This window comes from Kitasatospora sp. NBC_01287 (assembly GCF_026340565.1).
Taxonomy (GTDB): domain Bacteria; phylum Actinomycetota; class Actinomycetes; order Streptomycetales; family Streptomycetaceae; genus Kitasatospora.
In genome coordinates this window covers 1714206-2168359 of the sequence record NZ_JAPEPB010000001.1, presented here as the reverse complement: position 1 = coordinate 2168359, position 454154 = coordinate 1714206, and the positions used below count along the sequence as shown (strand labels likewise).

411 protein-coding genes, 1 tRNA gene, 9 pseudogenes and 1 riboswitch (2 of these 422 cut by a window edge) are annotated in these 454154 nt (G+C 73.0%); of the genes and pseudogenes, 232 read left to right on the top strand and 189 right to left on the bottom strand.

The window, feature by feature from the left end:
* Together OG455_RS09125 and OG455_RS09120 are read right to left on the bottom strand one after the other, a co-directional pair.
* Positions 1 to 140: the start of a helix-turn-helix transcriptional regulator gene (locus tag OG455_RS09125; RefSeq protein ID WP_266291933.1), read on the bottom strand. The gene continues 757 nt to the left of window position 1, outside the view; only the first 140 of its 897 coding nucleotides appear in the window; its start codon is at positions 138 to 140; the stop codon falls past the left edge of the window.
* A 125-nt stretch (positions 141 to 265) separates the two neighbouring features.
* Positions 266 to 2053, bottom strand: coding sequence for an APC family permease (locus tag OG455_RS09120; RefSeq protein ID WP_266291931.1), 1788 nt, complete (start codon positions 2051 to 2053; stop codon positions 266 to 268).
* Between the two features lie 421 nt (positions 2054 to 2474).
* On the opposite strand from OG455_RS09120, the gene OG455_RS42030 reads away from it, so the two are divergent.
* Positions 2475 to 3560, top strand: a complete 1086-nt coding sequence (locus OG455_RS42030; RefSeq protein ID WP_323185638.1) for a cytochrome P450 — start codon at positions 2475 to 2477, stop codon at positions 3558 to 3560.
* On the opposite strand, the gene hemE is transcribed toward OG455_RS42030, so the two are convergent.
* Positions 3511 to 4626, bottom strand: a complete 1116-nt coding sequence (hemE, locus tag OG455_RS09105) for a uroporphyrinogen decarboxylase (protein WP_266291927.1) — start codon at positions 4624 to 4626, stop codon at positions 3511 to 3513. The genes OG455_RS42030 and hemE overlap by 50 nt on opposite strands.
* 170 nt (positions 4627 to 4796) lie before the next feature.
* Here hemE and OG455_RS42220 point away from each other — a divergent pair.
* From OG455_RS42220 to OG455_RS09080, 4 genes and pseudogenes are all read left to right on the top strand, one after another.
* Positions 4797 to 5707 (top strand): annotated as a pseudogene (locus tag OG455_RS42220) (aldehyde dehydrogenase family protein); the annotation flags it as partial.
* A 79-nt stretch (positions 5708 to 5786) separates the two neighbouring features.
* The gene (locus OG455_RS09090; RefSeq protein ID WP_323185637.1) at positions 5787 to 6392 is read left to right on the top strand and encodes a cytochrome P450; all 606 of its coding nucleotides are present in this window, start codon (positions 5787 to 5789) and stop codon (positions 6390 to 6392) included.
* Positions 6393 to 6830: 438 nt separating this feature from the next.
* Entirely contained in the window at positions 6831 to 8027 is a 1197-nt protein-coding gene (locus OG455_RS09085) for a transposase (RefSeq protein ID WP_266291921.1), read from the top strand.
* 141 nt (positions 8028 to 8168) lie between these two features.
* The gene (locus OG455_RS09080) at positions 8169 to 9182 is read left to right on the top strand and encodes a G1 family glutamic endopeptidase (RefSeq protein WP_266291919.1); all 1014 of its coding nucleotides are present in this window, start codon (positions 8169 to 8171) and stop codon (positions 9180 to 9182) included.
* Here OG455_RS09080 and OG455_RS09075 read toward each other — a convergent pair.
* Positions 9160 to 9447 (bottom strand): hypothetical protein, encoded by a 288-nt coding sequence (locus tag OG455_RS09075; protein WP_266291917.1) that lies wholly within the window; start codon positions 9445 to 9447, stop codon positions 9160 to 9162. The two genes, OG455_RS09080 and OG455_RS09075, sit on opposite strands and share 23 nt — an antisense overlap.
* A 353-nt stretch (positions 9448 to 9800) precedes the next feature.
* Positions 9801 to 10952, bottom strand: coding sequence for an LLM class flavin-dependent oxidoreductase (locus OG455_RS09070; RefSeq protein WP_266291915.1), 1152 nt, complete (start codon positions 10950 to 10952; stop codon positions 9801 to 9803).
* A gap of 559 nt (positions 10953 to 11511) precedes the next feature.
* Between OG455_RS09070 and OG455_RS09065 the strand changes: the two genes are divergently transcribed.
* Positions 11512 to 12132: a DJ-1/PfpI family protein gene (locus OG455_RS09065; RefSeq protein ID WP_266291913.1), complete on the top strand. Its 621-nt coding sequence runs from the start codon at positions 11512 to 11514 to the stop codon at positions 12130 to 12132.
* Positions 12133 to 12213: 81 nt separating this feature from the next.
* On the top strand, positions 12214 to 12744 hold the full coding sequence (locus OG455_RS09060; protein WP_266291912.1) for a hypothetical protein: 531 nt from the start codon (positions 12214 to 12216) through the stop codon (positions 12742 to 12744).
* 160 nt (positions 12745 to 12904) lie between these two features.
* Here the strand turns inward: OG455_RS09060 and OG455_RS09055 are convergent, their stop codons facing one another.
* Positions 12905 to 13312, bottom strand: a complete 408-nt coding sequence (locus OG455_RS09055; protein WP_266300704.1) for a helix-turn-helix domain-containing protein — start codon at positions 13310 to 13312, stop codon at positions 12905 to 12907.
* Between the two features lie 93 nt (positions 13313 to 13405).
* Here OG455_RS09055 and OG455_RS09050 point away from each other — a divergent pair, with 93 nt between their 5' ends.
* Positions 13406 to 14155 carry an SDR family NAD(P)-dependent oxidoreductase gene (locus OG455_RS09050; protein WP_266291911.1) on the top strand — a complete coding sequence of 250 codons (750 nt, stop codon included), beginning with the start codon at positions 13406 to 13408 and terminating at the stop codon, positions 14153 to 14155.
* A gap of 73 nt (positions 14156 to 14228) precedes the next feature.
* On the opposite strand, the gene OG455_RS09045 is transcribed toward OG455_RS09050, so the two are convergent.
* Entirely contained in the window at positions 14229 to 14891 is a 663-nt protein-coding gene (locus tag OG455_RS09045; RefSeq protein WP_266291909.1) for a hypothetical protein, read from the bottom strand.
* Between the two features lie 127 nt (positions 14892 to 15018).
* Between OG455_RS09045 and OG455_RS09040 the strand changes: the two genes are divergently transcribed.
* On the top strand, positions 15019 to 15819 hold the full coding sequence (locus tag OG455_RS09040; protein ID WP_266291908.1) for a hypothetical protein: 801 nt from the start codon (positions 15019 to 15021) through the stop codon (positions 15817 to 15819).
* Positions 15820 to 15846: 27 nt separating this feature from the next.
* Here OG455_RS09040 and OG455_RS09035 read toward each other — a convergent pair whose 3' ends face one another.
* From OG455_RS09035 to OG455_RS09025, 3 genes are read right to left on the bottom strand one after another with little or no spacing between them, the layout of a single operon-like run.
* Entirely contained in the window at positions 15847 to 16086 is a 240-nt protein-coding gene (locus OG455_RS09035) for a hypothetical protein (RefSeq protein ID WP_266291906.1), read from the bottom strand.
* Positions 16087 to 16114: 28 nt separating this feature from the next.
* Complete coding sequence (locus tag OG455_RS09030; RefSeq protein WP_266291905.1) at positions 16115 to 16348, bottom strand: hypothetical protein; 234 nt, start codon at positions 16346 to 16348, stop codon at positions 16115 to 16117.
* Positions 16345 to 16575, bottom strand: coding sequence for a hypothetical protein (locus tag OG455_RS09025; protein ID WP_266291904.1), 231 nt, complete (start codon positions 16573 to 16575; stop codon positions 16345 to 16347). The genes OG455_RS09030 and OG455_RS09025 overlap by 4 nt, the downstream gene beginning before the upstream one ends.
* A gap of 105 nt (positions 16576 to 16680) precedes the next feature.
* Between OG455_RS09025 and OG455_RS09020 the strand changes: the two genes are divergently transcribed.
* From OG455_RS09020 to OG455_RS08990, 7 genes are all read left to right on the top strand, one after another.
* Positions 16681 to 17511 (top strand): helix-turn-helix transcriptional regulator, encoded by an 831-nt coding sequence (locus tag OG455_RS09020; protein WP_266291902.1) that lies wholly within the window; start codon positions 16681 to 16683, stop codon positions 17509 to 17511.
* On the top strand, positions 17508 to 17720 hold the full coding sequence (locus OG455_RS09015; protein ID WP_266291901.1) for a DUF397 domain-containing protein: 213 nt from the start codon (positions 17508 to 17510) through the stop codon (positions 17718 to 17720). The genes OG455_RS09020 and OG455_RS09015 overlap by 4 nt, the downstream gene beginning before the upstream one ends.
* A gap of 116 nt (positions 17721 to 17836) precedes the next feature.
* A complete protein-coding gene (locus OG455_RS09010) occupies positions 17837 to 18043 on the top strand; it encodes a DUF397 domain-containing protein (protein WP_266291900.1) in 207 nt (68 codons plus the stop codon).
* Between the two features lie 116 nt (positions 18044 to 18159).
* Positions 18160 to 18366 carry a DUF397 domain-containing protein gene (locus OG455_RS09005; protein WP_266291898.1) on the top strand — a complete coding sequence of 69 codons (207 nt, stop codon included), beginning with the start codon at positions 18160 to 18162 and terminating at the stop codon, positions 18364 to 18366.
* A 290-nt stretch (positions 18367 to 18656) separates the two neighbouring features.
* Positions 18657 to 18971 carry a hypothetical protein gene (locus tag OG455_RS09000; RefSeq protein ID WP_266291897.1) on the top strand — a complete coding sequence of 105 codons (315 nt, stop codon included), beginning with the start codon at positions 18657 to 18659 and terminating at the stop codon, positions 18969 to 18971.
* Complete coding sequence (locus OG455_RS08995; RefSeq protein WP_266291896.1) at positions 18971 to 20401, top strand: hypothetical protein; 1431 nt, start codon at positions 18971 to 18973, stop codon at positions 20399 to 20401. Before OG455_RS09000 ends, OG455_RS08995 begins: the two co-directional genes overlap by 1 nt.
* A gap of 5 nt (positions 20402 to 20406) precedes the next feature.
* Positions 20407 to 21210 (top strand): hypothetical protein, encoded by an 804-nt coding sequence (locus tag OG455_RS08990; protein WP_266291894.1) that lies wholly within the window; start codon positions 20407 to 20409, stop codon positions 21208 to 21210.
* A 498-nt stretch (positions 21211 to 21708) separates the two neighbouring features.
* Here OG455_RS08990 and OG455_RS08985 read toward each other — a convergent pair whose 3' ends face one another.
* Positions 21709 to 22173, bottom strand: a complete 465-nt coding sequence (locus OG455_RS08985; RefSeq protein WP_266291893.1) for a hypothetical protein — start codon at positions 22171 to 22173, stop codon at positions 21709 to 21711.
* 255 nt (positions 22174 to 22428) lie between these two features.
* On the opposite strand from OG455_RS08985, the gene OG455_RS08980 reads away from it, so the two are divergent.
* Complete coding sequence (locus OG455_RS08980) at positions 22429 to 22989, top strand: ribbon-helix-helix protein, CopG family (protein WP_266291891.1); 561 nt, start codon at positions 22429 to 22431, stop codon at positions 22987 to 22989.
* Between the two features lie 89 nt (positions 22990 to 23078).
* On the opposite strand, the gene OG455_RS08975 is transcribed toward OG455_RS08980, so the two are convergent.
* From OG455_RS08975 to OG455_RS08955, 5 genes are all read right to left on the bottom strand, one after another.
* Positions 23079 to 23861, bottom strand: a complete 783-nt coding sequence (locus OG455_RS08975; protein WP_266291889.1) for an alpha/beta fold hydrolase — start codon at positions 23859 to 23861, stop codon at positions 23079 to 23081.
* Between the two features lie 108 nt (positions 23862 to 23969).
* Complete coding sequence (locus OG455_RS08970; RefSeq protein WP_266291887.1) at positions 23970 to 24920, bottom strand: alpha/beta hydrolase; 951 nt, start codon at positions 24918 to 24920, stop codon at positions 23970 to 23972.
* A gap of 131 nt (positions 24921 to 25051) precedes the next feature.
* Positions 25052 to 26041: a GNAT family N-acetyltransferase gene (locus tag OG455_RS08965; RefSeq protein WP_266300703.1), complete on the bottom strand. Its 990-nt coding sequence runs from the start codon at positions 26039 to 26041 to the stop codon at positions 25052 to 25054.
* 217 nt (positions 26042 to 26258) lie between these two features.
* Positions 26259 to 27080, bottom strand: coding sequence for an alpha/beta fold hydrolase (locus tag OG455_RS08960; RefSeq protein ID WP_266291885.1), 822 nt, complete (start codon positions 27078 to 27080; stop codon positions 26259 to 26261).
* 146 nt (positions 27081 to 27226) lie between these two features.
* Positions 27227 to 28198: a LysR family transcriptional regulator gene (locus OG455_RS08955; protein WP_266291883.1), complete on the bottom strand. Its 972-nt coding sequence runs from the start codon at positions 28196 to 28198 to the stop codon at positions 27227 to 27229.
* A 73-nt stretch (positions 28199 to 28271) separates the two neighbouring features.
* On the opposite strand from OG455_RS08955, the gene OG455_RS08950 reads away from it, so the two are divergent.
* From OG455_RS08950 to OG455_RS08920, 7 genes are all read left to right on the top strand, one after another.
* Complete coding sequence (locus OG455_RS08950) at positions 28272 to 28661, top strand: RidA family protein (protein WP_266291881.1); 390 nt, start codon at positions 28272 to 28274, stop codon at positions 28659 to 28661.
* Between the two features lie 94 nt (positions 28662 to 28755).
* Entirely contained in the window at positions 28756 to 29571 is an 816-nt protein-coding gene (locus OG455_RS08945; RefSeq protein WP_266291879.1) for a trans-aconitate 2-methyltransferase, read from the top strand.
* 122 nt (positions 29572 to 29693) lie between these two features.
* Positions 29694 to 30548 carry a DUF4132 domain-containing protein gene (locus OG455_RS08940; RefSeq protein WP_266291877.1) on the top strand — a complete coding sequence of 285 codons (855 nt, stop codon included), beginning with the start codon at positions 29694 to 29696 and terminating at the stop codon, positions 30546 to 30548.
* A complete protein-coding gene (locus OG455_RS08935; protein WP_266291875.1) occupies positions 30545 to 35824 on the top strand; it encodes a hypothetical protein in 5280 nt (1759 codons plus the stop codon). Before OG455_RS08940 ends, OG455_RS08935 begins: the two co-directional genes overlap by 4 nt.
* Positions 35821 to 37047: an AAA family ATPase gene (locus tag OG455_RS08930; RefSeq protein WP_266291873.1), complete on the top strand. Its 1227-nt coding sequence runs from the start codon at positions 35821 to 35823 to the stop codon at positions 37045 to 37047. The genes OG455_RS08935 and OG455_RS08930 overlap by 4 nt, the downstream gene beginning before the upstream one ends.
* 98 nt (positions 37048 to 37145) lie before the next feature.
* Positions 37146 to 41129, top strand: a complete 3984-nt coding sequence (locus tag OG455_RS08925; protein WP_266291871.1) for a DUF5682 family protein — start codon at positions 37146 to 37148, stop codon at positions 41127 to 41129.
* Positions 41126 to 43237, top strand: coding sequence for a hypothetical protein (locus OG455_RS08920; RefSeq protein ID WP_266291869.1), 2112 nt, complete (start codon positions 41126 to 41128; stop codon positions 43235 to 43237). Before OG455_RS08925 ends, OG455_RS08920 begins: the two co-directional genes overlap by 4 nt.
* A gap of 136 nt (positions 43238 to 43373) precedes the next feature.
* Here the strand turns inward: OG455_RS08920 and OG455_RS08915 are convergent, their stop codons facing one another.
* The gene (locus OG455_RS08915) at positions 43374 to 43922 is read right to left on the bottom strand and encodes a GNAT family N-acetyltransferase (RefSeq protein WP_266291867.1); all 549 of its coding nucleotides are present in this window, start codon (positions 43920 to 43922) and stop codon (positions 43374 to 43376) included.
* A gap of 262 nt (positions 43923 to 44184) precedes the next feature.
* Here OG455_RS08915 and OG455_RS08910 point away from each other — a divergent pair, with 262 nt between their 5' ends.
* The 5 genes from OG455_RS08910 to OG455_RS08890 all read left to right on the top strand — a co-directional run bounded on the left by OG455_RS08910 (position 44185) and on the right by OG455_RS08890 (position 54433).
* Positions 44185 to 46302 carry a glycosyl hydrolase family 8 gene (locus OG455_RS08910; RefSeq protein WP_266291865.1) on the top strand — a complete coding sequence of 706 codons (2118 nt, stop codon included), beginning with the start codon at positions 44185 to 44187 and terminating at the stop codon, positions 46300 to 46302.
* A 306-nt stretch (positions 46303 to 46608) separates the two neighbouring features.
* A complete protein-coding gene (locus OG455_RS08905) occupies positions 46609 to 50193 on the top strand; it encodes a putative Ig domain-containing protein (protein WP_266291863.1) in 3585 nt (1194 codons plus the stop codon).
* Positions 50194 to 50537: 344 nt separating this feature from the next.
* Positions 50538 to 51386 carry a MerR family transcriptional regulator gene (locus OG455_RS08900; RefSeq protein ID WP_266291861.1) on the top strand — a complete coding sequence of 283 codons (849 nt, stop codon included), beginning with the start codon at positions 50538 to 50540 and terminating at the stop codon, positions 51384 to 51386.
* 866 nt (positions 51387 to 52252) lie between these two features.
* Positions 52253 to 52771, top strand: coding sequence for a PadR family transcriptional regulator (locus OG455_RS08895; RefSeq protein WP_266291859.1), 519 nt, complete (start codon positions 52253 to 52255; stop codon positions 52769 to 52771).
* A gap of 690 nt (positions 52772 to 53461) precedes the next feature.
* The gene (locus tag OG455_RS08890) at positions 53462 to 54433 is read left to right on the top strand and encodes a DsbA family protein (RefSeq protein WP_266291857.1); all 972 of its coding nucleotides are present in this window, start codon (positions 53462 to 53464) and stop codon (positions 54431 to 54433) included.
* On the opposite strand, the gene OG455_RS08885 is transcribed toward OG455_RS08890, so the two are convergent.
* The gene (locus OG455_RS08885; protein ID WP_266291855.1) at positions 54405 to 54938 is read right to left on the bottom strand and encodes a MarR family winged helix-turn-helix transcriptional regulator; all 534 of its coding nucleotides are present in this window, start codon (positions 54936 to 54938) and stop codon (positions 54405 to 54407) included. The two genes, OG455_RS08890 and OG455_RS08885, sit on opposite strands and share 29 nt — an antisense overlap.
* A gap of 265 nt (positions 54939 to 55203) precedes the next feature.
* Between OG455_RS08885 and OG455_RS08880 the strand changes: the two genes are divergently transcribed.
* The 8 genes from OG455_RS08880 (at position 55204) to OG455_RS08845 (ending at position 67147) form a co-directional block, all read left to right on the top strand.
* Positions 55204 to 56658, top strand: coding sequence for an amidase (locus OG455_RS08880; protein WP_266291853.1), 1455 nt, complete (start codon positions 55204 to 55206; stop codon positions 56656 to 56658).
* A gap of 5 nt (positions 56659 to 56663) precedes the next feature.
* Complete coding sequence (locus tag OG455_RS08875; protein ID WP_266291851.1) at positions 56664 to 57341, top strand: thermostable hemolysin; 678 nt, start codon at positions 56664 to 56666, stop codon at positions 57339 to 57341.
* Entirely contained in the window at positions 57328 to 60057 is a 2730-nt protein-coding gene (locus OG455_RS08870) for an AMP-binding protein (protein WP_266291849.1), read from the top strand. The genes OG455_RS08875 and OG455_RS08870 overlap by 14 nt, the downstream gene beginning before the upstream one ends.
* A 375-nt stretch (positions 60058 to 60432) precedes the next feature.
* Complete coding sequence (locus OG455_RS08865) at positions 60433 to 61131, top strand: O-methyltransferase (RefSeq protein ID WP_266291847.1); 699 nt, start codon at positions 60433 to 60435, stop codon at positions 61129 to 61131.
* Positions 61132 to 61169: 38 nt separating this feature from the next.
* Entirely contained in the window at positions 61170 to 63206 is a 2037-nt protein-coding gene (locus tag OG455_RS08860) for an FAD/NAD(P)-binding domain-containing protein (RefSeq protein ID WP_266300702.1), read from the top strand.
* Between the two features lie 101 nt (positions 63207 to 63307).
* Positions 63308 to 64423: an alkene reductase gene (locus OG455_RS08855; RefSeq protein ID WP_266291845.1), complete on the top strand. Its 1116-nt coding sequence runs from the start codon at positions 63308 to 63310 to the stop codon at positions 64421 to 64423.
* On the top strand, positions 64416 to 64790 hold the full coding sequence (locus tag OG455_RS08850; RefSeq protein WP_266291843.1) for a hypothetical protein: 375 nt from the start codon (positions 64416 to 64418) through the stop codon (positions 64788 to 64790). Before OG455_RS08855 ends, OG455_RS08850 begins: the two co-directional genes overlap by 8 nt.
* 137 nt (positions 64791 to 64927) lie before the next feature.
* Positions 64928 to 67147, top strand: coding sequence for an NADP-dependent isocitrate dehydrogenase (locus OG455_RS08845; protein ID WP_266291841.1), 2220 nt, complete (start codon positions 64928 to 64930; stop codon positions 67145 to 67147).
* Positions 67148 to 67327: 180 nt separating this feature from the next.
* Here OG455_RS08845 and OG455_RS08840 read toward each other — a convergent pair whose 3' ends face one another.
* The 3 genes from OG455_RS08840 to OG455_RS08830 form a co-directional block, all read right to left on the bottom strand.
* Entirely contained in the window at positions 67328 to 68482 is a 1155-nt protein-coding gene (locus tag OG455_RS08840) for an FAD-dependent monooxygenase (RefSeq protein WP_266291839.1), read from the bottom strand.
* On the bottom strand, positions 68479 to 69015 hold the full coding sequence (locus tag OG455_RS08835) for a hypothetical protein (RefSeq protein WP_266291837.1): 537 nt from the start codon (positions 69013 to 69015) through the stop codon (positions 68479 to 68481). The genes OG455_RS08840 and OG455_RS08835 overlap by 4 nt, the downstream gene beginning before the upstream one ends.
* A gap of 128 nt (positions 69016 to 69143) precedes the next feature.
* A complete protein-coding gene (locus OG455_RS08830; RefSeq protein WP_266291835.1) occupies positions 69144 to 69629 on the bottom strand; it encodes a carboxymuconolactone decarboxylase family protein in 486 nt (161 codons plus the stop codon).
* 356 nt (positions 69630 to 69985) lie between these two features.
* Here OG455_RS08830 and OG455_RS08825 point away from each other — a divergent pair, with 356 nt between their 5' ends.
* The 7 genes from OG455_RS08825 to OG455_RS08795 all read left to right on the top strand — a co-directional run bounded on the left by OG455_RS08825 (position 69986) and on the right by OG455_RS08795 (position 79411).
* Positions 69986 to 70135: a hypothetical protein gene (locus OG455_RS08825; protein WP_266291833.1), complete on the top strand. Its 150-nt coding sequence runs from the start codon at positions 69986 to 69988 to the stop codon at positions 70133 to 70135.
* A complete protein-coding gene (locus OG455_RS08820; RefSeq protein ID WP_266291831.1) occupies positions 70132 to 71610 on the top strand; it encodes a 3-deoxy-7-phosphoheptulonate synthase in 1479 nt (492 codons plus the stop codon). Before OG455_RS08825 ends, OG455_RS08820 begins: the two co-directional genes overlap by 4 nt.
* A 78-nt stretch (positions 71611 to 71688) precedes the next feature.
* Entirely contained in the window at positions 71689 to 73938 is a 2250-nt protein-coding gene (gene pabB / locus OG455_RS08815) for an aminodeoxychorismate synthase component I (protein WP_266291829.1), read from the top strand.
* Positions 73939 to 74024: 86 nt separating this feature from the next.
* A complete protein-coding gene (locus tag OG455_RS08810; RefSeq protein ID WP_266291828.1) occupies positions 74025 to 75503 on the top strand; it encodes an AMP-binding protein in 1479 nt (492 codons plus the stop codon).
* A gap of 70 nt (positions 75504 to 75573) precedes the next feature.
* Complete coding sequence (locus tag OG455_RS08805; RefSeq protein WP_266291826.1) at positions 75574 to 77184, top strand: class I adenylate-forming enzyme family protein; 1611 nt, start codon at positions 75574 to 75576, stop codon at positions 77182 to 77184.
* Between the two features lie 22 nt (positions 77185 to 77206).
* The gene (locus tag OG455_RS08800) at positions 77207 to 78559 is read left to right on the top strand and encodes an NAD(P)/FAD-dependent oxidoreductase (protein WP_266291825.1); all 1353 of its coding nucleotides are present in this window, start codon (positions 77207 to 77209) and stop codon (positions 78557 to 78559) included.
* Between the two features lie 3 nt (positions 78560 to 78562).
* Positions 78563 to 79411 carry an aminotransferase class IV gene (locus OG455_RS08795; protein ID WP_266291823.1) on the top strand — a complete coding sequence of 283 codons (849 nt, stop codon included), beginning with the start codon at positions 78563 to 78565 and terminating at the stop codon, positions 79409 to 79411.
* Positions 79412 to 79492: 81 nt separating this feature from the next.
* Here the strand turns inward: OG455_RS08795 and OG455_RS08790 are convergent, their stop codons facing one another.
* The 3 genes and pseudogenes from OG455_RS08790 to OG455_RS08780 form a co-directional block, all read right to left on the bottom strand.
* Positions 79493 to 80719, bottom strand: coding sequence for a DUF2254 family protein (locus OG455_RS08790; protein WP_266291822.1), 1227 nt, complete (start codon positions 80717 to 80719; stop codon positions 79493 to 79495).
* Between the two features lie 177 nt (positions 80720 to 80896).
* Positions 80897 to 81301 carry an SHOCT domain-containing protein gene (locus OG455_RS08785; protein WP_266291820.1) on the bottom strand — a complete coding sequence of 135 codons (405 nt, stop codon included), beginning with the start codon at positions 81299 to 81301 and terminating at the stop codon, positions 80897 to 80899.
* Positions 81302 to 81864: 563 nt separating this feature from the next.
* Positions 81865 to 82104, bottom strand: a pseudogene (locus OG455_RS08780) (type B 50S ribosomal protein L31); the annotation flags it as partial.
* Positions 82105 to 82460: 356 nt separating this feature from the next.
* Between OG455_RS08780 and OG455_RS08775 the strand changes: the two are divergent.
* Together OG455_RS08775 and OG455_RS08770 are read left to right on the top strand one after the other, a co-directional pair.
* Entirely contained in the window at positions 82461 to 82880 is a 420-nt protein-coding gene (locus OG455_RS08775) for a molybdopterin-binding protein (protein ID WP_266291819.1), read from the top strand.
* 166 nt (positions 82881 to 83046) lie between these two features.
* Positions 83047 to 83754 carry an RraA family protein gene (locus OG455_RS08770; protein ID WP_266291818.1) on the top strand — a complete coding sequence of 236 codons (708 nt, stop codon included), beginning with the start codon at positions 83047 to 83049 and terminating at the stop codon, positions 83752 to 83754.
* Between the two features lie 52 nt (positions 83755 to 83806).
* Here OG455_RS08770 and OG455_RS08765 read toward each other — a convergent pair whose 3' ends face one another.
* Both OG455_RS08765 and OG455_RS08760 read right to left on the bottom strand, forming a co-directional pair.
* Positions 83807 to 84688 (bottom strand): diacylglycerol kinase family protein, encoded by an 882-nt coding sequence (locus OG455_RS08765; protein ID WP_266291816.1) that lies wholly within the window; start codon positions 84686 to 84688, stop codon positions 83807 to 83809.
* Position 84689: 1 nt separating this feature from the next.
* The gene (locus OG455_RS08760) at positions 84690 to 86342 is read right to left on the bottom strand and encodes an FAD-binding oxidoreductase (protein WP_266291815.1); all 1653 of its coding nucleotides are present in this window, start codon (positions 86340 to 86342) and stop codon (positions 84690 to 84692) included.
* Positions 86343 to 86390: 48 nt separating this feature from the next.
* Here OG455_RS08760 and OG455_RS08755 point away from each other — a divergent pair, with 48 nt between their 5' ends.
* Together OG455_RS08755 and OG455_RS08750 are read left to right on the top strand one after the other, a co-directional pair.
* Positions 86391 to 87047: a TetR/AcrR family transcriptional regulator gene (locus tag OG455_RS08755; RefSeq protein WP_266291813.1), complete on the top strand. Its 657-nt coding sequence runs from the start codon at positions 86391 to 86393 to the stop codon at positions 87045 to 87047.
* Positions 87044 to 88651: a glycerol-3-phosphate dehydrogenase/oxidase gene (locus tag OG455_RS08750; RefSeq protein WP_266291812.1), complete on the top strand. Its 1608-nt coding sequence runs from the start codon at positions 87044 to 87046 to the stop codon at positions 88649 to 88651. The genes OG455_RS08755 and OG455_RS08750 overlap by 4 nt, the downstream gene beginning before the upstream one ends.
* Before the next feature lie 27 nt (positions 88652 to 88678).
* Here OG455_RS08750 and OG455_RS08745 read toward each other — a convergent pair whose 3' ends face one another.
* The gene (locus tag OG455_RS08745) at positions 88679 to 89038 is read right to left on the bottom strand and encodes a DUF6204 family protein (RefSeq protein WP_266291810.1); all 360 of its coding nucleotides are present in this window, start codon (positions 89036 to 89038) and stop codon (positions 88679 to 88681) included.
* A gap of 130 nt (positions 89039 to 89168) precedes the next feature.
* Here OG455_RS08745 and OG455_RS08740 point away from each other — a divergent pair, with 130 nt between their 5' ends.
* Positions 89169 to 89570 (top strand): hypothetical protein, encoded by a 402-nt coding sequence (locus OG455_RS08740; RefSeq protein WP_266291808.1) that lies wholly within the window; start codon positions 89169 to 89171, stop codon positions 89568 to 89570.
* Between the two features lie 55 nt (positions 89571 to 89625).
* Here OG455_RS08740 and OG455_RS08735 read toward each other — a convergent pair whose 3' ends face one another.
* Both OG455_RS08735 and OG455_RS08730 read right to left on the bottom strand, forming a co-directional pair.
* A complete protein-coding gene (locus tag OG455_RS08735) occupies positions 89626 to 90009 on the bottom strand; it encodes an RNA-binding S4 domain-containing protein (protein WP_266291806.1) in 384 nt (127 codons plus the stop codon).
* Between the two features lie 9 nt (positions 90010 to 90018).
* Positions 90019 to 91887, bottom strand: coding sequence for a BTAD domain-containing putative transcriptional regulator (locus OG455_RS08730; protein WP_266291804.1), 1869 nt, complete (start codon positions 91885 to 91887; stop codon positions 90019 to 90021).
* 348 nt (positions 91888 to 92235) lie between these two features.
* Here OG455_RS08730 and OG455_RS08725 point away from each other — a divergent pair, with 348 nt between their 5' ends.
* The 4 genes from OG455_RS08725 (at position 92236) to OG455_RS08710 (ending at position 96437) form a co-directional block, all read left to right on the top strand.
* The gene (locus tag OG455_RS08725) at positions 92236 to 92976 is read left to right on the top strand and encodes a GNAT family N-acetyltransferase (protein ID WP_266291803.1); all 741 of its coding nucleotides are present in this window, start codon (positions 92236 to 92238) and stop codon (positions 92974 to 92976) included.
* Between the two features lie 372 nt (positions 92977 to 93348).
* Positions 93349 to 94596: a S53 family peptidase gene (locus tag OG455_RS08720; RefSeq protein ID WP_266291802.1), complete on the top strand. Its 1248-nt coding sequence runs from the start codon at positions 93349 to 93351 to the stop codon at positions 94594 to 94596.
* A gap of 118 nt (positions 94597 to 94714) precedes the next feature.
* On the top strand, positions 94715 to 96175 hold the full coding sequence (locus OG455_RS42025; protein ID WP_323185445.1) for an ADP-ribosylglycohydrolase family protein: 1461 nt from the start codon (positions 94715 to 94717) through the stop codon (positions 96173 to 96175).
* A 10-nt stretch (positions 96176 to 96185) separates the two neighbouring features.
* The gene (locus tag OG455_RS08710; protein ID WP_266291801.1) at positions 96186 to 96437 is read left to right on the top strand and encodes a hypothetical protein; all 252 of its coding nucleotides are present in this window, start codon (positions 96186 to 96188) and stop codon (positions 96435 to 96437) included.
* Positions 96438 to 96480: 43 nt separating this feature from the next.
* Here the strand turns inward: OG455_RS08710 and OG455_RS08705 are convergent, their stop codons facing one another.
* On the bottom strand, positions 96481 to 96990 hold the full coding sequence (locus tag OG455_RS08705; protein ID WP_266291799.1) for a MarR family winged helix-turn-helix transcriptional regulator: 510 nt from the start codon (positions 96988 to 96990) through the stop codon (positions 96481 to 96483).
* Between the two features lie 116 nt (positions 96991 to 97106).
* On the opposite strand from OG455_RS08705, the gene OG455_RS08700 reads away from it, so the two are divergent.
* Entirely contained in the window at positions 97107 to 98033 is a 927-nt protein-coding gene (locus OG455_RS08700) for an NADP-dependent oxidoreductase (RefSeq protein ID WP_266291797.1), read from the top strand.
* Between the two features lie 77 nt (positions 98034 to 98110).
* Here the strand turns inward: OG455_RS08700 and OG455_RS08695 are convergent, their stop codons facing one another.
* Together OG455_RS08695 and OG455_RS08690 are read right to left on the bottom strand one after the other, a co-directional pair.
* Positions 98111 to 98464, bottom strand: a complete 354-nt coding sequence (locus OG455_RS08695; RefSeq protein WP_266291795.1) for a VOC family protein — start codon at positions 98462 to 98464, stop codon at positions 98111 to 98113.
* A gap of 7 nt (positions 98465 to 98471) precedes the next feature.
* On the bottom strand, positions 98472 to 99512 hold the full coding sequence (locus tag OG455_RS08690) for a helix-turn-helix domain-containing protein (protein ID WP_266291794.1): 1041 nt from the start codon (positions 99510 to 99512) through the stop codon (positions 98472 to 98474).
* Between the two features lie 89 nt (positions 99513 to 99601).
* Here OG455_RS08690 and OG455_RS08685 point away from each other — a divergent pair, with 89 nt between their 5' ends.
* Positions 99602 to 100495: an oxidoreductase gene (locus OG455_RS08685; protein WP_266300701.1), complete on the top strand. Its 894-nt coding sequence runs from the start codon at positions 99602 to 99604 to the stop codon at positions 100493 to 100495.
* A 44-nt stretch (positions 100496 to 100539) separates the two neighbouring features.
* On the opposite strand, the gene OG455_RS08680 is transcribed toward OG455_RS08685, so the two are convergent.
* Positions 100540 to 101295 carry a metallophosphoesterase gene (locus OG455_RS08680; protein WP_266291793.1) on the bottom strand — a complete coding sequence of 252 codons (756 nt, stop codon included), beginning with the start codon at positions 101293 to 101295 and terminating at the stop codon, positions 100540 to 100542.
* A complete protein-coding gene (locus OG455_RS08675; protein WP_266291792.1) occupies positions 101292 to 102170 on the bottom strand; it encodes an NAD(P)-dependent oxidoreductase in 879 nt (292 codons plus the stop codon). The genes OG455_RS08680 and OG455_RS08675 overlap by 4 nt, the downstream gene beginning before the upstream one ends.
* A gap of 145 nt (positions 102171 to 102315) precedes the next feature.
* Between OG455_RS08675 and OG455_RS08670 the strand changes: the two genes are divergently transcribed.
* Positions 102316 to 103776, top strand: coding sequence for a PLP-dependent aminotransferase family protein (locus OG455_RS08670; RefSeq protein ID WP_266291791.1), 1461 nt, complete (start codon positions 102316 to 102318; stop codon positions 103774 to 103776).
* Here the strand turns inward: OG455_RS08670 and OG455_RS08665 are convergent.
* From OG455_RS08665 to OG455_RS08655, 3 genes are all read right to left on the bottom strand, one after another.
* Positions 103746 to 104546, bottom strand: coding sequence for an aminoglycoside 3'-phosphotransferase (locus tag OG455_RS08665; RefSeq protein ID WP_266291790.1), 801 nt, complete (start codon positions 104544 to 104546; stop codon positions 103746 to 103748). The two genes, OG455_RS08670 and OG455_RS08665, sit on opposite strands and share 31 nt — an antisense overlap.
* 209 nt (positions 104547 to 104755) lie before the next feature.
* Positions 104756 to 105481 carry a uridine kinase gene (locus OG455_RS08660; protein ID WP_266291789.1) on the bottom strand — a complete coding sequence of 242 codons (726 nt, stop codon included), beginning with the start codon at positions 105479 to 105481 and terminating at the stop codon, positions 104756 to 104758.
* A 171-nt stretch (positions 105482 to 105652) separates the two neighbouring features.
* Positions 105653 to 106405 (bottom strand): helix-turn-helix domain-containing protein, encoded by a 753-nt coding sequence (locus tag OG455_RS08655; RefSeq protein ID WP_266291788.1) that lies wholly within the window; start codon positions 106403 to 106405, stop codon positions 105653 to 105655.
* Between the two features lie 252 nt (positions 106406 to 106657).
* Here OG455_RS08655 and OG455_RS08650 point away from each other — a divergent pair, with 252 nt between their 5' ends.
* A complete protein-coding gene (locus tag OG455_RS08650; RefSeq protein WP_266291787.1) occupies positions 106658 to 107368 on the top strand; it encodes an alpha/beta fold hydrolase in 711 nt (236 codons plus the stop codon).
* A 102-nt stretch (positions 107369 to 107470) separates the two neighbouring features.
* On the opposite strand, the gene OG455_RS08645 is transcribed toward OG455_RS08650, so the two are convergent.
* The 3 genes from OG455_RS08645 to OG455_RS08635 form a co-directional block, all read right to left on the bottom strand.
* Positions 107471 to 108076, bottom strand: coding sequence for an acetate uptake transporter (locus tag OG455_RS08645; RefSeq protein WP_266291786.1), 606 nt, complete (start codon positions 108074 to 108076; stop codon positions 107471 to 107473).
* A 241-nt stretch (positions 108077 to 108317) separates the two neighbouring features.
* Positions 108318 to 108773, bottom strand: coding sequence for a GNAT family N-acetyltransferase (locus OG455_RS08640; protein ID WP_266291785.1), 456 nt, complete (start codon positions 108771 to 108773; stop codon positions 108318 to 108320).
* 129 nt (positions 108774 to 108902) lie between these two features.
* A complete protein-coding gene (locus OG455_RS08635; RefSeq protein WP_266291784.1) occupies positions 108903 to 109847 on the bottom strand; it encodes a threonine/serine dehydratase in 945 nt (314 codons plus the stop codon).
* Between the two features lie 233 nt (positions 109848 to 110080).
* On the opposite strand from OG455_RS08635, the gene OG455_RS08630 reads away from it, so the two are divergent.
* On the top strand, positions 110081 to 110728 hold the full coding sequence (locus OG455_RS08630) for a hypothetical protein (protein ID WP_266291783.1): 648 nt from the start codon (positions 110081 to 110083) through the stop codon (positions 110726 to 110728).
* A 62-nt stretch (positions 110729 to 110790) separates the two neighbouring features.
* Here OG455_RS08630 and OG455_RS08625 read toward each other — a convergent pair whose 3' ends face one another.
* The gene (locus OG455_RS08625; protein WP_266291782.1) at positions 110791 to 111543 is read right to left on the bottom strand and encodes a 3-hydroxybutyrate dehydrogenase; all 753 of its coding nucleotides are present in this window, start codon (positions 111541 to 111543) and stop codon (positions 110791 to 110793) included.
* A gap of 177 nt (positions 111544 to 111720) precedes the next feature.
* Here OG455_RS08625 and OG455_RS08620 point away from each other — a divergent pair, with 177 nt between their 5' ends.
* A complete protein-coding gene (locus OG455_RS08620; protein WP_266291781.1) occupies positions 111721 to 112332 on the top strand; it encodes a cysteine hydrolase family protein in 612 nt (203 codons plus the stop codon).
* Positions 112333 to 112399: 67 nt separating this feature from the next.
* On the opposite strand, the gene OG455_RS08615 is transcribed toward OG455_RS08620, so the two are convergent.
* Positions 112400 to 113326, bottom strand: coding sequence for an alpha/beta fold hydrolase (locus tag OG455_RS08615; protein WP_266291780.1), 927 nt, complete (start codon positions 113324 to 113326; stop codon positions 112400 to 112402).
* Positions 113327 to 113371: 45 nt separating this feature from the next.
* Here OG455_RS08615 and OG455_RS08610 point away from each other — a divergent pair, with 45 nt between their 5' ends.
* The 4 genes from OG455_RS08610 to OG455_RS08595 all read left to right on the top strand — a co-directional run bounded on the left by OG455_RS08610 (position 113372) and on the right by OG455_RS08595 (position 116088).
* The gene (locus OG455_RS08610; RefSeq protein WP_266291779.1) at positions 113372 to 114289 is read left to right on the top strand and encodes a GlxA family transcriptional regulator; all 918 of its coding nucleotides are present in this window, start codon (positions 113372 to 113374) and stop codon (positions 114287 to 114289) included.
* Positions 114290 to 114566: 277 nt separating this feature from the next.
* Positions 114567 to 115445 (top strand): LysR family transcriptional regulator, encoded by an 879-nt coding sequence (locus OG455_RS08605; protein WP_266291778.1) that lies wholly within the window; start codon positions 114567 to 114569, stop codon positions 115443 to 115445.
* Positions 115446 to 115552: 107 nt separating this feature from the next.
* Entirely contained in the window at positions 115553 to 115870 is a 318-nt protein-coding gene (locus OG455_RS08600; protein WP_323185636.1) for a LysR substrate-binding domain-containing protein, read from the top strand.
* 144 nt (positions 115871 to 116014) lie between these two features.
* A tRNA-Cys gene (locus OG455_RS08595) sits at positions 116015 to 116088 on the top strand.
* 102 nt (positions 116089 to 116190) lie between these two features.
* On the opposite strand, the gene OG455_RS08590 is transcribed toward OG455_RS08595, so the two are convergent.
* The 5 genes from OG455_RS08590 to OG455_RS08570 form a co-directional block, all read right to left on the bottom strand.
* Positions 116191 to 117798, bottom strand: a complete 1608-nt coding sequence (locus tag OG455_RS08590) for a ricin-type beta-trefoil lectin domain protein (RefSeq protein WP_266291776.1) — start codon at positions 117796 to 117798, stop codon at positions 116191 to 116193.
* A 117-nt stretch (positions 117799 to 117915) separates the two neighbouring features.
* Positions 117916 to 119100, bottom strand: a complete 1185-nt coding sequence (locus OG455_RS08585; RefSeq protein WP_266291775.1) for a winged helix DNA-binding domain-containing protein — start codon at positions 119098 to 119100, stop codon at positions 117916 to 117918.
* Complete coding sequence (locus OG455_RS08580; RefSeq protein ID WP_266291774.1) at positions 119097 to 120293, bottom strand: permease; 1197 nt, start codon at positions 120291 to 120293, stop codon at positions 119097 to 119099. The genes OG455_RS08585 and OG455_RS08580 overlap by 4 nt, the downstream gene beginning before the upstream one ends.
* Positions 120294 to 120436: 143 nt before the next feature.
* A complete protein-coding gene (locus OG455_RS08575; RefSeq protein ID WP_266291772.1) occupies positions 120437 to 121303 on the bottom strand; it encodes a class I SAM-dependent methyltransferase in 867 nt (288 codons plus the stop codon).
* 190 nt (positions 121304 to 121493) lie between these two features.
* Positions 121494 to 122831 (bottom strand): hypothetical protein, encoded by a 1338-nt coding sequence (locus OG455_RS08570; RefSeq protein ID WP_266291771.1) that lies wholly within the window; start codon positions 122829 to 122831, stop codon positions 121494 to 121496.
* Between the two features lie 152 nt (positions 122832 to 122983).
* On the opposite strand from OG455_RS08570, the gene OG455_RS08565 reads away from it, so the two are divergent.
* A complete protein-coding gene (locus OG455_RS08565) occupies positions 122984 to 123445 on the top strand; it encodes an ATP-binding protein (RefSeq protein WP_266291769.1) in 462 nt (153 codons plus the stop codon).
* A gap of 76 nt (positions 123446 to 123521) precedes the next feature.
* Here OG455_RS08565 and OG455_RS08560 read toward each other — a convergent pair whose 3' ends face one another.
* Complete coding sequence (locus OG455_RS08560) at positions 123522 to 123908, bottom strand: hypothetical protein (protein ID WP_266291768.1); 387 nt, start codon at positions 123906 to 123908, stop codon at positions 123522 to 123524.
* A gap of 281 nt (positions 123909 to 124189) precedes the next feature.
* Positions 124190 to 124540, bottom strand: coding sequence for a hypothetical protein (locus OG455_RS08550; protein WP_266301090.1), 351 nt, complete (start codon positions 124538 to 124540; stop codon positions 124190 to 124192).
* A 111-nt stretch (positions 124541 to 124651) separates the two neighbouring features.
* Here OG455_RS08550 and OG455_RS08545 point away from each other — a divergent pair, with 111 nt between their 5' ends.
* A complete protein-coding gene (locus tag OG455_RS08545) occupies positions 124652 to 124948 on the top strand; it encodes a helix-turn-helix transcriptional regulator (RefSeq protein ID WP_266291766.1) in 297 nt (98 codons plus the stop codon).
* A 15-nt stretch (positions 124949 to 124963) separates the two neighbouring features.
* On the opposite strand, the gene OG455_RS08540 is transcribed toward OG455_RS08545, so the two are convergent.
* Positions 124964 to 125710 (bottom strand): N-acetyltransferase, encoded by a 747-nt coding sequence (locus OG455_RS08540; RefSeq protein ID WP_266291764.1) that lies wholly within the window; start codon positions 125708 to 125710, stop codon positions 124964 to 124966.
* Between the two features lie 161 nt (positions 125711 to 125871).
* Between OG455_RS08540 and OG455_RS08535 the strand changes: the two genes are divergently transcribed.
* Genes OG455_RS08535 through OG455_RS08520 form a run of 4 tightly spaced genes read left to right on the top strand, consistent with a single transcriptional unit; the run spans position 125872 to position 128836 of the window.
* Complete coding sequence (locus OG455_RS08535) at positions 125872 to 126186, top strand: WXG100 family type VII secretion target (protein ID WP_266291762.1); 315 nt, start codon at positions 125872 to 125874, stop codon at positions 126184 to 126186.
* A gap of 27 nt (positions 126187 to 126213) precedes the next feature.
* Positions 126214 to 127755, top strand: a complete 1542-nt coding sequence (locus OG455_RS08530) for a hypothetical protein (RefSeq protein WP_266291760.1) — start codon at positions 126214 to 126216, stop codon at positions 127753 to 127755.
* On the top strand, positions 127752 to 128279 hold the full coding sequence (locus OG455_RS08525) for a hypothetical protein (RefSeq protein WP_266291758.1): 528 nt from the start codon (positions 127752 to 127754) through the stop codon (positions 128277 to 128279). Before OG455_RS08530 ends, OG455_RS08525 begins: the two co-directional genes overlap by 4 nt.
* On the top strand, positions 128276 to 128836 hold the full coding sequence (locus OG455_RS08520; protein ID WP_266291756.1) for a hypothetical protein: 561 nt from the start codon (positions 128276 to 128278) through the stop codon (positions 128834 to 128836). The genes OG455_RS08525 and OG455_RS08520 overlap by 4 nt, the downstream gene beginning before the upstream one ends.
* 21 nt (positions 128837 to 128857) lie before the next feature.
* Here the strand turns inward: OG455_RS08520 and OG455_RS08515 are convergent, their stop codons facing one another.
* Together OG455_RS08515 and metG are read right to left on the bottom strand one after the other, a co-directional pair.
* Entirely contained in the window at positions 128858 to 130345 is a 1488-nt protein-coding gene (locus OG455_RS08515) for a carboxyl transferase domain-containing protein (protein WP_266291754.1), read from the bottom strand.
* 104 nt (positions 130346 to 130449) lie between these two features.
* On the bottom strand, positions 130450 to 131946 hold the full coding sequence (gene metG / locus OG455_RS08510; protein WP_266291752.1) for a methionine--tRNA ligase: 1497 nt from the start codon (positions 131944 to 131946) through the stop codon (positions 130450 to 130452).
* Positions 131947 to 132071: 125 nt separating this feature from the next.
* Between metG and OG455_RS08505 the strand changes: the two genes are divergently transcribed.
* A complete protein-coding gene (locus OG455_RS08505; protein ID WP_266291750.1) occupies positions 132072 to 132353 on the top strand; it encodes a hypothetical protein in 282 nt (93 codons plus the stop codon).
* A gap of 92 nt (positions 132354 to 132445) precedes the next feature.
* On the opposite strand, the gene OG455_RS08500 is transcribed toward OG455_RS08505, so the two are convergent.
* Positions 132446 to 133441, bottom strand: a complete 996-nt coding sequence (locus OG455_RS08500; RefSeq protein WP_266291749.1) for a helix-turn-helix transcriptional regulator — start codon at positions 133439 to 133441, stop codon at positions 132446 to 132448.
* 107 nt (positions 133442 to 133548) lie between these two features.
* On the opposite strand from OG455_RS08500, the gene OG455_RS08495 reads away from it, so the two are divergent.
* Complete coding sequence (locus tag OG455_RS08495; RefSeq protein ID WP_266291748.1) at positions 133549 to 134808, top strand: MFS transporter; 1260 nt, start codon at positions 133549 to 133551, stop codon at positions 134806 to 134808.
* On the opposite strand, the gene OG455_RS08490 is transcribed toward OG455_RS08495, so the two are convergent.
* Positions 134780 to 135754, bottom strand: a complete 975-nt coding sequence (locus OG455_RS08490; protein ID WP_266291747.1) for a pyridoxamine 5'-phosphate oxidase family protein — start codon at positions 135752 to 135754, stop codon at positions 134780 to 134782. The two genes, OG455_RS08495 and OG455_RS08490, sit on opposite strands and share 29 nt — an antisense overlap.
* 35 nt (positions 135755 to 135789) lie before the next feature.
* Positions 135790 to 136260, bottom strand: a complete 471-nt coding sequence (locus tag OG455_RS08485) for a VOC family protein (protein ID WP_266291746.1) — start codon at positions 136258 to 136260, stop codon at positions 135790 to 135792.
* Between the two features lie 146 nt (positions 136261 to 136406).
* Between OG455_RS08485 and OG455_RS08480 the strand changes: the two genes are divergently transcribed.
* The 3 genes from OG455_RS08480 to OG455_RS08470 all read left to right on the top strand — a co-directional run bounded on the left by OG455_RS08480 (position 136407) and on the right by OG455_RS08470 (position 139495).
* Complete coding sequence (locus tag OG455_RS08480; protein ID WP_266291745.1) at positions 136407 to 137009, top strand: CGNR zinc finger domain-containing protein; 603 nt, start codon at positions 136407 to 136409, stop codon at positions 137007 to 137009.
* Positions 137010 to 137341: 332 nt separating this feature from the next.
* Positions 137342 to 139012, top strand: coding sequence for a chitinase (locus OG455_RS08475; RefSeq protein ID WP_266291743.1), 1671 nt, complete (start codon positions 137342 to 137344; stop codon positions 139010 to 139012).
* A 117-nt stretch (positions 139013 to 139129) separates the two neighbouring features.
* Positions 139130 to 139495, top strand: a complete 366-nt coding sequence (locus OG455_RS08470; protein ID WP_266291741.1) for a hypothetical protein — start codon at positions 139130 to 139132, stop codon at positions 139493 to 139495.
* 47 nt (positions 139496 to 139542) lie between these two features.
* On the opposite strand, the gene OG455_RS08465 is transcribed toward OG455_RS08470, so the two are convergent.
* From OG455_RS08465 to OG455_RS08425, 9 genes are all read right to left on the bottom strand, one after another.
* Positions 139543 to 140373, bottom strand: coding sequence for a nucleotidyltransferase domain-containing protein (locus OG455_RS08465; RefSeq protein ID WP_266291739.1), 831 nt, complete (start codon positions 140371 to 140373; stop codon positions 139543 to 139545).
* A 105-nt stretch (positions 140374 to 140478) separates the two neighbouring features.
* On the bottom strand, positions 140479 to 141768 hold the full coding sequence (locus tag OG455_RS08460; protein WP_266291737.1) for a M48 family metalloprotease: 1290 nt from the start codon (positions 141766 to 141768) through the stop codon (positions 140479 to 140481).
* A gap of 48 nt (positions 141769 to 141816) precedes the next feature.
* Entirely contained in the window at positions 141817 to 143010 is a 1194-nt protein-coding gene (locus OG455_RS08455; protein WP_266291735.1) for a PP2C family protein-serine/threonine phosphatase, read from the bottom strand.
* Between the two features lie 218 nt (positions 143011 to 143228).
* Complete coding sequence (locus OG455_RS08450; RefSeq protein ID WP_266291733.1) at positions 143229 to 144293, bottom strand: inositol-3-phosphate synthase; 1065 nt, start codon at positions 144291 to 144293, stop codon at positions 143229 to 143231.
* Between the two features lie 41 nt (positions 144294 to 144334).
* Positions 144335 to 144847 carry a hypothetical protein gene (locus OG455_RS08445; protein ID WP_266291730.1) on the bottom strand — a complete coding sequence of 171 codons (513 nt, stop codon included), beginning with the start codon at positions 144845 to 144847 and terminating at the stop codon, positions 144335 to 144337.
* On the bottom strand, positions 144844 to 145230 hold the full coding sequence (locus OG455_RS08440; protein WP_266291728.1) for a hypothetical protein: 387 nt from the start codon (positions 145228 to 145230) through the stop codon (positions 144844 to 144846). The genes OG455_RS08445 and OG455_RS08440 overlap by 4 nt, the downstream gene beginning before the upstream one ends.
* Complete coding sequence (locus OG455_RS08435; protein ID WP_266291726.1) at positions 145227 to 146771, bottom strand: hypothetical protein; 1545 nt, start codon at positions 146769 to 146771, stop codon at positions 145227 to 145229. The genes OG455_RS08440 and OG455_RS08435 overlap by 4 nt, the downstream gene beginning before the upstream one ends.
* Entirely contained in the window at positions 146768 to 147082 is a 315-nt protein-coding gene (locus OG455_RS08430; protein WP_266291725.1) for a hypothetical protein, read from the bottom strand. The genes OG455_RS08435 and OG455_RS08430 overlap by 4 nt, the downstream gene beginning before the upstream one ends.
* A gap of 308 nt (positions 147083 to 147390) precedes the next feature.
* Positions 147391 to 147894, bottom strand: a complete 504-nt coding sequence (locus tag OG455_RS08425; protein ID WP_266291723.1) for a gamma-glutamylcyclotransferase family protein — start codon at positions 147892 to 147894, stop codon at positions 147391 to 147393.
* Positions 147895 to 148069: 175 nt separating this feature from the next.
* On the opposite strand from OG455_RS08425, the gene OG455_RS08420 reads away from it, so the two are divergent.
* The gene (locus OG455_RS08420; protein WP_266291722.1) at positions 148070 to 149029 is read left to right on the top strand and encodes an EamA family transporter; all 960 of its coding nucleotides are present in this window, start codon (positions 148070 to 148072) and stop codon (positions 149027 to 149029) included.
* A 93-nt stretch (positions 149030 to 149122) separates the two neighbouring features.
* Positions 149123 to 149359 (top strand): hypothetical protein, encoded by a 237-nt coding sequence (locus tag OG455_RS08415; RefSeq protein ID WP_266291720.1) that lies wholly within the window; start codon positions 149123 to 149125, stop codon positions 149357 to 149359.
* A gap of 245 nt (positions 149360 to 149604) precedes the next feature.
* Here OG455_RS08415 and OG455_RS08410 read toward each other — a convergent pair whose 3' ends face one another.
* Positions 149605 to 149835, bottom strand: coding sequence for a DUF397 domain-containing protein (locus OG455_RS08410; RefSeq protein ID WP_266291719.1), 231 nt, complete (start codon positions 149833 to 149835; stop codon positions 149605 to 149607).
* 1 nt (position 149836) lies between these two features.
* Complete coding sequence (locus OG455_RS08405; RefSeq protein WP_266291717.1) at positions 149837 to 150685, bottom strand: helix-turn-helix transcriptional regulator; 849 nt, start codon at positions 150683 to 150685, stop codon at positions 149837 to 149839.
* Between the two features lie 257 nt (positions 150686 to 150942).
* On the opposite strand from OG455_RS08405, the gene OG455_RS08400 reads away from it, so the two are divergent.
* The 7 genes from OG455_RS08400 (at position 150943) to OG455_RS08370 (ending at position 158032) form a co-directional block, all read left to right on the top strand.
* Complete coding sequence (locus tag OG455_RS08400; RefSeq protein ID WP_266291715.1) at positions 150943 to 151398, top strand: ATP-binding protein; 456 nt, start codon at positions 150943 to 150945, stop codon at positions 151396 to 151398.
* 65 nt (positions 151399 to 151463) lie between these two features.
* Positions 151464 to 152153 (top strand): AAA family ATPase, encoded by a 690-nt coding sequence (locus OG455_RS08395; RefSeq protein WP_266291714.1) that lies wholly within the window; start codon positions 151464 to 151466, stop codon positions 152151 to 152153.
* Positions 152154 to 152215: 62 nt separating this feature from the next.
* Entirely contained in the window at positions 152216 to 153289 is a 1074-nt protein-coding gene (locus tag OG455_RS08390) for a radical SAM protein (protein ID WP_266291712.1), read from the top strand.
* A gap of 82 nt (positions 153290 to 153371) precedes the next feature.
* Entirely contained in the window at positions 153372 to 153755 is a 384-nt protein-coding gene (locus tag OG455_RS08385) for an NUDIX domain-containing protein (protein ID WP_266291710.1), read from the top strand.
* A gap of 79 nt (positions 153756 to 153834) precedes the next feature.
* Positions 153835 to 155016, top strand: coding sequence for a tyrosine-type recombinase/integrase (locus tag OG455_RS08380; protein WP_266291708.1), 1182 nt, complete (start codon positions 153835 to 153837; stop codon positions 155014 to 155016).
* A complete protein-coding gene (locus OG455_RS08375) occupies positions 155013 to 157484 on the top strand; it encodes a tyrosine-type recombinase/integrase (RefSeq protein ID WP_266291706.1) in 2472 nt (823 codons plus the stop codon). The genes OG455_RS08380 and OG455_RS08375 overlap by 4 nt, the downstream gene beginning before the upstream one ends.
* Positions 157481 to 158032 carry a DUF6262 family protein gene (locus tag OG455_RS08370; protein ID WP_266291704.1) on the top strand — a complete coding sequence of 184 codons (552 nt, stop codon included), beginning with the start codon at positions 157481 to 157483 and terminating at the stop codon, positions 158030 to 158032. The genes OG455_RS08375 and OG455_RS08370 overlap by 4 nt, the downstream gene beginning before the upstream one ends.
* A gap of 99 nt (positions 158033 to 158131) precedes the next feature.
* Here the strand turns inward: OG455_RS08370 and OG455_RS08365 are convergent, their stop codons facing one another.
* Entirely contained in the window at positions 158132 to 158686 is a 555-nt protein-coding gene (locus tag OG455_RS08365) for a hypothetical protein (protein ID WP_266291702.1), read from the bottom strand.
* Between the two features lie 202 nt (positions 158687 to 158888).
* Between OG455_RS08365 and OG455_RS08360 the strand changes: the two genes are divergently transcribed.
* The 10 genes from OG455_RS08360 (at position 158889) to OG455_RS08315 (ending at position 170245) form a co-directional block, all read left to right on the top strand.
* Positions 158889 to 159062, top strand: coding sequence for a hypothetical protein (locus OG455_RS08360; protein ID WP_266291700.1), 174 nt, complete (start codon positions 158889 to 158891; stop codon positions 159060 to 159062).
* 1 nt (position 159063) lies between these two features.
* Positions 159064 to 159945: a carbohydrate kinase family protein gene (locus OG455_RS08355; protein ID WP_266291698.1), complete on the top strand. Its 882-nt coding sequence runs from the start codon at positions 159064 to 159066 to the stop codon at positions 159943 to 159945.
* Positions 159942 to 160595 carry a hypothetical protein gene (locus OG455_RS08350; RefSeq protein WP_266291697.1) on the top strand — a complete coding sequence of 218 codons (654 nt, stop codon included), beginning with the start codon at positions 159942 to 159944 and terminating at the stop codon, positions 160593 to 160595. Before OG455_RS08355 ends, OG455_RS08350 begins: the two co-directional genes overlap by 4 nt.
* A 210-nt stretch (positions 160596 to 160805) precedes the next feature.
* Complete coding sequence (locus OG455_RS08345; protein ID WP_266291695.1) at positions 160806 to 162617, top strand: peptide-N4-asparagine amidase; 1812 nt, start codon at positions 160806 to 160808, stop codon at positions 162615 to 162617.
* 963 nt (positions 162618 to 163580) lie between these two features.
* Positions 163581 to 165575 (top strand): ATP-binding protein, encoded by a 1995-nt coding sequence (locus tag OG455_RS08340; protein WP_266291693.1) that lies wholly within the window; start codon positions 163581 to 163583, stop codon positions 165573 to 165575.
* Entirely contained in the window at positions 165572 to 166054 is a 483-nt protein-coding gene (locus OG455_RS08335) for a roadblock/LC7 domain-containing protein (RefSeq protein WP_323185441.1), read from the top strand. Before OG455_RS08340 ends, OG455_RS08335 begins: the two co-directional genes overlap by 4 nt.
* Positions 166055 to 166149: 95 nt before the next feature.
* On the top strand, positions 166150 to 166665 hold the full coding sequence (locus tag OG455_RS08330; protein WP_266291691.1) for a DUF742 domain-containing protein: 516 nt from the start codon (positions 166150 to 166152) through the stop codon (positions 166663 to 166665).
* Positions 166666 to 166696: 31 nt separating this feature from the next.
* A complete protein-coding gene (locus OG455_RS08325; protein WP_266300699.1) occupies positions 166697 to 167305 on the top strand; it encodes an ATP/GTP-binding protein in 609 nt (202 codons plus the stop codon).
* 118 nt (positions 167306 to 167423) lie between these two features.
* Positions 167424 to 168665 carry a styrene monooxygenase/indole monooxygenase family protein gene (locus OG455_RS08320; RefSeq protein ID WP_266291690.1) on the top strand — a complete coding sequence of 414 codons (1242 nt, stop codon included), beginning with the start codon at positions 167424 to 167426 and terminating at the stop codon, positions 168663 to 168665.
* A gap of 161 nt (positions 168666 to 168826) precedes the next feature.
* The gene (locus OG455_RS08315) at positions 168827 to 170245 is read left to right on the top strand and encodes a DUF4190 domain-containing protein (RefSeq protein WP_266291688.1); all 1419 of its coding nucleotides are present in this window, start codon (positions 168827 to 168829) and stop codon (positions 170243 to 170245) included.
* 8 nt (positions 170246 to 170253) lie between these two features.
* Here the strand turns inward: OG455_RS08315 and OG455_RS08310 are convergent, their stop codons facing one another.
* The 3 genes from OG455_RS08310 to OG455_RS08300 all read right to left on the bottom strand — a co-directional run bounded on the left by OG455_RS08310 (position 170254) and on the right by OG455_RS08300 (position 172879).
* Positions 170254 to 170868, bottom strand: a complete 615-nt coding sequence (locus OG455_RS08310) for a formyltransferase family protein (RefSeq protein ID WP_266291686.1) — start codon at positions 170866 to 170868, stop codon at positions 170254 to 170256.
* A gap of 100 nt (positions 170869 to 170968) precedes the next feature.
* A complete protein-coding gene (locus OG455_RS08305) occupies positions 170969 to 171808 on the bottom strand; it encodes a class I SAM-dependent methyltransferase (protein WP_266291684.1) in 840 nt (279 codons plus the stop codon).
* A gap of 69 nt (positions 171809 to 171877) precedes the next feature.
* Positions 171878 to 172879: a zinc-binding dehydrogenase gene (locus tag OG455_RS08300; RefSeq protein ID WP_266291683.1), complete on the bottom strand. Its 1002-nt coding sequence runs from the start codon at positions 172877 to 172879 to the stop codon at positions 171878 to 171880.
* 230 nt (positions 172880 to 173109) lie between these two features.
* Here OG455_RS08300 and OG455_RS08295 point away from each other — a divergent pair, with 230 nt between their 5' ends.
* The 6 genes from OG455_RS08295 to OG455_RS08270 all read left to right on the top strand — a co-directional run bounded on the left by OG455_RS08295 (position 173110) and on the right by OG455_RS08270 (position 177196).
* Positions 173110 to 173406: a helix-turn-helix transcriptional regulator gene (locus OG455_RS08295; RefSeq protein ID WP_266291681.1), complete on the top strand. Its 297-nt coding sequence runs from the start codon at positions 173110 to 173112 to the stop codon at positions 173404 to 173406.
* A gap of 42 nt (positions 173407 to 173448) precedes the next feature.
* Positions 173449 to 173985, top strand: coding sequence for a GNAT family N-acetyltransferase (locus tag OG455_RS08290; RefSeq protein WP_266291680.1), 537 nt, complete (start codon positions 173449 to 173451; stop codon positions 173983 to 173985).
* A gap of 103 nt (positions 173986 to 174088) precedes the next feature.
* Positions 174089 to 174748, top strand: a complete 660-nt coding sequence (locus tag OG455_RS08285) for a hypothetical protein (RefSeq protein WP_266291679.1) — start codon at positions 174089 to 174091, stop codon at positions 174746 to 174748.
* 85 nt (positions 174749 to 174833) lie between these two features.
* A complete protein-coding gene (locus OG455_RS42020) occupies positions 174834 to 175463 on the top strand; it encodes a MarR family winged helix-turn-helix transcriptional regulator (protein WP_323185440.1) in 630 nt (209 codons plus the stop codon).
* Positions 175450 to 176343 carry an ATP-binding cassette domain-containing protein gene (locus tag OG455_RS08275; protein ID WP_266291678.1) on the top strand — a complete coding sequence of 298 codons (894 nt, stop codon included), beginning with the start codon at positions 175450 to 175452 and terminating at the stop codon, positions 176341 to 176343. Before OG455_RS42020 ends, OG455_RS08275 begins: the two co-directional genes overlap by 14 nt.
* Entirely contained in the window at positions 176303 to 177196 is an 894-nt protein-coding gene (locus OG455_RS08270) for an ABC transporter permease (RefSeq protein WP_266291676.1), read from the top strand. The genes OG455_RS08275 and OG455_RS08270 overlap by 41 nt, the downstream gene beginning before the upstream one ends.
* Before the next feature lie 121 nt (positions 177197 to 177317).
* Here the strand turns inward: OG455_RS08270 and OG455_RS08265 are convergent, their stop codons facing one another.
* The 11 genes from OG455_RS08265 to OG455_RS08215 form a co-directional block, all read right to left on the bottom strand.
* Positions 177318 to 177926 carry a hypothetical protein gene (locus OG455_RS08265; RefSeq protein WP_266291674.1) on the bottom strand — a complete coding sequence of 203 codons (609 nt, stop codon included), beginning with the start codon at positions 177924 to 177926 and terminating at the stop codon, positions 177318 to 177320.
* On the bottom strand, positions 177923 to 179284 hold the full coding sequence (locus tag OG455_RS08260; protein WP_266291672.1) for a DUF58 domain-containing protein: 1362 nt from the start codon (positions 179282 to 179284) through the stop codon (positions 177923 to 177925). Before OG455_RS08260 ends, OG455_RS08265 begins: the two co-directional genes overlap by 4 nt.
* The gene (locus OG455_RS08255) at positions 179281 to 180312 is read right to left on the bottom strand and encodes a MoxR family ATPase (protein ID WP_266291670.1); all 1032 of its coding nucleotides are present in this window, start codon (positions 180310 to 180312) and stop codon (positions 179281 to 179283) included. The genes OG455_RS08260 and OG455_RS08255 overlap by 4 nt, the downstream gene beginning before the upstream one ends.
* Before the next feature lie 97 nt (positions 180313 to 180409).
* Positions 180410 to 181042, bottom strand: a complete 633-nt coding sequence (locus OG455_RS08250) for a hypothetical protein (RefSeq protein WP_266291668.1) — start codon at positions 181040 to 181042, stop codon at positions 180410 to 180412.
* Positions 181042 to 182118 (bottom strand): DUF4129 domain-containing protein, encoded by a 1077-nt coding sequence (locus OG455_RS08245; protein WP_266291666.1) that lies wholly within the window; start codon positions 182116 to 182118, stop codon positions 181042 to 181044. The genes OG455_RS08250 and OG455_RS08245 overlap by 1 nt, the downstream gene beginning before the upstream one ends.
* On the bottom strand, positions 182115 to 183131 hold the full coding sequence (locus OG455_RS08240; protein WP_266291664.1) for a DUF4129 domain-containing protein: 1017 nt from the start codon (positions 183129 to 183131) through the stop codon (positions 182115 to 182117). The genes OG455_RS08245 and OG455_RS08240 overlap by 4 nt, the downstream gene beginning before the upstream one ends.
* 530 nt (positions 183132 to 183661) lie before the next feature.
* Positions 183662 to 184435: an ABC transporter ATP-binding protein gene (locus OG455_RS08235; RefSeq protein ID WP_266291662.1), complete on the bottom strand. Its 774-nt coding sequence runs from the start codon at positions 184433 to 184435 to the stop codon at positions 183662 to 183664.
* A 344-nt stretch (positions 184436 to 184779) separates the two neighbouring features.
* Entirely contained in the window at positions 184780 to 186963 is a 2184-nt protein-coding gene (locus OG455_RS08230; protein ID WP_266291661.1) for a restriction endonuclease, read from the bottom strand.
* 142 nt (positions 186964 to 187105) lie between these two features.
* Entirely contained in the window at positions 187106 to 187840 is a 735-nt protein-coding gene (locus OG455_RS08225) for a succinate dehydrogenase/fumarate reductase iron-sulfur subunit (protein ID WP_266300698.1), read from the bottom strand.
* A gap of 5 nt (positions 187841 to 187845) precedes the next feature.
* Positions 187846 to 189816 carry a fumarate reductase/succinate dehydrogenase flavoprotein subunit gene (locus tag OG455_RS08220; RefSeq protein ID WP_266291660.1) on the bottom strand — a complete coding sequence of 657 codons (1971 nt, stop codon included), beginning with the start codon at positions 189814 to 189816 and terminating at the stop codon, positions 187846 to 187848.
* Positions 189813 to 190541, bottom strand: coding sequence for a succinate dehydrogenase cytochrome b subunit (locus OG455_RS08215; RefSeq protein ID WP_266291658.1), 729 nt, complete (start codon positions 190539 to 190541; stop codon positions 189813 to 189815). The genes OG455_RS08220 and OG455_RS08215 overlap by 4 nt, the downstream gene beginning before the upstream one ends.
* Positions 190542 to 190636: 95 nt before the next feature.
* Between OG455_RS08215 and OG455_RS08210 the strand changes: the two genes are divergently transcribed.
* Positions 190637 to 191596 carry a LysR family transcriptional regulator gene (locus OG455_RS08210; protein WP_266291656.1) on the top strand — a complete coding sequence of 320 codons (960 nt, stop codon included), beginning with the start codon at positions 190637 to 190639 and terminating at the stop codon, positions 191594 to 191596.
* A gap of 313 nt (positions 191597 to 191909) precedes the next feature.
* On the top strand, positions 191910 to 193661 hold the full coding sequence (locus OG455_RS08205) for a hypothetical protein (protein WP_266291654.1): 1752 nt from the start codon (positions 191910 to 191912) through the stop codon (positions 193659 to 193661).
* Between the two features lie 107 nt (positions 193662 to 193768).
* Here OG455_RS08205 and OG455_RS08200 read toward each other — a convergent pair whose 3' ends face one another.
* The gene (locus OG455_RS08200; protein WP_266300697.1) at positions 193769 to 194161 is read right to left on the bottom strand and encodes an SCO5389 family protein; all 393 of its coding nucleotides are present in this window, start codon (positions 194159 to 194161) and stop codon (positions 193769 to 193771) included.
* Positions 194162 to 194388: 227 nt separating this feature from the next.
* On the bottom strand, positions 194389 to 196440 hold the full coding sequence (locus tag OG455_RS08195) for a transglycosylase domain-containing protein (protein WP_266291652.1): 2052 nt from the start codon (positions 196438 to 196440) through the stop codon (positions 194389 to 194391).
* Between the two features lie 126 nt (positions 196441 to 196566).
* Between OG455_RS08195 and OG455_RS08190 the strand changes: the two genes are divergently transcribed.
* Positions 196567 to 197271, top strand: a complete 705-nt coding sequence (locus OG455_RS08190; RefSeq protein ID WP_266291650.1) for a DedA family protein — start codon at positions 196567 to 196569, stop codon at positions 197269 to 197271.
* Between the two features lie 39 nt (positions 197272 to 197310).
* Here OG455_RS08190 and OG455_RS08185 read toward each other — a convergent pair whose 3' ends face one another.
* Positions 197311 to 197499: a hypothetical protein gene (locus OG455_RS08185; protein WP_266291648.1), complete on the bottom strand. Its 189-nt coding sequence runs from the start codon at positions 197497 to 197499 to the stop codon at positions 197311 to 197313.
* Between the two features lie 263 nt (positions 197500 to 197762).
* Here OG455_RS08185 and OG455_RS08180 point away from each other — a divergent pair, with 263 nt between their 5' ends.
* Positions 197763 to 198113 (top strand): hypothetical protein, encoded by a 351-nt coding sequence (locus OG455_RS08180; RefSeq protein ID WP_266291646.1) that lies wholly within the window; start codon positions 197763 to 197765, stop codon positions 198111 to 198113.
* A gap of 60 nt (positions 198114 to 198173) precedes the next feature.
* Here OG455_RS08180 and OG455_RS08175 read toward each other — a convergent pair whose 3' ends face one another.
* Together OG455_RS08175 and OG455_RS08170 are read right to left on the bottom strand one after the other, a co-directional pair.
* Positions 198174 to 200255, bottom strand: a complete 2082-nt coding sequence (locus OG455_RS08175; RefSeq protein ID WP_266291644.1) for a prolyl oligopeptidase family serine peptidase — start codon at positions 200253 to 200255, stop codon at positions 198174 to 198176.
* Between the two features lie 103 nt (positions 200256 to 200358).
* On the bottom strand, positions 200359 to 200805 hold the full coding sequence (locus OG455_RS08170; protein WP_266291642.1) for a MarR family winged helix-turn-helix transcriptional regulator: 447 nt from the start codon (positions 200803 to 200805) through the stop codon (positions 200359 to 200361).
* A gap of 358 nt (positions 200806 to 201163) precedes the next feature.
* Here OG455_RS08170 and OG455_RS08165 point away from each other — a divergent pair, with 358 nt between their 5' ends.
* A complete protein-coding gene (locus OG455_RS08165) occupies positions 201164 to 201499 on the top strand; it encodes a hypothetical protein (protein ID WP_266291640.1) in 336 nt (111 codons plus the stop codon).
* A gap of 305 nt (positions 201500 to 201804) precedes the next feature.
* Here the strand turns inward: OG455_RS08165 and OG455_RS08160 are convergent, their stop codons facing one another.
* The 3 genes from OG455_RS08160 to OG455_RS08150 all read right to left on the bottom strand — a co-directional run bounded on the left by OG455_RS08160 (position 201805) and on the right by OG455_RS08150 (position 205909).
* Positions 201805 to 203478 (bottom strand): sigma-70 family RNA polymerase sigma factor, encoded by a 1674-nt coding sequence (locus tag OG455_RS08160; protein ID WP_266300696.1) that lies wholly within the window; start codon positions 203476 to 203478, stop codon positions 201805 to 201807.
* A 258-nt stretch (positions 203479 to 203736) separates the two neighbouring features.
* Positions 203737 to 205239, bottom strand: coding sequence for a cell wall metabolism sensor histidine kinase WalK (locus OG455_RS08155; RefSeq protein WP_266291639.1), 1503 nt, complete (start codon positions 205237 to 205239; stop codon positions 203737 to 203739).
* On the bottom strand, positions 205232 to 205909 hold the full coding sequence (locus OG455_RS08150; protein WP_266291638.1) for a response regulator transcription factor: 678 nt from the start codon (positions 205907 to 205909) through the stop codon (positions 205232 to 205234). The genes OG455_RS08155 and OG455_RS08150 overlap by 8 nt, the downstream gene beginning before the upstream one ends.
* 491 nt (positions 205910 to 206400) lie before the next feature.
* Between OG455_RS08150 and OG455_RS08145 the strand changes: the two genes are divergently transcribed.
* Complete coding sequence (locus OG455_RS08145; RefSeq protein WP_266291637.1) at positions 206401 to 207510, top strand: glycosyltransferase; 1110 nt, start codon at positions 206401 to 206403, stop codon at positions 207508 to 207510.
* Positions 207507 to 208229, top strand: a complete 723-nt coding sequence (locus OG455_RS08140) for a polysaccharide deacetylase family protein (protein WP_266291636.1) — start codon at positions 207507 to 207509, stop codon at positions 208227 to 208229. The genes OG455_RS08145 and OG455_RS08140 overlap by 4 nt, the downstream gene beginning before the upstream one ends.
* A gap of 109 nt (positions 208230 to 208338) precedes the next feature.
* Here the strand turns inward: OG455_RS08140 and OG455_RS08135 are convergent, their stop codons facing one another.
* From OG455_RS08135 to OG455_RS08110, 6 genes are all read right to left on the bottom strand, one after another.
* A complete protein-coding gene (locus tag OG455_RS08135; RefSeq protein ID WP_323185439.1) occupies positions 208339 to 209493 on the bottom strand; it encodes a cytochrome P450 in 1155 nt (384 codons plus the stop codon).
* A complete protein-coding gene (locus tag OG455_RS08130) occupies positions 209448 to 211019 on the bottom strand; it encodes a cytochrome P450 (RefSeq protein WP_266291635.1) in 1572 nt (523 codons plus the stop codon). Before OG455_RS08130 ends, OG455_RS08135 begins: the two co-directional genes overlap by 46 nt.
* Entirely contained in the window at positions 211016 to 211642 is a 627-nt protein-coding gene (locus OG455_RS08125; protein ID WP_266291634.1) for an ATP/GTP-binding protein, read from the bottom strand. The genes OG455_RS08130 and OG455_RS08125 overlap by 4 nt, the downstream gene beginning before the upstream one ends.
* Complete coding sequence (locus OG455_RS08120; protein WP_266291633.1) at positions 211620 to 211976, bottom strand: DUF742 domain-containing protein; 357 nt, start codon at positions 211974 to 211976, stop codon at positions 211620 to 211622. The genes OG455_RS08125 and OG455_RS08120 overlap by 23 nt, the downstream gene beginning before the upstream one ends.
* Positions 211973 to 212386 (bottom strand): roadblock/LC7 domain-containing protein, encoded by a 414-nt coding sequence (locus tag OG455_RS08115; RefSeq protein WP_266291632.1) that lies wholly within the window; start codon positions 212384 to 212386, stop codon positions 211973 to 211975. Before OG455_RS08115 ends, OG455_RS08120 begins: the two co-directional genes overlap by 4 nt.
* 66 nt (positions 212387 to 212452) lie before the next feature.
* Positions 212453 to 214000, bottom strand: a complete 1548-nt coding sequence (locus OG455_RS08110) for an ATP-binding protein (protein WP_266291631.1) — start codon at positions 213998 to 214000, stop codon at positions 212453 to 212455.
* A 349-nt stretch (positions 214001 to 214349) separates the two neighbouring features.
* Between OG455_RS08110 and OG455_RS08105 the strand changes: the two genes are divergently transcribed.
* Positions 214350 to 216212, top strand: a complete 1863-nt coding sequence (locus OG455_RS08105) for an NAD-binding protein (protein WP_266291630.1) — start codon at positions 214350 to 214352, stop codon at positions 216210 to 216212.
* Between the two features lie 72 nt (positions 216213 to 216284).
* Here OG455_RS08105 and OG455_RS08100 read toward each other — a convergent pair whose 3' ends face one another.
* A complete protein-coding gene (locus OG455_RS08100; protein WP_266291629.1) occupies positions 216285 to 217190 on the bottom strand; it encodes a diiron oxygenase in 906 nt (301 codons plus the stop codon).
* Positions 217191 to 217234: 44 nt separating this feature from the next.
* Entirely contained in the window at positions 217235 to 217840 is a 606-nt protein-coding gene (locus OG455_RS08095; protein WP_266291628.1) for a TetR/AcrR family transcriptional regulator, read from the bottom strand.
* Positions 217841 to 218475: 635 nt separating this feature from the next.
* Here OG455_RS08095 and OG455_RS08085 point away from each other — a divergent pair.
* Together OG455_RS08085 and OG455_RS08080 are read left to right on the top strand one after the other, a co-directional pair.
* Positions 218476 to 218808 carry a hypothetical protein gene (locus OG455_RS08085; RefSeq protein WP_266291627.1) on the top strand — a complete coding sequence of 111 codons (333 nt, stop codon included), beginning with the start codon at positions 218476 to 218478 and terminating at the stop codon, positions 218806 to 218808.
* Between the two features lie 44 nt (positions 218809 to 218852).
* On the top strand, positions 218853 to 219092 hold the full coding sequence (locus OG455_RS08080) for a hypothetical protein (RefSeq protein ID WP_266288840.1): 240 nt from the start codon (positions 218853 to 218855) through the stop codon (positions 219090 to 219092).
* Here the strand turns inward: OG455_RS08080 and OG455_RS08075 are convergent, their stop codons facing one another.
* The 5 genes from OG455_RS08075 to egtA all read right to left on the bottom strand — a co-directional run bounded on the left by OG455_RS08075 (position 219093) and on the right by egtA (position 225081).
* Entirely contained in the window at positions 219093 to 220208 is a 1116-nt protein-coding gene (locus OG455_RS08075) for an IS630 family transposase (RefSeq protein ID WP_266288838.1), read from the bottom strand. It lies immediately after the preceding gene.
* Positions 220209 to 220485: 277 nt separating this feature from the next.
* On the bottom strand, positions 220486 to 221460 hold the full coding sequence (gene egtD / locus OG455_RS08070; protein WP_266291626.1) for an L-histidine N(alpha)-methyltransferase: 975 nt from the start codon (positions 221458 to 221460) through the stop codon (positions 220486 to 220488).
* Positions 221457 to 222290, bottom strand: coding sequence for an ergothioneine biosynthesis protein EgtC (gene egtC, locus OG455_RS08065; RefSeq protein ID WP_266291625.1), 834 nt, complete (start codon positions 222288 to 222290; stop codon positions 221457 to 221459). Before egtC ends, egtD begins: the two co-directional genes overlap by 4 nt.
* The gene (gene egtB, locus OG455_RS08060; RefSeq protein ID WP_266300694.1) at positions 222290 to 223597 is read right to left on the bottom strand and encodes an ergothioneine biosynthesis protein EgtB; all 1308 of its coding nucleotides are present in this window, start codon (positions 223595 to 223597) and stop codon (positions 222290 to 222292) included. Before egtB ends, egtC begins: the two co-directional genes overlap by 1 nt.
* Before the next feature lie 122 nt (positions 223598 to 223719).
* Positions 223720 to 225081, bottom strand: a complete 1362-nt coding sequence (egtA, locus tag OG455_RS08055) for an ergothioneine biosynthesis glutamate--cysteine ligase EgtA (RefSeq protein WP_266291624.1) — start codon at positions 225079 to 225081, stop codon at positions 223720 to 223722.
* A gap of 253 nt (positions 225082 to 225334) precedes the next feature.
* Here egtA and OG455_RS08050 point away from each other — a divergent pair, with 253 nt between their 5' ends.
* The 4 genes from OG455_RS08050 to OG455_RS08035 all read left to right on the top strand — a co-directional run bounded on the left by OG455_RS08050 (position 225335) and on the right by OG455_RS08035 (position 229986).
* On the top strand, positions 225335 to 226039 hold the full coding sequence (locus tag OG455_RS08050) for a TetR/AcrR family transcriptional regulator (RefSeq protein WP_266291623.1): 705 nt from the start codon (positions 225335 to 225337) through the stop codon (positions 226037 to 226039).
* A 319-nt stretch (positions 226040 to 226358) separates the two neighbouring features.
* Positions 226359 to 227864, top strand: coding sequence for an MFS transporter (locus OG455_RS08045; RefSeq protein ID WP_266291622.1), 1506 nt, complete (start codon positions 226359 to 226361; stop codon positions 227862 to 227864).
* Positions 227865 to 228214: 350 nt separating this feature from the next.
* Positions 228215 to 228829 (top strand): hypothetical protein, encoded by a 615-nt coding sequence (locus OG455_RS08040; protein ID WP_266291620.1) that lies wholly within the window; start codon positions 228215 to 228217, stop codon positions 228827 to 228829.
* A 113-nt stretch (positions 228830 to 228942) separates the two neighbouring features.
* Positions 228943 to 229986 (top strand): S66 peptidase family protein, encoded by a 1044-nt coding sequence (locus OG455_RS08035; protein WP_266291618.1) that lies wholly within the window; start codon positions 228943 to 228945, stop codon positions 229984 to 229986.
* Between the two features lie 123 nt (positions 229987 to 230109).
* Here the strand turns inward: OG455_RS08035 and OG455_RS08030 are convergent, their stop codons facing one another.
* Positions 230110 to 230274 (bottom strand): hypothetical protein, encoded by a 165-nt coding sequence (locus OG455_RS08030; protein WP_266291616.1) that lies wholly within the window; start codon positions 230272 to 230274, stop codon positions 230110 to 230112.
* A 4-nt stretch (positions 230275 to 230278) separates the two neighbouring features.
* Between OG455_RS08030 and OG455_RS08025 the strand changes: the two genes are divergently transcribed.
* Positions 230279 to 230869, top strand: a complete 591-nt coding sequence (locus tag OG455_RS08025; RefSeq protein WP_266291614.1) for a hypothetical protein — start codon at positions 230279 to 230281, stop codon at positions 230867 to 230869.
* Here the strand turns inward: OG455_RS08025 and OG455_RS08020 are convergent.
* Genes OG455_RS08020 through OG455_RS08010 form a run of 3 tightly spaced genes read right to left on the bottom strand, consistent with a single transcriptional unit; the run spans position 230803 to position 232063 of the window.
* Positions 230803 to 231240: a GNAT family N-acetyltransferase gene (locus tag OG455_RS08020; protein WP_266291612.1), complete on the bottom strand. Its 438-nt coding sequence runs from the start codon at positions 231238 to 231240 to the stop codon at positions 230803 to 230805. The two genes, OG455_RS08025 and OG455_RS08020, sit on opposite strands and share 67 nt — an antisense overlap.
* Positions 231241 to 231268: 28 nt before the next feature.
* Positions 231269 to 231466, bottom strand: a complete 198-nt coding sequence (locus OG455_RS08015; protein ID WP_266291610.1) for a hypothetical protein — start codon at positions 231464 to 231466, stop codon at positions 231269 to 231271.
* A gap of 12 nt (positions 231467 to 231478) precedes the next feature.
* On the bottom strand, positions 231479 to 232063 hold the full coding sequence (locus tag OG455_RS08010) for an alpha/beta hydrolase (RefSeq protein ID WP_266291608.1): 585 nt from the start codon (positions 232061 to 232063) through the stop codon (positions 231479 to 231481).
* 247 nt (positions 232064 to 232310) lie between these two features.
* On the opposite strand from OG455_RS08010, the gene OG455_RS08005 reads away from it, so the two are divergent.
* The 3 genes from OG455_RS08005 to OG455_RS07995 all read left to right on the top strand — a co-directional run bounded on the left by OG455_RS08005 (position 232311) and on the right by OG455_RS07995 (position 236068).
* A complete protein-coding gene (locus OG455_RS08005; protein ID WP_266291606.1) occupies positions 232311 to 234269 on the top strand; it encodes a phosphocholine-specific phospholipase C in 1959 nt (652 codons plus the stop codon).
* A 405-nt stretch (positions 234270 to 234674) separates the two neighbouring features.
* On the top strand, positions 234675 to 235313 hold the full coding sequence (locus OG455_RS08000; protein ID WP_266291604.1) for a hypothetical protein: 639 nt from the start codon (positions 234675 to 234677) through the stop codon (positions 235311 to 235313).
* Positions 235314 to 235420: 107 nt separating this feature from the next.
* Positions 235421 to 236068: a DUF1707 domain-containing protein gene (locus OG455_RS07995; RefSeq protein ID WP_266291603.1), complete on the top strand. Its 648-nt coding sequence runs from the start codon at positions 235421 to 235423 to the stop codon at positions 236066 to 236068.
* Between the two features lie 60 nt (positions 236069 to 236128).
* Here OG455_RS07995 and OG455_RS07990 read toward each other — a convergent pair whose 3' ends face one another.
* From OG455_RS07990 to OG455_RS07960, 7 genes are all read right to left on the bottom strand, one after another.
* Positions 236129 to 236629 (bottom strand): cupin domain-containing protein, encoded by a 501-nt coding sequence (locus OG455_RS07990; RefSeq protein WP_266291602.1) that lies wholly within the window; start codon positions 236627 to 236629, stop codon positions 236129 to 236131.
* Positions 236630 to 236741: 112 nt separating this feature from the next.
* A complete protein-coding gene (locus tag OG455_RS07985) occupies positions 236742 to 237611 on the bottom strand; it encodes an NAD(P)-dependent oxidoreductase (protein WP_266291601.1) in 870 nt (289 codons plus the stop codon).
* Positions 237612 to 237744: 133 nt separating this feature from the next.
* Positions 237745 to 239973 carry a hypothetical protein gene (locus tag OG455_RS07980; protein ID WP_266291599.1) on the bottom strand — a complete coding sequence of 743 codons (2229 nt, stop codon included), beginning with the start codon at positions 239971 to 239973 and terminating at the stop codon, positions 237745 to 237747.
* 455 nt (positions 239974 to 240428) lie between these two features.
* Entirely contained in the window at positions 240429 to 240887 is a 459-nt protein-coding gene (locus OG455_RS07975; protein ID WP_266291597.1) for a RidA family protein, read from the bottom strand.
* A gap of 232 nt (positions 240888 to 241119) precedes the next feature.
* Positions 241120 to 241503 (bottom strand): hypothetical protein, encoded by a 384-nt coding sequence (locus OG455_RS07970; protein ID WP_266291595.1) that lies wholly within the window; start codon positions 241501 to 241503, stop codon positions 241120 to 241122.
* A gap of 237 nt (positions 241504 to 241740) precedes the next feature.
* Positions 241741 to 242115 carry a hypothetical protein gene (locus OG455_RS07965; RefSeq protein ID WP_266291593.1) on the bottom strand — a complete coding sequence of 125 codons (375 nt, stop codon included), beginning with the start codon at positions 242113 to 242115 and terminating at the stop codon, positions 241741 to 241743.
* Positions 242109 to 246947, bottom strand: a complete 4839-nt coding sequence (locus OG455_RS07960) for a DUF6531 domain-containing protein (RefSeq protein WP_266291591.1) — start codon at positions 246945 to 246947, stop codon at positions 242109 to 242111. Before OG455_RS07960 ends, OG455_RS07965 begins: the two co-directional genes overlap by 7 nt.
* A 973-nt stretch (positions 246948 to 247920) precedes the next feature.
* Between OG455_RS07960 and OG455_RS07955 the strand changes: the two genes are divergently transcribed.
* The gene (locus tag OG455_RS07955; protein WP_266291589.1) at positions 247921 to 248436 is read left to right on the top strand and encodes a DinB family protein; all 516 of its coding nucleotides are present in this window, start codon (positions 247921 to 247923) and stop codon (positions 248434 to 248436) included.
* A gap of 49 nt (positions 248437 to 248485) precedes the next feature.
* Here the strand turns inward: OG455_RS07955 and OG455_RS07950 are convergent, their stop codons facing one another.
* Complete coding sequence (locus OG455_RS07950) at positions 248486 to 249154, bottom strand: MSMEG_1061 family FMN-dependent PPOX-type flavoprotein (protein WP_266291587.1); 669 nt, start codon at positions 249152 to 249154, stop codon at positions 248486 to 248488.
* A 50-nt stretch (positions 249155 to 249204) separates the two neighbouring features.
* Between OG455_RS07950 and OG455_RS07945 the strand changes: the two genes are divergently transcribed.
* A complete protein-coding gene (locus tag OG455_RS07945; protein ID WP_266291585.1) occupies positions 249205 to 250632 on the top strand; it encodes an FAD-binding oxidoreductase in 1428 nt (475 codons plus the stop codon).
* Here OG455_RS07945 and OG455_RS07940 read toward each other — a convergent pair.
* Positions 250607 to 251599: an NAD-dependent epimerase/dehydratase family protein gene (locus OG455_RS07940; RefSeq protein ID WP_266291583.1), complete on the bottom strand. Its 993-nt coding sequence runs from the start codon at positions 251597 to 251599 to the stop codon at positions 250607 to 250609. The two genes, OG455_RS07945 and OG455_RS07940, sit on opposite strands and share 26 nt — an antisense overlap.
* A gap of 165 nt (positions 251600 to 251764) precedes the next feature.
* Between OG455_RS07940 and OG455_RS07935 the strand changes: the two genes are divergently transcribed.
* Positions 251765 to 252448, top strand: a complete 684-nt coding sequence (locus OG455_RS07935; RefSeq protein WP_266291581.1) for an MBL fold metallo-hydrolase — start codon at positions 251765 to 251767, stop codon at positions 252446 to 252448.
* A gap of 121 nt (positions 252449 to 252569) precedes the next feature.
* On the opposite strand, the gene OG455_RS07930 is transcribed toward OG455_RS07935, so the two are convergent.
* Positions 252570 to 254630 (bottom strand): glycosyl hydrolase family 18 protein, encoded by a 2061-nt coding sequence (locus OG455_RS07930; protein ID WP_266291579.1) that lies wholly within the window; start codon positions 254628 to 254630, stop codon positions 252570 to 252572.
* 421 nt (positions 254631 to 255051) lie between these two features.
* Positions 255052 to 255861: a bifunctional 2-polyprenyl-6-hydroxyphenol methylase/3-demethylubiquinol 3-O-methyltransferase UbiG gene (locus OG455_RS07925; RefSeq protein WP_266291577.1), complete on the bottom strand. Its 810-nt coding sequence runs from the start codon at positions 255859 to 255861 to the stop codon at positions 255052 to 255054.
* 442 nt (positions 255862 to 256303) lie between these two features.
* Between OG455_RS07925 and OG455_RS07920 the strand changes: the two genes are divergently transcribed.
* The gene (locus tag OG455_RS07920) at positions 256304 to 257071 is read left to right on the top strand and encodes a transglycosylase SLT domain-containing protein (protein WP_266291575.1); all 768 of its coding nucleotides are present in this window, start codon (positions 256304 to 256306) and stop codon (positions 257069 to 257071) included.
* 153 nt (positions 257072 to 257224) lie between these two features.
* On the opposite strand, the gene OG455_RS07915 is transcribed toward OG455_RS07920, so the two are convergent.
* The 10 genes from OG455_RS07915 to OG455_RS07870 all read right to left on the bottom strand — a co-directional run bounded on the left by OG455_RS07915 (position 257225) and on the right by OG455_RS07870 (position 265894).
* Positions 257225 to 258139, bottom strand: a complete 915-nt coding sequence (locus OG455_RS07915) for an ABC transporter substrate-binding protein (RefSeq protein WP_266291573.1) — start codon at positions 258137 to 258139, stop codon at positions 257225 to 257227.
* A 65-nt stretch (positions 258140 to 258204) separates the two neighbouring features.
* Entirely contained in the window at positions 258205 to 258870 is a 666-nt protein-coding gene (locus OG455_RS07910; RefSeq protein ID WP_266291571.1) for an ABC transporter permease, read from the bottom strand.
* A complete protein-coding gene (locus OG455_RS07905; protein WP_266291569.1) occupies positions 258867 to 259535 on the bottom strand; it encodes an ABC transporter permease in 669 nt (222 codons plus the stop codon). Before OG455_RS07905 ends, OG455_RS07910 begins: the two co-directional genes overlap by 4 nt.
* The gene (locus OG455_RS07900) at positions 259525 to 260724 is read right to left on the bottom strand and encodes an ABC transporter ATP-binding protein (RefSeq protein WP_266291567.1); all 1200 of its coding nucleotides are present in this window, start codon (positions 260722 to 260724) and stop codon (positions 259525 to 259527) included. Before OG455_RS07900 ends, OG455_RS07905 begins: the two co-directional genes overlap by 11 nt.
* Before the next feature lie 294 nt (positions 260725 to 261018).
* Entirely contained in the window at positions 261019 to 261417 is a 399-nt protein-coding gene (locus tag OG455_RS07895) for a rhodanese-like domain-containing protein (protein WP_266291565.1), read from the bottom strand.
* Positions 261414 to 261980 (bottom strand): cysteine dioxygenase family protein, encoded by a 567-nt coding sequence (locus tag OG455_RS07890; RefSeq protein WP_266291563.1) that lies wholly within the window; start codon positions 261978 to 261980, stop codon positions 261414 to 261416. The genes OG455_RS07895 and OG455_RS07890 overlap by 4 nt, the downstream gene beginning before the upstream one ends.
* A 690-nt stretch (positions 261981 to 262670) precedes the next feature.
* On the bottom strand, positions 262671 to 262934 hold the full coding sequence (locus OG455_RS07885) for a hypothetical protein (protein ID WP_266291562.1): 264 nt from the start codon (positions 262932 to 262934) through the stop codon (positions 262671 to 262673).
* Positions 262931 to 263374, bottom strand: coding sequence for a hypothetical protein (locus OG455_RS07880; protein ID WP_266291561.1), 444 nt, complete (start codon positions 263372 to 263374; stop codon positions 262931 to 262933). The genes OG455_RS07885 and OG455_RS07880 overlap by 4 nt, the downstream gene beginning before the upstream one ends.
* A 349-nt stretch (positions 263375 to 263723) precedes the next feature.
* A complete protein-coding gene (locus OG455_RS07875) occupies positions 263724 to 265181 on the bottom strand; it encodes a sensor histidine kinase KdpD (RefSeq protein WP_266291560.1) in 1458 nt (485 codons plus the stop codon).
* Entirely contained in the window at positions 265178 to 265894 is a 717-nt protein-coding gene (locus OG455_RS07870) for a response regulator transcription factor (protein WP_266291559.1), read from the bottom strand. Before OG455_RS07870 ends, OG455_RS07875 begins: the two co-directional genes overlap by 4 nt.
* A 262-nt stretch (positions 265895 to 266156) precedes the next feature.
* Here OG455_RS07870 and OG455_RS07865 point away from each other — a divergent pair, with 262 nt between their 5' ends.
* Complete coding sequence (locus OG455_RS07865; protein ID WP_266291557.1) at positions 266157 to 266423, top strand: GlsB/YeaQ/YmgE family stress response membrane protein; 267 nt, start codon at positions 266157 to 266159, stop codon at positions 266421 to 266423.
* Between the two features lie 194 nt (positions 266424 to 266617).
* Here OG455_RS07865 and OG455_RS07860 read toward each other — a convergent pair whose 3' ends face one another.
* The 3 genes from OG455_RS07860 to OG455_RS07850 form a co-directional block, all read right to left on the bottom strand.
* Positions 266618 to 268684, bottom strand: coding sequence for a putative Ig domain-containing protein (locus tag OG455_RS07860; RefSeq protein ID WP_266300693.1), 2067 nt, complete (start codon positions 268682 to 268684; stop codon positions 266618 to 266620).
* Positions 268685 to 269436: 752 nt separating this feature from the next.
* Positions 269437 to 270066, bottom strand: coding sequence for a TetR family transcriptional regulator (locus tag OG455_RS07855; RefSeq protein ID WP_266291555.1), 630 nt, complete (start codon positions 270064 to 270066; stop codon positions 269437 to 269439).
* Positions 270067 to 270159: 93 nt separating this feature from the next.
* Positions 270160 to 271194: an aldo/keto reductase gene (locus tag OG455_RS07850; RefSeq protein ID WP_266291553.1), complete on the bottom strand. Its 1035-nt coding sequence runs from the start codon at positions 271192 to 271194 to the stop codon at positions 270160 to 270162.
* A 259-nt stretch (positions 271195 to 271453) separates the two neighbouring features.
* On the opposite strand from OG455_RS07850, the gene OG455_RS07845 reads away from it, so the two are divergent.
* Positions 271454 to 274003 carry an RICIN domain-containing protein gene (locus tag OG455_RS07845; protein WP_266291551.1) on the top strand — a complete coding sequence of 850 codons (2550 nt, stop codon included), beginning with the start codon at positions 271454 to 271456 and terminating at the stop codon, positions 274001 to 274003.
* Between the two features lie 138 nt (positions 274004 to 274141).
* On the opposite strand, the gene OG455_RS07840 is transcribed toward OG455_RS07845, so the two are convergent.
* Both OG455_RS07840 and OG455_RS07835 read right to left on the bottom strand, forming a co-directional pair.
* A complete protein-coding gene (locus OG455_RS07840) occupies positions 274142 to 274606 on the bottom strand; it encodes a (4Fe-4S)-binding protein (protein WP_266291549.1) in 465 nt (154 codons plus the stop codon).
* A complete protein-coding gene (locus OG455_RS07835; RefSeq protein ID WP_266291547.1) occupies positions 274599 to 274901 on the bottom strand; it encodes a GNAT family N-acetyltransferase in 303 nt (100 codons plus the stop codon). Before OG455_RS07835 ends, OG455_RS07840 begins: the two co-directional genes overlap by 8 nt.
* 763 nt (positions 274902 to 275664) lie before the next feature.
* Here OG455_RS07835 and OG455_RS07830 point away from each other — a divergent pair.
* The 7 genes from OG455_RS07830 (at position 275665) to OG455_RS07800 (ending at position 282335) form a co-directional block, all read left to right on the top strand.
* Complete coding sequence (locus tag OG455_RS07830; RefSeq protein WP_266291545.1) at positions 275665 to 277035, top strand: M20 family metallopeptidase; 1371 nt, start codon at positions 275665 to 275667, stop codon at positions 277033 to 277035.
* A gap of 207 nt (positions 277036 to 277242) precedes the next feature.
* Positions 277243 to 278238: a 1,2-phenylacetyl-CoA epoxidase subunit PaaA gene (paaA, locus tag OG455_RS07825; protein WP_266291543.1), complete on the top strand. Its 996-nt coding sequence runs from the start codon at positions 277243 to 277245 to the stop codon at positions 278236 to 278238.
* Positions 278231 to 278518, top strand: a complete 288-nt coding sequence (paaB, locus tag OG455_RS07820) for a 1,2-phenylacetyl-CoA epoxidase subunit PaaB (protein ID WP_266291541.1) — start codon at positions 278231 to 278233, stop codon at positions 278516 to 278518. Before paaA ends, paaB begins: the two co-directional genes overlap by 8 nt.
* A 12-nt stretch (positions 278519 to 278530) precedes the next feature.
* Positions 278531 to 279406 (top strand): 1,2-phenylacetyl-CoA epoxidase subunit PaaC, encoded by an 876-nt coding sequence (gene paaC / locus OG455_RS07815; protein ID WP_266291540.1) that lies wholly within the window; start codon positions 278531 to 278533, stop codon positions 279404 to 279406.
* Entirely contained in the window at positions 279400 to 279918 is a 519-nt protein-coding gene (gene paaD / locus OG455_RS07810) for a 1,2-phenylacetyl-CoA epoxidase subunit PaaD (RefSeq protein WP_266291538.1), read from the top strand. The genes paaC and paaD overlap by 7 nt, the downstream gene beginning before the upstream one ends.
* Positions 279918 to 280985, top strand: a complete 1068-nt coding sequence (paaE, locus tag OG455_RS07805; protein ID WP_266291536.1) for a 1,2-phenylacetyl-CoA epoxidase subunit PaaE — start codon at positions 279918 to 279920, stop codon at positions 280983 to 280985. The genes paaD and paaE overlap by 1 nt, the downstream gene beginning before the upstream one ends.
* Positions 280986 to 281216: 231 nt before the next feature.
* Entirely contained in the window at positions 281217 to 282335 is a 1119-nt protein-coding gene (locus tag OG455_RS07800) for a recombinase family protein (RefSeq protein ID WP_266291534.1), read from the top strand.
* Here the strand turns inward: OG455_RS07800 and OG455_RS07795 are convergent.
* Positions 282330 to 283334, bottom strand: coding sequence for an IS3 family transposase (locus OG455_RS07795; RefSeq protein WP_266288800.1), 1005 nt, complete (start codon positions 283332 to 283334; stop codon positions 282330 to 282332). The two genes, OG455_RS07800 and OG455_RS07795, sit on opposite strands and share 6 nt — an antisense overlap.
* Before the next feature lie 20 nt (positions 283335 to 283354).
* Positions 283355 to 283738, bottom strand: coding sequence for a hypothetical protein (locus OG455_RS07790; protein WP_266288802.1), 384 nt, complete (start codon positions 283736 to 283738; stop codon positions 283355 to 283357).
* A gap of 102 nt (positions 283739 to 283840) precedes the next feature.
* On the opposite strand from OG455_RS07790, the gene OG455_RS07785 reads away from it, so the two are divergent.
* Positions 283841 to 284275 carry a hypothetical protein gene (locus OG455_RS07785; RefSeq protein ID WP_266291532.1) on the top strand — a complete coding sequence of 145 codons (435 nt, stop codon included), beginning with the start codon at positions 283841 to 283843 and terminating at the stop codon, positions 284273 to 284275.
* Between the two features lie 416 nt (positions 284276 to 284691).
* Positions 284692 to 285348 (top strand): hypothetical protein, encoded by a 657-nt coding sequence (locus OG455_RS07780; RefSeq protein ID WP_266290265.1) that lies wholly within the window; start codon positions 284692 to 284694, stop codon positions 285346 to 285348.
* Here the strand turns inward: OG455_RS07780 and OG455_RS07775 are convergent.
* On the bottom strand, positions 285257 to 286222 hold the full coding sequence (locus OG455_RS07775) for an IS5 family transposase (RefSeq protein WP_266290267.1): 966 nt from the start codon (positions 286220 to 286222) through the stop codon (positions 285257 to 285259). The two genes, OG455_RS07780 and OG455_RS07775, sit on opposite strands and share 92 nt — an antisense overlap.
* 340 nt (positions 286223 to 286562) lie before the next feature.
* Here OG455_RS07775 and OG455_RS07770 point away from each other — a divergent pair, with 340 nt between their 5' ends.
* The 11 genes from OG455_RS07770 to OG455_RS07715 all read left to right on the top strand — a co-directional run bounded on the left by OG455_RS07770 (position 286563) and on the right by OG455_RS07715 (position 294368).
* Positions 286563 to 287393: an HNH endonuclease gene (locus OG455_RS07770; RefSeq protein WP_266291530.1), complete on the top strand. Its 831-nt coding sequence runs from the start codon at positions 286563 to 286565 to the stop codon at positions 287391 to 287393.
* Positions 287394 to 287581: 188 nt separating this feature from the next.
* Positions 287582 to 287956, top strand: a complete 375-nt coding sequence (locus OG455_RS07765) for a helix-turn-helix transcriptional regulator (protein ID WP_266291528.1) — start codon at positions 287582 to 287584, stop codon at positions 287954 to 287956.
* A gap of 96 nt (positions 287957 to 288052) precedes the next feature.
* Positions 288053 to 288940: a P22 phage major capsid protein family protein gene (locus OG455_RS07760; RefSeq protein ID WP_266291526.1), complete on the top strand. Its 888-nt coding sequence runs from the start codon at positions 288053 to 288055 to the stop codon at positions 288938 to 288940.
* Positions 288941 to 289094: 154 nt separating this feature from the next.
* Entirely contained in the window at positions 289095 to 289574 is a 480-nt protein-coding gene (locus OG455_RS07755) for a hypothetical protein (protein WP_266291524.1), read from the top strand.
* 643 nt (positions 289575 to 290217) lie between these two features.
* Complete coding sequence (locus tag OG455_RS07750; protein WP_266291522.1) at positions 290218 to 290565, top strand: hypothetical protein; 348 nt, start codon at positions 290218 to 290220, stop codon at positions 290563 to 290565.
* Positions 290566 to 291033: 468 nt separating this feature from the next.
* Complete coding sequence (locus tag OG455_RS07740; protein WP_266291520.1) at positions 291034 to 291558, top strand: DUF6879 family protein; 525 nt, start codon at positions 291034 to 291036, stop codon at positions 291556 to 291558.
* A gap of 21 nt (positions 291559 to 291579) precedes the next feature.
* A complete protein-coding gene (locus tag OG455_RS07735; protein WP_266291518.1) occupies positions 291580 to 292428 on the top strand; it encodes a helix-turn-helix transcriptional regulator in 849 nt (282 codons plus the stop codon).
* Positions 292429 to 292528: 100 nt separating this feature from the next.
* Entirely contained in the window at positions 292529 to 292714 is a 186-nt protein-coding gene (locus OG455_RS07730; RefSeq protein ID WP_266291517.1) for a hypothetical protein, read from the top strand.
* The gene (locus tag OG455_RS07725; protein ID WP_266291516.1) at positions 292714 to 292887 is read left to right on the top strand and encodes a hypothetical protein; all 174 of its coding nucleotides are present in this window, start codon (positions 292714 to 292716) and stop codon (positions 292885 to 292887) included. Before OG455_RS07730 ends, OG455_RS07725 begins: the two co-directional genes overlap by 1 nt.
* Before the next feature lie 130 nt (positions 292888 to 293017).
* Positions 293018 to 293494, top strand: a complete 477-nt coding sequence (locus OG455_RS07720; protein WP_266291515.1) for a hypothetical protein — start codon at positions 293018 to 293020, stop codon at positions 293492 to 293494.
* Between the two features lie 175 nt (positions 293495 to 293669).
* Positions 293670 to 294368, top strand: a complete 699-nt coding sequence (locus OG455_RS07715; RefSeq protein WP_266291514.1) for an aminoglycoside phosphotransferase — start codon at positions 293670 to 293672, stop codon at positions 294366 to 294368.
* A gap of 23 nt (positions 294369 to 294391) precedes the next feature.
* Here OG455_RS07715 and OG455_RS07710 read toward each other — a convergent pair whose 3' ends face one another.
* Positions 294392 to 294727, bottom strand: coding sequence for a YbjQ family protein (locus OG455_RS07710; protein ID WP_266291513.1), 336 nt, complete (start codon positions 294725 to 294727; stop codon positions 294392 to 294394).
* Between the two features lie 102 nt (positions 294728 to 294829).
* Here OG455_RS07710 and OG455_RS07705 point away from each other — a divergent pair, with 102 nt between their 5' ends.
* The 6 genes and pseudogenes from OG455_RS07705 (at position 294830) to OG455_RS07680 (ending at position 301328) form a co-directional block, all read left to right on the top strand.
* Positions 294830 to 295750, top strand: coding sequence for a hypothetical protein (locus OG455_RS07705; protein ID WP_266291512.1), 921 nt, complete (start codon positions 294830 to 294832; stop codon positions 295748 to 295750).
* Positions 295751 to 295816: 66 nt separating this feature from the next.
* Positions 295817 to 296249: pseudogene (locus OG455_RS07700) on the top strand (helix-turn-helix domain-containing protein).
* Positions 296250 to 296610: 361 nt separating this feature from the next.
* Positions 296611 to 296991, top strand: a complete 381-nt coding sequence (locus OG455_RS07695; RefSeq protein WP_266291511.1) for a hypothetical protein — start codon at positions 296611 to 296613, stop codon at positions 296989 to 296991.
* Positions 296992 to 297000: 9 nt separating this feature from the next.
* A complete protein-coding gene (locus OG455_RS07690) occupies positions 297001 to 297807 on the top strand; it encodes a peptidyl-tRNA hydrolase (protein WP_266291510.1) in 807 nt (268 codons plus the stop codon).
* A 756-nt stretch (positions 297808 to 298563) separates the two neighbouring features.
* Positions 298564 to 299816 (top strand): IS3 family transposase gene (locus tag OG455_RS07685; RefSeq protein ID WP_266291509.1). Its coding sequence is split into 2 segments (ribosomal slippage): positions 298564 to 298843 and positions 298843 to 299816, totalling 1254 coding nucleotides; the frame shifts between segments, so codons are not numbered across the junction.
* A 62-nt stretch (positions 299817 to 299878) separates the two neighbouring features.
* Positions 299879 to 301328, top strand: a pseudogene (locus OG455_RS07680) (NF041680 family putative transposase).
* 112 nt (positions 301329 to 301440) lie between these two features.
* Here the strand turns inward: OG455_RS07680 and OG455_RS07675 are convergent.
* Positions 301441 to 301597 (bottom strand): annotated as a pseudogene (locus OG455_RS07675) (IS630 family transposase); the annotation flags it as partial.
* Positions 301598 to 301600: 3 nt separating this feature from the next.
* Here OG455_RS07675 and OG455_RS42215 point away from each other — a divergent pair.
* From OG455_RS42215 to OG455_RS07655, 5 genes are all read left to right on the top strand, one after another.
* Positions 301601 to 301882: a hypothetical protein gene (locus OG455_RS42215; RefSeq protein WP_353963034.1), complete on the top strand. Its 282-nt coding sequence runs from the start codon at positions 301601 to 301603 to the stop codon at positions 301880 to 301882.
* An 803-nt stretch (positions 301883 to 302685) separates the two neighbouring features.
* Complete coding sequence (locus OG455_RS07670; RefSeq protein WP_266291508.1) at positions 302686 to 303018, top strand: hypothetical protein; 333 nt, start codon at positions 302686 to 302688, stop codon at positions 303016 to 303018.
* Positions 303019 to 303091: 73 nt separating this feature from the next.
* Positions 303092 to 304525, top strand: a complete 1434-nt coding sequence (locus OG455_RS07665) for a CHAP domain-containing protein (protein WP_266291507.1) — start codon at positions 303092 to 303094, stop codon at positions 304523 to 304525.
* A 250-nt stretch (positions 304526 to 304775) separates the two neighbouring features.
* Complete coding sequence (locus tag OG455_RS07660) at positions 304776 to 306737, top strand: glycoside hydrolase domain-containing protein (protein WP_266291506.1); 1962 nt, start codon at positions 304776 to 304778, stop codon at positions 306735 to 306737.
* Positions 306738 to 306846: 109 nt separating this feature from the next.
* On the top strand, positions 306847 to 307977 hold the full coding sequence (locus OG455_RS07655) for a transglycosylase family protein (RefSeq protein WP_266300692.1): 1131 nt from the start codon (positions 306847 to 306849) through the stop codon (positions 307975 to 307977).
* A 61-nt stretch (positions 307978 to 308038) separates the two neighbouring features.
* Here OG455_RS07655 and OG455_RS07650 read toward each other — a convergent pair whose 3' ends face one another.
* The 4 genes from OG455_RS07650 to OG455_RS07635 form a co-directional block, all read right to left on the bottom strand.
* A complete protein-coding gene (locus OG455_RS07650; RefSeq protein ID WP_323185635.1) occupies positions 308039 to 309253 on the bottom strand; it encodes an MAB_1171c family putative transporter in 1215 nt (404 codons plus the stop codon).
* A gap of 7 nt (positions 309254 to 309260) precedes the next feature.
* Positions 309261 to 309803, bottom strand: coding sequence for an ImmA/IrrE family metallo-endopeptidase (locus OG455_RS07645; RefSeq protein WP_266291504.1), 543 nt, complete (start codon positions 309801 to 309803; stop codon positions 309261 to 309263).
* Complete coding sequence (locus OG455_RS07640) at positions 309790 to 310323, bottom strand: hypothetical protein (protein ID WP_266291503.1); 534 nt, start codon at positions 310321 to 310323, stop codon at positions 309790 to 309792. The genes OG455_RS07645 and OG455_RS07640 overlap by 14 nt, the downstream gene beginning before the upstream one ends.
* A gap of 816 nt (positions 310324 to 311139) precedes the next feature.
* Positions 311140 to 311649: a hypothetical protein gene (locus OG455_RS07635; protein ID WP_266291502.1), complete on the bottom strand. Its 510-nt coding sequence runs from the start codon at positions 311647 to 311649 to the stop codon at positions 311140 to 311142.
* Positions 311650 to 312166: 517 nt separating this feature from the next.
* Between OG455_RS07635 and OG455_RS07630 the strand changes: the two genes are divergently transcribed.
* The gene (locus OG455_RS07630; RefSeq protein ID WP_266291501.1) at positions 312167 to 312874 is read left to right on the top strand and encodes an excisionase family DNA-binding protein; all 708 of its coding nucleotides are present in this window, start codon (positions 312167 to 312169) and stop codon (positions 312872 to 312874) included.
* Positions 312871 to 313440 carry a Fic family protein gene (locus OG455_RS07625; RefSeq protein WP_266291500.1) on the top strand — a complete coding sequence of 190 codons (570 nt, stop codon included), beginning with the start codon at positions 312871 to 312873 and terminating at the stop codon, positions 313438 to 313440. Before OG455_RS07630 ends, OG455_RS07625 begins: the two co-directional genes overlap by 4 nt.
* Positions 313441 to 313522: 82 nt before the next feature.
* On the opposite strand, the pseudogene OG455_RS07620 reads toward OG455_RS07625, so the two are convergent.
* From OG455_RS07620 to modA, 4 genes and pseudogenes are all read right to left on the bottom strand, one after another.
* A pseudogene (locus OG455_RS07620) lies at positions 313523 to 314168 on the bottom strand (transposase); the annotation flags it as partial.
* Between the two features lie 93 nt (positions 314169 to 314261).
* Positions 314262 to 315353 carry an ABC transporter ATP-binding protein gene (locus tag OG455_RS07615; protein WP_266291499.1) on the bottom strand — a complete coding sequence of 364 codons (1092 nt, stop codon included), beginning with the start codon at positions 315351 to 315353 and terminating at the stop codon, positions 314262 to 314264.
* Complete coding sequence (modB, locus tag OG455_RS07610) at positions 315350 to 316141, bottom strand: molybdate ABC transporter permease subunit (RefSeq protein WP_266291498.1); 792 nt, start codon at positions 316139 to 316141, stop codon at positions 315350 to 315352. Before modB ends, OG455_RS07615 begins: the two co-directional genes overlap by 4 nt.
* A gap of 11 nt (positions 316142 to 316152) precedes the next feature.
* Positions 316153 to 317016, bottom strand: coding sequence for a molybdate ABC transporter substrate-binding protein (gene modA, locus OG455_RS07605; RefSeq protein ID WP_266291497.1), 864 nt, complete (start codon positions 317014 to 317016; stop codon positions 316153 to 316155).
* A gap of 436 nt (positions 317017 to 317452) precedes the next feature.
* Between modA and OG455_RS07600 the strand changes: the two genes are divergently transcribed.
* The 3 genes from OG455_RS07600 (at position 317453) to OG455_RS07590 (ending at position 320565) form a co-directional block, all read left to right on the top strand.
* Positions 317453 to 318520: an RNA ligase (ATP) gene (locus OG455_RS07600; protein WP_266291496.1), complete on the top strand. Its 1068-nt coding sequence runs from the start codon at positions 317453 to 317455 to the stop codon at positions 318518 to 318520.
* A gap of 136 nt (positions 318521 to 318656) precedes the next feature.
* Positions 318657 to 319766 carry a hypothetical protein gene (locus tag OG455_RS07595; RefSeq protein ID WP_266291495.1) on the top strand — a complete coding sequence of 370 codons (1110 nt, stop codon included), beginning with the start codon at positions 318657 to 318659 and terminating at the stop codon, positions 319764 to 319766.
* A gap of 127 nt (positions 319767 to 319893) precedes the next feature.
* Complete coding sequence (locus OG455_RS07590; protein ID WP_266291494.1) at positions 319894 to 320565, top strand: response regulator transcription factor; 672 nt, start codon at positions 319894 to 319896, stop codon at positions 320563 to 320565.
* A gap of 175 nt (positions 320566 to 320740) precedes the next feature.
* On the opposite strand, the gene OG455_RS07585 is transcribed toward OG455_RS07590, so the two are convergent.
* Positions 320741 to 321208, bottom strand: coding sequence for a nuclear transport factor 2 family protein (locus OG455_RS07585; protein WP_266291493.1), 468 nt, complete (start codon positions 321206 to 321208; stop codon positions 320741 to 320743).
* 216 nt (positions 321209 to 321424) lie between these two features.
* Between OG455_RS07585 and OG455_RS07580 the strand changes: the two genes are divergently transcribed.
* The 3 genes from OG455_RS07580 (at position 321425) to OG455_RS07570 (ending at position 324821) form a co-directional block, all read left to right on the top strand.
* Positions 321425 to 322384: a TIGR03619 family F420-dependent LLM class oxidoreductase gene (locus OG455_RS07580; protein ID WP_266291492.1), complete on the top strand. Its 960-nt coding sequence runs from the start codon at positions 321425 to 321427 to the stop codon at positions 322382 to 322384.
* Between the two features lie 18 nt (positions 322385 to 322402).
* Positions 322403 to 323971 carry an MFS transporter gene (locus tag OG455_RS07575; RefSeq protein WP_266291491.1) on the top strand — a complete coding sequence of 523 codons (1569 nt, stop codon included), beginning with the start codon at positions 322403 to 322405 and terminating at the stop codon, positions 323969 to 323971.
* A 154-nt stretch (positions 323972 to 324125) separates the two neighbouring features.
* Positions 324126 to 324821 (top strand): HAD family hydrolase, encoded by a 696-nt coding sequence (locus OG455_RS07570; RefSeq protein ID WP_266291490.1) that lies wholly within the window; start codon positions 324126 to 324128, stop codon positions 324819 to 324821.
* A gap of 35 nt (positions 324822 to 324856) precedes the next feature.
* Here the strand turns inward: OG455_RS07570 and OG455_RS07565 are convergent.
* Positions 324857 to 325126, bottom strand: a pseudogene (locus tag OG455_RS07565) (SAM-dependent methyltransferase); the annotation flags it as partial.
* Between the two features lie 160 nt (positions 325127 to 325286).
* On the opposite strand from OG455_RS07565, the gene OG455_RS07560 reads away from it, so the two are divergent.
* The 4 genes from OG455_RS07560 (at position 325287) to OG455_RS07545 (ending at position 331160) form a co-directional block, all read left to right on the top strand.
* Positions 325287 to 326678, top strand: coding sequence for a diaminobutyrate--2-oxoglutarate transaminase family protein (locus tag OG455_RS07560; protein WP_266291489.1), 1392 nt, complete (start codon positions 325287 to 325289; stop codon positions 326676 to 326678).
* Complete coding sequence (locus OG455_RS07555; protein ID WP_323185438.1) at positions 326675 to 328315, top strand: pyridoxal-dependent decarboxylase; 1641 nt, start codon at positions 326675 to 326677, stop codon at positions 328313 to 328315. The genes OG455_RS07560 and OG455_RS07555 overlap by 4 nt, the downstream gene beginning before the upstream one ends.
* 843 nt (positions 328316 to 329158) lie before the next feature.
* The gene (locus OG455_RS07550) at positions 329159 to 329899 is read left to right on the top strand and encodes a tRNA-dependent cyclodipeptide synthase (protein WP_266291488.1); all 741 of its coding nucleotides are present in this window, start codon (positions 329159 to 329161) and stop codon (positions 329897 to 329899) included.
* Positions 329900 to 329948: 49 nt separating this feature from the next.
* A complete protein-coding gene (locus tag OG455_RS07545; protein WP_266291487.1) occupies positions 329949 to 331160 on the top strand; it encodes a cytochrome P450 in 1212 nt (403 codons plus the stop codon).
* Positions 331161 to 331273: 113 nt separating this feature from the next.
* Here OG455_RS07545 and OG455_RS07540 read toward each other — a convergent pair whose 3' ends face one another.
* Positions 331274 to 332086: an inositol monophosphatase family protein gene (locus OG455_RS07540; RefSeq protein WP_266300690.1), complete on the bottom strand. Its 813-nt coding sequence runs from the start codon at positions 332084 to 332086 to the stop codon at positions 331274 to 331276.
* Between the two features lie 113 nt (positions 332087 to 332199).
* On the bottom strand, positions 332200 to 332670 hold the full coding sequence (locus OG455_RS07535; RefSeq protein ID WP_266291486.1) for a MarR family winged helix-turn-helix transcriptional regulator: 471 nt from the start codon (positions 332668 to 332670) through the stop codon (positions 332200 to 332202).
* 68 nt (positions 332671 to 332738) lie between these two features.
* Here OG455_RS07535 and OG455_RS07530 point away from each other — a divergent pair.
* Positions 332739 to 333281, top strand: a pseudogene (locus OG455_RS07530) (NmrA family NAD(P)-binding protein); the annotation flags it as partial.
* 163 nt (positions 333282 to 333444) lie between these two features.
* On the top strand, positions 333445 to 333642 hold the full coding sequence (locus tag OG455_RS07525) for a hypothetical protein (protein WP_266291485.1): 198 nt from the start codon (positions 333445 to 333447) through the stop codon (positions 333640 to 333642).
* On the opposite strand, the gene OG455_RS07520 is transcribed toward OG455_RS07525, so the two are convergent.
* Together OG455_RS07520 and OG455_RS07515 are read right to left on the bottom strand one after the other, a co-directional pair.
* A complete protein-coding gene (locus OG455_RS07520; RefSeq protein ID WP_266291484.1) occupies positions 333606 to 334865 on the bottom strand; it encodes an MFS transporter in 1260 nt (419 codons plus the stop codon). The genes OG455_RS07525 and OG455_RS07520 overlap by 37 nt on opposite strands.
* Before the next feature lie 133 nt (positions 334866 to 334998).
* Positions 334999 to 335829 (bottom strand): MerR family transcriptional regulator, encoded by an 831-nt coding sequence (locus tag OG455_RS07515; protein ID WP_323185437.1) that lies wholly within the window; start codon positions 335827 to 335829, stop codon positions 334999 to 335001.
* 153 nt (positions 335830 to 335982) lie between these two features.
* Between OG455_RS07515 and OG455_RS07510 the strand changes: the two genes are divergently transcribed.
* The 7 genes from OG455_RS07510 to OG455_RS07480 all read left to right on the top strand — a co-directional run bounded on the left by OG455_RS07510 (position 335983) and on the right by OG455_RS07480 (position 345834).
* On the top strand, positions 335983 to 337530 hold the full coding sequence (locus OG455_RS07510; protein WP_266291483.1) for an NAD(P)/FAD-dependent oxidoreductase: 1548 nt from the start codon (positions 335983 to 335985) through the stop codon (positions 337528 to 337530).
* 68 nt (positions 337531 to 337598) lie between these two features.
* Positions 337599 to 338504, top strand: coding sequence for an alpha/beta fold hydrolase (locus tag OG455_RS07505; RefSeq protein ID WP_266300688.1), 906 nt, complete (start codon positions 337599 to 337601; stop codon positions 338502 to 338504).
* The gene (locus tag OG455_RS07500) at positions 338501 to 339391 is read left to right on the top strand and encodes an SDR family oxidoreductase (RefSeq protein ID WP_266291482.1); all 891 of its coding nucleotides are present in this window, start codon (positions 338501 to 338503) and stop codon (positions 339389 to 339391) included. The genes OG455_RS07505 and OG455_RS07500 overlap by 4 nt, the downstream gene beginning before the upstream one ends.
* Positions 339392 to 339532: 141 nt before the next feature.
* On the top strand, positions 339533 to 341743 hold the full coding sequence (locus tag OG455_RS07495; protein WP_266291481.1) for an MMPL family transporter: 2211 nt from the start codon (positions 339533 to 339535) through the stop codon (positions 341741 to 341743).
* A 109-nt stretch (positions 341744 to 341852) separates the two neighbouring features.
* On the top strand, positions 341853 to 342902 hold the full coding sequence (locus OG455_RS07490) for a glycosyltransferase family 2 protein (RefSeq protein WP_266291480.1): 1050 nt from the start codon (positions 341853 to 341855) through the stop codon (positions 342900 to 342902).
* A gap of 111 nt (positions 342903 to 343013) precedes the next feature.
* Positions 343014 to 343787, top strand: coding sequence for an SDR family oxidoreductase (locus OG455_RS07485; protein ID WP_266291479.1), 774 nt, complete (start codon positions 343014 to 343016; stop codon positions 343785 to 343787).
* Positions 343788 to 343941: 154 nt separating this feature from the next.
* Positions 343942 to 345834 carry an ABC transporter ATP-binding protein gene (locus OG455_RS07480; RefSeq protein WP_266291478.1) on the top strand — a complete coding sequence of 631 codons (1893 nt, stop codon included), beginning with the start codon at positions 343942 to 343944 and terminating at the stop codon, positions 345832 to 345834.
* Here OG455_RS07480 and OG455_RS07475 read toward each other — a convergent pair.
* Positions 345807 to 346475, bottom strand: a complete 669-nt coding sequence (locus OG455_RS07475; protein WP_266291477.1) for a 1-acyl-sn-glycerol-3-phosphate acyltransferase — start codon at positions 346473 to 346475, stop codon at positions 345807 to 345809. The two genes, OG455_RS07480 and OG455_RS07475, sit on opposite strands and share 28 nt — an antisense overlap.
* Positions 346476 to 346620: 145 nt before the next feature.
* Entirely contained in the window at positions 346621 to 347688 is a 1068-nt protein-coding gene (locus OG455_RS07470) for a glycosyltransferase family 2 protein (RefSeq protein WP_266291476.1), read from the bottom strand.
* 691 nt (positions 347689 to 348379) lie between these two features.
* On the opposite strand from OG455_RS07470, the gene OG455_RS07465 reads away from it, so the two are divergent.
* The 3 genes from OG455_RS07465 (at position 348380) to OG455_RS07455 (ending at position 349472) form a co-directional block, all read left to right on the top strand.
* Positions 348380 to 348646: a hypothetical protein gene (locus OG455_RS07465; protein ID WP_266291475.1), complete on the top strand. Its 267-nt coding sequence runs from the start codon at positions 348380 to 348382 to the stop codon at positions 348644 to 348646.
* Between the two features lie 124 nt (positions 348647 to 348770).
* On the top strand, positions 348771 to 349193 hold the full coding sequence (locus tag OG455_RS07460) for a YjbQ family protein (RefSeq protein ID WP_266291474.1): 423 nt from the start codon (positions 348771 to 348773) through the stop codon (positions 349191 to 349193).
* A 57-nt stretch (positions 349194 to 349250) separates the two neighbouring features.
* Complete coding sequence (locus OG455_RS07455) at positions 349251 to 349472, top strand: hypothetical protein (RefSeq protein ID WP_266291473.1); 222 nt, start codon at positions 349251 to 349253, stop codon at positions 349470 to 349472.
* 32 nt (positions 349473 to 349504) lie between these two features.
* Here the strand turns inward: OG455_RS07455 and OG455_RS07450 are convergent, their stop codons facing one another.
* Positions 349505 to 352555: an SMC family ATPase gene (locus OG455_RS07450; protein ID WP_266291472.1), complete on the bottom strand. Its 3051-nt coding sequence runs from the start codon at positions 352553 to 352555 to the stop codon at positions 349505 to 349507.
* Entirely contained in the window at positions 352552 to 353721 is a 1170-nt protein-coding gene (locus OG455_RS07445; protein WP_266291471.1) for an exonuclease SbcCD subunit D, read from the bottom strand. The genes OG455_RS07450 and OG455_RS07445 overlap by 4 nt, the downstream gene beginning before the upstream one ends.
* 318 nt (positions 353722 to 354039) lie before the next feature.
* On the opposite strand from OG455_RS07445, the gene OG455_RS07440 reads away from it, so the two are divergent.
* The 4 genes from OG455_RS07440 (at position 354040) to OG455_RS07425 (ending at position 357518) form a co-directional block, all read left to right on the top strand.
* Positions 354040 to 355077, top strand: a complete 1038-nt coding sequence (locus tag OG455_RS07440) for a hypothetical protein (RefSeq protein ID WP_266291470.1) — start codon at positions 354040 to 354042, stop codon at positions 355075 to 355077.
* A gap of 208 nt (positions 355078 to 355285) precedes the next feature.
* Positions 355286 to 355897, top strand: coding sequence for a hypothetical protein (locus OG455_RS07435; protein ID WP_266291469.1), 612 nt, complete (start codon positions 355286 to 355288; stop codon positions 355895 to 355897).
* Between the two features lie 224 nt (positions 355898 to 356121).
* On the top strand, positions 356122 to 356481 hold the full coding sequence (locus OG455_RS07430; protein ID WP_266291468.1) for a glyoxalase: 360 nt from the start codon (positions 356122 to 356124) through the stop codon (positions 356479 to 356481).
* Between the two features lie 242 nt (positions 356482 to 356723).
* Entirely contained in the window at positions 356724 to 357518 is a 795-nt protein-coding gene (locus tag OG455_RS07425; RefSeq protein ID WP_266291467.1) for an SGNH/GDSL hydrolase family protein, read from the top strand.
* 223 nt (positions 357519 to 357741) lie between these two features.
* Here the strand turns inward: OG455_RS07425 and OG455_RS07420 are convergent, their stop codons facing one another.
* A complete protein-coding gene (locus OG455_RS07420) occupies positions 357742 to 359061 on the bottom strand; it encodes a carbohydrate-binding protein (RefSeq protein WP_266291466.1) in 1320 nt (439 codons plus the stop codon).
* A gap of 275 nt (positions 359062 to 359336) precedes the next feature.
* Positions 359337 to 361160: a long-chain fatty acid--CoA ligase gene (locus OG455_RS07415; RefSeq protein WP_266300687.1), complete on the bottom strand. Its 1824-nt coding sequence runs from the start codon at positions 361158 to 361160 to the stop codon at positions 359337 to 359339.
* Between the two features lie 432 nt (positions 361161 to 361592).
* Between OG455_RS07415 and OG455_RS07410 the strand changes: the two genes are divergently transcribed.
* The 5 genes from OG455_RS07410 to OG455_RS07390 all read left to right on the top strand — a co-directional run bounded on the left by OG455_RS07410 (position 361593) and on the right by OG455_RS07390 (position 367085).
* Positions 361593 to 364313 carry a nitrate- and nitrite sensing domain-containing protein gene (locus OG455_RS07410; protein WP_266291465.1) on the top strand — a complete coding sequence of 907 codons (2721 nt, stop codon included), beginning with the start codon at positions 361593 to 361595 and terminating at the stop codon, positions 364311 to 364313.
* Positions 364310 to 364717 carry a roadblock/LC7 domain-containing protein gene (locus tag OG455_RS07405; RefSeq protein WP_266291464.1) on the top strand — a complete coding sequence of 136 codons (408 nt, stop codon included), beginning with the start codon at positions 364310 to 364312 and terminating at the stop codon, positions 364715 to 364717. The genes OG455_RS07410 and OG455_RS07405 overlap by 4 nt, the downstream gene beginning before the upstream one ends.
* A complete protein-coding gene (locus tag OG455_RS07400; protein WP_323185435.1) occupies positions 364714 to 365271 on the top strand; it encodes a DUF742 domain-containing protein in 558 nt (185 codons plus the stop codon). The genes OG455_RS07405 and OG455_RS07400 overlap by 4 nt, the downstream gene beginning before the upstream one ends.
* Positions 365252 to 365863, top strand: coding sequence for an ATP/GTP-binding protein (locus tag OG455_RS07395; RefSeq protein WP_266291463.1), 612 nt, complete (start codon positions 365252 to 365254; stop codon positions 365861 to 365863). The genes OG455_RS07400 and OG455_RS07395 overlap by 20 nt, the downstream gene beginning before the upstream one ends.
* A gap of 451 nt (positions 365864 to 366314) precedes the next feature.
* Positions 366315 to 367085: a winged helix-turn-helix domain-containing protein gene (locus tag OG455_RS07390; protein ID WP_266291462.1), complete on the top strand. Its 771-nt coding sequence runs from the start codon at positions 366315 to 366317 to the stop codon at positions 367083 to 367085.
* 103 nt (positions 367086 to 367188) lie between these two features.
* Here OG455_RS07390 and OG455_RS07385 read toward each other — a convergent pair whose 3' ends face one another.
* Positions 367189 to 367926, bottom strand: a complete 738-nt coding sequence (locus OG455_RS07385) for an IclR family transcriptional regulator (protein WP_266300685.1) — start codon at positions 367924 to 367926, stop codon at positions 367189 to 367191.
* A 460-nt stretch (positions 367927 to 368386) separates the two neighbouring features.
* On the opposite strand from OG455_RS07385, the gene OG455_RS07380 reads away from it, so the two are divergent.
* The 6 genes from OG455_RS07380 to OG455_RS07355 all read left to right on the top strand — a co-directional run bounded on the left by OG455_RS07380 (position 368387) and on the right by OG455_RS07355 (position 374249).
* Complete coding sequence (locus OG455_RS07380; RefSeq protein WP_266291461.1) at positions 368387 to 369394, top strand: ABC transporter substrate-binding protein; 1008 nt, start codon at positions 368387 to 368389, stop codon at positions 369392 to 369394.
* Positions 369395 to 369552: 158 nt separating this feature from the next.
* Positions 369553 to 370563 carry an NrtA/SsuA/CpmA family ABC transporter substrate-binding protein gene (locus tag OG455_RS07375; protein WP_266291460.1) on the top strand — a complete coding sequence of 337 codons (1011 nt, stop codon included), beginning with the start codon at positions 369553 to 369555 and terminating at the stop codon, positions 370561 to 370563.
* The gene (locus tag OG455_RS07370) at positions 370560 to 371408 is read left to right on the top strand and encodes an ABC transporter permease (protein WP_266291459.1); all 849 of its coding nucleotides are present in this window, start codon (positions 370560 to 370562) and stop codon (positions 371406 to 371408) included. The genes OG455_RS07375 and OG455_RS07370 overlap by 4 nt, the downstream gene beginning before the upstream one ends.
* 101 nt (positions 371409 to 371509) lie before the next feature.
* Positions 371510 to 372283, top strand: coding sequence for an ABC transporter ATP-binding protein (locus OG455_RS07365; RefSeq protein WP_266291457.1), 774 nt, complete (start codon positions 371510 to 371512; stop codon positions 372281 to 372283).
* Positions 372284 to 373180: an ABC transporter substrate-binding protein gene (locus OG455_RS07360; protein WP_266291455.1), complete on the top strand. Its 897-nt coding sequence runs from the start codon at positions 372284 to 372286 to the stop codon at positions 373178 to 373180.
* 4 nt (positions 373181 to 373184) lie between these two features.
* A complete protein-coding gene (locus tag OG455_RS07355; protein ID WP_266291453.1) occupies positions 373185 to 374249 on the top strand; it encodes an LLM class flavin-dependent oxidoreductase in 1065 nt (354 codons plus the stop codon).
* 122 nt (positions 374250 to 374371) lie between these two features.
* Here OG455_RS07355 and OG455_RS07350 read toward each other — a convergent pair whose 3' ends face one another.
* Complete coding sequence (locus OG455_RS07350; RefSeq protein WP_266291451.1) at positions 374372 to 375361, bottom strand: aldo/keto reductase; 990 nt, start codon at positions 375359 to 375361, stop codon at positions 374372 to 374374.
* A gap of 410 nt (positions 375362 to 375771) precedes the next feature.
* On the opposite strand from OG455_RS07350, the gene OG455_RS07345 reads away from it, so the two are divergent.
* On the top strand, positions 375772 to 376821 hold the full coding sequence (locus OG455_RS07345) for an LLM class flavin-dependent oxidoreductase (RefSeq protein ID WP_266291449.1): 1050 nt from the start codon (positions 375772 to 375774) through the stop codon (positions 376819 to 376821).
* Between the two features lie 9 nt (positions 376822 to 376830).
* Here the strand turns inward: OG455_RS07345 and OG455_RS07340 are convergent, their stop codons facing one another.
* Together OG455_RS07340 and OG455_RS07335 are read right to left on the bottom strand one after the other, a co-directional pair.
* The gene (locus tag OG455_RS07340) at positions 376831 to 377514 is read right to left on the bottom strand and encodes a Clp protease N-terminal domain-containing protein (protein WP_266291447.1); all 684 of its coding nucleotides are present in this window, start codon (positions 377512 to 377514) and stop codon (positions 376831 to 376833) included.
* Entirely contained in the window at positions 377418 to 377648 is a 231-nt protein-coding gene (locus tag OG455_RS07335; protein WP_266291445.1) for an RNA polymerase subunit sigma-70, read from the bottom strand. Before OG455_RS07335 ends, OG455_RS07340 begins: the two co-directional genes overlap by 97 nt.
* 227 nt (positions 377649 to 377875) lie before the next feature.
* Between OG455_RS07335 and OG455_RS07330 the strand changes: the two genes are divergently transcribed.
* Complete coding sequence (locus tag OG455_RS07330; RefSeq protein WP_266291443.1) at positions 377876 to 378316, top strand: group III truncated hemoglobin; 441 nt, start codon at positions 377876 to 377878, stop codon at positions 378314 to 378316.
* A gap of 268 nt (positions 378317 to 378584) precedes the next feature.
* On the opposite strand, the gene OG455_RS07325 is transcribed toward OG455_RS07330, so the two are convergent.
* From OG455_RS07325 to OG455_RS07305, 5 genes are all read right to left on the bottom strand, one after another.
* On the bottom strand, positions 378585 to 379190 hold the full coding sequence (locus tag OG455_RS07325) for an AAA family ATPase (RefSeq protein WP_266291441.1): 606 nt from the start codon (positions 379188 to 379190) through the stop codon (positions 378585 to 378587).
* Positions 379191 to 379220: 30 nt separating this feature from the next.
* The gene (locus OG455_RS07320) at positions 379221 to 382436 is read right to left on the bottom strand and encodes an error-prone DNA polymerase (protein ID WP_266291439.1); all 3216 of its coding nucleotides are present in this window, start codon (positions 382434 to 382436) and stop codon (positions 379221 to 379223) included.
* Between the two features lie 59 nt (positions 382437 to 382495).
* A complete protein-coding gene (locus tag OG455_RS07315; RefSeq protein ID WP_266291437.1) occupies positions 382496 to 384337 on the bottom strand; it encodes a DNA polymerase Y family protein in 1842 nt (613 codons plus the stop codon).
* Between the two features lies 1 nt (position 384338).
* Positions 384339 to 385085: a hypothetical protein gene (locus OG455_RS07310; protein WP_266291435.1), complete on the bottom strand. Its 747-nt coding sequence runs from the start codon at positions 385083 to 385085 to the stop codon at positions 384339 to 384341.
* 120 nt (positions 385086 to 385205) lie between these two features.
* Positions 385206 to 385829: a hypothetical protein gene (locus OG455_RS07305; protein ID WP_266291433.1), complete on the bottom strand. Its 624-nt coding sequence runs from the start codon at positions 385827 to 385829 to the stop codon at positions 385206 to 385208.
* Between the two features lie 128 nt (positions 385830 to 385957).
* Between OG455_RS07305 and OG455_RS07300 the strand changes: the two genes are divergently transcribed.
* Entirely contained in the window at positions 385958 to 387127 is a 1170-nt protein-coding gene (locus tag OG455_RS07300; protein WP_266291432.1) for a sensor histidine kinase, read from the top strand.
* A gap of 67 nt (positions 387128 to 387194) precedes the next feature.
* Entirely contained in the window at positions 387195 to 387848 is a 654-nt protein-coding gene (locus OG455_RS07295) for a response regulator transcription factor (protein ID WP_266291430.1), read from the top strand.
* Between the two features lie 89 nt (positions 387849 to 387937).
* Here the strand turns inward: OG455_RS07295 and OG455_RS07290 are convergent, their stop codons facing one another.
* Positions 387938 to 388846: an alpha/beta hydrolase gene (locus OG455_RS07290; RefSeq protein ID WP_266300684.1), complete on the bottom strand. Its 909-nt coding sequence runs from the start codon at positions 388844 to 388846 to the stop codon at positions 387938 to 387940.
* Between the two features lie 178 nt (positions 388847 to 389024).
* Between OG455_RS07290 and OG455_RS07285 the strand changes: the two genes are divergently transcribed.
* Entirely contained in the window at positions 389025 to 389606 is a 582-nt protein-coding gene (locus OG455_RS07285; RefSeq protein WP_266291428.1) for a TetR/AcrR family transcriptional regulator, read from the top strand.
* A gap of 212 nt (positions 389607 to 389818) precedes the next feature.
* Here OG455_RS07285 and OG455_RS07280 read toward each other — a convergent pair whose 3' ends face one another.
* The 3 genes from OG455_RS07280 to OG455_RS07270 all read right to left on the bottom strand — a co-directional run bounded on the left by OG455_RS07280 (position 389819) and on the right by OG455_RS07270 (position 396072).
* Complete coding sequence (locus tag OG455_RS07280; RefSeq protein ID WP_266291426.1) at positions 389819 to 393382, bottom strand: choice-of-anchor D domain-containing protein; 3564 nt, start codon at positions 393380 to 393382, stop codon at positions 389819 to 389821.
* Between the two features lie 331 nt (positions 393383 to 393713).
* Positions 393714 to 394586 carry an NAD(P)-dependent oxidoreductase gene (locus OG455_RS07275; protein ID WP_266291424.1) on the bottom strand — a complete coding sequence of 291 codons (873 nt, stop codon included), beginning with the start codon at positions 394584 to 394586 and terminating at the stop codon, positions 393714 to 393716.
* Positions 394587 to 394803: 217 nt separating this feature from the next.
* On the bottom strand, positions 394804 to 396072 hold the full coding sequence (locus tag OG455_RS07270) for an MFS transporter (protein WP_266291422.1): 1269 nt from the start codon (positions 396070 to 396072) through the stop codon (positions 394804 to 394806).
* A 124-nt stretch (positions 396073 to 396196) separates the two neighbouring features.
* On the opposite strand from OG455_RS07270, the gene OG455_RS07265 reads away from it, so the two are divergent.
* The 4 genes from OG455_RS07265 to OG455_RS07250 all read left to right on the top strand — a co-directional run bounded on the left by OG455_RS07265 (position 396197) and on the right by OG455_RS07250 (position 400371).
* Positions 396197 to 397921 carry a PLP-dependent aminotransferase family protein gene (locus OG455_RS07265; RefSeq protein WP_266291420.1) on the top strand — a complete coding sequence of 575 codons (1725 nt, stop codon included), beginning with the start codon at positions 396197 to 396199 and terminating at the stop codon, positions 397919 to 397921.
* Positions 397922 to 398244: 323 nt separating this feature from the next.
* Complete coding sequence (locus OG455_RS07260; RefSeq protein ID WP_266291418.1) at positions 398245 to 398823, top strand: DUF4865 family protein; 579 nt, start codon at positions 398245 to 398247, stop codon at positions 398821 to 398823.
* 85 nt (positions 398824 to 398908) lie between these two features.
* On the top strand, positions 398909 to 399328 hold the full coding sequence (locus OG455_RS07255; RefSeq protein WP_266291416.1) for a carboxymuconolactone decarboxylase family protein: 420 nt from the start codon (positions 398909 to 398911) through the stop codon (positions 399326 to 399328).
* A complete protein-coding gene (locus tag OG455_RS07250; protein ID WP_266291414.1) occupies positions 399325 to 400371 on the top strand; it encodes a phosphotriesterase in 1047 nt (348 codons plus the stop codon). Before OG455_RS07255 ends, OG455_RS07250 begins: the two co-directional genes overlap by 4 nt.
* 41 nt (positions 400372 to 400412) lie before the next feature.
* On the opposite strand, the gene OG455_RS07245 is transcribed toward OG455_RS07250, so the two are convergent.
* Positions 400413 to 401252: a class I SAM-dependent methyltransferase gene (locus tag OG455_RS07245; RefSeq protein ID WP_266291412.1), complete on the bottom strand. Its 840-nt coding sequence runs from the start codon at positions 401250 to 401252 to the stop codon at positions 400413 to 400415.
* 229 nt (positions 401253 to 401481) lie between these two features.
* Here OG455_RS07245 and OG455_RS07240 point away from each other — a divergent pair.
* A pseudogene (locus OG455_RS07240) lies at positions 401482 to 402549 on the top strand (bifunctional aspartate transaminase/aspartate 4-decarboxylase); the annotation flags it as partial.
* A 52-nt stretch (positions 402550 to 402601) separates the two neighbouring features.
* Here OG455_RS07240 and OG455_RS07235 read toward each other — a convergent pair.
* Positions 402602 to 403366: an SDR family NAD(P)-dependent oxidoreductase gene (locus OG455_RS07235; protein WP_266291410.1), complete on the bottom strand. Its 765-nt coding sequence runs from the start codon at positions 403364 to 403366 to the stop codon at positions 402602 to 402604.
* A gap of 127 nt (positions 403367 to 403493) precedes the next feature.
* On the opposite strand from OG455_RS07235, the gene OG455_RS07230 reads away from it, so the two are divergent.
* Positions 403494 to 404180, top strand: a complete 687-nt coding sequence (locus tag OG455_RS07230; RefSeq protein ID WP_266291408.1) for a TetR family transcriptional regulator — start codon at positions 403494 to 403496, stop codon at positions 404178 to 404180.
* Positions 404181 to 404299: 119 nt separating this feature from the next.
* Here the strand turns inward: OG455_RS07230 and OG455_RS07225 are convergent, their stop codons facing one another.
* Positions 404300 to 404635, bottom strand: a complete 336-nt coding sequence (locus OG455_RS07225) for a MoaF N-terminal domain-containing protein (protein WP_266291406.1) — start codon at positions 404633 to 404635, stop codon at positions 404300 to 404302.
* A 190-nt stretch (positions 404636 to 404825) separates the two neighbouring features.
* Here OG455_RS07225 and OG455_RS07220 point away from each other — a divergent pair, with 190 nt between their 5' ends.
* The 3 genes from OG455_RS07220 to OG455_RS07210 all read left to right on the top strand — a co-directional run bounded on the left by OG455_RS07220 (position 404826) and on the right by OG455_RS07210 (position 407078).
* Positions 404826 to 405020: a DUF1059 domain-containing protein gene (locus tag OG455_RS07220; RefSeq protein ID WP_266291404.1), complete on the top strand. Its 195-nt coding sequence runs from the start codon at positions 404826 to 404828 to the stop codon at positions 405018 to 405020.
* Positions 405021 to 405138: 118 nt separating this feature from the next.
* Positions 405139 to 406197 carry a class I SAM-dependent methyltransferase gene (locus OG455_RS07215; RefSeq protein ID WP_266291402.1) on the top strand — a complete coding sequence of 353 codons (1059 nt, stop codon included), beginning with the start codon at positions 405139 to 405141 and terminating at the stop codon, positions 406195 to 406197.
* Between the two features lie 131 nt (positions 406198 to 406328).
* Entirely contained in the window at positions 406329 to 407078 is a 750-nt protein-coding gene (locus tag OG455_RS07210) for a response regulator transcription factor (RefSeq protein WP_266291400.1), read from the top strand.
* Positions 407079 to 407103: 25 nt separating this feature from the next.
* On the opposite strand, the gene OG455_RS07205 is transcribed toward OG455_RS07210, so the two are convergent.
* On the bottom strand, positions 407104 to 407487 hold the full coding sequence (locus tag OG455_RS07205; protein ID WP_266291398.1) for a helix-turn-helix domain-containing protein: 384 nt from the start codon (positions 407485 to 407487) through the stop codon (positions 407104 to 407106).
* 95 nt (positions 407488 to 407582) lie between these two features.
* On the opposite strand from OG455_RS07205, the gene OG455_RS07200 reads away from it, so the two are divergent.
* Entirely contained in the window at positions 407583 to 408530 is a 948-nt protein-coding gene (locus tag OG455_RS07200; protein ID WP_323185434.1) for an NADP-dependent oxidoreductase, read from the top strand.
* A gap of 78 nt (positions 408531 to 408608) precedes the next feature.
* Here the strand turns inward: OG455_RS07200 and OG455_RS07195 are convergent, their stop codons facing one another.
* Positions 408609 to 409991, bottom strand: coding sequence for a tetratricopeptide repeat protein (locus OG455_RS07195; protein ID WP_323185433.1), 1383 nt, complete (start codon positions 409989 to 409991; stop codon positions 408609 to 408611).
* A 163-nt stretch (positions 409992 to 410154) separates the two neighbouring features.
* Between OG455_RS07195 and OG455_RS07190 the strand changes: the two genes are divergently transcribed.
* From OG455_RS07190 to OG455_RS07170, 5 genes are all read left to right on the top strand, one after another.
* Complete coding sequence (locus tag OG455_RS07190; protein WP_266291396.1) at positions 410155 to 410673, top strand: ATP-binding protein; 519 nt, start codon at positions 410155 to 410157, stop codon at positions 410671 to 410673.
* A 143-nt stretch (positions 410674 to 410816) separates the two neighbouring features.
* Complete coding sequence (locus OG455_RS07185; RefSeq protein ID WP_266291394.1) at positions 410817 to 410951, top strand: albusnodin family lasso peptide; 135 nt, start codon at positions 410817 to 410819, stop codon at positions 410949 to 410951.
* 70 nt (positions 410952 to 411021) lie between these two features.
* Complete coding sequence (locus OG455_RS07180) at positions 411022 to 412836, top strand: albusnodin/ikarugamycin family macrolactam cyclase (protein ID WP_266291392.1); 1815 nt, start codon at positions 411022 to 411024, stop codon at positions 412834 to 412836.
* Positions 412829 to 413560, top strand: coding sequence for a lasso peptide biosynthesis B2 protein (locus tag OG455_RS07175; RefSeq protein WP_266291390.1), 732 nt, complete (start codon positions 412829 to 412831; stop codon positions 413558 to 413560). The genes OG455_RS07180 and OG455_RS07175 overlap by 8 nt, the downstream gene beginning before the upstream one ends.
* A 7-nt stretch (positions 413561 to 413567) precedes the next feature.
* Positions 413568 to 414122 (top strand): GNAT family N-acetyltransferase, encoded by a 555-nt coding sequence (locus tag OG455_RS07170; RefSeq protein WP_266300681.1) that lies wholly within the window; start codon positions 413568 to 413570, stop codon positions 414120 to 414122.
* A 58-nt stretch (positions 414123 to 414180) separates the two neighbouring features.
* On the opposite strand, the gene OG455_RS07165 is transcribed toward OG455_RS07170, so the two are convergent.
* Positions 414181 to 414573, bottom strand: a complete 393-nt coding sequence (locus tag OG455_RS07165; RefSeq protein ID WP_266291388.1) for a ribonuclease domain-containing protein — start codon at positions 414571 to 414573, stop codon at positions 414181 to 414183.
* A 246-nt stretch (positions 414574 to 414819) separates the two neighbouring features.
* Positions 414820 to 415008: riboswitch (cyclic di-AMP (ydaO/yuaA leader) on the top strand.
* 3 nt (positions 415009 to 415011) lie between these two features.
* Between OG455_RS07165 and OG455_RS07160 the strand changes: the two genes are divergently transcribed.
* Positions 415012 to 416229 (top strand): glycoside hydrolase family 16 protein, encoded by a 1218-nt coding sequence (locus OG455_RS07160; RefSeq protein ID WP_266291386.1) that lies wholly within the window; start codon positions 415012 to 415014, stop codon positions 416227 to 416229.
* 96 nt (positions 416230 to 416325) lie between these two features.
* Here OG455_RS07160 and OG455_RS07155 read toward each other — a convergent pair whose 3' ends face one another.
* Complete coding sequence (locus OG455_RS07155) at positions 416326 to 417123, bottom strand: IclR family transcriptional regulator (protein ID WP_266291384.1); 798 nt, start codon at positions 417121 to 417123, stop codon at positions 416326 to 416328.
* A 194-nt stretch (positions 417124 to 417317) separates the two neighbouring features.
* Here OG455_RS07155 and aceB point away from each other — a divergent pair, with 194 nt between their 5' ends.
* Both aceB and OG455_RS07145 read left to right on the top strand, forming a co-directional pair.
* Positions 417318 to 418967 (top strand): malate synthase A, encoded by a 1650-nt coding sequence (gene aceB / locus OG455_RS07150; protein WP_266291382.1) that lies wholly within the window; start codon positions 417318 to 417320, stop codon positions 418965 to 418967.
* Positions 418968 to 419050: 83 nt separating this feature from the next.
* Positions 419051 to 419440, top strand: a complete 390-nt coding sequence (locus OG455_RS07145; protein ID WP_266291380.1) for a gamma-glutamylcyclotransferase — start codon at positions 419051 to 419053, stop codon at positions 419438 to 419440.
* Here the strand turns inward: OG455_RS07145 and OG455_RS07140 are convergent.
* Complete coding sequence (locus OG455_RS07140) at positions 419437 to 420882, bottom strand: MFS transporter (protein WP_323185432.1); 1446 nt, start codon at positions 420880 to 420882, stop codon at positions 419437 to 419439. The two genes, OG455_RS07145 and OG455_RS07140, sit on opposite strands and share 4 nt — an antisense overlap.
* 88 nt (positions 420883 to 420970) lie before the next feature.
* Between OG455_RS07140 and OG455_RS07135 the strand changes: the two genes are divergently transcribed.
* Positions 420971 to 421561 carry a TetR/AcrR family transcriptional regulator gene (locus OG455_RS07135; RefSeq protein WP_266291378.1) on the top strand — a complete coding sequence of 197 codons (591 nt, stop codon included), beginning with the start codon at positions 420971 to 420973 and terminating at the stop codon, positions 421559 to 421561.
* 296 nt (positions 421562 to 421857) lie between these two features.
* On the top strand, positions 421858 to 423636 hold the full coding sequence (gene gcl / locus OG455_RS07130) for a glyoxylate carboligase (RefSeq protein ID WP_266300679.1): 1779 nt from the start codon (positions 421858 to 421860) through the stop codon (positions 423634 to 423636).
* A 133-nt stretch (positions 423637 to 423769) separates the two neighbouring features.
* Here gcl and OG455_RS07125 read toward each other — a convergent pair whose 3' ends face one another.
* The 8 genes from OG455_RS07125 to OG455_RS07090 all read right to left on the bottom strand — a co-directional run bounded on the left by OG455_RS07125 (position 423770) and on the right by OG455_RS07090 (position 431552).
* Positions 423770 to 425410, bottom strand: coding sequence for an MFS transporter (locus OG455_RS07125; RefSeq protein ID WP_266291376.1), 1641 nt, complete (start codon positions 425408 to 425410; stop codon positions 423770 to 423772).
* Between the two features lie 225 nt (positions 425411 to 425635).
* Positions 425636 to 427018: an 8-oxoguanine deaminase gene (locus OG455_RS07120; RefSeq protein ID WP_266291374.1), complete on the bottom strand. Its 1383-nt coding sequence runs from the start codon at positions 427016 to 427018 to the stop codon at positions 425636 to 425638.
* Positions 427019 to 427027: 9 nt separating this feature from the next.
* Positions 427028 to 428500: a nucleobase:cation symporter-2 family protein gene (locus tag OG455_RS07115; RefSeq protein WP_266291372.1), complete on the bottom strand. Its 1473-nt coding sequence runs from the start codon at positions 428498 to 428500 to the stop codon at positions 427028 to 427030.
* Between the two features lie 295 nt (positions 428501 to 428795).
* A complete protein-coding gene (gene pucL, locus OG455_RS07110; RefSeq protein WP_266291370.1) occupies positions 428796 to 429710 on the bottom strand; it encodes a factor-independent urate hydroxylase in 915 nt (304 codons plus the stop codon).
* A 30-nt stretch (positions 429711 to 429740) separates the two neighbouring features.
* Positions 429741 to 430076, bottom strand: coding sequence for a hydroxyisourate hydrolase (uraH, locus tag OG455_RS07105; protein WP_266291368.1), 336 nt, complete (start codon positions 430074 to 430076; stop codon positions 429741 to 429743).
* 83 nt (positions 430077 to 430159) lie between these two features.
* A complete protein-coding gene (uraD, locus tag OG455_RS07100) occupies positions 430160 to 430690 on the bottom strand; it encodes a 2-oxo-4-hydroxy-4-carboxy-5-ureidoimidazoline decarboxylase (protein ID WP_266291366.1) in 531 nt (176 codons plus the stop codon).
* A 209-nt stretch (positions 430691 to 430899) separates the two neighbouring features.
* Positions 430900 to 431283, bottom strand: a complete 384-nt coding sequence (locus OG455_RS07095) for a helix-turn-helix domain-containing protein (protein WP_266291364.1) — start codon at positions 431281 to 431283, stop codon at positions 430900 to 430902.
* On the bottom strand, positions 431280 to 431552 hold the full coding sequence (locus OG455_RS07090) for a thiamine-binding protein (RefSeq protein WP_266300678.1): 273 nt from the start codon (positions 431550 to 431552) through the stop codon (positions 431280 to 431282). Before OG455_RS07090 ends, OG455_RS07095 begins: the two co-directional genes overlap by 4 nt.
* A 210-nt stretch (positions 431553 to 431762) precedes the next feature.
* Between OG455_RS07090 and OG455_RS07085 the strand changes: the two genes are divergently transcribed.
* From OG455_RS07085 to OG455_RS07055, 7 genes are all read left to right on the top strand, one after another.
* Complete coding sequence (locus OG455_RS07085; protein WP_266291362.1) at positions 431763 to 432614, top strand: TIM barrel protein; 852 nt, start codon at positions 431763 to 431765, stop codon at positions 432612 to 432614.
* 70 nt (positions 432615 to 432684) lie between these two features.
* The gene (locus OG455_RS07080) at positions 432685 to 433578 is read left to right on the top strand and encodes a 2-hydroxy-3-oxopropionate reductase (RefSeq protein WP_266291360.1); all 894 of its coding nucleotides are present in this window, start codon (positions 432685 to 432687) and stop codon (positions 433576 to 433578) included.
* A 420-nt stretch (positions 433579 to 433998) separates the two neighbouring features.
* Positions 433999 to 435144 (top strand): glycerate kinase, encoded by a 1146-nt coding sequence (locus tag OG455_RS07075; RefSeq protein ID WP_266291358.1) that lies wholly within the window; start codon positions 433999 to 434001, stop codon positions 435142 to 435144.
* A gap of 187 nt (positions 435145 to 435331) precedes the next feature.
* Positions 435332 to 436684: an allantoinase AllB gene (allB, locus tag OG455_RS07070; protein WP_266291356.1), complete on the top strand. Its 1353-nt coding sequence runs from the start codon at positions 435332 to 435334 to the stop codon at positions 436682 to 436684.
* 142 nt (positions 436685 to 436826) lie between these two features.
* Positions 436827 to 438137, top strand: a complete 1311-nt coding sequence (gene alc / locus OG455_RS07065) for an allantoicase (RefSeq protein ID WP_266291354.1) — start codon at positions 436827 to 436829, stop codon at positions 438135 to 438137.
* A gap of 93 nt (positions 438138 to 438230) precedes the next feature.
* Entirely contained in the window at positions 438231 to 439691 is a 1461-nt protein-coding gene (locus tag OG455_RS07060) for a catalase (protein ID WP_266291352.1), read from the top strand.
* Positions 439692 to 439987: 296 nt separating this feature from the next.
* On the top strand, positions 439988 to 440737 hold the full coding sequence (locus OG455_RS07055) for an IclR family transcriptional regulator (protein ID WP_266291350.1): 750 nt from the start codon (positions 439988 to 439990) through the stop codon (positions 440735 to 440737).
* A 75-nt stretch (positions 440738 to 440812) separates the two neighbouring features.
* Here OG455_RS07055 and OG455_RS07050 read toward each other — a convergent pair whose 3' ends face one another.
* Positions 440813 to 441640 (bottom strand): oxidoreductase, encoded by an 828-nt coding sequence (locus OG455_RS07050; RefSeq protein ID WP_266291348.1) that lies wholly within the window; start codon positions 441638 to 441640, stop codon positions 440813 to 440815.
* Positions 441641 to 441734: 94 nt separating this feature from the next.
* Between OG455_RS07050 and OG455_RS07045 the strand changes: the two genes are divergently transcribed.
* Together OG455_RS07045 and OG455_RS07040 are read left to right on the top strand one after the other, a co-directional pair.
* Entirely contained in the window at positions 441735 to 442268 is a 534-nt protein-coding gene (locus OG455_RS07045; protein ID WP_323185431.1) for a MerR family transcriptional regulator, read from the top strand.
* A 241-nt stretch (positions 442269 to 442509) separates the two neighbouring features.
* Positions 442510 to 442734 carry a hypothetical protein gene (locus tag OG455_RS07040; RefSeq protein WP_266291346.1) on the top strand — a complete coding sequence of 75 codons (225 nt, stop codon included), beginning with the start codon at positions 442510 to 442512 and terminating at the stop codon, positions 442732 to 442734.
* Positions 442735 to 442871: 137 nt separating this feature from the next.
* Here the strand turns inward: OG455_RS07040 and OG455_RS07035 are convergent, their stop codons facing one another.
* A complete protein-coding gene (locus OG455_RS07035; protein WP_266291344.1) occupies positions 442872 to 445907 on the bottom strand; it encodes a BTAD domain-containing putative transcriptional regulator in 3036 nt (1011 codons plus the stop codon).
* A gap of 462 nt (positions 445908 to 446369) precedes the next feature.
* Between OG455_RS07035 and OG455_RS07030 the strand changes: the two genes are divergently transcribed.
* Positions 446370 to 449714 carry a thiopeptide-type bacteriocin biosynthesis protein gene (locus tag OG455_RS07030; RefSeq protein ID WP_266291342.1) on the top strand — a complete coding sequence of 1115 codons (3345 nt, stop codon included), beginning with the start codon at positions 446370 to 446372 and terminating at the stop codon, positions 449712 to 449714.
* Between the two features lie 74 nt (positions 449715 to 449788).
* Here OG455_RS07030 and OG455_RS07025 read toward each other — a convergent pair whose 3' ends face one another.
* Positions 449789 to 450223, bottom strand: coding sequence for a CBS domain-containing protein (locus OG455_RS07025; RefSeq protein ID WP_266291340.1), 435 nt, complete (start codon positions 450221 to 450223; stop codon positions 449789 to 449791).
* Between the two features lie 340 nt (positions 450224 to 450563).
* Here OG455_RS07025 and OG455_RS07020 point away from each other — a divergent pair, with 340 nt between their 5' ends.
* The 4 genes from OG455_RS07020 to OG455_RS07005 form a co-directional block, all read left to right on the top strand.
* On the top strand, positions 450564 to 451298 hold the full coding sequence (locus tag OG455_RS07020) for a polyprenol monophosphomannose synthase (RefSeq protein ID WP_266291338.1): 735 nt from the start codon (positions 450564 to 450566) through the stop codon (positions 451296 to 451298).
* A 254-nt stretch (positions 451299 to 451552) separates the two neighbouring features.
* Positions 451553 to 452440: a metal-dependent hydrolase gene (locus OG455_RS07015; protein ID WP_266291336.1), complete on the top strand. Its 888-nt coding sequence runs from the start codon at positions 451553 to 451555 to the stop codon at positions 452438 to 452440.
* 195 nt (positions 452441 to 452635) lie between these two features.
* Positions 452636 to 453793, top strand: a complete 1158-nt coding sequence (locus OG455_RS07010) for a PDR/VanB family oxidoreductase (protein ID WP_266291334.1) — start codon at positions 452636 to 452638, stop codon at positions 453791 to 453793.
* Positions 453794 to 453796: 3 nt separating this feature from the next.
* On the top strand, positions 453797 to 454154 hold the 5' end (the start) of the coding sequence (locus OG455_RS07005; RefSeq protein WP_266291332.1) for a M24 family metallopeptidase. The gene runs 476 nt beyond the window's last position; the window shows 358 of its 834 coding nt (coding positions 1-358); its start codon is at positions 453797 to 453799; its stop codon lies beyond the right edge, outside the window.

Sequence of the window (454154 nt, the reverse complement as noted above, 5' to 3'; positions counted from 1 at the left end):
GCCGCCAGCTCCTCGCGGCGCAGCCCGGGCGTGCGGCGCCGACCGTTCGCGTACTGGACCCCGGCGGCCTCGGGGCTGACCCGCGCCCGCCGGCTGCGCAGGAAGGCACCCAGTTCCCGTCGTTGCTCGGCTGTCTCCACTGCTCGCGCGCCCCGTCCCCGTCCGTCGGCGTCCGTCGGCGCACCCAGGGCGCGCCGAGGCCTCGTTGATCTCCTGTCAGGCTACCCAACGGCCGCGGTCCGATGTCGGCGCGGGATCCCGGCCGTCAGCGCGGGAGTTCGATCCGGAACCGCAGCCGGCAGACCACCGCGTCGGTGTGCCGGCGGACCGCGCGGTCCAGCAGCACCCCGCGCTGGTTCTGCAGCAGCCGCTGCCAGGGGTGGGGCAGGTGCATCTCGGGGATCAGCACCACCAGCCGCTCGTGCTCCCCGGCCGCCGCCAGTTCGCGCAGGTGGTCCACGACGGGGCGGGTCAGCGAGCGCGAACGGCTGCTCAGCACGGTCAGCGGGACCTGCGGGTGCCACGCGTCCCAGGCCTGCCGCACGTGCGACTCGCTCGGTCCCTCGTCGTCGTCCGGGTGCACCACGGTCACCGCCCGCACCTCGTCGCCCAGCGAGAGCGCCGTCCCGATCGCCTCCTGGGTCAGCCGGTTGACCGCGCCGACCGGCACCACCACCAGCGAGCGCTCCTGCACCGGCGGTCCCGGCACCTCGCCGACCCGCAGGGCGCGCCCGATCCCGGCGTAGCTGCGGTGGACCGCCTCGAAGAGCAGTACCAGCACCGCCACCGCCAGGAAGACCAGCCAGCCGCCCTTGCCGAACTTCGCGATCAGCTCGACCACGGTGGCGGCCGCCGTCAGCACCGCGCCGATCCCGTTCAGCAGCGCCCGCCCGCGCCAGCCGGGCCCGCGTTGCTGCCGCCAGTGCCGCACCATGCCGACCTGGGAGATGGTGAAGCCGATGAAGACGCCGATCGCGAAGACCGGCACCAGCGCCTGGGTGTCGCCCTGCGCGCCGATCAGCAGCACCAGCGCCGCGCCGGAGAGCACCAGCACCCCGTGCCGGTAGACCTGCCGGTCCGCCCGCAGCGCGAAGACGTGCGGCACGTGGTGGTCGCGGGCCAGCAGCGAGGTGAGCACCGGCATCCCGCCGAACGAGGTGTTCGCCGCCAGCGCCAGCAGCGCCACGGTGGTGAACTGCACCACGTAGAAGGCCGCGTTGTCCCCGAATGCGGCCTCGGTGAGCTGGGCCAGCACGGTCTTGGTGCTGTTCGGCCCGACGTGGAAGTGGCCGATCAGCAGCGCCAGCCCGATCAGCATGCTGCCCAGCAGCCCGCCCAGCGCGAGTTCGGTGTGCTGCGCGCGGACCACCCGCGGCTTGCGGAAGGTCGGCACCGCGTTGGCGATCGCCTCCACCCCGGTCAGCGCCGCGCAACCGGAGGCGAAGGCCTTGAGCAGCAGCAGGAGGCTCACGGTCTCGGTCGCCGGCCCCACCGGGGTCGGCGCGGTGACCGGGTGGGAGCGCAGCAGGCCGACCACGATCACCGTGAAGACGGCCACCACGAAGACCACCGTCGGCAGGATCAGCACCTTGGCCGACTCGGCCACCCCGTAGAGGTTGGCCCCGGTGATCAGGGCCAGCACGGCCACGCAGATCACCACCCGGTCGCCGTAGAGCGAGGGGAAGGCGGAGGTCAGCGCGGCCACGCCGGCCGACACCGAGACCGCCACGTTCAGCACGTAGTCGATGATCAGCGAGGCCGCGGCGATCAGGCTGACCCGCCGGCCCAGGTGCGCCTTGGCCACCGCGTAGGCGCCGCCGCCGTTCGGGAACGCGGCGATCACCTGCCGGTAGGAGAAGGTGAGCGCGGCCAGCAGGACCACGATCGCCAGGGTCACCGGGAGCGTGAAGTCCAGCCCCCGGGCGCCCGCGGCGGCGAGCACCAGCACGATCGCCTCGGGCCCGTAGGCGACCGAGGCCAGCGCGTCGAGCGAGAGCGCGGCCAGGCCCTGTGGGACCGTCAGCCGGTCGCGTTCCGTGCCGACTGCCCGCATGGCCACCGCCTCGTGTCGTCGGCCTGGTCGTGCCCGGGCCGCCTGGTGCTGTCCGCCTCGCCCGGCTCGGTCCAGGTCCGTCCGGGAGTGTCCAGGGCGACGCTAGTGGCGGGTGGGCGCGCGCGGGGTCTCTGACGCGCGGTCAACCTTGGGTATTCAACCGGGCAGGGTGATCTGACGCAGAATTAGAGAAAGGGTACTGCTGACCTGCAAGGATGTGATTGCGACGTCATATCCGAGCAAGGATCAGGAGCACCCTTCTGGTGAGTGAGCGTACAGGGTGGGACCGGCGGCTGTCCGTGGCCGCCGACGGGAAGGGCCTGGTCGGGCATGCCGGGGTGGTGTTGCTGCACCAGGTCGCCGACCGGGTCGGACTGACCGACGCGCTGCGGCGGCTGTGCCCGGCGGGCGGTAGCGCGACCTGGCGCGACCGCGCGGATGTGCTGCTCGGGCTGGCGAGCGTGATCGTGCTTGGGGCGAAGAACCTGTCGGAGGCCGAACAGCTCCAGGTCCACCACACGGCCCTGCTGGGGGCCGCGGCCTCGGGCTCCACCGCGCACCGGACGCTGGCCGCGCTGGACGAGCCCGCTGTGAACCGGATCGCGAAGGCCCGCGCCCGAGTCCGCCGGCATGTCTGGTCGTTGCTGCATCTGCGGCCCGGCGGCTTCACCCGCCGTTCCACCACGGCGCGCGCAAGCTGCTGCTGCCGGCGTTCACCAAGACCGCCGTCGCCAGGCTGGAGCCGACCACGAGGGCGTACTGCCATTCCCTCATCGACGGCTTCAAGGGACGGGACGTCGTCGACGCGGCCGAGGAGTACGCGCAGCGGGTCCCCGAGCAGGTCATCGGTGACCTGCTCGGCATCCCGCAGGGCGACCGGAAGCTGTTCCGCGAGCTCATCTCGAACATCAACCGCGAGGACGCCCTCGATTCGCGGGACGAGCACGTCGAACAGCTGAGCAAGATGTTCGTCTTCCTGCTCGCGGAGATCAAGGAGCACGTCAAGAACCCGCGTGAGGACCTCATCACCTACCTCCTCAACGTGGAGCTCCGCGGCCGCAAGCTCGACCCGAACCACATCATCAGCATGATGCTGCTGCTCTTCGCGGCGGGCATCGGCACGACGACCAAGTCGATCGGCTCGTCGCTGTGGCACCTGGCCGGGAACCCGCAGGACCGCGAGCGCCTGGTCGCCGAGCCGGAGTTGCTGCCGACGGCGATGGAGGAGTTCCTCCGCGCCTTCGCGCCGGTCACCATGTCCCGCCTGGTGAAGGAGGACATGCACTGGCGTGGCGTCGACATGAAGGCCGACGACTGGGTGCTGCTGTCCTACCCGGCCGCGAACCGGGACCCGGCGCAGTTCGACCGGGCCGATGAGGTCGTCATCGACCGCGAGGGCAACCGGCACGCCGCGTTCGGCCCGCGCGGTGCGCGGCCGGGGTTCGGCGCAGTCGGCGCTACGCCGTGGGCGTGCTCCAGGCGCGCACCTGCTCGACGACAGCGGTGACGTGCTCGATGGGCGTGGTCTTGACGATGCCGTGCCCGAGGTTGAACACGAACGGCCCGCCGCTCAGGCCGCGCAGGATGCGCTCCGTCTCGGCGTGCAGCGCGGGGCCGCCGGCGATCAGCAGCTGGGGGTCGAGGTTGCCCTGCACGCAACGGCCCAGCCCGCGCTGGAGGGTGCGCGCGGCCCAGTCGAGGGGAACCGTGGAGTCCAGGCCGATGCAGTCGGCGCCGGTCGCCTCGGCAAAGCCGTTGTAGGAGAGCCCGGCGCCCCGGGGGAACGCGATGACGGGAACGTCCGGGTACTGCGCCTTCAGGGCGCTGATGATGGCGGCGATCGGCTTGACGCACCAGCGGTCGAAAAGGACATCCGGAAGTACCCCGGCCCAACTGTCGAACAACTGGACCGCTTCGGCACCCGCCTCGATCTGACGGCCGAGGAATTGGATGATGGCGGTCGTGAGCAGGTCCATCAGCGGCTGGAACCCGTCGGGGTCGCTCAGCGCCCACTGTTTGACGACGGAGTGCTCCGAGGCGGCGCCGCCGCGGCCTTCGACCATGTAAGTGGCAATGGTCCACGGTGCGCCGGCATAGCCGATCAGGGCCGTCTCGGCGGGCAGGGCGCGGGTCAGCTGACTGACCGTCTCGTAGATCGGGGCCAGTTCCTCGTGGAGGCGGGAGATGCTCAGGAATTCGGCGATGTCCGCCGTCGAACGGACGGGCGGCGTCAACACCGGCCCCTCGCCGACCCGGTAGTCCAGGGTCTGACCCAGTGCGGCGGCGACCTGCGGAAGGTCCGCGAACACGATGGCGGCGTCGAGCGGGAAGCGGCGCAGCGGCTGCAGGGTGACCTCGACGGCGTGCTCGGGCGTGGTGCAGAGCCCCACCATGCCCCCGGCCGCCTCCCGGACCTTGTGGTACTCCGGCAGGTAGCGTCCGGCCTGCCGCATCAGCCAGACCGGCGGCCGCTCGGTCCGCTCTCCCGCGAGTGCGCGCAGGAGCAGCTTCTTGGGCTGGACATTGCCGGACCCCGGCTTCGGACCGACTGCTTCCCGGATGCCGATGTCCACGCTGTTCCATCCTGTTGAATCGCCCCGGGTGTTCACGGGACTCAAGTAGAGACGTCGGACCCCTCGGAAGGGAGTCGCTGGCAGCGTAGCAGAGCCCAGTCGGCCGTTCCGGCAGGCGTTTGACGGTCAGTCAAGAGGTCGGTCGAGACCCCGGACGGGCCGTGCCCGGGATGGAAGTTCCAGTTACCCCGCAGTGGCGGATCGTAGGCGGAGCGCCATTTACGCGTCCGCCGGGCGCACGCGAACATGAGCGCCGTCGAGACGGCGATCGGAAGGATGACCGGATGAGCCTGGCGGGACGCGCGGAGGCGCCGATCGGTCGGACGGACCGTTTCTTCATCGGCGGGCAGTGGGTGGTGCCGTCGTCCGGTGCCATGATCGACGTGATCGACTCCGCGACCGAGGAGCTCTACTTCAGGGTCGCGCAGGCGCAGGCCGCCGACATGTCCAGGGCCGTCGCGGCGGCGCGGGAGGCCTTCGACGAAGGCCCCTGGCCGCGCCTGACGCCGGCCGAGCGGGCCGGGTACCTGCGGGCGACCGGTGCGGAACTCAGGCTCCGCGGCGAGGACATCGCCGAGATCTGGCCGCGCGAGTCCGGTGTCCTGCACACCTTCGCCGCGCACGCCGGCACGGGCGCGGAGGCCGCCTTCAAGCGGTACGCCGCGCCGGCCGGCACGTTCCCGTTCGAGGAGCCGGTCAAGCCGACGGCCGGCGGACAGTCCGGCATGATCGTCCGTGAGCCGGCCGGTGTGGTTGGTGCGATCATCCCGTGGAACGCCCCGTGGGGATGATCAGCAACAAGCTCGGCCCCGCGCTGCTCGCCGGGTGCACGGTGGTCCTGAAGTCGGCGACCGAGGCGCCGGGGGAGGGCTACCTGATCGCCGCGGCGGCCGGGCTGCCGCCCGGCGTGCTCAACGTCGTCACCGCGGACCGCGAGGTGTCCGAACTGCTGGTGCGCGACCCGCGGGTGGACAAGATCACGTTCACCGGGTCGACGGCCGCGGGACGGCGCATCGCCTCGATCTGCGGCGAGCGGGTGGCCCGCTGCACGCTGGAGCTCGGCGGCAAGTCCGCCGCCGTGATCCTCGACGACATGGACCTCGCCACGGCCGCGCGCAGCCTCGCCCAGGCCGCGTGCTTCCTCACCGAGCACGCGGAGCATCGACCCCGGCTTCCTCATCACGCCCGAGGACCGCGTCACGATGCGCGCGGCCCGGGACAGCTTCCACGAGTACCTCGGGGCACTGATTCCCAAGCGGCGCCACGAACCGGGCGACGACCTCGTTTCCGCCCTCGTCCACGTCCACGACGAGGACGGCACGCTGACCGAGCACGAGATCATCATCACCTGCCGACTGCTGCTCATCGCCGGCCACGAGACCACCCGCAGCCTCATCGGCGGGTCCGTCCTCGCCCTGCTCAGCCACCCCGCCCAGCTCGCCGCCCTGCGGGCCGACCCGGACCTGGTCGAGCGGTGCGTCGAAGAGGTCCTGCGCTACGACCCGCCCATCCAGCTCCTGGCCCGGTCCGCGCTGGAGGACACCACGGTCGGCGACACCACGGTTCCTGCCGGCGCGCGCGCCCTCATGCTGCTCAGCGCGGCCAACCGCGACGAGGCACTCGGCGAGGACCCGGAGGTCTTCGACTTCGTCCGCCCTGCCCGCCGGCACCTGTCGTTCGGCCACGGGATCCACTTCTGCCTGGGCGCCCCGCTGGGACGCGCCGAGGCCGCCACCTGCTGCCCGTCCTCGCCGAGTCCCGGATGACCGAGGAGCCCGTGTGGAAGCGCCACACCGTCCTGCGCGGTCTTGAGCACCTCCGGCTGACCACGTCGAACTGACGGCGGGTCAGCCAGGCGGCGGGCCGGTACCGGTCGGGCGGCGGAAACGGGCGGCTGGAGGGCCTCGCCGCTGCCGGCCGGCTCGGACGGCCGGCGCCTGGCGAGGGCCGGGATCGCGGCGGCGAACCGCCGGAGCGCGGCATCGAGGTCGGCCAGCGGCGCCGTCGCAGCGGGTTCCGGCAGCTCGGGCAGGGGGTCCGCCGGGGCCGACACTGCGCGGCGCAGCAGCCTGACGGTCTCGGCGGTGGCACTTTCGCGCGGGCCGGGCTCGCTCGCGGTCAGCGCGTGCACCGGGCCGCAGGTCGCGAGCAGCGCCTCGCCGGCGTCGGCCGGCGTGATCCCGTGCCCCGCGCCCAGCTTCCGAGTGGCCCTGCGGTACAGCCGGTGCGAACGGACGCTGGCGTTCAGGTTGGTGGCCGCGGCGTCGAACGCGGCGAGCGCCTTGGCGGTGGAGGCCCCGTCGCGGCGGGCATCGAGCAGCGAGGCGAGTTCGGAGGCCGAACAGCTCCAGGTCCACCACACGGCCCTGCTGGGGGCCGCGGCCTCGGGCTCCACCGCGCACCGGACGCTGGCCGCGCTGGACGAGCCCGCTGTGAGCTTCCACCCGCTCGCGTGCTGGTGCGCGAACACGCAGGAGTCGCTGTCGATGCTGCTGCGGCCGGGCAACGCCGGTTCCAACACCGTCGCCGACCACATCACCGTGCTCACCGCCGCGCTTCGCCAGATCCCGGGCTCGAGCGCCGCGAAGATCCTGGTGAGGATCGACGGCGCGGGTGCCACCCACGACCTCCTCGCGCACCTGGAGGTGCTGAACACCGCCCGGCGCACCGTGCGCTACCTGGTCGGCTGGACGATCACCGAGGACGACGAGAAGGCGATCGCGAAGCTGCCGGAGCGGGCGTGGGAGGCCTCGCTGCGGCAGAGCGGGGAGGTTCAGGAGGGCTACAGCGTCGCAGAGTTGACCGGCCTGAACACCCGGCCCGGCTGGCCCGTCGGTATGCGGCTGCTCGTGCGCCGGGTCCGGCCCGCCGGGCGGCACCTGAAGAAGCTGACGGACTTCGAGAAGCGGACCGGCTGGAAGTACTCGGTGATCGCCACGAACGTCCGGCACATGTGGGGGATCGCCGGCTCGCACCAGCCGCAGTGGCTCGACACGCTCGCCCGCGCTCACGCCGTCGTGGAGGACCGGGTGAGAGTCGACAAGGCGATGGGGCTGCGGAACCTCCCCAGCAAGTCGTGGGAGATCAACCGCGGATGGATGCTCGCCGCGAACCTCGGGCACGACCTGGACTGCTGGGTCCGCCTGCTCGCTCTGCACGACCAGGGCGACCTGGAGCGGGCCGAGCCCGACACCATGCGCTACCGGCCATGTCGGAACAAAGCCGTGAATAGTTCTACATCGAATAATTCGGGCGAAGGGCATGGTCGGCCTTGGCGGCTCATGAAGATATGGAACATGATCATCCTGTTCCGATGGTGGGCAAGGGCACTTTCTGCCAGGTTGGTCGACTTTTCGGCCATACCAAGAAGTCGTCTACCAACTTTCTTTTCCGGCCCGTAGCCTTCTGTCCGACCGCCGATCGCCGATCGGCGAATCCGGCGTCGGCACATCCGGAAGGAATGGCAGGGGCGGATTCGCCATGCTTTTTTGCGCGGTCGAAGAAATCAGCCGCGAGTTCTGGAAAGTTGGAGGAGAACACCGATGTCCGCACCGAATCATTTGCGCAGGATCCCCGCGCTGGCCTCACTGGCCACCCTGCTGCTCGGGCTACTGGGAACCGGCACCGCACAGGCCGCGCCATCGCTGGTCCAGGAGCACGCCGGCGTCGGCTGCAGCGTGCCCTTCACCGTGAAGACCCCGACCGACGCCGCCCAGTCCGATCCGAGCAGACTCGCGGCGGCCCTGGGGCTTCCGGGCTCCAGCCAGGTCATCGCGAAGGCGGTCGACCGGCATGTCACCTGGCTGAGCTCGATATCCTGCAAGCCGCGCCCTGACCGTACGCGCCGCCCGTCCACCACGGGCACACCGGTGGCGGCCAACGGGTCATCGATCAACTGGTCCGGCTACATCGCCTACAACGCGTCGTCGCCGACCTACGTCCAGTCGGAATGGACGGTGCCGGCGATCAGCACCGCGGATCCGACGGTGGGCAACACGAACTCCTCCATCTGGCCGGGCATCGGCGGCTGGGACGGGGTGTCCGGCGAGCTGCTCCAGGACGGGACCGAGCAGGACGCCACCTGCGCCCTCCTGCTGGGCAGCCTGTGCACGGAGCACACCACCAGTACGTATTTCTGGCTGGAGGACTACCCGGCCGAGCCGGAGCAGGAAATCACCAATCTGGTTCCCAAGGCCGGCGATTCCGTCGCCGCTGTGACGAGCTACTCATCGGGCACTGTCAGCTTCACGCTCTGCGACTTCACCGCGAATCAGTGCGTCCAGGGAAGCCAGGCCGCGAAAGCCCCCGGAAATTCGGCGGAATGGATCGTCGAGCGCCCGTCGGTGAACGGTCGGATCTCTGCGCTGAGTGATTTCGGGACGGCCACGCTGACCGACAACGTGTTCAACGATGCGAACCGGTACGAGCAACTCCCGCAGGACAGCAACGCGTCAGCCTTCGACATGTTCAACAGCAGTGGCAACCAGCTCGACGCCACCGGTTCCCTCGGATCCGACGGTACGACCTTCTCCGTCAATTGGGAACGCTCGTCCTGACCGCATCCGGCGGTAGGCGCACCTGAACGATCGCGGCCCGTCCGTCGGCGCGGGTCAGGGTGAGAGTGAAATCGGCTGACCGCGGCTTGATCACCACCGCGGCCACCTTGCCGTCCGCGGCGGTCGCGTCCTTCACGACGTCGACCGCCGCGGCCGGCTGGTAGGCGACCGTGACCCCGGTCCGGCAGTCGGCGCTGACCTTCAGGAACAGATCGCCGAGGGATCCCCAGGTCACGGTCCCGCCCTTCGACACGTCCTCGACCACGGCTCCCGCGGCCGAGTTCCGCAGGGTCTGCCCGCAGATCACGGTCGGTGGAGCCCCGCTGCTGACCTCCGCCCGCTGGCTGCCGCACCCCGCGCACAGCAGGAGTGCTCCGGCCGCGAGGGGAACCGCCGGACGCAGGAGCGCGCCGAGGGGCTTCGCGCGTCGAACTGCTCGATTCACAGGCATATCCGATTCTGTATCAGCCCCGGGAGGTATGGCCACCGCGATGATGCGAGCGCCGGGCCGTCCGGTGGCCGGGCGTCGGCGCCGTGGCGGTAGCGTTAGCGCTAGCGGTGGACGTGGCGGTGGACGTGGCGGTGGGTCGGTGGAGGTGGCGAACTGTCACCTTCGATCTACGGCAGGCGCGGTCGGCCGGGGAGCGGGCCGACCAGGCCGCGGGACCGGAGCACGGGGCGCACGCCCTCGCCGAACCAGTAGGCCTCCTCCAGGTGCGGGTAGCCGGAGAGGACGAAGTGGTCCACGCCCAGCGCGTGGTACTCCTCGATCCGGTCGGCCACCTCCTCGTGGCTGCCGACCAGCGCGGTGCCCGCGCCGCCCCGGACCAGGCCCACGCCCGCCCAGAGGTTCGGATAGATCTCCAGCTTCTCGCGCGAGCCCTGGTGCAGCGCCAGCATCCGCTGCTGGCCGACCGATTCGCTCTTCCCCAGCTGCTCCTGGGCCAGCGCGACCTCCGCCTCGCCGATGTCGTCCAGCAGCCGGTCGGCCTCGCGCCAGGCCTGCCGTGCGGAGTCGCGCGAGATGGTGTGCAGCCGGATGCCGAAGCGGATCCGGCGCCCCTCGGCCTCCGCGAGGCCGCGGATCCAGTCGATCTTCTCCTTGACCTGGGCGGGCGGTTCGCCCCAGGTCAGGTAGACGTCGGCGTGCCGGGCGGCGACCGGTCCGGCGGCGGGGGAGGAGCCGCCGAAGAAGATCGGCGGGGTCGGGGCCGGCGGTACCGGCACGTGCGCCCCGGCGACCTGGTAGTGCGCACCCTCGAAGTCGAAGGGCGTGCCGGTCCAGGCGCCGCGCACCACGCGGAGGAACTCGTCGGTGCGGCCGTAGCGGCTGTCGTGGTCCAGGTGGTCGCCGAACCTGGCCTGCTCGGTCGAGTCGCCGCCGGTCACCACGTTGAGCAGCAGCCGTCCGCCGGTGGCGCGCTGGTAGGTGGCGGCCATCTGCGCGGCGAGCGTCGGCGAGATCACCCCGGGGCGGAAGGCCACCAGGAACTTCAACCGCTCGGTCTCGCGCGCCAGGAAGGCGGTGGTCAGCCAGGCGTCCTCGCACCAGGTGCCGGTGGGGGTGAGCACCGCCTCGAAGCCGAGCCGGTCGGCGGCCCTGGCGATCTGGGCCAGGTAGTCGATGTCCGGCGGGCGGATCGCGGCGGCGGCCCGGCCGACCGGTGCCCGGCCGGCCCGCTCGGTGAGGTTGCTGGCGTAGGTGTGGCGGTCCACCAGGCCGCGGCCGTCCCCGCCGGTGGGCAGGAACCAGTGCAGGTGCAGGGACATCGGAGGGCTCCTCGGGTATCGGGGTCGGCCGGGGGAGGGGCGGGGGCGGGGCGGGGGCTGCCGCGGAAGGGCGCCTGAGTGGGCCGGGCAAGGCCGGGCAAGGCCGGGCAAGGCCGGGCAAGGCCGGGCAAGGCTGAGCAGGGCGGGGCGGGCGGCGCGGGGCGGCGCGGCGCGGATCGCGCCAGGGCAGGCCGAGGCGGTGGCGGCGCGGGGCGGAGCGGGCGCGGACCAGCGGCCGAGTGCGGCCGGTCACGTCGGGAGGGGCGTCCTCAGCAGGGGCGACAGGCAGCGGAGCAGACGCGCTGCAGGTCGATGTGACCGCGCTTCGTCAGGGCGATGAGGTGCTGCTGCATGCCCCGGAAGCTAGCCCGGCGCGGACGGCGGCGTCAACCACGCCCGCATGGTGAACCAGGTACCGCGTGCGGGGACCGGGACGGTGGGGCGCCGAACAGCGCGCGGGTGGCGCTCTGTTCGGCGCCCGCTCGCTGCCCGTTCGGCGCCCTTCGAGCCTCCGGAGCTTCCTTGCCCGCCTGTTCGACGCCCCGTTAGGCTGCGAAGCATGGACATCGTGATCCCGCTCTTCGAGCGGTTCGAGCCGCTGGACGCCATCGGACCGTACGAGATCCTGGCCCATGTGCCCGGTGCGAAGGTCCGTTTCGTCGCGCCCGAACCCGGGCGGATCACCGATGTGCTGGGCTCGCTGACGGTCGACGTTCCGACGCGGTACTCCGAGGTCGAGGCGTGTGACGTCCTGCTGGTGCCCGGCGGAGGTGGTGTCCGGGACCTGCTGGACGACCAGCGCTTCCTGGACTGGCTGTGCCAGCTGCACACGACCACCCGGTTCACCACCTCGGTCTGCACCGGCGGGCTGCTGCTGGCGGCGGCGGGGCTGCTCGACGGGCTCACCGCGGCCACCCACTGGGGCACCGCCGAGGAGATCGAGGGCTACGGCGCCGCCTACACGCCCGAGCGGGTCGTCCGGCACGGGCGGATCATCACCTCGGCGGGGGTCTCCTCGGGCATCGACATGGCGCTCCGGCTCGCCGCCCTGCTGGCCGACGAGACCACGGCGCAGGCGATCCAGCTCTACACCGAGTACGACCCGCAACCCCCGTTCGACAGCGGCTCGGTGGCCAAGGCCTCGCCCGCGGTGCTGGAGCGGGCCCGCACGCTGGGCTGATCGTCAGGGCACCGCGGCCCGAGCACCGGCCGTGAGCGGAACCGCTGGCGAACTCCGGCCGGTCGGCCCGATGATGGCCCGATGACTACGCAGCACGCTTCCTCGCCGGCCCTACCCCCCGCCGTCGACGCTCCGGCCCTGCTCGCCCTGGCCGAGGGCCACCACGCCCGCGCCGCCCGGACCTTCGCCACCCGCGAAGCCGGCGGCCACCTGCTGAAGGTCTACGCGATCGAGGCCCCCGACCGCACGCTGACGGACGGTGAGTTGACCGCCCTGGTCGACCTGGCCGGCGCCCACCTGGCCGGGGCCACCGCGCGCGGCTCGCTCGGCCTCGCCGTGCTGATCGTGCACGCGGGCGCCGACGGCGACTACGTCCTGGTGCACAACTGGATCGAGGGCTACATGTCCGACCTCGCCATCTTCACCGGCCCGGCCGGCAAGCCCGAGCAACTGCGCCCGGGCCGGGCCGGCTTGGCCCCCTGCGTCTGGGAGGCGGCGGTGCTGGCCCACGAGCGGGAGGCGTTCGTCCGGCATCTCCTGGACGGCGCCGGGGAGTTGGCGCAGCGCCTGGACGCCTGGGGGAGTGACGTGCTGGCGGGCGCCATTCGCTGACGAGGCCCGGGGAACGCCAGGGTGGCTACCGCAGGGTCCTCACCCTGACCTTCACCCGGCTGCCCCTGGCCGAGGCGGCCCTCACGGCCCTCACTCGTAGGCGATCTCCCGGACGGGCGTGCCCAGTTGCGCGGCAACGCGCGCGGTCAGGAGCGGCTCGTTACGCGCGCGGTGACGCCTGCCGGCTGTCGTAGTGCTCCTGGGCGGCGAGGAGCTCCTCCCCGTGCCGGCCGAACCACTGGATGAGTCCGGTGAGCGGCCCGGCCAGGCTGACGCCGAGTTCCGTCAGGTTGTAGGTGACCTGGGGCGGGTTGGTGGGTGCGACATGGCGGTCGACGAGCCCGGCCCGGGCCAGTGCCTTGAGGTTCTGCGACAGCATCTTCTGGCTGATGCCACCGACTCGTTGGTGCAGCTGTGCGAAGCGGTGCGGGCCGGCGATGAGGGCCGAGATGATCAGTGTCGCCCAGCGGCTCGTCGTCTGGTCCATGATCGGCCTGAGCGCGCACTTGTTGTCGAAGGTGTCGTGGGCCAGGAGTCGGGCGGCCGTCGCGACCTGCTGAGTTTCCATCACGGCATGAGCTTACAAAAAAGTAGGTACTTCCCAGTAGTAATGGACTTTCCTACGGTGACTTCCGCAAGCACCAACGTTCGAGGAGTCACTGTGAGCAGCAGCAGCACACGTACGGCGATCGTCACGGGCGCGTCAAAGGGCCTCGGTGCGGGGATCGCCAAGGCGCTGGCCGGGACCGGCGCGGCCGTCGTGGTGAACTACCGGGAGGATGCGAAGGGCGCCGAGCGGGTCGTCGCGGGCATCACCGCCAAGGGCGGCCGGGCGATCGCGGTCCGGGCGGACGTGGCCCGCGGCGACGACGTGCGCCATCTCTTCGATCGCGCGCGCGAGGAGTACGGACCGGTCGACGTGCTCGTGAACAACGCGGCCGTCGTCGCCTTCGCGCCGCTGTCGGGCATCACCGAAGAGGAGTTCCAGCGCGAGATGACCACGAACCTGCTGGGTACGATCCTCACCACGCAGGCCCTGGCCGCACAGGACGACATCGACACCGCGTCGATCATCAACGTCTCGACGGCCGGCACGCTCACCCACCCCCCGTACGCCTCGCTCTATGTCGCGTCCAAGAGCGCTGTCAACGCGTTCACCATCGTGGCGGCCAAGGAACTGGGCCCGCGCGGCATCCGGGTCAACGCGATCATGCCCGGACCGTCGGACACCGAGGGCACCAGGGCCATGGGATTCCCCGGCTCGGCTCAGGAAGCAGAGGCGATCGCCGGCACCCCGCTGGGCCGTACGGGCACCCCGGACGACTACGGCCCGCTGGTGGCCTTCCTGGCTTCCGACGACGCGCGCTGGATCACCGGGGATGTCATCCTCGCTTCCGGCGGCATGCGCTGACGCTCCGTGACGCTCGGGCACGCCTGCTCCCCGGCCGGCTCCCCCCGGATTCCAGGGGGCCGGTCATCCGTGGTCAGCCTCGACGCTTCTCGCGCTCGTCGGCGACCGTGTCGCCGAAGGGAGTGAAGCCGATTCCCGCGCCGAGGAAGCCGTCCCCGCAGCGGAAGGCGAGCAGGCGGGCCGATGGCGCGTCCCCCGCCACACCGAAGTGGAGGAGCGCGAGTGGGGCGGCGAGGTCGGCGGAGGCGTAGCCGAGTGTCTTGGGCATGCGCGGGTCCGGGTCGCCGAAGGCGACGGAGGGCCGGCCGTGGGCTTCGAGGACATCGTCCAGCGTCCGGTCGCTCGCTTCCCACTTCTCAGGGTTGTCGACCAGGCGGGCGTAGTCCTGAGCCGGCAGCATCCGTTCGAGGCGGAGCCAACCGCGTTCGTGGCCTGCCGCGCCGTACTCCGCGGCCACCACGTGGATCTCCGGCTCGGGAAACGAGTATCGGACCAGTGCCGCCATGTTCAGGCGGGCGTTGTCGTCCACGATCCAGCGTGTGCCCGCCGCTGCGGCCTCGCCGGTGGCAAGGGCATCGAGGAGGAGCGGCAGGCCCGCAACGCCGCCGTGAGCGTCGGGGTACCGCACGGCGGCGTTGAACCGGTCGAGCAGCCGGGCGCGATCGGTTTCGACGACCGGGGCCGGACGGCGGACGGTGCGGGGGAGGGCCCGTAGCGACAGCATGCCGACCACCATGAGCCCTTCGCCGCTCGGTGTCCACCTCCCGGCCTGGTCGCCGGTGTTCACCACGGGAGCCTCCCCGTGCTCCTCCGGCCCGTGAGCCACCGGCGGGCGTGCCGATACGGCCCGGTACCCTCCCGCTATGAGCGAGACCGGCGGGACCGTGGACATCCCGGAGTACCTGGACACCGAGCTGGCCGCGGGCGAGGAACTCGCCCGTGAACCGGCCTTCTGGCTCGCCCACCTGTTGGTGACGATGGGCGACCCCTCCGCCGAGGCGGACGAGTACGACATCCCCCCGGCGGTCTTCGAGGCGATGGTGGAGCGCCTCAGCGATGCCGAGCGGCCGTGGCCCGTGTTCCGGGTGCCCTTCGGCGGCGGACACACGGCCTTCGCCGTCTACGCCAACTTCGAGGACGAGAACACCGTCGAGTTCGCCGTTCGCCACCCGGCATGGGGCCGCCTCGGGCATCTGGGGCAGTGCGGCCCCGAGTGGGCCGGCCCCGGCCTGTCCTGGGCGGAGTTGACCACCATCGCCGCGAGCGTGCCGCCGGACGTCCTGGACGCGCCGGACGCGCCGGACGTGCCGGATGCGCCGAACCGTGAGGGCCTCGTCGATCCGGCGCAGCGCCTGCTGCTCCTGCTGCCCATGCTCGGGGACGACGCCACGCCTGAGGAGGCATGGGGTGTCGTGGCGCGAGCCCTCGTCCGCTGCGGAATAGCAGCGGAGGTGGCCCCCCGGTTCGCGCGGGAACTGCTCGGAACCGACGCGGATGACCGGATCGCGGAACCGTCCTGGACGGTGTCCGAGGCCGGCCCGGTGCCTGTCTGCTCCTCCCGCCACAGCCCGCGCCAGGTCCCGCTCGCCCTTGGGATCGCCCTCGACCAGGCCCAGTCCCTGGCCGACGCGCTCCGCGGCGGGGGCCGGCCGGTACTGATCTGACCTCCTCGCCCGTTCCTGGCAGGCGCCTCACGGCGAGCTGCGGCCAAGGAGGTTGGGGCCGTGGTGCGGGGCGGTCGCGGTGATGCGGGTGTGGAGGGCGTGCATCGCGGTGAGGGTGGCGTCGAGTTCGGCGGGGGTGGCAGCGGTGCCCGTGGTGACCTGGTGGTCGAGCCGGCGGCCGAGCGCGCGCAGGTCGGCGGTGGTTTCGGGGATGGGGGTTTCGGGGGCGGGGGTGCGGTCGGGGGCGGGAGTTGGGGTGGTGGTCATGGTGGTGGGTTCCTCGGTTCGGTCCGACTCAGGGTGGGCCGCTGTGGCGGGCGGCGCGCAGGCGGGCGCGGTGGACGTAGCGGGTGGCGCGTTCGAAGCCGTCCACGCAGTAGGGCAGGGTGACTTGACCGGTGTCGGTGGCGATCAGGGGGCCCGGGGCGATCAGGGTCTGGCGGTCGCAGCAGGCGCACCAGCCGAAGCGCCACTGGTGGCGGGGCGGTAGCGGTACGGGCCCGGTGGCGGCGGGCCAGGGGGTGCTCATCGCGGGGTGCGGGTGGGCCGCAAGTCGGTTGCGGGGCCGAGGGGTTGGATCTCGCTGGCCGGGGTCTCCCACTCGCAGCCGCCGCCGGGCGGGCGCAGGTAGACGGTGGGGTGCTTGGCGTAGCCGGGGCCCATGTAGTGACCGGTGAGGCCGTGCTTCTCGTCGCGGACGAGCTCGTTGGGCTGCGGGGTGTAGAGCGTGGGCGGGGGTGTCTTACGGGCAGGCATCGTCGTCCCTCTCTGTAGTGAAACCACTACCAAGAGCGCTCACTGTGCTCTACGCTGGGGAACTGTTCAACTTGTCCTGGTACCAGGTGGAATGGGGCATGATCCATGAACCGCAAGAAGCTTGACCCCAAGTCGTCTCCCCGTGCGGCCTTCGGTTCGCAGCTCCGCATCTCAAGGGAGGCGCGCGGCTGGTCCCAGATCATCCTGGGCGAACGCATGGGCTACTCGGACAGCTACATCTCCGCTGTGGAAACAGGCAAGAAATCCACTTCGCGCAAGTTCGCAAGGTCGGCCGACGCCGCCCTCGGCACCGGCCAGACACTCGAACTGATGTGGGTGGGCGGGCGCCGCAAGGGATTCCTCGAAGGCTTCCCCGAGCACGCGGCGCAGGAGGTGCGGGCGAGCGAGATCAGGATCTTCGAGCCCAACATGATCCCGGGACTGCTCCAAACCCCGGCGTACGCCGCCGCTCTGGAGATCGCGGCAGTTCAGCGCGGCAGCGTCACCCAGGAACAGGCGGACGAGCGACTGAAGTTCCTCGCCACCCGGCAGAAGATCCTCCGGCGGGCGCAGCCCCCGCTCTACCACGCGGTGCTGGACGAGAGCTGCATCCGGCGGCCGGTCGGCGGCCCGGACGTGATGCGCGCGCAGCTGGACTTCCTGTGCGAGATGGCGTCCCAGCCCCATGTGATCATCCAGATCGCGCCGTTCAGCCTGGCCGAGCACGTCCCGTTCCGTGGGTTCATGACCCTGCTGACCTTCGCCGATCGGTCGGTCGTCGGCTATGCCGAATCGGTGGAGCAGGGCTTTGTCGTGCGCGGGGACGAGACGGTCAGGGCGTGGGAGAGGGCCTACGATGAGTTGCAGGTGGGAGCCCTGTCGAAGACGGCTTCCCTTGAACTGATCCGTAGGGTCAGAGAGGAGCTGCTCCCATGAACACCCCTGTCGACTTGTCCGGCGCGTCCTGGTTCAAGTCCAGCTACAGCGGCAACGGCGGATCGTGTGTCGAGGTCGCTCCGAACTTCCCCGGTGTCGTCCCGGTCCGTGACTCCAAGGATCCGGGCGGTCCGGCTCTCGTCTTCACCGCCGAGGCGTGGCAGGCGTTCGCCCGCGGCACGGCCGCTGGCGCGTTCGGCGCCGTCTGAACGCGCTCGCAGCCGCTGCCGGCCCCGTCGCTCCCTCGCGGAGTGGCGGGGCCTCGCCGTGTCCAACGTTACTTGACGACCTGTCACCGGCCATGCGCCGAGCGTACGATCGGTCCATGACTCTCGATCTCTTCGGCGCGTCCTGGTTCAAGTCCAGCTACAGCGACAACGGTGGCTCGTGTGTCGAGGTCGCCCCGGACTTCCCCGGTGTCGTCCCGGTTCGCGACTCCAAGGACCCGGGCGGTCCGGCTCTCGTCTTCACCGCCGAGGCGTGGCAGGCGTTCGCCCGCGGCACGGCCGCTGGCGCGTTCGGCGCCGTCTGAACGCGCTCGCAGCCGCTGCCGGCCCCGTCGCTCCCTTGCGGAGTGGCGGGGCCTCGCCGTGTCCGGCTTCGCCTGACGACCTGTCACCGGCCATGCGCTGAGCGTACGATCGGTCCATGACTCTCGATCTCTTCGGCGCGTCCTGGTTCAAGTCCAGCTACAGCGACAACGGCGGCACGTGCGTCGAGGTCGCCCCGGACTTCCCCGGTGTCGTCCCGGTCCGTGACTCCAAGGATCCGAGCGGTCCCGCTCTCGTCTTCACCGCCGAGGCCTGGCAGGCGTTCGCCCGCGGCACGGCCGCTGGCGCGTTCGGCGCCGTCTGAACGCGCAGGCGCCTGGTGCGATGCGCCGTGGTGAACCGGTCTGCACCCTCTGCCGGGCCCAGGCGACGGACTGCCGTGCCGGACAGTGCTGTTCCGCGCACGGTTGGCCTGGTCGAGGCTCCGGGCGGTGATCCCGGTCCGGGACCGGACGCTGCCGACGCTGACCTCGCGCATCGACGCAACGCTGACGGGGTCGATACACGGTCCGCTACGGTGTGGGAACCTTCTGTGATCAGGTGTGTCATGGGAGAACGCAAGGATGTTGAACAGCGACTCCCGAAAGGTGAGAAGTGTCAGCCGACATCGACATCGACCCCGACGCCGTCATACGCGTCGCCGCATCCATGCAGGACACCAGCGCCAACAGCCGAAAGCAGTTCATGCTCGATGACGCGCAGGCGGCCGGCGAGGCGCACCCGCGCTGGCTGGCGTCGGCGGCCGGCTCTCAGTGCGTCACGGCCTGGCGGGACCGGCTGCACACCGAGGCTGATGAGGTCGAGGCAGCGGCCGAGGCGCTCAAGGCGTCGGCGAACAACTACGTCACCACGGACGGTGTGACGGCGGCGGCGTTGTCCGGCGACGCCCAGTGGCTGCAGGGGGCCTGATGCTGACGCTCGACGACCTCGACCGCGCCCAGCCCCAGTTGTGGCAGCAGGCCGGCGACGACGCCGCGACCACGGCCACCCACTGCGAGAACGTGGCCTCCGTCGCCCGTGACGAGGTGGCCCACACGCTTGCCAGCGCATGGGCCAGCCCGACCGGCGTCACGGCCCGTACGCGGTTCGCCCAGCACGCGGACTCCTACCAGGCCGCCGCGCTCACGATGCGCGCACTCGCCGGGACATACGACCGCCTCGCCACCGCGGTTGCCGATGCCCAGCGGACTCTGTGCAGCGCCCTCGACTTCGCCGCCAGCCACCAGCTGAAGGTCAACCAGGACGGGAGCTGCTACATCGATCCCGCCGCCGCCGCCGCCACCGCCACCGCCACCACCGACCAGGCCGGTACAGCGGGCCAGGAAGACCAGATCCGGCAGGCACAGTCCCTCATCACGGGCGCTCTACGCGACGCCACTGCCGCGGACACCGCGGCGGCCGAGGAACTGCGAACCCTGGCCCAGCTCGCCGCTGTCACCAGCCCGCAGACCGTTCAGAGCGTGCTCGTCAACAACGGCAACAACGCGCTGGCAGTCGCCATGCGGCTGCAGAGCGACCCGACCAGCGTGCACCCGGTCAACGTCCCGCCGGAGCTGATCGCGGCGGCCGACAAGGCCTCCGCCGAGACCGGCATCAGCAAGGATCTGCTGCTCGCCATCATGTGGCAGGAGCAGCAGTGGTACCAGAACCAGGACCCCGGCCTCGACGGTCCGCTCACCGCTGCCGGGCGCCTGTCGGATTGGACGGCGGAGGAGAGCCTCAAGCCTGACAAGTCCCTGGGTATCACGCACATGAAACTGGCCACGGCCCGCACCGTCATCTACAACAACCCGGATGCCTTCCCTGGCCTTGCGGGCGCGAGCGACGCCCAGCTCGCGAAGTTCATCGAGGAGAATCCCGACCAGGACGTCCGGCTCAGCGCCTACTACCTCCAGCGGCTCAAGCAGAATCCGCAGGGGGCCACCACTGACAAGCAGTTGTTCCTACTCTACGCCGCCGACACTCCCCAAGTCCGGAACTCCAACGCCGAGTACGGCGATGACGGCTCGCACCGAGGCGGCGCCATCAAGCACCGCTCGGACAACTGGGACAATCTCCAGCAGTCCCTCGAGGACGCCGACGCCTGGAACAACTTCTCCGAGGACGAACGCCGCCAAGCCCTGGCCCAGCTCGCCGCCCAGACACCGAGCGACCGGACTGTCAACCTGAACCCGGTTTACGCCAGCCCGGGCGTCAGCACCAGCGTGCCCGGCACGGCCCCGCTACCACCGAACCAGCCCCGGCCTCCGGTCCTACCGCCGCCAGGAACCCCGGCCCCGCCCCGCCCCGGGCCGCCGGCGCCCAGCCCCGGCCCGTCTCCCACTCCTCCGGCGGGCTGAGCCTGATGCGCCACCGCTTCGCCCTCGCGCTCGTCGCCGTACTCTCCGCCGCTGCCCTGGCCTCCTGCAGCGGCGGACCGCCGCCGCAGGTCCCTATGCCTTCCGAGGTGCCGACCGCCCCGCGGTACGCCGCCGCCTCCGACATCGTCGACACGCTGGCGAAGGCGGGTATCCCGTGCACGGTGACCATCAGCATCGTCCCATTGGGAGGCGGCTCCGACATCACCTGCACCGCCACTGTGGACGGCCCGAGCTTCGACCTCGAGATCAAGGACTTCGACAGCGGCCGATACTCCCGTGACGACATCGGCAACTCCATCGCCTCACGACGGACAGACCACCAGACCATCGTCGCCGCCGCCAACTGGTACATCAACGTCGTCAATCCCACCTACGCACCTCAGATCGCGAAGGCCCTTGGTGGTGTCGTGCTGCCGGGTGACGAACTCAAGATCCCCGACTACCCGCTCCCCTCGATCCCACCGACGCCCAGGTACGACACCGTTCAGCAACTCGCCGCAGCTCTGGACGGCGTGGTCGGCTGCCAGGACCAGAAGCCCGGTGGCAACGGCTCCCTCACCTGCGAGACCGGCAGCAGGGTCGGCCACACTCCCAACTGCGCGAACCTCCAGCTCTACGCCGGCGACGCCGAACGTGACAAGGCCCTGCGCACGGCCATCGCCTACCGCGGTGTCCCGGCCTACCTGGCCACGGCCGCGAACTGGTCGGTCAACCTGTGCGACTACGGGCTCGCCGACCAGGTCGCGAAGGCGCTCCAGGGAGTCGTCGTCAGCTACGACGGGCAGTGAAGCATCGCGGCGGGCCCGGTGTGAGGGGATCCGGAAGGACCGGATCTCCAGCCAACTGTCCGGTGCCGCGCCCTTCTCTGAACTACGCCGTTGTGAGGGTGTGTTGAGTTCAGATTGCGTCCCGCGGGTTCGTGGCCTATCTGACAGCACGGCTGCTGTCCGACGCGGGGGACCGCTTCCGCCTCATCACGCTGACGCTGTGGGTGTTCGTCGACTCCGACGAGAGCGCCCTCGCCCGGGTGCTACTGCTCCTGGTCGGCACGCTGCCGCCGCTCCTGCTGGGGACGTTCTCCGGGGTGCTGGCGCGGTGGGCCTGGCCTCGGTCATCGCCGTCTTCTTCGCCAGTTCCTCCTTCGCCATCGTCCCCCGGCTGGTCGACAAGGAGCGGCTTCCGCGCGCCAATGGTGTTCTGGAGACGGCCGGTTGGATGGTGGCGGCGGCGGCGCCGGCACTCGCCGGGATGGCTTTCGTAGGCGTGGGGCCGAGCCTGGCCTTCGCTCAGGTCGACTCCCCGTCGCCGTACGTGCCGTCCCAGTCGGCCCACAGCTGGGCCTCCGTGCGGTTCGCGGCGTGGCTGAGTGCCGACAGCACGGCTGCCAGGGCTCGGAACACCCGCAGTGAGGAACCGATCTCGCCGGACACCGCGGCGCTGATCCGCAGCGTCGCGTAGCCGCGCGTGACCACGTCGGCGATGCCGCGCTGCCACCGCGGTTCGAGGTGCCCGAGACGGAGCCGGTCACCGGGCACTGGTGGGAGGACTTCGCCGGGCCGGCTCGGCATCGGGTCGAACCGAGCGCCGGGTTCTGCCTTCGGGTGGCCGAAGGAGGCGGCGAGCAGGCCGTACGAGTCCGGCTCTCCAAGGCGGCCGCGGTACTCGATTCCGGTGCTGCCGGGACCGAGACCCACCGGGCCGGCCTCGCCCGTCCAGACCGTCAGCTGTTCGACCCCTCCGCGTCGGAGCACGCGGGGACTCATCCGATCCTCCCGGCCGGCGGCACTGTGACTCATCTTCCCAGAGTGCCCGAACAGCCCCCGGATGTCCGTGAGGCACGGATCGCCAGGCGTCACTCGCCGGTGACGGGCCGTCCGGACATCGATGGGCGGCACGTGTTCGCGGAGCGGCCGACGGATGGGCTTCCGGGACGCCTGGGCGACCGCTGACACGTCTGACATGTCTAGGGGGGTTGACGCATGCGATAACCCCCCTATGGTTGACGCATGCGACAACCCATCCCGAGGGACACCATGGGCCCCACCCCGCCGAGCAATCCCGGCGGCCGGCCCGAAGTCGGCCCCAAGATCGATGTTCGCCTCCCGCCCGATACCCTCCGGCGTCTCGACGACCGGGCCGAAGCCGCCCGCAAGTCCCGCGCCGAGACCATTCGCACCCTCATCGACGACGGCCTCGAACACCCCCGCACCCTCGCGGAGCTCGCCGCCGAACGCCCCCTCGAACTCGTCGACCAGGTCGTCGACGGCGAGCGCCCCCACGGCGTCTCCGTCCACAGCAGCGGCCGCACGTTCTGGCTCTCCAGCTGCCCGGACGGCTGGATCCTCGCCCACAGCAAGGACGCGAACCTCATCGCCGCCTTCCAGGGCGCGGCGCTGCTCGCCTTCCAGCGCCTCCCCGTCAGCGAGGTGACTCCGCGGCTGGACTCCGACGAGCCCGCCTTCCCCGCCCTGGTCGCCGCCGGACGGGCCATCCTCGACGACATCGGCGCACAGGAGCGCCACCTGATGCGGAAGCTCGACACCATGCACTGGCCGCCCATGCTCTGACCGGCCAGGGCCTCCTGACCCCCCGAACGACTGCGACAGCCGTCGAACCGCCAGGAGGTCCTGGTCGGTCGGCTGCGGCAGGGGTCACCTCAGGCCAGGAACCGGGCCACCCGGTCGCCCCAGGTGCGCACGGCCGCCGAGTCGTCCGCCACGTGCAGCTCGGCGTCGGGGAGCAGGTCGGCGAGTTGCTCGGCGGTGGACCTCGGGTGGGCGGGGTCGTCGGCGAGGGCCAGGATCAGGGTGGGCTGGGCGAGTTCGCGGAGCTTCTCGCGCGCCGGCAGGTCCGAGGCGGCCAGGCCCTGGAGGAGCGCGGGCAGTAGCTCGGGGCGCACCGCCAACTCGCTCGGCGGGTAGGAGAAGCCGGACAGGGTGGCCGGAACCGGTGCGGCGGACATCGCCGTGGTGAACGCGTCGACGCCGTGCTCCGTCACGAGCTCGGCGGCCAGGCGGTAGTTGCCGGCCTGCGCGGGGCGGGTCTCCCACGCGGTCGGCGGGATGACGAGCACGAGCCGGTCGAACAGCGCCGGGTCGCCGACGGCCGCGTGCAGCACGGTGGCGCAGCCCAGCGAGGACCCCATGCCGGTCACCGGCCGTGCCCCGCCCAGGTGTCCGAGGAACTCGACGAGGTCTTCGGCGAAGCGCTCGAAGCGGTGGTCCTCGGGAACCGGGCGGCCGGCGGACGCACCGTGCGAACGGGCGTCGAAGCGGACGAACCGCCGTCCGGGCAGGTTCTCGACGGCCTCCCAGTCGAGGGTGCCCATCTCGTCCTCGGCCTTGCGGCTGAGGAGCGCGCCATGGGCGTAGACGGCCAAGGGGCCCGTGCCGTGGTCGTCGTAGTCGATGCGGGTGCCGTCGCCAAGAGTGAAGTCCATGATCGACGAACGGGCGGTGGCGCGCTTTCGTTCCGGTTCGTTCCGGCGTGCCGGAGCGAACCGGCTTGGCTGGTAAGGCAGTTGGGCCGCGATGGCCAGGACGAGGCGTCAGTGGAGGCGGCCGAGCAGGTCGGCGACGTCCGCGAAGACGCGGTCCCCCGCCGCCGCGGCGGCGGGGGAGAGGGTGTCGAGGGTGAGGAATCCGTGGACCATCCCGGCCTCGCGGCGGTGCCTGACCGGAACGCCCGCGGCGGCCAGCCGAGCGGCGTAGGCGTCGCCCTCGTCCCGGAGCGGATCGTGCTCCGCGGTGACGACCACGGCGGGCGGCAACCCGCCGAGGTCGGTGGCGTGCAGCGGGCTGACCTCGGGGTCGGCGCGCCGGGACGGCTCCGGGACCCACTGCTCGGCGCCCCACGCGACGTCGTCGGTCGTCAGGCCCCAGCCCGTTGCCTTCGACCGCGTGCTGGGGCAGGAGAGGGTCAGATCGGTGTTGGGGTACACCAGGACCTGGGCGGCCGGCAGCGGTCCGCCTCCATCGCGCAGGCGGCGGCAGGCGAGCGTGGCGAGGTTCCCGCCGGCGCTGTCGCCCATGACGAGGATCGGGCCCGCGATCCCGGCGCCGGCAGCCCCGCCGGCCGCCGCCCACCGGAGGGCCGCCACGCAGTCGTCGACGGCGGCCGGCCACGGGTGCTCGGGGGCCCGGCGGTAGTCGACGCTCAGCACGGCCGCGTCGGCACCGAGCGCCAGTCGGCGGCAGGCCCGGTCGTGCGACTCCAGGTCGCCGATCGTCCACATCCCGCCGTGGCAGAAGACCACCAGTGCCCTGGGCGCTGCCGCGGGCCGGTAGAGGCGGCACGGCACGGCGGTCGGGCCGACCGCCAGGTCCTCGACATGGGCGATCGCGGGCCCCGGCGGCCGGGCGCCGGCACGGACCCGCTGCGCGCGCCGCAACTCCGCCGCGCCCACGGCACGGGCGGGAGGCCCGGGGTCCTGCCGAACGGCATCGACGAAGGCGGTCAGTTCGGCATCCGCGAGCGGGGGGATGATCGGTTCGGCCATGCGGGCCAGGATGCCATTGCGGCCCGCACGATCCGACCCGGGGTCGCTCCTGGGCACGGGCCGCCGCACCACTGCCTGGTGGCTCCCGGCTCACGCCCTCGTGGTCCGGTCAGTGCCACGCCCCGGTCCGGTCAGTCCCAGGTCATGACGATCTCGCGCTCGAAGGCGGCGTACCCGGCGCGGGCGAAGGCAGCCGCCATCGGAGCGTTGCCCACGTCGGTGGAGGCCCGGACGCACTCCGGCTCCGTGGCGGCCAGGACGCGGGTGCCCTCGGCGAGGATCTCGTCGATGTGGCCCTGGCCGCGATGGGCGGGCAGCACGCCGAGGTACGCGATGATCGGGCGGTACTGGTTCCGTGCGGCGATCACCAGGCCCACCGGTTCGCCGCTGCCGGGGAGGGTGGCGACGCGCCACCAGTCGCGCGGGCTGGTGAAGTGCGCGAACTCCTCGTCGAACTGGAGCCGGGCGGCCTGGCGCGCGGTCATCTGCCGCAGATCGTCCAGGCTGTAGGCGTCCAGCGTGCCGGTGAGGATCTCGGTCAGCAGGTCGAGGAGTTCGCCCTCGCCGGCGACGGGGCGGAAGGCCAGCCGCCCCGTCGGCCCGGGGACGGGTGGGCCTGCGTCGACCGCCCCGGCGTCCGGTGAGTCGGCGCTGGGTGAGTCGGCGCTGGGTGGGTCGGCGTCCGGTGAGCCGGGTGTCCACTCCAGGCGCAGCCGCTCCACGAACAGGCGGGCGCCGAGCCGCTCCACGATGGCCAGCCGCCCGTCGACGGCGGTGCGTACGGCCGGGTCCTCACGCCAGTCGGGCGGCAGGAACCGGGTGTACTTGGCCGGCGTGCCGCCCTCGGGCACGACGGCGGCCAGGGCGGTGCGGAGCAGCGCCGCGCCGGTGGCTTCGTGACCCGGCAGGTAGTCGAAGATGTCGAGGAGCGCGGGGTCCGTGTCGCCGGGGCGGGACCACCAGGCGACCCGGGCCAGCAACCGGCCCTCGCTGTCGAGGGCGAGCCAGGTCCAGTCCCGGCGGCGGCGCCCGGCGGCGAGGTCCTCGGCCACTTCGTGGTTGAACGCGTACGGGATCCGGTTGAAGAGCTCGACCTCGTCCGGCCCGGTGATGGGGCGCAGGACCTGCCCGATCGAAGGCGCGGGTGCTGCGGGTGTTGCGGGAACAGCAGGTACAGCGGGTACAGCGGGTACAGCGGGTACAGCGGGCAAGTAGTGCTCCATGAGGTGCCGAGAGGATGACCGGTCCGTAGTTCTACTGACCGGTCGCCCGCGGTGGCAAATCCTTTTTCGGCATTCGGCACGTGGCGTTCAGCACTCGGCACTCGGCACTCGGCGGTCAGGACTTGGCGAAGTCCAGCAGGTCGGCGTTGAGCTGGTCCTTGTGCGTGACGAACAGCCCGTGCGCGGCGCCCTCGTACTCCTTGAAGGTGTTGCCGGGGACGAGCTCGGCGGTGCGGCGGCCGGTGAGCTCGGGCAGGGCGTTCTGGTCGGCGGTGCCGTGCACGATCAGGGTGGGGACCGTGAAGCCGCGCAGGTCGTCGCGGAAGTCGGTGTGGAAGATCGAGTGCCAGGTCGCCAGGGTCGGCATCATCGGGGTCTCCATCACCTCGCGGAGCAGCCAGTCCGTGGTCTCGGCCGATATCTGGTTGCCCAGGTGGGTGCCGAACAGCGCGCCCGGCCACCCGGCCCAGTACTTCGCCCGGTCGGCCTTGATGACCGCGGCGACCGCGTCATGGGCGAAGGGCGGGAAGCCGTTGGGGTTGTCCTCGGCCCAACTCACGTACGGGGTCAGGGCGGAGAGCAGCGCGGCCTTGGCGACCCGGCCCTGCGCGCCGTGCCGGGCCAGGTAGCGGGTCACCTCGCCGCCGCCCATCGAGTGGCCGACCAGTACGACGTCGTGCAGGTCGAGCTGGTCGAGCAGGGCCGCCAGGTCGTCGGCCAGGGTGTCGAAGTCGTAGCCGTGGCCCGGGCGGTCCGAGCGCTTGGTGCCGCGCCGGTCGTAGGTGACGCAGCGGAAGCCCTGCTCGACCAGGAAGGGCACCTGGTTCTCCCACATGCCCGTACCCAGACCCCAGGTGTTGACGAAGACGATCGGCGTGCCGCTGCCCCAGTCCTCGTAGTAGAGGGAGGTCTGGTCGGCACTGGTGATGTACGGCATCGGGGCTGCTCCAGGATCATCGGGCGGGGTTGATGATCCGTACGCTAGCGATCCTTGTGGCGAGGGGAATCAGTAATCCATAGGTAGAACGTGGTTGAGTATCCGACAGGTCACCACCGTAGCGGGGGAAAGCTGCTGATCGCTCGTCAGTCCCGCTGCTCGGCGATGGTCTCCAGCAGCCGTGCCACCAGCGGGTTCTGCTCGCCGCGGTGCCAGGCGACCGCGACCGTGGTGCGGGCCTCGCGCGTGGTGAGCCGGCGGAAGGCGACGCCGCGCAGGCGCAGCCGCCGCACGCTCGCGGGGACGAGGGAGACCCCGAGTCCGGCCTCCACCAGCGCGCAGACGGTCTGCCACTCCACCGCCCGCTGCGCCACCAGCGGGGTGAAGCCGGCGGCGCGGCACACTTCGGTGATCCGGTCGTGCAGGCCGGGCCCGATGGCGCGCGGCAGCAGCACGAACGGCTCGTCGGCCAGCAGCGCGAGGTCGAGCGGGCGTCGGCCGGCCAGCGGGTGCGCGGCGGGCAGCACGGCGACCAACTCCTCGGTGAGCAGCGTCTCGAAGGCCAGCTCCGGGTCCGCACCGGCCTGGCCGGCACCCGCCGCGTGGTCACCGCCCGCGTGGTCACCGCCCGCGCGGTCCGGCGCGGCGCCCGGCGGCTCGCGCAGCAGGCCGAGATCGATGGTCCGCTCGCGCAGCGCGAGGAGCTGCGGGGCGGTGGTCATCTCGCGGATGTCCAACCGCACGGCGGGGTAGCGCTCGCGGTGGGTGCGCAGCAGCGCGGGCAGCACGGTGAGCGCGAGCGAGGCGGAGAAGCCGATCCGCAGCCGCCCGGCCCGCCCGCTGCCGACCGCCCGCGCCGCCGCCAGGCCGTCGGCGAGCCCGTCGAGCGCGAGGCGGGCGGCGGGCAGCAGCTCGCGGCCCGCCGGGGTGAGGCCGACCGGGCCCGGCGGGCGGTGCAGGAGCGGATGGCCGACCCGCTCCTCCAGGCGGCGGATCTGCTGGCTGAGCGGCGGTTGCGCGATGCCCAGCCGCGCGGCGGCGCGGCCGAAGTGCAGCTCTTCGGCGAGCACGAGGAACGCGCGCAGCTGGGGGAGGGGCGGCAGGTCGATGCGGTCCATATCGCCAGGGATACCAGATGAGGCGGCTTGGAGTATTGGACGTATCAGAAGGCCCGGCCCTAGCGTTCGGCGCATGACAGAGCGACGCGCGATCCTCAGCGGTTCGACCTTCGAGGAGCAGATCGGCTACGCCCGGGCCGTGGTCGACGGCGACCGGGTGCACGTCTCCGGCACGACCGGCTTCGACTACGCGACGATGACGATCCCGGACGACGTGGTGGCCCAGGCCGAGCAGTGCCTGCGCAACGTCGCAGCCGCGCTCGCGGCGGCGGGCTGCTCCTTCGCGGACGTCGTCCGGGTGCGCTACCTGCTGCCCGAGCGCGCCGACTTCGAGCCCTGCTGGCCGGTGCTGCGGCGCTGCTTCGGCGAGGTGCGGCCGGCCGCGACGATGCTGGTCTGCGGGCTGGCCGACCCCCGGATGAGGATCGAGATCGAGGTCGACGCCCGACGCCCGGAACGCTAGGGGCTGTTGGGCGGGCGGGTGCTAAAGCATTGGTCCGCGAAGTGTGTTGGTCGGTAGGGTGTCCGCCTGCCGATCAAGGAGTCGAGGGACACTCATGACCTCAGAGGGACACGTCAACGCGGCCCGTAGCAAGGTCTTCGGTGAGGTGGCTGAGCTCTACGATGCCGCCCGCCCCGGCTACGCGGAGGCGATGGTCGCGGAGGTCTTGGCGTACGCGGCTCTCGGGGGCCGTGCGGCTGTTGAGGTCGGCGCGGGCACCGGGAAGGCCACCGTGCCGTTCGCCGCGCTGGGGATTCCGCTGGTGTGTGTCGAGCCCGACGCGCGCATGGCCGGGGTGCTGCGACACAACACCGCCGACTATCCGAACGTCCGGGTCGAGGTCGGCGACTTCGAGCAGTGGCAACCTGGCGGGCGGCACTACGGTTTGTTGTTCGCCGCCTCCGCCTGGCATTTTCTGGATCGTGACCGGCGCTGGGACCTGGTCCATGCCGCGCTCGCACCCGGTGGTGCGGTGGCACTGGTCAGGAACCCGCACGGGATCCATGACGCCGGATTGCGTGCCGAACTCGCGCGCATCGGAGACCGTCACGGCATCACCGGCTCACCGCACCGCTTCCTGGCCCGCGACCTTTCCGGTGACGAGCCCGGGAACTGGGACCCGGCATGGCCCGATGCCGAGTGCCGCCAGGACGGCCGCTTCACCGACCTGCGATCGGTCCGGTTCCGGCAGGACCTGCGGTACGACACCGACCGCTACCTCGGTCACCTCGCCTCGCTGTCCGCCTATCGCATCCTGCCCGACGACCATCGCGAACAGGCACTGACCGAAGCCGGCCGCCTGCTCGACGCCCAGGGCGGCGGAATCGACGTACACCAGATCACCGACCTCTTCCTCGCCCGCGCCCTGTGAAGGTGGTCAGGGAAGACATTCGTCGCGTCCCGTAACGCCGTCACCCACCTGGCCGACACGCTGTCAGTCGTGCCCACTACGTTTCGTGGCAGCTCGCGAAACCGCAGTTGGGAGGCGCCGTCATGGCGTGGTTGGCAGCGGGTGACTACGAAGTCACCCTGGACCAGGACGGCACCGTGGCGTGCCGTAACAAGGCCGGGCGGCGGCTCAAGGCGGTGCCGCCCAAGCTGAAGGGCGATCCGGCCGTCGCCCGGCTGGGCCAGTTCACCGAGTGGCTGGCCGCCCACGAGCGGCAGTGCGAGGCCGACGTCGAGCGGTGGATGGTGCGCTCGCTGCCGGTGCCCGCCGCGGTGCTGACGGCGGTGTGGCCCGATCCGGCCTGGCAGGCGGTGCTGCGCGACCTGGTGGTGACGGGGGCGGACGGCGCGGTGGCCGGGTTCCTGCGCGGCGCGGAGGCGGAGCGCGGCATCGGCGTGGTCGACCTCGACGGGGACACCGTGCGCCTGACCGACACCGAGATCCGCATACCGCACCCGGTGCTGCTCGAAGAGCTGGCCGAGCTAAGGGAGTTCGCCGTCGAGCTGGGTGTCGACCAGCGGCTGCACCAGCTGCACCGCGAGGTCTGGCGGCGCCCGGCGGGCCTGGACCAGCAGGCCACCCAGTTGGACAGCTACGCGGGCGGCCGCTACCCGAGCCAGCGCGAGTTGCTGGGCCGGTGCGCCCGCCTGGGCTACCGGGTCCGCGGCGGCTACGCGATCGTCCAACTGGCCGACGGCGCGCAGGTGGTGGAGGCCCGCTCCTGGCTGGGCGACTACTACGACTACGACCAGGGCGAGACCGGCCCGCTCAGCTGGTCCGGGCCCGGCGGGCGCGCGATACCGCTGGCCGAGGTCGGCCCGGTCGCCTGGTCCGAAGGCGTCCGGATGGCCGCCGCACTGTACGCCGGCCGCACGGTCGAAGGGGAGGAGTCGGTATGACGAACCATCAGGACGGCGTCCGGCTGCTGGAGGCGGGCGGGATCCTGCCGCTCGGCACGGTGGCCGGGGCCGGTGGTCCGCAGAGCACCGCGGACCTGCTCACCGCCCGCGCCTACCACCACCCCGCGCTGGAGGGCCGCACCGTGGTCCGCCTGGTGCCCGGCGCCCTGGGGCCGGCCGAGGACCTCGCGCTGGGCTTCCTCGGCCTGGAGCCGACCGGGAGCGGGCCGGTCGGCCAGGTGCGGCAGGAGGCCCTCGGGTTCCCGGCCTGGGCGCTGGTGCACGATCCGGCCAACGGGCACCACGCGCTCGCCGTGGTGCAGGAGATGGAGCGGTTGACCCGCCAGGCGGCCGCCAAGCCCGGCCACGCAAAGGACGGTTTCGAGGAGTTGGCGGCCCGGCTCGGCCGCGCCGTCCCGCACTTCCTGCCCACCTACTGCGAGCAGGTCGGCCGGATCTTCCTCGGGCTGGACAACCGCACCTACGCTGCCACCTGGTTCGGCAAGGCCCGTGACGCCGAGCGCGGTTACGGCCTGCCGGTCGACGAGGAGCGGCTGCGCGCGGTCTTCCTGGAGTTCGCGCTGGCCGGCGCGCTCAGCGTCAAGGCGCTGCGCCAGTACATCAAGGGCCTGGCCGGGCGGCTGGAGCCGCTGACCGCCTGGCAGCGGTTCCGCCAGCTCTGCGCGGAGCGCTCGGCGGCCGGCATGGCCCCGTACGCGGGCATCGCGGAGGACGCCAGGGCGCTGCTCAAGGCGGCCGGGCTGCCGGTGGCCGAGCAGGAGCGGGAGCTGGTCGCCGAGTTGCTGAGCTGCTCGGCGATCGGTCGCGCCCCGGCGGCGGTCTGGCAGGCCTGGCGGGCGCCGCTGGCCGAGCTGGCGGGGCAGGACGAGGCGGTGCGGCGCCGGCTGCTGGAGATCCTGCCCACCCCGTCCGGCTCCGGCGACGCGGCGGTGGTCGACACGCAGTGGCTGGTGCTGCTGCGGGAGACCGGTGCCGACACGCTCCTGACGGAGCATCAGGCCGGGGTGGTGCGTCAGGCCGGGGCTGAGCCCGCCGCCCACTGGCTGGGCCGCTGGGTCGCCCACCTGGACCGCGGCTACCGGCGGCGCCCCAGCTGCGGCGCCACACTGGCGCTGGCCGCCCGGATGGCCGAGCGGTTGCGCGCCGAGGGCGTCCCGGTGCTGCTGGGCCTGGGCCACTCCACCGCGCTCAACCTGCTCGACCTGCTGCTCGCCGAGGGGGTGCCGGTGGCCGACCCGGCCGCCGACACCCGGATCGACCTCGACAACTGGTTCGCCGAGAGCGAGGCCGACCGCGGCGAGCTGGCCGCCGTCGCCGCCGATCCGCGCTACCGTCCGCTGCTGCAGCAGGCATTGCCGATCCACTTCGCCACCAGCATGGCGCCGGTGCGCGGCCCGCTGATCATCGGGCACCCGGTGCTGCGCGAGCTGCTCGCCGCCTGGGCCGCGGACCGCGCCGAGGAGCTGCACGCCGCCCGCGCCCTGGCCGGGGCGGACCGGGTGCTGACCCAGCTGGCCCCGGCCCGCGACGCCATCCGGGCGGTCAACCCGACGGCCGCCGAGAAGATCGCCGCCCTCGACCCGGCCGAGTTGCTGGCCCGCACCCTGCGCGCCGGGATCGTGGACGAACTCGGCTGGCCCGCCCTGGAGGAGGCGCTCGGCCGCCTGGAGCACGGCACCGCGCCCGCCGCTGCCGCCGGCCGGTACCAGCAGGGCGAGCTGCGCATCGAGGACGCCTGGCCGGCGCTGATCCTGGTGCGCGGGCGCCAGGCCGTGGTGGTCGGCCCGGCGGGCATCCTGCTGGAGCACGAGTTGCGGGTGCCCGCCGGGGCCGACTCCTGGCAGACACCGCGGTTGCGTTACGTCGACGGTGAGCTGCTGGTCTCCTGGTGGCAGGAGCGCGCCCGCCTCGCCTACTGGTCCAACCGGCCCACCGAGGTCTTCACCCTGCTCGGCGAGCCCTTCGGCGGCGGCAACCGCCACTGGGACGCGGGCCTGGCCCCGACCTCGCTGCCGCTGCCCGGTGGCGGGCGGGCCACCGGCGGCCGGGCGCTGCGCGCCGGGGACACCACCCTGCCCGTCGAGCGCCGGGTGCTCGGCGACGGCACCGGCCACTGGACGCTGGCGCGCTCCGGCAGCCGTCCCGAGCTGACCGAGTACGACCCGGTGAGCGGCGCGCTCGGGCGCGCCTCGGCGCCGCCGATCACCACCCGCGGCGGTGGCACCGGCCCGCTGCGGCCCGAGTTCACCCGGCTGCTGCCGCTGCTGCCCGAGCTGGCGGGCAGCCCGCTCGGCACCGACGGCACGGTGCTCGGCGGCTGGGTGCGCGCCGAGGCGGGCCGGCTCGTCTTCCACGGTGCCGACGGCCGCACCGCCGCCCTGCCCACCGGGCCCGGGCAGGGCATCACCGATCGCGACGAGGGGTACCCGCTCGGTCTGGTCGACCTGCCCGGCGGCGCGCGGCTGCTGCTGCTCGGCACCGCGCACCACCAGCTCGGCGCGCACCGCGACTTCGAGCTCGCCCCGGCGGACGGCACCGGCGTCCGCGCCGGGGTGCTGGCCCGGATCACCAGCGCCGCCCCCGGGCAGGCGCACGCGGCCGGCACCGCGCTGGTGCCGCCGCTCGACCACTGGCACGCGCTGCGCCCGCGCGACGAGGCCGGCTCGCTCGCCCTGCGCACCCTCACCGACGAGCGGGCGGCCGAACTCTTCGAGGCCGCCTGGCCGGTGGACACCGCGGCCGGCACCGCGGCCGGCACCGCGGCCGGCACTGCGGACGAGGCCGCGGACGCCGCTGAGCCCGACGTGGCGGACGAGACGCAGCCGCCGCGCCCCCCGGAGCTGCTGGTGATCCGGGGCACCACTCGCCCGCTCGCCCGGCGCCAGGCCCGCTGGTCGCTGCCGACCGAGGCCCTCGCGCCGCTGCTGCCCGAGCTGACCCACCCGCGGCTGCTGCTCGGTGTGGCGAGCCTGGTCCGGCTGGCCACCGAGACCGCCGTCAAGGCCGCCCGCTACGCGCCGCCGCCGCAGCCCGCGGTGGCGGCGTCGGCCGGGAGCACCGGCGCCGTCTCCACGGCGGAGCGGCCCGAGCACGGCGACGACGGCTCGCTCTGCGCGGCCGCCGAAGCCGTCTTCCAGGGCCTGCACGGCCTCGGCGGCTCGCGCACCCCGGGGCGGCTGACCTGGCACCTGCTCGGCACCCTGCGGACGGTCGCCGCGGTGCTGGCCGGCCCGCGGGACGGGTCGGACGGGCCGGCCGGGTCGGCCGGGTCCGAGGCGACCGGTCCCGCCGACTGGACCGCCGACCCGGTCCGTCTGCCGCTGCCCGGCGGCCGTGGCTGCCCGGGCTGGCCCCACCTGCTCGGGCGTACCGCCCCGATCGCGCTCACCGCCGCGTCGAGTGCCGCTGACGAGGCGACCCGGGCGGCGCTGGGCACGCTGCTGACCGAACTGACCCGCTTCCGCTTCCCGGACGTGACTCCGGACGTGACGCCGGACGTGACTCCGGACGCGCTCCCGGACGCGGCCCGCGGCCCGGCCACGTCTCCCGGGCTGCCCACGCTCCGTCAGCTCTCGCTGGTCGAGCGGCTCGGCCGGACCCCGACCGAGGCCGACCTGCGCGCCCGGGTGGGTCAGGTGCTCCGTCGTGGCCGCCGGGTGGTGGTGGTCCTCGCCGGTGAGCCGCTCGCCGAGCACGACGTGCGCTGGTTCGCGGTGGACCACGACCCGTCCGGCGCTTTCGCAGCCGTCGCCGGGTTCGGGCTGCGGAGCGAGCGGCGGGTGTCCGCGGGCCTGCCCGCCGAGTGGGTCGCCGACTTCACCGCCCGGCTCCGCCAGGACGGGCCACCGCCCTGGCAGCCCGCCGCCGCCGAGTGCTTCGAGCGGATCACCGGGATCGGCCCGGCCCGCGCCACCCTGCTGCTCGCCAACCCGCCGGGGCTGGGCGGCTGGGCGTACCGGCTGCTCACGACCGAGCAGTTGGCCGGCTACGGGCTGACGGCGGTCCGGGCCGCGGCCGCCCACGCCTGGCTGCGCGAGCTCGACCGCACCGAGTACGAGGAGTTGCTCGCCGCCCTGCTGCCCGCCGATCCCGCCGAGTTCTGGCGGCCCGGCGGCGGGCCGGCCGCCGAGGCCGCCGGGCGCCACTGGGTCGAGCGGTACGGCCGCCTGGCCACCCTGTCCGAGCAGGCCCAGGCCGGGCTGGACCACTGGCAGCTCAGCGCGATCGAGGACGTGCTCAACCCCGCCCGGGTGCCCGCGCTCTCCCGCACCACCGTGCAGCGGTTCCGGCGCGAGCAGAACGGCCTGGTGGCCGACGACCCGGCCGCGATCCCCAACTACCGCCAGCTGCCCGCGCTGCTCAACGCCCTGCACTGGCTGGCCTACCACCTGCCGTACGGGGACGCGCTGCGTCCGCTGCTGCCCGTCGGGCTGGCCGCGATCCGGGCCCGGTTCGCCGATCCCGGGCTCCTCCTGCTGCTCGACGCGCACGGCCTGGCCCGGGGCACCTCGCTGGCGGGCGTGCTGCGGGCCCACGCCGGGCTGCCCGCAGCCGGTGCGCAGGCCGGCGACCAGCCGGTGGAGTGCGGCCCCGCCGTGCTCCTGGTGCCGTCCGGCCCGAACGAGGTCGTCTACCTGCGGCCCGCCGCGCTGAGCGGCGCCGATGATCCGCTGCTCGTCCTGCTCGGCGGCCTGACCGCCGGCTACTACCTCCAGGAGACCGTGCCCGCCCTGCGCACCCTGCTCGGCGCCCCGCTCGGTCACCTGGTCGCGCGGGGCAGCGGGCCGGACGAGCCGGCAGGCTGGCCGCAGGACCCGGTGCGCAGCGCGCCCGAGCTGGTCGCGGAGGTGGCCGGGGCGACCGGGCTCGGCGCGGACGCCGCCGTGCTCTACCTCCAACTGCTCGCCCTGCCGGACCCGACCGACCGCAACGCCGCCCGCTGGACGGGGTGGAAGCCGGCCCGGCTCAAGCAGGCCCGCGCCGAACTGGCCGCCACCGACCTGGTGCTGGCCGCCAAGCGCGAGCGGGCCGGGCGCGGCCTCTTCCTGCCCGGCGGCTGGCAGCAGGCCCGGGCACCCAAGCTGCCGGTGGAGACCTGGAAGGCGGGCCTGTACGACGTGACGGGCCACAGCGCGATCGTGCCGCACCTCGCGGTGCCCGAGCTCTTCGCGCTCGCCTGGCGGCGGGTCACCGAGGGCGACCGGCCCGGCTACGAGGAGCTGACCACCAACACCCGCAGGAGGGCCCGTCGATGAGTACCCACACAGCCGCCAGTGCCGCACCGGCCGCACCTGCTACGTCGGCCGCACCGGCCGCACCGGCCGCACCGGCTGCGCCGGTCACGTCCGCGGTGCCGGCCGGCCGGCAGAGCGTCGCGCCGGAGGAGAAGTACGCCGCCGAACTGGAGTTCCTGGCCGGCCACGACAGCGGCCCGCGCCCGCCCGGCTGGCGGCTCACCCCGCGCGCCGTGGTCACCTTCGTGCTCGGCAGCGAGGGCGAGAAGCTCAAGACCGGCCGCAAGGGCCTGGTGATCGAACCGAAGTTCGTCGGCGACCGCGCGCTGGTCGAGCGGTGCGTGGTCACCCTGGCGGGCGAGCGCGGCCTGCTGCTGGTCGGCGAACCCGGCACCGCGAAGTCGATGCTCTCCGAGCTGCTCGCCGCCGCGCTCTGCGGCACCAGCGCGCTGACCGTCCAGGGCACCGCCGGGACCACCGAGGAGCAGCTCAAGTACGGCTGGAACTACGCCCTGCTGCTGGCCAAGGGCCCCAGCCGCGATGCACTGGTCCCCTCGCCGGTGCTCACCGCGATGAGCACCGGGGCGGTCGCCCGGGTCGAGGAGGTGACGCGCTGCCTGCCCGAGGTGCAGGACGCCCTGGTCTCGCTGCTCTCCGAACGCCGGATCGCCGTCCCCGAGCTGGCCGGCACCCCGGACGCCCAGCTGCACGCGGCGCCCGGCTTCACCCTGATCGCCACCGCCAACCTGCGCGACAAGGGCGTCTCCGAGATGTCCGCCGCCCTCAAGCGGCGCTTCAACTTCGAGACGGTCGGCCCGATCGGCTCGCTCGACGCGGAGATCGAGCTGGTGCGCCGCCAGTCCACCGCCGCCGTCGCCCGGGCCGGTGCGCCGTACGCGGTGGACGACACCGTGCTGGAGGCCCTGGTCACCGCCTTCCGTGATCTGCGCACCGGTCGCTCGGTCGAGGGGTGGGACGTGGAGCGTCCCTCGACCGTGATGAGCACCGCCGAGGCCGTCTCGGTGGCCACCTCACTCGGCGTCACCGCCGCCTACCTGGACGACGGCGGCGGCGACCTGCTCGGGCGCCTGCCCGGCCAGCTGATCGGCGCCGTCCGCAAGGACGACCCGGCGGACGCGGCCCGGCTGCTCGGCTACTGGGACGGCCCGGTGCGCCGGCGGGCCGAGCAGGGCGCGGCGCTCTGGCGCACGCTCTGGGACCTGCGCCGGGTGCTGGAGGGGTGAGACGGATGCGTGGGGAGGCGGGGCCGAGGGAGGCGGGGTCGGTGGAGGCGGGGTCGGTGGAGACGCGCGGTGGTGGCGAGGTGGGTGGAGGGGCGGGCATGGCGGCTGCGGCTACGGCTGCGGCGGTGACCGGGGGAGCGCGGGCTCGGGTGACGGCGGCGGCCGAGGCGCTGGCCGCCTCCGGGAGCGGCCCGTACCTGATCGGCGTGCGTCACCACGCGCCGTCGCTCGCCGCGGTGCTGCCCGAACTGCTGGCGGCGGCCCGGCCCGAGGTGCTGCTGATCGAGCTCCCGGCCGAGTTCCAGCCCTGGCTGCCGCTGCTCGCCGACCCCCGCACCACCGCGCCGGTCGCGCTGGCCGCCGCCCCGGTGGCGGGGGAGCGGGCGGGGGAGGCGGTCGGGCCCGCGTTCTACCCGTTCGCGGACTTCTCCCCGGAGCTCACCGCCCTGCGCTGGGCGGCCCGGGAGGGGGTGGCGGTGATCGCCTGCGACCTCCCGCTCGGCGCCCGGCTCGCGGGGGAGGGCGCTGGGGGCGAGGCGGTTGGGCCGGTTGGGCCGGTGGCGGCCTCCGGCGCCGTGCCGTCCGCCACCGAGCCGTCCATCGCTGGGCCGTCCACTGCCGCGCCGTCCACTGCCGTGCCGTCCACTGCCGTGCCGTCCGCCAGGCTCGCCGAGGTGCTGCGCAGCCGGTTGACCGGCCGTCAGGACGAGGACCTCTGGGACCGCCTGGTCGAGGCCCCCGCTCCCGGCTGCTCGCCCGAGGCCGTGCGCCGAGCCGCGCTGCTGGTCGGCTGGGCACTGCGGCAGGACGCCGAGGCGCCGGGCGGCAGCGGCGTCGACCCGCTCGACCTGCGCCGCGAGGCCTGGATGCGGGAGCGGATCCGCGAGGCCTCGGCGGGCGGGCGCCGCGTCGCCGTCCTGGTCGGCGCCTTCCACGTGCCCGCGCTGCGCGACGGTGTGCCCGCGGTCGGCGTGCCCGCACCCGGAGCGCCCGCTGTCGGAGCACCCGCTGTCGGAGCGCCGGCCCTCGCGCCCGCCGCCCCGCCATTCGTCATCTCCCTGATCCCCTATGCCTACCCCCTGCTCGACTCCCGCTCCGGCTACCCCGCCGGGATCCGCGATCCCGAGTGGCAGCACGCGGTGCTGGCGGCCGCCGGTGACCCCGCGCGGGTGGCGGCCGCCCTCACCCGGACGGCCGTCCTGATCTGTGCGGCGCTGCGCTCGGCCGGGCATCCGGCGGGGCCGGCCGACGCGCGCGAGATCGTCCGGCTGGCCGAGGACCTGGCCCGGCTGCGGGGCCTGCCGGCGGCCGGGCGCGGGGAGCTGGTCGAGGCGGTGCAGACGGTGCTCGCCCAGGGGGAGCCGGTCGGGCGCGGGCGGGCGGTGGCAGCCGCGCTGGAGCGGGTGCTGGTCGGCACGAGGACGGGCAGCCCGACGCCCGATGCCCCGCGCGGCGGGCTGGCCCCGGCGGTCGAGGCGCAACTCGCCGAACTCGGTTTGCCCGGACCAGCGGTGGGGGCGAGGTCCGCGACCGGCTCCGGCTCCGGCTCCGGCCCCGCATCCGGCTCCGCATCCGCAGCAGCAGGCGCATCCGGTGCTGCCGGTGCCGCCGCGGGTGCCGATGCCGCGCGCGAGCTGCGGCTCGACCCGCTCCGCTCGCCGATCGACGCGAGCCGCGAGTTGCTGCTGCGCCGGCTCACGGTCTGCGGCGTGCCGTACGGGGAGCCGCTGGCGGTCGCCGGTGCGGGCGGGACGGAGGCGATCGGGACGCGCTGGCGGGTCCGCTGGACGCCGGCCGTCGCCGCGATGCTGACGGTGGCCGGTCTGCGCGGGGTGACCCTGGCCCAGGCGGCGGAGGGGACACTGCGGGAGCGGCTGCGCCGTGAGGGCGAGGCGGGCGGCTCGACCGCGCGGCAGGCCATCGACGGCCTCGCCGACGCCGCCGGGTGCGCGCTGCCGCAGCTGACGGCGGTCCGGCTGGCCCAACTGGCCGAGGAGGTGCCGGCGGTCGGCACCCTCCCCGAACTCCTCGACGGCCTGGCCCTGCTGGACCGCCTGGCCGCCGGTCACCTCGCTGGTCACCTCGCTGGTCACCTTGCCGGTCACTCTGCCGGGCACCTCGCCGACCAGGCCGTCGCCGGGGCCGCGCCGGTGACCGCCTTCGTGACCGCCACCGTGACCACCGCCGAGGCGACCGAGCGCCTCACCGCCGCCGCCGTCCGCAGCCTCGAAGGCCTCGGCGGCAGCGACGACCCCGCCGACGCCAGGGCCCTGCTGGAGTTCGCCCGCCGCGCGGACGCGCTCGGTGGGATCCGGCTCGACCACACCCTGCGCCGCCTCGCCGATGACGGCACCCCGCTGGTGAAGGGGGCGGCCGGGGCCGTGCGGGTGCTGCTCGGCCACCAGCGGCCCGCCGAACTGGGCGGCCGCCTGGCCTCCTGGGTGGACGGCGCGAGTGACCCGGAGCGTCGCCGGGAGCTGGTCCGCGCCCTGACCGGCCTGCTCACCGCGGCGGAGGGTCTGCTCAGCACCGCGCCCGCCGCGCTCGAACCGCTGCTGGAGCGGGTCGCCGGCCTGTCGGACGCCGCCTTCCTGGAGCGCCTGCCCGCCCTGCGCGGCGGGTTCGACACCCTCAGCCCGGCGGCCCGTGACCGCCTGTTGGCCCTGGTCGAGGAGCGGGTGGGTGCCCAACTCGACCAGTTGCCGGCCGAGTCCGACCCGACCGCTCTGGCCGCCTGGACGATGGCTGATTTGACGGTACGTCAGTTCCTGGTCGAGAAGTCCCTGCTGCCCGCCATGGTCGGCGGGTCGGTCCCCGAGCGGTCCGACCAGCCCGAGGCCGCCGACTCCCCCGAGCCCCCGCCCCCGCCCCCGCATGCGCATGCGCATTCGCCGCGGTCGGCTGTCGCCCCAGGCCTGCCCGGTGCCGCCGCGCTGCCCGGGCCGGCCGCGCAGCCCGGTGCCGCCGCGCTGCCGCTGCCCGACCGCTGGCGCCTGCTGCTCGGCCGCCCGGGGAGCAGCGGAGGCCTGACCGGGCGGACCGCCCGACTCGCGGGCGCCCTGGACGAGTTGTACGGCCGTGGGCGCGGCGAGGGCTCCGGCCCTGGCACGCTCGGACCGGCCGGCGGCGGTGGCGGACGGGAGGCCGCCTACCCGGGTGTGCGCGAGTGGTCCGCGGAGCTGGTCGCGCTGTTCGGCCCCGGTGTCCGCGAGGAGGTGCTCGCCGCCGCGGTCGAGCACGGCCGCACCGATGTGCTGGCGGCGCTCAGCCCGGAGGCCGTCCGGCCGTCGGTCGAGCTGCTGCGCACCGTGCTGCAGCACGCGGGCGGCCTGCCCGAGGGGCGGTTGGCCGCGCTGCGGCCGCTGGTCGAGCGGCTGGTGGACGAGCTGTCGAGCGCGCTCGCCACCACCCTGCGCCCGGCACTGACCGGCCTCACCCTGCCCCGCCCGAGCCGCCGCCCGGGCGGTCGGCTCGACCTGGACCGGACGATCCGGGCCAACCTGGCCACCGCCCGCCCCGGCGCGGACGGTTCGACGCTCATCGTGCCCGAGCGGCCCGTCTTCCGGACCAGGGCGAGTCAGGCCAACGACTGGCGGCTGATCCTGGTGGTGGACGTCTCCGGCTCGATGGAGTCCTCGACCATCTGGGCCGCGCTGACGGCCGCGATCCTGGCCGGGGTGCCGTCGCTGAGCACCCACTTCGTGGCCTTCTCGACCAGTGTGGTCGATCTCAGCGGGCAGGTGGCCGACCCGCTGGGCCTGCTGCTGGAGGTCCGGGTCGGCGGCGGCACGCACATCGCCGCCGGGCTGCGCCACGCGCGCGAGCTGGTCGCGGTGCCGTCCCGGACGCTGATCGTGGTGGTCAGCGACTTCGAGGAGGGCTACCCGCTGGGCGGGCTGCTCGCCGAAACCCGCGCCCTGGTGAACGAGGGCTGCCGGCTGCTCGGCTGCGCCGCGCTGGACGACACCGGCACGGCGCGCTATTCGAAGGCCGTGGCCGAGCAACTGGTCGCGGCAGGCATGCCGGTCGCGGCGCTGAGTCCGCTGGAACTGGCCCGTTGGGTGGGGGAGAAGATCCGTTGACCGAGCTGCTGGAGCCGGAGGAGCGGGCGCGGGAGTCGGCGTGGGAGTCTGGGCCGACCGCTGGGCAGAGCGCTGGGCAGAGCGCTGGGCAGAGCGCTGGACCGACCGCTGGGCCGACCGCTGGGCCGACCGCTGGGCCGACCGCTGGGCAGAGCGAGGCGCGGGACGGTGCCGCGCCGTGGCCCGCCGTGCGGCCCGAGGTGGTCGCCGAGGTGGTGGCGGCGCTCTCGCCCAGGCTGCGGAAGCGGCTGGACGGTGCGGTCGCCAAGTTCGCCGAGCGGGTGGGCACCTGGAGCGGTGCGCAGTGGCGGGTCCAGCTCGACGAGGAGGCGGTGCTGGTGCTGCACGCCCCCGGCGGCGTGGTCCGCGCGGCGGCGGACGTGCGGTGCGGCTGCCTGCTCGCCCCGGCCTGCGTGCACCGGGCGGCGGCGGTCAGCAGCTTCCGGCTCGCCGAGCCCGAGCCCGAGCCCGAGCCCGAGCCGGCAACGGACCCTGCGCCCGCCCCGGCCCCTGCGCCCGAGGCCGCCCCTGCGCTCGTCGAAGCAGCCCCTGCGCCCGGCGCGGCGCCTGCGCCCTCGCCGGTGAACGCATCCGACGCACCGTCCCCCGGCGAAGCCGTCCCGCCCGCCGCCCACCCCCTCGCCCCGCCCGAGGCCGAGGCCCTCGCCGCCCTGCGCCGCGCCGCCGCCGAGGCACTGGCCGCCGGGGTCGGCGGAGCGGGCAGCGTGCCGCAGGCCGAACTGCTGCGCCGGGCCCACCAGTGCCGGCTGCTCGGCCTGCACCGCCCGGCCGCGCTGGCCACCACCGTGGTCACGGGGCTGCGGGCCGCCCGGTCCGCCGAGCCGGACCACCGGCTGGCCGACCTGCGGGACGCCTACCGGGACCTGCTCGACCTCACCACCACCCTGCTCGGCACGGCCGCCCCGGATCCCGGGCTGCGCGGCAGCGCCCGTCGGCCGTACCAGGAGGCGGGCAGCATGCGCCTCTACGGGCTCTTCGCCGAGCCGGTGGTGACCGCCACCCACGCCGGGGTCCTGGTCTGGACGGTCGACGGCGACGGGCGGCTCTCCTCGATCGCCGACGTCACCCCGCACCGCGACCCCACCGGGGCCGCCCGGCTCGCCCAGGCCGCCGCGGGCCGCGCCGTCCGGCTCGGCGACACCACGCTCGGGCACCGGGAGCTGACCAGGGCCGGCCTGGTGGTGCAGGGGGCCACCCGGTCGGCGACCGGTCGGCTCGGGGCGGGGGCCAAGGTCCGCGCGGTGCGCGCCGCCGGTGCGGGCTGGCACGAGCCGCCGGTCGCGGACCGCTGGGCCGAGCCGGTGGACCGCCAGGTCGCCCGCGCGCTGGCGGCCCACCGGGCGCCGGCCGAGCTGCGGCCCGGTGGAGCCGATCTGCTCTTCCTCGACCTGACCCTGCTCGGTCCGGGGAGCGTGGCGGGCTCGCCCCGCCCGCAGCTGCTCGCCGACTGCGCGGGAGTGGTGGTGGCGCTGCTCCCGGCCCAGGACCATCCGCAGCTCGCCTTCGGGACCAACCACGCGCTGCTGGCCGCCGCGCCCGGACTGCGCCTGCGGGTGATCGGCCGACTGGAGCGCGCCGCCCACCCGTGCCTGCGCCTGCTCGCGGCCGGAGCGGTGCCGGGCGCGCCAGGACCGGTGTTGGCGCTCTCGGCGGATCGTCAGGGGCGGGTCAGCCTCGGCCTGGAGCGGCTCCAGCAGGCCGACCTGCCACCCACCGGCCCCGCCCCCGTTCCCCGTCCCCTTCCCGGCCCTGATCACCTTCCCGCCTCCGGCCTCGGCTTCGCCGGGGCCCGGCCCCCGCTCCATCTGCTGACCCGCCGCCTCGAACAGGTGCTGACCAGCGGCCGTCCCGCCCTCGCGCACGTCGGCCCCGAGGAGCAGCACCGTCTGCGTGCCGCCGGCCTGCCCACCGCCGCCGAGCTGCTCGCCGCCCTCCGCGCCGCCGCCGACGAGCACGACCGCGACGCCTTCGGCCGCCTCCGCACCGACGACCACCTCCCCTTCGCCCTGCGCTGGCTGGCCGCCGCCTGCTACCAGGAGGAGCTGGCCGCCGCCCTCTGCGCAGCCGCCTGGCGGGTGAGCGGGTGAGCGGGTGAGCGGGTGATGGGGTGACGGGGTGAGCTGGTGACGGAGTGAGCGGGGCGGAGCGGGTCGGCGCTACCGCTGGCCCGCATGACCCGTACCGAGATTGAGATCACCGCGGAGCTGACGAGCAGGCGCCGGCTCAAGCGGACGGCGTGATCGGGGACCGCACGCCCATCCACTGCTCGGCGCCCCACTCCTCGAACAGCTGCACCTCGGTGAACCCCAGCTTCGCCGCGAGGCGCATCGAGCGGTCGTTGGCGGTCTGGGTGCAGAGCACCACCGGCTCGCCGGGAAGCGCCTCGGCGAACCAGCCGAGCGCAGCCGCGCACGCCTCGGCGGCGTAACCGTGCCCCCACGCCTGCGGCAGGAGCAGGTAGCCGAGTTCGGCCTCCCCGGCATCCGGACGGACCTGACTCCGATGCTCCGGGTCGCGCCGGTTGAGCTCGATGGTGCCGATCATCGCTCCGTCGAGCTCGATCACGAAAAGGCCGGGGCGCCGCCGGGGCGTCTCGGGCACCGCGCGCTCCAGTTCGTCACGCGGTCGAGAGCCACCGATGTAGGTGCCCACCTCCGGCGAGCTGAACAGCTCGATGATCGCCGCTCGGTCCTGAGGCTCGGGCTCTCGGAGCACGAGCCGCTCGGTCCTGATCGGGGCAGGCGGCCAGGGGAGTTGTATGGATTCGGTCATGGCCGGCAACCTATCGCATACGCACCGGGCGGCGGCCTGGCACACGCCGCAGCGGCAACCGCGGCGAGTGGCAGGTGGGGTGGTAGGTGACCGGTAGGAGTGGACCCGGCAGGCGCGTCGGCCGTAGCCCTTCGTCGGTCGCAGCCCTTGACAGCTTCTCGTAAGGAAGCTTTCCTAACTATCGCTCGACTCCGAACCGCGTCCGGCCCGCCGCCGCCCTCCCCAGGCCGGTGGACCGGTACCCCCCACGAAGGAGTTCCGCGTGCGAAACCGCTGGAAGCGCCCGCTCGCGTCGGTGGTGACGGGCTGCCTGCTCGGCCTCTCCGTGACCGCGCTGGCCACCGCGCCCGCCCAGGCCGCCCCTGCCCGGGCCGCCACGACCATCCCCGCCACGACCACCCCCGCTGCCACTGCTCCCGCGCACCCGTTCCCGACCCACACCACCTACCAGGTCGGCGTCATGCCCTCGGCCCCGCAGGCCACCAGGGACGCCGCGGTGGAGAAGGAGTACGACTCCTGGAAGGCCACCTACCTGGTCCACGGCTGCGCCTCGAACGAGTACTACGTCTCCACCAAGGGCGACGGCGACGCCACCAACAACGGCCCGGTCTCCGAGGGCCAGGGCTACGGGATGAACATCGTCCCGCTGATGGCCGGCTACGACGCGAGCGCGCAGAGCGAGTTCAACGGCCTCTGGCAGCTGGTCAAGGACCACGAGGACCAGTACGGCCTGATGCAGTGGCAGTTGGACGGCAAGACCTGCAAGTACTACAGCGGCGGCACCCCGGACGGCGCCACCGACGGCGACCTCGACATCGGCTACGGCCTGATCCTGGCCGACAAGCAGTGGGGCGGCTACACCGCTGACGCCAAGGCCTGGTTGGCCGCGTTCTACGCCCACGACGTGGCTCCGGACGGGCACCTGAAGTGCGAGGACGACGGTCCGAACACCGACACCCGGCCCTCCGACCAGATGCTCGACCACCTGCGCGCCTTCGGCGCCTACGACACCGCGCACGACTGGACCAAGGTGATCCAGCGCACCGAGGCGCTCGACACCGAGTACACCGCCGCCTACTCCGCGAGCGCCGGCCTGCTCTCCGACTTCGTGGTGAACGCCGACACCACCAGCCCCAAGCCGGCCCCCGCCAACTACCAGGAGGACCAGCCGGACAACATCGTCGGCTACAACTCCATCCGGGTCCCCTGGCACCTGGGCACCGACGCGCTGCTCAACGGCGCCTCGGCGGCGGCCACCGAGTACGGGCTGGCGAAGAAGGAGAGCGCCTGTCTGAAGGGCCTGTCGGGCGGCAACCCGCAGAAGGTCTACCCGCACGTCAATCTGAACTGCACCGCCTACAGCACCAGCGACCAGGCCGAGGAGGCCGGTGACGCGGTCGGGCCGGCCGCGATGGCCTCGGGCGACCAGGCGTGGACCGACACCGTCTGGAACTACCTGGCCACCAACCCGTTCGGCGACGGCTACTACGGCGAGACCATCAAGACCCTGGTCTACCTGGTGATGGCGGGCGACTACTGGAGCCCGGCGAGCGGCACCGCGCCCGCGAACGACTTCTCGCTCTCGGCCTCGCCCGGCGCGGGCTCGGTGGCACCCGGCGGCACGGCGAGCACCACCGTCGCCACGGCGGTCAGCGCGGGCAGCGCGCAGTCGGTGGCCCTGGCGGCCGCCGGACTGCCGACCGGTGCGACGGCCTCGTTCAGCCCGGCCTCGGTGACCGCCGGCAACTCGGCGGCGCTCACCCTCGCCACCGGCACGGGCACCCCGGCGGGCAGCTACCCGATCACGATCACCGGCACCGCCGCCTCCGGCAGCCACACCGCTACCTACACCCTCACCGTGAGCGGCACGGGCGGCGGCTGCACCGCCGCCCAACTGCTCGGTGACCAGGGCTTCGAGAAGGGCGCCACGATCGCCCCGTGGACCGAGACCTCCACCACCGGCTCCGCGCCGATCAACAACGACACCGCCGACGAGCCTGCTCACGCGGGCAGTTGGGACGCGTGGCTGAACGGTGACGGCAAGGCGGACACCGACACGGTCGGGCAGAGCGTGGCCATCCCGGCCGGCTGCACCGCGACCCTCTCCTACTGGCTGCACATCGACACCACCGAGAGCACCAGCTCCGCCAAGCCGGACACGCTGACCGTCCAGCTGCTCAACAGCGCCGGCACCGTGCTGACCACGGTGGCCGGTTACTCCAACCTCGACAAGAACAGCGGGTACACGCAGCACACCGTCGACGTCTCGGCCTACGCGGGTCAGAGCGTGACGCTGCGGTTCACCGGCACCGAGACCGACGCCAACGGCGGCACCACCAGTTTCGTCCTCGACGACACCGCGCTCAACACCACCGGCTGAGGCCCCGATCGGCTCCCGGCCCGGGGCGGCGGACGACTCCGCGGCCCCGGGCCCCGCCACGCCGGGCGCCCCCGCCGCTCACCTGGCGTCCCGCCCGGGGCGCTGTCGTGTGCGCGCCGCTCCACCGATCCGTGATGTGTGCCTGCGCGTAGATGAAGATCTGACCCCGAAATCACCATAAGCCCTCGGCCCCAATCCCCCTCCCACCATGCTGTGGTGGCCGGTCGTCAGATCGGCGTGAACCCGTACAGACATTGGGGTGGGAAGACCGTGTTCAAACGAAGGGCGAAGTGGTTCGCCACGGGGGTGGCAGCGATAACGCTGCTGGCGACCGGACAGGCGGGGCTGGCGGCCGCGGCGGCGACGCCCCCGCAGCTCGACCTGAAGGTCCTGGTGATCGGTGGCGGCGCTGGGGACGCCACCACCACGGCCTGGACCAACGCGCTGGACACCGAGGGGGTTCCGTACACGCTGGTGAACGCCGGCGGTGCACTCGGTAGTGAGACCGTGACGCTGCCGGCGCTCTCCAACGGCACCCACGCCTACTACAACGGGGTGGTCTTCGCGGACTCCCCGGTCTGGTTCGCGGCCGGGCAGCTGACCGACCTGGACAGCTTCGAGGCGAGCTTCGGCGTGCGCCAGATCGACGGCTACGTGTACCCGTCGGCCTCGGTGGGCCTGACCGCCGCCGGCTCCGGCGCGGTCACCGGCACCGCGCAGCTGAGCACCGCGGCGCTCGCCCAACTGCCCGAGCTGAAGGGCCCGGTGCCGTTCGAGACCGGCTCCTACGGCTACCCGGCCACGCCGGTCGCGGGGGCGCCGGTCACGCCGTGGCTGCAGAACTCCGCCGGCCAGACGCTGGCCGCCGTCTACCAGCACCCGAGCACCGACCCGCAGGCGGGCGTCTCGGAGCTGGCGCTGACCTTCAACTACAGCCCGACCATGCTGCCGTGGCTGCTGCTCGCGCCCGGCCTGATCAACTGGGTCACCCAGAACACCCACCTGGGCCTGTACCGGAACTACTTCGGGCAGGACATCGACGACATGTTCATCTCGGACAACGAGTGGAGCCGGCAGTACCAGTGCACGCCGGGCGCCACCGACCCGAACGACGTGCTCTGCCCCAGCGGCGTGGGCGGCAACGCGGCCGACGGCCCGCCGGACGTCCAGATGAGCGCGGCCGACGTGGACTACGTCGCCAACTGGGAGCAGCAGACCGGCATCAAGCTGGAGTTCGCGTTCAACGCGATCGGCGCCTGCACCGCGCCCAGCACCACCACCACGTCGAGTGCCAACTGCTCCGGCAGCACCACGGTGAACGGCAACACCCTCACCGACCCGGGCCAGACGGTGGACAGCGGCTACCCGAACGACGCCGCCTTCGTCAACGAACTGCTCAGCAAGCAGGCGGCGTTCAACTGGATCACGCACACCTGGTCGCACATGTACCTGGGTTGCACCGTCGCCGCTCCGCAGCCGGCCAACGCGCCGGTCGCCGGCAGCGGCGGCTCGCTGGCCGCGGGCGGCTACAGCTACGAGGTCACCGCCGCCACCGCCTACGGCGAGTCGGAGCCCTCCACCCCGCAGCAGGTCACCGTCGGCGCCGACGGCTCGGTCTCGTTCAGCTGGCCCGACGCCCCCAACGGTGATGGCCCCAGCCTCTCCAAGCTGGAGTCGGAGTACTCCGGCGGTACCGCCTTCTGGGGCTACAACGTCTACCGCGCCCCGGCCGGCTCCACCAGCTTCGGCCTCATCGGCCAGGTCCACGAGGACGCGACCGGCGCGGCCACCGGCTACTCCTTCACCGACACCGGCGCCACCACCCCCGGCGGCGGCCCCGGCAGCACCAGCACCTACCCGACGGCCACCGACCCCAACATCGGCTGCGCCTCGCGGGCCGGCTGGCTGCCCGCCACCAGTACCACCCCCGACTCCAGCATCGAGCAGGAGATCGGCCTGGACGACGCCTTCGCCGCCAACAACGGCCTGACCAACTTCAGCTCCAGCGGCCTGGTCACCGGCGAGCACTCCGGCCTGGAGAACCCCAACATGCCGCAGGCCATGGCGGACCTGGGCATCTCGGTCTTCGGCAGCGACGCCTCGCGCCAGCCGCAGAGCTACACCATCGCGGGTGCCTCGGCCACCGGTGCGAGCAACACCGCGGTCTCCGCGCCGCGCTACCCGAGCAACATCTACTACAACGCCTCCAACTGGCCCGATGAGCTGAGCGAGTACAACACCGCGTACGTGGCCACCGGTTCCTCGATGGGCGACGCGCTGTACCCGGCCGAGACGGGCAAGTGCGAGAGCACCCCGTCCACCACCTGCACCACCACCGCCTCCACCGAGTCCACGGTGCTCGCCAACGAGTCCCGGATCATGCTCGGCCACGTGCTGGCCGACGACCCGCGGATGAGCTACGCGCACCAGACCAACCTGATCGGCCCGGCCACCCAGACGGTGAACGGGACGACCAGCGACTACGGGTACACGCTGCTCACCCTGATCAACAACATGCAGGCGCAGTACAACAGCTGGTACACCGCGCCGCTGACCCAGACGACCGACGCCGGCACCGCGCAGACCCTCGGTGAGTCGGCCGCCTGGGCCTCGGCCGAGCAGGCCGGCACGGTCACCGCCTCGGTGCAGAACAACACCGTGGTGGTCACCAACTCCGGCGGCGGCCAGGTCAACGTGCCGGTCACCGTCCCGACCGGTACCACGGTCAACGGCGCGGCCTTCGGCCAGTCCTACGGCGGCACGCTCTCCGCCTGGACCCCCGTCGGCGCCGGCTCCACGACCACGCTGATCATCAACGTGCCGCCGCTGATCACCAGTTCGGCCACCGTGGCGGCCTCCGTCGGCACCGCCTTCAGCACCACGGTGACCAGCACCGGCAACCCGCTGCCCGCGCTCACGGCGACCGGGACCCTGCCGGCCGGAGTCACCTTCACCGACAACGGTGACGGCACCGCCACGCTTGCCGGCACCCCGGCGGCGGGCGGCGGCGGCAGCTACCCGCTGGTCGTCACCGCGCGCAACGCGGCCGGCTCGGTCACCCAGAACCTGACCCTTACCGTCGCCCAGCCCGCCGCCGTGACCGGCGCCACGACGGCTGCCTTCACCACCGGCACCGCGGGCACCTTCGCGGTGACCACCAGTGGCTACCCGGCCCCCGCGCTCACCGAGAGCGGGACCCTGCCGAGCGGTCTGAGCTTCAAGGACAACGGCGACGGCACCGGCAGCATCTCCGGCACCGCGGCCTCCGGCAGCGCGGGCAGCTACCCGGTGACCGTCACGGCGGCCAACGGCGCTGGCAGCGGCAGCGCCACCGTGACCGTCACGGTCACCCAGGCGACCGGTCCGGCGGTGACCAGCGCGAGCGCCACCACGCTGACCGCCGGCACCGCCGGTACCTTCGCGGTGACGGCCACCGGCATCCCGGCCCCGGCGCTGACCGTGACGGGCAAGCTGCCCGCCGGCCTGTCGTTCAAGGACAACGGCAGCGGCAACGGCACCCTGTCCGGCACCCCGGCGGCGGGCAGCGGCGGCGTCTACCCGCTGACGGTGTCGGCCGCCAACTCGGCCGGGAGCGCCACCCAGGCGCTCGCGGTGACGGTGAACCAGGCGCCGGCGATCACCAGCAAGGCCACGGCGACGGCGTACCTCCTGGTCCCGTTCAGCTACACGATCACCACGACCGGCTTCCCGGCCGCGGTGCTCAGCGAGAGCGGCACGCTGCCGTCGGGGATCAAGTTCACCCCCGGTGCCAACGGCACCGCCACCCTCTCGGGCAGTGAGCTGGCCCTGGGCAGTTTCCACCTGACCATCACGGCCAAGAGCGCGGCGGGCACGGTGACCCAGGCCTTCACGCTCAACGCGGCCCTCTGACGGTCCTGACGGTCCTGACGGTCCTGACGGTCCTGACGGTCCTCGACCGCTGACCGCGGCCGCCCCGGGCACGAGCGCCCTGGGCGGCCGCGGTGCGTTCGGCGCGGGTCGGCGCCCGCCGACTGGCGGGTCCGCCCCTGCCCCCGCCGTCGTCCCTGCCCCCGCCGTCGTCCTTGCCCCCGCCGTCGTCCCGGCCTCGGCCCGTTGCTGCTCGTTCAGCACGCAGCGGGCCAGCTCCTCCTCAGGTCGCGATTTCACGCCGATCCGAGTTGTTCATCACTGTTTGTCAGCGTTCTGAGCGCCGAGTTTGAGGTTCCCACGGGGCAAGGTTCTAGGTTCGGGGCATGGTGGATGGACCTGAGCTGATCACGGTCGGTCAGCTGGCACGCCGTGTCGGCCTGACCGCGAAGGCCCTGCGGCACTACGACCGGGTGGGACTGCTGGCGCCCGCAGTGGTCGACCCCGACACGGGCTACCGGCTGTACGGCGCCGAGCAGGTCGCGCCCGCGCGGCTGGTACGGCTCCTGCGTTCGGTAGACGTCCCGCTGGACCAGGTGCGCGCGTGCCTGGCCGAGCCGGACGACGAGGCCGCGATCAAGCAGGTCCTGGTCCAGCACCGGCGCCGCCTCCAGGCACGCCTGGACCGGGTCCGCAGCGACCTCCACCGCACCGACCATCTCATCGAGGACGGAGTCACCACAGCGATGACCGACCAGGACACGCAGAACACAACCGGTGCGACCAGTGACGAGCGACGCATGGCCGTCGACCTGTTCAACGGGGTATGGCGGCTGCTGGAGAAGGAGGATCGCAGCGTCGAGGACGACGACCGGATGCTGCACATGGCACACGCCTCGCGCTACCACTGGGGCCAGGTCGGTGCCCCGGCGAACCTCAGCCGCGGCGAGTGGCAGTGCTCACGCGTGTACTCCGTACTGGGGCGAGCCGAACCCGCCCTGCACCACGCGAGGCGCGGCCTGGAGATCTGCCGGGCGCACGGCATCGCGGACTGGGACCTGGCCTACGCCTACGAGTCCCTGGCCCGTGCCCACGCAGTGGCCGGCGACAAGGACCAGGCCCGCAGCTGGACCGAACAGGCCCTGGCCGCGGCCGAGGACATCGCCCAGGACGAGGACCGCGAACTGGTCCTCACCGACCTGGAAGGCATCCCCGCCCAACCACGCTTCTGGTGACCCGCCCCCACCCCCACCCGCGACCTGAAGGAGCTACACCCATGACCGGCACCAACTGGCGCAGGCCGCGGCGGCGGCCGGATTCCTTGCCGAGATGATCACCGGCGTCGGCACCCGCTGTCCGGTTCACCACGGCTTCGGCCATCCCTGGGAGGGGAGGATGGTGCCGGACGTCCCGCTGGAACGGGACGGACTGCTGCCGCTGCCGGCCCACGGGTGGCGGATCGCTGCTGGTGGACGAGAGGCGAGTGCTCAGACCGTGGCTGTCGAATCCCTGTCGAATCCCTGTCGGCTCCCGGCTCCCGGCTCCCGGCACGCGAGGCGTGACAGTCACACGCGACCTTCGGACCCGCTCAAGCGCGAGCCTGCGTCACGCGGAGAGTGGTTCGGGCGATCATCGGGGTACCGATCAGGGTCGGTACGACCCAGGCGACAGGTGAGCCGAGTCCGAGGTTTACGACAAGAAACGCCGTCACAAAGGAGATGTAGGACCCGCACATCAGACCTATGTGCCAGAGAAGCCAGCCGTGTAACCGCCGCCGACGTACCCACCACCCGCCGAGCGCGGCGGACCAGGTAGCCGCTGCGATGACGCCGAGCCACCAGAGCGCGGGCTTCTCGACCACGAGGCCGAACGCGCTGAGGCACAGTGCCCCTGTCAATGCTTGATACGCCAGGCCAAGCCTGGGATGCCACCCAGTCCGTTTCGGCGCGAGCATCGCCATCGGACCGACGAGCAGTCCGATGCCTCCAGCCAGGACGTGGACGACCAGTAGGGCAGCACGCATCGTTCCCCCTCGACATGACACAGTGGACTGTCATAGCGGAGCCAACACCGTCCACAGTGGACTGTCAAGCATGGGGGCATGATGGCCGAACTCAATCCGACTGCGGCATCACTGCTGGGTTTCCTGCACGCGGGGGAGGCCAGCGGCTTCGAGCTCGTGGAGATCGCCGGGGCGTTCATCGGTGACTTCTGGAGTCTGACGCGTAGTCAGGTCTACCGGGAATTGGCCGCGATGGCTGAGCGCGGGTTGGTCCAGGCAGGGCCCACGGGTCCGCGATCACGGCGGCCCTACCGGCTGACCGATTCGGGCCGTGGGGCCTTCGCGGCCTGGCTCGCCGAGCCGCCAGGACCCGAGCAGATCCGCTTTCCACTTCTGCTCGCTCTGGCCTTCGGCGCCTCGGCCGATCGAGAACTGCTCCTGGCGCACGTGGCCGAGCATCGGGTTGAGCACGAGCGGCGCCTGGCCGCGTACCGGACGACGGCGACCGCAGGCGGGCTGGATGCTTATCAGCAGGCGACGTTGGCGTTCGGCATCCGCTACGAGGAGGCGGTTCTCGCATGGATGGACGACATTCCGGCCATCCTCGCCGCAGGGTGAGGTGATCCGGGCGGTCCGAGGGTACGCGCGGAGTGGTTCAGGTGCTACGCGGGCGGCGAGGAGGCCAGGGGTCGAACGCGGCTCAGCCGGCGAGGTCCACAGGGGAAGGCCGTCCGGTCCGACGCGCAACCAGCTCCAAGGGGCCAGCCCCCGATGGACTTCCGAAGTCGACCGCTCGGTACCACTATTTCGGCCCTCAACCTTACCAACTGCACTCATCAGGAAGGTAGATGGAGAGCTCTCCGGCCTCGGAGCGGCTGCCCGGCGGAGTCGACCGGACCGTACGGTACGGGCCGCGCCGGGTGCTGTTCGACCGCGGACCGGTGCCGAGGTGGCTCCGGGGTGGCTCCGGAGACCGCCGGTCCTGGCGCCGCCCTGGTCCGGGAATGTCTCGGCCGGCGGTGGTGTTGACGATCCATCAGTGCTGCTGGGTGGCAATGTCCAAGGAATTGACGAGTGGTCAAGAGTTGATCTCAGTAAGGTCATAGACTCACCAAGGACTGATTGAAACCCGCTCGGTAGGTATGTTTCCATGGTCGCGCGGGGGTGGCCGGGGGCGGACCGACGCCGGGCGACAGCGAGGTGTCCGGAGCCACCGCCCGGCAGCGCAGCAGTGTCAGCGAGGCCGGCGGCCCCCACCCGGGCCCGGCTCGGCCGTGGCTTCTTGAGCTGGGAAGGCGTGCCCCCGACATGGCCATCACGATCGAGGCTTGGTTCGACTACCGATGCCCGCTGAGCATGGTGACGCACCGCTTGCTGACCGCGGTGGCCGCGGCGCACGGCGCCGAACTGCGCTGGCATCCGCACGAGAACCGCGGCGGTGCGTCGTGGGACCCGGTCCCGTCCGCGCGGGCCTGGCAGTACGGGACGCGGCCGTTGGCCGCGCGGCTGGGCGTGACCGTGGCGGAGCGGCCGCCCGCCCCGGTACGCAGTGCCCGACTCGCCTTCCTGGGCTACCAGTTCGCCCTGGAGCACGGCGTCGGTGAGCGCTACAGCGAGCAGGTCTTCGCCGCGCACTTCGCGGCCGGGCTGGACATCGCCGACCCCGCCGTGCTGGCCCGGATCGCGTCGCGCTGCGGGCTCGACCCGCTCGACTTCCGGGCCGCGCTGGCGGACGAGCGGTACGCCGAGTTGCACCGGTCCGCGCTCGCCGAGGGCAGTGGCCACGGCCCGGTCCGACTGACCCCGACCACGGTGATCGGCGACCGCAGGATCGAAGGGGTGCCCGATCTGGCGCAGTTGGACCGGTTGCTCACCCGGGCCCAGCTCGCCGCACCCGTGGCCGTGCGGCAGCCCGCAGCCCTGGAGCGGCCGGTGGCCCTGGATCGGCAGGCCCTGGATCAGCCGGCCCTGGATCAGCCGGCCTTGGATCGGCAGGCCCTGGATCAGCCGGCCTTGGATCGGCAGGCCCTGGATCAGCCGGCCTTGGATCAGCCGGCCTTGGAGCGGCCGGCCGTCCCGGAGCGGGCCGCCGCGCTCGCCGGCGCCGCCGTGGTACACGGCCGTGGCGGTGGCAGCGGCCGATTCCGTGGCGGCGTGCCGGTCCGCGAGGTCCGCGAGGTCCGCGAGCTCCGCTCCGGCGACCGCGCGCCCGACCGCCGACGCTCCGGCCGCCTCCCCGTCACCCTCGGCGTCACCCTCGGCGCGGCCGCCCCCCGCTGAGCGCGCGCCCTTCCCCGAGCGTGCGCCCCTCGCCGCCCGCTCGCACGGCCGCCGGGTCCAGGTGCCCGACCGCCGTGTCCAGCAGTGCGGCCAACGCCTCGGCGATCCCCTCCGGCAGGCGTGTCAGCAGTCGGATGTGCTCGGCCGCCGCGGCCTCGGTGACCAGCGCCGCCAGCCCCCGCCCCTCCTCGGTCAGCTGCACCCAGGAGCTCCGCCCGTCCTGCGCGTTGGCCTCCCGGTTGACGTAACCGGCGTGCGCCAGGCGGTTGATGATGTTGCTGGTGCCGCCTGAGGAGAGTCCGCAGGCGGCTGCCAGCGTGGTGGGCCGAAGCCGCTGCTCGTGCGCCTGGTGGAGGGCCAGCAGTACGTCCGCGTCGGCGTTGGTCAGGCCGGCCTCGGCGGCGGCCGCGTGTGTGGTGGCGTTCACCAGCTGCGCCAGCCGCCCCGCCTGCCGGGCCAGCCGGTCCAGCGCCACCACGCCGCCACCCCGTTCACTCTCGGGCATCTCTCTCCTCACTCCCGCGGTGCGTCCCGCGGTCCGTCGCCCCTCATGATGCCGCCGCTCGGCGGTCGAACGGGAGCCTTCCGCCGATCCTTCCGGTGAAAAGGTTTCCAGGAACCTTTCCGCGAGGTGGAGCGGACTCCCGTAGCGCGCCATCTCCGTTGTGGCGAAACGATCCTGACGGACAGTTGAACACCTGGCCCCAGGGGGTTAGCATCTCTCGTGAAAGCTTTACCAAAAGCTATCAGTCAAACTGAAGGGTGACGGCATGTCCTCCCCGGAGAGTCTGCGTGAGCTGGACGGCCACGCACAGGCGGACCTGGTCCGCAGTGGCGAGCTGTCCGAGAGTGAGTTGCTGCGCCACGCGATCGAGCGGATCGAGCGCTACGACGGCCGGATCGGCGCCCTCGCGGTGACCGCCTTCGACCAGGCGCTCGCCGAGGCGGCCCGCCCCGGCGGGAGCGCCGAGGGGCACGGCCCGCTGCACGGCGTGCCGTTCCTGCTCAAGGACCTCGGACCGACCGTGGCCGGCCTGGAGGCCACCATGGGCTCGCGCTTCCTGGCCGGCTTCAGCCCGCGCCAGGGGAGCGAGTTGACCGACCGGTTCCGGGCGGCCGGCCTGCGGGTGCTGGGCAAGACCAAGACCGCCGAGTTCGGCGTGCTGCCCACCACCGAGCCGCAGGCCCAGGGGCCCACCCGCAACCCCTGGGACCCCACCCGCAGCGCGGGCGGCTCCAGCGGCGGCGCGGCGGCGGCGGTCGCGGCCGGCCTGGTGCCGATCGCGCACGCCAACGACGCGGGCGGCTCGATCCGCATCCCGGCCGCCGCCTGCGGTGTCTTCGGCCTCAAGCCGACCAGGGCGCGCACCCCGCTGGGGCCCGCGGTCGGCGACCTGATGAACGGACTGGCCGCCGAGCACGTGGTCAGCCGCTCGGTGCGGGACAGCGCTGCGGTGCTCGACGCGATCGCCGGGCCGGCCACCGGCGACCCGTACTGGGCGCCGCCCACCGCCGGGCGGTTCACGCAGGCGGTCCGCACGGGCCTGACGAAGCCGCTGCGGATCGCCTGCACCACCCGCCCCGGAACCGGCCCACTCGATCCGGCCTGCGCCGCCGCGGTGCTGGAGACCGCCAAGCTCTGCGCGGAGCTGGGCCATCAGGTCACCGAGGCGGCCCCGGAGGTGGCCTTCGCCGAACTGGTCGACCCGTTCCTGGTGTTGTGGGCCGCCGGAGTCTCCTCGGCGATCACCTCCTACGCCCAGCTGAGCGGCCGCATCCCGACCGCCGACCGGTTCGAGGAGCTCACCTGGCAGCTCTACCAGCAGGGCCGCACCCTCAGCGCCTCCCAGTACCTGCTGGCGGTGGGCACCCTGCAGCGAGCCGCGCGTGCGATCGCCGGCTTCTACGAGTCCTACGACGTGCTGCTGTCACCGGTCACCGCCTGGCCGGCACCCGACCTCGGCACCTTCGCGATCGGCACTCCCGATCAACAACTGCTGCGGGCCGTGGAGTTCTGCCACGAGACCCCGCTGGCCAATCTGACCGGCCAGCCCGCGATGTCGGTCCCGCTGCACTGGACCGACTCCGGACTGCCGATCGGCGTGCACGCCACCGGCCGCTTCGGCGACGAGGCCACCCTCTTCGCGCTCGCGGCCGAGCTCGAAACCGCCCAGCCCTGGGCCCACCGCCTACCGGCGGTCGCCCACCTGCGAACGGAGAGCTGAGCACGATGCTGAGAATCACCGTGGTCCCCCGAGCGACCGCCCACTGGCTGGGCGCCCGCGAGCTGGTCCGCACCACCTACGCTGACACCTACGGCGCCTCGGTCAGCCCCGACCCCGACGCCTTCATCATCGCCACCACCCAGGACGCCGAGGGGTTGGACCGGATCACCGGCTGCGCCGGCGTCAGCTACGCCACCACCACCGAGTTCTTCTCCGAACGCTATCTGGACGCGCCGGTCGAGACCGCCATCGCGGCCCGGCTCGGCGTCCCGGTGGAGCGCTCCCGGGTGGTCGAGATCGGCCCGCTGGCCGGGCGCGGCGGCGCGGGCCGGGAGATGATCCGACTGACCCCGATCATCGCCTGGTCGCTGGGCATGGAGTACATCCTGTGCACCGTCACCGACTACCTGCGCACCGCGCTGCAGCGGGTGGGCGTCACCTTCACCCCGCTCCAAGTGGCCGACCCGGAGCGGCTGCAGCCGGGCACGCGCGACGCCTGGGGCAGCTACTACGACGGGCGGCCGCAGACCGGGTTCATCGAACTGCGCGCCCTGGCACCGCTGTTCGCCGAGGCCACCGGCCGGTACACGTTCCTCGACCCCCAGGTGGGGCTGCTGAGCGAGACGGGCGGCCCCGTCGCCCCGGCCGCCGCGCGGGAGGTGGCGGGCCGTGCGGGCCGTTGAGGAGGCGCTGAGCCGCCACGCCGAGAGCGAACGGCCGCTGGTGCGAGTGCTGGACGAGCACGGCGCGACGGTGGCCCGGCACAGCTACCGCGAGGTCACCCGGGCGGCCCGGGCGCTGGCCGACCGCATCACCGACCGCATCACCGACCGTCTTGCCGGCTGTCTCGCTGACCGTCTCACCGAGCGTCTTGCCGCGCGGCGAACGGTGACTGACGTGCCATCAGACATGGATGGCCGCTCGCGGGTCGGCGTACTCTGCGGCAACACCCCTGAGTTCGTGGTCGCCGACCTGGCGCTGCTCACCGCGCGTGCCACCGAGATCCCGGTGCCGCTGGCCTTCAGCCGCGAGCAGGCCGCCGGGCTGCTCGAATCGGCGGACCTCTGCCTGGTGGACGAGCAGGGCGCGGCCCGGCTCGCCGAGTGGGGCCCGTCGGTGCTGCCGGCCGGCTGCCAGGTGGTGGCCGTCACCCTGGACGGCGGTTCGACCCCCTGGGCCCCGGCTGCCGCCACCGGGCCCGGGCCCGGGCTTGACCAGGCGGAGGCGGAGGCCGAGGGCCAGGTCGAGGACCAGGCGGAGGACTGGATCTGCAAGATCATCCACACTTCCGGCACCACCTCCCGCCCCAAGGGTGTGCGGATCCGCGCCCAGGGCATCGGCGCGCTGATCGACTCGCTGCACACCGCGATGCCCGACCAGGCGTTCCGCGCCTACCTCTCGCTGGTGCCGTTCAGCCTGCTGATCGAGCAGGTCACCGGTCTCTACCTGGTGCTGCTGGACGGCGGCTGCGTCACCCTGCTGCCGCCGGACTCGGCGCTGGTCGGCACCAGCGCGGGCGCGGTGGCGAGCGCGCTGCCGCAACTGGCCGCCGCCCGGCCGACCGCCGTGGTGGCCACGCCCGCGCTGGCGGCCGCGCTCGCCGACGCGGCGGGGCAGGCCGAGCGGGCCGGACTGCCGGTCAGTCAGGTGCTGTTCGGTACCGAGCGGCCGCCGCTGATCTGCTGCGGTGGCGCCCCGGTGCACCCGGCCACCCTGCGCGAGCTGGACCGGCACGGCATCGCCGTCCACGAGGGCTACGGCCTCTCCGAGAACAGTTCGGTGGTCAGCTGGAACACCCCGGGCGCGCGCCGGATCGGCACCGTCGGCAGGCCGCTCGCCCACGTCACCGTCAAGCTCGCCGAGGACGGCGAACTGCTGGTCCGCAGCAGCTCGCTGTTCGCCGGCTACACCCGCCCCGACCCCTCCAGCTGCGCCGTGGTCGACGGCTGGCTGCACACCGGCGACCTGGCCGGCATCGACCCGGACGGGTACCTGACCATCACCGGCCGCAAGAAGAACATCATCATCACCGCGGCGGGGCGCAACATCGCTCCCGAGTGGGTGGAGGCGCAGTACGCCCGCCTCCCGTTCGTGCGTGCCGTCGGGGTGGTCGGCAACGACCTGCCCGCGCTGCACGGCCTGTTCGTCATCGCCCCCGACGCCGATCCCGGCGCGGCCGCCGAGGCGATCGCCGCCTTCGGGGCCGAGCACCTCTCCGCGGTCGAACGGGTGGAGGTGCTCCACCTGCTGCGGGCCGAACAGGACGGCTACCGCCGCTACTTCACCGTCACCGGCCGGCCGGTGCGCGCGGCGATCACCGCCGACCTCGACCGCCTGCCGACCACCGGCGCCAAGAGCACTGCCACTACCACTGAGAGCGGCACCACCGAGAGCGCCACCGCTGAGAGCAGCACCACCGAGAGCGCCACCATCGAGAGCGCTGAAGCGAAGGGGACAGCCATGGCCACCACCACCCCGGACGTGCGGCCCTACGGGACCGGCACCGGAAAGCTCCTCCAGCCCGCCCCAGGCGTCACCACGCTGCGTGACCTCGACCCGCGTGCCGTCATCGAACTGCTCGCCGAGGCCGGCTTCCTGGTGCTGCGCGGCTTCGCCCCGTCGATCGAGGACTTCTCGCTCTTCGTCAAGGAGCACTCCGACCGGGTGACACTGGACCCGGCCCGCTCCTTCCATGGCGGCGACGTCGCCCAGAAGGTCGACGCCGGCACCGCCGAGCTGGGCCTGCACATCGAGAACGGCAACAGCCCCTTCATCCCCGACCTGACCTGGTTCCTCTGCGAGAGGGCCGCCGCCAGCGGTTCGCAGACCACGGTCTGCGACGGCTACCGGGTCTGGGACGCGGCCGCCGAGGCCGACCGGGCCGCCTTCGCCCAGGACATCGTCTACGCCCGCCGGGTCGAAGAGGCCAAGTGGAAGCAGTTCGTGGTGCACCAGTCGGGCGGCGTGAAGACCGTCGCTGAGGTGACCTTCGCCGACTTCCAGCAGCTGGCCGCGATCGGCGGCCCCGGCACCACGGTCACTGAACTGCCCGACGGCTCCGTGCACTACGCCTTCCGCACCCCGGCCGCCCGCACCACGCTCTTCGGCGCCCGCCTGGCCTGGGCCAACAGCATCTTCGGCCCGTCCTACAACTACGAGAAGCCGACAATCACCTTCGCCGACGGCACCGCCCTGCCCGAGGAACTGACCGACCGCCTGGCGTGGCTCACCGAGGAGCTGACGGAGGAGCTGGACTGGCAGGACGGTGATGTCGTGCTGGTCGACAACACCCGGGTGATGCATGGCCGCCGCGCCATCACGGACCCGAACCGCACCATTTACAACGCGCAGAGCTACCTGCGCGGCGAGCTGCTCCCAGGCTCGCGCACGGCGGCCTGACGGGCTGATCCGCAACTGTCCGAGTCACAACTGTCCGAGCTCAAGCCATCCGAGTGTCAATCATCTGAATCCAAACCATCTGGGATCAAATCGTCAGATCTCCAATCGTCCGATATCTGACCATCTGACCCGCAGCTGTCCGAGCCTCGCCGGACCCGAGCCGCCGGACACCGGGCCGCCACGGACGCCGCGGCGGCCCGGGCCTCGCCGCCTCATCGCGTCGCCCCGCTCTCAGCGCGCTATCAGATGACAGATTTCAGATTCTGTCATCACGATTCGCTCCACGCTCCACGCTCCACGCGCCGCTCCCACGGCCCCGCCGCCCCGCCAAGCCCTGACCCGCCGTCATCGTCACCCCACCCGGGAGATCCCCAGATGTCCGAGCTGCCCGCCCGACCGGGCGCCCACGGCCTCGGCCTCGACCAGCCGGCCGTCAGCGCCGTGCTGTCCAGGCTCTACGCCGCCGCCCGCGCCGGCGATCCGAGCGCGATGGCCCGCGCCCACGCCGAGGCCGCCGAGCTGCCCGCCCCGCCCACCGTCGCCGAGACCAGCGCGCTCTGCGCCGCCGCCTCGCTGCCCGTGCACCCGCACACCGGCCGCTTCCTCTACACCCTGGTGCGCACGCTGCGCCCGCGCACCGTGGTCGAGTTCGGCACCTCCTTCGGCACCTCGGCGGTCCAGCTCGCCGCCGCGCTGCGCGACAACGGCGCCGGCCACCTGACCGGCACCGAGCTGGAGGCCGGCAAGGTGCACCAGGCCCGCGCGAACCTGGCCGAGGCGGGGCTCGCCGAGTGGGCCACCGTCCTCGCCGGCGACGCCCGCCAGACGCTGGCCACCATGGCCCGCCCGGTCGACCTCGTCCTGCTGGACGGCTGGAAGGAGCTCTACCTCCCGGTGCTGGAGGTGCTGGAGCCGATGCTGCGCCCCGGATCGGTGATCGTCTCCGACAACCTCCCGATGCTGCCGGACGGCTTCCTGACCCGGATCCGCGACCTCGGCCGCGGCTACTCCTCCGTCGAGCTGCCGCTCGGCGACGGGATCGAGCTGACCACCTGGACGGGGGAGGAGTGGTGACCGCCCGGTCCGCCCAGCCCGCCCGGTCCGCCCCTCGCATCCGGGCGACCCAGACCGTCCGGTCCGCCCAGATCGCGATCGTCGGCGCCGGCCCGCGCGGGCTCTCGGTGCTGGAGCGGTTGTGCGCCGCGCTCTCCACCGGCGAGCAGCGCCTCGACGTCACGGTGCACGTGGTCGACCCCCACCCGCCGGGCGCGGGCGCGGTCTGGCGCACCGACCAGAGCCCGCAGCTGCTGATGAACACCGTGGCCTCCCAGGTCACCGTCTTCACCGACGACTCGGTGGAGCTGGCCGGACCGGTACTGCCCGGACCGAGCCTGCACGAGTGGGCCCGCTTCCTGACCCTGATGGGCCCGGTGGACGAGTCCTTCGCCGACTGCTCCGCCGAGGTGCTGGCCGAGGCCAAGGGCCTGGGCCCGGACGACTACCCCACCCGCGCGCTCTACGGCCGCTACCTGCGCTGGGCCTTCGAGCGGGTCTGCGGCACCGCGCCCGCCGGGGTCACCGTGCGCACCCACGCCTCGCGCGCGGTGGCGCTGGACGACGCGGGGGAGCGGCAGACCCTGCGGCTCGCCGACGGCACGGTGCTGCCAGGGCTGGCCGCCGTGGTGCTGGCCCAGGGCCACACCGCCGGCCTCCCGGGCAGCGCCGAGCGGGAGCTGACCGCCTTCGCCCGCGCTCACGGCCTGGTCCACCTGACCCCGGCCAACCCGGCCGACCTGGACCTGTCGGTGATCGCCCCCGGTGAGACGGTGCTGCTGCGCGGCCTCGGGCTCAACTTCTTCGATCACCTGGCGCTGCTCACCCAAGGCCGCGGCGGCCGCTTCGAAGACGTCGACGGCAAGCTGGTGTACCGCCCCTCGGGCCGCGAACCGCACCTGGTGGCCGGCTCCCGGCGCGGCGTGCCCTACCACTCGCGCGGCGCCAACGAGAAGGGCGCGCACGGCCGTTACCACCCGCGGCTGCTCACCGTCGAGCACGTGGCGATGCTGCGAGAGCGCGGCGAGGCCGGCGAGCCGGTGGACTTCCGGGCCGAGATCTGGCCGCTGGTGGCGCGCGAGGTGGAGGGCGTCTACTACGCGGCGCTGCTGAGCCAGGCGGGCCGCGGCGCCGAGGCCGGCGAGCTGGCCGAGCGCTACCTGGCCGCCGAGGGCGAGGCCGAACTGGCCGCCGTGCTGGACGCCTTCGCGGTGCCGCAGGGCGCGCGCTGGGACTGGCAGTGGCTCGCCCGCCCCTACCAGGGCGTGGACTTCACCGGGCCGGCCGACTACCGGGCCTGGCTGCTCGACCACCTGCGCCGGGACCTGGTCAGCGCCTCCCAGGGCAATGTCAGCGGTCCGGTCAAGGCCGCCCTGGACGTGCTGCGCGACCTGCGCAACGAGATCCGGCTCGCGGTCGACCACGCCGGGCTGCACGGCGCCTCGTACCGGGCCGACCTGACGGGCTGGTACACCCCGCTCAACGCGTTCCTCTCGATCGGCCCGCCGGCCTCGCGGATCGGCGAGATGATCGCGCTGATCGAGGCCGGCGTGCTCGACGTGCTCGGTCCCGGGCTGCGGATCACGGCCGACGAGGAGTCGGGCCGGTTCCTGGCGGCCTCGGCCACCGTCGCCGGTGCGCCGGTGCCGGCCCGGGTGCTGATCGAGGCCCGGCTGCCGGAGCCCGACCTGGGCCGGACCGCCGACCCGCTGCTCGCCCACCTGCTCGCCACCGGACAGGTCACCCGCTACCTGATCCCCGAGCTGGACGGCGGCCCCGGCTACCGGACCGGCGCGGTCGCGGTCACCCCGCGCCCGTACCACGTGATCGACGCCCAGGGCCGTGCCCATCCGCGCCGCTTCGCCTACGGCGTGCCGACCGAGGCGGTGCACTGGGCGACAGCCGCCGGGATCCGTCCCGGCGTCAACTCGGTGATCCTCAACGACTCCGACGCCATCGCGGGCGCGCTGAGCGTCCTGCTGCGCGCGGGCGCCGAGGCGGAGGCGCAGGCCCAGGCCGAGGCCCAGGCGGCGACCGACGCCGAAGCCGCCGGGGTGGGCGCGGTGGCCGGCGAACTCGCCGAGGTGCGCGGGTGACGGTGCCCCGGCGGCCGCGCCCGACCCCGCCCCACCCGCTCCGCCCCCGCCCCCGCCCCATCCCCACCCCAACCCCCTCCCCAGCCCAGCCCGGAGAGCCCGTGAACCCCGCGCCCACCCTGCACAGCCCGCTGGCCGCCGGTGCGCTGGCCCTGTCCAACCGCGTGGTGATGGCCCCCATGACCCGCAACCGGGCCGACGCCGAGGGCGTGCCCACCGCCCTGATGGCCCAGTACTACGCCCAGCGCGCCTCGGCCGGTCTGATCATCACCGAAGGCGCCCGGATCAGCGCCGTCGGTGCGGGCCCGGTGGGTCAACCGGGTCTGCACAGCGCCGCGCAGCTCGTGGGCTGGTCCAGGGTCACCGCGGCCGTGCACCGGGCGGGCGGGCTGATCGTGGCCCAGCTCGCCCACCACGGCCGGATCGCGCACCCCGACCTGCTGCCGTCCGGCGTGCGACCGGTGGGTCCCTCGGCGGTCCGGGCGCAGAGCGATGCCCGGACCACGCCGACCCGCCTGGTGCCCACCGTCACGCCGCGCGTGCTGACCCGGGCCGACATCGCCGAGACGCTGGACGACTACGCGGCCGCCGCCGAGTCGGCGCTCCGGGCCGGCTTCGACGGGGTCGAGATCCAGGGCGCCAACGGCTACCTGGTCCACCAGTTCCTCTCCGACAACGCCAACCAGCGCCTGGACTCCTACGGCGGGTCGGCCGAGAACCGGATCAGGTTCGCCCTGGCGGCCGTGCGCGCGGCGGCCGCGGTGGTCGGCGCCGACCGGGTCGGGCTGCGGCTGTCGCCCGGCTCCGGTGCCAACGACCTGCTGGAGCTGGACCCGGCCCACACCTACGGGCTGCTGGCCGAGTCGCTGCGCGGCACCCGGCACGCCTACCTGCACGTGGTCGAGGGCCCGGACCCCAAGCTCACCAGGCTGCTGCGGGAGCGCTGGTCCGGCCCGCTGATCGTCAGCCCGTTCACCGGCGGCGAGCCGACCGACCCCGCGACCGCGACCGTCCGGCTGCGCACGGGCGAGGCCGACGCGGTCAGCTTCGCCCGCCTCTTCGCCGCCAACCCCGACCTGCCCGAGCGGATCCGCCAGGGCCGCCGGCTCGCCGCCCCCGACCCGGAGACCTTCCACACGGGCGGGGCCACCGGCTACACCCACCTCCCGGTGGGCAGCACCCATCTCGCACCGAAGGACAGCACCGATCATGAGTAACCGGATCACCCTGCCCGCCTCCGCTCCTACCGCCCCCGCCCCTGCCTCCGCCGCGCCCGCGTCCCCGCCCGCCGCGCCGGCGGCGGGCATCGCCGGGCTCGGCGCGGCGCTGGCCGCGGGCGGCTGGACGCCCAGCGCGCTGGAACGCACGCTGGCCCGCCGCCTGGCGACCGCCGCCACCGGCACCGGCCTGCTGACCGCGAGCGCGCTGCGCGAGGCGTTCCACGAGGGCACCGAAGCCTTCCTACGGGAGAACGGCGGTCACCTGGCCGCCCTGCTCGCCACCGGGCTGGCGGCCATCGAGGCCGACGGGTCCGACCCGGCCGCCGCCGCGCTGCCCGCGCTGCTGCGGCGGATCGAGAGCTGAGCCCGCCCGTCCGCCGGGCGGAGCGACACGCTGACGCCCGGCGGCTCCCGGCGGTTCGAGGCGGGGGTTGGTATCGGTCAGGGTCGATCACGGGATATCTTGATATCAAGACGTTGTAGCCGTGAAGCGGAGCACCGATGACTGACTCGACCATCATCTATACGCACACTGACGAGGCCCCGGCCCTGGCAACGTATTCGTTCCTGCCGGTGGTCCAGGCGTACGCCTCGACGGCGGGCGTCAAGGTGGAGACCCGCGACATCTCTCTGGCCGGCCGCATCATCGCCAGCTTCCCGGAGCGTCTGGAGGAGGGGCAGCGGATCCACGACGCCCTCCACGAGCTCGGTGAACTGGCCAAGACGCCCGGTGCCAACATCATCAAGCTGCCGAACATCTCGGCCTCGATCCCGCAGCTCAAGGCCGCGATCGCCGAGCTGCAGGCCCAGGGCTACGCGCTGCCGGACTACCCGGACGACCCGAAGACGGACGAGGACCGCGAGGTCCGCGCCCGCTACGACAAGGTCAAGGGCAGCGCCGTCAACCCGGTGCTGCGCGAGGGCAACTCGGACCGCCGGGCTCCCGCCTCGGTCAAGAACTACGCCAAGACCCACCCGCACCGGATGGGCGCCTGGAGCTCGGACTCCAAAACCGATGTCGCCCACATGACCGCTGGTGACTTCCGCTCCAGCGAGAAGTCGGCGGTGATCGCCGAGGACGGCGCGCTGCGGATCGAGCTGGTCGCCGCCGACGGCAGCACCACCGTGCTGCGCGCCTCGGTGCCGGTGCTGGCCGGCGAGGTCGTCGACGCCTCGGTGATGCACGTCGCCGAGCTGCGCGAGTTCCTCACCGCCCAGATCGCTCGCGCCAAGGCCGAGGGCGTGCTCTTCTCGGTGCACCTGAAGGCCACCATGATGAAGGTCTCCGACCCGATCATCTTCGGTCACGTGGTGCGCGCCTTCTTCCCGAAGACCTTCGAGCGGTTCGGCGCCGACTTCGCCGCCGCCGGCCTGACCCCGAACGACGGCCTGGGCGCCATCCTCAAGGGTGCCGAGTCGCTGCCGAACGGCGCCGAGATCAAGGCGTCCTTCGACGCCGAGCTGGCCGAGGGCCCGGCGCTGGCCATGGTCGACTCCGACCGCGGCATCACCAACCTGCACGTGCCGAGCGACGTGATCGTCGACGCCTCGATGCCGGCCATGATCCGCACCTCCGGCCACATGTGGGGCCCGGACGGCAAGGAGGCCGACACCCTGGCGGTGCTGCCGGACAGCAGCTACGCGGGCGTCTACCAGGTCGTCATCGACAACTGCCGCGAGCACGGCGCCTTCGACCCGGCCACCATGGGCTCGGTGCCGAACGTCGGCCTGATGGCGCAGGCGGCCGAGGAGTACGGCAGCCACGACAAGACCTTCGAGATCCCCACCGACGGCACCGTGCGCCTGGTCGACCAGGCCGGCAACACGGTCATCGAGCAGCCGGTCGCCGCCGGTGACGTCTTCCGCGCCTGCCAGACCAAGGACGTGCCGATCCGCGACTGGGTCAAGCTGGCCGTCAACCGCGCCCGCGCCACCGGCAGCCCGGCCGTCTTCTGGCTGGACGAGACCCGCGCGCACGACGCCAACCTGATCGCCAAGGTCGAGCAGTACCTGCCCGAGCACGACACCCAGGGCCTGCAGATCGAGATCCTCTCCCCGGAGCAGGCCACCGCCTTCTCGCTGGAGCGGATCCGCCGTGGCGAGGACACCATCTCGGTCACCGGCAACGTGCTGCGCGACTACCTGACCGACCTGTTCCCGATCCTGGAGCTGGGCACCAGCGCCAAGATGCTCTCGGTGGTCCCGCTGATCAACGGCGGCGGTCTCTTCGAGACTGGCGCCGGCGGCTCCGCCCCGAAGCACGTCCAGCAGCTGGTCAAGGAGAACTACCTGCGCTGGGACAGCCTGGGCGAGTTCTTCGCGCTGGCCGCCAGCTTCGAGCACCTGGCGCAGACCACCGGCAACGCCCGCGCCCAGGTGCTGGCCGACACCCTGGACCGCGCCACCGGCACCTTCCTGGACGAGGACAAGTCGCCCAGCCGCCGCCTGGGCGGCATCGACAACCGCGGCAGCCACTTCTACCTGGCCCTCTACTGGGCCCAGGAGCTGGCCAAGCAGAGCGAGGACGCCCAGCTCGCCGAGGCCTTCGCGCCGCTGGCGCAGAGCCTGAGCGACCAGGAGCAGGCCATCGTCGCCGAGCTGATCGCCGTCCAGGGCGAGCCGGTCGAGATCGGCGGCTACTACCAGCCGGACCCGGCCAAGGCCGAGGCCGTGATGCGCCCGTCCGCCCTGCTCAACGAGGCGCTCGTCTCGCTGAGCTGACGCCGCGTCGGCAGCTGCTGACCGGTCGTCAACGGTCGAACGTCGAAGGTCCCCCGGCACACCCTTCAAGGGTGCGCCGAGGGACCTTCGCGTTGCCCGGCTCACTACCTGCTTGCCGGATCGGTACGTGTCGGCTCAGTAGGTGTCGGCTCAGTAGGTGTCGACTCAGTACGTGTCGGCTCAGTACTCGACGGTGCGCAGCCGCGGCCCGTACGGCGCGCTGTCCAGCCAGCGGCCGGCCCGCGGCCAGCGGGTGGCGGCCGCCGCGGCGGCCCACTGGCCCAGGCGCTGGCCGGGGCGTGCCGCGAGCAGGTGGTCGAGGGCGGCCCCGGCGGCGTGGATGTTGCGCTGGGCGGCGGCCCGGCGGGCCTCGGCGTACGCCGGGACGGTGCCCTGCCCGATCGCCCGCGCCGCCGCGACCGCGTCCGCGATACCGGAGTTCATCCCGCGCGCGCCGAACGGCGGCAGCAGGTGGGCGGCCTCCCCGGCCAGCAGCACCCGGCCCGAGTCATCGGTGAACGCGTCGGCCAGGCGCTGCTGGAACCGGTAGACCGAGGACCAGGTGACCCGCGGCACCCCGGCCGACGCCGGCAGCACGCCGGGCAGCCAGTCGGCGGCGCTCGCCAGCAACTGCCCCGCGTCCTCGCCGGGCCGGGCCTGCACATCCACGCGCCAGCCGCCCCGGAACGGCACCAGCAGCACGTTGCGTCCCCCGACGGCCGGGTGGCGGTAGTGGAACTCCCTCACCGCGTCCGCCGGTTCGATGTCCGCCGCGACGTCGACGACGACGAAGCCGGTCGCCGAGCCGGTGCCGCTCAGCGCGATCCCGAGCCGCTCCCGCACGGTGGAGCGCGGTCCGTCGGCCGCGATCACGTGGTCGGCCAGGTGGACGGCGCCCGAGGCCGCGCGCACCTCCACCCCGGCCGCCCCGGGCAGCACCTCCGCGACCGGATCGCCCCGGTGCGCGGTGATCCCGGCGGCGTCGCAGGCCGACCTGAGCAGGTCCTCCACCACGGTCTGCGGCAGGCTGGTGAACGGCGGCGGGCCGGGCGCCGGGCGGTACTCGCGCGCGTACACCTCGCGCCCGGCCCAGCGGGTGCGCTTGGCGCGCCAGACCAGCCCGCGCTCCGCGATCCGCTCGCCGAGGCCGGGGCTGACCCGCTCCAGCCGCTCCAGGGTGGCCCGGTGCACGAAGATCGCCCGGCTGCCCGGGCGGGCGGTGGCCTCCCGCGGCTGCGCCTCCAGCAGCGTGACCCGCTCGCCGAGCGCGTGCGCGGCCAGCGCGGCACTCAGCCCCACCGGCCCGGCCCCGACCACGGTGACGGTGGCGCTCATGCCGCCACCGCCCACAGCGCGCCCTGCCGGGGCGGGACCACGGCGGGGTTGAACAGCTCCACCACGTAGAGCGGTGCCGCCGTCGCCAGCCGCAGCAGGTAGCGCCGCCGCACCGCCGGGACCTCGTTGCCCAGCGGCTCGCGCCAGGCGCCGAGCGAGACCCCGAGCGCGGTGCGGCGCTGGGCGATCCCCCGCTCGGCCACCGCGCGGCCCAGCGGCACGGTCAGCGCGGTGACCACCTCCACCAGCTCCTGCTGCTGCGGCAGTTGGCCGATGACCAGGTTGCGCGAGACGACCAGCCCGTTGCCCGTCAGCAGCTCGGTGCGCCGCACCAGACAGGCCTCGGCGGCGGCCAGTGGGTCGCCGGGCGGCGACAGCGGGGTCAGCCGCTGGTCGACCACCCGCAGCCGCAGGCGGCAGCCCAGCCACTGCTCCAACTGCGCGGTGGTGGAGCCTCGGTGGTGCAGCAGCCGCCGGGTGAACGGGTCGGCGAACGCGTCCGCCGGTATCCCGGACGCGGTGGTGGTCGTCAAGGCAGGTCACTCCGATCGGCGGTGGGCGGTGGGCGGTGGGCGGGGCGCGTGGTGGCGTGTGGGTCGAGCGAGGCCGGGCAGGCGGCAGCGGCACGGACCGCCACCGCGGCCGGTGGATCGCAGACCCGTCAGGCGCCGGGCGTGTAGCCGCCGGGGGTCAGCCGCGGCGTGATCGCGACCCGGTTGTAGGCGTTGATGACGATGATCACCCAGATCAGCTGGGCGAGCTGCTCCTCGCCGAAGACCTTGGCCGCCGGCTCGTAGACCTCGTCCGGCACCCGGCCGTCGTGGATCAGGGTGATGGCCTCGGTCAGCTCCAGGGCCGCGCGCTCGCGCTCGGAGTAGAACGGGGTCTCCTGCCAGGCACTGAGGGCGTAGATCCGCTGCTCGGTCTCGCCGGCGTGGCGGGCGTCCTTGGCGTGCATGTCCAGGCAGTAGGAGCAGCCGTTGATCTGCGAGGCGCGGATCCGGACCAGTTCGAGCAGCGGCTTCTCCAGGCCGGCCCGCTCTGCGGCGGCGGCCGCGGTGCCGGCGAGCTTGCCCATCGCCGCGTAGGTGTCGGACGAGAGTTGACGGAGATTCAGGCGGGCCGAGCCGCCGTTGGTGGTGGTCATGCAGCGATGCTAGGCACACTCACGGTCGGTGGCCCAGCCCGCCGGGCCCGGCAGTCGAACACCCCGCGCCGGGCAGTTGAACACCGCTGGGGACCAGCAGTTGAACGCTGCCGAGGGGCGGCGTTCGATCGCCGGCCGGTTGCTTGACAGCCAAGGTGTCTCGCGGAAAAGATAAATTCACCGACAGGCCGGAGCGGCCCCAGGGAGTCATCCCGAGGGCCGGTCTCCGGTGCCCGGCGCGGCCCGGCCGCGCCCCGGTCCAGCTCCCGGCACCGCCCTGGCCGCCCTGCCCGCTCCGCGAGACCGGGCGCCGCCATGTCCGGCGAGCGCCGCCGCCCCTGACGAAACGGTGGACCATGACTGACCTGGCACCCGGCACTCCGCAGGCCGACGGTCGCCGCACCACGGCCGACCCGCCGCCCGACGCCGCCGAGCAGCGCACCCGCCCCGATCGAAGTCGCCCCCTCCGACCCGAGCCGCGGCTCGGCGCCGAGGTGGCCGGATGACCCCGCCGCCCGAACTGATGCTCCGTCAGCAGCCCCGCCACGAGGCCGCCGCCACCGCCGCCGCCACCATCACCGCCGCCACCGCTACCACCGCCGCCACCGCCACCGCTACCACCGCCGCCACCGCCGTGGCCGCGCCCGCCCTGCCCGCCGTCAGCACCACCGACTGGCGCAACCTGCCCGCCGACCAGCAGCCGCCCTGGCCCGACCCGGCGCAGGCCGCCTGGGTCCAGGACCAGTTGGCCCTGCAGCCGGCCCTGACCGCGCCGGCCGACGTGCGCCGCCTGGGCTCGGCGCTCGCCCACGTCGCGGCCGGCCGCGCCTTCCTGCTCCAGGCCGGCGACTGCGCCGAACCGGTCGGCGCGCCGGGCCTGGCAGCGGTGCGCGGCAAGCACCGGATCATCGGTGAGATGGCCGAACTGCTGAGCGGCCGGACCGGGTTGCCGACCCTGACGGTCGGCCGGATCGCCGGCCAGTACGCCAAGCCCCGCTCCAAGCCGGAGGAGAGCCACCAGGGCGGGGCGCTGCCGGTCTACCGCGGTGACCTGGTCAACGGCCACGCGGCCGACCCGCTGGCCCGGATCCCGGATCCGCGCCGGATGCTGACGGCCTACCGCACGGCCCGCGCGGTGCTGAACGAACTGCACCTGATCGCCCACGAGACGGCCTCCGCGCTGCTCCCGCGCACCTGGCACGAGCCGGACGGCGCGATCGGCGACCTGGGCGTGCCGACCACCGCCTTCGACGGCACGCTCCGCTCGGTGCTCAAGGGCTACGGGCAGACCGTGCGGCGGGACGGCGGTTGGCGCCGCACCGGGCTCTGGACCAGCCACGAGGCACTGGTGCTGGACTACGAGCAGGCCCTGGTCCGGCGCGACGCCCACACCGGCGAGCACTACCTGCTCTCCACCCACCTGCCCTGGATCGGCGAGCGCACCCGGCGACCGGACGGCGCGCACCTGGCCTTCCTGGCCCAGGTCGCCAACCCGGTGGCCTGCAAGATCGGCCCGGGCACCAGCCCGGCCGACCTGGTCGCGCTCTGCCACCGGCTCGACCCGCACCGCCGTCCGGGCCGGCTCACCCTGATCACCCGGTTCGGCGCGGGCCTGGTCCGCGACCGGCTGCCGGCGCTGGTCCGGGCGGTCGAGGCGGCGGGGCACCAGGTGGCCTGGGTCTGCGATCCGATGCACGGCAACACCGTCACCGCGGCCGGGGGCCTCAAGACCCGGCTGATGAGCGACATCCTGGCCGAACTCACCGGCTTCGCCGAGGTGCTGCTGCGGGCCGGCCACTGGCCGGGCGGCGTGCACCTGGAGATCGCCGGCGAGCACGTGACCGAGTGCCTGGGCCACGGCGGCCCCGCCACCGAGGAGGGGCTGCGCCGGGCCTACCGCACCCTCTGCGACCCCCGGTTGAACAACGACCAGGCCCTGGTGGCGGCCCGGACGGTCGCCGAGCTGCTCGCCCGAGGCTGAGGCTGAGGCTGAGGCTGAGACCGACGTCATGTCCGGCCGCCCCCGAGACCCGTCAGAGACCCGTCAGAGAGCCGCGTGATGCGCACACTGCTGATCGACAACCACGACTCCTACACCTACAACCTGTTCCAGCTGATCGCCGAGGTCAACGGCGTCGAACCGGTCGTCGTGACCAACGACGACCCCCGGGCCGCCGAGCTCGACCTGGCCGCCTTCGACAACGTGGTCATCTCGCCCGGTCCCGGCCACCCCGCCCGGCCCCGCGACTTCGGCATCTCGGCCCGGATCGTGCGCGAGGCCCGGATCCCGGTGCTCGGCGTCTGCCTGGGCCACCAGGGCATCGGGTTCGGCGAAGGCGCCGAGGTGCTGCCCGCGCCCGAGCCCCGGCACGGCTACCTGAGCACCGTGCGGCACGACGGCCGGGAGCTGTTCGCCGGCGTCCCGCAGGACTTCACCGTGGTGCGCTACCACTCGCTGGCCGTCGCCGAGCCGCTGCCGCCGACCCTTCAGGCCACCGCCTGGTCCGAGGACGGGGTGGTGATGGGCCTGCGGCACACCGGACGGCCGCTCTGGGGCGTGCAGTTCCACCCCGAGTCGATCTGCACCGAGTACGGCCGGCTGCTGCTGGCCAACTTCCGGGAGCTGACGATCGCCCACCACGGCGAGCAACCGGCCCCGGTGGCCGACACGGCGGCGGCACTGCCGCACCGCGCCCGCGCCCTCGCGCCCTCGTCGAACCTCGCATCCCCGAACCTCGCATCCCCGAACCTCGCATCCCCGGCCCTCGCGCCCTCGGCCGCCCTGGCCTCCGCGGCCGACCAGCCGGCTGACCAGCCGGTCGAGCCCGCCGCCGGCCTGCGGGTGCACGTGCGCACCATCGAGACGGCGATCGACGCCGAGGCAGCCTTCACCGAGCTCTACGCGGCCACCCCCGCCCCGGCCTTCTGGCTGGACAGCGCCCACGTCGAACCGGGCCGCTCGCGCTTCTCCTTCCTGGGCGACGCCTCGGGCCCGCTCGCCGAGACGGTCCACTACCGCACCGGCGAGGGCACGGTGCGGGTGCACCGCACCGGCCGGCTGCCGCAGCAGGTGCCGGGAACGGTCTTCGACTACCTGCGGACCCAGCTGCGCCGCCGCCGCACCGACGTGCCCGACCTGCCGTTCGACTTCACCGGCGGCTACGTCGGCTACTTCGGCTACGAGCTCAAGGGCGACCTCGGCTCGACCAACAAGCACAGCTCGCCCACCCCGGACGCCCAGTGGCTCTTCGCCGACCGGGTGATCGTGGTCGACCACCAGGAGGACAGCACCTACCTGCTGGCCCTCAGCGACGCCGACCCGGCGACCGAGTCCGGCGCGCTCAGCTGGCTCGACCGCACCGCCGCCACGCTGCTCTCGCTGCCCGCCGCGCAGCCGGCGATCACGGGCCGGGCAGCGGCGGGTCCGGCGGCCACCGGTGCCGGCCAGGGCGGCGTCCGACCGGACGCCGAGCGCTGGTTGACCCACGACCGGGAGCAGTACCGGGCCAGGATCGCCGAGATCCACCAGCAGTTGCGCGCCGGCGAGAGCTACGAGGTCTGCCTGACCACCTCGGCCTGGCTGCCCGCCGAGCAGGACGGCTACGACTTCTACCGCGCGCTGCGCCGCGCCAACCCCGCCCCGTACGCGGCCTACCTGCGGCTGCCCGAGGTGGAGATCGCCAGCTCCTCGCCGGAGCGCTTCCTCACCATCGACCGCTCGGGCGTGGTGGAGACCAAGCCGATCAAGGGCACGGTGTCGCGCGCCGCCGATCCGGTGCGGGACGAGGAGCTGCGGGCCTCGCTGGCCGCCAGCGCCAAGACCCGGGCGGAGAACCTGATGATCGTGGACCTGCTGCGCAACGACCTCGGCCGGGTCTGCGAGGTGGGCAGCGTGCACGTGCCGCGCCTGATGGCGACCGAGAGCTACACGACGGTCCATCAGCTGGTGTCCACCATCCGGGGCCGGCTGCGGCCGGGCAGCGACGCCATCGACGTGGTCCGGGCCTGCTTCCCCGGCGGCTCGATGACCGGTGCCCCCAAGCAGCGCACCATGGAGATCATCGACGACCTGGAGAGCGAGGCGCGCGGGGTCTACTCCGGCTCGATCGGCCTGCTCTCCACCAACGGCACCGCGGACCTGAACATCGTGATCCGCACCGCCGTCAAGGTCGGCGACCAGTGGCGGGTGGGCGCGGGTGGCGCCGTCATCCTCGACTCCGACCCGGACGAGGAGTTCGACGAGATGGTGCTCAAGGCCTCCGCCCCGCTGCGCGCCTACCAGGCCGCCGCTGACCCGCTGGCCGCCTGACCCGCTGGCCGCCTGACCCGTAGGCCGCCTGACTCGGCGTCACCGCCCAGCCGCCAACGCCCCACCGGCAGACAGGAGTCCACGCGATGAACCTGGCCGCTGTCCTCGCGGACACCGCCACCGAAGGCGGCTGGAACCACCGCCCCGCCTTCCACGAAGGGGACCGGACCGTCACCCACGGCACGGTCCACACGCTGGCCGCCCGGGCGGCCGGGGTGCTCGCCGAGCGCGGCGTGGGCCCCGGCAGCCGGGTGCTGATCGCGCTGCCGGACTCGATCGCCTGGGTGGTGGCCTTCCTCGCCACCGCCCGGCTGGGCGCCACCGCCGTGCTCGCCAACCCGCGGCTCACCGCCGAGCGGCACCGGTTCCTGGCCGCCGACAGCGGCGCGCGGCTGCTGCTGGCCGAGCCCGCGGTGGGCGATCACCTGCCCGGGCTGCCCCGGCTCGGCGGCGTGCGGCTGCTCGAACTGGCGGACCATCAGATCCCTTTCCCAGCCGCGGCGGTGGCCGACGACCACGAGCTCTACCTGCAGTACACCTCGGGCACCACCGGCCGGCCCAAGGGCGTGGCGCACCGCCACGCGGACCTGCCGCGCTACTTCAGCGGCGCCGGAGCGCAGGTGCTCGGCTTCGGGCCGCAGGACGTCGCCTTCTCGGTCTCCAAGCTCTACTTCGCCTACGGCCTGGGCAACGCGCTGGCCTTCCCGCTCTGCTCGGGCGGTTCGGCCGTGCTGGAGCCGGGCGCGCCGGGGCCCGGCCGGATCGCCGAGCTCGTCGCCCGGCACCAGGTCAGCTACCTGTTCGCCGTCCCCTCCGCCTACGCCAACCTGCTCGCCGAGACCGAGGCCGACGCGTTTCGCAGCGTGCGGGCGGCGGTCTCGGCGGGGGAGCGGCTGAGCGCCGAACTGGCCCAGAGTGTGGGCGAGTTCCTCGGTTCCCCGCTCTACGACCAGCTCGGCTCCACCGAAGCGGGCCACGCCATCGCCACCAACGGGCCGGCCCACCACCGGCCGGGAACCGTCGGGCGCCCGGTGCCCGGCTTCGAGGCGCAGATCCGCGACGGGGCCGGGCGGGTGCTGCCCGACGGCGCCGAGGGCGAGCTGTGGGTGCGCGGGGCGAGTGTCACCCCCGGCTACCTCGGCCTGCCCGAGGAGAACGCCCGCACCCTGGTCGACGGCTGGCTGAACACCAGGGACCGCGCCCGGCGCGAGCCGGACGGCAGCCTGGTGCACCGCGGCCGCGCCGACGACCTGGAGATGGTCGGCGGCATCACCCTGGCGCCGGCCGAGATCGAGCGGGTGCTTGCCCGGCACCCGGCCGTGCGCGACGTGGCGGTGGCGGGCGTGGCCGACGAGCGCGGCGCCACCAAGCTGCGCGCCTTCGTGGTCCCCGCCGCCGGCTCCGGGCGGCCGGACCCGGCGACCGTCGAGCGCGAGCTGATCGCGCTGGCCCGCACCGAGCTGGAGCCCTACATGGTGCCGCGCGGCGTGGCCCTGGTCGAGCACCTGCCGCGCACCCCCTCGGGCAAGCTCCAGCGGTTCCTGGTCCGCCAGGGCCGCTGGTGACCCTGGCGGCGTGACCTCCCTCGCAGGGCCCGTGTCCCCTGATCCCCTCCCCGCAGAAAGCAGTCGAGCCATGTTCCTCACCAAGGCGTCCACACTCCTGCGCAAGCTCCCCGAGCAGGCCTTCTACCCGGGTCTGCTCTGGGAGCGGGCCGCCGCCAAGTTCCCGGCCGCGCCGGTCACCCTGGACCAGCCGCTCGCCACCCTGCCCGAGCTGGGCACCGACTTCAGCTACGCGTCGCTGGCCGACGTGGTCGACGACCTGGCGGCCCGGCTGCACCGGCTCGGGGTCCGCCCGACCGACCGGGTCGCGGTGCACAAGAGCGACAACTTCGACATCTCGCTGCTGGCCTGCGCGGTCGCCCGGGTCGGCGCCGTGCCGGTGATGGTCTCCGCCGCGCTGCCCGGTGAGATCGTGGCCGAGCTGCTCGGCCGGTTGGAGCAGCCCTGGCTGATCACCGACGCCGCCAAGCTGGCCGGCCCGCTGGACGGCGTCCCGGTCGGCGAGCTGACCCGCGAGACGCTGCTGGCCGGCACCGCGTCCTTCGGCGGCCTGCGGCTGATCGCCGAGGTGACCGGTGCCCCGCGCCGCCCGTCCGTCCAACTGCACGCCGACCAGCCGGTGCTGATCACCCACAGCTCCGGCACCACCGGGGTCTCCAAGCTGATGGTGCACAACGCCCGCGCGCTCTTCCACCGCCTGCTCCCGCAGCAGATCATCGCCTGGCCGGTGCGCCGCAAGGAGACCGTGGCGCTCTGCATGTCCTTCGTGCACTCGCGGTTCTTCCACTCGCTGGGCGTCTTCCTGAACTACGGCAACCCGCTGCTGGTGCTCAACAACCCCGACCCGGACGCGATCGCGCCGATCTTCGTGCGGCACCGCCCGGGTCTGGTCGAGACCCACCCGAACAACTTCGTCCAGTGGGAGGACCTGGCGCAGGCGCCCGGCTCGCCGCTCTCCAGCGTCCGCTACTACAGCAGCACCTTCGACGCGATCCACCCGCGCACCATCCAGCGGCTGCTGGCCGCCTCGCACCGCCGCCGCCCGCTGCTGGTCCAGCTCTACGGGCAGAGCGAGACCGGGCCGATCTCCGGCGCCTGGTACACCGCGAAGAGCGCGGCGAAGAACGACGGCCGCGACGTCGGCCACGTGCTGCCGGGCTTCATCAAGGTCCGCGTGGTGGACGAGAGCGGGCGCGAGGTCGCCAAGGGGCAGCCGGGGCACCTCGAACTGCGCGGCCGCAGCACGATCATGACCTACCTCGGCGAGCACGACCGCTACCTGCGCAACCGCACCGACGGCTGGTGGCGGCTGGGCGACATGGGCCACCTCGGCCGGTTCGGCAAGCTGCACCTGCTGGACCGCGAGATCGACCGGATCGAGGACGTCGACAGCAACCTGGAGGTCGAGGACGTGCTGATGTCCCGGCTGGAGGAGCTGCTGGAGGCGGTCATCGTGATCGGGCCCGACGGCGAGGCGGTGCCGGTGGTCTGCACCCGGCGCGACGCCCCGCTCGACCCCGAGCGCTGGGCCCGGGCCACCGCCGACCTGCCGCAGTTGGCCGCGCCGCTGCACTGGCCGTTCGCCCAGGTGCCGCGCACCTCCACCTGGAAGGTGCGCCGGGTCGAGATCACCCGGCTGCTCCGCGAGAACGCCGCGCCGGCCGCGCCGACCGGCAACTGACCTGAAGAACAAAGGAGTTGACATGTCGAACACCCCGTCCCCGGTCGCGCCCACCACCGCCGCCGCCGAGGCAGCCACCGCAGCCACCGGGGCAGCCACCGCCACCACCGAGGCCGCCGTCGAGGCAGCCGCCGCCGAGGCAGCCACCACCTCCGCGCCGGGTGAGCCGCTGCCCGTGGTGGTGGTCGGTGCCGGACCGGTCGGTCTCACCGCCGCCCTGGCACTGCGCAGCCACGGCCTGCCCGTCACCGTCCTGGAGGCCGAACCCGAGGACCGGGTCCGCCCCGGCAGCCGGGCGCTCTTCGTGCACCGCGAGTCGCTGGACCTGCTCGGCCGGATCAGCCCCGGCCTGGACCGGACGCTGATCAGCAACGGCGTCATCTGGCCGACCCGGCGCACCGTTTACCGCAGCCGCGAGGTCTTCGCCCGCAGCTACCCGGCCCAGCCGCCGCGCCCGGGCAGCACCCCGCCGTTCACCAGCCTGCGGCAGATCGAGACCGAGCGGCACCTGCTCGCCGCCTGCCGCGCGGCAGGCGTGCGGTTCGCCTGGGACGCCTCGGTCGCGGACCTGCGCAGCGGGCCGGTGGGCGCGCGGATCAGCTGCGCCGACGGCCGCGAGTTCCAGGCCCGCTACGTGATCGGGGCCGACGGCGCCCGCTCCCAGGTCCGCCGCTCCCAGGGCATCGCCATGGCGGGCGAGCGCTCCGAGGCCTTCCACGTGGTCGTGGACATCGAGGAGGATCCGGCCGATCCGCTGCCGCTGGAGCGGGTCTTCGTCTACGAGCACCCCGCGCTCGGCCACCGCAGCGTGATGCGGGTGCCGTTCGCCGGCGGGTTCCAGCTCGACCTGCAGTGCAAGGACGGCGACCGGCCCGAGGACTGGGCCGACGAGGCGGCGGCCAGGGCCTGGGTGGCCCAGGTGGTCGGGCCCAAGTACGCCGAGCGGATCCTGTGGGTCTCCAAGTACCACTTCCTGCACGTGGTCGCGGAGAGCTTCACCGACGCGGACCGCCGGGTGCTGCTGGTGGGGGAGGCCTCGCACCTGTTCCCGCCGTTCGGCGCGCGCGGGATGAACAGCGGCATCGCCGACGCGGTGGCGGCCGCCGACGCGGTGGCCCGCGCGCTCACCGACCCGGCCGAACACCGGCGCGCCGTCGACGCCTTCGCCGCGGCGCGCAAGGAGGCCGCCCGGTTCAACAGCGACGCCGCCCGCACCGCGCTCTCCCACCTGCGTCCCCGCCGCCGGCTCACCCGGCTGCGCCAGGCGGCCGGTGCGGCGCTCTCCCCGCTGGTGCCCAGCTGCGGCGAGTGGCTGGAGCGCGCACCCTACGGACCGCGCACGGGCGCGCCGACCAACACCACCGGGCGGTACTGACCGATGACCGCCGCCGGTGAGCTCCTCCTCGCCTGGGACCCGGAGCGCGACCTGCTCACCCGCCCCGACCCCGGGGCGGACGCCCTCCCGCTGCCCGCCGCCCCGACGCCGCCCCCGCTGCTGGCCGCCGACTCCTGGCTGGTCCAGGACGGCCTGACGCGCGGCCTGGCCCTGCACCGGGAGCGCTTCGCCGCCGCCTGCCTGGAGGCCGGCCCGACCCCGGGCGCGGTGGCCCGGTTCTGGCGGGCCGCCGTCGCCGAACTGCCGCGCACCGGCGCCTGGTTCCCCCGGGTCGAACTGGGGCCCGCGCAGGCGCTGGGACTGCGGCTGCGCCCGGCCCCGCCCCGGGGCCAGGAGGTCCGGGTGCTGCCCTGGACACCGGGGGACCCGAGGAGTGCCCCGCAGCGCAAGGGCCCCGACCTGCCGCTGCTCGCCGAACTGAAGGCCGCCGCACAGGCCAGGGGCGCCGACGACGCGCTGCTGAGCACGGCCGGCGGGCAGCTGATCGAGTCCACCACCGCGAGCCTGCTCTGGTGGGAGGGGGACGTCCTGCTGCGCCCCGAATCTCCCGGCCAACTGCCCGGGGTCACCGCGGAACTGATCAGCTATCAGGCCCGGAGCCTGGGCATCGCCGTGCTGCGCCGTCCGGTCACCCTGGCCGGACTCGCCGGTCGGGAGGTCTGGCTGGTCAACGCCCTGCACGGCATCCGCCCCGTCACGCGCTGGGTGGGGACCCGGCACCAGGCCGGCCGACCCGAGCGGGCGCCGCACTGGCGGCGGATGCTGGCCGGGCTGCGCGAGGACCTCGGGCCCCACCCGGCCGGGGCAGGGTTCGACCGGGCAAGGGGCTGACCCGGGGCAACCGCAGCGCTGCCGGTCACGTGCGGTCGGTCACGTGCGGTCGGTCACGTGCGGTCGGTCACGTGCGGTCGGTCACGTGCGGTCGGTCACGAGCCAGGGGAACCTGGTGGACCACTCGTGCTCCACCCAGGCGATCCGGTGGTCGATCGCGCCGTGCAGCTCCGGGCCGGTCACGGTCAGCAGGTGCCGGAGCAGTTGCCGGATCCGGGTGAGCACCATCGGCGAGGCCGCCGCGGCCGCGATGACGTCGTCCAGGCAGGAGCGCAGCAACTCGTCCCAGCCCGGCAGCTCCAGGACGACCCGCACGGCGCCGTCGCCGTCGGGGATCACCAGCGTTCCGGTCGCCGTCCCCGCGGCCCGGGCGATCAGGTCCTCCAGGTCGTCGAGTGCCTGCACGGCGGTGGCGGCATCGTTCACCGCCGGGGAGAGCGCGCGCAGGGCGATGTCGGCGAGCAGCCGCAGGGCGAAGGTCGGATCCTGCTCGAAGGTCCGCTCCCGCCCGGTGACCAGGCACTCCAGCACGGCCGCACCGGACAGCTCCCCGCCGTGCACCCCGGCCAGGACGGCACCCTGCCGCAGTGTGCTGCCGGGGACCTGCCGCAGCACCACGACCGAGCCGGCCGCGCGGGCCCGGGTGAGCAGCCGGTCGATGTCGACCTGCTGCAGCACGGCGGGCGGATGCGGCCAGCCGACCGTCGAACGGAGCGCCGGCAGCCCGGCGCCGGCCCCGGACCCCGCCGCTGCCGTGACCCCCGCCGCTGCGGTGGACCCGCCCATCGACTCGGCCGCGAACCTCGCCAGGACGGCGCGGCCGCGTTCGGCGACCGAGCCGAGCACGGCCGCCAGTTGCAGGGCGGCGACGGCCTGCAACTGGAGGGCGCGCAGCATCACGCACAGGGCCAGCAGCAGGAGCAGCTGGGCCAGCGGCACGGCCACGGAGACCGTGGTCTCGTCGCCGATGGCCAGGGCGGTGGCGAGCGAGAAGGTGATCAGGCCGATGGTGAGCGCGAAGGTCCGCCAGACGATCGGGGCGTCGCGGAAGAGCATCAGACGAGGGGTGAAGGTGGTGGCGGCCCACTGCACGACCAGGATGAGCAGCGAGAAGATCAGCGCGACGGTGCCCAGCAGCCCCAGGCCCAGGGCGAGGGCGATGTCCGTGACGGGCGTGGCGGGCAGCAGTGGCCCGCGGTGGATCCGCGGCAGCAGGATGCCGAAGGCCACTCCGGCCAGCAGGGCCAGCAACTGCACGGTGTCCGCCCGCAGCCGCCGACGCCGCCGCAGCGCCATCCGCGCGCTCACCGCGACCCCTTCCCCGGTCGCCCCACGCCCGGCGCGGGCTGGACCGGTTCGTTTCGCACCATTTCGACTCGCGCCATCGTCACCCTCGGTAGTCCCTGTGCGACCCTCCGGCGCTCGTGGCGGCGGCCCCCGGGCCTGTTCGACCCGGGGGCCGCCGACGGCCGGTGGCTGCCCGTGTCAGGCGAGCAGCTTGTCCTTGGCCTTCTGGTACTCCTCGTCGGAGAGGGCGCCGCTGGCCTTGAGGTCGGCGAGTCTGGCCAGTTCGTCGACGTGGCCGCTCCCGCTCCCGCCGCCAGGGGTGCCGGCGGCGTCCTTGATGTAGGCCTTGAACGCGGCGTCGGCCTGCTGGGCCTGTTCGAGGTCGCGCTGGCCCATCGAGCCGCCGCGCACGATCAGGTAGGCGAGCACGCCCAGGAGTGGGATCACGATGACGAAGATCGTCCACAGCGCCTTGCTCCAGCCGCCCATGTCATGGCTGCGGAAGATGTCCGTGATGACCTTGAAGATCAGGAAGATCCAGAGGACGAAGACGAAGAACTCCAGCATCGTCCAGAAGATGTTGAGCAGCGGATAGTCGTGCATGATGCTCCTCTCCCGGTGGACGGCCGATGATCGGCGACCACCCGGCGGACGGCGCGGTCCGGAGGCGGACAGCAGTCAAACGAGTCATATCACCATAATTCGGACATGGCCTGTCCTGGCCGTTCGGGCAGGGGAGCGGTCGGGCGGGGGAGTGGCCGGACGGGAGCGCACGGGAGCGGGGGCGCGGGAGAGGGCCGCGCGGCTGCCCCGGTGCGGCGGCAGGGGGGCGGGTGCGCGGGCCCCGGGGTGGCTAGGGGCAGCGGCTCTAGCGATTTGCAAGGGCAGTGCGGCAGTCTCGGTGCCGAGCTCACCGGGTCTTCCCCCGTCCCGCAGTGAGCTGCCTCGCCCGGGCCCGGAATGCTCGCGGCGAGGCCGGAGAGCTGCAGGCCTTCCGGCTTCTGGCCTGCGGCTCTCCGGCCCCCTTGGTCCGACCGTGGTGGTCGCCCGCCTCAGGCGGTCGGCCCGTCCTGCGTCTGCTGCCCGTCCTGCGTCCGCTGCCCGTCCTGGGCCTGCCGCGGGTCCTTCGCCTGCTGTCCGGCGCCGTCGCGGCGGGCGGCGGCGGCCTTGCCGTAGCGGCGCTCGAAGCGCTCCACCCGGCCCGCGGTGTCGACCACGCGCGAGGTGCCGGTGTAGAACGGGTGGCTCGCGGCGGAGATCTCCACATCCACCACGGGGTAGGTGTTGCCGTCCTCCCACTCGATGGTCTGGTCGCTGGTACGGGTCGAGCGGGTCAGGAAGGCGAGGCCGCCGACCCGGTCGCGGAACACGACCGGCCGGTACTCCGGGTGGATCTCGGGCTTCATGGGGCCTCCAGCGGTGACGGATTGACGTCCTTCGGGGATATCAGCAGCGCTGCCCACCCGGCACCGGGGCGCGGTCGGTCGGTGCGCACTCTCGCAGGACGGAGTGGTCAAGGTCGTCACGTCGGGCGGCTCCAGCGGCTCCAGCGGCCCCTGGCCCTGCGGCCCCCGGCGGGCCTTGGTCCTGACGGGTGAGCCGGACCGCCGACCTGGCGGAATCTGCGAGGGCCGCCCCCGGTCGGCCCTGGCGGATGCGAGTGAGGTCCGCCGGGCCCGGGGCGGGCGTGGCAGGGTGGGCCGCAGTGGCAGCCCGATCTGCGAGGTCTGCCCGATATGCGACGTCGACCGAGGAGCCCGTCATGACCCTGAGCATCCGCAACCAGATCCCCGGCACCGTCACCGAGGTCACCGCAGGCGCCGTCATGGCGACCGTGCGCGCCCGGCTGACCGGCGGTCAGGAGATCACCGCCGCCATCACGCTCGACGCGGTGAAGGAGCTCGGCCTCGCGGAGGGTTCGGCCGTCAACGCGCTCGCCAAGTCCACCGAGATCGCCCTCGCCACCGCGCCGGTCTCCGGCCTGAGCATCCGCAACCAACTGCCGGGCACCGTCACCGAGGTGGTCACCGGCGGCGCGATGGCCACCGTCAAGGTGAGCATCGCGGGCGGCGAGCTGACCGCCGCGATCACCAAGGACGCCGTGCAGGACCTGCGGCTGGTCGTGGGCAGCGGCGTGGTCGCCCTGATCAAGTCCACCGAGATCTCGCTCGCCGCGTCCTGAGCCGTCCTGAGGCGTCCTGAGCTGTCCTGAGCTGTCCTGAGCCGGCCTGAGGCGGGGCGCGTTGCGCGGGCGGGGGCCGCTCCCTGATGATGGGTCAGTAGGGATACCGAACCCGGTGCCCGACCCGATACCCAACCCAGCAGCGCGGCGCGAGAGGGCGGACCGGATGGACCACCACGAGCTTCAGCAGCGGTTCGAGACGTTGACCACCGCCCACCTGGCCGACGCCTGCCTGCGCGCACAGGTCCCGGTGCGCTGCGCGCCCGCGCCGCTGCGCGCGGTGGTGCCCGGCGGCCGGGTGGCGGGGCGGGTGCTCCCGGCCCGCCACGTGGGCAGCGTCGACCTCTTCCTGGAGGCCTTCGAGACGGCCGAGCCGGGCGATGTCCTGGTGGTGGACAACGCCGGCCGGTCGGACGAGGCCTGCGTCGGCGACCTCGTGGTGCTGGAGGCGCGCACCGCCGGGGTGGCGGGCGTGGTGGTCTGGGGGCTGCACCGCGACACCGCCGACCTGCGGGCCATCGGGCTGCCGGTGTTCAGCCTGGGCGCGCTGCCCACCGGCCCGCAGCGGCTGGATCCGCGCCCCGCCGACGCCTTGGCCGCCGCCACCGTGGGGGAGTGGACGGTGACGCCGGACGACCTGGTGGCCGGCGACGAGGACGGCGTGCTCTTCCTGCCCGCCGGCCGCGCCGCCGAACTCCTCGCGCTCGCCGAGGGGATCCGCGACACCGAGCGCCGCCAGGCCGAGCGGATCCGCTCGGGCGACACCCTGCGGGCCCAGGTCCGCTTCGGCGCCTACCTCGCCGCGCGCCGCGCCGACCCCGCGCTGACCTTCCGTGAGCACCTGCGCGCGGTCGGCGGCGCCATCGAGGAGTGAGGCGCCGCCCAGCTGTGAGGCGCCGCCGAGGAGCGGCGGTCGCCGTCCCCGCCTACGGCACCAGGATGCGCAGCGCCCCCGGCAGCACCTTGATCCGGGCCGGGAGTTCGGCGATCTCGTCGCCGTCCGCGCAGACCGGGATCGCGCGGTCGGCGTCCACCACCACCTCGCGGGCGGGGCGCACGCTGACCTCGGGCCGGCGCAGGTGGGTGCCGCGCTTGGCCTCGCGCATGAAGGAGACCACCTTGGCGCGCGGCCCGTCGCCGACCACCATCACGTCGAGCAGCCCGTCGTCCAGCAGCGCCGTCGGCACGATCCGCAAGCCGTGGCCGTACGCACCGGAGTTGGCCACCACCACGGTGTGGCCGCGCACTTCGCGCCGCTCGCCGTCGACGGTCAGCGTGTAGCCGGCCGCGCGCCAGCGCAGGATCGCCTGGAGCGGGGCGAGGCGGTAGACCAGCAGGGCGGGCAGCGCGCGCCCCGCGTTGATGATCTGGGTGGCCAGCGCGTCGATCCCGATGTAGACGTTGCCCGGCACGACCACGCCGTTGACCTCCAGCACGTCGATGGTCCGGCTGCGTCCCGCCAGCAGCAGGTCGGCCACCGCCGCCGGGTCGCCGACGCCGGGCAGCCGCAGCGTGCGGGCCAGGTCGTTGCCGCGCCCGGCCGGCACCACGGCCATCGTGCCGGCGCCGCGCACCGCGCCCTCGGCCACGTCGCGCACCATGCCGTCGCCGCCGACCGCGACCACCACCTCGCCGCGCTCGGCGGCCTCCCGGGCGCTGGCGATGGCATGGTCGCGGCCGCGGGTCGGCACCGAGCGGACGGTGGCGCCGCCCGCGCGCAGCCGCGCGGCGATCGGCTCCCAGCGGGCGGCGGCGTGGCCGCCGCCCGAGATCGGGTTGACGATCGCGGTGAACCCCCCGGCGGCCACCTCAGTGTCCGTTCTCGGCGGCGGTGCCGCCCTGCGACGACGCGTCCGAAGCCGGGATCAGCACGCCGGGGTTGAGGATCCCCGCCGGGTCCAGCACCCGCTTGACCGCCTGCAGCGAGGCCACCGCCAGCGGGCCCACCTCGCGGGCGTAGACCTCGCGGTGGTCGGTGCCCACCCCGTGGTGGTGGGTGATCGCGGCGCCGGCGGCGCGGATCGCCTCGTTGGCGGCCGACTTGGCGGCCTGCCACTGGGTGAGCGGGTCCTCGCCCTGGGCGCAGGCGATGGTGAAGTAGAGCGAGGCGCCGGTCTCGTAGACGTGCGAGATGTGGCAGAGCACCAGCGGCGGGGTGCCCTGCGCGGTGAGCGCGCCGCTCAGCGCCTCGGTGACGGCCGCGCGCAGCGCGTGCAGGTCGGACCAGAAGGTCACCGTCTCCAGGGTCTCGATCAGCACGCCCGCGTCCAGCAGCGGATCGCGCAGGTAGGGCGCGCGGTAGCGACCGTGGCGCCAGGCCTCGCCCGGCTCGGTGCCCAGCGGCTGCCCGCCGGCCGCGGTCAGCACCTCGCCCGCCCCGGCCCGGCGGGCGGCCACCTCGGCGGCGGTGCCCTCGTAGCCGGTGACCGCCAGGCAGCCGCCCGGTCCGCCACCGAACATCGCGGCCGGGTCGGCCAGGTTGACCGAGGTCTCCGCCTCGTCGGAGAGCCGCAGCACGGTGGGCACCGGACCGTCCTGGACCAGCTTGCGCAGCGCGTCGGCGCCCTGCTCGAAGGAGTCGAACCGCCAGGCCTCGTAGACCCGTTCGGCCGGCAGCGGGCGGACCCGGACGGTCACCGAGGTGATCACGCCGAGGGTGCCCTCCGAGCCGAGCACCAGTTGGCGCAGGTCCGGGCCGGCCGCCGACTTCGGCGCGCTACCCAGCTCCATCGTGCCGCGCGGGGTGGCCAGCACCAGGCCGACCACCATCTCGTCGAAGCGCCCGTAGCCGGCCGAGGCCTGGCCCGCCGAGCGCGCCGCCGCGTAGCCGCCGATGCTCGCGCCCTCGTAGGACTGCGGGAAGTGACCCAGCGTCAGACCGCGCTCGCGCAGCAGCCGTTCGGCCTCCACTCCGCGCAGGCCGGCCTGCAGGGTGGCGGTGCGGGAGACCTCGTCGACCGCGAGCACGGCGTCCAGCCGGCCGAGGTCGAGCGCGACCAGGCCGGCGAAGCCGTCCCGCTGCGGGGCGAGGCCGCCGACCACCGAGGTGCCGCCGGAGAACGGCACGACGGCCAGCCGCAGCCGCTCGCACAGCTCCAGCACGGCCACCACCTCCTGGTGGCTGCCGGGGAAGAGGACGGCGTCAGGCGCGTCGGTGACGTCGCCCGCGCGCAGCTTCAGCAGGTCGGGGGTGGACCAGCCCCGGGTGTGGCCGATCCGCGCGGCGTCGGCGGTGCTCACCCGCTCGGCGCCGAGGACGGCGGCCAGCTCGGCCAGCGCCTTGTCGTTCACCGCCGGGGCGGGCAGCGCCAGGGTGTCGAGGTCGACCGGCGGCCGGGCGGGCGTGCGCACCCCGAAGGCGGCCAGCGTCTCGGTCGCGGCGGCCGGGAGTTCGGTGCGGCGGGCGGGGTCACCCCAGCGGTAGGGGTGGAAGTCCGCGACGGGCAGGTCTGACTCGGTCATCGGGATCCTCAAGGGGCCGGAGGGGCAGGCGCTGATACACTTGTACATGTGGTGTCGCAGCGAATCAACACGCGAGAAGAACCGAAGGCCGCCAACGCCATCCCCGAGGAGCGGATCCTCGAAGCGGCGTACCGGCTGTTGCTGACCATCGGCATGCAGCGGATCACCATGGCCGACATCGCCCGCCAGGCCGGTGTCTCCCGGGCCACCCTCTACCGCCGCTGGGGCGGGGTGCGCGAAGTGCTCGGCACCCTGACCACCCGGGTCTGGACGGAGCTGGCGGAGAGCGCCTTCCCGCTCGGCGAGGCGGCGCACGGCCGGGCCCACGTGGTGGACGGCGTGGTCCGCCTGGCCCGCGCGATCCGGGTCCACCCGCTGCTGCGCAAGATCATCGAGCTGGACCCGGACTTCCTCACCCCGTACCTGCTCACCCGGCGCGGCACCAACACCAACCACCAGCTGGCGATGCTCGAAGCCGGCCTGCGCGCGGGCATCGCCGACGGCTCGGTCCGGGCCGGCGACCCCGCGCTGCTGGCCCGCGCGGTGCTGCTCAGCGCCTGGTCCTTCACCCTCACCGGCCCCGTCTTCGTGGACGCCCCGGACGGCACGGGCGCGGCCGTCGACGAACTGGACGACGAGCTGCGCCTGCTGCTCGACCGCTACCTGATGCCGACCCCCGACTCGGAAGGCGGTCCCGCCGCATGACCGGACCCTCGCAGCCCACGGCGGCCCCCGGCGCCGCCCCCGCCGCCCCCGGCGCCTCGCTGAACGCCGCCCGCCGCGCCCGCGAACTGGCCGAGCTGGCCGAGTCGGCCGGATCGGCCCGGGGCTCCGCGCCGGTCGTCGACGTGCTGGTCATCGGCGGCGGGGTGACCGGAGCCGGCATCGCGCTGGACGCCGCCGCGCGCGGCCTGTCCGTCGTCCTCGCCGAGAAGCACGACCTCGCCTTCGGCACCAGCCGCTGGAGCTCCAAGCTGGTCCACGGCGGCCTGCGCTACCTCGCCTCCGGCAGCGTCGGCATCGCCCGCGAGAGCGCGGTGGAGCGCGGCATCCTGCTGGAGCGCACCGCCCCGCACCTGGTGCACGCGCTGCCGCAGATCGTCCCGCTGCTGCCCGGCACCAAGCCGGCCGGCGCCGCCCTGGTGCGGGCCGGCTTCCTGGCCGGCGACCTGCTGAGGGTCACCGCCGGTACCTCCTCGGCCACCCTGCCCCGCTCCCGCCGGCTGGCCCCCGCCGAGGTGCTGCGCTACGCCCCCACCGTGCGCTCGGCCGGGCTGCGCGGCGGCCTGGTCTTCTGGGACGGCCAACTGGTCGACGACGCACGGCTGGTGGTCGCGCTGGCCCGCACCGCGGCGGCGCACGGGGCGCGGATCCTGACCCGCTGCGCGGTCCGCGAGGCGCACGGCACCGGCGCCCGGCTGACCGACGAACTGACCGGTGAGTCCTTCGAGTTGCGGGCCCGCGCGGTGGTCAACGCGGCCGGCGTCTGGGCCGGCGAGCTGGCCCCCGGCCTCACCCTGCGCCCCAGCCGCGGCACCCATCTGGTGCTGCCTCAGTCCGCCTTCACCGGTCCCACCGGCGCGTTGAACGCCGGGCTGACCGTGCCGGTGCCCGGGGAGAGCAACCGCTTCGTCTTCGCGCTGCCCGCTCCCGACGGCCGGGTCTACGTCGGCCTCACCGACGAGGACGCGCCCGGCCCGGTCCCCGACGTGCCGCAACCGGCCGAGGCCGAGATCGACTTCCTGCTGCGCACCATCAACTCCGCGCTGCACAGCCCGCTCAGCCGCGCCGACCTGCTCGGCACCTTCGCCGGCCTGCGCCCGCTGCTGGACGACGGCACCGGGCGGACGGCCGACGTCTCCCGCAAGCACGCGGTGCTGACCGGCCCCGACGGCCTGGTGACGGTGGTCGGCGGCAAGCTCACCACCTACCGCCGGATGGCCGAGGACGCGCTCGACGCCGCCCTCGCCCGGGCCGCACTCACCGCGCGCCCGTGCCGCACCCGCACCCTGCCGCTGGTCGGCGCCGCCCCCCGGGCCCGGCTCGCCGATCTGCCCGCCCCGCTGCGCCTGGTCCGCCGCTACGGCACCGAGGCGCCCGCCGTGCTGGCCGAGGCCGGGGCCGACCCGGCCCTGCTCGCCCCGATCGCCCCCGGCACCGAGACCACCATGGCCGAACTGCTCTTCGCCGTCCGCCACGAGGGCGCCCTCGACGCCGACGACCTGCTCGACCGCCGCACCCGGATCGGGCTGGCCCCCGCCCACCGGGCCGCCGCCCGCTCTGCGGCGGAGCGGGCCCTGGCGCGCTGAGGGCTGCCGCAGCCTTCAGGTTCGCGCTCAGGCGGCGCCGGAGGCCTGGGCGCGGCGCTGCCGCTTGCCCAGCGCCGCCTTCGACAGGTCCTCCGCCACGGAACGCAGGTTCTTGTAGCCGTACCCGCGCCCGTCCAGCCACGCCACCGCCGTGGCCTCGGCCCGTGCGGCGGCGGGCACGAGGTCCTCGTCGGCCTCGCCCGACTCCAGGAACCGGAAGGTGAAGTCGGCCCGCGCCGCGAGCTCGTAGGAGAGGTGACCCTCCTTCGTGTAAGAGGCGAACAGCACGTCGTGCTCCGCCGCCGCACTCAGCAGCGCGGCCCGCTGCGCCTCGCTCAGGCCCTCGAAGGCGCCGCGGACGGTGATTCGGAAGGTGCGCTCACTCATGCGGGCGACCCTAACCGCCGCGCCGGGCCGAGTGCCACCCGATTTGTCCAGCCCTCGCACCGGTATTCTCCACACCGGCCGGCAGGCGGTCCCGGAGTAGGCGGAGGCGCGTGTGTTCGTACGGTTCCAGGTGACGGAGCCCAACCGCCGGGGCAGCTACCCCGGGGTCTTCGCGCTGATCAACGGGCTGTCCGCGGCCGGAAGGCTGACCGAGGAACAGGAGGCCTTCCGGCGCGGCAGCTACGCCTGGTTCGAGGAGAACTACGCCAACCCCTCGGACATCGACCCCGCCGTCTACGACCGCGAGCGCAACCCGGGAGCCCAGGCCTGGTTCAGGGCCACGGCGCGGCCGCACCTCGAACAGGTGCGGGGCCATCTGGCGATCCTCGCGGCGCACGGGGTGGGGTGCGAGGAGCTGCGGTCGGCGGATCCGGGGGTGGTGGTGTACGAGGACGAGCACCAGGTGGTCGTCATCCCACGGGCCGGCAGCGTGGCCGGTACGGAGGCGGGGTCTGCTCCCGAGAACCCCTGAACGGCCTGTGGGGACAGCTCTGCTGAGTGGGCGTCAGGCGGTTGCCGTCATGCCGTCAGCCGCCCGGCCGGCCGAAGAGCTGCTCCAGGGCGCGGCGGTCACGCTTGGTGGGGCGGCCGGCGCCGTGCTCGCGGACGGCGACGGGGGCGGGGCCCAGGGCGGCGGGGCGCGGCGGGCTGTTGTCGACGAAGCACTCGACGGCGACCGAGGCGCCGACCCGCTTGCTGAGCACGCGGGAGACGACGACCACCCGGGTCCAGTCGTCCTGGCGCACCCGGACCTCGTCGCCGACCTTGACCGGGTGGGCGGGCTTGACGCGCTCGCCGTTGATCCGGACGTGGCCGGCGCGGCAGGCGGCGGCGGCGAGGGCGCGGGTCTTGGTCAGGCGCACCGACCAGATCCAGCTGTCCACCCGGGCGGTGGCTTCGTCTACGGCCATGACCCGACTCTAACCCGCCGCACGGGCGTCCTGTGGCGGGGCCGGCGCCGCCGCCACGGGCTGCTGCCGGCCGTAGACCCGCAGCAGCCAGGGGAATCCGTACCAGTCCGGTGCCCGCGCGGTGAGCACCTGCGCGTCGACCAGCCGCGCCAGGGCCGCCTCGCAGCCCGGACCGAGCAGGCCCTCGGCGAACCGCAGGCCGAAGGCGGGCCGGTCGGCCCGGGCGAGCCGGGCGAAGGCGCCGGCGGCGGCCGGGTCGAGGTCCTGGTGCACGGCGGTGAGGCCGGCCCGCACGTCCAGTGGGCCGACCCGCAGTTCGGCGAAGAGCCGCTGCTCGCTGCCGAGCCGTTCGGCCAGCTGCCGCGCGCTCCAGCCGGGGCGGGCGGCCAGCCGGGCCGCGCAGACCCGCAGCGCCAGCGGCAGGCCGCCGCAGCGTTCGGCGAGCGCGGCCAGGGCGGCGGGGCCGTCGGCGGCGTCCTGGGTGCCCGTGTCCGTGTCCGCAGGCACGTCCGTGTCCGCGTCCGTGTCCGCGTCCGTGTCCGTGGAGACGGGCGCGGGCGCGCCGTCGGCCACGGGACCGGTGCCGACGGGTGCGGCCCGCAGCAGGCGGGAGAGCAGCAGCCGGGCCTGCGCCTCGGGCAGCAGCGGCACTTCCACCGGCACCGCGCCCGGCAGCCCGTGCAAGCGCCCCCGCGCGGTGACCAGTGCGGCGCAGCCGGGGCCGCTGGGCAGCAGCGGTCGCACCTGCGCGCTGTCCCGGGCCTGGTCGAGCACCAGCAGCACCCGCCGGTCGGCCAGCAGCGAGCGGTAGAGCGCCAGGCGGGCCGCGGGGCCCGCCGGGAGCGCTTCGCGGGCCACGCCCAGCGCGAGCAGCAGCGTGCGCAACACGCTGCTCGGCGCGGCGGGGCGGACGCTGGTGCCCCGCAGGTCCGCGTAGAGGGTTCCGTCGGGGAACGCCCGCGCCACGGCGTGGGCCGCCTGCCCGGCCAGCGCGCTCTTGCCCACGCCCGGCAGCCCGCTGAGCACGGCGACCGCAGGTGCGGTGGGTGGGGGAGTGGTCAGGTGCGCCGCCAAGGCGTGGAGTTCCGGCTCACGGCCGGTGAAAAGTGATACCTGCTTGGGTAGTTGATGGTGCGTCAGATAGCAGAAGGTGGTCGAGGGCGGCTGCTCGGCCGGTCCTGGGGCCAGGTCGGGCTCCCGTGCGCTCGAACCGCTCGATCCGCCCGCCCGCCGGTGTGCGGCGGGCGCCTCCGGCCGCCGTCCGCTCTGCCGCAGCGCCGCCGTCAGCAGCGCCCGGAACCGCTCACGCTCGGGGTGCGCCGCGGTGAGGCCGCGCAGTTCGGCGGTGATCGTGGCCAGCCGGTGGTCCAGGTGCAGTTCGGCGGTCAGGCAGCGTTCCAGTGCGGTCAGTCGCAGTTCGGTCAGTCGAGGGGCCTGCTCCCGGTGCAGTGCCCGTGCCGGGACGTCGGCCAGCAGCGGCCCGCGCCACAGGCCCACGGCCTGGCGCAGCAGTTCGGCGGCACGCGCGTGCGCGCCGGCGTCCAGGGCGCGTCGGCCCTGGTCGGCGAGTGAGACGAACCGCTGGACATCGAGCTCCGCCGGCTCGATCCGCAGCAGGTAGCCCCCCGTCCGCGTCTCGATCCTGGTCCCGGCGGGCCCCAACTGCTGCCGCAGCCGCATCACGTAGTTGCGCAGGGTGGTGGCGGCGGTGCGCGGCGGCCGGCCGTCCCAGAGGATCCCCGCCAACCGCTCGGCGGGCACCGGCCGTCCGGGTCGCAGCAGCAGCGCGGCCAGCACCACGCGCTGCTTGGCCGCCGGCACCGGGTACTCGCCGGCCTGGTCGCGGATCAGCAGTGGCCCGAGGATTCCGAACTCCACGCGTGCCCCCACCGTGGTCAGTGGCCGGTCGGTCGATCGTCCCGGTCCGGCCCGAGTGGCGGCTCTCCGGGGGTGGCCGGGGGCCCGGTCGATCGATCCCGGAACCCGGCCGTCACCTCGCGGACACCTGTGAGTTGACGATCCAACAGATCGCTTGAGCCGCAGCCTAATCCGCGGATCGCGTCGGCCCAAACCAATGATCGGCGCCGGGGCGCGGCGATGGTCGGCGAGGTGCGCGCGGTGGAGGTGACCGGCGCTCTGACTGAGAGGGTCCGCCAGTGGGGAAAAGCCGTTGCCCGCGGCAGCGGGTAGGTCGATCATGACGGGGTGTCGGATCTGCTTGAGCGCGTGACAGCCTTCCGTGCCGCCTTCGCCCGCCGCCAAGCCGCGGAACTCGTCGAGCTGCCCGGGGCCTTCGCGGTTCGCGACCCGGACTTCTCCCGCTCCCAGGAGCACAACCAACTGATCGTCGAGTCCCTGGACGCCGACCCGGCAGCACTGCCCGGGCTGGCCGTGCGGGGCCTCGGGGCGCGTCGTCAGTACCGGATCACGGTGCTCGACGAGGCGCTCGGCGCGCGAGCCACCCCGGTACTGGCGGCAGTCGGCTACGAACGGGACACCGAGCTGGTACTGGCCCGGGAGACAGCCGGCTGTGCGCTGCCCGAATGCGCCGCGCACCAGGTCGAGCCGGCCGAACTGCGAGCGGCGGTGTTCCGCCAGCAACTGGAATGGACCCCGGACGAGGACCTCGCCCGGCAGCTCACCGAGCGCCGCACCGCGCGGCTGCGCGGCGCCGAGCAGGTGCTCTTCCTGGCCGCCCGGACGCCGGACGGCGAGATCGCGGCCTGGGCCGACCTCTACCTCGACTCCACCGCCGGGCTGGCCCAGTTGGAGGACCTGGTCACCGCCACGCCGCACCGTGGGCAGGGCCACGCCGACACCCTGCTCGCGACCGGCCTGGCGCTGGCCGCCGCTGCCGGAATCCCGCAGCTCTTCCTCACCGCGGACGTGAACGACTGGCCGCGCGAGTGGTACGCCCGCCGCGGCTTCACCGAGCTCGGCCGCAGCCACTCCTTCCTCCACCGCTGACGGCGAGGACCGCGCACATGGGCGGGTGGTCGTGCGCAGTCCCGCGGACGCCGTGCGCACGCTGGTGATGGGCCCGCGCCAGGGGCAGCGGCATCACCGACGTTCCGTCAGCTTCCGACCGCGCCGAGTGACACACGATCACCTCCTGTTTCTCCCAGGTAACCCCCAGATTGAATCTTGCCCCAACTCTTGTTGACCTGACCATGTCTGGCTAGCCTCATCGCCAGTTGCCCGACCGAACGAGGATTCGGGCGGCGTCACAGCCCTACACAGGCACACCCCTGCTCAGGCACACCCCCACACGGGGCGACCCCGATGCGGACATCCCCATGCCCGCATGCCCCCGGTTCACCAGCCACAGGAGGCAGTTCCTTGCTCAGCACCCCCACCGCCCGGGTCCGCCAGATCGCCCTCGCGCTGACCGGCACCGCCGCCCTCGCGCTCACGGCGCTCGCCACCGCCGGCCCGGCAGGCGCCACCGCCTCGACCGTCTACAGCAAGGGCGGCACGTCCTGGGTGCGCTCCTGCGCGACCCTGGCCAACGGCGACAACATGGCGTGCAACGCGCTCCGGGTGACCAGCGTGGCGCAGCACATCAGCCCGCTGGGCGTCACCCCGAACGCGGCGCCGTCCGGCTACGGCCCCAGCGACCTGCGCAGTGCCTACAACCTGCCCGCCAACGGCGGCGCCGGCCAGACGGTGGCCATCGTGGACGCCTACAACGACCCCAACGCGGCGTCGGACCTGGCCGTCTACCGCGCGCAGTTCGGCCTGCCCGCCTGCACCGTCGCCAACGGCTGCTTCAAGCAGGTCAGCCAGACCGGCAGTACCACCAGCCTGCCGACCAACGACTCGGGTTGGGCCGGCGAGGAGTCGCTGGACCTGGACATGGTCTCGGCCATCGCGCCGAACGCGCACATCATCCTGGTCGAGGCCAAGTCCGCGACCACCGCCAACCTCGGCACCTCGGTCAACGAGGCCGTCAAGCTGGGCGCGAAGTTCGTCTCCAACAGCTACGGCGGCGGCGAGTCCTCCTCGGACACCAGCTACGACACCAAGTACTACAACCACCCGGGCGTGGCGATCACCGCCTCCTCCGGTGACAGCGGCTACGGCGTCGAGTACCCGGCGGCCTCCAAGTACGTCACCGCCGTCGGCGGCACCGCGCTGAGCAAGGCCTCCAACGCGCGCGGCTGGACCGAGTCGGTCTGGTCCACCTCCAGCTCCGAGGGCGCCGGCTCCGGTTGCTCGGCCTACGACGCCAAGCCGACCTGGCAGAAGGACACCGGCTGCGCCAAGCGCACCGTCGCCGACGTCTCGGCGGTCGCCGACCCGGCCACCGGTGTCGCGGTCTACCAGACCTACGGCGCCTCCGGCTGGCAGGTCTACGGCGGCACCAGCGTCGCCTCGCCGATCATCGCCTCGGTCTACGCCGACGCGGGCGCCCCGAGCGCGGCGATCCCGGCCGCCGACGCCTACGCCCACACCTCGGCGCTGAACGACGTGACCAGCGGCAAGACCGCCAGCTGCAGCCCGGCGTACCTCTGCACCGCCGAGGTGGGCTACGACGGCCCGACCGGCCTCGGCACCCCGAACGGCCTGGCGGCCTTCACCGGCTGACGCACCGTCGCACCGCTCGCTCGGCACGCGGTCGGCGCCGATCCCCAGGCCAGTCGCCCGGGGATCGGCGCCAACTCGCATGCGTGCGGCCGCTCCCGGCTGGCATGATGAGCCGCCTATGACCACCAGCGACCCGTCGAGCAACGGACCCACCCGCCCCTTCGACCGCAGTGCCTCCGAGCACAGCCCCTTCGACCGCAGCCCCTTCGACCACAGCGCCTTCGACCACCGCGCCGCCGCCCGCGACTCACTGCGCGGCCTCGCCACCGGCGACGCCTTCGGCGCCCAGTTCTTCGTCCCGGCCAACCTCCCCGCGCTGCGCGAGCGGCGACTGCCGCCGGCACCCTGGCCCTGGACCGACGACACCGAGATGGCCGGCTCCGTCTTCGCCGCCCTGCGCGACCGCGGCACCGTCAACAGCTATGAACTGGCCCACTCCTTCGCCGAGCACCACGACTTCGACCGCGGGTACGGCGCCTCGACCAACCGCATGCTGCGCCTGGTCCGGGGGCGCGGCGACTTCCGCAAGCTCGCCGCCGAGGCCTTCGACGGCAAGGGCTCCTGGGGCAACGGCGCGGCGATGCGGGTGGCTCCGCTGGGCGCCTGGTTCGCCGTCGACCCGGCCGAGGCCGCCTGGCAGGCGGCCAGGTCCGCCGAGGTGACGCACACGCACCCGGAGGCGGTGGCCGGCGCGATCGCCGTGGCCGTCGCCGCCGGTTGGGCGGCGCGGTCGCGCGGTGAACGGGCCGGCGGGGAAGGGGCCGATGGTGAACGGGCTGCCGATGGTGAACGGCCCAGCGACGCCGACCTGTTCGCCGCCGACCTGTTCGCCTCCGTGCTGGCGTCGACGCCGCCGAGCAAAGTCCGCGAAGGCATCGCCGAGGCCCGCGCGCTGCTCGGCCAGGAGGCCTCGCTGGTGGCCCAGGTGCTCGGCAACGGCCGCCACGTCAGCGCCGTCGACACCGTCCCGTTCGCCCTGTGGTGCGCGGCGACGCACCTGGCCGACTACCGGCAGGCGCTGTGGACCACGGCGGGCCAGGGCGGCGATGTCGACACCACCTGCGCCATCGTCGGTGGCATCGTCGCGGCCCACGTCGGCACCGAGGGCATCCCGGCCGACTGGCGGGCGGCGACCGAGGAACTGCCGCAGTGGATGGCCGCGGACCGGCTCGGCGCGGATCTCGGGCCGGCCGACTTCCCGCGCCATCGGCCGATGGAGCGACCCGAGCCCATCCCGGTGACCGGCCAGGAGTGGACGGCCGGGCAGTGGCAGCGGATCCGGCACGGCGTCAGCTCCCGTGCCATGGAGGAGCGTTGGGAGGCCCACCTCACCACGGACGGCACCCAGCTGGAGATCTTCCGCAACTCCGTCGACACCCCGTGGTACGCCGTCGAGCTCACCCGCACGGCCGGCGGCGCCCGCCCGACGCGCGCCTGGGTGGACGGCCCGCACCGCCACCGCCGCGGCGGGGACGAGGTCGAGACCGCGTACCTGGAGTTCCTGCTCGACCTGCTCTTCGGCCACGACCACCGCGCCGACCTCTGGGAGCGCTACGAGCGGTTCATCACGCCGAGCTGAGCTCCCGGTGGTGCTCGACCACGTCGGTATTCCGGAGGCGGGGATTGCCACGGGTGCCCTCGCCCTCCTCGGGCTCGCAGCCGGCGGGCTCGCCGGCTTGGTGCGGTTCTGGGGGATGCTGGTCGCGAAGGACCGCACCGGCTCTGCGGCCAAGGCGGTGCGGCGCAGGAGCGCGGCGTTCGGCCTGGTCGCTCTCGTCACCGCGGTGGTCAGCGGCGCACTCGCCCTGGTCGGGACCATCGTCTTCGCCGTCGTGCTCTGAGCCTGACCCCACTGAGCTCCGCGTTCGGGGTGACGCCAGGTGCTCACCCTGGCTGAACCCCGGGCAGCGCCCGGTCCAGCAGGTCGAGCAGGGCGCGGCGGCCTTCCTCGCCCAGCCGCTCCAGGCCCGGGAGGTGGTCGAGCATCCGGGTGTCGATCTCCCGCACCACCGCCTCGCCCCGGTCGGTGAGCCGCACGGTCTTGATCCGCCGGTCGGTGGGGTCGGGGGCGCGGCGCACCAGTGAGCGGGCCTCCAGGCGGTCGACCAGGCCGGTCACGTTGGATGCGTCGCAGCCGAGCAGGCCGGCCAGGGCGCGCATCGGCATCGGCTGCCGGACCAGCACCAGGACCTTGCCCTGCATGGGCGTGAGCTCGTGCTGCGCGGCGATGAGGCCGAAGCAGTGGTAGTAGCCGTCGGCCGCCCGGGCCAGCCGCTCCATGAGGTCGGCGGGGGTGGGTGCGGGGGTGGGTGCGGGCGTGGGCGTGGTGGGTGTGGCGGGCGCTGCGACCGCAGCCGCCGCCGCGGGCGGCGCGGAGTGTGTGAGCCGGGTCATGGCTCCGAGTCTAGGGGATTACTTGACATTCTCAACCATGGAGTCATACCTTCGAATCATTGCTTGACGATGTCAACAATCGATCAGATCAAATCTTTCTGCACGGGAGCACCACCATGAAGGCCATCACCTACCGCGGCTACGGCGGACCCGACGTCCTGGAGTACGGCGACGTCCCCGAGCCCAAGCTGGGCGCCGACTCGGTGCTGGTCAAGGTTCGCGCGGCCTCCGTCAACCCGGTCGACTGGAAGATCCAGGCCGGCTACCTCGACAGCGCGATGGACGCCGTCTTCCCGGTCATCCCCGGCTGGGACGTGGCCGGCGTGGTCGAGCGGGTGGGCGTCGGCGTCACCGAGTTCGCGCCCGGTGACGAGGTCATCGGCTACGTCCGCGAGGACATGGTGGGCCGCGGCACCTTCGCCGAGTACGTCGCGGCCCCGGTGCGCACCCTGGCCCGCAAGCCCCGCACCCTCGGCTTCGAGCAGGCCGCCGGCCTGCCGCTGGCGGGCCTCACCGCCTACCAGGCCCTCACCGGCGCGCTGGCGCTGCGGCCGGGCGACACCGTCCTGGTGCACGCCGCGGCCGGCGGTGTCGGCTCGCTCGCCGTCCAGATCGCCCGCGCCCTCGGCGCCCGGGTGATCGGCACCGCGGGCGAGCGCAACCACGACTACCTGCGCGCCCTGGGCGCCGAGCCCGTCAGCTACGGCGAGGGCCTGGCCGACCGGGTCCGCGCCCTCGCGCCGCAGGGCGTGGACGCCGTGCTCGACCTGATCGGCGGCGACGCGCTGCACGCCTCCCCGGCCCTGCTGGCCACCGGCGGCCGGCTCGCCTCGATCGCGGACGGCTCGGTGCTCGCCCTCGGCGGCCGCTACGTCTTCGTGCGCCCCGACACGGCCGACCTGACCGCGCTCGCCGAGCTGGCCGAGGAGGGCCGGCTGCGGGTGGAGGTCGCCGCCGCCTTCCCGCTGCACCGGGCCGCCGACGCCCAGCGCCTGAACGCCGAGGGCCACACCCGCGGCAAGATCGTCGTCACCGTCCCGTAGGCCAACCGGTTCGGATCAGCAGCCGCGGGACCGGCGGCCGTGGGCACGGTCAGGCAGGCAAGGTCAGGCAGGCAAGGTCAGGCGGGCTGCCACAGTTCGACCCGGTTGCCCTCCGGATCGGTGACCCAGCCGAATCGTCCGATGCCGTCCATGTCCTGCGTCCCCGCGGCCACGTCCGCTCCCTTGGCGCGCAACTGCGCGAGCATCGCGTCCAGGTCGCGGACCCGGAAATTGAGCATGGCCTGCTGGGCGCGGGAGCCGAAGTAGTCGGTGTCGGACGGGAACGTCGCGAACACCGTCACCCCGGCGCCCTGCTGCCACAGGCCGTTCTCATCGGCGTCCAGGCCCAGGCAGTCGCGGTACCAAGCGCCCAGGGCGACCGGGTCGGCGGCGCGCAGGAAGTATCCACCGATGCCGAGCACGCGTTCCATGTCGCCATCATGCCAGGACGGTGGTCGGGTGGCTCGGACCGGCCGCGGCGAGCAGGCAGTCGGCGGCCGCGGTCCGGGCGTAGAGCAGGGAGCGGCCGGCCCGGTGGGTGCTGACCAGGCCCGCGTCGCGCAGGGCGGTGAGGCACTGGGACACCGTGGCGGGGGAGAGGCCGGTGCGGTGGGCGAGGTCGGTGGTGGAGGCCGGGCTCTCCAGCTCGGTCAGCAGCCGGGTGCGCGAGCGGCCCAGGACGGCGGCGACGGCCGCCGTCCTGGGGGCGGGCCGGGTCTGCCACAGTGAGCCGATCCCGCGCGCCTGGTAGGCGAGTTGGGGCGGCTCGGGGTGGGTCACGCGGGTGAGCAGGTGCTCTCCGGTGAAGGCCGAGGGGATCAGCAGCAGACCGGCGCCGGCCGTGCGGCGGCTCAGGGCGCGCCGCCGGCTGGCCAGCCGCAGCGCGTTGTCGTCCCAGCTGACCGAGGGGTGCAGGTCGTTGAGCAGGTGGCCGGTGCCGTATTCGGCGACCTGCCTGGCCCGCTGGAAGACCTCGGCGTCGAGCACCGCGCGCAGCCGCGCCCAGAACGGGGCGAGCGCCAACTCCCAGTACGTCTCGATCTCTTCCGCGAGCCGCGCCATGGGGGTCCGCCCGGCCGGCGGCCCGGGGCGGGACGGCGGCGCGGCGTGCAGCGACCGCGCCCGGGGGCCGAGGCTCCCCTGCTCGTGGCGCAGCCGGTCGAGGTCCGCGCGGATCCGGTCGGTGGGCGTGGTCGTGATCACGGCCAGTTCCTGCGCCAGCGTGGGAGCCGGTGAGACGGGTGCCGGGTTGAGGAAGTCGGGAACGTAGCCCGACCGCGGCACCAACTCGGCCAGCCAGCCGTGTTCCAGGCCGGCGGCGACCACCCGGGGCCTGACCTGCTCGGCCCAGGGCCGGTGCACCGGGTGCGCGGCACCGGAGAAGAGCAGTTTGAAGCTGGTCCCGACCTCCCACATCGGCGAGACGGCGAACCGCACCAGGGCCAGGTCGCTCGCCGAGAACGCCAGTTCCGCCGGCACGGGTCTCCTCCTGGGGCAGGGATTCGGGTATGTGTGAATGATTGGCCGCCAGTCTAGGCCGCGGAGATCATCCGGGCATGAACTCAGAGATGACCGGCTCATCCGCCGCGACGTGCCCAGCGCCCCTCCCCGCGGTCGCGGCCGGCAGTTGGCGGCTCGGCGACCTGGAGCTCACCCGGATCGGCTACGGCGCGATGCGGCTCGCGGGCCCGGGGGTCTGGGGGCCGCCGCCGGACCGGGCCGCCGCCCTCGCCGTCCTGCGCGCCGCCGTCGAGGCGGGGATCACCCACCTCGACACCAGTGACTACTACGGCCCGCACGTGGTCAACGACCTCATCCGCGAGGCCCTGCACCCCTATCCCGACCAGTTGCGCATCGCCACCAAGGTCGGTGCCCGCCGCACCCCGGACCACGCCTGGCCCGCCGCCGTCTCGCGCGCGGAGCTGGTGCAGGCCGTCCACGACAACCTCCGGCGGCTGGACCTGCCCGTGCTCGACCTGGTCAACCTCCGGATGACCGGCACCCGGGCCACCGCCGACATCATCGAGCCCTTCACCGTGCTCGCCGAACTGCGCGAGCAGGGCCTGATCCGCCACCTGGGGGTCAGCAACGTCAGCGCGGAGCAGCTCGCGGCCGCGCAGGAGATCGCCCCGGTGGCCGCCGTGCAGAACCGCTACAACGTCGCCGACCGCGTGGACGATGCCCTCGTCGACCGGTGCGCCGAGCAGGGCGTCGCCTACGTGCCGTTCTACCCGCTGGGCGGCCTGCGCCCGTTGCAGGTCGACGCCCTGGACGAGGTCGCCCGCGCGCAGGGCATCACCGGCCACCAGGCCGCGCTGGCCTGGCTGCTGCACCGCTCCCCGACGGTGCTGCTCATCCCCGGCACCGCCTCCCTCGCACATCTGCGCGAGAACATCGCGGCCGCCACCATCGAGCTGCCCGACCACGCGCTGCGCACCCTGGACGCGATCGCCGACAACTGACCGCCGCCGGCGCCCCGGCCCCGACCCCGCGCGCTGTCGCCTGATCAGGCGTTGACCCAGCGGTAGTGGGTGGTGAGCCGCCCCTCGTCGTCCAGGACGTGGAAGGCGAGCGCGGGCGGCTGGTCGAGGTGGACGTGGTCCTCGGGGTGGGCCCGGTGCTCCCAGGGGAGTCGGAGCGTGGACACGACTCCTGGCGCCACCCGCAGCGGGCGTCCGGCGAAGGTGGTCGCCGCCGCGGTGTGGGCGTGTCCGCACAGGAAGGCCGCGAGGTTGGGGTGGCGGTCCGTCAGCGCGCCGAGCCGCTCCGCGCCGAACTGGCGGATGCCGTCGACGAAGGGGATGTGCAGCGGGGCCGGCGGGTGGTGGAAGCCGACCAGGACGGGCACCTCGGGCGGGGACTGGGCCAGGACGGCCGCCAGCCAGGCCAGCGTCTCGTCCTCCAGGCAGCCCTCGTCCCTGCCCGGCACCGAGGAGTCGCACAGGGCGATGACGACGCCGGCCGTCTGGCGGACCTGGTTGATCGGTGCCGCCGAAGCCGGCTCTCCGAGCAGGTACTGCCGGAAGGCGGCGCGCTCGTCATGGTTCCCGGGGCAGAGCATCACCGGATGCCGGGAGGTCAGCAGCCGACGGGCCGACTCGTACTCGGCCGGTAGCCCGTGGTCGGCGATGTCTCCGGTGACCAGCACCGCGTCCAAGTCGTGGGGGAGGCCTTCGAGATGGTCCATGACGGCCCGGGTGCGCTCGATGCCGCGCTGCCCGCCGTCGAGGTGGGTGTCGCTGAGGTGGGCGATCACGATCACCGCCGGGGCTCCTTCCCGGCCGCGTGCAGGATGGCGGCGAGCACGGCCGTGTAGTCCTGGTCGGCGCGCCCCGCGCCCTCGGCGGCGGCGAGCCAGTCCCGGGAGGCGGCGGTGAGGCCGAGCGTGAGCCCGGCGTCGCCGACCGCGTCGGCCACCAGGTCGGCGTCCTTGCGGGCCAGGGCGAGCGCGAAGCGCGCCGGATAGTCGTCGGCCTCGATCACGGGGCGTCGGCGCGCGGCCTGCTCCGCCAGCGGCGTCACGCCCAGCACCTCGTGCAGCACCTCCCAGGACAGCCCCAACGCGCCGCCCAGCGCGAGGGATTCACCCAGCACGCCCAGCACCCCGAAGAGGGCGTTGTTGGCGACGAGCTTCGCCGCGGTGCCGGCCCCCAACTCCCCGACCCGCAGCGGCGAACCCAACCGCGTCAGCAGCGGCAGGCACCGCTCGACCAGCTCCGGCGGGCCACCCGCCAGGATCCGCAGCGCCCCTGACGCGGCCTCGGCGACGCTGCCGAGCACCGGTGCGTCCAGCAGCCCCGTCCCCGCAGGCAGCGCCTGGGCGAGGCGGGTCAGCGACGAGGGGGACACCGTCGACATCTGCACGACCACCGCCCCGGGGTCGATTCCGGCGGCGATCCCGTGCTCGCCCTCGGTCACCGCCAGCAGCGCCTGCGGGCCGGTCACCATCACGAGCACCGCCTCGGCCCCGCGCACCGCGTCCGCCGGGCTCACCCCGACCGCACCGCCCGCCTCGCGCAACGCCGCCGCTCGCCGCGGTGAGCGGTTCCAGCCGGTGACCTGGCAGCCCTGGCCCAGCAACCGGTGGGCGATCGGCGCGCCCATCGCGCCGAGCCCGATGACGGCGATCCGTTCCACGCTCGCACTCCCTCCGTCCAGGCCTTCGTTCAGGCCTTCGTTCAGGCCTTCGACCGGGCCTTCGTTCTGGCCTTCGACCGGGCCTTCGACCAGCCTTCGGTCTCGAACCTATGGGCTCACCGGACCAGCAATAAGATCCAGTTCCATGTCGAATGATTGGTCCAGTGGTTGGTCCGATTCCCGGCTCGACCTGCACATCGAGCTCGATGCCGCGGGCGGGCGTCGCGCCGGGCTGGAATCCGCGCTCCGGGCGGCGATCCGCGAGGGTCGCCTGCCGGCCGGCACGCTCCTGCCGTCCACTCGCGGGCTGGCCCGGGACCTCGGACTCTCGCGGGGCACGGTCAGCGCCGCCTACGACCAGCTGGTCGAAGAGGGCCACCTGACCACCCGGCCGGGGTCGGGCACCACCGTGGCCGAGGTGCCGCAGCAGGGCCCGAGCCCTGCCCGCCCCGCACCCGCGCCGCCGGCTCCCCGTCATGATCTGCGCCCCGGGCTTCCCGACGTCAGCGCCTTCCCCGCCCGGGCCTGGCTCGCCGCCACGCGCAGGGTCCTGGCCCACGCCCGCCCCGAGGTCTTCGGCGCCGGGGACCCGCAGGGCCGGATCGAGCTGCGCAGCGCGCTCGCCGACTACCTGGGTCGCACCCGGGGCGTGATCACGACACCTGACCGGATCGTGATCACCTCCGGCTACTACCAGGGGCTGGGCCTGCTCAGCGGTGTGCTGGCGGCTGCCGGCACCCGCAGCGTTGCCGTGGAGGACCCGGGGCACAACCTCTTCCGTGGCGTCGTCCAGCGTGCGGGGCTCACCACCCTCGCCCTGCCGGTCGACGCCCTCGGCGCCCGGGTGGAGGCGCTGACCCAGGACACGGGGGCCGTGTTCCTCACCCCCTCGCACCAGTACCCGACGGGCGTCCCGCTGCATCCCGGCCGCCGCCGGACGCTGCGCGGCTGGGCGCGCGCCACGGGCGGCCTGATCGTCGAGGACGACTACGACGGCGAGTACCGCTACGACCGCCAACCCGTCGGTGCCCTCCAAGGCATCGCCCCGGAGTGGACCGTGTACTGCGGCACCGCGTCCAAGACCCTCGGCCCCGCGCTCCGCCTGGCCTGGCTGGCGCTGCCGCACCACCTGGTGCGACCGGTGGTGCGGGCCAAGCAGGACGCCGACCTGTACACCGAGACCCTGGGCCAGCTCGTCCTGGCCGATCTGATCAGCACGCACGCCTACGACCGCCACATCCGCGCCGCCCGTTTGCGCTACCGCCGCCGTCGCCAACTCCTGCTCGACCGGGTGGCCGCCGTCCCCGGGCTGGACGCCCACGGGGTCCCGGCCGGTCTGCACACCCTCCTCACCCTGCCCGCCGAGGGCCCCACCGAGCAGCAACTGCTGGCCGGTTGCGCCCAACACGGGCTCGCCGTGCGAGGCCTCACCGAACTCCACCACGACCCCGCCGACCGCCCGCAGGGCCTGCTGATCGGCTTCGCCGCCCCGTCCGAACGTGCCTACCCGGCCGCCCTCGACACCCTGCTCACAGCACTGACCTCGGACCGGCGAGGCCCCGCTCCAGCAGCCGCTCAGTCCGAGAGCTCCCAGAGCAGCCGGTAGTAGGTGATCCGCTCCTGGTCCCGCTCGACCCCGTAGGCCTCCAGCAGCGGGTCCTCCCACCCCGGGCCGTAGTTCCACCGGGTGCTCCAGGTGGCGATGGCGAGGTCGGCCCAGCGGTCGGCGACGCCGAGCGCGCCGAGGTCGACGTGGCCGGTGCAGCCGCCGTCGTCGCCGACCAGGGTGTTGGGGGCGCAGGCGTCGCCGTGGCAGACGACGGGCCCGTCGAGGGGCGGGATGTCGGCGAGCAGGTCGAGCGGGTGCTCGACGGTGGCGGGGCGCGGGATGTCCGGGTGCCAGGCCGCCGGGTCGATCCGGCCCGCCGCGGCCCGCGACCGCACGCGCTCCAGCCGCAGTTCGGCCGACCAGTCGAAGGGGCACTCGGCGACGGGCAGCGCTTCGTGCAGGGCGCGCAGCCCCGCGCCGATCGCGCGGACGGCGGTGGCGGGGTCGCGCTTCCAGTGGTCGTCGACCGCGCTGCGACCGGGCAGGCCTGCCGTGACGATCCAGGAGCCGCCCTCGTCCGCGCCCTCGTCGAGCACCCGCGGCACCACCGTGAACCCCGCCACCCAGCGCAGGCGCACCACCTCGGCGGAGAGGTCGACGCCGCTGCCGACCGGCGCCCACTTCACGAACTGCCTCTCATCCAGGCCGATCTGGAAGGTCAGCCCGCCGAACCCGTTCTGCCAGACGGCCCGCACCGGCCGGCCCGCCGCGAGCTCGGTGACGATGTGTGGTACCTGGACCGGCCCTTGGGGCGACGTAGCGATCACCGGGTCATTGTCGCCGGGCCGACCGGGAGGGGGACAGTGGATTTCGTGCCGCCCGGCCTGTCCGCTACGGGGCGGCCGGCGCCGGCTCGAAATCGACGACGGCCCGTGCGTTCGCGTCCTGAAGGTCGTCGTCCGGCCGGTGTGACCTGGTGGTCCCACGCGGCCGGGGCGCGATCGGTGGCCCCGGCCGGCCGCGGCCGCCGTCGCGGCTACGGCGTGAGCAGGCGTGGGGTGGTGAAGGTCGAGTTGTCGACCACCACGTCCATCCGCGGGACGGGGTCGACCTCCGCCAGGTAGACGCGCTCGGCCACCAGGTAGCGGTCGCGGTGGAGCGACTCCGCCTCGGAGCCGGCCCAGTGCTGGTCGCGCTCGGCGCCGCGTCGGACGGACAGCTCGGGGTCCACGTGCAGCCAGACACGGAAGTCCCAGTAGGCGTCGATCGCGGGGCGGAAGGCGAAGACGCCGTCCACGATCAGCACGGTGTCCGCCGTCAGCGGGGCGGTCTCCCCGGCGTGGTCGCGCTGCGTCAGCGGGTCGATGGCGCACAGGGCGGCCGAGGCCGCCGCCGGGGTGCGGCAGGGATCGAGCAGCAGCCGCCTGACCGCGTCGTAGTCGTAGGCGTTGCGGTAGTAGCCCTCGCCGGATTCGCGGTCGTAGCGGTGGCGGTCCCGCCAGGGCTGCTTGAAGTCGTCGAGGGTCGCCCGGAGCACCGGGCGGCCCGCCGCGCTGATCCGGTCGGCGAGTTCGTGTCCGAAGCTGGTCTTGCCCGACGCGGTGAGGCCGTCGATCCCGACCAGCAGCCGGCCCGTACCCAGGGCCAGGACGCGGGTCGCGACCGACCGCACCAGCGCGTCCCGCGCGGGTGAGGCCGGTGGCGGCGACGGCTGCCGCCAGGTCGATGCCGAGTGGTGCACCTGCGCCCGTTCGTGTCCCATCCGCCGAACCTACCGGCCCGGTCGGCCGCGAGGAAGATCCAGCCGCCTCACCAGGTGACCGGGAGGCGAAGTACCTCGGGTGGTGCTCCAGTTCGTGTGGCAGGCTGAACGGGAAGAGCGGGAGCTCTTCGGCTGCCATGGCGCGCTCCCGTACCTGGAAGTGACGGTGTGTCAGTTCCCGGATCGTGCGGCCGGCGCCTTGACGGCCGCACGAGTGTGAATCGAACGACCGGGAGTCGAACGGTAGCGGCCCGGGGTCGTTCCGATGATGTTGGTGAACGCCGCGATGAAGCCGCTGGGGTTGGCCCATCCGCAGGCGTATGCGGTCTGGGTGGTGTCGTGGCCGTCGGCGAGGAGTACGAGCGCGTGGCAGACACGCAGCTGGGTGCGCCACTCGTAGAAGGTCATGCCGAGTTCGTCGCGGAACAGTCGGCTGAGGGTCCGGCTGCTGGCTCCGGTCGTCTTCCCGAGTTCGGCCAGCGTGGCGTTGTCCGCCGGCTGCTCGCGCAGCATCCGGGCGATGGCGCGCAGTCGGTCGTCCCGTGGCTCCGGCAGGTGCAGCGGCTGCTCGTGTGCTTCGTCGAGTTCGTCGACGAGGACTCGCAGGAGGCGGGAGCGCGCGGCGCGGCTGTAGGCGGGCGCGGCGGCGTCGTAGTTGCGGGGGCCGGTCAGGGCGAGCAGGACCTCGCGGGCCAGGTCGGAGGCCAGGAACACGGCGGGATGGTCCGGTACGAGCCGGGCGAGGGAGGGAGCGAGGAAGAGGATCCGCATGTCGGTGTCGCCGTAGGCGCGGTGGTAGTGCGTGAACTCGGCGGGGGTCCAGGTGACGCGGTTGGCGGGCACGATCGACGTGCCGAGCTCGGTGTGGACCGCCAGCACGCCGCTGGCCGCGTACACCAGGTGTCCCTGTGCGTGCGACTGCACCGCGCTCGTCTCGCCGGACGGCCAGAGGTGGCGCCCGCCGGACGGCCACACATGTGACGTCACACCGGCGGTCGGGGAAGGTTGGCGGCGAACGGGCATCAGTTGGCATCCTATCGGTAGCAAGCCACACCTTGATCCAGTGAGACTAACTCCAGGCGAAGCGGTCCTCGGTCGGGCAGGGCGCCTGACCGAGCCACACGGCATCGAGGCAACGCGCCTCGGTGCCGCCGCCAGAATATGAAGGAGAGTCACATGGCGACGTTCATCCTCGTACCCGGTGCTTGGAAGGGCTCCTGGACGTTCGATGCGGTGGTTCCGCTGCTGGAGCGTGCCGGTCACACCGTTCACGCCCTGACCCTGACCGGTCTGCGGCCGGACGACGACAACGCGACGGTGGCGAGCGCCAACCTCGACACGCACGCCGACGACGTGCTGCGGCTCCTCGATCGCCACCACATCACCAGCGCGACGCTGGTCGGCCACAGCTACGCCGGGATGGTGATCGCCGCCGCCGCCGATCGCGCCGGCGGCCGGATCTCACGACTGGTGCACCTCGACGCCTACGTGCCGCGCGACGGCGATTCGTGCTGGTCGTCGACGAACGACCACTTCCGGGGAGTGTTCGCCGCCGGCGCTGCGACCACCGGCTACTCCGTCCGACCGCCGGCCGGCGGCGATCCCCGCCGCCGTTTCCACCCCCTCGCCGCGTTCCTGCAGACGATCCGGCTCACCGGCGCGGCCGCCCAGGTCCCCCGCCGGGAGTTCGTCTACTGCTCGGGCTGGGAGGACCGGACGCCGTTCGCCGAACTCCGCACCCGGCTCCAGGCCGATCCCGACTGGCAGGTCCACGACCTGCCGACCGGCCACAACGCGATGAACGAGGCCCCGGAGGCGGTCGCCGCGATCCTGCTCGGCGAAGGCGTCGCGGACGCGTTGGCGCACGGACGCCTGGCTCGTCGTTGAGGGCCGCCGGGCCAGGTTCATCCGGGGCGGGCGACAGGACGGCGCACCGGAGCGTGATCGACTCCGGTGCGCCGTCCTGTGCTGCCGCGCTGGGCGGGTCCGCTACCTGGCCGGCCAGGTGGGCAGGACCGGGCGCTTGAAGGTGTAGGCGGTGACCCCGGCGAAGGAGGTGTACCAGGCCACCGCCGCCGTGGCCAGGCCGAGCCAGCCGCCGACCTTGGTGGCGGAGTCGCTCGGGCCGAAGGCGCCCGCCGAGAGCACCGCGAAGGTGATCGTCAGCAGGACGAAGACCGCCAGCACCGCCCCGCTCACCCGCACGGCCGCGACGGTCATGTAGGCGGTGAAGATCGCCCAGGCGAGCAGGAAGAGGCCAACCGCCTTGTGCACGTCCGGGTTGGTGCCGAGGGCCGGCAGCGCGTCCTTGACGAGGAAGTAGTAGGCGAGCCAGAAGGCGCCGAAGGAGCTGAACGCGGTGGCGCCGAAGGTGTTGCCCTTGCGGAACTCCCACATCCCGGCCAGCAGCTGCGCCAGACCGCCGTAGACGAGGGCGAGCGGCAGCACCACGGTGCTCAGCTTCGCGTCCAGCAGGTTGGCGTTGAAGCAGCTGAGCACGAAGGTGGTCATGGCGAAGCCGGCCAGGCCGAGCGGTGCGGGGTCGGCGATCTCGGCGGCGGCGGTGGGTGGCGGAGCGGACTGCTGGGTTGCCACGGGTGTCTTCCTTTCAGGGGAGTGGGATGACGACGCGACAGAACACATATGTTGACGTGAATAGCTGTTTTGAAACACCCATCGCGCGGGGTTTTTGTGACGCCTGGTGAACTGCGGTCCCACCCCTGGGAATCCTGGGACAGCAGTCCTCCAGTGTGACTGTTGATGATGTGATGGGGCGCCAATTAATCGCGTCGGCGCACGTATATTCGAACAGAATGCGGCAGTACGAACGCGTGAGCTATTGAAGGTCCTTGCGCATGAAGACCCGGCTGGTGCCCGGCGGGTCGCACGGGACCTCGCCGAACGCCTCCCACCCGTGCCGGCGGTAGAACTCCGGTGCCTGGAAGGTGATCGTGTAGAGCACCGCGCTGCGGCAGCCGCGCCGCCGCCCCTCCTCCTCGGCCAGCCGCAGCACCTCGCTGCCGATCCCCTGGCCGCGCAATTCGGCCGGCAGGTGGAAGAGGTCGACGAAGAGCAGCCCCAGCGAGGTGCGCCCGGTCAGCCCGCCGAGCACCGCGCCGGTTCCGGGATCCTTGACCAGGACGGCCAGCGGGCGGCGGTCGAAGACGCCGGACGCCTCGGTGTTGAACGCGTCCAGCGCGTTGGAGATCATCACGAGGTCGTCCGACATCAGCGCGTCGGTGACGACGATGGTCGGGGACTGGGGTGCTGTGGTTATCGGTTGATCGGTCACGCCTCGACTCTAGGGGGCCCCGCCGACGGCCTCGCCGCCGCGACCGTCAGGGCGCGACCGGCGCGACCGGCGCGACCGGCGCGCCCCCGCCGCCCCCGTTGTCACGCCCCCGCCGTCACGCCCCCGCCGTCAAGCCACCGTCGCCGGATCGGTGTTGGCACCGCAGAGCACCACGGCCACCCGCTCGCCGGGGGAGGGGCGGTAGACGCCGCTCATCAGCGCCGCCAGCGCGGTGGCAGCCGCGTGCTCGACCACCAGCCGGCGGTGCTCCCACAGGGTCCGCCGGGCGGCGATGATCTGCTCCTCGCTGACCAGCAGCGAGACGGTGTCCGAGCGCCGGGCCCAGTACAGGGCCGTTTCGGAGACCCGGCGGGCGCCCAGCGAGTCGGCGGCGACCGAGGCCACCTCGACGTCGACCGGCTCGCCGGCCTCGATCGCGGCGTTCAGCGCCCGGCAGCGCTCCGGCTCGACGGCGACCACGCGCAGCCCGTGCCGCTCGGCCGCGATCGCGGTGCCCGCGAAGAGGCCGCCGCCGCCCACCGCGAGGACCACGGTGTCCAGGCCCGGCACGGCGGCGCGGATCTCCGGCAGCAGGGTGCCGGCTCCGGCCACCACGTACGGGTCGTCGTAGGCGTGCGAGGCCAGCGCTCCGGTCTCCGCGCTGAACAGGCGGGCGGACTCCTGCGCCTGGGCGTACTCGGTGCCGACCTGGCGCACCTCGGCGCCGAGCGCGCGCAGCCGGGCCACCTTGACCTCGGGCGCGGTGCGCGGCACGAAGACGGTGGCCGGCACCCCGTGCCGGGCGGCCGCCCAGGCGCACGCCAGGCCCGCGTTGCCGCCGGAGGCGATCACCACACCGGCGTTCGGCATGGTGCCGTCGGCCAGGTGCGCGGCCGCGAAGTTGGCCGCGCCCCGGTCCTTGAAGGAGCCGCTGTGCTGCATGAACTCCAGCGCCAGGTGGATCTCGGCGGAGCCGACCGCACCCGGGTCCACCGGGATCACCGGCACCGGGCGGGTCACTCCGTCGATCCGCTCGGCGGCGGCCTTCACGTCGTCATAGCTCACTCGCAGCACAGTTGCCGAGTGTGGCGGAAAGCATGTACACGGTGCAACCAGGCGGCTCGGGGACGGCTCGGGGATGACTGGGGGCCGGCTCGGGCCGGCTCGGGTGGCCCGAGTGGCCCGAGCGGCCGACGGCATCCTGATCGGTGGACCGCCGGCGGCGGCGGTCCGGTGGTGCCCTAGGCTGCCCGCCATGTTTGCGCTGCTTGCGGTCGGATCATCGCACCGAACCACGGGGGTGGCCCGTGGCTGACTGGAACATCATCTCCGCGCTGGCCACCGCCGGTGGCACCCTGGTGCTGGCCGGCGCCTCCTTCGCCTCGATCCGCTCCGCCGACCGCGCCGCGCGCTCCGCGGAACGGGCGGTGCTCGCCTCGCTGCGGCCGCTGCTGATCAACTCCCGGCTGGAGTCGCCGCGGCAGAAGCTGATCTGGCAGGACGGGCACTGGCGGTACCTGACCGGCAGCGCCGGGTACCTGCGGCTCGCCGACGGCCACCTCTACCTCGCCGCCTCGATCCGCAACGTCGGCCCGGGGCTCGGGGTGATCCACGGCTGGCGCGTCGCGCCCCTGGAGACCTACCAGGAGGAGGCCCACCCCGACCCGGCCACCTTCCGCCGCCAGTCCCGCGACCTCTACATCGCGCCCGGCGACACCGGGTTCTGGCACGCCGCGCTCCGCGACCCGGCCGACCCCGTCCACCAGGACCTGGTCGAGCCGGTCAAGAACGGGCAGCGGGTGAACATCGACCTGCTCTACGGGGACGCGGAGGGCGGCCAGCGCACGATAACCCGCTTCTCGCTGATCCGGGGCAGGAGCAAGGAGACCGAGGAGGAGGCCTGGGTCTGCCAGGCCCTGCGCCACTGGAACGTGGACCGGCCCGACCCGCGCTGAGCGAGCGGTGGCGCGAGGGCGGTGTGAGGGACGGCGCGAGCGGCGGCGCGAGCGGTGGCCGGTCAGTGCGCGGTCCAGCCGCCGTCCATGGTCAGCGAGGTGCCGGTGACGTAGCCCGCCGCCGGCGAGCAGAGCCAGCGCACCGCCTCGGCCACCTCGGCGGGCTCCAGCAGCCGCTTCACCGCTGCCTGTTCCAGCAGCACCCGCTCGACCACCTGCGCGGCCGGGATCCCGTGCGCGGCGGCCTGGTCGGCGATCTGCGCCTCCACCAGCGCGGTGCGCACGTAGCCGGGGCTCACGCAGTTGCTGGTCACCCCGTGCTCCGCGCCCTCCAACGCGATCACCTTGCTCAGCCCCTCCAGCCCGTGCTTGGCGGTCACGTAGGCCGCCTTGAACGGCGAGGCCCGCAGGCCGTGCACGGAGGAGATGTTGACCACCCGCCCCCAGCCCTGCCGGTACATGTGCGGCAGGGTGTGCCGGACGAGCCGGAACGGCGCCTCGACCATCACCCGCTGGATCAGCGCGAACCGGTCCGGCGGGAACTCGTGCACCGGTGCGACGTGCTGCAGGCCCGCGTTGTTGACCACGATGTCGACCTCGGCGGGCAGTCCTTCGACGGCCCCCGGATCGCCGAGGTCCACCACGTGCGCCGTGCCGCCGATCTGTTCGGCGACCGCGCGGGCCGCGTCGGCGGCCAGGTCCACCACGTGCACGTGGGCGCCCGCCGCGGCCAGCGCCTCGGCGCAGGCGCGGCCGATCCCGTTCGCGGCGCCGGTGACCAGCGCGGTGCGTCCGTTCAGCTCGGTACTCTCCATGGCGCCCCACGCTACGGACGATCAGCGCCGCCCCCCATGGCGGCCGGCTCCACAGCGCCGGCCGTCGGCATGGTCGCCGTCGCCATGCGCGGGTGCCGCCCCTGCTGACCGGATCGTTCCGGGTCGGGGCCTGATCAGGCCTTCGCGCGGGCTCGCGGGGACGGCACCATGGTGCGCATGGCAACCACAGTGAGCAGTCAGCAGACCGGCACCGCCCTGATCGTGATCGACGTGCAGGAGTCCTTCCGCCGCCGGGCCAACTGGGCCGCGGTCTCCGAGCCGGAGATCGTCGAGCGGGTGGACCGCCTGGTCGGCGCCGCCCGGGCCAAGGGCGACCTGGTGATCTGGGTGCTGCACAGCGAGCCGGGCAGCGGCACGGTCTTCGACCCCGCCCTCGGCCACGTGCACCTGATCGAGGGGCTGGTGCCGCTCGACGGCGAGCCGGTGCTGACCAAGACGGCGCACAACGCCTTCACCACCACCAACCTGCAGCAGCTGCTCACCCAGCAGGGGGTGCGCGAGCTGGTGGTCTGCGGCATCCGCACCGAGCAGTGCTGCGAGACCACCACCCGGGTGGGCGCCGACCTCGGCTACGCGATGGTCTTCGTCACCGAGGCCACCGCCACCCACCCGATCGAGCACCGCGACGCGCCCGCCGGGCGCGAGCCGGCGGAGATCCTCGCCGACCCGGCCACCCTGGGCACCGCCGAGATCATCGCCCGCACCGAGTACGCGCTGGCGGGCCGGTTCGCCCGGATCGCGACCATCGCCGAGTACGAGAAGGCCTGACCGGATCGTGTGAGGAGGGCCGAGGCTGGGGGAGTGGTGTCAGGCATCCCGCCCGGCCCGCCGGTGCTCAGCCGCGGTCGGCGGCCAGGAACGCGCCGACCGCCGCCCGGAACCCTGCCGGCTCCTCCACCCACGGCAGGTGGCCCGCGCCGCGCAGCACCGCGCGGGAGACCACCGGCAGCGCCTGTTCCAGGGAGTCCACGGCGTCGCGCGGGCGCGGGTCCTCGGCGCCGTCCACGATCAGCACAGGCACCGTCAGCGCCCCGCACCGCGCGCGCGGTTCGGCGCCGTCCCGGTCACGCCCGCTCTCGGCGTTGATGGCGGCGTTGCACTCGAAGTTGACGCCGTACCAGGGGGTGGCCATCCGCTCCGCCCGCGCGAGCGCCGTCCCCGGGTCGGCGAAGTCCGTCGACCACTGCAGGACGCAGAGCTCGCGGTCCTCCGCCGCCGTCCGCTCCCGTCCGTCCAGCTCCGCCCAGCGCTCCAGCAGCCCGGCCCGCTCCAGCGCCTCCCGGTGCGCGCGCTCGTGCCGCTCGCGCCAACTGCTCCGGTGGTCGATGCCGGTGCCCGAGACGTAGACCAGCGCGCTGACCCGCTCCGGATGCGCCAGCGCGTACTCCAGCACCAGCTGGGCACCCCAGGAGTGGCCCAGCAGCACCATCCGCTCCAGGCCGAAGTGGGCGCGCAGCGCCTCCAGGTCGGCCACCGACCGCGCGACGGAGTACGGCCCGCGGCGCTCCGAGCGGCCGGCGCCGCGCTGGTCCCAGCGGTACGCGGCGCGGTCGGCCGGCAGCAGTCCGGCCACCTCCTCCAGGGTGTCCCAGAGGCCGGGCCCGCCGTGGCACAGGACCACCGGGTCACCGCCGCGGCCCTCGCCCTTGCCCTCGTTCTGCCGGACCGCCCACAGCCGCACACCGTCGTCCGCCCGTAACGCCGTCGCCGCCGTCGCCTCGGCGTTGATCGTCGTCGTTGTCGTCATCGTCTCGTCAGCCATGCCCGCCAGTCTCGACCATCGACCCGCTGCGCATACGGTGAATCCATGACCAAGGTCGTCTTCCTCCTCGCCCCCGAGCTGCACCTGCTGGACCTGGCCGGCCCGGCCCAGGTCTTCTCCTCGGCCGCCGATCTCGGGCACCCGTACGAGATCCACTACGTCGGCGAGGAGGCGGCCGTGCCCACCGCCCAGGGCGTCGTGCTGCGGGCGGAGACCGACTGGCCCGAGCTGGTGCCGGACGACCTGGTGGTGGTGCCCGGCTGGCGTTCCCGCTCGCTGAGCCGGCCGTCGGCGCTGGGCCGGGCCTCGCTGGACCGCCTGACGGCCCATCACGCGGCGGGCGGCACCGTGGCGAGCGTCTGCGCGGGAGCCGACGCGCTGGGCCGGGCCGGGCTGCTCGACGGGCGCCGCTGCACCACCCACCACGACCTGCAGGAGGAGCTGGCCCAGCGCTACCCGCGCGCGAGCGTGGTGCGCGACGTGCTGTACGTGGTGGACGACCGGCTGATCACCTCGGCCGGCATCGCCAGTGGCATCGACCTCGCGCTGCACCTGATGGCCGTCCGCCACGGACCGTACGACGCGGCGCGGATCGCCCGCACCATGGTGGTCTACACCCGGCGCAACGGCGACGAGCAGCAGGCCAGCGCGATGCTCCGGCACCGGGCCCACGTCTCCGACGCGGTGCACCGGGCTCAGGACCTGATCGACGCGGGCTACACCGAGCGCCTCGCACTGGGCGAACTGGCCGCCGCCGTGGGCGTCAGCGAGCGCACCCTCACCCGGCGCTTCACCGCCGCCACCGGCCTGACCCCGCTGCGTTACCAGCAGGAGCTGCGGATCGAGCACGCCGAGCACCTGCTCGCCCGCGGCGCCACCGCCGAGGCCGCCTCCCGCGCGGTCGGCTTCCAGGACGCCCGGATGCTGCGCCGCCTGCGCGCCCGGGAGACAGCGGTCGGCTGAGGCCCCGGTCGGCCGCCGGTTCCGGGTCGACCGGGATTCCGGCCCGCTCGCCGGCGCTCTCCGGCCGGCCCTCGGCCGGCCCGGGACCGGCCGGTGCCTGTCCGCCATGGTCGACGTCCGGAGCCCGGATCGCCGCCAGTCGCCCCCCGGCCTCGGCGGACAGGACACCGCCCGGGTCGCTGACGATCCTTCTCCTCGGCAATACCCAAGTCAATCCTCGGGTTTTCTTCCATTGACCCCAGCAGAAGCTTGATCCGCTGCGCTACCGTGCTGCGCCATGACCCTCGATGATCTCCGAGTCTTCGTCGCCGCCTGCGAGCGCGGCAACCTCAGCGCGGTCGCCCGCGACCTCTCCCGCACCCAGTCGGCGATCAGCCAGCATGTCCGGCGGCTGGAGACCGAGTTGGGCATGCCCTTGCTGGAGCGCCGCCCGCGCGGGGTCGCGCCGACCCCGGCCGGCCAGTTGCTGCACCGGGCGGCGGCGCGGGGCCTGGACCACCTCGACCTCGCGCTGCGCCAACTGCGCGACCTGCGCAACGGCGACAGCGGCACGGTCCGGGTCACCACGGGGGCCACCACGATGCGCCACTTCATGACCGCGGCCGTCGCCCACTTCCGGCGTGCCCACCCGGACGTCAACCTGGAGTTCCGGACCGAGATCTCCAGCCGCAGCTGCTTCGACGCGCTCGCGGCGGGCGAGGCCGACCTGGCGTGGGTCACCATCGGCCCGCCGGTGCGCGGGATCGAGCAGCGCTCGGTGATCGAACTGCCCTGGGTGCTCGCGGTGCACGTGGACGACCCGCTGGCGGCGCGGACGCTGGTCGAGCCGGCCGACCTGACCGGGATCCGCCCCATCCGGCTGCCGGAGAACTCCATCGCCCGGGCCCGGTTGGACGGGCAGCTCAGCTACCCCCAGGGGGCCACCACCAGCGTGGCCGACTGGGACACCGCGGTCCTGCTCGCCGAACTCGGCCTGGGCCACGCCGTGGTCCCCGCCCTGCCCGGCTGGCGGGCGCCGGCCCACCCCGCGCTGCGGCTGATCCCGATCCCGGCGCTGCCGCCGCTGTCGGTCGGCTGGGCGGTGCGCCAGTGGGCGGCGCTCACCTCGCCGGCCCGCGAGTTCGCCGACGCCGTCGCCACCCACGCGGCCGTCTGAGGCCGCCGCCGCCCGGCTCAGGTCGCGGTGTTCCCGGGGCGTGCCCCCGGGCGGGCCTGCGGGCGGAGCTCCGGGCGGTCGATGACGCGCAACCAGCTCCCGTCCGGCTGCCGCTGGGCGACCTGCACCCGGCCGCCGGCTTCACGCCGCGGATCGCCTTCGAGGCGGGCCACCCGGAGCTGTTGGCCGCCCTGGCTGCCCGGGGGCTGGGCGTCGCCCTGCTGCCGCGGGCCTTCGCGCTCGCCCGGGCCGCGGAGTTGCACGTGATCACCATCGCGTCGCCCGCGCTGCGCGGCCGCCTGGTCCTGGCCTGGCGGGCCGAGGGTCCGGGTGGTCCGGCCGGGCGCGTGCTGCTGGCCCGGACCAGGGCCGCGTTGCGGGCCGTCCGGGGGAACGGCGGGGGCGGCGTGCCGCCGACCGGGTGAACCGGCCGGGCGCCGATTTGGTGGGCCGCCCCCGTCACCGCCAAGATCCTTACCGAGCGGTGTGTCAACTGGCAGTGTCAACTGGCGGTGAGTCAACTGGCGGTGACTCGCCGAGCAGTGACTCGCCGAGCGGGTGATCCGCCGGGTGGAGTGGCCGAGTGGCGAGGCAGCGGCCCGCAATGCCGCGTACATAGGTTCGAGTCCTATCTCCACCTCCAGCAGAACAGCGCGGCGGGGCAAGGCCTCTGACGGATGCTCGGTCCGCTCCGAACCTGACCCCGCCGCGCTCGCGGCCGACCGGATTCACGGCCGGCCGGCGCTCAGCCCATCGCCCACTGCTGGTTGCTGCCGCCGTTGCACGGCCACAACTCGGCCAGTGCCCCGTCCCAGGTGCTGCCCCCGGTCACGTCCAGGCAGAGCTTCGACTGGACGCCGGTGATGGTGCCGTTCGGGTTGAAGCTCCACTGCTGGTTGGCGCCGCCGTTGCAGCTCCAGGTCTGCACCTTGGTCCCGGCGGTGGTCTGGTTGTCGTAGGCGTCCAGGCAGAGCGAACCGGCGCCGCCGTAGACGGTCAGCCGGCCGTCCGGGGTGCGGGTCCAGACCTGGTTGGTTCCGCCGTTGCAGGTGTAACTCTGGACCTGGACACCCGGGTTGGTGTTCAGCCAGGGCACGTCCAGGCACTTGCCCGCGCCGACCGAGTTGAGCACGCCGGAGTTCGGTGCCGCCACCGTCGAGCCGCCGCCGGAGACCCGGTACAGGACGGTGCCGTGGGCGGGGACGTCGGCGCTGATCGCGCCGGTGGTGCTGCTGGTGGCCCCGCTCCACAGGTCGGTCAGGGTGTAACTGCCGCCGGCCGTCCTGCCGATGGCGGCGGTGCTGGTGGCGATGGTCGCTGTCGAGCCGGTCTCGTTGAACAGTGCCACCGCGACATCGCCGTTGGCCAGCGGCTTGGCCATCACGTCGAGGCCGCCGGCGGTGGCGATCAGGCTGCCCTGCTTGCCGAGCCCGTCCTGATCGACCGCGATCACCCGGGAGTTGGTGAGGGTGGCCAGTGTGTCGGCGCTAGCGCCCGCGAGGTTGGTGCCCGAGATCAGCGGTGCCGACATCTCGGCCCACAGGCTGAACTCGCTGCGGTCCTCGGTGGCCGACATCCCGTTGCCGACCTCCAGCATGTCCGGGTCGTTCCAGTGGCCGGGGCCGGCCCAGGAGCCGAGGCCCACGTTGGCGTGGAAGATCGACAGCATGCTGGCGAAGTTCGCGCTGATGTCGCCGGTGGTGCGCCACTGGTCGCCGACCGCGCCGCCCCAGGTCCAACTGGACTCCTGGCCCCAGTTGCAGAGGCTGAACAGGATGGGGCGCCCGGTCGCCCGCAGGGCGTCGCGCATCGTGGTGTAGCGGGACTGGGCGGGCAGGCCCTGGTTGTTGCAGTTGTCGTACTTGAGGTAGTCGACACCCCAGGCGGCGAACGAGGCCGCGTCCTGGGTCTCGTGCCCCAGACTGCCCGGGTAGCCGGCGCAGGTGCTGGTGCCCGCGTCCTCGTAGATGCCGAGCTTCAGGCCAAGCCCGTGCACGTAGGCGGCGGTGCCGCTGATCCCGTCGGGGAACTTGGCGGGGTCGGGCACCAGGTTGCCGCTCGCGTCCCGGTTCGAACTCATCCAGCAGTCATCGATGTTGACGTACTGGTAGCCGGCCGCCTGCATGCCGTCGGTGTGCATGGCGAGCGCGGTGGACTCGATCAGCGATTCGGAGACGTCGCAGCCGTAGGCGTTCCAGTCGTTGAAGCCCATCGGCGGGGTGGTGGCCTGCCCGTTGGCCAGTGCCTGCGCGGGGGACGCGGCACTGAGCAGGACGGCCGGGGTGACGGGCAGGCAGAGGGCGAGGGCGGTGAGGACGGCGGCTTTCCGCCGGGCGAACCTGGCTGACTGCATGGGGGAACTCCCTGGGTGGGGAAGAGTGCAGGGGCGGTCCGTTCTGTTGGTTGTAGGTAACTCTTGTTTGAAGTTGGCGTCAATAACTGTGCGATGGTGATTGACACTGACGGACCATCAGCTGGCCAACTCCCTTTCCAGCGGGGTGCGGAAGCGCGGGGTGACCCGGACCGCGCCGAGCCAGCCGGCCAGCCGCGCCGCCTCGGCCTCGATCGCCCTCTCGGCCGCCGCCGCCTCGCCGGGGGCGAGGTCGACCAGGCGACGCCAGCGCAGCTCGCCGTCCGGGCGCTGGGCCCAGCCGCCGACCACCCGCCCGTTCCACCAGAGGGTCGGGCCCACGTTGCCGGTCCGGTCGAAGAGTGCGGGCGCCAGCACCGGATCCAGGTACCAGTCGCGCCCGCGCCAGCCCATCGCGGTCGGGTCCAGGGCGGGCAGCAGCGCGGCCCACGGCTCGGCGGCCGGCTCGGGCGCCTCGTCGCCCGGCAGCACGAGGCCGGTGCCCTCGGCGATTCGGACCTCCACCGCCCCCAGATCGGCGAGCGCCTTGCGGGTGTCGCCGAGCGTCCAGCCCGTCCACCACTTCACGTCCTCGACGGTGGCGGGCCCGTAGGCGGCCAGCCAGCGCCGCACCACCTCGGCCTTGGCCTCGCGGACCGGCACCTCGGGCCACTGCGGGACCAGTGCCCAGGGATAGCTGCTGCTCACCCAGGAGCCGCGCGGCCGCCCGCGCCGGACATGTCCGTCCGAGGCCAGCACGCGCAGCAGTCGGCTGCCCACGCTCTGCCGCGCCTCGTAGGGCTTGCCCGGCGACATCAGGATCGTCTCGCGCAACGCCGTTACCTCGGCGCTCAGTTCGGCGGTGGTCGCCTCGGCGCGGGTGGCCAGTGCGGCCAGCACCGCCTGCTCGGTCCGGGTCAACCGGTCCTCGTCCCACCCCTGCGCCCCCTCCCGCAGGTGCTTGACCAGGGTGGCCCGCTCCTTCACCGCGATGGCCCGCGCGCTCGACGAGCTGACGTAGGGGGCGAACTCCTCGGTGACGGCGAAGATGGTGCGCCGCATGGAGAGCAACTTGACCAGCGTCACGTCCTCGTACAGCGCCCGGTCGACGGCGGCCGCGCCGGGCTCGGCCAGCCGGGCGCAGGCCGAGAGGTAGACGGTCGCGGCATCGGTGGCGTGCAGGCCCACCACGGCGTCGGCCACCCGCGCCACCGAATGGGCGCGGTGCGCGGGGGCCAGCAGGTGCCGGCGGGCCAGCCGGGATCGGCGCTCTTCGTCGTCGAGGAAAGGGAGTTGATGGATCATGAGGTGAGCCTAGAGGAGTGCTCGGTGTCCGGTGCGTCGCCCGGTGGTCGGCCCGGTGCGTCGCCCGGTGGGCCGCCCATCATCCGCAGCATCCGCCGCCCGCCGGTCCGCAGGAAGCGCACCACCAGCACCGCCGCCAGCAGCAGGAAGGCGATGTTCAGCCAACTGGTGTAGTCCCAACTGACGCCGGAGTCAGGGACCTTCGCCTGCTCCTGGTCCGGGACGAGCCCCAGGGCGCCGAAGAGCAGCTCCACCGCGTAGCCCGCCGCCACCATCGCCGTGTAGCCGGTCAGCAGCAGGAAACGGGCCATCCGGGCGCCGTAGTACTTCCGGTAGATGTTCAGGATCGGCAGGATCAGCAGGTCCGCGAAGATGAAGGAGACCACCCCGCCGAAGCTGATGCCGCCCTTCCAGAGCACCACCGCCAGCGGCACGTTGCCGATCGAGCAGACGAAGGAGAGCATCGCCACCACCGGCCCGATCAGCGGCCCCCACACCTTGCTCGCCAGCGGGTGCCCGGCGAAGAAGAAGCCGTGCCAGAAGCTGTCCGGCACCCAGGCGGCGATCGCGCCCGCGATCAGCAGCCCGACCGCCAGGTCCCGGATGATCGCCGCCCACTCCATCACGAAGACGTGCGCGGTCGCGGTGAACCCGGCGGGGGAGAGCAGCCGCCTGGCGAACGAACCCTCGCCCGCCACCGACATGTCCATCGCCGCGTGCCCCTCCATCGACCCGGCCAGTCCCCGGTCCGCCTGCTCGCGGGCGCCGCGCAGCAGGGGCTCGCGCAGCAGCCGCCGGAAGAGCAGCGCCAGCACCACGATCATCACCGGCCCCCCGGTGAACTCCGCCGCGGTGAACTGCCACCCCATCAGCAGGGCCAGGATCACACCGAGTTCGACCACCAGGTTGGTCGAGGCGATCTCGAAGGCGATCGCCGCCGTGAAGTCGGCCCCCTTGCGGAACAGCGAGCGGGCCAGCGCCACCGCCGCGTAGGAGCAGGACGAGGAGGCGGCGCCGAGCAGGGCGGCGACGGCGAGGGTGCGCGGCCGGTCGTCGCCCAGCAGCCGGGCGACGGTGGACTTGCGCACCACCGCCTGCACCACCGCGGAGAGCACGAAGCCCAGGATCAGCGCCCAGGTGATCTGCCAGGTCATCGAGCCCGTGATGGACAGGGCGTGCCGGATCGCGTCCATGGCTCCATGGTCCGCCCCTGCCCGGCCGCCGGGCCGCCTTTCGCGCGGCGCGGCGGTGATCCGGTCCGCTGGTGGTGCGGGTGCTGGTGCTGACCAGCTACACGGCGATGGTGGTGCTGTCGCCGCGGGCCCCGCCGTGCCGCCTAGGCGGGCGCCCGGCCGAGCCAGACCGTGGCCTCCCGGCGCAGCCGCAGGTCCGCTACGGCGTCCGCCGCCTCGATCAGTCGGCGCTCGAACTCGGCCTGCCGCTCGGCGGGCAGACTCTCGTAGAAGGCCAGCGAGCCGTGGCTCAGGCTCCACCGCCAGAGCGTCGCGCCGTCCGGCACCGGCAGGTCCACGCTGATGCCGACCGCTCGGACGTCCTCGAACCCGGCCGCCGCGAGCAGCGCCGGCGGGTCGGTCTCGCGGCTCAGCCGACCGCCGCCGGGCCGCAGGTGCTGGGCGAACTCGGCCGACAGCCGGCGCATCGGGTCGCCCTGCTCACCGGCTTGCCGGTCCTCAGCCGCGCCGTCCTCAGCCGCGCCGTCCTCAGCCGAACTGTCCTCAGCCGCACCGTCCGTCACCGCACCGTCCGCTGCCCCGGCGGCCTGCAGCGCGCCGGGCTCGCTGAACGCGTACGTCCCGCCCGGGACCAGCACCCGCCGGGCCTCGCGCACCGCCTGCCGCGGGTCGTCGAGGAGGTGGACCACGAACGCGGCGGTCACCACGTCGAAGCTGCCGTCAGGGAACTCCAGCCGCTGGGCGTCCATCACCCGGGCGTCCACGCCGGGGTGGTCGGCCGCCAGGTGCGCCACCATGGCCGGCGCGCCGTCCACGGCCGCCACCCGGCAGCCGTGCGCCAGGGCCTGACTGGTCACGGCACCGCGCCCGGCGCCGACGTCCAGCACCCGCGCACCGGGCGCGAACGGCACCAGCCGCGCGAACTCGGCGGCGAAGCCGGAGAAGAACGGGAGGACCTCGTCGTAGTCGTCGGCCACCCGGTCGAACAGATTGATCGTATTGCTCGTCACGGGCGCCGAGTGTGGCATGTCCGCAGGTCGGAGGCACCCGAATATCTCCGGACCCGTCTCCGGACCCGTCTCCGGACCCGTCTCCGGGCCGCCGCCCGGACCTCCGGCCGGACCTCCGACGAGCCGGGGGACCCGCCTCCGCTCGCGTCCCCCGTCCGCCCCCCGCTCACGGCGCGCCCGGCACCGCTCGTCACACCGCGGCCTTCTGCGTCGCCACCTCCCGCACCCGCTCCCCGAGCCGCCGCACCGCCCGGCTGCCCGGGTGCGCGCCCACGCTGCGCCGCAGCACGTCGAAGTGCTCGTCGCCGCGCGCGGTGGCCAGCGCGGTGTAGTCGTCCAGGAACTCGCCCCAGGTCACGCAGGCGGCCTCGACATGGCCCAGCTCCCACTGCCGCGCCGCCAGCACCCCGTTCGCGTGCAGCCGCCCCTGGCGCTCGTTGGCCGGACGCACCCGGTTGGACTGCCGCATCGCCTGGATCGAGCCCGGCAGGTCGCCGAGCGCGTACAGCACGCTGCTGACGTGGAAGTGGTAGGCCGACCAGTCGTAGCCGCCGACCGCGTCGTTGCGCCCGTCCGCCTTGGCCAGCGCCGCCTCGGTCTGGCCCAACCGGGCGAAGGCCAGCCGCTGGTCGCGCACCATGGCGGCGCCGTGCGCCTGCTGCCCGCGCAGGAACGCGGTCAGCCGGGGCCCGGCGGACGGCGCGCACTCGGCCGCGGCGTCCGCGTACTCCAGCGAGCGCGGGCCGTAGCCGAGGTTGGCCGCCTGCAGCGACATGCCGCGCAGGGTGCGGCAGTACGTGACATGGTCCTGGCCGTTCTGCGCCAGCGTCAAGGCCTCGGTGAAGTACTGCTGGCCCAGGCCGTGCGCGCGCTCGTACATCGCCATCCAGCCGGTCAGGTAGACCAGGTCGGAGGCGGCGGCGAGCATCGACTTCTTCACCTTCGGCGTGCCGTCGGCCTGCAGCCAGGGCATCACCGTGTTGGCCAGGAAGGCGGCGCTCATCGGGCGCGCGTGGCCGCCGCCCAGCTCGTCCAGGATCCCCGCGATCCGTTCCGTCATCGCCCGGACCGTCTCCACCTCGCTCTCGCCGATCCGCACGGTGCGCCCCGCCCGCACCTCGTGGTTGGCGCTGTCCAGCCGCTGGGCCAGCTCGGTGTAGCCCGGCACCAGCAGCGCGGCCGAGTAGAGCCCGGCGGCCAGCATGCTGCGCCGCGACGGGTCCATGTCGCCGCGGACCAGGTCGGCCAGTTCGGCGCCCGGCGTGCTGCCGGCCGGCGCCGGGCCGAAGCCCGCCTCCTGCGAGGTCACCGGTCGGCCGAGCCGCCGGGCGAAGGCCTCCGCCACCACCGGCCGGACGGCCGGCTTGGGACGGACGCCTTTCAGCCAGTGCGAGATGGCGGAGTGATCGTATGTCAGCTCCAGCCCGGTGTCCCGGCCGGTGCGGTTCACCGCGCGGGCCAGCTGGTCGTTCCCCCAGCGAGCCTCGGCCAGCAGGGCGGCCAGCTGTCTGTTCGGCGTGCGAGTCATAGCTCCCCCTTGCTTGATTCACGTCGTTCACGGCTCCGCCCAGCATGGACCGTTCTCCTGCCGGACGTAACCCGGTTGACTGTTCATCAGCCGCTCGGGGACGGCGGAATGACAGTTCGGCCGCTCCCTGGATCGACGAGGAGATGCCCTACATGGAGCGCGAGTACCGTCCCCTGTCGGATGAATTCCAGGTCACCGCCGCTGACCACGCGGTTCGGCGCGCTCGTGACCGGATCGTTGCCGTGGCCGCGGGTTGGGGGGTGCCGCTGACCCAGGAGGCGCTGGGGGACCTGCGGCTGTGCACCAGCGAGGTGGTCACCAACGCGCTGGAGCACGCCGGTGGGGAGTGCCTGGTCACGGTGCGCTGGACCGGTCGGCAGCTACTGGTGGAAGTCGCCGACCGGTCCAGGCGCGCACCGCTGGTGCTCGCCCCCGGGACGGAGCTGTCCTCCGGGCGCGGCCTGGCGCTGGTCCAGGCGCTGGCGGACAGCTGGACCTGGGAGCGGAACGACCACGGCAAGGTGGTCCGCTTCTCCTTCGCGACCGCCCCGGTCCCCGTCCCGGCCCAGGCCCCCGGGCAGCGGTGCGCGCCGCTGGCGGCGCGCTCGGTCTGAGGCGCGCGGCACAGCCAGGCGGCCGCGCCCGGTCGCACCGTGCCTGGGTCGCACCGTGCCTAAATCGCCCTGTGCCTCAGCCGCGCTCCTCGACCACACCGAGCGAGCCGAAGAAGGCCGCGTCGAGCGGCAGTTCCCAGCTCGCCACCACGACCTGGAACCCGCGCCAGCCGAACCGGGCGGAGCGCAGGCGCGGTTCGGTCCAGCTCTCCAGCGTGACCCGCACCGCGGCGCCGTCCACCGCGAGGGTCAGCTCGCGGACGTCCAGTGGCTCGACCTGGTCCGGGCGGCCCTCCGGCGCCAGCAGCGCGTGGCGCACGGGCACGGACTGGTCCCGCCCGGTGGACTGCCCGAGGACCACGGCGGCCGGCGCCCGCCGATCCCGGCCGGGCCCGGGGGAGCCGAGCAGGTAGGAGTGCAGCGCGGACCGGACGGCAGGCCCCGAGCCACCGCGGATGGTCAAGCCGCGCGCCCCGGGCCAGCCTGGGATCCCGAGCAGGGGAAACGGGGCCGGTGAGAAGTCCGGCCGCCATGCTTCGTCCGACACCGGTGCCTCCGGGGCTGTGTAGTGTCCGCTTCCTGCGTGCTGCGTGCTGCGTGCTGCGTGCTGCGTCCCGCATCCCGCATCCGCATTATGCGCCCGGCCGGCGCGCCGCCCGGCAGTCGGCGCTGCCGCGCCCAGGTGTCCGCGACGGTCTCCAGCACCGGGCGGCACCGCAGGCCGGCGGCGATGGCCTTGCTGAGTCAGTCGCGGAACTGCACGTACTCGATGACGGCGCCCCCGGGGTGGCGGACCGTCAGGTTGCGCCCTGTGGGTACCTCGTTCGGCCCGTCGAGGATCGCGCCGCCCTCCTCCTCGACCAGGGTCAGCACCTCCTCCAGCGAGCTGACGATCGTGGTGGCGTGCGTCTCGCGGTAGGGGGCGAGGGCCGCCTCGGTGCCCGCGATGAGCAGGTAGCCGCCGATCCGGGCGAGTTCGAGGTCGCGGTACGGGAAGCGCAGCGCCGGCTGCTCGCCGGTGAGCCGGACGAAGGTCGGCAGGGCGGTGTCCAGGTGGTCGACGAAGACGCGCGCGTAACTGGCGAGCACGGGCATGCTGGCTCCCTTGATCATTTCGACTTTCCCGAATTGACGAATCGATCCGCATACTAGGGGAACCGGAGGGTGCGGCGGGAGTGGTGACCGGAGGGTGGAGCGGGAGTGGCGATGGCCGAGGACCTGGAGCTGGCCGCGGTGCTGCACGCGCTGGGCGACCCGGTGCGCCTCGAACTGGTCCGCCGGATGGCCGCCGAGGGCGAGTGCACCTGCAGCCCCGAGGGCCTGGTGGTGCCGCGATCGACCCTCTCCAACCACTGGCGCATCCTGCGCGAGGCCGGGCTCACCGACACCCGCCCGCTGGGCAAGGCGCGCGTGATGACGCTGCGCCGGGCGGCCGTCGACACCCGCTTCCCCGGCCTGCTGGCCGCGGTGCTGGCCGACGACCGACCGCACGTCCGGCGCTGATCGCGCCGCGAGCGCTCAGCGCAGGGCGTGCCGGACCCAGACGTTCGGCTCGACGTAGCTCACCACGTCCCGCTCTGGCGCGCAGTGGGCCGGCACCAGGGCGTGCGGCACCAGCACCGGGCCCGCGGTGTCGAACGGGAGGCCGGTCCAGGCGCGCCACTGCGCCGTCGAGCCGGTGACCGTCATCGAGCAGGGCGCGATCGAGTCGATCACCCCGCCGGCCCGGACATGGGTGCGCAGCCAGTCGTCGACCGGCAGGCCGTCCGCCCGGGTGCGCAGCGCGTACTCGCCCATCGGGCTGCCGGGTTCGAGGTGCTTGCCGGTCGGCCGCACCGGTGCGACCAACTCGGCGAAGCCGAGTGCGCGTGCGTTCTCGCGCAGGGCGGCCAGCAGCACGGCGGACAGGCCGCGCCCGAGCCGGTCGGCCCGGATGGTGACGTCGATCGCGCTCACCGTGTCGACCGGGGTGCCGCGCCGCAGCGCCTGGAACGCCCGGACCAGCGCCTCGTCCCAGCCGCCCGCCGGCAGCTCGCCCGTCCCCCGCTGGTGCAGCGCGAACGGGACGCTGTGGCCGCGGGCCACCACGGAGCCGTCCGCGTCGTCGGTCGCCACCACCGTGAACTCGGGGAACACCTCGTCGAGTTGGCCGAAGTACGCCCGCCCGACCAGGTCGTTCAGGATGAACTCGGGCCAGGTGTCGGGGAACCGGAGCGAGGCGGCCAGCTGCGGCCGCTCGGCGAGGGTGGTGATCGTGACGTCCATGCGGCGCAGGTTAGCCGGGGCCACGGGGCCACGGGGCGGCCGCGCAGCCGGGGCAGGCGTCGAGGTGAGTTCGAGTCGGTACGGTGACATCCGCTGACCTGCGTAAGTAGTACTGTCTGCTGAGATCTGGGGTCTGAGGTCTGAGGAACGGGGGATCAGGTGTGAACCAGGGTGGGGAGTTCTCGGTGCGGCCCGCGGACATGCAGTCCGTCGCGCCGACGTTCTCGAAGGAGAGCGGTGACCTCAAGACCGCGTTGGACACGCTCAAGAAGAACCTGGGCAGTGTCGGTGCGCCATGGGGCGACGACAAGCAGGGCAAGCAGTTCAGCGACGCCTACACCCCGCCGCACGACCAGTTGATCACCGCGATCGGCGTGCTGGTCCAGGGGCTGCAGAGCATCAACGACGGGCTGGCCGCCCACGCGGACAACCACACCGGGGCCGACCAGTACGTCAAGAACAACCTTCCGATCTGACCTTGGCCTCACGGGGGTAGCCGAGTCATGGGTGAATCGACGGCGGAGAAGCTGGTCCGCGAGACCACCGGCATGTGGTGGCCGGCGGCCGACTCCGGCGGGCTGCGCAAGGCGGCGGGCGACTGGACCGCCATGGCCACCGCGCTGGACAACGTCGCGGCAGCCGCCAACACGGCCGCCCAAGGCGTGATCAGCAACAACCACGGGGCGGGCATCGACGCCTTCGCCACCTTCTGGGGCCGCTACTACAGCTCGGGCAAGGGCTGGCTGCCCGACACCGCCAACGCCTGCCGCCAGATGGCGAAGGCGCTGAACGCCTTCGCCGACGAGGTGGACAAGGCGGTCCACAAGCTGGAGGAGCAGGCGGCGATCGTCGGCGCCTCGCTGATCGCGGGCACCGCGCTGGCGTTCTTCACCGCGGGTCTCTCCGAGGCCGCCGCGGGCGCCGCCACGGCGGGCATCATCGCGATGGCCGACGGCCTGGGGGTGGCGGTCTCCGAGACCATCGCCTCGATCGCCGCCACCACGCTGACCGGCGCGGTCTTCGGCACGGTGGAGTCCGTGGCGGTGGACGCCGCGGTCGCCCAGCCGATCCGGATCGCCTTCGGCGACGGCGGGTTCAGCGGCACCGAGTTGCTCTCGGCGGCCGAGACCGGTGCCTTCACCGGCGCCGCGGCGGGCGGGTTCGGGGCCGGTGCGCGGGCCCTGTCAACCGCCGCGAACAGCGCCGAGGGAGCCTCCGCCGCGCTGGCCGCCATCGGCCGGTTCTCCGCCGGAGTGGACACGCTGCCCGGGCGGATGCTCACCGGGGCGGCGCTCAGCGCGGGCTCCGACGAGGTGTTCGGCGGCAACGTCAGCCTGCTCGACGTGGCGACCGGCGCCATCGGCGCGGCGGCGGCACCGGGCGGCCGAGGCCGGGTCCGCGACCCCGAGGACGGTGTCGGACCGGTCGGCGAGGGCGACGGGGACGGCGAGGGCGGTTGGGGCGGTGCGGGCTGGGTCGACGAGCCATCGGATTTCGCGGGCAAGGCTTATGAAGCCATTCGCGCGACGCCGAACAAGGACGACCTGCCGAAGATCTCGGCGAATACCGGAGTGGACGAATCGGTGCTCCGCCAGGTCAAGGCCCACCTGTTCCGGTCGCAGCACGAGGTGGCGGTCGGCCCTGGTGAGGTGAGAACCGGCCTCTTCACCCCCCGGGACGACATTGCCCGGCTGTGGCAGGGCGCCACCGACGGCACGCTGACCAAGGCCGACGCCAGTGAGTTCAAGGCACTCATGACCCATGAGTACGTCGAGAGCGAACTCATGAAGGCGGGTCTGCCGTATGTCTCGGACGATCCGGCGGTCTGGGATCCGGAGGACAACAGCAAGCTCTTCCCCAAGGACGTGCGGCAGGCCGGCGCACACGATCTGTCGCCGCATCCGGTGGAAGGCCATTGGCGGGGATGGCGCAGTATGGGCCTCACCCCGCCCGACATTCCCCTGAATGATGACTTGTCGAATCTTGGTATTCTGACGAAATCCGTCAAGCAGGCGCTGCGCCAGGAGGGGCTGGAACTGAAGTGACCGATGATCCGTCGCGCGCCGCGCTGGACCGGGTCCGCGCAGTCGTCTGGAACGACTGGGACGGCGCCTTCGAGCACACCCGGTCGCGGGCCGCGCTGATGCGCGAGTACCTGCGCCGTGCCGCCCTGTGGGCCCGGTGGTGCGGTGCTGAGGAGGCGTGGCCGTTCCTCGACCTCGCCGAGCGCGTCGACCCCGGGACCCGCGCGGCCGAGGACGTCGTCGATGAGCTGGAGGAGTACCTGGCGGAGCAGGTGGGGCGGCATTCGATCAGGGAGACCTGCCGCGGCGCGGTCCAGTGGGCGGCGCTCCGTGCCGGTTCACACGTCGAGTTGCCGGACCTGCCCGACCCGTACGAACCACTGCTGCTCATGTATGAGCGCGGCGGAGGTTTCCACATCGAGGAGTTCATCGACCTCAACGGCGTCATGGTGCGGCTCAAGCGGCTGGAGGACCACCTTTCCCCGGAGCCGGTCGTCGCCCTCGACCGTGCGGCCCTGGACGCGCTCGACACCCCGGCGGGATGACGGCCCCCGGGAGCGGCGAGCGGGCGCGTCTCATGATCGACCGGATCAAGGCGGTCGACTGGAGGGCGCACAACGAGGCCCTGGCCCGGTCGGGTTCGCGGGCGGCCCTGATGCGGGAGTACTTCCGCCGGGCCGCGCTCTGGCTGGAGGTCCACGGCGAGCCGAAGTGGTGGCCGTTCTTCGACCTCGCCGCCGTCGTCGACCCCTCGTTCCGCGCCGACCCGGCGCTGACCGCGGAGATCGAGGAGTACGTCGACGACACGGCGGGTTCCGCCTACGCCACCGACATCTCGGTCGCCGCCGTCCACTGGGCAGCGCTGCTGGACACCGCCGGGCACCAACTGCCCGACCTGCCCGACCCCTTCGAGCCCCTCATCCGGGTCTACGAGCGGGGCGGCGTCTTCCGGCTGGAGAACGGCTTCATCGACTTCGGCTACGCCATGGTCCGCCGCGGCCCGTGGCGCGAGCATCTCGCGCCGACCCCGGTCGTCCAGCTGGACGACCGCGTGCTGGACGAACTCGACGAGGCCGCACGGCAGTCGATGTCGCGCGAGTGACCAGGCGCCGATCGGTCGGTCTCAGCGGGCCAGGTCGCGGAAGCGGGCCAGGCGGGGGCCGGGTGGGGTGAGGGCGGCGGCGTGGGCCAGTTCCTCGCGCACGGCGGCGATGGCGCGCTGGATGAACTCGGCCGGCGCCTGCGGTTCCGGCAGCACGCGGTCGACCACGCCCTCCCTGGCCAGCTCCACCGCCCCGATCCGCTGCTGCTCGGCGAGTTGCGGGGCGCGGTCGGGGGTGCGGTGCAGGATCACCGAGGCGCCCTCGGGCGGCAGCGGGGAGAGCCAGGCGTGTTCGGCCGCGATCGCGCGGTCGGCGGGCAGCAGCGCGAGCGCGGCGCCGCCCGCGCCCTCGCCGAGTAGCAGGCTGACCACGGGGACGGGCAGCGCGCTCAGCTCCGCCACGCAGCGGGCGATCTCGCCGGCCAGCGCGCCCTCCTCGGCCGAGCGGCTGAGCAGCGCGCCGTGGGTGTCGATGACGGTCAGCAGCGGCAGCCGCAGCTCGGCGGCCAGCCGCATGCCGCGCCGGGCGGTGCGCAGCGCGCCGGGGCCGACCGGGCCGTGCGCGGCGGCCGCCGCCCGGTCGTGACCGACCACCACGCAGCGCCGGTCGCCGAAGCGGGCCAGTGCCAGGCGCAGCGCGTCGTCCCGTTCGCCGGCGCCGGTGCCGGAGAGCGGGACCACGGTGTCGGCCCCCGCCAGCAGCTCGGCCAGGCCAGGGCGGTCGGGCCGCCGGGTGCGGGCGACGGACTCCCAGACCGGGACGGCGGCTTTGGTGACGGAGGCGGGCGGCCCCGACGGTTCGGCCGCCGGGGGTCGCGGGCAGGCCAGCAGCTCCAGCGCCGCCGTCAGCCACTGCCGCAGCTCACCGGCCGGCAGCACCGCGTCCACGGTGCCGAACCGCGCCAGGTGCTCGGCCCGCTGCACCCCCTCGGGGAACGGCGCGCCGTACAGCGCCTGGTAGACGCGCGGGCCCAGGAAGCCGACCAGCGCGCCGGGTTCGGCGGTGGTCAGCTGGCCGAGCGAGCCCCAGGAGGCCAGCACGCCGCCGGTGGTCGGGTGCCGCAGGTGCACCAGGTAGGGCAGCCCGGCGGCCTTGTGCGCGGCCACCGCGTTGGCGATCGCGATCATCCGGACGAAGGCCGGCGTCCCCTCCTGCATCCGGGTGCCGCCGGAGGCCGGGAAGGCGATCAGCGGCAGCCGCTCCGCCGTCGCCCGCTCGACCGCGCGCAGCAGGCGGGCGGCCGTGGCGGTGCCGATCGAGCCGGCCAGGAAGGTGAACTCGCTCAGCAGCACCGCGACCCGGTGCCCGCCGATCCGCCCCTCGCCGGTGAGCGCCGCCTCGTCGGCCCCGCTGCGGGCCCGCGCCCGGGCCAGGTCGTCGGCGTAGGAGGGGCCGTCGTCGGGGTAGCGCGGCGGCTCGTCCCAGCTGCGGAACGAGTCGGCGTCGAGCACCTGGCCGGCGAAGACCAGGGCGGCGGGCACGACGGGGGTCGGGGTCGGTTCGTCCACACCGCCAAGTCTCCAGACCTGGGCCACCCCTGGACAACCCCCGACTTGATCACAGCCGCCCCGCCTCCACCGGTCCTCCAGCCGGGTGCCTTTCCCCCCGCAGGTCAGCCCGCCAGCCGGGGGAAGAGCGGCTTCGGCTCCGGCAGCCGCCCGTCGGCCCCGGCGGCGCACTGCGCGGCAACGGCCGCGGCCGCGGCCGGGACGAACGGGACGAGCAGCTCGGCGAGCGTGCGGCAGGCGAGCAGCAGGCTCGCGAGCACGGCGTCGAGCAGCTCGGCGTCCTCGGGGCGGCGGGCCAGCTCCCACGGGCGGTGCTGGTCGACGGCCCGGTTCGCGGCCTCCAGGACCCGCCAGGCGGCGGCGGTCGCCCGCCGGAAGTCGTACGCGTCCAGCGCCGCGGCGACCTCGGCCGGCGCGGTCCGGCAGGCTTCCGAGAGCTCGTCGCCCGCGATTGTGGCCGCCTCGGGCTGCTGCCCGTCGCGGTAGCGATGGACCATGGTGACCACCCGGTTGACCAGGTTGCCCAGGCCCCCGGCCAGGTCCGCGTCGGCCCGGGCCACCAGCCGCTCGACCGTGAAGTCGGCATCGCCGACTCTCGGCACCTCGCGCAGCAGCCACCAGCGCACCGCGTCCGTCCCGTACCTGTCGACCAGCTCGGTGGGGTCCACCACGTTGCCGGTGGATTTGCTGATCTTCCGACCGTCCACGGTCAGGTAGTCGTGGACCAGGACGTCGGTGGGCAGCGGCAGCCCGGCGGAGAGCAGCATGGCCGGCCAGTAGACGGCGTGGAACCGCAGCACCCCCTTGCCGACCAGGTGCACCCGCCGCTCGCTGCCGAGCCACCACTCCTGGAGGGCGCTGTCCTCGGAGCCGTACCCCAGGCTGGTGAGGTAGTTGCCGAGCGCGTCCCACCAGACGTAGACCACCTGGTCCGGGTCGTCCGGGACGGGGATGCCCCAGCCCCGGGCCCGGGTGTGCGAGCGGGAGATCGAGAAGTCGTGCAGGCCGCCCGCGATCAGGGCGAGCACCTCGTTGCGGCGGGCGGCCGGCTCGATCCGCAGCCGGCCCTCGGTGATCGCCGCGCGCAGCGGCTCGGTGTAGCGGGAGAGCCGGAAGAACCAGTTCTCCTCGGCCACCCGCTGCGGCTCGGTGCCGTGCTCGGCGCAGCGGCCTTCGACCAGTTCGCCGGGGGTGTAGAACTGCTCGCAGCCCACGCAGTACAGGCCTTCGTAGTGCTTGCGGTAGAGGTCTCCGGCCGCCGCGCAGCGGCGCCAGAGCGCGGCCACCCCGACCGCGTGGCGCGGGTCGCGGCTGGTGCGGATGAAGTCGTCGAGGCTGATCGCCAGCGGTTCGCGCAGCCGCTCGAAGGCGGCGGCGTTGCCATCGACGAAGCTGCCCACGTCGAGCCCGGCGGCCTCGGCGGCGAGCACGTTCTTCAGCGAGTTGTCGTCCGTCCCGCTGAGCAGCCGGACCCGGCCGCCGCGCTGCCGCTCGTGCCGGGCCAGCACGTCGGCCTGCACCAGCTCCAGCGCGAAGCCGAGGTGGGGGCGGGCGTTGACGTAGGGGATGGTGGTGGTCAGGTAGGTGCGCGGTTCGTTCATCGAACCCTCCGGGTGAGCGGTGGACGGCGGGTTCGGGGCCGGAAAAGCGAAAAGGCCCCGACGCGGTCGCGGGGCCTCGGCTGCCTGGACGTCCGTCAGCGACAACCCCGCGTGCGGGGCATCATGTGGCGGGCGTGCTGGCTGCGGATCATGGCGGGGAGCGTAGCAGGAGGCCGGCGACGCCACCTCCCTTTTTCGAGAAGACCGATTTCCCCATCGCTGCTGACCTGTCGAGTCCGCCCTCGGACAGGCGGGCGAGGTTCGAGAACGGCGGTGGCTTCGCGCTCGACGGCACCGCAATGATCGACGTCGACCTCGGCGCCGGCATGGGCATGGGCAAGGGCAGGCGGGAGGACGGGGCCGCGGCCGCTCCCGTCGAGCTTCCTGCCGGCCTGCTGATCTGGTGACCGCCGCCGTCCGCCGTCCGCCGTCCGCCGTCCGCCGTCGCCGCCCGCAGCGGTAGGCCGCCGTCGGCGGCGGACCGGTGGCCTCAGTGGCCTCAGCGCTCGCCCGCCTGGGCCCCGCCGAGCAGCGCCTCGGCCAGTGGCGTGCGCCGGTAGAGCACGGTGCGGCCGTCGCGCGCCCGGTGCAGCAGGCCCGCGCGGCGCAGGACGGCCAGATGGTCGCCGACCGCACCGGTGGCCAGCCCCAGGCTGCGGGCGAGCTGGCTGGTGCCGGCCGGCTGGTCCAGCGCCGCGAGCAGCCGGGCCCTGGTGGCGCCGATCAGCGCGGCGAGCGCCTCGGGGGCCGGATCCCGCCCGCTCTCCCAGAACGCCGCGATCCCGCGCGCCGGGTAGACGATCGCCTTCGGCCACGGGTCGTCGGTGAAGGAGGCGATCTGCGGGTGGTTGAAGACGGAGGGCACCAGCAGCAGCCCGGCGCCACCCAGCCGCACCACCGTGTCGGCGGACCGGCCCGACAGCTCGATCCCGCCGTCGCGCCAGCGCAGCCACGGGTGCAGCCCCTCCAGCGCGGCCGCCCAGCCGTGCCGCCCGAGCAGGCCGGCCCGGTGCACCACGTCCCGCTCGCAGATCGCCCGCAGCTGCGGCCAGTCGGGGGCGAGCAGCGCGTGCCAGGCCTGGTCGAGGGCCGTGGCGACGCGGTCGACCACGTCCTCGGCGGCGAGCACCGCCCGTGCCTCGGGGCCGGCCTGCGGGTGCGCGGCCAGGCAGCGGGCGATGTCCGTGCGGGCGGTGGCGAGCGGGGTGCGCCGGATCGCCGCCAGGTCGTCGGTCCAGCCCTGGGCCAGGCCGGCGGGCGGCGGCGCGATGAAGTCGGCGCCGAAGGAAGCGTTCTGCAGGGCGAGCACCGCGTCCAGCTCGGTGCTCGCGCGCAGCCGCTCGAAGGCCGGGCGCAGTCCGGCGGCCCAGGCGGCGGGCAGCTCCTGTCCCTTGCCGCCGGCCAGCACCCGCAGCAGGGTGGCGAGTTCGAAGGCGGGGGAGAGGGCGAAGCGGCTGTGGAGCAGGTCGTCGGTGCCGACCTCGAAGCGCAGCATGGGCAGGAGCTTACGTCGGCTCACGTCGGCTCACGTCGACTCACGTTGGCCTACGTCCAGGGGCGTAAGAATGGTGAGGGGCGCCACCGGTCCGGACGCTGGTGCGCATGACCGCGACCGCTGCTCCCACTTCGCCCGGCCCGTCCGCTGCTCCCGCCCCGCCCGCGCGGGCCACCTACCGCGCCGTCCTCGCGCACCCCCGCTTCCGGCTGCTGCTGCTCACCCGCACCCTGGGGGTGGTGGCGGACGGCCTGCGGATCACCACCCTCGCGGTGCTCGTCTACGCCGCCACTGGCTCGCCCCTGCTCGGCGCGCTCGCCTTCGGCATCGGCTTCGCCCCGCAGCTGCTCGGCAGCCTGCTGCTCGGCGCGCTCGCCGACCGGGCCCGGCCGCGTCCGCTGATCATCGCCGGGCACCTGCTGCCCGCCCTCACCGCGGCCGCCCCGGCGCTGGTCCGGCTCCCGACGGCGGTCACCCTGAGCCTGATCGGCGCGGCCTCCTGCCTGACCCCGGTGTTCGGCGGCGCCGGCAGCCGCCTGATCGCGGCCGAACTCACCGGCGACGCCTACGTGCTGGGCCGATCGCTGAGCAACCTCAGCTCCTCCGGCGCCCAGTTGCTGGGCCTGGCCGCCGCGGGCACGGCGCTCGCCGGCTGCGGGCCGCGCGGTGCCCTGCTGCTCAGCGCGGTCGGCTACCTCCTCGCCGCGCTTCTCGTGCGGCTGCGGCTGCCGGATCTCGACCCGCCGATGGCTGCCGAGGACAGCGCGCGGGTGCTGCATGGCAGTTGGACCGGCAACCGGGCGCTGCTGGCCGACCGGGCGGTCCGCCGGCAACTGCTCGCGCAGTGGTTGCCGCTCGCCTTCGCATCGGGGGCCGAAGGCCTGATCGTCGCCTATCTCGGTGAGCGCGGGCTGCCCGTCGCCTGTGCCGGGCTGCTCTTCGGCGCGCTCCCGGTGGGGATGCTGCTCGGTGACCTGGTGGTGGGCCGGCTGCTGCGGCCGGCCGCGCGGGAGCGGCTGGTCGCGCCGCTGGTGGCGCTGCTCGGACTGCCGCTGCTGGGCTTCGCCTGGCGGCCCGGGGTGCCGGGCGCCGCGCTGCTGCTGGCGGTCAGCGGGGCGGGCTTCGCCTACGGGCTCGGCCTGCAGCGGGGGTTCCTGGCGGCGCTGCCGGCGGACCGGCACGGCCAGGCCTTCGGGCTGCTCGCGGCGGGCGTGATGACGGTGCAGGGCGTCGGCCCGCTGCTGTTCGGCGCGCTCGCCCAACTCGGCACGCCCGCCGACGCGATGGCCGGCGCCGGGGCGGCGGTCCTGCTGACCGCCTGCTGGATCCGGCGGTCCGTCAGCGCCCCTCCGGAGCAGGCGGGTTGAACTTCGAGTACTCGGCCCTGGTCCAACGCAGCCCGCTGGCCCGCGCGGTGGCCACCACCTCGGTCACGGTGAATTCCACCACCCGCTGGGCGCCGGGGAGTTCACCGGCGTGCCGCTGATCCCAGTCGGTCCGGGCGCTGCCGGTCAGCTGCAGCGTGTCGCCGCTCGCCCAGTCGATGAAGAGCAGTCCTGCGGCCGGGTGCTCGGCGAGGTTGCCGAGTGTGCAGAACATCGCGTTGCCCTGGTAGTCCGGCCAGCGCAGCCGGTTTGCGTCGAGCAGTTGGACGAAGCCCGGGTTGCCGCCGCGGTGCGAGGCGTCGACGTCGCCCCGCCGGTTGGCGGTGCTGACGAAGAAGGTGTCGGCCCGATGGATCAACCGCTGCTGCTCCGCCGTCAGTTCGCCGGTGCGCAGGGCCGGGCCCGGGGTGCTGTTCGGCTCGACCCACGGCTCCCGGCCCTGGATGTACTTGGGGCAGTTGGAGAAGACCTCGTCGAGCGTCACCCGGATCCCCGAACCGCTCGGCAGCGAGCGGCCGTTCATCCGCATCCGGCGCCGACGGGCCGGCTGGAGCGCGATCAGGCCGACCGCGGCCGGCCCGCCGAGCACGGCGGCCAGCGGATCGCCGGCCGCCGGTCGCGCGGCGACGGTCACCGCGTCGGCGGCTTCGGTGACCGCTTCGGCCGCCGCGGCACCTGGCTCGGTGGCGGCACCCGGCTCGGCGCGCAGGAAGCCCGGCGGACCGGTCAGCTGGCTCGCCCAGAGCCGGCCGGCCCCGTCGGCGGCGCCGACCACCACCATGGGCTGCTCGGTGAGGAACCGCGCGGCGATCGGCGGGATCCGCCGGCTCCGGCTGGGGCCGGAGTAGCCGGGCCGGTCGAACCCGGCCCGCCGGCGGACCGCCAGCTCGCCCGGGACGCCTGCAGCGGTGATGCTGTCCGTGGCCATGATCACTCCTCTGGTCCGAGCTGCTCAGACACGGCCTAGAAGAAACCGCAGGTCGGCGCCGTGCCGTTGGGCGCGTCGCCGTCGTGGCCGTGGGCGCCGTGCGGAGTGAAGACCTCCAGCCGGATTCCGTCCGGGTCGGTGAAGAAGACGCCGCCCGAGTCGGCCCCCTCTCGGTGCGGGACCACGCCCTCGTAGGCGAACTCGGCGCCGACCTCACGCAGCACCTGCTCGATCTCCCGGACCTCCGCCACGCTGCCGACCCGGAAGGAGAGGTGGTGCAGGCCGGGCGCGCCGGTGGCGAAGGCGCCCTCGCTCTGCTGCCAGAGGGTGAGCACGGCCTGCCCCTGCCGGCCGAGGAAGGCGTAGCGCCGGTCCGGCTCGGTGCCCTCCGCGACCAGCTCGAACCCCAGGACGCGCTGGTAGAAGGCGCGGGACCGGTCGAGATCGGTCACGTTCAGGCCGATGTGGCCGGGCTGCAGGGTCGCGTGGGCGGCGAGCTGTGCCATGGAGCACCTCCGTCGTGGCGGGGACGAACCCCGATCTAACCGTTGTTATCGAGTATGTCGGTTAGGTTGGATGAGTGCAACCGCTTGCCGACGGCATGCCGGTTAGAATCGACGCCGGTCCCGGAGTGGAGAGGAGAGGAGAGGCCGTGTCCCAGGAGGCGACGTCCCAGGAAGCGGTGTCCCCTGAAGGGGCGTCCCCGGAAGAGCGGCCGGCCGACCCCCGCCCCCTCCCGGACGAGCCGCTCTCGCTCGACCTGCTGAACACCCGTTGGAACAACGGCGGCAGCCCGCGCGACCTGCTGGACTCGCTCGACGGGCTGGCGCTCTGGCTCGCCCTGCGGGGCTTCGCCGACCGGGTCCCGGCGGACCGGGCCACGCAGGAGGCGCTGCTCGCCACCCGCGCCGTGCTCGGGCGCCTGGTCGACCAGGGTGACGCCTCCGCCGAGGCCCGCGCCGCGCTCAACGAGGTGCTCGCGCACGGCGCGGTGCGCCGCACCCTGGAGGCGGACGGGCCGCACGCGCACGCCGAGACCGACGCGCCGGCCTGGCTGCCGGCCTGGGCCGCCGCCGAGGACTACCTGAGGCTGCTCGACGAGGGGCCCGACCGGATCCGCTCCTGCGCGTCCGACAGCTGCGTGCTGCGCTTCTACGACACCTCGAAGAACGGCACCCGGCGCTGGCACTCGATGGCCAGTTGCGGGAACCGCGCCAAGGCGGCCCGCCACTACGGGCGGACCAGGTCCGGCTGAGGCCGGCCGGCACCAGATGATCTGATGCACCGTCAGAATCCCTGATCAGGAAGGCCCCGACCCCCTCCGGCGCGACCCGGGAACCGCTGAGCGGACGCCAGGTCGCGTCCCGGTCAAGGCTGCCGCCCGACCATTGACACGGACTGGTCCAGACCGCTTCAGTGGTCTAGTCCACATGGGGTGCGCTGCGGGGTCGCTCCCCGTGCTGCCCCGAACCGTCCGACAACCGAGGCAGCAGGAGCATCCCCCACATGCGCAGTCTCAGCAGAGCGGGTCGCCCGGACCCGCACCCCCGCAACCGAGTTCGCCCCCGAGCCCGCCGCCTGGCCGCCATGACCACGGCCTGGGCCGTCGCCGCGGCCGGCGCCGCCGGACTCACCCTCGGCCTGGCCCCCACCGCCTCGGCCGGCGAGTTCCTGGTCAACGGCGGCTTCGAGAGCGGCGCGCTCGCCCCGTGGAGCTGTGACGGGAGCACCGGAAGCGTCGTCACCGGCCACGCGCACAGCGGCAGTTACGCACTCGCCGGCGCGGCCACCGCCGCCGATGACGCGCAGTGCACGCAGACCGTCGCCGTCGCGCCCAGCACCACCTACACGCTCAGCTCCTACGTCAACGGCGCCTACGTCTACCTGGGCGTCAACGGCGGTACCAGCACCTGGACGCCGAGCACCGGCGGCGCCTACCAGCAGCTCTCCGTCAGCTTCACCACCACCGCGAGCCAGACCAGCGCGACCATCTTCCTGCACGGGTGGTACGGGCAGGGGACGTACTACGCGGACGACGTCTCGCTCAGCGGCCCCGGCGGCCCGACCGCGTCACCGTCGTCGAGCCCGTCGTCGAGCCCGTCGTCCAGCCCGAGCGCGAGTCCCTCGTCGAGTCCGTCCTCCAGCCCGTCGTCGAGCCCCAGTACGAGCCCGTCCTCCAGCCCGTCCTCCAGCCCCTCCTCCAGCCCCAGCACGTCCCCCACCCCGCCGGGCGGCGGCGGGCTGCCCACCCACGCGCTGGTCGGCTACCTGCACGCCAGCTTCGCCAACGGCGCCGGCTACCTGAAGATGTCCGACGTCCCCAGCTCCTGGGACATCATCGACCTCGCCTTCGGCGAGCCCACTTCGGTGACCTCCGGCGACATCCAGTTCAACCGCTGCTCCCTGACCGACTGTCCGGGCGAGGAGTCGGACGCCGACTTCAAGGCGGCCATCGCCGCCAAGCAGGCCGCCGGGAAGAAGGTGCTGCTCTCGATCGGCGGTGCCAACGGCGAGGTGCAGCTCACCACCACCGCCGCCCGGGACGAGTTCGTCAGCTCGGTCTCCGCGATCATCGACAAGTGGGGCCTGGACGGCCTGGACGTCGACTTCGAGAACCAGTCGCTCTCCCTCAACACCGGTGACACCGACTTCAAGAACCCGACCACCCCGGTCATCGTCAACACCATCTCCGCGCTGCAGCAGCTCAAAGCGAAGTACGGCTCGAAGTTCGTGCTGACCATGGCGCCGGAGACGTTCTTCGTCCAACTCGGCTACCAGTACTACGGTTCCGGCCCGTACGGCGGCCAGGACCCGCGGGCCGGCGCCTTCCTGCCGGTGATCTACGCGCTGCGAAACGACCTCACCCTGCTGACCGTCCAGGACTACAACTCCGGCTCCATCATGGGCCTGGACAACCAGTACCACTCGATGGGCGGCGCCGACTTCCACATCGCGATGACCGACATGCTGCTGGCCGGCTTCCCGGTGGCCGGGAACACCAACAACATGTTCCCGCCGCTCGCCCCCTCCCAGGTGGCGATCGGCATGCCCGCCAACACCTACGCGGGCAACGGCTACGTCGCCCCGGCCGCGGTGGACCAGGCGCTGGACTGCCTGACCAAGGGCACCAACTGCGGCGGCTACGTGCCGCGCAGCGGCCCGCAGCCCAACCTGCGCGGTCTGATGACCTGGTCGATCAACTGGGACCAGTACAACGGCAACGAGTTCTCCAAGAACTTCCACAGCTACTTCGGCTGACCCCGCGCGCGGTGGCCGGCGGCGCGGGCGCGCCGCCGGCCACCACCGGCATCCCGCCCCGCCCCACCTGCGGGTTAGGATGCGGGGCCGGCCGAAAACCTGGGGGAGTTGCCGCACATGTTTGCTTGGTTCCTGGCGCTGATTCCGGGCGCGATCTTCGGTGGACGCTGGCTCAACGAGAACGTCCGCGGCGCGTTGCGGACCCGGCACGAGCGCAAGCTCGAACTGCACCGGCTCGCCGAGAGCAGCCAGTTGGCGCTGGAGGCGGCGAACCGCCCACCGGAGCCGGTCTGCGGCTGCACGCACCACCTGGCCAAGCACGACCGGCAGGGCCGGTGCCACGAGGAGGTCCAGGCGCCGACCGCCTGGGACGCCGAGCGCAGGCCGGTGCGCTACGAGTCCCGCCCGTGCAACTGCCAGCAGTACATCGGGCCCGAGCCGCTGGGCACCGTCTTCGCCGCGGAGATCGCCGCCTCCCACTGACCTCCGGTCGGGCCGGTCGGTGCTGCTGGACGCGGGAGCGGGTGGGTTCAGGCCTGGGGCCGCGGCGTCTTCACCCCGTGCACCGCCGTGTACTCCGTGGCCAGCCACGGGCCCAGTTCCTCGAACATCAGGTGCAGCAGCGCCGGATCCGTGCTCCCGGACGGGGCGGCGGCCGCCACCGCGCGCATCTGGTCAGCCTGTTGGGGGTAGTAGTGCGCGAACACCTCGGCGGACTCGGCGAGATCACTCGTCCACCCCGGCCAGCGCGGCATCACCAGGGTGAAGCCGGTCCGCACCAGGTGGCGCCCAGCGCCCCGGCTCAGCGCGCGGCGCTCGGCGGCGGGGTCGTCGGCGGTGGTGGCGGCGGCCGCGCGGGCCCGCCAGCGGGGGAGGCGGTCCGCCAGATCGCCGTTGGTCTCCCGGGCGAGCAGGCCGCTGGGCCGGTAGCGGGGGAGCCGCTCGCCCAGGTCGTCGCCGAGCAGCGGCGTGCAGAGGCAGGCGACGAACCAGCCCAGGTCGTACCGCTCCGCCTCGCTGAGCAGTTCCGCCGCGCCGAAGAGCAGGATCCCCGCGCCGTTCAGCTGGGCGAACCGGTGGTCCAGGTCGCGCTGCAGGGCGTCGGCGGTGGCGCGGTCGGCGTCGGTGGGCCGGTGGCGCAGTGCCAGCAGCAGGTCGAGGTCGGAGCGGCCCGCCACGGCGGTGCCGCGCGGGATGCTGCCGTAGAGGTAGGCGCTGTCCAGCGACTCGGGCCCGAACGCCTCCGCGACCGCGACCCGCGCGTGCGCGACCACCTCGGCGAAGGCGCTCGGCACCTTCGCCAGCGCGCCCTCGCGGACGATCAGCCCGTCCTGGTCCAGCCCCGTACCGGCCCGCAGCATCCGTGACCCACCCACCTTCGTGCTCGATTCCCGGGGCAGCCTGCCATGCTCCGGCCGCGCCCCGCACCCGGGTTTCGGCGCGCGGCCGCTCAGCCGGTCGTCCGCTCAGCCGGTCGCCCGGGCCCGTCCGTCGGCGGACGCCGTCCACCGCCGGGCCGCGGCGATCCGGCGCGCGGTGCTCGGGTGGGTCGCGAAGAGCAGCTCCAGTGCCCTGGGCGGGTCGACGTCCGCGACATTGGCCACCGCGAGGCGGCGCTGCATCGCGATGAACTGCTCAGGATCGGCGGTGAGTTCGAGCGCGTGCCGGTCGGCGGCCGCCTCGATCCGGCGGCTCACCGCGGCCTGCGGCGGGCCGGCCAGCGCGCCCAGCACCGCGGCGAGCGCCGCCAGCAGCGGCAGCGAGCGCGGGTCGGCCAGGTCCGGCACCCCGGCCGCCGACCGCAGGGCGGGCAGCGCGGCCAGCAGCCCGAGCACCGCCACGGCCACGGCGGCGCCGAGCGCGCCGAGCGCCGTGCCGCGCGGCACATCGCGATGGACCACGTGCCCGAGCTCGTGCGCCACCACGAGCTCCACCTCCCGCTGCTCGGCGGTGCTGAGCAGGGTGTCGTAGGCGACGATCCGCCGGGTCGCGCCGAAGCCCGAGACGTACGCGTTGAGCGCCGTGGTGCGGCGGGACGCGTCGGCCACCAGCACCTCGCGCACCCGCACCCCGTCGCGCTCGGCCAGGGCCAGCAGGGCGGTGCGCAGCTCGCCGTCCGCGAGCGGGGTGAAGCGGTTGAAGAGCGGCTCGACCAGCAGCGGGAAGAGGAACGAGAACACCACCGTGAGCAGCGCCGCCGCCCCGGCCGCCGGCGCCCACCACCAGCGGGTCGACCAGCCGATGAGCGCGTAGACGCCGAGCGCGAGGGGCAGCGCGAGCACCAGGCCCAGGGCCAGGCCGCGCAGCTGGTCCACCGCCCACCCGGCCCAGCCCTGGGTGACCAGGCCGAACCGCGCGCGCACCACCCGCACCCGGGCCCCGGACGGCAGCCCGACCAGCTGCCCGATCAGCACCAGCGCCAGCGTCCCGCCCAGCACCTGGGCCGCCCAGGAGCCGCCGAACAGGTCGCCCGCCCAGTGCACCAGGTGCGCCCCGGCGGGGGTGAGGCCGAGCAGCAGCGTCACCACCAGGCCCGCCAGCTGCCCGCCGAGCAGCCAGGGCACCTGCGCGCGGCGCAGCGCCCGCCCCCTGGCCAGCTCCTCTGGCGTGAAGTCGGCCCCACCGCGCGCCCCACCGCTCCCGCCCGTGCCCGTGCCGCCCGTGCCCGTGCCGCTCCCGCCCGTGCCCGTGCCTGCGCCTGCCGCACTCGCGCTCGTGCCCGCCGCACCCGCCGCACCCGCGTCGTCCGCCGCCACCCCGCTCACCTTCGCCCGCCTCCCGCGCACCGGATCCGCTCGTACCCGTCACCCTAGGGCGTCGCCGCGGCGGGCCTCCGCGCCCCCGCCGGCCGCGCCGCCGGGATCGGACGGGCGGCCCACCCGCTCGACCGCCACCATGGCCGCGTCGTCGCCCAGATGCCCGCCCGCGTGGGCCAGCAGGTCGTGCTGCAGGTGCTGGAGCAGCGGCCCCGGGGGATCGGCGGTCCAGCCGCGCAGCCGGTCGGCGAGGGGGTAGAAGGCGCGGGTGGTGTCGCGGGCCTCGATCACGCCGTCGGTGTAGATCAGCAGCCGGTCCCCGGGCGCGAACGGGAACTCGTCGGCGTGGTAATCGGCCTCCAGCAGGCCGCCCAGCCCCAGCGGCGGCGCGGGCCGGCGCGCCTCCAGCGCCAGCACCCGACCCTGCCGCAGCAGCATGGGCGGTGGGTGGCCGCAGTTGATCACCTGGATCGTGCTCCCGTCGTCGGGGATGTCCAGCAGCACCGCCGTGATGAACGACTCGCCCGCCTCCCGGTCCGTGCCCGCCTGCGCCCTGCCCGCCTCCCCGTCCTCCCCGGCGTCCGCGCCCGCACCCGCACCCGCACCCGCACCCGCCATCGCGCCCCGGTCCCCCGCCAGGTCCCAGCTGACACTGCCGTCCAGGTGCGCGGCGAGGTCCGGCAGCGAGGCCTGCAGGTGCGCGGCGGCCCGGAAGGCGCCCAGCAGCAGCGAGGCCTCCTCCAGCGAGGCCAGGCCCTTGCCGCGGACGTCGCCGACGATCAGCCGGGTGCCGGTGGCGGTCCGGACCGCCGCGTAGAGGTCGCCGCCGACCTGGGCCTCGGCTTCGGCGGCCAGGTAGACCGAGGCGATCCGCAGGGGGCCGAGCCGGGAGGGCAGCGGGCGCATCAGGACCCGCTGCGCGGCCTCGGCGACCGAGCGGACCCGGGTCAGCTCGCGCGCGTGGCGGTCGCGCAGCGCGGTGAAGCTGACCACGACGGCCGAGACGATGACGAGCCCGGCGATCTGGGTCTCGTGGTTGGCCGTGGTCACCCCGTCGCGCAGGAAGCCGATCACCGTCAGCGCGGCCACCGCGAGCAGGCTGACCAGTGCGGTCAGCCGGGCGCCGGCGAAGGAGGCGGTGATCGCGGGGGCGACCACCAGCAGCGGCCCGAGGTGGATCTCCGGCGGACTCAGGATGTCGACCGTGGTGATCACCACGATCAGCACAAGGGGGAGCAGCACCAGGGCGCGGCCGGATCGCCGGGGCCGGGCAGACGCGTCGGAAAGCCGCCGGGGAGGCACGCTTCCTCTCTACACCCGGCCTGCCCGCCACGCAGCGCGGAGCGGGGTCGCGTCCGGGTGATCCTCGCCGGATCCGCTCGACCGGGCCCCGCCGTCCACGCCCGCCCCGCCCCGCCCCGCCCCCGCCCCGCCCCCGGCCGCGTGCCGCCCCCGCCGCGCTACCCGCGTGCCAGCAGCTCCCGCAGGCCGGCCGCCGCGGCCTCCTCGCCCAGCGGGCGCGGCACCGCCTTCATCAGGTAGTGCGCCACCGGGTCCAGCACCCCCGAAACCCCCTGGTCCATGGCGAACTTGAGGTACCGGACGGCATCCAGTACGTTGCCCGCACCGCTCGGCGAGTCGTCCACGGTCAGCTTCAGGTCCACCTCGACCGGGGTGCCGCCGAAGCCCTCGCCCTCGACCCGGATCACCGCGATCTTGCGGTCGGCCAGGAACGGGATGTAGTCGGCGCCCACGTGCACGTTCGACGGGGGCAGCAGCTCCGCGCCGTCCGGGCCGCGCAGGCCGCTGGACTTGGTCTCCTTCTTGGTCCGCATCCGGTCGGCGTCTCGTAGGTTGACGAAGTCCAGGTTGCCGCCGGCCAGCAGCTGGTAGGTGTTCCGCAGCCGCACGCCGTTGGCCGCCAGCAGTTCCACCAGGGCGCGGTGCACCAGGGTGGCACCGAACTGGCTCTTCAGGTCGTCGCCGAGCAGCGGCAGCCCTGCCGTCTCGAACCGCTCGACCCAGCGCGGCGAGCGCGCGATCACCGAGGGAATGCAGTTGACGAACGCGCACCCCGCCAGCAGCGCCGCCTCGGCGTACAGCTCGGAGGCCAGCTGGCTGCCGGCCGGCACGAAGTTCACCAGGACCTCGGTGCCGGTGGCCCTCAGGTGCTCGGCGATCGACTCGACGGTGGCCGCGCCCCGCGCGGTGATCCGCTGCCCCACCTCGTGGCCCACGCCGTCGCCGAGCGCCCCCTCCAGCACCGGCACGCCCAGCACGGGCACCTCGGCGAACCGGGTCGCGTTGTTGGGCCCGGCCCAGATCGCCTCGGCGAGGTCGAGCCCGATCTTGTCGGCGTCCACGTCGAAGGCGGCGGTGAAGCGCACCTGGGCGACGGAGAAGCCGGCGCAGACCGGGTTGGCCAGACCCGGCGCGTCCGGCTCGGCGGCGTAGTGCGCCACGCCCTGGACCAGCGAGGACGTGCAGTTGCCGACACCGACCAGGCCTACGTTGACGGTTGACAAGCGGGTTGCTCCTTCTGGCATCAGTGGGTGACGGTGACGCATCAGTGGGTGACGGTGACGAGGACGGTCTTGGTGCCCCACACGCACGGCACCGGCGACGGCGCGGACTTGGCCGCGGACTTGCAGCCGAACTGCTCGAAGGTCCAGCTCACCGTGGTGCTGCCGGGGACGACGGCGGTGTAGACCTCGTTGACGTCGGCCGAGCAGCCCGCTACGGCGGCGGAGCAGCCGTGCACGGTCTGCTCCGGATCGGCGCGGATCACGTGCGGGTTGGCGGGCACCCCGGGCAGCCAGCCGGCGGGCAGGTCGGAGCGGACGGTGGCGACCAGCAGGCGCTGGCCGACCTTCAGTTGGACCTGCTCGGTGGGGAAGGCGACCGGCTCGCCCTGCTGTGCCGCCGGCCTGCCGAACGCGGTCCGCTGGACCGTGCCGAAGTCCGGCAGGGCCGTCCTGCGGTCCGGCGGCCGGTGCGGCGACCCCGCGGCCAGGGTCGCCGACCCGCCGGCGATCACCGCCGCGGCCAGTACGGCGAGGAGTGCCGTCCGCCGCCTCACCTGGCCGCCTCGCGGGTCCGGCGGCGCAGCGCGATCAGCGCGGCCACCTGGGCCAGCCAGCGCGCGAAGAGCAGTTCGCGGCTGACGTCGAGCCCGCTCGCCGCGGCGGCCCTGATCCAGTCGCGCACCAGTTCCCGCGCCTGCTCCCCGGGTGCCGGCTCGCGCAGGTCGAGCGCGGCGGTGAAGCCCCCCGCGCGCACGTGGCGGGCCACGAAGCTCAGCGGGTAGGCGCCCAGGCCGGCCCGCTCCGCCTGGTGGCAGGCGGCGATCGCGGCCTCGGTGAAGAGCGCCTGGCGCGGACCGCCGGCCAGCAGCAGGCCCCGGGTGATCGCGGTGGCCACGTCCAGGTCGAGCAGCTCCGCGTCCTCGCGCTCGGTCCTCATTTCGGCAGCTCCACGGCGTAGGCGTTGTTGAGGTTGTCGCCGTCGGTCAGCGACCCGAGCTGCCCGTGCACGAACTGGTCCTCGCTCACCCAGGCGGTCCGGCCCCAGGGGTTGTAGATCTCCAGCATGTCGCCGTCCCGCCCGATGATCATCATCTGGTGCCCCTCGCTGCCCCGGTTGACGTCGATCGGCACGGGCAGGCCCTGGTCGACTGAGCTCTCGATCCGCTGTACCGCCGCCTGCCGGTCGCCGTCGCTGCCCAGCCCGACGTACTGGTAGTCGGCGCCGGTGGCGGCCCCGAGATCCTGTTCGGCCAGCAGGGTCTCGCCCGTGGGGCCGATGCCGGTCTTCGGGTCGATCCGGCCGTCGGCCGACTGGCCCTGCCGGTACTGGCCCAGGTACATCTGCTGCAGCCGTTGCTGGAAGGCCTGCGGCGAGTCGGCGCCCGGCTGGTCGGGCGTGCCGCCGGTGGTGAGGTGGTACATCGTCAGCGGGTCGAGCCGGGCCTGGGCGATCACCGTGGAGGCGGCGACGCAGTCGTTGTTGGCGCCCTGGGAGTAGACCGGGAAGCCGTCGATGAAGACGTCCTGGCCCTGGTAGGTCAGGTCGGTGTTGCCGGGCGACTCGTTCGCCGCCGCCGTGTTCCCGGTGGCCGGCATCAGGTGCGCGGAGAGCCAGACCGGATCGTCGCCGTGCGGGTGGATCCCCGCGTCGAACTGCTGGATGTCGGCCACCGAGTGCCCCGCGGCGAGCGCCTTCCAGAGATACGCCGACTCCTGGGGCGACTTGGCGCCCGCGAGCAGCGCGTTGAAGGCCGCCTGGTCGGCGCCGTTCATCACGCCGTAGATCCGGCCCGCCCGGTCGAGCTGGTTGTCGGTCAGGATCGGGTCGCCGTCCTCGCCGTCGCCCGGGTTCCTGGCGTCGGCCAGCACCACCGCGCTGAGCGGGTCCAGCGAGCCCTGGCCCGCGTGCTCGGCGCGGGCGGCGGCGGCCAGTTGACGCAGCCGGCTCGCGGTGCTGGTGCCGGTCTCCTCCGCGCGCTGGGCGGCGGCCAGCCGGGTGGCTATCCCGTCGAGCGCGACCTGCCGGGCTTGCGGCACCGCGTCGTCGCCGCCCTGCTGGACGGCGTTCTGCGCGGTGGTCAGCTTCGCGCGGCCGTTCGCGTCGGTCTGCTGCGCCCAGGCGAGTTCGTCCGCCCAGGCGGCCAGCAGCCGGCCGGCCTGGACCAGGCTCTGCTGGGTGAGCGCGGCCTCGTCGGCCACCGCCCGCACCGCCTGGCTCGCGGTTTCGGCGACCGCGCCGCGCCAGGCGTTCGGGAGCTGGTTGGCGGCCACCGCGCTCAGGTCCGAACTCGCCTGGGCGTAGCCGGCCGCGGTGTCGGCGTACGCCCGCGCCCGCTCCTGGATCGTGGGGGGATCGCCGACCGGGGCACCGATGGCCAGCGCGTGCTGGATCGCGGCGTACAGCTCGACGCCGACGAACATCGGGTCGAGGTCCTGGATCGATCGCTGCGCCTGCTGAAGATCGGTCACCTTGCTCACCGGGCGGCTCCGGTGCCCGTTCCGGCAGCTGCTCCGGCAGCGGCTCCCACCGTGGCCAGCGAGCCGGCCACGGTGGCCTCGGCGGCCCGGTAATTGGCGGTGGTCGCGGTGACGTTGCTGCTCAGCTCGGCCACCGCGCGCTGGGTGACGGTGAGTTCGGCGGCCCAGTCGGTGTCGAAGCCCGACCAGGCCTGGTCCATGCCGAACTCGCCGAAGACGGAGGCGGCGTAGCAGACCGGGGCGGTGTAGGCGCCCACCGCCTGCTGGAGGTCGGCCGAGACCTGGGACAGCTGCCCGGCCACCGCGTCCATCGCCTGCGGGTGGACCTGGTACCCGCCGGACCCGGCGGGCCCGCTCGACCCACTCGACCCACTGGACCCACTGGACCCGCTGGACCCGCCCCCGCCCACGTCCTGACTCGGGCTCACACCCATGCTGCATCTCCCCGTTGTGGTGGGCCGTGCGGCCCGGTGCGTCGCGCGCGCGAGCGCGGTAGCCGAGCATAGAGGGTGGGGTTCGCGGCGCTGACCGAAGGTGGCCGGCGGCGGAGGTCAGGAGTGCCCGCTGGTCGGGCGTGCTCGCGGGTCGGGCGTGCTCGCGGGTCGGGCCCAGCGGTGGGTCAGCCGCGCGCGGTCCAGTCGCCGGAGTGGATCGGCGCGGGTGCCGCGCGCAGCCGGGCCGTCAGCTCGGGGCCCGCCAGGTAGACCCAGGCCGCCACCGTCCGGGCCGCGCCGCCGCGTTCGGGGCCGGGCGCGAGGTCGGGTGCGGGTGCGGGTGCGGGGGCGGCTTCAGGCGCTGTTTCCACGGTGACCGGCCGCCGCAGCCGCACGTAGAGCCCCGTACCGTCGGGGCGGCACTCCTCCAGGACGTCGAGCGCGGCCAGTACCCGGGCGAACGCGGCCTCGTGCACGGTCACCAACTCGCCGCGCACCCGCCGCGTCGGGTCCGCGTCGGCCACCGCGTACGGGTAGCCGGGCCCGTCGTGCAGCGCGGCGCCGGCCAGCACGGCGGGTTCGATCCGCTCGCAGCGCCCGCCGAGGTACCGGTCGTGGTAGCGGCCGCCGGGGCGCAGCGTGCCGTAGACGAAGACGGGCAGTACGGGGTCGGTCACGGGGTCGGTCATGGGATCAGGCCTCCTGGGGCGGGGTGGCCCGGGTGGGGGCGCCCCTCGATTCTTCCGGTGGCGGGGCGGGCGGGACAGGGTGCTCGGCGAATCGTTGCCATATCCGGCTGGCGGAGGGCCGGCCCGATGCGCTCTGATACCCGTGGCCGTACAGCAGCATGATGAGGAGACGCGCATGACATCGATCGGTGCCGGCCGAGCCGCCGCCACGCAGTCGAAGCCCGGCTCGGGTCCGGGCTCGGGCGGCCCCGGGATCAGCAGGACCGTCTGGGCCGCGCTCGCGGTGGTCTACGTGGTCTGGGGCTCCACCTACCTCGGCATCCGGATCGCCGTCGAGACCCTGCCCGCGATGTTCTCGGCCGCGACCCGCTTCGTCCTCGCCGGGGCGCTGCTGCTCGGTGTGCTGGCCTGGCGGCTCGGACCCGCGGCGGTGCGGGTGAGCCGCCGGCAGCTCGGGTCGGCGGCGGTGGTCGGCCTGCTGCTGCTGGTCGGCGGCAACGGGCTGCTGGTGCTGGCCGAGGGCCGCATCCCGTCCGGCCTGGCGGCGCTGCTGGTCGCGGTGGTGCCGCTCTGGGTGGTGCTGCTGCGCACGGTCACCGGCGACCGGCCCGGCGGCGCCGCGCTGATCGGCGTGCTGCTCGGACTGGCCGGTCTCGCGGTGCTCTCGGCCCCGGGCTTCAGCGGCAGCGTCTCGCTCGGCGGCGTGGTGCTGATCATGTTCGGCTCGATCTCCTGGGCGGTCGGCTCCTTCGTCTCGCGCCGCCTGCCGATGCCCGCCAACCCGCTGGTGGCGAGCGCCTACGAGATGCTGATCGGCGGCCTGGGCTGCCTGCTGGTCGCGCTCGCCCGCGGCGAGGAGCACGGCCTGCACCTCGGCGCCGTCTCCACCCGCTCCTGGCTCGCGCTGGCCTACCTGATCGTGGTCGGCTCGCTGGTCGGCTTCACGGCCTACGCCTGGCTGCTGCAGTCCGCGCCGCTCGGCCTGGTCGCCACCTACGCGTACGTGAACCCGGTGGTCGCGGTCTTCCTCGGCTGGCTGGTCCTGGCCGAGCGGCTGACGCTGTCGGAACTGCTGGGCGGCGCGATCGTGGTGCTGGCGGTCGGTGTGGTGGTGAGCACGGAGCGTCGCGGCTGACCGCGCGGTGCCGTCGGCCGGTGCGGTCGGACGCGGGCACCGCGTGGCGGCCCGCCGTACCGTGGGGGAGGGGGCTGACGATGGGAGTCCTAGATGCCTGGTTCCGTCACGATCGGTCACACCGAGGCCGTCGCCACTGTCGAACACGCCGATGCCCAGCGCCTCGCGGTCCTGCTGGACGAAATGGGCCACCTGCTGGCCATGGCCGGCCCCAACCGGCTGACCGAAGCCCAGGTCGCCGCGCTCTGCGAGGGCAGGGCCGTCAGCCGCGACGAGCTCGCGCGCTGGTGCCGCGGCCTGGCGGCCCACCTGCACGAGTACGAGCACTGACCGCGCCGCCAAGGTCCACTCCGCGGCCCGCGCGCCCGCCCCACCGAGGGCGGGCGCGCGGGCCGTCGGCGTTCGGCCCCGCTGCCCACGCCCGCCCCGCCGGATCGGATCGCCCGGTCGAGGTATCGCGGACCATTCCCCTGCCGGCAGAGCGGCTCCGGCCGTACGGTTGCGGCAACGCGTGAGCCGCTTCCCCCCACCACGTATGGGGGGAAGCGGCTCACGCGTTGCCGCATGCGGTCGGGTCAGAGCAGACCCTGCTTGGCGCCTCCCACGAAGGCCGCCCACTCCTCAGCATTGAAGCGCAGGGCCGGGAGATGCGGGTTCTTGGAGTCGCGGATGGCCGTGCCGCCGCCGGGGAGGTCGGTGTACTCCAGGCAGTCTCGGTTGTCCTGACTCAGCGGGGACTTGCGCCAGACGGCATTGCTCAGGTTCAGGGCGTACAACTCCGCCTTGACTTCGGGGTCGGTGCTCACCTCAGTGTCCTTCCATGATCGTTCGGATGGTCTCCCGCGACTGGTCGTCGGGAAGTGCTGCGGCACGGATTTTGTCGAAGGCGGTCTCAAAGTTTCGCACCTCCTCTCGATCCTCCAGGCACTGCATCTGCGCCCTGTGCTCGATGGTCACCAAGGAGGGCCACGGGTGAGAGAACTGAGTGATCGCGAACGTACCGGAGGCGCCGGGATGCGGCCCGGCGGTGAGCGGCATGACCTGGATCGTGATGTTGGGGAGATCGCTCATGTCGATCAGGTGGCGGAGCTGCTCACGCATCAGGGAGGGGTGGGAGACGAAGCGCTGGTGGAGGAGTGATTCGTTGATCACGGCCCAGTAGGAGACGGCGTTGCCTGGCCTGGTGAGGATGTTCTGTCGAACGACGCGCAGTTCGGCGATAGCGGCGTGCTCGTCCTGCGGTCGATTGAACGCCGTCGCAGCGGTGACCTCCCTGGCGTAGGCGCCGGTCTGCAACAGCCCGGGGAGCACGTTGGGCTGGTACTGCCGGATGCTCTCGGCGTCCGACTGCGCGCTGATCAGATCCTGGAGATCGTACGGTGCGGTCGCATAGTTGGCCCACCAACCGGTCTTGCCAGCGTCCCTGGCCAATGCCTCCATCGCCGCGATGGTCTTCGGATCCTCGACGCCGCAGATGTGGAGTACACGGGTCACGTCAGCGGCGCTGATCTTCGCCTTGGCGTTCTCGATCCGCGACAGCTTGGAGCTGTCCCACTTCTCGCCCATTGCCTCTGCCGCCTGTTCCAGGTTCAACCCGGCGGTGTTGCGGTATTCCCGCAGCCTCTCGCCGAGTCGGCGGCGCCGCAGAGTAGGCACTGCTCGAACGTTGGGCATGGGTGCACGCCGTCCTCTCCAGGGTGTGCTATCGCACCTGCAAGGTGCAGTGTGGCATTCCTAGGGTGCCAAGTCGATGGAACAGATGTTCTTTCTTTTGCGAATTCCGGTGCCAATATTGAGGATTGAAGATCAACAGAGGATGCTGGATCGCATCAGAGCTGTGACCATCGTCACTTCTTGATCTCATTGACGTGCGGTCATGTTCCTTGATCAGCCGCCCTCTTGAAGGACTTCGCATGTCCGAGATTCATCAACTCATCATTTCGCAAGGCGAGTTGGATTCGCCTCAGGTCGATTGGGCCGTCAATCCGACGGAAGCCTCGGTGAAGGAGACCCGAGACAGGGTTCCCAAGGCGCTTCGCGCCTGGGGTTTCCGCTTGACCGCTGACAAGGAGTTCGAAATCAAGCTCATCGTCAGCGAACTGGTGACGAACGCCCTCCTCCACGCCCCCCGACACGGCATCCACTTCGCGATGTGGATCTACCGGCCTGGCCAGTTGGTCGTCGAAGTCCAGGATCGAGGAGCCCGCGCTCCCAGCCGTGCCCGCCGGGCCGCGACCGGCGAAGACACCACCGGACGCGGGATGGCCATGGTCGAGAGCCTCGCGCTCAGCTGGGGCGTCAGCTACCCGGGGTCCGGCAAGCGCGTCCATGCGACCGTCGCCATTCCCGACACCCCCAACGTCGGCTGATCCGACTTCGCCTCCTGGGCGCTGACGCGCCCAGCCTCCCTGTCCACGCCACCGAGGAGAACGCCGTGGTCACCGCCATCTTCCTCCTGGGACCGCCCGCCAGCGGCAAGAGCACCCTGAGCCGGCAGTTGGAGAGCCGACACCACGCCCGCACCTTCCGCTTGCGCGAGTACGCCGGCCAGCGCGCTCGCACCGACCCGGCGTTGGCTGCGGTCATGCGGCGGCGGGCCGACCCGCTGGGGTGGCTGCCCGACCGGACAGCGGTCGTACTGGTCCGCGACGCTGTCTCCGGCCAGTTCCAGCCGGCGGTCGGGTCCCCGGTGGTCTTCGAGGGCTACCCGGGCAACGGCTACCAAGCCGACTACCTGGCCCGGCTGCTCAGCGCGCTTCGCCTGCCCTCGCTGGCGCTGGTGCTCCGGTTGCCCCCGCAGGCCGCCCGGCAGCGGGCTGAGGCCCGCCGGGTGTGCCCAGCCTGCACCGCCGAGGACGGGGAGCCGCACCGGCCCGCACGGCTCGCCGAGAACGGCCGGTGTGCCGACTGCGGAGCCCCGGCCCAGCGTCGGGATTCCGACGAGCCCCAGCGGCTCGCGGCCCGCGCCGCGAGGTTCCTCCAGCACCTTCCGTCCATTCGGACCGCGCTGACCGCCCAGGACGTCCCCTGGCGCACCATCGACGCCGAACTGCCGCCTGCCCTGCTGCTCGCCGCAGCAGAGGCCGAACTTCACGTCCATCTCCCGAAAGGATCCACTCCTTGAGTGCCGTTGACCTGCCTGTCCCGACGCTGCGTCAGGATGCCTACGGGCACGCTCGGATGCCCGTGTCAGCCTCCGACACGGACGTGCGGAAGATCGAGCGCGTGGAGTATGGCCGGTTCCGCAACGTGTACCTCTACATCACCGAGGCATGCCAGCTCCGTTGTGGTGACTGCTACATGGGGGCCCGGCTGGAGCGCGCCCTGAAGATGCCGCCCGAGCGGATCAAGGCCAACCTCACCGCGTGGCGGCAGATGGGTGGTTCCAAGCTCACCATCCTGGGTGGCGAGCCCACGCTGCACCACGACTACGTGAACACCATCCGGTTGGCCAAGCAAATCGGCTACGAGCACGTGATCACCACCAGCAACGGCCTCGACCCGGCTATCAGGAAGTTCCGCAGGCTGGAGCCCAGCGACTTCTCCTACGTGCAGATCAGTGTGGACGGCGGCAGTCCCGCCACCCATGACGCGGTGCGCGGGGAGGGCACCTTCAAGACCACCCTGAAGAACGTCGCCGAGCTGTGCGAGCGCGGATTCGACACCCGGATCATCTGCACCGTCAGCAAGGCCAACGAGGCGGACTGCCTGCGGCTGCTGGACATCGCCGACTCGTTGGGCGTCAGCTTGGTGAAGTTCCACGTCATGAGCGTCATCGGACGCGGCCACGGCAACGAGGAGTGGGGCATGCGCCCCCACGAGTGGCTCGACTTCACCGACCGGCTCCCCGAGGTAGCCGCCGGCCACCGCGCCCGGGTCTGGTACCAGCCCACCTTCGCTCGACGCTCCGAGATGGCCCGCTTCGAGGAAGAGGGCTACCGGGGCTGCATCGGCCGCACCCTGGACCGCATCAGCATCTTCCCCGACGGCCGGTCCTACGTGTGCAGCTTCCTGTTCGACACCGATCTCCATTACGCCAACACCGCCCCCGACGGCACCATCACCGTGAACCGGGGGCCGAACGAGTTCGACCTGTTCAGCGGAGCGCTCACCAAGTCGGCGTGCGGCGACTGCAAGGCCCCCGGCTCCTGCATGGGCGGCTGTCCCGCGGAGGAGATCGTGGACAGGCGTGCCTCGTGCGCCGAAGAGCCCGACATCGTGCCGGTGTGCCGCCTGTGGAAGTCCAGTCCGGCGAACTAGTCGCCACAACAACCTGCTTGAGGAGTCGTTGATCAACTCGTGCGGTCACCGGCCGCATGCCGAACAACCCAAAGGAACCACCGTGGCCGAGCGTTACAAGACCTGCGTCGACCTGCACGTCATCCTTCTCCAAGATAGCCGGATCCTCCTGGGCCGACGCCAGAACACCGGCTTCGCCGACGGCGCTTGGCACCTGCCGTCCGGTCACCTCGACCCCGCCGAGAGCGCCACCGCCGGAGCCGCCCGGGAGGCCGCCGAGGAGATCGGCGTCACCATCGACCCCGCGAAGCTCAGCCTCGCGCACGTCATGCACCACCGCACCGACGACGCCCGCACCGCCCTGTTCTTCGAGGCCGCTGACTGGACGGGCGAGGTCACCAACCAGGAGCCCGACAAGTGCGCCGGATGGCAGTGGTTTCTCCAGGGTTCATTAGGTGTTGCGGGTTGTGGCATCTCGTGTGGGTGATGAGCCGTCGGAGACCGCATCTCTGTGGGTGACGTGGTCGTTGTGACATGTTGCCCACGAGTTGAGCGGAGGATCACAAGTGAAGGCGTTCCCTGTGAAGTTGCCATCCGGCGATTTCTACTGGACTGTGCTGGACGGCCAGTTGGCCATCGTCCCGGAGGCGGATGCGTTCCTGCGCCACGTCCGGTTCGGCCGTGCCCAAGCCGAGCTGACCACGAAGACGTATGCCGGCTCGATCGCCCTCTACCTGCGGTGGTGTGCGCGCACGGGACGGGATTGGAGGACTGCCGCGGTCGACCTGTCTCTGTTCATCACCTGGTTGCGGTACGCGTCCGCGGAGCTCACGGGAGCCGAGCCTCCGGCCCTCGGCACTGCGATGGTGCTGACCGGGCCCGGGATGAAGCCGCAGCGTGGTGGCGCCCGGATCGAGAACATCCTGGTCGGTGTTCGGACCTTCTTGCGGCACGCGGTCAGCACCGGCAGCGCGCCCGGCGCGGTCCTGTCCCAGCTCTATGAGATGGCCGACGCTCGGGATCTTCCCCTTGAGGCACGGGGCGAGGGTGACCGCATGGCCTATCGCCTGCGTGCCCAGCATCGTGTCAGCGTGCCCCGCGCACGTCGGGACCGTGCTGCCGACGAGGAGGTTCTGGCTCTCCTGAGGGCCTGTCACCTCGCACGGGACCGGTTCATCGTTCTGCTGCTGGCCCGTGCGGGTCTTCGCCGGGGCGAGGCGGCTGGGCTGCGCAGGGAGGACATGCACTTCATGCCGGACTCGACGCCGCTGGGCTGCCTGGTGCGCGGCTCCCATGTCCATGTGGTCCGCAGGGCGAACTCGAACGGGGCCTGGGCGAAGTCGGTGCGCGAACGCTGGGTGCCCGCCGACTGGCTGGTGGTCCAGGCATACGACCAGTACGTGCTGGAGCGTCTGTCCTTCCCACATGGCGAGCACAGCGACTTCGCGCTGGTCAACATCCTGCGGGGCAGTCTGGGGGCGCCGATGTCCCCGGATGCGGTGACGGAACTGATCGAGAGACTGGGCCAGCGAGGTGGGGTGGACCGAGCCGTGACCGCCCACATGCTTCGTCATGGCTTCGCCAGCAATGTGGGTGACAGCGGCGGCACCGTCGACGAGATCGCGCAACTGCTGGGCCACTCGCAATTCTCCAGCAGCGAACCGTACTTGCACCCGGCCCAGCATCGGATCCGCGAAGCCGTCGAGCGTGTCCCCTCGCCGGTCGATGCCTGGGGAGCCCTGCGATGATCCGGGGCACCAGCGCGCTCATGGCACCAGCGCTAGCCTCCGAGCGGGACGAGGACCTGGCCGAGTGGTTCTGGGGCCTGGTGAGGCCGGAATTCCCGGCGGAGATCGGCTTTGACCGCGCCCTCAACATTCTCCAGCCGCCAGCTGACCACCCGCTGCTGGGCTGGTCAGTATGCCGAGCACGGGACTGCAGTGTCGTAGTCCTGTCCCGCGGGATGATTTGCACGTCCTGCGCCCGTCGCCTGGCCGACTCAGGCCTCGACGAAGCCGAGTTCGTGACGCTGCCCCGTCCGGACGGCCGGCGCCGTCGCTTCGTGCGCAACTGCCTGGTGCCGCAGTGCGAACGACCGTGGGTCGACGCCCCGCGGTCGTTGTGCTCGTCGCACCACTGGCAGCGGACCATGGTGATCGAGTGCTCGCTCGACGACTTCCTCGCCCGCACCGACCTGGTCCCGCTGCCCAGTCTCGGCCCCTGCTCGGCCCCGGCCTGCGTCCGCCATGCCGGCGTCATGAAGTCGATGCTGTGCCACGCGCACAACTGCCGCCTGGTCGACGATCGCCGCACCGACCCCGACCTGGACCTCGATGCGTGGAGGGCGACCCAGACGCCCATCCCCGAAGGCGCCGAGGTTAGCTTCCGGGGCCTGTCCGATCTCGTGGTGGCCCAGTTGATCTACGGCATCCAGCAGCGGTGCACGGACGGTGCCCTGACCACGTACCACCGGCTGCGCAATCTCACTGCCTGGCTGCGCCGCCAGCAGACCGCTTCCTTGGAGGGGATCGACCCCCGTCAGGCCGTGGCCAGCGGCATTGATCGGCTCACCCGCGGCCCGCTGACGACGATCACCACCGCTGTCCGACGGGCCCGCCTAACGCCGGAGAGCGAGTATCCGAAGGACTGCTGGGATCTGACCGTCTTCGGGCACTCCGGCACCATCGACTTCAGCGGCATCACGCAGCCGTGGCTGCGGGAGACCGCCAAGCGCTGGGCCAGGCACACCGCGCCGCAGGTCCGCGGTGAGAAGGCCGGCGCGAACCTGCGCAAGCAGGTGAATGATCTCGGTCTGCTCTCGCAGAGCCTGCGCGCCCGCCCCGACCGCGGCGACACCCCCCAGGAACTGGGGCGAGAGGACATCGAATTCTTCCTCAACCGGCTGACGCATCTGCTCGCCACTGGCCGTATCAGCGCCTACCACCGCCGCCATGCCATCTACGTGACGGGCAACATCATCAGACGCATGCGCAGCCTGGGGCTGACCAAAGCGGGCGAGCCGATGCACGGACTGCCCGACAACTTCACGATGATCAGGGGTGACCTTCCCACCAAGCCCGAGCGCAAGGAAGCCGGTCAGGACCTGCCCGCCGAGGTCATGCGTCGGCTCTGCGCGGAGCTCGGCCGCATCGAGGAGCGATCCGGCCTGGAGACACGGGTCGGGATCGAATTGCTGATCGACACCGGTCGTCGGCCCGATGAGATCTGCGAGCTGATCTTCGACTGCCTTGAACTGGACGGCGAAGGCAAGCCAGTGCTGATCTACGACAACAGCAAGGAAGACCGGCCTCAGCGCGAGCTGCCCCTGCACGAGTCCACTGCCGCGCTCATCCGGACACAGCAGCAAGCCGTTCGGGTCCGGTTCCCCAGCACCCCTGCGCGGGACCTGAAACTCCTGCCGTCGCCCATCCGCAATCCCCGTGGCCTCAAGGCCATCACCGAGAGCACGCTCAGTGCGAACACCCGCACGTGGGTCGATGCCCTCTCCGAGATCATGCTCGACAGCGGCGCCGTCTTCGACAAGACGAAGATCTTCCCTTACGCGTTCCGCCACACCTACGCGCAGCGGCACGCCGACGCCGGGGTTCCTATCGACGTGCTGTCGAAACTCCTTGATCACGACACGTTGGAAGCCACTCGGTGCTACTACCGCGTCAAGGAAAAGCGCCTGCGTCAGGCGGTCGATAAGGTCACCCGCTTGCAGTTCGACCGCCACGGCAGTCGCACCTGGCAGCAGGCCAAAGCCCTGCTGGATGCCCAGCGCAGCCGCCGCGCCGTCGGCGAGGTCGCCGTCGCCTTCGGGCGCTGTTCCGAGCCGACCAACGTGACCGCTGGTGGCGGGCAGTGCCCGCTTCGTTTCCGCTGCCTGGGCTGCGACCACTTCAGCACCGACGTCTCCTACCTGCCGGAACTCCGCAGTTACCTGGATGACCTACTGCGGACCCGCGAGCGGCTGAGCGCGATGGCCAGCGCTGACGAGTGGGCCAAGCGCGAGGCCATGCCCTCGGACGAGGAGATCAGTCGGGTTCGGCGCCTCATCCGGCGAGTCACCGAGGACCTGGACTCGCTGACCGAGCAGGAACGCGCTGAGATCGAGGAGGCCGTGGCAACGGTCCGCAAAACTCGTCAAGGTTTCCTCGGGATGCCCCGGATCCGGCAGCCCCTGCCCGACGTCCGACCGGAGCGTCCGCGATGACGACCAAGCCAAGCGCGGGAGAACGCCTCGCCCAGGGCCGTCGCGACGACTCTGCGCGGCGCCGCCAGCGCGTCCTCAAGGTAGTCAACCAGTTGGCCCGCGAAGGCGGAAGCGTGTCCGTCTCTGCTGTCGCACGCGGCGCCGGGGTCGACCGGACGTTCCTCTACCGGCATCCGGACCTCCTGGCCCATGTTCACGCGCTGGCCGCCGAGCCACCACCGAACCCAGGCAAGGGGCCGACGGTCAGCAGGGCATCTCTGCAAGCAGACCTTCTCGCCGCCAATGCGCGTAGCACCCGCCTGGCCGAGCAGATCCGACAGCTTGAACAGCGCCTGTCCGAGGCACTCGGCGAGCAGGTCTGGCGGAACAGCGGCATCGGACCGCCCAGCGACATCGACAGACTCCAAGCCCGCATCACCGAACTCGAACAGCAGAACCTCGACCTCCACCTCCAACTGGACGAGAGAGACGAGGAGTTGAACGCCGCACGGACCGCGAACCGCGAACTGACCAAGACCATCAACCATGAAACGGGAAGAACCACATGACCAACCGTCACCGCAGTGTCATCGACGTCTACGTGCTCCTCCGCAGGGCCGACGGCGCCATCCTCGCGTAGACGGTGCCCCTACGGACCACAGAAGTATTCAGTCATGGATCGCCCAGACGTCACTCGGCAGCCAGTGGGAGAGATCATCGAGCGCCTCAGCGGGGTAGAACACGGGTCGGGTGAGGAGACGGTCGCCTTCTCGTTGCACATTGATCGTCACACCGAGGGACTCCGAGGCCGGAACGCCTGCGCTCATGTAGACGAGCTCGCTTTCGGGCGGCAGGGTCTCGGCTCGATCGACCATCCACTGCTCCAGCACGGAGGGCACCCGGCCGACCAGCGCCGTGCCCTCCACAGAGACCTGCGGCCCGCACAGGGCGTCGACCACAACGCCCACGAGCCCCCCATCCCGGTAGTAGAGGTGCAGGCCGAACTTCGGGTAAACCCCTTGCACGACCGTGGAGACGTTCGAGTTCGCAGGACGATGGCGTTGGTGCCGCTCGGTCTCCGCGGTGACATCGTCCATCGCGTCCGCTACCTCGTCGGGGCTCATGCCGAAGCGCAGCGGCCCCACCCCCACGAACGGCTCCAACATCCACTGCTGCCGCTCTTCGTCCGGCAGCACTTGCCACCACCCCTTGAACATGATCACGGAGTCTACGACAGCGACCGGCGCCGACGCATTGCTACAGCGTCCCCTTCCCATGACTGGGCCGAGTCGAAGCTGACCGACCGATCACTCCGAGATCGTCCCCGGGTCTCCGGACGGCGGTCGTCCTTCCTCGACGGCTGGGACGACCCCTCAACGGCGGGTTGGCGTTTCCACTACACCTGTTGCAGAAGGAGAGCAGCGCATGGAATCTCGTGACCTGGACAAACGTGGCACTCCACCGACCGAACAGTGCACTGAGCCCCAGAGAAACTGGTTCGGCCTGGACGTGCTGCCCGACGAGATGATCCCGTACGCCGCCGAAGCCCTCGCCCACTACCGCGAGGGCACGCTCTACTCCGAGCGCGGCTGGTCCTGACGTGACCGCCGCCGTGGACCTCGCCTGCTTCAGCTACCTGGCCGGCGCACGACTCCTGTCCGTGGACCGGTACCCGACAGCCGACAGCGGTGCCGAGGTCCACGACGTCATCCACTCGCTCGCCGGCGACGGCCCTATCGCCGCCGTCACTGCCGCCGGCCTCGCCCTCGCCTGCTCCGTCGTGGCCAACTGTGTTGGAGCCGACCTGGTCGGCACCGGGCTCCTGGAGCAACTGGAGAACGCCGGGATACAGCACCGCATCACCCAGCGCATCGGCCTGCGCACCCCGGAGATCACCGTCATCACCGACCGGGACGGCACCCGGACCTGGTTCGCACACCTTGCCCAGGCCACCGGCGACCTACTGACGGCCGACTTCTCGGGGTTGGCTCGCGCCAGGGCCGCCTACATTGACTGCTACCGCGCCATCACCCAGCCCGCAGCCCACGCCATTCAGGCCGCCGCGCAAGCAGGTGTCCCGGTGATCCTCAATCTCGGCAGCGAGCCCCTCGACCCTGTCATCAGGCAAGCCGCCTCCGCAGCCGACGTGATCGCCGTCCAAACCGGTCTCCCCGAACGGCACGCCAACCAGGCGCACGCCGTTGCCGATGACCTGTTCCAACAGCTCAACCCGACCGCTGCGCTGGTAACCCTCGGCCGGCTCGGGGTGGTGGCCCGCAGTGCCACCGGTCGCTACCGGGTCCCTGCCGGAGCGGGTCCCGTCGTCCACACCCACGGGGCCGGAGCCGCGTTCTCCGGCGGCTTCGCCGCCGCTTACCTGGCGGGCCACGACCTACCCACGTGCCTGCGTCGGGCCTGCACCACTGCCACAGCCCACTGCGCCACCCATCACCCGTACTCACCCCAAGGAGCCCACCCATGAGCACCATCCGGACCTACGCGACCCAGCTCCAGGGACTCGACTGGGACGACGCCGCCCAGGTCGGGGCGGCCACCGCCGACGTCCTCGCCCACCTCTCCGAGGACCGCGCCGCTCTGCGTTCCGCCGTCGACCACGCCGCCATCGACCCGCAGCTGAGGGCACTGTGCGAGCACTACGACATCCTGGACAAGATCGTCCTCCACGACGACCCGTCCGGATTCCGCGTCCGGCTGCACCTGTTCGGCCCTGACCACTACGACCGCCCCCACAACCACCGCTGGAGCTACTCCGCGCAGGTCCTCGCCGGTCGCTATACCCACACCCTCTACGGCACCGAAGAGGGCTTCGATGAGAGCACCGACATCGCGAAGCTCCAAGCCAAGATGGTGCGCTCCGAGCATGCCGGTTCCAGGTACACGCTCCACCACACCATGGTCCACGCCGCCGTCGCCGACCCGGACACGGTCTCGCTCATCGTGCGCGGCCCCGCTGTCAAGGAGCGCTTCCTGGTGACCGATCGCGTCACCGGACAAGTCTGGTGGCAGCGCGGCGCCGCTGACGAGAGCCCCGAGGAGGCGGCTGCCAAGCGCATGACGCAGGGTCAATTCGATCGCTGTGTCGATGCCCTGAAGTGGCTCGGACTCATCTGAGAGCCAGGGCGCGCGGGTGGCCCGGAGCAGCACCCTTGCGCTGGGCCGATAGGCGGACGGTCCGTGGTAGCCCGCCGTGCAGCCACACCATGAGCGCCGGGGCCGCGCCGGTGCCATGGTGCGCGAGCCGACGAGGCCTCAACCACCCCACCAGGGAAGCCCCGTCGGCACCCTTGACAGTGATCACCGGCCCGTGAGTACATGCCAACCGTGCCGATACCCGCTGCCGCTCCCCCCGCCCGCAGGCGCCCGTTCGCCCGCGCCGTTCCCGCCCTGGTGCTGGCCTTCGCGGCCGCCCTCTGCCTCCCGACGGCGGCCACCGCGGCCACCGGCGGGCCGGCCGCCGCCCCTGGCCCGGCCGCCCCCCGCGCCTCCGCCGCGGCGGCGCCCGCCGCGCCCGCGCCGGGCGCCGCCGCTTCCGGTGGGCGGGTCGAGACGGACTACGGCAACCCCACCACCGCGCTGCCGCCGATCAGCCGTCCGGACACCGCGCACTGCACGGTCACCGCCATGCGGCACGACTTCGCCAACAGCTACGGCCAGCCCTTCACCGGCACGCTCACCCCGCCCACCGCCTGCCCCGGGCCGTGGAACAAGGTGGTGCTGGACTGGTCCGGCAGCGTCGCGGGCCGGCAGTACGACCGGCTGGCCGGGGTCTGGATCGGTGGCGCCGAGGTGCTGCGCACCAGCACGCCCGAGCCCGACCCCTCGGGCATCAGCTGGCACGTCGACCAGGACCTCAGCGGCTTCATCCCGCTGCTGCGCACCCCGCAGCCGGTGGTCGTGGACCTCGGCAACCTGGTCAACGACACCTACACCGGCGTCTTCCACATGACGATGACCGTCACGTACTACCAGGCCGACCGGCACAACCCGCCGGCCGCCACCGCCGACCAGGTGCTCCCGGTCTCGCAGTCGACCACCGCGCCGGGCTGGTGGACCCTCACCAAGGGTCAGAGCGCGACCTCCACGCTGACCTTCCCGCGCAACCTCACCGGCGCCCACCTGCAGCTCTACGCGCGCGGCGGCGGGTGCGAGGAGTTCTGGTACGCCAACGTGCCCGACGACTACGCCGCCGCCCACCCGGACTACGGGCTCTGCGGCGGCGGCACCTACCGCGAGGTGCAGGTGCTGGTCGACGGGCGGCCGGCCGGGGTGGTGCAGCCGTTCCCGGTGATCTACACCGGCGGGATCAGCCCGCTGCTGTGGCGGCCGATCCCCAGCATCGACGCCTTCCGCACCCAGCCCTACGACGTCGACCTCACGCCGTTCGCCGGCACCCTCACCGACGGCAGGCCGCACAGCGTCACGCTCGTGCCGCCGGCCGGGATCAGCGACAGCTGGACCCTGGACGGCAGCCTCTTCCTGACCACCGACCCGCTGCGCGCGCAGACCGGCGGCGCCGTCACCAGCGACACCATCGCCACCGTGCCGCAGGTGGCCACCACCGAGACGGCCCGGCCCGACGGCAGCGAGCTGATCACCGCCAGCACCGGGCGCGACTGGACGGTGGCCGGCTACGTGGACACCTCGCGCGGCCGGATCACCACCCGGGTGGACCAGCACGCCGACTACCGCAACAGCGACACCCTCGCGAACCAGGGCCAGCAGCAGGTCACCTCGCAGCGTGACAGCGGCTGGACGCGGACCAGCACCAGCGGTGGCCGCGGCGCCCCCGAGCAGCGGCGCGACAGCTGGTCGTACCCGATCGACGTGACCAGCACCTACACCCCCGGCGCGGACGCCGACAGCTACCTGGTGAGCGGCCAGGTGAGCGTGGCCCGGCAGCTGGGGCAGGAGACCCGGCGCGGCGACGGCGACTGGCAGCGGCAGTCGAGCAGTGACGACCGGCTCTCGGCGACGGGTGTGCTGCAGCGACAGGCCGGAGTCACCGTGCAGGCGGACGGCAGCGCCGACGAGCACTACCTGGGCCGCTCGGCGGACGGCGGCTGCTACGACCACGAGGTGGCGGCCGACCACGGGTACGTGACGCTGGACCGGCTGCGCTCCTCCTGCCACTGAGGCCCGCCGCTCCGCCGCTCCGCCGCGCCCCGACCCGCGCCCCGACCCGTTGCCCGGGTCGGGGCGCGCGGAGTTGACGGCCCTTCGGTCGCCGCACCCCCGTCCCCGTACCCCCGTCCCCGTACCTGGTCGCAGTACCCCGGTCGGCCATTCGCCGCGCCGGCCCCGGTGGGCCGTTCTCCGTGCGAACTTCCGCCCTTCTTGTCATGACGTGGACATGCAGCTGTGACGGAGCGCGGAGAGCGCTTCCGGCGCGCCCAGCCCGGGTTTCGCGGGTCCGGCGCGGTGTCCGCCGCGCCGGGGGCGTGCTATTCGGGAATCGCGCGGGATATCGCGCCGAAATCCCGCGGAGTCCGCGGGGAATGGGTCCTGTCCGGGATTTCCGCCGACTATTCGGTCGGGCGGTCGAGCGGCCCGGCCGGCCGCGGCTCGTGCCGCCCCGGAGGGCCGCTGGCCTGCCCACTTCCGGTCGGCGGCGAGTGTGGTCGCGGCCCGGAGTTCCGGATTCCGAACGCTTGGCCCGGTATCCGCGCGTAGCTCCTGACGGAGTATTGGTTCAGGCTTGAACGCGCGCCCGTGACGGGTGAGATCTCCGTCACATTCGGAGTCGCCAAGGTTTTCCTCCCAATGCCGGTGATACATCCGTGACCTGCGGAAACCTGTCCGAGTGGGAGTGCCGCGCCGGTGGTCGACCGTGTCCGTCGACTGAGTTGATCTTGTTCTCGGGTGTGTTCTGCGCTTCACTCTTGCGGGTGTCAGCGGCGGAACGGGGTGCGGCCGTCTGTCTGAGAGTGCAACCAGGGCCGGGGGACGGCTCTGGGTGCTTGAGGCCTGACGAGATTGTGAGCACCGTTGCGTATGAGGACCAGGCGTCAGCAACCCGTCCAGCGCCACCGCTTGGACCGGGTGGCGGGCCGGCGGCTCCCACGCCGCCTCCTCAGGTCGCTGATCGCGCTACCCGCGTTGACCACGCTGACCGGCTGCGACACCGCGCACGGCGCCGGCGCCACCGAACTCTGGGCGGTGGGCGGCGCGGCGGCCGTGGTGCTGGTCGGCGGCACCGCCGTGGTGGTGCGCCGGGTCACCGCCCGCCCGCTGGAGAGAGCCCGGGACCTCGCCACCCGCAACCTGGCCGCGCTGCTCGACGAGCGCGGCGGCCTGCTGGAGGAGCGCGCCCGGCTGATCGCCGGGCGCGACGCCCAGGGCGCCCAGGTGCAGGGGCTCACCGCCGAGCGGCTGGCGCTGCTCCAGGAGCGGGAGGAGCTCGGGCGGCGCCGGCAGGAGCTGGTCGGGCAGTTGCACGAGGCCCTCGCCGCCAACGGCGCCTCGGTCGAGCGGATGGAGGAGCTGCTGCGCGAGTGCGAGCTGCTGCTCGCCGAGCGGGACGGGCTGGCCAAGGAGCGCGACGAGCTGCAGGGCAGCGTGGACGCCACCTTCGTCAACCTCGCGATGCGCACGCTGACCCTGGTCGAGCGCCAACTGGTGCTCATCGAGGCGCTGGAAGGCCGCGAGGCCGACGCGGCCCAGCTGGAGAGCCTCTTCCGGCTCGACCACCTGGCCACCCGGATGCGCCGCAACAGCGAGAACATGCTGCTGCTGGCCGGCCTGGAGAACAGCTCGCGCAGCCGCAAGACGGTCGCCCTGCTCGACGTGGTCCGGGCCGCCGTCTCCGAGATCGAGCGCTACGAGCGGGTCAAGCTCGGCTTCCTGGCCGCCGCCCGGCTGACCGGCGCGGTCGCCGACGACACCAGCCACCTGCTGGCCGAACTGCTGGAGAACGCCACCGCCTTCTCGCCGCCGCAGGAGCAGGTCGAGGTCGGCGGCTGGCTGCTGGACAACGGCGAGCTGATGCTCTCGGTCACCGACCACGGGATCGGCCTGCCGGCCGAACGGCTTCGCGCGCTCAACGAGCAGCTCGCCGAGCCGCTGCCCGCCGAGGCGGCCGAGCGGCGTGACGCGCTGCTGGCCGGCGCGCTGACCGGCCGCAGCATGGGGCTCTTCGTGGTGGCCCGGCTGGCCCGCCGGCATGGCATCCGGGTGCAGCTGCGGGAGAACGGGCAGGGCGGCGGGGTGAGCGCGATGGTGGTGCTGCCGCGCGAGGCGCTGCACCAGGACGGGCTGAGCACGGCCGACCTGGACGACCAGCGGCGGGCCGAGCGCACGACCGCCGCCAGTGCCGAACAGGCCCGGGTGGCAGCGGAGTTCGCTGCCGCCGAGGCGTCGGCTGCCGAGTCGGCGGCAGCCCGTGCGGCGCTGGCGCCGAGCCCGCCGAGCCCGCCGACCGCGCCGACCTCTCCGGCGCAGCACCGCGCCGCCGCCGACCCGCTCGCCGCCGAGGCGGGCCTGCCCGCGCTGCCCCGGCGCCGGCCCGCCCACGCCGCCCCGGGAGCGCCGACCGAGGCGGCCGCCCAGGCCACCGGCCCGGTCGCGGCCTCGGTCGCGGCCCCGGTTTCCGCCGAGCCCGTGCCTGCGGCCGCCGCCATCCCGACTGCCGCGTCGGCCCTCGCTCCGGACGCCGCCGAGCCCGAGCCTGACGACCCGCTCGACCCGCCCACCCGGCAGCTGACCATCAGCCAGCTCGGGCTCGGCGCACCCGCGGGCCCCGCCGTCGCGGTGGAGGGCGCGGAGCGCACCCCGCTCGGCCTGCCCAAGCGGGTGCCACGGGCGGGCGGCCTGCCGGGCACCGGCGAGATGCCGACCTCCGGCCTGCGCCGGCTCGCCACCGTGCCGGCGGCGGGCGGTGCGCCGAACACGACTCCGAACACGACTCCGAACACGACTCCGAACACGACTCCGAACACCACGCCGAGCAAAGCGCCGAGCAGCGTGCCGGGCACCGCCGCCGGCCCGCAGCGTTCCCGTACCTCCGCCGAAGAGCTGCGCCGCAGGCTCGGCGGCTTCCAGAGCGGGCTGCGCCAGGCGGCCCGCGAGTCCGCCGCCGAGGAACAGGACCGATGACCCACGACGACCACGGCTACCGGCACGTCCCGGCCGCCGCCACCCCCCTGCGCGGACCCGGCCACCCCGTCAGCCAGGGCGCGATGAACGTCCGCTGGCTGCTCGGCGACTTCCTGCAGCTGGTCCCCGGGGTGGAGGAGGCCGTGGTGGTCTCCTCCGACGGCCTGCTGCTCGCCGACTCCCAGCAGGGCATGCGCTCCGACCAGCTCTCCGCCATCGTCTCGGCACTGACCAGCCTGGCGCAGGGGCTGGCGCGCGCCATCGAGTTCGGCGGTGTCAAGCAGACCATGGTGACGATGGACGAGGGCCACCTGGTGGTGATGGCCATCAGCGACGGCTCCTGCCTGGGCGTCTACTCCTCGCTCGGCTGCGACCTGGGCGTCCTGGCCTACCAGATGGCGCTGCTCGTCGAACGGGCCGGCCACGCGCTGACGCCCCAGGTGCGCAGTGAGCTCCACCGGGCGATGGCCGTCCGATGAATCCGGATTCGAGCCCAGCGCACCCAGAGCGCCCAGTGCACCCAGTGCACCCAGTGCACCCGGAGCGCCCGGAGCACCCAGAGGAGATGAGAAGCATGCCCGGCACCGCCCGCAGCGGTAGCGGCAGCAGCATCGGCATGAGCGTCCCCGGGGACGCCCTCGGCGCCGGCCGGCGCGGTGAGGGTCGGCTCGGCGCCGGCGGCCTCGGCCGGCGTACCGACACCGCCCGTGCGGGCCAGGGGCGTTCGTCCCGGGTGCGCCCGTACGCGATCACCCGGGGGCGGACCAGGTTCGGCCGGGTGCTGCTGGTCGAGACGCTGGTGTCGGCGCTCAACCGGCCCGCCGACCCGGCCGACCGCGGCCTGCCCGAGCTGGGCGCGATCTGCGACGTCTGCCGGGGGCAGATGCGCTCGATCGCGGAGATCTCCGCGCTGCTGCGGATGCCGCTGGGCGTGGTGAAGGTCCTGGTCAGCGACCTCGCCGACCAGGGGCGGATCCGGGTGCACGGCGCGGACACGGCGGACGGCTCCGCACTGGACGGCACCGGCGAGGTCCCGGTGGCCAAGCGGGTTCTGCTGGAGAGGGTGCTGGGTGGACTTCGCAAGCTCTGAGTACGACGGCCGCCGGGCCGCCCCCGCGGCGGTGCCCGGCAGCCCGCTGGTGCCCGGTATCCCGCTGGTATCCGGCAGTGCCACCTCGACCAAGATCGTGGTCGCGGGCGGGTTCGGGGTCGGCAAGACCACCTTCGTCCGCTCGGTCTCCGAGATCCCGCCGCTCACCACCGAGGCGGTGATGACCGAGGCGAGCGTCGGGATCGACGACGTGGCGGCCGTCCCCGCGAAGTCGTCCACCACGGTGGCGATGGACTTCGGCCGGATCACCCTCGAATCCGACCTGGTGCTCTACCTGTTCGGCACCCCCGGGCAGGGCCGCTTCTGGTTCATGTGGGACGACCTGGTGCGCGGCGCGGTCGGCGCGGTGGTCCTGGCGGACACCCGGCGGCTGGCCGACTCGTTCCCCGCGCTGGACTACTTCGAGGGCAGCGGGCTGCCCTTCGTGGTGGCGGTCAACCAGTTCGACGGCGCCCCGGTCTACTCGCCCGACGCGGTGCGGGACTCGCTGGCGGTGCCGCCGCAGGTGCCGGTGGTGCTCTGCGACGCCCGCCGGCGCTCCTCCGCGGTGGAGGTGCTGACCGCGCTGGTGCTGCACGCGCTCGCCGCCGAGCCGGTCGGCGCCGGCACCCGCGCGTGACGCCCCGCCGGCACCCGCGCGTGACGCCCCGCCGGCACCCGCGCGTGACTCCCCACGGGCTCTCGGTCCACGCTCCCCAACAGCACGTCACCAAGCACAAGCAAGAAGGCAGGCAGCGATGCGCAAGATACTGATCGTCGGAGCCGGACAGGCCGGGCTCCAGCTCGCGCTGGGACTCCAGTCGCACGGCTACGACGTCACGGTCATGACCAACCGCACCGCCGACGAGGTGCGCGACGGCCGGGTGCTCTCCACCCAGTGCATGTTCGACACCTCGCTGAGCCACGAGCGCGCGCTGGGCATCAACTTCTGGGAGGCCGAGGCACCCAAGGTCGAGGGGCTCGGCGTCTCGGTGGCCGGCCCCGACTCCGCCAGAGTGATCGACTGGGTGGGCCGGCTGGACGGCTACGCGCAGTCGGTCGACCAGCGGATCAAGATGGCCGGCTGGCTGGAGACCTTCGCCCAGCGCGGCGGCCAGGTGGTGGTGCACGGCGTCGCCGTCTCCGACCTGGACTACTTCGCCCGCACCTACGACCTGGTGCTGGTCGCCGCGGGCAAGGGCGAGCTGGTCTCGATGTTCGGCCGCGACGCGAGCCGCTCGCCGTACGAGGTGCCGCAGCGCGCGCTCGCCGTGTCCTACGTGCACGGTCTGGCCCCGCGGCCCGAGCACGACTTCCGGGCGGTGCGCTGCAACCTGGTCCCCGGCGTCGGCGAGCTCTTCGTGATCCCCGCGCTGACCGTCTCGGGTGACTGCGACATCCTCTTCTGGGAGGGGATCCCCGGCGGCCCGCTGGACGTCTTCGGCGACGTCAAGGAGCCGGCCGAGCACCTGCGGCTGACCCTGGAGCTGATGAAGACCTTCACCCCCTGGGAGTTCGACCGCACCCGTGGCGGCGTCGAACTGACCGACGCCGGCGCCACCCTGGCCGGCCGCTACGCCCCGGTGGTGCGCAACCCGATCGGTGAACTGCCCGGCGGCGGCCTGGTGCTGGGGGTGGCCGACGTGGTGGTGGCGAACGACCCGATCACCGGCCAGGGCTCCAACAACGCCGCCAAGTGCGCGGCCGTCTACCTGGAGGCCATCGTGGCCCACGGGGACAAGCCCTTCGACCGCGAGTTCCTGCAGTCCGCCTTCGACCGCTACTGGGACGACGCCCAGCACGTCACCAAGTGGACCAACGCGATGCTCGGCCCGCCGCCGGAGCACGTGCTCAACCTGATCGGCGCGGCCGGCCAGCTGCCGCCGGTGGCCCACCGGTTCGCCAACGGCTTCGACAATCCGGCCGACTTCGAGAACTGGTTCTACGACCCGGAGAAGGCGGGCGCCTACCTGGCCTCCGTCGCCCCGCCGCAGGCCTGACGACCCCGCAGGCCTGACGCCCGCCCCGGCGCCGCCCGTTCATCCCGCCGTCACCGGGGGGACGGGGGCGGTGCCGGGGGCGGTCCCCAAGATCCGCTAGAGTCCGGCGTCGATCGGACAGCTGCACCGGCAGCGCGGCGGCAGGGGGAGCGAGCGCGACCATGGCGGACATATCGGAACAGGCCTCCGAGCAGCCACCGCAGGAGGGCGCCGGGGCGGCGGACGTCGAGGTGGATCCGGACGTCGAGGTGGCTGCGACCACCGAGCCGGCCACGCCCGTCGACCTCGCCAAGCGGACGCCGCCGACCCCGGTCGACCAGCCCGCCGCCGCCCCGGACCCAGGGCCCGCCCCGGACCCCGCGCCCGCCGACCCCTGGGCACCCCCGGCCGCCGACGCGCCGCCGCCCCCGGCCGCCGCCCCCGCAGCCGCTCCCTGGCCGCGGCAGCCAGGCCCGTACGACGGGTACCGGCAGCCGCCGTTCGCCCCGTACGACGCGCAGCCGCCCACGCACCGGGGAACCAACGGCCTGGCCGTCACCTCCCTGGTCACCGGCCTGACCTGCTGCCTCTGGCCCGCCGCACTCGGCTTCGGGATCGCCTCCCTGGTCCAGCTGCGCCGCCGGCGCCAGTCCGGGCGCGGGCTCGCCGTCGCGGGCGTGGTGCTCGGGGTGCTGGGCCTGCTCGCGAGCGTGCTCGCGGGGGTGGGCGGGGTGGTCGGCTTCCGTGCCGCGCAGGTGGCCGCGCGCGACAACGGCTTCGGCCTGCAGCCCGGCCAGTGCTTCACCCAGCAGTCCGGTCCGGCCGGCGTCACGGGGTGGCCGCGGGTCGACTGCTCGGCGCCGCACTACGGTGAGGTGACCGCGCGGATCAAGCTGACCGGTGACGAGTTCCCGGGCACCGTGATCGTGCAGCAGCAGAGCAACGCGGTCTGCCGGACCGCGGAGCAGGCGTACCTGACCGATCTGTGGGCTCGGTCCTCGTCGGTCAGTGTGCGCTACATCTACCCGAACACCGAGGCGCGCTGGGAGAACACCGACCAAACCACCATCTGCTTCCTGCACGACAGCTCGCCCGGCGGTGGGGTTGGGACACTTCGCCGCGACGCCACCGATCTGACCCAGGACCAGCAGGACTTCCTGCAGGCCGTCAACGGGCTGGACGACGCCGAGGCGGAGGAGCCGACCGATGACCCGTCAGGCGACATCGGGGAGACCCAGAACTGGATCGACGACACCGCTTCCGGGATCTCCGAGGCTGCGGACACGCTCGGCCGACGAGACTGGCCGGCCGGGAGCAAGGACGAGGTGGCCGCGCTGGTGCGCGAGCTCCAGAACGACCAGGCGGCCTGGCAGGCGGCGAGGAACGACAACACGACCCCGCTCGATGACCTCGTCGATCAACTCACCGCCCACGACCTGGCACGGGCACAGGCCGAAGGTGCCGCCCGGCGGGCGCTCGGCCTGGCCGACCAGGACGAGCGGCAGGGCGCGCCCGACGACACGCAGCCGGGCGGCGGCAGCGGCGGCAGCGGCGACGGCACTGGCACGGGCTCCGGCGGCGGCAACCCGGCCGCCACGTAAGGCGCCCGCTACGTCAGGCGCCCGCCCGCCGACAGCGCCGCCGCGAGCGCCAGCGTCCGCACGGTGGCCGGCAGCAGCGCGTGTTCGACCGGCAGGGCCTGCCGTGCCAGGCTCTCCACCGTGTCGTCCGCGCGCACCGGCAGCGGCCTGGCGGCCAGCACCACCGGCTGCTCGCCGTCCGGGGCGAGCAGGTGCACGCTGACCCCGGTGACCCGCTCGCCCGCCGCCAGCACCGCCCGGTGCACGTGGTGGCTGTGCAGGCCGGGGCCGCGGTGGCGGGGGAGCAGGGCGGGGTGCACGTTGACGATCCGCCCGGCGTAGCCGCGCAGGGCGGCGGGCCCGATCCGCTTGAGGTAGCCGGCGGTGACCACCAGGTCGGCCGCGCCCGCGCGCAGGGCGGCGAGCAGTGCCCGGTCCAGCTCGGCGGGGTCCGGGTGGGTGCGCCCGGACAGGTGGAGGCCCGCGATGCCCAGCTCCCGGGCGTGTGCCAGCGCGCCCGATCCGCTGTTGTTGCTGATCACCAGGATGACCGCGTAGCCGGCCGCGGGGTCGGCGGCGTCGGCGGTCAGCGCCCGGAGGTTGCTGCCGGTGTGCGAGGCGAGCACCGCGACCCGAAGCGTCATGCGCCGATCGTCGCACCGGCCGCCGCCCGCGGGGGCCGGCATCGGGCCTCGGCCGTACAGGAGTTGACGTTCGGTCATGGACCTTGCCAGGTGCGCCGGTTCACCGCCGGTGCGACACTGCCAACTCGATGAGGTACCGCTTGGTCACCCGGCCGCCGTACCGCCCGTCGATCAGCGCCGCGACGCAGTCCAGCAGCCCGTCCCGAGCGGCTCGGGGCAGCGCCCGGGTGCCGGAGTAGGTCAGCAGCAACTCCAGGTACTCCGAGGTGGTGTAGGTGAGGTCCTGCTCGTGGCGGCGGAAGAGTGTCGGGCCGAACCGGCCGCTCCGCGCGACCTCCGCCGCGTGGTCCGAGCCGTCGATGGCCGCGGCCTCCGGTGGCCGCAGCCCGGGCGGCGTGGCCGGGTCGAAGCGCTCGTAGCAGTGCTGGACCTCGGCGAAGAAGTCCTCGGTGCCGCCCCTCACATGCTGGCTGCGCACCACGGCGAGCGCCCCGTCCGCGCGCAGCGCGTCGGCGGCCTTGGCCATCCGCACCGCCGGGTCGATCCAGTGGAACGCCGTCGCGGAGACGACCGCGTCGAACGGCTCCGCCGGCAGCGGCCAACTCTCGAACTCCCCCGTCACCACCTCCACGGCCGCGGACCCGGCCAGGTTGCGGCGCGCGACCTCGGCCATCCGCGCTCCCGCCTCGACGGCCGTGATCCGGCAACCCCGTGCGGCCAGCGGCACCGTGGCCTGCCCGGTCCCGCAGCCGATCTCCAGGACGCGGCTGCCGCAGCCGGCCCCCGCGAGTGCCGCGAGGTCGTCGTACAGCCGCGGCGGATAGCCGGGCCTGGCCCGGTCGTACAGCTCCGCCTCCTCGTCGAAGGTCCGGCTGAGGAGCACGCGCCGGGACTCCTGGGGGCTGTCGTCGCGTCCCGCGGGGGTGAGCTTGTCAGGCATGCGGAGCAGGCTAGGCGAAATCCGCCCGTTCGTGGGCGGATTTCTTTTCGAGCACGATCTGGCGCAGCGTCAGTGAACTTTCGGTGCGGGCGGGTTGACGGCCAGCAGCAGCTTCCCCGTGGTGGTGCGGGTCTCGATCAGGCGGTGCGCCTCCCCGGCCTGTTCGAGCGGGAACTCGGCGCTGATCAGCGGGTCGATCGCGCCGTACGCCGCCCGCTGGAAGGAGGTCTCGGCCAGCTCGCGCAGCGTGGCCGGTGCGGTCTGGGCGAGGGTGAAGAGCGAGAAGCCGGCCACCGAGCGGCCCGGCACCAGTCCGGCCAACTCGGTCTTCCACGGCACGTCGTCGCTCGCGTTGCCGAAGGAGACCAGCCGCCCGAACGGCGTCAGCGCCTCCAGGCTGCGCTGGTGGGTCCGGCCGCCGACCGCGTCGAGCGCGAGGTCGACGCCGCGCCCTTCGGTGGCCTTCTGCAGCTCGGTGCTGAAGTCCGGGCCGATGAAGACCTCGTCGTACCCGGCCCGCCGGGTGTAGTCGACCTTGGCGGCGCTGGAGACCACGCCGTAGACCCGGCCCGCCCCGGCCAGCTTGGCGAGCTGTCCGACCACCCCGCCGACCCCGCCGGCGGCGGACTGGACCAGCACGCTCTCGCCCGCGCGCAGCCGGCCGACCTCGTGCAGCAGCGCGTGCGCGGTCGGCAGCACGGTGGGCAGCGCGGCCGCGGTGCGCAGCGAGACGCCGGCCGGCAGCGGGAAGACGCGGGCGGCGTCGGCCACCGCGACCTCGGCGTACCCGCCGAACAGGGTCAGCGCGGCGACCGGCTGGCCCACCCGCAGCCCGTAGGCGGCCGGCACCTCGGGGCCGATCGCGCGGATCACGCCGGAGACCTCCAGGCCCGGGCGGAACGGCAGCGCCGGGACCCGGTACCCGGTGCTCCTGGCCTTGAGCTCGGCGAAGTTGATCCCGGCGTAGGCGACTTCGACGCTCACCTGCCCGGGGCCCGGCTCCGGCTCGCCGACCTCGGCGAGCCGCAGGACCTCGGGGCCGCCGTACTGGTCCACCATGATCGCGCGCATGCGGAAGCTCCTCATAGACATGACCTGGTCGCACCGTCTCGCTCATGGTGCGCGCACAGTGTTCAATGGAGATCGAACACCTGTGAGTGTACGTATCTGATCGAATACTCGGCAAGATCCCGATCGGGTGATGAGACATCGGGTGACGAGACATCGGGTGACGGGACATCGGGCGATGAGACGCCGGTGATGGGACGAGGAAGGCAGTGGGTCTGATGAGCCATCGTGCGATGCCGGAGCACACGCACCCCGATCAGGTGTCGGCACAGGCCGCCTTCGCGGCGCTCGCCGATCCGGTGCGGATGCTGATCGTCCGCGAACTGGCGCTGGCGCCGGAGTGGGAGCGGGCCTGCGGCACCTTCGAGGTGCCGGTCGGAAAAGCCGCGCTGAGCCACCATTTCGCGGTGCTACGCTCGGCCGGTTTGATCGAGCAGCGCGATGTCGGGGCCAGGCGGGTCAACCGGCTGCGGCGCCCGGAGTTCGACGCCCGGTTCCCCGGGCTGCTGGACCTGGCGCTGCGCGGCTGAGGCGCGGCCGAGGCGCGGCCGAGTCGCGGGGGAGGAGCGGAAGTGGCGGAGGGCTCGGGGCGGTTCGAGATCCGGCGGCGGTGGTCCGGCGATCTGCCCGGCTGTGTCGGCGCGTTGGCCGAGGTCCACCGGAGCGACGGCTATCCGGTCGTCTGGTCGGCCGATCCCGCCCGCTGGCTGGTGGAGTCCGACCAACTCGCCTCCTGGGTCGCGGTGTCGGCGGCCACCGGGGAGATCGCCGGGCACGTGGCGCTCAACCGCGGCTCGGGCTCCTCGGCGGGCGGCGTCTGGGCGGGGCTGGCCGAGGGGCGGGAGCCGGACGGCGCCGGGGCGGTGAGCCGGCTTTACGTCGCGCCGGCCTGGTGGGGCAACGGCCTCGGCGAGCGACTGCTGGCCACGGCGGTCGGGCAGGCCAGGGCGTGGGGTCTGCGGCCGGTGCTGGACGTGGTGGCCGAGAACGAGGCCGCGGTCGCGCTCTACCACCGGACGGGCTGGGAACTGCTGCTGACGGTCGATCAGACCTGGTCCAACGGCATGACGGTGACCGTGCACTGCTTCGCGGCGGGCGACGGGGCCTGACCGGCAGGCGATGGGCCCGGGCCTGCGGGATCGGCGGGGCCTGCGGGGCCTGCGGGGTCGGAATTCTGTCGGCGCCACCGCTCTGACCTGCTACGTTCGCCGCATGATCGATCAACATGACACCAGGTCGCCGGTGACCGCCGACGATGTCGAGGCCGCCGTCCAACTCTCCCTGCAGACCTTGGCCGCCGAGCTCGACGCCGATTTCTCCCAGTCGGCAGGGGGATTGGACTGGAGCTGCTGGGAGACGCTGGAGCACACCGCCGACGGTCTGTGGGCGTACGGGGCGCAAGTCGTCTCGCGGCGCACGCCGTTGGATCGCTACGTGGCGCTGAGCTGGCACCGGGAGCGGCCGGGCGGCCCGCCGAACGCGCTCTTCGCGCAGCGCGAGGAGGGGCCGGCCGCGCTGCTGGAGCTGCTGGAGGCCGGCGGCGGGCTGCTGGCGGCGGCGGTGCGCACCACCGCGCCGCAGGTGCGCGCGTTCCACTCCTACGGGGTGGCCGACCCCGAGGGCTTCGCGGCGATGGGCGTGGTGGAGATCCTGGTGCACACCGAGGACGTGGTGCGCGGGCTCGGCCTCGACTGGGCGCCGCCGGGCGGCCTCTGCGAGCGGGCGCTGGCCCGGCTCTTCCCCGAGGTGGCCGAGGTGGCCACGGAGAGCGGCGACCCGTGGGCCACGCTGCTCTGGGCGACCGGCCGCGCCGAACTGCCCGGACGGCCACGCCGGGTGTTCGAGCAGTGGCACAGCGCACCGCTGGCCTGACGCGCGCGGTCCAGGGACGCGGGGGACGCTGCTACGGGAAGTTACCTCTGGACAGATAGCTCTTATGGAGAGCTAACATTGTTGTATGCCTGCAACTGACCCGTACCCCGGGGACCCTCCGGACTCCGGCGGCTCCCCGAATCCCGGCGGCTCCACGGGCCCTGGCGACCCGGGGCTCGCCGACGAGTTCTCCACCCTGCTCGTCGGCATCCCCCGCCTGCTGCGCCGCCGCCTGCGCCAGGAGCTCACCGTGCCGCGCCTGCGCGGCGCCCAGGTGGAGCTGCTGCGCCTGGTGGCGGCCAACCCGGGGCTGCGGGTCTCGGCCGCCGCGAAGGAGCTTTGCCTGGCGGGCAATTCGGTGTCCACCCTGGTCAACCAGCTGGTCGCGGAGGGTCTGCTGCGCCGCGAGGTGGACCCGGCCGACCGCCGGGCCGCGCTGCTGCGGGTGACCCCGGAGGCCGCCGAGCGGCTCGACGCCTGGTCGGCCAAGCGCAAGGCGCTGGTCGGCGACCTGCTCGCCGAGCTCCCCGCCGGGGATCGGCAGGCGCTCTCCGCCGCCCTGCCCGCCCTGCGCCACCTGGCCGCCGAGCTGCAGGGCCGGAGCGGCGAGGACGCCGGCGAGGACGACGACTCGAGCGGCGTTGAGGACGGCGACCAGGACGACGACCAGGACGACGACGAGGACGATGAGGGGGCGAAGCATGACGGAACGTGACACGGCCGGGCTGCCCGGCACGGTGGTCGACCCGACCGAGGCCGTGGTCTGCCGGGGCCTGGAGTACGCCTTCGGCAAGCCCCGTTCGGGCGCCGCCCACACCAAGGCGGTCGACGGGGTGGACCTGGAGGTGCACACCGGCGAGGTCTTCGGCCTGCTCGGCCCGAACGGTGCCGGCAAGACCACCACGATCCGCGCCATCACCACCCTGCTCCCGGTGCCGGCCGGCATGGTCAAGGTCTTCGGCAACGACACCGCCCGGCGCAAGATGGACGTTCGGCGGCTGCTCGGCTACGTGCCCCAGCAGCTCTCCGCCGACAGCGGCCTGACCGGGCGGGAGAACGTCGCGCTCTTCTGCCGGGTCTTCGACGTGCCCGGCTCCGAGCGCGCGGCGCGGGTCACCCAGGCGCTGGCCGCGGTCGACCTGACCGAGGCCGCCGACCGGCTGGCCGGCACCTACTCGGGCGGCATGGTGCGGCGGCTGGAGCTGGCGCAGGCGCTGGTCAGCGCGCCCCGGTTGCTGGTGATGGACGAGCCGACGATCGGCCTCGACCCGATCGCCAGGACCAGCGTCTGGGAGTGCATCGACGCCGTCCGCAAGGCCACCGGCATGACCGTGCTGGTCACCACCCACTACATGGACGAGGCCGACCAGTACTGCGACCGGGTGGGCCTGATGGACCGCGGCAAGATCCGCGCGCTGGGCACCCCCGAGGAGCTCAAGACCCAGGTCCGCGAGCAGGACCCGGAGCTCGAGCACCCCACCCTCGACGATGTGTTCCGCCACTTCGCCGGACGCGACCTCGGCCGTGGCCAGGCACCGGAAGGAGAGTTCAGCGATGTCCGCCGTACCCGCCGCACCGCGTCCCGTGTCGGCTGAGGAGCTGACGGCCGGCCCCGCCCCGGTCGCCGCGCCCGTGCGCCGTCCCGACCTGGGGCTGCTGCTGGTCCCGCCCCGCGCCAGGACCGGCTGGCGCCTGGTTCCGGCCCGGGTCCTGGCGATGTGCACGGTCGAGCTGCAGAAGCTGCGCCACGACCGGACCGAGCTCTACACCCGGGCCGTCCAACCCGCCCTCTGGCTGCTGATCTTCGGTGAGACCTTCACCAAGCTGCACTCCATCCCGACCGGCAACATCCCCTACCTCGACTACCTGGCGCCGGGGATCATCGCGCAGTCCGCGATGTTCATCGCGATCTTCTACGGCATCATGATCATCTGGGAGCGGGACTCCGGGGTGCTCACCAAGCTCCTGGTCACCCCGACCCCGCGGGCCGCGCTGGTCACCGGCAAGGCCTTCGCCGCCGGGGTGAAGGCGGTCATCCAGGCGGTCGTGGTGGTGGTGATCGCCGCGCTGCTCGGGGTCGGGATGACCTGGAACCCGCTGCGGCTGCTCGGTGTCGCGGTGGTGGTGCTGCTCGGCTCGGCCTTCTTCTCCTGCCTCTCGATGACCATCGCCGGCATCGTGCTCACCCGCGACCGCCTGATGGGCATCGGCCAGGCCATCACCATGCCGCTCTTCTTCGGCTCCAACGCCCTCTACCCCGTGGCGCTGATGCCGGGCTGGCTGCAGGCGATCAGCAAGGCCAACCCGCTCAGCTACCAGGTCGACGCGCTGCGCGGGCTGTTGATCGGCACCCATGCCCATCTGCTGTCCGACTACGCGGTGTTGACCCTCGCCACCGTGCTGGGCATCACGGCGGCCTCGGCGCTGCTCGGACGGCTGGCCCGATGAAACGGCGTTGAACCGCGTTATGACGAGCGGTGACCCGGGCGACCGGGGTAACCTGTCGACCCACTGACGTAGCGTCAGACCCCGGTGACGGGGTGGCCGTTGAGCAGCAACGGCCACCCCGTCACCGTTTTCCGGTTCCCGCTCGACCCTCTTCGTCGCCCGACCGGCGCTCGTAGAGCGTCAGCCCCACCGCACCGGCGGCCGCGGCCACGCCCAGCACCGCGAGCAGCCGGGCCGTGCCGGAGCTGTGCGTGGGAGTGAGAGCGGCGAGCAGCACCAGCGCGGAGGCCGCGGCGGCCGCGGCGACGGTGAGCCGGCCCGGGGGGCGGTGGAGCGGCTCACCGGCATCCGCGCGCAGCAGGTAGGCCAGCAGCAGCGCGGTGACCGCGACGGTCAGCCACGGGCGGTGCGGCGCGAACGCGGCGAGCAGTACGGCGGCCACGGCCAGCACGGTGTTGCGGTGCAGGGTCAGCTGGTGGTGCAGCCGGGCGCGCGGCCGCTCGGCGCGGTCCGGCACCGCGGGGGCGGCCCACCAGGCGAACCCGGCGCCGAGCACCGCGAGCACCGGGCCCAGGCCGACCGGCCGCCAGCCCACCGGATCGACCGCCGCGACGATCAGTGCCACGCCCAGCAGACGCGTCGACACCTCGCCCCGGCGCGGCCACCGGGCCCCTTCGGACCGCTCCGCCACCGGTAGCGGCGCCCGCGGGTTCTCCGTCTGCGCTGTCATTGTTGCCTCCCTCGGATCCGACCGCGCAGCAGCGGGGCGAGCGCCAGGTCCAGCGCCTCACCCGCGGTGTGGGCGACCACGGGGATGCCCCGGTTGCGCAGCGCGAAGCGCATCGCCTCCCGGTCGGCCCGCCACAGCCGCAGCGCGAACCGGCCGTGCTCGTCGTCGTCCTCGACCAGCGGGTCGCCGGTCGGGATCTCCACCACGACCAGTGGATTGCCCCGGTCCGCCAGGTCGCCCAGTACGTCCAGCGTCCGCTGGTCCGCCAGCGGCGTGAACGCGTAGACCAGCGCGCCGGGCGGCAGCGCGGCCGGCGGCAGGCGGTGCAGGTCGGGGGTGCGGTAGCCGAGGTCCTTGCGCACGTCGAGCACGCTCTGCACGATCCGGTAGAAGTGCTGCTCCCCGCTGCCGGCCCGCAGCCAGCGGGTGGTCCCGCCGATCGAGACCACGCCGATCCGGTCGTGCGTGCGCAGGTAGGCGCGGGTCAGCCCGGCCGCCGCCCGCAGCGACTCGTCCAGGGTGGAGACCCCGGTGGCCGGGTCGCGGAAGTCGGCCAGCGCGTCGAGCAGCAGGACGGTGTCGACCGCCCGCTCGGCGCTGAACTGGTTGACCTGGATGCTGCCGCGCCGGGTGGTGGAGGGCCAGTGGATCCGCCGCTGCCGCTCGCCCCAGACGTGCGGGCGCACCCCGTTGACCTCCACGCCCTCGCCGTGCTGGCGGGTGGTGTGCTCGCCGAGCCGCTCCGGCAGCCGCACCGGGATCGGGGTGAGGCGGGCACCGCCCGGCACCGGGAAGACCTCGATCTCGCCCAGCTCCACCCGGACCGTGCGCCGGGTCAGGTGGCCGGTGTCGTACACGTCGAGGTCGACGTGGCCGATCGACCAGCGGCCCCAGCGGGTCGCGGTCAGCTCCAACGTCACGGTGTCCAGGCTGATCCGCTCGGAGCTCAGCACCAGTCCCGGGCCGAGCGCCGCGACCGGGTCGAGCAGTCCGGTCGCGCCGTCGTGGCGCACCTCGATCCGGACGCTGATCCGCTCCTGCTCGAAGCAGCGCCGGGCCGTCACGCTCGCCTCGGTGCTGATCCGGGTGGGCCGGGTGCGGCCCGGCGCGACCAGTGCCAGCAGCACGGCCGGGCCGGCCGCCAGCGCGAAGAGCCAGGCCTGCCCGGTGAGCAGCGCGGTGACCGAGGCGGCGACGGCCACCGTGAGCAGCCGCAGGGTGCGCTCGCTCGCCCGCCAGCCGGGTGGCGGGGGCGGCTGGGTGCTCAGCCCGAGCCGGGGCGCCGACCGCTCCTGGTCGAGGGCCGGTGTCCCGAGGGCCGGTGCGCCGAGGGCCGGCGCGCTGACCGGGCCGCTCATGAGCGCGCGGCCGGGAGGTCCGCGACGGTCTCGGTGGCGTTGCCCGGAACGGTGGCGTTGCCCGGAACGGTCTGCGGGGTGGGCACCCGCGCCACCAACTGGGCCAGCACGTCGTCGGCCTCCACCTGGCGCACCCACAACTCCGGCTTCAGGGTGATCCGGTGGGCCAGCCCGGGCACCGCCACCGACTTGACGTCCTCCGGGGTGACGAAGTCGCGGCCGTCCAGCACCGCCCGGGCCCGGGCGAGTTGGACCAGCGCCAGCCCGCCGCGCGGCGAGGCGCCGACCTGGATCTGCGGGTCGGCGCGGGTCGCGCCGATCAGCGCGATGATGTACTCGACCAGATCGTCGGAGACCTCCACCTGCTCCAGCGCGGCCCGCATCGCCAGCACCCGCGCGGGGTCGCTCAGCGGCCGCAGCACCGCCTCGGGCGAGGCCCGGTCGATCCGGGCGCGCAGCATCCGGGACTCCAGCTCGCCGGTCAGGTAGCCCATCCGCACCCGCAGCAGGAAGCGGTCCAGCTGCGCCTCGGGCAGCGAGTAGGTGCCCTCGTACTCGATCGGGTTCGCGGTGGCGATCACCACGAACGGGTCGGCCAGCTTGTGCGTGGTGCCGTCGATCGAGACCTGCGACTCGGCCATCGCCTCCAGCAGCGCCGCCTGGGTCTTGGGCGGCGTGCGGTTGATCTCGTCGGCCAGCAGCAGGTTGGTGAAGAGCGGACCGGGGCGGAACACCATCTCGCCGCTGCGCTGGTCGTAGAAGGGCGCGCCGGAGACGTCGGAGGGCAGCAGGTCGGGGGTGAACTGGATGCGGCGGAACTCCAGGCCGAGCGTGGTGGCGAAGGAGCGGGCCAGCAGGGTCTTGCCGAGGCCGGGCAGGTCCTCGATCAGGATGTGGCCGCCGGCCAGCACCCCCAGCATCACCAGCTCCAGCGCCTCCGGCTTGCCGACCACGGCACGTTCGATCTCCGCCAGCACCTCACGGGCGAGCTTGCCGGCCTGCTGGGGCGTCAGGGTCTCGGTCGTCACGGGGGTCGTCACAGGGTCCTCACAGAATGGGATGGGATCGCGTTGGCAGGTGGCAGGGCCTGGGCACCGGGCGGGCGCGGCGGGGGTGGCGGTCGCATCAGAGCGTCTCCAACCGGTCGATCAGCAGGGTCAGCACCGCGGGTGACAGCACGTCCCCCGCGTCGGGGGCCTGCGGGTCGAGCCAGGGCCAGACCTCGGGTCCGACCAGTGCGGCGGCCCGCTCGGGCTCGGTGGCGAGTGAGACGCTGTGCTGCTCGGCGAGCCTGGCGGCGTACAGCCGGCGCAGCCGCGGGCGCAGCGGGTGCGGGGAGTCCTTCGGGTCCAGGCCGTTGCGCACGGTCCAGCGCCAGTCGGCCAGGCTCGGGTCCTGGGTGCCCATCAGCCGCACGCCGCGCCGGTAGGTGCTGCCCGCGCTGCCGGCGCCGGCCACGTACCGGGCGGTGATCAGGGCGGCCACGCCCAGCAGCAGCGTGGTGGCGGCCAGGCCCTGCAGGCCGCCCACCAGGGCGCCCAGCACCAGCGCGATCGGGACCAGTTGGCCGAGCACGGTGAGGGTGTGCCGGCTGGAGCCGATGATCGGGCCGCCCGGCTTGGTGGTGGGGTGCCCGTCGGCGTCCCGGTCGGGCTCCCGGGCGGCGGCCAGGGTGCGGGTGGCCCGGGAGACGGCGTGCTCCTGGCGGCTCTCGTGCAGGATGTTGTCGTAGCGCTCGCCGCGCGGGGCACGGGCCATCAGGGGGTCACCTTCGCGGACGCGGCCGGCGGAGCGGCCTGCTGCTGGGTCTCGGGTGCTGCCGTCGCCGCGGTCTCGGGGGTGGTCTCGGCGCCTGTCTCGGCGGCTGCTGCGTCGAGTTGGGCGTCGAGTTGGGTGGCGATGGTGTCCAGGGCGGTTCTGGCGTGGTGCAGGTGGGTGTGGTCCATGGGGTGTTGGGAGTAGCGGGCTTCGCGGAAGAGGTCGGTGAGGGTGGTGGCGGCGGGGCCGTGCAGGGTGCCGGTGGTGGTGGCTCGGTGGAGGAGGTCGGTGGGGCTGTCGGCGATCCGGCGTTCGATGCCGGAGGCGGCGAGGGAGTCCTCCATGGCCAGGTAGCAGGCGATGACGGCGGTGCGGGCGTCGTGGGCGTTGAGCAGGGCGCGGCGGGCGGAGGCGATGGCTCGGGCCAGTTCGCGTTCGTCGGTGCGTGTCCGTGTCGTGGCGCCGTGCGGCAGGCGGGGCTTCGGCAGCCGGCGCAGCAGCCGCCAGACCGCCACCACGGCGGCCAGTACGGCGAGCACCACGGCGATCTTGACGCCCAGGGCCAGGAGGCTCAGCAGGTTGTGGTGACGGGCGTTGCCCGGGTGGACCAGTGGCAGCGGCCGCGAGGAGACGATGTGCGGCGGAGTCGGCAGGATCAGCGAGCCGTCCGGCGTCGGCGTGTGGTTGGCGCCGCGGTAGACGAACAGCAGCACCGCCGGCAGGGCGATCGCCACCAGCGGCAGCAGCCGCAGGGCGGCCGTCCGCAGCCGATCGGCGCGCGGCGGCAGGTCGTAGAGGTCGCGGACCTGTCCCCGGTAGTAGCGCAGGGTCCGTTCGAGCAGCACCAGCCAGCCCAGGCCCAGCAGGAGCACCAGGCCGAACTCGTCGCTGAGCGGCGCGCCGCCGCCGCTCAGCAGGTTGCTGTCCGGGCGCAGTTCCAGTGCGGCGAAGGCCAGGCCGGCCACCGCGCCGAGGGCCAGGGCCCGGCGCAGTTTGGTGGTGCGGGCCGACTCGTCGGTGTCGGGCCGCTGGGGTCCGGGCTGGTCCGGCCGGCCGGGGCCGCCCTGTGGTGTCATCGGGTCGTTCTTCCTGTTCGGGCCTGACCGCTGTCCGGTGCCGGTCCGGCGGTGCCCTGTCGCTCGTCCTGGGCGGCTGCTGCGTCGAGTTGGGCGTCGAGTTGGGTGGCGATGGTGTCCAGGGCGGTTCTGGCGTGGTGCAGGTGGGTGTGGTCCATGGGGTGTTGGGAGTAGCGGGCTTCGCGGAAGAGGTCGGTGAGGGTGGTGGCGGCGGGGCCGTGCAGGGTGCCGGTGGTGGTGGCTCGGTGGAGGAGGTCGGTGGGGCTGTCGGCGATCCGGCGTTCGATGCCGGAGGCGGCGAGGGAGTCCTCCATGGCCAGGTAGCAGGCGATGACGGCGGTGCGGGCGTCGTGGGCGTTGAGCAGGGCGCGGCGGGCGGAGGCGATGGCTCGGGCCAGTTCGCGTTCGTCGGTGCGTGTCCGTGTCGTGGCGCCGTGCGGCAGGCGGGGCTTCGGCAGCCGGCGCAGCAGCCGCCACACCCGCACCGCGCCCACCGCCAGCAGCAGCGCCAGCAGGACGAGGGCGACCGGCTTCAGGAACCCCAGCGGGTCGGACCCGCCCTCCGCGAGGTGGGGCGGCAGCGGAGCGGTCGGGGCCTCTTCGGGCGGCGAGCTGTGCGTGGGGGTCCAGTGACGCAGCAGGAGCAGCAGTACCGGCAGCCCGACCGCCAGCACGGGCAGCAGCCGCAGGGCGGCGGCGCGCAGACGGTCGGCGCGCGCCGACAGGCGGTCGGCCCGACCGAGCTGTCCCCGGTAGCGGCGCAGGGTCCGTTCGAGCAGCACCAGCCAGCCCAGGGCCAGTAGGAGCAGCGGGAGGAAGGGCCGACTCAGTGGGCCGTCACCGCCGCTCAGCAGGCCGCTGTCCGGGCGCAGTTCCAGTGCGGCGAAGGCCAGGCCGGCCACCGCGCCGACGGCCAGGACCCGGCGCAACTGGGCGGCGCGGGCCGCTTCCTGGGCGCCGGGGCGGCCGGCTCCGGGAAGTGCCACCGGGCCGGGGTCACCCCCTGCGGTCATGCTCTCTCTCCCCCCGTCCGGGTCCGCCCGCTATCCGGTGGCGGCCCGATCGCTGTGCAGCTTGGCACAGTGGTCGAACTATTGTCAGCCCGGGGTGCTCGTAGGGCCGCGCGGGGGTCCTGGCGGCAGTTCGGGAGGGGTTTCCGGCGGCAGTCCGGGCGGACCGGCACCCGGGCCGGGGCCGCGGCACCCGAAGCCCCCGGAGGTGGTTGCCGGCCGTTCCGTCGGCCTGCGGATCCGCCCGCCGGACGGTGCGACCGCCCGATCGAGGGCTCGCCCGACGGCCCGCCCGACCGGCCACTCGGTGGGGCACCCGATGGGTCGGCCCGACGGCGGCCAGCAGGCCGAGCGCCGCGAGCGCCGCGAGGAGGCCGAGCAGCAGCAGCGACGGCACCGCCGCCGCCAGGTCCGCGGACGCGTCCGCGAGGCCGAGGCCGCCGGCCCGCGCGGTCGGTGCCCCCGGCCCCGCCGCGAGCAGCCCGGCCGGCATGGTCGACGCCGCGGTCGACGCCGCGCAGGTCACCGGCGGGTCAGCCGGCCCGGCCGGGCCGGGCGACCGGGTCGAACCGGCGCATCCGGTCCAGCACGGTGCCCGGGGTGGGCAGCGAGAGCTCGTCCACGATCCGTCCGTCGGCCAGGAAGAGCACCCGGTCCGCGTAGCTCGCCGCGACCGGGTCGTGGGTCACCATCACCACGGTCTGGCCCAGTTCGCGCACCGAGTTCTGCAGGAAGCCGAGGATCCCGGCACCGGAGCGGGAGTCGAGGTTGCCGGTCGGCTCGTCGGCGAAGACGATCGCGGGCCGCCCGGCCAGCGCCCTGGCGCAGGCCACCCGCTGCTGCTGGCCGCCGGAGAGCTGGGCCGGGCGGTGCGAGAGCCGGTCGGTGAGGCCCACCGTGGCCACCAGCCGCTCCAGCCACACCGGGTCGACCCTGCGCCCGGCGATGTCCTGCGGCAGCGTGATGTTCTCCAGCGCGGTGAGCGTCGGCAGCAGGTTGAACGCCTGGAAGACGAACCCCAGCCGGTCGCGGCGCAGTTGGGTCAGCTGCCGGTCGGAGAGGCTCGCCAGCTCGGTGTCGCCCAGCTTGACCGAGCCGGAGGTCACCTGGTCCAGGCCCGCCATGCAGTGCATCAGGGTCGACTTGCCGGAGCCGGAGGGGCCCATGATCGCCGTGAACTCCCCGGGTCGGAAGGCCACGCTCACCCGGTCCAGCGCCACCACCCGGTTCGCCCCCGAGCCGTAGACCTTGGACAGCCCGGTCGCGGTGGCGGCGGCGGTTCTGACGGGGGTGAGGGTGAGGGTCATGGCGGCGGGCTCCCGGGGACGGTCGGGCTTCAGGTGCTGTTTCCATCCTGGTGGCCGCCGGGGCGCTTGTTGTCGGCCCGGCGAACGGTTGCCCGAACCCCGGCCGGAGGGGCGGCGGGGGGCGGTCTCCTCCTTCAGGATGACCTGTCCCTGAAATCCCGGGCCGAGTGAAACCGATCGGCCCGCAGGACCCGTCCGAGTAGGCGGTCCTTGAACCCTGTGCGATCCGACCTCCGCGATCGGAGCCCTCCGGGCACGGTGACCGACGCCGACGCCGACGCCGACGCCGACGCCGACGCCGACGCGGGCACGGCGACCGACCCGCGCCGGGCGACCGGGCCTGCTCAGGCGATCGCCACCCCGCGCCCGGTCGCCAGACCCGCCAGCCCGCCGGGCACCGCCCGCACCGCCGCCTCGAACCGCCAGCCACCGCCCGGCGCGGCACGCCGGAACGCGCCCAGCTCCAGCGCGCTGTCCGCGATCCCGCTGGTGCCCCCGGCCCAGCGGTGCAGCTCCAGGGCCGAGTCGCGCTCGGCCACCACCAGCGCCAGCCCGTGCAGGTAGCCCAGCGGCAGCGCGGGACCGGGGTCCTCCTCGGTGGAGAGGGCGAGGACCACCTCCTCGACCTCCGGCGCCAGTCGGTGCAGCGCCAGGTCGAGCACCGCGCCGCGCAGCGCGCCCGGGGCACTCGTCCGCGCCGCGCCCAGCCGGACCGCTCCGCCGGGCTCGGCGGGATTGTTGAAGAAGACGAAGTGCTCGTCACTCAGCACCCGGCCGCCGGCGCAGAGGAAGGCGCAGACGTCCAGCTCCGCCGGATCACCGGCCACCGTCCGCGGCTGCCACTCGATCCGCACCCGTACTTCGCCCTGCCCGGAACCTTGCCCGGAACCCTTCTCCGGATCCTGCCCCGGACCTTGCCCCGGACCTTGCCCGCCCCCCGCGGGCCGGGCGGCCGGTGCCGCGGCCGGCGCGCCCAGCCGCCCGCGCAGCCCCTGCTCGGCCAGCAGCTCCACCAGTTCGGGCCCGTTCACCAGCGACAGCGGCTTGTTGCGGATGTAGTCGTAGGAGCCGCGCCCGAAGTGCGCCGTGGTCACCAGGATGCCCTTGATCGCCCCGTGGTGGCGCACCGTGCTGTCCAGGTCCCGCACGGCGGTGGGGGAGACGGTCGAGCGGTAGCGCTTGGCCTGGATGACGATCTTCCCGCCGGTCACCGGGTCGGGGTCGACCGCGACCACGTCGACGCCCTGGTCGCCGCTGCGCGCCGTCGTCTGCACCTGGTAGCCGCGGGCCCGGAAGAGCTGCGCGATCAGCTCCTCGAAGGCGATCGGGTCCATCGTGTAGAGGTCCGGATCCTCCTCGCCGCCCTGCCCGGTCACCCGGGCGCCCACCTCGTGCGGCAGCCGCTCGGCCCGCACCTCGGCCAGCCGCTCGGGCCGGGTGGAGACGCGGCCGCCCAGGCCCTCCAGGCACTCCACGGGCGCCACCCGGTCCAGTGCGATCGCCGCGAACGCGCTCCGCGCGGCCGTCACCGCCACCAGCACCCGCCCGCTCTCCCGCCCGGTCGCCGGATCCACGCCCTGCACCGTGCCGTTGAGCGCGACCGAGTCGAGCAGGCCGTTCGGGTCGGCCCGGAACAGCTCGTCCAGCACCCGCAGCGCGCTGAGCGCCAGCACCTCGCGGTAGATCCGCTTGCGCTCGGCGGCGGCCCGGGCGACCGGGACCTGCCGGTCGTCCGCCTTCACGTACCGCACCCGGCTGTGCTCGGGCACCACCTCGAACCCGGGCAGCTCCCGGTCGACCACCAGTTGACGGTCCGCCGCGTCCCAGGCGAGTGCCAGCCGGTGCGGAAACTCCGCGGGCCAGCCGGCGGAGCTGTGCAGCGCCGCGCCGAAGTACTCGCGCACCGCCTCGTCCTCGGCCCGGCCCAGCCGCTCGGCCAACTCCCTTGCCTGCGAGATCCGTTCGTCGTCCTGGCGGCGGTGCTGCGCGGCCCAGTCCTGGTAGCCGCGCCGGTACTCGGCCAGTTGGCGCAGCCGCTCCTGCTCGGCGGCCCGCGCCTGCTGCCAGTCGCGCTCGTACTGCGCCTGCGCCTGGGCCTGCTGTTCCTCGTACCGGCGCCGCTGCAGCAGCCCGGCCGGCGGCGGCACCTGGTAGCGACCCGGGTCCGGCATCGGCACCGGTACGCCGAGCCGGCCCGGGTTGAAGGGGGCCGGCGGCTCGGCGGGGGCCAGCAGCGGGGCCAGGCTGAACGCCGGCCGGCCCAGGCCCACCCGGAGCAGCCCCGCCAGCTCGGTCACCCGCTCGGTCAGGCCCGCGCTCAGCTCGGCGGCCTCGGCCTCCCGGCCCTGCTGGTAGGCCCGCAGCGCCGCCTGCTCCCCGCGCGCCGCCGCCCGCTGGGCCGCCCGCCGCTCCTGCTCCGCCTGCCGCTGTGCCGCCGCCTGGGCCCGCCGCTGCGCCTCCTGGCGCCGCTGCTCCTGCCGCTGCGCCTCGGCCCAGAGGGCCAGCACCCCGCCCGCTCGCCTTGCCACGTCCACCCCTTCACCTGCCGCTGTCCCGCGCGGGGACAACTTTAGTGAGCCGGGGTGACCGCCCGCTGCTCGCCCGGTCCGGCTGCCGCTCGCCGCTGCTCGCCCGGTCCGGCTGCCGCTCGCCGCGGTCCGCCCGGTCCGGCTACCGCCCGCCGCGCAGGAACTCCCGGTTCAGCGTGCCGATCGCATCCAGGCCGATCCCCTTGGGGCAGGCGGTCGCGCACTCGCCGGTGTTGGTGCAGCCACCGAAGCCCTCGGCGTCCATCGCGCCCACCATCGCCCGCACCCGGCCGCGCCGCTCCGGCGCGCCCTGCGGCAGCACGTTGAGGTGCACCACCTTGGCGGAGGTGAAGAGCATCGCCGAGCCGTTGGGGCAGGCCGCCACGCAGGCGCCGCAGCCGATGCACTCGGCGTGCTCGAAGGCCAGGTCGGCGGCCTCCTTGGGGACCGGGGTGGCGTGCGCCTCGGGGGCGCTGCCGGTGGGCGCGGTGATGTAGCCGCCGGAGCCGATGATCCGGTCGAAGGCCGAGCGGTCCACCACCAGGTCCTTGACCACCGGGAAGGCGGCCGAGCGCCACGGCTCGACGTCGATCACGTCGCCGTCGCTGAAGTGGCGCATGTGCAGCTGGCAGGTGGTGGTCCGCTCCGGGCCGTGCGCCCGGCCGTTGATCACCATGCCGCAGGCGCCGCAGATGCCCTCCCGGCAGTCGTGGTCGAAGGCCACCGGCTGCTCGCCGCGCAGGATCAGTTCCTCGTTGAGCGTGTCCAGCATCTCCAGGAAGGACATGTCCGGGCTGATGCCCGACACCTGATAGGTCGTCAGTTCGCCGGTGGCGTCCGGACCGGCCTGCCGCCAGATGCGCAGGGTGAGGTTCAACAGGTTCACGCGTAACTCCGCTGGGTGGGGTGGACCTCGGTGAAGGTGAGCTGCTCGCGGTGCAGGACCGGAGCGCCGCCGGTGAACTCCCAGGCGGCCACGTAGTCGAACTCCTCGTCCTTGCGGGCCGCTTCGCCGCCCGGAGTCTGGCTCTCGGTGCGGAAGTGGCCGCCGCAGGACTCGGTGCGGTGCAGCGCGTCCAGGCACATCAGCTCGGCCAGCTCGAAGTAGTCGACCAGCCGGTTGGCCTTCTCCAGCGTCTGGTTGAACTCCTCGCCGCTGCCCGGCACCGCCAGCCGCTGCCAGAACTCCTCGCGCAGCTCGGGGATCCTGGCCAGCGCCCGGCGCAGCCCCGCCTCGTCGCGGGCCATCCCGCACTCGTCCCAGAGCAGTTCGCCCAGCTCGCGGTGGAAGGACTCGGGCGTGCGGTCGCCGGCCACGGCCAGCAGCCGCTTCAGCCGGTCCGCCACCTCGGCGGTGACCGTGGTGATCTCGGGGTGGTCTGGCGGCACCGGCTCGGTCGGGGCCTGGGCCAGGTAGTCGGCCAGCGTGGCCGGCAGCACGAAGTAGCCGTCGGCCAGGCCCTGCATCAGCGCGCTGGCGCCCAGGCGGTTGGCGCCGTGGTCGGAGAAGTTGGCCTCGCCGATCGCGAACAGGCCCGGCACGGTGGTCTGCAGGTCGTAGTCGACCCAGAGCCCGCCCATCGTGTAGTGGATCGCGGGGTAGATCCGCATCGGCACCCGGTACGGGTCCTCCGCGGTGATCCGCTGGTACATCTCGAACAGGTTGCCGTACCTGGCCTCGACGGCCGCGCGGCCCAGCCGGGCGATCGCGTCCGCGAAGTCCAGGTAGACGCCCTGCCCGCCGGGACCGACCCCGCGGCCCTCGTCGCAGACGTTCTTCGCGGCCCGGGAGGCGATGTCGCGCGGCACCAGGTTGCCGAAGGCCGGGTAGATCCGCTCCAGGTAGTAGTCCCGCTCGTCCTCGGGGATCAGCTCCGGCGGGCGGCTGTCGCCGACGCTCTTGGGCACCCAGATCCGTCCGTCGTTGCGCAGCGACTCGCTCATCAGGGTCAGCTTGGACTGGTGGTCGCCCGAGCGCGGGATGCAGGTCGGGTGGATCTGCGTGAAGCACGGGTTCGCGAAGTACGCGCCGCGCCGGTGCGCGCGCCAGATCGCGGTCGCGTTGGAGTTCTTGGCGTTGGTCGAGAGGTGGAAGACGTTGCCGTACCCGCCGCTGGCCAGCACCACCGCGTCCGCCAGGTGCGTGCTGATCGCCCCGGTCACCAGGTCGCGGGCCACGATGCCGCGGGCCCGCCCGTCGATCACCAGCAGGTCCAGCATCTCGGTGCGGGCGTGCATCTCCACGTTCCCGGCCGCGATCTGCCGCGACAGCGCCTGGTAGGCGCCGAGCAGCAGCTGCTGCCCGGTCTGGCCGCGGGCGTAGAAGGTGCGCGAGACCTGGACGCCGCCGAACGAGCGGGTGTCCAGCAGCCCGCCGTACTCGCGGGCGAACGGCACCCCCTGCGCCACGCACTGGTCGATGATCTCCACCGAGACCTGGGCCAGCCGGTGGACGTTGGACTCCCGGGCCCGGAAGTCGCCGCCCTTGACGGTGTCGTAGAAGAGCCGGCGGACCGAGTCGCCGTCGTTGCGGTAGTTCTTGGCGGCGTTGATCCCGCCCTGGGCGGCGATCGAGTGCGCGCGCCGGGGCGAGTCCTGGAAGCAGAACTGGACCACGTGGTAGCCCGCCTCGGCCAGCGTGGCGCCGGCCGCCCCGCCCGCCAGGCCGGTGCCCACCACGATCACCTTCCGCCCGCGCCGGTTGGCCGGGTTGACCAGCTTCGCCTCGAAGCGGCGGCGGTCCCACCGCTCGGCGATCGGCCCGTCGGGAGCCTTGGTGTCGGCGAGAGGCTCGCCCACGGTGTGGTCGCCCACGGTGTGGTCGGCACGGTCGGCATAGGGCTGCGCGGTCATCGCACGACTCCCGTCATCACGGCGATCGGAACGGAGAGGAAGCCGGCGGTGAGCACCAGCGCCAGCAGGTTCGCGGTGAGCTTCAGCGCCTTGTCCCGGCGCGCGCTGTTCACGCCCAGGGTCTGCGCGGCGCTCCAGAAGCCGTGCCGCACGTGCAGGCCGAGCGCCAGCATCGCCACGCAGTAGATCCCGCCGTCGTACCAGGTGTGGAAGGCACCCACGATGTTCTGGTACGGGTGCCCGGGATCGGCCACCGGGTTCACCGTCAGCGTGGTCAGGTCGAGGATGTGCCAGACGATGAAGAGCGCCAGGATCACCCCGCCCCAGCGCATGGTCCGGGTGGCGTAGGTCTGCCGGGGCCGGGTGTGCCGGTAGCCGGTGGGCCGGGCGGCCAGGTCGCGGCGGCTCAGCTGGTAGGCGGCGACCCCGTGCACCACCACGGCGGCCACCAGGGCGACCCGGGCGATCCAGAGGAACCACGCGTGGCCCAGGAAGGGCTGGCCGATCGTGCGCAGCCAGGCGGCGTAGCCGTTCAGCTCGCCGGCACCGAAGAAGATCTTCAGGTTCCCGATCATGTGCAGGACCAGGTAGCCCAGCATCGCCAGGCCGCTGACCGCCATCGCGGCCTTCTTGCCGACCGTCGAACCCCAGAGCGCTGCGAGGGGTCCTGAGGCCGATGGTCGCCGCGCTGCCCCGCGCGGCCGTGTTCCCGTTGTCACTGCCATGCGGAGAACGGTAGGAAGTCGACCGGTGATCCGTCCAACATATTTTGCGGCTCATCATGAGAGGCAGTGCCTATGGAAGTGCCTATGCTGGGGGTATGCAGCTGCAGCAGCTCCGCTACTTCGTCGCAGTCGCCGACCTGCGGCACTTCACCCGCGCCGCTGACCACGAGCATGTCGCCCAGCCTTCGCTCTCCCAGCAGATCCGCTCGCTGGAGCGGGAGTTGGGCGCGGAGCTGTTCCACCGCACGCGCGGCAACATCGCCCTCACCGACGCCGGCCAGGCGCTGCTCCCGCTGGCCCGGCGGATGCTGGCCGACGCCGAGAGCGCCCGGCTCGCGGTCCAGGAGACGGTGCAGCTGCGGCGCGGCCGGGTCCGGCTCGGCGCCCCGCCGAGCCTCTGCGCCAGCCTGGTCCCCGACGTGCTGCGCGCCTACCGAACCCGCCACCCGGGCGTCGAGCTGCTGGTCGGCGAGGACGGCTCGCGCGATCTGGTCCGCACCCTGGTGGCCGGTGAACTCGACCTCGCGCTGATCATCACACCGCAGGCGGGTCCGGCTCCTGGCCTGGCGGTCACCGAACTGCTCTACGAGGACCTGGTGCTGGTCTCGGCCCCCGCCGCATCTCCGGCCGCATCCCCTGCCGCCGCCCTCGTCGCCGGGGGAGGCCCGGCCCGGATCGAGGATCTGCGCGGGCAGCCCCTGGTGATGTTCCGCGAGGGATACGACCTGCGCGAGACCACCCTCGCGGCCTGCCGGGCGGCCGGCTTCGAGCCCGAATTCGCGGTGGCCGGCGGCGAGATGGACGCGGTGCTCGGCTTCGTCCGGGCCGGTCTGGGCCCCGCGGTGCTGCCCGGCATGGTGGCCGCCCGCAGCGGACTGGCCGTCACCCCGTTCGCGGCCCCGGGCATCGGCCGGGTGATCGCGCTGGCCCGCGGCGCCGAACTACCGCTCAGCCGGGCGGCCGCCGCGCTGCACGAGGTGCTGCTCGACCACCTCGCCGAGGCCGGCCGGGTCGGCGCGCTGCCCCCGGGCACCCGGCTGCTGACGGGCGGCTGACCGGCGCCTGACGGGCGGCCGACGCGTGGATGGCGAAGGGGCGGCGGAACGGTGCGGGGCCTGCCTGACGGACCGTCAGACACTCGGCGACTGGTCGTCCCGGGGGAAAGACGCGGCACGGGCGCGATCGAAGGGGTCGGGTGCGTGCAAGCCTCGAACGCCCACCCGTATCCTGGCCTACCAGCACGGACGCCGGTTCGCGGGAGCTGCTCCACCCGCTCCGGCCGCCGTCCTCAACGCCCCGCCTGCCGCAGTCTTCCCCGACAGTCTGCCCCGCACTCGAACCGGACGGTTCTCAATGACAGTACTTCCCGTGCAGAACGCCGATGTACCGCCGCAGGACCGCTCGGCCGGTCCTGTCGCCGACCGTGCGACCGCCCTCCGCGAGGACCTGCTCCGGTACGCCGAGCAGGGCGGCTTCACGCTGGCCGCCGACACCCACGCCTGGTACGCCGCCGTCGACACCGTGACCGGACCCGAGGAGGCCAGGGCCGCCTCCACCGTCCTCGCCGAGGTGCGCGGCTGCGACCAGGACGTGCTCCGCGAGGCCGCCGCGCTGCTGGCCGCCGAGGCCGCGCTGCGCGAGCCGGCCACCCTGGCCGAGGTGCTGACCTTGGTCGCCCTGCTCCGCCGGGTCCAGGAGACCGCCGTCACGCTGCGCTCGGGCGCCTACGAGGCGGACCTGGACGCGCTGGCGGCGGCCACCGCGAACGGCAGCTGGCGCAAGGAGCGCGGGCTGCGGATCTCCTGGGGCCAGCGCCGCAAGCTTCGCGCGGAGGCCAAGCGGCTCGCGGTCGCCGACCGCCCGCGCCGCGACGCGCTGCACGCGGCGCTGATCGCGGCCGCCACCGAGCGCACCGAGTGGCAGTCGCTCTCCCCGACCCCCGGGAGCACCGCCCGTCCGGTCGACGCCGAGCTGCTGGAGAGCACCGGGCTGGCCGCCGACACCCTGGCCGGCGCGGTCCGCGGGCTCGGGCGGCTGCTGGCGGACCGGGAGCTGACCGAGCTGCCGTTCGCCGAGCTGGCCGAGCTGGTGGACGCCCTGGCCGCCGACGAGGGCACCCTCTTCCGCCTCCCCGAGCTGCGCACCCTGCGCGCCGCCCTGGCGGACGGCGGTCTCACCGAGCTGCTGACCGAGCTGGCCGAGGCCCGTGCGGACCGCGCGGCGGCCCAGGACGCCTATGCGCGCTGGGCGGGCGAGGACGGGCAGCCCGCGACCGAGGAGCCGGCCCAGCCCGGCCCCGCCGTGGTCGAGGTGCCGGCCCAGGCCGCCGCCGAGCCGGTGATCGAGGCCGCCGAGGCCGTCGAGATCGTCGAGGCGGTGCTCCCCGCGCAGGCCGTGGCTGAGCCCGAGCTCCGGACCGAGCCGGTTGTCGAGGCCGAGCCCATCGCCGAGGTCGAGCCGGTGGCTGAGGTCGAGCCCGTGGTCGAGGCTGAGGTCGAGCCGGTGGCTGAGGTCGAGACCGAGCCCATCGCCGAGGTCGAGCCGGTGGCTGAGGTCGAGCCCGAGGCTGAGGCTGAGGCTGAGGTCGAGCCGGTGGCTGAGGTCGAGCCCGTGGTCGAGGCTGAGGTCGAGCCGGTGGCTGAGGTCGAGCCCGTGGTCGAGGCTGAGGTCGAGCCGGTGGCTGAGGTCGAGCCCGTGGTCGAGGCTGAGGTCGAGCCGGTGGCTGAGGTCGAGCCCGTGGTCGAGGCTGAGGTCGAGCCGGTGGCTGAGGTCGAGCCCGTGGTCGAGGCTGAGGTCGAGCCGGTGGCTGAGGTCGAGCCCGAGGCCGCTGCGGACCCCGAGCCCGCCCCCGCCGAGGAGCCCCTCGCCGAGGAGCCCCCCGCCGTGACCAAGCGCCCGCGCCGCCCCAAGCGGCCCGAGCTGGCTCCCGGCCGCCCGATCACCGCCTACTCGGCCGAGGAACTGCTCGCCCTGGTCCGCTGGATCGACACGGACTTCGTCACCCGCACCGACGACGAGCTGCTCCGCGCCGCCATGAAGGAGCTGGGCTTCGCCCGCCTCGGTCCGCGGATCAAGGAGGCGCTGGCCGCCGCCGTCAGCGCCGCCCGTCCCGCCGAGTAGCCCAGTCACACATGGAGCCACCGGGGCCCGGTCCGAGCGCGTCACTCGCTCGGACCGGGCCCCGGTCGTACTGCTGCCCTCGGGCGGTCAGTCCGCCGGCCGGCTGGTCAGCAACTGCGCAGCTCCGGCGTCTGGTTGAGCAGCTGCGCCCGCATCGACACGAAGCGCTGGTAGTCCGCGCCCTGCTCCGCGCCGACCGGGAAGACCGCCACCCGGTGGCAGTTCATGAACGCCAGCCGCACTCCGAAGTGCCGCTCCAGGCTGCCCCGGATCGAGTCGCTCGCCATCGCGCGCAGCAGCTGACCGCGCTCGGCGTCCGACGGGGGCTCCTCGTGGTTGTCCGCGAACGGGCCGCCGTCGGAGGCCAGTTCGCCGGTGAGCCGCTCGACCATCCGGTAGGCGAAGGGCAGCGAGTCGCGGACGGTGGCGACGAAGTCGGCTTCGGCCACCTCCCCGGCCTCGGCCTGGGCGAGCAGTTCGGGGGAGACGGTGAGGGACATGGCGGTGCGCTCCGGTCGTTCGTCCAGCACTAAAGGAAATGAAATCCATTTCCACTTATGGTCCTGATCGTGGCCCACGCCCTGACGCCCTGTCAACCGACATGCCGACGTGCCGACGTGCCGAAGAGCCGCCGGGGGCGGCCGACCCGAGGCCGGCCGCCCCCGGCGGCTCCTGCTGCGCACTCCTGCTGTGCGCTCCTGCTGCGCGCTCCTGTCGTGTGCTCTGGCTACTGCAGCGGCACCGACGGCAGCGAGCTCGGCGGCGTCCCCTGCAGTGCGCCGCTCATCGAGTCCCGCCAGATCGGCCCGGCCAGCGTCCCGCCGAAGGCCTGGTCGACGTAGTGGCCGCCGATCCGCTGGCCGTCCAGCGAGGTGGTGCCGTTGTCGTCGCTCACCACGGTGGCCCCGGAGAGCTCGGGGGTGTAGCCGACGAACCAGACCTGGTTGCCGTCGTTGGTGGTACCGGTCTTGCCCGCGCTGTCCCGGTCGGTCAGGCCGGCCGGCGCGCCGGTGCCGTCCTGCACCACGCCCTTGAGCATGGTGCTCACCGTGTCCGCGGTGGTGCTCGACATCACCTGGCCGCACTGGCCCTGCGGCACGTTCAGGGCCTTGCCGTCGGCGTTGGTCACGCTGGTGATCGCGGTCGGCGAGCAGTAGGTGCCGTGCGCGGCGAAGGTGGCGTAGACGCCGGCCATCTCCAGCGGGGTCAGGTCGTTGGAGCCCAGTGCCATCGACGGCACCACCTGCAGCTTCTCGCCGCCCGCCTGCTGCGTGATGCCCATCTTGTTGGCCATCTGGGCCACGTTGCACAGCCCGGTGTCCGCCTCCAGCGAGGCGAAGTAGGTGTTCACCGACTCCGCCATGGCCGGGGCCATGGTGAACGGGCCGACCAGCGAGGTGCTGTCGTTGTGCACGATGCTGGTGCTGAGGGACTTGTACTTGTAGCCGGTGCAGTCCGTCATGGCCGGCCACGGCATGCTGTACGGCGAGTCGTAGGACTGCGAGGGCATGATCCCGTTCTCCAGCGCCGCCGCCGCCACGATCGGCTTGAAGGTCGAGCCGGTCGGGAAGCCCAGGCCGCCGCCCATCGACTTGCCGACGTTCAGGTTGATCTGGGTCTGGTTGGCGTTGACGCCGTACGGGCGACTCTGCCCCATCGCGATGATCTTCCCGGTGCCGGGCTGCACCTCGGTCGTCGCGGTCGCCGCCTTGTCGGTGGCGTAGACGTGGCTGGTCACCGAGGTCTGCAGGGCGGCTTGCGCCTTGGGGTCGAGCGTGGTGTGGATCTGCAGGCCGCCGCGCTGCCAGAGCGCCTCCCGGGCCGCCGAGCTGGAGCCGAACGCCGGGTCGCCGAGCACCTGGTTCTTCACGTAGTCGCAGAAGAAGCCTTCACCCTGCTGCGCCGTGATGCACCCCTGCTGCGGCTTGCTGACGTTCAGCGTCACCGGGGAGTTGATCGCGTCGTCGGCCTGGGCCTGGCTGATCGTGCCGTACTGCGCCATCTTCCGCAGCACGGTGTCCCGCCGGTCCTTGGCGGCCTTCGGGTTGGCCACCGGGTCGTAGCCGGTGGGCGACTGCACCAGGCCGGCCAGCAGCGCGGCCTGCGGCAGTGTGAGGTCCTTGGCGTGGACGCTGAAGTACCGCTCGGCGGCCGCCTCGACGCCGTAGGCCTGCTCGCCGAAGAAGGTGATGTTGAGGTAGTTGGTCAGGATCTGGTCCTTGGTCAAGGTCTGCTCGACCTTGATCGCGTACTTCATCTCCTTGACCTTGCGGCCCACGGTCTGCGCCTGGGCCGCCTGCACGGCGGCCGAGTCGTCCCCGGCCTCCTCGACGAAGACGTTCTTCACGTACTGCTGGGTGAGCGTGGAGGCACCCTGGGTGCCCCCGCCCGAGGCGTTGCTGCCCAGGGCCCGCAGCACGCCCTTCACGTCGATCGCGCCGTGCTCGTAGAAGCGGTTGTCCTCGATGTCCACCAGCGCCGACTTCACCAGCGGGGATATCTGGTCGCTGGGGACCACCGTGCGGTCCCGGTCGTAGACGGTGGCGATCACGCCGCCGCTGGCGTCGTAGATCGTGGAGGCCTGCGAGAGCGGGGGCGTGGTGAAGTCGTCGGGCAGGCTGTTGAAGTCGCCGACGGCACTCTTCGCGCCCAGTCCGAGCCCACCGACGGCGGGCAGCGCCAGCCCCGCGGTGAGCGCGCCGGCCACCACGCTGACACTCAGGAACGTGGCGGTGAGCTTGGTTTTGTGGACGAACGAGCCCGAGTTCGACGAAGACATGGATCAAACCCTAGGCACAAAAGATGAGTAAAACGGACCAATCGGCGCGCGGCAGATGTCACAAGCCTGCGACAATATGCCCCAAATGATCATCAAGCGGCTGATCATGGGAGCGGAGGTGTTGACATGACCGCCGTCGGCCCGCTCGCCGCCGCCGCTTCGCCGCTCGCCGCCGTCCCGCTGCCCGCCGTGCAGTTGGCGGCCACCCCTGAGCTCCCGGGGCCGCTCGCCGCGCTGGCCCCCTTCCTCACCCAGTACGGGTACCTGGCCGTGGGCCTGCTGGTGCTGCTGGACAACGCCGCGCTGCCGGTCCCCGGGCAGACCGTGCTGATCCTGGCCGCCGTCTACGCCGGGGCCGGGCAGCTCGACCTGGCGGCGGTGATCACGGTCGCGGTGCTCGCGGCGGTGGCGGGCGACTGCCTGGGCTATCTGCTGGGCCGCTACGGCGGGCGGGCCCTGGTGCACCGCTACGGCCGCTACGTCGGGCTCACCGGCCCCCGGCTGGTCAAGGCCGAGGACTTCTTCGCGCGCAACGGCGGCCGGGTGATCCTGGTGGCCCGCTTCATCGACGGGCTGCGCCAGACCAACGGCATCATCGCCGGCACCACCGGGATGCCCTGGCGCCGCTTCATGGTCTGGAACACCGCCGGCGCGCTGCTCTGGGTCGGTGCCTGGAGCACCGCCGGCTACCTGGCCGGCAGCGACATCGACCAGGTCTACCGGACCGCGCTGCGCTACCAGCTCTACCTGCTGCTGGCCCTGGCGCTGCTGCTGGTGGCCCTCGGCGTCCGGCACCTGCTGCGCCGGCACGAACGCCGACGCCGCCACTGACGGGGTGGGACAGGGCGGCGTCGGCGGGGGCCGGGCGGGTCAGGGGAGCACGCGCTCGACGGCGGCGGCGCCGTCCCGCTCCAGTGACCGGCGGGCCTTCTCGATCAGCGCCGGGGTCGGGTCCTGACCGGAGGCCATCACCAGGTCGATCGGGTCGACGGGGTGCTCGGCGCCGGTGTGCAGCAGGTGGTCGGGAGTGGGCGACTCACTGTCGGTGGGCTCGGACATGGGAGGCCTCCGTGGATCGGGGCGTGTTCGGCCGGATGGCCCTGCTCCCACGAGTGTGGAGCCGAAGCGCCCGCCCGCGCACCTCCGGCGCGCGGGAGTCCGCGATGACGGCGGATTTTTCTCCGGCCCGCGTGGCCCACCTGGCCCGCCCCGCGTGGCCCGCCTGGCCCGCCCCGCCGCGGTGCGCGCGAACTGGGCGGCCGGTTCGCCCCCTTGGCCCCCTCGGGGGCGCCCCGGGGCCGGGGCGTGCATAGTCTGCGGTCATGACCAGCCACGATGTGACGTCCCGGGTCGGGGCGCGTTCCCGGGAGCAGGTTGAGAGCGCGCTCGCGCGCCTGGAGTACATCGGCGACACCCCTTTCGAGCACTCGCATGCTCGGGACGGTGCGCTGGACGGCTACCGGTGGGCGCTCGGTACCAGCCGACTCGCCCCCATCACCGCCAGTGTCGCCAGCGGACCCGAGGGGCCCTGCCCGGCCCAGCTCGGTGCCGAACAGCAGGCCGCCCAGGTGCGCCACCTGGACCTGCGGCTGCCCGACGAGGTGCGCGAGCACGCCCGCGGCGCGCACGACGCCATCGCCTGGATCTCCGGGCGCAGCGACGTCCAGCCGTAGCGCCCCGGCGCAGGGCCCCGGGCCGGGCCGCCGCCGCGCGCCGGGACGGGCCCGGCCGGCCTACCCCAGGTGGCGCCGCAGGAACTCCAGCTGGTGCTCCAGCAACTGCGGGAAGACCGGGGAGGCCGAGCCCGCGTGCGTCACCCCGCTGAGCGGGAGCACCTCGTGCGGGCGGCCGGCGGCGAGCAGCGCGCTGGAGAAGCGCAGGGTGTTGGCCGCGAAGACGTTGTCGTCGGCCAGCCCGTGGATGAGCAGCAGCGGACGGCTCAGCCGCGCCGCCCAGGTCAGCGGGGAGCAGGCCGCGTAGTGCTCGGGGTGCTCCTCGGGGGTACCGAGGTAGCGCTCGCGCCAGTGGGTGTCGTACAGGCCCATGTCGGTGACCGGGGCGCCGACGACGGCGGCGTGGAAGACCTCCGGCCGCTTCAGCACGGCCATCGCGGCCAGGCCGCCGCTGAAGGACCAGCCGCGGATCCCGACCCGGCCCAGGTCCAGCTCCGGGTGGCGCGCGGCGACCTCGTGCAGCGCGGTGACCTGGTCCTCCAGTACCGGGCCGAACGCGTCGCCGTGGACCTCCCGCTCCCAGCGCGGCCCGCGCCCGCGCACCCCCGAGCCGTCGGTGACCAGCACCGCGAAGCCCTGCTCGGCGAACCACTGGGAGATCAGCGCGTGCGCCGACTGCTGGGCGAGCACCTTCTGGAAGCCGGGCCCGGCGTACGGGTCGAGCAGCACCGGCAGCGCCGGGTCGCCCGGGCGGTGCCAGGACGGCAGGAAGAGCACGGTGCGCAGCTCGCGCTCGCCCACGGCGGCGAACTCGGCACGCAGGGCCAGCAGCGGCTCCTCCACCCCGGAGGCGACCGGCACCGCCGCCCGGCCCGGGCGCAGCACGGTGCTCCGCGAGCCGGCGTGCCCCAGGGTGCGGGCGGTGTGCACCAGGGTGCCGGCCCGCAGGACCCCGTGGTGGACCCCGGGCTCGGCGCTGAGCGGGCGGGCGCCGTGCTCGGGGTGGTAGGACCACAGCTGGATCTCGACGGGATCCGGCGAGGCGGTGAAGAGCACCGCCTCGCCGTCGGTGCCCAGCACGGCGCGCAGCTCGACGCCGGGCTCGGTGACCGGGGTGCCGGCCACGGTCAGCCGCCGGGTGTCGCCCTCGTCGACGGAGCCGAGCAGCGCTCCGCCCGCCGTCCGCGCGGGCAGGCCGGGCAGCAGGTGCACCCAGTGGTCGTCGCGCTGCTCGGCCAGCACGGTGGTGGACCCGTCGGCGAGGTCGATCGCCAGGACCTGGACGGTGCGCTGGTCGCGGCTCTGCACGCTCGCGAGCGGGCCGTGCGCGTCCCACCCCGCGGTGGCCAGGTACTCGAAGGCCCGCCGGTCCCAGCGCACCTCGCGGCGGCTGCCGTCCAGCTCGGTCAGCCAGAGCGTGACCTCGGCGTTGGCGCTGCCGGCCGCGGGGTAGTGCACGGCGCGCGGCGGCTTGGCGGGGTCGGCCGGGTCGGCGAGGTACCAGAGCAGCACGTCGGCGTTGTCCACCCGGGCGACCAGCAGCCGCTCGCCGTCGGGGGCCCACCAGTAGCCGCGGTGGCGGTCCATCGACTCGGCCGCGACGTGCTCGGGCGCGCCGAAGGTGACGGCGGGCCCGTCGGGGGCGGCCAGCGCGTGGTCGCCGGTGCCGTCGGCGTCGATCAGCCGCAGGGTGCCACCGCTGAGGTAGGCGATCCGGCGGCCGGTCGGGTCGGGGCGCGGGTCGACCACCGGTCCCTCGGCGGGCAGCCGGCGCGCGGCCCCGGTGGCGGTGTCCACCGTCCAGAGGCTGCCGGAGAGCGCGAAGACGGCGAGGCTCACGGCCGCGTCGGTGCTGTAGCCGATGATGCCGGCGGCCAGGGTGCGGCTGCGCTCGCGACGGGTCCGCTCCTCCTCGGAGAGCTGCTCGCCCGCGCCGCCCAGCAGTTCGGCGGGATCCACCAGCAGGCGCTCGCGCGCGCTGTCGAGGTCCAGCGCCCACAGGCAGGTGACCGGGTCGTCACCGGTCCTGGTGCGCAGGAAGAAGACCGTGGCGCCGTCGGGGGCGACGGTGAACTGCTCGGCGGCGCCGAGGGTGAAGCCACGGGTCCGGGTCAGCTGGTGGGGCAGCGAGATCGTCGGCATGCTGACACTCTGTCATCCCCCTGGTCCGGGCCGGGTGGCGGGTCCGCCGGGGCGGTCAGCTGTTGGGGTGGTCAGCCGTCGGGGTGGTCACGTGTCAGGTCGGTCAGGTCGGCAGGCCGAGGCCGGCGGCCAGGGTGCCGAGCGCGGCGTTCAGCGCCTGCCGGGCCGCCTCGTCCAGGTCGGCGGTCAGTTCGGCGTCCAGCTCCTGGGCGAGAGTGGTGCAGCGCGCCAGCAGCTCGCGGCCCGGCTCGGTCAGCACCAGCTGCTGGCGGCGCCGGTCGTCCGGGTCGCGCAGTCGGCGTATCGCGCCCAGCGCCTCCAGCCGGTCGGCCACCGTGACCACCAGGCTGGGCGCCACGCCCATCAGCCGGGCCACCTCCAGCTGCGAGGCGGGGCCACCGTCCTGGAGCAGGTGCAGCAGGACGACGTCCTTGAGCTTCAGGCCCAGGGTCTCGACCCGCTCGGTGTAACGGTGACTGGCGATGGTGCCGACGGTGCCGAGCCGGTAGGAGAGCGTCGCGGCGAGCGGGACGGGGGTGGCGGCATTCATGCGGGGAACGGTAGCACGGACAAACCGTTCAGAATGAGAATAATGTGGACGTCATGCTACCCGGGTGCGGGGTGGGCGGCAGGGGCCCGCAGGTGTGCGAGGTGCGCCGGGGAGAGGTGGTGCCGGTGGTGGCCCGGGGCCGGCCGGGCGCCCGTCGGTCGCGTGACACCCCGGTGGCGACCGGGCGGTGACGGGTATTCGCCTTTCCGGTGTCCGGGCGCGGCCAATCTGGTCGTCCGGGGTGCGGCGGCCGCCCGGCAGGGCCAGGCTGGGCACATGGACGGAGTCGAGCGGCCACACAGGGTGACCGAGGCCGAGCCGCCCAGAACCGTGGAGACCTCCCCCTGGAGCTGACCCGATGACCTCGGACCTGACAACCCACCAGCTCACCGCCGCCCGGCCGCCGATCCCGATCGACTACCACCCGATCGACGGCCCCGCCCAGCAGTTGCTGGTCAGCGGTGAGCAGCTGCATGCCGATGCCTGCCTCTACTGCGGCACCGACCAGCAGCAACTGCACACCGCCGGGCACGCCTACACCCACAGCGGCGGCCTCGCCTGGGTGGTCGTCGCCTGTGCCGCCCACCTGGCCCTGGGCCGGGCCGAGGTGCAGGCGGCCCAGGCCGCCCACGCGGCGCACGCCGGCGCCGCCGAGCCGCCGGGGCCGGCGGGCGAGGCGGTGCGCGCGGGCTGACGGTCCGTCGAGGCCGGGACGGGGCCGCTCCGATCAGGAGTGGCCCAGTCCTGCTGCTGTCGGGTCCTGCCGTGGCGGTCGGTCTCAGACATGGGTCTCAGACACGGGGCCCGGACGAGGCTCTCAGACGTGGGTCTCGTACGAAGGTCTCAGACGTGAGTCTCAGACGGGGGTCTCGTACGAAGGTCTCAGACTTGAGTATCAGACGGGGGTGTCAGACACAGGTCTCAGACATGGGTGTCAGACGAGAGTGTCAGACGCGAGCCTCAGACATGGATCTCGGACATAGGTCTCGGACAAGCGTGTCAGGCGGGGGAGCCGAAGTCCTGGGTCCACCAAGGGCCGTTGGGGCCGAGGTGGATGCCGACGCCGATCTCCTTGAAGGCGCAGTTGAGGATGTTGGCGCGGTGGCCGGAGCTGTTCATCCAGCTGTCCATCACCGCCGCCGGGTCGGCCTGGCCCTGGGCGATGTTCTCGCCCCAGCTGCTCCACTGGTAGCCGGCCTTGTCGATCCGCTGCTGCGGGTCCGCACCGTCGGGGTTGGTGTGGTCGAAGAAGTGGCGGGCCGCCATGTCGTCGGACTGCCCCTGGGCGGCCGCCTGGAGCTTGCTGTTGGCCGTGAGCGGCCCGCAGCCGTTCTGCGCGCGCTGGGCGTTGACCAGGTCGAGCACCTGCTGGGCGTAGCCGGCCACGGTGGCCGAGGTGCCGCCGCGCGGTGCGGCGGTGCTGGGCGGCGCCTTGGTCGTCGCCGCCGCGGTCGGGGTCGACGGGGACGGGGAAGGGACGGTGGAGGCAACCGGCCCTTCGGTGCTCGGCGTGGCGCTCGGCGCGGTGCCGGAGGTCGCGCCGACCAGTGGGTAGGTGCCGTGGAAGAGCAGCGAGGCGGGCTCGGCGGCGGAGCTCACCGCTCCCGCGGCGTGCGCGGTGGTGCCCTGCGCGGGCTGCAGCCGCCAGAGCAGGCCGGTGGCGGTCACCGCGGCGAGGGTGCCGATGGCCAGGGTGGCCAGCGCCTTGCGGCCGCGCGGCCGGGTCGCCCGCCGCCGCCCGCCGCCCGGGCGGCGGCGCCCGCCGTGTCCCGGGGTGCGGCGGTGTGCCGTGCTCTCGCCTCGCCCGGTGTCGCTCCGGCCCGAACTGCCCCGGCCCGAACTGCCCCGGCCCGAACTGCTCCGGCCTGGTGTGCCCCGGCCCGCGCCGTTGCCGGCCGCGTTCGCGTCGGCCGTGGGCCGCAGGTGCAGCCGCCGGGGGAGCGGCAGCAGGGCCAGGCCGGCCAGCAGGCCTTCGGCCGGCACCAGGTCGCGGACCTGGCCCTGGCAGGTGGCGCAGCCGCCGGCGTGACGGGCGATCCGCTTGCGCCACAGGGCGGCGGGGGCGCCGTCCCAGTCGGCGGTGAGCGCGGCCAGCTCCGGGCAGGCGGGCCGGGCGGCCAGCGCCCGCACCACGACCCGGGCGGTGTCCAGCCGCTCCTTGACCCGCTGCACCCGCACCGCGGCGTGCTGCGCGCTGAGCTCCAGGGCGGCCGCCAGCTCGGCCCGGCTCACCTCGCCCGCCGCCTCCTGCCACCACAGGGCGAGCAGTTCACGGTCGGCCGGGTCCAGCCAGCGGGTGGCCTCGGCGACCTCGCGCCGCTGCCCGGACAGGCCCAGCCGGGTGATGGTGAGCCCCACGAAGTCGGCCGCCGGGTCGGCCAGTTCCCGTGCCTCGTCAAGGCCGCCGCCCAACTGCGCGGTGCGGGCGCTCTGCTGGTCGCGGTGGCGGTGGCGCACCTGGTTCAGCGCGATCGCCACCAGCCAGGAGCGGAAGGCGCCCGCCTCGCGCAACCCGGGCAGGCCGTCGACCGCCCGCAGCATGGTCTCCTGCACCACGTCATCGGTGTCCGGGTGCCCGTTGAGCGCGCGTCCCACGATGTTGTAGACGAGCGGCAGGTGCCCGGCGATCAGCTCCTGGCGGGCGTGCTCGTCCCCGGTCCGCGCCCGGTCCACCAGGCGCTCCGCCTCGTCGGGGTTCCCGGGTTGCCCCGGACCCGTCGGATTCCCGCCCGCTGCCGTGTCCACCCGTGCCCACCTTCTCCGTCAACCGACCTGTCCACCATGGGAGAGCCGTGCGGGGGCGGCCGATAACGGAAATCTCCGCGCGGATCCTGGTGTATCCCGGTGGATCCCGCCGGACCCCGGTGGAGCGCGCGGGAGCCTGGTGGGCCCCGGCCGTGCCGGGTCGGCCCCGCCGGGATGCCAAGGAACCTAACAGGCGCGGGGCGCCGGCTCGGGCGCCGGGCCGGTCAGCGGCAGTCGCGCCACCAGGCGGGCGCCGTGCGCGGCCGGTTCGGCGGTCAGGGTGCCGCGGTGGTGCTCCGCCAGGTCGCGGGCGATGGCCAGCCCCAGGCCGGTGCCGCCGTGGTCGCGGCTGCGCGCGTCGTCGAGCCGGGTGAAGCGCTCGAAGACCCGCTCGCGGTCCGGCTCGGGGATGCCGGGTCCGTCGTCGGTGACCTCCAGCACCGCGAGGCGCGCCGCGGGGTCGGCCCGCAGCGCGAGGGCGACCCGCTGGTCGGCGAACCGCTGCGCGTTGTCCAGCAGGTTGGTCACCACCCGGGTCAGCCAGAGTCCGCTGCCCGCCACCTCCACCCCGGGCGCCAGCTCCGCGCGGATCGGCAGCCGGTCCCCGCGGCGCTTGCCGATCGCCTCCTGGACCAGGTCGCTCAGGTCCAGCCGGTCCGAGGGGCAGGGCTCGGCGGCGTCGATCCGGGCCAGCAGCAGCAGGTCGGAGGCCAGGTGCTGGAGGCGCTCGGTGTCCTCCAGCGCGCCGCTGATCAGCTCGGGCCGCAGCGCTTGGTCCGGCACCGCGAGGGCCACCTCCAGCTGGGTGCGCAGCACCGCGATCGGACTGCGCAGCTCGTGCGAGGCGTCCGCGATGAACTGGCGCTGGCGCTGCCCGGAGGACTCCAGCCGGTCCAGGGTGGCGTTCATGGTCAGCGCCAGCCGGGCCACCTCGTCGTGGGTCTGCGGCACCGGGACCCGCCGGTGCAGGTCGCGGTCGCTGATCGCGGCCACCTCGGCCCGGATCGACTCCACCGGGCGCAGCGCCCGTCCGGTCACCCACCAGGTGACCCAGGCGACGGTGAGCAGCAGCAGCGGCACGCCGACCGCGAGCGCGGCCGCCGTGGTGGAGTCGGCGGCGTCCGCGTCCCGCAGGGAGGTGCCGGCGTAGACGGTGACCAGGCCGCCACCGGTCTCGGTGGTGACCTGCACCACCCGCTGCCGGTGGTCCTGCCCCAGGCCCGCGACGTCCATGGTGCTGCGCACGGTGCCCGGCACGACGGGGCGGTGCGGGGCGACCGGGGGCCGGCCCGTCAGGTTCTGGCTGGACGTCAGGACCTTGCCCCGCGCGTCCACCACCTGCAGGAAGTCGGCTCCGTGGGTGGGCGGCAGCAGCGGGTCGAGCCGACCGGCCACCGCGAGCTGGGCGACCGCGGTGGCCTGCGCGTCGGCGTCGGTCTCCGCGTTGTGCAGCAGGTTGGCGTCGAGCAGGCCCAGCAGCGCGAGCGAGGCGATGGCCAGGGCGATCGCGACCACCGCGCTGGCCCCCAGGGTGGCGCGGGCGCGCACGGTCATCGGCCGCAGCCGGCCCAGGCCCCGGCGGCCGGGACCCCCGGGTGCGCCCAGGCCCGCCGCGCCGAACCCGCCGAGCCCCCGGAACCCGCCGAGCCCACCACGCCCGCGGAGCGGGCCCGCCGGTGGCTCAGCCACCGTCGGCCGCCAGCCGGTACCCGGCGCCGCGCACGGTCTCCAGCGCCGCGCGCCCGAACGGCGCGTCGATCTTCCGCCGCACCGCGCTGATGTGCACCTCCACCACGTTCGGATCGCCCTCGAAGGCGCTGTCCCAGACCTGCTCCAGGATCTCCCGCTTGGGCACCACCTCGCCCGCCCGCCGGGCCAGGCACTCCAGCACCGCGAACTCGCGGGCGGTCAGCTTGATCTGCACCCCGCCCCGCGAGCAGCTGTGCCGGGCCGGGTCGAGCACCAGGTCGCCGAACTGCAGGCTCTGCGGCCGGCGCCGGCCGGTGCGCCGGGCCAGCGCGCGCAGCCGGGCGACCAGCACCACGTAGGAGAAGGGCTTGGAGAGGAAGTCGTCGGCCCCGGTGTCCAGGGCCTCGGCCTCGTCGTACTCGCCGTCCTTCGCGGTCAGCATCAGGATGCCGGCCTCGTTGCCCGCCGCCCGCAGCCGGGCACAGACCCGGTAGCCGTTGACCCCCGGCAGCATGATGTCCAGCACGATCACGTCGTAGTCGTGCTCGCCGGCCAGCCAGAGGCCCTGCGGCCCGTCGTGGGCCACGTCGACGGTCATCCCCTCGGCCTGCAGCCCACGCTGCAGCGCCGCGGCCAGCCGCCGTTCGTCCTCCACCACCAGTACACGCATGACGACAAGGATCCCAGGCGCCCGCGGCCGTTTGCTGAAGACCCCTTCAGGTTCCTTCAGCTCGGCTTCAGCTGGGGGCCTCCATGCTGTGGCGCAGCAGTTCACCGGGACGGGTGGGCAGCACAGGTCGGCAGCAGTTCAGCCGCCGGACACCTGGTGTCCGGCTCCAGGCCAGAAGGGCTCCCGCTGGGCGCCCTACCGTCCGTGCGAGGCGGCCGGCGGCCGCACCGCACGACGAGCTGGACCGGCTCCGACAGGGATCTCGGGGCCGGTCCGTCAGGTTTTTCCGGACCGGGTCCGGCACGGGGCGACGGGGGGACCCACCGCGACGGGGCCGGGTCGCCGGCACCCGGGCGGTCACGCGCACGCGCGACGGCCACGGGCGGACCGGGCCCAGTGCCCGGTGGTCCCAGCACATCCGTGAGACGCAGTGAAGTCGCGGGTGCGGCTTCCGTCGTCGGCGGTGGCGGCGCCCGCCTGGAAGGAGCCTGATGCGGTCGACTCAGCCGCGCCGGATCACCGTCGTGTCCGCGAGCGTGGGGGCGGGTCACGACGGCGCCGCCCGCGAACTGGTCCGCCGCCTGGTGGCGGCCGGGTTCCAGGCCGAGTGCCACGACTTCCTCGACCTGCTGCCGCCGGGTTGCGGGCGCCTGCTGCGCGGCAGCTACGCGCTGGAGCTCAAGGTCGCGCCGTGGGCCTGGGGCTGGCTGCTGCGCGGGCTGGAGCGGCACCAGGGGTCCAACTCGCTGGTCGGCGGGCTCTTCGCGAAGGCCGCCGCCCGCCGCACCAGGAAGCTGATCGGCCAGGACGTGTGCGCGGTGGTCTCCACCTACCCGCTGGCCAGCCAGGCGCTCGGCCGGCTGCGCCGCCGCGGCGAGCTGCCGGTGCCGGTGGCCACCTTCCTCACCGACATGTCGGTGCACCCGCTCTGGGTCGCCGAGGGCGTGGACCTGCACCTGGCCCTGCACCCGGTGGCCGCCGACCAGGCCCAGGGCCACGGCGCGCGCCTGGTGGAGATCTGCGCCCCGCTGGTGGGACCGGCCTTCCGCCCGGTCCGCTCGGCGGCCGAGCGGCAGCGCGAGCGCACCCGCTTCGGCCTGCCGGTCGACCAGCCGGTCGCGCTGATCACCGCGGGCTCCTGGGGGGTCGGCGAGGTGGAGCAGACGGCGCGGGAGATAGCCGCCTCCCAGGTGGCCGTCCCGGTCACCGTCTGCGGTCACAACGAGGCGCTGCGCGAGAAGCTGACGGCTGCCGGGACCGGGGTGGCGCTCGGCTGGGTGGACGACATGCCCGCCCTGCTGCGGGCCTGCGACGTGGTGGTGCAGAACGCCGGTGGGCTCACCTCGCTGGAGGCCATGGCCAGCGGCGTCCCGGTGGTCAGCTACCGTTGCCTGCCGGGCCACGGGGTGACCAACGCGGCCGCGCTGGACGAGGCCGGGCTGGCCGTCTGGATCCGCGACGAGCAGCGGCTCGGCAAGGTGCTGATCGACGCGCTGGCCGAGGTCGCGCCGCCGCGCCGCCGCGCCGCCCCGGGCGCCGACGACCTGGTGGCCGCCCTCGCGGGCGCGCTGCCCGCACCGATCCTGGAGGTGGCCTCATGAGCCTCACGAAGCCCGGCCGCGCCCTGGCGCTCACCGCCGGAGCCCTCGCGCTGGGCCACGGCCTGCCCGCGCTCACCTCGCTCGGCGCGCTGCGCCCGCTGCTGGCCCCGCGGCTCAGCGGACCGGGCGACGCCGGGCACGTGGCGCTGACCTTCGACGACGGCCCCGACGCCGCCTCCACGCCGCTCTTCCTGGAGGAGCTGGCGAAGACCGGCACCAAGGCGACCTTCTTCCTGCTCGGCCGGATGCTGCAGCGGGCCCCGGGCCTGGGCCGCGAGCTGGTCGACGCCGGGCACGAGGTGGCCGTGCACGGCTGGGCGCACCGCCCGCTGCTGATCCGCTCGCCCCGGGCCACCCGGGACGACGTGGCCCGGGCCCGCGACCTGATCGCCGAGGTCACCGGGCAGCAGCCGCGCTGGTACCGGCCGCCGTACGGGGTGCTGAACACCGCCGCGCTCTTCGCGGCCCGCGAGAACGGGCTGCGTCCGGTGCTCTGGACGCACTGGGGCCAGGACTGGACGGCGCGTGCCACCCCGGACTCGGTCATGCGCACCCTCACCAGGGCCCCGCTGGCCGGCGGCACGGTGCTGCTGCACGACTCCGACTGCACCTCCGCGCCGCAGGCCTGGCGCTCCACCCTGGGCGCGCTGCCCCGGCTGCTGGAGCGCTGCGCCGAGGAGGGCCTCAAGGTCGGCCCGCTGCGCGAGCACGGGTTCTGAGTGGGCCACGGGTTCTGAGCAGGCCGCGGGTTCTGGGCGGGCGGGGAGTCGGGGCAAGGGAGTTGACGGGCCGTCAGCATTGAGCTGACGGCACGTCAACTCCTTCGGCTCAACTCGTGGTCGGCCGCAGCACCACCGGCAGGTTCCGGTGCCCGTTGGAGATGAACGACTCCACCGGCCGCAACTCGCCCTCGGCCAGGGCCAGGTCGGGGAAGCGCTCGAAGAGGGCAGGCAGCGCGACCGTCGCCTCCAGGCGGGCCAGTGGTGCGCCCAGGCAGAAGTGCGCGCCGTGCCCGAAGGCGACGTGGTCCTTGTTCGCCCGGGTCAGGTCGAAGACGTCCGCGTCCGCGCCGTGCACCGCCTCGTCGCGCCCGGCGGCGGCGTAGGCCGCCAGGATCGCCTCGCCCTTGCGGATCAGCACGCCGCCTGCCTCGATGTCCTCGATCGCGTACCGCAGCGGCAGGTTGGCCACGGGCGAGCGCACCCGCAGCGTCTCCTCGATCACGTCGTTCCACGAGGCCTGTCCGGAGCGGACCAGGGCCAGCTGCTCGGGGTGGCTGAGCAGCAGCTGGATCGCGTTGTCCAGCAGGTTGACGGTGGTCTCGTGCCCGGCGCTGATCACCAGCAGCAGGGTGTCCAGCAGTTCCTGCTCGGTGAGCGTGCTGCCGTCCCCGCCGTCCTCCTCGTCGCGGGCCGAGATCAGCGCGCTGGTCAGGTCGTCGCCCGGCTCCTTGCGCTTGAGCGCCACCAGCTCGCCGAGGATCTGGTAGACCCGCTCGACGTTCTCCTGCGCGGCCTGCGGCGTGATGGTGGTGTCGAAGAAGCCGTCCACGCAGGCGCGCAGGCCGGGGTGCAGCTGCTCGGGCACCCCGAAGAGCTCGCAGATGACCTGGATCGGCAGCGGGTAGGCGTACTCCTCACGCAGGTCGGCGGCGGTGCCGGGCGGGGTGGCCGCCAGCTTGGCGAGCAGCTCCTCGGTGATCCCCTCGACCCGGGGGCGCAGCGCCTCGGTGCGGCGGTTGGTGAAGGCGCCCGCCACCAGGCGGCGCAGACGGCGGTGTTCGGGGCCGTAGGCGGTGAACATGTTGTCCACCGCCACCCAGATCATCAACGGCCAGTCGGCGGGCACCTCGCCGTTGACGAAGGCGGCCCAGTGCCGGCGGGCGCTCTTGGAGACCCGCGGGTCGGCCAGCAGCTGCTTGACCAGCTGCTGGCTGCCTACCGACCACGCAACCACGCCACCAGGGAGTTCCACCTGGGCCACCGGCCCGTCCTGGTGGATCCGTCGGGCCTCGGCGTGGATATCGGCTCCGGCAGGGTCGATCCGGTAGGGGCAGCGGTCGGGTTCCATGGGCGGTCTCCTGAGGTGTGGTCGGGTGCGCTGCCGGCCGCGGTGGGCTCGGCGGGCAGCGGGCGGGGCGCGGTGGATCCGGCCGCCATGCCCGCGGTCGGGGCGTCGGCGGTCGGGGCGTCGGCGTTCGGGGTCGTCGCGGTGGAAGGAGCGGACGGAGCGGACGGAGCGGACGGAGCGGACGGGGTGGACGGTGTGGACGGTGTGGCTGCGGTGGTGGGCGGGAACCGCACCGGCAGGGCGGTCAGCGCCCGGTGGAAGGGCCCGGGGCGCCAGGTCAACTCATCCGGCTTGACGGCGAGTTCGACATCGGGCAGGCGGTCGAGCAACTTCTCGACGGCGACCGAGGCGATCAGCCGGGCCGGGCCCTGGGCCGGGCAGGCGTGCGGCCCGGCGCTCCAGGCCAGGTGCGCGCGGTTGCCGGTGCGGCTGGTGCCGGCCAACGCCGGGTCGGTGTTGGCGGCCGCGAAGCTCACCACCACCGGCTCGCCCTCGGCCAGCCGCACGCCAGCCAGGTCCACGTCCCGGACCGGGAAGTGCACCGCGTAGTTGGCCATCGGCGGGTCGGTCCACAGCACTTCGTCCAGGGCGTCCTCGACCGGCAGGCTGCCGCCCGCCAGGTCGCCGGCGAAGCGGTCGTCGGAGAGCAGCAGCCGCAGCGTGTTGCTGATCAGGTTGAGCTGCGGCTCGGTGCCCGCGCCCATCAGCAGCACCAGGTGGTGCAGCATCTCCTCGTCGCTCAGCGCGGCCGGGTGGGCCATCAGCCAGCTGGTCACGTCCGCGCCGGGCCGGGCGCGCTTGAGCGCGACCAGCTCCAGCATGGTGCTGGTGAGTTCGGCGTTGGCCCGCTCGGCGTCGACGCCGTCGAAGATGCCGGACATGCCGTGCACCAGGCGGTCGCCGAAGTGCGAGGGGGAGCCGAAGAGTTCGTTGAAGACCAGCAGCGGCAGCGTCCGGGCGTAGTCGGCCACCAGGTCGGCCTCGCCGCGGCCGGCGAAGTGGTCGATCAGCCGGTCGGCGCTGCGCTCGACGTAGCCGCGCAGCGCGTTCGGGTCCACCCGTTCCAGCGAGTCCACCACCGCCCCGCGCAGCCGGTCGTGCGTGTCCCCGTCGCTGAAGAGGCAGTTGGGGCGGTAGGCCATCATCGGCACGGTCGGGTTGTCCGGTGCCACCCGGCCGTCCGCCAGGCCCCGCCAGCGCCGCGCGTCCTTGGAGAAGGTCTCCGGGCTGCGCAGCACGTCCAGCGCCGCCTGGTAGGAGATGGCCAGGGTCGCGGTGGCCCCCGGGTAGAGCTCGACCGGGGCGAGCGGGCCGTGGGTGGCCCGCAGCCGGGCGTAGACATCGGCCGGATCGGTGGCGAACTCCTCGCTGTACAGGGGGAATCCGGCGCTCTGCGACTGGTGCGCGGGGCAGCCTGGGGGCGGGGTCGGGGTGGTCACACGGGCTCCTGGTCGGTGCGGCTGAGCAGGTACTGGACGAGCGAGATCAGCGCCCGGGTGGCCGAGACCGGGTCGCGGGCGTCGCAGAGCACCAGCGGGGTGCTGGGCAGCAGGTCGAGCGCCTCGCGCAGCTCCGCCTCGGCGAACTCCGGTGCGCCGTCGAAGCGGTTGACCGCGACCGCGTAGGGCAGCCCGTGCTCCTCCAGCAGGTCCATCACCGGGAAGGAGTTCTCCAGGCGGCGGGTGTCGGCGAGCACCAGCGCGCCGAGCGCGCCGAGCGCCATGTCCCGCCAGAGCGGGGTGAAGCGCTGCTGGCCGGGCGCGCCGAACAGGTAGAGCACCAGGGACCGGCTGAGCGTCAGGCGGCCGAAGTCCATCGCTACCGTGGTGGTGGTCTTCTCCGGTACCCCGGTCAGGTCGTCCACCAGGGCGCCGGCCTCGGTCATCGGTTCCTCGGTGCGCAGCGGTTCGATCTCCGAGAGGGTGCCGACGAAAGTGGTCTTGCCGACCGCGAAGTGACCGGTGATCAGCAGTTTGACGGCGGTCCGCACGCCCTCGCCGAGGTAGCTGACGCCCGGTGCGGCGGGGTGGGCCAGGGCTTCAGAGCCGGGCGCGGAGACCATCGAGCACCTCCTGGAGCAGCTGCGATTCGGGCAGCTGGGCCCGGGGCACGGCGGCGCGGGTCAGCAGGTGGCCGCTGTCGACCAGGTCGCCGAGCAGCACCTTGACCACGCTCACCGGTAGCCGCAGGTGCGCGGCCACCTCGGCCAGCGAGAGCGCGCCGTGGGCGCAGAGCTCGACCAGCCGGCGCGGCTCGGGGCCCAGGCCCGCGGCCCCTCGACCGGGTACCGCGGTGACGAGGGTGACCAGGTCGAAGGTGTTGCGGGTGGGCTCGGAGCGCCCGTTGGTCACCACGTAGGGCCGCACCAGGCCCTGGTCGCGCCGCCGCCCGCTCACCGGGCCACCCCGGCGTCCTGCCTGGGCGGGGCGGTCAGCTCCTTGCCGAGCCGGTCGACCAGCTTCTGCATCCGGTAGCTCACCGCCTCCATGTCCACGTTCTCCCCGGCGGAGACCGCGAGGTAGGCGCCGGGTCCGGCGGCGACCAGGAATACGTAGCCGCCGGCGAACTCGATCAGCGTCTGGCGCCAGGGGGTCGGTCCGGCGCCGAGGAAGCCGGCCGTGCTGCGGCTGATCGACTGGACGCCGGAGAGCGCGGCGGCCTGCCGGTCCGCCTCGTCCCTGCTGATGCCCGCCGAGTGGGCGCGCAGCAGGCCGTCGGCGGAGAGCAGGATGGCGTGCCGGGCCTCGGGGACCAGCAGGACGTCGTCGAGCATCCAGCCGAGGTCGTTGGTCGGGTGGCTGTTCATCGCAGGCTCCTAGCGGGGGACGGGCTGCGGCCTGGGGGCAGGTCCAGGTCGCGGGTCGGCCTGGGGTCAGCCGGCGAACGGGGCGTCGGGCGCCGGGCGGCCGGGCTCGGGGCGGGCGGGCTCGGGGCGGGCGGCGTGCCGGCCGTAGCCCGGGGGCGGGGAGTCGGGGGCGGGCTCGGACTCGCGGCCGGCCCGGGTGCCGCGGGCGAAGGCGCCCAGGCGGCGGGCGGTCGCCTCGGCGTCGCGGGTCCACTCCGCGGGCGGCTCGGGGGAGGCGGCGTCGGTGGCGTACGGGTCGGCGGCGTACGGATCGGTGGCGTCGGCGGCGTACGGGTCGGTGGCCCGGGCGGCCTCGGCGAGTTGCTCCTCGCCCAGTGGTTCGCGGCGCCGCCGCTTGGGCAGGCCGCCGGCCGTGCGCGGGCCGATCGGCGGCGCGGGGTGCGCGTCGCCGGGCGCGCCGATGGGCGGCGCGGGGAGGACGGGCGGAGCGGGCGCGGTCGGTGCCGCCTGCGCCGGTGCCGGTGCCGGTGCCGCCTGCGCCGGTGCCGCCTGCGCGGGCGTCGGCCGCGCAGGTGCGGCACCCCGGCGCGGCAGCGGCGCGGCGGGTTGGACGGCTGCCTCGGGCGCCAGTTGGGTGAGCAGCGCGGTCGGCAGGAAGAGCACCGCGCGCACCCCGCCGTACGGCGAGCGGGTGTCCACCGAGACGCTGAACCCGTAGCGCGCCGCCAGCACGCCGATCACCGCGAAGCCGAACTGCGGCGGATCGCCGAGCCTGGTGACGTCCACCTGGCGCTGTCCGGTCAGCAGTTGGCCCGCGAGTCGGGCCTCGCGCGGGTCCATCCCGACCCCGGCGTCGTCGATCACGACGCAGGCGCCGTTGTGCGCGGGCTGCAGGTTGACCTCGACGGTGGTGTTGGGCTGCGAGTGCCGGGCCGCGTTGTCCAGCAGTTCGGCCACCGCCAGCACCACCGGCTCGACCGCGCGGCTGACCACCGCCAGCTCGATCTGGGTGCGCACCTCGACCCGCTTGTAGTCGCGGACCCGGGACTTGGCCCCGCGCACCACATCGCTCAGCGAGGAGGCGGTGCGCTGGCGGCCCGGCCAGGAGCCGCAGAGCACGGCGATGGCCTGGGCACGGCGGCCGAACTGGGAGTTGGCGTGGTCGATCTCCAACAGGTCGCGCAGCACCGCGGGATGGTCGTGCCGCTCCTGCATCTCGGAGATCGCCACCTGCTGCTCGTTCGCCAGGCCCTGCAGGGCGCGCATCGCGCCCTTGAGCGCGGCCTTGGCGTTCTGGTCGGCGCGGGCCTCGGCCCGCTCCACCGCGCCGCGGAACTGTTCGGCCACCGCCCGCAGATTGCGCTCGTACTCGCTGCCGGCCAGCAGCGGATCGGCGACGGCCGGCGGCGTGACGGCGGCGTGCGCCAGCGCCGGCAGCTGCAGGGTGGCCAGCCGCCTGGCCTCCTCGTCCCTGGCACGGACGGCGGCCCGCAGGGCGGACAGCCTCCTGGCTTGGGCCCGACCTGCCAGCCACTGCCGGACCAGCAGGGCGAGGGCCACCAGCAGCCCGGCAGCCAGGCACCAGGTCACCGCCTGTGGGATCTGTGATGACATCAAGTTCCTTGCGCGGGCGGACGGTTCGCTGCTCCCTGGCAGTTCGTGGACACTCGGGTGGGAGCTTTCAGGCGCGGATCATCTAACCAGATTGACAACGGATTGTCAGAAGTAGATCTCATTAAGTGATCTGACGGACAGACATCTGGCCAAGCGTGGCTCGATTTGATCGCTTCGGACGGCGCGCGCGCCGAGCGGCGGTCGGGCGGCGGTCGGGCGGGCGCCGGGCGAGGGTTGGGCGGGCGCTGGGTGGGCGCCGTGCGGTGGTCGGGCGGGCCGACTCGCTGAACGAGCTGAAGTTGCCGTCGATCTCCCCTGTTCGGATCAGTCCGGCACTACCATCCGGGCTATGACACAGGTAGCTCGGGGGGTGATCCCGGCCCAGGTGGACCCCGACGCGGTCCCGCTCCGGGACCACTACATCGTCTGCGGGGCCAACGCCCTGGCCCATCGCCTCATCGTGGAACTGATCGAGCACTACGAGGTCCCCGTGGTGGCGATCGTGCCCGACCGGATGCACGACCACGCGCCCCGGATCGACCGGCTCGACGGCGTCGCCGCGGTGGTGGAGTCCAGCCGGGTCACCGAGGAGGCGCTGGTGGCCGCGGGCGCCGCCGGCGCCCGCGGCATCGCCCTGGTGGACGGCGACGACCAGGCCAGCATCCACACCGCGCTGAGCGCGCAGGGGCTCAACCCGGAGATCCGGATCGTGCTGCGGATGTTCAACCAGCGGCTCGGCGACCAGATCCAGGGACTGCTGAAGAACTGCGCCGCGCTCTCCGGCTCGGCCACCGCCGCGCCCGCCTTCGCCAACGGCGCGCTCGCCCGTCCCAACTCGGTGCGGGTCGGTGACCGCTTCCTCTACATCGCGTACGACGCCGACTTCCACGCCGGCCACCTCTGCGTGGCCGCCGACCGGATAGACCGCCAGGACCTGACCAGGCTGCGCCTGCTGCCCGCCACCGAACCGGCCTCCTCCGACTTCATCCGGCTGGCCCAGGCCTTCGGCGAGGGCGGCCCGATCGAGGTGGGGCCCGGTGGCGGGCCGGGCGGCTCGGTGGAGAGCGGGGACGGCCTCGCCGTGCTGCAGACCCTGCCCACCGAGCCCCGGTTGCGGGTGCCGCTGCGCTTCCGGCTGCTCTACCGCTTCCTGGACACGCTGCGCTTCTTCACCGGCGTACGGCTGCGCCTGGTGCTCTTCACCGCCTTCGCCGCCATCTTCGCCTCGTTCCTGGTCATCTGGTACTTCAACCGGAACTTCGCCTGGACGGTCTACGTCACCCTGCTCGACATGGCCGGCGCCGCCCAGCCCGACCAACTCGGCGGCGAGCCGGGCAGCGGCACCGGCGGCAGCCTGCAGCGGGTGGCCCAGGTGGTGATCACCTTCTGCGGCATCACCTTCGTGCCGGTGCTCACCGCGATCATGGTCGACGTGCTCGCCTCCGGCCGCCGGGGGCAGCCGCGCGGCCCCAGCGCGGGCCTGCGCGGACACGTGATCGTGGTCGGCCTCGGCAATGTCGGGACCAGGGTGGCCACCCTGATGCACGAACTCGGGGTGCCGGTGGCCGCGCTGGAGCGCGACCCGCAGGCCCGCGGGATCGCCGCGATGCGCGCGCTCGGCATACCGGTGGTGGTCGGTGACGGGCCGCTGGCCGACCAGCTGAGGATCGCCCGGGCCCGGCACGCCCGCGCCGTGGTCGCCGTCACGAGTGACGACGCGGTCAACCTGGAAGCCGCGCTGGAGGCCAGGGCGCAGCGGGAGAGCGTGCGGATCGTGGTGCGCCTGTTCGACGACGACTTCGCGCAGCACGTCTACTCCACGCTGGGCAACGTCGCCTCCCGCTCGGTCTCCTACCTGGCCGCGCCCGCCTTCGCCGCCGCGCTGATGGGCCGTGAGGTGCTGGGCACGCTGTCGGTCTTCCGGCACGTGCTGCTGATCGCCGAACTGGTGGCGGAGGAGGGTGGGGAGCTGGTCGGGATGAGCCGCAACGACCTGGAGGCGATCGGCGGGCTGCGGGTGCTCGCGGTGCGGCTGGCCCGCTCGCCCGGCAGCTACCAGTGGGGCTACGCCGACCGCAGCCGCGGCCTGCTGGCCGGCGACCGGGTGGTGGTGGTCGCCACCCGTGGTGGGCTGGCCCGGCTCAACAACGCCACGCCGGAGCCGCTGGTGCCGGAGCCCGCCGGCAGCCGGTCAGGGTCGCTCGGGAGCTGACGCTCGGGAGTTGGCGTTGGGGAGTCGGCGTTCGGAACCTGACTGCCGAGCGCCCGCGCCCGCGGCGTCGGGCTACGGCAGCAGCGAGGCCTTGCGCCACATGGTCTCGCTGCGCCGGTCGATGATGCCCAGCTCGCGGAAGAAGGCCACCGCCTTCTTCGCCCAGTCCGCCTTGGCCTGACGCCAGTGCGGGTTGGCCTCGGCGACCGCCCTGGCCTGCCGGGGGTCCAGGCCGGCCAGGGCGTAGATCCGCGGGTTGACGCACTCGACCACCGCCTCGTACGCGAGCACCCCCAGCACCTGGCGGAACAGGGCCCGCCTGGCCGGGCTCATCCGCGCCCAGCGCCGCTCCAACTCCGGCTTGGCGTAGCCGATGTGCCGGGCCTCCTCGATCACATGGATCTTCGCCACCTGGCGGGCCAGCGGCTGCAGGCTCTCGTCGCGGATCATCTCGCGCTGCATCGCGTCGGTGAACTCCTCGACGAATATCGCGCCCGCGAAGGTGAGGGTGGTGTCGTTGAGCAGCAGGTGCAGCTTGCCGCGCCGGTGCGCCCGCGTGCTGGGCCGGGCCGAGGGGTAGCCGGTCTTCGTGATGTAGCGGGCGAACATGGTGGAGTGGCGGCACTCGTCGGCCACTTCGGTCAGCGCGTACTGCGCGTGCTGAGTGGTCAGGTCGCTGTCGTAGACGTGCCGGACCAGGCCGTTCATCAGGATCAGCTCGAACCAGATGCCCGCCGAGGTGACGCTGGCCAACTGGTGGGTGCTCAGCCGCGCCTGCTGACGAGGTGTCAGGCCGTGCCAGAGTCGGGTGCCGTAGAGCGAGACCCGGTGCGGCGGGATGGCGAACTGGTCGGGGTCGAGCGGAGCCTCCCAGTCGATCTCGGTGAGCGGGTCGTGCGAGTGCTTGGCGGAGACCCGCAGCAGGCGTTCGGCGTTCTGCTCGCGGGCGTCCGGCGCGGTGGGGGCGAGGTCTGGCATGGAGCGGCTCCGGTTCGGTGCGGTGGGGCTGCGCGGCCCGGGCTTCAGCGGGGGGTGCCGCCCAGGGCGCGCAGGGCGAAGGTGATCAGGGCCGGGATCAGGTCGTCGGGGGCCCGGCCGCCGTCGGCGAGCGGGCCGACCAGTGCCTCGCCGACCCCGCCGACCAGCAGTGCGGCGGTCAACTCGGCATCCTGCGGGGGCAGTCGGCCGGCCTCGACGCCCTCGGTGATCCGGGTCGCGATCACATCGCGAAAGGCCCGGCGGAAGACCAGGCGCTCGGCCTCCACCTCCGGGTCCACCGGCTCGGCCAGCAGCGCGTAGGCCAGGCGCGGGGCGCCCAGCGCGCGGCCCGCGAAGGTGCCGATCACCGAGGCGACCTGGTCGTGCAGGTCGCCCGCGAAGGCCGCCGCCGCTCGCACCGCCGCCACCTCCCGGCCGACCACGGCCCGGAAGAGTTCGGCCACCAGCTCGGCCTTGCTCGGGAAGGAGCGGTACACGGTCCCGGTGGCCATCCCCGCCCGCTCGGCGACCGCGGCCACCGAGCAGGCGGCGTAACCGCGTTCGGCGAGCAGATCGGTCGCGGCGGCCAGCACCGTCTCGCGCTGGGCGTCGAGCCGGGCTTGCACGGCGGGTGTCTTCCGGTAGGCCACGGCAAGAAGTGAAGCAGCGATTCAGTTCTTCAGCAAGACCCTGGGCGGCACCGGTCCGGGCACACGCGGAGCCGGGGCCGCGGCGGTTGCCACGGCCCCGGCTCCGGCTCCGGGGGCGGTGTGCGGGTCTGCCCAGGGTCTGTCGGACAGGCACCCGGCCTGACGGACGCCAGTGCTCTGACCGCACAGGTTCACTGAGTTCCTGCCCCGGGCGAAGGCTGGGGCCGATTGGATTGGGGCTGACATCCCATCCGATGTGTGGAGGCGTGGTGGCAGAGCCGGTGAGGGTCCGCAGACTGACTGATCAGGAGGGGCAGCGGCTGCAGCAGATCGTGCGTCGGGGCAGTACCAGTTCAGTTGTGGTCCATGACGTGGAGGTGGACACCGCGTGTGCCGAGTCGATGGAGTGCGCACAGGCCATCGCTGCACATCTCAGGCACTTCTGACGCCAGGTAGCTTCCCCGCCAGGGATCGATGTCCGACGGCTGCGGGTGCCACGGTCAGAAGCCGTTGATGTCCTACCGATCAAGGGAGTTGCTGATCGGACCGCGAGTGGTGGCATTGACGAAGCGTCAGCTTCAGTGCATCGTTTGATGAAGCTCATTCATCTGAGCTGCCACAGGGAGGGGTTACCGATGAAAATCGGGAAGAAGACGGTCGGACTGCTCGCAAGCGGACTGCTGTTCGCCGGAGTCGGGGTAGCGCAGCTCGCCGGGGCCGGCTCGGCGGCGGCGCTGCCGCCGGGGAACTGCCACAAGTCATGGACCAACAACAGCGGCACGGTCTTCTGCCAGGGGGCCGACTTCCGGGCCATCATCACCTGCGTCCAGGCCGACGGCACCCCGTACACGGTGTACGGCCCGTGGGTCGCCTCCGGCCAGGAGTCGACCGCGCGCTGCAACGGGACGGACTGGCTGAACCACGTGGCCTACCCGAGCTCGTCGGTCTCGTGGGAGATCGACAGCTAGTGCTCTGACCGATATGGTTCGCCGGGTTGAGACGGAGGGCCGTGTTGTTCGTAGAGATCGTCTTTGTTGGTTTGCCGATCGACCGTGATGAGGTCGAGGAGGCGGTGGAGGCCGAGTTCGGCCTCCACGGTGAGGTCACAGGCGCGGGCAGCGGCATGGGTCGTTGCCATCTCGACCTGGAGATCGCGGAGGGCTTGCAGCGGGACGAAGCACTGACGCGGCTCCGCGGCGTCCTGGCCGAGCTCGGGGTCGCTGAGTTTGCGGAGCTCAACGTCGGCGATTGATCAGGCCGCCGCCGGTCGGCCGCCCCAGCGCAGGCCCTTCTCACTGCGGATGCGGGCGCGTTCGCGGCGTTGGGCGGCGAGTACGTCGGGGTGGCGGGCGTTGGTGTTGCGCCAGCGCAGGTAGCGGTGCAGTTCGCGGGTCTGGACCGTGTGGTTGGGGTGGTTCGAGTTCGCGAGGGTGAACTGCCTCAGCGGCCCGAAGTGCGCCTCGATCGGGTTGGCCCAGGAAGCGTTCGTCGGGGTGAAGCAGAGGTGGACGTTGTTGTTGTGAGCCCAGCTGCGGATCTTCTTGCCGTTGTGGGCGGAGAGGTTGTCCAGGATCACGTAGACCGGGGCGCCGTCTGGGCGGGCGGCCCGGATCGATCGGAGTGCGGCCATGGTGTTCGTGGTGCCCTTGCGGCGGCGGTTGACGCCCCACAGGGTGTCGTCGCCGATCGAGTAGCAGCCGTGGAAGTAGGTGACGCCGTGGGTGCGATGGTAGGTCGCCGGCAGCCGGTCGGGCCTGCCCTCCTTGGCCCAGCAGGATCCGCCGTTGGGGCGGATACCGAGCGGTCCGAACTCGTCGAACGCGAACGTGCGGTCGGGGAAGCGGTCCAGGACGTGCTCGATCCGGTCGAGCTTGGCATCCCGCTCCGGGTCGGTGGACTCCTTCCACGTCTTGGTCCGTTGGAAGGTGACGCCGCGTCGGGCGAGCAGGCAGCGCAGAGCCTCGCGACCCAGGCGGATCACCCGGCCGTGAACCTTGCGCAGGTAGGCGGCGAGCTTGCGGATCGACCAGCGGGTGAAGGGCTGCCCGAGCTTGGCCGGGCGAGTGGTGGCCGTCTGGACGACGAAGTCCTCGTCGTCAGGACTGAGCAGGCGGGGACGGCCTCCCGCCCAACGAGGGTCCAGGCAGGCCAGACCGATCTCGTTGAACCGGTGGATCACGTCACGCACGGTGTCTTCGTCGGCCGCGACCAACTGGGCGATGACCGGCACGCGGTTGCCGCCGGCCGAGGCCAGCAGCATCATCGCCCGCCGGTAGCGCACCGTGTTCGTGCTGCCCCGACGCACGATCCGCTGTAACTGCTGCCCCTCCTGGTCGGTCAGTCTCCGGACCTTGACCGGCTCCGCCACCACGCCTCCCCACACCTCGGATGTCCGCCCACATCCAACCGGTCCGGACGGTGGCACCGCCAACCCGGCGAACCTATTCGGTCAGAGCACTAGTTGTACTGACAGTGACGGGGCCTCTGGCCAGGCTCCTATGAAGTCACGAACGCCCGTCCGGCCGCGTGCGTGATGACGCCGCCGACGGGCCGACACATCCACAACAGGACAGTCGAAACGTCAGTCGGTACACGGGTCAGACCCGCCGGCAGCGTCATCACGTCCATCATCACTGTCAGTACACCTAGACGGGCTCCGCCAGCGAGAGGCCGAACCGGCCCTCGGGGTCGGTCCACCAGTGGCGCAGCTCGAAGGAGGCGGCGGCCAGTTCGTCCGCCACCCGCTCGCGGCGGAACTTCGCCGAGATCTCGGTGCGCAGCTCCTCACCGGCGGCGAACTCCACGGTCAGGCCGAGCGCCGGGACCGCCACCTGCTGCGCCCGCCGCGAGCGCAGCCGCATCTCGATCCACTCCTGCTCCGCGTCCCAGAGCGCCACGTGCTCGAAGGCCTCCGGGTCGAAGCCCGCCTCCAGCTCGCGGTCCAGCACGTTGAGCACGTTCTTGTTGAACTCCGCGGTCACCCCGGCCGCGTCGTCGTACGCCGCCACCAGCACCGCCGGGTCCTTGACCAGGTCGGTGCCGAGCAGCAGCGCGTCGCCGGGGGCCAGTTCGGCGCGCAGCGCGGCCAGGAAGCCGGCCCGCTCGGCGGGCAGCAGGTTGCCCAGCGTGCCGCCGAGGAAGGCCACCAGCCGCGGCGCCCGCACCGCGCGCGGCAGGTCCAGGCTCGCCGTGAAGTCGGAGACCACCCCGTGGACCGTCAGCCCCGGGTAGTCCGCGGCCAGCGACCGCCCGGCCTCGCGCAGCGCGCTCTCCGAGACGTCCACCGGCACGTAGGTCTCCAGGGTGCCGAGCTCGCGCAGCGCGTCCAGCAGGAGTCTGGTCTTCTCCGAGGAGCCGGAGCCCAGTTCGACCAGGGTGCGGGCCCGGGTGGCCCGCGCGATCTCGCCGGCCCGGGCGGTCAGGATGGCCCGCTCCGCGCGGGTCGGGTAGTACTCGGGCAGCCTGGTGATGTCCTCGAACAGCTCGCTGCCCCGCTTGTCGTAGAACCACTTCGGGGGCAGCCACTTGGCCGGCGCGGTCAGCCCGGCGCGCACGTCGGCGCGCAGCGCCTGGGCGAAGTGGTCGGTGGGGAGCAGACGGGTGAGCTCGAAGGCGGTCATCGGATCCGGTCCTCTCGGGGTGCGGCGGTGGTGTTGACGCGGGGCGCGCCGGTGGTGTTGACGCGGGGTGCGGCGGTGGTCAGGGGTCGGACGGTCACCGCTTCGGGGGTGGCCAGCAGGACGGAGCGGTCGGGCACCGGGGTCCAGCCGGGGCCGTCGTCGCCGGGTTCGGAGGCGACCAGCACGCTGCGGCCGAGCTCCAGGCGGTGGAAGAGGGTGTCGCCCCAGGTGGTCGCCGCGATCACGTGCCCGTCGGTGACCAGCAGGTTGAGCCGGGCCACCTGCCGCTGTTCGGCGACGGCCGCGGCGATCTCGCCGACGGTGGCGGCCAACGCGTCGCCCACCTCCTGCCCGGCCCGCAGCCGGCGCCGCAGCAGGGCCCAGACCAGCGCCGAGTCGCAGCGCGCCTCCAGAGTGAGCAGGTCGGCCGGTGCCAGCAGCGCGGCCAGCTCGCCGGCCGCCGCCGGCCAGCCGCCGACCGCGCCGTTGTGGCTGAACAGCCAGCCGTCCCCGGTGTACGGGGCGGCCGCCGCCTCGCCCGCCGCCGTCCCCGCGGTGGCGGAGCGGACGGCGGCCAGCAGGGCCGGGGTGCGGATCACCCGGGCCAGGTCGGCCAGGTTCTCGTCGGCCCAGATCGGCACCGCCCTGCGGTAGCGGGCCGGTTGGGGATCACCCTCGGCGTACCAGCCGAGCCCGAAGCCGTCCGCGTTCACCGTGCCGTGCCGCTGCATCCGGGGTGACCAGGACTGCCGGTAGAGTCCGTACGGAGGCTCCACCAGCACCTCGGCCGGGCTCACCGGCACTCCCAGGTAGGCGAGATGACGGCACATCAGCTGCCGTCCAGCAGGTCCCGGGCGGTCCGGAAGCCGGCGAAGATCTGCCGGCGGATCGGGTAGTCCCAGTTGCGGAAGGTGCCCCGGCAGGCCACCGGCGCGACCGCGAAGCTGCCGCCGCGCAGCACCTTGTACTCGGCCGGCTGCCCGGGCGGGGCGAAGAAGACCTCCGAGTACTCCCGGTAGGGCCAGGCCCGGAAGCCCGGGTAGGGCGTGAAGTCGCTGGCCGTCCACTCCCAGACGTCGCCGATCAACTGCCTTACCCCGTACGGGGAGGCGCCCTCGGGGTAGCTGCCGACCGGGGCGGGGCGCAGGTGGCGCTGGCCCAGGTTGGCGTGCTGCGGCCCGGGCGCCGCGTCGCCCCACGGGAAGCGGCGGGAGCGGCCGCTGACCGGATCGTGCCGGGCCGCCTTCTCCCACTCGGCCTCGGTGGGCAGCCGCCGCCCGGCCCAGCGGGCGTACGCGTCCGCCTCGTACCAGGTGACGTGCAGCACCGGCTCCTCGGCCGGGACCGGCTCCAGGTGGCCGAACCGGCGGCGCAGCCACTGGCCGTCCTGCCGGCTCCAGAAGAGCGGCGCGCTCAGCTGGGCGCTCGTCCGGTGCGCCCAGCCCAGCGGGTCCCACCAGCGCGGCTCCTGGTAGCCGCCGTCCTCGATGAAGCGCTGGTAGGCGGCGTTGCTGACCGGCGTGGTGTCGATCGCGAAGCCGGGCAGGTCGACCTGGTGCGCGGGGCGCTCGTTGTCCAGTGCCCACGGCTCGGTGTCGGTGCCCATGGTGAACGGGCCGGCCGGGACGACCGCCTCGGCCGGCAGTCCCTCGGTGGGGGCAGGCCCGGGGGCCGGGGCGGTGAGCACCGGGGCGCCCTTGCGCAGTTGATGGGTGATCAGCATGGTCTCGTCGTGCTGCTGTTCGTGCTGGGCGATCAGTCCGAAGGCGAACCCGGCCTCCAGCAGCGGAGCTCCGGTCAGCCGGACACCGGAGAGCAGGTCGAGCACCCGGCCGCGGACCTCGCGGGCGTAGGCCCGGGCCTCGGCGGGGGGCAGCAGCGGCAGCGTGGGGCGCTCGGCGCGCGGGTGCTCGAAGGCGTCGTAGAGCGGGTCGATCTCCGGATGCATCGGCTCGCGGCCGCCGACGTTGCGCAGCAGCCAGAGTTCCTCCTGGTTGCCGATGTGCGCCAGGTCCCAGACCAGTGGCGACATCAGGCGCGAGTGCTGGGCGGTGAGGTCACCGTCGTCCACCGCGTCGGTCAGCAGGGCGGTGCGGTCGCGGGCGGCCAGCAGCTCGGTGGCGATGGCCTCGCGCAGCCGCTCGTCGGTGAGGTTGGCGAGGTTGGCGAGGTCGCCGGGGGCCGGGGTGGCGGGGGCTGGGGCGCTGGAGGCCGGAGCGGTGGGGGGCACGGTGCCGGGCTCGGTGGTCGGTTCGGGGTTCAGCACGGTGCGTCCTCCTCGGGCGCGGGCCTGCGGGGTGCGACTGGTGCGTCGAGCAGGTCGTCGGCGGGACATCGGCCGCGGGCGGGGTAGCGCTCGACGAACTCGACCAGCGCGGTGCGCAGGTGGCTCAGCGCAGGCTGGTCGGCCAGCGCGCTCTCGGCGGCCGTGAAGCAGCCGAGCGCGGCCTGGCGCAGCACCGGGTCGTCCATGCCCCGGGTGGCGGCCCTGGTCCAGGCGGGCCCGCGCGGTCCGGGCTCGGCGGTGGCGGCCGCCAGCGGCTCCAGCGCGGCGCGAGCGGCGTCGGCGGCCTTCGGATCGCCGAAGAGCGCGGCGGCCAGTGCGGCCGGCACCAGCCAGCCGTCGCCCGGCTGGGCGTCGATCATCCGCAGCTCCAGGTAGCCGCGCGGGCGGACCGGGGGGAAGAGCGTGGTGATGTGGTACTCCAGGTCGGCCAGGGTGGGCCGCTCGGCCTCGGGCCGGGCCAGCCAGTCGCGGAAGGTCAGCCCGACCGGGGCGCTCCACGGATGCCCCTCGGGCCGGCGCACGCAGAGCACCGCGGCGTCCAGCACGTAGCGGGCCCAGGCCGCGCGCGGGTCGCCGTCCGCGTCGGTGGGCGCCTGGGTGCGGCTGGGGTCCATCCGGGACCAGACGGCCTGCCGGGTGGACCGGTAGCCGGTGGGCCGCCCGTCCAGCAGCGGGGAGTTGGCGAACGCGGCGACCAGCACCGGGCCGAGCCGGTGGGCCAGCTCCCAGCGGGCGCGGAAGCCCTGGTGGCCGTCGGGCCCGCTCGTGTCGTCGGTGCCGGCGTCCAGGCAGACCTGGGTGGAGGCGGTGGTGCACATCATGATCTTTCCCCAGGGGCCGGTCCGGCCGAAGAACTCCTCCATCGCCAGGTAACGTGGCTGACGAAGGGTCACCTCGCGCTCCCTGGGGTGGGGTTCGGTACCGTAGCCGGCGAGGGTCAAGCCCTGGGCGGCGAAGGCGGCGCGCAGGGTGGCGAGGTCGCGACGGGTGAGTTCGACGCAGTCGGCGAGACTGTCGGCGGCGGGGGAGCTGAGCTCGACCTGGCCGCCGGGCTCGCGGGTGAGGCGGGAACCGTGCGGGAGGAGCGGGTCCTCGGGCGACAGCCGCAGCGAGTCGAGTGCGGCGTCCACCCGGGTGGGGTCGGGGGCGGTGTGGGGGCGACAGGAGTCGTGGACGAGCCATTCCAGCTCGACCCCGACCCGTCCGGGAGGTCCGATCTTGAAACAGGTGCTGGCCACGTACGCCTCGGCGGACGACTGGGTCAGCGGGGTCACCGTGGGCGGTGCCTGCGGTTTGCTGTCGAGGGAAGGGCTCGACGGTCGTGCGAGATTCACTGAGCTCACCGTCCTCATGATCCGGAGCAGGACAACCAGGTCTTCTTGCCCAGTCTGCGGCGGCCCATACAGCGTTGCCCGGCACTCGGCCGCACTGTGTCGATTCCCCCAGGTCAGGGTGGGCAACCGAGTGAGGTGACCCGCCTCACACCTGACGAAGGAGCCGCCGGGGCGGAAATATGTGGGGAGGTTCTCCCCGTTTGCAGTACAGTCGAGCTAAGTGGGGAGCGAGTCCCCGGAAAGGAGGGTCGCGATGGAGACCAAGCAGGTGGGTGCGTGCAGCTCCGCCATCGCTGCGGGTATCCGCGCCGCGGCGCCCCGGCTCCGGAAGGACGCCACCCGCAACCGGGAGCGGATCCTGGCCGCCGCCAGGCGGCTCTTCGCCGACGAGGGCGCCGACGTGCCGCTCGACGAGATCGCGAAGCAGGCCGGCGTCGGCAACGCCACCCTCTACCGCAACTTCCCCGACCGCACCGCGTTGGTCCACCAGGTCACGCTCTCGGTCCTGGAACGCGGACTGGAGCGGGCCCGGGAGGCCCTCGCCGATCCGGGGGACCCGTTCGAGGCGATCAGCCGCTTCGCGCACGGGGCCGCCGACGAGCAGATCGGGGCACTGTGCTCCATGCTCTCCGAGCACCCCGTCCTGCGGGACGACGAGCAACTCTTCGCCACCAGGCTGGAGATGGAGCGCGTGGTCGAGGAGCTGATGGCGCGGGCCAGGGCGGCCGGCGTGCTGCGCCCCGACGTGGGCCCGGGCGACCTGCTGGTCGCGCTGGCCCGGCTGACCCGTCCGCTGCCCGGCAGCGAGAACTGCCTGGGCAACGAGATGTTCGTCCGCCGCCACTTGCAGCTCTTCCTGGACGGGCTGCGCTCACCGGCGCGGTCCGTGCTGCCCGGGCGCGCCGCCACCCTGGAGGACCTGCGGCCTACGTTTCCCGCTGACCCGCTGACCCGCTGACCCGCTGACCCGCTGAGCCCCATCTGACCGTTCGTTCCGTTGGACCTGATTCTCTTCGTTCGTTCCGTTCCGTTCGTCCTGTTGGTTCTGTTCGTACCGATCGTTCTGTTCGTTCCTTTCGTATCGATCGTTCCGCTGGTTCTGCTCGACTGTTCGCCCGCCAGGTCCGTCCGACCTGCGGACCTCGCTCGATCCGTCGCTGTTCGCTCCTCGCCGATCGCTGACCAGTGGGCCGGGACCGTCCGGCCCCCGAGTCTCCTGGGTTGCGGCACCGCCGCGTCCGACCGTAAGCAACTCCTGCCGTTAGGTGAGTACACCCATGTCACAAACCGTCCCGCAGGCCGACCCCAACCGCTGGAAGGCACTGGGCTTCATCGGCCTGGCCCAGCTCATGGTGGTGCTGGACGCCACCATCGTGAACATCGCGCTGCCCTCGGCCCAGCGCACCCTCGGCTTCTCCGACACCAACCGCCAGTGGGTGATCACCGCCTATGCGCTGGCCTTCGGCGGCCTGCTGCTCTTCGGCGGCCGGATATCGGACCTCTGGGGGCGTCGGCGCACCTTCATGACCGGTCTGATCGGCTTCGCAGCCGCCTCCGCGCTGGGCGGCGCGGCGCAGAGCACCGGGATGCTGATCGGCGCCCGCGCGCTGCAGGGCCTCTTCGGCGCGCTCCTCGCACCGGCCGCGCTCTCGCTGCTGACGGTGATGTTCACCGAGGCGAAGGAGCGGGCCAAGGCGTTCGGCATCTACGGTGCGATCGCCGGTGGCGGTGGCGCCATCGGCCTGATCCTCGGCGGCGTGCTGACCGAGTACCTGAACTGGCGCTGGACCTTCCTCATCAACGTGCCGTTCGCGGTCATCGCGGTGGCCGGCGCGGTGCTGGTGGTCCGTGAGCCCGAGGGCACCCGCAACCGCAACAAGCTCGACATCCCCGGCGTGCTGCTGGTCTCCAGCGGTCTGGTCTCCCTGGTCTACGGCTTCACCAAGGCCTCCGAGGACGGCTGGGGCGCGGGCATGACCATCGGTCTGTTCATCGCCGCCGCCGTGCTGCTGGCCAGCTTCGCCCTGGTCGAGAGCAAGGTCAGCGCTCCGCTGCTGCCGCTGCGCGTGGTGACGGACCGCAACCGCGGTGGTGCCTACCTGTCGCTCGGCCTGGCCGTGATCGGCATGTTCGGTCTCTTCCTCTTTCTGACCTACTACATGCAGAACATCCTGTCCTACTCGCCGGTCATGACCGGTGTGGCGTTCCTGCCGATGGTGGCCGGCATGATCACCGGCTCCACCCAGATCGGCGCCCGCCTGATGAACCGGGTTCCCGCCCGCTTCCTGATGGGCCCGGGCTTCCTGGTCGCCTCGGCGGGCATGCTGATCCTGACCCAGATCAAGGTCGACTCCTCGTACTGGCTGATCCTGCCCGGCCTGATCCTGATGGGTCTCGGCATGGGTACCGCGTTCATGCCGGCGATGAGCCTGGCCACCTTCCGGGTTCGCCCGCAGGACGCCGGTGTCGCCTCCGCGATGGTGAACACCTCGCAGCAGGTCGGTGGCGCGATCGGCACCGCGGCGCTGAGCACCGTGGCGACCAGCGCGACCGCCGCGTTCATGAAGACGCACTTCAACCCGGCGGCGCCCAAGCAGCTGCAGGGGCTGATCGAGGCCCAGGCCGCGGTGCACGGATTCGCCACCGCGATCTGGTGGTCCTTCGGGATCCTGCTGGCCGCGGCCGTCATCGCCTCGGTGCTGCTGAACGGCGGCGGCAAGAGCAACATGGTCGCTGCCTCCGGTGACGGCGAGATCGCCGACGTGCCGGTGATGGCACACTGAGGCACCTGCCCGTGTGACCTGTGGCGCTGTCCCTCCCGGTGGAGGGGTGGCGCCACAGGTGTTTTCGGTGCTGCGGGTGGCGGGCGTGGCGGAGGCGCTGGTGCGTCCCGCCCTTGTGGATGCCGGATGCCGGATGCCGAACGTCGGATGCCGGATGTCCGACGCCGGACGTCAGTTGTCAGCTGACGGATGGCCGATGCCAGCTCCCGGATAACAGATAACAGATGACAGAATCTGAAATCTGTTATCTGTTAGCGCCGCAAGCGCCTTCCGCGGAAATCGGTGGACAACTCGGCAACCGCAGTGGTCGACTCCCACCGCCCGATGAACCGTCGCAGAGGAGCAGCAGGATGGCCGTCAGCCCCCCGTCCCCCGTGGACCGCTTGCGGCTCGCCGTCACCCGCACCGCCGAGCTGGTGCGGGGCCGGGTCGCCACCGGGCTGACCCATGATGACGCCGACGATCACCAGGGCACCGTCGCCACCGACAGCGCGATCGGCTTCGACCCGCTGCCGCTGCTCGCCGAACTCGACCGCCAGGGTGCCCGGGTGGTGGTGATCGGTCAGGTCGCGGGCATCCTGCACGGCTCCCAGGAGCTGACCGGCGACCTCGATCTGCTCTGGGACGGCGCGCCCGAGCGGGCCGCCGCGATGGCCGCCGCCTTCGGCGCGTTCGGCGCTCGCCTCACCGACGACGACGGCGCCGAGCTGCCCTGCGCCCCCGCCGCGTTCCGGCTCCCCAAGCTCGACTTCGCGACCCCGAGCGCGAGCGGCGACTGCTGCACCCCGGCGCTGCCCTGGGGGAGCCTGGACGTGGCGGGCTTCGCCGAGCGCGCGCTCACCGTCCCGGGGCTGGACGGTACGGCGCTGCGCTACCTCACCCGCGCCGACCTGATCGCCATGCGCCGGGCCGTCGGCCGCCCCAAGGACCTGCGCCGGGCCGAGGAGCTGGAGCGACTGATCTGACCGGAGCGGCCGGAGCGGCCGGGTCGACCCGGGGCGGCCGGTCTGACCGGAGCGACCGGCCCGAGCGGAAAGGCGCTGGCCGGGGAGCTGTTCGGGTTCGTATCATCACCGCCATGGCAGATCCCATATACCCCGCCAAGCCGCGTCCGGGTGACCGCGTTGCCGTCCTCTCGCCGTCCTTCGCCGGGCCGGCGGTCTTCCCGCACGTCCATGAGCTCGGGATCCGGCGGCTGCGTGAGGAGTTCGGACTGGAGCCGGTGGAGTACCCGACCACCCGCAAGCTCGGCGCCACCCCGCAGGAGCGCGCGGCCGACCTGAACGCGGCCTTCGCCGACCCGAACATCAAGGCGGTGCTGGCCACCATCGGCGGCGAGGATCAGATCACCGTCCTGCCGCACCTGGACCGGGAGTTGATCCGGGCCAACCCCAAGCCGTTCTTCGGCTACAGCGACAACACCAACCTGCTGCTCTTCCTGCGCAACCTCGGCATCGTGGCGTACCACGGCGGTTCCGTGATGGTGCACCTGGGCCGCAGCGGTTCGACGCACCCGGCGAGCGTGGACTCGCTGCGCGCCGCGCTCCTCGGCTCCGGCCCGTACGAGCTCCGCGCGAGCGCCGAGGTGTGCGATCAGGAGGTGGACTGGGGCCAGCCCGAACTCCTGGGGACCGAGCCGGAGATGGAGCCGGCCGAGGGCTGGTACTGGCACAACGCGGACCGGGTGGTCGACGGCCTGGGCTGGGGTGGCAACCTGGAGATCCTCGCCTGGATGGCGATGGCCGACCGGGAGATCCGCCCTGCTGCCGAGTACGCCGGCCAGGTGCTCTTCCTGGAGACCTCGGAGGAGATGCCGGGCGGCGACGAGGTCTACCGGATCCTGCGCAACCTGGGCGAGCGCGGCGTGCTGGCCCAGGTCCCGGCGCTGCTGATGGCCCGGGCCAAGGCCTGGAGCTTCGGCAAGCCGCTGGAGGGGGCCGCGAAGGCCGAGTACCGCGAGGCCCAGCGGGCGGCGGTGCTGCGGGCGCTGAGCGAGTACGCGCCCGAGGCGATGGCGGTCTTCGACGTCGACTTCGGTCACACCGACCCCCAGCTGATCCTGCCCTGCGGCGGCCGGATCCGGGTCGACGGGCCGCAGCGGCGGATCACCGTCTGGTACTGAGCGACCGGGCTCCGGAGCCGCCTGGCCGCCTGGCTGCTGGACCGCTCAGCGGCCGGGGCCACTGGGTTGCTGGGCCGTCGGTAGGCCCGGCGGCCCAGCGCCGGTCTGCGCCGGTCGGGCCGGTCAGCGCGGCGCAGGCAGTTCGCGCAGCCGGCTGACCGGCGAGACCAGCAGGGCCAGGCCAAGATCCGGGCCCAGTTGCAGGAAGCGCAGCAGTCCGACCTGCTCGTCGGTGGCGTGGGCGTGGAAGGCGTCGATCGCGGTCAACGGTGCTGCGGGCGAGGTCACTTGGGTGCCGATCGACCAGGACGGCCTGCGCCCCGACCTGCTGGCCGACGCCTTCGCGATGACCGGTGCCCGACTGCTCTACGGCCAGCCCAGTTGCCACAACCCGACCGGCGCGGTGCTCGCCGCCGGGCGCCGCCGCCAGGTGGTGGCCGCCGCCCTGCGCGAGCGCCACGCTGGCTGCCGCCGTGGCCGCTGCCGTGGCCGCTGCCGTGGCCGTCGCCGTGGCCGCCGCCGTGGCCGGCGACTGCCCGACTGGACCCTGGGCGCCCTGCCGGCCGCCGGCCTGCACCTCTGGCTGCGGCTGCCGCCCGACCTCACCGAGGACGCCCTCGCCGACGCCGCCCGCCGCCACGGCGTCGCCACCGACCCCGGCTCCCGCTTCTTCCCCGCCGAGCCCGCCGGCCCCCACCTGCGCCTCGCCTTCGCCGCCACCGGCGACCAGGCCCGACCTGCCCCGGGCCGCCCAGCGGCTCGCCACAGCTGCGGCCGAACTGCGCGGGCGCGGGTAGCGGAGGCGCATCGCGCGGGTCACTGGCCGCCCAGGAGCATCCACTTCTCCGGCTTCGCCAGCGGCTCGAAGCCGACCTTGGCGTAGACCTCGTGGGCGTCGGCCGTGGCGAGCATGACGCGGCGCAGGCCGTACGGGGTGAGGTGGTCGCGGGTGGCGGCGGCGAGGGCGGTGCCCAGGCCCAGGCCGCGGGCTTCGGGGGCGATGTAGACGTCGCAGAGCCAGGCGAAGGTGGCCAGGTCGGTGACCACCCGGGCGTAGCCGAGCTGGGCGCCGGTGGACGTGCGGTAGAGGCCGAAGTTGAGCGAGTTGGCGATGGCGCGGTCCTGCTGCTCGCGGGAGACGCCCAGGGCCCAGTAGGCGTCCTCGGAGAGCCAGCGGTGGACCAGGGCCGCGTCCAGTCGCGCCGGGTCGGTGGAGATCTGGTAGCCCTCGGGAGCGGTGTGGGAGTGGTTCATGGACTGATCCAAACAGCCCGGCCCGACGTCAGCCGCGCAGGGTCCCCACCACGCTGTTCAGGTCCGGTGCCGGCCGCAACTCGGCGGCGCGCGGCGCGGGGTGCTCCGGCCAGTGGAGGTGGGCGGTGTCCGGGCGGCCGTTGTGCGGCGATGGCGGGCCGCTCGCGGTGAGGTGGGCGGCGCTGCCGTGCAGCGACAGGGGTTCCCCCGGGAGACCGATCGTCAACCAACCACCGGCCTAGGACAGATCGGCCAGCAGCGCCCGCCCTTCGGGCCAATCTCCCAGCCCGGAGGCTGCGTTGAGGTGGCCGCGCGGGCCGGCCTCGACCAGCCGGGAACCCCAGCCGCGCGCGAGGAGCCGGGCGCGGTCGAGCGTGCAGTACGGGTCGTCCGAGCTGGCCACCACGGTACTGGGGAAGGGTAGTGGCAGCAGCGGGATCGGCCGGAAGTTGACCAGTTCCTCGATCTCCACCGTGTCGATGTCGGCCGGCGCGACCAGCAGAGCCCCGCGCACCAGCGCCCGGGCGGCGGCGCCAGCCCGCGCCGCCCAGTGCGCGACCGTCACGCAGCCCAGGCTGTGCGCGGCGAGCACCACGGGTCCTGACCGTTCCCGTGAGTGCTCCCGCGACCGCTCCGCTGACTGCTCCCGGACCGCCCGGTCCAGCGCGGCGGCCCAGTCGGTCAGCAGCGGCCGGTCCCAGTCGGCCTGTTCGACCCGGACCAGGCGCGGGTCGCCGCGCTCCCAGTGGGACTGCCAGTGCTCGGGGCCGGAGTTCTGGTAGCCGGGCAGCACCAGGACGGTCGGGAGGTCGTCAGTGGTCATGCGGGGGAGGGTAACCGCCTGGTGGGGCGCCGGGTGGCCGCCGCCCGGCATCCGGACGGCAGTCGGGCGGCAGCCGGGCGGGCACCCGGCCGGGAGGCCGGATCGAGGGGCAGACATGTACAGACACCTCAATGGCTGTCCCCGGGTCTTCCCTCGTTCACCCTTCGCTGGAATCATCCCTACTCGCAAGTAGCGGAACCACATGTGACGGACAGTCGAACATCGCCCGTACCCTCCAGGAGGACCCGTGTCCCCGCTCTCCCGCCGCACCCTGCTCGGCTCGGCCGCCGCCTCCGGTGCCGCGCTCGGTCTCGGCGCGCTGCCCGGTTCGCTCCAGCGGGCCCTGGCCGCCCCCGCGACGCCCGGCACTCTGGACGACGTCGAGCACGTCGTGGTGCTGATGCAGGAGAACCGCTCCTTCGACCACTACTTCGGCACCCTGAACGGCGTGCGCGGCTACGGTGACACCTCCCGGGTGCGCTTCCCCGGCGGCTCGGACGTGCTGCGCCAGAAGCTGCTGGGCACCGTGGGCGGCACCGACCTGCTGCCCTGGCACCTGGACACCTCGACCAGCGACGCCCAGCGGATCTTCGACCTCGACCACTCCTGGGGCGGCACCCACAGCGCCTGGGCGAACGGTCAGTGGAACAACTGGGTGCCCGCCAAGACCTGGTACACCATGGGCTACTACCGTCGCCAGGACATCCCGTTCCAGTACGCGCTCGCGGACAACTTCACCCTCTGCGACCAGTACTTCTGCTCCGCCCTGACCTCCACCGACCCGAACCGGCTCTACCTCTGGTCGGGCATGATCGACCCGAACGCCACCGGCGGCGGCCCTGCGACCGACAACACCAAGTCCGGCTTCACCTGGACCACGTACCCGGAGCGGCTGCAGGCGGCCGGCATCTCCTGGAAGGTCTACCAGCAGCAGGACAACTTCGACGACAACGCGTTGGCCTGGTTCAAGTCCTTCCAGACCGCGACCCCGGACTCCCCGCTCTACCAGCGCGGCATGGCCAAGGCCGGCGCGGACGACTTCGCGAACGACGTGGCGGCGGGCAGGCTGCCCGCGGTCAGCTGGGTGGTCGCCCCCACCGCGCAGTCCGAGCACCCCAACTACCCGCCCGCCCAGGGAGCCGACTTCACCGCCTCGGTGGTGCTGGACGCGCTGGCCGCCAACCCGGAGGTGTGGGCGAAGACCGTCGTCTTCCTCAACTACGACGAGAACGACGGCTTCTTCGACCATGTCGTGCCGCCGGTGGCGCCCGACGGGACGCCGGACGAGTTCGTCGGCGGCCTGCCGATCGGCCTGGGCCCGCGCGTGCCGATGATCGTGATCTCGCCGTGGAGCCGTGGTGGCCGGGTCAACTCCGAGGTCTTCGACCACACTTCGGTCCTGCGCTTCCTGGAGAACTGGACCGGGGTGCGGGAGCCCAACATCTCCGCCTGGCGCCGCACCGTCTGCGGCGACCTGCTGTCCGCCTTCGACTTCACCACCAGCGACCGCAGCTTCCCGGCCCTGCCGGACACCAAGCAGTTGCTGGCCGACCTGGCCCAGCAGGACAAGCTGCTGCTGCCGCCGCTCTTCCCGCCGATCGTCCAGCAGCAGCCCCAGGTCGAGTCCGGCGACCGGCCCGCGCTGCCGACCGGCTACCGCTTCGGCTCCTCCTCGCGCACCGACACCGGCACCGGGCAGCTCTGGATCACCCTGGACAACCTGGGCACCCTGGGCGCGGGCATCTCGATGTACACGGTGAACTTCCGTCAGTTCGGCGCCTGGCGCTACACGTTGCCGGTCGGTGGCACGGTCAGCGACTTCTTCAGCGCGCTGGGCGTCAGCGGCGGTCCCTACGACATCGACGCGCACGGCCCGGACGGCTTCCTGCGCGGCTACAAGGGCGACGTGCGGACCTGGACCAACACGGCCAAGGGCCACCCGGAGGTCGCCTCGGTGGAGGCGCCGGACGGGGTGCGGATCACCCTGAGCAACGCGAGCGGCAGCGGGAAGCCGGTGGTCTTCACCGTCGGCGCCAACACGGCCACCGGAGCGAGCGGTTCGACGCCCGCCACGGTGACGGTCGCGCCCGGCACGAGCGTTGACCGGGTGCTCGCGCCGACCGCCGCCGGGCGGTACGACTACACGGTGACGGCGGACACCGGCGACGGCTTCGAGCGGCGCTTCGCGGGGCGGCTGCAGCCCTGAGGCGGTGACGTCCGGGCCGCCCGCCGGCGGCCTCGGGCGTGTGTTTGAGCCAAATACCCGCCGGGTGCTCCGTTCTGCCCGCCCCGGGCCCTGGCCGGCGGGCAGGATGGCATGTGGTCCGGCGCTCGGCCTGCCGGAGCGTCAGTCGAGCGAGAGGGGCCACCAGATATGCGTGGAATGGGCGAACGGAGGGCGGCGGCCGTTGCGTTGGCCTGCGCTGCCGTCATCGGCGCGAGCGGGCTGCTCGCGCCGGCCGCGCAGGCGACCGCGCCGCTGTCGGTGTCGGGGCCGCTGTCGATCTCGGTAGTGGGTGCGGGGCCGGGCTCGGGTGCGGCTTCGGGCCCGGCGACTTCTCCGGCGACTTCTCCGGCGACATCTCCGGGGACCGAGGTCGAGTCGGTCTCGGTGACCCGGCCGAGTGGCCTGGTCACCCAGTTCGGGATCTTCTCGGGCACGGGCGGCCCGGACGAGACCCTCTGGTACCGCACCCGGCGCACGCCGGGCGGCGCGTACGGCGAGTGGCAGCAGATCGGCTCCGTCGGTGTGAACTTCCAGAACCCCGTGCTGTCGGCGGCCGTTGACGCCGACGGGCGGCTGGAGGTCTTCACCGTCGAGCCCGAGTCCTCGGTGCTGGTGCGGATCCACCAGCTGAGTCCCGGCGGTCCGTGGTCCGCCCCGGAGGCCTTCGGGCCCGGCAGCGCCGCCGTGCCGAGGTTCTTCGGCTACCCCGTGCTCTTCCGCGAGCACGACGGCTCGCTCGCCGCCTTCGAGGTCTACCAGGTCGGCGCGGTACCGGAGTTGTACGTCAGCGAGCAGGACCGGCACGGCACCTGGGGCGCCTGGACCGACCTCGGGGCCGGCCCGGAGCCGGAGTCGGTCGGCACCCCGACCAGCGTCACCGAGGCGCCGGACGGCACCCTCACCGCCGTCGCCCACCTGTGGGACGCCTCCTCGGGGTACTACGCCGAGATCTCCCAGCTCACGCCGCGCGGCGCCTGGGGTCCGTGGCACAGCTGCGCCACGGACGGCTGCGCCGGCGGCTGACGGCACCTACGGCTGACGGCACCTACGGCTGACAGCACCTACGGCTCACGGCACCCGTGGTACGCCGGGCGGTCGCGGCCACCCGGCGTACCCATAAGGTACGGGCCATGAGTGGAGAGACGTCGCCGCAGCGGCGACAGGCACCAGAGGTGAGGGCCTCGCACGAGGACCGCGACCGGGTCGCCGAGCAACTGCGCCTCGCGGCCGGTGAAGGCCGCCTGACCCTGGAGGAGTTGGACGAGCGGCTGGAGCTGGCGCTGACGGCGCGCACCGGCAGTGAGCTGGCCGAGCTGGTCGCCGACCTGCCGGTGGTGAGCGGGCCGACGCTGCGGCCGGCCAAGGACCTCGCACACATCGAGGTGGGCAGCTCGACCGTCCGCCGCGAGGGCCGCTGGGTGGTGCCGCGCGCACTGGAGGTGTCGGTGCGCAGCGGCCACGTGCTGCTGGACCTGAGCGAAGCGGTGATCACCCACCCGACCCTGCGGATCGCGCTCAAGCTACGCAGCGGCAGCCTGGTGATCGTCACCCGGCCCGGTGTCGAGGTGGACGCCGACGACGTGACCGTGGCCAGCGGATCCGTCAGGGTCGTGCGCGGGCCATCGTCGCCGGACGCCCCGCCGGAGCCCACGATGCTGCGCGTCGAGCTGTCGGGCACGGTCCGCAGCGGCTCGGTGGTGGCCCGCCCGCCGCGCCGCCGCCGTCGCGGCCCCCTGGCCTGGCTGCGCCGCCACCCGCGCCCGCTGCCGCGCGGCTGAGCCGAGGCACGCGCCGGCCCCGCCACCCGCACAGTCAGTCGGCCCGGCGGCCGCTCCGCCTCACGCGCCGCCGTCCGCGCCCGACTCCCAGAGGGTGCTCGGCACGAAGTGGTTGTCGAACCGCTCCTGGGTGTCGAGGATCTCCTGCGGGCTCGCCTGGCCCTGCCTGATCCGCTCGACCAGGCGGAAGTACTCGAAGCGGTCGGTGCCCGGCATGAGGAAGAGCAGGTCCACGCCGTGGTCGGCCGGGGTGCGGAAGGCGTGCACGGTCTGCGGGGGCACCAGGAGGAAGTCACCGTCGCGGGCGGTGACGATCTCCTCGCCCAGCAGCACGTCGAGCGCGCCCTCGATGACGAAGAAGATCTCGGGTGCGCGGTGGTGGAGGTGCGGGCCGGGGCCGGCGGTGCCCTTGCCCATCCTGGTGCGGACGGCGCTCAGGGCGCCGCTGGTGTCGCTGCCGTCGGCCAGCAGCTGGATGGTGGCGGGAGGCGCGCCCAGCAGCTCCGCCTCGTCCGCGCGGACCAGTACCGGGGCGGCGCTCGTCGGGTCGATCAGGGTCATCGGTCTGACTCCTCGGTCGCGGGGGCCCGGTGGTGGGGCGCCCTCTCCCAGTGGACGGCGCGGCGCCGCGCGATGTGACACGGGCCGCCACTCGGCATGCCGGCTCAGCCAGTTATGCCGACCCCGCCCGGCGCCGGGCCGTCTCGCCCAGGGCCGCCAGGTCCAACTCGCCTTCACCGTGGGCGATTCCGTCCAGCAGGGCGTCCCGCAGCACGCTCGCGATCGGCAGCGGGACATGGGCGGCGGTACCCGCGTCCAGGGCGAGGTTGACGTCCTTGAGGCCCAGGGCGAGGCGGAAGGCGGGGTCGTAGCGCCGCTCGGCGATCATCGAGCCGTAGCCGGCGTAGACCGGGCCGGGGAAGACGGTGCCGGTGAGCACCTCCAGCAGGTCGGCGGCGGCCAGGCCGTTGGCCTCGGCGAGTGCGGTGGCCTCGGCGAGCGCCTCCACCGCGGAGACCAGCAGGAAGTTGGCGCTGATCTTCGCCACGTTGGCCAACTCCGGTCGCTCACCGAGCCGGTAGGTGTGGCGGCCGATCGCCTCGAAGAGTGGCGCCACCCGGTCGAGCAGCGCCGCCTCTCCCGCCGCCAGGATGTTGAGGTTGCCGGCCGCCGCCACGTCGGTGCGGCCCAGCACCGGAGCGGCGACGTAGCCGATGCCGTGCCGCTGGTGCAGCTCGGCGGCGCGGCGGGCCAACTCCGGTGAGACCGTGGCCATGTTGACGTGCACCGCGACGGCGGCGGAGGCGAGCAGCACCTCGTCGAGCAGCAGGTCCGCCACTGCCGCGTCGTCGGCGAGCATCGAGATCAGCACCTCGCCCGACAGCGCCGCGGCCGGTGTGGCCGCCGCCTCGGCGCCCAGCTCGACCAGCGCCGCCACCGGTTCGGGGGAGCGGTTCCAGACCCGGACCCGGTGGCCCGCCTTGAGCAACTGGGCTGCCATCTCGCGTCCCATGGCGCCCAGTCCGATGAAACCGACGTTCATGGGCGTTCTCCTCATGTTCGGTGCTGACGGTCCGTCGTATCGTAACCATCGGCCCGGGGTTGCGGCCGGCGCACGCCCTACCGCCCCGCCGGATCTTCCGGCGGGGCGGTAGGGGCAATGGCCTGACGCGGCCTCAGCCGCGCGCGGCCCGGAGCCGGGTGGTGTCACCCGGCCCGAACGGCACCGGGGTCCGCACGCCGGCGGGTGCCTCCGGGCCGGCCACCACCGCCGTCCGTGCCGCCGCCGTCCCCGCCGCCTTCGCCGTCCGAGCAGTGGTGCTGACCGCCGGCTGCGCCGGGGCGGCCGGCAGCTGTACGGTCACCGCGCTCTGCCCGGTGCCCGGGGCGAGCCAGCCGGAGAGCTCACCGGCGTAGGCGGAGCCGACCGCGGTGCTCGCGGTGCCGGTCTGCTGCACCTGCACGGTGCCGGTCGGCGCCGTCACCGGTACCTGCACCCCGGCGGGCGCGGTGATGGTCACCAGACCGTTGCTCTGGTAGGCCGTCACTGTGCCGGCGGCGAGTGCGGCGTTCCAGGCGGTCTGGTTCTGCTCCTGGGTCGCGATGTCCGCCAGGCGCGGGTCGACCAGCGGGGTGTTGCTGTTGAGCAGGCCCTGGTAGCTGCTCAGGACCTGGTTCAGCACCGGGTAGGCGATCCGGTCCTCGGCGAAGTTTCCCTGGTAGAACACCTCGGGCGTGGGGTCGTTGCCGAGCACCCGGGCCAGCGCGATCTTCGCCTCGGTGGGTACGACGGTGCTCTGGAACCCGGTGGTGGTGTCCAGCGGCGCCGCCAGGCAGGTCGCCCCGGCCGCGGTGCAGGCGCCGCTGCCGCCCTGGGCGGTCGAGGTGTAGAGCCAGTTGTACTCGTCCGCCTCCTCGGCCGCGGTCGCGGCGTTGTGGAAGACGTCGGCCGGGTGCCCCGGCACGGTGGTGGCCGAGCCGACCTGGCGCGAGCCGCTCTCCGCCGCGCCGTTGGCGGCCAGCGCGGTCACCCCGAGCGCGGTGAGCGCGGGGGCCAGCGCCGGGTTGTCGGCGCTCTGCTGCGGCAGCACCGCCAGGCCCGAGTTGCCGGCCGTGACCAGCTCGGCGGGGTTGAGCGGCAGGCCCTTGGCCTGGGCCCAGGTCAGGTTGGACTGGACGGCCGAGGTGATCGCCGCCTGGCCGGCCCACTGCACGGCGCCGGTGCCGTCGGTGGCGCAGGCCCACGGCACCACGGTGGTGTTGCGCACGCAGCCGAGGTACGGGCTGCCGTAGGTGCCGTTGACCAGGCGGAACGAGGCGGCGTTCGCGGCCAGGTCCGCCTCGGTCGGGTCGGTGCCCGCCGCGCCCGGGGCGGCGGCCGCGGCGTCGCTGCCCGCACCGTCGACCGCCAGGTCCAGGGTGATGCCGTTGGCCGCCTCCCACGCCTTGGCGGCGTCCAGGTCGGCCGCGCCCAGCCGGATCGGCACGCTGTCGGCGCTGCCCGCGGCCACGTTGCAACCGGCGTCGCCGGCGGTGCACTTGAGCGTCGTGCTCCACCGGTTGTCGGTGCCGAGCACGTTCTGCACCTGGACCGAGAGGTAGTCGCGGTCGAAGCCCAGGTGCACCCCCTGGGTCATCCAGTCGACCACGCCGCGGGCCAGCAGCCGCCACTGCTGCTGGTACTGGTTGTAGGCGAAGGTGATGACCAACTCGTCGACGCCGTCGTGCTGGTAGTCGCCGACCAGGCTGCCGCGCGCGGTGCTGCCCGGGATCGGCACGTCGACCAGCGGGGTGAAGCTCGCCCCGGCGGCCGGGGCGGCCAGCGCGGTGGAGAGGAAGCCGTAGGCCTCGGTCACGTTCGGGTTGTTGTCCTCGAACGGGACGGGGCCCTTGAGGTAGTCGAAGGCGCCGGCCGCGCCGGCCGCCGTGGTGTTGGCGGTGAACCCGTCCAGCGCGCCGATGTAGCCGGGGTTCTGCGGCCAGTTGAGGCCGGCCGCCGGCTGCGGGTAGGTGTTCGCGTCCACCTGGCGCACGTGGTAGGTCTGCTCGTAGGAGAGCAGCGCGTTCGCCTCGGCGGTGCCGGTGCCCAGCGCGCCGACGCTGGGCAGCACCACGGCCTGGTACTTGGCCTCGGTGGAGCCGTCCGGCAGCGTCGCGGTGAGGAAGGCCGCGTCGATGGTGGGCCGGTTGTGGTCGGAGGCGACGACATCGGTGAACGGGATGCCCTCGCTGGTCAGTTCGGCGTTGATCGAGGCCACCGAGGGTCCCTGGTCGTCGATCACCAGGACCCGCAGGTCGGTGCGGTAGGCAGGAGCGGCGCCGTCCGCGTGCGCGGCGACGGGTGCGCCCAGTGCCAGGAGTGAGCCGGTGGCCAGCGCGGCGGCCCATCGTTTGCTGAAGCCCATTGGTTCCTCCACGTCGAGGGGCACCCCGCGCCCGCGGGATGCCTCGGACAGAAGCGCCGCGGACACGGAGGAGCCCGTGCGCGGATGTTCCGGTGGATCCCCCGTCGGGTGCGCTCTGCCGGGCCGCGGCTCCCCCCGCGGTCCCACGAACCCCCCAAGGTCGCAGCGGCGTCGCGACCGGGCGCTGCCCGGCCGCGGATCTTGCCGCGGTGACGACCGGACGAAACGCTAACGCAGGGTCAGGTGACGCGACCAGTGGGTCACTTCGCTCCCGGTGCGATCCACCTGTCCGATTCCGCCCCGGCCGCACTGTGTCAGGTGGCGCGGGCGGCTGCGCGAGGTCGCCGGGGCGGGTGCGGATCCGCCTAGGCCAAGGGCATGTGCGGGTCAAAAAGCCGCCGGGCCGCCGGACGCCGAGTGGCGTCCGGCGGCCCGGAGTGGTTATTGGCGCAAACTCACCCCTGCGGCCGCGTTCCGGCCGGCTCGGCCACCACCGCGAGCGCCTCGATCTCCAGCAGGAACTCGGGGCGGAAGAGCGCGGCCACCGCGACCGCCGAGCTGGCCGGCGGACGGGTGGTGTCGATCACCGCGTCCCGCGCCTCGCGGATGGCCGGCAGGTGGGCGACGTCGGTGACGAAGATGGTCAGCTTGATCACGTCGTCGAAGCCCGCGCCCGCCTCGGCCAGGCAGCGACGGATGTTCTCGAAGACCTGCCGGGCCTGCGCGGCCGGGTCGCCGGGGCCGACCAGCTCGCCCCGCTCGTCCAGGGAGATCTGCCCGGAGACGGCGATCGTCCGGCCGGTACCCCAGGCGACCTGGCTGTAGCCGAACCCGGGAGCCAGGCCGACCGGGGCGATCACGTGGGTGGTGCTGCTCCTGGGGTCGTTCGTGCGGTCGTTCGTGGTGCTGCTCATCAGTGGCCCCGTTCTCGTTGTGTCAGGTCCAGGCCGCGCCGGCTCCGGTTCGACCTGCCGGAACCGTAGGTTCCGTGGAGGAAGATGATCAGCCCGCCCAGAGCGCCCACTGTATGCGGGTGATCGACTGCGAGCCGCCCCTCGCCGTCGATCACGACCGCCTCGAGCACTCACCGGCAGGACCGTCCTCATCACCCACGGCGCCGGCGGTCTGGCCTGCTTCGCCGGGGAGCTATGAGGATCGGGGTTGGTCCAGAGCCCCCAGGAGCCGTTCGACCTCGGCGATCACTTGATCCGCGCTCCGCGTGACGAGCTGCTCGACGACTTCATCGATCGTGTGGACGTAGGGACCCCCTGTCCATACGCGATACACGCCTTCATGGTCGAGTGTCACGAAGACGGGCACCGGTTCGCCCTGTCCCTCCCACCAGCGGGGGCCTGTGCTGAAGCACAGCCTTCCGAGGCTGGTGAACGGGTAGAATTCCGTGATCCGGGTTGATCTCGCCTTTTCCACCAGAACGGTCAGGCCGAGGCTCCCGGGGCGACCGTATCCTTCGTCCGTAGCGGCTGCGGATATGAGCATGAACTCCCATGCTGCATCCAGTGATTCATCCACCTGGCCTCCCTGTTCCTCACGACCTCGGTCACTCGACTGTGACCGAGGTCGTCGGCCGACCGGTAGTTCTTCTGTCAGCCCAGCCGCGCGAAGCCATCGTGCTGCCGGGTCTCGCGCTCGTGCCATGGTGCAGCAGGAACCCAGCTCAGCCTGTCCAGCCTCTGCGGCCGTGTGACTACATCGCTGGCGGGGAGGTGGCGGGGAGACCGTTGGGTTCTGTCACCCGGCCACCACCTGCTATGGCGCTGGTTCGTCCCACGGCATCGGGTACCGCGGTGCTCCTGGAGGGCGCCCTTCTCCGGCCCTCAGCTGCTTGACTTGGGAGTAGTCGCACGAGTCGAGGAAGGTGACCGCATCGATGGGCACCCAGGTCGTGACGGATCCCGGCTGGATCGATTCCGTATAGGGTTCGGCGGCAAGTACCTGCCTGTACCAGAGCGTCATCGAGACCTGGAGCCATTCGAATCCGCCTGGCCGCTCTTCTCGGGCGAGCAGCTCTACGAGGGCTTGGCCGTCACCGTGTGGATGGTTCATCAGGACCATGCAGCGGTCGGACGGTTCGGTCGCGGGGAAGATTTCCAGGTGCATGGAATGGCCTTCGGGATTCAGCATGGAGGGGCCCCGTCGAAGTTGAAGAACGTGGTCACCGCGCGCACTTCAGGGCTGCCGCAGACCTTCCTCAGCTCCAGTGAAGTCCAACCATTGCCGTAGTCAGTTCCGGCGAGGACGCCCTTGAGATCTAGCATTCCTTCGAGATTGAAGCTGATTTTACCTCCGCTGGCAACAGTGCGATCGATCATCGCGTTCAGACCGCTCTCAGTGGCGGTTCCTCGGGGGACTATGTCGCCAAAGACCGAGCCATCCTTGAAGGTTACCGCTCCCCTTTCGAGCGCGAACTTGTCAAGAGCCCAAGTTCCTCCGATGTTGTCGAGTCCGAGCGCCAGGTGGATCGGGTCCTTCGGGGTCGCCCGCGGATCGACCTTTGTTTCAGCGCCCCGTTCCTTGTACCTGGCCCGGAGCTCCTCGACGCTGAGGGCCCCGGCGCCCTCCTCTCCCCACGGCGTCAGGATGGCTGCCAGCGAGCCGGCCTGGTACGCGAGTGCGTTCGGGCAGGGTTGTGCGCCCGGGACGAGGGACGGTGTCAGTCCGAAGGTTGATGTGTCGATGTAGCCCTGGACGGCTTGAGCTGGGGCTTCGAGGAGGTCTTCGGTGCCCTGTTCGAGGTGTGCTCCGGCGGCTGCGGCCAGGGGGGTCTTCTGTGCGGCTGCGTCGTCCTCCGCCTTGCAGTGGCTCTGGCCCAGTGACGCGATGATGGCGTGCCAGGCGTCGTACAGCTTGGCGCCGAGGCCGCACTGGCCGCTGGGGTCGGTCAGGTAGGTGGGGGCGTCGTTGGTGTAGGTGTAGTCGCCGCTGTAGGGGATGGTGGGGCGGAGCTGGATCGGGTCGCGGGTGGTGAGGCGGCCGGTGGTGGTGTCGTAGCGGCGGGCGCGTAGGTCGAGTTGGTTGTCGGTCGGGTCGGTGTACTGGCCGGTGTACCCCATTGGTGCTGATGGCGGGGCGTTGGCGCCGATAGCGCTGGTGCTGCGGGCGCCGTAGGTGTCGTAGCCGTAGCGGACCTGCTGGGTGCCGGTGGCGTCGGTGAGGTCGGTGACGGATCCGAGCCAGTCGTGGTGGGCGTAGAAGGTGCCGGTGGCGGTCTGTTCCGACTCCACCTGGTTGGTCGGGTTGTAGGTGTAGTCGGCCTTCACGGCGCCGGTGGCGTCGGTCTCGGTGGCGATCTGCGGGAGTGGGGCGTTGGGGTCCCACTGGATCGCGCCGGTGACGGTGCCGTTGGCCTTGGCCGTGGTGCGGTTGCCCGAGGCGTCGTAGGTGTAGCTGTAGGTGGTGGCGCCGAGTGTCTCGCTCGCCTGGTTTCCGGCACCGTCGTAGGTGTAGCTGACGCCTCCCGCGGCGGCGATCGGGTCGGGGGTGTTGCTGGTCCACTGCAGGCCGATGTAGCGGTCGTAGACGTTGAACGTCGAGTCGGCCTGGACCACCGCGACCGCGCCGTTTCCGGGCCAGGTCTTGCTGTTCCACAACGCGTTCTTGGCGGTGTCGTAGACGACGAAGTTGCCGTCGGTCTGCATCGTGGCCGTGGCGCCCGGGTGTCCGCCGGTCTGGGAGGACCACAGGACCTGGCCGGAGGCGATGGAGGAGAGGACGAGGTTGCCGTCGCTCTGCATGGTCAGCCGGGCGCTGGAGGAGCTGATGGAGGCGCCGGAGGCGAGGCCGTTTCCGGCGGTGATGGTTGCGGAGGCGGCGGGGGTCTTGGCGCTGGTGGCGTCGCCGTCGGCATCGTAGGCGTAGCTCGTGGTGGTGCTGCCGGTGGCGGCCTGGGTCAGTTCGTCCGCGGCGTCGTAGGTGTAGTTGGTGGTCGCCGCACCGCTGGTCTGCGTCAGGCGGTTGCCGACCGCGTCGTAGGTGTAGGCCAGGGCGGAGCCGTTGAGGCAGCCGGTGGAGGTGGCGGGTGCGGAGCACCCCGTCAGCAGGCGGCCGCCGGCGTCGTAGGTGTAGGCCACCGCGGAGGTGCTGTCGGAATAGGTGGTGCCGGTGGGCAGGCTGCGCGCATCGTAACCGGTTGTCGCGATGATGCCGCGGGCGTCCACGGCGGTGGTCCGGTTGCCGTCCAGGTCGTAGGAGTAGCTGGTCCTGTGCCCGAGAGGGTCGGCGACGCTGGCCGGCCGGCCGTCGGCGTCGTAGGCATAGGAGGTGGTGTGGCTGTTGGCATCGGTGCGGGTGAGGATGTTGCCGTCCGCGTCGAAGCTGTAGGTGGTCGCGGCGCCGGTGGGCGCGGTGACCTTGACGAGGTTTCCGTCGGCGTCGTAGGCGTCGCCGGTCGCGTTGCCCAGCGGGTCGGTGACCGAGGTCGTGCGGTCGAGCGCGTCGACGACCGTGGTGGTGGTGTTGCCCAGTGGGTCGGTGACGGTCGTCTGGTTCCCGGCCGGGTCGTAGCCGTAGTTGGTGGTGTAGTTCGAGGCTGTCGCGCCGGTCGCGTTGCCGCGCGGGTCGACAGTGCTGCTGACCTGGCCACCGGGTCCGTAGGTCCAGGTGGTGGTACTGCCGGCGGCAGTGGTGGCCGAGACGCGGTTGCCGTCCGCGTCGTAGGTGTAGGAGGACGTGTGGCCCAGGGGGTCGGTACTGGACGCGAGCAGGCCGTGTGGGTCGTAGGTGTTGGTGGTGGCGGCGCCGGTGGGGTCGGTGGTGGAGAGGAGGTTGCCGTCGGCGTCGTAGGCACTGGTGGTGGTGTTGCCCAGCGCGTCGACGGCGGTGACGGGCCGGCTGAACGCGTCGTAGGTCGTCTTGGTGACGGCACCGCTCGGATCGGTGGTGCTGGTGAGGTTGCCGAGCGAGTCGTAGGTGTAGGACGTGGTGTAGGCAGCGGCGGTGGCGCCAGCGGCGTTGCCGCGTGCGGTGGTCAGGGTGAGACGGTTGTTGTCGGCGTCGTAGGTGGAACTGGTCGTCGCGCCGGTGGGGTCGGTGGCGGTGAGCTGGTTGCCGTTGGCGTCGTAGGTGTAGCTACTCCTGTTGCCAGCCGGGTCGGTGCTGGTCAGCAGGCGGTGCGCGTTGTCGTAGGTGCTCGTCGCGCGGTTGCCGAGCGGGTCGGTGACGGAGATGCGGTTGCCCGCGCCGTCGTAGCTGTAGAGGGCCTTGCCACCGGTCGGGTCGGTGCTGGTGAGCAGTCGGCCGGCGGCATCGAAGGTGTAGGTGGTGGTGTACTTCGTGGGGTCGGCGCCCGCGACGTTGCCGCGCGGGTCGGTGACACTCTGGCGGTCCCCGTCGGCGTCGTACGTGTAGCTGGTCCTGTTGCCGGCGGCGTCGGTCACCGAGGTGAGGTTCCCCGCGCCGTCGTAGCTGTAGCGGGTGGTGCGGTGCGCCGGGGAGGTCTGCGAGGCCAGCTGGCCATTGGTGGTGTAGGTGTAGAAGGTCGTGCCGCCGGCCGGGTCGATCTGGCTGATCAGGCGGTTCGCGGTGTCGTAGGCCGAGGTCGTCTTGGCCCCGCTGGGCGTGGTGTGCGAGGTCTGGTCGCCCGCACTGTTGTAGGTCCAGCTCTCCGTCGAACCGTCAGGAAGGATCCGGCTCGTCATGTGACCGGCGGGATCGTAGAGCAGTTGGGTGAAGTGCCCTTGGGCGTCGAGGACCTGCGACAGGTGCAGGTTGCTGTCGTAGGCGTAGTTGGTCTGGTTGCCGAGCGGGTCGATCGAGCGGTACAGCTCGCCGCCTGAGTAGATGTCGCTCCAGATGCCGCCGTTGGCGTCGGTGTAGCTGGAGTAGTTCGACAAGCTGTTGCTGTTGGCGGTACCGCTGAACTTGAGGGTTCGGCCGTTGGCATCGGTCTGTGAGGAGACCAGGCCGTTGGTGTAGGTCGTGCTCATGACCTGGTGCCCGGCCGGGTCGGTGATGCTGTTGAGCAGCCCGCCCGTGTCGTATCCGTAGACGGTGGTGCCGCCGTCGAGCCCAGTGACCGAGGTCAGCAGACGGGAGGTGTATCCGTAGCTGACGGACCGGCCGTCGGAGAGGCTGACTTTGGTCAGCAGGTAGGTGGAGGGGTCGAAGGCCAGCGTCGCGGTGTGTCCGGCCGCGTCGGTGATGCTGGACGGAGTGGTCGCGGTGCTGCCCTGGTAGTTGACGGTCAGCCCGATACCGTTGAGATCCGTCCACGTCTGGAGCCGGCCCGAGGTGCCGAACGTCAGGATCTGCTTGTCGGGAGTCGTCATCGTGTAGCCGGACGCGGAGTTCCCGGTGAGGGTGGAGCGCACCCCGTCCACTGGTGTGAGGTTCCCTGAGGAGCCGCGGTTGTAGGCAGCGACCGAGCCGTCCTCCAGTGTGACCTGGACCGAACTCGACGAGTCCTGGACCCTGGCGGAGTACGGAAATGTCCATTGCGCGCCGAAGACGCCGTTCTGGATCGTCGCGTGGTCCGAGGCGTAGGTGCGGTTCAGCACGAACGGAACACCCGGCGCGGACAGGCTGATGTCGGTCGCCTGCTCGTCCTCCGCCAGGGAGAGCGTGTTGACCGGGTCACCGCGGTGTCCCTGGATGGAGTCCCGGCCCGAGGAGTCGGCGCAGCCGCAGCCTGAGGTCTCGGCTGCAGGCACGCTCTGACCGTTGCTGTACGCCGTGAACGTCGCGGTCTGGACCTCGCTGCTCCAACCGGTGTCGCAGCTCCAGTCGCCGCTGTTGCGCGCCGCGCCGGGATTGGTGTGCGAGGCAGCGAGCTTGCCGTAATAGCCCACCCCGGCTTGAAGCTTCCCACCGCCGATACGGGCCGGAGGGTTGAGCATCGTCACCACGTCCGCCCAGAACGGGGCGGCGGTGCCGTCCGGGGCGACGGTGTTCTGGCAGGAGGAGGCATAAACCTGCTGATTGTCGGAAGCGCTGTACAGAGTGAAGTGATATGCGTACACACCCGAGTCAGGCCAGGTGACCGACCAGATCGTCGTCTGGTAGCTGAGGCTCGGAGTGTATTGCCGACCGTCACGCCAGGAAGTCGGCGGCCAAACGCCCGCCACAGCCGGCATATTCGGCCTGAGCTTCGCCTGTCCAGCCGCCACACCCGCCGGTGGCGGGATCACGACCCCGCCACCCGGAAGGCTGACACCGGGATCTGACCCAGCCTTGGGAAGGAGCGCATCGATCTCCGCCTGACGCTGCGCGGCCGTGTCGGGACGGGGCGGCGCAGGGATCTTTCGAACAGCAGCGGCAGAAGCCGGCCGCGCCTGGGGTGTCGGAGAAGTCGGGGATGCCCACGTCGGTGCAGACCCGAACAAACCTAACAGCATAGAAAGTACAACAGCTACCACCGTGACCGATTTACGGACACGCCACATCAGATCCCCCACAGAGTAGATGGTGCCTCGCGATCCCCTGTCGCGCATGCATGTCCATGTCTAGTTGATGAATCCGTCAGTGTGCGACATATTTAGGAAGAGATCGAACGATTGGCTGAATCGCATCAATGCCTTCCGGAAGATTCAGTGAGTGTTTCAGTAGCCTTCATGTCGGAAGTGTCCAGGGTTACTCAAGGGGCAAAAGTTACGCAGGTGGAAAGCGATTCGGTCTCGATTCCAATGACCCGCAGCACGTTCGAGCCATTTGCTGTCTCCGGTTTACTCAAGAGAAATCCGGAGCCAGTCACGGCCGAGCGTGGTGGGACCTCGGGCAGGTTCAACGCCGCCGGGGTCAGGTCGGTGGCGGAAGCGGGCTGCTGTGTGGCCGGCGCCGAGCTCGCGGTGGACGGAAGCCGGACCACCGGACCGGCCGTCAGGCACGTGATGGGGCAGCGGCGGAGCAGGCTGGAGAGCGGTACGGCGCCACCTGCGGCCGTGGTGTCGGTGGGGCGTGCGATGGTGAGGAGGAACAGCTCTCCAGGAGGTCCCCATGCCCCGCTTCGTCCCGGCGGTCGCCGACGAGCGCACCGCGCTGCTCGCCTTCCTCGCTCAGCAGCGCGCCGCCCTGGCCCACGCGGTGCTGGGTCTGACGGAGGAGCAGGCCTGGTCGGTGCCGAGTGCCAGCGAGCTCTCGTTGGCCGGTCTGCTCAAGCACGGCGCCGTCACCGAGCGGCGTTGGGTGGTGGCCGCGCTGGCCGGGCGCCCGCTGCCGGGGTTGTGGCCGATGACCGACCCCGGTGCGGACCTCACCCGTGCGCCGGGGGAGACGGTCCCGGCGCTGCTGGCGGCCTACCGGCGGGCGGCGGAGGAGACCGAGCGGATCATCGCCGAGCTGCCCGACCTCGGCGTTGCCTGCGCGAACGAGCAGGCGGCCCAGTGGTCGGCCCGCTGGGTGCTGCTGCACCTGATCGAGGAGACCGCCCGGCACGCCGGCCACGCCGACGTGATCCGCCAGTCGATCGACGGCGCCCACGCCGTCGAGCTGCTGGCCCGCGCCGAGGGGTAGGTGCCGAGGGGTAGGTGCCGAGCGCGGCAGCAGGCCGAGGGCAGTCGGGCTACTCGTAACGGTGCAGCAGCGCGTCGCGCTCGTTCTGCTCGACCTGCTCCAGGGTCAGGCCGTCCAGGGTGACCGAGAGGTGGGCGAGCGTCACCTCGGCCGAGCTCGGGACGGCGTCCTTGGGCAGCCACTGCTCGGGCTTCCACATCAGGCCGCGCAGCAGCGACTTGGGGCAGTGCCCGTAGACCTCCTCGACCCGCAGCACGATCGCGCTGCGCGGCGGCTTGCCGACGGCGGTCAGCTGGGCGAGCAGCTGCGGATCGGTCGAGACGCAGGCCCGGCCGTTCACCCGCAGCGTGTCGTTGCGCCCCGGGATCAGGAAGAGCAGCCCGGCCCGGCCGGTGGCGACGATGTTGTGCAGCGAGTCCAGCCGCTTGTTGCCGGTCGCGTCCGGGATCGCCAGGGTGTGCTCGTCCAGCACCGCGACGAACCCGGGCGGGCCGCCGCGCGGGCTCACGTCGCAGTGCCCCGCCGGGTCCGCGCTCGCCACCAGCACGAAGGAGGAGCAGCCGATCAGCCGCCGCGCCACGTCGTGGATCCGGTCCACCTGCTTGTGCATCGCGGCCTGGCTCGGCGCCTCGTAGATCGCGCGCAGCTCGGCGGGATCGCGGACGGCGCCGGCGCTCAGCGCGTCGAAGAGGTCGGTGGACTGCGATGTGCTCGTCATACCGCGCAATCTAGCCGAGGGGCCGGTGGCGGGGGGATACCGTTGATCCTGTGACGAATCCCGCGACAGATCCCGCAACGGATCCCGCAACTGCCCAGGTCGGCGGGCTGAGCACGGCGCTCGCCGAACTGCGCAGGGCGTTGGGGCCGGGCCGGGTGCTCGCCCCGGACGAGCCTGCCGCCGCCTTCGTGCGCGACGAGCGCGGACTGCTGCCCGCGCACCCGGCCGCGGTGCTGCGCCCGCGCGACACCGCCGAGGTGGCCACGGCGGTCGCGCTCTGCGCCCGCCACGGGGTGCCGGTGGTCCCGTTCGCCGGCGGCACCGGGTTGGTCGGCGGCGCGCTGCCGCTCGGCACCGGGACCCAGGTGGTGCTGAGCGTGCGCGAGTTGAACCGGATCCGCAGCGTGGCGCCGGCCGACTTCGCGCTCACCGCCGAGGCCGGCTGCGTGGTCGCCGACGTCCAGCGGGCCGCCGCCGCAGCGGGGCTGCTCTTCCCGCTGCGGCTCGCCTCCGAGGGCAGCTGCCGGATCGGCGGGGTGGTCGCCACCAACGCCGGCGGCAGCAACGTGCTGCGCTACGGCATGACCCGTGACCTGGTCCTCGGCCTGGAGGCGGTGCTGCCGGACGGTCAGGTGTGGCACGGGCTGCGCACCCTGCGCAAGGACAACACCGGCTACGACCTCAAACAACTGCTGATCGGCTCCGAGGGCACCCTGGGCATCGTCACCGCCGCCACCCTGCGGCTCTTCCCCGCCACCCGGCACCACGCCGTCGCCCTGCTCGCGCTGCCCGGCCCCGGCGCGCTCACCGGGCTGCTGGCGCTGGCCCGCGAACGGCTGGAGGAGCGGCTCACCGCGCTGGAGCTGTTCGGCCGCACCGGGCTCGACCTGGTGCTCGACCGGCTGACCGGCCACCGGGACCCGTTCGACCGGCCGCACCCTTGGTACGTGCTGGTGGAGGCGAGCGCGGCCCGGGACGGCGGGGCGCTGGCCACGCAGTTGGAGGGCCTGCTGGCCGAGGCGATCGAGCGCGGGGTGGCGGTGGACGCGGTGCCGGCCCTCGACCGGGCCCAGGCGCGCGCGTTCTGGGCGCTGCGCGAGGCGTTGCCGGAGGCCGAGAAGCGTGCGGGCGGGGCGATGAAGCACGACGTGAGCGTGCCGCTGGGCGCCATCGCCGAGTTCCTCCAAGCGGCGCAGGCCGCGCTGGCCCGGGAGTGCCCCGGCGCGGTGGTGAACGCCTTCGGGCATGTGGGCGATGGCAACGTTCACCTCAACGTGCTCGCTGGGCAAGGAAGTTCAGCAGTGGTCTACCGGGTGGTGGGCGAGTTCGGCGGCAGCATCAGCGCCGAGCACGGGATCGGCGTGCTCAAGCGGGAGGCGCTGGCGCAGGCCCGCTCGCCGCTGGAACTCACGCTGCTGCGCACGGTGAAGGCGGCGCTGGACCCGCAGGGGATCATGAATCCCGGGAAGCTGCTGTGAGCGCCTTGAAGTGCTGCAGCGTCGCCGTGACGGCGGTGGCCGGCTCGGTGGCGGTCCAGCCCAGTTCGCGCCGGGCCAGCGCGGCATCGGGCGTCACCTCGGAGCTCAGGAAGTGCAGCTCGCCGAAGGAGAGTTGCGGGGCGCTGCCGGTGACCCTCGCGGTCAGCTCGCCGACCGCCGCGAAGACCCAGGCGGCGGGCGCCGCCAGGGTCAGCGGGACCCGGGCGCCGGGGCGCACCGACCGCACCAACTCGGCGAGGGCCGGCAGTTCCAGGTAGCGGTCGGCGAAGAGGTAGCGCGAGCCGATGGGCGCCTCGGCGGCCAGCAGGTGCCCGCGCGCCAGGTCCTCGTTGAAGACCACCGCCATGCCGCCGGGAGGCAGCATCGGCACCCGGCCCCTGGCCAGGTCCACCAGCATCCGGTTGAGGGCGGTGGCCCGGGTCGGCCCGGGACCGAAGACCGCGGCGGGGTGGGTGATCCGGGCGGGCAGGCCGCGGGTCGCGACCGCCTCGGTGACCAGCCGGTCGGCCTCCTGCTTGGAGCGCTCGTAGGCGGTGCCGAGCGGCGCGTGCGCGAGCACGGACTCGTCGAAGGCGCCGTCCTGCGGGCGCTCGAAGACGTCCATGGTGCTGGTGTGCACGAAGCAGGCCACCCCCTCGGCGAGCGCCGCGTCCACCAGGTGCCCGGTGCCGGTGACGTTGACCCGGTGGAACTGCGCCTTGTCCCGCAGCCACTGCTCGGGCAGCCCGGCGGTGTGGAAGACGGTGTCGCAGCCCGCGACCGCGGCCCGCACGGAGGCGGCGTCGGTGACGTCCCCCACGACCGCGAGCACCCCGGCCGGCAGCACCCGTCCGGTCCGGTCCGGATCGCGCACCAGCGCCCGTACCCGGTCGCCGCGCTCGATGAGTTGACGGGCCGGCGGGTGGCCGACGGTCCCGGTCACACCGATGATCAGGACCTGACGCACGGTCACTCCCGGGGTCGGGGCGGCGCTTTCGGGCGCGCCGGGCGGGTGCCCCGCCCCCGCCCTCGCCCGCGGCTGTGCGGAGCGACACGGCGCCAAGACCTGCTATGGTACGAACCATTCTATCGATGAATGATTAGTTCATGGAATCGTCGCAAGGAGAACCGCATGCTGTCCGTCGCACCCGGCGTGACCCACGTCGCCACCTCCAAGACCAGCAACGCCTTCGTGGTCGAAGGCGACGCGGGCCTGATCCTGGTCGACGGGGGCCTGGCCAAGGGGGTCGGCGCGCTGCTGAAGGCGATCGAGGAGCTGGGCCGCAGGCCCGCCGACGTCACCGGCATCGTCATCACCCACGCCCACCCCGACCACGTGCAGGCGGTCCCCGAGCTGCGGGCGCGCACCGGTGCCAGGGTGCTCATCCACCGTGCCGACGCCGCCTGGCTGCCGGCCGGCCGGGTGCCGGCCGGGTGCCGCTCCGGCGTGCTGGCCCGCGGGCTCGACAACCTGCCGCTCGGCCGGTGGACGCCGTTCGAGGCCGACGAGGTCCTGGAGGACGGCGACCTGGTCGAGGGCTCCGGCGGGCTGCGGGTCGTCCACACCCCCGGCCACACGCCGGGCCACATCGTCCTGCTGCACGAGCCCGCCGGCGCCGCGCTGGTCGGCGACGCCCTGTTCCGCGGCAGCAAGCTCGGGCTGGGGCCGGCGATGTTCTCCTTCGACCCCGCCGCCCGGGCGGGGGCCCTGAGTCGGATCCCCGCCGATGTCAGGGCCGTCGGCTTCGGCCACGGTGACCCGCTCACGGGCGCCGAGGTGGACCTCTTCCGCGCCTTCCTCGACCAGCAGCGTTGAGCGTTAGGAATTCTGACGAGGCGTCAGAACGGCATCGGCCCCCGGTCCGCCGCCCGTGCGGGCGGCGGACCGGGGGCAGGTGTGCGGGGCCGGAGCGGTGTCCGGCCCCGGGCGGGCGGGGCTAGTTGATCGCGAAGTCGTCCGCGAGGACGTTGCCCTGGCCGTACCAGCCGTGCACGTAGACGGTGGCCTTGCCGGTCGCGTCCGTGGTGAACGGCACGGTCAGCTGGGTCCAGCTGCTGGAGTTGGCCCAGGTGGAGCCGGTGGCGCCGCCGCTGACGCCGATGTAGGCGTAGTTGCCCTGGACCCAACCCGTCAGCGTGTAGGCGTGGTTGGGCAGCAGGGTGACGGCCTGGTCGCACTCACCGGTCTGCGCGGCGGTGGGCGTCACCTGCAGCGCGTGGCTGCCGGAGTGCGCCGGGGTGCTGACCACGGCGCCGCCGGTCTGGCAGGTCCACGGGCTCAGGCTGCCGGTCTCGAAGCCACCGTTGGCCAGGCCGCTGCCACCGCTGGAGCCGTTGACGGTCAGGGTGTAGGTGGCGGTGTGGCTGCCGGAGGCGGCGGTGCCGGTGATGGTCAGCGGGTAGCTGCCGGGCGCGACGGCCGCGGTGGTGCTGATGGTGAGGGTGCTGCCGGCGCCGGCCGTCACGCTGGTCGGGCTGAGCGAGGCGGTGACGCCGGCCGGGGCGCCGGAGACGGAGAGCGCGACGCTCTGCGCGCTGCCGGAGGTGACGGCGGTGCTGACCGCGGCGGTGGCGCCCGCGCCGGCGGTGACCGAGCCGCTCGCCGGGCTGACGCTCAGCGAGAAGTCGTTGGTGGTGGTCCCGTTGACGGTCAGGGTGTAGGTGGCAGTGTGGCTGCCGGAGGCGGCGGTGCCGGTGATGGTCAGCGGGTAGCTGCCGGGCGCGACGGCCGCGGTGGTGCTGATGGTGAGGGTGCTGCTGCCGCCGGCCGTCACGCTGGTCGGGCTGAGCGAGGCGGTGACGCCGGCCGGGGCGCCGGAGACGGAGAGCGCGACGCTCTGCGCGCTGCCGGAGGTGACGGCGGTGCTGACCGTGGCGCTGGTCGAGGCACCGGGCAGCACCGAGCCGCTCGCGGGGGAGGCGCTCAGCGAGAAGTCGTTGGTGACCACGCCGCCGCCGGAGGTGAAGGGCTCCAGGGCGTGGCTGAAGTCCCAGGTGCCCTGGCTGATGCCGGAGCAGGTGTCGGAGCCGGCGGTCCCGAGGCAGCCGCCGTTGTCGCGCTGCAGGGCCCAGAACGAGAGGGTGTTGACGCCCTTGGTGGTGGCCCAGTTCTGCACCGCGCCGGCGTCGGCGACCGTGGTGGTCTCGGCCGCGCCGTAGTCGTCGATGCCGGGCATCAGGGTGATCCCGATCGACCCCCAGAGCTGGGCGGCCGTCTTCGTCGGGTAGAGCTTGGCCAGCTGGCCGTAGAGGCCGCTGGCGGCGTTCTCCGCGTCGGTGGCCATCTCGTGGGTGGCACCGTCGTAGTAGTCGAACGTCATGATGTTGACGACGTCGATCCGGGCGTTGTTGGTGACCGCGTTCTTCAGCACGGCCAGGCCGCTGGCGGCCAGCCCGCTGGTGGTGGTCGGCAGCGTGTAGGAGAACTGGACGTTGCGCCCGTTCGCCGTCGCCCAGTCCTCGACCAGCTTGATCGCCTTGTTGCGGCGGTCGATGCCGGCCGTGTTGGTCAGCGAGTTGTCCTCGGTGTCGAGGTCGATCCGGCTGACGTTGTACGTGGTGATCACGTTCTCGTACTGCGCCGCGATCTGGTTAACGTCGGTGCAGCTGTCGGCGATCTCGGTGCCGCCGTCGTCGGCGGCGTAGCCGCCGAAGGACGGGACGACGTCGCCGCCGCCGGCCTGGATCGAGCTGATCTGGCTGCCGAAGGTCGCGGCCGCGACCGGGCTGCTCGTGTCGCCGTTCCAGTAGGCGGTGCACGAGCCCTTGGTGGCGGCCTGGATGAAGGCCATCGACAGGTACTTGTTGCCCGACTGGGAGGCCAGGGTGGCCGGGTTGTCGCCGTTGTAGGCCTCGAAGTACGGGGCGAAGACGTGGGCGGGCAGCGGCGTGGGCGCGGCGGCCTGGGCGGCGGTGGTCGCGCCGATCACCATGCCGGCCGAGGCGGCCAGCGTGGCGCCGGCGGTCAGCACGGCCTGGACGGATCTGTGAAGTCGCATTCGGTGCTCCAGCAGACGTGAAACGGGAAGGGGGATGGTGCGGTGACAGAGATGTGCGGTTACGGAGATGTGCGGTTACGGAGATGCGCGATGACTGAGATGCGCGATGACGGAGGTGTGCGGTGAACGGCGGTGATCCGAACCGGATATGGGCATGACAACGAGCGGCGCGGAGGCCTCGCGTCGTGGTCGGGGTGGCGCGGATCGGTAGGGGGCGGGTGGGCAGGTCAGGGCAGGGCAAGTCCCTGCCGGCCGGTGGTCACACCCCCACAGTGCATCCCGGTCGGATGGACAGACCTTATGGTTGGACTAGACCACTTATCTGTCAAGAGTCCTAACAATCACTCAGCCGGACCCGGGGACCGGATCCGGCTGAGTGATGTTCAGTCAGTGGTGTTCAGGGAGGGGGGTCGAGTGGCCGTCAGTGACTACCCACCGTGAGCAGATGCCCGCTGATGCCGAGCAGTGAGGGCTCCGACTCGGCCCGGCGCAGCGCGTCCAGCACCACCGCCCGCTGCGCCGGGTCGTCGAGCCGCTCCTCGATCCCCAGCAGCCAGGCCGCACCCTCCAAGCCGTACTGTCCGTGCACGATCAGCCCGGCCTCGGTGAACTCCGCCGGGACCTCGTCGGCCAGGTGGAAGTAGGCGGTGGTGAAGAGGTTCTGGTCGGTGGCGGGACGCAGTTCGCCGGTGGCCACGCAGGCATCGGTGGCCGCCCGGTTGGCCGGCTCGAAGTACGCGCCGCTGCGCATCGTGTCGTAGAGCCCGGCGAACCGGTTGATGGTGGCGGCCACCACGAGGCCGCCGGGCCGCACCACCCGGCGGGCCTCGGTCAGCGAGCGCAGCCGGTCGGCGCGCTCGGGCAGGTGGTAGAGCGGGCCGAGCAGCAGCGCCACGTCCACCGACGCGTCGGCGGCGGGCAGCTCGCGTGCGTCACCGAGCGTAGCGGTAACGCCGGGCAGTTGGCTTGCCTGCTCGACGTGCAGCGGGACCGGGTCGAGCAGTTCCACCTGATGTCCGTCGGCTGCCAGCCACTCGGCGTGGACGCCCGCGCCGCCGCCCACATCCAGCACCCGCAGCGCCCGGCCGTCCGGCGCGGCCGCGGCGAGCAGTCGGCGCAGCACGTCCTGGGTGCGCCACAGTTCCAGCTGGTTCTTGCCGCGCAGCAGGCGGCCGGCCTCCTGGCCGCGGTCGTAGTAGGCGAGGACTTCCGGGGCGAGCGACTTCGTCATGATCCAGCAGCCTGGCCGTGACGGCGCCGGCAATGCAAGCGATTTCCTTCGGCGATCGGCTGGTCACCCTCGGTGGCGAAGCTGGTGACAACGACCACAGGCCGAGCGGGACTACGACCTGCCGTCGTAGTCGCTGACCCGGGCGGGGGAGGGGGTGGGCGGCCGGAGCGGGGCCGGCCGACGACCGACCGTCGTAGTGGCGCTGCTTGCTGCCCCGGGACGGACCGGGTTAAACCTGGACGAGTCGCCAAGCGCGCCGCCCGCACCGGGGCTGCTGTTCCGGTGCCGCCACCTTCTGGCCTCCGGGGCGGAGCGCTTTCCGTACGGCACCGACCGACACCGGGGTGCCCACGGTCACCGACGCGCCTTCACCAGCCAGCGGCCTGCTGCCGCGCTGCTGCCGTGCGCCCGGGACCGGCAACACGAACGAGGTAGCCCGAGCATGCGCAACGCCCTGATGACCACCGTCCGCCGACGATCCTCCGTGGTCCTCGCCTCGGCCGGCCTGGCCGCCACCGTTGCCGCCTCCGCCGTGGCCTTCGCGCTGCCGTCCGACGCCGCAACCACCGCCGCCCCGGCCCAGGCGGGCCACGCCACCGGGGCCCCGGCCGGCGCGCACGGTGACGTGCTCGCCTTCAGTGCCGCCAAGCCCGCCACCGTCTCGATCGAGGACGCGAGCCATGTGACGCCGAACACCGCGCAGGGCGGCGGTCACGCCGCGGCCTTCGCGCCCTTCGGTACCGGGGTCGGTGCCAAGGCGCAGGCGGAGCCCGCGCCCCAGCCGCAGCAGGCGCCGCAGCAGGCTCCCGTGCCCGCGCCCGCTCCCGCTCCCGCCGAGCAGCCGCAGCCCGCGCCTGCCCCCGCTCCGCAGCCGCAGCCGGCGCCGCCGAAGCCGGCCGCCCCGGTGGCCACCGACACCAGCCCCAGCGGCATCCGCGCGTTGGCGCAGAGCATGGTGCCCGCCGGTCAGTGGGCCTCCTTCGCCAACATCGTCAACCACGAGAGCAGCTGGAACTTCAAGGCCACCAACCCCTCCTCCGGCTCCTACGGCCTGGGCCAGGCGCTTCCCGCGAGCAAGATGGCCTCGGCCGGCTCGGACTGGCGCACCAACCCGGTGACCCAGATCAAGTGGACGCTGAACTACATGAACGAGCGGTACGGCAGCCCGAACGCGGCCTGGTCCTTCTGGCAGACCCACCACTGGTACTGAGTGGACCGGTCCTGACCCTGGCTGAACACCGACGGCGCGGGCCCCGGGCGGAGAGATCCGTCCGGGGCCCGCGCCGTCGGCGTTCAGCGCCGTGTCCGTGTCTGTTGCCGCTGCCCGCGGGGCTGGGCCGGGCGGCACGGCGCGCCGTGCCGCTCAGCCGAGGCCGTTGGCCTTGACCCAGTCCTTGGCCACCGCCTGCGGGTCGTCCTTGTCGATCGACACCTTCTTCATCAGGGTCACCAGCCCGGCCGTGTCCAGCTTCGCCGAGACGGCGTTGAGCGCCGCACTCGCGGTGGAGTCCACCCCGGCCTTGTAGACCAGCGGCGTCACGTTCTGCGCGCCGAACAGGTCCTTCGGGTCGGCCAGCGAGACCAGGCCCAGCTGCAGCAGCTTCGGGTCGGTGGTGAAGACGTCGCCGACCTGGACGGTGCCGTCCTTGATCGCGTTCGCGGTGGTGTCCGCGGTGGGCTTCCAGTCCTTGAAGGTCAGCCCGTAGACGTCCTTGAACTGCTGCTCACGGCGCGACTTGAACTCCGGCATGCCGCCCACGGTGAAGTCGGCGGCCTGCGGGGCCAGGTCTGCGATGGTCTTCAGGTTGTACTTGGACGCGGTGTCCTGGCTGACGGTCAGCGAGTCCTTGTCCTCGGCCGCGGCCGAGTCCAGGATGCCCAGGCTGCTGGGCAGTTCCTTGGTCAGCGCGGCGTTCACGTCGGACTCGGTGGCCGCGGTCGACTTGCTGTCCAGGTAGGCGAGCAGGGCGCCGTTGTACTCCGGCAGCACCGTGAGGTTGCCGTCCTTGATCTGCCCGTAGAGCACCTCGCGGCTGCCGATGTTGAACTTCTCGGTCACCTTGACGCCCTTGGCCTGCAGCGCCTGCGAGTAGATCGAGGCGAGCAGCACGTTCTCCGGGTAGTTCGCCGACCCGATCACCACGGTCGAGTTGCCGCTCGCGGCTTTTGAACTCCCGCCCAGCGGATCACTCGACGAGGAGCTGGAGCAGGCGCTGGCCGCCAGTGCGACGGCGCTGAGCAGGACGGCGGAGCTGAAGGCGCGCGAACGCGAACGCATGGAAGGTCCTTCGTTGTTGGAGGGGGGAGGAACAGGGAGCGGGGAGCAGCGGGGAGGAGCGCCGGTCAGCGCCGGCGCAGCCCGGCGGGCAGCGCGAAGCGGTTCAGCGCCGCGAAGATCAACTGGGTGGCCACCGCGAGCAGCACCACCAGGAGCGCGCCGCCGAGGGTCTGCGGGAAGTCCTTGGTGGCCAGCCCGTCGACCACGTAGCGGCCCAGGCCGCCCAGGCCCACGTAGGCGGCGACGGTGGCGGTCGCGATCACCTGGACGGCGGCGGTGCGCAGGCCCGCCAGCAGCGCGGGCAGCGCCCACGGCACGCAGACCTGCCAGAGCACCTGGGGATGCGTCAGGCCGATGCCCCGAGCGGCGTCGCGCAGGTCGGGGTCGGTACCGCGCACCCCCTCGCAGGCGGCGACCAGCAGCACCGGGGCGGCCAGCGCCACCAGCGGCACCAGCACGGCGGTGTCGCCGACCCCGGCGACCAGCACCGCGAGGGTGACCAGGCCCAGGGTGGGCAGTGCCCGGGCCGCGCCGGTGAGCGCGGTCACCAGCCCGGCGGCCCGGCCGGTGTAGCCGAGCAGCAGGCCCAGCGGCACCGCGAGCAGGATCGCGAGGCCGAGCGCCTCGCCGGTGAGGATCAGGTGCTCGCTGACCCGGTTGCCGATCGAGTCCGGGCCGTGCAGCCGGTCCGGATCGGTGAAGAACGTCGACAGCCAGCTGAACCAGTTCATCGTCCCACCGCCGATTCCCGGACCGCCCACGGCGCCAGCAGGCGCCGGGCCAGCAGCAGCACCGCGTCGGTGGCCAGCGCGAGGACGGCCACCAGCACGATGCCCGCCACGATCGGCGTCGGGAAGGTGCGCTGGAAGCCGTCGATGAAGAGGTAGCCCAGGCCGCCGCGTCCGACCAGCGCGCCGACGCTGGCCAGCGAGATGCTGGAGACCGCGGCCACCCGCAGACCCGCCATCAGGTAGGGCACCGCGGAGGGCAGTTCGACCGCCGCCAGCCGTCGCCAGGGACCGTAGCCGAGCGCGGTGGCCGCCTGCCGGACCGGCTCGGGCACCGCGCGCAGCCCGTCCACCGTGGTCGGCAGCAGCACGGCGAGCGCGTAGCAGGTCAGCGGGATCATCACAGTCGCCTGGGTGGCCAGTCCGGTGTACGGGATCAGCACCACGAAGACCGCGAGTGAGGGCAGTGCGTAGACCACGTTGAAGACCGCGGCCAGGGGTTGGTAGAGGCGCGGGAAGCGGGTGCAGAGCAGGCCGAGCGGCAGCGCCAGGGCCAGCCCGATCAGGACCGGCACCAGCGAGATCACCGCGTGGTCGAGCAGCAGGCCCCAGAGGTAGCCGAGGTGGTCGCCGATCCAGGGCCAGCGGACCAGGGGTTCACCGTCCATGGCCCGCTCCACTGCCGGCGGCCTGGTCGGCGGGTATGCCGGCGCTCTCGGCGGCTTCCGCGGTCGCGGTGGTCTTCGTGAGCGCGGTCGCCGGGCTCGCGGCGGTGCCGGTAGCCGCGGTGGTGCTGGTGGTCGCGGTGGTCGCCAGGGCGGCGGCCTGCGGGCCCGCCGCGTCGAGTGCGTCGAGCACCGCCGCGCGGGGCGCCAGCCCGAGCACCCGGCCGTCCGCGTCCACCGCCACCGCCGCGCGGGCGGGGGAGAGGACGGCGCTGTCCAGGGCGGTGCGCAGGGTGTCCGCGCCCGGGTGGAAGACGGCGACGTGGCGGATCGTTTCGCCGCTCTCGGACCGCTGCCAGCCGCTCGGCCGGCCCTGTTCGTCCACGGTCAGCGTCCAGCCCTCGTAGGGACCGGCGGGCGGCAGCAGCGCGATGCCCGCCGCCGGGCGCAGCGCGAGCCCGCGCAGGCCGCGGTCGCGGCCGAGGAAGGCGGCCACCTGCTCGTCGGCCGGGGCGCTGAGCAGCGTGGCGGGATCGGCGACCTGGCCGATCCGGCCGTGCTCGCGCAGCACCACGATCTGGTCGCCGAGCCGCACCGCCTCCTCGATGTCGTGGGTGACGAAGAGCACGGTCTTGTTCAGCTCGCCCTGCAGGCGCAGCAGTTCCTCCTGCAGGCCCGCCCGGACCACCGGGTCGACCGCGCTGAACGGCTCGTCCATCAGCAGCAGCGGCGGATCGGCGGCCAGTGCCCGGGCCACCCCCACCCGCTGCTGCTGCCCGCCGGAGAGCTGGAACGGGTAGCGCTTGGCCGTCTCCGGCGCGAGCCCGACCAGTTCGAGCAGCTCCATCGCCCGGGCCCGGGCCCGCTTGCGGTCCCAGCCGAGCAGGTACGGCACGGTGGCGATGTTGTCCAGCACCTTGCGGTGCGGGAAGAGCCCGGCCTGCTGGATCACGTAGCCGATGCCGCGGCGCAGCTTGGCGGCCTCCAGCTGGGCGACATCGGTGCCGTCCAGCAGGACCCGGCCCGAGGTCGGCTCGATCATCCGGTTGACCATCCGCAGGATGGTCGTCTTGCCGCAGCCGGACGGCCCGACCAGCACAGTGGTCCGGCCCTCGGGCACGGTGAGGTCGAGGCCCTCGACGGCGATGGTGCCGTCCGGATGGCGCTTGCCGGCGCCGTCGAATCTGATCACTGAGCAGTTCCTAGCTGGGTGCCGGAGCACCGTCGTCGGTATGGCGGGTGAAGCGTTGTCAGGGCGGACACCCGTGGCTGCCTGCCCCCGCCAGGACCAAGGGAAACCCTGAACGGCGATCGGTGACGGATCCGACACGCCGGGCGGACCTGGTCCGATGTCAGATTCTGGGTGACATTCGGTCGATCGTGAACCGAATTCGGATCGGATGTGACGCGTGCGTGACGGTGTGTCGTGGTGCGGTGGTGCCGTGCCGCGGTGCCGCGGTGCCGCGGTGCCGCGGTGGTGCGCGGGTCAGGCGGGCTGCGGTCCCGGGACGGTCGGCAGGCCGGCGGCGGCCCAGCCGACGAAGCCGCCGTCCAGGTCGGTCGCCCGGTGCAGCCCCAGCTCGCGCAGCGAGGCGGCGGCCAGGCTGGAGGCGTAGCCCTCGGAGCAGACCAGCACGATCGGCAGGTCGTATCCGGTGGCTTCGGGGATCCGGTGGCTGCCGGTCGGGTCGAGGCGCCACTCCAGGACATTGCGCTCGATCACCAGTGCGTCCGGGATCTGCCCCTCGATGCCGCGCTGGGCGGCCGGCCGGATGTCGATCAGCAGCGCGCCGTCGTGCTGCTGCGCGCGGTAGGCCTCCTGCGCGCCCGGGCGGTGCACGCCCGCGCGAGCCCGTGCGACCAGGTCGTCGATGGTGGTGGTCACCACTGCTCCTTTCCTTCGCGTGCCGTCAGCCGCAGGCCGCTGGCGCGCAGCTCGTACCGGGACATCTCGTTCAACGGCGGTGAGTACGCGTGGATGGTCACCGCCGGGCCGGTGGTGGTGTTCCGCACATCGTGCAGGAACTCGGGCCCGAACGCCCGCGCCGCACCGGTCGGCAGCCGCCGGGTGTGCAGCTCGCCGTCCGCCCCGCCGATCGAGAGCTCCTCCAACTCCCCGAGGGCCACCGTGAAGGCGCCCCGGGAGCCGCCGTGGTCGTGGAATCCGGTCGACTGGCCCGGCAGCCAGCTGATCAGCCAGATCTCGTGATCCTCCGTCAGGCTCAGCCGCTCGTACCAGCGTTCCTCGACCGAGAGGCGGACCTTGTCGATCCACTCCGCCGGCCGCTCGGCCAGCTCGGTGACCAGCGCGCGCAGCGCCGCGGGCGTGAGGGGGGCCGCGGTTGCCCCGGTCTCGACCGCGGGCGCGGGTGCGAGCGCGGCCGCGAGTGCGGATGTGGCTGCGGGTGTCGGGGCGGGTGTCGGGGCGGGGCTCAGGTCTGTGGTCATGCGGGAGTCCTCACGGAAGCTCGGGAGGCGCGCGCTCGCATCGTCGGCCCGGGAGGGACGGTGGCATGGACGGCGGGTGCGCTGATGACGACGGTGGCGAGGCTGCGGAGAAGACCACGCGGTTCGCGCACCCCGGCAGGCGGTCACAGGGCTGAACGAGGACGTGGCGTAGCAGGAGAGCGGAGGCTCAGCCGGTCAGCAGGCACACATGTCGCTCGCCTGGCGTCGCAGATCGACGTGCAGGCGGCAGACGAGAACGGTGCCGTGGTCCATGCCCGAGATAGTGGTTGATCGGCCACCGGGACGTCAAGCCGGTGGACGGCGGGTCTCACCAAACGAGCCGGTCGGCCCGCCGCTCGCGCCCGGTCGTTCGAGCCTGCCGCGAGCGGCGGCCGAGCCTGCCCGTGACCAGGGGCTCCGGCGGACAGGCTGACGTTCGACCGCGGCACGGTCCGCGACGTCGTGATCGACGCGGTGGTCAGCTCCTGGAGCCGGGCTGACTCTGGCACGTCCGGCGCGCGTGCGGCGCGCGTGCGAGGCGGGCGGCGCGTGTGGGGTGCGTGGGGTAGGTGGTGCGCCCGGCTGGTGCTGGAGGGGGGCGAAGGCGACCGCCGTCGGTGCGGGCGAACCCGAGGGGTTCGCCCGCACCGACGGCGGTGGGTCGTGCGGCCGGTACCGATCGACGAGCGGTCAGTTGTTCTGTGCGGCATCCGAATCGGCGGCCGCGGCGGCGCTGTCAGCGGCGTCGAGCTTCTGCTGCATGTCCTTCAGCTGCTGGTCGGCCCCGGCAGCGCCCCCGGCAGTGGCAGTGGCCCCGGTCGTGGCCGTGCCCGTAGCTGCTGACGCGGGGGCCGGGGGCTGTGCGGCGCCGGAGTTCCCGCCGCACGCGGTCAGGGTCAGGGCGGCCAGTGCGGCGGCCGCGGTGAGGCCGACCGCGCGCAGTGCCCGGGTCACTGGGCGGTGCCGGAGGAATTGCCCAGGCCCTGCGAGGTGCACCAGGAGGCGACCGCGGCGAGGTCGCTCTGCCGGGTGGTCAGGGTCGGGATCAGGCTCTTGCGGAAGGTGAGCCGGTCGTTGAGGTAGGTGTAGATCGCGGTCTGCCCGGCGGTCTTGGCGTTGCCCACCCGCTGCTCCAGGCGGGCCACCGAACCGGCCTCGCCCACCGGGCCGTTCAGCCGGGTCAGCGCGTTCTGGATCCGCTGCTCGGTCTTCGGCAGCCGCTTGCAGATGGCCTTGGCGCCGTCGCCCTTGGGGGCGGCCAGGCCGGTGGCCGGCGAGGGGCTCGCGGCCTGGGCGGGAGCGGCGGCCGCGAGCAGCGTGCCGCCGAGGGCGAGGGCGCCGAGGGCGGCGCCGGCCTTGCGGTAGGAGATCATGACGGAGTCCCTCCGGGTCATGGAACTGCTGGTCGGACCGGGCCCGTGGTGGCCCGGCCGAGCAGGACGGTAGAGGGGCTCTTTGTGGATTCCTTGTGAGTCGGTGCGCGGGGGTTTGCCGACTACTGGCTGTCCGCTGTCGATCGACGGCTGACAGGTAACAGATGACGGAATCTGTCAGCCGTCAGCCGTCAGCCGTCAGCCGTCAGCCGTCAGCCGTCGATCGTCGGTCGTCGGTCGTCGGTCGTCGGTCGTCGGTCGTCGGTCGTCGGTCGTCAGCGAGAATGGCGCCGCGCGCTGTCGACTGCTCGCCGACCGCCCCCTTCGGTTGCCATCCGCCCGCACACGGACACCCGCCCGCCACTCAGCCTCACCCGCTCGCGTGCGCCCCGATCCAGTCCGGCCGGGCAGGCAGCGGCAGCGTCGGCGCCTCCGCGGAGACCAGCGGCAGCCGCACCTCGAACCGGCAGCCGCGGCCGCCCGGCCCGGTCGCCACCGTCACGGTGCCCCGGTGCAGCGCCACCTGCTGGGCGACCAGCGTCAGCCCGAGTCCGGAGCCGGGGCTGTCCGGCCGCCGGTGGAACCGGTCGAAGACGGCGGCGCGCTGGGCCTGCGGGATGCCGGGCCCCTCGTCGTCCACCGTCAGCACCGCCGCGCCGCCGTCCCGGTGCGCCCCGACCGTGATCCGACCGGGTCGGCCGTGCAGGGCGGCGTTCAGCAGCAGGTTGTCACAGACGATCCGCAGCCCCGCCTCCCAGCCGTAGACCCGCAGCCCGCCGGTGCCGGCCGGTGAGGGGAGGTCGATCCGCAGGTCCAGGTCCCGCTGCCGGCGGCGCAGCTCGTCCGCCGCCGCGGTGACCGGTTCGGCCAGGTCGAGCGGGCCGAACGCCTCCTGCTCCACCAGGTCGCCCCGGGCCAGCGTGCGAAGCGCGGTGAGCAGGTCGAGCAGGCGGCGGTGGTCGTTGCGCAGATCGGTCAGGATCTCGGCCCGCTCGATCGGCGGCAGGTCGGGGTGGGCGCTGAGCACGTCGAGATTGGTCTGCAGGCCCATCAGCGGGGTGCGCAGCTCGTGCGAGGCGGCGGCGGAGAAGGAGCGCGCGGTGTCCAGCGCCTGGGCGGTGCGGGCGGCCTGGTCGTCGTAGCGGGCCAGCGCGCTCTCCAGGGCGGCGGCCAGCTCGTCCACCTCGCCGATGCCACTGCGCTGGTGGCCGAAGTCGGCCGCGCCGGCGGTGGGGTCCAGGGCGGCGGCCCGGCGACCGAGCCGACTGAGCGGTGCGGTGGCGCGGCGCGCCAGCCCGTAGGCGAGCAGGCCGGAGAGCGGCGCGGCCAGCAGGGCGACCAGGATCACCCGCCGGCGCACCGCGCTGACCTGCGGATCGGCGGCCGAGGCCGGGGCGGCGACCCAGAGCGTGCCGGGGCCGGCCCCGTTCACCTGCCGGGCCAGCACCCGCCAGGAGTGTCCGCCGGAGCGCACCGTCACCGGGCCGGAACCGTTGCCGACGGGCATCGGCAGCGCAGCCGCGGGGGGTAGCGGGCCGCCCGAGGTCACCTCCGCCCCGCTCGCGTCGTCCAGCCGGATGCCGACGTCCAGTGCGGCGTCCAGCACCTTGCGGTGCTGGTTCTCCGCGACCTGGGTGCGGCCCCGCAGATCGGCGGTGAGCAGGGCGCGGGCGTCGGGCAGCACCGCCTGCGCGCGGTCGGCCAGCTTGGCGTCCTGCTCGTTGCGCAGGTCGTGGGTGACCAGGCCGAGCAGCAGTGCGCCGGTGCCGAGCACCAGCAGCGGCAGCAGGACGGCGGCCCAGATCGCGATCCTGGTGGCGAGCCTCATCGGGCGGCTCCACCGTCGGTGCCGGGGACCCGCAGCACGAAGCCCACGCCGCGCACGGTGTGGATCAGGCGCGGCCGCCCGCCCTCCTCCAGTTTGCGGCGCAGGTAGCTGATGAAGGTGTCGACGGCGTCGGTCCGCACGTCGAAGTCGTAGCCCCAGACCCGGTCCAGCAACTGGTCCCGGGTGAGCACCAGGCCGGCGTTGCGGGCCAGTTGCTCCAGCAGCTCGAACTCGCGGCGGGTCAGCCGCAGCGGCTCGCCGTCCCGGCGCACCTCGCGGGTGCCGGGCGCGATCTCCAGCGGGCCGACCCGCAGCACGTCGTCGGTGACCGGAGGGCGGCGGCGCAGCAGCGCGCGCAGTCGCAGCACCAACTCCTCCAGGGCGAACGGCTTGACCAGGTAGTCGTCCGCCCCGGCCTGCAACCCGGCTACCCGGTCGGCCAGTTCGTCCAGGGCGGAGAGCATCAGCACCGGGGTGTCGCTGCCCTGCTCGCGCAGGATCCGGCAGACCTCGGTGCCGGCCAGATCCGGCATCGAGACGTCGAGCACCAGCACGTCCGGCGGCTCGGCGGCGCACAGTTCCAACGCGGCTCGGCCGCCTCCGGCCGAGCGAACGGCGAAGCCGCTCAGCCGCAGCCCGCGCTCCAGCGAGCGGCGGATCGTGTCGTCATCGTCCACGACCAGTACCCGCCCGACACTGTCACCGCTGGTCATCGGCGCTCCTCACTCGACTGTCCCGACTCGGCCCGCTCCGCCGCTCCGTCCGCGGCTCTGGCCGGCGGGCCGCCCACGGTCGCACGCGCGGATGAGAGTTCTCTCATGAAGCGCCCGCTCAAGCGCCCGCGCATGACTCGGCCGCCCGCACCGGGCCCCGCATGAAGCGCCCGGACCCGGGTACGCAACCGAGCGCCCGGCGTCGCGCGTCCCGAACGGCAGTGCGCCGCGAGAACAGGACAGTGAAGAGAGGGGAAGAGACATGGGCATCGTCGGTTGGATCGTGCTCGGCCTGCTGGCCGGAGCCATCGCCAAACTGCTGCTGCCCGGGCGTGACCCGGGGGGCTTCATCGTCACCACGCTGATCGGCGTCGCGGGGTCGTTCGTCGGGGGCTGGCTCTCCGCGCACTTCCTGCACCGGCCGGTCGCCAAGCACTTCTTCGACCCCGCGACCTGGGGCTCCGCCATCGTGGGCGCCCTGGTCCTGCTGGTCCTCTACCGCCTTTTCTTCGGCAACTCCCGCCGCTGACGGCTTCCAGCGCCGCCCCCACGGATCCGCGTCCTTGCGCGTGCCCGCTTCCGTGCGGAGCCCGAACGCCCGCGCCCCGGGCGGCCGGACAGCCCGGACAGCCCGGACGGCGTGGAAAGCACGGACAGCCCGAAGGGCCGCGGCGTACAGCCGCGGCCCTTGGGTGTGGAACCGGTCGATCTACTGACGAGATGTCAGCTGGCGTTGAGCGCGGTGTCGTCGATCACGAAGCTGGTCTGCAGCGAGGAGTCCTCGGTGCCGGTGAACTTCAGGGTGACGGACTTGCCGGCGTAGGAGGAGAGGTCGAAGGACTTCTGCACGTAGCCGGTGTTCGCGTTCACGTTGGAGTAGGTGGCGAGGTTGGTGCCGTTGGCGGTCACGGCGAGCTTGTCGTAGGCCGTGGTGCCGGTCTCGGCGGTGTCGATGTGCAGCCAGAAGCTGAAGGTCGCCTTGCAGCCGGCCGGGATGGTGACGGTCTGCGAGAGGGTGTCGGTGTGGGTGGTGCCGTAGCCGTCCAGCCAGGCCTTCCAGCTGCCCGAGTGGGCGGGCTCGGAGGAGGAGTTGTCGATCACGCCGGCGCTGGCGGTCCAGGGCGAGGCGGTGCCGGTCTCGAAGCCGGCGTTGCCGAGCAGCTGGCCGCCGCCGGTGCAGCCGGTGCCGGCCGCGACGGTCCAGGAGAAGGTCGCCGAGCCGGTGGCGCCGGTGGAGTCCTTGGCGGTGACGGTCACCGAGGAGGTGCCGGCGGTGGTCGGGGTGCCGGAGATCAGGCCCGAGGAGCTGATCGACAGGCCGGCCGGCAGGCCGGTGGCCGAGTAGCTCAGGCTCTGGCCCGAGGCGGAGTCGGTGCCGGAGACCTGCAGGCTGACCGCGGTGCCGACGGTGCCGGACTGGTTGCCGGGGCTGGTCACGGTCACGGTGTTGCCGGTGGCCGAGGAGACGGTCCAGGAGAAGGTGGTCGAGCCGGTGGCGCCGGTGGAGTCCTTGGCGGTGACCGTGACCGAGGAGGTGCCCGCGGTGGTCGGGGTGCCGGAGATCAGGCCCGAGGAGCTGATCGACAGGCCGGCCGGCAGGCCGGTCGCGGTGTAGCTCAGGGTCTGGCCCGAGGCGGAGTCGGTGCCGGAGAGCTGCAGGCTGACGGCGGTGCCGGCCTTGCCGCTCTGGCTACCCGGGTTGGTCACCGTCACCGTGTTGCCGGTGGAGGTGCCGGAGGCGAAGGCAGCGGTGCCGGCCGGGGTGCCCAGGCCGGTCGGGCCGTCGTAGCCGGGGCCCGCGGTGCACAGGTAGGTCGGCGAGCAGGTGCCGTTGTTACCGGTGGTCACGTCGTTCAGGTTGCTGGTGTGGGCGTAGGGGTACGAGGACGGGTAGCTGCCCGCCGCCGGGGTGCCCGCCAGCGCGTAGACCGAGGCGATGATCGGGGACGAGGCGCTGGTGCCGCCGTAGACGTCCCAGCCGGAGCCGCCGTAGGTCTGGTAGACCGCGACACCGGTGGCCGGGTCTGCGACCGCGGAGACGTCCGCGATGGTCCGCTTCGAGCAGCCGGTGTCCTTCTGCCAGCTGGGCTTGGCGTCGTACGCCGAGCAGCCGGAGCCGCCGCCCTCGGTGCTGGAGGTGGACCAGACCGACTCGCTCCAACCGCGGGAGTTGGACGCCTTGCTCAGCGAGGTGCCGCCGACCGCGGTGACGTACTGCGAGGCGGCCGGGTACTCGGCGCCGTAGGCCTCGTCACCGGAGGAGACGGTGATCGCCACGCCCGGGTGGTTGAAGTAGCTGCTGTCCGAGCTGGTGTCGGTGGAGTCCTCGGACCCGCCGTAGCTGTTGGAGACGAACTTCGCGCCCTGCGAGACGGCCTGGTTGACCGCGGTGCCCAGGTCGTCCATGTTCGCGGAGGTGGCCTCGACCAGCAGGATGTGGCAGTTCGGGCAGACGGCGCTGACCATGTCGACGTCGAGCGAGATCTCGCCGGCCCACCCGGTGTCGCCCGTCGGGTAGTTGGTGCTACCGTCCTCGGCGATCTTCTTGAAGCAGCCGTTCGCCGTGGTGCAGGCGGGCAGGCCGTAGGTGGACCGGTAGGTGGCCAGGTCCGACTCGGCGTTCGGGTCGTCCTGCGCATCCACGATGGCGACGGTCTGGCCGCCACCCGCGCCGCTGGGCAGTGCGTAGGCCGAGGACAGGTCGCTCGGGCCGTAGCCGGACGGGGTGGCGTTCGGCGACGCCAGGTTGGGCTCGACGACGTTCGTGCGCTTCAGCGCGAGACAGGCCATCTCGTCCGGGTGCGTCGGAGCGGCACAGACCCGCTGGACCGTGTCCGAGGCGGCGCTCTGCGTGGTGGCCGCGTGCGCGGTCGGGGCGAGCAGGCCCAGCGCGGCGAGCGCGGTGGTCGGCAGTACGGCGGTCAGCGCGCGCAGTTTGCGCGGGCGTGGACCGGCCGAGGTGTGGGTGCGCAAGAGAGAACCCTCCGTGGGGGTCAGGGCGGCGCCCGGTCGGCCTGGGGTGAGGCCGCGGACCGGGGCGGGCCCGTGCTGGTGGATCTCGGCACGTGCGGACGGCCCGGCGGCTGGTGGCCGCGGGCCGGACGCACCGCAGGCGAGTGCATGCCGTCGGCGGTGCGGTCGGTGCTGGTGACGTGCGGACGCGCTGATCTGTACGGCGCGGGCGGACCGCCTACCGCGGGCCGCGCACGCGGGTGGGGGAGCGAGTGCGCGAACGGGGGTCTGCCGCTGGCAGGCTCATGACACCCTGTGGGATGTCAAGGCCATGACAGCAGAAGGCCCCGCACCGGTCCGCGGTGAGGGGCGGGCTGGTGTGGGGCTGACGTTAGTGTGCGTTTACCGTGAGCGGCAAGGCGCCGGAACGATCCTTTACCTGGAGGAAATCCTCAACCCGGCTGATCAGTGGGACGTTTCGGAAAGGTCCCACTGATCGGCGGATGGTTGGCGGATGGTCGGTGGGTGAACGGCTCTGCTGTGGCAGCGGCCTGACTTTCCGTCACATCCAGCTGGTCACAGGCGCGTGGTCACTTCGCGGCCGGGCGCTGCGTGGACTCGGCGCCGCCCCAGCGACCGCGCAGGCCGGCGTGCAGCAGCGCCCAGAGCGCCTCGAAGTCGGCGGTCGAGCGGCGCGCGTCGGTCCACTCGGCGGCGTGCGCGGGGTCGTGGAAGTGCGCGCTGGCCTGGAACACCGAGCGGGCCGCGGCCTGGACCGGCACCGCGCTGAACTCGCCCTGCCAGATCCCGTCCTGGACGATGTGCGCGATCTGGCCGGTGAGCGTCTCAAGGTGCGCGTCCACGGTGGCGCTGTGCTCGGCGACCAGGGCCAGGTAGGTGGCGAAGAGCTCGGGGTCGTCCAGCGCCTTCTTGCGCTTGGCCGCGAACAGGGTGGCCAGCCAGCGGTGCAGCCGCTCGCCGGCCGGTCCGGTCTCCACGGTGATCGACTGCAGGGCGTCGTGCGCCTGGTCCAGCCAGCGCTGGGTGACCGCCTCGCGCAGCGCGGCCTTGCTGGGGAAGTGCCGGTAGACGCTGCCGTGGCTCACCCCGAGGGCGCGCGCGATGTCCACCACGGTCGCCTTGGCCGGGCCGAACCGCCGCAGCACGTCCTCGGCCGCGGTGAGGATCTGCTCGGGGGTGAGACTGCTGTCGGTGGTCACGGAGTGCTACGTCCTTACTGGTCCGGCGGGTACGGCTGACGGTGGGGGCGGCCTGCTCCCGGGGCGGTGTGCCGGGGGAGCGGGCCGGTCGGCTCAGTGCTCGCGGGGCGTGCCGTGCTGCTCGCTCTGCTCGCTGTCGAGGTGGGCCATCTGTGCCGCAGCGTACCTGTCGCCGGCCGCGGCCCCGGCAGGGACGGCCGCCTCGATGGCCGCGAGGTCGGCGGCCTCCAGCCGCACGTCGAGGGCACCGAGTGCCTCGGTGAGGCGCTCGCGGCGGCGGGCGCCGACCAGCGGCACGATGTCCTCGCCCTGGGCGGCGACCCAGGCGATCGCGACCTGCGCCACACTGGCGCCCTTGGCCTCGGCGATCGCCCGCAGTGCCTCGACCAGGGTCAGGTTGTGGGCCAGGTTCTCGCCCTGGAAGCGTGGGCTGAAGCCGCGGAAGTCGGTGCCGGCCAGCTCGCGCTGCGGCGACCAGTGGCCGCTGAGCAGGCCGCGGGAGAGCACGCCGTAGGCGGTCACGCCGATGCCCAGCTCGCGGGCGGTGGGCAGCACCTCTGCCTCCGGGCCGCGGGAGATCAGCGAGTACTCGATCTGCAGGTCACTGATCGGGTGTACCTGGGCGGCGCGGCGCAGGGTCGCGGCGCCCACCTCGGAGAGGCCGATGTGGCGTACGTAGCCGGCCTTCACCAGCTCGGCGATGGCGCCCACCGTCTCCTCGACCGGCACGTTCGGGTCGAGCCGGGCCGGGCGGTAGACGTCGATGTAGTCGGTGCGCAGGCGCCGCAGCGTGTAGGCGAGGGCGGTCTTGGTGGCGGCGGGGCTCGCGTCGTAGCCGAGCCAGGCGCCGTCCGGGCCGCGCTGGGCGCCGAACTTCACGCTGAGCTGGACGGCGGCGCGGTCGCGGCCGCGCAGCGCGTCGTGGATCAGCAACTCGTTGTGGCCCATGCCGTAGAAGTCGCCGGTGTCGATCAGGGTGATCCCGGCGTCGAGGGCGGCGTGGATGGTCGCGATGCTCTCGGCCTCGTCGGCCGGGCCGTAGAGGTCGGACATGCCCATCGCGCCGAGGCCGATGGCGGAGGTGGTGGGGCCGGTGCGGCCGAGCTTGCGGGTGGTGACGGCGGTCATCTGAGGCTCCGAGGGGACGGGGGTCGGGCGTCTTGATGACAACTTTGGCATGACGGCTGACAGATTTCAAATACTGTCATCGCTCATCTGTCGACTGACATCCGTCATCCGTCACGGCGACACGCCCAACTGCCAACCCGTACACAATCCTTGACGCCCCATCGCACCCTCCCTACTGTGTGATTTTGCTCAGTTGCGTTCGTTTTCGCGACACCCGCGCACATTCCCCCACGGCGAACCACGGGAGGACTGCACCCTGATGCGAACCGACCCCCGCACCCCACCCCAGCGCCGCCCCCGAGGCGCCGCCCCTGCCGCACTGGCCGTCCTCGCGCTCTGCCTGGCCCTGCTCACCCCCCGGGCCCAAGCCACCCCCCTGCCCGCCGCAGCCACGTCGGCCCCCTCGGCCACGCTCGCTGCCGCTGCCGCTGCTGCCCCTGCCGCTGCCCCTGCCGCCGCCCCCGCTGCCATCGCCCCCACCGCCATCACGGTCGACGGCCGCTCACCCGGCCGCACCTTCGACGGCGTCGGCGCGATCAGCGGCGGCGGCGGCAACTCACGCCTGCTGCTCGACTACCCCGAGCCCCAGCGCGACCAGATCCTCGACTACCTCTTCAAGCCCGGCTCCGGAGCGGCCCTGCAGATCCTCAAGGTGGAGATCGGCGGCGACACCAACTCCACCGACGGCGCCGAGTCCTCCATCGAGCACACCCGCGGCGTCGTCGACTGCGACAACGGCTACGAGTGGTGGCTGATGGAGCAGGCCAAGGCCCGCAACCCCGGGATCAAGCTCTACGCCCTCTCCTGGGGTGCCCCCGGCTGGATCGGCAACGGCAACTTCTGGTCCCAGGACATGGTCGACTACCTGGTCTCCTGGATCGGCTGCGCCCACCAGCACGGCCTGGCCATCGACTACCTCGGCGGCTGGAACGAGCGCGGCTACAACGCCGCCTGGTACGAGAACCTGCACTCCACCCTGGCGGCCAAGGGCCTCGGTTCGACCCAGGTGGTCGGCGCCGACGACACCTGGGCGGTCGCCACCGCCATGCGCGACGACTCCGCGTTCGACGACGCCGTCGACATCATCGGCACCCACTACCCCTGCGGCTACATGTCCGCGATGACCAGCTGCGCCAGCACGCCCGACGCGCTGGCCACCGGTAAGCCGCTCTGGGCCAGCGAGAACGGCTCCGAGGACGCCGACACCGGCGCCGCCCCGATCGCCCGGGCGCTGAACCGGGGCTACCTCGACGGCAAACTGACGGCCTTCATCAACTGGCCGCTGGTCGCCGCCCTCTACCCCAACCTCGGCTTCAACACGATGGGCCTGGTGACGGCGAACCAGCCCTGGTCCGGCGCCTACGCGGTGGGCCGCGGCACCTGGGCCATCGCGCAGACCAGCCAGTTCACCGCCCCCGGCTGGCAGTACCTGGACACCGCCTCCGGCTACCTGGCCGGCGACCGGGCCAACGGCAGCTACGTCAGCTACGCGTCCCCCGACCGCGGCGCCTGGAGCACCGTCTTCGAGACCATGGACGCCACCGGACCGCAGACCGCGACCCTGCACGTCACCGGCGGCCTGCCCGGCGGCCCGCTGCACGTCTGGTCCACCGACTTCTCCTCCAGCTCCGCCACCGCCCATCTGGTGCCCGGCCCCGACCTGGTCCCCGCGGCGGACGGCGGCTACCAGCTGACCCTGCTGCCCGGCCGGATCTACACGGTCACGACCACCACCGGCCAGGGCGCCGGCACCGCCGCCTCCCCGCAGCGCGGCCCGCTGGCCCTGCCGTACCAGGACACCCTGGCCGGCACCGCGACCGGCCAGGAGGCCCGCTACTTCAGCAGCATGAACGGCGCCTTCGAGACCGAGCCGTGCGCCGGCGGCCGCACCGGGAACTGCCTGCGCCAGCAGGCCCCGACCACCCCGATCCGGTGGACCGACGAGACCGGTGACCAGCCCTACACCACCATGGGCGACCTGAGCTGGGCCGACTACACGGTCGGCGTCGACGCCCTGCTCGAACACTCCGGCACCGCCGAGCTGCTCGGCCGGGTCGGCACCCAGGGCCGCAACAACGGCGGCCTGAACGCCTACAACCTGCGGGTCGGCGACGACGGCAGCTGGACGATCCTCAAGGACGGCCAGGGCTGGAGCTTCACCACCCTCGCCTCGGGCAAGGTCGCCACGCTCGGTCTGAACACCTGGCACCACCTGGAGCTGAGCTTCCGAGGCAGCGCCATCACCGCCCGGCTGGACGGCACCGTCCTGGCCACCGTCACCGACACCAGCTACGGCGCGGGCCAGATCGCGCTCGGCACCGGCGGCTACTACAACGCCCAGTTCAGCGACCTGACCATCACCCCGGGCGGCGGCACCCCGCTGGACGGCACCTACCGGCTGGTCAACGGCAACAGCGGCCAGCTGCTGGACGCGGCGAACCAGGGAACGGCCGACGGCACCCCGGTCATCCAGTGGCCGGCCAACGGCGGCGCCAACCAGCAGTGGCGGCTGACCGCCACCGGTGACGGCTACTACACGATCACCGGTGTGGCCAGCGGCAAGGCGCTGGAGGTGCCCGGCGCGGGGCCCCTGCCCGGCACCCAGCTCGACCTGCGGACGCCGAACGGGGCCGCCGAGCAGCAGTGGCTGGTGGTCCCGGCCGGCAACGGCCGCTACACGCTGGAGGCGCGCTCGGACGGCGACCTGGTCGACATCGACGGAGCGTCCCTGACCCTGGGCGCCCAGGCGATCCAGTGGCCGCCGAACGGCGGCGCCAACCAGAGCTGGCAGCTGGCCGCCACCGGCTGACCCGGCCCTCGGCCCACCCCGGCCACGGCGGCGGACCGCGCACCCAGCGCGGTCCGCCGTTGACCTGTACCGGTCCGCCGCTGACCTGTACCGATCAGCTCGGGCCGGTCGGGCCGGCCCCGGCGCCGACCCGACCGGTCAGCGCCCGCAGCTGCCGCTTCGGTCGCAGTACGGCTGCGCGCCGCTGCTCCCGCAGCCGCAGAGCATCGCGCGCGTCGCAGGCCGTCCGCCGGCCGGCCGCGGCGCGCGGTTCGCGCCCGCCGCCGCGCCCTCCTCGTCCAGCAGCAGCTCGTCGCGGAGCAGCAGCCGGCCGTCCGCGGTGCGGACCACCTCGGTCGGCCGCGGCGGCTCCTCGCCCCGCCCGTCGGCCCACCGGTAGGTCAGTGCCCCGGTCGGGCAGCGGCGCACCACCTCGGCGACCCGCGCCGGATCCGCGGCGTCCGCCGTGATCCACGGCCGCCGCGCGGTGTCGAAGACCTCCGGCAGCCCGCGCACGCACTCGGCGGCGTGGCGGCAGAGCCCGGGTTCGAAGGTGACCTCGATCCCCTCGCCCGGGTAGCTCTTCGAGCGGGGGCGCTCCTGCGGCCCGGCGTCCTCAGTCACTGACGGCGCTCCGGTTCTCGTACGCGAGGTCCTGGTACTCGGGGTGCCGCTCCATCCAGCCGTGGACGAACGGGCAGGTCGCCAGCACCGGCAGCCCGCGCTCGCGGGCGTCGTCCAGCGCCGCCCTGGCCAGCGTCCCGCCCACGCCCTGCCCCTCGAAGGCGGGATCGACCACGGTGTGGGGGTAGACCACCAGGTTGTCGTTGCGGATGTACGCGGCGAAGCCCGCCGGCTTGCCGTCCACCTCCGCCTCGAATCGGTTCGCCGACGGATTGTCGTGCACGGTCACGGTCATCGGGGCTGTCTCCTCCTACGGGCGGCCGTTCGCTGCTCGGTGCTGTCCATCATCGGTGACCCGCGACGACGGAGAGCGCCTGACGCCCCGTGAGGCGCGGCAGGTACGAGCGGCAGGTACGAGCAACCGGTACGAGCAACCGGTACGAGCAACTGGTACCGGGAGTCGACCCGGCCATCACCCATCCGGCGTGGATCGGTGCGCCGTTGGCGGTTCGTCATGCTGAAGCGCCGCGAGAGGTCCATCGTGGAGAGGTGGGCGCGATCCGGTGACCGCGTCCGCACCGGCCGGTCCGGGTCCGAGCGCCGCGACGTGCCACCAGCCGCGCCCCGAAGCCCCCGCCAGCAACCCCTGGCGAGCCCGCGCACGCCCCTGGTCCGGTCCGCGGCGCAGGGCCACCTCGCCGGAAACCGAGGCGTTCTTCTAGGCTCACTTCGGCTTCCCCTGCCACGGTGTCACCCACGCCGCAACCTGGAGGCCGCTGCCCACGGGGGTCCCGGTCGTACCGGGGCCGCCGGATCGAGCGAGGAGGACGTATGTCGAGCAGCCGTTCCATCGCACCACAGACCCTTCGGCCACCCGCCGTACCGCTGTCGCCGCACCGGGTCGCCCGGCCGTCGGCCCGGCGCGCGGCGGTGCCCGGCGCCCGCCCGGACCGCTGTCCGCCGGCCGCCGGCCAGGCCAGGGCCGCCACGGCCGGCCGCGGCGGCCGACCGGTGGCGCCGGGTGCGCTGAGTACGGAACGCCGCCGCGGAGGTGCCCGGTGAGCCCACACACCACCACGTCGGCGTCGCTGCCGACCGCCCCCGCCCCGAGTGCCCCCGCCCCCTCCGCCGGCCCCGAGCCGTCCGCCGATCCGGTGCCAGGCGTCAATCCGGCGCCAGGAGTCGATCCGGCGCCAGGCGTTGATCCGGCCGCGGCGGCCGAGGCGCTGCCCGACCTGCCGAGCACCCTCACCGCCAGGGCCCGCACCCTCTCCGGCGCGGTGCTGCGCCGCTGCGCCGACCTGGCCCGGATCGAGTCGCCCAGCGGCGACGCGGTGCGGCTGAACAACCTCGCCGAGGAGCTCTCGGCCGGCTACCGGGCCACCGGCGCCGAGGTCAGCCGGGAGCAGGGCGCGGCCGGCGACCACCTGCTGCTGCACTGGCGCGGCCAGCACGAGAGCCTGCCGCACCTGCTCTTCGTCGGCCACCACGACACCGTCTGGCCCGCCGGAACCTTGGCGGACTGGCCGGTGACCGAGCACAACGGTGTGCTCAGCGGCCCTGGCGTGCTCGACATGAAGGGCGGACTGGCCCTCCTCGAAGGCGCCTTCGCCCTCCTCGCCGACCTCGGCCTGCGCCCGTACCACTCGGTGCGGGTGGTGGTGACCGCGGACGAGGAGGTCGGCAGCCCGGACGGCCGCCGCGTGGTGGAGCGCCAGCTCCCCGGCGCCGCCGCCGTCCTGGGCCTGGAACCGCCGCACGAGGACGGCCGGCTGAAGACCGCGCGCCGGGGCGTCAGCCGGGTCAAGCTCACCGTGACCGGGCACGAGGCACACGCCGGCAGCCACCCCGAGGACGGCACCTCGGCGGTGGACGAGCTGGTCGACCAGCTCGTCGCGGTCCGCGACCAGCTCGGCCACCTGCCGGGCACCGAGCTGAACACCGGCCGGATCCGCGGCGGCACCAGGGCCAACGTGGTGGCCGGCCAGGCCGAGGCCGAGCTCGGCCTGCGCTTCTCCACCGCCGAGGCGCAGCGCAGCACGCTGGACAGCCTGGCCCACCTGACCGCGCTGCGGCCGGGTGCGCTGATCACCACCGAGGTGCTCTCCAGCCGCCCGGCCTGGCCCGAGCGGTCCGGCGGCAACGCGCTGCTGCGCCACGTGCGCTCGCTGGCCGCGGCGCTGGGGCAGCAGGTGGACGGCGCCCCGGCCGGCGGGGCGGGGGACACCAACCTCGCCGGCGCCCGCGGGCTGCCGACGCTGGACGGTCTCGGCGCGGTCGGCGCCGGTCCGCACGCGCGTGACGAGCGCATCGCGCTGGACCAGCTGGCGCCGCGGATCGCCCTGCTCGCCGGGCTGCTCGCGGTGCCACTGCCCCGGCTGCGGCCCCGCACGGGCGCGACCCCGGAGGCAGTGCGGCCGCGCGCCTGACCGCGCGCCCAGCCGCACGCGCCGCACGCGCACCACCGAGGGCGAGCCCGTCGCACGGGCTCGCCCTCGGCCTTTCGCCGCTCGGCCTTTCCGCCGGTCAGCCTTCCACCGCTCGGCCTTTCCACCGGTCAGCCGTAGGTCCTTGTCATCGGTAGGCCGCTGGCTACACAATGGAACCGACCGAACGGTCAGTCGGGAGGAGTCATCATGGTGGCAGTGCAAGCGGCCGGCGCCGCCGAGCCCGGGGTGCCCGCCGAGCCGGCGGAGCGCTTCGAGGCGGTGATCGCCGCCGAGCAGCGGATCGAGCCGCGCGACTGGATGCCGGACGCCTATCGGGCCACCCTGATCCGCCAGATCGCCCAGCACGCGCACTCGGAGATCATCGGCATGCAGCCCGAGGGCAACTGGCTCACCAGGGCCCCCTCGCTGCGCCGCAAGGCGATCCTGCTGGCCAAGGCCCAGGACGAGGCCGGCCACGGCCTCTACCTCTACGCGGCCGCCGAGACCCTCGGCGTGGACCGCGCGGAGCTGACCGAGAAGCTGATCAGCGGTCGGCAGAAGTACTCCTCGATCTTCAACTACCCCACCCTGAACTTCGCCGACGTCGGCGTGATCGGCTGGCTGGTGGACGGCGCCGCGATCTGCAACCAGGTGCCGCTCTGCCGTTGCAGCTACGGTCCGTACGCGCGGGCGATGGTGCGGGTCTGCAAGGAGGAGTCCTTCCACCAGCGGCAGGGCTACGAGCTGCTGATGACCTTGATGCGCGGCACCGAGGGCCAGCGGCGGATGGTCCAGGACGCGGTGGACCGCTGGTGGTGGCCGTCCCTGATGATGTTCGGCCCGCCCGACGACGACTCGCCCAACACCGCGCAGTCGATGGCCTGGCGGATCAAGCGGCACACCAACGACGAGCTGCGGCAGCGCTTTGTCGACATGACGATGCCGCAGGCCGAGCACCTCGGCGTCACCCTGCCCGACCCCGAGCTGCGCTGGAACGAGCAGCGCGGCGGCTGGGACTTCGGCGAGCCGGACTGGTCCGAGCTGATGCGGGTGATCAAGGGCCAGGGCCCGTGCAACGCCGAGCGGGTCGACCGCCGCCGCGCCGCCCACGAGGACGGCGCCTGGGTCCGCGAGGCCGCGACCGCCTACGCGGCGAAGCAGAGGACCGCCCACGCGGCGGAGCAGGAGGAGTCCGATGTCTGACCACAGCTGGCCGCTCTACGAGGTCTTCGTCCGGCCGCGGCGTGGCCTGAACCACGTCCACGTCGGTTCGCTGCACGCCCCCGACGACCGGATGGCGCTGCTGGCCGCCCGCGACCTCTACACCCGGCGCAACGAGGGGGTCAGCCTCTGGGTGGTCCGCTCGGACGCCATCACCGCCTCCACGCCCGACGAGCGCGACCCGTTCTTCGAGCCCAGCGGCGACAAGGTTTACCGCCACCCCACCTTCTACGACATCCCCGAGGATGTCCCGCACATCTGATCGGGGGACCCGATGACGGACGATCACGTCTACCTGACGCTTGCCGAGGGTGACCACGAGGCCGAGGCCCGTTGGGCCTACGGCACCGGCTTCGCCGATCCGCTGCTCGGCGTCGACACCGCCGTGCCGCCGCAGCTGGACGGGGCCGACCTCGCGCTCTACTGCCAGCTGCTCGGCGACGACGCGCTGATCCTGGCCCAGCGGCTGATCGAGTGGTGCACCCGGGCGCCCGAGCTGGAGGAGGAGGTGGCGCTGGCCAACCTCGGCCTCGACCTGCTCGGCCAGGCCCGCCTGCTGCTCACCCGGGCCGGCCAGGCGGACGGCACCGGCCGCACCGAGGACGACTTCGCCTACTGGCGCGCCGAGCACGAGTTCCGCAACGTGCGCCTGGTGGAGCTGGAGAACGGCGACTTCGCGCACTGCGTCGCCCGCCTGCTGCTCTTCGCCACCGCCCGCCGCGCCCTCTACCTGCGGGTCGCCCAGGGGCCCGACCCGGTGCTCGCGGCGGTGGCCGCCCGCGGCGTCAAGGAGCTTGCCTACCACCAGGAGTACGCACGGGCCTGGACGCTGCGCCTGGGCGGCGGCACCGAGTACTCGGCCCAGCGGATGCAGGCCGGTCTCGACGCGCTCTGGCCGTTGCTGGACGAGCTGTTCACCGCGCACGAGGTGGAGCTGCGGCTCGGGCTCGATCCCGCCGAGCTGCGCGAGGCGGTGCTGGCCGAACTGGCCGAGGTGCTGGCCGAGGCCGGGCTGATCGTGCCGGCGGTCGGTCCGCTGGCCCGGATCGGCGGCCGGGCCGGCCGCGAGGGCGTGCACACCGAGGCGCTCGGGCTGCTGCTGGCCGAGCTGCAGTGCGTGGCCCGCGAGCACCCGGGTGCGACATGGTGAGCACCCTGGCAGCCGCGAACGCCGCCGGGACCGCGAACGCCGCCGAGATCGCGGGCGCCGTGCCGGACCCCGAGCTGCCCATGCTCACCCTGGCGGACCTGGGCGTGCTGGCCGGCGTCGAGCAGACCGGGGAGGGAGAGGCAGGGGAGGCGGTGACGGTCTGGCTCACCCCGACCTACTCCGGCTGCCCGGCCGTCGCCGAGATGGCCGCCGACGTGGACCGGCGGCTGCGCGCGGCCGGCTTCGCCGAGGTGCGGGTGCGGCTGCGGCTCGACCCGCCGTGGAGCACCGACCTGATCACGGCGGCGGGCCGGGACAAGCTCGCCGCCGCCGGGATCGCCCCGCCCTCGGCGGGCCTGCTGCAACTGGGCCGCACCCGGCTCATCGTCGACTGCCCGCAGTGCGGCTCGGCCGACACCGAGGAGCTGTCCCGGTTCGGCTCCACCGCCTGCAAGGCGCTCTGGCGCTGCCGGGCCTGCCGAGAGCCGTTCGAACGCATGAAGGAGATCTGATGGCGCCCCGCCGTGCGCAGTTCCACCCCCTGCGGATCGCCGTCCTGGAACGGCTCTGCGACGACGCGGTGGCCGTCACCTTCGAGGTGCCGGCCGAGCTGGCCGAGGACTTCGCCTTCCGGGCCGGGCAGACGCTGACGCTGCGCCAGGTCAGCGCGGAGGCGGACGAGCGGCGCTCGTACTCGATCTGCTCGCCGGTCGGCGGAGCGCTGCGGATCGCGGTGCGCGAGGTGCCCGGCGGGCTCTTCTCGGAGTGGCTGGTGCGCCGGGCGGCCGTCGGGGACCCCGTGGAGGTGCTGCCGCCCAGCGGCGCGTTCACCGCCGATCTGAGCGTGCCGGCCCGGCACGTGCTGGTCGCCGCCGGCTCCGGCATCACGCCCATGGTCTCCATCGCCGCCACCGTGCTGGCCGCCCACCCCGAGGCTGCGGTCACCCTGCTCTACGGCAACCGGCGCAGCGACACCGTGATGTTCGCCGACGAGCTGGCCGACCTGAAGGACCGGTACCTGGACCGCTTCGAGCTGGTCCACGTGCTCTCCCGGGAGGCCAGGGACGCCGAGCTGCTCAGCGGTCGACTGGACACCGACCGGGTCAAGGCGCTGCTGACCGCGCTGGTGGACGTGCCGGCGGTCGGGCACTGGTGGCTCTGCGGCCCCTACGGGATGGTCACCGAGGCCCGTGAGCTGCTGGGCTCACTCGGCGTCGCGCCGCAGGCGGTGCACCAGGAGCTGTTCCACGCCGAGGACGAGCCGGTCGCCGAGCGCGCGGAGGAGGAGCTCGGCGCCGAGGGGGCCAGCGAGGTCACCGTGGTCCTCGACGGCCGCCGCAGCACCCTGCGCCTGCCGCGCGACCGCAGCGTTCTCGACGGTGCCCAGCACTCGCGCCCCGACCTGCCGTTCGCCTGCAAGGGCGGGGTCTGCGGCACCTGCCGCGCCCAGGTCACCGAGGGCGAGGTGGTGATGCGCCGCAACTTCGCCCTGGAGGAGAAGGAGCTGGCCGCGGGCTACGTGCTCACCTGCCAGGCCCGGCCGGTGTCGGACAAGGTGACGGTCGACTACGACGCCTGAGCGGTCGCCTGAGCAGTCGCCTGAGCGGTCGGCTGGCGGGACCGGTCCCCGGGTTGCCCGGGGCCGGGGGTCGGGGGCCGGGGCGAGCCTCGTTCTCAGGCGACCGGGCTGATCACCACCGCCGTGCCGTAGGCGCAGATCTCGGTGCCCAGATCGGCGGCCTCGGTTGCTGGAACACCCCCGCACCTCCTCTGACGTGCGGGGATCCAGCGACGCGCGGAGACTGAGAGCATGGCCGAGGAAATCGACCTGTACCTACGGAAGTCCAAGGTCGTTCGGGAGCGCGAAGCCCGCGACCTGCTGTCCGTGCAGGCACAGGAGGATCGGGGTCGCCGCTGGGCGGATGACCACGGGTACACGGTCCGGCGGGTGTGGGTGGACAACCTGTCGGCGTGGTCGGACATCAAGCGGCCGGAGTTCGACAAGGCCCTGTCGGCGCTGCGAGCGGACGACGTTCCTGCCCTGTGGTGCTACGCCATGGACCGGTGGTCCCGGAAGGGTGCCGGGGACGTGGTGCCGATTCTGGACGCCGGTAAGCGGCTGATCTTCGACTATGAGCGGCTGGACTCCGCCGAGCCCCGCGATCGGCGGAGGATCATCGACTCTGCCGAGCAGGCCCGCGAGTATTCCGACCGGCTGAGCTACAACGTCCGGGACACGAAGGCCACACAGCGCAACGCTGGCAAGTGGTTGGGGCAGGCACCGTACGGGCTCGACGTGGACCCGAAGACGCGAAAGCTCAAGCCGGGGCAGGCTGATCTCTGGGCGACGGTCCTGAGGCTGTTCGAGACCATCGCCGACGGCAAGTCTGGTCGGGCGACGGCGCGGGAGATGAACGCCGCTGACACATGGGCGAGTCGGCCCGCGCGCGGTGGTCAGTGGTCGGTGTCGTCCATCCACCGGATCATCTACAACCCCGCCTATCAGGGATGGCAGGTGACGAACCGCAAGGGTGTGCCGGGCCACGCGGTCGAATACCGCGACGCGGCCGGGGACCGGGTGTCGGTGGTGGCCGAGGGTGTTGAGCTGGTCTCGCAGGACCTCGCCGATCGGGCGCGCCGGGCGCTGGCAGGCCACGTGATGCCGATCCGTGGGCAGGGCGCGAAGCAGGGGACCGCGCGGCATCTGCTCACTGACCTTGCCGAGTGCGGCGGTTGTGGCGGGGCTGCGCCGTCCACCGGCCGCAGTCACGTCTGTTCCTGGCATACGCAGGGCAAGCTTTGCCCAGCCCCGGTGTCAGTGAGCCGCCCGCCGCTGGAGGAGTTCGTCACTCGGATGTGGCTCGCCCGGCTGACCACGGCGGACCCGGCGGAAGATTTCAAGTCCAGTGAGACGGTCGTGACGTTATGAGGTTTGTGGTGCGGGTTCCCTGCGCTTGGCGGGGTCGTTGATCCATGCCGTCTTCGGGATCTCGGGTGGTCTGGGACGGCGGCCGAAGCGTTCGGGGTGGCGCGCGTAGGCCTCGGCGAGGGTGACGGACCGCTGGTCGCGGATCTCCTCCGCCGTGCCGAAGTGGACGCTGGCGGGCGTGTGAAGTCCGATACCCGAGTGCCTGTGCTCGTGGTTGTAGTACGAGATGAAGGCGTCGAACCATTCGCGGGCATGGGCCAGGGAGTCGAACCGCTCGGGGTAGTCGGACATGTACTTGGTGGTCTTGAACTGGGCCTCGCTGTAAGGGTTGTCGTTGGAGACCTTCGGACGCGAGTGACTCCGGGTGACGCCGAGGTCGATCAGCAGCTGGGAGACCTTCTTGGAGGTCATCGAGGTGCCCCGGTCGGCGTGCACGGTCTCGGGGACGATGCCGTTGCGCGCGATGGTCTCGCGGATCAACTCCTCCGCCCGCTCGGCTGATTCGGCCAGTTCGACGGTGTGGCCGACGATGTAGCGGCTGAAGATGTCGATGATCACGTAGGCGTGGTACCAGATGCCCTTCCTGGGGCCGGCAGCTTTGGTGATGTCCCAGGTGAACACCTGGGAGGGGCCGTCGGCGACCAGTTCGGGCACCGTCTTGGCCGGGTGGGTGGCCTGGCGGCGGCGCTCACCGGACTGCCCCCGCTCACGCAGGATCCGGTACATCGTGGAGACCGAGCAGTGGTAGCGCCCGGTGTCCAGCTCACGGGCCCAGATCTGCGCGGGCGCCAGTTCGGCGTACTCGGGGCTGTTCATCAACTCCAGTACCGCAGTGCGCTCTTCGGCTGTCAGGGCCGATGGCTGGACCTGGGGCGACCTGGGCTTGCGTGCGGGCGTCGGCTGAAGCCTGCGGTAGTGGGTGGCCCGGGAGCGGCCGGTCAGCCGGCATGCGGCCGTGGTGCCGAGCTCGTGTTCGACGGCGGTGAACGCCTCGTCCACGACGGGGTCCGCGGCGTGCTTCAGTCCGCGCTCTCGGAGATCATTTCCAAGAGCGCCGACGCTTTTCCCAGGACCTCCAACGCTGCCTTGTTCCGGGCGAGCTCCCTCTCCAGCCGTTCCACCTGCCGGCGCAGCTTCTCGTTCTCGACCTCGGTGGCGGACTTCTTCGGGCGGGCCGGGCTGGTGCGGTGGTCGACCAGGTTCTCCAGGGCCCCGGCATCGCGCGCGGCCCGCCACTCGGTGACGTGCGAGTGGTACAGGCGCTCGCGGCGCAGAACCGCACCCTTCTCGTTCTTGGGCGCGGCGTCGTACTCGGCGACGATCCGCAGCTTGTACTCGGGACTGAACGTGCGGCGCTTCGGCCTGGGAGCCGGGTCGGCAGCGGACGGATTGGTGCTGGTCATCAGGGATGGAACTCCTACTCGGGCCCTCTCAGGCTAACCCGACAAAGCGGGACGTCTCACCCAAGGCTGACAGAGAGGGCGGAGAACCCGGATGACCTGGAGTTGCTGGCCGTCGTGGCGCAACGCTGGGCGGCTCACCAGCACCCGGATGAGACGCGGGAGCTGGACGAGGCCAGAGGCGCGTTGAAAGCCGCCGAGGCGGGCGTACAGCGGCTCGCGGAAGCGCACGCAGCGGGGCTCTACAGCGGCGCGATGGGGAAGCACCTCCCCCGACTGGTTGCCGAGGCCGAGGCCCGGTTGGTCACAGCGCAGGAGCGGGTTACGGAGCTTTCGGGCGGCGGGCCGCTGGAGATCGGGTTCCTGCTGGAGCACCGGTGGGCGCGGGAGGCGTGGGAGGCTGCCGACTTGCCGCTTCGGCGGGACCTGCTCCGGCTGGCCATTGACCGTGTGGTGATCACCAAGGGTGTCCGGGGTGTCCGGGGGTTCGACGGCCACAAGCGCGTGTCGATCAAGTGGGCCGAACTGGCTGCCGCCTGAGGGGTGCCCGACAGGCCGTCTGCCGACTCCGGCGGGCGGCCCGCTGTCGTTGTAGGAAACCTCCCAGCCGGCGGCTGGGGTGGCGGCCCGGGATTGAGCGGCTGTGTGCTCCAGGGCTTGTAGGGCTTCCACAGGATGCGCGGTTATCGGCGGACCTGCTGGAGATGGTGTGGCAGAAGCCGCGAGGGTGGGAGTAGAAGGAGGAGGGCACGCGCGACCCTGACGCTTGTTAACCGCCCCGGCTCAATATGTGTGGAGACGTTCTCTGTCATGAGAAGACGGGACGGCGTTAGAGCGTTGTGGTGAACCGCTCTGTAGCTCGATGAGCTGCGGTTTCCTCAGCACGGTGGTGTGTGGATGGCTTCTTCAGGGCAGCCAGCTGACGGTTGGTTGGGTCGGTGGTGGAGGTGTCGTTCGTGCCGTCGGTGATTGCGTTGCTGGAGCGTCGTGAGGCGCGGGCCCGGGAAGAGTTGGATGCCTGGCAGGAGCTGCTGCGCGAGGCCCAGGAGCAGGTGGCTGTCCATCAGGAGCGGTTGGAGTGTGCGCGGATCGGCCGGGAGGAGGTGCTGCGTGCGCTGGCGGAGGAGGCCGAGGCCGTGATGGTGCAGCCGCTGACTGCGGTGACGCCCACCGCTCGCGCGCTGGCGCCGGTGACGGCACCGCAAGTGCCGCCGCAGCCGCCGCACGAGGCGGGGGACGGCGTGCCGGAGCCGGCAGTGCCCGCGGTGCCTTCGGTCCTGCGGACGGGTTACGATCCGCGGCCGCCTGCGTGGCAGCCGGGCCTGGGCGTGGAGGTGCTGGCCGGGGCCTATCGGCAGGTCTTCGATGTGGTCGCGGGTGCGGGTGCCCCGGTGGCGGTCAAGGCGTTGACTGTCGCGCTGGGGCGGGACGCAGAGCGGCTGAAGGAGATCGAGAAGGTCCGTCACCGGGCCTATGCGCTGCAGGCCAGGGGCTGGCTGGGGCGGGTGCCGGGCGGGTTGTTCATCCCCGCGCCGGGCCCGGCGCGGGGAGCCGGTGCGGGCGGAACTCGGGCCAGTGCAGGCGCTGGCGGGCCATCCGCCGGCCGAGGGTGATCGAGGCGGCCCACCACACCATCTGCACGTGGTGGTCGTCGCGGCGCTCGTGGTCGCGGTTCAGGCGCCGCGAGCGCGAGAGCCAGCCGAGCGTGCGCTCCACCACCCACCTGCGCGCCAGTACCCTGAACCCCTTGGTTCCGTCGGTGCGCTTGACCACCTCCACTCTCACCCCGTGCGCGGCGAAGGCGTCGGCCAGTTCCTGGCCCTGGTAGGCGGAGTCCGTCCACACGAGTTCGAGCAGCCGTCCGGGCTCGGCCATGAATGCCTCGAGCAACTCCGGGGCGGCCTTGGAGTCGTGCACGTTGGCCGCGGTGACGGTGACCTCCAGCAGCAGTCCGCCGGTGTCGGTCAGGACGTGGCGCTTGCGCCCGTCGCGCAGCTTGCCGCCGTCGAAGCCGCGTGAGGTGGCCGGACAGGTCTCCGAGCCGTCCACGGACTGAGAGTCGATGATGCCCGCGCTCGGCTCCGTCGCCTTGCCCTGCTTCTTGCGCTCGGTGCGGCGCAAGCGCTGGTAGAGCTCGCGGATGTAGCCGTGGCGGCGCCAGCGGCGGAAGAAGTCGTACACCGCCCGCCAGAAGGGGTAGTCCGCAGGTAGATTGCGCCACTTGACGCCATTGTCGACCAGATAGCGCACCGCGTCGATCACCCCCCGGTGGCAGTGCGCCTCAGGGCGTCCGCCCTTCCCCTCCAGCCAGGCGGGCATCGGCATCGCGCCGCGGATCACCGCCCATTCGGCGTCCGTCATGTCGCTGTCGTAGCGCGGCGCGCGGTGCCCCTCCCCGATCGCCCCGTACAGGTGCACGTAGCAGTCACACCCCGGAGTGAGCGCAGTGGACTCGCCGGCACCGGGAGTGCTGAACTGGTTGGGCAACGGGCCTCCTCGGGCGAAAGCGGTCTCGACAACCAGCTCTCTACCAAGGGGCCCGTTGCTTCACGCCCAAGCGGTCACGGGCACCTGCGTGCGAACGCTCACCCTCCCCACCTGCAAACCTCGAACGCCGCACGGTTCACCACAACGCTCTTAACCGGACTGCCTGAACATATGTGCAGAGATGCAGGCGCGCGGTGCCTTTGGCTGCATCTGTGAGAGACCCCGGCCGTGTGCCGGGGTCTCTTGCTTTTGCCTCGGGATTCGCCCGCAGGCGAGAGGGGCGGTTGCGCCTGCACCTGTTCATGATCACCGCGTTTCGTCGGGGGGAGGAGTGCCGGACATGGAGACCATCACGGCTCGGTGCCGGGTGTGCGGGGTGCGGCCCCGGGCCCGGGACGGCCCGCAGGCGGTCTGTGCGGACGACCGCTGCCGCAGGGCGTTCGCCCTGGCACAGGAGTCCCAGCGCGCGGCGCTGAGAGAGCTTGCGGACCCCGCGCTGTGCGGTGAGTGCGGCGAGCCGTCGGGCAGGCGGCCCGCCCTCGCCGGGCAGGTCACCTACTGCGAACGGTGCGCGGCCGACCGCAGGGCGCGCCGCCGTGAGGACGCCCGCCGCGCCGAACTACTGGAGCGCACCGCACAGGGCCCCCGGCCATGCCACAACCCCCGGTGCACGGGCGTCGTGGACGCGCTGGCGGACCCCCGCAGGCGCTACTGCTCCGAGAAGTGCTCCCGCGCGGCCGAGCACGCCCGCCGCAAGGCCCGGCAGGCCGGTAGAGATCAAGGCGAGAAGCCCCGCCCATGCCGACGCTGCCGCTTCCGCAAGGAGGTGATGCAGTTCCCGGACGGCGTCTGCCAAGCCTGCCAGGCCGAGCAGCGCCGCCGCCTCAAGGACCGCCGAGAGTCGATCCGCCGGAAGGTGTCCGAGCGCCACGGCGACCGCTGCGCGTACTGCCCGCCCGCACTGGCCACGCCGGGCGAAGTCCTGGACCACGTCGTGCCGGTGGCGCGCGGCGGGCGCACGGAGATCGCCAATCTCCGCTGGGCCTGCCGGGACTGCAACACCGACAAGGGCGACATGCTGCTGACCGAGTGGATCTCACCCCGCGAACGCCTGACCCCACCTCAGATTCGGGGGGATGTCGTGACGTGCGCAAACCCCCCGACCCTCTGAGTCCAGGGAGGGGGCCGCACCCCGCCCCGACCCCGCCGAGCCCCTTGCCGCAGCGGCCCGAGCCGTCTCCCGACCCCGGACCATGATCACCAGATTCGGGGCAGACGAGCCTGCCAGCGTGCCGTTTCACCCCGAACCCCCTGGTGATCATGAACCCCGTCACCCGACCGAATGAAGGACCCCCAGCCGTGATCCACCCCTTCTCACTCTCCGCCCGCCGCAAGGCCCTGGACCTGTCCGTAGCCGAGGTCGCCGACCGCGTCGGCGTCCACGTCGCCACCGTCTACGCCTGGGAGGCCGAGGACAAGACCCCGACCCCCGCCCACTACCTCACGTGGTGCAACGCGCTCGGACTGACCTACCGCGACGTGGTCAACCACGAAGCGTGGGAGGCCAACCCGGACGCCGAGTTCATGTTCCTCTCCACCCTGCTGCGCCTGCGTCGCGCGGGGGACCAGTACTTCATGAGCGGTGACGCGCGGCTGTTCCGCGCCCCCGACGGCTACCGCCCGCCGACCGCCGCCGACCTGTTCGACGGGCTTCCCGCAGCTTCGGCCGGCTGACCACCCCGACACCCGAACTCCCCAGCCCCGTGACGCAGATGGCCGGGGCTTCTCCGTTCCCGCCGCCGTGGCGGGGCCTCTAGGAAAGGCGCCACGATGCCCAGCAACAACACCTTCGAGATCAACGACGTGGTCGGCGTGAGCCTGGCCCTGATGCGCTCCAACTCCGTACTCGGCGAGTGCGTGATGCGCGACGCCGAGGCAGCGTTCACCGGTGGGCGGGGCGACGTGGTGCGAGTGCGGACCCCCAAGCGCCGCATCGCGCAGAACTTCAACGGCACCACCGTCTACACCAAGGTGGAGGAAGGCCACGTGCTGGTGAAGCTCACCGACGAGCCCACCGACGCCGCAGCGTTCACCACCAAGGACATGACCCTCAGCATCGAGAGCTTCGGGGAGCAGGTCCTCAAGCCGCAGATGGACGCCGTCTCGACCTACGTCGAGAAGGCCGCCGCAGCGCTGCTCAACGCCGCGAGCAAGACCACCGGAGCCCGGGTGATCAAGGCGGACGCCAAGTACGGCGAGGCCGGTCACGTCGTGAAGATGCTCACCGCCGCTGCCGCCGACTTCACCCGCCGCGAGATCCCCGCCGCCGATCGCTTCCTGGCCATCGGCCCGGACGTGCAGAACATCCTGCTGGACGTCGAACAGCTCCAGAAGGTCAACGAGGCGGGCGACCCCCGCGCGCTGCGCAACGCGACCATGGGCGAGCTGTTCGGCTTCCGCGTGGTCGTCTCCCCGTACCTGGACGGCGCGGTGGCCTTCCACAAGACCGCCTACGCCCTCGCTGTGCGCGCCCCCTCCGAGGTCCAGGGCGGAGCCCGCTCCGTCTCCGCCACGGACAACGGCTACGCGCTTCGCGTGACCATGGACTTCGACCCGTCCGTGAAGTCCGAGGTGTCCATCGTGGACACCCTGTGCGGTGTGGCCACCATCGACCCGGCCCGCGCCATCGCCTTCACGGTCACCCCGCCCAAGGCGTGACCCCACCGGGCTGGGACCTTGTCCAGAACCGCCCAAGGTCCCAGCGCCCGGACCTTGTCCAGAAATGGACGAGGCCCCCCGCACCACAGATCCAGGGGCGACCGGGTGTCATTTCTGACAGCCGATTGCCCCTGCTCGAAGACCGGAGAGGCCCGTGCCCACTGACCACCCCACCCCCGCCGAGGCCATCCCTGGGGGCGTCGCCCACCCCGACACCCCCACGCCCGCTGACGCCGCGCCGCCACCCGCACCCGACGCTGAGCCCTCCGGCCGGCCGGAGCCCGAGCCCGACCCACGAGACGCCCGAATCGCCGACCTGGAAGCCGAGTTGACCCACATCCGCGAGGAACACAACGGTGCGGCCATCGAAGCCGACGAGCTGCGCGGCCAGGCCGCCGAGGACGCCCGCCGAGCCGAAGCGGAACAGGTCATCGCCGGGTACTCGCTGCCGCCGTTCGCCGCCGACGCGGCCCGCGCCGCAGCCCCCTTCGTGGACCTGGACGCGCTGTGCCGCAACCTGGCCGAGGCCGCCACCCCGCGTCCGCTGTTCGGCCGGGGCGGACTCGACCCCACAGCCCCCGCCAAGCCCGACCACCAAGCCATCGCCGAACGGCTGCTCCGCCAGGCATGGTGAGCCTGCCAACTGCGGAAAATTCCGCAGTGACCCTGCCAGAGGAATAGCGGGTACAGGCAGTACCCGCAATTAGAGGCACAGGCTGTGGTTCGAAATCCTGCTGGGGCGCGTGTGCGAGGGGCTTCGAAAGGGACAGGCTGTCCCTCCCCGTCAGGGTCAAAGGCTGGAGGCTGTGACCCCCGCGTGGCAGCCGCTCAGGGGCCCGCCGGAGTGCCCCCTTCGAGCTGCCCCGCTAGGCCACGAGGCGGGCGCACGGGGGCCTTTATGGGGTGGCCACGACGGGACAGGCGGTTGGTGGACATGCTGTCCATCAATTCGCTTCCGCTGATGAGGCCGCGCGTGCCGATGCGCGACCGACGCTCAAAGTCGTACGGCCGATCGCAGCACCAAGTGCATCGCGAAGCCGAACGAGCCTTGTGAAAGGTCGAGTTGGCGTCGGCGTTCGCCGAATCGAAGCGCGCGAGACGTGATCGAACGCGAGGTTTCGGCGCTCGTCGGTGCATGACGTCGGTCGCGGCACCCCGGGGGGTGACTCCCCTCTTCGCCTCTCTCCCCTCCGGGGCGTCATAGCAGCCCAGCACCGATGCGCACAGGCACAGACCAACCCTCATGCGCACAGCGTTACAGTCAGCCGCTGATAGTAGTGAAAGGGGTTCCCCTGCACGAGATCATCACCGACCTGCGGGCCGGACTCGCCGCCCTGGAGATCGAGTTGGACCCCCAGGAGGACGCCGCGCTCCGCCTCGCCGAGCACCACCTACGCGACGCCGCCCACTGCGACGAACAGGTCCGCGCGGACGGCCGCCTGATCGCCGGAGGCACCCGCCACGGCGTCATGGTCGCCCACCCCCTGATCGCCGAGGCCCGACAGCTCCGCGCCGAAGCGGGCCGCCTGATCGCCCGCGTCCGCCTCCCCGGCGACGAGCCCCCCGCAGGCAGCTCCAACGCCGCCCGCAGCCTCGCTGCCCACCGCTGGGGCAACCGCATCTGACCGCCCGAGCACACCGGCCCCGGCCGCCCGACGAACTGGGCAGCCGGGGCTTTTCGTGCGTTCTGGGTTGGTTACCCTCTGCTCGGCCGGCGGCGGACGCTGCGTGACTCTGGCGGGGCGTCAGGCTGCGAGGGCTACGCCAGAGGCTGAGTATCCATCGGCACCCTTGACGCACATCGCTCCGAAGGGTGAGTGTCGTGCATGCCAGTGCAACTGACTCGACAGGGGTGGGGACCATGAAGCTAACGTTCATCGGCATTGATCCCAACACGGACACGGACCAGAGCCCTACCGTGTGGGTGGACGAGGAAGCCGAAGACCTGGTGTTTCAGTCGTACGTGGCCGACGCCGAGACCGTCGCCACATGCTCTGAGACCCAGATCCCCGGCCACTCGTCCGGGTGCCCCGAGGGTGAGGGCATCTTCCGTGTTCCGTTCCGCATGGTGCCGATGATCCGAAAGGCTTGTGATGTCGCAGAGCGTGCCCACCGTCGCCGACTTGATGAGGGTGGCGAAGACGTCCGCAGTTCATCTTGAGCTGCACGACAGCTACGGGATCGCGCGGGAGACGGAGGCTCTGCGGACGTGGAGGGAGACGGGCACGCGCAACGTTGACCCCACGTCGGACCACTGGCGGACGTGGGTGGAGTTGATCCGCGAGACGACCGGCCGAGGGGTGGTCGTCCGCCGCGCGCGGATCGTCTCGGAGCCCGTCTCCGAGTACATCCGATACGAGCACGCTGGAACGTCGGTGGTGGTCGGCGCGGGAGAGGAGGTTCGCTGGCTGCCGCGCCGATTGGCGTCGCCGCTCACACTGCCCGGCAATGACTTCTGGCTGTTCGACAGCCGGATCGTGCGGTTCAACCACTTCACGGGCGACGGGGCCAGCGCTGACCCGGAGTACACCGAGGCCCCTGCCGTTGCGGCGCTGTGCGCGTCGGCGTTCGCAGCTGTCTGGGACCTGGCGACGCCTCACGCCGACTACAAGGTCTGAGGGGCCAGGACAAGCCTGACCATGCCCGCCTCTCCGCTCTCCAGTGCTCAAGAGGCCCGGAAAGCCATCGCCGATGCCTTGGGAGCCATCCGCAGGGACGCTGAACTGTCCGGCCTTGAGCTGGCCCAGCGCTGTGGGTGGCACCCGTCCAAGTCCTCTCGGATCGAGAACGCACGCACCACGCCCTCCGACGCCGATATCCGGGTGTGGTGCGAGGTGTGCGGCGTGCCGGAGCGAGCGCCTGACCTTATCGCCGCGTCCCGGTCGGCCGACTCGATGTATACCGAGTGGAAGCGGCTCCACAGCAGCGGCATGCGCCGTGCGCAGGAAGAGGTGGTGCCGCTCTACGAGCGGACGCGCCTCATGCGGGTCTACTGCTCCACGGTGGTGCCTGGACTGCTTCAAACCCCTGCCTACGCAACGGGATTGCTGGAGGCGATCACTGAGTTCCGGGGCATCCCAAACGACGTGCCAGAAGCCGTAGCGGCTCGTGTGGCGCGATCTCACGTCCTCCGCGAGGGCAATCACCGGTTCGCCCTGCTGGTCGAGCAGGGCGTGTTGCATCACCAGATGGCCGACTCGGACGGCATGGCCGGGCAGCTCGGTCACCTGCTGGCCGTGATCGCTCTGCCGAACGTGTCGCTCGGAGTGGTGCCGCACGCTGGCCGCCGGGAGCTGTGGCCCATGGAGACGTTCTCCATTTTTGATGACGCCCGGGTACAGGTGGAGCTGCTATCCGCGCGCGTGGTCATCACGACGCCCGGCGAGGTTGCCACCTATGCACGGGCGTTCCAAGAGCTGTCTCGGATGGCTGTCTACGGTGCCCAGGCGCGTGCGCTCATCACGTCGGCGATAGCCGCCCTCGGGTGAATCCGTGCAAGGTCGTGCAACTTGCTCGCGGGTCGGTCTGCCCAGTCCCTACCTTCCTGCTAACGGGATTGCAGACGGGATTGCACCGGAGGTAGTGAGCATGAGCAGCCCGAGGACGATGGCCCAGTACCGCGCGGAGCAGCGCACCAAGCCGAGCTCCGGCAACCCCCTGGACGACTACGACCCGACGGCTGTGGAACGCCTGACCGCGAACCTGGGCCCGGGGCACGCCTACGTGAAGCACTGTGAGTGCCCCAGGCACCGAGTGGCAAAGGGGGCGGCGTGATGGGCGGTCAGCCTCAGCTGCCGGCCGACTCGCCCTACTGCGAGCCCGAGGCCGACGAGCAGTCCAGCGACCCGGAGTTCCCCTCCGGCCCCGGAGCGTTGGAGCCTGCCGCCGAGTCGGACACCATGCGGCGGCTGCGTGAGGGCATGGCCCGGCACCGCCACCGCATCTGAGACTCCCGTGCCGGGCCGTGGAAAGGGTCGTCCGGCCTGTCACGGGTTCCAAGCCCCCGCCCTGTCATCTCTGGGGATGTGACAGGCGGGTTGCAAGCGCCAATCACTTCGACGCACGGAGGTACGCACCATGAGCGAAACCATCAAGCCTGTGTCGGCGGGCACGGACCCGCGCACCCTCATCCGCCCGGAGGTCCGCGCCCTGATCATCACCACGATGCGGGCGCAGCACCCGGCGGTGACCGAGGAGCGTGCGGAACTGGGAGTTGGTCAGATGGCGGCGTTCCTGACCGCCTGTGCCACCAGCGACCGGCCGCTGAGCCCGTCGCCGGAGGTGGATGACTACTGGCACGCGTTCGTGCTCAACACCGAGGCTTACATGACGTGGTGTACGTCCTCGTTCGGCAAGATGGTGCACCACAAGCCGGGCTACCTGGACCCGGAGGAGCACGGCGGAGGCAAGGTGCTGCGGGCCCGCGCCATCGACGCCATCGCGGAGTTGGGGTTCCTGCTCGAACCGGACTTCTGGCCGGAGATCGAGTTGGCGGACTGCTCGCAGTGCCACGCCAACTGCTCCGACAGCCCGTTCACGGGCAAGAGGGGCTGACCTAGCAAGCCCGGCCGGTGCCCCGTAGCGGGGCACCGGCCTTCCCTGTTCAGGCAAAGGATCATCAGTGTCGTCGCAACGAACCGACTGGGCCGGACTCCCCGAAGAAGCGCGGGAGGCGGTGCAGAACCACACGGGTCAGGTACTCGGCGCGCGGAGCGCGGAGATGGGGGTCATGTCCGCTTTCGCCAGCATGTTGGACACCCGAACCGGTCCCGTCTTCGTGAAGGCCACCCCGGCGGACAGTCCTACGGCGTGGGTCTACCGGCACGAGGCGCGGGTGACCGCCGCAGCTCCGCTGGCCCCGCCGTTGCTCTGGCAGGCCGAGGGCGGGGGCTGGCTGCTCTACGGGTACGGCGCGCTCGCGGGAAGGCACCCCAGCTTCGCCCCCGACTCGCCGGACCTGCGCCCGCTTGCCTACGCGCTCTCGATCGTGTCGGGGCACCCCTGGCCCGTCGAGGTCAGTAAGAAGCCGCTGAGTGACCGCCTGGCCCGGTTCGTGCCCCCTGGCGGTGAGGGGGCCCTGGACGGGCGCACGCTCGCTCACACCGATGCGGGGGAGTTCAATCTCCTGGTGACCGGCTCCGGTGTCCGGCTGATCGACTGGGCCCTGTCCTGCCCGGGGCCGGAGTGGACGGACGCGGCCTTGTGGGTGCCCCGGCTGATCGCAGCGGGGCACCCGCCGGAGCAGGCTCACGAGGTGGCCCGGCACGTCCCGGCCTACCGCGACGCGGACCCGGAGCGGCTGGGGATCTTCGCCCGGACCATCCACGCGTTCTGGGCAAGCCGTACTGCTGAGGACCCGTTGCCGCAGCGCGTGCGGCTCACGGAGGCGGCGGAGCGGTGGGCGCGGGCTTTCCACCTGCGTGGGTGAGAGACAGGCCGCGTTTCCGCAGCTCAGATAAGATGCACAGGTGTTCCGGCGGCCTCGGTGACGTCGAAGCGCATCATCAGCACCGCGTTCGCGCCCCGCGCCTTGGCCTGCTCGACCAGCCGCTCCATCGCCTGGTTGCGGCTCTCCACCAGCGTCTTGGTCAGCCCGCGCAGCTCGCCGCCCAGCATCGACTTGAACGAGGCGCCGATCTGCGTGCCGAGGTGCCGACTGCGCACGGTCAGCCCGAACACCTCCCCGATCACCCGGTCCACCCGGTACCCGGGCGCGTCGTTGGTGGTCACCACCAGGACGTCCGCGTTCGCTCCGGGGCCGCCACCGTACTCATCAAGGTTGCTCATCCCCCCATCCTGCGCGCCCACCGGCGCCGAGTCCGGCAACCGCGCCCGAAAACCTGGGGCCGCACCGGTGAGCGGCGCCGCGAAAAGCCGTACCGTAGGCGCATGGGCGAGCGACGTGATCATCCGCAGGGACCAGGCGCGACGGACAATCCGGGGGCACTGGAGGTCGAGGCGACCGTGGTGCTCGGGATCCGGGTGACCGACTGGCCGGCGCTACGGGCCGCGGCACTGGCTGCCGTCGAGGAGCTGGAGTTCGCCGGGATCGACCCCGCGGCCCAGCGCTCGGAGCTGCTGCGCGAGGTCGCCGAGGACCCGCACGCCGCGCTCGGCGCCCTGCTGCACCCGGACCGGTTGATCGGCGCGCTGCCCGGCATCGAGGCGATGGGCGGCACCCTGGAGATCAGCACCACCGAGGACTTCGCCCCCGATTTCGCCGACCTCTTCCCGCTGGACGGCGAGGACGGCGAGGCGGGCGACTGGACCCTCACCCCGCGCACCGCCTGCCTGCTGCACACCCAGCTGCTCGCGCTCGCCGACGCCGCCTACGACGACCTGGACGAGCACGGCGACGAACCGGTCACCGACGAGGACGACCAGGACTGGGCGATCTTCGCCCGCCTGCCCCAGCGCAGCTGGCACATGCACCGGTCCTGGCGCCGCGCCATGGCCCGCGCCTTCGACGACCTGGCCGAGGACCTCGGCCTCGGCGAGTGGCCGCTGCCGCGCTGCCCCGGCGAGGAGTTGGCCCTGCGCCTGGCCCTCGCCGACGCCCGCGCCCTGCTCGGCGCCCAGCCCCAGGCGGTGGCCGACCTGATGGGCGACCTGCCCGCCGACCTCTACGACTACGACTGGGAAGGCTGCGCCGACGAGCTGCTCGGCGTCTACGACATGGCCGGCCAGGAGGCGGAGGAGGACAGCGAGGTCCGACTGGACGCCCTGCTCGCCGCCACCCACCCGGAGGGCTGGTTCCTCGGCTACGAGGAGGCGGAGGAGCGCGAGACGGGGCGGGGGTACCGGCGGTAGGGGGCGCTCCAGTTGGCCCGTGAGTCGCTTACGAGATCTGATCCGGGTCCAGCGGGTCATTGCCGCGTGTCCTCCTCTCCATCATCAAGTGCTCAAGCCGCACGGGCCGTACGGGCCGCCCTGGCCGTGCGGCTGAGCGAGCTTCAGCGTGAGGTCGGCCTGACTGGCCGTGAACCGGCTTCACTGTGCGGCTGGAGTGAGTCCAGGTCCTCGCGGATCGCCAGCGGGAACACGGCTCCGTCCGATGCTGATATTCGCGCCTGGTGCAAAGCATGCGGAGCCGAAGAACAGGCCATCGACCTTGTCGCGGCGAATCGCAACGTTCACGATCTTCGATGACCAGCGCGTCAACGTCGAACTCCTATCAGCAGCAGTAACGGTGACGGCCCCGAGGGAGATCGCCGACTACCTCAAGGCGTTCACGGAACTGTCCAAGCAGGCGGTATACGGGGGAGCTGCTCGGCCTCTGATCGCAGCAGCGATAGACGCCCTCGGGTGAAAGGCTGCAAGCTGCTGCGAGTTCGTGGCGGCCGCTGTCCGGTCTTCTCTACCTTCCTGCCGACGGCGTCCCAGTCGCAGACGCGACGCAGCGGAGGCAGCGCGCATGAGTACCTCGACCACGACGGGGCGTGACCGCACGCCCACCAGCACCGCGCAGCAAGAGCATGACGCGGCCGCCGGACGGGTGGCCGAGGTCGTTGATGTTCAGTCAGACCCTGGAGGGGTGACTCCCCAGTGGGTCGATTCACTGACCGGGACGTGAATGCGCCTCGGATCGGTTGTGCGATCGGGGACCCCCCTTTGGCGGGCCTGAAATGCGCGCTGACCTGAGGTGCGTGGCTCTCTGCCTAATCTGCGGTGTGACCCGGACCCCCGGCGCGGTGCTGCGCGTGGACCTCGGGTTTCTCGACCGCATCCCGCGCGTGATCTTCACCGAGGATGGCGGCCTGGTACCCGCGCTGGCCGAGATGAAGCCGACGCTTCTGCCGCTGCTGGAGGCGGTCCACGTCGCCGACGAGCGGCGCGGCAAGGGGGTGGGGATGCGCCTGGCCGTCACCGCGCTCCGTCGGCTGGCCGTCCCCGGGACGGTGGCCGTCTGCTACCCGGCCCCCCTTCACGACCACGGCCCGGACGAGCCGTGCGCCTACGAGTCGGACGACCCCGAGGTGCCTGCGCGCTTCCCCAGTGGCGCGCGGGCGGGGCTCCACGCTGCCCCTGGGCCGCACGAAGCCCGCCGGTAGCCTGTCCCGGTGACCTCATCATCCGAGCCCTTCGACGCCCCCAGCCCCGCCGACGCACCCGCGGACCGCGATGCCAACCCGCAGTTCGTGCTGCCCTTGGTGCTGCACCTGGAGAAGACCGACCCGCCGAGGCGGACCGATGCGCTGGAGACGTCGGCACGTGCTGTGCTCACGCTGCTCGCCGATCCGCGAGTGACCGCCGAGGACGGCGAGTGGGCCGAGCTGGTGCATGCGTGGGAGGACGCCCGGATTCGGAAGGTGGTCCGGCGGGCCCGGGGCGGCGAGTGGCGCAAGGCGGCCGAGCTGCCCGGCATCACCGTGATCGGGAAGCAGGCCGAGGTGCGGGTGTACCCGCCGGTGCCGCTGGACGGCTGGCCGAAGGAGCTGGCCAAGCTCCAGGTGGCAGGGCTTGAGTTGACCGACGATCCCCAAGACGCACCCCACCCGAACCCCCAGGTCTCCGGCACCGAGCTGAGCGATCCCGAGGGCGCCGGCCTCGCCGCTCCCGCCGAGGGCGTGCCGGTGCTCTGGATCAACCCCGAGCTGGAGATGAGCGCCGGCAAGACGATGGCGCAGACCGGCCACGCGGCCCAGCTGGCCTGGTGGCAGCTCGACCGGGCGCAGCGCGAGGAGTGGGCCCGGAGCGGCTTCGCGCTGGCGGTGCGCACCGCCGACCCGGCCCGCTGGAGCGAGCTGACCAGCGGCGGGCTGCCGCTGGTGCGCGACGCGGGCTTCACCGAGATCTCCCCCGGGCTGACTGTCGCGGTGGAAGGAGGCACGCGCTACTGCCCCACCCCGCGCCTGCGACGCCCGTGAACGCATCGCGCTGACCCCAACGCGGCAGCGTGGTGGGTGAGGAGCGCGTTCCCGGCAGTCGCATAGCGCTCCCTCTACCTGGCAAGACGGGTAGGTGTCCCCGCAGCGGTGCGAAACCAGCCGCCGTTGCCACTGGGATGGGTAGGGGCGCGAGACCGCAGATCGTGGCCCACAGGTGTGGCGCCGTGCACGTGGACCGACCGGCCACACGCACGGCGCCACGCCGGCTGACAAGAATCGCATTCTTCCAAGGCAGGACCGCCACTTTGTCGTCGACAGCGATCAGTTAGCGCCAGGGTTCATTGGGATGGGCCACCGCGAAGGCATCCATCGGACCGAGGTCGAAGTCCGGTCCGGCCGTGATGTCGCGGTCCGGGCCAATGACAGACATCGTCCATCGCCCGCGGATACCGCGAGCGTGTCTTAGCTTGTTCTTTAACCTCTGCCTGTGGTCGGCCCCATGGCTGACCAAGGGTTTTCGTGTTCGCAGGACAGCTGGAGGATGTCCGCGTGATCATGTGCTCGGCCGCAAGGCACGATGACAAACTGAGGATGAGTGTGCTGGAGAGTGCCGAGCGTGCCGGGGCACTGAGCTTGATGTCCGATTTCGTGCGGGCTTTTATGATGCCTCACTGCCCGGGCGGACGCACTGTTCGAGCTGACCGATGCCATGCTCTGCGCCGACGGACCGGTGAAGACTCTGGTTGAACCGCCCCGGGTTCGGTGGGGACTCGATTTCGTGTAAGGATTCGAGTCATGGCACGTCCTTCCTCCTACCCGCCTGAGCTGCGCCGTCGTGCGGTGCGCATGGTCGCCGAGGTCCTCGGTGACCACCCGAACGAGTCGGCCGCATTGCGGGCCGTCGCGGAGAAGCTGGGCATCGGCTCCGCCGAGACGCTGCGCAACTGGGTGCGCCGGGACCAGGTTGACTCCGGGCAGCGTCCGGGGACGACCACGGAGGAGTCCGCGCAGATCAAAGCGATGAAGAAGGAGATCGCCGAACTCAAGCGCGCCAACGACATCCTCAAGGCCGCGGCGAGTTTCTTCGCGGCCGAGCTCGACCGGCCACACCTTCGCTCGTAGCGTTCGTCGACGAGCACCGGGACCGCTTCGGCGGCGTCGAGCCGATCTGCCTCGTACTCACCGAGCACGGCTGCAGCATCGCCCCCTCCACCTACTACGCCCACAAGAAGCGTGTGGCCTCGCCATCCGCCCGCACCGTGCGCGACAAGGAACTCAAGGAGCTAATCCAGGAGGTCTACCACGCCAACTACCGCGTGTACGGGGCCCGGAAGGTCTGGCGCGAGCTGGCCCGGCAGGGCCACGCGGTGGCCCGATGCACCGTCGAGCGACTGATGCGCGAGCTCGGCATCGCCGGCGCGGTGCGCGGCAAGAAGGTGGTCACCACCGTCGCCGACCCGGGCGCCGAGCGTGCCCCGGACCTGGTGGACCGCAAGTTCGTCGCCACCGCGCCGAACCGCTGCTGGGTCGCCGACTTCACGCACATCGCCACCTGGGCCGGAGTCGTCTACGTCGCCTTCGTCGTGGACACCTTCTCCCGCCGCATCGTCGGCTGGTCAGCTTCGACGTCCAAAGAAACCCAACTCGTCCTCGACGCACTGGACATGGGCCTGTGGCAGCGCGACCGTGAGGGCCGCCCGCCCGCGCCGAAGGAACTCGTGCACCACTCGGACGCGGGTTCGCAATATACGTCGTTCAAGCTCGCCGAACACCTCGACAAGGCCCAGATCGCGGCCTCGATCGGCTCTGTCGGCGACGCCTACGACAACGCGCTCATGGAGTCCACGATCGGCCTCTACAAGACCGAGGTCATCAAGCCCCAGCGACCCTGGAGGACCCTCTCCCACGTCGAGCTGGCCACCGCCGAGTGGGTCGACTGGTACAACCACCGCAGACTCCACGGAGAGATAGGCCACATCCCGCCCATCGAGTACGAAGCCAACTACTACCTGGCAACCGCAAAACCCCTGGTCACAATCACCATCTGAGCTCTCCACCGAACCCGGGGCGGTTCAATCCTCCAGGCCGCTGAATTACGCGGAACGCAGGTATGAGTTTCCCTCTCGGCCCGCCCGTAGGCGAGGCGTTGGGTGTGTTGTCCCGCTTTCGGGTTGAGTTCTACGACTGTCTGTACACCCGTGCCGACGTGCTCTTCGAGCTGACGGACGCGGTGCTGTGCGCGGACGGGCCGGTGAAGACGCTGGTCGAGTTGTCGCTCGCCCTTGAGCACCGGCGCGGGCACGGTGCGATGTACCAGGCGCTGGACCGGGGCTGGCTGGAGCCGACGCGGCTGCGTCGCACCCTGGCCGGTCTCCCGCTGCCACGGCTCGCGGACGGGCGCATCGGCCTGGCGGTGGACGTCTCCAACTGGCTCCGCCCCGACGCTCCGACCAGCGACGAGCGCCTGTTCTGCCACGTCTACGGCCGCGGCCGGAGCGCGGACCAGTTCGTCCCCGGCTGGCCGTACTCCTTCGTCGCGGCCCTGGAGTTCCGGGCGCACGTCCTGGGTCGGGCTGCTGGACGCGGTCCGGCTGGGACCCGCCGACGACGCGACCGCCGTCACCGCGGCCCAACTGCGCGAGGTCGTCGACCGCATCATCGCGGCAGGCCATTGGCGCCGGGGCGATCCGGACATCCTCATCGTGATGGACGCCGGCTACGACGTGACCCGCCTGGCCTACGTGCTCGCGGACCTGCCGGTCGAGGTGATCGGCCGGCTGCGCTCGGACCGGGTCATGCTCCGCGACCCGGGTGAGGCCCGCTCCGGCCCCAAGGGTGGGCGTCCGCGCCGGCACGGCGGCGTCTTCACCTTCGCCAAGCCCGACAGCTGGCACGATCCTGAGGTCACCACCAGCACGGACACCACCCGCTACGGGAAGGCCGAGGCCCGCGCGTGGGACCGGATGCACCAGCGGCTGCAAAAGCGCGGCCCGTGGCTGGACCACGAGGGTGAAATCCCGTTGATCCGCGGCACGTTGATCCGTCTCAAGGTCGACCACCTGCCCGGGGACAGGGTCGCGAGACCGCTATGGCTGTGGTCCTCCGCCGTTGGCATCGACGCGGAACACCTGGACCGGATCCGGCGCACGTTCCTGCGCAGATTCGACCTTGAACACACCTTCAGGCCGGTCAAGCAGACACTCGGATGGACGACCCCGAAGATCCGCCGCCCCGACACCGCAGACCTCTGGACCTGGCTGATCATCGTCGCGCACACCCAGCTCCGCCTCGCCCGGCCCCTCGCCGAAGACCTGCGCCGGCCCTGGGAGAAGCCCGCGCCGCCGAACAGGCTCACGCTCGCCCGGGTCCGGCGCGGGTTCCGCAACATCCGCGCGAAGACGCCCTGCCCCGCAGCCGTGCCACAACCGGCACACCCAGGCCCCGGCCGCCCACCTGGCACGAAGAATCGCAGGCAGACGCCCCGTTACGACGTCGGGAAGACCATCAAACGCGAACCCACGCTCGAAGGCCACCTCACCAAGATCGCAGCCGCAGCTTAAAAATCAAGCTTACGGCAGCTGAGAGCAGCAGCGGTCTGAAAGATGAGCGCTGAGCCGGATAGGCACTCGTCCGGATATCGAGGCCGTCGGGGACCTGCCGGTCGGTCTTGACGAGGAGCTTCTTGAACTCCGCCGCGCGGTGCCGGCAGTGCAGGGAGCTGATGACTTCGCCGGTGGTGACGTCGAAGGCGGCGAAGAGGGTGGTGAGACCGTGCGCAGGTAGTCGTGGGTGCGGCGCTCGGGCATGCCGGGTCTGCCGCCACCGCGAGGCCATCGTCAACGCCTCGGTCGAGAGGCTGTCGAACGGGCTGATCGAGTCCATCAAAACCAAGACGAGACTGATCATCCGCCGCGGTTTGGGCTTCCGCACCGCCGACGCGGTCATCACCCTCGTCATGCTCACCCTTGGGGGCGAACGCCCGACACCGCCGGGACGCCAACTTCCTCCAACATACCCCGCACATCAGTCAGAAGAGCCCGATTTCAGCTGTTGCCGACATGTCCGGCAATCCGGCGCAACTTCGCCTGACGGTCCCAGATATTCAACGAAGTGAAAGATCGGCAGGGTCTCGGGCGTCAGGCCGGTGACATATGTCCTAAATTATCAGTCTTGATGGGCATTCTTATCCCATCAGGCGGGCCTGCGGTCTTCACTTTATGGTTGACACTCTGTTCGAGTGGCGGCAAAGATGACATCCGTTGCTCGTCGAAAGCAACGATGAGAGAAGCGGATCGGCTCACCTGCTAAGTCTCCTGACGGTCCGTCCGGAATCCGATCCAGGCTGATCCCGGCCGTTGAGGCAGGGGCATTTCCCATGCCACCGCGTCGCGTGACACCCATGGCGTTCTTCGTCATGCCGTCAATTCACTGCTTGGTCGGTCGAGCGCGCACATCGCCAAGGGAACCCGAGGAGATATCGCCATGCCCAGTGCCCCACGCCGACCTGCCGTCATCGCGCTCGCTGTGGTCGTGGCTGCCGTCGCACTCGCGGCGTCCGGGTGCGGTCACGCGTCAGGGCGCCACCGTGCCGCGGTGGAGCTGCCAAGCGTCTCGGCCGTGCCGAAGTCGTCCGTGGCACCTGGAACCACGGACGAGCTCGGGGTCACCAGCAGCGCTGCGCCACAGCGGCTTGCTGCGGCAGCCCAAGTGCCCCCGGGTGCAGCGGTTGGGTCACCCCCGGCGGCTTCCGGCACGCCTCAGAGCCACATCCCTGCGGCGTCTGCCGTACCGACAGCTTCTGTCTCGACCGGACCCTCAACGTCCGCCGGGGCGGCACGTCCTGGCCAGGTTGAGGTCCGACTCGCCGAGCTGCCGGCCACCTTGGTCATTGGAGCCGGCCCCGTCGAGTTCTCCGTCGTGCTCACTGACGACACCGGAAGCGCGGTGCCATCGGTATCGCCGCTGTTCCAGCTGACCGGGAGCGCGGTCACGACCGCCGTCGAGCGCCTTGACCCGGGAACCGGTCGCTGGGTGTCCGCACCAGCATCTGACGTTGGCTCAGCTCCTGTCGGTGCCAACGGAAAGACGCCGTTCAGCATTCCGGCCGGTGGCTCGCTGACGGTCCACTACCGGATCTCGGTGTCGGCCGGGTCACAGCCGCAGGGCCTGCAGTCGTACTTCTACCTCCTCGGGGCTGACGGCAGTCAGCTTGCGGCCCTCTCCCAGTCCGTGCGGGTGGCTGCTGCCTGACTGACCCGCGGACCGGGCCCGTACAAGTCCTCATCTCACCGTAATCCTCACGATTCCTCGTCAAGGAGCTCACGTGTCAAAGAAGGTCAAGCGTTTCAGCGCGGTTGGCACCGCGACCGCACTGGCTGCGGCAACTCTCAGCCTGCTCTCCGCCGGCACGGCCCACGCCTCCGGAGTGAGCGGCATCGTGAACACGGCTTCCGGGCAGCTGGGCAGCGGCCCCTGCGGCAACGGCGGCGCTGGCTACTACGCCCCGGGCAGCGGTCAGAACTCCTCCTGCGGCAGCGGCGGAAAAGAGGCCCAAGCCTGGTGCGCCGACTTCGCCGGGTGGGTCTGGGCCCAGAATGGCGTGCAGAACCTGGGTGTCCTCAACGACCTGGCCAACAGCTTCCGAGACTACGCCAACGACTATGACGGCGGCCTGTCCGCCACTCCGCAGGTCGGCGACGCGGTGTTCTTCCACCCGAACTCCTTCAGCGGTACGAACTTTGACCACGTCGCCATCGTCACCGCCGTGCACGCCAATGGCACGATCGACTGGATCGGCGGAAACCAGGATGGCATCGTGTCGCCGGACACGAACATGCCCGGCACGGTCGGTGCTGACGAGTGGACCAGTCACGGGTATGCCGTTGACCTCCAGGGGTACGCCAAGCCGGTCGGCGTGCAGTTACCGGCGATCATGCGGGTGGATACGTTGGTGAACGGCGATGTGTACGACAACCAGCGTAACGCGGATGGTAGTTGGGGTGGGGTGTCGCTGTTGGACGGCAACGGTCAGATCACCCAGATCGCGACCGCGGCGCTGACCGACGGTACGTTCCACGTCGACACGCTGGCCGGTGGCAAGGTGTATGACGACCAGCGCAACCCTGACGGCACGTGGACCGGTGCGGCGCTGCTGGACGGTGGTGGGCAGGTCAGCGCGATCTCCGCCGCCGGGTTGGCGGACGGCACCATGCACGTGCAGACCTTGGCGGCCGGCAAGGTGTACGACAACCAGCGCAACACCGACGGCACGTGGACCGGTGCGGCGCTGCTGGACGGTGGTGGGCAGGTCAGCGCGATCTCCGCCGCGGGTCTGACCGACGGGACGCTGCACGTGCAGACCTTGGCGGCCGGCAAGGTGTACGACGACCAGCGCAACCCTGACGGCACGTGGACCGGTGCGGCGCTGCTGGACGGTGGTGGGCAGGTCAGCGCGATCTCCGCCGCCGGGTTGGCGGACGGCACCATGCACGTGCAGACCCTGGCGGCCGGCCAGGTGTACGACAACCAGCGCAACACCAACGGCACGTGGACCGGTGCGGCGCTGCTGGACGGCAACGGCCACATCACCGGCGTCTCGGCTGCCGGACTGGCGGACGGCACCATGCACGTGCAGACCCTGGCGGCCGGCAAGGTGTACGACAACCAGCGCAACACCAACGGCACCTGGACCGGCGTCGCGCTGCTGGACGGCAACGGCCACATCAGCTCCATCTCCGCCGCAGGCTTCGGCGAATAGCCCCGACCAGTTGAATCCCGCCGCTGGCGGCCCGGCTTGAGGCCGAGGCCGGTCGGCATCCCGGAGCCGGAGGGCGGTCCGGTCACCTCGGCCGCCCGCCGGCTCCGTTGTACCGCCTGACATTCGGCGGCCACTCAATGTTCGAAGCACCTGATCCGACGACTGTGCAGAAGGAGACCGGACCTTGTCGAATCGGCCAAGGCTCAATCCATGGAAAGCAGTTCTGACCTTCGGCGCCACTCTCGCGACGATGGCCTCCGTCGCCGGAGTGGCCCACGCCGCCCCGAGCGGCGAGACCAAGGCGGTGTCCTACCTCGGCTACCACTTCCAGGTTCCGGGTGACTGGCAGGTCGTCGACCTGGCACACGATCCGTCCCGCTGTGTGCGCTTCGACCAGCACACCGTCTACCTCGGCACCCCGAGCACGACTCAGGACTGTCCGAGCCACCTCTCCGGCCGCACCGAGGCCCTGCTCGTCGCGCCCCGGAGTGACGCCGGCACCACCGTCGTCACCACGGACAACAGCCCCGCCGACGAGCTCGACGCCGTCGCACCCCGGCTCGCCGTTACCGCGACCTACGCCGGTGATCGCACCCTGGTGCAGGACATCCTGCGGCAGGCCGGACTGGCCCAGCCGACCACCACTGCGAGTCACAGCCGGGTTGCCGCCGCTCCGGTGGCCCCCGACCTCACGGCCGTAGCAGCCAACTCCAGCACCGACTATACCGGCTACGGCTTCGACACCTGCACGGCCCCAAACTCGAGTGCCATGAGTGCGTGGCTGGGGTCGTCGCCGTACCGCGCAGTGGGAATCTACATCGGCGGCGGCCGAAGCTGCTCCCAGCCCGCGCTGACGGCCGGTTGGGTTCAACAGCAGGCCGCGGCGGGCTGGCACTTCATCCCCACCTACGTGGGTACCCAGGCCAGCGCCATCACCGACCCCGCGGGTCAGGGGACCGCGTCGGCAGACGACGCGATCAACCAGGCCGCCGCGCTCGGCTTCGGCCCCGGCTCGACGATCTACGACGACATGGAGCAGTACAGCTCCGGCTACCGCGGCGCGGTGCTGAGCTACCTGTCGGCCTGGACGACCGAGCTGCACGCCCGCGGCTACCGCTCCGGTGCCTACTCCAGTGCCTCCTCCGGCATCGTCGACCTGGCCAACAACGCGAGTAACTACACCATGCCGGACGTGATCTGGGACGCGAACTGGAACGGCAACGCGGACACCAACGAGCCGGCGATCGCCTCCTCGCTCTGGTCCAACCATCAACGCATCCACCAGTACCGGGGCAACGTCACCCAGAACTACGGCGGCGTCACGATCAGCGTCGACACCGACTACCTGGACGTCGCGTCGGGTTCTGCCGTGCAGTTACCGGCGATCATGCGGGTGGATACGTTGGTGAACGGCGATGTGTACGACAACCAGCGTAACGCGGATGGTAGTTGGGGTGGGGTGTCGCTGTTGGACGGCAACGGTCAGATCACCCAGATCGCGACCGCGGCGCTGACCGACGGTACGTTCCACGTCGACACGCTGGCCGGTGGCAAGGTGTATGACGACCAGCGCAACCCTGACGGCACGTGGACCGGTGCGGCGCTGCTGGACGGTGGTGGGCAGGTCAGCGCGATCTCCGCCGCCGGGTTGGCGGACGGCACCATGCACGTGCAGACCTTGGCGGCCGGCAAGGTGTACGACGACCAGCGCAACCCTGACGGCACGTGGACCGGTGCGGCGCTGCTGGACGGTGGTGGGCAGGTCAGCGCGATCTCCGCCGCGGGTCTGACCGACGGGACGCTGCACGTGCAGACCTTGGCGGCCGGCAAGGTGTACGACGACCAGCGCAACCCTGACGGCACGTGGACCGGTGCGGCGCTGCTGGACGGTGGTGGGCAGGTCAGCGCGATCTCCGCCGCCGGGTTGGCGGACGGCACCATGCACGTGCAGACCTTGGCGGCCGGCCAGGTGTACGACAACCAGCGCAACACCAACGGCACGTGGGCCGGCGTCGCGCTGCTGGACGGCAACGGCCACATCACCGGCGTCTCGGCTGCCGGACTGGCGGACGGCACCATGCACGTGCAGACTCTGGCGGCCGGCAAGGTGTACGACAACCAGCGCAACACCAACGGCACCTGGACCGGCGTCGCGCTGCTGGACGGCAACGGCCACATCAGCTCCATCTCCGCCGCAGGCTTCGGCGAATAGCCCCGACCCATCGACCTCCGGAGTCACAGCCTTGCCAACGTATCCTCGCAAACGCCGTCTTGCCGTAGCCCTGGCTGTCACCGCCGCCGCACTCTCCTGGACCGCCGCTGTGGCCGACTCGGCGTATGCGGCTTCTGTCGGCACCTGGGAGAAGGTCGCGTCCTGTGAGAGCAGCGGGAACTGGAGCATCGTCGATACGCTCGGCGGAGTGACCTACTACGGTGGCCTGCAGTTCGACGCCCCCACCTGGAACGCGTACGGCGGGCAGCATTACGCGCCGACTGCCAACCTGGCCACCGAGGCGCAGCAGATCATCATCGCCCAGAAGGTGCTGGCTGTTCAGGGCCAGCAGAGTGGGTGGCCCAACTGTGGCCGCCAGTATGCTCTCGGTGCCGACCACACCGACCCGTTCCCGATGCGGGTGGACACGTTGGTGAACGGCGATGTGTACGACAACCAGCGTAACGCGGATGGTAGTTGGGGTGGGGTGTCGCTGTTGGACGGCAACGGTCAGATCACCCAGATCGCGACCGCGGCGCTGACCGACGGTACGTTCCACGTCGACACGCTGGCCGGTGGCAAGGTGTATGACGACCAGCGCAACCCTGACGGCACGTGGACCGGTGCGGCGCTGCTGGACGGTGGTGGGCAGGTCAGCGCGATCTCCGCCGCCGGGTTGGCGGACGGCACCATGCACGTGCAGACCTTGGCGGCCGGCAAGGTGTACGACGACCAGCGCAACCCTGACGGCACGTGGACCGGTGCGGCGCTGCTGGACGGTGGTGGGCAGGTCAGCGCGATCTCCGCCGCGGGTCTGACCGACGGGACGCTGCACGTGCAGACCTTGGCGGCCGGCAAGGTGTACGACGACCAGCGCAACCCTGACGGCACGTGGACCGGTGCGGCGCTGCTGGACGGTGGTGGGCAGGTCAGCGCGATCTCCGCCGCCGGGTTGGCGGACGGCACCATGCACGTGCAGACCTTGGCGGCCGGCCAGGTGTACGACAACCAGCGCAACACCAACGGCACGTGGGCCGGCGTCGCGCTGCTGGACGGCAACGGCCACATCACCGGCGTCTCGGCTGCCGGACTGGCGGACGGCACCATGCACGTGCAGACCCTGGCGGCCGGCAAGGTGTACGACAACCAGCGCAACACCAACGGCACCTGGACCGGCGTCGCGCTGCTGGACGGCAACGGCCACATCAGCTCCATCTCCGCCGCGGCGTTCGAGGGCTGAGCCTCCGATCGGCTCGCCGGGGCCCGCGTCACGGCCCCGGCGAGCCGATCATCCTGATCTGTCAGGGTGCCCAGGAGACCGGTTCCGGAACGGGCGGGCCATCATCGGTGGTGATGCCGGCGGTCAGGCACAGGGTTCGGACCGCCGAGGCGACGGCCGGCTCGTGCGTCATGGCTGCGACCCGCCGGAACCAGGCGATCTCCGCGCCGAAGTCCGCCATCCCCACCACCTGGGTCTGCTCGGCGTTCTGGGGCGGTGCACCGGTCAGCTCCGCCCGGACGGCGAAGCACAGCAGAGCCGCCTCGACCGCAACCGCCAGCTCCTCCCCGGCCAGCCCGGCCTTGGTCAGCAGTTCCACCGCCGCCGCTCGGCGCCGCGGCGGAAGGTGGCCGTCGAGGGCGAGGATGCTGTCGCGTACCTCGATGACATAGCGGTAGACCACCAGCCCCGGATCGCGCTGAAGCTCGGCGGGAAGGGCCAGCACCACCTCGGGTGTCGCCGACCGCAGCAGCTCCCATAGCGGGCGGATCGTCCTGGCGTCGCGCCGGGCCCGATAGCGGCGGGCCTGCTCGGCGAGGCTCGGCCAAGTCATTCCCAACACGAACAGGAGCAGAGCGCACGTCAGTAGCACCTGGCTGGTGGCCACGACCGCCGAGGAGTTCAGGCCGCGCCAGCCGAGCTCGTTGGCGACCACATAGGCCAACCGGTGGACCACGTAGAGGAGTCCGAAGCCGCAGGTCCCGCTGAGGAATCTCATGGAGGTGCGGAGCGGCCCCGGCGAGGCGTGCCGACCGTAGCGCAGGACCAGCCGGGCGCAGCCGCCGATGGCCCCCGACACGTAGGTCAGGAAGATCGTCCAGTACACGCCCGCAAGTGGAGCGTTCACATCAGCGGTCAGCAGGTCGGCGTCGTCCTCGGGGCGCTTGAGTACGAGGAAGGTGATGGTGAGGCCGATCGCGGACGCGGCCAGGAGCGGCCAGCGTGCGCGAGCTAGCCGACCTGGCGTGCTTCCCGTCACTTCCCGCAGGAACTCGAAGAAGGCCGTCGCGGCACAGAGCGAGAGGATGGCAACGGGCAGGTTGGCGAAGCTCGGCATTCCGACGAGATTGTCGATCATCCGGCGGACATCAGGCACGCCGATGGTGAACGATATCGCACACAAGGCCCACATGGCCCACAACGCACGACTGTGGAGTGGTGCCGTGCGGAGCCCTCGGAGCTTCCAGAGAGTGATCAGCCAGACTGGTGGCACCACCACCAGATCGAACGGTCTCATCGCCTGATCACCCCTCCCGACCGGTGAACGAACCCATGACCCGGGCGAGGGTGTCGGCAGCTTCGGGTGAAGCCGTGGCACCGGCCACCAGAGGTGCGGTGAAGCGCTGCCACATCAGGGAGGCCAGCAGCTCGGCTTCCTGCTCCTGACGGTCGGTGGCCTCCGAGCGTCCTCGGGCCAGCAATCGTGCGGCCATCGCCGGGTCGAGGTCGGGAAAGAGCTGGCTCAGGGCCGCCGGCGCCGCGGCGGAATTCTGTTGATGGTCCAACAGCATATGGGCCAGTTCGTGCAGGATGATGTGCGTCTGGTGCAACGGACTGGTCACCGGCGTGTAGTAGACCTGATCCGCGTTCGGAAACGACAGCCACATTCCGCAGACCGAGCTTCGTGCACCCGCAGTGCTCGGCATGGGGATCAACCGCAGCGGCCGACCGCGCTGTTCGGCGACCGACGCGCACAGAGCCTCGATCTCCATGGGTCGCGGGACGTCCAGGATCTCCAGCAGTACTTCACAACGTGCTTTTAACGCCTGTAGTTCACGGTGGTCCATCCTGAGGCGCGCTCCCCGATGCCGTCGGGGAGTCGGTTCCCCTCCCCATGTGCTCTTCGAGTGCCCCGCCCTGTTCCACAAGCGAGCGCACGATGTCCAGGCCCTGTGTGGACATCGTGGCTACTGTAGCGGCACGGAGTGCCACCGAGCGTACGTCATTTGCTTGCATCGCCGCGATGAGCGCCAACTGGGCGGAGACCCGGGCCGCGACGTCGTCGTCGATGAAGTACCCGAGCGGCACGCCGAAGAAGTCGCCGAGTGCGCGCAGCGATGCCACCGTGGGATTGCTTGCCTTGCCATTGACCAGGGCCCACAGGCGGCCGACCGAGAGTTTCGGCGCGCCGGGGCTGCCCTGCGACTTGATGCCGTTGATGACCTCCTGGAGTGTGAATCGACGCCCCAAGGGCTGCACGTATGCAAACAGGTATTCGACGCGCTGGCCGAGCAACACCGCCTCGGGGTCGGGAGCCTGCTCGCTCTCCCCGTCCTTGGCCGTCGGCTTTTCTGGTCGGTCCCCCATCGTTCACCACCTCCTTGCCCGTGCTTGGGGGCCACCATATCGCTCCGAGCCGGTGGTCGACCCGCCCCGTCTTCATCCAGCGGACCGAGCTGGTCTTCGGCGCTGGATCGCTCGGCGGTGCTGGAGGCTGTTGACCTCGACGACGGCGTTCCGCGGCGGCAGGTGGTGGCCGGTGCCGTTGGCGAGCGACCCGCGGTGTAGGAAGTCGTTGACTGGCCCTCGGTCGCGAACTCCGCGTTCGTGGTGTCGTAGGTGCCAAGAACGCCAAGCCGCCCTGCGGGCGACGAAGGGGGTTTGACGACAGGCCCTAGTACTACGACGGTGCTTACCGTGACGAGGTTTCAGTTCTCCAGGGCATCATCAATTCCCGGAGCTGACAAGCGGCATTCGGGTCCTCAGGCGGCTGGTGCACTGCACCGTCTGATCGGCTGCCGAGGCGCGAACTGGCACATGGGCGGAGCGCGATCCGTCTTCTGTCCTGGCTGGTGGCCCGCGGGCCCGGCGCCGGCGCCCTCCATCGTGACGCCCAGCCCGTACGGCCGGGCGGCCCAAGGGGGCGACCGACTCCACCCCAGTGACGGACGGCAGGTGGGTGAGCAGGAGCTGTTGCAGCTCGGCGGGAAGCAATGTGCACCCTGTCGTCGAACTGCTGAGGGTCCTGCCGGGCGCTTCGCGGCGGTAGAAACAGCGGCGCCCGAGCGCGGGTGGACGGCATTCGGTTTGTCCTCGCCCCGGCCCGAGAAAGGTCTCATGCAGATCGTGTGCCTGTGAAGCCGCGCCAGGAGCCGCCGTCGACAGCGAAGGTGCCGCCCAGGCTCACCCGTGCCGGGAGGGTGCGGCGGCGAGGCGGGCGAGCAGGGCGATCACGTTGATGCGTGCCGTCTTGTCGTTCGTCGCCGCCTGGTGGGCGTCGACGATCCGCGTGTCCACGTCCTCGCCCGGCGTGGCAAGGCCCACCCCCATCAGGTCGATGGTGTACCCGACGTACCGGGCGTGGTCGGCCGCGGCAGTGGCGGCGGCGACGTGGTCGATGCGGGCGGGGTCCGCGCCGCGGATCAGTGCGGGTGTGGGCGGCGGGCCCAGCGCATCCGTGACCCACCGCGAGAGGGCCTCCCGGGAACAGCCCCGTTCCAACTCGCAGGCCGCCGAGGCGGCAAGCGCCAGGTGGATCAGGAGCAAGCCGAACCACCTGGCGGCCTCGTCGGGAGGCGTTCTCTCGCCGGCCGGTGGCATCACGGCCTCGTACAGGGCGGCGGTGTCACCGGCCCGTACTGCGGAGACGACGGCGTCCACGGCCGTGTTGATGGCATCCTGCTCGCTGGTCACGCCGCCGGTTCTCCTCAAAGGTCTGTGACGGGACACCAACGTAGCGCTCCCATGGACGGATTCGTGCCGTTTCTCCGCGGTTCACTCCCCGGCGGGACACCAGCGGTGCTCGCTCTGGCGCGGACGTGTGGGACGGCTGGCACGATCCGCCGCCGAAGGCGGAGCAGGCGGCCCGGGTGACGGCCCGTCGGGGCCTTCGGCGCTCGACTCTTCAGGGCCGCCGGAACGGCCCCGATAGTTGAACGCGATCTTCCGCGCCTACGGCGCCCGTGAACGCGCTCCCTGGCCCCAGCGCGGCAGCGTGGCGGGCGAGGCGCGCGTGTTCGCCGCGGGTCGGCCTGGAGCCTCTGGCAGGTCCTCCCCATCCGACTGAGGAGGACATGCGGGCGGCTTCCCTCCGGCAACCCAAGGGGACGGCGCCGTCGCTCCAAGTAGTTGCACATATTGCGCTTGATTCACTTGTTACATATGCTTGAGGACGGACGGCAACTACTCGAAGCTGGGGACGCAGATGCCCGTGACGCACCAGAATCAGAAATCGATCAAGCAGAAGAAGCACGTCACCGGCGACAGTGCGACGACCTTGGCCTACGAGATGCAGACCTCTGGCACCCGAAAGAAGTTGCGCAAGCGCCCTCTTGAGGGCCCACTGGCACTGCGTGGGGCCCAAGCGCAGCCTGCGCGGAAAGAACAGCGCAGGCGCACCGTCGAGGATGCCGTGCCATGCCTGCGTGACGCCCTCACAAGCAGGGCCGAGACGTTCCACGTCACCGTTGCCGAGGCGGGCAAGGTCACCATAGAGGTGCCGCGCGAAGCCCTGGCGGTCCTCATGGAGACCATGGCGCTCATCGCCTCCGGCCGCGCCGTCGAGGTGATCGCCAAGAACATGGAACTATCCACTATCCAGGCAGCGAAAGCCCTCGGCGTTTCGCGGCCGCACCTGGTCAAGCTGCTCGACACGGGTGCGATCGACTTCCGCATGGTCGGCACCCACCGCCGTGTGGACGTCGCATCCTTGGAGGGATACCAGCGACACGAACAGAACGAGCAAGCTCAGCGTCGCCAAGCGGCGGTCGCCTCCGCCATCGGCTCCACCGAAGCCGAGGGGCTGCGCGTCAGTGCAGACACCACCGCCGACCTTGACGCCTACGCAAGCGGAGAACTCGACGCCGCAGCCGTGCGCGCCCGCGCCCTCACCCGCTACACCCGCAAGGTCGCTGAGTGACCGACCCCTACAGCGAGCCCAATGGCGTCCTTCGAAACAGCCTCGGCATCACCGACGCAGCCGAGCTCTCTGAGGCCGAAGCCGACATCGCCGCGGTGGAGCTCGCCATCCTGGACGCCGAGCCGCTGCCCGGCAGCTACGATCTCGCGCACCTGCAAGCGTTCCACCGGCAGATCTTCGGGAGCGTGTACCCGTGGGCCGGGGAGTTGCGCACCATTGAGATTTCCAAAGGCACGTCGTTCTGCCCGTCGATCCACATCGTCTCGTTCGCGGAAGACGTGTTCCGCAATCTGGCCGACAACGACCACCTGCAAGGCTTGGACCACCCGGAGTTCATCCGCGCCCTCGCCGACCTGTACGGCGACGTGAACGCCATCCACGCCTTCCGGGAGGGCAACGGCCGCACCCAGCCTGCCTTCCTCGCCCAACTCGCCCGCGAAGCCGGATACGCCGTCTCCTGGCAGGACATGGACCAAGAGGAGAACATCGCCGCGTCAGTGGCCGGCTTCAACGCGAACAACGACTTGCTGGAGAAGATGCTCAACGGCCTGGTGCACCCCGCCTGAGCATGCGACCAGCTCGGCCTGGTCGGTGGCGGTCTGTAGCCTGTCGCAATGATCCGTAGCGCGTTTGAGCAGCGTCCACTTGACCCGGGATGTCGCGGGTTCCGTCGGCGGTGACCGTCAACACGACGTAGAGCGGCCGGTCGGCCACCTGGCCGTCGCGCACCTTCACGTGCACACAGTCGATGAACACGACCGGGTGGACGACGTCCAGGGGCCGGTTCTGCCATTCCGTCATGCCGGCCACGACGCTGCCGGTGATCGTGGAGATCGTCTGCCTGGAGACCTCGGTGCCGTAGACCTCCCCCAGGTGGACGGAGATCTCCCCCGTGAGTCAGACCCTTCGCGGACAACGACAGCACCATCTGGTCCACCCCGGACAGGCGCCGCCGGCGCTTGCGGACCAGCCGCGGCTCAAACGTCCCCTCCCGATCCCGAGGCACCGAGATCTCGACGGGCCCCACCTCGGTAGTCACCGTCTTGATCCGATGCCCGTTTCGGTGGTTGGGCACCTCGTCCCCGCCGGTCACCTCGTGCCGTCCACGCCCCAGGTGGTCGGTCATCTCACCTTCGAGCGCCGACTCCAGCACCCGCCGGGTCAGCTCGGCCAGCAGACTGCCCTCGCCCGTCAACTTCAGCCCGCCGGCCTTGGCCTGGGCCACCAACTGCCCGACCAGGTCCCGATCCACGACATCCAACACATTGCCCGCAGTTCCAGGCGCGGCCGCCACAGCGGCTTCGGTCTCACCCGTCACGGTAGTCGTCAACTAACGCTTCCTGTCCGGAAGTTCCCACCGCTCACGGTACAGACCCCTGAAGCGGGCTCAGGCCGGGTAGGCGTGTGTCTGGACGGCCTTCACCGAGGCCCAGACCCGGGCACCCGTGCTCAGGTCGAGCTCGGCGGCCGCCGCCGGGGTGAGGTCGGCGGCCAGCGGCAGGGCGCCGGCCAGCTCGGCCCGCACCTGGTCGCCGTGCAGGTCCAGGCCCGTCACCGTCAACTCCCAGAGGTTGCGGGCGCTGGCGGTCGGCCGCTCGCGGTAGAGGGTCACCGCGGCGGGGGCGAAGGCCACGAAGGCGGGCCCGGAGACCTCCTCGGCCGCCTCCACCACCGCGCCGTCCGGTAGCTTCACCAGACGCCCCTCGCCGGTGCCCTGGTAGAGGTTCAGGCCCACCAGGCGGGCGATGTAGTCGGTGCGCGGTCGGCGGGCGACCTCGGTCGGGGTGCCGGACTGCACCTCGGCGCCGTCCTCGATCACCACCAGCCGGTCGGCCAGCACCATCGCGTCCAGCGGGTCGTGCGTCACCAGGACCGCGACGGCCTCGAACTCGGCCAGGTGCCGCCGCAGTTGGGAGCGGACGTCCAGCCGGGTGCGGGCGTCGAGCGCGGCCAGCGGTTCGTCGAGCAGCAGCAGCCGGGGCCGCACCGCCAGCGCCCGGGCCAGCGCCACCCGCTGCGCCTGCCCGCCCGAGAGCTTGCCCGGGCGGGCGGCGGCGTGGTCGGCCAGACCCATCCGCTCCAGCCAGGTGGCCGCCTCGGCGCGGGACTCCTGCTTCGAGGCGCCCCGGCAGCGCAGGCCGAAGCCGACGTTGTCCAGCGCGCTCAGGTGCGGGAAGAGCAGGTAGTCCTGGAACACCACGCCCACCGGGCGCCGTTCGGCGGGCGTGTGCCGACCGGCGCCCGGTTCCTCCAGGACGGTCCCGTCCAGCCGCAGGTGGCCGCCGCTGAGCGGCAGCAGCCCGGCCAGCGCGCGCAGCGCGGTGGACTTGCCGGCGCCGTTCGGGCCGAGCAGGGCGACCACCTCGCCGGCGGCGCAGCTCAGCTCCAGGTCCAGGGTGAAGCCGGGCCGTTCGACCCGCAGATGGGCGTCGAGCGCGCTCGTCGGGCCTTCCTCCGCGATCATCTGACGATCCGTCATGACGTGCTCATCCACCGTCCGCGCAGGCCCACCAGGACCGCGATCGAGACCGCGAGCAGCACCAGACTGAGCGCGATCGCCGCCTCGGGATCGCTCTCCAGCGCCAGGTAGACCGCCAGCGGCATGGTCTGGGTGGTGCCGGGGAAGTTGCCGGCGAAGGTGATCGTGGCACCGAACTCACCGAGCGCGCGGGCCCAGGCCAGCACCGATCCGGCCGCCACGCCGGGGGCGATCAGCGGCAGGGTGACCCGCCGGAACGCCGTCAGCCGGGAGGCGCCCAGGGTGGCCGCCGCCTCCTCGTAGCGCGGATCGGCGGCCCGCAGCGCGCCTTCGACGCTGATCACCAGGAACGGCATCGCGACGAAGGCCTCGGCCACCACCACGCCGGGGGTGGTGAAGGGCAGTGTGATGCCGAACGCGGAGTCCAGCCAGCGGCCGACGATCCCGTTGCGGCCCAGCACCAGCAGCAGCGCCACACCCCCGACGACCGGGGGCAGCACCAGCGGCAGCGTCACCAGGGCACGGATCACCCGGCGCCCGGGGAACTCGGTGCGCGCCAGCAGCCAGGCCAGCGGCACCCCCAGGACCAGCGACACCGCGGTGGCGGCGGTGGCGCAGATCAGCGAGAGCCGGAGCGCCTCCCAGACCTCGGCGCTGGACAGCTGCTCGGGCAGCGACCGCCAGGGGGCCTTGACCAGCAGGCCCACCAGCGGCATCACCAGGAAGAGCAGCCCGAGCAGGGCCGGCAGCAGCAGGGCGAGCGGGATCCGGGAGGCGCGCCTACTCATGTGCGACGTCCTCAGGAGGCCGAGGGCGACGGGGAGCCGGCGGCGGCGGAGGTGGCGGTGCCCGGGGTCTGGAACCCCGCCGCCGTGAGCACCGCGATGCCGGCCGGCGACTCGACGTACTGCTCGAAGGCCTGGGCGCCGGCCGGGTTCGGGGCCTTGGCCAGGTCGGCGATCGGGTAGTCGTTGATCGCCTTGGCGGCCTCGGGGAAGTTCACCCCGTCCACCTTGCCGCCGGCCGCCTTCACATCGGTCTGGTAGACGATCGAGGCGTCCACCTCACCGAGTTCGACCTTGGTCAGCGCGCTCTTGACGTCCTGCTCCAGGGTGACCGGGGTCAGGTTCACGTTGCCCGCCTTGAGCGCGGTCACCGCCGCCGCGCCGCACGGCACCTGCTGCGCGCAGAGCGCCACCTTGACGCCCGGGGCGGCCAGCGCCTGGAGCGAGGTGAGGTTCTTCGGGTTGCCCTTGGGGACCGCGATCTCCAGGGTGTTGCGGACGAAGACGGTCGGGGTGCCCGCGGCGTCCTTGGCGTCGGTCACGGTCTTCATGGTGGCCGGCGAGGCGGCGGCGAAGACGTCGGCCGGCGCGCCCGAGACGATGCTCTGGGCCAGCGCGGAGCTGCCGCCGAAGTTGAACTTCACCGTGGTGCCGGGGTGGGCGGCCTCGAAGCTCTTGCCGAGCGAGGTGAAGGTGTCCTGCAGCGAGGAGGCGGCGAAGACGGTGATCGTGCCGGTGATGGCCGGCCCGGAGGACGAGGGCGACGACGAACCGGCGCTGCTGGTCGACTTCGAGGAGCTGCCGCAGGCGGCCAGGCCGCCCGCCAGGGCGAGCGCGGCGAGCGTGGCGGCGGCGGTGCGGATCCGGGTGGTGGTCATGCTGTTCCCCTCCTGCCGGGCCCCACGAGGGCACGGCGGTGCGGTCAGGTGCGGGCCGGTCCGCCGCGCTGCGCGACGGAAGGGGGCGACCCTGGTGCCGCCGGACGCGCACAAGGGCCCAGCGCGCCTGAGGGACTGCCGGTGGGCAGTGACCAGAGGGGCGACTGAGCCTGATGTGCTCGTATCTGCGGGCGTTGTGGCGATCATAGTGCCGCAGATGCAAGCCTGAAATCCCTTGTGCCTTTGCACAGCGTGTCCGCCCCCCGAGGCCCCGACCGCCTGTGCGAACGGTGGGGCGGGCCCCCTCGGGTGCCCGCGGAGGGCAGGCCGGCGAGCCGAAAACCGCTGGCCGGAGCAGCGCCGCGAGCAGCAGAGTAGGTCGCGGAGCAGGCCGCGGAGCAGGCCTGCGGGAACGACCGAAGGGGGAGGGAAGCCGATGTCCACGTTGCGGGTCACCGCCGAGCGGCTGACCGTGCTCGACCATCCGAACGCCGACGCGCTGGAGCTGGCCCAGGTCGGCCTCTACCGCGCGGTGGTCGCCAAGGGCGCCTACCGCACCGGTGAGTACGCGCTCTACATCCCCGAGCAGGCGGTGCTGCCCGCCGCGCTGGTCGAGGAACTGGGCCTGACCGGCAGACTGGCCGGCTCCGGTGCCAACCGGGTGAAGGCGGTCCGGCTGCGCGGCGAGCTCTCCCAGGGCATCGTCTGCCTGCCGCGCGCCGTGGCCGGCACCGACCTCGCGGAGGCCGCCGCCCAGGGCCGCGACTTCGCCGAGCAGTTGGGAATCACCAAGTGGCAGCCGCCGATCCCGACCGCGATGAACGGCGAGGTCGAGTCGGCACCGGAGCTGCTGCCCTGGGTCGACATCGAGAACCTGCAGCGGTTCCCCGACATCTTCGAGCCGGGCGAGCAGGTCGTGCTGACCGAGAAGCTGCACGGCAGTTGCTGCCTGCTGACCTACCACGCCGACACCGGCCAGGTGCAGGTCTCCTCCAAGGGCATCGGCGCGCAGCACCTGGCACTGAAGGCCGACGACCGCAACCTCTACTGGCGGGCGGTGCGCGCGCACGGCGTCCCCGCGGTGGCCGAGCGGCTGGCCCGGCAGCTGGGGGCCGAGAGGGTCGGCGTCTTCGGCGAGGTCTTCGGCGCGGGCGTGCAGGACCTGACCTACGGCAGCTCGGGCCGCACCGAACTGCCGGGCTACGCGGTCTTCGACGTCTCGGCCCTGATCGACGGTCAACTGCGCTGGCTCTCCGCCGCCGAGCTGCTGGGCGGGCAGCTGCCGCTGGTGCCGGAGCTGTGGCGCGGGCCGTTCGACCCGGCCGTGGTGCTGGACCGGGCCGAGGGCCGGGAGACGGTCTCGGGCAGGTCGCTGCACCTGCGCGAGGGCGTGGTGATCCGGCCGCTGGTCGAGCGGCACAGCACGGTGCTCGGTGGCCGCGCGATCGCCAAAGTGGTCAGCGGCGCCTACCTGACCCGCAAGGGCGGCACCGAGTACGAGTAGGTCGCCGCTGCTCCTGGGACGGTGCCCGGTGCCCGGTGCCCGGTGCCCGGTGCCCGGTGGGCGCCGCGCCGGCGGCGACGCACCGGGCCGGCGCAGTGCCAGCGGACGGCGCCGGGTGGACCGTACGCTGACAAATATGATCACGCACGAGGACCCGACGGTCCGCGAAGCGGAGGCCGACGGCCGCTGGGCCCGGCTGCTCGGCAGCTACCGGCGCACCCGGGCGGAGATCGCCGCGCGGGCCGGCGAGCAGGTGGCGGTCCGGCGCACCGCCGCCCTCGGCCATGAGATCGCCCTCGGTGCCCCGGCGCCGATCGCCGCCGCGCTCTTCGATCCGGCCGCCGGACCTGGTGCGGCGGCCGGTGAGCGGGACGGCTGGGTGGGCCCGCTCTGGGAGGTGCTGGCGGCCCGTCAGCCCTGGTCGGTGCTGGCACCGCTGCCGCTGCCCGAGCCGGTGCGCACCCTGATGGCGCACACCCGGGTGCTGCTCGGCGAGGACCTGACGGACCAGCAGACCGCGTTCCGGCCGACCCTGGCCCCGCTCACGCTGCTCCCGTGGGAGCAGGCGGGCTGGGAGCGCGCCGACCGGGTGAGCGCCTACCGGGCCGATGGCGCGGCCACCCCGCACTTCCCGCTGCCCGACAGCCGCGAAGGGCTGGGCCCGGTCCGGCTGACCACGCCCGGACCCGCCGCGGCGGCCGGTCCCGAGCAGCCGGCCACCGCCGCCCTGCGCGGGCTCTGCGGCTGGCTCGACGCCCGCTGCGTGCGCGGCACCGCCCCGCAGGCGGCGGCGCTGTTCGCCGCCGCCGGTGTGCCGCACGCCGATGCCACCGCGGGCTACCTCCCGTTCGCCGCCGCCTATCCCGCCCTGGTCCGGGCCGGCTCCGGGGCCGGTGCCTACGGTCGCTCCGGCGGTGCGGCACGAGGGCGACTGGCGGTCTGGCGGGTGCTGGCGGCGATGGTCACGCCGTCCGTGCGGCCGGTCCCGCCCGTGCGGCAGGTCCCGCCCGTCGCGTCCGCGCTGCCCGTCGCGTCCGCCCCGGCCGGCGCGTCGGGCGCGTCCGGGCCCGCCGGGCGGCCCGGGCCCGCGGCGCTGCCCCGGATCAACGCGGTGGCCGCGCTGGTGGCCCGGATGCGCTGCTTCACCTGGTGCGAACCGGCCGACGAGGTCTGGCACCTGCACCTCGCTCTGGAGGACCCGGCCACCGGCCTCGCCTGGGCGGTCAGCGGCAGCGACTACGACTGAGACCGACCGGCACCTGGTGGATGGGGGAACGAGCGGGCCCCGGACCGGCAGGGGTGCCACCGCATGCTCCCGTCAAGCAATACAGTGGTCCGGCCAACTGTGCCGCTGACGGGGGAGGGTCACGGGCATGACGCGCGTGCTGGTGGTGGACGACCAGGTGCTGATCAGGGTGGGGCTCGCCGCGCTGCTGCGGGCCGCGCCGGGGATGGAGGTGGTCGGCGAGGCCGCCGGGGGTGAGGAGGCGGTGGCCCTGGCCGCGGCGGAGCACCCGGACATCGTCCTGATGGACATCCGGATGCCCGGCATGGACGGCATCACCGCGACCACCCGGATCCTGACCGGGGCGGCGGAGCCGCGGCCCCGGATCATCATCCTGACCACCTTCGACCTTGACGAGTACGTCTACGCCGCGCTGCGCGCCGGGGCGGCGGGGTTCCTGCTCAAGGACACCCCGCCGGAGCGGCTGCTGGCGGCCGTGGAGACGGTGGCCGCCGGGGACATGCTCTTCGCCCCCACGGTGGTCTGCCGGCTGATCGAGGCCTACGCGCACCGCGCCGCCGGCCGCGGTGCCCCGCCGCCGCCCGGACTCGACCCGCTCACCAGCCGGGAGTTGGACGTGCTGCGCCTGGTCGGCCAGGGCCTGTCGAACCCGGAGATCGCCGGGCGGCTGGTGGTCAGCGTCGCGACGGTCAAGACGCACCTCAACCGGATCATGGCCAAGCTGAGCCTCTCCAGCCGGGCCCAGGCCGTGGTGCTCGCCTACGAGACGGGCCTGGTGGTGCCGGGCGGCGCGACCTGAGGAGCCGGCAGCGGCGCGGCCCGGGCGCGCCGCCGCGGCCGGCCCAGCTCGTGGACCGGCCGCGGCGGTGCTCGGTCGCGGTGCTCAGCGGCTGTGCTCGGTCGCGGTGCTCAGCGGTGGTGTTCAGTGGTGCTGCTCAGCGGTGCTGCTCAGTGGTGCTGCTCAGCGGCGGTGCTCAGTGGTGGTCGGCCTGCTCCGCCTGGGCGGCCTGGGCCACGCTGAAGATCTCCCGGTTGCCCTTGGCCCAGATCGCGGTCATCACGATGGACTCGATCAGCCAGGTCTGCTCGGTCAGCCGCAGGCCGAACTTGTAGCGGCCACCGAGCGTGTAGGTGTTCTCGCCGAGGCCGATGTCGGCGATGTGGGTCGCCTGGAAATGCGCGGTGCAGATCGCCTGGTCGCCGTCGCGGGTGACCAGGTGGTTGGTCAGGATGTGCTGGGTGGCCTTCAGGCCGCCGAGCAGTGAGCGCCAGGAGGCGATCAGGTCGCCGCGGCCGACCTCCGTCGGGGCGCCGACGCCGAAGCTGGAGTAGTCCAGCGCGACCTTCTCGGCCATCACCTCGCCGAGCCGGTCCCAGGCGCGCAGGTCGGTGTACCAGCACATCCGAACGGTGGTCTCGATCACGTCATCACGGGTGCTCACGGGTCACTCCGAAGGGTGGGCGGCCAATACCTTGGAGCCCAATACACACCTAGCGTCATTAATTGTCAACAATACAGTAAATGTGTCTGCGAAAATGACGTTCTGTCGGTAACGAAGTACCCAGGTACCTTCATATTCGCCCGTCATTCAATAGCTGACTTACTGTCGTGCCAACGTTTACAGCAGGCACTCAGTAACGGCGCTAGGAGAGTGGCGATGACCGACAACCTGCTGCTCGGGGTAGGGGTACCGCAGTCCGGGGCCTGGGCCACGCCGCAGGCGCAGCTGGCGGTGGCGCGGCGGGCCGAGGAGCTCGGCTACCACTCGCTCTGGACCTTCAGCCGCCTGCTGGTCCCGGTCGCCGACGGGCCGGCCGGCTCGGGTGGGCAGGGTCGGTCCGGCTCCGGGGGGTTCTACAACGGTTCGGCCGAACCGCTGATCAGCCTGGCCCACCTGGCGGGCGCCACCCGGCGGATCCGGCTCGGCCTCTCGGTGGTGAACGCGCCCTTCTTCGCGCCCGCCGTGCTGGCCAAGCAGCTGATCCAGCTCGACCAGGTCTCCGGCGGCCGGCTCGACGCGGGCCTCGCGCAGGGCTGGTCGGAGGCCGAGTACCTGGCCACCGGTGTGCCGCCGGAGCGGCGGCTCGGTCGCGCCCTGGAGTACATCGAGGTCATTCGGCTGATGTGGGAGCAGGAGATCGCCGAGTTCAAGGGCGAGTTCACCGAGCTGCCGCGCACCCTGGTCCGTCCGCGACCGGTCCAGGCGGCCTTTCCGCTGCTGCTCGGCGGCTCGGTCGACCGGGCCTTCGAGCGGGCGGGCCGGCTCGCCCAGGGCTGGCTCAGTCCTGGCACGGTCAGCGTCGAACTGGTCGAGCGGGCCGCGCGCGCCGTACGCGTGGCCGCCGAGCGGGCGGGCAAGGACCCGGCGGGGGTCCGGATCGTGATCCGCGCGAAGATCTTCATCGGTGCCGCGCGGGGCCCCGGGCGCGGGCTCCTCCACGGCGACCCGGCCCAGATCGCCGCCGATCTCCGGCGGCTGCGCGAGGCGGGCGCGAGCGAGGCGTTCCTCGACTTCAACTTCGACCCGGCCATCGTCGGCGAGCAGGCGGACCCCGCCCTCCCGCTGGCCACGGTGCTCCAGGCGCTGACAGCCCTGGCGCCCACGGGAGGATCGTGACCGGGGGCAGGCCTCGGCATGCTCTCGTTACGCCACCTGACGCCGCGCCAGTCCCCGCCCCGCCGGCTCGCACCCGGCCCGGCGAGCGGATCCCGCCCGTCCGCGTCCCGCAGTCCGTCGGCCGGCCCGTCGGCCGGCCCGTCGGCCGGTCCATCCCGCGGTCCGTCCGTCGCCCCGTCCGTCCGCCCCGGTGCCGCCGCCGTCGCGCTGGCCGTCTTCACCCTCGGCTTCTTCCTCACCATCTCCGACACGACCTTGGTGAACGTCGCCCTGCCCGCCATCGGCCGGCACTGGCACGACCAGGTCGCCGGCCCGCAGTGGGTCGCCGACTCCTACACCCTGGTCTTCGCGGCGCTGCTGCTCTGGGCGGGCACCCTGGCCGACCGGATCGGCGCGGTGCGCGCCCTCGGGGCCGGGCTGGTGCTCTTCGGCCTCACCTCCGTGGTCTGCGGGCTGGCCCCTGACCTGGGCACGCTGATCGCGGCCCGGGCGGTGCAGGGCGCCGGCGCGGCGATCATGCTGCCGGCCTCGCTGGCGCTGGTCAGCCAGGCCTACCCCGACCCGGTGGAGCGGGCCCGCGCGATCACCCGCTGGATGGCCGGCGGGGGAGTGGCGATCGCCGGGGGGCCGGTCCTGGGCGGGGCGTTGACCAGCGCGTTCGGCTGGCGCTGGGTCTTTCTCAGCTGCCTGGTCAGCCTGCCGCTGGGCGTGCTGGCCCTGTTGACGCTGGCGCGGGCGGCCCGGCCGCCGGGCGGCGGCTCACGGGCCAGGACGCGGGACCGATGTCCGGGCGGCGACCGAGCACCGCTGGACCTCGGCGGCCAGTCGGCGGTGGGCCTGGCCGTGGCGGCACTGGTCTTCGCGGTCATCGACGGCGGTACCCACGGCTACGGCTCCCCGCGCACCGTGCTGGCCCTGCTGCTCTGCGGCGCGTCGGGCACCGCGTTCGTGCTGATCGAGCGCCGCCAGCGCCGCCCGGCCGTCCCGCTCGCCCTCTTCCGGGACCGCGCGGTGGCCCTCTGCACCGCGATCGGCTTCGCGCTCAACTTCTCGTACTACGGCCTGGTCTTCGTCCTCACCCTCTTCTTCCAGCAGGAGCGCGGCGCCTCGGCGCTGACCGCCGGTCTGATGTTCATCCCGATGACCGCGCTGACCACGGTGGTCAACCTGGTGGCCGGCGCGCTCACCTGCCGACGGGGACCGAAGGCGCCGCTGATCCTGGGTCAACTGGTGCTGGCGCTGGGCCTGCTGGCGCTGCTGGTGGTCGGACCGCACACCCCGACGCTGCCGCTGCTCGCCCTGCTGGTGCCGCTCGGCATCGGCGTGGGCCTCGCGGTGCCGCCGCTGACCTGCGCGATGCTGGCCGCCGTGGACACCGAGCGGGCCGGACTGGCCTCGGGCATCCTCAACTCGGCCCGCCAACTCGGCGGTGCCATCGGGGTGGCGGTCTTCGGCGCGCTGATCGCCGGCAGCCCGGGCTTCCTGGCGGGCCTGCACGCCGTGCTGCTGATCGGTGCCGCGCTGCTGCTGGTCACCACCGCCGCGCTCGCACTCCTGCTGCCGCGCGGCGGGGGAGGCGGCCGGTAGTCGCCACCGCGGACGTCCGGTGCTGCTCGTACTGCTGGCGCTGCTGGTGCTGCCGGTGTGTTGCCCTGGAGGTCGGCCCGGTCGACTTCCGGTGACGGTCGGTCGAGCACCCGCAGGCCGAGGCCGCCAGGAGGCCGTGTGTCAGGATCGGTTCATGATCAAAGGAATCATGTTCGACTTCTCCAGCACCCTCTTCCGGATCGAGACCGCCGAGCAGTGGTGGGGCGCGGTGGCCGCGGCGGCCGGTCTCACGCTGACCGCCGAGGAGTTGGCCGAGGGCGCGCGGCGTCTGACGGCCCACGGCGCCCTGCCGGGCGGCCCCGCGCCGGACGCGATACCCCAGGAGCTGGCCGAGGCCTGGGAGAAGCGGGACCTGAGCCCCGCCCAGCACCGCGCCGCGTACGCGGGCCTGGTCCGGGCGGCCGGTGCGCCGATGGCGGACCTGGCCGACGCGCTCTACGACCGCCACATGACCCCGCGGGCCTGGCGGCCGTACCCCGACGCCGAGCCGACGCTGCACGAGCTGCGCCGGCGCGGGGTGCCGGTCGTGGTGGTGAGCAACATCGGCTGGGATCTGCGCCCGGTCTTCCGCGAGCACAGGCTGGACGGGCTGGTCGACGACTACGTGCTCTCCTTCGAGTTCGGGGCGCAGAAGCCGGACCGTGCGATCTTCCAGGCCGCCTGCGACCGGCTCGGCCTGGCTCCCGGTGAGGTGCTGATGGTCGGCGACGACCGCCGCGCCGACGGCGGTGCGGCGGCGCTCGGCTGCCCGCTGCACCTGGTCGACGCCCTGCCGGTCGACCAGCGCCCGGCGGCCCTGGGCCCGCTGCTCGACCTGCTGGGCGGCTGAGCCGCCGACCTGCTCGGTGAGCCGGTGTTCGCCGATCAGCCGGCGCGCACGGCCAGTGCCAGGAAGCGGTCGTCCTGGTCCGCGTAGCCGCTCAGCCGCCATCCCGAAGCCGTTAGCAGCGGGCGGAGGTTGGGCTCGGCCCGTAGGTCGTCGGGGGTGAGCCGCCGCCCGTGGCGGGCGGCCAGGGCGGCCCGTCCGACCGGGTGGAAGAGGGCGAGCCGCCCGCCGGGGCGGGTGACCCGGGCCAGTTCGGCCAGGTTGGCGGCGGGCTCGGGCAGGTGGGCGATCAGGCCGGCCGCGAAGAGGTCTCGGGTGCGGGCGAGTTCGGCGCGGTGGTCGTCCAACCACGCAGGCTACCCGTGACCTCGGGGGTGGGCGTGTCGTTGACAGTCCGGCAGGGAGCCGATGAATCCTGAACTAAGGTTAGCCTAACCTAAATTTGGCTAGCCTTGCGGGAGTTCCCTCGTGACCACCACCGCCGAATCCACCGCGCCCGCCGCGCCGACCGCACCCGCCGGCGAGGCGATCCTGCGTCGCCAGCGGGGCCGCGAATCCGCCGCCCGCACCTATGCCCGCTCCTTCCCGATCGTGCCGGTGCGCGCCAGCGGCATGACGGTGGAGGGCGCGGACGGCCGCCGCTACCTCGACTGCCTCTCCGGCGCGGGCACCCTCGCGCTCGGCCACAATCACCCGGTGGTGCTGGCCGCGATCCGCCGCACCCTGGACGGCGGGGCCCCGCTGCACCTGCTCGACCTGGCCACCGCCGAGAAGGACGACTTCACCACCGCGCTGCTGGAGAGCCTGCCCGCCGAGTTCGCCGCCCGCGCCCGCGTGCACTTCTGCGGCCCGGCCGGCACCGACGCGGTGGAGGCCGCGCTCAAGCTGATGCAGACCGCCACCGGTCGGCGCGGCGCCCTCGCCTTCACCGGCGGCTACCACGGCATGACGGCGGGCGCGCTCGCGGTGAGCGGCAACGTCGCGGTGAAGGAACCGCTGCCCAGCGGCGGCGAGGTCACCCGGCTGCCCTACCCCTACGCCTATCGCTGCCCGTTCGGGATCGGCGGCCCGGCGGCCGAGCGGCTGGCCGCGGTCTACACCGAGCGGCTGCTCGACGACCCCTCCGGCGGCGTGGTGCGGCCCGCCGCGATGATCGTGGAGGCGGTGCAGGGGGAGGGCGGCGCGGTGCCCGCGCCCGACGGCTGGCTGCGCGAGATGCGCCGGATCACCGCGGAGCGCGGCATCCCGCTGATCCTGGACGAGGTGCAGACCGGGGTCGGGCGGACCGGTGCGATGTGGGCGGTCGAGCACAGCGGGATCGTGCCGGACGCGATGGTGCTCTCCAAGGCGATCGGCGGCAGCCTGCCGCTGGCCGTGGTGGTCTACCAGGAGCAGTACGACGGCTGGCGGCCCGGCGCGCACACCGGCACCTTCCGTGGCAACACGCTGGCCATGGCGGCGGGGGCGGCGACGCTGCGCCACGTGGCCGAGCACGGCCTGGCGGAGCGGGCCGCACGGGTCGGGGAGTGGCTGCGCACCGAACTGACGGCGCTCAAGGGGCGGCTGCCGGTCATCGGAGACGTGCGCGGGCGCGGGCTGATGCTCGGCGTCGAACTGGTCGACCCGGCGGCCGAGGCGGACTCCTGCGGGGCCCGTCCCGCCGACCCGGCGCTCGCGGTGCGGGTCCGCGAGGCCGCTCTGGCGCGCGGGCTGATCGTCGAACTCGGTGGTCGGCACGACGCGGTACTGCGCCTGCTGCCGCCGCTCACCATCACCGACGAGCAGGCGGACGCGGTGCTGGAGCGGCTCGCCGAGGCGATCACGGCAGCGGTCGGGGACGCGGTCGGGGACGCGGCGTGACGGCGGACCAGGGCGGTCGGTCGCCCGCCCAGCAGCCCTCGCACGAGCAGCCCTCGCACGAGCACGCCCCGCACGGGCACGCCCCGCACGAGTACCCCTTGCCCCCGCTGGCGGGCGGGGTGGACGGACCGGCCGCGCTGCGTCCGCTGCTGATCGCGGTGCTGGACGCGCTGGCGGTCGGCGCGGCGCGGCGCGGCGGCCCGGTGGCGGCGGGCAGCCCGAAGGAGCTGGCCGAGCAGGTGGCCCAGGCCTTCGGCGCCCCGGCCGCCGCCCTGGTGCCGGCCGCCGCCCCGGTGTCGGCCGCCGCCCCGGTGCCGGCCGCGGCGCCGCCGACCGACATCGCCGCGCTGACCGCGCTCACCGAACTGCTCGCGCACGGCGCCGCCGACCCGGCCGACCCCGCTTGCGCCGCCCACCTGCACTGCCCGCCGCTGGCCGTCGCGGTCGCCGCCGACCTGGCGGTCAGCGCGCTCAACCCCTCGCAGGACTCCTGGGACCAGGCGCCGGCCGCCACCGTGCTGGAGACCGAGCTGCTGGCCGAACTGGCCGCCCTGGTCGGCTACCGGCCCGAGCGGGCGGCGGGGGTGCTCACCTCCGGCGGCACCGAGTCCAACCTGCTCGGCCTGCTGCTGGCCCGCGGCCAACTGCTCTCCGGGCAGGTCGAACTGGACGGCGTCGACCTCGCGCAGCGGCCGCGGATCTTCGCCTCCCGGGCCGCGCACTTCTCGATCCAGCGCGCCGCCGCGGTGCTCGGCCTCGGCGAACGCGCGGTGGTCCCCGTCGAGGTCGACCGCGACCAGCGGATGGACCCGGTGGCGCTGGCCGCCGCGCTGGCCGCGGCCCAGCGCGCCGGCGAGCTCCCGCTCGCGGTGGTGGCCACCGCGGGCACCACCGACACCGGCGCGATCGACCCGCTGCACCGCTGCGCCGACCTGGCCGCCGACTACGGCGCCTGGCTGCACGTGGACGCGGCCTACGGCGGTGGCGCACTGCTCTCCGACCGGCTGGCCCCGCTGCTGGCCGGCCTGGAGCGGGCCGACTCGCTCTCGCTGGACTGGCACAAGCTGGGCTGGCAGCCGGTGGCGGCCGGGATCTTCCTGGTCCGGCGCGCCGAGAGCTACGCCCCGCTGGACCGCCGGGTCGCCTATCTCAACCCGGCCGACGACGAGGCGGCCGGCTACCCGAGCCTGCTCGGCCGCTCGCTGCGTACCACCCGCAGGGCCGATGCCTTCTCGATCGCGGTCACGCTGCGCACCCTGGGCCGCGCGGGCCTGGGCCGCCTGGTCGACCGCTGCCACGAGCTGGCCCGCACGGCGGCCGAGTTGATCCGGGCCCGTCCGCAACTGGAGCTCTTCGCCGAGCCGCTGCTGACCACGGTCCTCTTCCGCTGCCTGCCGAGTGATCCGGCCGAGCGGGCCGACCCGGTGGCCGTCGACGCCTTCAACGCCGAACTGCGCCGCCGGCTGCTGGCGAGCGGTCGGGCGGTCCTGGGCCGGACCGAACTGCTCGCTCCGGTACCGGGAGTGACGGGGGGTCTGGTCCGGCTGAAGCTCACCCTGCTCAATCCGCATACCACCGAGGCCGAGCTGGCCCGGCTGCTGGACCTGGTCGTCGCCGCCGCGCGCGGTCAGGAGTAGCGGGCCGGCCCGCGGCAAAGCGGAGCACCGCACAGCGAAGGCCGCGGGAATCGGCCGTGAATTGGAGGAAGGCACATTACCGTGACGCTCGGTGAGGAATCCGGAAAAGCCCTTTCCCGGAGCATCCGGACTGGTTTCTGAAACTCCTGGGAAAAGAGTGGGAGGGTTGCGCCGGGGGTGCGGAAAGCGACCGTTTCAGGCCATGCCTTGCGCATCTTTTCGCCAACCGGCGGGCAATGGTTGCGAAGCAGCGGACCGGCGGCGATAACGTCTAGTAGTCGCCGCCACACCGGGAGCACACGGCTCTCAGGGACTAGCGGCACAAGGGGGACCCGTCATGCGCAACCGCGGTTTCGCGGTGGCTGCGGCATGTCGTAGCGATCGGGTGCGGCCGGCGACGGCCCCGGCGCCCGTGGTGTCCACCCCCGACGGCACACCGCTGGTCCCGGTGCCGCCGCTGTCGGACCGACCGGTCCCAGGCCCTGTCCGGCCAGTGTTAGGCGCGGCCCCCCGCGCCAGCTGAACCACGCCCTTTCGTCCGGCGGGCACCGCACCGCACCGCGAGGCACGGCCGCGCAGTTGCCGAGTGCCGCCGGGCGTGAATTCAGCGTCACATTTCGATGAACGCACGTCAATAGTCGCGCGCGGCCGCTCGGTGCCGCGCACGACGGGTCGGATGTGCGTCATCGTGCGCGCCGGTGAACGGCCGCGTGCCCGCCCGTTCCCCGGTCGGTCGGGCGCATTTCCCCTGGATCGTGACCTGTTCCCCTGACTCGCTGTGACCTCACCCGACCGGTGAATCCAGCCATGCCACGCGGAGGCCGCGTAATGAGCGACTCGCTCATGAGTACCAAGCCCAGCCCGTACCAGGCACTGCCCTTTTCCGACCGCTGCCGCCAGGTGTGGGGGCTCGGCGACCACCTGCTGATCGGAGTCAGCCCCGGCAACAGCTACTTCAGCGCCCGTCGCATAGCCGAACTCATCGACTGGGGACGGGAGTTCTTCGACGCGGTGGATGTCGTCTACGCCGATCTGCACGTCGACGCCCAGTTCGAGGCGTTCGGTCACACCCCCGAGCACGCCGGACGCCGGGCAGCCAAGGAGATCAAGACGACCGCCCGGCGGATCGAGCGCGGGGTCGAGCAGGCCGGTCCGGCGCGGGTCGGGGTGCACGCGCTCTCCGAGTTCCTGGTCGAGCCGGTCTACCAGCGGCTGCGCGCCGAGGTCGAGGCGGCGCTGCGCGAGGACCAGGTCTTCCGGGAGGCCGCCGAGGGCATGGCCCGTTCCTTCCTGGCGGGGCGACTGCCGGCCGGAGTGGCCGCCGAAGCCGGGCAGTTGGCCGCCGGGCTGCGCTACATCTGCGCCGAGCTGCCGTTCTTCCTGGACACGCCGGCGCTGCTCGGCCGGGCCAGCTCGATCTCCTGCCACCACATCGAACTCCCGCTCACCCCAGTGCTGTTCGGCCGCTGCGAAGGCCTGCGGGCGGCTCCCGCGCAGGGCTACGCGGTGGTCCGGCCGGCCCAGGCCGCCGGGGTCGCCGAGGCTCCCGGGGTCGCCGAGGCTTCCGAGACGCTCGCTGCCTGAGCCGACCCGGCTGACCAATCGTCAATTCCACCCGAGGAGAAGTATGTCCATGACCACCAGCACACCGGCCCCGGCCGACCTGCCGACCTTCCCGCTCTCCCGGCGCGGTGACGTGCTCCCGGAGGAGGCCGAGCGACTGCGCGCGGAGCAACCAGTGGCCCGGGTGCGGACCATGACCGGCGACGAGGCCTGGCTGGTCAGCAGCTACCAGCTGGCCAAGCAGGTCCTGGAGGACGAGCGGTTCAGTCTCAAGGACACCGCCAACCCCGGAGTGCCGCGCCAGTACGCGCTGACCATTCCGCCGGAGGTGGTCGACAACATGGGCAACATCAACAGCGCGGGACTGCGCAACGCGGTGATGAAGACCCTTTCGCCGCGCGCCGACAAGGAGTTGGGCAATTGGCTGGAGGCCCAGGCGCACCAGCTGCTGGACGCGCTGATCGTCCAGGGGCCGCCCGCCGACCTGCGCGACGGCTTCACCGAGCCGTACTCGGCGGCGCTGCACTGCCGGCTGCTCGGGATCCCCACCGACGACTGGCGGCGGCTGATGTCCGGGATCGACGTCGCCTTCATCACCAGCCCGCGGCGCTTCGAAGGCTCGACCCCCAACTGGTACAAGGACCTCGACTACATGGTCGGGCACCTGAACGCCGACCCGGCACCCAAGGAGGGCCTGCTCGGCCGGTTCGCCGAGCTGCGGCACTCGCCGGACGTCTCGGACCAGGTGAGCGACGAACTGCTGGCCACCGTGGCGCTGTCGCTCTTCGGCGCGGGGGCGGTCAGCACCTCGGCCTTCCTGCAGCACGCGATCATCGCGCTGGCCGGGCAACCCGAGCTGGCCGACCGGCTGCGCGCCGAGCCGGCCGTGATCGGCCGCGCGGTCGACGAACTGCTGCGCTACAACCTCTCGATCGGCGACGCGCTGCCCCGGATCGCCCTGGCGGACGTCCGGGTCGGCGAGGTGCAGGTCAAGGCCGGCGAGCTGGTGCTGGTGCTGATCGAGGGCGCCAACTACGACCCGGCGGTCTTCCCCGACCCGCGGCGGATCGACTTCGACCGGGAGAGCAACCCGCACCTGGCCTTCGGTGCCGGGCAGCACTTCTGCCCGGCCTCCGCGCTCGGCCGCACCCACGCGGAGATCGCGCTGACCGCCCTGGTGGAGCGGCTGCCCGCACTGCGGCCGGCCCTGCCGGTGGAGCAGCTGGCCTGGCGCCCCGGCTTCATCAAGCGCCTGCCGGAGCGCCTGCCGGTGCTCTGGTGAGTGGCTGAGCGGTTGAGCGGTTGAGCGGTTGAGCGGCTGAGTGGCTGAGCGGTTGAGCGGTTGAGCGGTTGAGCGGTTGAGCGGTTGAGCGGCTGAGCAGGGGTGGGCAGGCGCTAGCCGCGGTCCCAGTCGGTGCCGCCGAGCAGGATCGCGCGCGTCCGCTCCCAGGTCTGCTGGTCGCAGGCGACCAGCAGGCCGTCCTCGCCGCCGGGCGGGTCGGCGCGGTAGGGGGAGCCGTCCAGTCGGGCCGAGACGCCGCCGGTCTCGCGCACCAGCAGCGAGCCGGGGGCGTGGTCCCAGGGCAGGGTGCGCCAGTAGACCAGGAACTCCAGCTCGCCGTCGGCGATCTGCGGGTACTCCATGCCGGCGGCGCGCCGACCCTCCGTCAGCGCGCCGAAGGCGGAGGGGTGGGCGCTGAGGCCGGGGAACCGGCCGCGGCGCAGGTAGTGCTTGGCGAAGCCGCGCCAGCGGGCCGGATCGGGGTCGGCGGGGGCGCGGGTCAGCCGCCGGCCGTCGCGCCAGGCGCCCGCGCCCAGCTCCGCGCTGTAGGCGGTGCGGGTCATCGGCTGCCAGATCCAGGCCGCGACCGCCTGCCCGTCCCGGATCAGCGAGGCCATCACGGCGAAGTCGGGCCGGCCGGCGACGAAGTTGGCAGTTCCGTCGACGGGGTCGACCAGCCAGCAGGCGGGCTCGTTGTGCAGCGCGCGGGCCAGCGCCGGATCGGCGGCCACCGCCTCCTCGCCCACCACCGGGACGGGCAGCAGCTCGCGCAGCCGCCGGGAGATGATCACCTCGGCTTCCCGGTCCGCGATGGTCACCACGTCGCCGGGGGCCTTCTCCATCACCTCGCCGGCCGCCAGCGCGCGAAACCGCGGCTCCACGACCTCCGCCGACGCCTCGGCGAGGATCTCGGCCACCTTCTCCATGAGCACGCCGCGCGCTCCCTTCGCTCGGCTACCACTCTCGCACGCTTGATCCGCCGCGACGCGCGCCGACCACCGGCTGGACGCCGTGCGGGGCAGGCGGCCGCCGGTGCCGGTCAGGCCGGCCGCGGGCGCTCCGCCAGGCGGACGACCTGATGGCGGCCCAACTCGGTGGTCCGGCGCATGTGGCGGATCAGCACCTCCAACTCGCCCGCGTCGTCGTCGGCGAAGAGTGCGTCCCACTCCTGGCTCAGCTCGCGCCACAGGTCGCCGAAGCCCACCATCGCCGCCGGGACCAGCTGGACCAGCACCCGGCGCCGGTCCTGGGTGTCCCGGGCGCGGGAGACGTAGCCGGCCTTCTCCAGCCGGTCGACCAGGCGGGTGGCCGAGCCGCTGGTCAGCCCGGTCAGCTCGGCGATCTGCCCGGTGGTGACCGCGCCGGGCTCCAGCGAGAGCAGGTTGAGGCACTGCACATCGGTGGGGTGCAGGCCGAGGTGGTCGGCGACGGCCTGGTTGAAGAGCACGTACGAGGCCATGTAGCGCCGGGACTCGGCGCGCAGCTCGGCCAGCAGGTCGTCACGGGTCATGGCGGGCTCTCCTCGGCGGGCGATGATAATTGTTTGCGTCACGCAGATATTCGACTTACGTTTGCTGCATGACACAGGAATTCTATGCCGTCACCGGTGCCACCGGTGCCCAGGGCGGCGCCGCCGTCCGCGCCCTGCTCCGTACGGGTGTCCCGGTCCGGGCGCTGACCCGCGAGGTCGCCTCGCCCGCCGCCGCCGAGCTGCGGGAGCTCGGTGCGGACGTCGTCCGGGCCGACTTCGCGGACCCCGACTCGCTGCGCGCCGCCTTCACCGGGGCCTGCGCGCTCTTCGCCATGTCGACGCCGTTCAGCGCGGGCTTCGCCACCGAGACCCGCCAGGGCATCGCGGTGCTGGACGCGGCGGTGGCCGCGGGCAGCGTCGGGCACGTGGTCTTCACCTCCGCGGCCAACGCCGACCGGCGCACCGGCATCCCGCACTTCGAGAGCAAGTACCTGATCGAGCGGCACCTGGCGACCCTCGACCTGACCCACACGATCCTGGGCCCGGGCGCGTTCATGGAGAACTACGCGAACGGTTGGACGCTGCGCTCGCTGCGCGAGGGCGTGCTCGCCCTGCCGATGCCGGCCGACGCCCCGCTGCCGGTCATCGCGGCGGCCGACATCGGCGCCTTCGCGGCCCTGGCCCTCACCCGGCCGGACCGCTTCGCCGGCCGAGATCGACATCGCCTCCCAGTGGCGCACGCCGGTCCAGCTCGCGGCGGCGATCAGTGCCGCCGCCGGGTGCGAGATCGCCTTCCGGGAGGTCCCGCTGGAGGTGGTCGAGGGCCGCTCGCCGGACCTGGCCGCGATGTTCCGCCACTTCCAGCAGGTCGGCCTCGATGTGGACGTCGAGGGACTGCGCCGCGAGCACCCGGAGGTCGGCTGGCACACCATGGAGCGCTGGGCGGCCGAGCGCTCCTGGGACCTCGCCGGGCCTCAGGCCGCCGACAGCATGACTTCGGTGCGCCGGTAGCGCCGCTCCGTCGCGGTGGCCGCCGCGAGCAGCAGTGCGGCCGCCGCCGCGGCGCAGCTGACCAGGAACGGTGCGCCGGGACCACCCGTGGCGGCCGCCCAGCCGGCCGCCGCCGTGCCCGCCGCCTGGGCGAGGGTGATGCTGCTGACCAGCCCGGCCATCGCCTCGCCCAGCCGCTCGCCCGGCACGGTCCGCTCGACCAGGCCGAACATGGTGATCATCTGCGGCGCGACCGCCAGCCCCACGCAGCCCACCGCCAGCGCCAGCCCGCCCAGCGTGTGCCCGAGCGGCGGCAGCAGCAGGGCGGCGGCGAGCAGCAGCACGGTGCCGGCCCGCAGCCGGGCGGGCAGGTCGAAGCGGGCGGGCAGCGCCGCCATCGCCACTCCCGAGCAGGCGCTCGCCCCGCCCATCAGCCCGTAGACCAGTCCGGCCGCGCCGGGGTGCCCCAACTGCCCGGTGCTCGCGGTGACCCCGACCTGGATCGAGCCGAAGACCGCCCCGAGCAGTGCCATCCCGGCCAGCAGCAGCCCGTAGGGCGCGGTGAGCAGCCGGCCGGTGGCGCGGGCGTGCCGCGCGGCCCCGGGCGCCGCCCCCGGAGCTGCGGCCTGGGCCGCGGTCGGGGCTGCCCCCGGGGCCGCGGTCGGGTGCAGCGCGAAGAGCGTGGCGCAGAGCCCGACCAGCGCGGCCGCCAGCAGCAGCCCGGCGGCCGGCGCGAGCAGGGTGGCGAGCACCCCGACCACCGCCGGGCCGCCGGTGAAGCTGACCTCGTCGATCAGGCCGTCCAGCCAGAGCGCCGCGCCGGTCGGCCCGGGCCGCCCCTGGGCCAGTCGGAGCCAGCGGCTGCGGGAGAGCGGGCCGACCGCCGGGATCGAGAGTCCCGCCAGTGCCGCGGCCGACAGTTGCCAGCCGAGCGCGGCCCCGCCCTGCGAGGCGGCCACCAGCGCGAGCAGGGCCGCGGTGTTCACCCCGGCCGCGAGCAGCCCCACCCGCCGCTGCCCGCGCCGGTCGGCGGCCCGCCCGACCAGCGGTCCGCCGATGGCCTGGCCCAGCGCCAGTGCGCCGGTGACGGCCGAGCCGCGCCAGACGCTGCCGGTCTGCTGAGTGACCATCAGCAGCGTGCCGATCGGGCCCATCGCGGCTGGCAGTCGCCCCAGGAAGGACCAGGCGAGCACCTGGCTGCCCGTCAGATCCACGGCGGTGCGGAACTTCCCCACGGCACTCATGCGCCTCGAACCCCAAGCCGGGCCGGCCCGGGGCGCCCGCCTCCCCGTCGTCGGCCCCACGGTGATCCACCAGCGGGTGGTCTCGACCGTATGATCACCCGTGCACGGAGGGTAATTGTGCGATCATCCAGGGCTAACGGCGTCGGCGCAGCAGCTCGTCGTAGTCGGCGTGCACCCGGCGGTCCAGGGCCAGGCCGAACTGGGCGTCCGCCACGGTGCGGGCCAGCGGGCGGATCCGGGTGAGCTGCTCGGTCAGGTGGGCGGCCTCGCCGGGCGGCAGCGGGTGCTCGCAGGCCAGGGCGCCGAGCAGCTGATCGCGGATCAGGCCGACGAAGACCTCGGCCATCGCGTCCGCGTACTCCTGCGCCTTGCGGCTGGCGTCCAGCACGGCGGCCAGCGGGATGCCCTCGTCGGTCAGCGCGACGGTGGCGTCCATCAGGCGGCGGCTGACGTGGGTGATGCCGTCCGCCGAGAGGGTGATGTAGCCCTGGGCCAGCGACTCGGCGGTGTTGGCCTCGGTCAGCTGGTCGCCGAAGGCCTCGCGCAACTCGTCCCAGCTCAGCGAGACCGGGGTCTCGTCGGACCAGGGGGAGATGATCGCGTCCTCCAGGCCGATCAGCTCGGCCACGTCGCGGCCGCGCTCACCGGCGCCGATCAGCTCGGCGATGCCGCCCAGGGTGTGGCCGCGCTCCAGGAGTTCGGCGATCACCCGCAGCCGGGCCAGGTGCGCCTGGCCGTACCAGGCGATCCGGCCCTCCTTGCGCGGCGGTGGCAGCAGCTTGCGCTCGCGGTAGAAGCGCAGGGTGCGAGTGGTGATGCCGGCGGCCTGCGCGAGCTCCGCCACCCGGTACTCGCGCGACTGCGCCGCTTCGCCGCCGAACTCGTCGCCGCCGATCTGCCCGCTGCCGATCTCCCCGGCGCCGATCTGCCCGCTGCCGATCTCCACGCTCCCGATCTCCGCCACGCCGTCAGCATAGGGCGGCGGGTGCGGAAAATCGGCCTTGCGGGACTCCTTCCTAGACGCGCTGTCAACAGCTACCCTGCCAATCGTGCCAGTAATCACTGGCGCAATTGGCCTCCTCGTACGCTTAGGCGCCCCCCAGAGAGGACCCACCGCATGGCAGCCAGCAGCTCCGCGCAACGCACCCGGCCGCAGCCCCCTGAGAGCGTCCCGCACGTGCGGGTCGCCGTGATCGGCTCCGGCTTCGGCGGGATCGGCGCCGGCGTGCGGCTGCGCCGGGCCGGCATCACCGACTTCGTGATCCTGGAGCGGGCCGACTCGGTGGGCGGCACCTGGCGTGACAACAGCTACCCGGGCTGCGCCTGCGACGTCCCCTCGCACCTCTACTCCTTCTCCTTCGCGCTCAACCCCGACTGGCCGCGCAGCTTCTCCGGGCAGCAGGAGATCCGCGCCTACCTGGAGCGGGTCACCGACACCTACGGCCTGCGCCCGCACCTGCGGCTGAACCACGAGGTCACCGAGGCCCGCTGGGAGGCCGAGCACACCCGCTGGCGGGTCACCACCACGGGCGGCCGGTGGACCGCCGACGCGCTGGTCTCCGCCACCGGCCCGCTCTCCGACCCGGCCGTCCCCGACCTGCCGGGCCTGGCCGACTTCCCCGGGCAGGTCTTCCACTCCTCGCGCTGGGACCACGACTTCGACCTGACCGGCAAGCGGGTCGCGGTGGTCGGCACCGGTGCCTCGGCGATCCAGATCGTGCCCTCGATCCAGCCCAAGGTGGGCCGGCTGACGGTCTTCCAGCGCACCCCCGCCTGGGTGCTGCCGAAGATCGACCGCGAGATCAGCGCGCTGGAGAAGAAGGTGCACCGGGCGCTGCCGGCCACCACCGCGCTGCGCCGGGCGGCGCTCTTCGCGGTCCGCGAACTCCAGGTGGACGCCTTCGTGCGCCGCCCCGGCGCGCTGCGGCTGGTGCAGAAGCTGGCCGAGCGGCACCTGGCCCAGCAGGTCCGCGACCCCGCGCTGCGGGCCAGGCTCACCCCCGACTACCGGATCGGCTGCAAGCGGATCCTGCTCAGCCAGACGTACTACCCGGCGCTGGCCGCGCCGAACAGCGAGGTGGTCGCCGCCGGGCTGCGCGAGGTGCGCGGCTCCACGCTGGTGGCGGCCGACGGCAGCGAGCACGAGGCCGATGTGATCATCTTCGGCACCGGCTTCCACGTCACCGACATGCCGATCGGCGCCAAGGTCTTCGGCGACCAGGGGCAGAGCCTGGCCGAGGAGTGGAAGGACGGCATGGAGGCGCTGCGCGGCTCCACGGTGCGCGGCTTCCCCAACCTCTTCTTCGTGATCGGCCCCAACACCGGGCTCGGCAACAGCTCGATGATCCTTATGATCGAGTCCCAACTGAACTACCTGGTCGACGCGCTGACCACGCTGAGCTCGCTCGGCGCCACCGCGATGCAGCCCACCGAGCGGGCCCAGCGGCACTGGAACCAGCGCCTGCAGCACAGGATGTCCCGCACCGTCTGGACCACCGGCGGCTGCCGCAGTTGGTACCTGACCGAGGACGGCAAGAACACCACGCTCTGGCCCGGCTCCACCAGCGGCTTCCGCCGTGCCACCCGCCGGATCGACCTGGCCGAGTACGACCTGATAAAGCGCGGGGCCCAGGCCGCCGCACACCCCGCGGAGGTGCACGCGTGACCTCCGACCGCGAGACCACGGACCGCGTGACCTCCGACCGCGAGACCACGGACCGCGCGACCTCCGACCTGGTGCTGCCCGAGCCCGCCGAGCGGCTGCGGGTCCGCTCCGCCGACGGCAGCTGGCTGAACGTCGAGGCCTTCGGCCCCGCCGGCGCCCCGCTGGTGGTGCTGGCGCACGGCTGGACCTGCAGCACCGCCTTCTGGGCCCGGGTGGTCGACCGGCTGGCCGCCGACCACCGGGTGATCGCCTACGACCAGCGCGGCCACGGCCGCAGCGACATCCCCGCCACCCGGCAGGGCTACTCCACCCGGGCGCTGGCCGACGACCTGGAGGCGGTGGTCACGCGGCTGGTGCCGGCAGGGGAGAAGGCCGTGCTGGCGGGGCACAGCATGGGCGGGATGACCATCATGGCGGCCGGCGGGCGCGGCGCGGTGGCCGCCCGGACGGCGGCCGTGCTGCTCTGCAGCACCGGCCCGAACGACCTGACGAACCAACTGCTCGTCGTCCCGCCGGCCCTGCGCGCACCGGCCCTGCGGCGAGCGCTGCACCGGCGGATCCTGCAGTCCCCGCTGCCGCTGGGCCCGGTCACCGGCCTCTCCAAGGCGCTGCTGAAGTACGGCACGATGGGCCCGGCCACCCCCGCCGACCAGGTGGCCGCCTGCGCGGCGATCGTGCACGCCTGCCCCACGCCGGTGCGCGCCCGCTGGGCCGGGGTGCTCGGGGAACTCGACGTCCGCCCCGGCCTGACCATGATCGAGGCCCCCACCGCGATCATGGTCGGCGACCGCGACAAGCTCACCCCGCCGGTGCACGCCCGCGCCATGCGCGCCGCGCTGCGCCGACCGGACGGCCTGACCGAACTGCCCGGCGTGGGCCACATGGCCCCCGTCGAGCGCCCCGACGAGGTCGCCGCGGAGCTGCGCCGCCTCGTCACCACCCACCTGACCAGCGAGAGGACGGATGCCGCATGAGTACGCCGCCGCTGCACGCCCAGGTCGTCGTCGTCACCGGCGCCGCCCGTGGCCTGGGCGCCCTGATGGCCCGCAAGTTGGCCGACCGCGGGGCCCGGGTGGCCCTGGTCGGCCTGGAGCCGGCCGAGCTGAAGAGCGCTGCCGAGCTGTGCGGCCCGGAGGCCACCTCCTGGGAGGCCGACGTCACCGACCTGGTCGCGCTGAGCGCCGTGGCCCAGCGGATCAAGGAGCACTACGGCCGGATCGACACCGTGGTGGCCAACGCCGGCATCGCGATCGGCGGCCCGCTTCTGGACAGCGACCCGGTGGCCTACAACCGGGTGATCGAGGTCAACCTGCTCGGCAGCGTCACCACCGCCCGGGCCTTCCTGCCCGCGCTCACCGAGACCCGGGGCTACCTGCTGCAGATCGCCTCGCTGGCCGCGATCACCCCCGCGCCGCTGATGAGCGCGTACTGCGCCAGCAAGGCCGGCGTCGAGGCCTTCGCGCACGCGCTGCGCGCCGAGGTCGCCTACCAGGGCGTCAAGGTCGGCGTCGGATACCTCAGCTGGACCGACACCGACATGGTGCGCGGCGCTGACCAGGACGAGCTGATGCGCGAGATGCGGGCCAAGCTGCCCTGGCCGGCCAACCGGACCTATCCGATCGGCCCGGCGGTGGACCGCCTGGTGGCCGGGATCGCCCGCCGCTCCGCGCACGTCTACGCCCAGGCCTGGCTGCGCGGCATGCAGCCGGTGCGCTGGCTCCTGCCGCCGCTGGTCGCCGCCGTCGGCTCGCGCGAGGTGGCCCGGATGGCGCCCCGGCTGGCCGCCACGGCCGCCGCTCGGCTGCGCCCGGTCGGCGCGGGCGGGGCCGCCGACGAGGCGTCCCGGGGCAGCCGGGCGTAGGTCCTGTCCGGCCGATCCCTCCGACGAGATCGGCCGGAGCGGCCCGGCCTCCCCGTCGAGGACGGCCCAGCCGTCCGGGCCGCGTCCCGGACGGCTCAGCCCGGCGGGCAGCCCGGGGGCGCGGCGTGTGACGGTGAGCGCGTGTCGACCTACTTGTACCGCCTGGCCCAGTGGGCGTTCCGACGCCGTCGTCTGGTGCTGAGCCTGTGGCTCATCGCCGCGGTCGCCACGATCGTGGGCTCCGTGGCGAGCGGCGGTAAGACGAACGACAACTTCACCATCCCCGGCACCGAGTCGCAGCGGGCCGCCGACCTGCTCAAGGCGAAGCTGCCGGCCCTGGCGGGTGGTCAGATGCAGGTCGTCTTCGCCACGCACGGGACGGTCAAGGTCACCGACCCGGGGCCGCGGGCCGGGATCGAGGCCGCGACCGCCGAGCTGGGCCGGGTGCCGCAGGTGGCCTCGGTGACGAACCCGTTCCGGGCGAACGCGATCTCCCCGAACGGTCAGGTCGCGCTCGGCCAGGTGCAGTTCACCGCGCAGCCCGCGGACGTGAAGGACGCCACGCTGGACGCGGTGCAGGCCGCCGTCGCCCCGGCGCGGGCGGCGGGCGTCCAGGTCGAGTACTCCGGCAGCGTCTACCCCGGCTGGCGACTCGTGCCCTCGGAGCTCCCGGAGATCATCGGCCTGATCATCGCGTTCGTCATCCTGCTGATCACCTTCGGCGCGTTCGTGGCCGCCGGACTGCCGATCCTCACCGCTGTGATCGGTGTGGCCATCACCTTGACCGGTGTCACCGCGCTCGCCTCGGTGATCACCATCGCCTCGGCCTCGACGACCGTCGCCCTGATGTTGGGGCTGTCCTGCGGCATCGACTACGGCCTGTTCATCCTCTCCCGGCACCGCAACAACCTGATGCAGGGCCGCCCGGTGGCGGAGTCGGTCAGCCTGGCCGCCGGCACCGCGGGCAGCTCGGTGGTGTTCGCCGGACTGACCGTGATCATCGCGCTGTGCGGCCTGTCCGTCGTCGGCATCCCCTTCCTGACCGTCATGGGTCTGGCCGCGGCCGCCGCGGTGGCCATCGCGCTGCTGATCTCGCTCACCCTGCTCCCCGCCATGCTCGGGTTCGCGGGGGTGAAGGTCACGAACTTCATCAGCACCCGGCTCCGCCCGGGACACCACGAGGACGTCGCGATGACGGCGGCCACCGCGCCCCAGCGGACCTTCGGCGCCGGCTGGGCCCGTTTCGTCGTCCGCTACCGCGTCCCCACCCTGATCGGCGGCGTGGCCCTGCTCCTGCTGCTCGCGGTGCCGGCCCTGGACGTGCAGCTGGGCCTGCCCAGTGGCTCCTCCAAGCCGACCTCCGACACCTCGCGCCGGGCGTACGACCTGACGACCGCGGCCTTCGGCCCGGGATTCAGCGGCCCGCTCCAGGTCGTCGCGGACGGCGTCACCTCGCCCCAGCAGGCGCAGGCCATGGCGGCCGAGCTGAGCAGGATCCCCGGCGTCGCCGCGACCACCCAACTGGCGCTGACCAACGGCCTCACGGTGATCCGCGTCGTGCCGACGACCGGCCCGAGCGACCCGGCCACCGCGGACCTGGTGCACAAGCTGCGCGACAACCGGGCCCTGATCGCGGGAAGCAGTGGCGCGACGGTCCTGATCGGCGGCGTCACGGCCTCGAACATCGACGTCTCCGCCAAGCTGTCCGCCGCGCTGCCGGTGTTCCTGGCGGTCGTGGTCGGGCTGGCGTTCCTCCTGCTGACGTTCGCGTTCCGGACGATCCTGGTGCCGATCAAGTCGATCATCGGGTTCCTGCTGTCGGTCTCGGCCGCCTTCGGCCTGACGGTCGCCCTGTTCCAGTGGGGCTGGGGCCAGTGGATCTTCGGGATCACCAAGGCCGAGACGATCAGCTTCCTGCCGATCATCATGCTCGCCATCATCTTCGGCCTCTCCAGCGACTACGAGGTCTTCGTCGTCTCCCGGATCAAGGAGGACTACACGAAGACCGGTGACGCCCGGGGCGCGGTCGAACGCGGCACCGGCCTGTCGGCGCGGGTGGTGACCGCCGCCGCGTTGATCATGTTCTCCATCTTCGTGGCGTTCATGTTCAGCAAGGACCCGACCATCAAGGCCATCGGCTTCAGCTTCGCGGCGGGCGTCTTCCTCGACGCCTTCGTCGTCCGGCTGACGCTGGTGCCGGCGGTGCTGGCGATCGTCCGCGGCAAGGTCTGGTACCACCCGCAGTGGTTCTCCCGGTACGTCCCCAACCCCGACATCGAGGGCGAGAAGCTGGAGTACCAGCTGTCCCGCGAACGAGGCCCCCGGCCGACGCCGCCCGGGGAGAGGCCCTAGCGGTAGGATCGGCCATCGCCACCGCCGACCGGTCACTTCCGCGGCTCGCACTGCCGGCCGGTCGGCGGCCGATCGCACGCCCCCGCTCGTCGAAAGGCCCGCGCAGCCGATGGCCCCCCGCCTCTCCGTCGTCGTCCCGATCTACAACGTCGAGCGCTACCTGAAGGAGTGCCTCGACTCGATCGCCGCGCAGACCTTCGAGGACTTCGAGTGCGTCCTGGTCGACGACGGCTCGACCGACCGCAGCGCCGAGATCGCCGAGTCGTACACCGCGGTGGATCCGCGCTTCCGCCTGGTCCGGCAGCCGAACAAGGGCCTGGGGGCGGCCCGCAACACCGGCTGGCGGAACCTGACCGAGGGCACCGAGTACCTGGCGTTCGTGGACAGCGACGACTTCGTGCCGCCGGGCGCCTACCGGCTGATGATCGAGACGCTGGAGCGGACCGGCTCCGACTTCGCGGCCGGCAACGTGCTGCGCTTCCGCTCCACCGGCACCTACCAGTCCGGCGCGCACGTGAAGCCGTTCCGGCAGACCCGGTTGAAGACGCACGTGACCGAGCTCCCGGCGCTGGTCACCGACCGCACCGCGTGGAACAAGGTCTACCGGCGCGAGTTCTTCGACGGCGCCGGGATCCGCTACCCCGAGGGCATCCTCTACGAGGACGCCCCGGTCAGCGTGCCGCACCACTACCTGGCAGCGGCGGTGGACGTGCTCTCCGACCACATCTACCACTGGCGCGAGCGCGAGCTCGACGACCCCTCGATCACCCAGGGGCGCACCAATCCGCGCGGCCTGATCGACCGGGTCCGCTCGATGGAGCTGGTCCGCGAGTGGCTGGCCGGGCGCCCCGAGTCGCGGTTCGCCGAGAACCTGCGCTCCTACGACCACAACTGCCTGGTCGAGGAGATCCCGATGTTCTTCTGGTGGGTGCCGGACGGTGACAAGGCCTACCGCGCCACCTATCAGGAGCACGTCAGCCGACTGCTGCGGGAGATCGGCACCGGGCGGATCCGCGACCTGCGCGCCCCGCTGCGGGTCAAGTACCAGCTGACGCTGGCGGACCGGATGGAGGAGTTCGTCGCGCTGCAGCGGTTCCACCGCCTCTACCGGCGCCGGATGCGCCAGCTGCGGCAGCGGGCCGCCGCCGCCAAGGGCTGAGGCCGAGGGCTGACGCCGAGGGCTGACGCCGAGGGCTGACGCCCCGCGAGTCCGGCCCTGCCCTGGGGGACCTGATTCCCCGTCAGTGGCGTGACCCGCTACGGTCGCGCCATGACAACTGCTCTCATCACCGGCGCGACCGCCGGTATCGGTGCCGCCTTCGCCCGCCGCCTGGCCGAGGACGGCCATGACCTGGTGCTGGTCGCCCGCGACACCGAGCGGCTGACCGCGGCCGCCGGGCAGCTGGCCGAGCGCTTCGGCGTGCACACCGAGGTGCTCGCCGCCGACCTGGCCACCGAGGCCGGGATCGGCGCGGTCGAGGAGCGGCTGCGGCAGGCCGAGCGGCCGGTCGGGATCCTGGTCAACAACGCCGGCTTCGGCAACAAGGGCGCCTACCTGGACGTCCCGCTGGAGCAGGAGCTGGACATGGTCAAGGTGCACATCGAAGCGGTGCTGCGGCTGACCGGCGCGGCCGTGCCCGGGATGCGCGAGCGCGGCTTCGGCGGCGTGGTGAACGTGGCCTCGGTGGGTGCCTTCGTGCCGCGCGGCACCTACGGGGCGAGCAAGGCCTGGATGGTCAGCTTCACCCTGGGCGTGGCCCGCGACCTGACCGGCAGCGGGGTGCGGCTGCTGGCGCTCTGCCCGGGCTTCACCCGCACCGAGTTCCACCAGCGGGCCGAGATGGGCACCGGGAACATCCCCCGCTGGGCCTGGCTCTCCGCCGACCGCGTGGTCGACGAGGCGCTGCGCGACCTGGCCCGCGGCCGGAGCCTGTCGGTGCCGAGCAAGCGGTACAAAATGGTGGTGGCCCTCGCCCGACTGCTGCCGGCCGGCGGGCTGGGCGGCTTCTCCTCGAAGGCCGCCCGGACATACCGGACGGGCTGACGGGGTTCGGGCCGCGAGGTTCGGACCGCGGGGGGTTCGGAATAAGGGGCGGGGCTAGCTCATTATTAGGACAGCTAATAATGAGCTATCCTCTCTATGCTGGCCGATGAGTTGGCTGCCGACGCCCACCGCCCGCCTGCCACCTGGAGGTCCCATGAGGCCCGAGACCATCAACTGGACGCCGCCCGCCCGCGACCCGGACGAGCCGCGGCCACCCGCGCAGCTGCGCCGGATCCTGGGGCTGTTCCGCCCCTACCGGGGGCGGCTGGCGGTGGTCGGGCTGCTGGTCGGGGCCTCCGCGGTGGTCTCGGTGACCACCCCGTTCCTGCTGCGCGCGGTGCTGGACGTGGCCATCCCGCAGGGCCGCACCGGCCTGCTCAGCCTGCTCGCCCTCGGCATGATCGCGGCCGCCGTGGTGAACAGCGTCTTCAACGTGCTGCAGACGCTGATCTCCACCACCGTGGGCCAGCGGGTCATGCACGACCTGCGGACCGGTGTCTACGCCCACCTGCAGCGGATGTCGCTGGCCTTCTTCACCCGGACCCGCACCGGCGAGGTGCAGTCCCGGATCGCCAACGACATCGGCGGCATGCAGTCCACCGTGACCTCCACCGCCACCTCGCTGGTCTCCAACCTGACCAGCGTCGTGGCCACCGTGGTCGCGATGCTGGCGCTGGACTGGCGGCTGACCGTGGTCTCGCTGCTCCTCCTGCCGGCCTTCGTCTGGATCAGCCGCCGGGTCGGCCGCGAGCGCCGCAAGATCACCACCGAGCGGCAGAAGCAGCTGGCCCGACTCTCCTCGGCCGTCCAGGAGTCGCTCTCGGTCAGCGGCATCCTGCTGGGCCGCACCATGGGCCGCTCCGACTCGCTCTCGCGCGAGTTCACCGAGCAGAGCGACGAGCTCGCGGAGCTGGAGGTGCGCTCCAGCATGGCCGGGCGCTGGCGGATGAACGTGATCCAGATCGTGATGGCCGCGATGCCGGCCGTCATCTACTGGGCGGCCGGCCTGACCGCCGGCGGCGGCGCGCCGATCGTCTCGGTCGGCACCCTGGTCGCCTTCGTCACGCTGCAGCAGGCGCTCTTCCGCCCCGCCGTGCAGCTGCTCTCCACCGGCGTGGACGTGCAGACCTCGCTGGCGCTCTTCCAGCGGATCTTCGAGTACCTGGACCTGCCGGTGGAGATCGCCGAGCCCGCCGACGCCGTGCACCTGCCCGCCGTGCGCGGCGAGGTCCGCTTCGAGCGGGTCGACTTCGGCTACGACCCACAGCGGCCGGCCGGCACCCTGGCCGGCATCGACCTCGACGTCCCGGCCGGCACCTCGCTGGCCCTGGTCGGCGAGACCGGTTCCGGCAAGACCTCGCTCAGCTACCTGGTGCCCCGGCTCTACGACGTCACCGGCGGCCGGGTCACCATCGACGGGGTGGACGTGCGCGAGCTGGCCTTCGACACCCTGGCCTCGGCGGTCGGCGTGGTCTCCCAGGAGACCTACCTGTTCCACGCCTCGGTCGCCGAGAACCTGCGCTTCGCCAAGCCGGACGCCACCGATGCCGAGCTGGTCGAGGCGGCCAGGGCGGCCCAGATCCACGACCACATCGCCGGCCTGCCCGACGGCTACGACACCCTTGTCGGCGAGCGCGGCTACCGCTTCTCCGGTGGCGAGAAGCAGCGCCTGGCCATCGCCCGCACCATCCTGCGCAACCCGCCGGTGCTGATTCTGGACGAGGCGACCAGCGCGCTGGACAACCAGACCGAGCTGGCCGTGCAGCAGGCCATCGACGCCCTCGCGGTGGGTCGCACCACGATCACCATCGCGCACCGCCTCTCCACCGTCCGCCAGGCCGACCAGATCGCGGTGCTGGACGCCGGCCGGGTGGTGGAGCTGGGGGCCCACCAGGAGCTGCTGGAGCTCGGCGGCCGGTACGCCGCGCTGCTGCGCCGCGAGGCCCCGCTGCCCGATCCGGTGGCCGCCGGTTCGGCGTCGCCTGTTCCGACGTCGCCTGATTCGGTGGCGGCCGGAGCTCAGGCGGCCTTCGGGATGTCGTTGTAGACCTCGGCGAGCTCCTGGCCGGACAGCTCGTGGATCGCGGCCATCACCTGGTCGGTCACCTGGCGGCGGACCTTGGCCGAGCGGGCCTGGCCGTGCAGCTCGGAGAAGTCCAGCGGCTCGCCGAAGCGGACCGTCACCTTGCGCAGCCGGGGGCGCCGCCTGCCCACCGGCAGGATCTCCTCGGTGCCGCTCAGCGCCACCGGCACCACCGGGACGCCGGCGGTCAGCGCCAGCCAGGCGACACCCGTCTTGCCCCGGTACAGGCGCCCGTCCAGCGAGCGGGTGCCCTCGGGGTAGATGCCGAAGGCCTTCTTCTCCTCCAGGATCTCCAGCGCGGCGTTCAGCGCGGCCTGGGCCAGGTGGACCTCCCCGCGCTGCACCGGGACGGCGTCGATCGCCTGGAAGAACGAGCGGGAGAGCCGGCCCTTGAAGCCGGTGCCGGTGAAGTAGTCGGCCTTCGCCAGGAAGCTGATCGGCCTGGGGGCGGTCAGCGGGATCACCACGCTGTCGATGAAGGACAGGTGGTTGCTGGCCAGGATCACCCCGCCCTTGCGCGGCACGTTCTCCAGGCCCTCGATGGTGGGCCGGTAGAGCGCCTTCGCGATCGGTTTGAGCACGAGCTTGGTGATGATCTTGATCATGCGAACCCTCCCCGGGCACCCGGTCGTCGACCGTCCCGGTGCCGACGGACTCTCTTCGGAGACACTCTTCCTGGAGTGATCTTTCATACCATCGGCTCGACCGTGGGAGGCGGCAGGGTGAGCGGCGTCACCATGTGCGGCGCGGTCAGCCGCGGCCCCGCCGCAGGCTCGCCTTGAGCGCGCGCGGCAGTCGGCCGGCCCGGCGCAGTTCGTCGTAGCCCAGGCGCGCGTCGCGGGCGGCGAGCCGGTAGCGCACGCCCTGCACGCCGCCCGGGTAGTGGTAGCCGGGCGGGCGGTGCGCGGCGAAGTGGGCGGCGATCCGGTGGAAGAAGTCCCGGCTCAGCTCGGCCGGGACCAGTCCGGGCGAGTCGTAGACGGTCAGCGCCTGCTTGAGGGTCCGGTCGAAGACCAGGGTGCGCTGGTCCGCCAGGTCCGGGTGGCGGTCGAGGAAGGCGAAGACCGCGTCGTACTGGGCGAAGACGTCGGCGTGCTTGGGGGAGGCCGTGGCGGTGATCGCGCCGGGGCGGCCGCGCCGGTAGTTGTAGCAGGAGCGGTCCAGGTAGCGCAGGCGGCGGGCGGCCAGCAGCGCCGGGTAGGTGACCGAGAGGTCCTCGTAGAAGCCGCGGCCGAAGGAGACCTGGAGGCCGTCCAGGAACTCCCGGCGGAAGACCTTGTTCCAGACCGACAGCACGGTGCGCAGCAGGGCCGGGTGCTCGCGCAGGGTGCAGCCCGCCGGGCGCTCCAGTGGGGAGCCCGCCAGCAGGTGGCGCCAGGGGTTGGGCTCGGTGCTCCCGTCCGGGTAGACGTGGGTGAAGCCGGTGAGCAGGATGTCGAGCGGTGGCTCGCCCGCCCGCTCGCCCGCCCGCTCGGCGTCGCGTTCGGCGCGCAGTTCGGCCAGGACGGCGTCCAGTGCGCCCTCGGGGAGCCAGTCGTCGCTGTCCACGCACCAGAGGTAGCTGCCGTGCGCCTCGGGCAGCGCGGCGATCCTGGCGCCGCCCAGGCCCTGGTTCTCGCTCAGGTGCAGCACCCGCAGGCGCTTGTCGCGCGCGGCGTAGTCGTCCAGGATCGCGCCGCAGCCGTCGGGGGAGCGGTCGTCGACCGCGATCACCTCGACGTCCTCACTCTCCTGACCGGCCAGGATCGAGTCCAGGCAGCGCGGCAGGAACTGCTCCACGCCGTGGACGGGAAGGATGATGCTGAGGAGGGGAGGCACGGCGGCCACTCTATCCAGCTGCTCCCGATGCCCCGCGTGGGAGGGGCGCGGGATGGTGGGCGCCGGTGCCGCGCCGGGGAGCGGCGACACCGGCGGCCGTTGGCGGCCTGGCCGACCCTCGGCGGCCGGCCGCCGATCCTCCACCGCCTGAAGCCGGGCCGCCGCGACGTCGGGGCGGCCGGACAGTGGACTCAGGAGATGGTGGAAGCCCTCAACAGTGTGTTCAGTGGTCGAAACCTGCCGAACCTGTCGAAACCTGGAGTGGGCGGACTGTGATCCGGTTCACTCGGAACTGATACTGCTTGCACGTAACCAGCGCGTCAATCCCCCATGAGCATTCAGTTTCCGAAAGCCGACCGGTGGCGCCGATCGACTCCGTCCGGGCCCGCGGGAGCGGTGCGGTCGGCCCCGGGGGTGTGACCGCTCGGCGCGACCCGGTAGCGTGACCGGAGCGGCGCGATCGATCTGACGCACTGTGGGTCTGATGCTTCGTCAGTGATGCGGAATCGGGCGGGTTCGGGCGGTTTCGCCCTTATCGATGCCCAGTCGTGACCGTGCCAGGTGTCCCTGATGCCACGTGAGTTGTCATCACACGATACGGTGGCAGAACACCAGGACGGTTGCGTGAGGACCGTCCCTCACGGATAGTCTTCGCCTCACGGCCCTGGCGCCTCGTAGGGGTGGGAATCTCATGGAACACATGCAAGTGCGGAACAGGCCCCGCGTACCGGCCATTCAGTGCGGCGTGGGCGCGACCGGTCGGCGGATCGAACACCACCTGTCCGTACTCGGCGCGCCCGCCGTCCCGGTGGTCGACACCGTGGAGGCGCTCGGCCTGATAAGGGAGCTGACGCCCCGTGGCGTGAGCCCCCATGCCACGCTGCGCCGCACCACCCGGGTGCTGCTGCTCGCCCCGCTGCGGCGGCTCAAGCGCAGCCTCTTCGGCAGCCGGGGCTAGGGCTTCTCCTCCGAGGCCCCGAGCCCAGGTACTCGCCGCGTCCTGCCTCACCCGCCGCACGGCCCTGCCGGTCGCGCGGCGGGTGAGCTTGTCGTGCGCCGGGCCTGCGACGGAGGATGGCGCCATGGCCGACACTTTCCAGACCCGGACCTTCGAGATCACCACCGGCGACCACGAGGTCGCCCTGGACATCACCGAGCGCTGCGCGGAGTTCCTCGCGCAGGTGGCGGCCGACCGGGACGGGCTGCTCAACGTCTTCGTCCCGCACGCCACGGCCGGGGTCGCCGTGCTGGAGACCGGCGCCGGCAGTGATGACGACCTGCTCGCGGTGCTGCGCGACCTGCTGCCCGCGGACAACCGCTGGCGCCACCGCCACGGCAGCCCGGGCCACGGCCGCGACCACGTGCTGCCGGGCCTGGTCGCCCCGCACGCCACGCTGCCGGTGATCGGCGGCCGACTGGCCCTCGGCGTCTGGCAGTCGGTGGTGCTGATCGACACCAACGGCGACAACCCCAGCCGCACGGTCCGGCTCTCCTTCCTGGGCTAGGTGTACTGACCTCTTCCCGGGCCAGGTGTACTGACCGGTGAGCGCCGGTGCCGGATGATGGACGGCGTGACCGATGACGCCAGCGCCCCGTACTGCGCCGCCCCCGCCGCGGCCGATACCACTCTGACCGCCCTCGCCCCCGCCGGCCCCGCGGCCGGCCCCCGGGCCGACTGCGTGCTGTGCGGCGAGACCACCGAGCACCCGGTGGGCACCCCGGGCAGCACCCAGTGCCCCCGCTGCGCCTGGCAGCAGGCCCAGCGGGGCGCCTGCTCCGGCTGACCGGCGGCGGCCGACCCCGGTGGCCCGGGCGGTTACCCCGCGTCCGGGCCGGTGAGGTGCAGGGTGGAGCCGTGCCGGGACTTGCGGACCAGGAGCTGGGTGGGGATGCGCTGGCGCAGGTCGGCGACGTGGCTGACGACGCCGACCGCTCGGTCGCGCTCCCGCAGGCCGTCGAGCACGTCCATCACCTCTTCCAGGGCCTGCTCGTCCAGCGTGCCGAAGCCCTCGTCGATGAAGAGGGTGTCCAGCGGCATGCCGCCGGCCTCGTCCGTCACCACGTCGGCCAGCCCGAGGGCGAGGGCGAGCGAGGCGAAGAAGCTCTCGCCGCCGGAGAGCGTGGCGGTGTCCCGCTCGGTGCCCGTCCAGGCGTCGACCACCAGCAGGGACAGGCCCGAGCGGCGGGCCCCGGTGCCGCGCTCGCGCTCGTCGCTGTGGACCAGGGTGTAGCGGCCGCCGGACATCTTGACCAGGCGGGTGCTGGCGGCGGCCGCGACCTGCTCCAGCCGGGCGGCCAGCACGTAGGACTCCAGGCGCATCCTGAGCCGGTTGTCGCCGCTGGTGCCGCCGGCCAGCTGGGCCAGCCGGCTGATCTCGCCGAAGGCCGCGAGCCGCGGCCCCAACTCGGTGGCCAGCCGGGCCAGCCGCTGCCCGAGCCCGGCCAGCTCCGCGCACCGCTCGCGGGCGGTGCGCTCATCGGCGGCGGCTCCGCGCAGGGCGTCGGTGGCCCGCCGCAGCGCCTGCTGGGCCAGCGGCGGGTCGGCCGGCGGCAGGCCGGCGGCGGCCACCAGCTCGGGGCGGGTCAACTCGTCCTGGACGGCGCGCTGCTCGGCGGCGTCCTCCTCCAGCCGGCGGCCCAGCGCCGCCAGCCGCTCGGCGGGCAGTGCGGCGGCCGCCGCCTCGGCCGGGGCGGCGAACCCCGCGGTGCGGGCGGTCAGCACCAGCTCCCGCTCGGCCTCCTCCAGCCGCGCGGCCGCCTGCTCGGTGCTCCTGGCGGCCCGGGCGGCGGCGGCCAGCGCCTGTGCGAGCCGCTCCAGGCGCTCGGCGTGGGCGGCCACCGAGGGAGCGTCGCCGCGTGCCTCGGTGACCCGGGCGGCCAGCTCGGCCTCCTCGGCGGCCAGCACCTCCAGCCGGGCCGTCCGGGCGGCCGCCCGCTCGCGGCTCTCGTGCAGCTGGGTGCCGTAGTGCTGCTCCCGGCGCTCCGCGCGCTCGCGCTCCTGCAGCAGCGCGGTCAGCTCCTCGGCGGCGCGCAGTGCGGCGCGGTGCGCGCCGGTCAGCTGCTCGAGCCGCTCACGCAGCGCCGGGAGCGGCTCCGGGCCGGCCGTCGCGGCGGCCGCGGCCACGGCGACCCGCAGGTCGGTCAGCCCGGCCTCGGCGGCGGTGGCCGCGCGTTCGGCGCGCTGCTCGGCCTCGACGGCGGCCCGCTCGTCCGCCGGGCGGACCGCCGCGGTGGCCGTTGCGGCCGGCGCCGGGTGCTCGCGAGCCCCGCACACCAGGCAGGCCTCCCCCGCGCGCAGCCGGTCGGCCAACTCGGCGGCCATCCCGTCCAGTCGGCGCTGCCGCAGATCCAGGGTGTGCGAGCGGGCGGTGAGCAGGGCCTGCCGCCGGGTGAGCAGGGCCTGCTCCTCGTGGGTGGCGCGGGCCAGCAGCTCGTCCCGCCGGTGGGCGGCCGCGAGCCGCTGCTCGGCCTCCTCCCGCTGGTCGGCCAGCTGCTGGGCCAGGCTCGCGGCGCCGCGAGCCGCCTCCTCGCGCTGCCGGCGGGCCTCGGCCCCGGCCTGCCGCTCCGTCAGCCAGGCCTCGGCCTCCTGGGCCAGCTCCTCGGCCGCGCGCAGCTCGGCGGCCTCGCGGCGCCGCTCCTCGGCCAGCGCGGCGCCGCGCCGCTCATCGGCGGCCGCGGACTCCAGCCGCCCGATCGCGGCCCGCACCTCGCCCTCCGCCTCGGCCAGCCGCTCGGCCGGGGCCGCAGCCTTCGCGGCCACGCCCTGGAGCGGGGCCAGGCGCTGCCGGCTCTGCTCCTCCTGCTCCCGCGCCCGCTGGTGGCCCGTGGCGGCGGCCGCGTGGGCGCGGTGCGCGGATTCGACCGCGACGGCGGCCTGGGCCTGGGCCAGCCGCCGCCGCTCGGCCTCCCGCCGCTCGCCCGTCGCGGCCAGTGCCGCGGCCCGGCGCACTGCGACGCCGTGCCGCTGCTGACGGCCCGCCAGCTCCTGCTGGGCCGTCAGCAGCTGCTCGGCGGCCAGTTGGCGGGCCTCGGCGGCGGCCAGCGCGCAGGCGTCGACCTGCGCCCGCTCCAGGGCGTCGACGCGCAGCAGGGCGGCCCAGCCGAGGGCCGCGCGGGTGAGCGCGGCGTCGTCGGTGCCGGGCTCGCCCTCGGCGGGCAGGTGCTCGGCGGCGGGTTGGGCGGCCGGCCCCGCGGCCTGCTCGATCCGGCTGACCAGCTCGCGCAGCACGCGGCGGTCGGCCTGCAGGGCCGCCTCGTGGTCACGGCGGCGCTCGCCGAGCCAGGCCTCCACCCGGCGGTAGCGCTCGGTGTCGAAGAGCTTGCCGAGCAGCTCGGCGCGCTGGGTCGCGTCGGCCTTCAGGAAGCGCGCGAAGTCGCCCTGCGGCAGCAGTACGACCTGGCAGAACTGCTCCCTGCTCATGCCGACCAGCCGCAGGATCTCCTCACCGGTCTCCTGGTGCGAGCGACTGGCCGCCCGCCAGCCGGGCTGCCCCTGGCCCGCGTCGGCGACCCACTCGCGCAGCAGCGTCTGCGCCTTCTCGGTGGTCCAGCCGGTGCCGCGCTTCTTGGGCCTGGGCTGCTCGGGCAGCCTGGTGATCTCCAGTCGGCGGCCGCCCAGCGTCAGCTCCAGCACGACCGTGGTCAGCTGCTGCGGGTCCGCGTGGTCGCTGCGCGTCCGGTTGGCCCGGCGGGCGCCGGGCAGCTCGCCGTAGAGGGCGTAGCAGACCGCGTCGAGGACGCTGCTCTTGCCGGCGCCGGTGGCCCCGCGCAGCAGGAAGAGGCCGCCGGCGGCGAGCGCGTCGAAATCCACCTGCTGGCGGGCGGCGAACGGGCCGAAGGCGGTGACGGTGAGTCGGTGCAGCCTCATCGGGGCAGCTCCGCCCGCTGCTCCTGGTCGGTGCGGGCCCGCTCGAAGCCGGCGCGCAGCCAGTCGCGCTCCGCCGGGGCCAGCTCGACGCCGGGTCGCACGTGCCGCACGAAGCTCTCGGCCACCTCCAGCTCGGCGCGCCCGCGCACCCGTGAGGCGTAGGAGGCCGCGGCCGCCGCGGGCCGCTCGTCCGGTTCGAAGAGGAGCTGCAGGGTGTGCGGGAAGCGGTGGCGCAGCCGCTCCATCGGCTCGGCGGGCCGGGCCGGGTCGGTGAGCGTGGCCTGCACCCAGGACTGCTCGTGCTCGGCCAGCAGGGGATCGCTGAGCAACTGCTCAAGCGGGCCGCGCAGGCAGGCCAGCGGGCGCGGCACCGGGCAGTCGACCCGCTCGGCGGCCACCGAGCCGTCGGCGGCCAGGTCGATCTGCCACATGGTCTTGCGCTGCCGGGCCTCGGAGAAGGAGTAGGCGAGCGGGGAGCCGCTGTAGCGCAGGTGCGGGGCCAGGGTCTGGGCGCCGTGCAGGTGGCCGAGCGCCGCGTAGTGCACGCCCTCGAAGAGGCTCGCGGGCACGCTCGCCACGCCGCCCACCGCGATGTCGCGCTCGCTGTCGCTGGCCGCGCCGCCGGTGACGAAGGCGTGCGCCAGCACCACCGCCCTGGTGCCCGGGGCGCGGGTCGCCAGGTCGGCCCGCACCTGGTCCATCGCGGCGCCGAGCACGGCCGCGTGCCCGCCGCGTTCGAGCCCGAACCGCTCGCGGACCAGCAGCGGCTCCAGGTACGGCAGGCCGTAGACGGCCACCTCACCGTGGGCGTCGGCGAGCAGCACCGGGGTGGCGCAGGCGCCCGGGTCGGTCCGCAGGTGGATGCCGGCCCGCTCGATCAGCCCGGCGCCGACGCCCAGGCGCCGGGCAGAGTCGTGGTTGCCGCTGATGAAGACCGTCGGCACCCGCAGCGCGGCCAGCCGGTGCAGCGCCTCGTCGAAGAGCGCGACCGCCTCCAGGCCGGGCAGCGCCCGGTCGTAGACGTCCCCGGCGACCAGCACGGCGTCGACGCCCCGCGCCTCGACCACGGCCACCAGGTGGTCGAGGAAGGCGCGTTGGGCCTCGTGCAGGCTCTCCCGGTGGAAGGAGCGGCCCAGATGCCAGTCGGAGGTATGCAGCAGTCGCATGACCCCGACCCTAACGGGGCCCACCGACAGCGACAGCCACCTCACGGCCGCTCGCCCGCCCCGGCGGCCCCGCCCGCCCCGCCCGCCGCCCGGGGCCGCGGGGTCGGGGGCGGGTCAGGGGCGAGGCCGGCGGACTGGTTCACCCGTTCGGAGTGACGCAGGGTGGATTGTCAGTGGCGCTCTGTAGGTTCGACGGCGATCGATGGAATCGCGGCGAGTCGGATCGCGGTGAGTCGAACTTACGGCGAGTCGGATCGCGGTGAGTCGAACTTACGGCGAGTCGGATTGCGGCGAGCGATCGCGGAGAGGGCGTGGACCATGTCGAGGACGATGGCGATGACGGTGCGGCGGGCGGCGCGGTGTGGGCCGGCGGCCGGGTGCGGGCCGGTGCCGGGCGTGCCCGGGGTGCGGGCCGGGCTGGTCGGGCTGCCGGGGCTCGAGGCGGGCCCGGTCGGCGGGCAGCCCGGGGGCGGCGGCGGGGCGGGGCAGCCGGTGGCCGTGGCGGTCGCGGCCGATCCGGTGGACCACCGGCGGCTGCGCGGGCTGGGCCTCTTCGGCGCCGAGGGCTTCGGCCGCTACCTGCGGCGGACCGAGGCGCAGCTGCGGGCGATGGCCCGGCACGGGGTCGAGGTGCACCTGCGGGTGCTGGAGCCGGCGGACTACGCGGACTTCTGCGCGGTGCGCGGGCTGGCGCCCGGCGAGGCGGTGGCCCGGGTGGCCTATGCCGCCGATCCGGAGCTGGCCGGCGCGCCCTTCGTCTACGGCGGCGAGCGGCTGGCCGCGCTGCTGCCCGAGCTGGTCGACGACCACCTGGCCCGGGTGCGGATCTCGCTGGCCCTGGAGCGGCTGCGGCAGGCGGTCGGCGGTGCGGCGGGGCCGGCGGCGCGGGCGCTGGCGCACGCCGAACTGCTCCTCGGGGCGTTGATCGGCGGGCTGGGTGAGGGGTGCCACCTGCTCGGCCTGGCGGTGCCCGGCGGGGCGCGGGAGGCGGCGGGGGAGATGGCGGAGCCGGGTGACGTGGTGGAGGTCCGCGCGGGGTGCGGGCACCGGCGCGGGTGCGGGCCGGTGGGGCCGCGGGCGGTCGAGGCGTTCCGGGCGGTGCTGGCGGCCGGGCTGGCCGAGCACCGCGGCGGCGAGCTGCTGGCGCGCAGCGGATGCCCGCCGGCCCGGGCCCGCACGGTGCGGGGCTGGGCGCTCGGAGCCGGCGGGCTCGTCCCGTTGGACGCGAGCGGGGTGCGGGCCGCGCTGGCCCGGCCGCCGGGGCTCGCGGCGGGCCCGGTCGGCGGGCCGGTGCGGGTGCGGGCCGGTTTCGCGCTGCCGGGCGGCCGCTGGGGCGGGGGTGGGCCGGTGACCTGAGCGGATCGCCCGTGGGTCGGTGACCTGAGCGGATCGCCCGTTGACGGCGGCGCGCCGGTGTGCCCCGAGCGGGCGTGAGGGCTGTTCATCGACCTTCTGTTCGGGGAAGATCAACACGTCGGACCCCGCGCGAACCCCGATCCACGCGCCGGTCCGGCCGCCGTGTCACACCAGCCGGCCAGAGCGGCCCGACTCCGGAGGGGGACCTATGCAGCAGCGGATCGAGTACAGCGCGGAGATCGCCGATCTGCTGGGCCGCATCCGGCGCCGCCCGGCAGCCGGCTGGCCCTGGCGCCCGGGCGAGGCGGTGCCGGAGTGGCTGCCGGTGAAGCAGTCCTGGGGCTGGCTCTTCGCGCCGGACGGGCGGGTGCTGACGCTGGTCAACCCCAAGGACGGCATCGTCAGCCTGCCCGGCGGCTCACTGGAGGCCGAGGACGCCGGGGACCCGGCGGTGGCGCTGGCCCGTGAGGCGGCCGAGGAGGCGCAGGCGGTGATCGGGCCCGCCCACTACCTGGGCTACCTCTACGACCGGGTCGGCTCGGCGAACGGTGGTCACGAGTGCGCCCGGGTCCGGATGGCGGCCGCGCTGCGTGAGGTCGGCCCGAGCGCGCCCGACCCGGCGTCCGGGCGGCACTACCGGCGGCTGCTGGTGGCGCCCGGCCTGGTCGTCGAGTTGCTCGGCTGGGGCCCGCCGGGGCTGCGTCAGGCCCGGGCGGCGGTGCGGGTGGCGGTGAGCCGGCTCGGCGTGCCGGAGGCTGCCAACGAGGTGATCGAGGAGCTGCCGTTGGCGGGTTGCGAGGTCTTCCCGGGGGCTGCCTGACGGAGCGTCATGGTCGGCCGTCGGCAGCCGGCCGTAGGCAGCCGGCGCCGGGTCGGCCGCCGGGCGCATGTGTGCAAGCTGCCGCGTCGGTGTGCGCGCGGTGACCACGGTGGCCGCGGTGCGCCTGTCGTCGCGGCGCGGTGCGGGAATTCCGGTGAGTCGTCACGTCCGGTCGGCTAGGGTCGGTGGCGATCCGTCGGGTGGCGGTTCAAGGGGGAGTGCACATGCCTGGGCCGAGTGGCGGTCTCTTTCATCACGTCGAACTCTGGGTCGATGACCTGACCGTGGCCGCGGAGCAGTGGGCCCCGGTGCTGCTCGCGCTCGGCTGCGTCCCGTTCCAGCAGTGGGAGGCCGGGCGCAGTTGGCGCCTCGGCGACGGCTACCTGGTGATCGAGCAGTCGCCGGCGCTGCGCCCCGGCGGGCACGACCGGCTGCGCGCCGGGCTCAACCATCTGGCGGTGCACGGCTCGCGCGCGGCCGTGGGCGCCGCGCTGGCGGCCGGCTGGACGCTGCGGGTGGACACCGGCGAGACCGTGCACCTGGTGGACCGTCAAGGATTTGAACTCGAAGTGGTCTGCGGGTAGCGGGATTCGGCTCATCGGCACCGCTGGTTCACACGCGACCGGGTTCCAGCGTATTTCCGCTGCATTTCGAGCCGGCCCCAACCTTCTCTCCAGAAAGTCGACGCCAAACTGACATCGGCGCCAACTTCTGCTTCCGGAACGAGAATTCCAGTCAACTTCTTTGGCATGGGCACTTCCCGAGAGTCGGCGCCACTGGTACCACGGAGTAACCCGCGTCACTCTCCCGTCCTGATGGAGGTGCAATGCGCCCCACCCGTGCTCTCTCCGGCGGCCTCATGGCCCTGCTGCTCGGCGTTGCCACCCTGTTCCTCGCCTCACCCGCCAACGCGGCGACGGTCAACTACGTCGCACTCGGCGATTCCTACTCGGCCGGCGTCGGTGCCGGAAACTACGACAGCTCCAGCGGCGACTGCAGCCGCAGCCTCAGCTCGTACCCCGAGCTGTGGAGTTCGGCGAACCACCCGAGCAGTTTCAGTTTCGTCGCCTGTTCCGGCGCCGTGACCGGGGACGTGCTGAACAGCCAGCTCTCGGCGGTGACCTCCGCCACCACGCTGATCAGCCTCACCATCGGCGGCAACGACGCGGGCTTCTCCAACACCATGGAGACCTGCGTGCTCGACGGCACCAGCTCCTGCCTGAGCGCGGTCGCCACCGCCGAGTCCTACGCCACCAACACCCTGCCCGGCCAGCTCAACCAGCTGTACGCGGCGATCAGAGCCAAGGCGCCGCAGGCCCAGGTCGTGGTGCTGGGTTACCCGCACCTCTACGAGGTCCCCGGTGACTGCTGGTTCGGCATCAGCGACACGTCGCGCAACGCGATCAACGGCGCTGCCGACAGCCTGGACACGGTGATCGCCAAGGCGGCGGCCAACGCCGGCTTCACCTTCGCCGATGTCCGCAGCGCCTTCAGCGGGCACGAGATCTGCAGCGACGACCAGTGGCTGCACAGCACCACCCTGCCCATCGACGAGAGCTACCACCCCACCGCCGACGGTCAGTCGCTCGGCTACCTGCCGGTCTTCCGCAACGCTGCCTGACCGGCCGACGCTGCCTGACCGGCTCCTGGGCCGGTGGGCCAACGCTGCCTGACCGGCGGCAGCACGCCGCCCGAGCGGGCGGCGGGAACCACTCGCAAAGGGCGGTGGCCGCCCGGGTGCTCACACACCCGGGCGGCCACCGCCGCGCTTGCCGGAGCCGATCAGCACAGGAGCCTGTCGGCCCAGGAGCTGGTCAGCACACGAGCCGATCAGTCGGAGCTGGTCAGCAGGGGCCGTCGTCGGCCCAGACGCCGTACTGGCCGCTCGCGGTCGGGATCTCGTTCAGCGTCCACCACTTGGCGTGGTAGTCGTGGCCGTTGTAGGAGACCTTGGCGCCGGCGGTGTAGGTGGCGCTCGCGCTCCAGGCCGGCAGGGTGCAGGTGCCCGTGGTGGCCGGCGGGCTGCTCACCGGCGGGCTGCTCACCGGCGGCGCGGTGGTCGGCGGCGTGGTGGGCGGGGTCGCGCCGGCGAACTGCACGGTGTACTTGGTGAAGTCCCAGGGGTTCTGCGTCACGCCGGAGCAGGCGCCGGACAGCCCGGGGTCGACCACCGGGGTGCACTGCCGGTCCCGGTTGACCGACCAGAAGGTGTAGCGGGCCAGCCCGTTGGTGGTCGCGAAGTTCAGCACGCTCTGGAAGTCGGCCTGGCTGAAGTACTCGGCCGCGTCCGTGCGCCCGTTCATCATCGAGACGCCCTCGTGCGCGTAGGCGGTCGCCGCGCTCCAGCCGAAGGTGGTCTGCAGGATGTTGTTGAACGAGGTCAGCGCCGCGATCTGGGCGGCGGCGCCGTTGAACCCGCCGTCGAACGGCATGATCGAGTAGTTGTTCGGGGTGAAGCCCTGCGACTTGGCCTCGTTCAGCATCTGGGTGCCGAACCAGCCGGTGCCGGCGGTGGTGCCGGCGGTGGTGATCGAGATGTAGAGCCCGGGGTTGTTCGCCTGCAGGATCTTCGCGGCGCCGATCTCGTTGTGGATCGCCGCGGTGTTCTCGTACTCCGGCTCCTCCAGGTCGAAGTCGATCGCGTGCAGCCCGTACTTGTTGATCACCAGCTGCTCGGCGGCGGCGGTGGCCTCCGGGGTGCCGCAGTCCTGGCCGAGCTTGTTGCCGCCGTAGCCGCCGAAGGAGACCGAGACGTCGCCGCCCTTGGCCCGGATCTCCTGGATCACGGCCGGGATCGTGGTGTCGGTGGTGATCGAGGAGGTGCCGCCCCAGGCCGGGGTGCAGCCGCCCGAGTCGAGGATGAAGGCCAGCTGGAAGGCCTTCTGCCCGGTGGCGTCCATCACCGCGCCGGCGTCCGGCGCGCTGTTGTCCTCGGGCATCAGGTACGGCGCGGAGGCGTACCAGTTGCTGGTCAGGGCGCCGCCGGTCGCCGTGGTGGCCGACGCCTGCGCGGAGCCGCCGCCGGCCAGCGCGGCAAGGGCCCCGGCCAGCAGGCCGAGGGCGGCCAGCCCGGTGGTCACGGTGGTGCCGCGGCGCCGCGAGTGCCGACCGTGTGGGGCGGTCGGTGTGGCGGGGGCGGGAGGTAGCTGCTGGGCGCGTTCCATCGGAACCTCTCCGGAAAATGACAGTGGGGGACCGTCCCGCGCACAGGTGGGGGAGCGCGGGGCAGGGTGTCGCACGGACCTGCCAATAAAGTGGACTAGACCAACTGGGAGGTCAAGGGTCGGCGTCCGGCTTAAGGTTCGCTTCAGGTTGCCGAACCGCGCCCCAATGCCGGGGCCGGCGACTCGGCCGGCCTCGCTGCCGGCCCCTCGGTCGATCCCGCTGTCGGCCTGCTGCCGGCCCGCCGTCGACCTGCTGTCGGCCCGCTGTCGGTGCGTCAGCCCTGGTAGAGGGCCTCGATGTCGGCCGCGTACCACCGCGCGATCGCCTGGCGGCGCAGCTTGAGCGAGGGGGTCAGCAGTCCCTGCTCGACCGTGAAGGCGCCGGGCAGCAGCCGGAACGCGCGGATCGACTCGGCCCGCGAGACGGCGGTGTTGGCGGCCGCGACCGCGCGCTGGATCTCGGTGTGCAGCTCCTCGTCGGCCAGCGCCGTCAACTCGTCGGCCGGGGCCCGCCGGTGGGACTGGTGCCAGTGCTCCAGAGCCCGGGGGTCCAGGGTGATCAGCGCGGCCACGTACGGCCGGTTGTCGCCCACCACCACGCAGTGGGCCACCAGGGGATGTGCCTGGACCCGCTCCTCCAGCGCCGAGGGCGCCAGGTTCTTGCCGCTGCTGGTGACGATCACCTCCTTCTTGCGCCCGGTGATGGTCAGGTACCCGTCCTCGTCCAGTGCGCCCAGGTCGCCGGTGGCGAGCCAGCCGTCCCGCAGCGACTCGGCGGTGCAGCGCGGGTGGTTGAGGTAGCCGCCGAAGACGCCGCCGCCGCGCACCCAGACCTCGCCGTCGTCCCCGATCGCCACCTCGGCGCCGGGGATCGGCTTGCCGACCGTGCCGAACTTGGGGCAGTCGGGCGGGTTGGCGGTGATCGCCGCGGTGGTCTCGGTCAGCCCGTAGCCCTCGTACACGGTCATCCCGGCGCCGGCGAAGAAGAGGCCGAGCTCGCGGCGGAGCGAGGAGCCGCCGCACATCACGCTGCGCACCCGGCCGCCCAGTGCGGCCCGGATCCGCTGGTAGACCAGCCGGTCGTAGGCCAGGTGACGCATCCGCAGCCCCGGTCCGGGGCCCGCCCCGTGGCCCAGCCCCCGCCGCTCGATGGCCCGGGCCCAGCGCAGCGCGGTCTCCTCGGCCTGGTCGAAGAGCTCCCCGCGCCCCTCGCTCTCGGCCTTGCGGCGCGCCGAGTCGTAGAGCTTCTCGAAGACATAGGGCACGGTGTGCAGGAAGGTGGGCCGGAACGAGGCCAGGGCGGGCAGCAGCGTCTCGGTGCCGAGTTCGGCCTGGTGTCCGAGCCGGATCCCGCCGCGCACCGCGGCCACCTGCACCATCCGGGCGTAGACGTGGGCCAGCGGCAGGAAGAGCAGGGTCGCCGCCTGCTCGTCCGCCCGGTCGCGGAAGACGTCCGCCCAGCCCGCCAGCACGTTGTCCGCCTCGGCGGTGAAGTTGCCGTGGGTGAGCAGGCAGCCCTTGGGGCGTCCGGTGGTGCCTGAGGTGTAGATCACGGTGGCGATGGACTCGGCGGTCACCGCCGCACGCTGACGGTGCACCAGGCCCGTGGGGACCTCGGCGCCCTCGGTGGTCAGCGTGCGCACGCAGCCCTGGTCGAGCTGCCAGATGCCGGTCAGCCGGGGCAGCGCGTCGCAGACCGCGCCGACGGTCATCGCGTGGTCCTCGTTCTCCACCACGCAGGCCACCGCGTCGGTCTCGGCCAGGATCCAGCGCACCTGCTCGGGCGCGGAAGTGGGGTAGACCGGCACCGGGATGGCGCCGATCGACCAGAGCGCGTAGTCGAAGAGCGTCCACTCGTAGCGGGTCCTGCACATCAGCGCGACCCGGTCGCCGAACCGCACGCCGCGGGCCAGCAGGCCCTTGGCCAGACCCAGGACCTGGTCCCGGAAGCCGGCCGCGGTGACCGGCACCCACCGCCCGGAGCCCGCGCGGCGGGAGAACTGGACCAGTTCCGGGGTGAGTTCGGCCGCCTGGTAGACCGAGTCGGCGAGCCCGCCGGGCGCGGGTGGCGCCAGTGGCGGAGTGCTCAGCTCGCGCAGCATCCTCCGGCCTCTCCGGCCCCGCCGCCGACCACGTTCCGTGGTCGATTCGGACGCCTGAGGTGACCTCCCGGGGCTCGGTAGCGACGGTAGCGGATCGTCGCGGCGCTGCCCAGAGCCGAGCGGAACCACGCACGGTCCGCAGCTGGAAAGGCACTGCCAGGAGCCGTACGTGCCAGGCATCAGGAGCCGTGCGTGCCAAGCGCGTCAGGTCCGGTTCGTGCCAGGCGTCAGGTCCCGTTCGTGTCCCGTTCGTGCCACGCGTCATGCGCCTGCCAATCCTGGCCAATGCTGGATCATGCGCCTGCCAACAACGGATCAGGCACCCGGGAACAACAGATCAGGATCGATCGCCGAGACCCGTCGAACCAGTCAGCATTGGGTAGTAAGCTCGCGCAGACTCCCACCCGGGCACACCCTCCCGAGGACTCCATGCGTCTGCGCAGCAGCTCGATCCGCGCGAAGATCATCGCGCTGCTCCTCGTGCCCATCGTGGCGCTGGTGGGCCTGTGGGCCTATGCCACCCTCGTCACCACCAGCGACTTCTGGAACCAGCTGAACGTGGCCTCGACCTACAAGGCCTTCGGCGCCCCGGTCGACCAGGTGGCCCGCGACCTGCAGGACGAGCGCCGGGCCGCCGTGGTGCTGCTGGCCCGCCCGCAGGCCTCGGACGTGCAGACCGACTACCTCAACGCGCAGAAGACCACCGACCAGGACCTCGCGCTGCTGCGGCAGAAGGCCGGCGGTTCGGACGCGGGCAAGCTCTCCAGCGCCGAGCGGGCCAGGCTGCAGGACGTGCTGAGTGCCGCGGGTCAGCTGACCCTGCTGCGCGGCCAGGTCGGGCAGCAGTCGATCAGCTGGGGCTTCGCGATCACCCAGTACAGCGGGCTGATCCTGCCGGCCTTCGGCTTCCGGTCCGCCTTCGTCAGCCAGCAGAGCGGGCAGTTGCCGCGGCAGGGCACCATCCTGATCGAGCTCACCCGGGCCCGGGAGTACCTCTCGCAGCAGGACGCCGCGATGGAGGGGATGCTGGCCAGCGCCGTCCCGACCCTGCAGCAGGAGCAGGCGGTGCTCGACCCGATGCACGATCAGCAGGCGCTCTTCGAGGTCTACATCGGCGAGCTGGACCAGCCCGACCAGAGCGACTACCTGGCGCTGCAGGGCAGCGACGACTGGAGGGCGCTGGACCTGGCGGACCGGGAGTTCGAGAGCGCCAGCGAGCCGGCCGACGCCGTGCAGAGCGTCAGCGAGGCGACCTGGCGGCAGACCGCCGACCGGATGCTCGGCGACCTCAGCCAGGAGAACAGCAAGCTGGCCGACACCCTCGGCGCCAGGGCCACCTCCTACGCCATGGGCCTGCTCTGGCGCGGCCTGGTCGCCGGTGTGATCGGGCTGCTGGCGATCGTGCTCTCGGTGGTGATCTCGCTGCGGATCGGGCGGGGGCTGGTGCGCGAGCTGATCGGGCTGCGCAACGCCGCGCACGACCTGGCCGGGGCCCGGCTTCCCTCGGTGATGCGGCGGCTGCGCGACGGCCAGCCGGTGGACATCGCGGCGGAGGCCCCCGAGCTGCAGTTCGGCGACGCGGAGATCGGCCAGGTCGGCCGGGCCTTCAACCAGGTGCAGCGCGCCGCGGTGCGGGCCGCCGTCGAGCAGGCCGAACTGCGGCGCGGCGTCTCGGCGGTCTTCGTCAACCTGGCCCGGCGCAGCCAGGTGCTGCTGCACCGTCAGCTGACCCTGCTGGACACCATGGAGCGGCGCACCGAGGACCCGGCGGAGCTGGAGGACCTCTTCAAGCTCGACCACCTGACCACCCGCATGCGCCGGCACGCCGAGGGCCTGATCATCCTCTCCGGCGGCTCGCCCGGCCGCGCCTGGCGCAAGCCGGTGCGGATGGTCGACGTGGTGCGCGCGGCGGTCGGCGAGGTGGAGGACTACGCGCGGGTCATCGTCCGCCCGTTCCCCGGCACCGGGCTGCTCGGCAGCGCGGTCGCCGACGTGACCCACCTGATCGCCGAACTGGTCGAGAACGCCGCGGTGTTCTCGCCGCCGCAGACCCAGGTGACGGTGCAGGGCGAGGTGGTCGCGCACGGCTTCGCGCTGGAGATAGACGACCGCGGGCTCGGGTTGAGCGAGCCGGCCCTGGCGGAGATCAACCAGCGGCTGGAGGTCGAGCAGGCCTTCGACCTGACCGACACCGACCGGCTCGGCCTCTTCGTGGTCAGCCGGCTGGCGCGCCGGCACGGGGTCCGGGTGAGCCTGCGGGCCTCGCCCTACGGCGGGACCACGGCCGTGGTGCTGATACCCCGGGAACTGCTCGCGGAGGTGCCGGGCGGCGTCGCGGTGCCGCCCGGGGCGGTGCCGGTGCCCGGTGGCGGTGTCGGTGCCGGTGCCGCAGGGCCAGCCGCGATGCCACGCCAGCGGGACCTGGTCGCCGTGACCGGCGGGGCCGCGACGGGCAGCACGGCGGGGCGGGCGGGCGCCGCGCGGACCCGGGGTGCGCACCAGCGGCCGGTCACCGGGCCGCAGCCTGCCGGGGCCGAGCCCGCGCGTACACCCGGCGGCCTGCCCAGGCGCCGGGCGACCGGCGGGCCGGTGCTGGTCCCCGCGCCGGGCGGTACGGGGCGGCACCGGCGGCAGGGCCTGGACGTCGCGGATGCTGACGGTCACTCAGTTGACGTGCCTGGAAGCCCTGATGTCTCCGCTGCATCCGATGCCCCCGATGCCCTTGGTGCTCCGCCGGCCGCCGGTGGACTGCTCCCGCGCCGGGTCCGACAGGCCAACCTGGCACCGCAGTTGAAGGAGGCCGCTGCGCGCGCGGCCGACCGCTCGGCGGAGCCGCAGTCCGTGCGCGAGCGGTCGCCGGAGGAGGCGCGGGCCACCTTCAGCTCGTTCCAGCGCGGTTTCAGCCGCGGGCGGGCCGCGCCGTCGCCCACCGGGGTGCCACCTGACCCGGGCATCGCGGCCGGCGCACCGTTGCCCGGCACGGAGCCGCCCCTGCGGCCACTTCCGCCCGCCGGGCCGCTGTCGCCCGCCGGCGGGCGGCGCCCGCTGCCGGACGTCCGCCGCGCACTGGCGGCGTCCCCCGTACCCCCGGCACTGCCGGCCGCTCCACGCCCAGCACCACCCGCATCAGCGGAAGGACCTGATCGATGACCGCAATGACCCAGCCGTCCGGCGACCTCAACTGGCTTCTGGACGACTTGGTGGGACGGGTGGCCTCGCTGCGGCACGCGGTCATCCTCTCCAGCGACGGCCTGGCCACCGGCGCCTCGCAGGGGCTGGGCCGGGAGGACGCCGAGCACCTGGCCGCCGTCGCCGCCGGGTTCCACAGCCTGGCCAAGGGTGCCGGGCGGCACTTCGACGTCGGCGGGGTGCGGCAGACCATGGTGGAGCTGGATGAGGCCTTCCTCTTCATCACCGCGGCCGGGGACGGCAGTTGCCTGGCCGTGCTGAGCGACGCCGACTCCGACATCGGCCAGGTCGCCTACGAGATGGCGCTACTGGTCAAGCGGGTCGGGGAGCACTTGGCCGCCGAGCCCCGGCATCCGGCCGGATGACCGGGCAGTTGCCGGAGCGGGAGCCGGGCAGACCCGCCGCCGACCGGGTCGGTCCTGATCACGTTGGTGCCGGCCGCGATGGTGCTGCCGGCGGCGCTGTGGACGGCGTGCTCGGCGGCGCCGTCGACGGTGTCGAACTCGCGGACCAGGTGCAGTGGTTCGACGATGAGGCCGGTCCGATGGTGCGGCTCTTCGCGTTGACCAGAGGGCGCACCAGACCGGTGGGGGACGGGTTCTTCGACCTGATCTCGATGGTCTCGCTCGCCGACCCGGCCGACCGCTTCGGCACCGCCGGCCCGTTCGGTGGTGTGGCGGTGGTTCCGGAACCGGTGCTGGACCCCGAACACCTCGCGATCCTCGGTCTGTGCCGCCGGGGATCGCTCTCGGTGGCCGAGCTCGGCTCGTACACCGACCTGCCGGTCAGTGTGGTCCGGGTGCTGCTGGGTGACCTGCACGACGCCGGGCTGATCGATGTCACCCGGCCCGTCCCGCTCGCCGAACTGCCGGACGAGCGCCTGCTCCGTGAAGTGATCAATGGCCTCCGAGCACTCTAAAGCGTCTGACGTATCGTCAGGCAATGTTCCCTGGCGCACCGCTGACGGTGCGCCGACGATCGCTCTGAAGATCCTGGTGGCCGGCGGCTTCGGGGTCGGTAAGACCACCTTGGTCGGTGCGGTGAGCGAGATCCGCCCGCTGCGCACCGAGGAGCGGTTGAGTGAGCTGGGCCGACCGGTGGACGACACGAGCGCGGTGGCCGGGAAGCACACCACCACGGTGGCGATGGACTTCGGGCGGATCGACCTGCGCCCCGGGCTCGCCCTCTACCTCTTCGGCACCCCCGGCCAGGACCGGTTCTGGTTCGTCTGGGACGAGTTGGCGCGCGGCGCGCTCGGTGCGGTGGTGCTGGCCGACACCCGCCGCCTGGCCGACTGCTTCCCCTCGGTCGACTTCTTCGAGCAGCGCGGCATTCCGTTCGTGATCGCGGTGAACTGCTTCGAGGGCACCCCGGTCTTCGCAGCCGAGGACGTCCGGGCGGCGCTCGACCTCGACCCGGCCGTACCGGTGCTGCTCTGCGACGCCCGGCGGCGCGCGGACGGCAAGGAGGTGCTGATCGAGCTGGTGCGGCACGCGGCGGACCGCCGCTGACCGCGCTCCGCGGGTGCCCGCGTCTCAGTGCGGTGGTCCGGATATCGGAACGGAGCTTGCCCTGGAGGCAGTCGGCATGGAAGCCTCTGATCGAGCACGCCGCGACGCGACGGACGCGTCCGGCAGGATCACCCGGGGGAGGGCGGCACCATGACAGCGCAGCGTTCGCAGAGCGCGCGACGGCCGGTGCGACGCCGCGCCCAGGGGATCTGCTTCAATGGGGACATGGACACCACCGTGGACAGCAGCCGAGGCCGTCAGGACCTCGAGCCGTTCTGGCCGTCCCGGCAGCCGCACCTTTTCGACCAGACCTGTCCGGGCTCGCCTCGCGCGTCCCGGCTCGTCCGCCGCTGATCCCAGGTCATCCGACCCCGGTTCGGCCGCGCACCGCGAAGCCCGGTCCGACGCGCAGACGACGTCCACCCAACGTTCTGTGCGAAAGAGCTGCCTCATGTCTTCCTCCTCGGCCACCCTGACCGCCCCCGCCGCCACTCCCCACCTGCGCGCCGTCCGCTCGGTCTCCGCCGCGCCGGCCGCCGCCGACCGCTGGCACCAGGCGCCCGCCGCCCCGGCTCCGCTGCCGCCAGCCCTGCTGCCGCCGACCCTGCTGCCCCTCGGCCATGCCCAGCTGACCGGGCAGCCCGCCATCGCGACCGAGCTGCTCGGCGCGTTCCCCGAGGGCGCCGCCGTCGTCGCCGCGCTGCCCCAGTCCGCCCTGCCGCAGGGTCTACTTGCCCAGTACGGTGCCCAGTTGGGCGCCGCGGGCGCGGCGGCCCAGTCGCTGGTCGGCTACCTGGTGCTGGTGCCGGCCGACTCGGCCGCCGTCGCCGCGGCGCCCGTCCAGGCGCTGCCGGTGCCGGTCGCACCGGTACACGTCACGGCGAGCGCGCCGAACTCCGTGTCGGAGCGGGCGACGGCCCGTGCCGGCCAGCGCGGCATCAGCGTCGACCTGGACCGGCGCAGCGCCTACGTCGACGGCAAGCTGCTCGATCTCACCTACCTGGAGTTCGAGTTGCTCGCCCACCTGACCCAGTACCCGCAGCGGGTGCACACCCGGGACCACCTGGTCTCCGCCGTCTGGGGCTACGGCCACGTCGGCGACGGCCGGACAGTGGACGTCCATGTCGCCCGCCTGCGCCGCAAGTTGGGCGTCGGCCACCGCGACAGCATCGTCACCGTGCGGCGGGTCGGCTACAAGTACGCCCCGATCAGCCGGGGCTGAGTCCGCGTCAGATCAGCGAGCCCGGCCCGGATCCGACGGGGCCGGGCTCGCGTCGTTGTTCGGCCCGGCTGCCTCCGCAGCCGCAGCCGCAACCGTGGCGGGGCTATGGGCGTTGGTCCGGCGGCAGCAGCAGGACGCGCAGGGCGGCCGCGCAGCCGTGGGCCTCGCGCAGCACCTCGGGCAGCCGCTCGGCGGTGAGCCGCTCGGGGGTGGAGCGGACGGCGAGGGCGAACCTGGCCTGCCCCGCGAGGTCCAGCACCGGCAGCGCCACGGTGCGCACCCCCTCGGCCGACTCGCCGTCGTTGAGCGCGTGCCCGGCGGCCCGCACTCGCGCCAACTCGGCCGCCAGCAGCGCCGGATCGACGATGGTCCGAGCGGTGAAGGCGCGCAGCGGGTGGTCCGCCGACAGCTCGGGCGCCGACTCGGCCGGGTTCGGCCAGGCCAGCAGCACCTTGCCGAGCGCCGTGGAGTGCAGCGGCCGGCGCAGTCCCAGCCCGGTCTCGGGACGGACCGAGTCGCCCACCAGGATCAGTGCGTGCTCCCCGCTGCGGATCGCCAGGTCGGCAGTGGCGCCGGTCCGCCGGGCCAGCACCTCCAGTTCGGGCCCGGCAAGGTGCAGGCCCCGCTGGTGGAAGCTCAGTTGGCCGAGCTCGGCGACCGCCGGGCCGAGCCGGTAGCGGGCGGTGAGCTGGTCCTGCTCCAGGAAGCCCATGCTGACCAGGGTGCGGGCCAGCCGGTGCGCGGTCGAGACGCTCAGCCGGGCACGGCGGGCCAGGTCGGAGGCGCTCAGCTCCGGGCCGTTGTCGTGGAAGCAGTGCAGCAGCACCAGGGCGCGCTGCACGGCCTGCGCCCCACCGGGCGGTGTGCGTCCGGCGGCCACCCGCTTGGTTCCGGCGGCGTCAGCGGCATCAGCGGCACGGGTGGCGTCGGCGGCATCAGCGGCCTCGGTGGCGTCAGCGGGGTCGGTTGCGGCGGGGATGGCCTCGGCCATGGGTGTGGGGAGTCCTCTGCGGGTCTGGATGCGCGGTCGGGTGTGAGTGGTTGCTTCCCAGGATATGGCAGTGCTCGCTGCCGCAGTGTGGCAGTGATGTTGCGGGACCGTGGCATTGATGAACAATCAATCCCATCATGTGGCAAAGCTTGCCTCGGCTCGGTCGGCCATGGAACGCTCGGCGCAGCCCGAGGCCCACACCTCACCCGTGGTGCTCCGCCCGTCCGGTGCCCGCACCCCAGGGGGAGGCCTCCTCGCGCACCTCCCTCGCGACCACCTCGCCGCCACTTCCTGAGAAGGTCCTGCCGCCATGCCCAGCTCCGCGCCCGTCCAGGCCCCCGACACGCTCTGGTTCACCCGCTGCCCCGTCCCCACCGCCACCGGCATCGCCGCCGACCAGGGCCGCCTGGCCGCCGAGTTCGCGGCCGACGGGATCTCCGTGCGCTCCCTGCAGGACGCCCCGGCCGAGCTCGCCGCCGACCACCACTACACCCACGCGCTGCCCGGCCTCTTCCGCGAGGGCGGCAACGTGCCTGCGCTCTGGGCCCGGTCGCGCGGGGAGCGCACCCGGTTGATCGGCCTGACCTGGATCGAGGAGCGCCAGGTGGTGCTGGTCCGGGCGGGCAGCGGCCTGCGCGGTCCGGCCTCGCTGCGCGGACTGCGACTGGCGATCCCGCGGCACCCGATCGGCATCGACTTCTGGCGGGCGATGGCGCTGGCCGGCTTCACCGGCGCGCTCGGCCTGGCCGGACTCTCGCTCGCGGACGCGGAGCTGACCGAGGTCCCGGCCCGGCCCGGCGAGGGCCAGTGGACCGCCGAGCTGACCGCGCTGCGCGAGGGCCGGGTGGACGCCGTCTACGTGAAGGGCGCACTGGCCGTGGAGGCCGCGCGGCGCTTCGGCGCCGAGGTCGCCGTGGAACTGGACGAGGCGCCGGACCGGCGCGCCCGGGTCAACAACGGGACCCCTCGTCCGGTGACGGTCCATCAGGACCTGTTGGACAGCCGCCCCGACCTGGTGGTGCGGTTCCTCGCGGTGCTGCTCGATGCCGCCGACTGGGCGGCCGGACACCCGGTGGAGGTGGCCCGGATCCTCAGCGCCGAGACCGGCGCCGGTGCCGAGGGCGTGCACGGCGCCTACGCCGCCGACGGCCACCGCACCCTGCACCTCTCGCTCGCCCGCGAACGCCTCGACCTGCTCGCCCAGCAGGAGCGGCTGTTGCACCGCCACGGCTTCCTGCCCGAGCCGGTGGACCTGGCCGCCTGGGCCGACCCCGAACCGCTGCGTGCCGCCGAGGCGTTGCGCGCCGGTCGCCGCTGACCCCCGGTGCTGCTGACCCCGACCACCGGCCGCCGTTGACCGCCGGGCCGCCGCCGACGGCCGCCCGCCGCTGACCGCCCGCGCCCGTCGCTGACCACCGGCGCCCGTCGCTGACCGCCCGCGCCCGCCCCGCGCCGAACCCTGACCCGGAGCCCCACGTGAACCTCTCCCGCCCCCTGCTCGCCGCAGCCGCCGCGCTGCTCACCCTCTCCCTCGCCGCTTGCGGCTCCTCCAAGGCCACCGCCCCGGGCGGCGCCACCGCCGAGGTGACCGTGCGGATCCCCGATCCCGGCAACTCCGGGGTGCTCGCCCTCGGCAAGAAGGACGGCTCGCTGGACCGGGCGCTGGCCGCGGTGCACGCCAAGGTCGCCTGGACCGGTAGCGCCGGCCCGTTCGCGCCCGCCGCCCAGGAGCTCAACGCCGGCCAACTCGACTTCGCCCTCGGCTCGATCACCTCCGCGGTGACGGCGCTGGCCACCAAGCCCAGCTTCAAGCTCTTCGCAGCCACCGACCCCGACCCGGTCGGCGAGGGCATCCTGGTCAAGGACGGCTCGCCGATCACCTCGATCCAGGACCTGGTCGGCAAGAAGGTCGCGGTCAACCAGGGCGGCACCGGCGAGTACCTGCTGCTCCAGGCGCTGGCCAAGAACGGCATCGCCGCCGACCAGGTGCAGCGGGTCTACCTGCGCCCCGACCAGTCCGCCCCGGTCTTCAGCTCCGGCCAGGTGGACGCCTGGGCGACCTGGAGCAGCTACGCGGTGGCCGCGCTGGCCGACTCCGGCGCGCACTTCCTGGCCACCGGCCCCGCGCTGGGGTCGGACAACTACAGCGTCTGGGCGGTGCGCACCGTCTTCGCCGACCAGCACCCCGACATCACCAAGGCGCTCTACCAGTACCTGCACGACGGCGACGTGCGAGCCAAGGCGGACCCGGCCGCCTTCCTGAACGTCTTCACCGATGCCGGACCGCTGGCGGTGAACGGTAGGAGCAAGCAGATCAGCGTCGATTTCGGCCGCCAGAACGGCGTGCTCTCGCCGATCGACGACACGGTGGCCGCGCGGTTCGACAAGGTGGCCGCCTTCTACGCCGCCCAGAAGATCACCAAGAGCCAGGTGGACGTCCGCCCCGATCTGCTGGACATCACCAAGCTGCCCGGCGGTAGCCGATGACCGCGGCCCTGGACGCCCCTGCTGCCCGGGCAGCAGGGCTGGTCACCCCCCGGGTGCACCTCGCCCGGCCCCGGGCCAGGGCGCTGTCGCTCTCGCTGCGCGCGCTGGGCCCGCTGGCCCTGCTGGGCGCCTGGAGTGCCGCCTCCGCCACCGGCGTGCTCACCCCGGACGTGCTCGCCTCGCCGGTCGGCGTGGTGCGGGCGGTCGGGGAGCTGTGGGGCAACGGGCAACTCGGTGACGCGCTCACCGTCTCGCTCACCCGCTCCGGGCTCGGTCTGCTCCTCGGGGTGGCGGCCGGGCTGCTGCTCGGCGTGGTCACCGGACTCTTCCGGCTGGGCGAGGAGTTGCTGGACTCACCGATGCAGGTGCTGCGCACGGTGCCCTTCCTGGCGCTGGTCCCGCTCTTCATGGTCTGGTTCGGGATCAACGAGACCGCCAAGGTGGTGCTCATCGCGGTCGCCACCACGTTCCCGATGTACGTCAACACCGCGCAGGGCGTGCGGGGCGTGGACCGCAAGCTGGTCGAGGCGGCCCGCACCTTCGGCCTGGGGCGCTTCGCCCTGATCCGCGAGGTGGTGCTGCCCACCGCGCTGCCCGCGCTGCTGGCCGGGCTGCGGCTGTCGATGACGCTCAGCGTGATCGCGCTGATCGCCGCCGAGGAGATCAACTCCACGGCCGGGATCGGCTATCTGATGACCCAGGCGCAGAACTACGCGCGCACCGACATCCTGGCCGTCTGCATCCTGATCTACGGCCTGCTGGGCCTGCTGGCGGACCTGCTGGTGCGGCTGCTGGAACGGGTGCTGATGCCCTGGCGCACGGCGGGGACGGGGGCGGCCCGATGAGGACCCGTGCTGAGCCTGCTGTGTCTGCTGTGTCTGCTGAGCCTGAGGTGCCTGACGTGCTTGTTGCGCCTGACGTGCTTGTCGCGGCTGACACGCCTGACGTGCCTGCGGTGCCGGCCGTTCAGCTGCGCGGCCTGCGCCGCTCCTTCGGTGGCCGGGCGGTGCTGGACGGGATCGATCTGGACCTGGCGCGTGGGGAGTTCCTCGCGCTGCTGGGGGCCAGCGGCACCGGCAAGACCACCCTGCTGCGGATCCTCGGCGCGCTCGACCGGCCGGATTCGGGCACCGTGCTGGTGCCCGAGGCACGTACCGTGGTCTTCCAGGAGCCGCGCCTGGTGCCCGCCAAGCGCGTGCTGGCCAACGTCACCCTCGGGCTGCCACGCGGCGCCGAGCGTGAGCTGATCGGTCGTCAGGCCCTGGCCGAGGTCGGCCTGGCGGACCACGCCGAGGCCTGGCCGGCCACCCTGTCGGGCGGTGAGGCGCAGCGCGCGGCGCTGGCCCGGGCGCTGGTCCGGCGGCCCGAACTGCTGCTGCTCGACGAGCCGTTCGCCGCGCTGGACGCGCTCACCCGGCTGCGCATGCAGGACCTGGTGGGCGAGCTGTGCCGCAAGCACCGGCCCGCCGTGCTGCTGGTCACCCACGACGTGGACGAGGCGGTCCGGCTCGCCGACCGGGTGGCGGTGCTGCGCGAAGGGCGGCTGGTCCGCGACGAGCGGGTCAAGGTGGCCCACCCCCGCGACCCGGCAGACCCCGAATTCGCCCGACTGCGACGCCAGTTGCTCGCCGACCTCGGTGTACGCCCGGCCGCACCCGAGCCCGATCCCCGTCCCGACCCCACCTCTCCCCACCCCGCACTCCCCACCGGAGCACACTGAATGACCATCACCCTGGGCGTCCACCGGAGCAACCCCTCGCTCTCCTACCTCTCTCGACTCGACTACCTGGACGAGGAGTTGGCCAAGGCCGGAGAGGAGGGGCGGTTCCACCACTACACCGACGGCACCCGCACCGGAGCGCTGCTCGCCGACGGCACCATCGACCTGGGCGGCACCGGCTCGACCCCGCCGATCACCGCCCAGGCGGCCGGCCACGACCTGGTCTACGCGGCCGTCTCGGCGCCGCGCCCCGACCACGGCGCCCTGCTGGTGCGCGCCGACGGCCCGGTTCGCACGGTCGCCGACCTCCAGGGCACCGCCGTGGTGCTCGGGATCGGCTCCTGGCAGACCCATCTGCTCGCCAAGGCCCTGCACGGGGCGGGCCTGTCCTACCGCGACTCGGTGACGCCGCTGCGCCCCGAGGGAACCGAGGCCGAGCGGCTGCGCGAGGGGGCGATCGGCGGCTGGATCGCCCAGGGCGCCGAGCTCGTCGAGGCGCTGCGCGGCGGGGAGGTCCGGGTGCTGATCGGCACCGGCGAGGTGATCAGTGACCGCTCCGTCTTCTTCGCCCGCCGGACCTTCGCCGTCGAGCGGCCCGAGGTGGTGGCCGCCGTCGCGACCGCGCTGCGGCGGGCCGACCGCTGGGTGGCCGAGCACCTGGACGAGGCCGCGGCGCTCGCGGCGGCCGACCAGGGCGGCACGCTCGCCGACCACCGCGAGGCGCTGGCCCGGCTGCCGTGGCAACTGGAGCCGGTGACCGACGCGTTCATCGCGGAGCAGCAGGAGGCCGCCGACATCTTCGCCGAGGTCGGCTTCATCGAGAAGCCGGTGCGGGTGGCCGACGCCCAGCTGCCCGAGCTCGCGGCACCGGTCGCCGCCGCCCTGGAAGGGAACTGAACCGATGGCCACCGAAGTCCTCTGGTACCTGATCCCGCGCGAGGGCCACTACCCCTGGGAGCCGGCCGGCCGCCGGCCGGTCGACCTGGGCTACCTCCAGCAACTGGCCGCCACCATCGAGCGCCTGGGCTACAGCGGCGCGCTCCTCGCCACCGACCTCTACGACGTATGGACGCTGGGCAGCGCGGTCGCCGCCGCCACCGGCCCCGGCTTCCAGCCACTGCTGGCCGTGCACCCCGGTCTGGTCTCGCCGACCCTGCTGGCCAAGATGGCGCTCAGCTTCGAGCACCTGCACGGCCCCCGGTTGCGCTTCAACGTGGTCAACGGCTCCACCGGCCAACTGCGCGAGTACGGCCTGGATGTGGAGCACGACGACCGCTACCGGCTGAGCGCCGAGTACTGGAGCCTGGTCAAGCGCCTGACGGCCGGTGAGGTGTTCGATCACGAGGGCGAGTTCTACCGGCTCAAGAACGCCGGCGCGAGCCTGCGGGAGCTGACCCCGAAGCGGGCGGGCCACATCCCGCTCTGGTTCGGCGGCTCCTCGGCCGCCGGGATCGAGATGGCCGCCGAGCACGTCGACGTCTACCTCACCTGGGGCGAACCGCCGCACCTGCTCAAGGAGAAGCTGGCCCGGGTCCGCGAGCGGGCGGCCGCGCACGGCCGCACCCTGCGGATCGGCCTGCGCCTGCACCTGATCGTGCGGGACACCGAGGAGCAGGCCTGGGCGGCCGCCGACCGGCTGCTCGACGTCACCAGCCAGGCCACCTACGCGCGGCAGCTCGACGGGCGCTCGGGTGAGGACGGCGTCGGCTGGCAGCGACAGTTCCGCCAGCACGGCGGCCAGGTGCCGGCCCGGGCCCGGGAGTTGGAGACCCACCCGAACCTGTGGCCGGGCATGAGCCTGTTCCGTCCCGGGCCCGGCACGGCGGTGGTCGGCAGCACCGCGCAGGTCGTCGAACGCCTCAAGGAGTTCGAGGACCTGGGGGTGGACACCTTCATCCTCTCCGCCAACCCGCTCCTGGAGGAGGCCTACCGGGTGGCGGAGACGGTGCTGCCGGCCCTTCGCTGAGCCCTCCCACGGCAGCCCAGGGCAGCGACTCGGCCGGCAACCGGGGCAGGGCTCAGTCGGCAGCCGGTAGTCGGCAGCTGGTAGTCGGCAGCCGGGGGCAGCGGCTCAGGCGGAGCCCTGGGTCAGCGGCTCAGCTCGTCGATCTCGGCCAGTTCCTCGGCGCTCAGCGGCCCGGCCGCCAAGGCGTCGAGGTTCTGGTCGAGTTGGGCCACGCTGCTGGCGCCGATGATCACCGAGACCACCCGGGGGTCACGCAGCACCCAGGCGAGCGCCAGCTGGGCCAGGCTCTGCCCGCGCCGTCCCGCCAGCTTGTCCAGGGCCCGCAGCCGCTCCAGCTTCTCCCCGGTCAGCGCCTCCTCCTTGAGGAAGTGCCCGACCGACATCCGGGAGCCGGCCGGCACCTCGCCACCGAGGTAACGGTCGGTCAGCAGGCCCTGGGCAAGGGGGGAGTAGGCGATGAGGCTGGTCCTGGTCTCGCCCACCGCCTCCAGCACCCCCTCCTCCACGCCCCGGTCCAGGATCGAGTAGCGGGCCTGGTTGAGCAGCACCGGCGTGCCCAGCTCGCGCAGGATCGCCACCGCCTCCCGGTGCTGGTCCGCGGGGTAGTTGGAGATCGCCGCGTAGAGCGCCTTGCCCTGCTGGACGGCCGAGGCGAGCGCGCCCATGGTCTCCTCCAGGGGCGTCTCGGGGTCGTAGCGGTGCGAGTAGAAGACGTCCACGTGGTCCAGGCCCATCCGGCCCAGCGACTGGTCCAGGCTGGCCAGCAGGTACTTGCGGCTGCCGCCGTCGCCGTAGGGGCCCGGCCACATGTCGTAGCCGGCCTTGGATGCGATGAACAGCTCGTCGCGGTAGGGGCGGAAGTCCTGGGCGAAGAGGGTGCCGAAGTTCTTCTCCGCCGAGCCGTACGGCGGGCCGTAGTTGTTGGCCAGGTCGAAGTGCGTGACGCCCCGGTCGAAGGCGCGGCGCAGCACCGCGCGCTGCACCTCCAGGGGCTGGGTGTCGCCGAAGTTGTGCCACAGCCCGAGCGAGACGGCGGGCAGCTGCACGCCGCTGCGTCCGGCGCGGCGGTAGGTCATCGAGGCGTAGCGGGAGTCGGCCGCGAGGTAGCTCATACCCGCATCCTGCCAGGTCGCGGCGGGTGCTCGGGTGGCGCCACGGCCCTTGCCCGGCCGGCTGGGGCGGCTTAGGATCAGTTGAAGTTTGTCCGACTTGGCGGGAGGGGTGGGTCCGGTGCGTTCGGCGGTCGACCTCCTTCCGGCTGCTCCCGTACGCGGGAGCCGGGCGCGTGCGTGTTGTCGCCGCTGTCGCCCCCTGCTGCCCTGAGCAGCGCTGGTCGCGTCTCCTTCGGATCCTCCCGCCCATCGGGTCCTTCGCTCTCCCGGGGCCGCTCGCGTCCCTCGGATCCTCCCGCTTCCCCCCGTTCGTCCAGCCCGGTCGGGCGCGCCGCGCAGTGCGGGTGTCCCGCTACCGCCACCGCCACCGCCCCCGCCTCTTCCGGCGATCCCAGCGAGGAGTCACCGCCATGCGGTTCATCGTCTCGTCCCTGCTCTCCAACGGGCCCGACCCGGTCACCCAGCGCCAGTACAGCGCGTCCGAGAAGTACCGAAACGTCATCGACCAGGCCGTCACCGCTGAGGAGTTGGGCTACGAGGGCTACGGAGTAGGGGAACGACACGGTGAACCCTTCCTGTCTCCGGCGCCGCCGGTGCTGCTGGCCGCCATCGCGACCCGGACCAGCGCCATCCGGCTCTTCACCACGGTGACGGTGCTGAGCGTGCTGGACCCGGTCCGGGTCGCCGAGGACTACGCGATGGTCGACCAACTCTCGGGCGGTCGACTTGAGTTGATCATCGGCAAGGGGAACGACCCGCGCCATTTCGGGCTCTTCGGGCTGAGCGAGGAGCGGCAGTGGGAGCACCTCGCGGAGAACTACGGTCTGCTGCACCGGCTCTGGCGCGAGGAGGGGGTGAGCTGGCAGGGCGGTACCCGTCCGCCGCTGGAGAACGTGACCACCTACCCGCGCCCGCACCAGCAGCCGATCCCGGTCTGGCACGGCAGTGCCACCAGCACGCGGTCCACCGATCTGGCCGCCCGTTACGGCGACCCGCTCTTCTCCGCCAACAGCTTCCACCCGCTGGAGAAGTACCGGGCCCTGGTGGACCACTACCGCGAGCGCTGGGCGCACTACGGCCGCGATCCCGAGCAGGCGGTGGTGGGCACCGGGTTCGGCGGACTCTTCCTGGCCAAGCGCTCGCAGGACGCGGTGGCCGGCTTCCGCCCCTACTGGGACGCGCTGTTCAACTCGGCCGCGGGCAAGCACAACAACTCGCCGTTCGCCTCGCTGGAGGACGCCCTGGAGCGCGGCTCGGCGCTGGTCGGCAGCCCGCAGCAGGTGATCGAGAAGATCCACCGCTACCACGAGGCCTTCGGCAACGAGGTGGTCGGGATCGGTGTGGACGCGCTGACCGAGGAGGTGCAGCACGAGCAGTTGGCGCTCTTCGCCTCGGAGGTGGCGCCGGTGATCCGCCGCGAGATCCCGGCTCCGGCGCGCGCCGGCCAGGTACGGCCGTAGCGGGAGGGGTCAAGCGTCCAGAGTGGCGAGCACCTTGGCGTAGACGGCGACGGGCAGCAGGCCGTGGTCGGTCAGCATCTGGGTCACCAGGCCCTCGCGCGCCTCGCGGGTCGGCGGCAGCTGCGCCTCCTGGAGCAGTCCGACCAGCAGGTGGCCCGGTTCGATGGTGCGCGCCCTGCGGGCCGCCGCCGCCCGCAGGCCGAGTTCCAGCACCTTCTTGGTGCGGTGGTCGAGTCGCACGCGGTTGGCGGTTTCCTGGCCGCGCGGGCGGCGCTCGGCCGGACCGTCGAGCGCGCCCGGGCCGAAGCCGGCCTCGATCGCCTCACGCACCGCGGTCAGATCGATGCCGATGTGGCCCAGCGCCTCGCCGTCGACGCCGGCCGAGCCGCCGCCGAGCAGCCGGACCACGGCGGCCCGCGCGGTGGGCAGGTCCAGCCCCTGCTCGACCAGGACCGCGACGGACGGGTCCTGCGGGTGGTGCAGCAGGCCGAGCAGCAGGTGCTCGGGGGCGAGGCGGTCGTGGCGCAGCTCGACGGCCTCGCGCTGCGCCTCGGTGATCGCCAGCCGCGCGGCCGCTGCGAAGCGTTCGAACGTGGCTACTCTCCGTCCAGGAAGTGGGGGCGTCGGGAATGCTTCTTGTGCACCGCCTGGCGGCTGACGCCGAGGCAGGCGGCGATCTCCTGCCAGGACCACCCGTTGGCCCTGGCGTTGCCGACCTGGAGGTCCTCCAGCCGGTCGGCGAGGTCGCGCAGGGCTCGGACGGCCCGCAGGCCGATGGCGGGGTCGCGGCTGCTCGCGGCGGCGGCGAGCTGGTTGTTCTCGCTCATGATGTCAACATAGGTTGACGCTCAGGTGATGTCAACCAAGGTTGACGATTACCTTGGGTGGTCGGGTGAGGGTGGCTGACGGCTGACGGCTGGTGGATGACAGATGGCAGATGACAGATTTCAGATTCTGTCATCCGGACAACGAATGACGAATGACGGGCGCCGGACGACGGGCGCCGGATAGCGGATGGCAGATGACGGACGACAGAGCAGCGAGGAGCGGACCAGTGCTCAGAACGGACATCGCCGATCGGGCCGATCTGGAGCGGCTGCTCCGCCGGTTCTACCTCGCAGCCTTCGCCGATCCGCTGATCGGACCGCACTTCACCGAGGTCGCCGGGATGGACCTGGAGGCCCACCTCCCGCACATCACGGACTTCTGGGCGAGTGCGCTGCTCAGGTCCGCCGACTACCGCCGCAACGCCTTCGCGCCGCACGCGGCCCTGCACGAGCGCGCACCGCTGACCGCCGCGCACTACGGGCGCTGGGTCCAGCTCTGGAGCGCCACGGTCGACGGTCTGCACCAGGGCCTGGTGGCCGACCGCGCCAAGGTGCAGGGCGAGCGGATCGCCCTCGCGCTGCTGCGCCGCACCTCGGGGGAGGACCCAGCCCGGGGCGGCAGCGGCGGCTTCGTCCCGCTCTCCGCGTTCCTGCTGCGCAGCGCCTGAGCATCGCCTCGGTCGGCGGGTCGGCGGGTCGGCGGGTCGGCGGGTCCGCGGACCGACAGGTCAGCGGGTCAGCGGTGTCGAGCGGCCACAGCTGCCCGCGAGGCGGCGGAGGTGGGTGACCAGTTCCTCCGGCTCGGTGCGTCGGAGTCGAAGTCGAGCATGCCCAGGTAGACGGCGAGGGGCCGCACGGTGTCGGCCTTCGGCACGCACGGTGGCCGGCACCCGCGAGAACGCCCGCGCGCCCCAAGGCAGGTGGCGGGGGTCGGTCTCAACTCCTGCCCCAGGCGCCCGGACCGCGCCACCCGGGCAGCCCGCTCCGCTCGCGGAGCCCCGACAGCTCGGCGAGCACACCGCGCACCCGCGCCACCCGCTCGGCGAGCGGCCCGGGCGGGATCTCGACCAGCTCGAAGCCGAACGCCCGGTAGCTCTCCTCGTGCACCCGCTCGAACTCCAGCGCGTCCGCGAAGCTGATCCGGCGGGCGGCGGTGGGCTCGCAGAAGCCCAGTTGGCGCACGAAGAGCACCTGCGGCCGGTAGATCCGCTCCTGGACGATCCGGGCCAGCTCGGCGGCCAACCCGGGTGGCACCGGTCGGCCCTGGAAGACACTCAGCGCGTGGGTGCAGACCGGCGAGCGGTCGTAGAGCTGGAGCCCCGGTCCGGCGACCGGGGCCCGCAGCTGGCGGTCGCGCTGCAGGGCGGTCACCTGCTCGACGAAGTCGTCGCGCGTCCACGGCTCCGGCTCGCCCCGGGCCTGCTCGGCGGTGATCACGTCGGTCGCCGCCTCGGCCACCGTGTGGTTGCCGAGGGCCGCCAACTCGCCCAGGATCGAGGTCTTTCCGGCTCCTGGGGTGCCGGTGAGGATGTAGCGGTGCACGTGTCTCCAGTCGTTTCGTCGGTCGGGCGGTCAAAGGGCCACCCGCAGCGGGCCGATCCGGGTGGCGACCACGTTGACGGCGCCCTGGTCGCGTTCGAGGCGGCCGTGGATGAGCAGGCCTGCCCGGTCCAGGGCGGTGCGGCGGTGGGGTTCCCAGACATGGCGGTTGCAGACCACGTTGATCAGCCCGGTCTCGTCCTCCAGGCTGAGGAAGAGCACCCCGCCTGCTGTGGGCGGTCGCTGACGGTGCGTCACCAGTCCACCGACCAGCACCGGGCTGCCGTGGGCCAGGGCGGCCAGCTCGACGGCGGGGGTGGCGCCGATGTGGGCCAGATCGGGGCGGATGTGCTCGACCGGGTGGCTGGTGGCGGAGGACCCGGTGGCCCAGAGGTCGGCGATGGTCTCCTCGACGGGGGTCATCGCGGGCAGTGCGGGCGCGATCGTCCCCGGAGTGGTGCCCGGCAGCAGAGCGGCGCCGCCACCGAGTGCCAGGGCGCCAGCAGACCACAACGCCTGACGCCTGGTCAACCCGAAGCAGCGGAACGCCCCCGCCGTGGCGAGCGCTTCCAGCACCGGGGCCGGCAGGGCGGTGCGGTGCGCGAAGTCCTCCAGGCTCCGGTACGGCTGCCCGGCGGCCACCGTCCGCGCCTGCTCGGCGCCCAGGCCGCGCACGGTGGCCAGCCCCAGCCGGATCGCGGGGTTCTCCCGGGGCCCCTCCAGGGTCGGGGCGGCCGCGCTGGTGTTGACGTCCACCGGGTGCACCGTCACACCGTGCCGGCGGGCGTCCGAGATCAGGCTGAGCGGCGAGTAGAAGCCCATCGGCTGGTTGGCCAGCAGCGCGCAGGTGAAAGCTGCGGGGTAGTGGTACTTGAGCCAGGCGCTGGCATACACCAGATAGGCGAAGCTGATCGAATGCGACTCCGGGAAGCCGTAGTTGGAGAAGGCCTCGATCTTGGTGAAGACGTCCTCCGCCACCTCGGGCGGGATGCCGCGCTCGGCCATCCCGTCCAGCAGCCGCCGGCGCAGCTCGGCCACCCGCTGGTGGGAGCGCTTGGCGCCCATCGCCTGGCGCAGCCGGTCGGCCTCGGTTCCACTGAACCCCGCACAGTCGATGGCGAGTTGCATCATCTGCTCCTGGAACAGTGGAACTCCGAGGGTCTTGTCCAGGGCCCGTTTCATCAGCGGGTGCGGGCAGTCGGCCGCCTCCTGGCCGGCCCGGCGGCGCAGGTAGGGGTGGACCGAGCCGCCCTGGATCGGGCCTGGCCGGATCAGCGCGACCTCCACCACCAGGTCGTAGAACTCGCGCGGCTTCAGCCTGGGCAGCGTGGACATCTGGGCCCGCGACTCCACCTGGAACACCCCGACGGTGTCCGCCCGGCAGAGCATCTCGTAGACGTCCCCGTCCTCCTTGGGGATGGTGTCGAGGTCGAGCCGGCGGCCGTGGTGCTCGGCCACCAGGGTGCAGGTGTCGTGCAGCGCGGAGAGCATGCCGAGCCCCAGCAGGTCGATCTTGACCAGGCCCGCGCCGGCCGTCGACTCCTTGTCCCACTGCAGCACCGAGCGGCCCGGCATCCGGGCCCACTCGGTCGGGCAGATCTGGCCGATCGGCTCGCCGGTCAGCACCATGCCGCCGGAGTGGATGCCAAGGTGGCGCGGGAGTCCGTGGAGTTGGCGGCCGAGGTCGAGTACGTCGGTGGGGATCACGGCGTCCGCGCCGGGGGCCGAGCGGAAGTCGACCTGCCGGGAGAAGGCGTTCACCTGGTCCATCGGATAGCCGAGCACCCGGGCCGCGTCGCGCAGTGCGAGCCGGGGGCGGTAGGTGATCACATTGGCCACCTGGGCGGCGTGCGCGCGCCCGTAGCGCTGGTAGACGTACTGGATCACCTCCTCGCGGCGCCGGTGCTCGATGTCCAGGTCGATGTCGGGCGGGCCGTCCCGCTCCATGCTGAGGAAGCGTTCGAAGAGCAGCCCGTAGTGGATCGGGTCGACCGCGGTGATCCCCAGGGCGTAGCAGACCGCCGAGTTGGCGGCCGAGCCGCGCCCCTGGCACCAGATGTCCCGCTCCCGGCAGAACTCCACCAGGTCGTGGACGATCAGGAAGTAGCCGGACAGCTCCCGGCGTTCGATCACGTCGAGTTCCTTGGCCAGCTGCGCCTGGGCCGTCGGGTGGTCCTGGCCGAAGCGCCGGGCCGCGCCCTGGAGCGTCAGTTCGCGCAGCCGACTGAACCCGGTGTGCCCCCGCGGCACCGGGAAGAGCGGCAACTCAGGTCTCAGTGTGGTGAATTCGAAGGCGCAGGCGCGCCCGAGCTCGGCGGTGGCCGCGCGCACCCCGGGGAACCGGGCGAGCCGGGCCGCCATCTCCGCCCCCGAGCGCAGATGGGCGGTGCCCGCTGCCCGGGTCCACCCGGCGGCCTCGGTGAGTGTCCTGTGGGCCCGCAGCGCGGCCAGCCCCTGCGCCAGGCGCCCTTGCGCGGGGGAGGCGTGGTGGGCGTTGTTGGAGGCGACCACCGCCAGGCCGGCCCGCGCCGCCAGCTCCGCCAGTGCGTCGTTGCGCGGGTCGTCCCCGGGTAGCCGGTGGTCGATCAGCTCGACGAAGACGTTGTCCGTCCCGAACGCCTCGGCCAGCAGACGGAGTTCGCGAAGTGCGGCATCCGGCCCGCGTTCCTCCAGGGCCCGCTGGACCCGGCCGCTGCGGCAGCCGGTGAGCACCGCCCACTCACCGCCGTGTGCCCCGGCCAGCTCTTCGAACGCGTAGGTGGGGCGCCCCTTGCCCTCGCCGGCCAGCTGCGCGGTGGCGATCGCGGCGGAGAGTCGCCGGTAGCCCTCGGCGGAGCGGGCCAGCACCAGTAGGTGCTCGTCGCGCAGTCCGGGGGAGCCGGGCAGGCCGAGTTCGGCGCCGAAGACGGTGCGCAGGCCGGTGCCCTGGGCGGCCAGGTGGAGCCGGACCGCGCCGTACAGGCCGTCGTGGTCGGTCACCGCCAGCGTCTCCACACCCAGCCGCAGCGCCTCGGCGACCAGGTCCTCCGGCTCGCTCGCACCGTCCAGGAAGCTGAACGCGGAGTGCACGTGCAACTCGGCCCAGGGCACCGGGGCGGTGGGCGTCGTGGGCGTCGTGGGCCGGGCGGCTTCGGGCGGTGCGGGAGTGCCCGGCAGGCGCAGCACCTTGGCGCCGGTGTCGGCGCGGTGGCCGTGCATCCGGTCGCGGAGTTCGCTCCAGGGGAGCTTGGGGTGGCTGTCGAATCCCATGGTGCGGTGCTGTTCCGTTCGCCTGTTCTTCCGCTGCTCTCTCGATTGCTGATGGACCGTCAGGTATAGGCCGCCTCCAGTGCCCAGCTGCCGCCTTCCAGGACGAGCAGCAGGGCCCGCCCGTCGGCGAGGGTGACCTGGAACCGGGCCCGGCGCCTGACCTGGTCGGGGTCCCACCACTGCTCCACGGCGGGCCAGGGGCCGGCCCAGCCGGTGATCACCGCCACCCGGCCGTCCAGCACCAGCTGGACCGGCGCGGCGGAGACCTCGGCCCGCCCGGTGACGCCGACCGGCAGCCCGGCCGCGTCCAGCACCCGCACCGGCACCGGCGCCCGGGGCACCACCCCGGGCGCCGGATGGCCGAGCTGCCCCGGCCAGGGCGCGTCCCGGTCGGCGGCCGGCGCGGGCCGCTCGCCCCAGGGCACCCGCAGCAGTACCTCGTCCGGACCGCGGCCGCCGACCCGCTCGACCCGGCTCAGCCCGCCGTACCCCAGCAGGGCCTGCACCCGGGCCGCCGCCCGCTCCACCCGGTCCTCGACCACGGCCTGGCCCCACAGCGCCAGCTGCCGCCCGTGGTCGGCCACCAGCTCGTCCGGCACCAGCCGCAGCAGGGTGAAACCGCCGGCGGTGGGCGCGAAGAAGCCCGAGCCCTGCCAGGCCTGCAACTGCCAGCGCACCCGCTCGGCCAGCGCGGGCGCGGAGAGCCGCCCCTCGTGCTGCCAGAGCCGGGCGGCCGTGGTCCCGTCCGCGCAGCTCACCTCGACGGCCACCCGGCGGCAGGCCAGCCCGGCCCCGGCCAGCACCTCGTGCAGGCGCTCGGCGAGGGCGCGGCCGACGAAGACCAGCGGCTCGACCAGCAGCTCGGGCGGGTCGAAGCGCTGCTCGACGGCCAGGTCGGGCCCCGGCGTCCGGCCGGCCGGTGGACGCGCGGTGCGTCCCCGGGCCAGCCGGTGCGCGGCCAGGCCGGCGGGCCCGAACCGGTCGGCCACGGTGGCGGACGGCAGCCGGGCGAAGTCACCCAGGGTGGGCACGCCGAGGCGCACCAGCAGCTCGGCGAGCGGCTCGTCCTCCAGCGCGGCGACCGGGTAGGGGGCCAGGAACTCGGCCGTCCGGCCGGCGGGCACCAGCACCCCGGCGCGGGCGGCGAGCACGGCGGCGAAGACGCCGTCCGCGACGCCGACCCGCGGGGGCGGGGTACGGGGGTGCCCCGCCTGGCCGCCAAGGCGCTCACGGTGCGTGTCGCCCGTGCCGTTCCCGCTGCCCGTGCCGCCCGTGCTGCCCGCGCCGTTCCCGCTGCCCGTACCGCCCGCGCCGTGCCGCTCGTCACCCGCGCCGCCCGTGCCACTTACGCCGGGGCGCCCGTCGCCCGCGCCGCCGGCCCGCACCGGGCCGCCCCAGTCGCCGTCGCGGTCCGCCCCGGCCACCGGCCCCACCCGCAGTCCGGCCAGCGCCGCCACCACCGCCTCGACGAGCGCCCGCTCGCCGCCGAAGTACCGGGCCGGCCCCTTCACCTGGATCGCGCAGAGCCCGGGCCGCAGCACCTCCACCCGAGGTGTGAACGCCTCGACCGCGGCCACCACCGGTTCGAAGCAGCGGGTCTCGCCCACCGGATCCCGCTCCCGCAGCCGCAGCTCGGGGCAGAGCCGGTGGGCCAGCCGAAGCCGCTGCCCGCGCCGCACCCCGGCCAGCCGGGCCGCGTTCGAACAGGCCAGCACCCGGCCGCCCGCCACCACGGCCACCGGCAGGCCGGGCCCGGTCGCGCCGCCGGTCGCACCGGTCGCGCCGCCGGTCGCGCTGCCAGTGGCGCCACCGGCCGTGTCACCGGCCGCGACGATCGGCCAGTCCGGGTACCAGACCACCAGCACCCGCAGCCGGTCGACGGATTCGCTGACCGCAGTCATCTCACACCGCCGCCGTCAGCCGCCCCCGCCCCACCGCGTCGCCCGACTCCTCGTCGAGCCCCACCCCGACAGCGGCGGGCCCGGGGGCACCGCTGCGTGTCTCGTCCGGCCCGGTGGCCGCGCCCGGCGCGCCCTCGGCGGACCGGACCACCCCGTGTTCGTCCGGCAGCCAGACCCGCGTGGTGCGGCCGCGCGCGGCCGCACCACGGCCCTCGACCGCGACCAGCGCCTGCCGCCCGGCGAGCAGCCCGTGCCCGGATCCGAGCCCGACCCAGCGGCTCTCCCGCACGCTCAGCCGCAGCTCCGCCCCGGGCCACTCCCCGGCCACCAGCAGTACGCACCCGCTGCGCCGGAGCACCGCCCCGAGCCGGGCCGCCAGCTGCGGCGCCACCGGCCCGGACGGGCGCAGCAGGATCACCTCCACCGCCCCGGCCAGCGCCGCCACCACCTCGGGCCACTGCCGCCCGGGCGCGTCCACCAGCAGCAGCCGCCCGGGGTCGATCCCGTACCCGCTGGCCGCCAGCAGCCCGAGCTCGGGCAGTCCCACCGCCGCGTACCACCCCTCCCGGTTCCCCGAGGCGAGCGCCAGCAGCAGCCCGGCGTCCTCCCGCACCGACACCGCCGACCCGCGACGCAACCCGCCCGCGGGCAGCACCCCGGCCAGCGCGGCGGGCACCGACACCGGCCCGTCCTGCGACGGAACCGGCACCGGCGCCGTCGGCTGCTGGCGGAGGACGGGGGTGGCCATGGGTCCAGGATCGAACATCTGTTCGTAAAGATTCAAGTCAGAATCGAACGAAAGGACGAATTGTGAGCAGCGGCTCCTGCTCGGGCCGGGCTTCCTGGACTTCCCGGCCCCTGACGTCGGTCAGGTCAGCTCCCCTTCGGCGGTGCGACGCCGGTGATAGGCGCAGGTGACCGCACCGACGAGCCCCGGCCAGGCCAGCAGCGGCAGGTAGCAGGCCGCGAACAGTGTTCGGGACCATCCGTGGACTTCGAGGTGCGAGGTCGGCGTTCCCCGGTCGCCGGTCGACGGGGTGAAGTGGACGTGGAAGAAGATCGGATCCAGGAAGAAGTAGGCGGCGATCAGCAGGAGCAGCAGTGCACCGGCGGTCGCCGGGATGACCGCGGCCTTGATCGGAACGCGACGACCGCCCAGCAGCGGAATCCACCGAGGAACGACCTCGCCCCACGGCTTCACCAGGCCCAGGGTGAGTAGCGCGAAGCCCTCACCGACCACGGAGAGCAGCAGGACGTAGAGGTAGTCGGAAGGCTGGGACCGGTAGTTCGGGCTCTGCGGATGTCCGACCCCGGCCAGGCCCGCCGTCATGAGGAGCCGCCAGACGCTGGACGGCAGCACGACGAAGGGCACGGCGTGTGCGGCGATCCGGGCCCAAGGGGGCGTCCCCGGGGCGTACTTCACCTTCGCGACCTGCACGTTCGTCGAGGCTGCGGTGTTGCCCGTCAGGGCCGCGGGTCGTGTCGTCGTCATGCTTCAAGGCTCGGGTCCTGACCCCTGGCCGGGGTATGGGCCGTTCGGCATGTTCTTCGGGGGGAGCGGCCGCCGGGGGTGCCGATCGGCACAGGCGCCGAACGGCCTCGTCCGCGTACTGTCGAGACGTGCTGATCATTCTCGTGCCTGCGGCCCTGGCCGTGTTGGCGGCACTCCTCGTCTTCGGCGGTCGGCCGCGGTCGCGTCCCCTCGGCGGGTGGGCGACCGGCATCGCCGCGACGGCGTCGCTGGCGGTGACCGCCGCACGTCCGGCCGGAGCAGCGGGTCCGGCACCCGGCATCCTCGGCTCGCTGGAGGCGATCGCGCTGCTGGCCTTGCTGGTGCCGGCCGTTCGCCATCCGCCGATTCCTCAGGCGGTCGCCGTCGGGCTGGCGACACACCTGGCCGTCACACTCTGGGTGTTGCGGGCCTGGGAACCGAAGATGGGCGGCACGGTTGTCGGCGGCTGCCTCTTCTGGTTCCTGATGGCCACCGGCGCGGCGACGGGTGGTGCCTATCTCAGGGTCCTCGATGTGCGGCGTGTGCGTTCGGTGGCGGAAGGCCGACTGCGTCAGCGGCTCGATCTCGCCCGGGACCTGCACGACTTCGTCGCCCACGACGTCAGCGAGATCGTCGCACAAGCGCAAGCCGGGCTGTTCGTCGGGGAGAGTGATCCCGAGGTCGCACTCACCGCGCTCCGTCGCATCGAAGAGGCCGGCTTCAGAGCCCTGACGTCCATGGACCGCACCGTGCACATGCTCCACGACGACGAGGACGGTGACTCCCGGTCAGCCGCCCACGGGATCGAGGAACTGTCCGATCTGGTGGCGCGGTTCGATGCCTCGACGTCGGCGCGCGTCCGGCTCGATCTCGACCTGGACCGCGATCTCGACCTCGCGCCCGTCACCCGAGTCTCGCGCGAGGTGTCCACCACCGCGTACCGCGTCGTTGTCGAAGCGCTGACGAACGTCCGCCGACATGCCAGGGACGCCGACGTCGACATCGCGGTCGCGGTCGCCTCAGTTGCGGCCGCCGCCGTGGACGCCGCCGCAGCCGACGAACCCGGGGCAGCCTCCTCACTCACCGTCACGGTCAGGAACGGCCGCTCAGGACAACGCTCCGCCAACCGCCCCAACCGCCCCAGTCGCGCCAACCGACGGGGTGGGCTCGGCCTGCCAGGGCTCGCCGAGCGCGTCGAGTCCATCGGAGGGACGCTCACCGCCGAACCCTGCGACGACGGCGGCTGGCAGGTGACCGCGCTGCTCCCGCTCGGCAAGTCCGTCACACCGGCCCGCTGACACCGCTCGCCACTCGCATGCCCCGCCACTCGCACGCCCCGCCACTCGCACGCCGGAAGACGAACAGATGAACACCGCACCGATCCGTGTCCTGATAGCCGACGACCAGGAGAGCATCCGCGGCGCCTTCCGCATCATCCTCGACGCGCAGCCGGACATCCACGTGATCGGCGAGGCCGCGAACGGCGAGACCGCGGTCGAACTCGCCCGGCACCTGAAGCCGGACGTCGTGCTCGCGGACATTCGCATGCCCCGCGTCGACGGCCTCGAACTCACCCGGCTCCTCGCCGGCCCCGATGCCCCGACCCCGATGCGCGTCGTCGTGGTGACCACCTTCGACCTCGACGAGTACGTGCACACGGCCCTGCGCAACGGCGCGTCGGGCTTCCTCCTCAAGCGCTCCGGCCCGACCCTCCTCATCGAAGCCATCCGCGCGGCGGTTGCCGGGGACGCCCTGATCAGTCCGCAGATCACCGTCCGCCTGCTGCGCGAGCTCACCAAGCCGGCGGTCGTCCCGGCCCGGGGCGACCGGGAGCCCCTGACCGAACGAGAACTCGAGATCGTCCGGCGGCTGGCGGACGGCGGCACGAACGCCGAGATCGCGGCCGGCCTCTTCATCGCCGCCGGCACGGTGAAGAACCACATCGCGAACATCCAGCGCAAGATCGGTGCGCGGAACCGGGTCGGCATCGCCGCCTGGGCCTGGGAGCACCGCGTTTAGACGAGTCCGGCTCCACGTTCGGCTCCACGACGTCCGGCTCCACGTTCGGCCCTGTTCTCGGCTCTGCGCGCTGCCTGCTCGTGCGGCCTTCACCCCGCGAGGGCGCCGCGGAGGAACTCCACGATCTCCGCTCGTGCGGCCTCGGCCTGCGGCACCACGCCCGGCATGCTGAGGAAGGCGTGCGGGGCCTGGGGGTATTCGGTCAGCCGCGCGGGCGTCCCCGCCGCGCGCAGTCGTTCGGCATAGCGGCGGCCGTGATCGGCCAACGGATCGTGGGTCGGCACCACCACCAGTGCCGGGGCGAGCCCGCTGAGGTCGGCGGCGTACAGCGGCGACAGCGCGCGGGGATCGGCTCCCGGTGGGACGGCGAGCCGGTGGAACAGCCGCAGTTGCGGCACGGTGAGGGTCGGGGTGCGGGGGTGCTGGGTGATCGAGGCGTGGTCGAGCATCGTCCCGGTCAGGTCGACGGCGGGGTTGACCAGGACCTGCGCCCGCAGGCGCGGGCCGGCCGCGCCGGCCCGGATGGCGGTCAGGGCGGTGATCAACGCGCCGCAGCTCTCACCGAAGACGACCGTGCGCGCCGGGTCGATGCCCCGGTCGGCGGCGTGCCGCAACAGGTGCTGGAGCGCGTCCCAGCCGTCGTCGGCCGCGGCCGACAGCGGCGTGTCCGGGGCGAGGAGGCGGTGCTCGACGGAGACGACGAGTGCGGGCAGCCGGGCGGCGAGATGGCTGTTGACCCAGTCGCTCTGCACCGCGGTGCCCACGAACCCTCCGCCGTGGACGTGGAGCACGAGAGGCAGGGCGTCCCGGTCGGCGCCGCGGCCGCGCTCGGGTGTCGGTCGGTAGACCCGGACCGGCAGGCGGCGGCCGGGCAGCGCCAGCTCCTGCCAGTCGATCGTGACGCCGGGATCCGGCAGCCCGGTGATCGCCCGCGCCGCGGGCGATGCCCGCCGGCGGTTCTCCGCTTCGCTGAAGGCGGCCAGTTCCTCGGCGGTCATCGTCAACCAGTCCGGCTCTCCCCTCAGGGCCTGCTGTCGCAGTTGGTCGCCCGCCGACGGCTGCCGCACACCACTGTCCTCGGTCATGTCTTCTCCTCGGTCGCGTAGTTTCACTACCCTTGGTATCGAAACCTCAGGTATCGAAACCTATCGTAGCGAAACTGGGTATCGTAGGGGAATGACTCGACCGACCTCTTCCAGCCGACCGCCCGGTCGCCCGCGCACCGGCGTCAACGCCGAGGTCTTCACCGCCACGCTGAGCACGGTCCGCGAACTCGGCTACGCGCGCGCCACCGTCGAGCGCATCGCCATCGCGGCCGGCGTCGCGAAGACGACGATCTACCGCCGCTGGCCGTCGAAGGGCGCGCTGATCGTGGACTGCCTCCTCGACGCGTTCGGCCCGGTGCCGCTGGAGGAGGGTGCGGGCCCGGCCGAGCTCATGTCCTCGGCCATCCGGTGGAGCGCGGCGAAGATCGGCGAGCCCGGGGTGGGCGACGCGTTCGCCGGTGTGTTCAGCGACGCCGTCAGCGACCCGGCCCTGCGCGAGATCCTGTCCGCCCAGTTGCAGGAGCCCTACCGGCTCGCGCTCCAGAAGGCGCTCGACGAGCCGGCGGACCGGGTCCTGTTCTTCATCGACGTCGTCGTCGGAACCCTGCTCCACCGGATGGGCATGACCGGCGAACCGATGGCCGAAGCCGACGTCGACGCCCTGGTCGAGATGGTGCTGTCGTACTTCGCCGATGGCGCCGATCGGACCTGACGGCAGTCTCCCGCGTCCGCTGCGCATGCCGCCCTCAGCTGCGCATGCCGTCCGCCGGGCGCGCGGCCGGGCCGCCGCCGGGTAGGTGCTACCCGGCGGCGGCCCGGCCGTTGTTCACCGACTGCCGCTCCACCATTGGCCAGTGGCCGTTCACCACCGGTCGTTCACCACCGGCCACTGGCCCCGGCGGTCAGCTTCGGACGCGTTGCCGGTCAGACGTTCCAGATCTGGAACTCCGAGAGCTGTCCGGCCGGCCAGCCGGTGTTCGCCGTGACGTTCACCCGGAAGTAGCGCTGGGCGGTGGTCGGGAAGGTGAGGGTGACGGTGTTGTTGCTCGCGGGGTCGAAGGTGTAGGTGGCCGACGCCTTGACGGTGCTGAAGGTGCTGCCGTCGGTGCTCGCCAGCAGCGAGAGCGTCTGGTTGCGGGCGCCCCAGCCGGCGGGGAGCTGCAGGACGACGCGGCTCGCGCTCTGCGCGCTGCCGAGGTCGACCTGGACCCACTGCGGCAGGGCGTTGTTGGCGCTCTCCCAGTAGGTGCTCTGGTTGTTGTCCGTCACGTTCGACGAGGGGTAGACGTCGGTGTGGCTGGACTCGCCGGTGGGCTTGCCGAGGGCCAGGTTGGTGCTCACGGTGCCGGCGCCGGTGCCGGTCAGCGCGACCGTGGTCGGGCTGTTCGAGGCGTTGCCGGTGATGGTCAGGGTGCCGGTGCGGGTGCCGGCGGCGGTCGGGGTGAAGGTGACGGCGACCGCGCAGGAGGCGCCGGCCGCGATCGAGTTGCCGCAGGTGCTGGTCTGGGCGAAGTCACCGCTCACCGCGACCGAGGAGACGGTCGCGGCCGCGCTGCCGGTGTTGGTCACCGTGACGTTCTGCGCGCCGCTGGTGCTGCCCGGTGCCTGGGTGGCGAAGGTCAGCGAGGACGGGCTGGTGGTGAGCGTCGCCGCGGAGCTGCCGCCGCCGCTGGGGAAGACCTCCAGGTCCGAGAGCTGGGCGGCGCCCCAACCGGTGTTGGCGGTGATGTTCACCCGCAGGTACCGGGCGGTGGCGGCGTTGAAGGTGATGGCCACCGTGTTGCTGTTGCCGCTCGGGTCGAAGGCGTAGCCGGCCGGGCCGGCCAGCGTCGCGAAGGTCGAGCCGTCCGTCGAGCCCTGCACCGACAGGGTCTCGGTGCGGGTGGCCCAGACGGTGAGCGGCGGGAGCTTCAGGACGACCTTGCCCAGGCTGTAGTTCTGGCCGAGGTCCACCTGCGCCCACTGCGGGAACGAGGCGGCGCTCTCCCAGTACGTCGAGGCGTCCGGGTCGGTGAGGTTCGCTGCTACGTAGGGGCTGTTGCTGGAGCTGGCCGAGGCCGGGCGGCCCGCCGCGATGTTCGTGTTGCTGTCGATCCCGCTGCCGCTCAGCGCGACGGTGGTCGGGCTGTTGTTGGCGTTGCCGCTGATGGTCAGGGTGCCGGTCCTGGCCCCGCCGGCGGTGGGCGTGAAGGTGACGGCCACCGTGCAGGAGCCGCCGACCGGGACCGAGTTGCCGCAGCCGCTGCTCTGGCTGAAGTCGCCGCTGGTCGTCACGCTCGACAGACTCGCCGCGCTGGTACCGGAGTTGGTCACCGTCACGCTCTGCGCGGCGGTGCTGGCGCCGACCACGGTGGCGGCGAAGGAGAGTGCCGCCGGCGTGGCGTTCAGCACCGGGCCGGGTGCGATGCCGGTGCCGGAGAGGCTGACCGTGCTGGTGGTCCCGCCCGCGGTGACGGTCAGGGTGCCGGTGCGGGTGCCGGTCGCGGTCGGGCTGAAGGTGACGGCCACCGTGCAGGAGGCGCCGGCCGCGATCGAGTTGCCGCAGGTGCTGTTCTGGGTGAAGTCACCGCTCGCCGCGATCGAGGAGACCGTCGCGGCCGAGCCGGTCGGGTTGTTGACCGTCACGCTCTGCGCGGTGCTGTGCGCACCGGTGGCGACCGAGCCGAAGCCGAGCGCGCTCGGACTGGCCGTCACGCCGGTGGGCGGGTAGGGCGGGTAGACCGGGGCGGGCCACGGGCCGCAGCTCGGGGTGCCGCTGATCCCGGAGTTGCCGCCGCCGTCGGTGACCGCGAAGTTGCCGCCCTCGCAGTTGTAGACGGGGGAGGGCGCGCCGACCCCGGTGGCCGTGACGTTGGTGAACGTCGCCGCGCCGCCGGTCTGCTCCTGCAGGGCGTACGTCCCGGTGCCCGCGATGGTCACGGTGTTCAGGTTGACGCCGCTGATGGTGCCCTCGACCCACTGCACGGCCTCGTAAGGGCTCTGCTGGATCAGCGTGTTGGACACGTTGACCGGCCCGGTGATCGCCCCCTGGCTGCCGTCGAACCAGAGCGCGCCGACGCCGAACTGCCAGTTCGGGTCGAGGCTGCCGTCCCGCACCAGGGTGTTGCCGGAGATCGTGGTGGTGCCGACCGGCGTCGAGGTGAACCGCTGCCCGACCTGGATGCCGCCGCCCTGGGTGATGCCGGTGTCGCGCACCAGGTTGCCGGTGACGGTGTTGTCGTGGCCGCCGTAGATCGCGATGCCGTTGGCGAGCATCTGCAGTTCCACGGTGTTGCCGGAGATCAGGTCGTTGGCGTCGGCCCCGATGGCGGAGTCGGCCCAGGTCGCGATCCCGTCGTCACCGGTGTTCCGCAGCTCGCTGTTGGTCACCGTCGAATTGGTCACCCCGCCATGGAAGTTGATGCCGTCAGCGGTGGTGTCGCGGATCCGCATGCCACTGAAGACCAGCTTGTCCATCGGCCCGTCCATCCAGGCCCCGACCTTCTCGTGCTCGATCCACAGGTTCGACACCGAGGAGTTGCTCAGCGCGCCGCCGATCCCGTTGACCTGGGCGCTGTCGTCGCGCTCCTGGACGTTGCCGAAGATCGCGAAGTTCTGCAGGTGCACCCCGCTGCTCGGCGACGGCGCGGAGTTGCCGTAGAAGCCGGGCGCGCTGCCGGTGACCGTGGAGTACCACATGCCGGCCCCGGCGACCGTCACGTTGTTGACGCTGATGTGCCCGGGGACGTTGAAGGTGCCCGGCGGGATCCACACCGTGCCGCCCGGACCGGCCGCGCTGATCGCCGCGTTGAACGCGCCGGTCGCGTCGTTCACGCCGCTCGCGTCGGCGCCCTCGCTGGTCACCGAGACCGATCCGGCGGGCTGCGGCAGTGCCGTCCCCACCTGCTCGAAATCGGCGAAGTCGATGGTGTAGGAGGCGGCGGTGTCCTCCGCGTCCACCTGCAGGGTGAAGGTGGTCCCGGCGGGATAGGTGGTGCTGAAGAGGCGGTGCGTCTCGTCGAAGAAGTGGTGCGGGTTGCTGCCCGGGCTGTTGGTGAACGGGTAGCTGCCGTAGTACCAGCTGTACGCGTTGGTCAGGCTGAAGTCGGACTGCTTGCCGCCGTTGACGTACAGCGACAGCGGCGCGCTGTAGACCGACCCGTCCGAGGTGTCCGGGATGCTGTACCGGAAGTCGATCGAGTTGGTCGCCACCGGTGTGGTGAAGGTGACGTACTTGCCGGCGCCCTGCAGCGTCACGGCCTGGCGGTCCGAGGCCTCGTCGGCCAGCTGGCCCTGGGTGTAACTCGGGCCGATGACAGAGCCGTTGGTGGCGGAGCTCTCCGCCTGCACCTCGGTGTACGGCAGGCTCGCGCCACTGCCGCCGGTGGCACCGGCCGCGGCCGCCAGCGCCGGCGGGGCCGCCAGCGCGACGATGCCGGCGGTGGTCAGCAGGGCGGCGGTGCCGCTCAGCGCGACCGCTCGCCTCAGATATCGGAAGGGTGGGAACACGTGTCGCTCCTTCGCGCGGGGGAGGCCGGATCCGCGTCGGCTGAGCCGCCGTCAACTGCCAGGCCGAGCGGGCAGGGCGGGGCAGAGGTGTGCGGCGGGCGGTGCGGCGAGGGTGGGGGCGTTGCCGACGCAAGGGAACCGTAATCTCGGCGCTACATCAGCGCAATATCTGGACGCATGTTTGTTGAATAGGCGGGAGCTGACTGCAAAATCTCGACTTAAGGTCGCAAGATCCGCTGCGTCAGCTCCCGCAGTCCACCCGGCCTGCGGCTCAGGGCGGCTCAGGGCGGCTCGGAGCAACCCGGGGTGGCTCGGGCCAGCTCAGGGCGGCTCAGAGCCGCTCGGACCGGCTCGGCCCGGCGGCGGCGAAGGCCGCACGCCAGGAGGACCGGCCGGGCTGCCAGCCCCGGGTGGTGCGGGCCAGGGCGTTGTCCGCGCCGCGCTCCCAGGCGGCCCGCCCCGGGACGGGCGTGGGCGCCGGTGCGCCGAGCGCGGCGGCCAGCACCGGCACCCAGACGTCGGCCCTGGTCGGCTTGTCGTCCACGATGTTGACCGTGCCGCTGGGCCAGTCCAGGGCCGCGAGCGCCGCCCGGGCCGCGTCCTCGACGTGCAGGAAGGAGCTCACCGCCGCACTCGCGGGCACCTCGCCCCGGTGCAGCCGCTGGGCCATCAGCCCGCCCGGTGCGTACCAGGTGCCGGGGCCGTAGAGGGTGCCGTAGCGCAGCACCACGTGCTCGGGCAGTTCGGCGGCCGCCTGCTCCAGGGCGCGCAGGCCGTCGACGGTGGTGGCGCGCGGCTCCTCGGTGGTGTCGTCCAGCGGGGTGCTCTCGGTGGCGGGGGTGTCTCCGCCCTGGTAGGCCCAGGAGATGGACTGGGCGACGATCCGGCGCACCCCGGCGCGGTGCGCGGCGTCCACCAGGTTGCGGGTGCCCTCGCGGCGGATCCGGGCGTTCAGCGCGAGGTCGAAGTCGGCGAGCGCGGTCAGCTGGTGCACGATCGCGTCCGGTGCCGCCTCGGCGACGGCCCGCTCGACCGCCGCCCGGTCGAACACGTCCAGGCGCACCGCCTCCGCCCCGCGCGCGCCGAGCGCTGCCACGCCCTCGGCGGAGCGGGAGGTGGCGATGACCTGGTGGCCGGCCGCCAGCAGCAGCGGCAGGAGCGGGCGGCCGATGGCGCCGGTGGCCCCGGCGAGGAGGATGCGCATGGTGGTGCTCGCTTTCGTTTCGTCCGGCTGACGGTGGATCACGTTGTGGATGAGTCGGCTGGTCGTCTTGTCGATTCATGGGTACATCGTTGTGGCGGCTTGGCGGCTTGGCGGCTTGGCGGCTGAGCGTGTGGCGGTGTGGCGGTGTGGCGGCTTAACGGCTTAACGACTTAACGGCTTGGCGGGCGGTGGCGGCGTGAAGCCTGTCGGCGGCCCGTCAGTCCGTCGGCTCGGTGGGCGGCGCGGCCCGCCGGTCGGTGAGCCAGAGGGCGGCCGCGATCGCGGTGAGCAGGAGGCCGGCCGACCAGATCCCCGCCCACCCGGCCCGGTCGTAGAGGGGGGTCGCGACGGAGGCACCGGCCGCGCCGCCCAGGAAGTAGGCGGTCATGTACGCCGTGGTCACCCGCGAGCGCACGGCTGCCGGGTAGGCGTAGATCCGGGCCTGGTTCAGCACGTTGATGCCCTGCACCCCGAGGTCCAGCAGCAGGATCCCGCCGATCAGCGGCAGCAACTGCCGGCCGCCGGCCAGCAGCGCCCAACCGAGGCCGACGGTGAGCAGCAGCAGACCGGTCGCCGCGTGCGCCGCTCCCCGGTCGTGCAGCCGCCCGATGGGCTGGGCGCCGGCCGCTCCGGCCGCGCCGAGCAGGCCGAAGAGGCCGATGGTGGCGGCGGTGTAGTGGTACGGCTGGTCGGTGAGCAGGAACGGCATTGCGGTCCAGAGCAGTTGGAAGCAGCCGAAGCCGAGCGCCGCGCCGGCCATCCGGCGGCGCAGGAACGGCTCGGTCCTGACCAGGGTGCCGACCGAGGCGAGCAACCGCCCGAATCGCCGGCCCTGGGCGGGTGCCGGCTCCGGCAGCCCGAACCGCAGCGCGAGGGCAAGCAGCGCGATGGCCGCCGCCGCGCAACCGTAGACCGCGCGCCAGCCGGCTACTTGGTCGAGTGCGCCGGAGACCGTGCGAGCCAGCAGGATGCCGAGCAGCAGACCGGTCATCAGGGTGCCCACCGCTCGCCCGCGCTGCTCGGGCCGGGCGAGCGTGGCGGCCAGCGGGATCAGGATGTTGACGGCCGAGCCGGTGAGCCCCACCACGGCCAGCATGGCCAGCAGCGTCCCCGCACCCGGCGCCAGCGCGGCCCCTGCCAGGGCCATCGCGTCCACGCACAGCATGGCCACCACCAGGCGGCGTCGTGGCAGCAGGTCCCCGAGCGGCACCAGCAGCACCAGGCCGAGCGCGTAGCCGAGTTGGTTGACGGTCACGCAGAGGCCGGCCACCGTGCCCGACACCCGCAGACTGCCCGCCAGCGCGGGCAGCAGCGGCTGGGCGTAGTAGTTGTCGGCGACGATCAGCCCGCACGCCGTGGCCAGCAGCAGCACCAGGGACCGGGAGAGCCTGGCGGAACCCGTGCCCGGCTCTGCGGCGATGGCGCCGGCGGTGGCAGCGGTGGCAGCGGAGTCGGCGGCGGTCGGGCCGGTGCGAGGAGTGGTCACGTGTTCAAATTAGAAGTTGATCGGACCAGATGCCTGGGCCAAAGTACTGCCACTGAAGTGAGCCAAAAAGATGCCTGACCCCGTCCCCCGGCCGGGCTCTGACCTCGGGACTGTCCCCGTCCCCGTGCCCGTCCCCGTGCCCGTGCTCGTGCCTGGCCTCGACCTGCTGATCGAGCTCGGCCCACCGGGGGTGCGCGGCACCCGCCGCAGGGCGGTCGAGGAGGCGCTGCGCACCGCGATCCGCGAAGGGCGGCTGCCCCCGGGCGCGCGGCTGCCGGCCACCCGCGACCTGGCTGAGCAACTCGGCCTCTCCCGGGGGACGGTGAGCCAGGCCTATGAACAGCTGATCGCCGAGGGCTGGCTGATCGCCCGGACCAAGGCGGGCACCCGGGTCGCCGACGGCGTTGCCACTGCCACCGCTAATGCCACCGCTAATGCCACTGCCACCGCTACGGCCGCCGCTAATGCCGCCGCCACCGATCCGCGACTGCCCGCGCGGCCACTCCCCTCACTGTCCCCGTCACAGACCTCGGCCTCCCCGACCCCGCCCTGGTCCGGCCCCCCGTCCGGGGCGCGCCACGACCTGAGCCCGGGTCGACCCGACGTCTCGGCCTTTCCGCGTGCCGCCTGGGCCAGGGCGCTGCGCCGGGCGATCCACGAGGCGCCGGCCGAGGCGTTCGGCTACGGCGACCCGCGGGGGCGGATCGAACTGCGCACCGCTCTGGCCGGCTACCTCGGCCGGGTGCGCGGCGTGCGGGTGGCGCCGGATCACCTGCTGATCTGCGCCGGTTTCACTCAGGCACTCGGCCTGCTCACCGCGGTCTTCGCGGGAACGGGGGTGGGCGCGATCGCCATCGAGAACCCCGCGATGCCCGAGCACCTGGCGATCGCCGCGGCCCGGCTCGGCGTGCGCGACGTCACCGTCGACGACCAGGGCCTGCGGGTCGCGGAGTTGGCCGCGACCGACGCCGGGGCGGTTCTCTGCACCCCGGCACACCAGTTCCCGCTGGGTGTAAGCCTCTCGCCGGCCCGCCGGGCGGCGCTGCTGGCCTGGGCCGACGAGCGGGACGGCTGGATCGTGGAGGACGACTACGACGGCGAGTTCCGCTACGACCGCCGACCGGTGGGCGCCCTGCAGGCCCGCCGCCCGGACCGGGTGGTCTACGCCGGTTCGATCAGCAAGTCCCTGGGCCCGGCGGTGCGGCTCGGCTGGATCGCCTGCCCGCCCCGGCTGCTGGAGCCGCTGGTGGCGGCCAAGCATCTGGCGGACCGTCAGTCACCGGTGCTGGAGCAGTTGGCGCTGGCCGACCTGCTCGACTCCGGCGCCTACGACCACCATCTGCGCACCATGCGGCGCGGCTACCGGCGCCGCCGCGACCTGCTGGTGCGCTCTGTCGCGGAGCTGTTGCCGCGGGCCCGGATCACCGGCATCGCGGCCGGGCTGCACGCGATCCTCGAATTGCCGTCCGCCCCGAGTTCGACTGTCCTGAGTTCGACTGTCCCGGACTCGACTGTCCTGTGTTCGATCGTCCCAAACTCGACCATCCTGAGTTCGACTATCACAGACTCGACCATCCCGAAGTCGACCATCCCGAAGTCGACCATCCCGAAGTCGATCGTCCCGAGTTCGACCGTCCCGAGCCAGGCCATCCCCGGTCCCACTGAGCAGCGGATCGCCGAGGCCCTGCGTCAGGCCTCGGTCCGGGCTCGCCTGCTGGGCGGCTACCTGCGTGGTCCGGTCGCCGCCGAGGCGCCGCCCGCGCTGGTGGTCGGCTACGCGACCCCGAGCGCGCATGCCTACGCCGGAGCACTCGACGCGCTGCTCAGCGCCTTGCGCGCTCTGGGATAGCGAGCAAGGCGCCTCGGGACAGCGAGCGGCCCCCTTGTGGCGGCCGGACGCTTGGGGGAGCCGCCCGCCCGCGTGGGGGTGCGGGCGGGCGGCCGTCCAGTGGGGGAGAAGCGGCTCGGCCGGATGCGTTGAAGACCGCCGTGAAGCGTGGAAGTACGTGAGCACAGCGAACAACGCGTGAAGATTCAACTATTCAAAGAATACTATTCCGTGTCTGCATGTCCCTGTCCAGCTTTTCGGCCATTATGAGTAGCGTCTGTACCTACTAGTATGTACAGTGTCGCGGGAGGCAACAGCGCCAGAAGTGACAGGAGAGGTACCTGATGCACGCGATGCAGTACGAGATCACCCTGCCGGCCGACTACGACATGGACATCATTCGCCGCCGGGTCGCGACCAAGGGCCATCTGCTGGACGACTTCGCGGGCCTGGGGCTGAAGGCCTACCTGATCCGCGAGCGCGAGGTGGCGGGTTCGCCGGTCAACCAGTACGCGCCGTTCTACCTCTGGCACGCCGACGAAGGAGTGAACCGCTTCCTCTGGGGCCCCGGATTCCGCGGCCTCAGCGAGGACTTCGGGCGCCCGGCGATCCGCTCCTGGCTCGGGCTGGCCGTCCAGGACGGGCCTGCTCGCGCCGGTGCCCCGACCACCGCCACCCGCCTGCTCGCGCCGGTGCCCTTCGGGCAGGACCCGGCCGAGGCGATCGAGCGGACACTCGCCGCGCTGCCGGTGGGCCTGTCGGGGGTGCACACCACCGCGCTGGCCATCGACACCGCCCGCTGGGAGTTGGTGACCTTCACCCTCTGGACCGAGCCGCCCGGCCCCGAACACGGCGACCGCTACGAGGTACTGCATCTCAGCCGCCCCGAGTTGGCGGAGCTGCCGCGCGGGCGCCACTGGTGACGGGTCGGCCGACCCACCCCGACACGCACCCCGAGACCCACCCCGACACCCACCCCGAGACCCGAGCAGGAACGAGGAGCACCCAGTGGGCACCGAAGCGATCGAACTGACCCCGGCCACCCTGGACCGCGCGGCCGGCTACCGCCTGCTGGACGAACTGCAGGACCAGCAAACGCAGCAGGCCGCACTGCCGGCCCTGGAGCGGATCGCCCCGGGATTCGCGGACTGGATCGTGACCAGCCTGTTCGGCGGCACCTACCAGCGCCCGGGCCTGGACAGTCGCGACCGCCAACTGGTCAACCTCACCGCGCTGGCCACCCTCGGCGGCGTCGATCCGCAGCTCACCGGCCACATCCGCAGCAGCCTGCGGGTGGGGCTCACCAGGCAGCAGGTGATCGAGGTCTTCGTGCACCTGGCGCCCTACATCGGGACCCCGAAGGCGCTCGCCGCGCTGCGCGTGGCGTCGGCCACCTTCGAAGCGCTCGACCAGGAGGCGGCCGCATGACCCCCGCGCCCATCCCGACCTCCGCGCCCATCCCGACCCCCGCGCCCATCCCGACCTCCGCGCCCACCTCGTCCTCCGTCCCGGCCGTCCGCACCGTGCTCGGCGACCTCGACCCCGCCGAGCTCGGCGTCACCGACGCGCATGACCACCTCTTCCTCCGCAGCGCCAGGCTCCCCGGTCAGGAGCTGGACGACCCGGGCGCCGCCGCGGCCGAACTCGCCGCGTTCCACGCGGCGGGTGGCCGGGCGGTGGTCCAGTGGACGCCGTACGGGATGGGCCGCCGCGCCGCCGAGTTGCCGGCCCTCTCCCGCGCGGCGGGCGTGCACCTGGTCGCGGCCACCGGGCTGCACCAGGCCGGGCACTACGAGACGCTGCCCGACCTCGACCCTGACGCCCTCGCCGAGCTCTTCGTCCGCGAGCTGACCCACGGCATCTCCGCCCCAGGCATCTCCACCCCCGGTACCTCCACCCCCGGGAACGCGGGCCCGGCGGGCGTCGACACCCCCCGGGCCGGCCTGGTCAAGGTGGCCGGTGGCTACCACGGTCTGGACGCGCACGCCCGCCACACCATGGCGGCCGCCGCCGACGCGCACCACGCCACCGGCGCCCCGATCGCCGTCCATCTCGAGCAGGGCACCGCCGCGGTCGAGGTGGTCGACCTGCTCTGCGGGCGGCTCGGGGTGCCGCCGGCCAGTGTGATCCTCGGCCACCTCAACCGCTTCCCCGAGCCGAGGATCCATCAGGACCTCGCCGCCACCGGCACCTACCTGGCCTTCGACGGTCCCTCCCGGACCCACCACGCCACCGACTGGCGGCTGCTCGACTGCCTGGTGGCACTCGCGGAGGCCGGTCACGGTGCGCGGCTGCTGCTCGGCGGGGACACCGTGGTCAGGTCGGCCCGCGCGGCCGACGCCGAGGGCCCGGGGATGCCCTTCCTGCTCACCGGGCTGCGGCCGCGGCTGCGTCGTGCGCTGGGGGAGGAGCAGACCGACCTGATCTTCCGTCAGAACCCGGCCCGCGCCTTCGCAGCCGGCTGGCATTGACCCAGCGACCGCACGGCGACCGCACGGCGACCGCACGGCGGTCAGCCGGAGGCTCGCCCTGGATCCCGGCGGAACAGGGCCGTCCACAGGAACGCCTCGCCGAAGAGCGGCGACTCGGGCGGCTCGTCACGCATCCGGCGCAGCTCGACCTCTGTCAGGTCCGAGAAGATCCAGCGCAGCGACTCCGGGGTGTAGGCGAGGCCGCCCTGCAGCTGGCACGTGGGGTAGAGGTCCGTGTCGGAGAGTTCCGAGCCCATCGCGCCGGCGGCGAAGCAGGTGAGCGCGAGGTGGCCGCCGGGGGCCAGGACGCGGTCGAGGAGCGCCAGGTAGCTGACGCGGCGGTGCGGGGGCAGGTGATGGAGGCACCCCGAGTCGACGATCAGGTCGTACGGACCGGTCAGTGCCGGGCCGCCCACGGCCGCACCGCCCAACACCGCGTCAGCCGTCCCTGCACCGGACGTCCCTGCATCGGCCGGCGCCGTACCGGCCGGCACCGCGCCGGTCAGCCGGAACGCGTCGCCGCAAACGAAGCGGACCTCGGCCCCGACCTCCCGCGCCCGGTCCTCGGCCCACGCGATGCCGGCCGGGGAGAGGTCGACCGCGTCCACCTCGAACCCCCGGGACGCGAGGAACAGGGCGTTCCGGCCAGGACCGCAGCCGAGGTCCAGGGCCCGGCCCGGAGCTATCAGGCCCTGGTCGAGATAGGAGGCCAGGCTCTCGTCGGGCTTCGCCACGAAGAACGGGACCGGCCGCGACCGGTCGGCGTAGAAGCCGTCCCAGAACTCCGCGCCGTCACCCGTGGTCAAACGGCCGTCCTGACGGGCGAACAGCCCGTCCAGGAGCGTCAGGACATCCTCGACAGTGCGTACGGTCCGGTCCATCCGGTCCCCCTTCCGACAGAGTGCGAGCCTACGGTCGGGGGTGGCAAAAGGCCAGGTCAGGGCCGGTTTGCCGATCCCATGTACGCCTCGCTGAAAGCCCCCCGAGAGAGCCTGCGGGGCTCGCCCCGACCCTGGTCCCCGCAGGCCCTCCCGCCCCCGCCGGAGGCCGGGAAAGGGCGCTCCAGGGTCGGGCCCGGCGCACTTTTTCGGAAGACTTTCCGTCGGCGCCTTCGACTCGCTGATGAAGAACGGCTTGCTGCGCAAGGGCGACAAGATCGCGCTGATGGTGCCGGTCTTCACCCCCTACATCGAGATCCCGCGGCTGGAGGACTACGAGTTCGACGTGGTCACGGTGGAGGCCAACAGCTTCGCCGAGACCGGGGTGCGGCAGTGGCGCTACCCGGCCGAGGAGGTGGCCAAGCCGGCCGACCCGGCGGTCAGGCTGGTCTGCCTGGTCAACCCCAGCAACCCGCCCTCGCTGGCGCTCTCCCACCCGGTGGCCGAGCAGCTCAAGGAGATCGCCGCCGACAGCAACCCGAACCTGCTGATCGTCACCGACGACGTCTACGGCACCTTCGTCGACGGCTTCCGCACCATCGCGGCCGAACTGCCGCGCAACACGCTGCTGGTGTACTCCTACTCCAAGCACTACGGCGCCACCGGGCACCGGTTGGGCCTGATCGGCCTGAACGCGGAGAACGTGGTCGACGAGGCGATCGCCGCGCTGCCACCCGCCGAGCAGGCCCGACTGGCCAAGCGCTACGGCACGTTGAGCCTGACGCCCGAGAAGATCAAGTTCATCGACCGGCTGGTCGCCGACTCCCGGCAGGTCGCGCTCAACCACACCGCGGGGCTGAGCCTGCCGCAGCAGGTCCAGCTCACCCTCTTCTCGCTCTTCGCGATGCTGCCGGAGGGCAAGCAGTACAAGGCGCTGGTGCAGAACATCGTCAAGGAGCGGCTCGGCCTGCTGCTTGAGGGGTCGGGGATGAAGATCTCCGACGACCCGCAGCGGGCGGGCTACTACATCGAGTTGGACCTGCGGGCGGAGGCCGAGCGGGTGGCGGGACCGGAGTTCGCCGAGTACCTGCTGAAGACCTACGAGCCGACCGAGCCGCTCTTCCGGCTGGCCGAGCAGACCGGCGTGGTGCTGCTCAACGGCGGTGGCTTCGACGGCCCGCAGTGGTCGGTGCGGGTATCGCTGGCCAACCTCGACTCGCTGGACTACCTGAAGATCGGTCACCACCTGCGCGCGATCTTCGCCGAGTACCAGGCCGAGTGGGAGGCGATCAAGGGTTGACGGTCCATCAGGGCGGCTGCGGGGCCCGATCGCTGAGCCCCGCAGCCGGCGCTCACATGTGGGTGCCGCCGTCGATCCGGATCTCGGTGCCGGTCACGAAGGCGCCGTCCTCGCTCGCCAGCATCGCGATCACACCGGCCACCGTCTCCGGGCCGGCGAAGCCCGTGCCGAGCGCGGGCGCGAGCTTGGCCAGCAGGCTGAAGTCGGCATCGGCCGGCAGGCCCGGGTTGTTGGTCATGCCGCTGTCGATGCTGCCGGGCGCCACGCAGACCGCGCGCAGGCCCTGCTTGCTGTACTCCTGGGCGATCGCGTGGGTGAAGGACTGGATGCCGCCCTTGGTCGCGGCGTAGGCGGCCATGTACGGGTGGGCGAACGTCGCCGAGGTGGAGCTGAAGTTGACCACCACGCCGGAGCCGGCGGCGAGCAGGGCGGGCAGCGCCTCGCGGGTCATCAGGAAGGTGCCGGTCAGGTTGACCTTCAGCAGGGTGTTCCAGAACTCCAGGCTGGTCTCGTGGGTGTGCGAGGAGCGCAGTATCCCGGCGGCGTTGACCAGGACGTCGAGCCCGCCCAGGCGCTCGACGGCGGCGGCCACGCCCGCGACGACCGACTGCTCGTCGGCGATGTCCAGGAGCGCGGTGGTCAGGCGCTCGGCGGTGCCGTCGACGGCGGCCCGCTCGGCCGTCCCGCGCAACCCGGCCTCGCTGACGTCCACGGTGACGACCTGGGCGCCCTCGGCGAGCAGGCGGTGCACAGTGGCCCGGCCGATGCCGGAACCGCCGCCGGTGATCAGGACCCGGCGACCGGAAAAGCGCTGCATGGTGGTGCTCCGTTCTCGTTCTGCGCCCGCCGTGCCGCGGCCGCGCCGTCCACCGTACGCCTGGATGGCACGTTGTGCCAGCTTGGCATGACGTGCCAAGTAGGCAGGCGCGGCGTAGCGTGGAGGCATGACCGACCGCCCCGCGCCCCTCGCCGACCGCCGCACGCAGGCCGCGGACCGCCCCGCCGCCGCGGACCGCCCCTCCCTCACCGACCGGCGGCGCGCCGAGACCCAGTTGGAGATCGCCCTCACCGCCGCCGAGCTCTTCGCCGATCGCGGCGCGGAGGCGACCGGTGCCGAGGAGATCGCGCGGGCCTCGGGCGTCGCGCTGCGCACCTTCTACCGCTACTTCCGGACCAAGGAGGAGGCCGTCGCCCCGCTGCTCGCGGCGGGCGGCCGCCGCTGGCTGGAGCTGATCGCCGGCGGCCCGGCCGAGCTGCCGGTGCCGCAGGTGCTGGAGCGGGCGGCCGTCGAGGCGCTCACGCCGGCGGACGAGCGGGCGGCGGAGGCACTGCGCTGGACCAGGGCGCTGCTCACCGACCCGGGGCTGCGCCGGGTCTGGCAGGGGGTGCACCAGGACTCGGAGGACGCGCTGGTCCCGATCCTGGCCGAGCGCTGCGGGGCGGGCGTCGACCCGCTGGAGGTGCGGCTGGCGGCGGCGGCCGCCACGGCCGCGATCCGGGTCGCGCTGGAGAGTTGGGCGGCCCGTCCCGAGGCCCCGGTCCAGGGCGAGGGCGCGCCCGGCCCGCTGGCCGCGCGCTGCCTGCGGGAGTTGACGGCGGGCCTGCGGCTCTGGGCGGACGACCGGGGCTGAGCCGGCCGCGAGCCGGCCGCGCGCGGGCGGCGGGCTCAGCCGGCCGGGAGCGGACCGTGCGAGCGGGTCATGGGAGCGGACCGTGCGAGCGGGTCATGGGAGCGGACCGTGCGAGCGGGTCAGGCCACGGGCTCCAGGGTGCCGGTGTGCAGCTCGCCGACCCGGCCGCCCTCGCCCTCGTAGGTCCAGAACGCCCGGACGGTCAGCCTGCCCAGGTCCATCACGTGGCTGACCGTGATGCCGCTCTGCTCGGTCCAGCTGACGAAGTAGACGTCCGGCGCGACCAGCGCGACGTGGAGCGCCACGTCCTCCCACTGGCCGGCCGACTCGCCCAGGCCCTCCCAGCGCAGCCGCCTGCCGTCGGCCGAGTAGGCGTTGCGGAAGGCGGCACCGTTGTCGACCTGGAAGAGGTACGTCCGCCCGGCGAAGCCGGGCAGGGCAGCGGTCTCGGTCATGCTGGCGGAGGTCCTCGTCTCTGCTGCGGATCCGGTCCGGGATCGGAAGCCGGGTGTCCCCAAAGCTATCCGACCGGCCCGGTGGAGAGACAATGGTTCCGCGACACGCCCGTGCCGCCGCGCGCCGGTTCTCCGGCCAGCGGGTGGCCCGTCGGCGGGTGCGGCAGCGTGGCGGGTCGGGAGGTCGATCATGCGCAAGGTCGTCGACTGCCGGGAGATGCCGAGCGAGATGAACTGCAGCCTCGCCATCTCCGGCGAGGAGGACGAGGTGGTGCGGGCCGCCACCGAGCACGCGGTCTCGGTCCACGGCCACACCGATTCCAAGGAGCTGCGCGACCAGATCAGGGCCGGGCTCAAGGACGAACTCGTCCTGCAGCACACCTGACCTGGGCAGCTGGTGCCCCACGTGGCGCCCGCCCGCCCCGGGCCGTACGGAGAATCCCGTATGGCCCGGGGCGGGCGTCTTCTGCTGGAGTGGGAGGAGCACCCAGGAGGTGGTCCCGATGGCGGTCGACGAAGAGAAGATGATGGAGTTCCTGGGCCGAGTGATCGGCGACGCCGGAGCCGCGGTGGCGGGGCTGTGCACCTCGCTCGGCGACCGGCTCGGCATCTACGCCGCGATGGCCGAGGGCGGCCCGATGACCGCCGCGCGGCTCGCCGAGCGCACCGGCCTGCAGGAGCGCTACCTGCGGGAGTGGCTGGCCGCCCAGGTGGCCGGCGAGTACGTGACCTACGACCCGCGGACCGACAGCTACCTGCTGCCCGAGGAGCACGCCGCCGTGCTGGCCGACCCCTCGGTGCCCACGTACGCGGCCGGCTTCTTCACCATGCTGCAGGCGATGTACGGCACCGAGGACGTGCTGATGGACGCCTTCCGCACCGGTCAGGGCGTCGGCTGGGAGGAGCACAGCGAGGCCCTCTTCGCCGGCACCGCCAAGTTCTTCCGCCCCGGCTACGCGGGTGCCCTGGTACCCGAGTGGATCCCCGCGATGAACGGCACCGAGCGCAAGCTGACGGCCGGCGCCGAGGTCGCCGACGTGGGCTGCGGCTACGGCTGGTCCACCATGCTGATGGCCAGGGCCTATCCCGCCTCGCACTTCACCGGCTTCGACTTCCACCAGCCCTCGATCGACCGCGCTCGCGAACTCGCCGCCGAGCAGGGCCTGTCCGAGCGGGTCGGCTTCGAGGTCGCGGGGGCGCAGGACTTCCCCGGGGACCGCTACGACCTGATCACCTTCTTCGACTGCCTGCACGACATGGGCGACCCCGGCGGCGCGCTGCACCACGCCGAGCAGGCGTTGGCCCCCGACGGCGCCTGCATGATCGTCGAACCGAACGCCTCGGCCGACGTCCGGGAGAACGCCAACCCGGTCGGCCGGGTGGTCGTCTCCGCCTCGGTCGCCCTCTGCCTGCCCGCCGCGCTCGCCCAGCACGGTCCGCAGGCGATGGGCAACCACGCCGGTGAGGAGGCGATGCGCCGGCTCGCCGACGACGCGGGGCTGCACCACTGGAAGCTGGCCGCCGAGAGCCCGGTCAACCGGGTCTACGCCGCCGCCCGCTAGCTCACCCCTCCCTCGGTCGCCCGCTGGCTCACCGTCCTTCGGTCGCCCGCTCGGGCCCGCGGCCGCCACCCGGGCCGGGTTTGTCGGGACCCGGCTTGACCCGACCTCCCCATCGGGAGCACGCTCGATGCGTGACTCCGTCCGGGGAGGTCGGGCTGCGGCGGATCTGCGCCGTGATCGACCTGCTGCTCGACGCCGTCGACGAGGAGAGCCTCCTGCCGGCGCTCTTCCCGATGCTGCTCCGCGCGGTCCCCGGCGACAGCCTGACCTGGTCCACCCGTACCCCCACCGGGCGCCACCCGGTCACCCTGCCCGGCGCGCTCTTCACCCCGCAGGCGCTGGCCGCCTTCTTCCGCCACGCCCCCGAGGACGCGCTGTTCCGCCACACCAACACCGGCTGCGGCGCCCCGGCGCGCCGCAGCGACCTGCAGTCGCTGACCGAGTACCACGGCCTGGGCACCTACGGCGAGGCGCTCGGCCCGATCGGCGCCGAGTACCAGTTGGCGATGGCCTTCCCGGCCGGCTGGGCGCGCGGCGGCGGCCGCCGCACCGTCGCGCTGATCGTCAACCGCGCCGGCAGCGACTTCGCCGACGCCGACCTGGAGGCGGCCGTGCTGCTGCGCAGCCGCCTGACCCACGCCCTGGACCGGCTGGCCCCGCCCCTCGCGCCGCCCCCGGTCGACCTCACCGCCCGCGAGGCGACCGTCCTCGACCTGCTCGCCCAGGGATTGACGGACCGTCAGATCAGCCGCCGGCTCGACGTCGCCGCCCGCACCGTGGACAAGCACCTGGAGCACGCCTACGCCAAGCTGCGGGTGCACAACCGGGTCGCCGCCGCCTCGGCCTGGCGGGACGCGGGGCGGGGCGCTGGGCGGGGCTGACCGGGACCCGCCGCGATGCCGTTTCTTACGCGATCCCGGTGGCCGCAGCGGCCGTACTGGCCGTACTGGCCGCCTCCCGGGCGGTCAGGATCTCCGGAACGTGCGCCACCGACCACTGCGCGATCGCGGTGGTCAGCTGCCCGGCCTCCACACCCAGTGCGGTCAGCGCGTACTCCACCCGCAGCGGGACGGTCGGGTAGACGGTCCGCTCGATGAGGCCGTCGCGCTCCAGTGCCCGCAGGGTCTGGGTGAGCATCTTCTGCGTGATCCCGTCCAGCAGGCGCAGCAGCGCGTTGAACCGCATCGGCCCCTCGTGCTCGCGCAGGGCGGCCAGCACGTAGAGGGTCCACTTGTTGGCCAGCAGCTCGACCACGGTGCGCGAGGGGCAGTCACGACGGTAGACAATCATGGGTAACTAGGTATCAGAAAGGTACCTACTGTTCAAGGGATACCGCCTGCCACCAGGATGGACACCGATCGACCCATCCCCACAGGAGGCTTACCGTGTCCACCCGCATGCATGCCGTCAGCCAGCGCTCCTTCGGTGGCCCCGAGGTGCTCGAACTGGTCGAGACCGAGCGCCCGCAGCCGGGTCCGGACGAGGTGCTGGTGCGGGTCCGGGCCGCCGGGGTGAATCCGGCGGACTGGCGGATCCGCTCGGGCGAGGTGCGCCGGTTCGGCGAGCCGCCGTTCACGCTGGGCCTCGACCTGGCGGGCGAGGTCGAGGCGGTCGGCGCCGGGGTGAGCCGGTTCGGGCCCGGTGACCGGGTCTTCGGTGTCGCGCTCCTGCCGCGCGGCGCGTACGCCGAGTACGCGGCCGTCCCGCAGGACCGGCTGGCCGCCGTCCCGCCCGGACTGGACCTCGTGCAGGCGGCCGCGCTGCCCACCGCCGGCCTCACCGCCTGGCAGCCGCTCACCCACCACGCCCCGGTCCGCGCCGGACAGCGGGTCCTGGTGCACGCGGCCGCCGGCGGGGTCGGCCACCTCGCCGTTCAGATCGCCAAGGCCCGTGGCGCGTACGTGATCGGCACGGCCCGAGCGGCGCACCACCCCTTCCTGCGCGAGCTGGGCGCCGACGAGCTGATCGACTACACCCGCACCGACTTCACCACCGCGCTGCGCGACATCGACACCGTCCTCGACCCCGTCGCCGGCGACTACGGCCCGCGCTCGCTGGCCGTCCTGACCCCCGCCGGCACCCTGCTCGACACCCGCGGCACCGGCCCCGACCGCACCACCACCCGCCACCTCGCCGCCGAACTCGGCCTGCGCTACGTCGAGTTCGGCTTCACCCCGGCCGCCGCCGACCTCGCCCGGCTGGCCGCCCTCGCCGAACGCGGCCAACTGCGCGCGGCAGTGGCCGAGCTGCTCCCGCTCGCCGAGGCGGCGGCCGCCCACCGGCTGAGCGAGAGCGGGCGGGTGCGGGGGAAGATCGTGCTGAGCGTCGGTTGAGGCGGGATCCCGGCTGGGGGCCGGATCGTCGTAGCCCGGCTCGGCCGCAAGGAGGGTGACCTCTCGATACTCCCTGGTTCATCGGACAGTTCGGCCGATCACCATCGGCCGGGCACGGTCGATGAGGTCGCGAACACGCACATTGCGGCTGTGGGGCCTCGTTGTGGCGATCATGGCGCGGAAGCGGTCATCGGCCCGACCGGACTGGATGTGGGGGTAGTCGTCCAAGGCGAGGTGCCAGTTCTGGACGGCTTCCTCCAGTCGGCCGACCTCCAACTGCCACTCAGCGAGCATCGCGCGGTGACGAACCCTGGCCCGCCGGTACAGCGAGGGCCGGACCTGTTCCGAATGTTGGAGCGCGCGGATCGCGCCCTCGCGGTCGCCGAGCTCGTGGGTGACCTGGGCAATGTGGTACGAGAGCGAAGCGGGGTCGTAGGAGCCGTGGGCTGTGGCCTTGGACTCGGCGTTCTCCATGGCGGTCTCGGCCGCGCGCAGCATGGCCAGCGCTGCGCAGCGGTCACCGGTCTGTGCGAGGGCGTGGGCCTGCTGACCGGCGAGAAAGGCCCGCATCCTTGGCCCGGCCTCGGGTGAGGCGGCAGCGGCGGCCTCCGCGTACCGTACAGCGGTTGCTCCGTGGCCTAGTTCGACGGCCTGGACGCTCATGCCCCTCAGGGTTGTGCAGTAGGTGAGGTGATCGTCGGCGGCCAGAGCGAGTTCGAGCGCCTTGGTGTAGTAGCTCTGGCCGAGCAGGTCCAGGCGCTCGTCCACCGCCATGTAGCCGGTCAGGTAGAGGTGGTCCGCAGCGGCGGACAGCAAGGCCCTACGCACCTCGTCGGACGCGGTGGCCTTGAGGTAAGGGGCGATGTTGTTGACCAGGAACGCGGCGGCCATCGGTCGGGCGGTCCGGCCGCCGAACTGGTCGTCCAGCTCACTGATTCGCTCGGTCATGGCTACCACGGACTCGACCTCGGCCATGCCGATCCGGGTGTGCGGGGCGGTCTTCAGCCTTTCGAACCGCCCGACGAGGTCCGGCCAGTCGGGGATGGCCAGGGCGATCGAATACAGGCCCGCCCCGAGCACACCCCTACGCGATGGGTCCATGTCCACGCTCCCGAGGTCGATCAGTCCCGCCACCGTATCTGTGCACTGAGGCTGCACATCGGGCTGATCCGCGAAGCCCGCCTCAAATGCGGTGATCGGCCGTTTCAGACGACGGGTCAGCGCCTCGATGACCACCGGTCGGTACTTGGCCATGGGGCGGGTGCCCGAGAGCCAATGTGAGACAGCGGATTCGTCGTATCTCAGCTTGAAACCGGCCTCGGTCCCGGCCCGGTTGACCGCGCGGGCGAACTCGCCGTTGCCTGCCCAGCGGCACTCGGCGATCAGCGTGGCGAGCCTGCCGTTGGGTGTCCGCTTGCGTGCTGTCATTGCCGGCCTCCGGTCATGTTTCAAGGGTTTCAAGCATCTGGGCTCTCTCTACCGTGTTCACGCCCTGCGCACACCTGTTGACTGGTTGTCAGGTCGCCGAAGATCCTGCCAACCCGGAGACCTGCTCCTGGCCGACGACATTGCTCCCGTTGCAGGCCGTCGATACTCCCTGTTCAGCACCGAAGGGTTCTTCGTCATGCCCGTGCGCAGCTGCTCCGTTACCGTGATCCGCGACCCGGCCTGCGTGCCGGAGGCCCGTCGCTGGGTCCGAGCCCAGGTCGCCGGCTGGGGCGTCCAGCTGGACGACCACAGCCAGGCGGCCATCGAGGTCGTCACCTCGGAACTGGTGACCAACGCGGTTCGGCACACCACAGCGACGTGGCTCACCGTCGGTCTGTACGCCAACCCGCGCCTTCGCCGGGTCCTGGTCGAGGTCTACGACGGTTCAGCGGCCCTGCCGCGAGTGCGAATGGTCGGACCGGACCAGGAGAGCGGACGTGGCTTGCTCCTGGTCGAGCGCTTGTCCCTGAAACACGGTGCTGAGCGGACCGAGCGAGGGAAGAAGGTCTGGGCGGAGCTGGAGCTGCCCGAGCAGCCGTTGATGCGCCGCCAGCTCATGGGTCACCCACGCCGTGCGGCCCGCGCGCTCGCCCGCCAGCGGTCCGGCCACCGCCGCCCGCGGATACGCCCGCCGTGGCCATCGCCGGCACGCTGACCCGCCGCCGATCGGCGATGGGCAGCATGACTTTTCGCCCTGAGCCTGTGCCAGGGCGGAAGACGGCACCCTCACGGTGCCGTGCCCGGCCGGCAGCGGGCTGATCGGGCGAAATCGATCATCTGGAAGAGAGGACGAAACCAATGAGCGACCTGGTCCACACCGAGGCCACCATCGAGGACGACGCCGCGCCGGTCGAGATCGGCGACGCGGCGGCCCTGACTGAGGGCCAGGGCCAGGGCAGCAGCGAGGACAAGCGCCGCGCCTACAACTGCTGACCCGCCCCTGGTGCTGTTGCCCCGGCGTCGATCGGGGCAACAGCACCGCCCCCAGCCCATGGAGGAAGCCATGATCCTCGGAGGATTCAGCACTGCCAACGCCATCGGCCCTCGCCCGCAGGGGGCGAGCGCGGCCTGCTCGCGGAGTTGGCGGCTCGGCGAAGGAACCTTGCGAGCCCTGACCGGCCGCACCGGCCGGAGCGTGCTGGTGGCCGGCCGGTGCGGCGTGAGCGACTTCGAACTGTCCTTGCTGGCCGAGTCCGCCCTACCGGTTGACGTGGCCTGGCGTTGGTCCGGTGCCTACGCCGTCATTGAGGAGACCGATGCTGCGGTGGTAATCCACACGGACCCGGCCGCCGCTCAGCCGGTCTACGCGACCCGCTGGGAAAGCGGCTGGGTCTGGTCCACCTCTGCTCGACTGCTGGCAGCCCTCACCGGGGCGTCGATCGACACGCAGCGCCTGGCCTGCGCTGTGTTCCTTCCCTCGGTGCCCGCCCTGGCCGCTGGTCGTACATTCTTCGACGGCGTGCGACAGCTTCCGCCCGGGGCACGGGTCGAACTGCCGGCCAACGGCACCACCTGGCGCGTCACCACCCAGTGGCGGCCGGACCCGGTGCCCGGATGGTTGCCCGATCTTCGACTGTACGACGCCTTGGCCGCCGCGGTCGCCCTGCAGATGACTGCCGACCCGGCGCTGTCGTGTGACCTGTCCGGTGGATTGGATTCCACCAGCATTGCACTGCTGGCTGCCACAGCCCTTCCAACCGGTCGGCGGCTGAACGCAATCACCATCCACCCCAATGGGGACCTCGGCGGAGCCGATCTCCGCCATGCCCGCTTGGCCGCCAGCCGCTACCCGCACCGGATCGACCACCATCTGCTGCCGCTGACCGAACGGCACCTTCCCTACACCGCGATCTCGGAGGTGCCCGCGACCGACGAACCGGCGCCCTCGACACTCACCCAGGCCAGGCTGACTGGCCAACTGGATTGGATGCGGGACGTACTGGGCACTCGTACCCACCTGACAGGCGATGGCGGCGACAGCGTCCTGTTCCAGCCTCCGATCCATTTGGCCGACCTGCTCCGCCATCGCCGCCTTCGCCGTGCAGCGGGCGAGGCCATTGGCTGGGCTCGCCTGCGCCACACCTCGGTCGGCCCATTGCTGTGGGGAGCCGCCCGTGCCACTCGTACCGGCCGCAGCCAAGCCCTTGCAACCCTCGCCGCTTCAATCGGGACGCGGGGGCGCGACGATCACGGCCTGGTGGTCTGGTTCCCGCTGCTGGCGCATCCGGCCTGGGCCGCTCCGTCGGCCGCCCGTCTTGTCACGGAGGCCGCCGGACAGGCCGCTGCCGAGGCCGATCCCTTGCAGGGCCTGGACTTCTCGGTGCGGACGCTGGTGGACGAGATCCGCGAGGTCGCCCGGACCGCCGCAGCCGATACCCAGCTGGCCGCCGCCTCGGGCGTTGAGTTGCACAATCCGTTCCTCGACCCGCTGGTGGTGGATGCGGTGCTGACCACCCCGCTCGACCGCCGACCCGCCCTGCACGCCTACAAGCCGGTCCTGGCCCGCGCGATGTCCGGTCTGCTGCCTGCCGAGACCGCCGCTCGCACGACCAAGGGCAGCTTCGACGCTGACCACTACACCGGGTTGCGAACCAATCTCGCAGAGCTGTCCGCCCTCGCCGATGGCTACCTGGCGGCCCTTGGCCTGCTTCAACCCGGCCGGTTCCGCAAGCACTTGGCCCAGGCGGCCGCAGGCCTGCCGATGCCGCTCGCCACCCTCGAACAGGCTCTCACCGTGGAAGCGTGGTTGATCGCCCATCACCGCGACCCCGCGCCTGATTGGATCCGAACTCCGGCAAGGCCCGAACCCTGTGTCTGATCTCCCTACCTTCGCCGTTCCGCCACTGTGGGTCCGCGCTGCCGACTTCGGCCACGTCCTGGTCCTCATCGATTACCGCACCGGCAAGATCCAAGGCCTGCTGCCGGCGGCCGCCGAGCGCTTTCGCCAGGCAGCCCGAACCGGCTGCCTGGATCCGCTGTCCGAACAGCTCGCCTCCCAACTTCTGGACGCCAAACTCCTCACTCCTGCCTCTGCCGCCTGCCCGTGGCCGGTGACAGAGGCAGCGACAGCGACCGGGAGCTGGGGCAGTGCCGAGTTCCCCGCTGGTGCCACCCGCCCCAAGCCCGTTTCGCGCCCGGCCCTGATCAATGCCGCCGGGGCCGTGGCTGCCGTCGCCTCGATCAAGGCCGCAGGCAGCCGCAGCACCACGATGCTCCGCGTCGTCCGCACCGTCCACTGGGCCTCGTCAACCTGCCGTCGCCCGGCCACCCTCGAACAGGCGGCGGCTGCCGTATTTGCCGTCCGCGCCGCTGGCTGGTGCTCCCCGGCCCGCACCGCCTGCCTTGAGGAGTCCATCGCTGTCGTGTTGTTGCTGGCCGCCCGCCGGTTGGCCGTCACCTGGTGCCACGGCGTAGCCGCCGACCCCGTGCGGCTGCACGCCTGGGTGCAGACTGAGGACGGCACCCCGGTCGCCGAACCGCTCTCGACCCGCGCCTACACGCCCATCCTCACCCTCGGAGCCCGCCATCACCGCCAGCCCTGAGCCGATCCTGTGGGTCGGCACCGACACCTGCGCGCTCGGCCCCTACCGTGCCGACCTCGTGGAGACCTACTGGCGGTGGGAGCAGGACCCCGTGCTCCTGGTCGGCTACGGTCGCCAGCAGCCCGAGTCACTGGAGGCCCGCACCGAGGGCATGGCCCACCAACTCCGTGGTGACAACATCCGGTTCACCATCTACGAACTGACAGGGGACGGCCCAACCCCGGTCGGGGTCGCCACCCTGCTGCCCGACCAGGCCGTCCGCACCGCCGAGTACGTCGTGATGCTCGCCCCCGAAGCCCGTGGCAAGGGCTTGGGCACGGCCGCCACCCGCCTCGTGCTCGACTACGCCTTCCACATCACCAACCTGCGGATGGTCTGGCTCAAGGTCCTCGCCCCGAACAAGGGTGGCGTCCGCGCCTACGAGAAGGCGGGTTTCCGCCCCGCCGGGATGCTCCGCGAGGCCGGCTACTGGCTCGGCCGGGTCTGCGACGAGCTGATCATGGACGCGCTCGCCGCTCAGTTCGCCGGTCCCTCGGTCATCGCGCCGCTGCTGCCCGAGTAGGCGACGCGCAGCGCCGGGGGCGCGGTACCTCGCCCCCGGCGCCATGCGGCCGACTGTCTCAGCAGCTGAAGTCGATCAGCGAGAACGACTCGTAGTGGTCGGAGGTGTAGTAGTCCGACCCGTCCTCGCCGGTCACGATCCGGCGGGTGCTGCGGTTGCCGGCGCCCGGGGTGGTGACGGTGTACTCCTGGTAGAAGCCGTACGGCTCGCTGGGGAGGACGCCCTCGCGGTTCTGGAAGGTCTCGCCGTCCTCGGAGTACGGGAACGGGCCGCCCTGCGCGATCAGGTCGAGGGTGTGGTCGGCCTGGCTGGGCAGCGCGGACTGGCAGATGTCGCCGCTGACGTCCGCGTGGGCGTCGGAGGCGAAGACGGCGGTCGGGGCCAGGGTGAGCAGGCCGACGGTGACGACGGAGGCGGTACGCGACTTCAACGCGCGTAGAAGAGTCTGCATGTGCAGCAGTGTGGGGCAGCTCCGGGAAGGCTGGGAAGAAGCTGGGAGCCGACTGGGTGAGTCTTCATGTCCATGTAACTTGAGCGGGGCTCGCGCGACGGAAGTGCTTCGCTTTGGCGGCGGATGTGAAGCTGTGTGACTCGTGTGACATTGATGATGATCAGCTCGTCTGCCTACCCTGCAGACGTCTCGCCACCCAGCGGCGGGACCAGTCCCCGGGACGCCTAGTCCTGCCTGCCCGGGGTCGGAACCCCAGCACCGCACCAGGCAGGAGCGGGGGACCCAGGTAGTTCTGCCGTGTCCCCGCCCGCCCGCGTCCAGCCGGCTGCGCGGGGGTGCGGCTCGGGGTGAAGCCGACCGGGATCCTCCGGCGCGGCCGGGCCATCTTGCGGCCCGAACCCGACAGCTCACCTCGTAGGCGTCGCAAGAGGAACCCCCGTGATCCCTTCCGCCACCCCTGCCCGCCTCGGCATCCTCGCCGGCGCCCTCGGCCTGATCGCCGTGCCCATGGTCGGCCAGGCGAACGCCCTGACCTCGACCCTGGCGTCCGGCGGCGCGCCCACCGTCACCCAGGACCGGCTGACCCCGACCACCGCCACCGCCGGCGCGGCCACCAGCGCCGCCCTGACGCTGCACGCGGGCTCCTGCTTCACCGCGAAGACGGTGGGCGTGGGCGTGCGCGACGCCGCAGGGAACAACCTCGACTTCCCCGGGAACCGCGCCAACCAGCGGATCTGCCCGAGCGGCCTGTCGCTCACCACCGGCGCGCGGACCTTCGCGAGCGGGACGTACAGCGTCTTCGGCTTCTACCAGGACCAGGCGGGCGCCTGGCACAACCTGCCCGCGCAGAGCCTGACGGTGTCCGCGAACGCCGGCGCGGGTGGCGGCGGCAGCGCGGGCGGCAGCGGGAGCGGCACCGGCACCTCCCCGGTCACCCCGCCCGCCGCCCCGTCCGCCCCCACCGGCTCACCCGTCCCCGGCAAGGCGCTGACCTGGTCCGACGAGTTCAACGGCCCGCTCGACAGCACGAAGTGGAACGACAGCACCACCACCTCGTACAAGTACGGCAGCCACAACCCGGACGACAACAAGCTCGACTGGATCACCCCCTCCGACGTCGCGGTGGCGAACGGCACGGCCACCTTCACCGCCCAGCCCTCCAGTCACACCCTGGAGAACGGCAAGCAGGCGTGGACCACCGGCCTGCTCACCACCGAGGGCAGCCAGCAGGGCTTCAAGGTGAAGACCGGCGACTACGCCGAGGCCCGGGTGCAGCTGCCGTCCGCACCCGGCGCCTGGCCGGCGCTGTGGACCTGGGCGAACGGCGGCAGCGAGATCGACTCCTTCGAGTACCACCCGGACAACCCGAACCTGCTGGAGCTGACCAACCACGTCAACTCCGCGCAGAAGTACTACACCGACGCGAACGCGGTGAAGCCCGGCCAGTGGGTGACCATCGGCACCTACTACGGCGCCACCTCCGTCGACTACTACGTCAACGGCGTCAAGGTCTTCTCCGACAACACCGGCGTCGGTGCCAACTGGTCGGCCTACCTGATCCTCAACCTGTCGATCAGCGCCGGCCAGTACCACCCGGCCCCGAGCGGTTCCGCCCCGATCAGCTTCGCGGCGGACTACGTGCGGGTCTACCGCTAGGGGGTAGTTGACGCACTGTCAACAGGCATGCGTGCGGCCCGGATCCACGAGGATCCGGGCCGCACGCATGCCTGACGGAGGATCAGGGGCGATCGATCAGGGCGCCAGCACGGTCCCCAGCCGGTGCGCGATCTGCCGCATCACCGGCACCAGTTCCGAAGAGCCCGTCTGCCCCTCCAGCGCCCGGATCCGCGCCTCGGGGCCGGAGACCGAGAGGGCGGTGGGGGTCGGCGCGCCCGGCACGGCGACGGCGATGCAGCGCACGCCGATCTCCTGCTCCTGGTCGTCCACCACGTACCCGGCCTCGCGCGCCTGGGCCAGCTGGGCGAACAGCTCCTCGACGTCCGTCACGGTGAACTCGGTGTGCGCGGGCAGGGGTTGGGTGCCGAGCACGGCGCGGGCCTCGTCCTCGGGGAGTTGGGCGAGCAGCGCCTTGCCGACGCCGGTGCAGTGCGGCTGGACCCGGCGGCCGACCTCGGTGAACATCCGCATCGAGCGGCGCGACTGCACCTGGCCCACGTAGACCACCTCGCCGCCCTCCAGCACGGCCAGGTTGGCGGTTTCGCCAGTGGCCTCCATCAGTTCGGCCAGATACGGTCGGGCCCAGCTGCCGAGCAGCCGCCCGGCGGTCTCGCCCAGCCGGATCAGGCGCGGACCCAAGGTGTAGCGCCGCGCTGTGTCCTGGCGGACATATCCCTGCTGTGCGAGGGTACGAACCAGCCGGTGGATGGTCGGCATCGGGAGGCCCGACGTGCCGGAGAGCTCGCTCAGGGTGGCGACGCCGCCCGAGTCGGCGAGCGCTTCCAGGAGTTGGAAGGCGCGCTCGACGGACTGCACGCTCCCCGCGGAGGCGCGCTCGGATCCGGTCGAAGCTGCGGCAGGGGTGCTGGCCACCGGCGTTCCCTTTGCTGTCGGGGGAGGAGTAGAGTCCCAGCGATCTACCTCAACAAACCGTTGAAATTCTGTATCGCGGAAACTAGTGTCCACCTTACAGAATCGAACTCGCCAGTAGGTGGGTCAGATCAATTGAGGGAAGCTCCCACCGGGGCTCCCTACACCGGTTCTACCGCCCAAGGAGTGTCCTGCCCATGGCTACAGACCAGGGATCCGTCGGCGCCCCCGCCGCTCCGGTCGTCACTGTCGCCGGCCCGCGCGTCCCCCGTGCGGAGGAGGTGCTCACGCCCGACGCTGTGGCCTTCGTGGTCGGCCTCCACCGGGCCTTCGAAGACCGTCGCCAGGAACTTCTCGCCCGCCGACACACCCGGCGCGCCGAGATCGCCAGGGCGGGCACCCTCGACTTCCTCCCCGAGACCGCCGCGATCCGCGCCGGCGACTGGCGGGTGGCCCCGGCGCCGCGGGCCCTGCAGGACCGCCGCGTCGAGATCACCGGCCCGACCGACCGCAAGATGGTGATCAACGCGCTCAACTCCGGCGCCAAGATCTGGCTGGCCGACTTCGAGGACGCCACCTCGCCCACCTGGCAGTCGGTGGTCTCGGGCCAGGTCAACCTGATCGACGCCTACGAGGGCCGGATCGACTTCACCTCGCCGCAGGGCAAGGAGTACAAGCTGAAGCCCGCCGCGGAGCTCGCCACCGTGGTGGTCCGCCCGCGCGGCTGGCACCTGGACGAGAACCACCTGATGGTGGACGGCGTACCGGTGGCCGGCGCGTTCTTCGACTTCGGCCTCTACTTCTTCCACAACGCGAAGCGGCTGCTGGCCAAGGGGACCGAGGACCCGAACTCCGGTCCCTACTTCTACCTCCCGAAGACCGAGAGCCACCTTGAGGCCCGGCTCTGGAACGACGTCTTCACCCACGCCCAGGCCAAGCTCGGCATCCCGCACGGCACCATCCGGGCCACCGTGCTGATCGAGACGATCATGGCCGCCTTCGAGATGGACGAGATCCTCTACGAGCTGCGCGAGCACGCCGCCGGTCTCAACGCGGGCCGCTGGGACTACCTCTTCTCGATCGTCAAGAACTTCCGCGACGCCGGCGAGCACTACATCCTGCCGGACCGCAACAGCGTCGGCATGACCTCCCCGTTCATGGCCGCCTACGCCCGGCTGCTGGTGCAGACCTGCCACCGGCGCGGCGCGCACGCGATCGGCGGGATGGCCGCCTTCATCCCCAGCCGCAAGGACCCCGAGGTCAACGCGGCCGCCCTGGGCAAGGTCAAGGCGGACAAGGAGCGCGAGGCCGGGCTCGGCTTCGACGGCTCCTGGGTCGCCCACCCCGACCTGGTCCCGGTCGCCCGCGCCTGCTTCGACGCGGTGCTCGGCGAGCGGCCGAACCAGAAGGAGAACCCGGGCCCCGCCGAGCCGGTGACGGCCGCCGAACTGCTCGACGTCGCCGGGGCGGGCGGCTCCTGCACCGAGGCCGGCCTGCAGAACGCGGTCGCCGTCGGTCTGCGCTACTGCGAGGCCTGGCTGCGCGGGCTCGGCGCGGTCGCGATCTTCAACATGATGGAGGACGCGGCCACCGCCGAGATCTCCCGCTCGCAGATCTGGCAGTGGATCCACAACGGCGTGGTGCTCGCCGACACCGGCGAGAAGGCCACCGCCGAGCTGGCCCGCCGCCTGGTCGCCGAGGAACTGGCGGCGATCGAGGCCGAGTCGGGCGCCGAGGTGTACGCGGCCGGCCGGTGGGCCGAGGCGCGCGACCTCTTCGAGCAGGTGTCGCTCGCCGAGGACTTCGTCGACTTCCTGACGCTGCCAGGCTACGCACGGCTCGGCTGAGCCCGTACCGCCGTTTCGTACGGTCCGCCGGGGCGAACACTCCCCGGTGGACCGTGCGCGCTCCTCCAGAAAGGCCCTACCCCATGGTCCGGATGTTCCTCAACGGCCAGGCGATGCGCGGCGGCGAGTTCCACCCGCTGCTCGGCGACTCGCCGTTCCTCGGCGTGGTCCGCACCGCGCCCGGCCACCGCTTCTTCTCCATCCGCGACGTCTGCCCCGGGCTGCTGCCCGACCCGAAGGCGGACACCGCGATCGAGGGCGAGCTGTACGAGGTGACCCTGGAGTTCCTGCGCGACGTGCTGCTCCCCGGTGAGCCGCCCGAGTTGGAGTTCGGCGTGATCGAGCTGGCGGATGGCAGCGCCTGCTTCTCGATGGTGCTCGCCCGCGGCGAGTTGGAGCGCGGAGCGCACCGTGAGATCACCGGATTCGGCGGCTGGCGCGCCTACCTGGCCACGCTGGGGCGCGCCTTCTAGCGCGCCTTCTGGCGCGCCGGCTGATGCTCCGGGCGCGGCGTGCGGATCACCAGGACCGCCACCAGCAGGCCCAGCAGCATGATCGCGCCGCCGCCCGCGAAGGCCGCGTCCAGCCCGTGCGTCTGGTGCGCGGTCGGGCTGCCGCCGCCGTGCCGGGTGGCGGTGCCGTAGACCGAGACCAGGATCGCGGTGCCCACCGTCCCGCCGCTCCACTGCAGGGTCTGCAGCAGCCCGGCGGCCGCGCCCGAGCGCGCCGGGCTCACCCCGGTCAGCACCAGCACGCTCATCGGCATGAACGTCAGCCCGGCGCCCAGGCCCATCAGCAGCAGCGGCCCGAGCAGCGTGGTGGGGTAGTCACCGTGCTCCGGCAGCCTGGAGAGCCACAGGCTGCTGCCGACCAGCAGGGCCGCGCCGGCGATCAGCAGCGGCCGGGTGCCGGTCCGGCCCAGCACCTTGGGCACCAGCCGCACGGTGGCGAACATCGACAGCGTCAGGGGCAGGAAGGCCAGGCCGGTGCGGAGCGCGCTGTAGCCGAGCAGCTCCTGGAAGGCCAGGGTCAGGAAGAAGAAGGCGGGGAACATCCCGGCCGGCATCAGCAGCAGGTTGAGGTAGGCGCCGGCCCGGCTCCGCTCGCGCAGCAGTTCCAGCGGCAGCAGCGGTTGCGCGGCCCGGCGCTCGTGCAGCACGAAGGCGGCCAGCAGCACCAGGGCCGCCGCGAAGCCGCCCACGGCGAGCGGGTCGCCCCAGCCGCGCTCGGCCGCCCGCAGGAACCCGTAGACCAGCGCGGTGCTGCCCAAGGTGCCGGTGACCGCCCCGCCGGCGTCGAACGAGCCCCGGTGGCGCGGCGGTTCGGTGAGCAGCCGGGGCGCGGCCAGGGCCACCACCAGGCCCACCGGGACGTTGATCAGCAGCGACCAGCGCCAGGAGAACCAGCTGGTCAACAGTCCGCCCAGGACCAGGCCGACCGAGGCGCCCGCGCTGGCGGCGGCCGAGTAGAGGCCCAGTGCCCGGTTGCGCGGCCGGCCCTCGGCGAAGTTGGTGGCGATCAGGGCCAGCACGTTGGGCGTGCTGAGCGCGGCCCCGACGCCCTGGGCGCCCCGCGCGGCCAGCAGCCAGCCGCTGTCGGGCGCCAGTCCGCCGAGCAGCGAGGCGAGGGTGAAGACGAGGACGCCGGTGGTGAAGACGCGGCGGCGGCCCAGCCGGTCGCCGAGCCGGCTGCCAAGCAGCAGCAGGCCGCCGAAGGTCAGCGAGTAGGCGTTCGGCACCCAGGACAGCGCGGTGGCGGAGAAGCGCAGTTGGCGCTGCAGGGCGGGCAACGCGACGTTCACCACGGTCGCGTCGACGGCGATCATCAGATAGGCGCCGACCAGCACGGCCAGTACGGCCCCTGAGCCGCGGTCGGTGGTCGATGAGGTGTTGGATACCGGGGACAGAACTGTCACAAGGGCTCCTCGGGCATAATCGGAGAGAGTCTCCGATTGACGGTCCATAAGATACGGAGAGAGTCTCCGTTTAGCAAGAGGAGTCCGCATGCCCGCTGAGCCCCCGGTGCCCGCCGGGCGACCGATGCGCGCCGATGCCCGCCGCAACTACGAGCGGCTGCTCGCGGCGGCGGCCGAGGCCTTCGCCGAACGGGGTGCCGGCGCCTCGATGGACGAGATCGCCAAGCGGGCCCAGGTCGGCGCGGGCACCCTCTACCGGCACTTCCCGACCCGTGAGGAGCTGGTCGCTGCGGTCTACCGGGCCGGCCTGGAGGAGGCCTGCGCCCAGGCGCGCTCGCTGCTGGAGCGGAGCGAGCCGGGCGAGGCGCTGTTCGCCTGGCTGCCGGTGCTGGCCACCCACTGGCGCGACTGCGGCGAGCTGAAGACGCTGCTGGCCGCCGCCGCCGAGCACGACGGCGAGCTGCTGTCGGGCCTGCGCGAGCAGATCGTCGACACCGCCGAGGCGGTGCTGGCGGACGCCAGGGCGGCCGGCACGGTCCGGGACGACCTGCGCACCTTGGAGCTGCTGCGCATGCTGCACGCCGCCGTGATGGCCGCCGGTGACTGGGGTGGCAGCGACGTGGTGACGGTCGAGCGGATGGTCGAGCTGGTGGTGGACGGACTCTGCCCACGCGGCTGACCGGCGCCGACCGGGTGGTGTGAGCCGGCCGGCAGGGCTGGTGACGCGCCTGCGCCGGGGCTCGTCGCGCCCCATGGGTGCGTATACGAATCGTGTGTTCGCTCCGAAGGTCGGGCAGGTCGGGGTGCTGGTCCTGGCGGGATCGCCAATGGCCGAGCGTTCAACGAGTTGTTGAAGATGGGGCGGCGGAACTCTTGACGCCCCGTCGAGCCGCCGCCTACCTTTATTTCGCATCCTAAAAGCAATATTCCGTATTGTGGAATACGAGCCGACCGCAGGAGTACCCGATGCCCCGAATGACAGCCGCCCGCGCGGCAGTGGAGATCCTCAAGCGCGAAGGCGTCGAGGTCGCGTTCGGCGTGCCGGGCGCCGCGATCAACCCCTTCTACCGGGCGCTGAAGGAGGGCGGCGGGATCAAGCACACGCTGGCCCGCCACGTCGAGGGCGCCTCGCACATGGCCGAGGGCTACACCCGCACCAAGGCCGGCAACATCGGCGTCTGCATCGGCACCTCGGGTCCGGCCGGCACCGACATGATCACCGGCCTGTACTCGGCGATCGCCGACTCGATCCCGATCCTCTGCATCACCGGCCAGGCGCCGGTCGCCAAGCTGCACACCGAGGACTTCCAGGCCGTCGACATCGCCTCCATCGCGCGGCCGGTCACCAAGGCCGCGACCACCGTGCTGGAGGCCGCGCAGGTCCCCGGCGTCTTCCAGCAGGCCTTCCACCTGATGCGCTCCGGCCGTCCGGGCCCGGTCCTGATCGACCTGCCGATCGACGTCCAGCTGACCGAGATCGAGTTCGACCCGGAGACCTACCAGCCGCTGCCGGTCTACAAGCCGGCCGCGAGCCGCGCCCAGATCGAGAAGGCGATCCAGTTCCTGCTGGACTCCGAGCGCCCGCTGATCGTGGCCGGCGGCGGCATCATCAACGCCGACGCCGCCGACCTGCTGGTCGAGTTCGCCGAGCTGACCGGCACCCCGGTCATCCCCACCCTGATGGGCTGGGGCGCCATCGCCGACGACCACGAGCTGAACGCCGGCATGGTCGGCGTGCAGACCTCGCACCGCTACGGCAACGCGAACTTCCTGGCCTCGGACTTCGTCCTGGGCATCGGCAACCGCTGGGCCAACCGCCACACCGGCTACAAGCTGGACGTCTACCGGGGCGAGCGCACGTTCGTCCACGTGGACATCGAGCCCACCCAGATCGGCCGGATCTTCGCCCCGGACTTCGGCATCGCCTCCGACGCCAAGGCCGCGCTGGAGCTCTTCGTCGAGGTGGCCAAGGAGCTCAAGGCCGCCGGCAAGCTGCCGGACCGCGGCGCGTGGGTGGCCGCCACCCAGGAGCGCAAGGCGACCCTGCAGCGCCGCACCCACTTCGACAACGTGCCGATCAAGCCGCAGCGCGTGTACGAGGAGATGAACAAGGCCTTCGGCCCGGAGACCCGCTACGTCACCACCATCGGCCTGTCCCAGATCGCCGGCGCCCAGATGCTGCACGTCTACAAGCCGCGCCACTGGATCAACTGCGGCCAGGCGGGGCCGCTGGGCTGGACCATCCCGGCCGCGCTCGGCGTCGCCACCGCCGATCCCGAGTCCCCGGTGGTCGCGCTCTCCGGCGACTACGACTTCCAGTTCATGCTGGAGGAGCTGGCGGTCGGTGCCCAGCACAAGATCCCCTACGTCCACGTGCTGGTCAACAACGCCTACCTGGGCCTGATCCGGCAGGCGCAGATCGGCCTGGACATCAACTTCCAGGTCAACCTGGAGTTCGAGAACATCAACTCGCCCGAACTCGGCGTCTACGGCGTGGACCACGTCAAGGTCGTCGAGGGCCTGGGCTGCAAGGCGATCCGGGTCACCGACCCGAACGAGCTCGGCGCCGCCTTCGAGCAGGCCAAGAAGCTCGCCGCCGAGTTCCAGGTGCCGGTCGTGGTCGAGGCGATCCTGGAGCGGATCACCAACATCGCGATGAGCAGGACCGCCGACATCAGCGACGTCAGCGAGTTCGAGGAGCTGGCCACCGAGCCCGGCCACGCCCCCACTGCGATCAAGGCGCTGAAGGTCTGAGCGGTCGGCAGGACCGAGTGCCGCGGGGCCCGTCGACCACTGCTCGACGGGCCCCGCGCGCTCTCCGGACAGCTGTCTCCAGGCGCCTTCACGTGCCTTCACGTGCCGCCAGGCGCCCCGCGCCGCGCCGCGCTCAGCGCCCCTTCGCCAGGCCGGACCGGCAGGGGCTGCCCCGGTCGAAGGAGTACTTCCCGGCGATCCGGTAGGTGCCGGGAGCGGGCGCGTAGAGCACCGTCCAGTCGCCCGCCTCGGCCAGGCAGCCGTCCGCGTCGCCCTGGTCCCCGGCGATGCCCAGCCAGGGCGACCAGGGCAGCAGCAGGTGCACCGGACCGGCGTTGGGCACCCGCACGGTCAGTGAGGCGGGACCGGCCTGCTGCACCACGGCCGGCGGCTCGGCCAGCGGGGTGGCGTCGGTGACCCGGAAGAGCCGCCAACTGCCGTGCTGCCAGACCGGGGCCAGCCACGGCTGCCCGGCCGAGACCAGTGCCGCCTCCTCCACCGCCGCGTCGTCCGGCTTGTCGGTGGAGAGCGCCACGAAGCCCACGCCCCAGCGCCGCAGCCAGGTGTGGTAGTCCTGCGGGGCGAGCTTGTCGGCGTAGAAGAGCGGGTTGCGGGTGACGTCCGCCTGCCGGTTCCAGCCGCGCGCCAGGTCCACGTACGGTGCCACCCCGCTGGCCTCCCAGTGCGAGGCGAGCGGGACCACCTCGACCCGGGCGCGGTCGGCGCCCACCTGGTGCAGTTCGTTGATCAGCGCCTTGCCGTCGGCGGCGGCCCGGGCCACCGGCACGGTCACCACCAGGTCGCCCATCGTCCGCCCGGTCAGCCAGCAGGCCACCGAGAGGTAGGCGACGGCCACCAGCAGCGCCCGGCGGCGGGTCAGCCGCCGCGCGTTGAGCAGGACCGCGAGCAGCACACTGCCGGCGAAGAGCAGGCTCAGCCGCTCCACGTTGCTGCCCACCGGCGAGGGGACCAGCCAGACCAGCACCACCCCGGCCGCGTAGACCAGCGCCCCGCGCCGCACCGCCGACCAGTCGTCAGGCACCAGCCAGGCCACCGCCAGCGCGGCGGCCACCACCGGCGCGGCGGCCCACCAGTCGAAGGGCTGCACCCCGTAGAAGGGGAAGAGCAGCGAGGTGCCGGTCACCACCACCACCGGCGCCGCGGCCAGCGGCCAGCAGTCCCGGCGGCGGCCGGTCAGCAACAGCGCGGCGGCCGCCACCTCCAGGAAGAGGCCGACCACCGGGCTGCCCATGGTGGCCAGCGCCGCCAGCGCGAACAGGGCCGTGCCGCGCAGCCGCGGCCCGCCGCGGGTGAAGGCGAGCACGGTGGCGGCCAGGCCGAAGGCCACTCCGACCGCGAAGGTCACCCGGCCTGACGCCACGTCGCACCAGAGCGCGAACGCCGTCCAGAGCGCCGGGGCCAGCGGCCGCCGCAGACCCGAGCGGGTGAGCAGGACGGCCGCCAGCGCGGCGGAGGCGGTGCCGGCCAGCACACCGGTGGTCCGCACTCCCAGCAGGCCCATCAGGTACGGCGACAGCACGCTGTACGAGGCGGTGTGGATCCCGCCGTACCAGGACAGGTTGTACGCCGCGTCAGGGTGCTGGCGGGTGAACTCGGTCCAGGCGTACTGCGCCGCCAGATCACCCGCGTCGTTGGCCAGCGCCAGGGCCCAGATCAGGTGCAGCACCGCGGCCAGCAGGGTGGCGGCGATCACCGGATCGCGCAGGGCGGCGGGCAGGCGGGCAGCGGGAGTCGCCGACCCCACGGTGGTCATATGGTCTCTTTCGGCCGTCGAGGAGCGGTGCGCGGTCACTGAGCTGAGTACCAGTAACCTACGATGCCCTGCCGCACGGTACGCCACAGCCCCGGACCCTCGCCGTGGGTCCGGGGCTGCGGTCCGCCCGACCTGGTGGTCGGACGGAGTCCGGGTCACGCACCGTCCCTGGGCGGCCCGGAGTAGGGGGAGCGGGCCACCCACCGGGCGGCCCGCACGGTCGGTTCAGCCGCGGGCGGCCAGCTCCTTGGCGGCACGGGCGCAGGCCAGCGCGATCTGGTCCTCGTTGACGGTGGTCAGGGTGCCCTTCTCGACCACCGCGTTGCCGTTGACGAAGAGCGCGGCCAGCGGCGGCAGGGCGCCCAGGGTCAGCGCGGCCACCGGGTCGGCGATCGAGGAGTGCATGATGCCGTCGACCTTCCAGAGCGCCAGGTCGGCCAGCTTGCCCACCTCGATCGAGCCGATCTCGTGCTGCCGGCCCAGCACCCGGGCGCCGCCCATGGTGCCCAGGCGCAGCGCGCCGCGCGCGGTGAGCGCGTCGGGGCGGCCGTGCAGACGGTTGATCAGCAGCGCGTTGCGCAGCTCGGTGCCCAGCTCGCCGGACTCGTTGGAGGCGGTGCCGTCCACGCCCAGGCCCACCGGGACGCCGGCCCTCAGCATGTCGGGGACCCGGGCGATGCCGGCCGCCAGGCGCGCGTTGGAGGAGGGGCAGTGCGCGACACCGGTGCCGGTCTCGGCGAACTTGGCGATGTCGGAGTCGTTCATGTGGACGCAGTGCGCCATCCAGACGTCCTCGCCCAGCCAGCCGGTCGACTCGAAGTAGTCGGTGGGGCCCATGCCGAAGAGCTCCTTGCAGAACTGCTCCTCCTCGGCCGTCTCCGAGCCGTGGGTGTGCAGGCGCACGCCCTTGCGGCGGGCCAGCACGGCGGCCTCGCGCATCAGCTCGGTGCTCACCGAGAACGGCGAGCAGGGCGCGATGGCCACGTGCAGCATCGAGCCGAAGGAGGCGTCGTGGTAGGTGTCCACGGCCGCCTCGGAGGCGATCAGGATCTCCTCGGTGCTCTCCACCGCGTGGTCCGGCGGCAGGCCGCCGTCCTTCTTGCTGCGGTCCATCGAGCCGCGCAGCGCGGTGAAGCGCAGGCCGAGCGACTGGACGGCCTCGATCGAGGCGCCCAGGATGTCGCCGCCGTCCTTCGGGAAGACGTAGTGGTGGTCGCTGGCCGTGGTGCAGCCGGACTTGAGCAGCGCGGCCGCCGAGCCGAGGGTGGCGGCGTGCACGAGCCTGTCGTCGATCCGGGCCCAGGTCGGGTAGAGCGCGACCAGCCAGTCGAAGAGGATGTTGTCCTGCGCCAGGCCCCGGGTGATCCACTGGTAGAAGTGGTGGTGGGTGTTGACCAGGCCGGGGGTGATCAGATGGCCTTCGCCGTTGATCCGGCGCACCACGTTGTCCAGCCACTGCGGCGCGGGACCGTCGCCGACCGACTCGATGAGGTTGCCCTTGATCACGACGTGGCCGCGGGCGTACTCGGTGTCGGTGGCGTCGACGGTGGCGATCGCGACGTTCTCGATCACGATCCGCTGGTCGGCGGGCGGGGGCTGGACTGCCATGGGTGACTCCTAGGGAGTGGGGGAGGGGCGCGCCGCCGCGGGGCGCGCGCCCAGGTGATGGAAGAGCAGGTTGAGCAGGACGGCCGCCACGCAGCCGGCCGAGATGCCCGACTGCAGCAGGGTGCGGACGGCCGGCGGGAAGGCGTCGTAGAAGTCGGGCACGGCGATCGGGACGATGCCGATGCCGAGCGAGACCGAGACCAGGATGACGTTCGACCCGGACTCCAGACCGGCCTCACCGAGCGTCTTGATGCCGCTGGCGGCGACCGTGCCGAAGAGCACGATCCCGGCGCCGCCGAGCACCGGTTGCGGGACCAGCGAGACCACCGAGCCGAGCACCGGGAAGAGCCCGAGCACGATCAGGATCCCGCCGGCGGCCGCCACCACGAAGCGGCTGCGGATCTTCGTCAGCGCCACCAGCCCGATGTTCTGGGCGAAGGCGCTGCAGGCGAAGCCGTTGAGCAGCGGGCTGAGCGCGGTGGCCAGGCCGTCGGCGCGCAGCCCGGCGGCCAGTGTGGGCGCGTCGGCCGGCCGGTCGACGATCCGCCCCAGCGCCAGCATGTCGGCGGTGGACTCCGTCATCGCGACCACCATGACGACGCACATCGAGGTGATCGCGGAGGCGTCGAGGACCGGCGCGCCGAAGTGGAGCGGGGAGGGGAGCGCGAAGAGCTTCGCGTCCCGCACCGCGCCGAAGTCCGCCAGCTTCAGCGGAAAGGCCAGCGCGGTGCCGATCGCCAGGCCGAACAGCAGCGAGAGCTGCTGCCAGAAGCCGCGCAGTACCCGGTTGAGGAGCACCACGACGGCCAGCGTGAGCGCGGCCAGACCGATCGCGCGCATCGAGCCGTAGCCCGGTGCGCCCGGACTCTCGCCGCCGCGCGCCCAGTTCACCGCCACCGGCAGCAGCGACACCCCGATCAGGGTGATCACCGTGCCCTGCACGATCGGCGGGAAGAACCGCACCAGCTTGCTGAAGTACGGCGCCGCCAGGAAGCACAGGGCTCCCGCGACGATCACCGCGCCGAAGATCACCGGGAGGGCGGTCCTGGCGCTGTGCTCCTTGGCGATGGCGAGCACGGGGGCGACGCCGGCGAAGGAGACGCCGTTGACGAACGGCAGCCGGGCGCCGATCCGCCCGCGCGCGAGGGGACCCCTGGCGACGGAGTGGAACAACCCCAGCGTCTGGAGCAGGGTGGCCAGACCCGCGGTGAAGAGGCTGGCCGAGATGAGCAGGGCGAGCTCGCCGGGCGCGAGCCCGACGCCGGCGCCGATGATGAGCGGGGGTGCGACCACGCCCGCGTACATCGCGGCGACGTGCTGCAGACCGGTACCGAGGAGTTCGACCGGGGGCAGCAGCTCGTCCACGGGGTGGACCGCACGGTCCGACGACGTGCCGGGGAGGCGAGCTGTCGTGTCGTCGGACCGCGCTGGTCCGCTCGGGGGGTAACCGCCGTCGGTACTGCTGGTGGAGCGGAGTGCCATGTCGAGCTCCTCTGGTGCTCGCGGCTCTCGGCGCGCCCGTGGTGCTGGTGACGTGGTGATCGGAGGTCGCCCGGGGGCGGGACGGCGGATCGAGAATCCCTCGGGCTGCGTCTCCAGCTCTCCGGGCCTGCAGCCGTGAGGCGTGCACGATCTCCGGTGGGTGGGGGTGGAGAGACAGGTGAAGCGGGTGGAGCGGGCGGTGCGGGTGGGGCGGGCAGTGCGGGTGGAGCGGGGCGCTCCGGACCGGCCGGCCCGCGGGGGCCGGGGGGCGCGGTGCGGAGCGGTGGCCATCGGCTCAGACGACCGGGATGACCGGGGTGACGCCCTCGCGGTGCACGGTGCCCTCGATCAGGCCGTACATCCGGTCGGCGGCGTAGTAGACCTCGTTGTCGTTCTTCAGGTCGAAGGGCGACAGGTCCACCAGGAAGTGGTGCTTGTTCGGCAGCTCCAGGCGGACCTCGTCCACCTCGGCCCGGTTGTTCAGCACCCGGGTGCCCATCGCGTGCAGGGTCTGCTGCAGCGAGTAGGAGTAGGTCTCCGCGAAGGCCTCCAGCATGTGGCGGCGCACGTGCTGGTAGGAGCGGTTCCAGTTCGGCTGGGCCTCACCCTCCCGGCCGCTGAAGGAGTACTTCCAACGGGCCGTCACCTGGGTGGCCAGGATCCGGTCGTAGGCCTCCTGCAAGGTGGTGTACTTGTCCTTGATGTAGCCCCAGAACTCGGAGTTGGTCGTGTTCATCACGACCAGGTCCTTGAGGCCGGAGATCACCTGGACGGTTTCGCCGTCGTAGACGACCTCGGTGGTGCGCACCTCGCCGCCATCGCGGACGAAGGAGTGGCCGACCTCCTCGGAGCCGATGAAGCGCGAGGAGTTGTCCGGTGTCTTGATCCGGTTCCAGGTGTACTCCTCGATCCGGATCCGGGCGCTGCGCACCGGCTCCGTGCTGTCGACGAAGTGGCGCGCCAGCGTGATGCCGAACGCCTCCGCCGACTCGATGCCGTACTCCTTGGCGAAGGCGTAGACGGTGTTCTTGGTGGTGTCGGTGGGCAGGCAGTTGGCGTTCGAGCCGGTGAGGTGGACGTCCTCGTAGTCACCCTGGAGGGCGACCGAGACGTTCAGGTCCTTGATCTCGTGACGGGTGCTGTCACGGTAGACCCGGACGATGCGGTTCTCCGCCTTGCCGTACTGGTTCTGACCGAGCACGTGGGCCATGGCCGTCGGCTCCTTTACTGTGTCGACCGTCTAGCTTCCGCGGTAGACGGAATATCCGAAGGGGTTCAGCAGCAGCGGCACGTGGTAGTGCCGCTGCGCGGGCGCGACCGTGAAGACGATCGAGACCTCGGGGAAGAACGGCGTCTCGTCGGACTTGGGCGCGTAGTAGGCCGCCGTGTCGAAACGGAGCCGGACGACCGAGCCCGCCTCCACGGCCGGCAGGTCCTTGGCCCGGCCGTCGGAGTCCGTGGCGGAGGTGCCGAGCACCGTCCAGCCACCCTCGGTGTTGAGTGCGAGCTCGACCGGCACGCCCTCGGCCGGGCGGCCGATGCTGGTGTCGAGCACGTGGGTGGAGATGCCAGTCATGGCGGAAGTGACCTTACTGGTGGCAGGAATGACGATATGTCAGCTGATGGTCAGTCAGTTCGGAACTGCCGCGGCCTGGGCCGTCAGGCGGCCGGCTCGTCCAGGAGTCGGTTGAGCCGGATGTCGTTGATCTTGCGCAGCTCGCCGCGGACGATCTCGGCCTCGGTGGCCGCGTCGTTGGAGAAGCGTTCGCGCAGCGCGGCGAGCATGGTGGCCGCGGTGCGCCCGGTGGCGCAGATCAGGAACACGTGGCCGAACTTCGCCTCGTAGGCGGCGTTGGCCTCGCGCAGGTCATCGAGGAGCGCTTGGTCCACTCCGTGGATGCCGGCCTGCTCGCGCTCGGAGGTGGCGTCGCCCGCCTTGGGCTTGCCGATCCGGGCGTGGCCGGCCATCGCGTCGTCCAGGTCGGCGACCGCGAGCGAGTCCATGGCGGCCGAGTTGGCGGCCAGCAGGGCCTCGCGGTCCGACCAGGGGCGGCGGCCGGCGACGGCCGCGGCCCAGGTGGGGCTGGAGCATACTTCGAGCAGTGCCCGCTCCAGCTCGGCGGCCGGGGCCGCCGCCAGCGCCGTCAGGGCGCCGGCCGCGTCAACTGACGCGTGGGGGTGGTTGGTCACGGGTGGACCTCCTGAAGAGTGGTGCCACCCGCAAAAGCTAGATCCACCACCCCCGGTCGTCAACACTTTGTTGAAGCCTTGGTGGTTACGTTTCGAACCGCTGGTGCCGTTCGCCCGCTTTCGTGTGCGATCCGCCAAGTGTGCCGCGGTCGCCGCTCGGCAAGACTTGCCTGGTCAGCCGGTCCGCGGATCGCTCGGCCGACCGGTCGTCAGCCGCCCTTGGGGCCCTCGACCTGTCGGTTGAGGTAGTTGTACACCGTGAAGCGGCTGACGCCCAGGGCGGAGGCGACCGTCTCCACCCCGTGTCGCACGGTGAAGGCGCCGCGTTCCTCCAGCAGGGCGACGACGCGCTGCTTCTCCAGCCGGTCCAGCTCGCTGAGCGGTCGGCCGTCGAACTGGCGGGTCATCTCGGCCAGCAGGCGGTCGAGCGCGCTGCTCAGGTGGGGCAGTCGGACGGCGAGCGCCGGCCGGCCGTCCCACTCCAGGACCACGTCGTCGGCCTTGGCCTCGGCGGGGTCCAGGGCCCTCGCGCCGACCGCGTCCAGCAGGGGCTTTATCGCCCGGGTGAGCGGGTGCTCCAGGTCGTCGGTCACTGCGTACCCACTCCTTCGGGGCTCTCGGGGCCGGCTTCGGCTTCGGTGACCACGCTGACCTGGAACGAGATCCGGCTGGCGCCGGCCTCCAGGGAGTCGTGCAGCAGCCGGGAGACGGCGGCGAGCACCTGCTCGGCCCCGCCCTCCGCGCTGGTGCCGAAGGGGCCGACCGAGACGGCGAGGCCCGCCTCGTCGACCACCCGGCGGGCCGCCACCGCGTGGTCCGGGAAGTTGACCAGTTCGAACGGTTCTGTCGTGAACTCCACCATCAATCGCACCAGGTCACTGTAGCGAGCGGGTGGCGGAGTGGACCCCTCGGGCGAAAGTGCTTCAACAAACTGTTGCAGGGCCCTTGACACTCCCTCGGGTGCTCGTGGCAAGCTTCCACCAAGCAGAATCCTTCTTCCGCATCATGGAAGAGTGGACGCCTCCCGGCGGTAAGCACGGGGAGGATGACGGAGAACTGAAAGGTCAGGGACGTGACGGCCGCTTCCGAGTACGCGTCAGTTGATGGACGCGCCACGATCAACCTGTCGATCCTCTTCACGGAGCTCCCGCTCCTGGAGCGCCCCGCCGCCGCGGCGGCCGCCGGCTTCACCGCGGCCGAGCTGTGGTGGCCCTTCGGCACCGACACGACCCCGTCCGACGCCGAGCTGGACGCGCTGCGCAAGGCCTTCACCGACGCCGGGGTGCGCCTCACCGGCCTGAACTTCCTCGACGACCTGTCGGTGGGCGCCAAGGGCACCGCCTCGGTTCCGGCCGAGAGCGAGCGCTTCCGCGCCAACATCCCGGTCGCCGCCGCGCTCGCCGAGTCGCTGGGCGCCGGCGCGCTCAACGCCATCTACGGCAACCGCGTCGAGGGCGTCGGCGCCGAGGAGCAGGACGCCCTCGCGCTGGCCAACCTCACCCTGGCCGCCCGGGCCGCGCACGCCTTCGGCGCGGTGCTGCTGATCGAGGCGCTGAACCGCAACGACGCCCCCGACTACCCGCTGCACACCGCGCGGGCCGCCGTCGAGGTGGTCGACCGGATCAACGCCGCCACCGGGCTCGGCAACGCCAAGTTCCTCTGCGACCTGTACCACCTGTCGATCAACGGCGAGGACCTGAACGCCGTCATCGACACCCACGCGGACAAGATCGGCCACGTGCAGATCGCCGACAACCCGGGCCGCAACGAGCCCGGCACCGGCGAGCTGGACATCGCGGGCCTGCTGGACCGCCTCACCGCGGCCGGCTACACGGGCCCGATCGGCCTGGAGTACAAGCCCGCCGGCGGCGTCAGCGCCGACAGCTTCGGCTGGCTGCCGCGCGAGCTGCGCCCCGCCCGGTAGCCGAGCGCCGGCCCCGTCGTGGCCGACCGCACCCCTCACCTCCCCGCATCTCCACGTAAGGAACGACGCGATGAGCGCCTCTCGCAAGATCGCTTTTGTCGGCCTGGGCATCATGGGCCGCCCGATGGCCGTCAACCTGGTCAAGGCCGGCCACGACGTCACCGGCTTCGACCTGTCCCAGGCCTCGATCGACGCCGTGATCGCGGCCGGCGGCCACGGTGCGAGCAGCATCGCGGACGCGGTGAAGGACGCCGAGATCGTCATCACCATGGTCCCCGCCGACCCGCAGGTCGAGAAGGTCATCCTCGGCGAGGGCGGTGTGCTCTCCAGCGTGCGGGCCGGCACGCTCGTGATCGACATGTCCTCGATCACCCCGCAGACCTCGATCAAGGTCGAGGCCGCGGCCAAGGAGAAGGGCGTCCGCACCCTGGACGCCCCGGTCTCCGGCGGCGAGGCCGGCGCGGTCGAGGCGGTGCTCTCGATCATGGTCGGTGGCGCGGCCGAGGACTTCGCCGAGGCCAAGCCGGTCTTCGACTCGCTCGGCACCACGGTCATCCACGTCGGCCCGGCCGGTGCCGGCCAGACCGTGAAGGCCGCCAACCAGCTGATCGTGGCCGTCAACATCCAGGTCGTGGCCGAGGCCGTGGTCTTCCTGGAGAACGCGGGCGTCGACCTGCCGGCCGCGCTGGACGTCCTCGCGGGCGGCCTGGCCGGCTCCACGGTGCTGAACCGCAAGAAGGCCAACATGGTCGACCGCGAGTTCGCCCCGGGCTTCCGGATCGACCTGCACCACAAGGACATGGGCATCGTGACGGCCGCGGCCCGCGCCGTCGAGGCCCCGCTGCCGGTCGGCTCGCTGGTCGCCCAGCTGGTCGCCTCGGCCCGTGCCAACGGCGACGGCTCGCTGGACCACTCGGCCCTGCTGCGCGGCGTGGAGCGCCTCGCCGGCCGCGAGGTCGAGTAGGGCCGCGAGGTCCAGCAGGCCTGCGAGGTCCAGTAGGGCCATGAGGTCGAGCAGACCTCCGGGCCTGCCGGGTGACCGGCAGGCCCCGTTTCCCACAGACTCCTCCTGGTGGCGTGTACCTGTCCGGTCGTGCCCGCGTCACCAGGAGGGCACCATCGATCAGCGGGTGGCCGTGGGGCTCATCCACTCCCGGCTCCGGCCGGGGGCAAACCCACCCGCTGATCGTGCCAACCGGCGGCGCCGCGCACTTCGGTCGTGCGCGAGGCGCCGCCCGGCCCCCTCCCTCGCCGAGGGGAGCCTCCCGTACGTCGGAAGCGGGACGGGAGGAACGGCGGGGGAGGGGGTCGCACCCCGCTCCAGCGGATACGAGTCCGCATGATTGAAAGACCATCAGCTCATCCCGGAAGTGAGGCCCGCATCATGCCCGCCACCCCCACCCAGGGCCATGTGGTCGTAGCTCCCGACAAGTTCAAGGGCACCCTGGAGGGCGCCGAGGTCGCCGCCCGGCTGGCCGCCGGGATCCGCCGGGTCGTCCCCGGCGTCGAGGTCCGCGAGCTGCCGGTCGCCGACGGCGGTGAGGGCACCCTGGCCGCCGCGCTCGCGGCCGGCTTCACCCGGATCCCGGCCAAGGTGGCCGGGCCCACCGGACTGCCGGTGGATGCCGCGATCGCGATCAAGGGCGACGTCGCCGTGGTCGAACTGGCCCAGGCCTCGGGCCTGGCCCGGCTCCCCGGCGGGCGCACCGCCCCGCTCGCGGCCGGCTCCTTCGGGGTGGGCCAGCTGATCGGACGGGCCGTCAGCCTGGGCGCCGAGCGGATCGTGCTGGGCTTGGGCGGGTCGGCCTGCACCGACGGCGGCGCGGGCATGGTCCAGGCGCTGGGCGTGGGCCTGTTCGACGCCGAGGGCGGCGAGCTGCCGCCCGGCGGCGGCGCGCTGCGCCGGCTGGACCGGCTGGACCCGGGCGCGCTGGCCGACACCCTCGGCGGGGTGGAGATCGTGGTCGCCTGCGACGTGGACAACCCGCTGCTCGGCGCCCGCGGCGCCACCGCCGTCTACGGCCCGCAGAAGGGCGCGGAGGGCGAGGAACTGGCGGTCCTGGAGCAGGGCCTGACCCGCTGGGCCGACGTGGTGCGGGCGAGCACCGGCGAAGACTTCCGTGACGCCCCCGGCGCCGGGGCCGCGGGCGGGGTCGGCTTCGCCGCCCTGGCCCTGCTGGGCGCCACCATGCGGCCCGGCATCGAGTTGCTGCTCGAACTGCTGGGCTTCGACGAGGCCGTGCGTGGGGCACGCCTGGTCGTGACCGGTGAGGGTTGCCTGGACGCGCAGACGCTGCACGGCAAGGCCCCCGCCGGAGTCGCCGCGGCGGCCACCGGGGCGGGGGTTCCGGTGGCCGCTGTGGCGGGTCGGCTCGAACTGGCCGAGGACGAATGGCGCGGGGCCGGCTTCGTGGCCGCCTACGCGCTGACCGATCTGGCCGAGCAGCCGGGGGACAGCCTCAGCAAGGCGGCCGAGCTGGCCGAACTGGCGGGGGAGATGCTGGCCAGGGACCTGCTCACGGGTCGCTGAGCCGCCCGGGGCGGGCCGGTTCCGGCCGCGGGTGACTCGTGCGTGGCCCGTGCGTGGCCCGTGCGTGGCTCGATCGGCGTTCTTCGCTGCCCCAGAGTTCATCGTATTTTCCTACATTGACGTTTTGTTGAAGGCGGGCCTAGGCTCCGAGCCACCCCCACCGCAGCAGCTGAGTCCGGAGGTCTTGATGCAGCAGTCGACCGTGGTGATCCGCTCCCGTCGCGTGGTCCTGCCCGACGGTGAGCGCCCGGCCGACGTGCTGGTCAAGGACGGCCGGATCGAGCGGATCGCCGAGCACGGAGCGCTGGCGGCGGGCGGCGCCGAGCTCACCGACCTCGGCGACACCGCGCTGCTGCCGGGCCTGGTCGACACCCACGTGCACGTCAACGAGCCCGGCCGCACCGAGTGGGAGGGCTTCGCCACCGCCACCCGGGCCGCCGCGGCCGGCGGCGTCACCACGATCATCGACATGCCGCTCAACTCCATCCCGCCCACCACCACGGTGGCCGGGCTGGCGGCCAAGCGGCGGATCGCCGAGGGCCAGGCCTGGGTGGACCTCGGCTTCTGGGGCGGCGCGATCCCCGGCAACGCCGCTGACCTGGAACCGCTGCACCAGGCCGGCGTGTTCGGCTTCAAGAGCTTCCTGGCGCCCTCGGGGGTGGAGGAGTTCCCGCACGTCGAGGCCGCCGACCTGGAGAAGGCGCTGGCCGAGCAGGCCCGGATCGGCGCGCTGGCGATCATCCACGCCGAGGACCCGGCCGTGCTGGACGCCGCCCCGCACACCCCCGGCGTGCACTACCGCGACTTCCTCGCCTCCCGTCCCGAGGACGCCGAGGCGGCGGCGGTGGCTCTGCTGCTCGACACCGCGCGGCGCACCGGCGCCCGGGTGCACATCCTGCACGTCTCCTCCGCGGCCGTGCTGCCGCTGCTGGCCCAGGCCCGCGCCGAGGGCGTCCAGGTGACCGCCGAGACCTGCCCGCACTACCTGACGCTGGCCGCCGAGGAGGTGCCGGACGGCGACACCGCCTTCAAGTGCTGCCCGCCGATCCGCGACGAGGCCAACCGCGACAAGCTCTGGGCGGCGCTGGCGAACGGCGAGTTCATCGGGATCGTCTCCGACCACTCGCCGTCGACCCCGGACCTCAAGCTGCTCCAGGAGTTCGGCGGCAGCGGCGATTTCGCGGCCGCCTGGGGCGGGATCGCCTCGCTCCAGCTGGGGCTGCCGGCCATCTGGACCGAAGCCCGCGAGCGCGGCCACTCGCTGGGTGACGTGGTCCGCTGGATGTCCGCAGGACCGGCCTCGCTGGTCGGCCTCGACGGCAGCAAGGGCGCGATCGCGGTCGGGTACGACGCCGACCTGGTCGCCTTCGACCCGGACGCCGACTTCGCCGTCGACCCGGCCGGGCTGCACCACCGCAACCCGGTCACCCCGTACGCCGGCCGGACGCTGAGCGGGTCGGTCATCACGACCTGGCTGCGCGGCCGGGTGGTGGACGTGCACGCCGAGCCCTTCGGCCGGCAGATCCTTCGCGACCGCTGACCCGTGCGACCGCTGACCCGTGCGACCGCTGGACTGCGCAACCGCCGACCCGTGCCACCGCTGATCTGTGCCACCGCTGGACCGCGCAACCGCCGACCCGTGCAACCGCTGACCCGACTTCGCGCTGAGGAGCGACGACGACATGAGTGACAGTCAGACCCCGGCCGCTCCTTTCACCGAGCTGGTCAACCTCGCCTCCCGGCTGCTGGGCGCCGGCGTGGTGGCCACCAACGAGGACACCTTCGCGGACGCGGAGAACCTGCTGGTCGCCAAGGCCGCCGAGTTCCGCGCCCACACCTTCGGCCACAAGGGCCAGATCATGGACGGCTGGGAGAGCAAGCGCCGACGCGGTGTCAGCGCCGAGCAGCCGCACCCCACCGACGAGGACCACGACTGGGCGATCGTCCGACTGGGCGTCGCGGGCCGCGTCCACGGCGTGATCGTGGACACCGCGCACTTCACCGGCAACTACCCCGAGAGCGGCTCGGTGCAGGCGGCCTCGATACCCGGGTTGCCCTCGGTCGAGGAGCTGGCCGCGGCCCGGTGGACCGACCTCGTGCCGCGCACCGCGCTGCGCGGTGACACCGCGCACGAGTTCGCCGTCGAGGACCCGACCCGCTACACCCACGTGCGCCTCAACATCTGGCCGGACGGCGGCGTGGCCCGGCTGCGGGTGCACGGCGAGGTACTGCCGGACCCGCGTGACCTGGACGGGCTCACCTTCGACCTGGCCGCCCAGGAGTACGGCGGCGTGGCCGAGGCGGCCTCGGACCGCTACTTCTCCTCCCCGCACAACCTGAACGCTCCCGGCCGCGCCTCCGTCATGGGCGAGGGCTGGGAGACCCGGCGTCGGCGCGACAAGGCCAACGACTGGGTGCAGATCGCCCTGGCCGGGGGCGGCGAGGTCCTGGCCGTCGAGGTGGACACCACCCACTTCGTGGCCAACGCCCCCGGCTGGGCCGACCTGGTGGGGTACGACGCCGTGGCGGGCGGGAGCCCCGATGCCGACCCCGACGGCTGGTTCGAGATCCTGCCGCGCACCCGGCTCCAGCCGGACACCCGGCACCGGCTGCGCCTCGACGCGGGCCGGACCGTCACCCACGTGCGGATCAACGTCTACCCGGACGGTGGCCTGGCCCGCCTGCGGCTGACCGGCAAGCTGACCGAGGCGGGGCGCGCCGCGCTGGCGCTGCGCTGGTTCAACGCGCTGCCGACCGCCGAGGCGGCCCAGGCGCTGACCGAGGCCGGGCTGACCGAGGCCGAGGCGCGGACCCTGGCCGCCGCCCGCTCGGCGGCCGGCCCCGCCGGGCTCTCCGCTGCCGGGCTCTCCGCCGCTGGGTTCTCCGCCGCTGGGCTCCGTGCCGCCGTGGCGGAACTGCAGCCGGCGGACGGGCCGGACGGCACCGAGACCTCGCGGCGGGCCGCCGCGATCTGGCGCCTGCTGGGCGTCTGACCTTCCCTTTGCCCTTTGCGAACTCTGCAAGCCGGTGATTGCGGCTTCGCGAGGTTCGCGGACCAGCAACTCTCGTACCCCTGAAGGACCCCCATGCCCAAGAACCTGACCACCGAGTCCGGCGCCCCGATCGCCGACAACCAGAACTCGGCCTCGGCCGGCGAGTACGGCCCGCTGCTCATCCAGGACCAGCAGCTGATCGAGAAGCTCGCCCGGTTCAACCGCGAGCGCATCCCGGAGCGCGTGGTGCACGCCCGCGGCTCGGGCGCCTACGGCTACTTCGAGGTGACCGACGAGGTCTCGTCGTACACCCACGCCGACTTCCTCTCCGAGGTCGGCAAGCGCACCGAGGTCTTCCTGCGCTTCTCGACCGTGGCCGGCAACCTCGGCGCCAGCGACGCGGTGCGTGACCCGCGCGGCTTCGCGCTGAAGTTCTACACCGCCGAGGGCAACTACGACCTGGTCGGCAACAACACCCCGGTCTTTTTCATCAAGGACCCGCTGAAGTTCCCCGACTTCATCCACTCGCAGAAGCGCGACCCCTACACCGGCATCCAGGAAGCCGACAACGTGTGGGACTTCTGGGCCCATTCGCCCGCGTCGACCCACCAGATCACCTGGCTCTTCGGTGACCGCGGCATCCCGGCCTCCTACCGCCACATGAACGGCTACGGCTCGCACACCTACCAGTGGGTCAACGAGTCCGGCGAGGCCTTCTGGGTCAAGTACCACTTCAAGACCAACCAGGGTGTCCGCTCGCTGGACGGTGCCCAGGCCGCCGAGGTGGTGGGCGCCGACGCCGACAGCCACCAGCGCGACCTGCACCAGGCGATCGAGCGCGGCGTCTTCCCGTCCTGGACCCTCTACGTCCAGCTGATGCCGGTGGCCGAGGCGGCCGACTACCGCTTCAACCCGTTCGACCTCACCAAGGTCTGGCCGCACGCCGACTACCCGCTGGTCAAGGTCGGCCGCCTGGTCCTGAACAAGAACCCGGAGAACGTCTTCGCCGAGGTCGAGCAGGCCGCCTTCTCGCCGAACAACTTCGTGCCCGGCATCGGCCCCTCCCCGGACAAGATGCTCCAGGGCCGCCTGTTCGCCTACGCCGACGCCCAGCGCTACCGCCTCGGTGTCAACCACACCCTGCTCGCCGTCAACGCCCCCAAGGCGACCGAGGCGAACAACTACGGCCGCGACGGCTTCGCCGCCGTCAACAAGTCGGGCCGAGGCAAGAACTACGAGCCCAACTCGTACGACGGCCCGGCGCAGACCGACAAGGCGCTGGCCGCCCCGGTCGCGCTGAACGGCCACACCGGCACGTACACCACCCCGGCGCACACCAAGGACGACGACTTCTTCCAGGCCGGCGAGCTCTACCGGCTGATGTCCGAGGGTGAGAAGTCCCGCCTGATCGACAACCTGGCCGGCTTCCTCTCCCAGGTCAGCCGCGAGGACGTCATCGAGAAGAACCTGGCGCACTTCCACGCCGCCGACGAGGAGTACGGTTCCCGCCTGGAGGCGGCCGTGGCCAAGCTGCGCGCCGGCGACGAGGGCTGAGCTCCCTCCGGCGCGGCACAGCCGATTACGGCACGGCCGAACACGGCACGGCCGCCGAGGACTGACTGACGAACCCTCAGATGGGCCTCTCCCCCCGGGCAGTGGGGGAGGGGTCCATCGTCGCTTTCCGGCCGCGCGGGGTTCCGTCTGGCATATGCCATTCGGCCAATACCCGTCACCTGCGGGAATCTCGTCCGACCCGAGGGTGCGCGAGCCGATCGGTGGATAGTCTGGTGAGGATACCCGGGGCGGCGGAAGGGGAGGCCATGCCAACACACGGACAAGGTCATCAGTCCATGCTGGACCAGGGCGAGTCCGGTCCGCACGCGTCACTGCGGCGGGCGCTGCGCTTGCTGGAGGCCGCCGACCGGCACCCGTACGGCGCGGGTCTGGCCGATCTGGTCCGGGAGACCGCGCTGCCCGAGCCGGTGGTCCGCGAGCTGGTCACGCTGCTGTGCGCCGAGGGCTACCTGCAAGCGGGCGACGGCGGTTGGATCCTCGGCGGCACCTTCGCCCTGCTCGGCCAGTACAACCGCGAGCAGCTGATCCGGATCCGGCTGCAGCACAAGCTCGCCGAGCTGCGCGACGAACTGGGCGCGGCCGTCTACTTCAGCCGCTACCACGACGGCGAGCTGCGGGTGGAGGCGGTGGCCGAGGCCCCGCACGCCCCCGCCGTGCACGAGTGGGTCGACTTCAAGGCCACCGCGCACGCCAGCGCCATCGGCAAGTGCCTGCTCAGCCAACTCGACCACGACGGCAGGCTCGACCACCTGGCCCGCCACCCGATCGCCCGGCTCACCTCGCGCACCATCACCGACGCCGAGCAGCTGATGCAGCGTCTGGAGCGCCAGCCGGCCACCCTGCCGATGCTCGACCTGCAGGAGTACGCGCTCGGCACGGTCTGCGCCGCCGTCCCGGTCACCGCGGGCAGTACGGTCGGCTGCCTGGCCATGTCGCTCCCGGTCGACAACGCCCACCGGCTGCGCGCGGCCGCCGAACTGCTGGCCGAGCGGGCCGCCCCGCTGATGCTCGCGATGGCGGTCTGATCCGCACGGCAGCGGGCGCGCGATCGGCTGGACTTCGTCGTCGAGCGGACGGCGGTGGGGGCGCCCGCTCGACTGTCAGACGGAGGTGGAGAGTGCCACGTGGCGCCATTGGTCGAGTTCACGCCGTACCAGATCCAGTTTCGCCTCGACGCGCTCGACCGCGTCCGCGCCCAGCTGGAGGCGCAGCGGAGGCTCGGCGGTCTCGGTGACGTCGACGATGGCTCTGGCAGCCTTCACCGGGTCGCCCGGCTGGCGGCCGTCGTAGTGGGCCAGCGCTTCGCGCACCGGTCCGGCGCCCTCGGTGTAGTCGGCGATGGTGGCCGGCTCGACCTGAATGCTGGAGCTGTTCAGGAAGTCCGTGCGGAAGCCGCCCGGCTCGACGATCGTGACGCGGACCCCGAGGGGGGCCAGTTCGCCGTGCAGCGCTTCGGAGATGCCTTCGAGAGCGAATTTCGACGCGCCGTACAGGCCCGTCGCCGGTGCGGTGGCGAAACCGCCCACGGAGCCGATGTTCAGGACGTGTCCGGATCGCTGGGCGCGCAAGGTCGGCAGGGTCGCCCGCAACGTGTTGAGCACGCCGAACACATTGACGTCGAACAGTGCCCGAGCGGCCTGGTCGGAGGTCTCCTCGATTGCGCCGACGAGGCCGTAACCGGCGTTGTTGACAACGTTGTCGATCCGGCCGAACCGGGCCAGCCCGGCCTCCACAGCGGCCCTCAGCTGCTCCGGCTCGGTCACGTCCGCGTTCAGCGCCAGTAGTTCATCCGGCTTGTGCGGGTACGCCTTGAGCACTGCCGACGCGTCCCTCGCGGTAGTGATCACGCTGTGCCCTCGGTCCAGCGCCTCACGGGTGATCGCCGCGCCGAGCCCCCGCGATGCCCCGGTGACGAACCAGATGCTCATGCTCTCCCCTGTTCTGATGGCCCGACGGGCCGACGGCTCGACGCTAGACCCTAGAGTCGGGTCTAGATCAACAGCTGTGTGAGGGAGAACACTCATGGACCTGAGCATCGGTGAGGTGGCGCAGCGCAGTGGGCTGAGCGTGCACGCCTTGCGGTTCTACGAGCGGGAGGGCCTGTTCGCCAACCCGGTACGCCGCCTGTCCAACGGCCGCCGCATCTATCACGAGGAAGATCTGGAGTGGCTCGCGATCTGCACGAAGCTGCGCTCCTCCGGCATGTCCCTGGCGGTGATCAGGCAGTACACCGAGCTGGTCTGCCAGGGCCCGGGCAATGAACACGAGCGGCTGGAGCTGCTGCGCCGACACCAGAACCACGTGGAGGCGCAGATCCGGGAGCTGCTGGGGACCCTGGACGTGATGCGGGACAAGGTGCGGATCTACGAGGACCATGTCGCCCGCGGCGAAGCCGACCGACTTTGGAACCCATCCACCCGGATACCGAGCAATGCTCAGAACCCCGTGCTGAGCTGGCCAGGAGATCACCCGACCGATTCGGCGGCCTCGAACTCACGCCCAACGAGATCAGTGGAGCAGCAGTCACTGAGTCATGTGTCTGAGTCATGTGTCTGAGTCGCGTGTCTGAGTCGCGTGTCTGAGTCGCGTGTCTGAGTCGCGTGTCTGAGTCGCGTGTCTGAGCCGCGTGTCTGAGTCATGTGTCTGAGCCGCGTGTCTGAGCCGGACGCCAGGCGCACCCGTTCCCGGGATTCGTCGGACCAGTGCGTTGATCCGGCGTTGATCGGGCGCTGAGAGGCTTGGCCACGAACCAGCGGCCACCGCTCCCAACGGCCGTACTGCTGAAGAAGGGCGCACCATGATGACGCACCGGAGCTGGACCCTCGCCACTCGCCTGCGGGGCGCCGCGGTGGTGCTCGGCGCCGTTGCCGTGCTGGCCTCGGGCACGGTCGCGGCGGTGGCCGCGCCCGCACCCGTCGAGCACGGCACCACGGTCGTCACCGGCGCCGTCACCACCAACGACTGGAACAGCAGCACGTCCGACCGGTGCGTCTCCTGCGTTCACGTGACCGCGGAGCAGTAGCAGTCACGGCGGACGCCGTCGGTCCGGTCGCCCTTGCGGGGGTGCGACCGGGCCGACGGCGTTTCACGTTCCGGTCGCACCGGCTCCTCCGAGCCCGAGCCCGAGCCATCAGCCGGAGGGGCCTCCCGCTACATGCCTCAGCAGGCGGTCGGCGGAGCGTCGTTCAGCTCGACCAGCAGCTCCGTGACATCGGCGGCGTTCGGCAGCGCGAGCCGCTCGAACAGCTCCCGGGCCTCGCCGAGCCGCTCGCGGGCCGTGTCCAGTTCCCCGAGCTGGGCCAGCGCCCGCCCGATCACCACCAGGGCCAGCCCTTGGTCCCGCTCCGCACCCAGCTCCTGGCAGATCTCCAGCGCCGTCCCCGCCTCGCGCAGCGCCTGCCGGGGCCGGCCCATCGCCCGCAGCGTGTCCGCCAGCCGGTAGCGGGCGTGCGCCTCCCTGGCCCGCAGGCCGGTGTCGGTGGCGATGGTCAGGCACTCGGTGAAGCGCAGCGCGGCCTCCTCGTACCGGCCCAGGTCGAAGAGCGCCAGCCCCAGCACGTACAGCGCGTACGCCGTCCCCGCGCCGTCCCGCAGCGCCCGCAGCTCGGGCAGCGCCGCCTCGCAGGCCTCGGCCGCCTCCTGGGCCCGCCCGCTGCGCAGCCGCGACATGGCGGCGTTCACCCGGGTCATCAGCTCGCCGGAGCGGTCGCCCAGCTCGCGGGCCAGGGCGATCGCCTCGTCGTAGCAGGCGGTCGCCTCCTCGTAGCGGCGCCGGGAGTGCGCGATCAGCCCCAGATCGTTGAGCGCCTGACGGAGGATCACGGTGTCCCCCGCGGCCCGGCAGGCCTCGATCGCGAGCCGGGCCTGGGTCTCCGCCTCGCCCAGCCGGGTGGCGCCCAGCGCGACCGTCCCGCGCAGGAAGGCGGCGCGCCCCTGCGCGCCCCGGTCCCCGGTCGGCGCGGCCGCCGCGGCCAGCGCCCGGGTGGTGGAGCTCAGCCGCCCGTACTGGGCGTCCTGGCTGAAGGCGCTGAGCGCGATCAGCAGGTCGATCGCCGCGGCCAGCCGATCGCTCGCCCGGCCGTCCGCCCGATCGCTCGCCCGGCCGTCCGCCCGATCGCTCGCCCGGCCATCCGCCTCCGCGGCCACCCGGGCCGCCAGCTCGATGGCCCCCGCGGACTCGGCGGCCACCCAGTCGCGGGCCCGCGCCAGACTGGGGAAGACGAGGCCGACGGCCCCGGCCCGGTCCGGCCGGCCGAGCGCGCCCGTGGTGGGGTCGCCCGGCACCGCCAGCCGCAGCGCCTCGCAGGCGCCGGCCAGCAGCACATCGAGCAACAGGTCGGTGACCCGGCCCGCCTCGGCGGCGTCCTCGGCCGCCGAGTGCTGCCGGGCGAAGGCGCGCAGCAGGTCGTGGTAGCGGTAGCGGCCGGGTGCCGGGGACTCCAGCATCGCGACGTCGACCAGCGACTCCAGCAGCTCCTCGGCGATCCGTCCGTCCGCCTCCAGCACCGCGGCCGCCACCGAGAGCCCGACGTCGGGCCCGTCCACCCAGGCGATCAGCCGGAAGGCCCGCGCCTGGGCGGGCGTCAACTGCCGGTAGCCGAGCTCGAAGGCGGCCGCCACCGCCAGGTCGCCGATCCGCAGCTCGTCGATCCGGCGCCGCTGGTCGGCCAGCCGATCGGCCAGGCTGCGCACCGTCCAGGCCGGCCGGGCCGCCAGCCGGGCCGCCACGATCCGCACCGCCAGCGGCAGGTACCCGCAGGCGCTGACCAGCTCCAGCGCGTCCGTCCGCTCGGCGGCCAGCCGGTCGGCCCCGATCACCCCGGCCAGCAGCTCGGTGGCCTCCCGCGGGCTGAACACCTCCAGGTCCACCTGGACCACCGAGGGCAGCCCGACCAGCCTGGTGCGGCTGGTGACCAGCACCGCGCAGTCGGCCGTGCCCGGCAGCAGCGGGCGCAGCTGGGTGCTGTCGCGGACGTTGTCCAGCACGATGAGCAGCCGTCTGCCGTCGGCCGCCGAGCGGAACAGCGCGGATCTGGCGTCCAGGCCGTCCGGGATGCTCTCGGGCGAGGCGCCGAGCGCGGCCAGGAAGCTCGCCAGCAGCAGTTCGGGGGCCAGCGGGTCGGCCTCGCTGCCGCGCAGGTCGGCGTAGAGCTGGCCGTCGGGGAAGGCCGCCCGGGCCCGGTGGGCGGCGTGCAGCGCGAGCACGGTCTTGCCCACGCCCCCCATCCCGGCCACCGCGACCACCGGCGGGGCGCACCGGCCGGTGCGGGTCAGTGCCGTGCCGAGTTGTTCGAGCAGCCCCGCGCGGCCGGTGAAGTCCGAGACGTCCGAGGGCAGCTGGGCCGGCCGCGGCAGCGGCGGGTGGGCTGCGGGCGACTCGCCGGACGGGTCGGCGGCCTGGGACCCGGAGCCTGCCACCACGGGATCGACCGGGGCACCGACCAGCTCCAGGTCGCCGTCCAGGATCCGCCGGTGCAGCCCGGAGAGCTCGGGGCCCGGCTCGACCCCCAGCTGGTCGATCAGCAGCTCCCTGGCCTGGCGGAAGACCGCGAGCGCGTCGGCCTGCCGGCCGGCCTGGCAGAGCGCGCGCATCAGCAGCGCGTAGGGCCGCTCCTGGAACGGGCGCTCGGTGGTCAGCGCGCTCAGCTCGGGCACGCAGCGGGCCCCGCGGCCCAGCCGCAGGTCCAACTCGATCCGCTCCTCCAGCAGTTGCAGGCGCAGCTCGCCGAGCCGGGCGCGCTGGTGGTCGGCGAACGGCCCGGGGATGCCCGCCAGCGGCTCGCCCTGCCAGAGCCGCAGCGCTCGGGCCAGCAACTCGCGTGCCTGGTCGGGTCGGTCGGCGCGCACCCGCTCGGCCTCGGCGGCCAGCAGCTCGGCCTGGTGAGCGTCCAGCGACCGGGGCGGCAGCACCAGGCGGTAGCCGTCGCCCAGCGAGACCAGCACCTCGGGGCTCGCACGGTCCGTTTCGAGCACCTTGCGCCAGCGCCAGGCGTAGGTGCGCACCGTGGTGGTCGCCGCCGAGGGCGGCTCCTCGCCCCAGAGCGCGTCGATCAACTCGGCCGCACCCGCCGTGCTGCCCGGGCGCAGCAGCAGCACCGCCAGCATCGCCTGCTGCTGCGGACTGCCCAGCCGCAGGCTCACCGCGCCGCGGCTGCCCCTCATCGGGCCGAGCAGCGAGAAGCTCAGCTCATCCATGGCAGTTCCCCAACCGGCACAAAAACTCCTTGGTTCGGCCCAGCCGGGCGACACGCACAGGTTAACCGCCGTTGGCCTGCGGAACTACGGTCAAAGTGAGGGTTGACCGAACCCGGCGGGTGTGCGCGGACGCACCGTCGACGGTTCCGTTGAACCGGCGTCGAGCGCAGGCGGTCGCTGAGCGTGCGCGATTGATTCCACGTTGACCCGCGCCCGCTACCGTCGAGGCGTCGGCTGACCGCCGCCCTGCCCGGACTCTGCCGAGGCCGCCCACCAGGCGGCCGCGTGCCGGTCGTCCGCGCGCACCGCGCACCGTGTACCTCGCGTGCCGCGTGCCGCGTCCGAACCGGCGTCGGCCGCCGGATCGATGGGCGCCGGTGCCGCGAGTACCACCGGGTCACCGTGCCGTGCTGTCCAGGCCCGCCGCCTCCGCGGCCGATCGCCTTCAGGAAGGACCCCACCATGCCGGACTTCGCCGCCCGGCGAACCCCCGCTGCCCCGCGCACCGTCGCTGCCCCGCGCACCGTCGCTGCCCCGCGCACCGTCGCTGCCCCGCGCACCGTCGCTGACCGGCCCACCGCCGCTGATCGGCCCACCGCTGTAGCCTCGCGCACCGCCACTGCCCCGCGCACTCCCACCGTTCCGGCCGAGCTGGTCTTCGCCTGCGCCGACGTCGCTCTGCTGGGTGCGGCGATCCGCCCGCCCCAGGGCCCGCCGCAGGTCGCACTGCCCGAGGCTGAACTGCTGCGCGCCGCGGGCCACGACCCGCTGCTGCGCGAGGCGATCGAGGTGGCCAGTCCCTCGCTGAGCCGCACCCTGGACCGGATCGCGGCGGGTGAGGCGGTGCCCGCCGGGCAACTGCGGCGCGCCGCCCGCGCGGTGACCCGCTACCAGCTGCGGATGAGCGGTCGGGCGGCCCCGACCGGGCTGATGGCCGGGGTGGCCGCGGTGGGCTTCGGCGAGACGCCCGCGGTGCGCTGGGGCTATCAGCACGTCAAGGCGGTCCGCCCGGACCCGCGGTGGATCGCCGGTCTGGTGGCGGCCCTGGAGCGGGACCCCGCGGTGCTGTCCGGGCTCCGGTTCACCGCCAACGACCTGCGCCGGGTGCGCGGCGACCGGGTGCTGCTGCCGTCCCGCCCACCGACGGACCGCCCACCGACGGACCGCCCACTGGCGGGCGGTGCGCCGGGACCGGCCGCACCCGAGGTCTCGGTGCGCCGCAGCGCGCTGCTGGCCCGGGTGTTCGAGCTGGCCGAGCGGCCGGTCGGCTACCCGGCGCTGCGGGCCGCGTTGCTGGCCGGGCACCCGGTGGCGAAGCCGGCGGCGGTCGACCGGTTGCTGGGCGAACTCGTCCGACTCCAACTGCTGCTGACCGACCTGCTGCCCCCGCCGGACGCCGCCGACCCGCTCGGCCACCTGCTGGCCCGGCTGCCGGAATCCGCCGCCACCCGTGAGCTGGCGGCCGTGCGGCGGGAGTTGGCCGCCTACGCGGACACCCCGCTCGGCGTGGGCCGGCCCGCGTGGCAGACCGCCACGGCCCGGATGCGCCGCCTGCACCCGAGCGACCGCCCGGTCCAGGTCGACCTGGTGCTGGACGCCGACGTCCGACTGCCCCCCGCGGTGCGGGCCGAGGCCGAGGAGGCCGCCGCCGCGCTCTGGACGGTGTCGGCCGGGCGCCCGGGGCCGACCGGGCTGCGCCGGTACCACCAGGACTTCCTGGCGCGCTACGGCATCGGCCGAGCGGTGCCGCTGCTGGAACTGCTCGATCCGGACACCGGCCTGGGCGCGCCCGACTGGCCGAGCGCGCAGCCCGTGACCGTTCCCGACGCCCGCGACGAACTGCTGCTCGCCCTCGCCCAGCAGGCAGCGATGACCGGCCGGCCCGAGCTGCTGCTCGACGACGAGTTGCTCGCCCGGCTCGCCGGCACGGGCACCCCGCCGCCCTCGTTCGACCTGCTGGTCCAGCTGCGGGCCGACTCCGCGCCGGCCCTCGGCGAAGGCAGGTTCGAGCTGGTGGTGGTCGGCACCGGATCCACCGCGGGTGCCCGCGCGGCCCGGTTCGGCGAGTTGCTGGGCCCGGCCGGCGAGCGTTTCGGCCGGCTGCTGCGGGAGCTGCCGACCGACAACCCGCAGGCCGTCCGGGCCCAGCTCAGCTGTCCGCCGTCGGCCGGCGACACACACCCGGCACACGGCCCGGCACACGGCCCGGCACAGGGCCCGCGTTGGTCGGCGCACACCATCACCCTCGGCTCGCACACCGACCGCGGCGACCCCGGCGTGCTCGGCATCGCCGACCTCGCCGTGGTCGCCGACCAGGAGCGGCTGGCGCTGGTGTCGCGCCGGTTGGGCCGCGAGGTGGTACCCACCGTGCCCTGGACCCCCCAGCTGCCCCGCGCTCCCCACGCTCCCCACCCGCCCCTCGCGCTTCAGCCGCTCGGCACACCGGCGGTGCCCGACCGGTCCGACAACGGGGCGCCCGCGTGCGAGGTCGCCCACCTGCTGGCCGCCCTGGCCCGCCGCGGCGAGTCGGCCCCGCCGCGCTGGCACTGGGGCCCGGCCGAGTCGCTGCCCTACCTGCCCAGGGTGCGCCGCGGCCGCACCGTGCTCGCCCCCGCCCGCTGGCGGCCGGACGACCCGGCGTTGCGCGACCCCGCGCCGGACCTCGCCGCCTGGCAGCGGAGCTTCGAACAGTGGCGGCGGCGCTGGCGGGTGCCGCGGCTGGCGCAGGCGGTCAGCGGGGAGAACCGGATCACCCTGGACCTGGACCACCCGCACCACCAGGAACTGCTGCGCAACGAGTGGGTCCACCGGCCCGACGCCGTGCTGGTCGAGGTGCCGGCCGGCGGCACCGGGTGGCTGGCACCCGCCGGGCGCGGCAACGAGATCGCCTTCCCGCTGGTCCGGCGCGCCCCGGGCAGGCTGACCGCCCCCGCGTTCTCGCCGCCCCGGCAGCGGGTGGCCCACCTGCCCGGATCGCAGTGGCTCGACGCCGCACTCCGCTGCGCGCCGCACCGGCAGGACGCGCTGCTCACCGACCAACTGCCCGCCCTGCTGGCCAGACTGCCGGCCGTGGTGGACCGCTGGTTCTTCACCCGCTCCCGCCGCCCGGATCCGCACCTGCGGCTGCGCTTCCACGGTGACCCGGCGGTGCTCAACGCCCGGTTGCTGCCCGCGCTCAGCGCCTGGGCGGCCGCGCTCGCCGAGGCCGGACTGGCCGGTCGGCTGCTACTGGACGGCTACGACCCCGAGTTGGAGCGCTACGGCGGACCGGCCGCGATGGCCGCCGCCGAGCGGGCCTTCGAGGCCGACAGCCAGGCCTGCCTGGCCCAGCTGGCGCTGCTGCGGGACGGGCGGCTGCGGCTGGAGCCGACCGTGCTGGCAGCGGCCAACTGCCTCGACCTGGCCGACCGGTTCGGCGAGCCCGGGTACTTCCTGCGCCGGTACCCGGCCGTCGACCGGCTCGAACTGCCCGCCCCGCCAAGGGCGCAGGCAGGAGGGCCGCTCGATTCGCCGCTCGATTCGCTGCTTGATTCGCGGCTCGACCCGCTGGACGGTGCCCGGCGGCTGCGGGGGATGCCGGGCGGGCCGGAGCTGATCGCGATCTGGGCGCGCCGGGCGCCGGCCGTCAGCCACTACCGGGCCTGCCTGGACACCGACTGGACCACTCCGGACACGGCGCTGGACGCGCTGCTGCACGCGCACCACAACCGCCTGCTGGGCAGCGACGCCGCCCGGGCGGAGCACTCGCTCGCGCTCGCCCGCGAGGCGGTGCGGGCCCACCACGACCGCCGCGAGGCCCTGGGATGATCGAGTGCGCCGCACATGCCGGTGCGGGTCGGATCCGACCGCCGGATCCGACCCGCACCGCACGTGACCGAGCGTCAGTGGGTGACGAACATGCTGTCCATGAACTCGATGATCTGCCGGTCGCTCAGGCCCTTGGCCATCTTGTGGCCGTCGGCCAGGTCCTTCTCCGTGATCATGCCGACCAGCATCCCGTCGTCGATCACCGGGATGCGGCGGATCTGGTGCTGCTCCATCTTCTTGAGCACCGTGTCCATGTCGTCGTCGGCGCGCACGCAGTGCAGGTGGCTGCCCAGGTCCATCGCCGTCATGGTCGAGGGGTCCTTGCCCTCGGCGATACATCGGGTGACGATGTCACGGTCCGTGATGATGCCCTTGAGCTTCTTGTCCGGTCCGCAGATCGGCAGGGCGCCCACGCCCTTGTCCCGCATCATCTTGGCCGCCGTCATCAGCGTCTCGCTGGCGTCGACGCACTGGGCCCCGCTGTGCATGATGTCACGCGCTGTGATCACGATGCTCTCCTCTCGATGCCGGAGGGTACCGGCCCGTTCACGGTAGGTCGCAGACCGAGCTATCGCGAGCGGAGCGAGGTGGGCGGCGGCACGTCGGCGGTGCGTCCGCGGCACCGGTAGGCACCGGTAGGCACCGGTAGGCACTGGTCGGCACTGGTCGGCACTGGTCGGTATCGGCCGGCGGCGGTCGGCGCGGCGGTCGGTTGCGACCGTGCGTGCCCCGGGCACCGACCCCGTGTGATCGGTACTCATGTGGCCAGGCGAATATAGGAGTCGGCTGACGCGGCGTACCCGTCCGGGCCGACCGCGAGACCATCATTCCCGTTGAACGGAGCGTCCCTTGACCCTGAAGACCGTCGTGGTGATCCCGACCTACAACGAGGTCGAGAATCTCCCGCGCATCGTCCAGGAAATACTCGGCCTGGAGGTACCGGGCCTTGGCGTCCTGGTGGTCGACGACGGGAGCCCGGACGGCACCGGTGAGGTCGCCGACAAGCTCGCCGAGGCCCATCCGGGGGTGATCGACGTGCTGCACCGCACCACCAAGGACGGGCTGGGCCGGGCGTACCGGGCCGGGATGCGCAAGGCGGTCGCCGACGGCGCCGACCTGGTCGTGCAGATGGACGCCGACTTCTCCCACCCGCCGACGGCGCTGCCGCACATGATCGAGGCCGCTCAGCGGGGCGCCGGGCTGGTGATCGGCTCGCGCTACACCCCTGGCGGCTCGCTGGACGAGGCCTGGGAGCTGCACCGCAGGCTGCTCTCCCGGTGGGCCAACTTCTACGTCAAGACGATCCTCGGCGTCTCCGCGGCGGACGTCACCGCGGGCTTCAACCTCTGGTCCACGGAGGCGCTCGCGGCCGTCGACCTGGAGCGGATCGAGTCCAACGGCTACTCGTTCCAGGTGGAGATGAAGTACCTCGCCTCCCGCGCCGGGGTCCGGATCGCCGAGGTGCCGATCCGCTTCGCGCAGCGGGTCGCGGGCACCTCCAAGATGTCGCTCGGCGCGCAGCTGGAGTCGGCCTGGATGCCGTGGCGCCTGCGCGCCAAGCACAAGGTGGGCGCGAGCGGCTGACCGCGCGCCGAGGTGGACGGGCGGGGTGGACGGGCGGGGTGGACGGCCGGGATGGACGGTGGCGAGGGCCGGCGTCCACCCCGGCCGCCCGCCGGGACCCTGATCCGCCCGCCTGCGCCCTGATCAGTCCGGCCGGTTCCTTGATCCCACTATTAGACTCGATGTCGATAAGAACCGCCGAAACCCTTGTGGCCCGCCGTACCCGCCAGTAGTTTGAGTGCTGACGCCACCCCCGCAGGTCAGGAGGGTCTCCCATGCCCAGAACCGCCCCCGAGGTGCACGCCGACCTCGTGCTGGAGCCGCGCGACGTCAGGTTCGACTGGAGCGCGTTGCCGCTGCACTGGATCCCGGACGAGCCGTTCGCCACCCACGCCATCAATGTGCTGCACCTGCTGCTGCCCGAGGGCGAGCGGTGGTTCATCGAGGTGTTCAAGGACGCGCTGCCGCTGATCACCGACGAGCAGCTGCGTGAGGAGGTGCTCGGGTTCATCGGGCAGGAGTCGATCCATGCCGAGGCGCACCAGGAGGTGCTGGACCACCTGCTGGCCCAGGGGCTGGACCCGCGCCCCTATGTGCGGCAGATCGCCTGGCTGTTCCAGCGGGTGCTGGGCGAGAAGCCGCACCTGCGTCCCCGGCAGCGCCGGGAGAACATCATCGAGCGGGTGGCCTTCGTCGCCGCGATCGAGCACTTCACCGCCTTCCTCGGCAACTGGGCGCTCAACTCGCCCGGCCTGGAGCGGGCCAAGGCCGACGCGACCATGCTGGACCTGCTGCGCTGGCACGGCGCCGAGGAGGTCGAGCACCGCAGCGTCGCCTTCGACCTGATGACCCACCTGGACCCCGGCTACCTGCGCCGGGTCCGCGGCATGACCGTCTCCGGGCCGCTGCTGGTGCACCTGTGGGTGCGCGGGGTGCGGTTCCTGCTGGCCGCCGACCCGACGCTCGACGGGCGGATCCGGCCGAGCTGGAAGCAGGCCCTGGACATCTCCCGGCGCGGGCTGCTGCCGGACCCTGTTCAGTCGCTCCGCTCCGGCCTGCGCTACCTCAAGCGGGGCTACCACCCGACCCAGGAGGGCTCCAGCGCGCAGGCGCTCGGCTACCTCGCCACCTCGCCGGCCGCCCGGGCCGCAGCCGCCCGCTGACCTCGCCGCCCGGCACTCGAAGAACCGGCACTCGAAGAACCGGCACTCGAAGAACCGGCCTCGAAGAACCGGCACTCGAAGAACCGGCCTCGAAGAACCGGCACTCGAAGAACCGGCCTCGAAGAACCAGTACCCGAAGTACGGCCCCAGAAGAACCGGCCCCAGAAGAACCGGCCCCCGATGAACAGGCGCCCGATGAAGAAACAGAGCCCCACGTCGCGGGAGACCGAGCCCGCGCCCACGGCCGTCTTCGGCCGCACCGCCCAGCTCGACCTGGACACCCCGCCACCGGACCTCTACGGCCGCCCGCGCCGGGACCGCTTCATGCACGCGGTCACCACCTTCGGCGAGGTCTACACCCCGGCGCTGGGCCGGCGGCTGCTGCGGCGCAACCCGCGGCTGCCCGCGCCCCGTTCGCGCGCGCCGCTCTCGCTGGTGGTCACCGGGCACCGCGCGGTCGCCGAGCAGGTTCTCGAGCTGCGGCTGGCCGACCCGGCCGGGGACGCGCTGCCCGCCTGGCAGCCAGGCGCCCACCTGCGGCTCACCCTGCCCTCGGGCCGCGAGCGCCACTACTCGCTCTGCGGCGACCCGGCCGACCGCGCCGTCTACCGGATCGCGGTGCGCCGGATCGCGGACGGGGGCGGCGGCTCCCGCGAGATCCACGACGAGCTGCACCTCGGTGCCCGGCTGACGGTGCGCCGGCCGCGCAACGGCTTCGCCTTCTGCGGTGAGCCGCGGGTGCTGCTGCTGGCCGGAGGGATCGGCATCACCCCGCTGCTCCCGATGGCCCGCGAGGCCCAGCGCCGCGGTCTGGACTGGCAGTTGGTGCACACCGGGCGCGATGCCGCCTCGATGCCCTTCGCCGAGGAACTGCTCGCGCTGGCCCCCGACCGGGTCACCCTGCTCGCCGACAGCACGGCGGGCGTGCCGACCGGCGCCGAGCTGCTGGCCCGGGCCCGGCCCGGCACCGCCGTCTACTGCTGCGGCCCGACCCCCATGCTGGCCGCCGTGCAGGACGCCTTCGACGCCTCGCCCGCCACCGCCCTGCACTACGAGCGCTTCGGCGCCGCCCCGATCCTGGACGGCCGCCCGTTCGCCCTCCGCCTCGGCGCGGGCGGCGAGACGCTGTCCGTCCCGGCCGACCGCTCCGCGCTGGACGTGCTGCGCGAGGCCAGGCCCGACCTGCCGTACTCCTGCCACCAGGGGTTCTGCGGCACCTGCCGGGTGCGGGTGCTGGACGGCACCCCCGAGCACCGCGACCGCCGGCTCACCGCCGAGGAGCGCGCGAGCGGCGCCCTGCTGCCCTGCGTCTCCCGCGCGGCCGAGGGCACCACCCTGGTCCTGGAGGTCTGACCGATGCCTTTCGCCTACTCCGACCGGGACCTGGACCGCTTCCGCGAGGTCCAGCAGCTCGCCTACCACTGCGCCGAGCAGGTCGCCGCCTGGATCGAGCCAGGGGTGACCGAGCGCCAGGCCACCGCCGAGCTGCGCCGCCGCCTGGTGGCCGCGGGTGTGGACGACTTCTTCCACGTCCCGTTCGCCTGGTTCGGCGACCGCACCGCGTTCCGCCACTTCCACACCCCGCTGCAGTTCTTCGCGGGCTCCCGGGTGCTGCAGGAGGGCATGCCCTACGTGCTGGACTGCGCCCCGGTGGTGGACGGCTACACCGCCGACATCGGTTACGGCGGCAAGGTCGGCGACAACCCCGTCTGGG

Excerpts from the sequence above, each read along its gene's own strand:
- OG455_RS09120 (WP_266291931.1), bottom strand. The coding sequence starts at position 2,053 with ATGCGGGCAGTCGGCACGGAACGCGACCGGCTGACGGTCCCACAGGGC.
- OG455_RS09080 (WP_266291919.1), top strand. The coding sequence starts at position 8,169 with ATGTCCGCACCGAATCATTTGCGCAGGATCCCCGCGCTGGCCTCACTG.
- OG455_RS09070 (WP_266291915.1), bottom strand. The coding sequence starts at position 10,952 with ATGTCCCTGCACCTGCACTGGTTCCTGCCCACCGGCGGGGACGGCCGC.
- OG455_RS09065 (WP_266291913.1), top strand. The coding sequence starts at position 11,512 with ATGGACATCGTGATCCCGCTCTTCGAGCGGTTCGAGCCGCTGGACGCC.
- OG455_RS09060 (WP_266291912.1), top strand. The coding sequence starts at position 12,214 with ATGACTACGCAGCACGCTTCCTCGCCGGCCCTACCCCCCGCCGTCGAC.
- OG455_RS09055 (WP_266300704.1), bottom strand. The coding sequence starts at position 13,312 with ATGGAAACTCAGCAGGTCGCGACGGCCGCCCGACTCCTGGCCCACGAC.
- OG455_RS09045 (WP_266291909.1), bottom strand. The coding sequence starts at position 14,891 with ATGGTGGTCGGCATGCTGTCGCTACGGGCCCTCCCCCGCACCGTCCGC.
- OG455_RS09040 (WP_266291908.1), top strand. The coding sequence starts at position 15,019 with ATGAGCGAGACCGGCGGGACCGTGGACATCCCGGAGTACCTGGACACC.
- OG455_RS09035 (WP_266291906.1), bottom strand. The coding sequence starts at position 16,086 with ATGACCACCACCCCAACTCCCGCCCCCGACCGCACCCCCGCCCCCGAA.
- OG455_RS09030 (WP_266291905.1), bottom strand. The coding sequence starts at position 16,348 with ATGAGCACCCCCTGGCCCGCCGCCACCGGGCCCGTACCGCTACCGCCC.
- OG455_RS09025 (WP_266291904.1), bottom strand. The coding sequence starts at position 16,575 with ATGCCTGCCCGTAAGACACCCCCGCCCACGCTCTACACCCCGCAGCCC.
- OG455_RS09020 (WP_266291902.1), top strand. The coding sequence starts at position 16,681 with ATGAACCGCAAGAAGCTTGACCCCAAGTCGTCTCCCCGTGCGGCCTTC.
- OG455_RS09015 (WP_266291901.1), top strand. The coding sequence starts at position 17,508 with ATGAACACCCCTGTCGACTTGTCCGGCGCGTCCTGGTTCAAGTCCAGC.
- OG455_RS09010 (WP_266291900.1), top strand. The coding sequence starts at position 17,837 with ATGACTCTCGATCTCTTCGGCGCGTCCTGGTTCAAGTCCAGCTACAGC.
- OG455_RS09005 (WP_266291898.1), top strand. The coding sequence starts at position 18,160 with ATGACTCTCGATCTCTTCGGCGCGTCCTGGTTCAAGTCCAGCTACAGC.
- OG455_RS08995 (WP_266291896.1), top strand. The coding sequence starts at position 18,971 with ATGCTGACGCTCGACGACCTCGACCGCGCCCAGCCCCAGTTGTGGCAG.
- OG455_RS08990 (WP_266291894.1), top strand. The coding sequence starts at position 20,407 with ATGCGCCACCGCTTCGCCCTCGCGCTCGTCGCCGTACTCTCCGCCGCT.
- OG455_RS08980 (WP_266291891.1), top strand. The coding sequence starts at position 22,429 with ATGCGACAACCCATCCCGAGGGACACCATGGGCCCCACCCCGCCGAGC.
- OG455_RS08975 (WP_266291889.1), bottom strand. The coding sequence starts at position 23,861 with ATGGACTTCACTCTTGGCGACGGCACCCGCATCGACTACGACGACCAC.
- OG455_RS08970 (WP_266291887.1), bottom strand. The coding sequence starts at position 24,920 with ATGGCCGAACCGATCATCCCCCCGCTCGCGGATGCCGAACTGACCGCC.
- OG455_RS08960 (WP_266291885.1), bottom strand. The coding sequence starts at position 27,080 with ATGCCGTACATCACCAGTGCCGACCAGACCTCCCTCTACTACGAGGAC.
- OG455_RS08955 (WP_266291883.1), bottom strand. The coding sequence starts at position 28,198 with ATGGACCGCATCGACCTGCCGCCCCTCCCCCAGCTGCGCGCGTTCCTC.
- OG455_RS08950 (WP_266291881.1), top strand. The coding sequence starts at position 28,272 with ATGACAGAGCGACGCGCGATCCTCAGCGGTTCGACCTTCGAGGAGCAG.
- OG455_RS08945 (WP_266291879.1), top strand. The coding sequence starts at position 28,756 with ATGACCTCAGAGGGACACGTCAACGCGGCCCGTAGCAAGGTCTTCGGT.
- OG455_RS08940 (WP_266291877.1), top strand. The coding sequence starts at position 29,694 with ATGGCGTGGTTGGCAGCGGGTGACTACGAAGTCACCCTGGACCAGGAC.
- OG455_RS08935 (WP_266291875.1), top strand. The coding sequence starts at position 30,545 with ATGACGAACCATCAGGACGGCGTCCGGCTGCTGGAGGCGGGCGGGATC.
- OG455_RS08930 (WP_266291873.1), top strand. The coding sequence starts at position 35,821 with ATGAGTACCCACACAGCCGCCAGTGCCGCACCGGCCGCACCTGCTACG.
- OG455_RS08925 (WP_266291871.1), top strand. The coding sequence starts at position 37,146 with ATGGCGGCTGCGGCTACGGCTGCGGCGGTGACCGGGGGAGCGCGGGCT.
- OG455_RS08915 (WP_266291867.1), bottom strand. The coding sequence starts at position 43,922 with ATGACCGAATCCATACAACTCCCCTGGCCGCCTGCCCCGATCAGGACC.
- OG455_RS08900 (WP_266291861.1), top strand. The coding sequence starts at position 50,538 with ATGGTGGATGGACCTGAGCTGATCACGGTCGGTCAGCTGGCACGCCGT.
- OG455_RS08895 (WP_266291859.1), top strand. The coding sequence starts at position 52,253 with ATGATGGCCGAACTCAATCCGACTGCGGCATCACTGCTGGGTTTCCTG.
- OG455_RS08890 (WP_266291857.1), top strand. The coding sequence starts at position 53,462 with ATGGCCATCACGATCGAGGCTTGGTTCGACTACCGATGCCCGCTGAGC.
- OG455_RS08885 (WP_266291855.1), bottom strand. The coding sequence starts at position 54,938 with ATGCCCGAGAGTGAACGGGGTGGCGGCGTGGTGGCGCTGGACCGGCTG.
- OG455_RS08880 (WP_266291853.1), top strand. The coding sequence starts at position 55,204 with ATGTCCTCCCCGGAGAGTCTGCGTGAGCTGGACGGCCACGCACAGGCG.
- OG455_RS08875 (WP_266291851.1), top strand. The coding sequence starts at position 56,664 with ATGCTGAGAATCACCGTGGTCCCCCGAGCGACCGCCCACTGGCTGGGC.
- OG455_RS08865 (WP_266291847.1), top strand. The coding sequence starts at position 60,433 with ATGTCCGAGCTGCCCGCCCGACCGGGCGCCCACGGCCTCGGCCTCGAC.
- OG455_RS08850 (WP_266291843.1), top strand. The coding sequence starts at position 64,416 with ATGAGTAACCGGATCACCCTGCCCGCCTCCGCTCCTACCGCCCCCGCC.
- OG455_RS08845 (WP_266291841.1), top strand. The coding sequence starts at position 64,928 with ATGACTGACTCGACCATCATCTATACGCACACTGACGAGGCCCCGGCC.
- OG455_RS08840 (WP_266291839.1), bottom strand. The coding sequence starts at position 68,482 with ATGAGCGCCACCGTCACCGTGGTCGGGGCCGGGCCGGTGGGGCTGAGT.
- OG455_RS08830 (WP_266291835.1), bottom strand. The coding sequence starts at position 69,629 with ATGACCACCACCAACGGCGGCTCGGCCCGCCTGAATCTCCGTCAACTC.
- OG455_RS08825 (WP_266291833.1), top strand. The coding sequence starts at position 69,986 with ATGACTGACCTGGCACCCGGCACTCCGCAGGCCGACGGTCGCCGCACC.
- OG455_RS08820 (WP_266291831.1), top strand. The coding sequence starts at position 70,132 with ATGACCCCGCCGCCCGAACTGATGCTCCGTCAGCAGCCCCGCCACGAG.
- pabB (WP_266291829.1), top strand. The coding sequence starts at position 71,689 with ATGCGCACACTGCTGATCGACAACCACGACTCCTACACCTACAACCTG.
- OG455_RS08810 (WP_266291828.1), top strand. The coding sequence starts at position 74,025 with ATGAACCTGGCCGCTGTCCTCGCGGACACCGCCACCGAAGGCGGCTGG.
- OG455_RS08805 (WP_266291826.1), top strand. The coding sequence starts at position 75,574 with ATGTTCCTCACCAAGGCGTCCACACTCCTGCGCAAGCTCCCCGAGCAG.
- OG455_RS08800 (WP_266291825.1), top strand. The coding sequence starts at position 77,207 with ATGTCGAACACCCCGTCCCCGGTCGCGCCCACCACCGCCGCCGCCGAG.
- OG455_RS08795 (WP_266291823.1), top strand. The coding sequence starts at position 78,563 with ATGACCGCCGCCGGTGAGCTCCTCCTCGCCTGGGACCCGGAGCGCGAC.
- OG455_RS08785 (WP_266291820.1), bottom strand. The coding sequence starts at position 81,301 with ATGCACGACTATCCGCTGCTCAACATCTTCTGGACGATGCTGGAGTTC.
- OG455_RS08775 (WP_266291819.1), top strand. The coding sequence starts at position 82,461 with ATGACCCTGAGCATCCGCAACCAGATCCCCGGCACCGTCACCGAGGTC.
- OG455_RS08770 (WP_266291818.1), top strand. The coding sequence starts at position 83,047 with ATGGACCACCACGAGCTTCAGCAGCGGTTCGAGACGTTGACCACCGCC.
- OG455_RS08760 (WP_266291815.1), bottom strand. The coding sequence starts at position 86,342 with ATGACCGAGTCAGACCTGCCCGTCGCGGACTTCCACCCCTACCGCTGG.
- OG455_RS08750 (WP_266291812.1), top strand. The coding sequence starts at position 87,044 with ATGACCGGACCCTCGCAGCCCACGGCGGCCCCCGGCGCCGCCCCCGCC.
- OG455_RS08745 (WP_266291810.1), bottom strand. The coding sequence starts at position 89,038 with ATGAGTGAGCGCACCTTCCGAATCACCGTCCGCGGCGCCTTCGAGGGC.
- OG455_RS08735 (WP_266291806.1), bottom strand. The coding sequence starts at position 90,009 with ATGGCCGTAGACGAAGCCACCGCCCGGGTGGACAGCTGGATCTGGTCG.
- OG455_RS42025 (WP_323185445.1), top strand. The coding sequence starts at position 94,715 with ATGACCACCAGCGACCCGTCGAGCAACGGACCCACCCGCCCCTTCGAC.
- OG455_RS08705 (WP_266291799.1), bottom strand. The coding sequence starts at position 96,990 with ATGACCCGGCTCACACACTCCGCGCCGCCCGCGGCGGCGGCTGCGGTC.
- OG455_RS08700 (WP_266291797.1), top strand. The coding sequence starts at position 97,107 with ATGAAGGCCATCACCTACCGCGGCTACGGCGGACCCGACGTCCTGGAG.
- OG455_RS08695 (WP_266291795.1), bottom strand. The coding sequence starts at position 98,464 with ATGGAACGCGTGCTCGGCATCGGTGGATACTTCCTGCGCGCCGCCGAC.
- OG455_RS08685 (WP_266300701.1), top strand. The coding sequence starts at position 99,602 with ATGACCGGCTCATCCGCCGCGACGTGCCCAGCGCCCCTCCCCGCGGTC.
- OG455_RS08670 (WP_266291791.1), top strand. The coding sequence starts at position 102,316 with ATGTCGAATGATTGGTCCAGTGGTTGGTCCGATTCCCGGCTCGACCTG.
- OG455_RS08660 (WP_266291789.1), bottom strand. The coding sequence starts at position 105,481 with ATGGGACACGAACGGGCGCAGGTGCACCACTCGGCATCGACCTGGCGG.
- OG455_RS08650 (WP_266291787.1), top strand. The coding sequence starts at position 106,658 with ATGGCGACGTTCATCCTCGTACCCGGTGCTTGGAAGGGCTCCTGGACG.
- OG455_RS08625 (WP_266291782.1), bottom strand. The coding sequence starts at position 111,543 with ATGGAGAGTACCGAGCTGAACGGACGCACCGCGCTGGTCACCGGCGCC.
- OG455_RS08620 (WP_266291781.1), top strand. The coding sequence starts at position 111,721 with ATGGCAACCACAGTGAGCAGTCAGCAGACCGGCACCGCCCTGATCGTG.
- OG455_RS08615 (WP_266291780.1), bottom strand. The coding sequence starts at position 113,326 with ATGGCTGACGAGACGATGACGACAACGACGACGATCAACGCCGAGGCG.
- OG455_RS08610 (WP_266291779.1), top strand. The coding sequence starts at position 113,372 with ATGACCAAGGTCGTCTTCCTCCTCGCCCCCGAGCTGCACCTGCTGGAC.
- OG455_RS08605 (WP_266291778.1), top strand. The coding sequence starts at position 114,567 with ATGACCCTCGATGATCTCCGAGTCTTCGTCGCCGCCTGCGAGCGCGGC.
- OG455_RS08590 (WP_266291776.1), bottom strand. The coding sequence starts at position 117,798 with ATGCAGTCAGCCAGGTTCGCCCGGCGGAAAGCCGCCGTCCTCACCGCC.
- OG455_RS08585 (WP_266291775.1), bottom strand. The coding sequence starts at position 119,100 with ATGATCCATCAACTCCCTTTCCTCGACGACGAAGAGCGCCGATCCCGG.
- OG455_RS08580 (WP_266291774.1), bottom strand. The coding sequence starts at position 120,293 with ATGGACGCGATCCGGCACGCCCTGTCCATCACGGGCTCGATGACCTGG.
- OG455_RS08570 (WP_266291771.1), bottom strand. The coding sequence starts at position 122,831 with ATGACTCGCACGCCGAACAGACAGCTGGCCGCCCTGCTGGCCGAGGCT.
- OG455_RS08565 (WP_266291769.1), top strand. The coding sequence starts at position 122,984 with ATGGAGCGCGAGTACCGTCCCCTGTCGGATGAATTCCAGGTCACCGCC.
- OG455_RS08550 (WP_266301090.1), bottom strand. The coding sequence starts at position 124,540 with ATGCCCGTGCTCGCCAGTTACGCGCGCGTCTTCGTCGACCACCTGGAC.
- OG455_RS08545 (WP_266291766.1), top strand. The coding sequence starts at position 124,652 with ATGGCCGAGGACCTGGAGCTGGCCGCGGTGCTGCACGCGCTGGGCGAC.
- OG455_RS08540 (WP_266291764.1), bottom strand. The coding sequence starts at position 125,710 with ATGGACGTCACGATCACCACCCTCGCCGAGCGGCCGCAGCTGGCCGCC.
- OG455_RS08530 (WP_266291760.1), top strand. The coding sequence starts at position 126,214 with ATGGGTGAATCGACGGCGGAGAAGCTGGTCCGCGAGACCACCGGCATG.
- OG455_RS08520 (WP_266291756.1), top strand. The coding sequence starts at position 128,276 with ATGACGGCCCCCGGGAGCGGCGAGCGGGCGCGTCTCATGATCGACCGG.
- metG (WP_266291752.1), bottom strand. The coding sequence starts at position 131,946 with ATGAACGAACCGCGCACCTACCTGACCACCACCATCCCCTACGTCAAC.
- OG455_RS08500 (WP_266291749.1), bottom strand. The coding sequence starts at position 133,441 with ATGCTGCGCTTCGAGGTCGGCACCGACGACCTGCTCCACAGCCGCTTC.
- OG455_RS08495 (WP_266291748.1), top strand. The coding sequence starts at position 133,549 with ATGACCGCGACCGCTGCTCCCACTTCGCCCGGCCCGTCCGCTGCTCCC.
- OG455_RS08490 (WP_266291747.1), bottom strand. The coding sequence starts at position 135,754 with ATGGCCACGGACAGCATCACCGCTGCAGGCGTCCCGGGCGAGCTGGCG.
- OG455_RS08485 (WP_266291746.1), bottom strand. The coding sequence starts at position 136,260 with ATGGCACAGCTCGCCGCCCACGCGACCCTGCAGCCCGGCCACATCGGC.
- OG455_RS08475 (WP_266291743.1), top strand. The coding sequence starts at position 137,342 with ATGACCACGGCCTGGGCCGTCGCCGCGGCCGGCGCCGCCGGACTCACC.
- OG455_RS08470 (WP_266291741.1), top strand. The coding sequence starts at position 139,130 with ATGTTTGCTTGGTTCCTGGCGCTGATTCCGGGCGCGATCTTCGGTGGA.
- OG455_RS08465 (WP_266291739.1), bottom strand. The coding sequence starts at position 140,373 with ATGCTGCGGGCCGGTACGGGGCTGGACCAGGACGGGCTGATCGTCCGC.
- OG455_RS08440 (WP_266291728.1), bottom strand. The coding sequence starts at position 145,230 with ATGAGGACCGAGCGCGAGGACGCGGAGCTGCTCGACCTGGACGTGGCC.
- OG455_RS08430 (WP_266291725.1), bottom strand. The coding sequence starts at position 147,082 with ATGGACGCGGTGGCCGGGCAGCTGTCCCAGGTCTCGGCCGACCTCCAG.
- OG455_RS08425 (WP_266291723.1), bottom strand. The coding sequence starts at position 147,894 with ATGACCGACCCCGTGACCGACCCCGTACTGCCCGTCTTCGTCTACGGC.
- OG455_RS08420 (WP_266291722.1), top strand. The coding sequence starts at position 148,070 with ATGACATCGATCGGTGCCGGCCGAGCCGCCGCCACGCAGTCGAAGCCC.
- OG455_RS08415 (WP_266291720.1), top strand. The coding sequence starts at position 149,123 with ATGCCTGGTTCCGTCACGATCGGTCACACCGAGGCCGTCGCCACTGTC.
- OG455_RS08400 (WP_266291715.1), top strand. The coding sequence starts at position 150,943 with ATGTCCGAGATTCATCAACTCATCATTTCGCAAGGCGAGTTGGATTCG.
- OG455_RS08375 (WP_266291706.1), top strand. The coding sequence starts at position 155,013 with ATGATCCGGGGCACCAGCGCGCTCATGGCACCAGCGCTAGCCTCCGAG.
- OG455_RS08370 (WP_266291704.1), top strand. The coding sequence starts at position 157,481 with ATGACGACCAAGCCAAGCGCGGGAGAACGCCTCGCCCAGGGCCGTCGC.
- OG455_RS08360 (WP_266291700.1), top strand. The coding sequence starts at position 158,889 with ATGGAATCTCGTGACCTGGACAAACGTGGCACTCCACCGACCGAACAG.
- OG455_RS08350 (WP_266291697.1), top strand. The coding sequence starts at position 159,942 with ATGAGCACCATCCGGACCTACGCGACCCAGCTCCAGGGACTCGACTGG.
- OG455_RS08335 (WP_323185441.1), top strand. The coding sequence starts at position 165,572 with ATGACCCACGACGACCACGGCTACCGGCACGTCCCGGCCGCCGCCACC.
- OG455_RS08330 (WP_266291691.1), top strand. The coding sequence starts at position 166,150 with ATGCCCGGCACCGCCCGCAGCGGTAGCGGCAGCAGCATCGGCATGAGC.
- OG455_RS08320 (WP_266291690.1), top strand. The coding sequence starts at position 167,424 with ATGCGCAAGATACTGATCGTCGGAGCCGGACAGGCCGGGCTCCAGCTC.
- OG455_RS08315 (WP_266291688.1), top strand. The coding sequence starts at position 168,827 with ATGGCGGACATATCGGAACAGGCCTCCGAGCAGCCACCGCAGGAGGGC.
- OG455_RS08310 (WP_266291686.1), bottom strand. The coding sequence starts at position 170,868 with ATGACGCTTCGGGTCGCGGTGCTCGCCTCGCACACCGGCAGCAACCTC.
- OG455_RS08305 (WP_266291684.1), bottom strand. The coding sequence starts at position 171,808 with ATGCCTGACAAGCTCACCCCCGCGGGACGCGACGACAGCCCCCAGGAG.
- OG455_RS08300 (WP_266291683.1), bottom strand. The coding sequence starts at position 172,879 with ATGCGCGCGATCATGGTGGACCAGTACGGCGGCCCCGAGGTCCTGCGG.
- OG455_RS08295 (WP_266291681.1), top strand. The coding sequence starts at position 173,110 with ATGCCGGAGCACACGCACCCCGATCAGGTGTCGGCACAGGCCGCCTTC.
- OG455_RS08285 (WP_266291679.1), top strand. The coding sequence starts at position 174,089 with ATGATCGATCAACATGACACCAGGTCGCCGGTGACCGCCGACGATGTC.
- OG455_RS42020 (WP_323185440.1), top strand. The coding sequence starts at position 174,834 with ATGCCTGCAACTGACCCGTACCCCGGGGACCCTCCGGACTCCGGCGGC.
- OG455_RS08275 (WP_266291678.1), top strand. The coding sequence starts at position 175,450 with ATGACGGAACGTGACACGGCCGGGCTGCCCGGCACGGTGGTCGACCCG.
- OG455_RS08270 (WP_266291676.1), top strand. The coding sequence starts at position 176,303 with ATGTCCGCCGTACCCGCCGCACCGCGTCCCGTGTCGGCTGAGGAGCTG.
- OG455_RS08265 (WP_266291674.1), bottom strand. The coding sequence starts at position 177,926 with ATGACAGCGCAGACGGAGAACCCGCGGGCGCCGCTACCGGTGGCGGAG.
- OG455_RS08260 (WP_266291672.1), bottom strand. The coding sequence starts at position 179,284 with ATGAGCGGCCCGGTCAGCGCGCCGGCCCTCGGCGCACCGGCCCTCGGG.
- OG455_RS08250 (WP_266291668.1), bottom strand. The coding sequence starts at position 181,042 with ATGGCCCGTGCCCCGCGCGGCGAGCGCTACGACAACATCCTGCACGAG.
- OG455_RS08245 (WP_266291666.1), bottom strand. The coding sequence starts at position 182,118 with ATGACACCACAGGGCGGCCCCGGCCGGCCGGACCAGCCCGGACCCCAG.
- OG455_RS08240 (WP_266291664.1), bottom strand. The coding sequence starts at position 183,131 with ATGACCGCAGGGGGTGACCCCGGCCCGGTGGCACTTCCCGGAGCCGGC.
- OG455_RS08235 (WP_266291662.1), bottom strand. The coding sequence starts at position 184,435 with ATGACCCTCACCCTCACCCCCGTCAGAACCGCCGCCGCCACCGCGACC.
- OG455_RS08220 (WP_266291660.1), bottom strand. The coding sequence starts at position 189,816 with ATGACCGCGCAGCCCTATGCCGACCGTGCCGACCACACCGTGGGCGAC.
- OG455_RS08215 (WP_266291658.1), bottom strand. The coding sequence starts at position 190,541 with ATGGCAGTGACAACGGGAACACGGCCGCGCGGGGCAGCGCGGCGACCA.
- OG455_RS08210 (WP_266291656.1), top strand. The coding sequence starts at position 190,637 with ATGCAGCTGCAGCAGCTCCGCTACTTCGTCGCAGTCGCCGACCTGCGG.
- OG455_RS08200 (WP_266300697.1), bottom strand. The coding sequence starts at position 194,161 with ATGTCCCTCACCGTCTCCCCCGAACTGCTCGCCCAGGCCGAGGCCGGG.
- OG455_RS08195 (WP_266291652.1), bottom strand. The coding sequence starts at position 196,440 with ATGTCTTCGTCGAACTCGGGCTCGTTCGTCCACAAAACCAAGCTCACC.
- OG455_RS08190 (WP_266291650.1), top strand. The coding sequence starts at position 196,567 with ATGACCGCCGTCGGCCCGCTCGCCGCCGCCGCTTCGCCGCTCGCCGCC.
- OG455_RS08185 (WP_266291648.1), bottom strand. The coding sequence starts at position 197,499 with ATGTCCGAGCCCACCGACAGTGAGTCGCCCACTCCCGACCACCTGCTG.
- OG455_RS08180 (WP_266291646.1), top strand. The coding sequence starts at position 197,763 with ATGACCAGCCACGATGTGACGTCCCGGGTCGGGGCGCGTTCCCGGGAG.
- OG455_RS08175 (WP_266291644.1), bottom strand. The coding sequence starts at position 200,255 with ATGCCGACGATCTCGCTGCCCCACCAGCTGACCCGGACCCGTGGCTTC.
- OG455_RS08170 (WP_266291642.1), bottom strand. The coding sequence starts at position 200,805 with ATGAATGCCGCCACCCCCGTCCCGCTCGCCGCGACGCTCTCCTACCGG.
- OG455_RS08165 (WP_266291640.1), top strand. The coding sequence starts at position 201,164 with ATGACCTCGGACCTGACAACCCACCAGCTCACCGCCGCCCGGCCGCCG.
- OG455_RS08150 (WP_266291638.1), bottom strand. The coding sequence starts at position 205,909 with ATGCGTGTACTGGTGGTGGAGGACGAACGGCGGCTGGCCGCGGCGCTG.
- OG455_RS08145 (WP_266291637.1), top strand. The coding sequence starts at position 206,401 with ATGCGGTCGACTCAGCCGCGCCGGATCACCGTCGTGTCCGCGAGCGTG.
- OG455_RS08140 (WP_266291636.1), top strand. The coding sequence starts at position 207,507 with ATGAGCCTCACGAAGCCCGGCCGCGCCCTGGCGCTCACCGCCGGAGCC.
- OG455_RS08125 (WP_266291634.1), bottom strand. The coding sequence starts at position 211,642 with ATGGTCTCCGCGCCCGGCTCTGAAGCCCTGGCCCACCCCGCCGCACCG.
- OG455_RS08115 (WP_266291632.1), bottom strand. The coding sequence starts at position 212,386 with ATGAACAGCCACCCGACCAACGACCTCGGCTGGATGCTCGACGACGTC.
- OG455_RS08110 (WP_266291631.1), bottom strand. The coding sequence starts at position 214,000 with ATGTCATCACAGATCCCACAGGCGGTGACCTGGTGCCTGGCTGCCGGG.
- OG455_RS08105 (WP_266291630.1), top strand. The coding sequence starts at position 214,350 with ATGACACAGGTAGCTCGGGGGGTGATCCCGGCCCAGGTGGACCCCGAC.
- OG455_RS08100 (WP_266291629.1), bottom strand. The coding sequence starts at position 217,190 with ATGCCAGACCTCGCCCCCACCGCGCCGGACGCCCGCGAGCAGAACGCC.
- OG455_RS08085 (WP_266291627.1), top strand. The coding sequence starts at position 218,476 with ATGAAAATCGGGAAGAAGACGGTCGGACTGCTCGCAAGCGGACTGCTG.
- egtD (WP_266291626.1), bottom strand. The coding sequence starts at position 221,460 with ATGACCGCCTTCGAGCTCACCCGTCTGCTCCCCACCGACCACTTCGCC.
- egtC (WP_266291625.1), bottom strand. The coding sequence starts at position 222,290 with ATGTGCCGTCATCTCGCCTACCTGGGAGTGCCGGTGAGCCCGGCCGAG.
- OG455_RS08050 (WP_266291623.1), top strand. The coding sequence starts at position 225,335 with ATGGAGACCAAGCAGGTGGGTGCGTGCAGCTCCGCCATCGCTGCGGGT.
- OG455_RS08045 (WP_266291622.1), top strand. The coding sequence starts at position 226,359 with ATGTCACAAACCGTCCCGCAGGCCGACCCCAACCGCTGGAAGGCACTG.
- OG455_RS08040 (WP_266291620.1), top strand. The coding sequence starts at position 228,215 with ATGGCCGTCAGCCCCCCGTCCCCCGTGGACCGCTTGCGGCTCGCCGTC.
- OG455_RS08035 (WP_266291618.1), top strand. The coding sequence starts at position 228,943 with ATGGCAGATCCCATATACCCCGCCAAGCCGCGTCCGGGTGACCGCGTT.
- OG455_RS08020 (WP_266291612.1), bottom strand. The coding sequence starts at position 231,240 with ATGAACCACTCCCACACCGCTCCCGAGGGCTACCAGATCTCCACCGAC.
- OG455_RS08010 (WP_266291608.1), bottom strand. The coding sequence starts at position 232,063 with ATGACCACTGACGACCTCCCGACCGTCCTGGTGCTGCCCGGCTACCAG.
- OG455_RS07995 (WP_266291603.1), top strand. The coding sequence starts at position 235,421 with ATGAGTGGAGAGACGTCGCCGCAGCGGCGACAGGCACCAGAGGTGAGG.
- OG455_RS07990 (WP_266291602.1), bottom strand. The coding sequence starts at position 236,629 with ATGACCCTGATCGACCCGACGAGCGCCGCCCCGGTACTGGTCCGCGCG.
- OG455_RS07985 (WP_266291601.1), bottom strand. The coding sequence starts at position 237,611 with ATGAACGTCGGTTTCATCGGACTGGGCGCCATGGGACGCGAGATGGCA.
- OG455_RS07980 (WP_266291599.1), bottom strand. The coding sequence starts at position 239,973 with ATGGGCTTCAGCAAACGATGGGCCGCCGCGCTGGCCACCGGCTCACTC.
- OG455_RS07975 (WP_266291597.1), bottom strand. The coding sequence starts at position 240,887 with ATGAGCAGCACCACGAACGACCGCACGAACGACCCCAGGAGCAGCACC.
- OG455_RS07965 (WP_266291593.1), bottom strand. The coding sequence starts at position 242,115 with ATGCTGAATCCCGAAGGCCATTCCATGCACCTGGAAATCTTCCCCGCG.
- OG455_RS07955 (WP_266291589.1), top strand. The coding sequence starts at position 247,921 with ATGCCCCGCTTCGTCCCGGCGGTCGCCGACGAGCGCACCGCGCTGCTC.
- OG455_RS07950 (WP_266291587.1), bottom strand. The coding sequence starts at position 249,154 with ATGACGAGCACATCGCAGTCCACCGACCTCTTCGACGCGCTGAGCGCC.
- OG455_RS07935 (WP_266291581.1), top strand. The coding sequence starts at position 251,765 with ATGCTGTCCGTCGCACCCGGCGTGACCCACGTCGCCACCTCCAAGACC.
- OG455_RS07930 (WP_266291579.1), bottom strand. The coding sequence starts at position 254,630 with ATGCGACTTCACAGATCCGTCCAGGCCGTGCTGACCGCCGGCGCCACG.
- OG455_RS07925 (WP_266291577.1), bottom strand. The coding sequence starts at position 255,861 with ATGACGAAGTCGCTCGCCCCGGAAGTCCTCGCCTACTACGACCGCGGC.
- OG455_RS07920 (WP_266291575.1), top strand. The coding sequence starts at position 256,304 with ATGCGCAACGCCCTGATGACCACCGTCCGCCGACGATCCTCCGTGGTC.
- OG455_RS07915 (WP_266291573.1), bottom strand. The coding sequence starts at position 258,139 with ATGCGTTCGCGTTCGCGCGCCTTCAGCTCCGCCGTCCTGCTCAGCGCC.
- OG455_RS07910 (WP_266291571.1), bottom strand. The coding sequence starts at position 258,870 with ATGAACTGGTTCAGCTGGCTGTCGACGTTCTTCACCGATCCGGACCGG.
- OG455_RS07905 (WP_266291569.1), bottom strand. The coding sequence starts at position 259,535 with ATGGACGGTGAACCCCTGGTCCGCTGGCCCTGGATCGGCGACCACCTC.
- OG455_RS07890 (WP_266291563.1), bottom strand. The coding sequence starts at position 261,980 with ATGACCACAGACCTGAGCCCCGCCCCGACACCCGCCCCGACACCCGCA.
- OG455_RS07880 (WP_266291561.1), bottom strand. The coding sequence starts at position 263,374 with ATGACCCGGAGGGACTCCGTCATGATCTCCTACCGCAAGGCCGGCGCC.
- OG455_RS07875 (WP_266291560.1), bottom strand. The coding sequence starts at position 265,181 with ATGAGGCTCGCCACCAGGATCGCGATCTGGGCCGCCGTCCTGCTGCCG.
- OG455_RS07870 (WP_266291559.1), bottom strand. The coding sequence starts at position 265,894 with ATGACCAGCGGTGACAGTGTCGGGCGGGTACTGGTCGTGGACGATGAC.
- OG455_RS07865 (WP_266291557.1), top strand. The coding sequence starts at position 266,157 with ATGGGCATCGTCGGTTGGATCGTGCTCGGCCTGCTGGCCGGAGCCATC.
- OG455_RS07860 (WP_266300693.1), bottom strand. The coding sequence starts at position 268,684 with ATGGCCTGTCTCGCGCTGAAGCGCACGAACGTCGTCGAGCCCAACCTG.
- OG455_RS07850 (WP_266291553.1), bottom strand. The coding sequence starts at position 271,194 with ATGACCGCCGTCACCACCCGCAAGCTCGGCCGCACCGGCCCCACCACC.
- OG455_RS07845 (WP_266291551.1), top strand. The coding sequence starts at position 271,454 with ATGCGAACCGACCCCCGCACCCCACCCCAGCGCCGCCCCCGAGGCGCC.
- OG455_RS07835 (WP_266291547.1), bottom strand. The coding sequence starts at position 274,901 with ATGACCGTGACCGTGCACGACAATCCGTCGGCGAACCGATTCGAGGCG.
- paaA (WP_266291543.1), top strand. The coding sequence starts at position 277,243 with ATGGTGGCAGTGCAAGCGGCCGGCGCCGCCGAGCCCGGGGTGCCCGCC.
- paaB (WP_266291541.1), top strand. The coding sequence starts at position 278,231 with ATGTCTGACCACAGCTGGCCGCTCTACGAGGTCTTCGTCCGGCCGCGG.
- paaC (WP_266291540.1), top strand. The coding sequence starts at position 278,531 with ATGACGGACGATCACGTCTACCTGACGCTTGCCGAGGGTGACCACGAG.
- paaD (WP_266291538.1), top strand. The coding sequence starts at position 279,400 with ATGGTGAGCACCCTGGCAGCCGCGAACGCCGCCGGGACCGCGAACGCC.
- paaE (WP_266291536.1), top strand. The coding sequence starts at position 279,918 with ATGGCGCCCCGCCGTGCGCAGTTCCACCCCCTGCGGATCGCCGTCCTG.
- OG455_RS07800 (WP_266291534.1), top strand. The coding sequence starts at position 281,217 with ATGGCCGAGGAAATCGACCTGTACCTACGGAAGTCCAAGGTCGTTCGG.
- OG455_RS07790 (WP_266288802.1), bottom strand. The coding sequence starts at position 283,738 with ATGACCAGCACCAATCCGTCCGCTGCCGACCCGGCTCCCAGGCCGAAG.
- OG455_RS07770 (WP_266291530.1), top strand. The coding sequence starts at position 286,563 with ATGGAGACCATCACGGCTCGGTGCCGGGTGTGCGGGGTGCGGCCCCGG.
- OG455_RS07760 (WP_266291526.1), top strand. The coding sequence starts at position 288,053 with ATGCCCAGCAACAACACCTTCGAGATCAACGACGTGGTCGGCGTGAGC.
- OG455_RS07740 (WP_266291520.1), top strand. The coding sequence starts at position 291,034 with ATGTCGCAGAGCGTGCCCACCGTCGCCGACTTGATGAGGGTGGCGAAG.
- OG455_RS07735 (WP_266291518.1), top strand. The coding sequence starts at position 291,580 with ATGCCCGCCTCTCCGCTCTCCAGTGCTCAAGAGGCCCGGAAAGCCATC.
- OG455_RS07730 (WP_266291517.1), top strand. The coding sequence starts at position 292,529 with ATGAGCAGCCCGAGGACGATGGCCCAGTACCGCGCGGAGCAGCGCACC.
- OG455_RS07725 (WP_266291516.1), top strand. The coding sequence starts at position 292,714 with ATGGGCGGTCAGCCTCAGCTGCCGGCCGACTCGCCCTACTGCGAGCCC.
- OG455_RS07720 (WP_266291515.1), top strand. The coding sequence starts at position 293,018 with ATGAGCGAAACCATCAAGCCTGTGTCGGCGGGCACGGACCCGCGCACC.
- OG455_RS07715 (WP_266291514.1), top strand. The coding sequence starts at position 293,670 with ATGTCCGCTTTCGCCAGCATGTTGGACACCCGAACCGGTCCCGTCTTC.
- OG455_RS07710 (WP_266291513.1), bottom strand. The coding sequence starts at position 294,727 with ATGAGCAACCTTGATGAGTACGGTGGCGGCCCCGGAGCGAACGCGGAC.
- OG455_RS07705 (WP_266291512.1), top strand. The coding sequence starts at position 294,830 with ATGGGCGAGCGACGTGATCATCCGCAGGGACCAGGCGCGACGGACAAT.
- OG455_RS07660 (WP_266291506.1), top strand. The coding sequence starts at position 304,776 with ATGGCCTCCGTCGCCGGAGTGGCCCACGCCGCCCCGAGCGGCGAGACC.
- OG455_RS07650 (WP_323185635.1), bottom strand. The coding sequence starts at position 309,253 with ATGAGACCGTTCGATCTGGTGGTGGTGCCACCAGTCTGGCTGATCACT.
- OG455_RS07645 (WP_266291504.1), bottom strand. The coding sequence starts at position 309,803 with ATGGACCACCGTGAACTACAGGCGTTAAAAGCACGTTGTGAAGTACTG.
- OG455_RS07640 (WP_266291503.1), bottom strand. The coding sequence starts at position 310,323 with ATGGGGGACCGACCAGAAAAGCCGACGGCCAAGGACGGGGAGAGCGAG.
- OG455_RS07615 (WP_266291499.1), bottom strand. The coding sequence starts at position 315,353 with ATGACGGATCGTCAGATGATCGCGGAGGAAGGCCCGACGAGCGCGCTC.
- modB (WP_266291498.1), bottom strand. The coding sequence starts at position 316,141 with ATGAGTAGGCGCGCCTCCCGGATCCCGCTCGCCCTGCTGCTGCCGGCC.
- modA (WP_266291497.1), bottom strand. The coding sequence starts at position 317,016 with ATGACCACCACCCGGATCCGCACCGCCGCCGCCACGCTCGCCGCGCTC.
- OG455_RS07600 (WP_266291496.1), top strand. The coding sequence starts at position 317,453 with ATGTCCACGTTGCGGGTCACCGCCGAGCGGCTGACCGTGCTCGACCAT.
- OG455_RS07595 (WP_266291495.1), top strand. The coding sequence starts at position 318,657 with ATGATCACGCACGAGGACCCGACGGTCCGCGAAGCGGAGGCCGACGGC.
- OG455_RS07590 (WP_266291494.1), top strand. The coding sequence starts at position 319,894 with ATGACGCGCGTGCTGGTGGTGGACGACCAGGTGCTGATCAGGGTGGGG.
- OG455_RS07580 (WP_266291492.1), top strand. The coding sequence starts at position 321,425 with ATGACCGACAACCTGCTGCTCGGGGTAGGGGTACCGCAGTCCGGGGCC.
- OG455_RS07575 (WP_266291491.1), top strand. The coding sequence starts at position 322,403 with ATGCTCTCGTTACGCCACCTGACGCCGCGCCAGTCCCCGCCCCGCCGG.
- OG455_RS07570 (WP_266291490.1), top strand. The coding sequence starts at position 324,126 with ATGATCAAAGGAATCATGTTCGACTTCTCCAGCACCCTCTTCCGGATC.
- OG455_RS07550 (WP_266291488.1), top strand. The coding sequence starts at position 329,159 with ATGAGTACCAAGCCCAGCCCGTACCAGGCACTGCCCTTTTCCGACCGC.
- OG455_RS07545 (WP_266291487.1), top strand. The coding sequence starts at position 329,949 with ATGACCACCAGCACACCGGCCCCGGCCGACCTGCCGACCTTCCCGCTC.
- OG455_RS07540 (WP_266300690.1), bottom strand. The coding sequence starts at position 332,086 with ATGGAGAAGGTGGCCGAGATCCTCGCCGAGGCGTCGGCGGAGGTCGTG.
- OG455_RS07535 (WP_266291486.1), bottom strand. The coding sequence starts at position 332,670 with ATGACCCGTGACGACCTGCTGGCCGAGCTGCGCGCCGAGTCCCGGCGC.
- OG455_RS07520 (WP_266291484.1), bottom strand. The coding sequence starts at position 334,865 with ATGAGTGCCGTGGGGAAGTTCCGCACCGCCGTGGATCTGACGGGCAGC.
- OG455_RS07510 (WP_266291483.1), top strand. The coding sequence starts at position 335,983 with ATGGCAGCCAGCAGCTCCGCGCAACGCACCCGGCCGCAGCCCCCTGAG.
- OG455_RS07500 (WP_266291482.1), top strand. The coding sequence starts at position 338,501 with ATGAGTACGCCGCCGCTGCACGCCCAGGTCGTCGTCGTCACCGGCGCC.
- OG455_RS07490 (WP_266291480.1), top strand. The coding sequence starts at position 341,853 with ATGGCCCCCCGCCTCTCCGTCGTCGTCCCGATCTACAACGTCGAGCGC.
- OG455_RS07485 (WP_266291479.1), top strand. The coding sequence starts at position 343,014 with ATGACAACTGCTCTCATCACCGGCGCGACCGCCGGTATCGGTGCCGCC.
- OG455_RS07480 (WP_266291478.1), top strand. The coding sequence starts at position 343,942 with ATGAGGCCCGAGACCATCAACTGGACGCCGCCCGCCCGCGACCCGGAC.
- OG455_RS07475 (WP_266291477.1), bottom strand. The coding sequence starts at position 346,475 with ATGATCAAGATCATCACCAAGCTCGTGCTCAAACCGATCGCGAAGGCG.
- OG455_RS07465 (WP_266291475.1), top strand. The coding sequence starts at position 348,380 with ATGGAACACATGCAAGTGCGGAACAGGCCCCGCGTACCGGCCATTCAG.
- OG455_RS07460 (WP_266291474.1), top strand. The coding sequence starts at position 348,771 with ATGGCCGACACTTTCCAGACCCGGACCTTCGAGATCACCACCGGCGAC.
- OG455_RS07455 (WP_266291473.1), top strand. The coding sequence starts at position 349,251 with ATGGACGGCGTGACCGATGACGCCAGCGCCCCGTACTGCGCCGCCCCC.
- OG455_RS07450 (WP_266291472.1), bottom strand. The coding sequence starts at position 352,555 with ATGAGGCTGCACCGACTCACCGTCACCGCCTTCGGCCCGTTCGCCGCC.
- OG455_RS07445 (WP_266291471.1), bottom strand. The coding sequence starts at position 353,721 with ATGCGACTGCTGCATACCTCCGACTGGCATCTGGGCCGCTCCTTCCAC.
- OG455_RS07440 (WP_266291470.1), top strand. The coding sequence starts at position 354,040 with ATGTCGAGGACGATGGCGATGACGGTGCGGCGGGCGGCGCGGTGTGGG.
- OG455_RS07435 (WP_266291469.1), top strand. The coding sequence starts at position 355,286 with ATGCAGCAGCGGATCGAGTACAGCGCGGAGATCGCCGATCTGCTGGGC.
- OG455_RS07430 (WP_266291468.1), top strand. The coding sequence starts at position 356,122 with ATGCCTGGGCCGAGTGGCGGTCTCTTTCATCACGTCGAACTCTGGGTC.
- OG455_RS07425 (WP_266291467.1), top strand. The coding sequence starts at position 356,724 with ATGCGCCCCACCCGTGCTCTCTCCGGCGGCCTCATGGCCCTGCTGCTC.
- OG455_RS07420 (WP_266291466.1), bottom strand. The coding sequence starts at position 359,061 with ATGGAACGCGCCCAGCAGCTACCTCCCGCCCCCGCCACACCGACCGCC.
- OG455_RS07410 (WP_266291465.1), top strand. The coding sequence starts at position 361,593 with ATGCGTCTGCGCAGCAGCTCGATCCGCGCGAAGATCATCGCGCTGCTC.
- OG455_RS07405 (WP_266291464.1), top strand. The coding sequence starts at position 364,310 with ATGACCGCAATGACCCAGCCGTCCGGCGACCTCAACTGGCTTCTGGAC.
- OG455_RS07400 (WP_323185435.1), top strand. The coding sequence starts at position 364,714 with ATGACCGGGCAGTTGCCGGAGCGGGAGCCGGGCAGACCCGCCGCCGAC.
- OG455_RS07395 (WP_266291463.1), top strand. The coding sequence starts at position 365,252 with ATGGCCTCCGAGCACTCTAAAGCGTCTGACGTATCGTCAGGCAATGTT.
- OG455_RS07390 (WP_266291462.1), top strand. The coding sequence starts at position 366,315 with ATGTCTTCCTCCTCGGCCACCCTGACCGCCCCCGCCGCCACTCCCCAC.
- OG455_RS07380 (WP_266291461.1), top strand. The coding sequence starts at position 368,387 with ATGCCCAGCTCCGCGCCCGTCCAGGCCCCCGACACGCTCTGGTTCACC.
- OG455_RS07370 (WP_266291459.1), top strand. The coding sequence starts at position 370,560 with ATGACCGCGGCCCTGGACGCCCCTGCTGCCCGGGCAGCAGGGCTGGTC.
- OG455_RS07360 (WP_266291455.1), top strand. The coding sequence starts at position 372,284 with ATGACCATCACCCTGGGCGTCCACCGGAGCAACCCCTCGCTCTCCTAC.
- OG455_RS07355 (WP_266291453.1), top strand. The coding sequence starts at position 373,185 with ATGGCCACCGAAGTCCTCTGGTACCTGATCCCGCGCGAGGGCCACTAC.
- OG455_RS07350 (WP_266291451.1), bottom strand. The coding sequence starts at position 375,361 with ATGAGCTACCTCGCGGCCGACTCCCGCTACGCCTCGATGACCTACCGC.
- OG455_RS07345 (WP_266291449.1), top strand. The coding sequence starts at position 375,772 with ATGCGGTTCATCGTCTCGTCCCTGCTCTCCAACGGGCCCGACCCGGTC.
- OG455_RS07335 (WP_266291445.1), bottom strand. The coding sequence starts at position 377,648 with ATGAGCGAGAACAACCAGCTCGCCGCCGCCGCGAGCAGCCGCGACCCC.
- OG455_RS07320 (WP_266291439.1), bottom strand. The coding sequence starts at position 382,436 with ATGGGATTCGACAGCCACCCCAAGCTCCCCTGGAGCGAACTCCGCGAC.
- OG455_RS07315 (WP_266291437.1), bottom strand. The coding sequence starts at position 384,337 with ATGACTGCGGTCAGCGAATCCGTCGACCGGCTGCGGGTGCTGGTGGTC.
- OG455_RS07310 (WP_266291435.1), bottom strand. The coding sequence starts at position 385,085 with ATGGCCACCCCCGTCCTCCGCCAGCAGCCGACGGCGCCGGTGCCGGTT.
- OG455_RS07305 (WP_266291433.1), bottom strand. The coding sequence starts at position 385,829 with ATGACGACGACACGACCCGCGGCCCTGACGGGCAACACCGCAGCCTCG.
- OG455_RS07295 (WP_266291430.1), top strand. The coding sequence starts at position 387,195 with ATGAACACCGCACCGATCCGTGTCCTGATAGCCGACGACCAGGAGAGC.
- OG455_RS07290 (WP_266300684.1), bottom strand. The coding sequence starts at position 388,846 with ATGACCGCCGAGGAACTGGCCGCCTTCAGCGAAGCGGAGAACCGCCGG.
- OG455_RS07285 (WP_266291428.1), top strand. The coding sequence starts at position 389,025 with ATGACTCGACCGACCTCTTCCAGCCGACCGCCCGGTCGCCCGCGCACC.
- OG455_RS07275 (WP_266291424.1), bottom strand. The coding sequence starts at position 394,586 with ATGCGCATCCTCCTCGCCGGGGCCACCGGCGCCATCGGCCGCCCGCTC.
- OG455_RS07260 (WP_266291418.1), top strand. The coding sequence starts at position 398,245 with ATGCACGCGATGCAGTACGAGATCACCCTGCCGGCCGACTACGACATG.
- OG455_RS07250 (WP_266291414.1), top strand. The coding sequence starts at position 399,325 with ATGACCCCCGCGCCCATCCCGACCTCCGCGCCCATCCCGACCCCCGCG.
- OG455_RS07245 (WP_266291412.1), bottom strand. The coding sequence starts at position 401,252 with ATGGACCGGACCGTACGCACTGTCGAGGATGTCCTGACGCTCCTGGAC.
- OG455_RS07235 (WP_266291410.1), bottom strand. The coding sequence starts at position 403,366 with ATGCAGCGCTTTTCCGGTCGCCGGGTCCTGATCACCGGCGGCGGTTCC.
- OG455_RS07230 (WP_266291408.1), top strand. The coding sequence starts at position 403,494 with ATGACCGACCGCCCCGCGCCCCTCGCCGACCGCCGCACGCAGGCCGCG.
- OG455_RS07225 (WP_266291406.1), bottom strand. The coding sequence starts at position 404,635 with ATGACCGAGACCGCTGCCCTGCCCGGCTTCGCCGGGCGGACGTACCTC.
- OG455_RS07220 (WP_266291404.1), top strand. The coding sequence starts at position 404,826 with ATGCGCAAGGTCGTCGACTGCCGGGAGATGCCGAGCGAGATGAACTGC.
- OG455_RS07215 (WP_266291402.1), top strand. The coding sequence starts at position 405,139 with ATGGCGGTCGACGAAGAGAAGATGATGGAGTTCCTGGGCCGAGTGATC.
- OG455_RS07205 (WP_266291398.1), bottom strand. The coding sequence starts at position 407,487 with ATGATTGTCTACCGTCGTGACTGCCCCTCGCGCACCGTGGTCGAGCTG.
- OG455_RS07190 (WP_266291396.1), top strand. The coding sequence starts at position 410,155 with ATGCCCGTGCGCAGCTGCTCCGTTACCGTGATCCGCGACCCGGCCTGC.
- OG455_RS07185 (WP_266291394.1), top strand. The coding sequence starts at position 410,817 with ATGAGCGACCTGGTCCACACCGAGGCCACCATCGAGGACGACGCCGCG.
- OG455_RS07180 (WP_266291392.1), top strand. The coding sequence starts at position 411,022 with ATGATCCTCGGAGGATTCAGCACTGCCAACGCCATCGGCCCTCGCCCG.
- OG455_RS07165 (WP_266291388.1), bottom strand. The coding sequence starts at position 414,573 with ATGCAGACTCTTCTACGCGCGTTGAAGTCGCGTACCGCCTCCGTCGTC.
- aceB (WP_266291382.1), top strand. The coding sequence starts at position 417,318 with ATGGCTACAGACCAGGGATCCGTCGGCGCCCCCGCCGCTCCGGTCGTC.
- OG455_RS07145 (WP_266291380.1), top strand. The coding sequence starts at position 419,051 with ATGGTCCGGATGTTCCTCAACGGCCAGGCGATGCGCGGCGGCGAGTTC.
- OG455_RS07135 (WP_266291378.1), top strand. The coding sequence starts at position 420,971 with ATGCCCGCTGAGCCCCCGGTGCCCGCCGGGCGACCGATGCGCGCCGAT.
- gcl (WP_266300679.1), top strand. The coding sequence starts at position 421,858 with ATGACAGCCGCCCGCGCGGCAGTGGAGATCCTCAAGCGCGAAGGCGTC.
- OG455_RS07125 (WP_266291376.1), bottom strand. The coding sequence starts at position 425,410 with ATGACCACCGTGGGGTCGGCGACTCCCGCTGCCCGCCTGCCCGCCGCC.
- OG455_RS07120 (WP_266291374.1), bottom strand. The coding sequence starts at position 427,018 with ATGGCAGTCCAGCCCCCGCCCGCCGACCAGCGGATCGTGATCGAGAAC.
- OG455_RS07115 (WP_266291372.1), bottom strand. The coding sequence starts at position 428,500 with ATGGCACTCCGCTCCACCAGCAGTACCGACGGCGGTTACCCCCCGAGC.
- pucL (WP_266291370.1), bottom strand. The coding sequence starts at position 429,710 with ATGGCCCACGTGCTCGGTCAGAACCAGTACGGCAAGGCGGAGAACCGC.
- uraH (WP_266291368.1), bottom strand. The coding sequence starts at position 430,076 with ATGACTGGCATCTCCACCCACGTGCTCGACACCAGCATCGGCCGCCCG.
- OG455_RS07090 (WP_266300678.1), bottom strand. The coding sequence starts at position 431,552 with ATGGTGGAGTTCACGACAGAACCGTTCGAACTGGTCAACTTCCCGGAC.
- OG455_RS07080 (WP_266291360.1), top strand. The coding sequence starts at position 432,685 with ATGAGCGCCTCTCGCAAGATCGCTTTTGTCGGCCTGGGCATCATGGGC.
- OG455_RS07075 (WP_266291358.1), top strand. The coding sequence starts at position 433,999 with ATGCCCGCCACCCCCACCCAGGGCCATGTGGTCGTAGCTCCCGACAAG.
- allB (WP_266291356.1), top strand. The coding sequence starts at position 435,332 with ATGCAGCAGTCGACCGTGGTGATCCGCTCCCGTCGCGTGGTCCTGCCC.
- alc (WP_266291354.1), top strand. The coding sequence starts at position 436,827 with ATGAGTGACAGTCAGACCCCGGCCGCTCCTTTCACCGAGCTGGTCAAC.
- OG455_RS07060 (WP_266291352.1), top strand. The coding sequence starts at position 438,231 with ATGCCCAAGAACCTGACCACCGAGTCCGGCGCCCCGATCGCCGACAAC.
- OG455_RS07055 (WP_266291350.1), top strand. The coding sequence starts at position 439,988 with ATGCTGGACCAGGGCGAGTCCGGTCCGCACGCGTCACTGCGGCGGGCG.
- OG455_RS07050 (WP_266291348.1), bottom strand. The coding sequence starts at position 441,640 with ATGAGCATCTGGTTCGTCACCGGGGCATCGCGGGGGCTCGGCGCGGCG.
- OG455_RS07045 (WP_323185431.1), top strand. The coding sequence starts at position 441,735 with ATGGACCTGAGCATCGGTGAGGTGGCGCAGCGCAGTGGGCTGAGCGTG.
- OG455_RS07040 (WP_266291346.1), top strand. The coding sequence starts at position 442,510 with ATGATGACGCACCGGAGCTGGACCCTCGCCACTCGCCTGCGGGGCGCC.
- OG455_RS07035 (WP_266291344.1), bottom strand. The coding sequence starts at position 445,907 with ATGGATGAGCTGAGCTTCTCGCTGCTCGGCCCGATGAGGGGCAGCCGC.
- OG455_RS07030 (WP_266291342.1), top strand. The coding sequence starts at position 446,370 with ATGCCGGACTTCGCCGCCCGGCGAACCCCCGCTGCCCCGCGCACCGTC.
- OG455_RS07015 (WP_266291336.1), top strand. The coding sequence starts at position 451,553 with ATGCCCAGAACCGCCCCCGAGGTGCACGCCGACCTCGTGCTGGAGCCG.
- OG455_RS07010 (WP_266291334.1), top strand. The coding sequence starts at position 452,636 with ATGAAGAAACAGAGCCCCACGTCGCGGGAGACCGAGCCCGCGCCCACG.